This window comes from Mumia spirodelae, from assembly GCF_050632745.1.
Lineage (GTDB): Bacteria > Actinomycetota > Actinomycetes > Propionibacteriales > Nocardioidaceae > Mumia.
This window is the reverse complement of record NZ_JBODSD010000003.1, coordinates 1-448,503: the sequence shown is the minus strand read 5'-3', so window position 1 is coordinate 448,503 and position 448,503 is coordinate 1. Positions and strand designations below refer to the sequence as shown.

The window sequence follows — 448,503 nt, the reverse complement described above, 5'->3', positions numbered from 1 at the left end:
GCTCGGCGCGCTCGTGATCAAGTCCGCCGCGCACTCGATCACGGTCGACCCCGCCCGCGAGCGTCACCTCGACGACCTCGCGCTCCTCGCCTCGATGCTCACCGCACGCGACCTGCGAGGGGTCGAGCTGTCGAAGGGCGAGGCGAAGTACGTCCGCGAGGCGGTGCCGGCGGCCCAGAACCACCTCGCGACCTCGATGATCGACGGCGCGGAGGACGGACTGGCCCGACTGGCGCGCCTCGTGGAGCGCGCCGCGGTCTGACCCGGCCCGGCGGTGAGCCTGGTCCCACCGCCCGTCCCGGGCCGCCCACTCGTCGGCGAGGATCCCGTACGTGTAGCCGTCGATCCATCCGAGCTCCGCGTGCCACGAGTCGCGCACGCCATGCTGCTCACGACGCATGCCGAGCTTCTCCATCACCCGCCACGACGCGGTGTTGTCCGCGAAGCACGCGGCGGTGACACGCAGGAGGCCGAGCTCGGTGAAGGCCAGGTCGAGCAGCGCGCGGGCGACCTCGGTCGCGTAGCCGCGTCCGGCGTACCCCGGCGCGAAGGTGTAGCCGAGCGACCCCTCGACGCCGTGCCACGGCTCCCCGCCCTCACGCTGCCCCAGACCGTCGCGAACCTCGAGCGACGCGAGGCCGATCACCGCACCCTCGAGGTGCACCAGCACCGCGTGGTCGGTCGGGTCGTCGACGCTGGCGAGCCAGGTCTTGCGGAAGGACGCGGGCTCGACGACCGTCCGGATCAACCAGCGGGTCACGTCCGGCGCGTTGCGCCACTGAAGCGCCTCGTCGAGGCCGGCTTCGGTGGGCAGCCGGAGCTCGAGCCGCTCGGTGCTGCGGGGCCAGGCGATGTCGGGTGTCGTCACGGGAGCGAGACAACCAGGCGGGCGCAGAGGGAGGCAACGCAGTTTCGGCCCGTGACAGACTCCGTCGATGACCTCGACGACGACCACCGCGGATGCCGCGGGCACGTGGCAGCTGGGCGACCTGACCGTGAACCGGCTCGGGTTCGGAGCGATGCGCCTGACCGGGAGCGCCGCGTTCGACCTCGGGGAGGTGCGCGACCGCGACCGGTCGATCCAGGTCCTGAGGCGAGCGGTCGAGCTCGGGGTGAACCACGTCGACACCGCCGCCTTCTACTTCTCGCCGTTGCGCTCGGCGAACGAGCTGATCAACAGCGCGCTCGCGCCGTACGCGGACGATCTCGTGATCGCGACGAAGGTCGGACCGGGCAGAGACCCCTCCGGCGCCTGGCTCTCTCCGGCGCGGCCGGACGAGCTGCGCGGACAGGTCGAGGAGAACCTTCGCCAGCTCGGCCGCGACCACCTCGACGTGGTGAACTTCCGGCGGATGCCGACGGTGGAGTCCGTCGCCGAGCACGTCGGGGCGCTCGCCGACCTCCGCGAGGCCGGGCTGATCCGGCACATCGGCGTCTCCGCGGTCGAGCGCTCGCACCTCGAGGAGGCCCTGACCATCACCCCGGTGGTCTGCGTGCAGAACCGGTTCGGCATCGGCTCCTCCCCTGACGCGCTCGACCTCCTCGCCACGTGCGGCGACCTCGGGATCGCCTTCGTGCCGTTCTTCGCCGTCGCCGGGACCGGCGCCGAGCGCGGCAGGTCCGCGTCGGCCGAGGACGAGGAGGTCGCTGCGATCGCCGACGCGCACGGCGCCTCGCCCGCGCAGGTCCGGCTGGCGTGGACGCTGCAGCAGGGGGCGCACGTGCTGGCGATCCCCGGCACCGGCAACCTCGGGCACCTCGAGCAGAACGTCGCCGCCGGCGCCCTCCGCCTGGACGAGAGCGAGTTGGCGCGCCTTTCGCGGCGATGATGCGTGTCCGATCATCTTCAACTTTTCACGGAATCCAGCACGGGATCGGCGCTCGTTGCGAGTTTACGTAACAAATCTTCATCCCACCTGCTGATACGACGCATGGTGCAACCACCTGTCCGTGCGCTTGCATGCAAGGGATCACCTGAACCGGTCAGGCGACGGAAGGAGCCACTCGCGTGCGATCCTCACTCGTCCGGACCGGCGTCGTCGGGGGCGCGTCAGCACTGCTGCTGACCGCGATGCCCGCCTCGCTGGTCTCGGCCACCACCACCTCCGACCAGCCGGCCGTCGACTGCAGCGCAGTCCTGACGGCCCCGACGCTCGACGCCGCGTTCGACGCCGCCGCCCGTGCGGCCGACGTCCCCGCGGACCTCCTCAAGGCCGTCTCGTACATGCAGTCTCGTTGGGAGGGCCACGACGGCCAGGTCAGCAACGACGGCGGATACGGCATGTTCAACCTGAAGTCCACGACGACCGCTGTCCCCGACGGCGCCGGGAAGGGGGACGGGGACTCGGCGCGCTCCACCGTGAGCCAGCTCGACCGGGCCGCCGACCTCACCGGCATCGCGGCCTCGACCGTGCGGGCCGACGACCGTGCCAACCTTTGCGGGGCTGCGGCGCTCACCGCGGCGTACGCGCCGGACCTCGACGCGACCACGCCCGCCGCGAGGTGGACCGGCGCCATCGCCCAGTTCGGCTCGGCCGACACGTTCACCACGCAGGTCCTCAGCACGCTGCGCAAGGGTCAGTCCCGCCTCACCTCGGACGGCGAGGCGGTGACGCTCGAGGCGGACCCGTCGGTCACGGTCCCCTCCGCGACCGCGAGCGACCCCCAGGCGGACTGCCCGCCGGACCTCGGCTGCGAGTGGATCCCGGCCGGGTACGCCAAGCTGGACCCGGCCGACCCCGACAGCACCGGCAACTACGGCAACCACGACAAGGCCGACCGCACCGGACCGGGCGGACCGAAGCTCAAGTACATCGTCATCCACGACACCGAGACCGCGTACGACCCGACGATCGGGCTCGTCACCGATCCCGGCTATCTCGCGTGGAACTACACGATCCGGTCGTCCGACGGCCACATCGCCAACCACCTCGACCCGAAGGACGTCGGCTGGCACGCCGGCAACTGGTACGTCAACGCGCACTCGATCGGCATCGAGCACGAGGGCTGGGCCGGTTCGGCCGGCTGGTTCACCGAGGCGATGTACGAGCAGTCGGCGAAGCTGGTGCGGCACCTCGCCGACGAGCACGACATCCCGCTGGACCGCGCGCACATCATCGGGCACGACCAGGTGCCCGGCGTCGCGTACGGCTCGACGAAGAGCGTCCACTGGGACCCGGGGCCCTACTGGGACTGGGAGCACTACTTCGACCTGATCGGCGCGCCGATCGGGCAGTCGGCGAAGAACACCACGAAGGTCAAGGCGGGCGACGTCGTCGAGGTCCGCTCCGGCTACGCCGACAACGTCAACACGATCACGGGCTGCCAGCAGGCCTCGCCCGGCTCCGGGGACTGCGTCGCCGGGCAGGGGACCAACTTCGTCCTCGCCTACCAGGCTCCGTCGACCGATGCCCCGTTCGCGAAGGACCCGGGCTGGAAGCCGACCGGCGCCGCCGGCACGACGTACGCGAGCGACATCAGCGCCCGCATCCAGTCCGGCCACAAGCTCGTCGTCGCCCAGGTGCAGGGCGAGTGGCTCGGTGTCTGGTGGGCCGGCTCGCTGGTCTGGATCCAGAACCCCGCGGCGAAGCCGGTGGTGTTCCGTACGACGGCCAAGACCGTGACGACGACGTCCACCACGACGGCGGCGCCGATCTTCGGCCGTGCCTACCCTGAGGCGGCGGCGTACGCGCCGTTCGCGATCCCGTTCCAGGCCCACTCGGCGCTGGAGTACACGCTCGGGGTCGGTCAGACGTACGCCGTGAGCGACGCGGACGTGGAGACGGACTACTACTACGCGAAGAGCTACGACGGGTCGATCCCCGACGACCGGACCGACGTGAAGGGCCAGCTGCGGTACTACCAGCTCTGGTACGCGCACAAGCAGGTGTTCGTGAAGGCCGACGACGTGACGCTCGCCGACCCCGGCAAGCAGAACGTGGTCCCGACCTCGCTGCCGAGGATCACCGGTGAGGCGAAGGTGGGATCGACACTCACCGTGAGCAACGGGTCGTGGTCGCGCGAGGTCACGGACTTCCGCTACACGTGGCTCGTCGGGGGCCGCAAGGTCGCGGACGCGGCGTCGTACACGTACACGCTGAAGCCGTCGGACGCCGGCAAGCGTGTCGTTGCGGTGGTCACGGTGGACGACCCGGCGCTCCGCGCGATGTTCGCCCCCTCGCTGCCGACCCGGAAGGTGGTCGAGTAGCACCGACCAGGAAGGTGGTCGAGTAGCACCGACCCGAAAGGTGGTCGAGTAGCACCGAGCCCCTGGGCGAGGGGCGTATCGAGACCCAGCACGGGTCTCGATACGCCCTCCGCGAGCGCTCCGGGCTAATCGACCACCAGGGGCTCAGGCCTCCGCGTCGAGGGCAGCAGCGACCCGGCGGTGCGCCTCCCAGATCTCCTCCGGCATCCGCTCGAACTGCGCCAGGTGCTCCTCCCGGAAGCCGATCTCCTGCTTCCACCGGTCGACGTCGATCGAGAGGATCGTCTCGAGGTCCTCCGGCGTGATGTCGACGCCGTCCAGCAGCAGCTCGTCCTTGGTCGGGATGATGCCGACCGGCGTCTGGCGGCCGGTGACCTCCCCCTTCTTGAGCTGGATCAGCCAGAGCAGCGGCCGCAGGTTCTCGCGGTAGCCCGGCCACAGGAAGTGGCCGTCCTCCGGATCACGCTGGAACCAGTTGACGTGCGCGAAGATCGGCAGCTCCTTTGCGGCGCCGACCACGTCGAGGTAGTGCCGCGCGTAGTCGCCCTCGCCGTAGGCCATGAACGGACGGTTGGACATCGGGTCGTAGCGCAGCTGGCCCTCGACCCCCTCGGCGGCGAACGTCGCCTCGGCGCCCAGCGTCAGCCCGTCGTACACACCCTCGGCGAGGTCGGAGATCGCGCGGATCAGCGGCTCGCGGTCGCGGGTGCGTCCGCCGAAGATGATCGCGTCGATCGGCACGCCGGAGGCGGCGTTGTAGTCCGGCGCGATGTTGGGGACGTTGTCGAGCGTCGTCGTGAAGCGGCTGTTGGGGTGCGCCCACGGAGAGGTGTCGCCGGGCTCGCGGTCGGCGATCGGGGCGCCCATCCAGTCCAGCCAGCCCGTGACGTCGGCCGGCGGCTCCGGCGTACGCCCCTCCCACCAGACCTCCTGCGTCTGCGGGTTGTAGGCCACGTTGGTGAAGATGGCCCCCGTGCCCTCGTCCACGGAGTGCAGCGCGGTCGGGTTGGTCGTCTCGTTGGTGTCCTTCGCGACGCCGAAGACCCCGTACTCAGGGTTCATCCCGTAGAGGCGTCCCGACTCCTCGTCGACCCACAGCCACGCGATGTCGTCGCCGTAGAACGACACGTGGTAGCGGTCGCCCAGCGCGTCCGGCGGCAGCATCATCGCGAGGTTGGTCTTGCCCGAGGCGCTCGGGAAGCCTCCGCAGATGTGGTACGTCTCGCCGGTCTCCTTGTCGTGGATCCCGATGAGCATGTACTGCTCGGCGAGGAACCGGCGGGAGTCCCAGCCGTCGTACGCACCCTGGCGCAGGCCGTGGGCGATCTTGCCGAGGAGCGCGTTGCCGCCGTACGACGAGCCGAAGTGCAGGATGGTCCGCTCGTCGGCGACCGTGACGAAGTAGCGCTGGTCGTCGGGCGTGCCGTGACCGAGCAGCTCCAGCTCGCCCGTGACGTGGACGGCGCGAACGAAGCTGTCGGGGTCGTCGAGGTCGTTGACGAACTCGACGCCCACACGCGCCATGCGGATCATGTGGAGCACGACGGTCCGGGTGTCGGTGAGCTCGACGCCCGCGGCCCAGGGTGCCAGCTCGTTGCCCGGAGGGGCCATCAGGTACGGGACGACGTACATCGTCTTTCCGACCAGCGCGCCGCGCATCTTGCTCTCGAGCAGCGGGCGCATCTCGGAGGCGGGGCGCCAGTTGTTGTAGACACCCTTGTCCTTCGGGTTGTTGGTCGCGACGATCGTGCGCTCCTCGGAGCGCGCAGTGTCCTTGTGGTAGCTGCGCGAGTAGTAGCGCCCGATCCCTGCAGGCTCCAGCTCCTTGGCCGCGAGCGCCTCCTCGATCAGGCGGGCGTCGTCGGCGGCGCTCACGACCTCGATGCGATCGGCCCCCGTGACCTCGGCCCAGTGGCGTACGTAGTCACGGACGCGCGGGTTCGTGAGGCCGGCGTCGTCCATCGCCTTGTCGGGGTCAGCCATTTGTTGCGGATCCTTTCGATCGGCGGCGGTGCGTTTGAGAGTACCCCCTGTTCCTGCCGCTGAATCGGGGTCCCGATTTGTTGCCGCGGGCGTCATTCGACGGCATCACGCCGAGGCGAGGAGCACTCCCGCGATCGCCGCCGGGACGAGGTAGAGGATCGGGAACGGGAGATGCGTGTACGCGCGGGCACGGCAGACGGTGAGGATCGCGCCGACGAAGTAGAGCACCAGACCGACGGCGGCCGCGACACCCACGGCGGGCACCACGAGCCCGACCAGCAGGCCCAGGGCCCCGAGCGCCTTGAGGAGACCGAGCCTGACCCACCAGCGTTCCGGGACGCGGTACTGGCGAAGGTTGTCGACGACGAAGGCGCGGCGCGCCAGCACCCCGTACGCGGAGAAGCCGATCCAGGCCGACGCGAGGACCACGATGACGATCGCGACCGTGCTCATGACGATGTCCTTCCGGTGGGACGGACCACCCTGGTGGTGACCCTTCAGAAGGGAGGACACGGCCGGACTCCGCAGCGTGACACGAGGAGGGGGTGACGTGTCACACTCGCGACCGTTGGCGGGTCTTCCTGGTGACAGGCGCCTGCCGGAAGGAGACGAGCGTGACCGCACCCCACCGAGGATCCGACCACCAGGACTGGCTCGAGCACGCCTTCGAGCAGCAGCGCCCGCAGCTGCGTGCGGTCGCGTACCGGATGCTCGGATCGTCCGCGGACGCCGAGGACGCGGTCCAGGACACCTGGATCCGGGTGAGCAGGGCCGACACCGCGTCGGTGGAGAACATCGGGCCCTGGCTGCGGACCGTGCTGTCACGGGTGTGCCTCAACCAGCTCCGGAGCCGGCGCCAGCGCCGCGAGCAGCCCTTGACCCACATCCCTGACCCGGTCGTCACCCCCGACCCGGGCGTGGACCCGGAGGCGTCGGCGGTGGTGGCCGACGGCGTGGGGATGGCGTTGCTCGTCGTCCTGGACTCGCTCAGCCCGGCCGAGCGCCTGGCCTTCGTGCTGCACGACATGTTCGGAGTCGCCTTCGAGGAGATCGGCTCCCTGCTCGACCGCTCACCGGCAGCCGCGCGTCAGCTCGCCAGCCGCGCCCGCCGACGCGTGCGCGGACAGGCGCCGACACCCGATCCCGACCTCGCCCGACAGCGGCAGGTCGTCGACGCGTTCCTCGCCGCCGCACGTCTCGGTGACTTCGACGCGCTCGTGTCCGTGCTCGACCCCGATGTGATCCTGCGCTCCGACGGCGGCACGGCACGCCCCCAGCTGACGATGACCCTGCGCGGAGCCGCGCAGGTCGCCTCCCAGGCTCGCAACGCCGAGGTGCTCGCCCCGTTCACCCACCGCGTGCTCGTCAACGGGGCCGTCGGCCTCCTGGTGGCGCCGAAGCAGAAGGCACAGGTGGTGATGGCCTTCACGATCGTGGAGCAGAAGATCGTCGCCATCGACGTCCTCGCCGACCCGGTCCGGCTCGACAGCCTCGACGTGAGCGCTGTGCTGGGTTGACCCTCAGCCTCGGTACGACGAAGGCCGGACCGCGATGCGGTCCGGCCTTCGTCCAGTCTGCGCGCTCGAAGGGATTCGAACCCCTAACCTTCTGATCCGTAGTCAGATGCTCTATCCGTTGAGCTACGAGCGCCCGCTCCGCACTCTGGCGAAGCGACCCCTACTCTAGCGGGTCGTTCGCGGAGACCGAAATCGGGATCCCCACTTGGTCGATTTCGCCCCTCCTGACCCCTCTCAGCAAGTACATTGCTGCCTCGGTGGCAGAGCCCCTCATCTGCTCCGAGGCCGCCGTTCCCCCCTGTGAAACCGAGGTTCCCCCATGTCCGCACCCGCGCGCGCCCGCAGGCGCACGCTCACGATCGTCGCGGCCGCCGCGACGGCCGTCACCGCGACCGCCCTGGCCGCGTCCGGCCCCGCGCTGGCCGACGACCCCGCAGCGCCCGCGCCCGCGGTCGGCTCCGCCTGCCCCGCCGCGTTCCCGGCGTCGGAGCTGGTCCGGGCGACCACCACGACGCCCGGCACCACCGTCGAGGGCCTCACGGTCTCGACGGGCACCGAGGCCGACACGGTCACCGGCGAGTTCGTCGGCACGATCGAAGACGGCATCGCGCCCGGCGTCGACATGCTGGTGTTCAAGATGAAGGGCTCGCGGATCACCGATGCCGCGGGCAACGTCGACCGCGGCATCTGGGCCGGCATGTCCGGCACCCCGCTCTACGCGCCCGACGGCCGTCTGGTCGGCGCCGTGGCGTACGGGCAGTCCTCCTCGCCGAGCGACTACGCCGGCGTCACCCCGGCGGCGGACCTCTACCGCGCCGGGTCGTACGCGACCGCGGCACCGTCGGTCGCGATCACCGCGAAGGTCGCCGCCTCGATGCGGGCCACCGGCGCGAGCACCACGGTGGCGGCCGGCTCGATGCGCCGTCTGCCCACGCCGATCACGATCCCGGCCGGCGTCCCCACGTCGAAGGCCCAGGCGATCGCCAAGCGCGCCAAGCTCAAGGGCGTGACCTTCCGCAACGGCAGCGGCAGCGGCCGTACGAGCACGAAGGCGATCCCGGTCTCGGCCGGCTCCAACATCGCCGCGGGCTACTCCTACGGCTCGCTCCCGCTCACCGGCGTCGGCACGACGACCGCGGTCTGCGGCTCGACCGTCTACGCGTTCGGGCACCCGATGGACTGGATGGGCAAGACCAGGCTCTCGCTGCACGGCGCCGACGCGGTCTACGTCGAGAAGGACCTGTACGAGGGCTCGTTCAAGATCGCCAACGTCGGTGCGCCGATCGGCACCATCACCCAGGACCGCCTCGCGGCGATCGTGGGCACGCTCGGCAAGGCACCGACGGGCACCTCCGTCCGGACGACCAACCGGTTCGAGAACCGCACGCGCTCCTCGTCCACGACGGTGCTCTCGCAGGACTGGCTGTCGACCGTCGCGGCGATGCAGTCCGGCTACGACGGCTGGACGCTGACCGACGGCACCTTCGGCGGCCAGGCCCGCGCCTACCGCACGATCAAGGTGCGCCGCGCCAGCGGGCAGATCCTGACCTACACGCGCAGCGATCTCTACGCCGATCGCTACGACATCACCGCCGGTGCCGCCGACCAGCTCGCGGGCGACATCGACTCGATCCTCTACAACGACTTCGAGGACGTCACGATCGTCGACGCCGCGCAGTCGACGTCGATCAGCGAGGGCTACCAGGCCTACAAGGTCAGCCGCGTGGACGCCAAGCAGTTCGGGCAGTGGATCAAGGTCGCCGAGAACACGGGCCTGATGGCGCGCCGCGGCGGCTACCTGCGGCTGCGCGTGACGCTCGTCCGCGAGCGCGGAGCGAGCGGCCCGGCCAAGAAGCTCGTGAACCTCGAGGTCGCGGTCCCGCGCCGCAAGTTCAACCGGCCGATCGGCATCCTCTCGGTCTCGGGCGGCGCCTACTCCGGCTACGAGGACGAGTACTACGAGGAGTACGCCGAGGAGGACTACTCCACCGCCAGCGAGGCGACGTCGCTCCCGGCGCTCCTCGCCGCGATGTCGCGTGCCGAGCACGGCAACGACGTGACCGCGGTCCTGAGCATGGGCTCCGGGCGTCGCGCGGTCGACAAGACGACGCGACGGGCGACCGCCACCGTCGTCAGCGGCGGGATCATGGTCCCGGTCATGCAGTACGGCAAGCCGCCGAAGCGCTGACCCGATCCGGCTCGAGGGCCCGTACCCCTGTGGGGTGCGGGCCCTCCGCTTTCCCCTCGCGAGCCACTCTGGGGGCTCCCGCGAGCCACTCTGGGGGCACCCGCGAGCCACCGCCGTACGAGAGTGGCTCGGCACGAGTGCGAGAGTGGCTCGGCACGAGTACGAGAGTGGCTCGCGAACGCACAGAAGGTGGCTCGCGGGCAAAGGGAAGGGCCCGCACCACCCCCCGTGGGAGCGCGGGCCCTTCCGTCAGTGGGGGCGATCAGCCCGCGGTGGCGACGTCCACGTAGTCGATCTTCGTGTTCGTGCCCCCGAGCGCGTCGAGCGTGAGCCGCCCGTCGTTGACGGTGACCTGCACGGTCGCCGTCTTGTGCCGCGTCGCGCTCCCGGCCAGCCCCGACGGGACGAACGCGTCGATCGCCTTCGTGCCCTCGACGTTGAGCGTGTGGATCTCCGGATCGGTGCCCACGTTGGGGTCACCGACGGCGACGGTGACGGCGTACGCGCCGTTCGGCACCGCGAGCTCCCAACGCCCCGGCAGCGGCGTCCCGTTGAAGTTCGGCACGTCGTCGGCCTGCATGTGCATCAGCGTGTCGAGCCGGATGTCGGGCTGCACGGACTTGCGCCAGCGCCCGTTGCCGGGACCGGTGGTGCCGCCGACCGACAGGTCCAGCGGCTGCAGCGTGCTCTCGCCGAGCCACCCGAACGTCAGCCCCGTGCCCTGGTCGGGACGCGTCCGCGCGCCGAACGCCTGGCCGAAGTCCTTCAGGTAGCCGGCCGCCAGCGTCGCGGCCTCGTTGCCGAAGTCGACCTTGACGTCGACCGTCTGCGCCGCGGCCGTCGGCGTCGCCGAGGCGGTGCCGTTGCCCGAGTTGCCGAGGCCCTGGTAGACCGCCCGGACCACGTAGTAGTACGTCGTCCCGTTCACCGCGGTGGTGTCCGTGTACGTCGTCGCCTGCAGCGGGGCGGACGAGGTCGGCCCGCTGATGAGCGACGCGTCGTTGACGGTGAAGTTGGCCGTCGTCCCGCGCCAGACCCGGTAGCCGACACCCACGTCGTACGGGTTGCGTCCCCACGACAGGGTCACCTTGTTGTTGCCGGGGGTCGCGACGACCTGCGGCGTGGTGATGACCTCGGGCCGGATGTTGCTCACCAGGTAGACGTTGTCCTGGTAGTCGTAGTTGATCCCGGAGTAGTCCATCGCCATCAGGTACGACCCGGGCACGAGCTCACCGGTCCGCTTCTTCACCGGCCACAGCCGCACGTGCTGCCCGCAGGGCGCGACGCAGCCGTTGGCGATGTCGACGGACTGATTGTTCTTGGCGTGGTCGCCCCACTCGCCGTCGACGGCGAAGCCGAACGCCGTCCCCGGGGTGAACGAGCCACCGGCCGCCGCAGCGTTCGCGGCGTTCGTCGCCCGCGGCAGCAGCGACTGCGCGTAGTAGCCGCCCATGCCCGTGATCACCGGGGCGCTGTCGCTGCCCTTGTTGTGCCACTTCACGGCGGCGCCGTTCGGGTAGGTGTGGAACCCGGCGAGCTGCCGCACCGTGACCGGCTTCGTCGTGTCGACGCGGGCCCAGTACGGCGACAGGACCTCGTCACCGATCGGCGCGTACTCGCCCTTGCTCGTGAACCCGTTCGGGATCACCGTCCCCATCCCGAACGCCTTCGCGATCTGCGAGACGTTCGGCTCCTGGCCGCCCTCGCTCTGCGACTGCCAGAGCCCGCCGAGCTGGATGACCTGCGACGGGTTGGTCTCCGCGTTGGTCTGGACGGTCAGGGTGCCGTTGTGGACCTTCGTCGACTGCGCGACGAACTTCACCGTCAGGTCGAGAGTCTGACCCGGTGCGACCGTGTACGGCAGCGTCGGCGCGTTGGTGACCTCGAACTGGTCCGTGACCGGCAGCCCGGTGAGCTGGAACGCCGCCGTGCCGGGGTTGGTGATCCGGACCGTGCCCGTCTCGGCGTACTTCTGGTTGCCGTCCGCGGTGGTCTGCAGCCGGTTGAACGCGATCTGGTCCTCGAACGGGACCGGGTCGGGGTTGACCGCCTTGAGCACGGCGCCGTCGGCCTCGGCCGGGACGTACGGCTTGACGTTGCGGACGAGGAGCACGATGTCCTGGCTGTCGAACGGAGAGCCGGGGACCTCCTCGGTCGCGACGACGTACGCGTTCGGCTCGACCGTCCCGTTGGCGTTCTTGTACGGGTAGACGCGGATGTGGTGCGGAAGCGCGGCGTCCCACGTGTTGAGGGCGTCCTCGGTGTACGCCTTGCGCCCGCTGAAGTACGGCCACTCGGAGTAGAACCCGAAGACGGTGTCCTCACCCGGGTCGATGTTCGTGGTCGACCCGGTCGGGTTCAGCATCAGGCCCTGCGCCTCGGACGCCTTGATCGAGAACTGCGGGTGGAGCCCTGCGGCCTGCCCGGCGTCGTACCAGCCGACGTGGACCGCGGGATCGTTGTTCTGCGGCCCGTACGCCGCCAGCGGCGTGATGCTAATCGGCGAGTCGAACGCCGCCTTCTGGAAGCGCTGCGCCGAGACCTCGTCCCCGATCAGGCCCTGGGTCGACGGCATCGACGCGTTGGTCGGGTCCGGGTCGCCGACGTTGATCGGGATCTGCAGCGTGTCCATGATCCGCTGCAGCGACGGCTCGTTCGCCCCGCCGAGGCCGGCCGCCGCGAGGCCGCGCAGCGCGACCGTCCGCGCCCCCGCGTCGGAGGAGATCTGCAGCGACGCCGTCTTGACGCCGACCGTCGTCGGACGGAAGGTGACCGCGATCGTCGTCGACGCACCGGGCGCCACCGTGATCGGCGCCGCGTTCGGCGTGGTGACCGTGAACGACGCCGCGTCGGTGCCGGTGAGTGCGAGGCCGCCGGCGGGGATCGTCAGCGTCTGCGCCCCGGTGTTGGTCACCGTCGCCGTGCCCGCGGGGGACGTGACGTTGATCGGACCGCTGAGCACGACCCGCGGCGAGACCTCCGCGCCCGGGCCACCGTTGCCGCCCTGCGGCTTCAGCAGCGCGATCGACGTCGTCGCCGGGTTGTCGGTCAGCTGCGTGACGTAGATGTTGCCCGTCGCGGTGTCCTCGGTGAGGTCCAGCGGCTGCTGCAGGTTGGTCGTGCCGCTCAGCGCCTCCTTGCGGTTCGACAGCTTGCCGTCCGCGGCGACGTCGAAGGAGACGATGTCGCGGCCGCTGCTGTAGCGGACGTAGAGGAGCTTGCCCTTGAGCGCGCCGCCGAACGCGTTGCCCTTGTACTCGATGACGCCGTTCGCGCTGGCGTGCAGCCCCGCGTCGTACACGTCGGAGAGCGCGTAGTTCGGATCAGCCAGCGTGCCCACCGGGTACTTGGAGTTCTCGAACGGGTCCTTGGCCGCGGTCGGGTTGCCGTTGTTCAGCACGTACTCGCAGCGCGACGGGTTCGGGTGCCCGTAGTACTTCCCCTTCTTGATGTCGAAGACGTAGTCGGTCTCCTCCGGGTTGCTGGTCTGCGCCGCGACCTTCGGGCCGGTGTAGCCGCCGTCGGGACGCTTCGCGCAGACCGCCGGCAGCGTGTCCGGGACCGCCGGGACGTTGCCGCCCGCGGCGGAGCCGTTCGTCGGCACGTACAGGTGACCGTTGGTGTGCCACACCAGGTCGTACGCGTTGCGGACGCCGGTCGCGTAAGCCGCCAGCGGGGCGTTGGCCGCGTACGGGTCGTACGAGCCGGCGTCGCCGGTCCGCACGTTCACCGGCAGCTGCGGGGCGGCCGGCAGCTTGGTCGGGTCGAGCCGCAGGACGGCTGCGGAGAGCAGCCGCTCCTCACGGTTGGCCCAGGCACCGTCCGGAGCGCCCATCGCGTTGTTCGCGCCGACGTTGAGGTAGAGCGCGCCGTCGGGACCGAAGGCGACCGAGTTGGCCTCGTGGTCCTTGACCGAGCGCGGGAGCCCGTCGACGATCGCCTGGTAGTTCTCCAGGTTCGCGCCGGTGAGCCTGCCGATGCGCCCGCTCGAGTCGGGCACGTTGCTCGTCCCCAGGTACGGCGCGTTGTCGCTGATCCACAGGATCAGGTTGTTCGCGGTCGACGCCGGGTCGAACGCGAGACCGATGACCGTGCGAGTGCCCTTGTTGTACGTGTCCCCGCTGGCCGCGCTGTTCGAGTAGCTCTTGACCGAGGTGATCGTCTGCCGGTTGGCGAGCGTCCCGTCGGCCTGGATGTCGAAGCGGTAGATCTCGCCGGTGATCGAGCCTGCGTACATCTTGCCGTCCGGACCCTTCACGACCGACGTGTACATCGCGCCGGCCGGGGCCCCCGAGTCGCTCTTGGTGAACGCGATCGGGCCGCCCGGCGTGGTGCCGACGCCGGTGGTGAAGACCATCGAGTACGGCAGGAACGCCCGCCCGTCGACGTCCTTCACGCCCTCGGTGATCTCGAGCCGGTAGGTGGTGTTGTCGGCCAGCGACGAGGTCGGCGAGAAGTTGATCGTGTCGGCGCCGCCGCTGGTCAGGGCGCTGCCCGCGACCGCGCTGCCGTCGGACACCTTGATCAGCCGGACCGTCCCGCCCTGCAGCGAGGTCGGGGCGACGCCGCCGCCGACGAGGTTCAGGTCGCTGACGACGCTGCCGGTGGGCGAGACGCCCGTGGCGAGGTTCGCCGGCGTCGACTTGCGGACCGAGGGCCGCGCCGAGGCACCGGCGACGCTGTCGAGCGTCACCCAGTTGATCTTGGTGTTGGTGCCGCTCGTCGGGGAGACGGTCAGCCTGCCGTCGGTGACGTTGACGGTACGCACGGCCGTGGCGTGCTTCGTCTCCGCACCGGCGCCGCCGGTCGGGACGTACCCGGCGATCGCGTTCTGGTCCTCGACGTTGATCCAGTGCACGGAGTCCGTCGCGGTGCCGGCGTCGCCGACGGAGACCTCGACGCGGTACGCGCCGTTCGGCACCGCCATCTCCCAGTACGCCGGGACCTTCACGCCCTGCGACGCGTTCTCCGGCAGCTGCATGTGGATCAGGCCGGCCCGCAGCAGCGGGGTCCCGACCGGCGCCCCGCCCGCGGAGCCGTCGAGGCGGTTGCGCCCGTTGCCGACGATGCTCAGCGGGTCGACCGTGCCGAGACGCATCCACCCGTACGCGAGCCCGGTGCCCTGGTCGGCTCCGGTCCGCAGGCCGTACGCCTCACCGAAGTCCTTGAGGTATCCGGCCGGCGGGGCGCTCGCCTCGTCGGCGAAGCGGACCGCGCGGTGCACGTCCGGCTCGGTCGGCGCGTCGGTGCTGACGATCGACAGGTGGTTCATCTTGGTGTTCGTGCCACCGATCGCGTCGACGGTCAGACGGCCGTCGGTCACGTGGACGACGCCGGTCGCGACCTCGTACTCCTTGGCCGCCGTCGCCTGGAACCCGCCGATGATCGTGACGCCCTCGGCGCGGATCGTGTGCAGGCTGTCGTACGCCGTCGCGCCCATCTGGTCGCCGACGCTGACGGAGACCGAGTACCAGCCGTCGGGCACCGCCCGCTCGAACGCGCCCGGAGTCTTGTTGCCGTTCGCGTCCGTGCCGCCGGGCACGTCGCCGTACTGCATGTGGACGAGGCGGTTCTGCAGCGCCGTCACCGTCGCCCGGGTACGGAGCCGGGTGTTCTTGGTGAGGTCCAGCGGCTCGTGCGTCGCGGTCGCGAGGCTCGCCTGCGAGACCCAGCCGATGCCCGAGGCGTCGGTCCACGCAGCGCCGTTGTTCTTCGTCCAGCCCGCCGGGACCGCGTTGTCGGCCGTGGTGGTGAAGGAGTACTTCTCGTCCACCAGGACCGGCGGCTCCGGCTCGTCGGTGCTGTCGACCTCGACGTAGTTGAGCTTGGTGTTGGAGCCGCCGACGGCGTCGATCGTGAGCCGTCCGTCGGTGACCTCGACGGTCTTGGTGGCCGTCTCGTACTCCTTCGCGGCCGAGCCCTTGAAGGCGTCGATCGCCTTCACGCCCTCGACGTTGATGACGTGCGTGCTGTCGTAGCCGTTGGTCCCGCCGCCCTGGTCGCCGACGGAGACCTTCACGGCGTACCAGCCGTCGGGGACAGCGAGCTCGAAGGCGCCCGGGACCGTGTTCTGGCCCGCGGTCAGCGGCGGCGTCGCGTCGCCGTACTGGAGGTGGACCAGGCTGTTCTGCAGCGCGGTGACCGGTGCGGGCCGCGTGCGGAAGCGCGTGTTGGTCGTCATGTCGAGCGGCACGTGCGTCGCGGCGGTGAGGCTGTCCTGACGGACGAACCCGTTGCCGACGGCGTCGCTCCAAGCGGTGCCGGTGTGCTTGGTGTAGCCGGAGACGCCCGGCCCGGCAGCGGACTGGAACACGAACTTGTCGTGGACCGGCTCCGGCTCGGGCTCCCACGCGGTGACGTCGACCGTCGCCGACGCGGGGGACGGGTTGCCGGCGGCGTCGACCGCGACGACCCAGTACGCGTAGGCGGTGCCGGGCTCGACGGTCGTGTCGACGTACTCCGACTCCTCGACCTCGGCGATCGGCGTGTCCTCCGCCGCGAGCGCCGCGGCCCCGCCGGAGCGGTAGACGGCGTAGTGGTCGAGGTCGGTCGCCGTGCTGTCGGCCCAGTCGAGCGCGATCTGGCCCTCGGTGGCCGTGGCGGTGAGGCCGGTCGGCGCTGCGGGCGGAGTCGTGTCGGCCGGCGTCGCCGAGGCGCTGCCGGATGCGGCGGACGGGTTGCCCGCGGCGTCGACCGCGACGACCACGTAGTAGTACGTCGTACCGTTCTCGACGTCGTCGTCGAGGTAGCTGGGCGCCGGGAGGAGCGTCGGTCCGCCGATGCCGTCACCGGTCGTCGGGACCTCGGCGGTCGTCGCGCGGTAGACGCGGTACCCCGCGAGATCGCTCTCGGTGTTGGCGGTCCAGGTCAGCGAGACCTCACCGTCCCCGCCGGTGGCGGTCGGCGTGGCGGGGGTGGCCGGCGGCGTCGTGTCGAGCGGCGTCACCTCCTCCGCGTCCGAGGGGTCGGAGAGGTTGCCGCTCGTGTCGAGGGCCCGCACGACGTACCGGTACGTCGTGCCGCTCACGACGTCCTCGTCGACGTACGTGGGGTCGACGACGGAGATCTCGACCTTTCCGGTGCCGTCGGCCTTCGTGCGGACGACGACGTAGCCGGTGAGGTCCTCCTCGTCGTTGGCGTCCCAGGCCAGCGTGACCTTGAGGCCGTCGGCGACCGCCGTCAGACCGGTCGGCACGGCCGGCGGCGTCGTGTCGTCGGGGACGTCGGCCTGCGGGGTCGCGGCAACGGTCGCCGCCCCGGACGTGTTGCCCGAGGTGTCGCGGGCGACGAGCGTGTAGGTGTAGGTGGTGCCGTTGACGACCGACGAGTCGGTGGCCGTCGTGGCGGTCTTCGCGAGGTTCCAGGACTTCGCGGTGGTCCCCGGAGCCGTACGGCGCAGGACGTAGCCGGCGAGGTCGGCCTCGGTGTTCTTCTTCCAGCTCAGGTCGACCTTGCCGTCGCCCGCGGTCGCGGCGAACCCGCTCGGGACGCGCGGAGCCAGCTTGTCGCGCGGCGTCGCGCTGACCCGGCTGCTCTGACGCGAGGCGTTGCCGCGGTGGTCGACGGCGGTGACCGTGTACGCGTAGGGGGTGCCGTTGGTCAGTCCGGTGTCGGTGTAGCGCGGCGTGCTGACCTCGCGGAGCAGGCGGCCGTTGCGGTAGACGCGGTAGCCGCGCAGGTCGAGCGACGACGATGCCCTCCAGCTCAGGGCCACGGCGCGGTCCCCGGCCACCGGGCGCAGGCCGGTCGGCGTGGCGGGCGCCGTACGGTCGGGCGACTTCACGTACTCGGCCTTGACCGAGCCCGCGCCCGACTTCTTGACGTAGCGGACCTCGAAGGTGTGCTTGCCCTTGCGCAGCTTGCGCACGCCGGCGGCGTACCGGCCCTTGGTCGACGTGGCGACCGTGCGGCCGTCGATGCGGAGCGTCGCCTTGCCGACGGCGCGCGCCCGGAGCTCGTACGAGCCCTTCAGCGTGCGGGTCGTGGTCCAGCGGACCGAGAAGGGCTTGCGGCTGGCCGAGTACGAGCCGGCGACGCGCTTCTCGCAGCGCACGACGACCGGACGGCCCTTGAACGCGGTGCCCTTGTAGTACTGAGCGAGCCAGCGGCCCGACTTCGCGCACTTGCTGGCGGTAGGCGCGGCGGAGGCCGGGTCGGCGAGGCCGGGAGCGAGCGCGAGCGCGCTGGCGATCAGCACGAACGAGAGGAGGAGGGTCAGAGGACGGCGGATCTGAACAGCGGCGTTCATGTGCGCTCCGAGACAAGAACGAGGGACGCCGGAAGAGACCGGCGGAGAGTGCGAGAAGCGTAAGAACCGCTTCTCCGTTCTGTCCACGAAACGGCGAAACTTTGTAGCGCGACAACAAAAGTTGTTTTTCGCCAGCCGATTTACGCAGCGTTCTACGGCTGACCTGCGGGAACGCCACCAGCACCATACTCGACGGTAATTTGTCGGTCCAGCCAACTTAAAACCGCAGGTCAGAGGCCCTTTGTGACATAGTTCACTTCCTCGCACCCGCGTGAAGGACACTGCTGGAACGGGGCATACATTGGCCCCACGGCTCACGCGATCCGGACCGTTCATTCGGCTGGGTTCGCGGGAGCCGCGCCCACCTATCCACATCAGCTGGCCGGCCACAGGATGGCTCGGGCAGTGCGATCAACACGCTTGAATCGCGATGCGAGAAGGACACGACACTCATGGCCGCAGACATCACCACCGATCATCCGACAACGACCGCCTACCGGTCGAGCCACGCCGAGCTCCAGGCGTGGGTCGACGAGGTCGCCGCCCTCACCAAGCCCGACTCGATCACCTGGATCGAGGGGACCACCGAGGAGTGGACCCGCCTCACCGACGAGCTGGTCGCCGCCGGCACCTTCGTGCGGCTCGACGAGACCAAGAAGCCCAACTCTTTCTGGTGCGCCTCTGACCCGACCGACGTCGCGCGCGTCGAGGACCGCACCTACATCTGCAGCGTCGACAAGTCCGACGCCGGCCCCACCAACAACTGGATGGCGCCGACCGAGATGAAGCGCATCATGATCGACCTGTACGACGGGTCGATGCGCGGCCGCACCATGTACGTGATCCCGTTCGTGATGGGCCACCTCGACTCCGCCCACCCGATGTTCGGTGTGGAGATCACCGACTCCGCATACGTCGTCGCGTCGATGACGGTGATGGCCCGCGTCGGACGCGAGGTGCTCGACAAGATCGAGGCCACCCACGCGTCGTTCGTTCCCGCGCTGCACTCGGTGGGCGCGCCGCTCGAGCCCGGCCAGGCCGACGTGCCGTGGCCGTGCAGCGACACCAAGTACATCGTGCAGTTCCCCGAGGAGCGCATGATCTGGTCGTACGGCTCCGGCTACGGCGGCAACGCGCTCCTCGGCAAGAAGTGCTACTCGCTGCGCATCGCCTCGGTGATGGGACGCGACGAGGGCTGGATGGCCGAGCACATGCTGATCCTCAAGCTCACCTCCCCCGAGGGCGAGGTCAAGTACGTCGCCGCCGCGTTCCCGAGCGCCTGCGGCAAGACCAACCTCGCGATGGTCGAGCCGACGATCGAGGGCTGGAAGGTCGAGACCCTCGGCGACGACATCGCCTGGATGCGCGTCGGTGCCGATGGTCGCCTCTACGCCGTCAACCCCGAGTTCGGCCTGTTCGGCGTCGCGCCGGGCACCGGGTGGGACACCAACGCCAACGCGATGCGCACCATCGCGCAGGGCAACTCGGTGTTCACCAACGTCGCACTGACCGACGACGGCGACATCTGGTGGGAGGGCATGACCGAGGACGCGCCCGCGCACCTCACCGACTGGAAGGGCCGCGACTGGACCCCCGAGTCCGACGAGCTCTCGTCGCACCCCAACAGCCGCTTCTGCACGCCGATTCGCCAGTGCCCGATCCTCGCGCCGGAGTACGACGACCCCAACGGCGTCCCGATCGACGCGATCCTCTTCGGCGGCCGCCGCAAGACGACGATCCCGCTCGTGACCGAGGCCCGCGACTGGACGCACGGCACCTTCATGGGCGCCACGCTCTCGTCGGAGACCACGGCCGCGGCCACCGGTGCGGTGGGCGTCGTCCGTCGCGACCCGATGGCGATGCTGCCGTTCATCGGCTACGACGCCGGTGACTACTTCAGCCACTGGATCTCGATGGCGAAGAACAACGACGAGTCGAAGTTCCCCAAGATCTTCTACGTCAACTGGTTCCGTCGCGACGAGGACGGCTCGTTCCTGTGGCCGGGCTTCGGCGAGAACAGCCGCGTGCTCAAGTACGTCGTCGAGCGCATCGCCGGCAAGGTCGACGCCGTCGAGACGCCGATCGGTCTCGTCCCCGCGCCGGGTGCCATCGACACCGACGGCCTCGACGTCAGCGACGAGCAGCTGGCGAAGGCTCTGGCGGTCGACACCGACGAGTGGAAGGCTGAGATCCCGCAGATCAACGAGTGGTTCGAGAAGTTCGGCGACAAGCTCCCCGCCGTCCTCTGGACCGAGCTCGACGGCCTGAAGGCGCGTCTCGAGTCGTAAAGACCCCCGCTCGACGCCCCGCCCCTCACGCAGGGTGCGGGGCGTCGTGCTGCGCCGCGCCACAAGGTGGTCGAGTGCGCCGAGCCCCAAGGTGGTCGAGTGCGCCGAGCCGCTAGGCGAGGCGCGTATCGAGACCCCGTACGACCACGGTCGGACCCACCCCCGCCAGGTCGGGCCCCGAGGCTGACGGAACCCGGCGCGCACCGCCGTACGGTCGCGAGATGCTCTTCGCCGACCCCCTCTCGCACCTGATCGCCGAGTCAGCCGCGGGCCTCCCCGGTCCGGTCGCCGCCGTCCTCGCGGTCCTCCCCGACCTCGGTCTGATCGCGCTCGCGCTGCTCCTCGCGGCTGTCGCGTACGGCCGTGGCCCGCGGCCGCTCGCGATCGGGATCGCCGCGGGGGTCGGGGTCGTGCTGGCCTACGCGGCGAGCGAACTTCTCAAGGTCGTGATCCGCGACGAGCGACCGTGCCGGACCGTCGAGGCGATCGTCATCTGCCCCGGTGCCGGCGACTGGGCATGGCCGAGCAGCCACGCCACGATCGCCGCCGGGCTGGCGACCGCGGCGGTGCTGGTGGTGCCGCGGTGGTGGAGGTACGCGGTGCCGCTCGCCGCCGTGGTCGCGCTGGGACGCGTGGCGATCGGCGTCCACGACATCGCGGACGTGGCCGCGGGTGTCGCACTCGGAGTCGTGGTCACCGTCGGGACGGCACGGCTGCTCGCGCCCGGCGTCGCGAGGGTGCTCGTGCGCGGGCCGGTGGGGTGAGCGCGCGCCGGCCCGCTGCGACCGTGCAACCGGAGAGCTCGCCCACGAAGCCACGTCCGCAAGCAGGAAGCGCACCCCCTACAGGTGGCTTCGCCCTCGCAGCCGTGGCTTCGTCGCCCGTCCCGGCACCGCCTCTCAGACCCGCGGCGCCCAGCCGATCGCGGGGAGGACCTCCTCGGTCAGCGCGGCGAGGTGCTCGACGTTGTAGGCGACCCCGAGCATGTTCGGCACCGTGATCAGGAGCGTGTCGGCATCGCGTACGGCGGCGTCGGCGGCGAGCTCTTCGGCGAGCGCGGCAGGCTCCCCGACGTACGACTTCCCGAACCGCGCCACAAGCCCGTCGATCATCCCGACCTGGTCGGCGTCGGAGCGCTCGCCGAAGTATGCGCGGTCGGTGTCGTCGAGCAACGGGATGATGCTGCGGCTGACCGAGACCCGCGGCTCGCGCTCCCAGCCCTCCTCGGCCCACGCCTCACGGAAGCGCGCGATCTGCTCCGCCTGCAGCTGGTCGAACGCCACCCCGGTGTCCTCGGTCAGCAGTGTGGAGGACATGAGGTTCATCTGCTGCTTCGCGGTCCACTCGGCGGTCGCACGCGTGCCGGAGCCCCACCAGATGCGCTCGCGGAGGCCGGGCGACTGCGGCTGGATCGACAGCGGGAACTGCTGGCCGGTCATCTTCGGGTCGGACAGCGCGACGCCGGCACCCTCGATCGCGGCGAGGAACAGCTCGTTGTGCGTGCGCGCCATGTCCGCGTCCGTCTTGCCCTCGGGCGGCACGAACCCGAACGACTCGTAGCCGCGCTGTGCGTTCTCCGGTGACCCGCGGCTGACCCCGAGCTGCAGCCTCCCGGCGCTGATCAGGTCGGCAGCCGCGGCCTGCTCCGCCATCGCGAACGGGTTCTCGTAGCGCATGTCGATCACGCCGGTCCCGATCTCGATCCGCGACGTCCGCGCGGCGATGGCGGCCAGCAGCGGGAACGGCGACGCGAGCTGGCGCGCGAAGTGGTGCACGCGCACGTACGCCCCGTCGAGCCCGAGCTTCTCGACCTCGACGGCGAGCTCGATGGACTGCAGCAGCGCGTCCTGGGCGGTACGGACCTGGGATCCGGGGACGGCCTGCCAGTGGCCGAAGGACAGAAAGCCGACGTTCTTCACATCCGTGGGGAGCGCGTCGCGGCGGGCCGGTATTCCGCCGGGTGGTCACAATGAGGCATGGCAGCCACCGACCCGGGCACCCTGATGCCTGCCGCGTTCATCGGCCACGGCAACCCGATGAACGCCCTCGAGCGCAACCGCTACACCGAGGCATGGCGCACGCTCGGCGCGTCGCTCCCGAAGCCGCGCGCGATCCTCGTCGTCTCCGCGCACTGGTACATCAACGCGACCGCGGTCACCGCCATGCGCAGCCCGAGGACGATCCACGACTTCTACGGCTTCCCGCAGGAGCTGTTCGACATCCAGTACCCGGCGCCGGGCATGCCCGAGCTGTACGAGGAGGTGTCCGACGCGGTGCACCCGACGTGGTGCGGTGAGGACAAGGACTCCTGGGGCATCGACCACGGCACCTGGTCGGTGCTCACGCACGTCTTCCCGGATGCGGACATCCCCGTGGTCCAGCTGAGCATCAACGCCGACAAGGACCTCGACTACCACCTGGACCTCGGCCAGAAGCTCAACGCGCTGCGAGCCAACGGCGTCCTCGTCCTCGGCAGCGGCAACGTCGTCCACAACCTGCGGGGCATGGACTGGGGGCTCGCGGACGAGGGGTACGACTGGGCGCACCGCTTCGACGAGTCGGCCAAGATCCTCATGGCCGAGGACCCGACGAACATCCCGACGCTGGACGCGCACGCCGACTACCGCTTCGCGGTGCCCACGCCGGACCACTTCCTGCCGCTGCTCTACCTCGCGGGGATGGCCGACGAGACCGGCCGCGGAGCGGAGGTGCTGGTCGACGGCTACACGTACGGGTCGTTGTCCATGACCGCCTACACGCTCGATCTGCACTGCCCGGACGCCGGCGCGGGCGCGACCGACGGCGATCCCGGCACCCCGGACGCACCCCCCGACGGCTCCAACATCTGACCGCCCGTCCCCGATCCCGCCCGTCCCCGTTCCCGCTCCGTCCCCGTTTTGAAGGGTTACGCGGGGAATGGCGTCCCCAATTCCGCACCGAACCCTTCAAAACGGGGACGGAGCGGAGGGGACGGTACGGCGCGGGGCGCCGTGGTCAGTCGGCGAACACGTGCTCCGGCTCGGGCTCGGCCTCGAGGCCTTCCTCGAGCTCGGTCGGGCTCATCTTCGGGATGAGCAGCGCCACCACCGCCGCGAGCAGCACCGCAGCACCGAGGAACAGGAACCCCGCGACGTACGCCGACTCGGGCGGCTCCCCGCCGCGTCCCAGGTGCCCGGTCACGATCGTCGCCATGATCGCCGAGCCGACTGCGCCACCGATGGTGCGGATGTTGGCGTTCATGCCGCTTGCGACCCCGGTCTGCTCCGGCGGGACCGCTGCGACGACGAGGCTCGCGAGGCACGCGAAGACGGCGCCGAGGCCGATCCCGAACAGGCCGCTCGCGATGGCGGTCTGCCACGGCTCGTGGTGCACGAGGCCCATCGACCCGAGGCCGATGCCCGCGATGACGCAGCCGATCACGACGACCGGCTTCGGGCCGCGGATCCTGGCCAGCGGAGCCGACACCAGACCCATGACGAAGGTGCCCGCCGCGGACGGGAGCATCAGCAGCCCCGACTCGGTGATGCTCGCGCCGAATCCGTAGCCGGCGACGCTCGGGTCGGTCTGGAGGAGCCGCGGCGTGAACGCGAACGACGCGTACATGCCGATCCCGACGAGGAACGCGACCAGGTTCGCCGTCCACACCGCGGGAAGGCGCATCATCCGCAGGTCGATGAACGGCACCGACGCGCGCTGCTCGACCCACACCCAGCCGACGAGCATCACGGCCGCCGCGACGAGCAGGCCGAGCACGAGCGGGGACGTCCAGCCGACCTTCGAGCCCTCGCTGACCCCGATCAGCAGCGCGGTCAGCCAGCCGGCGAAGAGAAGCGTCGGCACCAGCGGGATCCGGCCCGGCGTCCGCACGGGCGACTCGGGCACGAGCACCCACGCGGCGACGGCGGCCGAACCGGTCACCAGCGCCGGCAGCCAGAACAGCCACACGTAGCCGAGCGCGTCGACCATCGGCCCGGCGACCACGGTGCCGAAGCCGCCGCCTGCACCCATCAGTGCAGACGTGAAGCTGATCGCGCCGGCGATGCGGGGCTCGGGGAACTCGTCGCGGATGATGCCGAACGCGAGCGGGATGACACCACCGCCGACGCCCTGGATCACGCGCGCGAGGATCATCACCCAGACGTTCGGCGCGAGGGCGGCGACGACGGACCCGACGGCGAGCAGGCTGAGCGCGTAAACGAGGACGCGCTCCTTCCCGATCGCGTCACCGAGCCGGCCGGCGAGCGGGGTGAAGATGGAGGCGGAGACGAGGTACGCCGTCACGACCCACGTCACGGTCGCGGCATCGGTCCCGAGCTCGTCCTGGATACGGGGCAGCACCGGGATCGTGAGCGACTGGACGAGCGCGAACGACGCGACACCGACGCACAGCACGGCGAGCGTGACGAGATAGTGCGTACGTCGCGCGGTCGAGATCAACGGAGAGCCCCCTGTCGTGGCGGCCGCCCCGGTTGCGACCAGTTCCGGTCAGCAACCAACTTGCTGCCAGGGCAAAGGATTCCCTGCCGTCCGCATCCTGGGCAAATCGGACGCACCGGTGGTCGAGGGGTCGATGGTCGAGTAGGGCGAGGAACGCGCTCGATGGTCGAGTAGGGCGAGGAACGAGCCCGTATCGAGACCCGCGGACCTGAGGGGTCTCGATACGCCCTCGCCTAGCGGCTCGGACTACTCGACCACCGGGACGGCCGCTTCGTCGGTCGAGTAGGGCGAGGAACGCACTCGATGGTCGAGTAGGGCGAGGAACGAGCCCGTATCGAGACCCGCCGACCTGAGGGGTCTCGATACGCCCTCGCCTAGTGGCTCGGACTACTCGACCACCTGGGCGGCCGCTTCGATGGTCGAGTAGGGCGAGGAACGAGCCCGTATCGAGACCCGCGGACCTGAGGGGTCTCGATACGCCCTCGCCTAGCGGCTCGGACTACTCGACCACCGGAGCGGCTCGGACTACTCGACCACCGGAGCGGCTCGGACTACTCGACCCCCGGGGCGGCTCGGACTACTCGACCACCAGAATGGCTCGGACTACTCGACCACCAGAGCGGGCTACAGGGGCTCCCGGGCGATGGGGCACGACATGCAGCGCGGGCCGCCGCGGCCCGTGCCCAGCTCCGACCCCGGGATCCGGATCACCTCGACCCCTGCCGCCTCGAGGCGCGCGTTGGTCTCGACGTTGCGCTCGTACGCCACCGCGAGCCGCGGCCCGATCGCGAGCGTGTTGTTGCCGTCGTCCCACTGCTCCCGCTCGGCCGTCACCGCATCGAGCCCGGTGTCGATCACCTTCAGCCGGTCGATCTGCAGCGCCTTGGCGGCCGCCTCGAGGAACGGCGCCGGCTCGTCGATGGACAGCTCGGTGCCGGACCCGGGCGTGACCGGGTAGGCCCGGAGGGTGTCGGCGACCGCGGGATACATGACGACCGCGTCGACGTCGACCATCGTCACGACGGTGTCGAGGTGCATCGTCGCGCGGTCCTGCGCGATCGGGACCGCAAGGACGGTCGTCGCGAGGTCGTGCGCGAAGCACTGCCGCGCGAGCCGCTCCAGGCCCGCCGGCGTCGTACGCTCCCCGACCCCCACCGCGATCACGCCCTCGCCGAGCAGGAGCACGTCGCCGCCCTCGAGGTGCTCGAGCCGTGGTCCGTGGATGCGCGGCACGTGGCAGAAGCGCGGGTGGTGCTCGTACACGAGCTGCGTCAGGTGCGACTCCCTCGCCCGCGCGGGCATCGCGAAGCTGGTCAGCGCGACCTCGTCCCGCAGCCACACGGACGAGTCGCGGGTGAAGAGCAGGTTCGGGAGCGGGTCGATGAGGAAGTCGTCCGGCTGGAGCAGGGCGGTCACCACGCTGCGTACGCCGTCGAGCTCGTCGTTGCGCAGCCCGGCGGTCAGCACGCCGGCGAGCTGCTCGGGGTCGTACGTCGCGAGCGCGGCGACCAGGTACTCCGACACGGAGTCGCCGAGCCGCAGGTCCGACGTCACGTCGGCGATCGCGGTCGCATGGGCGGCGGTGTTCTCGAGCGTCTCGACGAGGAGGTCGCGCAGGTAGAGCACCTCGACCCCGTGCTCCTCGAGCGCCCCCGCGAACACGTCGTGCTCCGCCTGCGCGCGACCGACCCACGGCAGCCCGTCGAAGAGCAGCGAGTCGTTGTTGCGGGGCGTGAGGCGCTTCAGCTCGGGGCCGGGCCGGTGCAGCATCACCGTACGAAGCCGCCCGACCTCGCTCGCGACGCCCGGCGGGTTGACGCTCTCGTCCATTCGTTCACCCTAGGCTTGTTCTCGTGGCCCTCGCAGTCTCGACCCTCGCGCTCGTGGTCGCGATCGCTGCGCTCGTCGCGGTCGTCGCGCTGGCCCGCCGGGCGCGACCCGGCTCCCGTCCCGGCGACCACCTCCCACGCGACACCGCTGCCCTGCGGCGGGAAGTCGCGGCGCTCGCGGATGCGCAGAAGCACACGTTCCGGCACATGGCGGTGGTCCGGTACGACGCGTTCGGCGACACCGGCGGCGCGCTGTCGTGGACGCTCGCGCTGGTCGACGACTCGGGCTCGGGCGTCGTGCTGACGTCGATCCACGGGCGCAACGAGACCCGGACCTACGCCAAGAGCGTCACCACGTGGTCGAGCGAGCAGACGCTGACGCCGGAGGAGGAGCGGGTGCTGTCCGAGGCACGCCCGCGCTAGCCCCGCCTGTGCAACATCTGATCGACGCAGCGATGCGCGCGGGCTGGTCGACTACCTCGAGCGAGCCGAGCTGGAGCTGGTGGAGGAGGCTATCGCGCTGTACCTCGGTCTCTGACCTCGCCGTCGCTCCCACCAGTCGCAGCCGAGCATGACCGCGCCCGCGAGCGCGAACCCCGCGATGATGTCGATGACATAGTGCTCCGCGTAGTAGACGAGCGCGAACGACATCGTCAGCGGATAGAGCAGCAGGAGCCACCGCCAGCCCGACCGCAGCCGCTGGATCCCGTAGAACGCGATCAGCGCCGCGAGTCCCGCGTGCAGCGACGGCATCGCGGCGACCGGGTTGCCGACGTTGGCGAGCGCGAGGTGGAACCCGCCGAGTCCGAAGGTGGCCCAGCCGCGTCCGGTGAGGCGTACGACCTCGTCGCTGAGGTAGCCGTCCTGCGAGGCCATCCACGGCGGCGCCATCGGGTAGAGGATGTAGATCACGAGCGCGCCGAAGCTGATCGCCAGGTAGCGCCGCATCCACATGACCCACTCCGTGCGGCTCATCATCCACAGCACCACGGCGATCGTGAGCCCCGCGACGAAGTGGGTGAAGTAGACGGTCGTGAGCCCGATGTCGTACCAGTGGGGCGGGGATGCCGACGAGCACGGCTGGTCGCACAGCCAGTCCTGCAGGTGCTTGGTCGGGGTCGTGCCGCCGCCGAGCCACTGGTCGAACCGGACCGGCTCGGTGAAGTGGACGGGCAGCGCGAACAGCTCGTCGGCGAGCCCGCGGCTGTAGAGGTAGACGAGCAGGAACGCGACCGGCCCCCACCAGTCGCGCAGGAACGACAGGTGCGTACGCCATCCGGCGCCGACGTTCCACGCGATCGTGAGGACCCAGAGCCACGCGACGATCTGGACGACGTCGGTCGGCAGTCCGACGAAGGTGAGCCACAGGACGAAGCCGCCGACGAACGCGACCATCGCGGCGACGCGTCCGCGCCGGGAGGTCAGCGGGTTGTCCTCCGGAGCAGCCGGCACGTCAGGGCGCACAGGGTCGCGAGTCGACTCGTCCACCAACGCCCCCTCGGATCCCGCACCTGCCTTCCACCGTAGGACGCCACGGTGTCATCCGCGACGCGATTAGCCGGCGACGACCCCGCGTACCCGATACTGGGCGCGTGCCGAAGCAACGCCGTACGACGTGGGAGTACCGCCAGTGGTCGCTCCTCGTCGAGGCGCGGCCTCCCCGCCCGCTCGGGCAGCAGCTGTACCTCCTGGGGATCGTCGGCGTGGTCGGCGCGCTGGGCCTGCTGTACGTCGTCGCCGGCGCGGGCGCCTTGATCGAGTACGGGCCAGACGCGCAGACCGGCGGCAAGTACGGGCCGCGGTCGGCGTGGATCACGCTCGGGGGCGGGATCGGGTTCTTCGCGCTCGTGGCGACGTTCCTGGTGATCTTCCTCCGCAAGCCGCCCGCCGACCGCGCGGTCATGCGGCTGCGCGCGGACGGGCTCACGGTGCTCACGTCGGGTCGCCGCGCGACACGTCCGGCGGCCGAGGTCACGGTGTCGTGGGACGACGTCGTCGACGTGGCGCTCGAAGAGGTGGACGGGCGCGAGCGGGTCGCCGTACGCGCGGTGGTCGACGGCGCGGAGAGGACGCTGCTGGTGGTCGACCTCGTGGAGGCGCGGACGGCCGCCGCGGTCGCGCAGCACTTCCTGCACCACCCGGCCGACCGCGCGGCGATCGGACGACGGCGCGGCGAGCGCAGGGTCCTCGCGGTCGTCGACGCGCTGCAGTCCGACGCGCAGCAGGACGACGCGCTGCAGTCCGACGCGCAGCAGGACGGTCCGGTCACGCCGGCTTCGGCGCCTCCACCGCCAGCTTGACCCCGACCAGTCCGAGCAGGCTGCCGCTGACCCGGCGCTGCCAGGCCATCCACGTCGGCCTGCGCGCGAGGAACGCGGCGATCGCTCCGGCGACCACGATGAGCGTCGCGTTCACGACGGCGCTGATGGTGATCTGGATGCTGCCGAGCACGAAGCCTTGCACCACCACGTCGTCGCGCGAGAGGTCCACGAACTGCGGGATCAGCGAGACGTACATGATGGCGGCCTTGGGGTTGAGCAGGTTCGTGGTGAGCCCCATCGTGAACAGCCGCCGGTGCGAGTCGCGTGGCAGGTCGCGAGCCTCGAACGCGGACAGGCCGCCCGGGCGCAGGATCCTCCAGGCGAGCCAGAAGAGGTACGCCGCTCCGGCGACCTTGAGCGCGACGTACAGCCACGGGACGACGACGAACACCGCCGCGAGCCCGATGTTGGCCATCACCATGTAGACCGCGAAGCCCACCGCCGTACCCGTCAACGACACCAGTCCCGCCGCCGGTCCTTGGCTGATGCTGCGGGAGACGAGGTAGAGCATGTTGGGCCCGGGCGTCAGCACCATGCCGAGCGCGACGAGGCTGATCCCGATGGCGGCGGTCGTGTCGATCATGCGGCTCCTCCCGAGCGGGCGCGACGGTGGCGATCCTCTCGAGGGTTTCAGAGCGTACGGCGCCGCGGCACCGGCATTCCGGCCAACCTCCGCAAACATTGCACCATCCGGTTCAGTGTGGGTATGGTGAACCACATGGTTCAACAAGCGCACCTCGATGCCGCGTTCTCGGCGGTCGCCGACCCGACGCGGAGGCAGATCCTCGTCCGGCTGGCCGAGGGACCGGCCGCGGTGAGCGAGCTGGCCGCTCCGTTCGGGATGTCCGTGACCGGCATGGCCAAGCACGTCCACGTGCTCGAGCAGGCCGGGCTGGTCGTGACCGAGAAGGTCGGCCGCGCACGGCAGTGCCGGCTCGGCGAGGAGCGCCTGGAGGACGCGATGGCCTGGATCAGCTTCTACCAGCGGCTCTGGGAGCGGCGCTTCGACGGGCTCGAGGCGTACTTCACGCTCCGGGGCGGCACCGAGACGAAGGGGGACGACGCATGAGCGAGAGCGAGAGCACGACCGAGGAAGGCCTGGCGATGCGGCTGGCCCGGCACCTGCCGGCGACGCCGGACGAGGTCTTCGACGCGTTCACCGACGCCGAGAAGCAGAAGGTCTGGTTCAGCATCCTCGACGAGGAGCCCGGCATCGTCGAGATCGAGGTCGACCTGCGCGTCGGCGGGACGCAGACGGCGGTGTGGGGGCCGGATCGGGACCACCTCTTCCGCGAGGTGCAGACGTTCCTCGAGATCGACCGGCCCCGCCGGCTCGTCATGGAGTCGGTCGGGTTCGACCCGACCGGGGAGTCGATGACGACGCGGGTCGAGATCACCTTCGAGGCCGACGCCGACGGCACACTGATGACCGTGGTGCAGTCGGGCTTCCCGACTCCCGAGGTCCGCGACTTCTTCACCGGCGAGGTCTGGGTCGGAGCCTGGGACCGCATCGAGGCGTTCCTGCGGACACCCGAGGCGCGGCTGCCGTGAGTCCCGTCGACGACTACGTCGCGAGCCTCCCCGCGGACGTACGCCCGCAGGTCGCGCCGTACCGGTCCGGCAAGGACAGCCTCCGGTTCCGCTACCGCGACCCCGTGCCGTACGACCTCATCGAGCGCGTCGCGGCCGCGCTCGGCCGACAGCACGCGTCGGAGGACTGAGGGCACGCGATACTGGTCGCCGTGTCGCGACGCAGCCAGGCCACGTGGGTCACCCGGTACGGCGTGCTGCTCGCGGAGACGCCTGCGCCGCGTCGGGTCCTGGCCGTCCTCGGGTACGCCGTGCCGGCGCTGGTCTTCGCCGCGCTGACGGTGCTCGTGCTCAGCCACGCGGGGCCGACGTTCTTCGCGGAGGGCCCGACGGCTCCGGTGCAGTCGCGCCGCGGCACCGTGCCCGCGTGGCTGCCGTTCGCCGTCGGGGTCCTCATGGCCGTCGTGCTCACGGGCGGGCTGATCGCGTCGGTGTTCGCGTCGCGACCGAAGGTCGTGCTCGTCCGGCTCGCCCCGGACACGCTGGCGCTGCTCACGGCGGGCTCCGTCGAGACCCTGCCCTGGTCAGCGGTCCGCGACGTCCGGGCGCAGCTCGTCGACGGGCGCGAGCGGATGGTCGTCGAGGGCGAGCCCGGGACGTTCGTGATGGCCGGCGACGCGGCGGCGTACCCGGTCGTGGCGGTCGTGCACCACTTCTGGCGCAACCCCGGCGACCGGGCGACGCTCGGTCGGCGCGGCGGGGACCGTACGACGGACCGCGTGCTCGCCGCGGTCGCGGACGCCGAGGTGGTGCGATGAGCGGCATGGACGTCGTGTTCGAGGGCCCGGTCGTCGAGTGGCGGGGACCGGCGCCGTACTACTTCCTCGCCATCCCCGAGGAGGAGAGCGACGACATCAAGTTCGCCGCGAAGGGCGTCGAGTACTGGGGTCAGGTGCCCGTGGTCGTGCGCATCAACGGCGTCGAGTTCACGACCGCCCTGTTCCCCAAGGACGGCCGCTACCTCCTCCCGCTGAAGGACGCCGTACGCCGGTCCGCGCGCATCGAGCTCGGCCAGATGCTGGCTGCGGAGCTCCGCGTCGGCCGAATCCGCTGACACCTCCCTCGGGTAGCGTCGAGCGGTCGGGATTTCACCGTTCGATGAAAGGACGCCCATGTCCATCGCCCCCCGCTTCCGCGTACCGATCGCCCTCGCCACGGTCCTCGCCGCCCTCGCAGCGACGTTCGCGTTCGCCACCGCCACGGCGCCCTCCGCCGAGGCCGCCTCGTGCTTCAAGACCACCCTCAAGGTCGGGAGCAAGGGCAGCTGCGTGAAGGCGCTCCAGAAGCGTCTCGGCGGACTCACCGCCGACGGCTCGTACGGCGCGGCCACGAAGAAGCGCGTGAAGGCGTTCCAGGCCGACACCGGCCTCTCGGCCGACGGCGTCGCCGGCCCCAAGACCTGGAAGAAGCTGCGCGCGTACGGCACGGCCCTGGGCTGGAAGTCCGGCGTCACCTTCTACCTGTGCAAGGTGAGCTCGACCCACCTGCGCTACTCGCTGTGGAACAACTCGGGCAAGGCAGCCGTCTGGAAGTTCAAGATCGGGACCAGCCTCTACTACTCCAACAGCGGCCTGAGCAACAACCGCATCACGAAGTACGGGAGCTTCCGCAACACCGCGAAGAGCGGGGACAGCAAGTACTTCTCGGTCTCGGTCGGGACGTACAACAGCTACAAGAAGACCACCAGCGTGCGCAACTACTCGCGCAGCTCGCTGCCGACCTGCATCTAGGTCACGTCGAAGACCGACCAGCAGATCTCGTTGCGGAGGCGCTGGTCGTCCAGGACGAGGTCGCGGATCGCGTCGGGGAGCCGGTCGCGCTGCCACTGGCACTCGACCCGCCCCGCGGCCTCGGCCTCGTCCGCAGGCGCAGCCGCACGCACCGCCTTGATCGCGTACGCGGCCGCGCCGAGCTCGTGCGCCGCGACGTGCGCGACCACTCCGGTCTGCCCGGCGGCGTACGCGGCATGGCGCGCCGCGCCCCGCAGGTCCCGTGCCGCACCCATCGCGTGACCGCCCGTGGCGCGCGCCTCGATCATCTTCAGCTCGCCCCGCGTCCACGCCCGAGCGCCCTCGATCGCCTGGCGTGGACGCGGGTCGTCGGGGCGGACCGCCTCGAACAGCGGGAGCACGTGCTCCGCGCACTCCGCGGCCCACAGGGCAAGGAGACGGTGGTCGTCGTCGGTGAGCGTGCCCCCGCGACGGATCGTGATGAAGCGGGGGTCACGCACCTTCGGCAGGATCACCGCCGTACCCCTCCCGTGGTCAGTTGGACGACTCCTCCCAACCCGCGGCCACGAAGCGCGCGGCGTCGGCCGGTCGCTGGCCATTGAACAGCACGCCGGCGTCGTCGACCGCGTGCACGCCGTCCACGTACACACCCCGCCCCCGAGACGGCGTGGTGCGCAGGCCGGTGTAGCTCCAGCGCACGTGCGTCGCGCCGGTCGGCAGCGCCGCGTCAGCCTTCAGCCACTGGCGTCCTTCGAAGCCGGAGAAAGTGCCCGTGCTGGACCAGCGGTAGCCGTCCGCCTGCAGGCCGAGCGGCACCGCCTGCCACGTCGTCCCACCGTCGGTCGAGGCCTCGAGCCGCCCGAGGTCGTAGTCGAGCTCGGTGTCGTACCAGAGCCGGAACGCCAGCCGCGCACCGTCGGCTGCCGGCCGCGAGAGCGGAGCGGCCAGCGTGTGCGTCGTCGCGGTCGGCCGACCGGCGAACCACGCCGTCTTGCCGACGGCCGGCTTCACCGGGATCGCGCGGCCGAGGTTGCGCGCGACGGACTGCCGGGCGCCGTTGTTCGAGCCCCACGCGCGGTTCGGGTGGACGCGGTTGGTGAGCAGCACGATGAACGAGTCCGACAGCGGGTCGATGACGAGCGAGGTGCCGGTGAAGCCGGTGTGCCCGAACGTCACGGGTGAGTCGACCGACGCCATGTAGAACGGCTGGTTGAGCTCGAATCCCAGGCCCCGGCGAGACGTGATCGCGGGCGGGATGCCGACGTTCTGGTCGGTGATCGCCTCCCGCATGATGTCCTCGGAGAGGATCTTCTCCTTGCCGTACTCCCCGCCGTTGAGCAGCATCTGGCAGAAGACGGCGAGGTCGCTCGCGGTCGAGAACAGGCCGGCGTGCCCGGCGACGCCGCCCAGCGACCAGGCGTTCTCGTCGTGGACCACGCCGTGGACCATGCCGCGGCCGATCGACGACATGTCCTCGGTGGCCGCGATCCGGTGACGCAGCGACGCCGGCGGGTTGAACATGGTGTCGGTCATGCCGAGCGGCTCGGTGATCCGGTCGGCGACGAGCCGGTCGAGCGTCTGACCGGTGACCCGCTCGGCGACCTTGCCCAGGGTGATCAGGCCGAGGTCGGAGTACACGTACGCCGCACCCGGCGGAGTCACCAGGGTCTGCGCGTACACGGCCGCGATCCGCGCCTCCGGGGTCGGGTACGCCGAGTAGAGGTTGACCCAGGACCGCAGGCCCGAGGTGTGCGTCAGCAGGTGCTTGATCGTGACCTCGCCCTTGCCGTTCTGGGCGAACTCAGGGATGTAGTGCGCGACCGGGGTGTCGAGGTCGACACGCCCCTGGTCCACGAGCTGCAGCGTCACGACGACGGTGAACAGCTTGGTCACGGACGCGAGGTCGAAGAGCGTGTCCTCGGTCATCGGGATCTGCTGGTCCTCGGGCAGCTCGGTGCCGTCGGCCTTCGCGTACCGCACGGCGTCGCCGATCGCGCCGTGCTCGACGACCACCCCGTCCTTGGCGACCAGCGCGACCGCGCCGGCATACATGGGGTAGTTCGGGTTCTCGGGCGTCGTGTTGAGGTACGTCGCCAGGTCCGGCATGATCCGGGCGATGTGCTCCGGGAGGAGCCCGACGTCCTCCGGGTCGCCGTCGCGCAGCGTGCGGTCCGGCGCGAACTTGACGTCCGCCCCGGTCACGGTCGGGGGTCCGGCTTGCTGGCCCTCCGACGGCTCGGCTCCGGCCGGTGAGGCGAGGGCGCCGACGACGACGGCCCCCGCAAGTGCAATGCCCCAGGTCGTACGTCGCATGACGCTCCTCCTCCTACTGCCGGCCACCTCGTACGTGGTGGTAGATGAGGTACTGCTTGCGCTTCCGCCGGAACTCGGCCAGGTCCTCCTGCCAGCCGGCGACGATCTCGTCGACGTCCCCGCCGGCGTCGATGACGAGCCGCGCACGGTCCGTCCCGGTGAGCTTGTCGAGCCAGAACGACGTCACGTCCTGGCTGCGCCAGCGGTACTCGGGGAACTCCTGACGCTGCGTGACGATCATGGCGAGACCCGTCTTGATCGCGTCGAACGCGTCGCGGTCCTCGACGTACACCTGGACGCCGCCGCAGACCTTGTTGACCTGCTTGGAGATCGTCGGGGTGAAGTACGCCTCGCGGAAGCGCACGCCGGGCAGCTCCCGCTCGTTGAGCGCCTCCGCCCAGCGGTGGTCGATGTTGGGCGCGCCGATCAGCTCGAACGGCCGGGTCGTCCCGCGCCCCTCCGACAGGGCCGTCGCCTCGAACAGCGCCGTACCGGGGTAGACCGTCGCGGTGTCCACGGTCGGCATGTTGGGCGACGGCAGCACCCAGGGGAGCCCGGTCTCGTCGAACCACATGTCGCGGAACCAGTTGCGCATCGGTACGACGGTGAGGTCGACCTGCTTGCCGATCGCGGGCGGGAGGAACTCGCCGTTGAACAGCTGCGCCAGCTCGCCGACCGTCATGCCGTGCTGCTGGCTGATCGGCTTCAGGCCGACGAACGTCGAGTGCTCCGGGTGCAGCACCGGGCCCTCGGCGTCGATCCCGGTGATCGGGTTGGGTCGGTCGAGGACGACGAACCGGAGATCCAGCTCGGCGGCCGCCTCCATGGCGAGGTACATCGTCCAGATGTAGGTGTAGAAGCGCGCCCCGACGTCCTGGATGTCGAACACGACGGTGTCGATGCCGGCCTCGGCGAACTGCTCGGACATCCGGGCGGCGTCGTTGTACGCGTTGTAGACCGGCAGGCCGGTCTTGGCGTCGATGAAGAACGCCTGGCCCTGGCCGGCCTGGGAGACACCACGGAACCCGTGCTCGGGACCGAACACCGCCACGATGTCGACGTCCGGGCTGGCCGCGAGCACGTCGACCTCGTGGGTGAGGTCGCGCAGGATGCCGGTCGGGTTGGAGATCATCCCGACGCGCTGGCCGCGCAGCTCCTGGTAGCCCGACGCGGCGAGCGTCTCGAAGCCGGTGCGGACCTGCGGGCCCACTCCGTTGCTTCCGGGGCCGCCGGCGGCGCTGGTAGCCGCGGCGGCGGCGGTCTTGCCGCCGAGGATCGGCACGCTCGCCACACCGAGCATGCCTGCGAGAACATCCCTACGTCGCATGGTTTCTCCCCTGGTCAGGTGGGTGATGAGAAAACGGTTTTCACAGCGATGAGTCAGGGCGTAACAAATTTACATCTGGCCGCGAACGTAGTAGGCGGTTGTCCTGCGGGTCAAGAGATGTCGAGGATTCAGCATCGGCTCCGCTCTCCTGACGAACGCACCCGAACGAGAGGACGAGGACATGAGTGAGCTTCTGGGAATCGCACGGTTCGACTTCCGCGACGGCGACGTCGCCGAGTTCAAGCGGCTTTCGGAGGAGGCCATGGAGATCGTCCGGGAGAAGGAGCCCGGGACCCTCGAGTACAGCGTCTACTTCAACGCCGACGAGACCGAGGCGATCGTCATCGAGCGCTACCGCGACTCCGAGGCGCTCCTCCAGCACGCGAAGAACCTCGACCACCTCATGGAGCCGGTCATCGCGACCGGCTCGGTGCACGGCGAGCTCCTCGGGGATCCGAGCCCGGAGCTCCGGGCGAACTTCAGCGAGGACGGCCCCGTCCAGCTCCTCACCCCCTGGCTCTCGTTGGTCGAGTAGCCCGAGCCGCTAGGCGAGGGCGTATCGAGACCCCGCCACCCGCTATCGTCCGGCCATGGATCCGACGGTCGTCGTCGCGGGCATGGGCTTCGCGACGTCCCTCGTGAGCGTCTGGCTGACCGGACGATCGCAGCACCGGACCGACCGCGAGGGGCGCATCCTCGAGGCCCGGCTCCGCGTGTACGCCGAGTGCTACGACTCGCTCTTCGACTACTCGCGTGCGACGTACGACCGGGTGAAGGCCCGTCTCGAGGACCGGCCGGAGTCGGAGCGCGACGTGATCCGCCAGGAGGCCTACCGCTGCAATGCCCGAGCCCGCTCGGCCATCGGCCAGGCGTACATCCTCACCGGCGACAGCGACCTCGAGAAGGCGCTGTCGGGAGCGCGTCGGACGATCGGCCGGTTCAACGGCGCCGCGGACGGTGAGGAGCTGAAGCAACTTCAGGACGAGGTGTACGACGGCCTGAAGGCCGCGCTCGAGATGGCGCGCCGCCACCTCGCGAACCGCCGGTCGAGGACGCTGCTGGTCGAGTAGGTCCGAGCCGCTAGGCGAGGACCGTATCGAGACCCGGTGACCGACGCGCCTCCGGGCGGCGGTGCGCGAGCGGTGTGATGATGAGCTGTCGCTGACCACAACGACGCGGACGAGCCCGAGGGGGCGCGATGTTCAACTTCTGGACCGTGGTCTACCTGATCGTCGTCGGCCTCATCGCGGGCTACCTCGCCCGGCTGCTGGTCAAGGGCTCCGACCCGATGGCGTGGTGGCAGACGATGCTGCTCGGCATCGTGGGCTCGTTCATCGGCGGCTTCGGGGGCTATCTCCTGTTCGGCTGGGACGAGGACGAGGGCTTCTTCCAACCGAGCGGGCTGATCTTCTCGATCCTCGGCGCGGTCGTCGCGCTGCTCCTCTGGCGGCTCATCCGCCCGCGGACGTCGGGCCCGCGGCACGCGGCGAGCTGAGCAGACGATCGAGGCTCCGCCGTACGCAGCCGGGGTCCTCGAGCCAGCAGAAGTGGCCGTCGCCCGGCAGCACGTCCACCGGCGCTCCGAGGATCTCGGCCGTGTCGGTGCTCGCCGTCAACGGCATCGGATCCCGCTCGCCGTGCACGAACCTGGTCGGCACCGTGCAGCCCCGGAGCCTCTCGGCGAGCCTCGGCATCTCGGCCCGGATCGACGCCCACGTCTCGGCGCTCGGGGCGTGGCCCGTCTGCGGGATGGGTTGCGCCGCCTCGAGCGAGGAGAAGTAGGCGGGCCAGGCGAGGTCCAACGACTCCTGGACCTCGGCGGGCGTCAGGGCCCGGGCCTCCGCGAGCGCGTCCAGCTCCCGCAGTCGTGCCGTGACCCTCGTCGGGAGCCGGCGGTCCACCTCGGCGTCGAGCTCGGCCAGCCCGCCGTCACCGACCGCCCCTAACGGGTCCACCACGAGCGCCGCGCCGACCCGGGCCGGTGCAGCCGCGAGCAGGTGGAGGAGCAGGTGCCCGCCCCACGAGTGCCCGATGACCGCCGGCGCCTTCCAGCCGAGCGTGTCGAAGACGTCGAGCGCGTCGTCGCGCAGGGTCGGCACGTCGTACGGTCCGTCCAGGGTCGACGGTGCGACCCCGCGCTGCTGGAACGACGCGACGCGGTATCCGCCCAGCTCCGGCAGCAGGCTCTCCATGTAGTCGGACATGCCCGGGCCACCGTGCAGGAGCACCACCTCGGGGCCGGACCCGGCGACCCAGCCCGCGAGGCCCCTGGAGCTGACGAACTCCGCCCTCACGGCGGCAACGCTAGTCCCGTCGCGTCTCGAACTGCGACCCCGCTGACTCTTCCCCTGGGAGTCGGGGTTAGGTTAACCTCAGCAAACTTAGGGTGGGCTTGGCTAAACGGGAGTGGACCGTGATCGTCTGTCAGTGCAAGGTCGTCAGCGACCAAGCGGTTGATGCCGCCGTGGCCGCCGGCGCGCGCACCGTCGGCGCGGTCTGCCGAGCCACCGGAGCCGCGCAGGACTGCGGGGCCTGCATCTTCAGCGTGAAGGCGCTGGTGTGCCGGCACGAGCGGGACGAGTACGAGCTCCTGGAGGCCGACGGCGCGGCGAGCTGACTCCTGAATCTCATGGCCCATCCGGCTTTCCGGATGGTCTCAGGTGTGCCAGCATCGACGTCACAGTCGTCGCACACCGGAGGTGGACGGTGCAGCCCAAGAGCCCACGGATCGTCGAGCTGCTGAACGACGCGCTGACCTTCGAGCTGACGGTCACCAACACGTACTTCCTTCACGCCCGCATGCTCGACAACTGGGGCTTCGGCAAGCTGGGCAAGGTCTTCTACGACCTGTCCATCGACGAGATGAAGGACGCGGACGACCTGATCAACCGCATCCTGCTCTTCGACGGCCACCCCAACGTCCAGCGGCTGAACGCGATCACCGTCGGCGAGACCGCCGAGGAGATGCTGCGGCTCGCCTTCGACAGCGAGAAGGCCGCGGTCGCGCAGTTCAACGCCGGCGCGCAGGAGTGCCACGACCTCGGTGACCACGGCACCGCCAACGTCTTCGAAGAGATGGTGCGCGACGAGGAGCAGCACGCCGACTGGTTCGAGAGCCAGCTCGACGCGATCGAGCGGATCGGGATCCAGCAGTACCTCGCGCAGCAGGTGCCCTCTGGCGAAGGGCCCTCCGCTGGCTGAGCCGTACGGCGCGGCCCTCGCGGATAACCTTTAACGGCTGGCCCGTTCATTAAAGGATGGACCCTTTTCCTTTAACGGGGCTTGCCCGTATCGAAGGATTCGCTTGACCGTCGAAGGCACTGCCGCGCCACGACCACGACCACGACCACGACTGACCATGACTATCGGAAATCCTCGCGCTTGCGTTAGTATTTCCTAAAGGTGGTGGTCGCATGGAGATCGTCGTCGCCGAGGCGGCGGAACGCCTCGACGTGAGCCCGTCACGTGTGCGCCAGATGCTGATCGCCGGCGACCTCGTGGGCCGTCGCGTCGGTCGTGACTGGCTGGTGTCGGCCGAGGACGTGGCGCGAGTGCAGGGGCATCGCCGGCGCGCTGGACGTCCCCTCGGGCCGCTGCGTGCCTGGGGCCTCCTCGATCTTCTCGAGGACGGCGGGGCTCCGTGGCTGTCGTACTCGGCGCGCAGCCAGGTCCGCGGATACATGTCCCGGCTGAGCGATGTCGACGCGGATCAGTGGCGAAGCATCCTGCGAGGTCGCAGCCAGGTCGTCCGCGCGGTCGCCCACCCGGCCGCCGTGCCACGCCTCCTCGCCCGGCCGGACGTCCACCCGGCAGGGCCGGACGTGGCAGCTCGCCGCGCGTTCGATCTCGTCGCTCTGGAGAGCGACGTCGTCGAGGTCTACGTCGCCGAGGACGCGTGGCCGGTCGTGCAGCGCGCGCTGGCCCTCAGAGACGCCGGCGCGCTCGAACCTCCCAACCTGATCGTCCGCGTCCCGCAGCGGGTGTGGCCGTTCGGGTCAGATGCCGACATCTCGGACGCAGCACTCGCGGCCGACCTGCTCGAGGCGCCCGAACCGCGAGCCGTCAGAGCGGGGCAGCTGCGCCTGGACGAGCTCCTGAGGGAGTGGCAGAGCGCATGAGCATCGTCATCGAGCTTCCCCCGATGCCCGCTCCGATCGACGAGCTGTGGCGCGTACTCCTCGATCTCCACGACCGGATCCGCGTGCCGTGGGCGCTGGTCGGAGGACAGATGGTGCTGCTCCATGCGCTGGAGCACGGTCAGACTCCGCCGCAGATCAGCCAGGACGGTGACGTCGTGGCGGACATCCGCGCCGACCCTGACGCGCTGACGGACGTCGTCGCGGCGCTTCAGAGCCTGCAGTTCCAGATGGCCGCCCCGAGCACCGACGGTCTGGCCCATCGATACATCCGTCCCGCCGAGCCACGCCCGGTCGTCATCGACGTCCTCGCGCCAGAGGGGCTCGGGCCGCGGGCGAACCTGACGACGACTCCTCCGGGACGGACAGTGGAGATGCCCGGCGGCACCCAGGCCCTGGCCCGCACCGAGATCGTGACGGTCGTCCACGAGGGTCGGCAGGGACGCGTGCCTCGACCGACGATCCTTGCGGCGATCATCGGGAAGGCAGCAGCCGTCACCCTGCCAGACCCTCAACGTCACTACCGCGACCTCGCGCTCCTGTGCTCCCTCGTCGAGGACCCCTTCACGCTCGCCGACGAGCTGACGAAGAAGGACCGTCAACGACTTCTCCGAGCCACGGCCCTTCTCGACGACACGCACGCCGCGTGGGCCCTCGTGCCGGTCGAGGTGAGGTCGCGGGGTCAGATCGCGTTCGGCATCCTGACCGGCTGACCGCGTCGCGCCGCCGTCAGCCCGGCTCGGGCCCAAGCTCGTCGAGGACGTGGCCGGCCTCGTCCGTGACCACCCACCGGCCGAAGCCCTCGGGATGCTGACGAGCCATCTCCTCCATCGCCGCGTCCTCGGGATCGACCGGCAGCTCGGGCGTCGCGGACGGGACGAGCTCGTACGTGCCGTACACGCAGTAGTGCAGACCGAGCGGCGCCTCGGTCACCATCCGCTTCACGTCGTTCGCGGCGTCGCCGAAGTCGCCCCAGATGGTGCCGGCGAAGTCGCTCCACTCGTCGGCGGTCATCACGATCTCGACCTGCCGTACGAGGCCGTCCTCGTCCTCGTACGACAGCTCGATCCGGCCGGGCGCGACCTCGGCCGCGTTGCCCCAGTGGTTGAGGGAGGCGAGCAGTCGCTCCCAGAGACGGTCGTCGTTCATCCGCCCAGCCTCGTGACGCAGGGGGGGAGGGAGCGAGAGGTTTTCGACCCACGTCGCTCGCTCGACCGCGGGCGCCTACGGCAGCACCGCCAGCCCGTCGATCCGCACCGGCTTCCCCTTCGTCACCGCCTTGACCGTGATCGGACCCGAGAACGCGCGCCGTGGGAGCACGACCACCTGGCGGTGACGCGTCGAGGTGGCGCCGAGGCTCACCCGCGCGATGCGCCGCGACCCCACCAGCACGTCGACCGTCCCGCAGCCCTTGCACCGCGTGACGACCAGCGCGATCGCCCCACCGCGCGTCGCGCCGGTCTTCAGGGAGGCGCCCTTGCGGGTCGTCGTGGAGATCGTGCGCTGGAGGTACGCCGCGCCCTTGGTCCGCTTCCACCCGGCCGACGCCTTCAGGGCACGGTCGTCGTACGGGGCGCTCGTGCACACCTGCGGGCTCCACCCCGACACGTTGCCCGCGCGGTCACGCGACCGCGTCGAGAAGCACGCCGCCGTCCCGGCCGCCACGGCACGCGTGAGCGTCGTCGTCCGCGACGCCGCCCAGCCCTTCGGCACGGACCAGCCGGACGTCGCTCCCGAACGGGCGACCGTACGGACGCGGGTGTCGTACGACGCCACCCCGGACCCGACGTCGGATCCCGTGAGCCGTACGACGGCCCGACCGTCGAGCGTCACGGCCGCGCCGCGGGTGGCCTTGGCGGCGGGTGCGCGCTTGTCGACGCGCAGCCCGCGTACGGGTCCGGCCGTGGCGCAGTTGCCAGCCTTGTCGCAGACGCGCCGTGTGCTGGTCGCCGCATTCGCGTTCGCGGTCCCTGCGGGCACGGAGGTCCGCAGCACGAACGCAGCGTCGGCGACGTTCGCGAGGCCGCTCCCGCCGTCGGTCGCCGTGCACGAGACGGCGGCGTCGACGCGGGACCACGCCGTCGATGGTGTCGCGCACCGGACCACCGGCGCCGCGTCGTCCGCGACCACGCCCTCGCCCCGCAGCGGGACGGACACGTCGCCGCTGGACGCCGGCACCACGAGGGTCGCCGTACGCGCACCGGGCGCGCTCGGCGTGAACGTCACCGAGACCTCGGCGGACTCGCCCGCCGCGAGCGTACGCGGCAGCGACCCGGCCTCGACCGCGAAGTCCGCCGCAGCCGCGCCCTCGATCCGCGGCGCCTCGACGTCGACCGGCCCGGACGCCCGGTTCGTCAGCGTCACTGTCTCCGCGCCGGAGCTGCTCCCCACCCGGACCAGCCCGACGTCGACGCTGCCCGGGTCGGCTCCGAGACCCGCCGTCCGTGCCCCGACCCCCGGCCGCGCGACGAACAGGCGCACCTCCCCGCGATACTCCCCGCTCCCGACGATCGACCCGTCGTCGGCGATGTCCGTCGCGTCGTGCAGCAGCCCCCAGTCCTGTCCCGGCGCGAGCAGCGACTCCAGGCTCCGTGCCTTGCCGTTCGCGTACAGGAACGCCCGCAGGTCCTGTGTCCGCCCGACGAAGTCGCCGTACGCGTTCACCGACTCGGCCCGCCCCGGGCTCTCCTCGATCGTGGTGCGGACGTTGCCCTGCATGCGCAGCGGACGGGCCATCAGCTGACCGGCGACCGCACCGGTGGACCCGACTGCGAGCGCCAGCGACGCATCACCGTCGGGCATGCCCATCGAGTCGATCACGCCGTTCTCCCAGCGGACCGCGTTCTCGCGCCCGTACCGGGAGATCGAGTACCCGACGATCAGCCCGTCGTCGTTGATCGCCGTCGCGACACCGCCCGCTCCCGGATGGGTGGGGGCGAGGTCCGCGAGGTGCGTGACCGTGCCGTCGATCCAGGTCGCGGCCTTGTTGTACGAACGGCCGACGACGGTGCCGGCGTCGTTGATCCCCGAGGCGACGAAGTTGTCCGGCAGCCGCACGGACGTCCCGTCACGCCACAGGTACGACACGTTGCCGATCCAGTACACGACCTCGCCGTGCGCGTTGACCGCGGCGACGTTGAGGGTGTCCGACGCCATCGGGAGCGTCGTCGTACGGCCCGCGTGGTCGAGCGTGATCCGACGCGTCCCCGCGGCATCGCGGTGCAGCATCGCGAGCGTCTCGCCGTCGCGGACCGCGCCGACGACGTCCTTCGGCAGCGGCTCCAGCGTGTAGAGGAGCTTCGCCCGCACTGCCGCGGACGCGAGGTCGTCCTCGAGCGGATCGGCGTTGTCCGGCACTGAGTCCCGGTCGTCCTCGCCGGCGGCGACCACCTCGGCCTCCACGTCGAGGGCCACCTCGGCTCGCGTCGCGCGTACGGCGAGGTCGAGCGTCGCGGACGAGCGCTTGGCCAGCGAGGGGATCGTCCAGGTGCCGGACCCCGCGTCGTACGACCCCAGGCTCGGCGTCGTCGAGACGACCGCCAGGCCCTCGGGCACGCGCACCTCGATCGCGAGGTCCGTCGCGGGGAGCGGGAAGGAGTTCGACGCGGTCACGCGGACCGTCGCGGGCGACCCGATCGGCGGCTCCTCTGTCGGCGGCGTCACGGTGACCGACACGTCGCGATCCTTGATGTCGTCCACGCAGGCGTCCCCGATGCCGTCGGCGTCCTCGTCCTTCTGCGCGGGATCAGCCTTGAGCACGCACACGTCGGTCGCGTTCGGGACGCCGTCGTTGTCGCTGTCGGAGCGCGACGACAGCGCCGCCGCGTCCTCCACATCCTGGCCGGCGCGCTCGGCACCCGCGCGAGCGGCGACCGCAGCCGGCACGCCTTCGGTCCGGTATCCGCTCGAGCTGCGCAGGTCGTACCGGATGTTCGCCCAGTCGTCGTGACCCTCGAGCGGGTTCGACCCGATGGTCAGGCAGTCGGTGCCGCCGCGCCCATCGGACGCGATGCCGGCCCCGATCCCCGTCTGCGCCGCGCCCCCGACCTGGTTCCAGTCGATGGCCCAGACCGGCGACCCGCTGCGCCAGACGCACTCGCCCTTGCCGGCGTCGTACCAGCTGAAGGCGGTGGCCGACCAGCGCTTGGAGATCTCGGCCTTCGTCGCGGCCGGCTCGTTCGCCGCGATCCCGGCGGCCTCGTCGAGGCTGTTCTCGTACAGGGTCGAGAGCTTCCACCGCGAGTAGTCGAGCGGGCGGTCGGGCGTCGAGCCGAGGAGCTGGAACGTGTAGTTCATGACGCTGAGGTAGTTCGGCTTGTTCTGCACGTCGTCGCTACCGCCGTGCTGCAGCCCCATCGCGTGCCCGAGCTCGTGCATGAACGTGCCGGCCTCGACCTCGCTCTTGCACCACTCGAGCGTGACGCAGCGGCTGAGCGTGCCGCCGGCCTTCTCGATGACGTCGTCGTCCCAGCTGCCGAGGCTGATCAGGATGTCCTGGCCGCCGAGGTCCGCGACGCCGGAGGTCCTGGGGGCCTCGTCGAAGCGGTGGGTGAACAGCGTGTAGCGGTAGATCAGCCGCTTCGCCCCGAGCACCGCATGGCAGCGCGGGCTCGAGCGGTCGGCCTTGGTCCCGAACGCGCCGTCGCAGAGGTCGTCCGGCTTGCCGTCCTTGAGGTCCCAGTAGTCGTCGTCGTCGCCCGACCCGCGACCCAGCACCTTGATGTCACCGCTGTGCTCCACGGCGTCGTCCGAGCGGGCCGAGGACCCCGGCGAGAGGTGCAGGGCGATGCCGCCGCCGGGCGCGAACTCGTACGCCTTGACGACCCGCTCGAGCGCCTGCTCGGACGGACGGTCGTCGTGGAGCGCGCCCTTCATGTAGTCGACGTCCACGTAGACGTCGGGCTTGGTCGGGTCGGCGTTGTACGGCGCGGCGTTGAGCGGGAGGTCGACGACCTTGTCGCCGTCGTAGTCGATGCCGCTCGTCTCCCAGCTGTCGCAGATCGCGTCGCCGTCGTCGTCGAGCGTGCCGTCGCCGTCGGTGTCGAGACAGACCATCGAGACCTCCGACGTCGAGCCGTCGGCGCCCGTCGCGGTCGCCGAGTAGGTGACGTTCTTGGTCTGGTCGCCGGCCAGCTCGAGGACGAAGAGCGCACCGGACGCGGTCGGGTGGAGGGTCGCCCTGCCGAGCCACTCCTTCGCGGTGCCGAAGCCGCTGACCGGCCCGGGGCCCGCGGCCTTGTAGACGTCGACGACGGCGCCCTTCGGGTCCGGGGTGCTGAGGACGCCGGTGACGAACGTCTTGGTCTTGACGTTGTCGTACGACGCAGAGACGCCGACCGGGAAGTTGAGCAGGCCGTTGGGGCCGGTGTCGGCATCGGCGGCGTCGTTCGGGGTCGGGTCGGCGGGGCCGAGGTCGATCGGGATGCCGACGTTCTTGTCGATCACGTTGCCGCGGACCGTGACGGCGGTCGTCGCGTCGTCGCCCTCGATCGCGACGCCGGCTCCTGCGTTGGCGCTGATGGTGTTGCACGCCGCGGTGCAGCTGCCGGCGGTGATCGTGTCGGTGGGCTTGAACCCGATCGTCACCTTGGACGCGCCTCCGTCGACCTTGATGCCCTGGTTGCGGTTGGGCGCGTTGCCGCCGCCGGGGAGGACGCCGATGGTGTTCGCGGCGACGGTGACGTTCGAAGCACCTCGTACGAGGATGCCGTTGCTGTTGGCGACCACGAGGTTGCCGTGGCCCGGGGTGCCGACGTCGTGGCCCATGCCCTTCTCGACCCAGATGCCGACGCCCTGGTTGCGGACGGCGCCGGTCTTGGCGAGGTTGGCGCCGACGGTGTTGTCGGTGACGGTGCTCGCGGCGACGCCGTGCGCGACCACGATGCCGTCGCCGTCGTTGCCGGAGACGAGGTTGCTGCGGACCTCCCCGTACGCGCCCGAGGTCGGCGCGGCCGCGTCGGCGGTGAGCTTGATGCCGGCGTTCTTGTTCGGCACCGCCCAGACGCCCGTGCCGTCGGTGCCGGCCTTGTTGCCGATGACCTCGAGCGGATTGCCCGCCTGGCCCCCGACCGCGAAGATGCCGCCGCCGTCGTTGCCGGACACGACGTTGGTGCGGACGGACGACCGCCGGTCGTGGACGAGGAGGATGCCGACGCCCTTGTTGCCGATCCGGGTCGTGGTCGCGCCCTTCGCGAGGCCGACGGTGTTGCCACTGATGTCGTTGTAGCTGCTGTCGCCCGTACGGATGCCGTCGCGCCCGTTGCCGGAGACGGTGTTGCCGGTGATCTTCGCGTACGCCGGTGGGGCGCTGAAGTCGCTCGGCCCCGAGATGCGGATCCCGTCGGAGGTGTTGCCGATCGCCGCGGTGCCGGCCGCGTTCGTGCCGACCAGGTTGTCGGCGATCACGTGGGGGTCCGAGCCCGCGATGCCGCTCGCCCAGATGCCGGTCTCGCCGTTGCCGGAGATGACGTTGCCCTGGATGGTCGTCTTGGCAGCGGTGATCGCGGCGATGCCCTGGTGCCCGTTGGCGAGCTTGCCCGTCCCGGCCGCGTTGACGCCGATGCGGTTGCGCGAGATGACGGTGCCCTTGGCCGCGCCCGCAACCTCGATGCCGTGGGTGACGTTGCCGGAGACGACGTTGCCGTCGGCGTCGGTGGTGCCGCCGATGCGGGTGTCGAGGGCGCCGGAGAGGAGGCTGATGCCGAGGAGGTTCGCGACGGTCGCGGTCCCCGCGGCGTTGGTGCCGATGCGGTTGCCGGCGATCTGGTTGTCCTTCGCGGCGGCGCCGCTGACGGTGATGCCGGCCTGGGCGTTGCCGGAGATCACGTTGGGGCTGGTGGACATGCCGATGACGTTGTCGGGGGACTTGTCGATCACGATCCCGAAGGTGTTGCCTCGCCCGACCGTCCCGTCCGGGGCCAGCCCGACGTAGTTGCCGGTGACGAGGTTGCCGCCCGGGCCGGAGATGAAGATCGCGACGTCGAACTTGCTGAAGACCAGGCCGGAGACCGAGCTCGTGCCGGCGGCGAGACGCAGGCCGTCGCCGTTCACGCCGACGGTGTCACCGGCCAGGTGCACGATCGGGGTGCTGCCGGCGCCGGGCTGGCTGAACCCGTCGATCGTCACCGGCTCGGTGATCTGGGGGAGCTCGGAGGTCGGCGAGATCGTCACGGGGCCGGAGCCGATGGCGAAGCGGATCGTGTCCGCTCCGCCGCCGGCGTTGGCCTCCTGGATCGCGGCGCGCAGGGTGCAGACCGCTCCGGTCGCTGCGCTCGTACGGCACTGGCCGTCGCCTGGAGTCGCGTCGGCGTAGTCAGCGGCGGACGTGACGACGTACGGGCTCGCCGCGGCGGCCGGCGCCGTTGTTGCCGCGAGTGTGCCGGCGACGACAGCGGTCGTGGTGGCGAGCATGAGCGCAGCCGTGCGCGCAGCGCGAAGCATCCTGGTGTTCCCCCGTGTGTGTGATCCGCCGAGTACGGATTGGAGCCCAGCCCTTCCCCCGAGGGGCTGGGCGTTGGACGACCGTACGAGAGCGTGGGTTCAGCGGGGGGTGAGTTTGTGGCAGGCCTGAACTACTCGCCGGCGATGGGCGCCTATCGTCGGCATATCGAAAACCGCATACGCGCTGGCAACACCCTGTCTCGTGAACTGATGGCATGTGTCGAAACCAGTCACGAGCAACACCGGTACGGCGCACGCGGCCGGCTGTCCTCGCTGCCTTGTTCGCCGCCGCAGCGATGCTCGTGGGGCTTGCCGGTTGCAGTACGAGCTCCGCTGCGCCGTCGCCCTCGTCGGAATCGCCGAGCGTGGTCGAGCGCCTTCGCGCGAACGTGCCCGGGGCGGTGCCCGCGCGACGTTCGGCCCGCGCGAACGGCCTCGCGGACGGCCAGGTCCCTGACGGCACCACGGTCTTCGCCGACATCCCTGCGGTGGTGAACCTCAACGCAAAACTGCTCGCCTCCCTGCGCAGGGCCGCAACCGACGCCGCGGACGTGGGAGTCGAGCTCGAGCTCAACAGCGGGTGGCGCTCGTCGGGCTACCAAGAGCGGCTGTTCAAGGAAGCAGTTGCGACGTACGGGTCGGATGCCGACGCCGCACGATGGGTCGCTCGCCCCGGCACCTCAGTTCACGAAGCCGGGAAGGCGGTCGACATCGGGCCGTCGTCGGCAGCAGCATGGCTCGCCGAGCACGGTGCGTCGTTCGGGTTGTGCCAGGTGTATGACAACGAGCCGTGGCACTTCGAGCGCCGGGGCAGCGCCGCCGTTGACGGGTGCCCGACGACGTACGCCGACCCGACCGACGACCCGAGGATGCAGCAGTGAGCGACCCGACGCCGCTGCCTGCGCCCGGGCACGGCGTGATCATCAACGGCCCCGGCCCGCACGACTGGATCAATCGGTACGAGACCGCCGGCCTGGTTGCGCTGGCGGCGCTGCCCCTTGCGGCGCTGATCGTGGGGGCGCTCGCGTGGTGGCGGACCCGCGCGGGGATCACCACGCGGACGGCCTGGCGTGCGTCGGTGGCCGAGGTCGGCCTCGTCTGCGGAACTCTGCCGTGGGTGTGGCTCACTCTATTGCCGGCCAGCAAGGAGAGAACCGATCACGGGAGCCTGAGCCTAGTGCCGCTGCGTGACCTCGTCAGCATGCCGCCGTACCAAGTCGTCGGGAACCTCCTCGTGCTCGCGGCGCTCGGCTACTTCGGGCCGCTGCGGTTCGCGCGGCTGGCATCGCTCCCACGCGTCCTCGTTCTGGCGGCGGCGTGCTCGGTGCTCATCGAGACCACGCAGTACGCGCTGCACGTGGGACGGGTGTCGTCCGTCGACGACGTCCTGCTCAACACGGCCGGTGCCGGGCTCGCCGCGCTCGCGTCGCGCCGGTGGTGGCGCGGATCGCGGCGACCGGCCGCTGCGGCCGGCGGGGATCAAGCGCTCGAAAATCGACGATTGCCTACAACTCCGCCGCCTCCGGGATGAGAATGGTGACTCGGGCGCGAACCACTCCTGCGTCGTCCTTCGCCCAGATGCGCGCAGTGCCCGTGACAAGGAAGCCACCGCGTGCAACCGCGGCGAGGGGATCGGCGTAGTCCTGAGCGAGGGTCGCGGGCAGGTGCCCGACCTGATGCCCGTCGATGGCGACAGCGACTGCGTTGCGGTCGTGCGGGTTCCACGGCTCGGGGACGAGCACACACAATGCGTCGTTGATCTCCATGCCTGCGCTCGGGATCGGAATCCCACGCCGCGAGTTTGTGGGGTGGACGCACCGGACGACGGTCATTCGCGGCGGACGACGCGCCCATGGGAGTGCATTGGACCGGGTCAGGCGCCGCAGCGACCGCTGCGAGAGCGACAGGTTACGCGGATCCCCCTGCCTCTTCGCGCACCCACCGATCGAACAGAAGCGCGTTCTCCCGTTGGCTTGGCATAGCTTCTCGCAGCGCATGCTCGAGACACTCGTCGAGTTCGGCGCTCAGGCCGCCGTCCATGAGTAGGAGTGCCTCCGCGCGGGCGAAGAAGGCGCCCAGATTCGAGCGCTTCATGTCCCCGAGACTTCCCGACCGGACCTGCCCGAGCATGGCGCCTGGCTCAAGCAGGCTGTCAAGTAGAGGCCAGCCCTTCGTTTCGAGCTGGTCAATCATGTCCTCAGCGGCCGCCACAGCCGAGTCGGCGTCTGTGACCTCCCACCAACGGTCGCTTCCTTCCGGCGTGCCTGTCGGGTGGAGCCGATCACGGTAGAGGCCCAAGGACTCGGTGACATTCTTCGGCATTGAGTCGCCGAGAAGTTGCCTGTTCCAGCGGAGCCAGGGCTCGGGCGCCACTGCCACGTTGATGATGCAGGGGAGGCGGTCGGCTGAACTCCAAGACGACGACTGCAGGTTAACGATCCCCCAGTCGCCGTCGGCATTCTGCTTGCGCCAAGTCGGTGCCGAGCCCTTGAACCCATGCCGGCGTGCGCTGGGTCCGAGCCGGTCTCGAAGGGCCGCCTTGAGCAGCATCTGAACAGTCACGGAGTGCAGCCTCCCATCACCGGCAATGGGCGTGCCCGCATATCTGCAACTGTGCCACTGGAGATCGCGTTCATACGCGGCGGAGTGACGCGCCTCAAGATGGGGCGGTGATGGATTCGGGACGGAGCGACGCCAACCAATTGGCCAGGCGCGAGCCCCCGTGAGCAGCGGCACTACTTAGACTCGGCGGCGATGACTCAAACGTGGTGGCGCGAGGCGCTCGAACAAGAAGGCTTCGCTGTCGTCGACGGCCACGACGAACTCGAAGAGATCAGCAAGTCGCTCGGGCGAAGCAGTCCCGTCGAAGTTCTAACGGCTCGAGCGTCAGGCATGGGCTGGTCACATTCCGACGTATACGGTTACCAACAGTTTCCTTGGCACACAGATGGCGCCGTTTCGCTCGATCCACCGAGATGGTTCGTGCTTACAGCAATCGCAGTCCGGGAAGACACGAGGACGGAAGTCCTGCGGCCAGGCCCCGCCTTGATGAAGAAACTGCGTAGCGCGACTCTACAAGTCCGTGATCGCCGCGGCGCAGTCCGATACCTTCCCGCAGCCGTGAGGGAAGCGCATGGGCACCGTCTGAGGTGGGACCCTCGCATCGCTCTACCTACTCGAAGCGCGCTCCTTGCCGACGTAGAGAACACCGCAGCCACCGCTCACATCAGTTGGACCCCTGGGCGCAGTGCGATCATCGACAACCACCAGATGCTTCACCGGCGTCCGCAAGTGACAGCCGGGATCGAACGAACTCTTACTCGCTACTACATCCAGGACAACTGACATGTGGGACTACGACAGCATGCTTGGCAAAGCGCAGGTCTACTTCGAGCGGGCAGCGAAGCACCCAAGTGTCGACGACGACGAGCTCGCCCTCTGGATGGTGCTGGGGCTGGAGTTCCTCCTGCGCGCACCCTTGGCGAAGGTGCACCCCAGCATGCTCGCTGCTCTCGACGGTGACGCGATTCTTCATGCCAATGGCATCCCGATATCCAAGGATCCCAAGTCAGTGCCCACTCACACTGTCTTGGCACGACTCCGACAGGTTGTCAGCGGCTTCGATCCCGATCGGGAGAAGGACGCCACCTTCCTCATCAACATGCGCAACGCCGAGCTCCACACGGGCGACGCTGCACTCGCAAATGTGCCGACCAGCGCTTGGCTACCTCGATTCCTTCGTGTTGCGGACGTTTTATGCGAACACCTAGGCATTGAGGTTGCCGACCTCATCACCGAGGAGATCGAAACCCAAGGCCAAGCGCTCGTCGACGAACAGGACGCAAAGACAAAGCATGTCGTCGACGAGAAGATCAAGAACGGCAAGCACATCATGGTCAACCTCAAACCCGCCGAGATTCAACAGCGGACTCCTTCCGCGCTGAACCTGTTCCCGTGGACAGATGACGAGGAGCAGGTCAACTGCCCAGCTTGCAGCACAAAAATCTCCTTGACTGTCGAGCAAGTGAGATCTGGATCCGAGCAAATCGATGGTGACTCGGTCACCCGAGAGACGATCTGGATCGCCACTGATCTCAGTTGCCCGGTGTGCGGGCTACACCTCGAGGACACCGCCGAGATCGCCGCCGCTGGAATCGAACAGCAGTACATTCGCACCACCAGCGAAGATCTCGAAGATCGCTACGCCCAGGTCGATGACTACATCGACTACGACTACGGCAACGACTGACGAACACCCCGCCCGGATCATTCTTCTTTTCTGCCATTGGTGCCCGACCGACGCGGGGTCCGCACGTGAGGGCCACTGGTTGTGCAAGTTGAGCGGGTCGCTGGTGGCGCGGGTGCTGCATTCTGGGCGGCGTGCGGCGGAAGCTATACGCCTGCGACGTAGGCGGTGAGGAAGTGGACGCCGTGGCGGTCGAGGTTTCCTCGGGCACGGTCGTAGTGTTCGGTGGTTCGCGGGTCGGCGTGCCGGGCGAGGATCTGGGCGTCCCGCAGCGGGACGCCAGCGTCGAGGGCGTTGGTGATGGCGGCGTGGCGCAGCGAGTGAGGGCTGATATGTCGGGGGATCGTAGCGGCCCGGGCGATGCGCTGGACCATCCGATACACGTCACGTCGATCAACCGGCTTGCCGGTGAGCGGACGCAGCACGAGGGGACCGGCGCTCCGCTCGCCTCGGCATGCCTCGACTCGTAGAACCGGGACTGTGACAGGCATGGTGGCGGGCTTTGCCCTTGCCGACTAGGCGCAGGACGCGGTGGCCGCGCAGCGTCTCGGCGTAGTCCTCGATCCGGACCGCCGCCGCCTCCGAGGCTCGCAGAGCGTTGATGCCGAGGAGATACGCGAGAGCGCCGTGATGGACGGTGATCGTCTGAGCGACCTGAAGAAATCGGATGAGCTCGAGCCGATCGAGCCCCTGGGTACGCGACTCATCGCGATGCACCTCGGGCAGTCGGGCGTAGACCGATGGGTCGGTCTGCGTGAGTCAGTCGATGTGAGCGAACCGGAAGTACCCGCGAACCCCATGCATCAGTGTGACCACCGACGAGGCCATCAGGCCGCTTTCGGTCAACGAGCGGATGTAGAGCTCGACGTGTGCACGCTCCACGCCGATCAAGGCGTCGATCCCGTTGGTCTCGCACCAGGCGAACCACCGGCGCAATTGGTAGGCGTACAGGTGGTGAGTCGGTCCGGAATAGCGGGCGAGGAACGAGACGGCGGCAAGTTGCGCGGGCGTCATGTTGGCAGGCTGGAACGGCATCAGCTCGCGAGGGGCGTCTTGGCTGGTCATTGAGTTCTCCGCGGCGATGCCGAGGTGGCCTGCCGTGCTCGCCGTCGACACGACGAGGTCCGAGGATCGACGCTACGCGCAGCAATGGCACCCGACGGTGTTAATGAGTCGGCCGCGACCAAGCCGCGCATGCGGCGAAGTGACGCAGGTACGCATGTCGCGATCAGCATGTTGGGCGGCGGCCGCGACCAGTCGTCGCACAGCGCGCCGTACGACGACTGGAACGTCGGTGGACGCACCTACAGTTGTGTCAGAATCCCAGAACGACCCAGAAGAGGTGGCTCATGGCTGAGAAGAAGCCCGAGAACGGTCCGGTAATCGAACCGCCGACCGGCACCGATATCAACTGGCAGGAGAAAATCGCCCGGGCGAAAGCTGCCCGAGATCACGGGAAGGCATTGCGCGTCGGCAAGCCGACCAGCTTCCGCCCCGCGGTGGGGCGCAGTCGTTGACCGAGAGCGCCACGCCGATCTCGCGCACTCCGCTTTTCATCGCGCAGCACTCTGAGCGGTACGCCCGCCAGGACCTTGTACGTCGCTACCAGGACCTGACGGGTGCCAACCTCATCGTGATGATCGATCAGATCTTCCCCGACAACATGACGTTCCTGGAGGAGCTCCTCCACCCGCTCGATTCGTCCAAGCCCCTGCACCTGATGCTCGCATCACCCGGCGGCGACGGAGAAACTGCGATCCGCATCGCGAGGTCGCTCCAGGCGCGCTGCACCGACCTGACCATCCTGCTTCCCGACATGGCGAAGAGCGCTGCGACGATCCTCTGCCTGGGCGCCGACAAGATCGTCTTCGGGCCAGGCGGCGACCTGGGGCCAGTCGACCCGCAAATGCGCTACCCGAACGGCACACTGGCGTCGGCCAAGGAACTCGTTGAGGCCGTTGACGAGGCGGAGAAGCGGATCACAGCTAACCCGGAGACTTACCCGTTGTTCGCCAACCTTCTCGCTGAGGTCACGATGATCATGGTCGAGCAGGCGCGCTACGCGCTCGCGCGTTCCGGCGCCCTGGTCAAGGAATCCCTGAGTGCGGCGACGGGGCGCACCGCTGAGGACGTGGAGGCCTTGGCCGAAGCGCTGCAGCAGCCCTTGATTGAGGAGCCGACGAGCCACTCGGCTGTGATCGGTGTAGAAGCTGCGAAGAGTTTCGGGCTGCCTGCAGAGGCTGCTGACCCGGACTCCGACGAATGGGCGTTCATCTGGTCGTTGTGGACCCGCTACTTCAATCTCGGGGCTTTTCCCGTCGGGCCGGTCGCGATCTACGAAGGGGACCGTGCCTCCCAGATCATCCGGCCGTGAGGGCAACCCCTCCGGATCGGTGTCAAGTTCGGCGCAACGCTTTTTGCTGGGCGAGCTGTCGCGGCGCTGTGACATGTACTTACGACGACTGGCCTGACTAGATCCAGATGTTCCGAGCGCGTCCCGGTCTGCCGTGAGGGGCCACGGCGTCGGTTCTGCACCTGCGTCGACCTCTGTTGATGAGCTGGGTGTGCAGGGCGTTCCATGAGTCGGCGCGCTCGAGGTCGCGTACGTCGCGAATCAGGGCATTCGCGTGGTCTCGGTACGCAGTTGTCTCGTCCCAGGCGCCGTCGACGGCCGCGGTGACCCAGGCTCGGCTTTCGGTGAAGCTGAGAGTGCGCCGGGCCACGAGGAGGACGCCAGGCAGCGTGCCGAGCACGCAATGCGCACCCACGATGTGGGTGCCATGCGTGCTGGAGAGGCGAGCGAGCTGGCCACGTCGCGAGCGCCGAAGATAAGTTGAGCTGCCGCTCTGAGGGGAGGCCGGTCCTCGGCCTTGCAGGCGGTGACGAGACAGTTGTAACGCCCAGATAGGCCAGGTTCCGGTCGGTGCGTCGTCGCGGGCCACCTCCAACCTTGGGTACGTAGCCAGTTCCGAACGTGTTGGGGCATGGCCTGCGCGTCGGGACACGCCGGACTCTCAACGCCGTTCGGGTTCCGCCGGACCTTCCGGCTCGCCGGCTCAGGTGAGAGGTACAGGACCGGGATTCCGGTGCGGGTCGCCCACTCGATCTCCTGTCCGGCCCCTGTGCCACAAGAGGGATCCGCGATCACGACCAGCCCATCCGAGCCAGGAACTACGTACAGGTTTCGGTTAGAACGGGTCCGGCTGGAGGCCATCACGCGACCCGGGGCACGTCTCCTCGAACGGGACGTGCAGTTGAAAGGCCATCTTTCAGCGACAGCGTGCTTGCCGACCGCTGCCTCCAACATGGCGCCGTTAACGATCGCGAGCCGTTGGCTGAGTGACTCGATGCGTTCAGGCGCAAAGCAGTAGAGCTGCGGCAACGCGGCGTTTGGTCGGAAGCGCGGGGTGGTCGGCTTCGCGACCGGGACGTACCTGAAGTGGCTGGGCCCGCAGCCACGACCTCTCGAACTTGCGGCGACGCCGAGGGCCGTCGGAGTGCTTTGGCTCTACGTCCTCGAGTGGGCTCGGCTCGTCGTTTGAACTTGCCGCGGACGGATGTCGATCGACGTGAACCGCTCAAGGCAGAATTTGGATGTGCCCGGTGGTCGAGGTGGCGAGCTCGGACTGGGTCAGTCTGGCAGTCGAGATCTGCCAAAGGACCTCGGCGACACCTTTGCCGGCGTCCGCCCGAGCCCCAGCGCAGCCGATCCGGTCCAGTAACTCCCGCGGGAGAAGGCCGCGGCCTGTTGCCGAACAGTGGCGGCATGCCGGCGCGCGGGAGGTGCGCCATCGCGACGACCTTCTCAGCCAGCGCCGGGGCCGGGGTAGCCCTTGCCGTCGGCGCTACAGCGGCCAGAGCGATGCGCTGGTGCGAGAGAGGTCCGGGCGGGGACGCCGAGGATCAGTTCGGAGAACGAGAAGTCGTCCAGGCTGATGTACTCGACCATCGACGCCCCCTTCCCTCGCCGTCGGCAGCTGCTATTGGTCGTCTGCCTTGAGCCGGTCCAAGATCTTGCGATCGGCCTCGAGGCGGTCGTGCAGTCGCGCCTGGAACTCAGGACTTGCTCGACGTTCGTCGAGGTAAGCGGCGATAGCCACTCGGATCAGCTCGGACGACGCGATGCCGTCTACCCGGGCAACAAACTCCACATCCTCAGCCTGCTCCTCGGGCTGCCGGATGGTCGTGACGCGGCTCTTGCTCACGGCTCTCCTCTCCTGGCGCATGCGGGTATGCGCGAACTCTCGATGCAAGCATGCCGGAACGACATCGCGTTGACAAGAATATGTATTCGTGTAGTCTCTATATCAGTCAGGCGTTCCGGCCTGACCCGAACCTAAGGAGGCGGCCATCGTGTCGACCGAAAACATGACCAAGAACAAGCCCGAGAAGGTCCAGATCTTCATCGACGGCGCGAAATACCACGCGACGGCCGACGAGCTGACCGGTGCACAAATCCGGGCGCTGGCTGATCCGCCAGTCGCCGACGACCGCGACCTGTGGCTCGACATCGTCGACGAGCTCGACGAGCTGATCGAGGAGGATCGGGTCGTTCATCTCGAGGCCAAAATGCGGTTCTTCTCCGTCCCCCGCGAGATCAACCCCGGTCAGCCAACGATCCGGTACTCGCGCAACCGGGCCGGACGATGACCATGACCGAGACCCTCTCGATGCTGCGCCAGCAAGACCGGGACACACTCACCGCCACCGGCCTCAGCTACGCCGCGAGCGGCGACGGCGGCATGACCAACCTCGTGCTGAAGAACTTCGCGGTGGCACCCGGGCTCTCGACCGACAGGGTCGATTTGCTGCTCCGACTGCCCCTCGGGTTCCCAGATGCGGCGCCGGACATGTTCTGGGTCTCCCCGAGCCTCAAAACGGAGGCCGGCATTCCGATTGCGGGCACCGAGATGCTCGAGCCGTACGTTGGCCGGAACTGGCAGCGATGGAGCCGCCACATCGCGCAGCATTGGCGCCCCGGAATCGACAACCTCGAGACCTACCTCGCCTACGTCCGCCAATGCCTACGCCTGGCGGGAGGCCGCTGATGAGCACCCGCATCGCGTTCACCGAGGACCAGTTCCGTCCCATGGTCGACGCCCTGGCGCTCGAGCACGAGTCCGCGGCGGTGATCGCCGCCACCATGATGGTGGAGGCGATCACCCCGGGCCGGGAGGTCGCAGTCGCAGACCCGACGACCCCCGCCTCGGCGTACGTGCCGGATACGGCGCTGCTGATCACGGACGTCACCTGGGTGCCGCAGGACGCTTACCTTCGGCGCACGGGCTTTGGCCTGACGATTCGATCTACCGGCTGGGTGCCGGCTGTACGTGCTGCCATTCGTGAGGGGCAAGTGCCGGTATTTGTGCACACCCATCCGGGAGGCCATGCCGAGTTCTCCGAGTGGGACGACACCGTCGACCAGCAACTCGGCGCTGCTGCGCAGGACCTGGGCGCCCCAGCGTACGCCTCGATCGTGATCGCCGGTACGCCCGCAGTGCCCGCGGTCGTCGCGCGGATGTGCCGATTCCCCTTCGCCGCCGACCGCGGGGCCAGCCAGGGCCTAAAGTTCGAGGACGTCGACGCGGTCCGCGTCGCCGGCGCCAGCATCCGGCTGCACCTGCCGCCGGCCGGCCCCGGTCCGCGAGACATCCAGGTGTCGAAGGGTCCCCAGGACCAGGAGGGGGCCGGCGAGGCTGCGGAGTACGAGGTCTTCGACCGGCAGGTCCGAATGCTGGGGGTCGACGGGCAGCGCACCCTTGCCGCTCTCAACGTCGCGGTCATCGGTGCTGGCGGGACCGGATCGGCCGTTGCGGGGCAACTCGTCCGGATCGGCGTAGGGCGCATCACCCTGGTCGATGACGACGTCGTCACGGCCGCGACACCCACCAGGGGGCACGGCATCCGCCTGGCCGATCTCGGCCAGCCGAAGGTCGACGTCCTCGGCGAGCACCTGCGCGACATCGGTTTCGGCACCCAAGTGGAAGCGATCAACGCGCCACTGCACCACCCGGACGCCCTCCGGGCCATCGCCTATGCCGACGTCGTGTTCAGTTGTGTCGACGGCCACGGCGGACGGATGATCCTGAACCGGTTCGCTTACGCCCACCTCGTCCCCGTCATCGACCTCGCGGTCCTCGTCTCCCCGAGCCTCGACGGACGGGTGGAGATCGACGAACGAGTCACGTGGGTCGCTCCCGGCACCGCATGCATGCTCTGTCGCGGCCGACTCAACCCGGCGCGCGCCTACGCGGAGAACCTGGACCCCGAGGCACGCAAGCGACTCGCCGGCGAGGGTTACGTCCTCGATGTTGAAACGCCGCAGCCGGCAGTGGTCACGCTGACCACCCTCATCGCCTCGCTCGGCACCACCGAGTTCCTGCTCCGCCTGACCGGGCTGGGATCCCCTGAACCCACGGAGTTCATCCTCCGACCGCACCTCGGTGAACTGCGCCGCAACCAGCGGCCGCAGCGCACCGGCTGCTTCTGTGCGGAGCCGAAGTTCCTCGGACGCGGGCAGCAGCGACCTTACCTCGACCTCATGTGGTCCGACAGTGGCGAAGCGTCAGCATCATGAGGGTCACCAGGCTCCAAAGAGCGGTTGTCAACTGGTCGAGACGCGCTCGACACCGCCCACGGGCACGCATTGTCAAGGTGGTTTTCGTGACGGGGAGGGGCGACTTGCCGGCCGCAATGAACCCGCGCCGGATCTACCGACTCGGCAATCCCGGCAAGTGGGCAGTCTTAGAGTGCCCCTGTGGGCGAGGGCACGTCATCGAGCTGAACCTTGCGCACGCGGGCCGCGACCGCTGGACCTTGACCACAGATCCCGAAGGTCGTCCGTCAACTCGGCCGTCGATCGACTCCAGAGGGGCCTCGCGCTGCCACTTCTGGCTACGTGGAGGTCGCATCGACTGGGCCTAACCCGCCGCCTACCCAAGGCCGAGGACTGCAACCAGCGGGCGAACGATCAGTGCGGTGGTGTGATGACCCCGGAAGCTGCGCCACCGATGTCGTCGAAGGGACTAGCGTGCTCGGCCGCGATTGGCCATCGACACGATGCTCAGGGAGAGGCGGGCCGACGGCCGCTCGGACAAGGCCGACCGAAGCGCCTCTCGGCGCGCTTGGGACGCCGCCCGTGCCGCTCGTTGCTGTGTCTCGGGGTCAACGCGATTGGAGTTGTCGATCGGCGTGAAGAAACTATCCATGGTCTTCATTCCGCGTCCTCGCCCTCGGCCATGTCTTGAAGTCTTGATAGCACGTCTGTCAAGGCCTGTCTGGTAGCCCACGCAGGGTTCCGGTCACGCTCGAAGTAGTGCTTTCGCTTGACCCAGACGAAGCCGTCGCCCTTCGAGATTACGGCAACGTCAGTTGCGCCGCCCACGGTTTCCTGCCTGTCGAGACTGACGCGGTTTCGCAGGGATGTGAGATCTACGAGGTTCTCCGCGAGATCGGCGATCTCCCGCTTGGACAGGAAGGCGGCGCTACCCTCGATCGGCTCTAGTCGACGGAGATGGAACTCCTCGTTCATGAAGTTCCCGAACGACTGCCACGACGTCTTGAAGTGGGTGCTGAGGCGCTGTCGGATGGCCTCTAGGTGGGGCGCGCTGACCTGTGACTCCTTCTTGATGATCTCGATGGCGTCGTTCTCGAGGTCGCGGCTCCACCTAGCCCAGAAGTTGCTGACAGCCCCAGAGACCTCAGGGTCGATGCCCTGGAGGAACATCAGCGCCTCGCTGGTCTGGGCATAGGGCCTGATTAATGCGGGAGTGGCGTTCGTGACCGAATCGACTGTTGACGCCACTTTGACCAGACGCCCTTCGAGGAAGCCCCCGATCTCCGCGTGGCAGACGGTCGGGAACATGTCGTCTGCGCCGAAGCCCGAGATGACCAAACCAGACCATGTCCCTTGCGCCGTCGGCCAGCGGAGGAATGCCCGCAGCACCAGCCGCGCGAAGCGCTGCCGGACCGGCTTGGTCAGGGTGAACTCGCCGGTCTTGCTTGCTATGCACTCCGTGAGATCGCTACCCCACCTCGACCAGAGTTCGCCCTCGTTAAGGCCCTCTGCCCACTTCGCGACCGTCGTGCTGGGGCCGTCCAGGACCGTCTCCAACTCATCGAGGAGTTCGCCGAACTTTTCTCGTCGCTGTACCCGCCCCTGGACGGCGACGATCTGTGGTTTGAACGTGTCGTAGAGGCGGTCGGCCAGCGGCACGAAGCTGTCAATGAGCTCCGCTCTCTCGTCCTCCTCCGTCATGAGCGGCGCGAGAGCCGCTCCCACGAAAGCGATGAAGTGGTCCGCGTACTCCTCGAGAGTGGGGAACTCGGCCGCTGGGTTTCGGTGGCGGTAGACCTTGATGAGGGTCTCCCAAGGGATGCCAGCGATGTCGGCGCTGTTGTAGATCATTACGCCAACGGGCTGGCCTTTAACGAGCTCGAAGAGCTTGTTGGCCTCGGCGTAGATCTTGGTGACCCGGTGGCTATCGCCGGTTCGGGTCGCGATGGTGACAGCGCTATCCGCAGCAAGAGCGACGGCACTCTTGTTCAGAATCGCAACCTCTGTGGTCACCTTGAGGCTCCCTCCCCCACTTTGTGCGAGAGCGTATTGGATATCGTCACGGGCGATGGCATGTCGCTAATCAGCCAACCCGAAGAATAACGGTGCCGCTGGATTCATCAGGTCGATTGGCTCTGGTTCCCCGCGTCATTCTGGGCGGAAAGACACGCACGACGAGAACCACACGACTCTCGCAAGCTCGGGGACCGACTCACACGTCCCGAGCGTCCTCCGTGACAGGCCAGAGGCCGGGAGCCCTCGATCGGTCTCAGCCGACGAGTCGCTCAGCCAGTCCGGACGATCGCTGGGCCGTTGTTTGCACGGCGCCGCGAACGGCATCGCGGCTGCCGACGATCGTTAGGTGCCCCTGCGCGCGGGTGACGGCGGTGTAAAGCATCTCGCGGGTGAGCAGCCTGGAGCGCGGCGGGGGGACGATGACGACGACGTTCTCGGCCTGGCTTCCTTGGGCCTTGTGCACGGTCATCGCATGCATGGTCTCGATGTCCGACAGGCGCCACGGCGAGAGCGATAGCGGGCCGGATGCGGTCTGGAGGACGGCGAGCGGGCCGTCGTCGGTACGGATGATGACGCCGGAGTCGCCGTTGCGGACGCCGAGCCCGTAGTCGTTTCGCGTCACCAGGATCGGGCGGCCGATATACATCGCCTGAAGCGCCACCTCGGGAGCGTGCACGGCGAGTGCGCGTTCGACGAGCTGGTTCCAGTGCCGAGTGCCAAACGGGCCCGTACGGTGTGCACACAGCAGCCGGAACGTGTCGAGATGGGCGAGAGCTCCGTCCGCGTCGCCGCTCAGGGCGAAGTCGCGCAGCCGTACGGCGTGCTCGACCACCTCCGGGAGCAGATCGAGCGACGGGCCTTCCGTGTCGACGAACGTGACGCCCGCACCGCCGCTGTCGACGGCGCCGAGCACGGCGTCGGGGTCTCCGGCTCGGAACGCGGCTGCGAGGTCGGCGCGATCGCCCTGGACGCGGTGATCCTTCGTCAGGCGAACAACGCTCCCGTCAGGCTCCAGGCCACGTACGAGGTCGGCGAGCACCGATCCGGCCTCGATCGATGCCAGCTGGTCGGGGTCACCCACGAGCAGGAGCCGGGTCGCGGGCGCCAGCGCGTCGATCAGCCGCGCCATCATGCCCAGCGAAACCATCGACGCCTCGTCGACGATCACGAGGTCGTGCGGCAACGGGTTACGGGCGTCATGGCGGAACCGCAGATAGCTGCCCGGGAGGCTGCCCAACATACGATGCAGCGTCACCGCCGGGCTGATCGTCGCGTCACCGCCGTCGCTGGCCTCGATCATCTCGTTCATCCGCGCCGCAGCCTTGCCGGTCGGCGCGGCCAGCCCGATGCGCAGGCTCCCCCCGCTCCCCGCGCTGAGCGCCCGAAGCACGCTCGCGATCGTGTGCGTCTTCCCCATGCCGGGCCCGCCGGTCAGGACTGTCGTCGCGCGCTCGGCCACACTGCGTACGGCGGCCTGCTGCGCCTCGTCCAGTTCCGGCGTGGTCGCGAGTACGACCTCCTCGACCACCGCGAGGTCCACCGGCGCGACCGCCACCTCGCGCCGAGCCCGCAGCGCGTCGGCGATGAGTCGCTCGTCCGCGTGATAGCGGTCGAGGTACACCAACCCGAGATCGACGCGCAGGACACCGGCCGCGACCAGGCCAGACGACCGTACGGTCTCCAGCCATGCCCCCGGCTCGGGCAGTTCGACCGCCCCACCCACGGTCGGCGGCTCGCTGTCGAGGTCGTCCGCGTCATCCACGTCCGCGGTCAGACCAGCCACGGACTCCAGCGAGAGCGCGGTCGAACCGTCGCGCACCGCGCGTACGGCGAACGCCAGCGCGAGCGCAGCATCGCTGCCGACCTCCTCGCCGACCTGGCGACAGATCCGCGTGGCGACGACGCAGTCGCTGCCGTCCAGGAAGCCCGCCTCGTTGAGGGTCGCCAGCCGTCCCTCGGCGACGATTGTGAGGGCAGGGTCCGCGGTCATCGCGCCTCCTCCCCCCGTCCGACCGTTGAGCACTGCCGACCGTCGAGCACGGCCGACAGGTCCTCGAGCATCGCCGACGGTGGACGCCACGAGAACACCCCGTACGGATGCCCGTCCGCGAGAGGGGTGTCGGGGCCGGCCATGCCGCGCAGGTACAGGTACATCACGCCGCCCAGGTGCTCGTCCGGGTCGTACGCCGGGAGCCGCCAGCGCAAGTAGCGATGGAGCACGACCGAGTACAGGATCGCCTGCAGCGGATACGTCGAGTGCGTCATCGCCTCCGCCAGCCGCGCCGGCGCGTACGCGGCGAGGGTCAGTTCGGCGTCGTACGGTCCGAGCCAGTTGGTCTTGTAGTCGACGACGTAGAACTTGCCGTCATACCGGAAGGTCAGGTCGATCGAACCGGTCAGATAGCCCAGCAACGCCTGGCCGCCGAGCTCCTCTCCGTCGAGGGCGTCGGCGTACGCGCGCAGCGGATCGCCGTCCGGGAGGTGCTCGCGCAGGATCGGCGCCATCGCCCCCAGCCGCGCGTTCGCGTGCGGGCGGTCGCCCCCTGCCAACGGCAGCTCGAAGTCCATCTCCGCGAACCGGTCTGTACGAGGCAGGTCGACCAGCGTTGCGCCACCCGCCAGCGGTCCCAGCGGCGTCGTACAGACGGCTTCGAGCGCCGCAGCCAGCGCGTCCGGGTCCACGTCGACCGGCCACCACGCGAGGTACTCGCGGATGCGCTCGACAAGCTCACCGCGCAGGTCCTCGGCCTGGAAGTCGGCGTCCTCCAGCACCGCGTGCACCAACGACCCGAACGTGGTGCCGACGGGCATCTGCGCCATCGGTGAAGGGATGTCAGCGCCGACACCGGCGGCGACCGCAGCGACGGTGAGCGGCTCCTCGTCGTCGCGCCCCACCGCATCGGGCTCAGGCTCCGACGTAGCCGCGCCGGCGTCGTGCGAGGCGGCGGTCAGTGAGGAGTACGACGTCCGCCGCCACAGCTGGTCGACCCACGCGCGGTCGAACCGTCGTACGGTCAGGGGTGCCCTCGCCTGCTCGGCCAGCACCTCGGGGGCACTCGGGCTGCCGTCGACCGGCGTGAGGCTGAACGCGCCGTGCGCGGCCCACGTCTGAAGGATCTGCTGGGAGACGGCCGCGTCCTCCAGCTGCACCCGTTCCGCGGGGACCACGGGACCATCTCCACCGCCATCCCCGTCGGCCCGCGCCGCGAGCAGCGAAGCGAGCTCCTCGGCGGTGCCGGCCTGCCCGAACAGGAGCCGATGCAGGGCCGAGTTGGCGGTGTTCCAGGTGGGAGCCCACCAGACGACGACCTGCGACTGGGCCCGCGTCATCGCGACGTACGCGAGACGCATGTTCTCCCCGAGCGCCTCCGACCGGTGCTCCGGCTGGTTGACCTCGGCGGCGTCGAACGAGAGCACCCGGCGCCCGTCGCGGTGGATGATCGCGGGCGTCGGGTCGTCCTTCATCCAGTGGTCGAAGAGGAACGGCGCGTAGACGATCGGATACTGCAGGCCCTTGCTGCCGTGGATCGTCGACAAGGTCACCGCCAGGGCATCGGAATCGAGCCGCATGATCCGCGACGCGGCGGTGGTCGCCGTACCGTCGGCGCTCTGCTGCCTCAGCCAGGCGACCAGGCTCGGCAGCGCACGGGTGCCCTCGAGGACGTGCTCCTGCAAGAGCTGTGCGCAGTGCTCGATGTCGGTCAGGTCGCGTTCACCACCGACCTGCGACAGCACGCGCGCGTCGAGCCCCTGGCTGCGCGCGACGTCCAGCACGGCGGCGATGGCGCCGCGCTGGAACGCCGCGACCAGCGACCGTACCTGCGCAGAGATCGCCTCCGTCGCCTGCTCCCCGCGGGCGTCGAGCTCCTCCGCCGTCCAGCCGAGGAACGGCGTGAGCGCCGCCAGACGGAGGCGTTCGGGCCGGTGCGGCTGCTCGAGCGCCATCATCAGGTGCAGCCACCACTCGGCGGCGGCCGTACGAAGGACCGACTCGCTGGAGACCAGGACGGACGGGATCCCGTGCGTACGCAGGGCCGCGCGGATGCCGTGCAGATCACGGTTCGCGTACGCGAGAACGGCGACGTGCTGCGGCCGCACGGGAGCGCCGCCGAACGTGGCAGCGGAGGTGAGCAGGCGCGCGATGTCGGCGGCAGCGTCGGCGTAGACCCTCTCCCGCACCGCCGCGATCGAGAGCTTCTTGTTGCCCAGCACCGCCCGAAGCCGTAGGGGGCTGTTGTCGGGCGCTTCCTCGAGGCGATGCGCGGTCTTCTGGGCGGTGATCGGGCGGGCCACGATGCCCGGCGAGAGCTGGACGTTCGCCATCAGCAGCTGCAGCGCGTCCACCAGGGGCGCGTCGCTGCGGTAGTTCGTCGGCAGCGACGTCCGCGTCGCCGCGGTCTGGGCGGCGAGCAGGTACGTCGCCACGTCGCCGCCACGGAACCCGTAGATCGCCTGCTTCGGATCGCCGATCAGCACGAGGGTCTTGTCCTCGGTGGCGAACGCGCGCGAGAACACCTGCCACTGCACCGGATCGGTGTCCTGGAACTCGTCGACGAGCACCACCGACCAGCGTTCGCGCATCCGCCGCCGCGCCGGGCTGTCGTCAGGCTCCAACGCGTCGGCGAGCTCGGTGAGGAGGTCGTCGTAGCCGAGCAGGGCGGCCCGACGCTTGCGTCGTACGACCTCGGCGCGGACCTTCTCGACGAAGGCGAGCCGCGCCGCGACCGGGCCGGTCGGGTTCGCCGGCGACAGGATCGCGCTGGGGTTGTCGAGCGCGATCTGCGCGTCGGCCTTCGCCTGCGCGTAGTCGAGGTTCGCGCCTGCGACGTGCTCGGCGAGATACAGGTCGTCGACGACGTCGGCGTGCAGCTCCGCCAGATCCTCCGCCAACGTCGCGTACGAGTCGGAGTCGCCGGCGACGCCGAGGCCCTTGAGCACGTAGTGGCAGAACTGATGGATCGTCGCGATGGTCGCCGTGTCGAAGTCGGCCACCGCGGTGGCGAGCCGGTCGATGCGCGCGGCGAGCTTGTCGGCGGCGCAGTCGCGCAGGTGGGTGACGAGGATGTCGCCGGTGGCGTCGCCGCGTTGCAGGGCGGTGAGGACCTCGGCCATCCGAGCGCGGACGCGTTCACGCAGCTCCTGGCTGGCCGCGCGGCTGAAGGTGACGATCAGCAGCTCGGAGAGCGGCCGCCCCTGCTCCGCGACGTACCGGACGACGAGCGCCGACAGCGTCCACGTCTTGCCGGTGCCGGCGCTCGCCTCGATGAGCGTCGTCCCCGACGGGAGGGGCGCGGCGATGTCGAAGCTGGTCATCGCAGGGGCGTTCGTCGGGCTCATGCCTCGCCCCCGTGCTCGTGGATGGGGTTCCAGATGCGCGGCGCGAAGTGTTCGATGCCGCGCTGCCGGTTGAGCGCCTCGACGGGCGGCTGTGGACCAAGGACGAATCGCCACCACGGGTCGTCGTTCTCGCCGGAGAACCTGCCGCCTTCCCAGACGGGACGGGCGCGGTCGAGCGCCTGCTGCACCCCGTACGGGTCGCCGGGGCGGGTCTTGCGGTACGCGGCGGCGAACGCGCTCGCGGTCTTCGGCGGCACGCCCATCGGGAACCGCATCCCCGACTGCCGCACCCGTACGAGGTCGGCGAGCAGCGCCACGGCCTCCTCCGGGTCGGGTGACGAGAGCCGGAGTCCGCCCTTCTTGCCGAGCAGCTCGGCGCGGTGCTCGCGCTCGGGTTCGGCGGCCGCCAGCGCCAGCAGGCGTACCCACGCGGCCGCGACGTGCTTCGCGCTGATCGTCGAGTACGTCCGTACCCGCACCGTGTCGTCATAGACCGCGCTCACCGCGCCGGTGAGCCGTACGGGGCCGTCGTCGACTGCGGGCAGGTCGAGCCGGACGTCGACGGACCTCGGCTGGCCGGCGCCTTGGTCGGTGGCGATCGCCGAGACCGTGGCGCGGATGTTGGCGCGCACCGTCTCGCCCAGCCCACCCGGCGGGAAGCTCCCGCGGACGACCTCCCGGTCGAGCGCGTCCTCGAGCGCCATCCCGTCGAGCACCTCGTGCAGCACGCGTTCGCCGATGTCCCACTGCTCCAGGCCGTCGAGGGCGATCGGCAGAGAGTCGTTCGCCTCATCCACCTGCCGCGGAACGGTCACCTCAAGGCGGTTCTTGAGGAACTCGCGCGCCGGGTTCTGCAGGAACGCCACCAGCTCGTCGACCGTGACGGCCGAGACCGGTCGTACGGGCAGCGGCTGGTCGAGGAAGTCCTTCTTGGCGGGCGGGTCCGCCCGGAAGGTGCGCAGTGCCTCGGCCCCCGCGAGCGCGGCCGTGTCGAACGTGCCGCCGGGCACCGGGCCGTCGGGTCGGAAGTTGCGCTCGTCGAACGCCTGCAGCGGGTGGTGCCGTACGAAGCTGGGGTCGGTGTCACCGTCCGCCGTGTCGCCAGGCGCCGTCGCCGTACGGGCGGCTGCGGCGATCAGCTCTTGGAGCGGTACGGCCGGTGGGCGGCGGGCGCCGTTGTGCTCGTCGAAGCCGGAGTAGATCGCCACGAAGCGCTCGCTGGCCGCCATCACGGCGTCGAGCAGCAGCTGGCGGTCCTCGCTGCGCGCGTCGCGCTCGCCGACCTGCGGACGGCGGGCGAGGACGTCGTCGCCGTCGACCACGGGCGAGCGCGGGTAGACACCGTCGTCGACACCGAGCACCACCACCGCCTTGTGCGGCACCGAGCGCATCGGCACCATCGTGCACACCGTGATCGCGCCGCTGCGGAAGTTCGCGCGGGTCGGCCGAGCGCCCCACCGCTGGTCGAGCATCACCCGGATGTCGTTGAGGCGCAGCGTCGTCTGGTCCCCGGCCGTCTCGCCGATCGCGTCGAGGTCGCGCGCGAGCTGAGCGAACTGCCACCGCTCGTCCGGAGGGGTGTCGGCGAGCGCGTCGATGGTGTCGTGCAGCCAGCGCATCCACTCCCGCGCCGAGAGGGTGCCTCGTACGGTGTCGGCGGCGCGCTTGAGCCGCTCCATCAGCTCCAGGAACCGGCCGACGACCTCGATGTCGCGGCTGCCGATGTCGTCGACGGGTACGCGCGCGGCTGACGGGCCGTCGGTGTCGGCGGCGACCGCGACGCCGAGGGCGATCCGGTCCATGCCGCGCGTCCAGGTGTTCGCATCGAGGCCGGCCAGCTGGTACTCGCCGCGGTGCCCCGCGTCGTACCCCCACCGCACGCCCGCGTCGGCGACCCACCGACCGACCCGCTCCAGGTCCTCCTCGTCGAACCCGAACCGCGCCCGTACGGTCTCGTGGCTCGCGAGGTCGAGCACCTCGGAGACGGTCATCCGGCCGGCGACGAGCGCGACGACGCGGTGCGCCAGGTCGATCAGCGGGTTGGTCGCGCCGAGGGCCCGGTCGGCGAGCTGCACGCGGAGCTGCTGGCCGGGGTGGTACGAGGTGGGTGCCGCGCCCGGCGTGGAGACGAGGCTGAGGCCGAACGTGGCCTGGATGAGCGGCGCGAACGTCTCGATGTCCGGGCACATCACGAGGATGTCGCGCGGTTGCAGTGCGCCCTGGCCGTCGGCGAGAAGGGCGGTTAGAACCTCGCGGAGCACCTCCACCTGGCGGGCCGGGCCGTGGCAGGCGTGCACCTGGATCGAGTAGTCGTCGGCCGTGGTGGTCCGCGTCTCGTCGGGGGCGCGATTGGCGCGGATGTCGGCGTGGAGGAGGGCGAGCCGGTCTGGGTTGGTGGTCGGCGTGGGCGGCTCGAGCGGGTCGTGGACGGTGACGCCGTCGGTGCTCAGCACCGCCTGCAGCTCGCGTGCGTCCCGGCCGAGCGTGGCGAGGAGCGGGTGCTTGGCGTGGCGGGCCGTACGGTCGTCGGCGCGGGCGCCTCGCGATGTTGCGCCGTCGAGGTCGGCCCACAGCTGGGGTGAGGGGTGGGGCAGCCAGAGGTGGAGTTCGCGGCAGGCACCCAGGGCGACGACCAGCTCGCGCTCGGCTGCGGCGAGGCGGGTGTAACCGAAGAAGGACACGCGTTGCGGAAGGTCGAGGTGTGCCTGGCTCGACGACAGCTGGTCGACGACGCGCCGGTGGCGTTCGGTCACCGATTCGGTGAGGTCGTGCCGTTCGCGGACGAGGTCGACCGTGCGACGCCACAGGATCGGCTGCCAGAGGAAGTCGTCGGGCAGCGTGCCGCCCACGCCGTCGGAGGGTGTGCCCTTCTCCCAGTCGGCGAGCATGTGCGGGCGCTCTCGCGCGTACGAGGCGAACAGGCCGGCGATCCGGCGCGCGACGGCGTACCGGCGCGACTGACGCGCCTTGCGCTCCCATTCGGCGCGTGGGTCGCCGACGATCTCGGGGCCGGCGCCGAGGTGGTGGGTGAGCGCGCCGAAGTGAGGGGCTCCGGTGAGCTCGTCGATCGCCTCGAGGGTCGGCCAGACGAGTCGGTCCGCGTGCCAGGGGTCGTCGCGGTCGCGACCGAGCAGCATGCTGATGAGCGCCTGCGGCGCCATGATCCGCAGGCCCGCACACACTCCGTCATCGCCGGCTGTGGTGCCGAGGGCATGGGAGAGCTGCTGCGCCAGCCACCGCTCGACGCCGCGCGCGGGGACGACGACGACTTCGGGAGTGAACACGTCCGCGGGGTCGTCACCCAGCATCGCGGCGAACTCGCGCACGAGCGCCTCCGGCCCGTCGCCCCGGTGCACGTTGATCCCCACGCCGTGACACTAGCCAATCCGGGCGTCTCGATACGCCCTCCGCTGGCGCTCCGGGCTACTCGACCAGCGGGGAGGGGTCTCGATACGGGCTCGTTCCTCGCCCTACTCGACCAGCGGCGGGAGGTCCGTCCGCCTCGAAGAACAGGCGTCCGAACTCGCGGCGATGAGTTTGGACGCGGTCTCGGGTCTGCGATTCCGTACACCCGATCTCCCGACTCGCGAGGAGAGCGTCATGAGCGCGTCGTACAGGAGGCAGGCGTGAAACTGCTTCTCACGTCCGCAGGCGTCACGAACCTGAGCATCCGAGATGCTCTGGTCGACCTGCTGGGCAAGCCGATCGCCGACGCCAACGCCCTCTGCATCCCTACGGCGACCTACGCCATGGGTGGGCCGGCTTCGGCTTGGCGCTTCATCACCGGTCAGACGCCGCTCCCCATGTGCGGCCTGGGCTGGAAGTCGCTGGGTGTCCTCGAACTGACGGCGCTGCCCAGCATCGGCGAGGAGAAGTGGGTTCCTTGGGTCCGCGAGGCTGACGTCATCCTCGCAGGCGGCGGCGACGCGACGTACCTGTCCCACTGGATGCGGCAATCCGGGTTGGCGGACGTCCTGCCGTCGCTGAGGGACACCGTCTGGGTGGGGTTGAGCGCGGGGAGCATGGCGCTGACGCCCCGAATCGGTGCGGAATTCGTCGAGTGGCCGTCCGCTCCCGACGACCGCACACTGGGGGTCGTCGACTTCTCGATCTTCCCTCACCTTGGTATCGAGCCGGACAACACCATGGCCTGCGCCGACAGGTGGGCGGCCGAGATCGCGGGTCCGGCGTACGCGATCGACGACCAGACGGCGATTGCGGTGACAGACGGCACCGTCGAGGTCGTCTCGGAGGGGCAGTGGAGGAAACTCGCCTCGTAACCGCGTCAGCGCCGGCGAAGCGCTCGACGGACTCGCAGCCGGAGCCGGCGCAGCGGGCCAGCTCCGAACTCGTCGACGACGTTGCCAGCGTCGTCCGTCACGACCCAGCGGCCGAAGCCCTCCGGGTGCTGGCGCGCTAGCTCTTCCATCTCCAGGTCCTCGGGGTCGACCGGGAGCTCAGCCGTCGCTGATGGCACCAGCTCGTACGTCCCGTAGACGCGAAAAGGCATGTCAGCCGGCGCCTCCACGATCATCCGCCGGACGGCGTTGGCCGCGTCGTCGAAGTCGCCCCACATGGTGCCTGCGTAGTCTTCCCACTCGTCGGGGCGCATGACGATCTCGACGCGCCGCGCGACGCCGTCGGCGTCCTCGTACGACATCTCGATCCGTCCAGGGGTAGCCTCCACGGCGGTTCCCCAGGTGTTGAGGTACTCGAGGAGGCGTTCCCACAGGCGGTCATAGTTCACGGGCTCATGATTGCGGCGGATGCGCGTGTGTGCGAGAGGTTAATAAATCATCAACTTCACCCGCGCCTCAGACGCGCGTCTGGCACGATAACGCCGTGTCCGACCTTGCGGCCGTAGCCATACAGCGTCTGCGAGGTGCTGGGGTCAGGTTGAAGCGTGGGCTCAGCGATCGGGAACTGGCTCGGCTCGAGGGGACGTTTGAGTTCAGGTTCGGGCCGGAGCACCGCCGCCTTCTGTCGACCGCGCTCCCGGTCGGGCCGAGCTGGGTCGACTGGCGCCGTGCCCCAAAGGACGAACTGAGAGCCCGACTCGCATGGCCCACCGACGGTGTCGCCGCCTACCTCCGTACCAGTGGCTTCTGGCCATCGTCTTGGGGAGAGCGCCCTGACGACCCCGAACGCAGGGAGGGCGCTGCACGCGAGCGGATGGAGGCAGTCCCACGGCTTGTTCCGCTCTTCAGCCACCGATACCTCACCGCCGACCCACAGTACGTACCCAGTCCGGTCTTCTCCGTCTATGGGACTGACGTCATCTACTACGGCGACAATCTCGTCGACTACGTGGCCCGCGAGTTCATGGCGCCGTCACCTTCTGCGCCACCCAAGCGGCAGCGCGTCCCATTCTGGTCCGATCTCGCTGAGGGGACCGACATCTCAGAGATCTGAAAGGCGAGGCGCCGTCGGCCTGCGAGGTCTGTGAACGCTCAGCCGCGCAAGTAGGAGACGCCCACCCGAGTTCGGTTTGCGCGTGGGCGCGGAAATGCCTGTCGCCTGGCTCCCGCTTCAGTCACCGCAGTGGTCTCGATACGCCCTCCGCTGGCGCTCCGGGCTACCCGACCAACGGGAGCTATGCCTTCCGGCGGCTGCGGTGGAGGAGCCAGAAGAAGTACGGGGCCCCCACCAGCGCGGCCAACAACCCCGCAGGCAGCTGCGTCGGCGCGGCCACCGTCCGCCCAAGCATGTCCGCCAGCACCAGCAGGATCGCGCCCAGCAGGGCCGCCACCGGGATCACCCGCAGGTGCCGCCGCCCGACCAACGACCGCGCCGCATGCGGAGCCACCAGACCCACGAACGCGACCAGCCCGATCGCCGCCACCGCCGTCGCCGTCAGCAGCACCGCGCACGTCAGCAGGACGAACCGCGCCCGCCCCGGCCGTACGCCCAGGACCCGCGGCGTGTCCTCGTCGATCGACAGCAGGTCCAGGTACCGATACCCGATGATCACCGCCGGCACGAGCACGCCGATCGCGATCATCATCGGCACCAGGTGCTCGTACGACCGCCCGTAGGTCGAGCCGCCGAGCCAGGTCAGCGCCTTCGACGCGTTCCACGGATCGGTCGTCACGATCAGCAGCGACACGATCGCCTTCGCCGCGAACGACACACCGACACCGATCAGCACCAGCCGGTCCGTCGCGAAACCACCACGCGCCGCCAGCCCGAACACGATCGCCGCCGCCACGAGCGCCCCCACGCCCGACGCCCCGGCCAGCGCCCAGAACGACGCCAGCGGCACCAGCGTCACGATGATGACCGCGCCGACCGACGCACCACCGGCCACACCGATGATCGTCGGGTCCGCGAGCGGGTTGCGCGTCACGGCCTGGATCGCCGTACCCGCGACCGCCAGGGCGACGCCGGCCAGCAGCGCCGCCACGACACGCGGCACGCGGGCGCCCATCACGTTCGTGACGACCGGGCCGGCCTGACCCGTCGCCCAGTTGATGACGTCCCCGAGCAGGAACATGCGGTCGCCAACCAGCACCGCCACCACGCACAGCGCGAACAGCAGCACGGCCAGCACCGTCACCAGCACCCCCGGGTGCTTCGTCCCGACCCCGCGCACGTCCAGCGCGTTGGCCGCGTCGTCGAGGCGCGACGCGCGCAGCCGGTACGCGAACCACACCAGTACCAGCGCACCGAGCAGCGACGTCACGACGCCGGTCGGCACCTCGACCGCCTGCTGCGAGCCGATCACGGCGCGGATCAGCACATCCGCGCCGAGCACGATCGCGACGCCGGCGAGGCCCGCCACGAAGATCAGCGCGCGGTGCCGGTGCAGACCCGGCACGATCGGCGCCGCCAGCCGCACGAGCGCCGGAGCCGCGAGACCGACGAACCCGATCGGACCGGTCAGCGTCACCGCCGCCGCGGACAACGCGATCGCCACCACGAGCACGACGAGCTGCGTCTGCCGCACCGGGATGCCGAGCGAGCGAGCCGCGTCGTCGCCGAGCACGAGCACGTCGAGCCGGTGCGCGTAGACGACGAGCACCGCCAGGCACGCGACGACGACCGGCGTCATCATGCGGACCGCGTCGAACGCGTTCTGGCTCAGCACCCCCGACTCCCACGCCTGGATGCCGCGCGACTCCATCGGGTTGAGGATGATCAGCGTCGTCGCGATGGACATGAGCACCATCGCGACGACGGTGCCGGCGAGGACGAGGCGTACGGTTCCGTACTCCGTACCCGCCAGCACGAACACCAGCGCCGCCGCAGCGAGCCCACCGACGAACGCCAGCACGAGGTCACCGAGGATCAGCCCCGGGATGCCCACCGTGGCGCCGACCGTCAACGCGAGGTACGCCCCTGCGTTGACGGCCAGCGTGTCCGGCGAGGCCAGCATGTTGCGCGAGATCGACTGCAGCACGCAGCCGGCCGCGCCGAGCGCCATGCCGACGACGGCCGCGGCCGCGACCCGCGGGAGCCGCGAGTCGACGATCACCGCGGACGCTTGCGCGTCGGCCGAGCCCGTGACCCACCGCCAGAGGTCGCCGACCCCCACCGCCGCCGTACCCTGCACGACGTCGACCGCGGCGAGCACCACGACGAGGCCGAGCAGGAGCACCACCGTGAGCGCGAGCGTCCACGGGGACTTCCGCGGCTCGTCGAGCTGGGGTGGTTCGGAACCCGTGACGGCGGGTTCGGCGGTGAGGGTCATCAGCGGCTCAGTTCAGCGGGTCAGCTCAGGTCGGATCAGGCGACCGTGTCCTGCACGGCGTCGAGGAAGGCCTCCATCGACGCCGGGCCACCGAACATCCAGATGCTGTCGGGCAGACGCGTCACGTTGCCCGCCTCGACGAACGGCAGCGAGGTCCAGACCTTGTTGTCCTTGAGCGCGTCGGTGTAGGGGTCGGCCTCGGCGTCGTTGCCGATGTACCAGTAGAGCGTGTCGTCCGGGAGCTTCGTCAGCCCCTCGACGTCGGTCTGGCCGAGCCCGTACGCCGGGTCGCCCTCGATGCCGATCGCGCTCCACGGGTTGGCGAAGCCGAGCTCCTTGAGGAGGCCGCCGATCTGCGAGCCCTCGAGGTACGGACGGACCGAGACGGCGCCGCCCGCGTCGTACGCGTCGTTGAACGCGACCGGCTTGCCGGCAGCGTCCGAACCCTCGACGGCCTTCTTGGTCTCCGCGAGCTTCTCGTCGAAGTCGCTCTTGAGGTCCGCGGCCTCGTCCTCGGTGCCGGTGACCTGCGCGACGAGGTCGACGTTCTTCCACATCTGGCCGAGCGGGTCCTTGGCGTCGCCACCGGGGACGACGATGACCGGCGTGGTCTTCTCGATCTGCTCGATCGCGTCGCCGGCGAGCTGGTCGGTCACCAGCACGACGTCGAGGTCGAGCGAGGCGAGGGTGTCGATGCTCGGCTCGCCGCGCGTCCCGATGTCGGTGGCGCCGTCCTCGAGCTCGACCGACTGGTCCCAGGTCTCGAAGCCCTCGATGTCGGAGACGCCGACGGGCTGGACGCCGAGGGAGATCAGGTACTCGACCGTGTTCCACTCCGTCGACGCGATCCGCTCCGCGGGGGCGTCGAGGGTGACCTCCTTGCCGCGGGCGTCGGTGACGGTGACGGGGCCCGCCGAGGACTCGGACGTGGTGTCCTCGCCGTCGGCCTCCTCGGTGGTGCCGCAGGCAGCGAGCGACAGGGCGAGCGCCGCCGTAGCGGCGACGAGCAGGGATCGTGAACGCTTCACGTCCGGTTTCTCCTTCGGTGGGGGTGTCAAACAGAGGTGGCTTGCGGGGTGGCGCCGGCGCGCCTGTGGTGGCGCGCACGGGCGCGCGTACGGAGGTGTCCGTCGTGCGGGTCGACGTGGACATCGACCGTGACCCCGTACGCCGGGCTGAGCAGCTCGGTCGTCAGCACCTCGTGCGGGGCTCCGACCGCGGTGACCTTGCCGGCGACCAGCAGGACGACCTCGTCGGCGACGGCCGCCGCCTGGTCGAGGTCGTGCAGGACGATCCCGACCGCGATGCCGTGGTCGTCGGCGAGGTCGCGGACGATGTCGAGCAGCTCGACCTGGTAGCGCAGGTCCAGGTACGTCGTCGGCTCGTCGAGCAGGAGCACCGGGGTGTCCTGCGCGAGGCAGCTCGCCAGCCAGACGCGCTGCGCCTGGCCGCCCGAGAGGGTGTCGACGCCGCGGTGCGCGAGCTCCGTGACACCGGTCATCCCCATCGCGCGGTCCACGATCGCGGGACCGTCGGCGTCGCCGCTGCCCCACCGCGAGCGGTGCGGGTGCCGGCCGTACTCGACGACCTCGCGCACCGTCACGCCGCCCGGCGCCGACCGTCCCTGGGACAGCAGCGTGAGTCGGGTGGCGAGCTCCTTGGACTTGAAGTCGTCGACCGACCGGCCGTCGCCCAGCGTGATCGTGCCTCCCGCGGCGGGGTGCAGGTGCGCGAGCGTCCGCAGCAAGGTCGACTTGCCGCTGCCGTTCGGCCCGATCAGCGCGGTGACCCGACCGGGCACGAGCGCGACGCTGACGTCGTCGACGACGACGGTCGAGCCGTACGACGCGCGTACCCGCTCGGCGGTCAGCTCGGGCGTGCGGTGGTCAGTGTTCACAGCCACAAAGGTAAGGCATACCTACCTACCGTGGGAATGCCGGTCCCTCAGATCACCGCGTGAGGCTCCTCTCAGGCTCGAGGACGACAGGCACTCCCGGCCCGGACGGCTCGCACCGAACGAGACGCAGCTGCTGGGCGCCACGGAAGAGCGGGCGGCCGGCTCCGAGCGCCGTCGGGAGGATGAGCAGGCGGTACTCGTCGATGAGAAAAGTCGGTGACCCGTGTCGAAAGGGCGACGCCTCGTTCGGCGTAGGGATGAGAAGCCGCTCCGGCACTAAGGTCAGGACGGCGTACGGACTATCTGGAGGACACCATGCGCACACTCATCGTCACCGCATTCGTCTCGCTCGACGGCGTCATGGAAGGCCCCGGCGGCGAGCCCGGCTACCGCAACTCGGGCTGGACCTTCAAGGACGTCGAGTTCGACGAGGCCGCGTACGAACTCAAGGGCACCGAGCAGCAGGAGACGACCGCGCTGCTCCTCGGCCGCAAGTCGTACGAGGCGTTCGCTCCGGTATGGCCGACGATGGAGGAGTTCGCGGAGTACAACGCGATGCCCCGCTACGTCGTCTCGACCACGCTGGAGAAGGAGGACGAGCGCTGGCCGGCGACCATCCTCCGCTCGCTCGACGAGGTAGCCGCGCTCAAGGAGACCGAGGGCGGACCGATCGCCGTGCACGGCAGCGCGACCCTCGGACACGCTCTCGCGGACGCCGGGCTGGTCGACCGCTACCACCTGCTGGTGTTCCCGCTGCTGCTCGGCGCGGGCAAGCGGCTGTGGAGCGACGCCGACAAGGACACGACGAAGCTCGAGCTCGTGGACCAGGCGGCGTACAAGAACGGGATCCAGAAGCAGGTCTTCGACGTCGTGAAGTGACCCCGGCGTCGGCGGAGACTTGCGGTTTCGACCGCCAAGTGGTCGGGACTGCAAGTTCTGCTGGTGGTCGAGTAGTCCGGAGCGTTGGCGGAGGACGTATCGAGACCCGGGGTCTCGATACGCACCTCGCCCAGGGGCTCGGCGCTGCTCGACCAACGGGGAAGCCGGTGGTCGAGTAGTCCGGAGCGCTAGCGGAGGACGTATCGAGACCCGGGGTCTCGATACACGCCTCGCCCAGGGGCTCGGCGCTGCTCGACCAACGGGGAAGCCGGTGGTCGCGTAGTCCGGAGCGCTAGCGGAGGACGTATCGAGACCCGGGGTCTCGATACCCGCCTCGCCCAGGGGCTCGGCGCTACTCGACCAACGGGAGGGCGCTACTCGACCAACGGGGTGCCGATTGTCGGTGGGGCGCGCGACACTGCGGAGATGGCGTACGACGAGGAGCTGGCGGAGCGGATCCGCGAGGTGGTCGACGGCGAGGAGGCGCTCAGCGAGCAGCGCATGTTCGGTGGGCTCGCGTTCCTGATCGCGGGCAACATGGCGGTCGCTGCGAGCGGGCAGGGCGGTCTGATGGTGCGGGTCGATCCCGAGAAGTCGGACGCGCTGGTCGACGGGCTCGGCGTCGAGCCGATGGTGATGCGCGGCCGCGAGATGCTCGGCTGGCTGCGGGTCACCTCCGACGCGGTCCGCGACGACGTGGCCCTCCGCGAGTGGGTCGGCCGCGGCGTCTCATACGCGCGATCGCTCCCGCCGAAGCCCAGCCGGAGCTGAGCGCGCCCACCCCCCGCAGCCCGGAGGAAGGATCCCGACACCATGTCGGTATAGTTACCGACATGGTGTCGACACCTTTCCCCAGGAGGCGATGACCGTGTTCCTCGCCCTTCGCGAACTCTCCTTCGCCCGCGGTCGCTTCGCCCTCATGGGGTCCGTCGTGGCCCTCATCGCCGTCCTCATGGTGCTGCTGAGCGGCCTCTCGGTCGGCCTCGTCAACGACGGCGTGTCCGGGCTCCAGAAGCTCCCGGTCACGTCGTTCGCCTTCCAGGAGGACGCCCCGAAGGACTCCGCGTTCAGCCGCAGCACGGTGGACCGGGCGGCCGTCGAGACGTGGGCGGAGCAACCCGGTGTCGAAGACGCCGCCCCCTTCGGCAACACCCTCGTCAACGGGCGCTCCGACTCCGGAGTCGAGATCGACCTCGCACTGTTCGGCGTCGAGCAGGGGTCCTACATCGAGCCGTCCGTCGCCGAGGGGAGCCCGCTCGCCGCACCCGGTGACGTGGTGATCAGCGAGACCGCGGCCGACGAAGGGATCGAGATCGGGGACGTCATCACGCTCGAGAGCACCGGCACGCAGCTGCGGGTCGCCGGCGTGCTCGACGGGCAGCACACCTTCGGCCACGTCGACGTCGGCTACCTCCCGCTGCGCACGTGGCAGGAGATCCGCGCCGGGGTCCGCGAGGGCGACGTCGTCCCCGACCACGCGTACGACGCGATCACCGCCGTCGCCGTCTCCGGCACCGACCTCGACCTCGCCGCAGGCGACGCCGCCGCGGGCACCACGTCGATGACGCGGGAGCAGTCCTTCGGGGCGTCGCCCGGGTACACCGCCGAGACGTCGACGCTCCGCCTCATCCAGGTCTTCCTGTACGCGATCTCGGCGCTCGTCGTCGGCGCGTTCTTCACCGTCCTGACCATCCAGCGTCGCCAGGAGATCGCCGTCATGCGGGCGATGGGGGCGAGCACCCGCTACCTGCTCCGCGACAGCCTCGTCCAGTCCCTCGTGCTGCTGGTCGCCGCGTCCGCCGTCGGCGTGGGGCTCGGGGTCACGGCCGGAGCCGCGCTCATGTCCACGCCGATGCCCTTCGCCCTGGACGCAGCGGCCCTGACGCTCGCGACCGGGCTCCTGATCGTCCTCGGGATGCTCGGCGCCGGCGTCGCCGTCCTGCGCATCACCCGCGTCGACCCGCTGACCGCCCTGGGAGGCAACCGATGACCCTCGCACTCGACCTCACCGACGTGACCCTGGTGCACGGAGACGGCGATGACACGGTCACGGCGCTGGACTCCGTGAGCCTGCACGTCTCGCCGGGCGAGCTGGTCGCCGTGGTCGGACCGTCCGGCTCCGGGAAGTCGAGCCTGCTCGCCGTCGCCGGCGCGCTCACCGAGGCCACGTCCGGGTCGGTCACGCTGGGTGGGACCACGCTCACCGGCGCCTCGCGGCGCGAGCTCACCGCCGTACGACGCCAGCGGATCGGGTTCGTCTTCCAGAGCGGCAACCTCGTGCCGGCGCTGACCGCACGCGACCAGGTGCGCCTGCCGCTCACCTTCGGCAGCGTCGAGAAGCCGCGCGACCCGGACGCGCTGCTCGCCGCGGTCGGGATGGACCACAAGGCAGGGCGGCGACCTCACCAGCTGTCGGGCGGCGAGCGCCAGCGGGTCGGGATCGCCCGTGCGCTGGTGACGCGGCCCGACGTGCTGCTGGTCGACGAGCCCACGGCGGCGCTCGACCGCCAGCGCAGCCAGGACATCGTCGCGCTGCTCGCCGAGGAGACCCATCAGTACGGCGTCGCGACCGTGATGGTGACCCACGACCACGACGTGCTGCACCACTGCGACACGATCTACGAGATGATCGACGGGAGGCTCGGGGTGGTGACCTCGCCTGCAGGCTAGCGAGGAGGTGTGGACGTGCCCCGGATCAACGCACCCACGGTGGCCGAGCACCGTGAGCGCCAGCGGCGGGCGATCCTGGACGGGGCACGCGCCCTCCTCGCGGAGACCGGCGAGGCGCCGAGCCTGGCCGCGGTCGGCGAGCGGGCGGGCCTGGCTCGGTCGAGCGTCTACCAGTACTTCGGCTCCCGCGAGGACCTCCTGGCCGCCGTCGTCGCCGACGTGTTCCCCGACTGGGCCAGCCAGATCCGCGTGCAGATGGACGCCGCGACCACGCCCGGCGGGCGGGTCTGGGCGTACGTCCGCGCGAACGTCGCGTTCTTCGCCGGCTCCGAGAACGCCGTCGCCCACGCCCTCACGGTGGTCGTCGATCCCCAGGTGCTGCGCGGACCGATGGAGGCGTTCCACGACGAGCTGCAGGCTCCGCTGATCGCGGCCCTCACCGACATGGGCGAGCCGCGCGTCCCGGAGATGGCTGCGCTGATCGACAGCATGGTCATCCAGGCGTCGCGTTCGCTCGACCACGGAGGTCCGCCGGGGCACACCTCCCTCCCGACGACCGGAGCGGTCCAGCCCGAGTCGGAGGCGCTCGCGCTCCTGCGCCGCGTGCTCGGCGGCTACCTCGGGCTCGAGGACGCGTGAACGCGACGCCTGGCCCGCGGCGCACCTAGGCTGAGCCGATGAGCGAGGTCGACCTGTTCGCCGGGATCTACGTCAGCGACCTCGACCGCGCCAAGGACTGGTACGCCCGTCTGCTCGGCGACGACGCCGCGTTCCTGCCCAACGACGTCGAGGCCGTGTGGGAGCTCGCCGAGCACCGCTATCTCTACGTCGAGCTCGCGCCGGAGCACGCCGGCCACTCCCACCAGACCCTCTTCGTCGAGGACCTCGACTCCCGGGTCGACGGGATCAGCGCGCGCGGGATCGAGCCGGTGGAGCGGGAGACGTACGACAACGGGGTCCGCAAGGTCACCTATCGCGACCCGGACGGCAACGAGGTCGGGTTCGGCGGCGGACCTGTCGAGGACGACAGCGCCACGCCGTAGCCGGGACTATCCGTGATCAGTCATCGGTCGATACGCATGCGCGCGGTGCGCCACCCGCACGACGAGCACAAGACGTTCGTCCTCGTCGACGCGAACCAGGACGCGATAGTCACCGCGGCGGGCACTCCGATAGGCGACCAGGTCTCCGGCGAGTGGCTTCGTGACGCGCAAGGGGTTGTCGAGCAGCGCGGTCGTGATGAACTCGACGATCGCGGCGGCGATCTTCTCGGGCAGCCGGTGCAGCTCCCGCCGCGCGCCGCTGGCGACTTCGAGTCGCCAGCCGTTCTCAGTCACCGGGCGGGGCCAAGTCCGAACTCGCTCCGCAGATCCTCCGCACTCGTCGTCTCGCCCGCCGCCAGCTCTCGCTCGGCGGAGCGGATCGCGTCGGCAATGCCGTCCTGCGACAGCCACGCGATCGTCTCGTGCAACGACTCGAGATCCTCGGCGGCCATCACCACGGCAGCCGGCTTCCCGTGACGTGTGATCGTCACGATCTCGTGGGTGCTCTGGACCTCGTCGACAAGCCCGGACAACCGATCCTTGGCCTCACTCAACGGAACAGACGTCATGCCGGGATTCTAGCCAGAAATCAGGCCAGAATCGAGGGTGGATGACAAACCAGGACGGCGCAGTTGCACATCCCCATGACGACGAGCGCGCTCACCGACGTCCGGCACGACACCTTCACCGTGACGCTCGACGTGCCGGCACCCACGTCGCGCGTGTACGAGGCGTTCGCGGACCCCGCCGTACGCGGCCGCTGGTTCCGGCTGCCCGGGCGCGACGCGACGTCCACGCACGACTTCCGCATCGGCGGCGGCGAGACGGCGCGGAGCACGTTCCGCTCGCTCGACGGGACGGCGGAGGAGGTCGCGTACGACTCGCGCTTCGTCGATCTCGTGCCGGACCAGCGCATCGTCCTCACCTACGAGACGCACGTCGACGGCGTCCTGCGCTGGGCGTCGCTGGTGACGGTCGAGCTGGTCCCCGACGGCGAGGGGACGCAGCTGCGCTGGACCGAGCAGGTCGCGTTCGCGACGCCGACCGGCGACGGCGCGCACGATCTGCCGCACGTGCGCGGTGGGATCCGCCTCCAGCTCAACGGGCTCCCCGCAGCCCTGCGGCTCTAGCCGTCCGACGGGAAGAGGTCCGCGACCGCCTTCACGAGGCTGAGGATCGCCTTCGCGTCCTTCGAGACCGCGGCCACGTCGCTCAGCTGCGCACGCCAGTCGTACGCCGGCCCGTCGCCGAGCCGCGCCAGCTCCGCGGGGCCGAGCCGTGACACCGCGACCCCGAGGTCGCCGCAGGCCTGGACGACCCGGTGGCACGCCTCGACCACCGGCAGCGTCGCCTCCAGCCACGCGAGGCCGAGCGGGCCCGCCGGCGGCTCGTCCAACGGCGCGATCAGGACGGTGGACGCGCCACCGTCCGGCACCGGGAGGTGCACGGCGACGAGCCGGACACCGTTGACGAGACCAGCGCCGTACCGGGCCAGCCCGACCGCCTCACCCGCGTACTGCTCCAGCAGCATCGCGCCGGGGCTTCCGGGCGCCGACGGCCCGAGCGCGAGGGCGAGGCCCATGTCGTCGGTGATCGAGAGCATCACGTGCGGGAGCTTGGGGTCCGGGTCGATCCACCACCGGGCCCAGCCGCCGACGTCGGACCTGGTCTCGATCTCGACCATGGTCTCCGTCCGGCGGAAGCGGTGTCCGTCCAGCTCGACGAACGGCTCCGGCTCGCTCTCGGCCGTGTGCCAGTAGCGGCTGAGGTCTGCGGTCGGGACCTTCGGCGCCTGCGACAGTGCGGCGATCAGGCGACCGCCGATCAGACCGTCGAGTCCGTGCACCATGCCGCCAGTGTCTGCCGAGCAGCGGACAGATGGGCTCCGATTGTCTCACCGATGCGCCTGCTCACCCCGTGCCCGAGGACCGTGCGAGCAGCCCCAGCAGCAGCGCGACCCGGTCCTCCGCCACGTCGAGCCGCGCACCGGTGAGCTCCTCCACCCGCGCCATCCGGTTGCGCAACGTGTGCCGGTGCACGCCCAGCGCGCGCGACGCCGTCTCCCACGATCCGTTGTGCCGGAGGTACACCTCGAGCGACTCGAGCAGCACACGGTCGCGCTCCGACCCGCCCTCGAGCAGCGGCGCCAACGGCGACTCGGCCAGGGTGGCCACCCGCGCGCGTACGAGGTCGTCGGCGAGGATCGCCTCCAGCGTCAGCGTGCCGTACCACCCGACCTGCTGGTGCGACGCCCGCGCCGACGCCGCAGCATGGGCGGCCGCCGAGCGCCCGGCCGCGGCGCGTTCCGTGGGCAGGGCGCCGCTGACCCCGAGGACCACGTCGTGCCGCCCCGCGCGGACCAGGGCCTCGGCGACCGCGTCCGCGGCGGCCTGGACGTCGCGGTCGCGGACGAGGACGAGCACGTCGCCCGCGACGGCCTCCACGTGCGCCAGCGACGCGGCGTCCAGCGCGTGCGCGACCACGTCGAGCGGGGGCGTACGACCCTTGCCGGCGCAGGCGACCATCATCCGCACCTGGTCGGCCGGCTCGAACCCGAAGTGACCGAGGTGCCGCACGACCGCGGGCGCGACGACGTCGGCGTCGAGCAGCAGCTCGAGCACCGTTGCGCCGAGGCGGTGGCGGGCGTCGACGAGCTCGCGGGGCCGGTCGCGGTGCAGGGTGAGGAGCGAGACGGCCTGGTTGAGGAGCAGGCGGTCGGTGACCGAGACCTGCCCCGGGGCCTCGACCGCGAGCCAGCCGCTGGGCCGTTCGAGGCCGCCGAGCCGCTGGACCGCCAGCGTGCCCGCGTCGGAGACCACGGTGACGCTCGCGCGGCCGGGTCGCCCCGCGAGCCCGGCGATCTCGGCCGCGACCCTCGCATGGAGGTCCGCGTCCGCTCCCGTCGAGGCGACGGTGGTCTCGAGCTCGTCCAGCACCACGACGGCAGCGCCGAGCTCGCGCGCCAGCGCCGTCGTGAGGCCCGCGGTCCCGTGCTCGAGCGTCGCCCGCGTCAGCTGCCGCTGGAAGGCGACCGCCCGCAGCATCACCGCGTTCTGCTGGTCGGCCCGGTGCGCGGCCACGGCCTGGGTGATCGCGACGAACGGCGTCGGGAGCGGCACCTCCAGCAGCGGCATCCCGACCCGTCGGCACGCCTGGCGCAGCCCGACGGGGATCGTCGCGAAGCGCACCCCGATCCCGAACGCGAGCCCGACCACGCCGCAGGCCGCGAGCCGGTCGACGTACGCCGCCTGCTCGGCGCGTGCCCGGGGCATCCGCAGGCCGGTGGTGAGGACGAGCTCGCCGCCGTCGAGGAACGGGGCGGGGTCGACGACCTCGATGGCGTGGGCCCAGCGGATCCAGACGGAGGGGGTCGGGGAGGGCAGAGCGGGCTCGACCGCCGGGGGCAGCGCGGGCTCGACGAGCCTCAGCCCGAGCTCCTCCTGCTCCAGCAGCCACGCCAGCGTGGCGCCGTACGGGTCCTCGGGCGCCTCGGTCGACATGGACGCATTGTCCATCCCCACGACGCCGAGCGCACCGTTTCGTCAGGATCGCAAGCGTTGCGCGCACTCCTAGCCTGCTTGACACCCCCGTGCTCGGCGCCCATCGCCGCGCACCTTGGCTCGTTCCCAGGGAGACTCCCGTGACGACATCGCCTCTCGACCCGACCGCATCCCACACCCACGACGATGACGACGCCCATCTCGCGTCGCTCGGCTACCGGTCCGACTTCAAGCGCGACATGAATCTGTGGGGCAACTTCGCCCTCGGCTTCACCTATCTCTCGCCGGTCGTCGGCGTCTACTCGCTGTTCGGCAGCTCGCTCGCGCAAGGCGGCCCGCCGATGATCTGGGCGATCGTGCTTGCCGCGCTCGGCCAGCTGCTCGTCGCGCTCGTCTTCGGCGAGGTCGTGGCGCAGTACCCGGTCGCCGGCGGCGTCTACCCGTGGGCGCGACGCCTCTGGGGTCGTCGCTGGGCCTGGATGACTGGCTGGGTCTACATGATTGCGCTCACCGTCACCATCGCCGCCGTCTCGTACGGCGCCGGCCCGTTCGTCGCGATCGTGCTCGGGATCGATCCCAACACGGCCGTGACCGTCTGGTGCGCGATCGGCCTGATCCTGCTCACCACGGTCCTCAACCTCGGCGGCACCAAGCTGCTCGCCAAGATCGCCTTCTTCGGCTTCGCCGCCGAGCTCGTCGGCGCGATCGTGGTCGGCGTGTGGGTGCTGCTCACCGAGCGCCACCACAGCATCGGCGCGCTCTTCGACACCTACGACGTCCAGGGCAGCGGATCGTACTTCCCCGCGTTCGCGGCCGCCGCCCTGATCGGCCTCTACCTCTTCTACGGCTTCGAGGCGTGCGGCGACGTCGCCGAGGAGGTCAGGGACCCGGGCCGCCAGATCCCTAAGGCCATGCGGATGACGATCTACATCGGCGGCGCAGCGGCGTTCTTCATCACCTTCGCGCTCATCCTCGGCGTCCCGAGCTTCGCGGCCGTCTTCGCCGGCGAGGACCCCGACCCGGTCTCGACCGTGCTCGAGAACGCGTTCGGCTCGGTCGGCTTCCGGATCGTCCTCGTGATCGTGCTGATCTCGTTCCTGTCCTGCGTGCTCAGCCTGCAGGCCGCCGCGAGCCGCATGATCTACGCCTACGCCCGCGACGACATGGTCCCGGGGAGCCGCCTCCTCAAGCGCTTCTCGCAGGCCCGCCACGTGCCGCCGTACGCGCTGTCGCTCGCGGCCCTGATCCCGATCGTGATCATCTTGGGCTCGCAGGTCTCCGACAACGCGCTGGTGCGCATCATCTCGTTCGCCTCGTTCGGCATCTACCTCGCGTTCATGATGGTCGTCGCCGCCGCCCTCCGCGCCCGCCTGCGCGGATGGAAGCCGTCGGGCAAGTTCACCCTCGGCCAGTGGGGCCTGCTCGTCACCGTCGCGGCACTGGCCTACCAGCTGCTGGCCTCGCTCAACATGATCTGGCCCCGTACGCCGGACGCGCCCTGGTACGACAACTGGATCGTCGCCGTCGGCGCGGCCATCGTCGTCGGCGTGGGCCTCGTCTACATGCTCGTCGCCCGGCCGTACCGGCACTCCGACGCCGCCCACGGCGACGCCGTCACCCTCGTCACCCGCTACCCAGGAGAGTCCGCATGACCGACACCGTCCACGTCCAGAACTTCGTCGACGGCGCGCTCGTCGACACGCGCGACGGACTCCGTACCGACCTCGTCGACCCGACCACCGGAGAGACGTACGGCGACGCCCCGCTGTCCGGCCAGGCCGACGTCGACCTCGCGTACGAGTCAGCGGCCAAGGCGTTCGACACCTGGCGGCGCACCACGCCGTCGGAGCGCCAGCAGGCCCTCCTCAAGATCGCCGACGCGATCGAGGCGCGCGCGGAGGACCTCGTCGAGGCCGAGAGCCGCAACACCGGCAAGGTCGTCGGGGTGACCACGGCGGAGGAGATCCCGCCGATGGTCGACCAGATCCGCTTCTTCGCCGGCGCGGCGCGTGTCCTCGAGGGGCGCTCGAGCGGCGAGTACATGGCCGGCCACACCTCGTGGATCCGGCGCGAGCCGGTCGGCGTGGTCGGCCAGGTGGCCCCGTGGAACTACCCGATGATGATGGCCGTCTGGAAGTTCGCCCCGGCGCTGGCCGCGGGCAACACCGTCGTCCTCAAGCCGAGCGACACCACCCCGGTGTCGACGGTGATGATGGCGGAGATCGCGTCGGAGTTCCTGCCCGCGGGCGTGCTGAACGTCGTCTGCGGCGACCGTACGACGGGCGCTGCCGTCGTCTCGCACCCGACGCCGGCGATGGTCTCGATCACCGGCTCGGTCGGTGCGGGACGGCAGGTCGCCGCCGCGGCGTCGGACGACCTCAAGCGCGTGCACCTCGAGCTCGGCGGCAAGGCTCCGGTGGTGGTGTTCGACGACGCCGACATCGCCGCGGCGGCCGAGGGCATCGCGATGGCGGGCTACTTCAACGCCGGGCAGGACTGCACCGCGGCCACGCGCGTGCTGGTCCACCCGCGGGTCCACGACGACTTCGTCGCCGCCCTGACCGAGCAGGCCAAGGCCGCCGAGACGTCGTACGAGAAGGGGCGTCACGACGAGGACGCCTGGGTCCCGCCGGTCAACAACGCGAACCAGCTGGAGCGCGTGCTCGGGTTCCTGTCGCGCGTCCCCGACCACGCCACCGTCACCACCGGCGGCAGGCGCCAGGGCGACCGCGGGTTCTTCGTCGAGCCCACGGTCATCGACGGCCTGCAGCAGGAGGACGAGCTGATCCAGAACGAGATCTTCGGGCCCGTCATCACCGTCCAGACCTTCGAGCACGAGGGCGAGGCCATCGCCAAGGCCAACGGCGTGCCGTACGCGCTCGCGTCGTCGGTGTGGACCAAGGACCTCGGCCGCGGCCTGCGGATGTCCAACGCGCTCGACTTCGGCTGCGTCTGGATCAACACCCACATCCCGCTCGTCGCGGAGATGCCGCATGGTGGTTTCAAGCACTCCGGGTACGGCAAGGACCTGTCGATGTACGGCCTGGAGGACTACACGCGGATCAAGCACGTGATGGCCAACCTCGAAGGATGACGACGATGAACGACCAGCAGACCGCCGCCCCGTCCCAGGAGCGCCTGCTCCGCACCGCGATCCCGGGCCCGCGCTCGGTGGAGCTGCACGAGGCGCGCGCGAAGCAGGTGGCCCGCGGCTTCGGGATCACGCTCCCGGTGTTCGTCGACCACGCCGACGGTGCGCTGCTCGTCGACGTGGACGGCAACCAGATCATCGACATGGGGTCCGGCATCGCCGTCACCAGCGTCGGTGCCGCGGCGCCGCGGGTCGTCGAGCGCGTGGCCGAGCAGGCGGCGCGGTTCACCCACACCTGCTTCATGGTGACCGAGTACGAGGGCTTCACCGAGGTGGCCGAGGCCCTCAACCGGCTGACGCCCGGCGACCACGAGAAGCGCAGCGCGCTCTTCTCGACCGGCGCCGAGGCGGTGGAGAACGCGGTCAAGATCGCGCGTGCCGCGACAGGTCGTCCGGCGATCGTCGTGCTCGACCACGCGTACCACGGGCGCACCCTGATGACGATGACGATGACGGCGAAGAACGTGCCGTACAAGGAGGGCTTCGGGCCGTACGCCCCGGAGGTCTACCGCGCGCCGATGGCGTACCCGTACCGCTACGACGGCGACGAGAAGGCGTGCGCGGCGGACGCGCTGGCGAAGCTCAAGGACATCGTCCTCACGCAGATCGGCGCGCACAACGTGGCGGCGATCGTGGCCGAGCCGATCCAGGGCGAGGGCGGGTTCATCGTGCCGGCCGAGGGGTTCCTCCCGGCGGTCGTCGAGTTCGCGCACGAGCACGGGATCCTCTTCGTCGCCGACGAGGTGCAGACCGGGTTCGCGCGGACCGGGCGCATGTTCGCGTCGGAGCACGAGGGGATCGTCCCCGACATCGTGACGACGGCGAAGGCGCTCGCGGGCGGCATGCCGCTGTCCGCGGTCACGGGCCGCGCCGAGATCATGGACGCGGTCGCGCCGGGCGGGATCGGCGGCACGTACGCCGGCAACCCGGTCGCGTGCGCGGCGGCACTCGGGGCGATGGAGACGATCGAGCAGGAGGGCCTCGTCGCGCGGGCGGCGGAGATCGAGCAGCGCGTGAAGCCGCGGCTCGAGGCGCTGCGGGCGGAGACCGGGGGCGTCATCGGCGACGTCCGCGGGCGCGGGGCGATGCTCGCGATCGAGCTCGTCGAGCCGGGGACCAAGGATCCGGCGCCGCGGTTCGCACAGGCGCTCGCGAAGCACTGCCACAGCGAGGGCGTGCTCGTGCTGGTGTGCGGGACGTACGGCAACGTGATCCGGCTGCTCCCGCCGCTGGTGATCAGCGACGCGCTGCTCGACGACGCGCTCGGGGTGCTCGAGGCCGGGGTCCGGGGGCTGTCGTGAGCGAGCCCGCGCCCCGGCTCGTCCCGCGCGCGCCCCGTCCGCGTTTTGAAGGGTTGCGGGTGGTTCCGGACCGGCGAACCAACCCGAACCCTTCAAAACGGGGATGCGAGCAGGACGGAGGGGAGCGGGCATGACGGCTGACGTCTCGTACGACCCGAGGACCGGCCGCACGAACGGCGAGGTCGCCGCCACCTCCGAGGCAGAGGTGGACGCGATCGTCGCGGCTGCGGCGGCGTGCGCGGCGGAGGTCGCCGCCACGCCGCCGGCCGAGCGTGCCCGCTGGTCCGGAGCCGTCGCGGACGCCCTCGAGGCGGCACGCGACGAGCTCGTGGACCTCGCGGACGCGGAGACCGCGCTCGGGCGACCTCGTCTGGAGGGCGAGGTCGCTCGGACCGCGGGGCAGCTGCGGTTCTACGCCGAGGTGGCGGTCGAGGGGTCGTACCTCGGCGCCACGATCGACCACGCCGCCGGTGCCAACCCCGCGCTCGCCCGCGTCAACGTGCCGCGCGGCCCCGTCGCGGTCTTCGGCGCGAGCAACTTCCCGTTCGCGTTCAGCGTGCTCGGCAACGACACCGCGTCCGCGCTCGCGGCGGGGTGTCCGGTCGTCGTGAAGGGACACCCGGCGCACCCGCTGCTCAGCCAGCGGCTCGGGGCCCTCGCGACGGAGGCGCTCCGCGACGCCGGCGCGCCCGAGGGCGTGTTCGGGATCGTGCACGGGTTCGACGCCGGCGTACGCCTCGTCGATGCACCGCAGATCACCGCCGTCGCGTTCACCGGGTCGCAGCGGGCCGGCATGGCGCTGCGCGACACGGCCGAGAAGCGGGACGTGCCGATTCCGGTGTTCGCCGAGATGGGCACCGTGAACCCCGTCGTCGTCACCGCCGCCGCGGCGCGCGCGAGGCTCGGCGAGATCGCGTCCGGATTCGTCGGCTCGTTCACGCTCGGCAACGGGCAGTTCTGCACCAAGCCGGGCCTGATGCTCGCCCCGCGCGGCTCCGGTGCCGCCGACGCGGTCGCCGCCGCGCTCCGCGACGCGTCGCCGCAGGGCTGGTCGCTGACGCAGGGCATCGCGGACGCAGCCCGTACCGGCGTGGGCGAGCTCGTCGACGCCGGCGCCGAGGTGGTCGCGCAGGTGGACGGGCCCGACGCCGGCTGGTCGGTCGCGTCCACGGTCCTCTCCGTGCCGCTCGACGCGCTCGAACCCGGGAGCCGGCTGCTCGAGGAGTGCTTCGGACCCGTGGCGCTGGTCGCCGAGTACGACGATGCCGACGCGCTCGCGCGTACGGTCGCCGCCCTCCAGGGCACCCTCGCCGCCGCCGTGATGGCGGACGGGGAGGCCGACCCTGACCTGCCCGGCGTGCTCGCCGAGCTCACCACCAAGGCGGGGCGCGTCACCGTCGGCGACTTCCCGACCGGCGTCGCGTACACGTGGGCGCAGCACCACGGCGGCCCCTGGCCCGCGACCTCGGACCCGACCGCGACGTCGGTGGGGGCCGCCGCGCTGACCCGGTTCACGCGCCCTGTCTCGTACCAGTCCGTGCCCGACGCGGCCCTCCCCGCGCCGGTGCGCGAGGACAACCCGTGGGGTATCCCGCGACGCGTCGACGGCCGGCTGGTGCTGCCGTGAGCGGTCCGGTCCGCGACAGCGCACCGCTGGACGGCATCGTCGTCGCCGACCTGAGCCGCGTCCTCGCCGGCCCGATGGCGACGTCGATGCTGGCCGACCTCGGCGCCACGGTCATCAAGGTCGAGCGGCCGGGCACCGGTGACGACACCCGCCAGTGGGGCCCACCGTGGACCGAGAGCGGCACCGCGTCGTATTTCGAGAGCGCCAACCGCACCAAGCGCAGCATCGCCCTCGACCTCCGCGACCCGGACGACCTCGCGCTCGCACGCACCCTCGTACGCCGTGCCGACGTGCTGGTCGAGAACTTCCGCACCGGGGCGCTCGACCGCCTCGGGCTCGGCTACGACGCGGTGGCCGCGGACAACCCCGGCCTCGTCTACTGCTCGATCACCGGCTTCGGCAGCGGGGCGGGCGCCGACCTGCCCGGGTACGACTTCATCGTCCAGGCGGTCGGCGGCCTGATGAGCATCACCGGCGACCGCGACGGCGAGCCGACCAAGGCCGGCGTCGCGCTCGTCGACGTGCTCACCGGCAAGGACGCCGTCATCGGGATCCTCGCCGCCCTCGCCGAGCGGGAGCGCAGTGGCCGCGGCCAGCGGGTCGAGGTCAACCTGCTCTCGAGCCTGCTCGGGTCGCTGGTCAACCAGGCGTCGAGCTATCTCACGACCGGCAACGCGCCGGGCCGGATGGGCAACCAGCACCCGTCGATCGCGCCGTACGAGACCCTGCGCTGCGCCGACGGCACGATCGCGGTCGCCTGCGGCAACGACGGCCAGTTCGCGCGGCTCTGCAAGGGCCTCGGGCGACCCGAGCTGGCCGACGACCCGCGCTTCGCCACGAACGGTGAGCGCGTCGCGCACCGGACCGCGCTGGTCGCCGCCCTCGAGGAGGCCCTCGCCGCGGACACCGCGGCCGCGTGGCAGCAGCGCCTGTCGGACGCCGACGTCCCCGTGGGCGAGGTCGGCGACCTCGGCACCGCGATCGCCCGCGCACGGGAGCTCGGACTCGACCCGACGGTCGACATCGGCGACGGCCACCCGGCGCAGGTGCGCCACCCCATCACGTACTCACGAAGCACCCCGGTGACGCCCACCGCGCCACCGGGTCTCGGACAGCACGACGACGAGATCCGCCGCTGGCTGGCGGACGAGACGGAGAACCCATGAGCACCAGCTCCACCCTGCCCGCGTTCGACCCGATGGATCCCGCCGGGATCGACGACCTCCTGAGCGCCGACGAGCTGGCGGTACGCGACTCCGTACGCCACCTGTGCGCCGAACGCGTCGACCCCTACGTCGCGGAGTGGTTCGAGCAGGGCGCGATCCCCGACATCCGCGGGCTCACGAAGGAGCTCGGCGCGCTCGGCGTCCTCGGCATGCACCTCGAGGGCTACGGCTGCGCGGGGATGAGCGCGACCGAGTACGGCCTGGCGTGCCTCGAGCTCGAGGCGACCGACTCCGGCCTGCGGTCGCTCGTGTCGGTGCAGGGGTCGCTCGCGATGTTCGCGATCTGGCGCTGGGGGAGCGAGGAGCACAAGCACGAGTGGCTCCCGCGGATGGCGGCCGGCGAGGCGATCGGGTGCTTCGGTCTCACCGAGCCGGACCACGGGTCCGACCCCGCAGGCATGCGGACGCGGGCGCGGAAGGACGCCGGCGGCGACTGGATCCTCGACGGCCGCAAGATGTGGATCACGAACGCACCCGTCGCCGACGTCGCGGTCGTGTGGGCGCAGACCTCCGACAGCCCGGCGGACGTCCGCGGCTTCGTCGTCCCCACCACCACCAGCGGCTTCTCCGCCCCGGAGATCAAGCACAAGCTGTCGCTGCGGGCGTCGATCACCGGCGAGATCGTGCTCGACGGCGTACGCCTGCCGGCCGATGCCGTCCTGCCCGAGGTGACCGGTCTCAAGGGGCCGCTGTCGTGCCTCAACGAGGCGCGGTACGGGATCGTCTGGGGCGCGATGGGCGCGGCGCGGTCCGCGTTCGCGGCGGCACTGTCGTACGCGGGTGAGCGCGAGCAGTTCGGGCGGCCGATCAGCGGCTTCCAGCTCACGCAGGAGAAGCTCGCGAACATGGCCGTCGAGTACACCAAGGGCGTCATGCTCGCGCTGCACCTCGGGCGCCGCAAGGACGCCGGGCGGCTGCGGCCGGAGCAGGTGAGCCTCGGCAAGCTCAACAACGTGCGCGAGGCGCTCGAGATCTGCCGCACCGCGCGCACGATCCTCGGCGCGAACGGCATCTCGCTCGAGTACCCGGTGATCCGGCACATGAACAACCTCGAGTCCGTGCTGACCTACGAGGGCACGACGGAGATGCACACGCTGGTGCTCGGCCAGGCGCTGACCGGCCAGCCCGCCTTCCGCTGACCGACCCCGCCCCCGTCCCGACCCGTCCGCGTTTCGTCCGCGTTTTGAAGGGTTGGCGTCGGTTTCGGCCGTCGCGAACCAACCCGAATCCTTCACAACGCGGACGTGACGAGGCCCCTGGCACCGGGAGGGCGGTACCAGGGGCCTCGGGGGTCACACCCCGCTGCGCTCGTTCAGACGGTGAGGGAGCACCGAACGACACGTCCGAGCGCAGCGGGCCGAACCCCTACCGGCGCTTGACCTTGACCTTCACCGTCTTGGTCGCCGCACCGGTGGTCGCGCTGCCGAGGTAGCGGATCTTCAGGCTGGCCTTGCCCGCCTTCGGCAGCTTCTTGAGGGTCACGACGGCGGTGCCGTTCGCGCGCAGCGTCGCCGTGCCAACCTTCTTGCCGCGGTAGTACACCGCGACCTTCCCGGACGGCGCGAACCCGCTGGCCTTCACGGTCACGCGCACCTTGGCCCGCGTCTTCTTGGCCACGACCTTCTTCGTCGTGACCTTCGCCGCGACCGAGGCCTTGGCCTTGAGCACCGCGACGCGCACGGACGAGACCGACGCCTTCGTCGCCGTGTCACCGAGGTAGCGCACCGACAGGGTGTGCGTCCCCGGCTTCAGCGCCGTACGAGGCAGCAGCACCGTGGCGCGGCCGCCGGTCACCGTCGTACGAGCGAGCACGCGGCTGCCCTGGGCGATCTCGACGCGACCACCGGCCGACGGCGAGACCACGACCGAGACGCGCGGCGAGGTGCCGTACCGGCTGGTCGGGGCCGACGCACGGACGGCCGACGCCGCCTGCCCGACCGTGACCGTGACCTTCGCCGTCGCTTCGTTGACGCCGTCGCTCACCGTGTAGGTGAAGGTGTCCGCGCCGACGAAGCCCGCCTTCGGCGTGTACGTCGCCTTGGCACCGTCGACCTTCACGGTGCCGTGAGCCGCGGCTCCCGCCTCGTACGACAGCGTCGTGCCGTTGGGGTCGACGCCCTTGAGCGCCACCTGGACCGGCTTGCCCGCGACGGTGGTCGCCGTGACGTCCTCGGCCGTCGGCGGCACGTCCACCTCGACGGTGCCGATGGTGAGGTTCTCGCCCTCCATCGCGGTGCAGTCCAGCCCGACCGCCTGGATGAAGCCACCGAGCACGCCCGGCGTCAGCACCGAGTTGATGAACATCTTCTTCGGCATCGCCACCGAGAGCGCGCCCGACTCCGGAGCGGTGAGCTCCGGCAGGCCGCCCTTGACCGGGATCGCCACGCCGTCAGCCGGGACCGGGAGGGTCATCGGCACGGTGTCCGACTCCAGGTCCGACATCGGGACCTCGTACGACGTGCCGGTGGCCGTCTCCGTGAACACGGCCGTCGCCGTCGCCTGGCCGGCGACCGCGGTCTGACCGAACCCGGCCTCCGCCAGCGGCGGGTAGTGCCCGGGCATGCTGGTCGTGAAGTCGGTGCCCGCGAGCAGCTCCGCCATCGGCTGCGCCATCTTCAGCGTGATGTCGGTGTCCGGGACGGTGAACTTCTCGCCCGGCTGGAGCAGCGCCGGCATGTGCGCCTTGACGTCGACGCGGAAGGTGGCGTCGCCGCCCATGATCGCGCCGACCAGGTCGCTCATCGACGGGTCGATCGGCGCGTCCGGGTCGGTCGTGGGCATGCCCGACGAGTCGACACGGATCGCGAACTCGCACCGGTAGCGCACGTCGTCGAGCACGCCGGGCGCTGCCGCTGCCGGCTCGACGACCTTCATCGTCACGGTGCCTGTGGTGGACTCGCCGGCCTTGTCGGTCATCGTGACCGTGAACGAGTCGGTCCCGACGAAGCCCGGGTCGGGCACGTAGGTGTACTTGTGCTGGATCGCGGCGAACTGCGAGTCGGTGCTCGCCGGGTTGTCGTCCCCGACGAAGAACGCCTTGATCGTGCCGTGCTCGGGATCGCCGTAGGTGAAGCGCGTCTCGGGCGTGTTCCAGACGAACGGGCCGTTGGAGTCGAGGTCACGCGCCCACGGCCAGCCGTCGAACGGCTTGTCCTTCGTCGTCGTGAACGTGCGGTCCGCGACGTTCGGAGCGGCGTTGACGACCGTGAAGGTGACGGTCGACGTGCTGGACTGACCCGCGGTGTCGGTCGCGGTGTAGTCGAACGTGAACGCGCCGGGCACGGCGTCCTCGGACGGCGCGACGACGACCTCGTCGCCCTCGAGCGACAGCCAGACGTTGCTCCCGCCACCCGGACCGACGGCCTTGCCGAGCTTGTAGGTCAGCGCACCCGTGCCGCCGCTGCCGGCGAGCTTCACCCGCGTCTCGGCGGCGAAGGAGCCGCGCAGGACCGGGTCCTGGAGGGTGATGTCCTCGGTGGTGACCGAGCCGGCCGCGCCCTGGACCTTGACCGAGACGGTCGCGGTGGACGTGCTCGTGCCGTCGTTGGCCGTGTAGGTGAACGAGTCAGTCCCGACGTAGCCGGCGCTCGGCGTGTACGTCAGGTTCGGCGCCGTGCCGCTCAGCGAGCCGTGCGCCGGAGCGGTCGTGGTGTAGGTGAGGTCGTCGCCCTCCGGGTCGGACGCGTCGAGCGTCACGGCGACGGCGGTGCCGGCCTCGGTCGTGACCGAGACGTTCTTCGCGACCGGGGGCTGGTTGGCCGGGGCGGCGATCGGGATCGCGCCGAAGACACCGTCCCCGTTGGGGCCGGCGGCGTCGAGGTCGCAGGTCAGCTTGACCGCACCCTCGCTGCCGACGACCGTCCCGTTGGCCGCGACCAGCGTGGCGGCGATGGTGAAGCGGCCGGGCATGTGCAGCGTCGCTGCCTCGGACGCGCCGGACGGCACGGTGATGGCCGGGACGTCGCCCTCGGTCGGGATCTTCCACTCGGCGCCGACCGCGGTCGGGACGTCGGTCTGCGGTGCAGCGAGGTTGTTGATGGGGACGACGAGCGGGTCCGCCACGCCGGGCGCCGTGATGGTGATGGCCGAGTCGGTGGACTTGCCGCCGGCGGTCTTCGCGCCGAGGAGGCCGACCGTGGACGCGCGGAGGTCCTCGGGCATCGTCAGCGTGATCTGCGTCTTGCGCGCCGGGATCGTCTCGCCGGCGGTGACCGAGTCCGGCACCTCCACTGACGCCCGTACGCCGACGTTCTTCACGCCGAGCGGAAGGCCAGCCGCGTCCACGTTGCACTTGTAGTTGTAGTTCTTGTCGAGCTGCGTCGCCGCGGATGCGGGGGCCGCTGCCGCGAGGCCGAAGGCGCTCAGCGTGCCGGCGACAAGCGCACCGGCAGTGACCGACCCGACAGCGCGGCGAGTCCTCGCCATGCCCCCGGGCAGCCGTGTGGACTGGTTCATCGTTCTCCCTCCAGAGAAACGCACTGCACAAACTCACAATGCACTGAATTAACTCAGTGTTACACGCCGAGATACATCGCGGAGCGATAAGCCGGAATCGGCCAGGAAGAATCTGTCGCTGTCTATGTACCGTGACGCGTGTCACGTCGTTGAAGTTGATTCAACCAACTAAGTCTTGGCGCCTGCACACCGGGGTCGGTCTTGGACCGCCCCTTGTTCTCGTCCACACGTGACGCGGCCGCAACCTGCACGCCATACCCTCAAGGGGTGACCGACTTCCCGCTGGTCCGCTGGGCCGACTACGACGCCGTCCTCTTCGATCTGGACGGCGTCCTCACCCCCACCGCCGAGGTGCACATGCGCGCGTGGGCCGCCATGTTCGACGCGTACTTCACCGCGCACGGGATCACACCGCCGTACACCGACGCCGACTACTTCGCGTACGTCGACGGCAAGCCCCGGTACGACGGGGTGAGGTCGCTGCTCGCCTCACGCGGCGTCGTCATCCCCGAGGGCGATCCCTCCGACCCGCCGTCCGCGGAGACGGTGTGCGGGCTCGGCAACCGCAAGAACGACGAGTTCGAGCGGGAGCTGAGCCAGAACGGCGTCACCCCGTACCCCGGCTCGGTCGCCCTCCTCGACCACCTCGCGACCCTCCCGGTCGCGCTCGCCGTCGTCTCCAGCTCGGCGAACGCCCCCAAGGTGCTGGCCGCCGCGGGCATCGCCGACCGGTTCTCCTTCGTCGTCGACGGCAGCGTCGCCCGTGAGCAGCAGCTCCCGGGCAAGCCGGCGCCGGACACCTACGCGTACGCCGCCAAGGAGTGCGGCACCGACGCCTCGCGATCCGTCGTGGTCGAGGACGCGGTGTCGGGCGTGGAGGCGGGCGCAGCCGGCGCCTTCGGCCTCGTCCTCGGCGTGGACCGCGGCGCGGGCCGCCAGGTCCTCCTCGACCACGGCGCGGACATCGTCGTGGCGGACCTGGGGGAGCTGGCATGAGCCCCGTCCCGCGCGACACCCCGCGCCCGGTGTCGGACTACCTCGACCGCCACCGCTGGCCGGTGGAGGGCTGGCGCCTCGTCGAGCGGTTCTTCAGCGCCGACGACCTCGGCCGTACGGAGACGCTCTTCGCCCTCGGCAACGGCTACCTCGGCCTACGCGGCAACGTCGAGGAGGGCCGCGAGTCGCACACGCAGGGCACCTTCATCAACGGGTTCCACGAGACCTGGAAGATCAACCACGCGGAGGAGGCGTTCGGCTTCGCCCGCGTCGGGCAGACGATCGTCAACGCCCCCGACGTCAAGGTGATCCGCCTCTACGTCGACGACGAGCCGCTGCTGCTCCCGGTCGCCGACCTCATCGACTACGAGCGGTCGCTCGACTTCCGCACCGGCGTCCTGTCCCGCGAGATCGTGTGGCGCACACCCGCCGGGAAGCGCGTACGCATCAAGTCCAGCCGCATGGTGTCGTTCACCCAGCGCCACCTGGCCGTGATGACGTTCGAGGTCACGATGCTGGACGCGGCCGCGCCCATCACGCTGTCGTCGCAGATCCTCAACCGGCAGGACGGCGAGGACGAGTACCACGTCCGTTCCGCCGCGATGGGCGAGGGCGCCGACCCCCGCAAGGCCGAACGCTTCGGCCGCCGCGTCCTGATCCCGCAGCTGCAGCTCGGCGACGAGGACAGCGCCCGGGTGATGCTCGGGTTCGGTGCCGCGGAGTCGGGCATGACGCTCGCGGTCGCCGCGGACCACACGATCGAGACCGCGGACCCGGTGCAGCGGCACGTCCAGGTCAAGGAGGACATGGCCAAGGTCGTCTACCAGGTCGACGCCCAGCCCGGCCGTACGATCCGGCTCACGAAGGTCGCGGCGTACCACACCTCGCGCGGCGTCCCGCCCCGCGAGCTCGCCGACCGTTGCCACCGGACCCTCGACCGCGTCGCCGCGGAGGGGATCGGGCGCCAGTTCAGCGACCAGAAGGCGTGGCTCGACGACTACTGGTCCAAGGCCGACGTCGGCATCGGCGGCCAGCCGTCGCTGCAGCAGGCGATGCGCTGGAACCTCTTCCAGGTGGCGCAGGCGTCCGCGCGCGCGGAGGGCGCCGGCATCCCCGCGAAGGGCGTGACAGGGTCGGGCTACGGCGGGCACTACTTCTGGGACACCGAGATCTACGTCCTGCCGTTCCTCACCTACGCCTACCCGCAGCTGGCCCGGTCGGCGCTGCGCTTCCGCTACAACATGCTGCCCGCGGCGCGGCGGCGCGCCCGCGACCTCTCGCAGCGCGGGGCGCTGTTCCCGTGGCGGACGATCAACGGCGAGGAGGCGTCGGCGTACTACGCGGCCGGCACCGCGCAGTACCACATCGACGCCGACATCTCGTACGCCCTGAGCCGCTACGTCGACGCCACCGGCGACACCGACTTCCTCATGCGCGAGGCGATCGACGTCCTCGTGGAGACCGCGCGCATGTGGGCCGACCTCGGGTTCTGGCGCAGCGAGGGACGCGGCTCGTTCCACATCCACGGCGTCACCGGCCCCGACGAGTACACGACGGTGGTCAACGACAACCTCTTCACCAACGTCATGGCGCGGTTCAACCTGCGCCGGGCCGCACGGGCGGTGCGCGAGCTGGAGAGCGCGTGGCCGCAGGCGTACTCCCGGATGGTGAAGCGCCTCGGACTCGACACCGACGAGGTCGACGAGTGGGAGCGGGCCGCCGAGGCGATGGCGATCCCGTACGACGAGCACCTCGGCATCCACCCGCAGGACTCGCACTTCCTCGAGCGGGAGGTGTGGGACCTCGCGCACACGCCGTCGGACAAGCGCCCGCTGCTCCTGCACTACCACCCGCTGGTGATCTACCGGTTCCAGGTGCTCAAGCAGGCCGACGTCGTGCTCGCGCTGTACCTGCAGGGCGACCAGTTCACGACCGAGCAGAAGCGCAGCAACTTCGAGTACTACGACCCGATCACCACCGGAGACTCGACGCTGTCGGCCGTCGTGCAGTCGCTGATCGCGGCCGAGGTGGGCTACTCCGACCTCGCCGTGCGCTACTTCACCGAAGCGCTGTACGTCGACCTCGCGGACCTGCACGGCAACGCCTCCGACGGCGTCCACGTCGCGTCGACCGGCGGCGTGTGGGGTGCGCTCGCGAGCGGGTTCGGCGGCTTCCGGGACTACAACGGCGAGTTCTCGATCGACCCGCGGCTGCCCGTGAGCTGGGACGACCTGACGTTCCGGGTCACGATCCGCGCGAGCCGCATCCGCGTCCACGTGACCGCCGACGCGGTCGAGCTGACGGTGGAGGAGGGCGCGGGGGCGAAGTTCTCCGTACGGGGCAAGATCGTGCACGTCACGGCGAAGGAGCCGGTCGTGGTCCCGCTGGACGGCCAGGGCCCTGCGCTCGAGGGCAATCCCGGCCCGGGCCCGCTGGACGGCGTACGCCGCGCCGACGGCTCGATCATCACCGCCACCGTCCCGCACCCCTAGCGCCCCCGCGCGCCCGCGGTGCTCGGCGCCCGGCGAGCCCGGCGCCCGCTCGGGTACCCCAGCGGACGGTGACCGACCCGAGCGTGCACGGTCGGGTCGGTTGCGGTTCGCTCGGGTACCCCAGCGGAGGCGCAGGCACATCGCCCGCGGGAGCCCCGTACGGGCCCCAGAACGGGCGACTGCCCCGGACCCGCGCGGGGTCCGGGGCAGTCAGCCCCCTCGGAGGGTCAGTACGGCTTGTCGCCGTGGCCGAGTCCCGAGACGAGCAGGGAGCGCCTACTTCTTGACCTTGACCTTGATGGTCTTGGTCGAGCCGCCGGCGTACGCGTTGCCGCCGTAGGTCAGCTTGACCTTGTAGGTGCCCTTCTTGGCGAACTTCTTGAGCTTGATCGTCACCTTGCCGCCGCGGACGGTGCCGGTGCCGACGGTCTTCTTGCCGACCTTCGCGGTGACCTTGCCGGTCGCCTTGAAACCGACCGTGTTGACGGTGACGGCGACCTTCGCGGCGGTCTTCTTGGCGCGGATCTTCTTGGTCACGACCTTCGCGGAGAGCGAGGACGAGGCCTTGCGGACGGTGAGGCGGGTCGCCGCCGCCGCGACCGGGTTGACGCGCGTGCCGCCGGAGTGGCGGAGCGTCACCGTGTAGGCGCCAGGCCGGAGCGCGGTGCCGGAGACCGGGATCGAGGCCGTCGTGCCGCTCACGTTGGCGGCGCCGATGCGGCGCGTGCCGACGTACGCGTCGACGCGACCGCCGACGGCAGCGCTCAGGCGGGCGGTGATCCGGGAGGCGCGACCGTAGGTGGCGGTCGCCGCGACGCCGGTGAGCCTGGCATCGACGTACGGCGCACCGCTGATGGCGATCGTGCCGAGGGTCGTGTCGGCGCTCGTGATCGAGCAGTCGAGCTTGACCTCCAGCTTGGTGTTGGAGGCCGTGTAGATCTGGGCCTGGATGGTGAAGGCGGCGGGCATGGTCAGCGTGGCCGTCCCGGTCGCCGTCGTGGGGAGCTTGATGGCGGGGACGTCGCCCTGCGTCGGGATGATCCACGAGGCGCCGGCCGTCGCCGGAACCGTGACCGGCGGCGACGAGAGGTTCTTGATCGGGACGGTCAGCGACGCCGACCCGGAGTCTGCGATCTTGATGCTCGCGTCGTTCGAGTAGCCGCCCGCCTTGCGCCCACCGAGCAGGGTGTAGGTCGCGTTGCGGAGGGACTCCGGCATCGTCAGCGTGATCTGGGTCTTGCGCGCAGAGATCAGCTGGTTGGGGGAGACCGACGTCGGGACGACGACCTTGGCGTTCACGCCGACGTTGTTGTCGGGAACGACGATGCCGCCGCCGGCATCCAGGTCACAGCTGTACTGGAAGTTCTTGTTGAGGTTCTGGTCGGCTGCGTGCGCAGCGGGCGCACCGGCCAGGACCAGGCCGCCGACGCCGGCCACGAGAGCCGCGCTGGTGGACGCGGCCGCGAGGCGTGTGCGGCCCGTCGCCCGGGCAGACTTCGTCTGAAGCATGATTGTCTCCCTCCGAGGATTCGGTGCGATCTGCACCACATGCGAAGACGAGTTCAACAGCGAGTTACCCCGAAGGGAACCCGGCGGTAACATCCGTTACCTGATCGTGACAATCGCCATGGCGCATGGCGACGGCAGCGCTCTCGGCCGCACCCGTCAGCGCGGCACGCGGAGCAGCAGGACGCCCGGCTCGACCGTCGCGCGGAGCTCGGTGTGCTCGCCGATCGGGTCGCCGTCGAGCTGCATCGGAGTCGGCCTGTCGGCGCGGATGACCACCGTCCGTCCTGTCATCCGGTCGAGCCGCTCGTCGGTGCGCTTGCGCCGCGTGAACAGGCGCAGCCCGACCGACAGGAAGGCGAACTTGTGCGGCGGGGCGATCGCGACCACGTCGATCTCGCCGTCGTCGATCTGCGCGTCCGGCAGCAGCGGGAGGCCGCCTTGCAGGAAGCCGACGTTGCCGACGACGACCGTCAGCGCGCGACGGCGTACGAACTCCCCGTCGTCCACCGAGATCTGCACCCGGACCCGTCCGAAGCGGAACAGCTGACGCGCGCCCGAGACCACGTACGCCAGCCAGCCGACCTTCTTCTTGAGGTCCTCGTTGGTGCCGGTCATGATCGCCGCGTCGAACCCCAGCCCCGCCATGACGAGGAACGTCGTCGTGTCCTCGGCGCCGTCGATCTGCAGGCGGACGAGGTCGACCGCCCGGTCCTGGCCGGTGAACGCGTTGTCGATCGCGTCGACCAGGTGCAGGGGCAGCGACAGGTTGCGGGCGAGGAGGTTGCCGGTGCCCAGCGGCACGATGCCGACGCTGGTCCCGCTGCGCGCGAGCTCGCCGCACGCCTCGCGCACGGTGCCGTCGCCGCCCGCCACGATGACGAGGTCGGCCTCGCCCTCGAGCGCCTCCGCGGCCTGCGCGGCACCCGGGTCGTCGACGGTCGTCTCCAGGAACACCGGCTCCGCCCAGCCGTGACGCGCGGCGGCCTCGGACACCCGCGCCTTGAAACCCTCGACGTCCCCGACCTTCACCGGGTTGAGGACGACCCCGACCTGGCGGCGCCCGGTCCCGGCGATCGCCGGCCGCTCCGGCTCCTCCACCGCGAACACCGGCCGCATGATCAGCCACCACAGCGCCAGCGGGATGGCCGTGCCGAGCGCGAAGCCCGCGACGACGTCGGACAGGAAGTGGACGCCCAGGAAGATGCGGTCGAGTCCCGCCGCGAGCCCCAGCGCGATCCAGAGCGTGATGACCGCCTTGCGCAGCAGCCCGCGGCGCAGCACCAGGAGCGTGACGATCACCATCACCGTCGAGAACGTCGCCCCGGCGGTCGCGTGACCGCTCGGGAACGAGTAGGAGTGGAGGACCGCGTACGGGTCGTCGAACGTCGGGCGGGCCCGCTCGAACAGCCGCTTGAGGCCCCAGACGGCGAGGAACTGCACGGGGATCGTGACCGCGATCCACACCGCGACCCGGTAGGCGCGGCGCCACACCGCCCACAGCACGACCACGCCGAGGACCACGCGCAGCACCATCGGGCCGAGCCAGTCCGCGGCCCACGCCAGGATGTCGATCAGCGTCTCGTCGCCGGCGACGAGGTCGTGCGCCCAGTCGGCGACGGCCTGGTCCAGGTCCATGAGCGGGGCCCACGCGGCGTACACCGCAGCAGCGAGCCCGAGGAAGACCACGAGGAGGATGCCGACCAACGACGGAAGGAGGGCAGGGCTCGCGGGACGGGCGCGGCGTACGTCGATCGGCACCCGATCAGGGTAGTCGTGTCAGTGTCGCCGATAGGCTTGGGGAATGATCGACGTTCGTACCCTTCGTGACAACCCCGACGAGATCCGCGCCGCGCAGCGCCGCCGCGGGGAGTCCGAGGCTGTCGTCGACGAGCTCATCGCCGCCGACGAGGCGCGTCGATCGTCCATCGGCCGGTACGAGGCGCTGCGGGCCGAGCAGAAGCAGCTCGGCAAGCAGGTCGCGAAGGCCACCGGCGACGAGAAGGCCGAGATCCTCGCCCGCACCAAGGCGCTCGCCACGCAGGTGAAGGAGGCCGACGCCGCCTCCGGCGAGGCCGGGCGCGCGTTCGACACGCTGCTCGCGACCCTCCCCAACCTCGCGTCGCCCGAGGCGCCCGCGGGGGGCGAGGAGGACTTCGTCGTCCGCGAGACCGTCGGAGAGCCCCGCGACTTCGCCGCCGAGGGCTTCGAGCCGCTCGACCACATCGAGCTCGGCCAGCGCCTCGGCGCGTTCGACATCGAGCGCGGCGCCAAGGTCAGCGGCGCCCGCTTCTACTTCCTCACCGGCATCGGCGCGCAGCTCGAGCTCGCGCTGGTCCAGATGGCGATGGACCGCGCGGCCGCGTGGGGCTTCACCCCGATGATCCCGCCGGCGCTGGTGAAGCCGTCGGCGATGGAGGGCACCGGGTTCCTCGGCCAGGCCGCCGACGACGTCTACCACCTCCCCAAGGACGACCTGTTCCTCGTCGGGACCTCGGAGGTGCCGCTCGCGGCGTACCACTCCGACGAGATCCTCGACGCCGAGTCGTTGCCGCGCCGTTACGCAGGGTTCAGCCCGTGCTACCGGCGTGAGGCAGGCTCGTACGGGAAGGACACCCGGGGCATCTTCCGGGTGCACTGGTTCGACAAGGTGGAGATGTTCGTCTACACGACGCTCGAGGACTCCTACGCGGTCCACGAGGAGCTGCTGGCGCACGAGCAGGACTGGCTCGACGCGCTGGAGCTCCCGTACCGCGTGATCGACGTCGCCGCCGGCGACCTCGGCCTGTCGGCCATCCGCAAGTTCGACTGCGAGGCGTGGATCCCCACGCAGGGCAAGTACCGGGAGCTGACGTCGACCTCGAACTGCACCCAGTTCCAGGCGCGCCGCCTCAGCATCCGGGTGCGCGACGGCGAGCAGGTGACGCCGCTCGCGACGCTCAACGGCACCCTGATGGCGTCGACGCGGACGATCATCGCCCTCCTCGAGAACCACCAGCAGGCCGACGGCTCCGTCCGCGTGCCGAAGGCCCTGCAGCCCTACCTCGCCGGCCGAGAGATCCTGGAGCCGCTGTCTTGACGTTGACCTCGCACACCACCGACGAAGCCCCCACCACCTGGCGTCCCCGCATCATCGCGCTCGACGTCGACGGCACGATCGTCGACTACGACAACGCGATGACCGACGCCGTACGCGAGACCGTCCGCGCCGCTGCCGACGCGGGGATCCACTGCGTGATCTCGACCGGGCGTGCGGTGCCCGGCGTGATGGACGCGGTCGAGAAGCTCGGGTTCACCGAGGGGCTCGCCGTCGCGAGCAACGGGTCGGTCGTCTTCTCGTACGACCCGATCGAGATCCTGCACACCGTCACGTTCGACGCGGCACCCGCCGTACGCGCGCTGCTCGAGGTGGTGCCCGACGCCGCCGTGGCGGTCGAGAACGTCGGCGTCGGCTACCGCATGAACAAGCCTTTCCCCGACGGGGAGCTGAGCGGCGACGTCGCTCACGAGTCGATCGAGGACCTCATCGCGAAGCCGGTGAGCCGCGTGATCGTACGCAGCCCCGACAGCTCCGCGGAGGAGTTCGCCGAGCTCGCGCACAGCCTCGGCCTGGAGGGCACCAACTACTACGTCGGCTACACCGCGTGGCTCGACCTCGCCCCGGAGGGTGTCTCCAAGGCGGCCGGGCTCGAGCACGTGTGCGCCGAGCTCGGGGTCGACCGGGCCGACGTGCTCGCGATCGGCGACGGCTCCAACGACGTCGAGATGCTGGAGTGGGCCGGTCGCGGCGTCGCGATGGGCCACGCCCCGCTCCACGTCCAGGCGGTCGCCGACGACGTCACCGAGACCGTCGAGAACGACGGCGTCGTCCGCGAGATCGAGAAGTACCTCTAGCTGCGGTTTCCCACGCTGACGCGGCAAGCCCCGGTTGGCGCGGGAAGCACGCCCCGCCAACCGCGACCAGCCACGTTGGCGTGGCAAACCGCACTGCCCCCGGGCCGGCCGCCCCCGTGCGCGGCCGGCCGCCGGGACTCAGGCGGTCAACGCGCAGATGGGCGCGTTGCCGACGACCTCGTCGAACACGTCGAGGACCTCGTCGACGCTCGGGCGCGTCGTCCGCGCCGGACCGGGCTTGGTCGCCGGACGCGGTCGGGTCGACGCCTCGCGGAGGTGCCGCTTGACGGTGGAGAGCGAGCAGCCGAGCCGCTCGGCGAGCTGGGCGAAGGTGTCGCGCGGGTAGGCGCGGCGGGCGGCGAGGATCGCCTCGTGGTCGACCGGCGACCCGGCCGTGCGCACACCGGCGATCCGGTCGATGTCGGGCGCGCTCACCGTGACACCGAGGCGGGTCCGGATCTCGTCGCGCTCCTGCGGCGAGGTGCAGGCCGCGTAGCCGGCGACGTCGCCGTCGACCACCGCACGGTAGAGGCACTGCACGAGCAGCGGGCAGGAGGCGCAGGCCTCGGCGGCCTTGTCGTGGGCGTCCTGCCAGGCGTCCCAGGTCTCACCCGAGCGTGTGACGTCCTCTAGTGGGTCGCAGAGGGTGTCGTAGACGTCGGCCATCGACGCACAGGGCGGGACGACGTCGAGCGTGGCGTCGACCTGACGCCGGTTGGACGGGTGTTGAGCCGAGACGGTTCGCATGGTTCCTGCATCTCCTTCGAGCGATGAGATGCAGGAAGTCAAACAGTTGCGACAAGGGGTGAGTCAGCGCACAAGTACTCATTAATGGACTGGATCGCTACTCAGGGCCAGTCAAGTACTGTCGCGTGCCTCACACTATCCGGTCAGGGGGTCACCCCAGATCGGCGTTGCCGGGGGCGCTGAGTACGACTCAGAGGTACATCCCCGGCCCGTGCTGCGGCGCGTCCTCGGTCGGCTGCTGCTGGCCGGGCATCCCCGGGTGCTGCGCCTGCTGCACTGCCGCGTGGCCGCCCGGCAGGGCGCGTCGCATCTGCTGCAGCTGTGACTGGGCCGCCATCTGCTGGGCGTAGATCGCGGTCTGGATCCCGTGGAACAGGCCCTCGAGCCAGCCGACGAGCTGCGCCTGGGCGATGCGGAGCTCGTCGTCGGACGGCGTCGTCTCGTTGAACGGGAGGCTGAGGCGCTCGAGCTCCTCCACGAGCTCGGGGGCGAGCCCGTCCTCGAGCTCCTTGATCGACGTCTGGTGGATGTCGCGCAGGCGCGCACGGCTGGCCTCGTCCAGCGGAGCCGACTTCACCTCCTCGAGGAGCTGACGGATCATGCTGCCGATCCGCATCACCTTCGCGGGCTGCTCGACCAGCTCGGTGACCGGGCGCTCCTCGTCGGGCTCCGGGTCGACCGGCTCGACGGCCTGGCCGTCAGGACCGACGACGGGGTGCTGGTCGGAGGAACCGGGGTGCGCGAACGAGTCTCCAGACATGCCGTCCACTGTAGTCAGGGTCCCGGCGCGCCCACCGACGGCCGATCAGCGCGACCGGCGCAGCGCCCACGCGAGGACGTGCTGGCCGCCCGGCGGCAGGACGACGAGGTCCTCCCCGCTCCGGAACGCGTTCGCCGGGCTCGAGCACGGCTCGACCGCCAGGGCGTCGCGCCCGACGGGCGTGTACGCCTGGAGCCACCGCACGCCGGCGCCGCACCGGACCTCGGTCCGTCCCACGCGGACGACGACGTCGCCGTCCTCCTCGCGGGCCAGGTCCGTGTACGGAGTGTCGAGCTCCACGCCGCCCAGCGGGCGCGGGGACGCGAAGTCGTACGGGCCCCCGGCGACGTCCTGGAGCCGCAGGGGGAGGTGGCGGTCCGGGGTCGTCTCGAGGAACCGGCCGGCGCGCAGGCGGACCGGGGTCTCCTCGCCGTCGTCGAGGACCAGGTACGGGTGGAAGCCGCAGGCGTACGGCGCGGGGCCGTCGCCGTGGTTCGTCGCGGTCAGCGTGGCGTCGAGACCGTCCGGGGACAGCGCGTACGCGAGCTCGAGCCCGACCGCGAAGGGATAGCCGTCGGACCGCGGCACGTCCACGGTGAGCCGCACCGTGTCCGCGGTCTTCGCCGTGACCGTCCACAGCACGTCGGTCACCAGCCCGTGCAGCGCGGTGCCGCCCTCGGGCTCGTTGATCGGGACCTCGTACGTCGTCCCGGCGAAGGTGTAGGTGCCGTCCTCGAGCCGGTTCGGCCACGGTGCGAGCACGGCGCCGCGGTACGCCGGGTGCCCGCCCTCGCCGTCCTGCGACACGACCACGTCACGGCCGTCGTGGCGCAGCGACGCCAGCCCGCCGCCGTACGGATGGACGGTCGCGGTCCACGCCCCGGCCGCGAGCTCGGTCAGGGACCCCGTCACGGGGTGAGCACGACCTTGCCGATGTTGCCCGACTCGTCGAGAACGCGGTGGGCGTCCTGGACCTGGTCGAGCGGGAACGTCGCGTGGATCACCGGGCTGATGGTCTGGTCGGCGAACAGCGGCCAGACGCTCTCCACGAGGCTCGCCACGATCTCGCCCTTCTGCGAGACGGGCCGGCCACGCAGGCCGTACGCCCCGATCGAGGCCCGCTTCGAGAGCAGGGCGCCGAGGTCGACCTCGCCCTTGATCCCGCCCTGCAGGCCGATGACGACCAGGCGCCCGTCGTGCGCGAGCGCCGAGACGTTGCGCGGGAGGTAGGCCGCACCCATGTTGTCGAGGATGACGTCGACGCCCTTGCCCTCGGTCGCCGCGCGGACGCCCTCGACGAAGTCGACCTCGCGGTAGTTGATCGCCAGGTCGGCGCCGAGCTCGCGGCACGCCCGGAGCTTCTCCTCGGAGCCGGCGGTGACCGCCACCCACGCCCCGAACGCCTTGGCGAGCTGGATCGCCATCGTCCCGATCCCGGACGCGCCGCCGTGGACCAGCAGCCGCTCTCCGGGCTGGAGCCCCGCCGTCATGAAGACGTTGGACCAGACCGTGGCGGCGACCTCCATGATCCCGCCGGCGTGCACCGGGTCCATGCCCTCCGGGAGCGGGGCGACCTGCTCCTGCGGCACCACCACCTTCTCGGCGTAGCCCCCGCCGGCGAGCAGGGCGACCACCGGGTCACCGACCCGCCACCGGGTCACCCCGTCCCCGACCTCCGCGACCACGCCCGACGCCTCGAGCCCGAGCACGTCGCTCGCTCCGGGCGGCGGGGCGTAGCTGCCCTGCCGCTGGAGGACGTCGGCCCGGTTCACCCCGGCCGCGACCACCTCCACCACGACCGCGCCGGGACCCGCGACCGGGTCCTCGAGCTCGACCACGTCCAACGCCTCGGGACCCCCGGGCTCCTTCACGACCACGGCACGCATGACGTCACCGTACTCGCGGATCACGCCTCCCAGCGCGCCGCCAGTGCCGTCACCTGGTCGAGGGCCTGGTCGAGGTCGTCGGCGCTGCCGCCGGCCTTCGCCGCCGCGTAGCCGACGAGGAACGCCGTCAGCGGTGCCGCGGGCCGCTCCACCGCGTGGGCCACGTCGCGGGCAGCCTCGAGGATCGCGTCGAGGTCGAAGTCGGGCTCGATCCCGAGCTCGGCACAGACCGTGTCGCTCCAGTCCTGCAGACTCATGGTTCCGACGTTAGGTCCTCGGGGCGGTCGATGTCTCGCGCCTCCCGCCCTTCGGTCGCGACCGATCGCGTCTCGAGGCCCGCGATCAGGCTCCGCAGCGAGGCGTCCGCCCAGTCCGCCCGGCCTCCGACGGCACGGACGAGCGCCCCGCGGCGCCAGGCGCTGCACAGGTGCTGCGCCCGACCGTCCGCGTCGACGAGCAGCGCGCCGTCCGCGGCCGGGTCGGCCGTGAGCGCCCCGAGCAGGCGCTCCACGGTCGCGGCGGAGACGTACGGGAGGTCGCCGGCGAGCAGGACGACGTACGGCGCCGCGCACCCGCGCAGCCCCGCGACCACCGCGTTGGCGGGCCCGGAACCCGGAGGCTCCTCGCGCGTCCAGGTGGCCTCGGCGCGGGTGGCGCGCGGCGGCCCGACGAGGATCCGGCGCTGCGCCTCCGCGACCGCGCCGAGCGTCCGGTCGAGCAGCGGGACGCCCTCGACGACCACGCCGAGCTTGTCCGAGCCGAACCGCCGCGCCGCCCCGCCCGCGAGCACGATCGCGTCGTACGGCGGGGGCTGGGGCCGCCCGTCCGGCGCGGTCGGCGAATCGATCACGCCCTCACCCTGCCGGAGGCTGGGGGTCGGCTGCAAAGATGGAGGCATGCAGGTCGCCCTCGTCCAGCTGAGCGCGACGACCGACGCAGCCGCTAATCGCACGTCGGTCGACGACGTCCTCGGCACCTTCGGTCCGCACGACGGACTCGATCTCGTCGTCCTCCCCGAAGGCACGATGCACGACTTCGGCGACCCCTCCCACGACCTGCGCAGCGCCGCCGAGCCGCTGGACGGGCCCTTCGCGACGCTGCTCGCCGACCACGCCAAGCGGCTCGGCGCGTACGTGGTCGCGGGCGCGTTCGAGGCGCGCGCCGACGCCTCCGGCGAGCCGGACCTGCCCTACAACGTGCTCCTCGCCTTCGCGCCCGACGGCACGCTCGCGGCGTCGTACCGCAAGATCCACCTCTACGACTCCTTCGGCTACGCCGAGTCCGAGCGCCTCGTCGCGGGCGACGTCGCGCCCGTCGTCCTCGACGTCGCGGGGCGACGGGTCGGGCTGATGACCTGCTACGACCTGCGCTTCCCGGAGATGGCGCGGATGCTCGTCGACGCCGGGGCCGACGTCCTGTGCGTCCCGGCGGCCTGGGTCCGCGGTCCCCTCAAGGAGGACCACTGGACCACCCTGCTGCGGGCGCGGGCGATCGAGAACACCGTCGACGTCCTCGCTGCCGACCAGTACGGGAAGTACGTCGGGCACAGCATGGTCGTCGACCCGCTCGGCGTCGTCGTGGCGGCCGCGGGCGAGGAGGCCGCCGTCGTCCGCGCCTCGCTGTCGGTCGACCGGCTCGGTCGCGCGCGCTCCACGAACCCCTCGCTGGCGAACCGCCGCATCGGTGTGCCCGCCCCGGCGGCCGCGGACGGCGGCGACGAGGGGCGCGCATCGTGAGCACCGCCGGAGGTCGCCGCGCCGCACCGCGCCGACGCAGCAGCGACACCATCAGCTACATCCCGCCCGTGCGGGAGCCCCGCTTCAGCATGAAGGCGCTGCGCGCGGCGGGCGTCAGCGGCCTGTTCCTCGCCTGGCTCGCGGGCTTCGCGGTCGCGCTCACGTCGGTGGCGGCCGTCGGGTTCCCCGACCGCTACGCCCGGTACGGCGCTGCGGTCCTGGCCGTCGTCTTCACCGCCGGCGTCGCGCGGCGCAGCGGAGGGCGCAGCACCCTGTGGGCGACGCTCGTCGCGATCCTCTGCGGGATCGCGCTGGTCACCGAGTGGTCGTGGGCGATGGCCGGCGCCTCGGTCGTGACCGCGACCTTCGGCGCCGTGCTCGCGGTCCTGCTCACGCGCCCTGCCGAGACGCTGTCCGGCGTGGTGCGCGAGTACGTGATCGCGCTCGTCGTCGCGACCAGCGCGGCCGTCGCCGTGGCGGCCTGGAACGCCCCGCTGGTCTACCAGCGCTTCTACCTGATCGTCCTCGGCGCCGCGCTTGCGACGACGTTCGGCATCGTCTGGAGCCTCGGTGCCGGTCTCCACGGCCTCGGCCGGCGCGGTGTCGCCCTGATCGTCGGCGGCGCTGGCCTGGTGGCGGTGCTGCTCGTGTACGGGACGATCGTCCGCACCTACGGGTCGCCGACGGTCGTGGAGGCGATCGACGACGCGGTCGTGTGGCTGCGCGAGACGGTCCGCGGCGTCCCCCGCCCGACCGAGGTGCTCATCGGGTTCCCGGCGCTGGTGTGGGGGATCAGCACCCGCTCCAACCGACGCCAGGGCTGGTGGATGTGCGCCTTCGGCGTCGTCGGCACCGCGGTGATGGCGACGGCGCTCGGCTCCCCGAACGCGGACACGACGTACGTGGCGCTCTCCACGCTCTACTCGGCGATCCTCGGCCTGATCCTCGGCATCGCGATCCGTGCCCTCGACCCCGGGTCCACCTCGCGGTCGGGTCGCCGGGCAGCACGGCGCGACGGCGACACGTACGTCCGTCCCGAGCCGCCCCGCTTCGCCGCTCTCAAGTAGCCCGCGCGTACCGCCGGGCCGCTCGTGGAGCCCGTCCTGACCTGGTGCGACAATCGACTCGGCGTCGTGCGTGCACGACGCCGAGGAGGGGTGCCGGAGTGGCCGATCGGAACCGCCTTGAAAGCGGTCGCTGGCAGAGATGTCAGCCGCGGGTTCGAATCCCGCCCCCTCTGCTCCATGACTGACACGATGAGACCCACCACGTACCGCCTCACGCTGACCCTGGCGCTGAGGCTCTTCGGCATCCGCATGATGGTCGCCGCGTTCGGCGCCGTCCTCTCCGCGATCCTGCTCACGATCGGCGGCGACGCCGCGGTCTGGGGCGTGGTCGTCGCCGTCCTGGTCGCCCTCCTGGTGATCGTCTCCGCGATCGCCCTGCGGTGGCCGCCGCGGCTGATCAGCCTGACGACGACGGGCTACCAGGTCCACCGGGTCCGCGGCGCCGGCGTGCGTCACGCGGTGTGGGGCCAGGTCGAGCGCGTCGACGACAAGCCGTCCCTCGACGGCGGCGCGGTCCTCGTCATCGGCCTCGAGGAGGGGCGGACGACCGAGCTGCCGATGGCGCTGTTCGGCCCGGACGGCCTGAAGCTCCAGCGCGACATCCGGGGCCGCCTCGACGCCTCGCACGGCTACCGCCCGCTCCCGCCGTCGGAGTGACCGGCGGCCTGATCGGCTGCCCGATTGCCTGCCCCGATTGGATGGGTCCCCGTGCGACCTTGTAGCCTTGAGCGGCACGCCTGGAGGTGTCGCATAGTGGCCTAGTGCGCCCGCCTGCTAAGCGGGTTGAGGTTGAAACCTCTCGCGGGTTCAAATCCCGCCACCTCCGCCACACGAAGCCGCGACCGGTTCCGACCGGTCGCGGCTTCGTCGTCGTACGAGGCTGGTCGTACGAGGGTCGTCGTACGGCGCCGGCTCAGGCCCCGGTGATCCGCAGGTCGTGCTCGATCTGGCCGGTCGCGGCGAGCAACGGCGGCAGGAGGCGCTCGCGTGCCTCCTCGGGGCTGCCCTGCGTCGCGCTCATGGAGACGTTGGCGGCGGCGATGGTCCGACCTCGGGGGTCGCGGATCGGCGCCGCCATCGAGCGGAGGCCGAGCTCGAGCTCCTGGTCCACGAGCGCCCAGCCCTGCTCGCGGACGACGTCGAGCTCGCGGCGCAGCCTCGGCAGCGAGGTGATGGTGCGAGGGGTGAGCCTCTCGAGCTCCGCCTTCGCCAGGAGGACCTCGCGGTCGTCCTCGTCCAGCCCGGCCAGGAGCACGCGGCCCATCGAGGTCGCGTACGCCGGGAACCGCGTCCCCACGCTGATCGCGACGGTCATGATGCGCCGGGTCGGGACGCGCGCGACGTACACGATGTCGAGCCCGTCGAGGACCGACACGGACGACGACTCGTGGACGGTGTCGGTGAACGCCTTGAGGTGCGGCGTGGCGATCTCGGGGAGGGAGCTGCTGGAGAGGTAGGCGTAGCCGAGGTCGAGGACGCGCGGGCGCAGCCAGAACTCCCGGCCGTCGGTGTCGGTGTAGCCGAGGGCGACGAGGGTGTGCAGGAACCTGCGGGCCGTCGCGCGGGTCAGGTCGGTCTGCCGGGCCACCTCGGAGAGGGTCATGCGCGGGTGCTCCGCGTCGAAGGCGCGGATCACGGCGAGGCCCCGCTGGAGGGACTGGACCGACTCCACCGGTCGCCCGTCTTCAGTCGTCACGATTGGCACCCTATTCGGTCGTCGAGCCCGTTAGTTGACAGTTCGTGCATCCGCCGCCCGTCCCCGTTGACCTGTGATGGGCCTCATAGTAGGTTCGGCTAATGGACAAGCGTTCGCTACGCGAACGAACAGATTAGCACTCAGGAGGCTCAACTCCATGCTCGACGCATCGGTCTGGAGCGGTCGGATCTACCTCGGCGGAGAGTGGGTGGAGCCGGCCGGAGGAGAGACGTACCCGGTCGTGGAGCCCGCCACCGGCGAGGAGCTCGGCCGCATCGGCAAGGCCGGCCCTGCGGACGTCCGCACGGCCGCCCAGCACGCCACCGAGGCGCAGCGCGCCTGGGCCGCCCTGCCCCACACCGAGCGGGCGGCCGTCCTGCGGCGCGCCGGCGACCTGTGGAACGCCCACGCCGACGAGGTCATGGGCTGGAACGTCCGCGAGGTCGGCGCCGTGCCGGGCATGGCCGGCTTCGCGCTGGGCGTGGCGGCGCAGGAGTGCTACGAGGCCGCGACGCTCCCGTCGTACCCCCACGGCCAGGTCCTCGCGAGCGAGCAGCCCCGCCTGTCGCTCGCGCAGCGGGTCCCCGCCGGCGTGGTCGCGGTGATCTCGCCGTTCAACGTGCCGATCATCCTCGGCATCCGCGCCGTCGCACCGGCCCTCGCCCTGGGCAACGCGGTCATCCTCAAGCCCGACCCGCGCACCGCGGTCACCGGCGGCGTGACCATGGCCCGCATCTTCGAGGAGGCGGGTCTTCCCGCCGGCGTGCTGCAGGTGCTGCCCGGCGGCGCCGACGTCGGCGAGGCGCTCACCTCCGACCCCGACGTGCGCGTGATCGCCTTCACCGGCTCCACCGCGGCCGGTCGCAAGGTCGGCGAGGCAGCGGGCAAGCACCTCAAGCGGGCCCACCTCGAGCTCGGCGGCAACTCGGCGTTCCTGGTCCTCGAGGACGCCGACGTCGACCAGGCCGTCAACCTCGCTGCGTGGGGCGCGTTCTTCCACCAGGGTCAGATCTGCATGACGGTCGGCCGGCACCTCGTCCACGAGAGCCTGTACGACGCGTACGTCGCGAAGCTCGCCGAGAAGGCCGACCACCTCCCGGTCGGCAACCCCGCGACCGACCAGGTCGCGCTCGGCCCGATCATCGACGAGGGCCAGCGGGACAAGATCCACGCGCTCGTCACCGGAAGCGTCGAGGCCGGGGCGCGGCTCGCCGCGGGTGGCACGTACGAGGGGCTCTTCTACCGTCCGACCGTCCTCGCCGACTCGCCGCTGGACGCCCCGGCGTACTGCGAGGAGGTCTTCGGCCCGGTCGCGTCCGTCGTGAAGTTCTCGACCCTCGACGAGGCGGTCAAGCTCGCCTCCAGCGGCGACTACGGCCTGTCGCTCGGCATCGTCACCCGCGACGCCCTCCGCGGGCTCGAGCTCGCCGCACGCATCCCCTCGGGGATCGTCCACATCAACGACCAGACCGTGAACGACGAGGCGAACGCGCCCTTCGGCGGCGTCGGGGCCTCCGGCACGGGATCGCGGCACGGCGGCGCCGAGGCGAACGTCGAGGCGTTCACCGAGACCCGCTGGGTGACTGTCCGCAGCGAACCGCCCACGTACCCGTTCTGACCCCCACCACAGATCCCGAGAGGACATCCATGCGCCCCATCACCAAGGCAGCCGCTGCGTTCGCTGCGCTCGCCCTTCTCACCGCCTGCGGGGGCGGCGGCGACGAGAAGGAAGCCGGCTCCGACGGGCAGGTCGACGTCAAGGTCGGTGTCATCCCGATCGTCGACACCGCCCCGATCTGGCTCGGCAAGGACAAGGGCTTCTTCGAGGACGAGGGCATCAACCTCGAGATCGCGACCACCACCGGTGGTGCCGCGGCCGTGCCCGGCGTCGTCAGCGGCGACTTCGACTTCGCGTTCGGCAACGTCGTGTCGCTGATGGTGGGCGCGGACCAGGGGCTCCCGCTCCAGTTCGTCACCAACGGCACGTCGTCGGCCGGCAAGGAGCCCGACTTCGGCGCCGTGCTCGTGCCCGAGGACTCCCCGATCCAGACGCCGAAGGACCTCGTCGGCAAGACGGTGTCGGTCAACAACCTCAAGAACATCGGCGACACCACCATCCGCCACTCGATCGAGCAGGACGGCGGTGATCCCGAGGACGTGAAGTTCGTCGAGGTCGCGTTCCCCGACGCCCCCGCGGCGCTGGCGAAGAAGCAAGTCGACGCGATCTGGGTCCTCGAGCCGTTCATGTCGGCAGCGCTGGCCGACGGCGCGCGCGTCGTCACGTACAACTACCTCGACATGTCGCCGAAGCTCGACATCGCCGGGTACTTCACGACCAAGCAGTACATCCAGGAGAACAAGGACCTCGTCGAGCGCTTCACCCGCGCGATGAACAAGTCGCTCGACTACGCGGGAGACAACGAGCAGGAGGTCCGCGACATCGTCGGGACCTACACGAAGATCGACGAGGCCACCCGCGCCAAGATGGTCCTCCCGGTCTTCCGCTCCGAGTTCGACCGAGACTCGATGGAGGCGCTCGGCGCTGCCGCGGTCAAGTACGGCACGCTCGAGAAGGAGCCCGACCTGGACACCCTCCTTCCGTGAGCCCAGCCATGTCGGCCACCACGTCCCCGCCGTCTGCGGTGCTCGGGCTGCTCGGCATCCTCGGCTTCCTCCTCACCTGGGAGCTGGTGGTCCGCAGCGGTCTGGTCGAGGCGCGCTACCTCCCCGCGGCCTCGACGGTCCTCGCCGAGCTCGCCGACCGGCTCCGCACGCCGGAGTTCTGGACCGCCGTCGGCGAGACGATGAAGACGTGGGCGATCGGGCTCGCGATCTCCGCCGCCGCCGCGGTCGTGCTCGGACTGATCATCGGCCCGAGCCGCTTCCTGCGTCGCGTCACCCACTCCACGATCGAGTTCCTCCGCCCTATCCCGTCGGTCGCGCTGATCCCGCTCGCCGTCCTTCTCTACGGCACGTCGATGCAGTCCACGCTGCTGCTCGTCGTGTACGCCGCGTTCTGGCAGGTGCTGATCCAAGTCCTCTACGGCGTGGGCGACGTCGACCCCGTCGCCTCCGACACCGTCCGCAGCTTCGGGCTCGGCTGGGTCGCCCGCGTGCGCTACCTGGTCTGGCCGTCGGCGCTCCCGTACGTCATGACCGGCCTGCGCCTCGGCGCCGCGGTCGCCCTCATCCTCACGATCACCGGTGAGCTCGTCATCGGCGGCGGCGGGCTCGGCACGGAGATCGCGCTCGCGCAGTCCGGCGGCGCCGTCCCCGAGATGTACGCCCTCGTGCTGGCCACCGGCCTCATCGGCGTGGGCATCAACCTGATCGCACGGCTCGTCGAGCGGCGGGCCCTGAAGTGGCACGTGTCCGTCCGGCGGGAGGAGGTCGTATGAGCATCCTGAAGCGGATCGCGTACGCCGTCGGCCTGCCGGCGCTGCTCATCCTCCTGTGGTGGGCCCTCAGCCTCAACTCGACGAACTTCTACGTCCCGAAGCCGGGCGAGCTCGTCACGACCTTCGTCGACACCTGGATCGGGCCCCGGTTCCGTGAGGACGTGCTCCCCAGCGTCGCCCGCTTCGCCGCGGGGACGCTGCTCGCGATCGTGCTCGGCATCGCCGCCGGCGTGTGGATCGGCTCCGTCCGCTGGATCCGGTCGCTGCTCGAACCGATGCTCGAGTTCTTCCGGGCGATCCCGCCGCCGGTCCTCGTGCCGATCCTCATCCTCATCGTCGGCGTCAACGACCGGATGAAGGTCCTCGTGATCGTCTCCGGCGCGATCTGGCCCGTCCTGCTCAACACCATCGAGGGCGTCCGCGCCGTCGACCCCGTGCTCGTCGACACCGCGAGGACGTACGGGCTCAAGCGCCTCACCCGGCTGCGGACGCTGGTGCTCCCGAGCGCGGCCCCGCAGATGGCGGCGGGCATCCGTCAGGCGCTGTCCATCGGCCTGATCCTGATGGTGATCTCCGAGATGTTCGCCTCGTCGTCCGGGCTCGGCTTCACGATCGTCGTCTTCCAGCGGTCGTTCGCCGTCCCGGAGATGTGGAGCGGCATCGTCCTGCTCGGGCTGATCGGCGTGGCGGTGTCCCTCGTCTTCCAGCTCTGCGAGCGCAGAGTCCTGCATTGGTACCACGGCCAGAAGGAGGTGCAGCATGGCAGGTGACAGCGCCACGATCGAGACCGGACCCCGCGAGGACGTCCACGCTCCGGTCGCCCTGTCCGTCCAGGGGCTGCAGAAGATCTACTCGTCCGACTCCGGAGACGTGGAGGCGGTGCGCAACCTGACCTTCGAGCTCCGCCAGGGAGAGCTGGTCTGCCTCGTCGGCCCCTCGGGGTGCGGCAAGACCACGCTGCTGCGGTGCATCGCCGGCCTGCTCGAGCCGACCGCCGGCACCGTCACCCTCGACGGCGCGGTGGTCACCGGGCCGCCGAAGAAGATGGCCGTCGTCTTCCAGGAGTACGGCCGCAGCCTGTTCGCCTGGATGACCGTCCGTCAGAACGTCGAGCTGCCGCTCAAGAACGCCGGCATGCCGAAGGCCGAGCGCCAGAAGGCCGTGTCGGAGGCGCTGCACGCGGTCGGCCTCGACCGCGCCGGGTCGAAGTACCCGTGGCAGCTCTCGGGCGGCATGCAGCAGCGCGTCGCGATCGCGCGCGCGGTCGCGTACAAGCCCGAGGTCCTGCTCATGGACGAGCCGTTCGCCGCGGTCGACGCCCAGACCCGCGCCGACCTCGAGGACCTCATCCGCCGGGTGTGGAAGGAGCTGGGCGTCACCGTCCTCTTCATCACCCACGACATCGACGAGTCGGTCTACCTCGGCGAGAGGGTGCTGATCCTCTCGAACTCGCCGACGGTCGTGCAGGAGGACCTCGCGATCGACCTGCCGGCCGACCGCGACCAGCTCACGACGCGGTCGCTGCCGCGGTTCACCGAGCTGCGGACCCACGTGTACGCGGAGATCCAGAAGGCCAAGCGCGGCGCGGGGGCGGGCACCACCGATGGGTGACCCTGCCGCGGCCTCGCGAACGGTCCGCGCGGCGACGTACGACGTCATGCGCCGCCACGCCATGACGACGATCTTCTCCAACCCCGGCTCCACCGAGGTGGCGTTCCTCGTCGACCTGCCCGACGACCTCGACTTCGTCCTCGCCCTGCACGAGGGCTCGGTCGTCGGAGTGGCGTCGGGGTGGGCGATCGCGCGGCGCGAGCCCGCGTTCGTGCTGCTGCACACCACCGCCGGCCTCGGCAACGCGGTCGGGGCGATCGCCACGGCGCGGGTCAACCACGCGCCGATGGTGGTCGTGGTCGGCCAGCAGGACCGGCGGCACCTCGCGCTCGAGCCGTTCCTCGCGGGACGCCTCGAGGGTCTCGCCGGCGACTACCCGCTCGACGTCCTCACGCCGGTGCGAGCGCAGGACGTGCCGTCGGCGATCGACCGTGCGGCCCACCGCGCGCGGCGCGACCAGGGTCCGGTGATCGTGGTCGTGCCGATGGACGACTGGGAGGCCGCGTACGACCCGGTCGACGTGTCCTCGGCCCGCGTCGTCCGCACGCCGGCGCCCGGGACCCTCGACGTCGGTGACCTGGCCCGCCTCGTGGCCGGAGCCTCGCACCCCGTCGTGGTCGCCGGGTCGGGCAACGACAGCCGCGACGGCTGGGACGCGCTGGTCGCGCTCGCGGAGCGGATCGAGGCACCGGTCTGGCAGGAGCCGTTCGGCGCCCGCGCGGGGTTCCCGCAGGACCACCCCCTGTTCGCCGGCCACCTCCCGGCGGACCGACCGCGCGTGCGGGAGGCTCTGGCGGACGCCGACCTGCTGCTGGTCGTGGGGTGCGCGGCGCTGCGCCAGTACCCGTACGCCGAGGGCCCGCTCGTCCCCCCGGGACTGCGCGTCGCGGTGGTCACCGCGGACCCGGACGAGGCGTACCGGTCGCCCGCCGACCTCGCGCTGGTCGCCGACCCGGCCGAGGTCGTACGCGCGCTGGTCGCCGTCCTGGGCCCACCTCCACCCGACCGCGGGTCACCGTCTGGCGTCACCGGGTCACCGTCCGGCGTCATCGGGTCGGCGCCTGGCGTCGCCGGGTCACCGTCGGCCCCCCTCCGCTCCGCCGACGTCTTCCAAGTCCTGGCCGACGTCCTCCCGCGCGACACGATCCTCGTCGAGGAGTCACCCTCGTCGCGGCCGCTGCTGCAGGCGATGGTCCCGGCCCGCGAGCCGCTCGGCTTCGTGTCGGCCGCGATGGGCGGACTCGGCTTCGCGATGCCCGCCGCGATCGGCCTGAAGATGGCGGTCCCCGAGCGCCCGGTCGTGGCGGTCGTGGGGGACGGGTCGGCGATGTACGCCGTGCAGTCGCTGTGGACGGCAGCGCACCGCGACGTCGGGGTGCTGTGGATCGTGATGGCGAACGGCGGCTACGCGGTGATGGACCGCCTGGCCGAGCGGGTCCACGGCAAGCCGCCGTGGCCTTCCTTCGCCGAGGTCTCGGTCGGCCGGATCGCCGAGGCGCTCGGCTGCCGGGTGGTCTGCGTGGACGACGCGGCCACGCTCACCGAGACCCTCACCGCGGCGGCCGCGCGGCTCGCCGAACCGGGAGGTCCGCTCGTCGTCGAGGTCGCGGTCGCGCCCGACACGAGCTTCGCGCCGTAGCGCGACACCGACTGCGTGCCCGTATCGCGTCCAACCCCCGGGGAGGCGATGCGGGCACGCGTGTGCGTACGGGAGCGGTCGTACGACGGCCCGTCCGCGTCACACGACGCAGAACTCGTTGCCCTCGGGGTCTGCCATCACGATGTGGTCGAGTGAGCCCGCCTCGGCGTGCTCGGTGACGACGGAGGCGCCCACGTCGCACAGCCGCGAGACCGTCGCGCGGATCGCCGCCTCGCGCTGGTCCTGCGCGACCTCGCGGCCACCGGAAACCTTGAGGTCGAGGTGGAGCCGGTTCTTGACCTGCTTGCGCTCCGGGACCTTGAGGAACGACAGCGTGGGACCGTTCCCGTCCGGTGACGCGAGATAGGCGCCGTCGTCCCACTCCGCCTCAGGCACGCCCTGGGCGGACAGCCACGCCTGCCAGGACTCGTGTCCGGCGGGCGGCTCCGGCTCGACGTAGCCGAGCGCGAGCGACCAGAACGCGGCGACGCGGGCGGGGCTCTCGCAGTCGATCGTCAGTCCCCACGTCGTCGCCACGGTCTTGCTCTCAGTCCTCGAGCCGCCGGACCTCGACCGGCAGACGCTCGCGGAGCGCGTCGACGGAGGTGCCGTACGTCTCGCGCACGGTCACGCCCTGCGGACCGACGTCGAAGACGCCGAGCTCGGTGTAGACGCGGCTGACGCACGCGAGCCCCGTGACCGGGTACGAGAGCGCGTCGACGAGCTTGCTCGAGCCGTCCTTGGCGAAGAGCGTCATCATCACGAAGACGTCCTTCGCCCCGACGGCGAGGTCCATCGCGCCGCCGACTGCCGGGATCGCGTCCTCGGCACCCGTATGCCAGTTGGCGAGGTCGCCGTGCTGCGACACCTGGAACGCGCCGAGCACGCACACGTCGAGGTGACCGCCACGCATCATCGCGAACGAGTCGGCGTGGTGGAAGTAGGAGGCGCCCGGCAGCTCGGTGACGGGCACCTTGCCGGCGTTGAGGAGGTCGGGGTCGACCTCGTCGCCCTCGGCGACCGGTCCCATGCCGAGCATGCCGTTCTCGGTGTGCAGGACGATGCCGCGCTCCGGCGGGAGGTGGTCGGCGACCCGCGTGGGCTGGCCGATCCCGAGGTTGACGAAGGCACCGTCCGGGATGTCGCGGGCGACGAGCTGCGCCATCTCGTCGCGCGAGAGGGGGTCGCGGTCGGCGTCCTCGACGGTGGCCTGGGCCTCGGCGGTGTCGACGGTCATCCTGCTGCTCCTTCCCGAGCGGCGACGCGCTGCTCCGCGCCCACCGCGACGACGCGGTCGACGAAGATGCCCGGGGTCACCACGACCTCCGGGTCGAGCCCGCCCGCCTCGACGACGTCGTCGACCTCGGCGATCGTGGTCGACGCGGCGGTCGCCATCACCGGACCGAAGTTGCGGGCGGTCTTGTGGAAGACGAGGTTGCCGGCGGTGTCGGCGCGGCGAGCGGCGATGAGCGCGACGTCTCCGCGCAGCGGGTGCTCGAGCACGTAGTCGCGCCCCTCGATCGTCCGGGTCTCCTTGCCCTCCGCGAGCATGGTGCCGTAGCCGGTCGGCGTGAAGAACGCCCCGATCCCCGCGCCCGCGGCCCGCATCCGCTCGGCGAGGTTGCCCTGCGGGACGACCTCGAGCTCGATCTTGCCGGCCTTGTAGAGGTCGTCGAAGACGTACGAGTCGGACTGCCGCGGGAACGAGCAGATCATCTTGCGCACCCGCCCCGCCGCGAGCAGCGCCGCGAGGCCCGTGTCGCCGTTGCCGGCGTTGTTGCTCACCACCGTGAGGTCGCCAGCGCCCTGGCGGATGAGCGCGTCGATGAGCGTGAACGGCATGCCCGCCTTGCCGAAGCCGCCGATGAGGACCGTGGCCCCGTCGGGCACGTCCGCGAGCGCCGCGTCGACGTCGAGCACCTGCATCAGGCGGCCCCGTTCCCGGAGGAGGCGGTGTTCTCGAGGACCACGGCCAGGCCCTGGCCGACGCCGATGCAGATGCCGGCGACGCCCCAGCGCTGGTTCGTCGCCCGCAGCACCGCGGCGAGCGTGCCGAGGATGCGACCTCCCGACGCACCGAGCGGGTGACCGATCGCGATCGCGCCGCCCCACTGGTTGACGATCTCAGGGTCGATCGGCCACGCGTCGACGCAGGCGAGGCTCTGGACGGCGAACGCCTCGTTGAGCTCGACGGCGCCGACCTGGTCCCAGCCGATCCCGGCACGGGCGAGAGCGCGGTTGGCCGCCTCGACCGGGGCGTACCCGAACTCCTGCGGGTCGAGCGCCATCACCCCGCGCCCGGCGATGCGCGCCACGGGGTCGCGTCCGATGAGCTCGGCGCCGCGCTCGGAGCCGAGGAGGACGGCGGAGGCGCCGTCGTTGAGCGGAGAGGCGTTGCCGGCCGTGATCGTGCCGTCGGGGCGGAACGACGGCTTGAGCCTGGCGAGCGTCTCGGGGGTGGACCCGGGGCGGATGCCTTCGTCGCGCGCGAGGTCGACGCCGTCGACGGGGACCACGAGGTCGTCGTAGTGGCCGGCCTCCCAGGCGGCGTGCGCGCGCTGGTGCGACGTGGCGGCGAACGCGTCCTGCCGCTCACGGCTGATGCCGAAGCGCTCCTGGAGCTGCTCGTTGCACTCGCCGAGGGAGATCGTCCACTCCTTCGGCATCCGCGGGTTCACCAGGCGCCAGCCCAGCGTGGTGGAGACGGCCTCGACGTTGCCGGCGGGGAAGGCGCGCGCCGGCTTCGGCATGACCCACGGGGCACGGCTCATGGACTCGACGCCGCCGGTGAGGACCACGTCGGCGTCGCCGGACTCGAGGGCGCGCGACCCGGCGATCGCGGCGTCGAGGCTGGAGCCGCAGAGGCGGTTGACGGTCGTGCCGGGGACGCTCGTGGGGAGACCGGCGAGCAGCGAGGCCATGCGCGCGACGTTGCGGTTCTCCTCACCGGCGCCGTTGGCGTTGCCCCACACGACGTCGCCGATCGCCTCCGGGTCGAGCTGCGGCGAGCGGCTCAGCGTCGCGGAGACGACCGTGGCGGCCAGGTCGTCGGGCCGGACGCCGGACAGCGCACCGCCGTAGCGGCCGAAAGGCGTCCGGACGGCATCGAACACGTAGGCAGGCATCGCACTCCTCAAGACCGTCCGTTGTTCGCATAGCGAACGTCGGTACGTTGTGTGAACAGGCTATCACGCCTCGGCGTCGAGGTCGGCGAACACGCGCTGCATCACGGCGAGCGCGGTGTTGGTGACCGGGACGCCGGCGTAGACGCCGGTGTGCAGGAGCACCTCGGCGATCTCCTCGCGGCTCAGGCCGTTGCGGAGGGCGGCGCGGACGTGCATCGCGAGCTCGTTCTCGTGGCCCAGCGCGGCCAGCAGCGCGAGGGTGATCATCGAGCGGCTCCGGCGGTCGAGCCCGTCCCGGCCCCAGACGTCGCCCCACGCGTAGCGGGTGATGAGCTCCTGGAACGGGCGGGTCAGCTCGTCAGCCTTCGCCGTGGCGCGGTCCACGTGCGCGTCCCCGAGCACCGCCCGCCGCACCTCCATGCCCCGCGCGTACGCCCCATCCGCCCCGTCCCCGTCCGCGTCTTGAAGGGTTTCCGTCGCTTCAGCGCTCCCAGAACCAACTGCAACGCTTCGAATCGCGGACGAGACCTCGGCTGGTGCCTCCGCGGGGGCGAGGTGCGCCACGTCGTCGAGGACCACGAGACGTCCGTCCTGGACACCACCCGCGATCTCCTCCAGGTTCGCCGGCGGGGTCGCGACGTCGTGCGCGCCCGCGATCGCGAGCACCGGTGCCGTGATCTCGCCGAGCCGGTCGCGTACGTCGAACGCCGCCAGCGCCTCGCACACCTGCGCGTACCCCTCCGCGTCGGCCGACTGGAGCACGTGCAGCAGCGCCGCACCGACGGACGGCTCCCGCTCGAGGAACCCCGGCGCGAACCACCGCTGGGCGGACGCCGTCACCATCACCGGCGTCCCCGACGTCCGGACGGTCGCTGCGCGGTCGTGCCACATCTCGGGCTCGCCGATCTTCGCGCCCGTGCACAGCAGCACCGCGCTCGTGACCGCGTCCGGAGCATCCAGCATCAGCTGCAGGCCGACCGCGCCACCGACCGAGTCGCCCGCGTACGCGAACCGCAGGACCTCGTCGCCGCGCGCCTCGGCCGCGCCCGCTGCGAACGCGAGGACGCCCTCGGCGAGCTCCGCCATCGTGAACGGCGCGCGTACCGGCCCATCGACGTGCCCGGGCAGGTTCCACGCGATCACGTGGAAGTCGCCGCCGAGCTCCTTGGCCACACCCGACCACAGCGTCGACGCGGACGTCCCGAGAGACGGGCCGAGGACGAGCAGCGGGAGCGCGCCGTGGCCGGCCAGCTCCTCACCGGTGATGCGAGGGACGGTCATGCGGGGTCCTCCAGGAAGGTACGGGCGCGGGTCAGCGTGGCGCCCACGAGCAGGTCGGTCGCGCCCAGGTACGACAAGGCGGCCTGGGCGTCCGTCGGCGCGGTCATGGCGGGGCCTGAGCCCCCGGTCGAGGCGCTGCCGGCGGACGAGAGGCGGCGGATCCCGTCGCGCTCGGCGAGGACGCCGGGGCCTGCCGCGTCGAGGTTGGCGCGCATCCGGTCCGCGTCGACCCGAAGCCCCGCGAGGAGCTCCGCGGCCTGGTCCGACGCGACGACGGTACGGCGCGCAAGCGTACGGAGCGTCTCCCACTCGGCGTGCCACGCCCCGTCCGGGCGCTGGTCCACCGCGAGCGCGGCAGCGGTGTGCAGCGTGGACGCGAGCGGAGGCGCCGCGATCGCCGCGCGACGGATGAGGACGGACAGCACGGGATTCTGCTTCTGCGGCATCGTCGACGAGCCTCCACGCCCCTCCTTCGCGGGCTCGGCGAGCTCGCCGATCTCGGGCCGGGACAGCGTCGCGACGTCGGTCGCGAGCTGGCCCCAGACGTCGGTGGCGGTGACCAGCGCGTCGCCGACCCGCACCACCGGCGTACGGCGCACGTGCCACGGCCGCGCCCACGCGAGCCCGAGGGCCTCGGCGGTCGCCTCCGCGAGCCGCACCGCCACCGCGCCGGGGTCGGCGTGGCCCTGCAGCCGGGCGAGCTCTGCGCTCGCCGCGAGCGTGCCGACGGCACCGCCGATCTGCACCGGCAGCGACGCCCGGGCACGGCCGATCTCCTCCGCCGCGTCGAGCACACCGTCGAGCCATCCGGCAACGACCAGCCCGAACGTGGTCGGGACGGCGTGCTGCGTCAGCGTACGACCGACCATCACCGTCGCGCGGTTCGCCTCGACGAGCGCGACCAGCCCGGCCACCTGCGCGCGGATCTGCGCCGCGATGCGGTCGAGCGCGTCACGGACCACCAGCACGAGCGCCGTGTCGACGACGTCCTGACTGGTCAGACCGCGGTGGATCCAGGTGGCGTCCGACTCGAGGGCGCCCGGAGGCACCGCCCGCTCGCGCAGCAGCGAGACGAGACCGATCACGGGGTTGCCTCCGCCCTCCGCGCGCTCCGCGAGGGCCGGCACGTCGTCCGGACCGACGAGCCCGACCAGGTCCAGCGCCTTCGGGGCGAGCCCGGCGTCGACGAGCGCATCGAGCCACGCCTGCTCCACGCGCACCATCGCCGCGAGCACCGCGGCGTCCGTGAGCAGGTCCCCGGCCCGCTCGTCACCGGGCCAGAGAAGATCCGTCATACGGCTCAGTGTCCCGGAAACTGCAGGAAGACGGTCTCGTCCTCGCCCTGCAGGCGGATGTCGAACCGCAGCCCCTGCGCGTCCTCGACCGCGAGCAGCGTGCCCCGTCGGTCCTCGTCGACGGACGCCAGCAGCCGGTCCGCGGCCAGGGCGGCGTCGTCACCCGGGACGTACGCCCGCGTGAAGAGCCGGTTCGTCAGCCCGCGGGCGAAGACCGTGACCGCGAAGAACGCCGCGGCGCCGTCCTCGGTCGGCCCGGGCACCAGCGTGGAGAAGGAGTACGTGCCCTCGCGGGTCGTGCTCGCACGTCCGAACCCGGTGAACGTCCAGCCGTCGCGGCGCAGCGATCCCGGCTCCTGGATTACGGTGCCGTCCGGTGCCGCCTGCCAGATCTCGACCAGCGCGTCCGGGATCGGCGTACCCGCCCCGTCGTACACGGTGCCGTGCAGCCGGATCGCCCCTGCGGTGCCCGGCGGCACCAGGTCGCGGTCGCCGTCGTACGGGAGGGCGTAGTGGAAGAACGGCCCGACGGTCTGGCCGGGGGTCGGAGTCAGCGTGCTCATGCGTCGCCCCTGTCGGTCGGGTCGGGCTCGGGTTCCATGTAGGTGCGGTGGGTGCCGGTGAGCACGATGTCCCAGCGGTAGCCCGTCGCCCACTCGTGGCTCGTGACGTCGTGGTCGTACGACGCGACGAGCCGCTCGCGCGCCTTCGCGTCGGTGATCGACTGGTAGATCGGGTCCAGGGCGAAGAGCGGGTCGCCCGGGAAGTACATCTGCGTGACCATCCGCTGCGTGAACTCGGTGCCGAACAGCGAGAAGTGGATGTGCGCCGGCCGCCAGGCGTTGTGGTGGTTCTTCCACGGGTATGGACCCGGCTTGATCGTCTGGAACCGGTAGACGCCGTTCTCGTCGGTCAGGCAGCGCCCGATGCCGGTGAAGTTGGGGTCGAGCGGCGCCGGGTGCTGGTCGCGCTTGTGGATGTAGCGGCCGCCGGCGTTGGCCTGCCAGATCTCGACCAGCTGGTGGCGCACGGGACGCCCTTCGCCGTCGACGACGCGGCCGGTGAGCACCATCCGCTCACCGATCGGCTCCCCGCTGTGCTGGATCGTCAGGTCGGCCTCGAGGGGGTCGACGTCACGGTGGCCGAAGCACGGCGCCCACAGCTCGATGGTCTCCGGGTCGGCGTGGTGGAGGTCCTTGGTGGGGTGGCGCAGGATGCTGCTGCGGTACGGCGGGTAGTCGCGGCGCGGCTGCGTCTCCGCGTCGCCGGGGCGCTGGTACGCGCCTTCTCGCTCGGACCGCTCAGCGATCTCCTGGATCTCGGCGGTGACCTCGGCCTGGGAAGCCATCGCGCTGTCGGAGCTGGGCGGAGGTGTGGTCATGCCCGCACGCTAGGTGACCCCGGTCACCGGATGAAGACTAGGATTCCGTCCAGCGGAAGGAGGACTATGGCCGGCAACACCTCGGCTCCGGGCGTCAGCGTCGCCTCGCGCATCCTCGCACTGCTGTCGGCCTTCGACGCCACGCACCGGCGCCTCACGCTCAGCGAGCTCGCCCGGCGGGCCGACCTCCCGCTGCCGACGGCACACCGCCTGGTTGGAGAGCTGACCGCCGCCGGGGCGTTGTCGCGGCGACCCGACGGCCGGTACGTCGTGGGCCGGCTGATCTGGGACGTCGGACTGCTCGCGCCGGTCGAGGCGGGCCTGCGGCAGGTCGCCGAGCCGTTCCTGCACGACATCTACGCCGCGACGCTCGCGACGGTGCACCTCGCCGTGCGCGACGGCGACGAGGTCCTCTACCTCGAGCGGATGCGGGGCCGTACGTCGGTGCCCGTGGTCAGCAGCATCGGCTCGACCCTGCCGATGCACGCGACGGGCGTCGGCAAGGTGCTCCTCGCGCACGCCCCGGACGACGTACGCCGCCGCGTCCTCGGGTCGCTCACCCGCGTGACGCCCTACACGGTGACGCAGCCGGGGATCCTCGAGGACCAGCTCGCGCGGATCCGGCGTGACGGCTACGCGACGACGTACGAGGAGATGACGCTCGGCGCGTGCTCGGCCGCCGTCCCGGTGCGCCGAGGGGACCAGGTGGTCGCCGCGATCGGCGTCGTGGTCCCCACCCTCAAACGCGACCGTGCCCGGCTCGTCGCGGCGCTGCAGGTCGCGGCCCAGGGGATCGGGAGGCAGCTCTGACCGCCCGTCGCGACACGCTTTCGCTCAGTGGAAGACCTGGTTCGCCGCGTGACGCGCAGCACGCTGCAATGGCCCCATGAGCCACGTCACGTCCCGCACGCAGGTCGCCATCATCGGCGCCGGACCTGCCGGTCTCCTCCTCTCGCACCTCCTCGCTGCCCGCGGGATCGACTCGGTCGTCCTCGAGACGCGCAGCCAGGAGTACGTCGGTGCACGGATCCGCGCCGGCATCCTCGAGCAGAGCAGCGTCGACCTGCTGACCGACGTCGGGCTCGGCGACCGGCTCGCCCGCGAGGGTGACCAGCACCGGGGGATCTACCTGCAGTTCCCGCACGAGCGGCACCACCTCGACTTCATGGACCTGATCGGCCGCAGCGTCTACGTGTACGGCCAGACCGAGGTGCAGAAGGACCTCGTCGAGGCGCGCGCCGCAGCCGGCCAGCAGTGGGTGTACGAGATCAGCGACACCGCGCTGCACGACCTCGACACCGACCGTCCTTCGGTGACCTACACCGACGCCGACGGCAACCCGCAGCGGCTGGAGGCCGACGCGATCGCGGGGTGCGACGGGTCGTTCGGGCCGAGCCGCTCCGCGATCCCCGGCGGGACGACGTGGGAGCGCACCTATCCGTACTCCTGGTTCGGCATCCTCGCCGATGTCGCCCCGTCGACGGACGAGCTCATCTACGCGTGGCACCCGAACGGCTTCGCGCTCCACTCGATGCGTTCGGAGACGGTCAGCCGCCTCTATCTCCAGGTCGAGCCGGGCACCGATCCCGACTCGTGGTCGGACGACCGCATCTGGGACGAGCTCGCGACCCGCCTCGGGCACGGGCAGGACGGCTGGGAGCTGAACCCAGGCCCGATCACCGACAAGAGCGTGCTGCCGATGCGGTCGTACGTGCACGCCCCGATGAGCCACGGCCGCCTCTTCCTTGCCGGCGACGCGGCGCACATCGTGCCGCCCACCGGCGCCAAGGGACTCAACCTCGCGATCGCGGACGTGGCGCTGCTCGCTCCCGCCCTCGCGGAGCTTGTCGGCAAGGGCGACGCGCGGCTCGCGGACGCCTACTCCGACACGGCGCTGCGCCGCGTCTGGCGCTGCACCCACTTCTCGTGGTGGATGACGACGATGCTGCACCACAACGGCGACCCCTTCGACGCTCAGCTGCAGCTGTCGCAGCTGCGCTGGGTCACGTCGTCGAAGGCGGGCGCGACCGGGCTCGCGGAGAACTACGCGGGGATGCCGTTCGAGATCTGACGCGGGCAGCACCGCGTCGGTCGCACGTCATAAGGTGCGTGGCATGGAGCGCCCACCGCCGACGTACGCCTTCGCGTCGTCGGTGTGGCGTGCGCCGGGCGACGCGGCCTGGCACTTCGTGACGCTGCCGCCCGACGTCTCCGACGACATCAGGGCGCGCAGTCATGGCGGCGACCGGCCGGGCTTCGGCTCGGTCTCGGTGCGCGTCCGCGTCGGAGGGAGCCGGTGGGACACGTCGGTGTTCCCCGACTCCCGCAGCGGCTGCTACGTGCTTCCGCTCAAGAAGCCGGTGCGGCGGGCAGAGGGCCTGGAGGAGGGCGACGAGGTCGAGGTCGAGGTCACGCCGCGCTGAGCCTGCTCCCTCACGCCTCCAGCGCGTCGGAGGGCCGGTCGCCCTCCAGGTAGCGGGCCCCCGGGCCGAGCCGCGCAGCACGGTCACCGGGGTTGGAGAGCGCGCACTTCTGCAGCGAGAGACACCCGCACCCGATGCAGGAGTCGAGGTCGTCGCGCAGCCGCTCGAGCTCGGCGATCCGTGCGTCGAGGCGCGGGCGCCACGACCGCGAGAGCCGGCTCCAGTCCTTCTTCGTCGGGGTCCGTCCCTCCGGCAGGGTCGCGAGGGCCTCCCGGATCTCGTCGAGGGTGAGCCCGATGCGTGAGGCCGTGCGGATGAACGCGATGCGGCGCAGCATGCTGCGGGCGTAGCGGCGCTGGTTGCCCGACGTCCGCTCGGACGCGATCAGACCGAGGGACTCGTAGTAGCGCAGCCCCGAGGGCGCCACGCCGCTGCGGTGCGCGGTCTCGCCGATCGTCAGGTGCGGCTCCGTGATCACCGTCACTCCTCCCGGAGGCTTGATCTCAAGTTCACTTCAACTTGCACGATACCGGCATGACCACGACCGTCCCGCCTCCTGTCCTGGAGCTTCTCGCGCGCGTCAGCGGCGACGAGAAGCACGACCCGAGCGCCCACTCGACCCTCGACGTGGTGTGGGTGCTGTACGACCAGGTGCTCGACGTCGCGCCCGACCGCGTCGACGACCCGCAGCGCGACCGCTTCCTGCTGTCCAAGGGCCACGGGCCCGCATCGACGTACGCCGTCCTCGCGGCCAAGGGCTTCTTCCCGGCCTCGTGGTTGGACCGCGTGGCCTCCTGGGACTCCCGCCTCGGCCACCACCCGGACCGCACGCTCGTCCCCGGGATCGAGATCGGGAGCGGCTCGCTGGGGCACGGACTCCCGATCGCCGTGGGTCTCGCGCTCGGCCTGCGGCTGCAGGACAACCCTGCCCGCGTCGTCGTCCTCGTGGGCGACGCCGAGCTAGACGAGGGCAGCAACGCGGAGGCGATCGCCGTCGCGGGACGCTTCGGTCTGGGCAACCTCACGTGCGTCGTCGTCGACAACCGCAGCGACTCGCTCGGCTGGCCGGGTGGCCTCGCGGCCCGGTTCGCCCTCGAGGGCTGGGACGCGACCGACGTCGACGGTCACGACCACGAGGCGCTCCGGACGGCGCTGCGGCGCACAGATCCCGAGCGGCCCACCGTTGTTGTCGCCCGCACGACCGACAAGTTCCGGGGCTCGCGGCAGTCACCCCTCGTACAGGCGACCCGTCCGACCACGAAGGGAGCCGCCGCATGACCCGTACGCCGATGCGTGAACGCTTCTACGCCGAGCTCGGCACCGTCCTCGACGACGACCCCCGCGTCGCCGTCGTTCTCGCGGTGATCGGCTCCGGCGGCCTCACCGACGCCATCGCGCGTCACCCCGACCGCGTCATCGACGTCGGGATCCGCGAGCAGGCGATGGTCGGCGTCGCCGGGGGCCTCGCCCTCGCCGGGATGCGGCCGATCGTGCACACGTACGCACCGTTCCTCGTCGAGCGGGCGTACGAGCAGGTCAAGCTCGACCTCGGGCACCAGGACGTCGGCGCGCTGCTCGTCAGCACCGGAGCCTCGTACGACGCCAGCACCGCGGGCCGGACGCACCAGGCGCCCGCCGACGTCGCGCTGATCTCGGCGCTGCCCGGCTGGACGGTGCACGTCCCGGGCCACGCCGACGAGCTCGTGCGCGCGGTCCGTCGGGAGGCGCCGACCGACCGCCGCGTCTACGTCCGGATGTCGACGCTGCAGAACGCACAGGCGCACCCCGTGGACGGCAGGCTGCACCTCGTCCGCGGCGGATCGCATGACCTACCGCTCGTGCTCGCGGTCGGCCCGCTCCTCGACACGGTCGTCGAGGCGACGCGCGACCTGCCGGTCCGCGTCGCCTACACCTCGACGCCGCACCCGCTCGACGCCGCCGGCCTGCGCACTCTCGCCGGACCGGTCCCCGTGCTCGCCGTCGTCGAGCCGTACCTCGAGGGCACCAGCGCCGCCTCGGTCGCGGCCGCGCTCGCCGACCGGCCGAGCCGCGTCGTGCACGTCGGCGTCCCACGGGACGCGGAGCTGCGCCGATATGGCTCCCCGAAGGAGCACGCCGCCGCGCACGGGCTCGACGCCACCGGGATCCGCGCACGCGTGAAGGAGCTGATCGGATGACGACCGTCGCCAGGGTCGCGCTCGACGCACCGGAGGTGCCGTGCCGCGTGCTCGGCCCCGACCTGTGGTTCGCGGAGCGCTCCGACGACGTGGAGCGGGCCAAGGCCCTGTGCCTCGAGTGCCCGATCCGCGCCGAGTGCCTGGCCGCCGCCCTCGACCGCCAGGAGCCGTGGGGCGTCTGGGGCGGCGAGGTGTTCGTCAAGGGTCAGCCGGTCGACCGGAAGCGCGGGCGTGGCCGGCCTCGCGTACGCGAGGTCGCCCGGCGCGAGGTCGCCCGGCGCGAGGTCGTACGGCGCGAGGTCACGCGGCGGCACGATGACGCACCGTGCGACGACTGCGACGACTGCGAGCCCTGCGTGGCGTGACTCAGGCCTGGCGCCGACCGGCGTCCGTCCCGAAGCCCTCAAGCTCCTGCCGCTCCTCGAGCGTCATCAGCTCTTCGAAAAGGGTGATCTGGAGCCCCGCCGGCGCGTCGAGGCGCGAGTTCAGCGACCGCCACGGCGTCTCCCGCGGCGACGCCACCAGCGTCGCTCCGGCGTCGACGAGCCGCGACGTACGCGCCTCGCCGTCGCGCACCTCGAACGCGACGCGCAGCCGCGGCGTCGTCGGGCGCCCGACCTCGACCTCGTCGATCATCCGCCGCTGCGCGGGGTTGGCGAGCTCGAGCGTCGCCCGCCCCGCCTCCAGGATCGTGACGCGTGCGTCGCCGTCGCCCTCGAACGCCGCCTGCTCCGGCAGCCCGAGGACGTCGCGGTAGAACCGCACCGCCTCCTCGTAGTCCTCGGCCTCGACGACCAGGCGGAGCTGCAGGACCGGGTTCTCGTTGTCGCTCATCTCCGCAGGCTAGACCTTCACATTGGTGTGAAGGTCAAGCGCGTTCTTGTGGCAGTCATCCCTGTCAGCGGCGCGGCATTCCGAACGCCCAGGGAGGAATCACGGCCAGCCCATCCAACCGCGCGCGATCATGCCCCTCGATCACGACCGGGCCGTCGCGCCGAGGCGTGCGGCTGATCTCGACCCATCCTTTCCTGGGCTCGTTCTCTGTTCCGATGACGTCTGTTCCCACGACGTCGATCCACTGCGATTGCCGTCCTCGAACACGAACGCGGAACCAGTCGCCGCCGGGGTGTCGGCGATACGCGACGATCACCCGGGACCTCCGCTGGACGCCGCGGAGCACGACGCGTCCTCCCCGATCGATCTGGATAGCCGTGCCGTCGATGTACCGAGAGTCACGGAGGATCCGCGTCGCGCCGCGCCGCTCGAGCGCGCGGTGCCCCTGAGAACGGGCGACGCAGGGCATCCGCAGCCAGCTCGACCTGTTGCCGAGACGGTCAGTCGCGCGCACCTGCAAGCAGGCGACCATGCCGCGGGGCACACGGATCGTCGTGCGGGGCTTGGAGAGGCGTCCAGACTCCCACCGTTTCGACATCCGTTGCGCGGTCTGCGAAGTGATGCTCAGCTTGGTGTCGTACGACGCGATGCCGATGCCGGCATCGTCTGCGTCCCAGCGGAACGTGTGCCGATCTGACGAGATGGCCGACGGCGTACGGACAGGCCAGAGGTCTGGGGCTGCGAGGTCCACCGTCCACCGTGCGACCGCGACTGAGCTGTTGCCGGCTTCGTCGATCGCCTCGACGTAGATCACGGAAGACCCGCGCTCGCTCCACTCGATCGGAACGGTGAAAGGACTGGCGCACTCCTCGGGATAAGAGTTCGGAGCGTCTGCGCAGTACACCTTCACTGGTGTCTGCTGATCGTCCGGCTGACTTACCGTGAAATGGATCGTGGGGGTCCGATCCGTGGTGAACGCGGGGGGCACCTTCGTCAGGCGCACGACGGGGCCAGTCGCGGCTGCAGGATTACTAAGTGCGCTGGCCACAGCGGTGGAGGGCGGCGCAGACATGGCGATCACTGTCCCGAAGGCAACCAGTGCTACAGAAAGATGCGACACGGACACACCGTAGTGATGCGCCGATGTGCCGACATTCGATCCCCCGCCAGATCGCTCACGTGTCGGGATCGTGACCCGCGCGACGGACGCGATCAGCCCAGCACGGACGCCGGCGCGAACCCCGCGTCGACCATCGCGCGGTTCATCGCGTCGCGCAGCGCATGCAGGGCGGACTGCGGGCGCACCATCACGGTGAGCTCGGCGACCTTGCCGTCCTCGTCGAGCTGCAGCATGTCGATCCCGTGCAGCGCCTTGCCGTCGACGCTGGCGCGGAAGACGAGGATCTCCGACGGGACCTCCGCGCCCTCGTCGGCCCGCGATCCCGCGCCCTCGAGCTCACCGACGTACCGGAAGTCCTCGAACACCCCCATCACGAACGTGAGGACCGTCTTGACGACGTCCTTGCCCTCGAACGGCGTGAACTTCACCGGGCTGTGGAACGTGACGTCGTCCGCGAAGACCGCGTCGAACGCCTCCGGGTCCCGCGCCTCGACGGCCGCGCGGAAGAGCTCTCCTGCTGTGGGCATGTCTGCACTCCTGGTCGTGGATACTCAACAAAGTGAGTAACTACGACCGTACGCCGCTCGCCGCCCGAGCGCAACGCCCTCAGTCGTCGGTGTTGAAGAACGACCGGTGCGCGGAGAGCAGGTCGATCTCCGGACGACCGGCGACGAACTGCTCGACCTTGTCCAGGACGGCGATGACGTGGGCGTTCTCCCCGGCGGCGACCGCGACGCCGATCTGCGCCCGCCGGTAGAGGTCCTGGCTGTCCGTCTCGGCGACCGACACCTCGAAGGTGCGGCGCAGCTCGGCGACCAGCGGGCGCACGAACGCGCGCTTCTCCTTCAGCGTGTGGACGTCACCGAGGAGCAGGTCGAACTCGATCGCGCCGACCCACATCGCTCAGGCTTCGTCGGCGAGGCTCGAGTCGAGGACGTTGCGTGCACCGGGCGTGGCGTCGTCGCCGTCGGGCTGCACGACAGTCACGGTCGCCTTGGCGTGGCGGACGACCTGCTCGCTCACCGAGCCGAGCACGAGGCCCTTGAAGCCACCCAGACCACGGCGCCCGACCACGACCATCGACGCCTTCTCGGACGCCTCGATGATGCGCGGGGCCGGCTTGCCGTGCACCGCGCACGTGCGCACGGCGACGTCGGCGTAGTCGGCACGCAGCGGCGCGAGGTCCTCGTCCAGCCGCTCGACGACCGCTGCCGCGAAGTCCTCCAGCGGCGGCATGTAGCCGGGCTCCCAGGTCCTGGGGCGCGGCGCGGTCGTGAGCACCCAGGCCCGCACCACCGTGACCGGCTGACCGGTCAGCTTGCCGTACTCCAGCGCCCAGCGGACCGCCTGGTCGGAGAAGTCGGACCCGTCGTGGCCGACGAGGATCCCACCGTCGAAGTCGATCTCCTTCGTGGTCATGCCTCACGGTATCGCGCGACGCTCGAGGTCGGTCAGCCGTACTCCGGGTCCGACCTCGCGCTCGGCGACCGGCACGAAGCCGTGGCGGGCGTAGAGCGCGAGCGCCGGCGCGTTCAGGCTGCCGGTGGACACGATCGTGCGCTCCGTCGGCTCGAGCGCGGCGAGCACCTCCAGGAGCGACGACGCGATCCCGCGCCGGTGGACGTCCGGGTCGACCACGAGGCGGAAGATGTCCACCGTCCCGTCGCCGAGCCGCATCCACGAGACGGCCCCGACCAGCGCACCGTCCGCGTACGCACCGAGGAACTCCTCGTCGCTCTCCTGCAGCTCGGTCAGCGTCTCCCGCAGCATCGGCAGGTCGGGATAGTCGATCAGCGCCGCCTCCACCGCGTACGCCCTCCGCTGCACCGCGAGCAGCGTGGCGGCGGTGTCGGCGTCGTGCAGGTCGAGCGGCGCGATGTCGAGGGCGTCCACCCCGACACCGTAGGCGGTCAGGCCTCGGCGCGGGCCTGGGCCGCGGCCGCGAGCTCCATCAGCACCCGCCGGTCGTGCACGTTGCCGGCCAGGCGCGCAGCGGACTCGAACTCGCGTGCCGCCTCGGCGTCGCGGCCGACCCGCACGAGCAGGTCGGCACGGACGCTGGGGAGCAGGTGGTACGACGCGAGCCGGGGGTCCTGCCGCAGCGCGTCCACGGCCTCGAGCGCCTCGGCGGGCCCGTACGCCCGGCTGACCGCGACAGCGCGGTTGAGCGAGACCACGGGGGACGGGTTGAGCGCGGACAGGGCGTCGTACAGCGCGACGATGCGCTTCCAGTCGGTGTCCTCGGCACGCGCCGCACGAGCGTGGCACGCGGCGATCGCCGCCTGGAGCGTGTACGGACCGAGCGGGCGCCGCAACGAGACGGACCGGTCGAGCGCGCCGAGGCCGTGCCGGATGAGCGTACGGTCCCAGCGCGAGCGGTCCTGGTCGTCGAGGAGGACCGGCATGCCGTTGCGGTCGACGCGCGCTGCGAACCGCGACGCCTGCAGCTCCATCAGGGCGACCAACCCGTACGCCTCCGGCTCGCGCGGCAGGAGCGCGCTGAGCGTGCGGCCGAGCCGCATCGCCTCCCCGCACAGGTCGTCGCGGATCACGCGATCGCCCGAGCTTGCCGAGTAGCCCTCGTTGAAGATCAGGTAGACGACCTCGAGCACCGCCGCCAGGCGGGCCGGAAGCTCCTCCGCCGACGGGATCTCGAAGGGGACCTGCGCCTCCGACAACGTCCGCTTGGCCCGCGAGATGCGCTGGCCGACCGTCGCCGAAGGCGTGAGGAAGGCGCGCGCGATCTCGTCGGTCGACAGGCCCCCGATCATCCGCAGGGTGAGCGCGACCTGCGCATCCCGACTGAGGACCGGGTGGCACGCCACGAAGACGAGGCGGAGCACGTCGTCGCCGACCGGGTCCTCGACCACCTCGTCCGGGTCCGGGGTCGCCGCGCGGCGCTGCCCTTCGAGGTCCGGGGCGAGCACCGCGTACTTGCGGGTCAGGTTCTGTTCGCGGCGCACCCGGTCGACCGCGAGGTTGCGGGCGACCTTCGTGAGCCAGGCCGCCGGGTTGTCCGGGATCCCTTCGCGCGGCCACTTCTCCAGCGCGATGACGAGCGCGTCCTGCGCGAGGTCCTCGGCGTACCCGACGTCGTTGACGACCCGTACGAGCCCGGCGACCACCCGCGCCGACTCGATCCTCCAGATCGCGTCGATCGTGCGTGCGACGTCGCCGGGCATCGGGTCAGGACCCGTGCTGCTGCTGGATCTGCTCGCGCAGGCGGTCGTCCTGCTCGCGGAGCTCGGGGGTGTACTCGTCGCCGAAGTCGGCCGCCTCGTGCAGCGGGCGCAGCTCGAGCTGGCTGGGCTCAGACGGGTCGTGCGGGCACCGCTTCGCCCACTCGACGGCCTCCTCGAAGGACTTGACCTCCCAGATCCAGTAGCCCGCGAGCAGCTCCTTGCTCTCGGTGAACGGACCGTCGACGACCCGCGGCTCGCCCTGCCCGAAGACGACCCGCGCACCCTCGTTGCTGTTCTTGAGCCCGTCGCCGTCCAGCATGATGCCGGCCTTGACGAGCTCCTCGTTGTACTTGCCCATCGCCGCGAGCATCTCCGTGGACGGCATCGCACCCTCTGCCTCCCACGCCGGCGTGGACTGGACCATGACCATGACGCGCATGATGTTCTCCCTTGTCGGTTCGGTGCCGCCTCGACCTTAGTGCCGGAGCGGTCTCTCACCCCTACGCCGAACGGGCGTCCCCGTCTTCGACACGAGGCAGCACTTTTTTCGACGTTTCTTTGCGCGCCCGCGCGGGGAGCCGCGCGAGGAGCGGTTGACCCGTCCCCGGAGGTCCACCTCTACCGTCGAGGGCGTAGGACCGCATCCACCCCGAAGGAGACGACGCGATGCCGCAGACGCATGCGACCGACGCCGACGCCGTACGGATCCTCCACCTCTCCGACCCGCACATGACGGCGTCCGGTCGCGACGCCGACGGGGTCGACGCCGCACGAGCGCTCGAGCTGCTCCTCTCGTCGCTCGAGGATGTGCACGACCTCGACCTCGTGCTCACGACCGGCGACGTCGCCGACGACGGATCGGTGGGCGGGTGCGTGCGGGTTCGCGACCTCGTCGGCGCCTTCGCGGAGGCTCGGGGCGTGCCTCACGTCTACACCACCGGGAACCACGACTCGCGGTCCGCGTTCGGCGAGGTGTTCGGGAGCGGGCACCTCGACCACCGCGGCGGGGACGCGGGACTCCGGGCACCCGTCGACGCCTGCGCCGGACTCAGCCTCGTCCGAGGACTGCGCCTCGTCACGCTGGACAGCCTCGTCCCGGGATTCGCCCACGGCCACCTCGACGACGCTCAGCTCGACTGGTTGCGCGAGGTGCTGGCCGAGCCCGCCGAGCGCGGCACCGTCCTCGCGCTCCACCACCCTCCGATCTCGCCCGCTCGGCATCCGATGGCCGACATGGTCCTGCGCGAGCCCGCTCGGCTGCGGCAGGTCGTCGAGGGGACCGACGTCGTCGCTGTGCTGTGCGGCCACCTCCACCACCAGATGGCCGGAGCCCTCGGGACCGTCCCGGTGCACGTCGCTCCCGGGATCGTCACGCGGATCGACCTCGCGGCACCGGTGGGCAGGATCCGAGGTGTCCTGGGTCCGGCGGCTGCCGTGGTCGAGGTCGGCAGGCACGGCACGCCGATCGTCGCCACCCTGACCGCTCACGACCCGCGCGCCGGCGAGCTCGTCTACGAGGTCGACGCTGCCCCGATGGCGTACCGATGACGGTCGCCCTCGACGTCGATCACGTACGCGAGGCGGCAGCGTCGCTGGCTTCTGCCGTGGCGCGCACCCCGGTGCTCACGGCCGCGCAGCTCGACGCCTGGGCCGGACTGCCGGTGCACGCGAAGGCGGAGGGGCTGCAGCGGACCGGGTCGTTCAAGGTGCGCGGCGCCCTGAACAGGATCCGGACCCTGGGCGACGCGGAGCGCGACCGCGGGCTGGTGACGGTGAGCGCCGGCAACGCCGCCCTCGGTGCCGCGTTCGCCGCGCGCAGCCTCGGGGCCCGGCTGACCGTCGTGATGCCGGAGGATGCCGTGGCCGAGAAGCGGGCTGCAGTCCTCGAGCTCGGAGCGACCCTCGTCACCGACGGTGTCGTCGACGCGGCGGCGGCGTTCGTGAGGGCTCGTCAGCTCCAGGCCGACCATGCGCTGACCTTCGTCCACCCGTACGACGATCCGATGGTGGTCGCCGGAGCGGCGACCGCGACGCTCGAGCTGTTGGAGGACAGCCCGCCTCTCGCGCGCGTGTACATCCCGTGCTCGGGAGGCGGTCTCCTCGCCGGTGCGGTCCTGGCCCGACGGGCGTTCGGGTCCCGTGTCGAGCTGGTCGGCGTCCAGCCGACGGGCTCCGACGGCATGGTGCGTTCGCTCGCCGCCGGCAGGCCGGTCCGGTCGCCGTCGATCAGCACGGTCGCGGACGGGCTGACGGCGCCCGCGCCTGGCGCCGTGCCCTTCGGACTCATCGCCGCGGCCGGCGACCTGCGGGTACGGACCGTGCCGGACGACGCGATCCTCGAGGCCATGGTGACGGCGACGCGACTCCTGCGGGTCGTCGTCGAGCCGGCGGGTGCGGCGGCGCTCGCGGGGGCGCGCGCCGACGTCGCCGAGGGGCGGACGGTCGACGGACCGGTGGGCGTCGTGCTGTCGGGCAGCAACGTCTCGTGGCACCTGCTGTCGCGGCTGCTCTGACCCGCGCTCACACCCCCGCACCCAGCACGTCGACGACCGCCGACGGGGTGCGGGCGAGCGGAGGGTCGTCGCCCACGGCGTCGGGGTGCGAGCCGGGCCGCCACGCTGCCGCGATCCCGCGCACCCCCGCGGCCGACGCGCACGCCAGGTCCGTCGCGGTGTCGCCGACGTACGCGGTCGTGGCGGGAGAGACTCCCAGTCGCGCGCAGACCGCGAGGAGCCCCTCGGGGGAAGGCTTCGGCGCGATCCCCTCGTCACCGCACAGGACCGCGCCGAACCGCGTCGCGATCCCGTGCCGGGCGAGCACCGCGTCGGCGGCGACACGCGCCGCTCCGGTGAGCACCCCGAGCGCGTACCCCACCCGCTCCAGGTGATCGAGGAGGCTCGTGATCCCCGGGAAGAGCGGCGCGTCAGTCAGTGCGGCGACCGCGGTGCGCCCGTACAGCTCCAGCTCGCTCGCCCGGCACGGTCGCCGAAGGAAGTGGGCGAGCACCTGCGACGTCGACCGCACGTCCCAGACGTCCCTCACCTGCTGCGCCGACGCCTGCACGCCGAGGTCGGCGAGGGTCCTGACGTACGCCTGTGCGGCGACCTCGGTGCTGTCGACCAGGGTGCCGTCGAGGTCGAAGACGACCGCCCCGCGCACGTCACCGCGCAGCGGCATCCGTGTGCCCGTCGTCAGGCGACCGCGGATGGGCGCGCAGCCACGCCAGCACGTCGAGGGCGTGCCGTGCGGGATCGGGGACGTCGGTCCACACGTGCTGGACGCGTCCAGCCCCGAGGACCAGCGTCGTACGCCGGTACAGCCGCATCGGGCCGGCGTCGAAGGTCGCGAGGCCGAGCTCGCGGGCGAGCACGAGCTCGGGGTCGGAGAGCATCGTGAACGGGAGTCCGAGCCGCTCGACGAGCTCGGCCTGGTAGTCGGTCGGCTGGGACGACAGCCCGTAGACCACCTGGGCGCCGGCCTCGCGGACGTCCTCGTGATGGTCCCGGAACCCGCAGGCCTCCGCCGTACAGCCCCGCGCGCCCGGGATCGTCTCCCACCCCTCCGGAAGGTCGACGCCCGGCTTGCCCGTCAGCGGATAGACGTACAGGACCACGCGGTCGAGGCTCGCCGTCGGGAGGTGAACCGTACGGCCGTCGCTCGCGGCGAGCGTCACGTCGGGCACGGGGCTGCCGACGATCGCTGGCGTGGACGCCCGCGTCGGCTCGACCTTCTCGCGCGGCGCCGGTACGACCCGAGCGGACGGTGCCGTCCCGCGGCTGGACGCCCGGCCAGACGTCCCCATCACCCGTTCAGCGGCCGCGTCCAGCCGGGACGCGAGGGCGCCCCGCCACGCGTCGAGCTCGTCGATCCGGTCCGTCAGCTGCGCGATGGCCGACCGGTACGCGGCCAGCGATGCCGGGCAGTCGTCGGCCGTCACGTGCCCCGATCCGAGGCAGTCGAGGAACGGCTTCGTCTGCGCGACCCGGAACCCGAGGCGAGTGAGGTGCTGGACCTGGCGCACCTGGTCGACGGCGACCGGGTCGTACGACCGGTAGCCGTTGGCGGACCGGTCGGGGACGATCAGGCCGAGGCGCTCGTAGTAGCGCAGGGCACGCACCGTGGCGCCGGTCTGCCGACGCAGCTCACCGACTCTCATGGCACCGAGGCTAGGGCCGAACCCTGGGGTCCGGGTCAACCGTCGGAGCCGCTGCCACCGCCTCCAGGCGGTCCGCCAGCTCGGCGGGTCGGCTGAGCGCGACGAGGTGGCCGCCTGGTATCTCGTCCGGCGCGAGCCCCAGCCGGTCCTGCGCGACACGACGCTGGAAGGCGATGGGGAAGATCCGGTCGTCGGTCGCGGCCACCACCACCGTCCGGACGTCGGGCCACTGCTCCAGCGGCCACGGCTCGGCGAACGACCGGTCCGACGGCTCGCGGTCCTCGCCGCCGAGCATCTCCGCCGTGAGGTCGTCCGGCACGTCGTGGAAGAAGTCGCGCTCGATGTCGAAGTCGTCCCAGCCGGCCTCGCGCCGTGCCGCCGAGGACCCGACCGCCGACCACCACTCGCCGGGGGACTCGCCGGGCGACGGGATCATCGGGTTGAGGAGGACGAGCAGGTCGACGGGGATCCTCGCGCAGACGAGCGGGCCGATGTACGCGCCCATCGACTGCGCGACAACGACGAGGGGCTCGTCGCGCGTCGGTCCGGCGGCGGTCGGTCCGGCAGCGGTCGGGTCGGCAGCGGTGATCGCGTCGAGCACGACCTGCGCGTGGTCCTCGACGCCCGTCGACGCGTCCTGCTGCGGGACGTCGACCGGGATCGCGGTGTGGCCACGGCGCTCGAGCTCGGGCACCAGGCGGGACCAGTACGCAGGGTCGCCGCCGGCTCCGGGGATCAGGACGAAGGTGGTCATGGGTGGCTGACTCCAGCCCCCGCGCGAACTCATCGCCGCGCGCGTGCCGGGTCCCTTCCAGATGCCGGCGGCCCGAAGGACCGCATGGACCGCACTCAGCGACGTTCCGACACACTCGGCGTCGCAGCCCCGCGTCGCTGAGATGTCCAGACCGACGCTGACTGCCCGCCGCATGAGGGGCGTACGACCTCGGCGTCCACGCTGTACGGAGCCGGGCCGCGGCGGGACCGTAGCGGAGGCTCAGGGGAGCGTGATCTGGGCCTGGTTCGCGCCCGGATCGCAGTGCTTGCCGTTCGGGTACGTCGGCGCGGCGGTGGTGCGTACGACGGCCCGGTGCGCCTCCGTGCCGTCACGATGCTGGACGATCGCGGTGACCTCCACCTCGTCGGCGGGGAGTTCCGCGACGTCGACGAACCCCTGCATCGTGCCGTCGGGCGTGGACGACGCGCTGCACGCCGCCTCGGGCTCGTCGCCGTCGCAGCCTTCGTCGACGACGGTCGTGCCCGGGTAGAGCGGCGCCTCCGCGGCGACGCACTCCTCGCCCCAGCACGTCTCGAGCCGGACCGTGTCGGCCTGCGCCGCGAGTGGCTGCTCGACCGTGACACCGATCCCGGCCGACGAGCCGATCATCGTGCACGCCAGGACGTCGCCTTCCTCGGCGCCGGAGCCGCAGGCCATCAGGAGCGCGAGCGGCACTGCCGCCCACGCCGTACGAAGCTGTCCCATGCACGGACCCTAGAACGCAGCAAGCCACGCCTGCTAGCACGAAGCGTGGGTTGTAGCCGTGGCTTCGTGGTAGCGGACGTGGCCTGGTGCGCGACCGGGCGTGACGCCGGCCCGCGAGACGTCAGTGCAGCAGCTCGACGATGCCGCGGTCGGGGATGCCGCCCGCGATCTGACCGAGGTGGTACGCCTCGTTGCCGAGCGTGCGGTCGAGGACCGTCAGGCGCGCGGCGTAGTGGCTGATCGAGTACTCCGCCGTCACGCCGATGCCGCCGTGGAGCTGGATCGACTCCTGGCTGATGTGGCGCGCGGTGCGGCCGATCTCGGCCTGCAGGCGCGACGCCACGAGCGCGTCGGGCCCGTTCTCGGCGAGCGACATCGTCGCCCACAGCGAGATCGAGCGGGCAAGCTCGAGCGAGGTGTACATGTCCGCCGCGCGGAACGTCAGCGCTTGGAACTTCGACAGCGTGACGCCGAACTGCTTGCGCGTCTTGAGGTAGCCGACGGTGGTCTCGACCGAGATCTCCATCGCGCCGATCGCCTCGGAGCCGTACGCCGTCTGCAGGCGCGTGAACGCGGCCGCGAGCACGTCCTCGCCGGCAAGCCCATCCTCCCCGGCCTCGCCGAGCGGGGTCGCCGCAGCGCCGGCGAAGACGACGCGCGCAGCGTACGAGTCGTCCGGCGTCGCGTAGGTCGTGCGCGTGACGCCGTCGGCGGTGGCGTCGACCACGAACAGACGCGTCGTGTCGCCGTCCTTCGCGCTCACCACGAGGACGTCGGCGACGCCACCGTGGCGGACCGGCTCCTTGACGCCGTCGAGCGTCCAGCCGTCCTCCGACGGGGTGGCAGTCACGCCGTACGCGACGGTGCCGTGCGGCGCGCGCGCCTCGCTGTGCGCGATCACGGCGATCAGCTCGCCGGCGGCGATCTTCGGCAGCAGCTCCTGCTTCTGCTCGTCGGTGCCCGCGTCGGCGATCAGCTCGCCAGCGCCGACCACGACGTCGATGAACGGCTCCGGCGCCAGCACGCGGCCGATCTCCTGGGCGACGATCCCGACCTCGACCGCGCCGGCCCCGGCACCGTCGTACGCCTCGTCGAACGGGAGGCCCAGCAGGCCCATCTCGGCGAGCTTGCCCCAGACCTCACGGTCCCAGCCGGGCTCGGTGGAGGTGATCTTCTCGCGGTTGCCGGCGGACTCGCCGAGGATGCCGCGGACCGCGTCGCGCAGCGCGAGCTGCTCGGTGTCGTAGGTGAAATCCATGTCAGTCCCTCACAGTCCCAGGATCGTGCCGGCGATGATCGTGCGCTGGACCTCGTTGGACCCACCGTAGATCGACACCTTGCGGAGGTTCAGGTACGTCGGCACCGAGCGGCCGGCCCACTCCGGGACGTCGGAGTCGTCACCGGCACCGGCGGCGAGGACGTCCCCGCCGGCGATGTCGACGGCCAGCTCGCTGACCTCCTGGTTGAGCACCGAGCCGCGAAGCTTGAGGATCGACGAGACCGGGTCCGGCTTGCCGTCCTTCGAGGCGCCGGCCACGCGCAGCGCGGTCAGCTCGAGCGCGAGCAGCTGGTTCTCCAGCGACGCGAAGCGGGTCGCCACAGCCGGGTCGTCGATCGGGCGGCTGCCGTCGGCCAGTGGCACCGAGGCGTGCTCCTTGAGCACCTGCAGACGCAGCTTGGTGCTGCCGGTCGCGCCGATGCCGTCGCGCTCGTTGCCGAGGAGGAACTTCGCGTAGTCCCAGCCGTGGTTCTCCTCACCGACGAGCTGGTCCGCGGGGACCCGCACGTTGTCGAAGAAGACCTCGTTGACCTCGTACGACCCGTCGATCAGCTTGATCGGACGGACCGTCACGCCCGGCGTCGACATCTCGAACAGCAGGAAGGAGATGCCCTGCTGCCGCTTCGGCGCATCGGGGTTCGTGCGGACGAGGCAGAAGATCCAGTCGGCGTACTGGCCGAGGGTGGTCCACGTCTTCTGCCCGTTGACGACCCACTCGTCGCCGTCGCGGACCGCCGTGGTGCGCAGCGACGCGAGGTCGGAGCCGGCGTCGGGCTCGGAGAAGCCCTGGCACCACCAGATGTCGAGGTTCGCCGTCGCGGGGAGGAAGCGCTCCTTCTGCTCCTGCGAGCCGAAGGTCGCGATCACGGGGCCCACCATGCTGGCATTGAACGCGAGCGGAGCCGGGACGCCGGCGGTCTGCATCTCGTCGAGCCAGATGTGGCGCTGCAGCGGCGTCCAGCCCTTGCCGCCCCACTCCACGGGCCAGTTCGGGACGGCGTAGCCGCCCGCGTTCAGCACCCGCTGGGCCTCGATGATCTGCTCCTTGGTGAGCTCCCCACCACCGCGAACGGTGTCGCGGATCTCCTGCGGGACCTTGGTGGTGAAGAACTCTCGCAGCTCCTGCTGGAGCTGCGCGTCCTCCGCTGTCAGCGCGAGCCTCATGTTCGCTCTCCTGTGGCGTACGACATGTGTTGGGACCCAGCGTAGGTAAGCGGACGCTTAGCCGCCTACCCGGGGGTAGGTTTCCAGCCTAGGCCCCGTTCCCAGCCCGCCGTGCCGCTGATGCGGTCGCCAGCTCCTCGAGCAGGTCGGCGGTCACGTCCCAGCCGATGCACGCGTCGGTCACGCTCTGCCCGTAGACGAGCCCGTCCGGCGCCGGTGCCTGCTTGCCCGGGACGAGGAAGCTCTCCATCATCACGCCGCCGATCCCACGGTCGCCGGCCGCGACGTCGTGGGCCAGCTCGCGGACGACCGCCGCCTGTCGCACGTGGTCCTTGCCGGAGTTGCCGTGGCTGGCGTCGACGACGAGCCGCTGCGGCATGCCGGCCCTCTCGAGCAGCGCGAGGGCCGTACGACGCGACTCGGCGCCGTAGTTGGGTCCGGAGTGGCCGCCGCGCAGGATCACGTGGCAGTCCGGGTTGCCGCTGGTCGAGACCGCGCACGCGCGCCCGTCGCCGTCGATCCCGAAGAACGTCTGCTCCGCCTCCGCGGCCCGGCAGCCGTCGATCGCCGCCTGGACCGACCCGTCCGTCGCGTTCTTGAACCCGACCGGCATCGACAGGCCCGACACCATCTGACGGTGGACCTGGCTCTCGGGGGTCCGCGCGCCGATCGCGCCCCACGAGACGGCGTCGGCGAGGTACTGCGGGCTCGTCGGCTCGAGGAGCTCCGTCCCCGCCGGCAGGCCGGTCGCGAGCACGTCGAGCAGGACCGAGCGGGCCAGCCGCAGCCCGCGGCGTACGTCGTACGTCTCGTCCATGCCGGGGTCGTTGATGAGGCCCTTCCAGCCGATGGTCGTGCGCGGCTTCTCGAAGTAGACCCGCATCACGATCTCGAGCTCGTCGGCGTACGCCTCCCGGAGCGGGGCGAGCCGGTGCGCGTAGTCGAGCGCGGCGCTCGGGTCGTGGATCGAGCAGGGCCCGACGAGGACCAGGAGGCGGTCGTCGGCTCCGGACATGATCGCGGCGGCGGCGTCACGCGAGCGCGCGACGAGGTCGGCGGCCGCGTCGCCGAGCGGGCGGGACGCCACGACGTCGCGGGGCGGTTCGAGCGGCTCGAGCGTACGGACGCGCAGGTCGCTGGTCCGCGGTCGCGCAGCAGCGGTCGTACGAGGGGTGGTGGTGCTGGACATCGGCGCTTCCTCTCGGCGGCGCCGATCCTGAGCCGGCACCGCCACGAATGACGAAAGGCACGGACCGTGTGGTCCGTGCCTGTGCTGGCTTGGCTTGAGCGGGTCGGTTGGTCAGGCGCCGACCGCTGGCTGCACCAGCACGTCGCGCCCATAAAATCGCCCGCTCATCATGCCGCCGAGGCTAGCACGCAGGCCCGATCGCGAGGGCAGCGCACCCCTCCGCCGAGGGCATCCGAGCATCGCGCAGGGAATGGGAAGACCCCGACCGCTGCTGACGGGGGATACAGCAACGACCGGGGTCTGACGAAGACTCTAGGGCATCCTGAACACTCGTTCAAGTGTCAACTTCGTGACCTGGATCACCCTGCGCGGAGTGACCCGCGACCAGGGCCTCAGCGCACGGTGATCTGGCGGTTCGCGAGGCCGTTCCGTGCCCCTCGCTGCTCGCTCGTGAGCGGCGTCGAGTCGGCTAGCGCCTCGTTCAGACGGGTCTGGAAAGCGGCCGCCGGTCCCTCCAGCGCGGTCGCGGGCGTGGGCTCGAGCATCTCCCATACGGGGACCAGCAGGCCGTGCGCCCGGAACGAGCCGATCAGGCGTACGTCGTCGTCGAGCCGGTCGTCACCGGCGACGTGGAGCCGGGCGAGGGCGGTGAGCAGCGCGTCCTCGTCGTGGGGCATCACCCAGCGCAGGAACTGGCGCTCGCCGAGCTGCGTCCAGTACGCCGCGTCGACCTCGGAGAGCCGCTCGGTCGGGGTCGCGAGCTCGTTGGCCTGCTCGATCCCGGCGGCCACCGCGTCGGACGTGTCGTCGACGCCGGCGGTCCAGAAGTCGAAGCCCTCCTGCACGTCGACCGGGAAGTCGGACTCGGGGTCGACCAGGTCCTGGAGCCGCGGACCGACGCCGGGGTCGGGGATGACGATCTCGGAGCCCGGCTCGGTCTCGAGACCGCGCTCGACGACCGCCGCGAGGTCCCGGCTCACGTCGCCGAAGTTGTGCGTCACCTGCAGACCGACCCACATCTCGCCGTCAGGACGGACGAGGCCGGCCGCGGCAGCCGGGAGGAGCGTGCAGACACGGACCCTCGTGTCTGCGGCGACGTCCCCGCGGAGCGCGACGGACGCGGTGGCCGCAGGCACGAACTCGCGCAGCGCCACCCAGTCGCACTCGCCGGGGAGCCCTTCGAAGGTCCGCGCGCGGAACGGCATCCGCTCGACCTTCTCCGGCTTGACGCGGCGGCGCGACTTCTTGCCCATGGCGGGTTCTCCTGAGGTGTTGGTGGGTCGGGCGAGGCGGACGGGTCAGTGACCGCCGGTCGGCCCCTGGGGGTACGGCGGCTGCTGGGGGCCCTGCCCCGGCTGCCCGTACGGCGGCTGCTGCGGCTGGCCGCCCGGCTGACCGTACGGCGGGCGCTGGGGCTGACCGCCCGGCTGACCGTACGGGGACTGCGGCTGCCCGTACGGCGACTGCTGGGGCCGGCCGCCCGGCTGCCCGTACGGCGGCTGCTGGGGCTGACCGCCCGGCTGACCACCGGGCTGACCGTAGGGCGACTGCTGGGGCTGACCACCGGGCTGACCGTACGGCGACTGCTGGGGCTGACCGCCCGGCTGGCCACCGGGCTGACCGTACGGCGACTGCGCGGCGTACGGGGACTGGTGCGCGGACGTGCCGGAGCGCTCCTCGGTCGCGTCGCCCCGCGTCGCCAGCAGCGCGAGGATGCCGAGCACGAAGCCGACCGCCACGAGGGCCATCCCGGCACCGACGAGCAGGTAGCCGGTGACCGCGTCGTCGACCTCGCTCGCGGTCTCGACCCCGCTGGTCATCGCCCCTCCGCCGGCGGCGACGAGGCCTCCGACGACGGCCACGCCGAGGCCGGTCCAACCGAGCAGCGTGCGGCCGCGCCCGCCGGCGAGCGCGACGATCCACAGCGCGACGGCGACCACCACGACGACCAGCGTCGCGGACAGCAGGATCGTGTTGAGCGCGTCGCTGTCCTCGGCGACGCTGCGGCTCACCGAGCCCGGGTCGTCGGAGAGGTCGGCGAAGATCCCGCGTCGTGCCGTCAACGCGTACACGGCGTAGCCGAGCGCCACGACGGCGGCGACCGCCAGCGCGACCACGGCGACCATGCCCCACGGCGACGACTTCTCGAGGTCACGTCCGCGGGCCGTCGGCGGCGCATGCGGGGTGGACCAGTGCTGACCCTGCTGCCCGGGCTGCTGACCGCCGGGCTGTGCGCCCCAGGAACCGCCCGAGGGCTGCCCGGGGTTGGAACCGTACGGACGTCCGTAGGGGTCCTGCGGGCCTTGCGACATGTGTCCTCCTCGGGCGAGCGGGCACGCGCCCGGCGGCCTCAGCCTAACGAACACGGCGCCCAGCGGGAGAGTCCCCGTCCGAGGCGGTGGCGCCGCGCGTCGGAGGGCGTGTGGAAGCGGCTGAGAGGATGGAGTCATGGACGAGATCACCATCCCGACCGTCGAGGTCTCCGGCGTGCCCGACCCGCTCCCGACCGGCCTGGTCGTCGTCGACGTCCGCGAGGACGACGAGTGGGCGGCCGGCCACATCGAGGGCGCGCTGCACATCCCCCTCGGCCAGCTCGCGGTGCGCGCCGACGAGGTGCCGGCCGACGGGCAGGTCCTGGTGTACTGCCACGCCGGCGGCCGCTCCGCCCGTGCGGTCGGGTTCCTCCAGCAGCGCGGCGTCGACGCGGTGAACCTCGCCGGTGGCGTCATCGCCTGGCACCAGGCCGGACGACGCCTGATCTGAGCGGCGCGGCGCGGCCGCGCTAGCGCAGGAGCTTGGACATCCGCCGGTCGGCGAGCGGCTTGCCGCCGGTCTGGCAGGTGGGGCAGTACTGCAGGGACGAGTCGGCGAACGACACCTCGCGGATCGTGTCGCCGCACACGTCGCACTTCTCGCCGGTCCGGGCGTGGACGCGAAGGCCCGACTTCTTCTCCTTCTTGAGCTCCGACGCCGCGAGCCCGTCGGAGCGGGCGATCGCGTCGCGCAGCGTCGTACCGATCGCGGCGTAGAGCGTCGTGAGGTCCTCCTCCGATCCCGCGATCGTGTTCGCGGGCTTGAAGGGCGACATCTTCGCGACGTGGAGGATCTCGTCGGAGTAGGCGTTGCCGATGCCGGCGATCTGCGACTGGTCGCGCAGCACGCCCTTGATCTGCGAGCGGCCGGCGGACTCGAGGATGCCGCGCAGCACGTCGATCGTGAACGCGCCGTCGAGCGGCTCGGGACCTAGGCGCGCGACGCCCGGCACCTCGGCAGGGTCGCGGACGAGGTAGACGGCGAGCCCCTTCTTGGTGCCGGCCTCCGTCAGGTCGAAGCCGGACCCGTCGTCGAGCACGACCCGGAACGCGAGCGGGTTCTTGCCGCCACCGGGGCGGGGCGGGGCCTTCGGCTGCTCGTCCTTCCAGCGCAGCCAGCCGGCGCGGGCGAGGTGGATGATCAGGTGCAGCCCGCCGGCGGAGATGTCGAGGAACTTGCCGCGCCGCGTCACGTCGTCCACGACGAGCCCGGCGAGGGCGCTCACGGGCGGGTCGTACGTCTTGAGGGCGCTGATCGCGGCAGGGTACGCGGCGACGATCGCGCGGGGCTCACCCTCGGTGACCCCCAGGCGGCGGGACAGGTCGTCCACCAGCGCGGCGACCTCGGGCAGCTCGGGCACGTGCCCAGTGTGGCACCCCGTACCCACAGCCGTCCCGTCCGCGATGTGACGTGGCGGGGACGGCGCGGGGACGCGAAGGGGCCCGGGCGCGCTCTCGCGTGCCCGGGCCCCTTTCGTACGACGTCTTACTTGACGGCGCCCTTGAGCTTGCTGCCGGCGGTGACCTTCACACCGAAGCCGGCCGGGATCTCCAGCGTCTCGCCGGTCGCAGGGTTGCGGCCGGTGCGCGCGGCACGCTCGACGCGCTCGACAGTCAGCAGGCCCGGGATCTGGACCTTCTCGCCCTTGCCGACCGCGTCGATGAGCGTGTCACCGAATGCGCTGAGGACCGCGTCGGCGTCAGCCTTGGTGGTGCCGGCGGTCTCGGCGACTGCGGCTACGAGTTCAGTACGGTTCACGGGATTCCTCCGACGTGCGTGGGACGGTTGTCTTGTGACGCACACCAGCATAGGGAGAAATGCCCGAGATCCCCGGATTTACGGGGCCCCACGCCGGTGTGGTGCGCCTCGACAGTAGCCCACGAGGCGGCTGGTTTCAGCGCCACGGTGGGGGCAGCGGTGTGTCGAGCACCCGCGGGAGGGTGTCCAGGTAGGTCTCGCGGGGCCACTCCTCGACCCCCAGCGAGGTGAGGTGCGGGGTCAGCCACTGGGTGTCCACGAGGCGCTGCGCGGCGTACTCGTCGGACAGCAGCCCGACCAGCGCGACGAGGGCCACCTTGGAGGCGTCGCGGACCCGGTGAAACATGCTCTCACCTGCGAAAAGGCCGCCGATCGCCACGCCGTACAGGCCCCCGGCGAGCGTCCCGTCCGACCCCCTGACTTCGACCGAGTGAGCCCACCCCAGACGGTGCAGCCGACCGTACGCGGCGGCGATCTGCCCGTCGATCCACGCACCCTCGCGGGAGGGATCCGCACAGGCCGCCACGACCCCGTCGAAATCGGTGTCCACCGTCACCGTGAAATGCTTCGTCGCCTTGCGCAACGATCGCGTGACACGGAGGTGGTCGAGCCGCAGCACCCCCCGTCGTACGGGCGACCACCAGCCCACCGGACCCCCTGGCTCGACCGGCATCGGGAAGATGCCGGCCGCGTACGCCGCCACGAGCGTCTCCGGCGCGAGGTCCGCCCCCATCCCGACGAAGTCGTCGTCCGGCCACTGGGCTCGACCGAAGTCCCAGCGGTTGGGCGGCAGCGGGGTGGGTGTCACAGGGCTGACTGTAACGAGGGATGACGGGGTACCTCCTACGATGGAACGCACACCCCTCAGGAGGTCCACGTGGGCATCGCCAAGACGACCGCGAAGATGGTCGGGCCCCGGGTGGCCATGTCCGCAGGACCCAAGGTCACCTCGGGCTACGTCCGTGTCCTGCTCGAGCGCGCGATCGACGGTGTCGGGCCGTTCAAGCCGGTCCGCGTCGCCTCCGACGCCCGGCTGGCGCTCGCCGGCGGCAGGGTCGAGGCCGCGATCGACGAGACCGTCTCGATCCACGTCCGGTACGCCGGTGCGCAAGGCTTCCTGACCAACCTCGGCGGCGTCGCCTCGATGATCGTGACGGTCCCCGCCAACGTGTCCGGCCTCGCCATCCTCCAGTGCCACATGGTCGCCGCGATCGCGTACCTGCGCGGCTACGACCTCGACGACCCCCGGGTCCGCAACGGCGTGATGGCCTGCCTCCTCGGCAAGGACGAGGTCAAGAAGGCGATCAAGGCCGGCCGCCTCCCGACGACCCCGATGGGGCTGGCGACCTCGCCGGTGCACGACCCCTCGCTCGACGACCGGATCGCCCGCGAGGTGACCAACGAGCTCTTCGGCCGGGTCAGCGGCAAGCAGGGCGCCTCGGTCGTCATCCGCAAGGTGCCGATCCTCGGGGGTGGCGTGGGCATGGTCGCCGACGCACGGCACACCTCCAAGATCGCCGCGTACGCCCGGCACGAGCTGCGCGACCGGCGCCTGGCGCTGCCCCGCTGAGGCGTTTCACGCCCCGTACGACGATGCGTCCCGACCGCAGTGCGGCCGGGACGCATCGTCCTTCAGTGCAGGATCAGGCGAGGTCGAAGCGGTCGGCCTCCATGACCTTGACCCACGCGGCGACGAAGTCGCGGACGAACTTGTCCTTCGCGTCGTCGCTCGCGTAGACCTCAGCGAGGGCCCGCAGCTCGGAGTTCGAGCCGAAGACGAGGTCGGCGCGGCTGCCGGTCCAGGTGTCGCCCGACGCCGTCGTGCCGGTGAACGTCTGCTGCGACTCGTCGTCCGCCGTCCACGTCGTGCCGAGCTCGAGCAGGTTGACGAAGAAGTCGTTCGACAGCGTGCCCGGACGGTCGGTGAGAACGCCGAGCGACGACCCGTCGTAGTTGGCCCCGATCGTCCGGAGACCGCCCACGAGCACCGTCAGCTCCGGAGCGCTCAGCCCGAGCAGGTTCGCCTTGTCGACGAGCAGGAACTCCGCCGGGACGCGCTGGCCCTTGCCGACGTAGTTGCGGAAGCCGTCGGCCTTCGGCTCGAGGTACGCGAACGACTCGACGTCGGTCTGCTCCTGCGACGCGTCGACCCGGCCCGGCGTGAACGGGACCTCGAGGTCGTACCCGGCCGCCTTGGCCGCGTCCTCGACCCCGACGCCTCCGGCGAGCACGATCACGTCGGCCAGCGAGACCTGCTTGCTGCCCGCAGAGCCGTTGAAGCCGTCGACGACACCCTGCAGCGTGTTGAGCACGATCGCCAGCGCGTCCGGGTTGTTGACCTCCCAGCCGGCCTGCGGCTGCAGGCGGATCCGGGCACCGTTGGCGCCGCCGCGCTTGTCGCTGGAGCGGAACGACGAGGCTGCCGCCCACGCCGTGGTGACCAGCTGCGAGACGCTCAGGCCGGTGTCGCGGATCTGCTGCTTCAGCGCCGCGACGTCGGCCGCGTCGATCGCCTCGTACGAGGGGGTCGGCAGCGGGTCCTGCCAGAGCAGCTCCTCGCTGGGGACCTCCGGACCGAGGTAGCGCACGACCGGACCCATGTCGCGGTGCGTGAGCTTGTACCAGGCGCGGGCGAAGGCGTCGGCGAACGCCGCCTGGTCGTCCTTGAACCGGCGCGAGATGCCCTCGTAGATCGGGTCGAAGCGCAGCGCCAGGTCCGAGGTCAGCATCCGCGGCTCGCGGCGCTTCGACGGGTCGTGGGCCAGCGGCACCATGTCCGAGCCCGCCCCGTTGGTCGGACGCCACTGCTTCGCGCCCGCCGGGGACTCCATGAGCTCCCAGTCGTAGGCGAAGAGGATGTGGAAGAACTCGTTGTCCCAGCGGACCGGGTGGTAGGTCCAGGTGACCTCGAGCCCCGAGCTGACGACGTCGTCGCCCTTGCCGGTGCCGTAGCCCTGCGACCAGCCGAGGCCCTGGGCCTCGAGCGGAGCGGCCTCGGGCTCGGGTCCGACGTTGTCGGCCGACGCGGCGCCGTGGGTCTTGCCGAAGGTGTGGCCGCCAGCGATGAGCGCGACGGTCTCCTCGTCGTTCATCGCCATCCGGGCGAAGGTCTCGCGGATGTCGCGGGCCGACGCCAGCGGGTCGGGGTTGCCCTCCGGACCCTCCGGGTTGACGTAGATGAGGCCCATCTGGACCGCGGCCAGCGGGTCCTCGAGCTCACGGTCGCCGGTGTAGCGCTCCGCGCCGCCCGCGTCGCCGCCGAGCCACTCGGTCTCCGGGCCCCAGTACACGTCCTCGTCGGGCTCCCACACGTCCTCGCGACCACCGGCGAAGCCGAAGGTCTCGAAGCCCATCGTCTCGAGCGCGACGTTGCCGGCGAGGATCATCAGGTCGGCCCACGAGATGTTCTGGCCGTACTTCTTCTTGACCGGCCAGAGCAGGCGACGCGCCTTGTCGAGGTTGACGTTGTCCGGCCAGCTGTTGAGCGGGGCGAACCGCTGCTGGCCGGCACCGGCGCCTCCGCGGCCGTCGCTCACGCGGTACGTGCCCGCGCTGTGCCACGCCATGCGGATGATGAACGGGCCGTAGTGGCCGAAGTCCGCGGGCCAGAAGTCCTGCGAGGTCGTGAGGACCTCGGCGATGTCCTGCTTCACCGCAGCCAGGTCCAGCGCGTTGAACGCGGCCGCGTAGTCGAAGTCCTCGCCGAGCGGGTTCGCGACGGCAGGGTTCTTCGCGAGGATCTTGAGGTTCAGCTGGTTCGGCCACCAGCGACGGTTGCTGTTGCCGCCCTGCGCCGGCTGGGCCGACTGCCCGTGGGCGACCGGGCACCCGCCCGCGGGCGGCTCCTCGTTGACCTCACCGATCACGGCGTCGTGGTTGTCAGACATGGCTTCCTCTCAGTGGCACGGTCTTGCGGGCTGAACAGGCTGGGTCAGGAGATCTGGGTGGTGGAGCAGGCGGGACAGGTGCCCCAGTAGATGACCTCGGCCTCCTCGATCACGAAGCCGTGGTCGTCGGAGGGGGTCAGGCAAGGGGCTTCGCCGACGGCACAGTCGACATCGGCAATGACACCGCACGACCGGCACACCACGTGGTGGTGGTTGTCGCCGATCCTGGCCTCGTAGCGCGCGACGGACCCGGCGGGCTTGATCCGGCGGACGAGCCCGTGGTCGGTCAGCGTGTGCAACGAGTCGTAGACCGCCTGGTGCGACACGGACGGCAGGTCGCGACGGACGGCGTCGATGAGCGTGTCCGTGTCGGCGTGCGGGAGGGTGTGGACGGCGGTCAGCACGGCGACCCGCGGCCGAGTCACGCGCAGCGTCGCTGCACGCAGCATCTGCTCGATCTCGGGTGGCGTGGTCATGTCCTCAGTCTTACCAGTTTTCTTGAACGAGTCAAAAAAATCGCGCAAATCCGGCGCGACGAAATATCGCCCTCCCGCTGACCCTCCCGCGTGGTCCCATGGACGGATGCCGCAGAGCCGGCACGACGAACAAGGGGGTACGTCATGACGAGACGTTGGATGCGCATCGGTGCTGTCACCGCGGGGTCGATCCTCGCGGTCGGGCTGGTGCCCGGGGCGGCGAACGCGGCCACAGGAGTGGTGAAGGATCCGCGCGGCGACGCGCCGAAGGTCGCCGACATCACCAAGCTGCAGCTCAAGAACACCGAGCGACGCGTGACCGGCACGATCACGCTGGCCCACCCGCGGCGGGTCAAGAAGCTCGCCGCGACGGACCTGATCCTTCGCACGAAGGACAGCGGCCGCTACCGCTACGTGGTGTCGGTCGTGCGCAACGAGGACGGCGTGGTCACCAACCGCCAGCTCGGCTGGGTGATCCCGGACGACCCGGCGACGTACAAGCCGCTGGTGTGCGACGGCATCACGACGAAGTGGCTGTCGAAGAAGCGGTTCCGCATCTCGGTGCCGGTCTCGTGCCTCACCGAGACGACCGGGCGACGCGTGAAGGCTCGCGCCGCGATCCTGGCTCGGGTGGGTCCGGGTCACGACTCGTACGACGAGCGCACTCCGGCCACGCGCTGGATCCGGCGCGGCTGACGCAGGCAGACTGCGGCGAGCGCATCACGCCCGCAGGGCGCAGCCGGGGGATGCGCATGCGGTCGGAGTCCCGCCCCAGCCGTGCTTCTGGAGGATGAGCGCGAGCCTCGCCGCCGTACGGCACGGCCGGCGAAAGACCTGGCCCCATCCGAGCCGGGCGGTCGGACGCCCTTCGACGAGGACGTCGAGGTCACGATCGAGGTCGACGTCCCGCTGCGTTCCTGACTCGTGGTAGATGCGTCCGTCGAGCTCGACGACGAGCACCCGGAGATCCGCGTCCCGGTACGCCGTGCCGGTCGCACCGACGGCCCTGAGCTGCCGGCGAGCACGCGGGAGGCCGTGCGGGCGCTCGACCCGGTGCAGGTATCCGTGCTCGAGGACCGAGTGGGTGCCCGCAGCGATGTCGGCGAGCACCGCCTCGAGCCAGCGGCGGCGGGCTACGCGAGACCGGGCGCGGATCGTGGCGAGGACGCGTCCCGCCGTGGTCCGTCGCGAGGCGCACGCCCGTGTGAGCACCGCGACCGCGTCGACGTCGTCGGCAGCCTCCGTCGCGAGGTCGAGCACCACCTCCTCGTAGCGCAGGCGGGGCGGCGCGAGGTTCCATGACGCCATCGCGTCCAGGCGCTTGCGGTAGGTCACGCGGATGCCGGCCTGCTCCGCCACACGGCGCCGGCGATCGACCGCGATCTCGACGACGGTCTCGGCAGTGGCGTCGAGGCGTTCGCGCTCCGCCGCACGGAGGGCGGACGTCCCGCTGAGCGCTGCCGGCCACGCGTACAGCACCGCGCCCCAGGCCCGCTGCATCCAGGTCGGAGCTCCGGTGTGCGCCACGTAGACGCCGGGGAAGATCCGGGTCAGGTCACGGTGCCTCAGGAGCCGCCGGATCTCGTGCGGACGGAACCCGAGGTCGAGCAGCTGGCGCCGCGCGATCACCCCGGACTGCTCCGCGAGAATCCTCCGCATCTCTTCCTGCTGGCGCACTCGCCCAGCGTCGCCGAAGAGACCGATCCCGTGCGTCGCGTCGTCCACAGGCCCGGCGGCGCATCAGTGCCGTCGATCGGTGCCGGATACGAGCACCGATCGACGGCCGTCATCCGCGGCCGACGCTGGCGCGCAGCTCGGCGGCCGCCTCCTCGATCTCGGGCGCGAGGACGTGGCCGTCGAGAGCGTCGAGGGCCCGCAGCGCGCCGTCGGTGTCGCCCGTGCGCACGTGCAGCTCCGCGAGGTACGCCAGCGCCTGCACGTGGTCCTCGGACGGGCTCGCGCCGTCGTCGCGGCCGATCGCGCCGGCGAGGATCTTGGCCGCCTGCGCCGGGTCGCCGTGCGAGTCGGCGAGGACGACGGCGTTCGCGTACGCCGTGGCGAGCGCACTCTCCTGCTCCGGAGGGACCGGTGCCGGCGCTGCGTCGCGCATGAACCGGATCCAGTTGCCGGCCGGGTCGATCAGGCTGAAGCCGGAGAGGTCGCCCACGTTCTTGCGGCGACGTGGCCGGGTGATCCGCGGGTACCCGGCGAGCGGGAGCCTGCCGTAGCGGGAGCGCAGCCCCGACGCGAACCCCTCGAACCACGGCCCCGTCTCGTCGACCATGACGACGCAGGTGCTGTGCGAGTCCTCGGGTGCGATGCCTGCGATCCCGTAGTAGTGCAGCTCGAGCCCGTCCTTCTCGAACGAGACGTACGGGTTGGGCCGGGTCTGCCGGTAGGTCGTGGCGAAGCCGAGCGCCGCGAAGAACGCGGCCATCTCGTCGATCGAGGGGCAGGGCAGGAGCGGGATCGCGCGGACTGACATCCGTACAGCGTACGAGAAACCGCCCTGGGTGTCAGCCCACGTCGCTCAGGCGGTGGTCAGGGCGCGCACGACCGCCGAGGGGGAGGGGCGTCCGAGCTGCTGCGCCATCCACGCGCTCGTCTGCGCGAGCCCGGCCAGGTCGACGCCGTGGGCGATGCCGAGCCCGTCGAGCATCCACACCAGGTCCTCGGTGGCGAGGTTGCCGGTGGCGGACTTCGCGTACGGGCAGCCCCCGAGCCCGCCGGCGCTCGCGTCGAACGTCGTCACACCCTTGCGCAGCGCCGCGTACGTGTTGGCCAGCGCCTGCCCGTACGTGTCGTGGAAGTGCATCGCGAGCCGCGAGCTCCCGTCGCTCGAGCCCGTTGAGACCCCCGCCTCCCCGAACGCGTCCAGCAGCGCCTCGACGTGGTGCGCGGTGCCGACGCCGATCGTGTCGCCGAGCGAGAGCTCGTAGGCGCCCATGTCGAGCAGCCGCTTCCCGGCGGTGACCACGCGGTCGAGCGCGACCTCGCCCTCCCACGGGTCGCCGAAGCACATCGAGAGGTACGCCCGCACCTTCAGGCCCGCCTCGAGCGCCCGACTCACCACCGGCTCGAACATCGCGAACTGCGTCTCGTACGTGCTGTTGAGGTTCTTCTCCGCGAAGGTCTCCGTGGCGCTGGCGAAGACCGCCACGTGGGTGACCCCCGCCTCGAGCGCGCGGTCGAGGCCGCGCTCGTTGGGGACGAGGACCGGGTACGGCGTGGTCCCGTGCAGGTCGAGCCGCGCCACGAGGTCGGCGGCATCGGCGAGCTGCGGCACCCACCGCGGGTGCACGAAGCTCGTCGCCTCCACGATCGGGAGCCCGGCTCCGGTGAGCCGCTGGACGAACTCCAGCTTGGTGTCGAGACCGATGACGCCCTTCTCGTTCTGCAGCCCGTCGCGCGCGCCGACCTCGTAGATCGTCACCCTCTCGGGCAGGGCGGGGTCGCGGTGCACGGCGGGCAGCGCCATCGGTTCTCCTCGTGCTCGTCGGTACGGCGGTGGTCGGGCTAGCGGTTGGCGTCGGCGCCGGAGCGCCAACGCTCCCTGTCGGCGTCGGTGATCTCCACCGGGCCGGTGGTCGGCTCGGTGATCCGGATGGCGTTGCCGAAGGGGTCGCGCAGGGCGCAGTCGACGCCGTACGGCTGCGCGGTCGGCTCCTCGGTGAACTCGACGCCCTTGGCGCGCAGCTCCTCGTACGTGCCGCGGCAGTCGTCCGTGGCGAGGATGCAGGCGACACCGAGCGCGCCCCTGGTGAGCAGGTCGCGCACCTGCGCCGCCGTCTCCTCACTCATCGCGGGCGGCTTCGGGACCTCGAGCAGGAGATGCCGGTCGGGGTCGCGCGGAAGGGAGATGGTGAGCCACCGCATGAAGCCCATGTCCACGTCGGCGCTCACCTCGAACCCGAGCTTGCCGACGTAGAACTCGAGGGCTTCGTCCTGGTCGAGGACCTTGACCTGGGTGATGCTGATCGCGTTGAACATGCTGCTCACGCTAGGCCCGCCCGGGCGCTCCTGGCTTCTCCGAAACTGCTCGGCCGCGTCCAGGAGCGCGTGAAGCACGAGGGGGCGACGTACGGACGGGCGCGTCGCCGGTAGGCGGTCGGCGACTCGCCCACGACCGCGGTGAACGTCCGGCTGAACGTCCCGAGGCTGGTGAAGCCGACGTCGAGGCAGATCTGGGTGACCGGCCGCTCGGTCTCGCGCATCAGCCGCATCGCCCGCTCGATGCGACGCCGCTGCAGGTAGCGGTGCGGCGTCTCGCCGAAGGTGTCGCGGAAGGTCCGGATGAAGTGCGCCTCGGAGACGTACGCGATGCGGGCGAGCGCGGCGACATCGAGGGGCGACGCGTAGTCGCGGTCCATCGCGTCGCGCGCCCGCAGCATGCGCCGGTTCTGGTCCTCCGAGGCGCTCCGCGTCATTCCGCGTCCACCCGGAACAGCAGCGCTCCGAGCGCCACCTGGTCGCCCCCGCCGACACCGACCCGGCTGACGACTCCGGCGTACGGCGCCTTCAGCGCGATCTCCATCTTCATCGCCTCCACGACACCGAGGACCTGGCCCTCCTCCACGGTCTCACCCTCGGCCACGGCGACGGAGAGCACCGTCCCCGGCATCGGCGAGACGACGTCGGCGTCACCGGTGCCCTCGCCGGCGCGGTCGCGGGCGGGGTCCGGATGACGGAAGGTCCACGACTGCCCCTCGTGGGCGACCGTGACGCTGCGGTGGTCGACCCACGCGCGTCCGGCCTCGGCCGCGGCCTGCTCGTACGACCCGGGCGGCAGCGCCGCGTCGACCGGTGTCCCGTCGGCGTCGACGAGCGTGACGAGCACCGGTGCGGGGTCCGCCGCGGAGCGCCAGCCGTCGGCCGCGCCGAACGGGTCGTCCGCAGGCGACACGTGTGCCCGCGCCCAGGCCCGGGCGGCGTCGTCGCGCGCAGCCGCCGGGACGTCGGGCCGCGTCGTCAGCTCGCCGGCGTCGGCGGAGTCCAGCCAGGCCGTGTGGATCACGGCGGACCCGAACGCGTCGGACGCCACCAGGCGTCGCAGGAACCCGGTGTTGGTGGTGACGCCGAGGACCGCCGTCCGGTCCAGCGCGTCGACCAGGGCGGTCCGCGCCGCGTCACGGTCCGCCCCGTACGCGATCACCTTGCCGAGCATCGGGTCGTACGCGGTGGTGACCTCGGCGCCGGACTCGAGCGCGGCGTCGACGCGGACGTGCTCCGGCCACACGACCTGCGTCGCGCGGCCGGCCTGAGGCAGGAAGCCGGCGTACGGGTCCTCCGCGTAGACGCGGGCCTCGATCGCGTGCCCGGTCGCGGTGACGTCGTCCTGGGCGATGCCGAGCGGGAGCCCTTGCGCGACCCGGAGCTGGAGCGCGACCAGGTCGAGGCCGGTGATCGCCTCGGTGACCGGGTGCTCGACCTGCAGGCGCGTGTTCATCTCGAGGAACGCGATCTGGTCGTCACGCTCCCCGTGCACGAGGAACTCGACCGTGCCCGCGTTGACGTAGCCGACCTCTTGCGACAGCGCGACCGCCGCCTCGGTGAGTCGGTCGCGGGTCGCCGTGGAGATCGTCGGCGCCGGAGCCTCCTCCAGGACCTTCTGGTGACGGCGCTGCGCCGAGCAGTCGCGCTCGAAGAGGTGGAGGACGGTGCCGTGCTCGTCCCCGATGACCTGCACCTCGACGTGGCGGCCGCGCTCGACGTACTCCTCGACGATCAGCGTGTCGTCCCCGAAGGCGGACGCGGCCTCGCGGCGGGCGGCGGCGATCGCAGGCTCGAGGTCCGCAGGGTCGCGCACGACGCGCATGCCCTTCCCGCCACCGCCGGCCGCCGCCTTGACGAGGACGGGGTACGCGACGTCGCCGCTCCCGGTGGCCGAGGAGGACGGAGCGCCAGCGGAGTCCGTATCGAGACCGACGTCGTACCGCCGCGTCACCGGCACGCCCGCGCGCTCGGCCACCTCACGGGCGCGGTCCTTGCGGCCCATCAGGTCGATCACGTCCGCACTTGGCCCGATCCACACGAGTCCGGCATCGACCACCGCGCGGGCGGCGTCGGCCCGCTCGGAGAGGAAGCCGTAGCCCGGGTGCACGGCCTGCGCGCCGCTGCGACGGGCGGCATCCAGGATCGCGTCGACATCCAGGTACGACGCGACACGCTCGACGTGGTCGGCGAGCCGGACGTGAGGGGCTTGGGCGTCGAGGTCGGAGTGCACCGCGATCGCCCGCAGCCCGGCGGCCTGCACGGCCCGGATCACGCGCACCGCGATCTCGCCCCGGTTGGCGACGAGGACCGAGGTGAAGCGGGCACCGCTGGTCGAGCCGCCCCCGCTGGTCGAGTAGCCCGGAGCGCCGCCCCCGCTGGTCGAGTAGCCCGGAGCGCCGCCCCCGCCGGTCGCCCCGCTGGTCGAGTAGCCCGGAGCGCTAGCGGAGGGCGTATCGAGACCCGGGTCTCGATACGCCTCGCCCAGCGGCTCGGCTACTCGACCACCAGAAGCCCCCGGCTCGGCTGCTCGACCACCAGAGCCCCCCCGCTCGGCTGCAGAATCGTTCGTCATCGCACTCACATCCGGAAGACGCCGTAGTGGGGTTCGGGGATCGGCGCGTTCGACGACGCCTGCAACGCCATGCCGAGCACGCGCCGGGTGTCGGCGGGGTCGATGATGCCGTCGTCCCACAGCCGCGCGGTGGAGTAGTACGCCGAGCCCTGCGCCTCGTACTGCTCGCGGATCGGATCCTTGAACGCCTCCTCGTCGGCGGCGCTCCACTCCTCGCCGCGCGCCTCGATGCCGTCGCGGCGCACCGTCGCGAGCACGGACGCGGCCTGCTCGCCGCCCATCACCGAGATCTTGGCGTTGGGCCACATCCACAGGAAGCGCGGGTCGTACGCCCGTCCCGACATGCCGTAGTTCCCGGCGCCGTACGAGCCGCCGATGACGACGGTGAACCGCGGCACGACCGACGACGCGACCGCGGTGACGAGCTTGGCGCCGTCCTTCGCGATGCCGCCGTTCTCGTACTCGCGGCCGACCATGAAGCCGGTGATGTTCTGGAGGAAGACGAGGGGGACGCCCCGCTGGTTCGCCAGCTCGATGAAGTGCGCGCCCTTGAGCGACGACTCCGAGAAGAGGATGCCGTTGTTCGCCACGATCGCGACCGGGTAGCCCCAGATCCGGGCGAACGCGCACACCAGCGTCTCGCCGTACAACGGCTTGAACTCGTGGAACGTCGAGCCGTCGACCACGCGCCGGATCACGTCCCGCACGTCGTACGGGGTGCGCGAGTCGGTCGGCACCACGTCGTACAGGCCTGCCGGGTCCTCGAGCGGCTCGACGACCGCACTGCGCTCGAGGCTCGGCGGCGTCCGGCGCTCGAAGGTCGCGACGATGCTGCGGACGATCGCCAGCGCGTGCGCGTCGTCGTCGGCGAGGTGGTCGACGACACCGGACCTGCGGGCGTGCACCTCGCCGCCGCCGAGCTCCTCCGCCGTGACGACCTCACCGGTCGCCGCCTTCACCAGCGGCGGACCGCCGAGGAAGATCGTGCCCTGGTCGCGGACGATGACCGTCTCGTCGCTCATCGCCGGGACGTACGCGCCACCCGCGGTGCACGACCCCATCACGGCCGCGACCTGCGGGATGCCCTGCGCCGACATCTGCGCCTGGTTGTAGAAGATGCGCCCGAAGTGCTCGCGGTCGGGGAACACCTCGTCCTGCATCGGGAGGAACGCGCCCCCGGAGTCGACGAGGTAGAGGCACGGCAGGTGGTTCTCCGCGGCGACCGTCTGCGCACGGAGGTGCTTCTTGACCGTCATCGGGTAGTAGGTGCCGCCCTTGACGGTCGCGTCGTTCGCGACGATCACGCACTCGCGCCCGGACACCCGGCCGATGCCGGCGACCGCGCCGGCGCTCGGCACCGCGTACGCGTCGCCGTCGGCGCCGTACATGCCGTACGCCGCCAGCGGCGCGATCTCGAGGAACGGCGAGCCGGGGTCGAGCAGGCGGTCGACGCGGTCGCGGACGAAGAGCTTGCCGCGCTTCTCGTGCTTCTGACGGGCGCGCTCGGGCCCGCCGGTGCGGACGACGGCGAGCCGCTCGCGCAGCTGGTCGACGAGGTCGCGCAAGGACGGGGCGGAGGCGGGTGGCGTACCCATGCCGATGATGTTAACGGTTGTTAACCTCCGACGCCAACGGCCCCTCCGCCGACCACGAGCACGGCCTTCCCGACCGCCGTCCGCTCCTCCAGCCGACGGTGCGCCTCCGCCGCCCCGGCGAGCGGGAGGCGGTGGCGGATCGCCGGAACCCACGTCCCCGCACGGCGCAGCTCGACGGCCTTCTCGGTGAGGCGACGAACGGCGTCCGGAGCGAGCTGCACCCCGGTGATGCCGAGGACGTGCAGGCTCCGCCGCCGCACCTCCTCCTCGTCGGGCTGGAGGAAGCCGCCCGCCGCCCCGTACGCGACCAGCCGCCCGCCCTCCTCGAGCACCGTGAACGCCTCCTGTCCTGGCGTCCCACCGGCACCGTCGAGGAGGACGGTCGGCCGCTCGCCCCCGAACGCCGCGACGACCTTCTCGGTCCACCCCGAGACCCCGTAGTCGACCGCCTCGGCACCCAGCCCTCGGACCAGGGCGAGCTTCTCCTCGCCGCGCGCGGCTCCCACGACCGTCACCCCGCGGGCGAGCAGGAGCTGGACGAGCAGCGCACCGGCCCCGCCCGCCGCCGCGTTGACGAGCACCCGGTCACCGGGTCCAGCCTCCGTCACCTCGACCAGCCGGAGCGCCGTGACACCGTCGCGGGAGAGCGCAGCAGCGTCGGCGTCCCCGACGTCGTCCGGCAGCGCGACCGCCGTGGCGACGGCGACCGCGGCCCGCTCGGCGTACCCGCCCTGCGTCCCCGTCCGCGCCACCACGCGCCGCCCGACCCAGCCCGGGTCGACCCCCGCGCCGACGCGGCGGACCGTCCCCGCGACAGCGCCGCCCGCGACGTACGGGAGCGTCATGCCCCACTGGGCGGCCGCCCCACGACGCAGGATCGTGTCCAGGAAGATCACGTCCGCGACGGCGACGTCGACCACGAGCTCGCCCTCGGCCGGGTCCGGGTCGGGGACGTCCGCGACCTCCAGCACCTCGGGTCCGCCGTACTCGCCGACCTGCACCGCTCGCATCCGCCTGCCCTCTCCGTCGCTCGTCTGCGTCGAGTGTCGATGCTCAAGCGCGCTTGAGGTCAAGCGGCGCCCGCGCACGCGCGACGCACCCCTGGCTAGAGTCCGAGAGGTGAGCACCCCCCAGACCACCCTCGTCACCGGCGGCACGCGCGGGATCGGCGCCGCGATCGCCCGACGGCTGGCAGGAGCCGGGCACGGACTGGTCCTCGGGTACGCCCACGACGACGCGGCCGCGGAGGCGCTGCGCGACGAGCTCGCTCCCCGGACGCGGGTCGCGGTCGTCCGCTCCGACGTCACCACCGACGACGGTGTCGAGGCGCTGTTCGAGGCCGCCGCGCAGATCGGGACGGTGACCGGGCTCGTCAACAACGCCGGAGCCACGCTCCACGTCGGTCCGCTCGCCGAGACCCCGACGGACGTCGTACGCCGGACCGTCGACCTGAACCTCACGGCCGCGCTGCTGTGCGCGCGTCGGGCGGTGATCGCGTTCGACGAGGCGGGGGTCGCGGGGACGATCGTCAACATCTCGTCCGGGGCCGCGACGCTCGGGTCGCCCGGCGAGTACGTGCAGTACGCCGCGGCGAAGGCCGGCGTCGACGCGCTCACGCTCGGCCTCGCGAAGGAGACCGCCGCGCGCGGGATCCGGGTGGTCGGCGTCGCTCCGGGCACGATCGAGACGCGGATCCACGCCGACGCCGGCGACCCCGGGCGGCCGGCGCGCGTCGCCGAGCGCGTGCCGCTGGGGCGCATCGGCGTCCCGGACGACATCGCGCCGGCGGTCGCGTGGCTCTTCACGGCCGAGGCGTCGTACGTGACCGGCACGACCCTGCGGATCGCCGGCGGCCTCTAGCCCTAGAGCCAACCGCGCTGCTTCGCAGCTAGAGCCAACCGCGCTGCTTCGCAGCGACCCCGAGCTGCAGCCGCGTCTCGACCTCGGCCTTCTCCATCAGCCGGCTCATCCGGCGCTGCACCGTGCGTGCGGACAGACCGAGCTGGTTGGCGACCTTGTGGTCGGTCAGTCCCGCGTTGAGGAGGCGCAGGATCCGGGCGTCGGTGTCGTCCAGCTCGCCGGGGCCAGAGTCGGGCACCTCGCTCGCGAGCAGCGGGGCGCCGCTGACCCACAGCGCCTCGAACAGCGCGACGAGGCTGTCGAGCAGACCGCTGCGGTGGACGATCAGCGCCCCGCCCGTGAGGTCGTCCGGCGACGCCATCACGGGGACCATCGCGATCTCGGAGTCGACGATGAGGATGCGCGACGGCAGGGCCGAGGCGAGCCGGACGTCCATCCCTTCGCCATCGTGGAACTCCGACAGCGAGTTGGGACGGTCGAGCACCGCACGCTCGGCGAGCACCCGGAACGTCACCCCGCGATCGACGGCGCGGCGCTCCTCGACGAACCCGTACTCTGCGGTGGTCAGCTTGGTGGTCCGCACGGTCAGGCGGACCTCGCGCCGGGCCGCGCGGAGCAGCTGGCCGGCCCGCTGCATCCCCGCCTCGCGCCCCGGGACGAGGTCGACCAGGTCGGACGCGGTGCGGTCGTCGGCGGCCTTGCGGTAGAGCGCGTTGAGGCGTTCGAGCTCGATCTCGGCGCGGCGCAGCCACCGCTGCCGCTCGACGATGAGCGAGCCGAGCGCGACCGTCGGCGGTGACGCCGTGAAGTGCTCCTCGCCACCGTGGACGTGCCGCCCGACCAGACCGCGCTGCTCGAGCGAGGCCAGGTAGGCGGACACGTCTTCGACCTGCATGCCGACCACACCGCCGAGCTCTGCCGGCGTCGCGCTCGCCACCTCGACGAGCGCGCGATAGAGGTCGTACTCATCGGGAGAGAACCCCAAGACCTCGAGCACGCAACACCTCCCTGCCCGCTGCTCTCTGCTGCGTGATCGTCCCACGCGATCCGCCTGTCCAACGGCGGAATTGTGGGAAAAACGGCTGACGCTCGGAGGATCTCACCCGTCGATCGACGTTCAAACCACGGATCCTGTGTCGTATTCAGGACACGGCATCATTCTGCCATTCCCATGGCGCTGAATTCATGGCAGATTTCTTCCTGTAGCACCCCGAACTCCTCCGCGCGGCCCCCGTGACGCGGAGGGGACTATGTTCGTGAGCGGACCCGAGACCGCTCACGGACCGGCGGCCGGCGGATCACCCGCCGGCCGCTGTCTTTTCCCCCGTGGTGCACAGCGATCGAGCCCCAGCGACCTAGCATGGCGGCGTGGTCACCAGTCGCCAGGAGCAGATCCTCACCACCGCCGCCGCGCTCTTCGCCGAGCGTGGCTTTCACGGCGTCTCCGTGCACGACATCGGAGCGGCGTGCGGGGTGTCGGGTCCCGCGCTCTACCGCCACTTCTCGGGCAAGGACGCGATCCTGTCCGAGATGCTGGTCGGCATCAGCCGCACGCTGCGCAGCGGCGGCCTGCGGCGCGTCGAGGCGGCGACCGACCCCAAGGACGCCCTGGACGCCCTCGTGGCCTTCCACATCGACTTCGCCCTGACCAACCCCGCGCTGATCGTCGTCCAGGAGCGCGAGTGGACCAACCTCGACGAGGAGAGCCGCGAGGCGGTGCGCGAGCTGCAGCTCGACTACGTCGACACCTGGGTCGAGGTCCTGCGCACGCTGCGGCCCGAGCTGGACCAGCGCACGGCGCGCGCCGCCGTACAGGCCACCTTCGGGCTCCTCAACTCGACGCCGCACAGCGCCCGCATCTCCGCCGACGCGATGGCCGAGCTCCTCACGCAGATGGCCCGGCGCGCCCTCCTCGGCTGAGCTACGTCCGAGCCATGGCACGATCGGGGCCATGACCGCCGAACCTCTGCTCCGGACCATCGCCGGGACAAGCCCCGACCTCGACCCCACCTCATACGTCGCCCCGACGGCCGTCCTCACCGGCGCCGTGACCCTCGGGCCGCAGGCGAGCGTCTGGTACGGCGCGGTGCTGCGCGCCGACAACGCGCCCATCACGATCGGCGAGCGCACCAACATCCAGGACGGGTGCGTCTTCCACGTCGACACCGACAGGCCCGTCACGCTGGGGAGCGGTGTCTCGGTCGGTCACCGGGCGGTGCTGCACGGCTGCACCGTCGAGGACGACTGCCTGATCGGCATGGGGTCGGTGGTGCTCAACGGCGCGACGATCGGCGCCGGCTCGATGGTCGCCGCCGGCGCCGTGGTGCTCGAGGGTGCGGAGATCCCGCCGGGCTCGCTGGTCGCCGGAGTCCCCGGCAAGGTCCGCCGCGAGCTCACTCCCGAGGAGCGGGAGGGGCTCAAGCGCAACGCGCGGGCGTACCTGCACCTCTCGGACCTCCACCGCGCGGCGGACTAGCCCCCGCACACCGTCGCCCCGCGATTTGACGCCTTCCCCACCGAAACGGCGGGGGATTACGTGTACAAGGCGTCAAATCGCGGGGCCGGGACGGGTGTCGCTACGGCAGCAGCGTGCCGTTGGCGGAGAACGCCGGCTTCAGCTGCTTGAGCTGCGTCTTGTTCACCTCCGCCGCGGGACCGCCGTAGACCGCGTTGTAGAGCAGGTTGAACGACGAGCGCGGCAGCGTACGGAACGTGATCTCCGACCCGTACGTGACGACCTTGCCCTTGCCGATGTCGAACGACACGACGTTCGCCTTGCCCTTGATGTGGTCCTCACCCTTGAGGTAGCCGCTCGCCAGCACGTCCGACTCCGGGTAGGTCGAGACGACGTCGGCCTTCTTGCCCGTCGGCGTCCACGCCTGGGTGTTGTAGAGCCACACCGGCCACTCCTCCGGCATGCCCCACGCCACCATGTCCGAGCTGTCGAACTCGTGGTTGAGCAGGCTGCCGCCGGTCGCGAACACGTTCCGGTCGGTCGGCAGAGCCGGCTCGATCGGCAGGTCCATCAGCTCCTTGGCGGTCGCGACCGAGCTGCCGATCGCGAGCAGCGTGCCGCCCTGCTTGACGAACTGGCGCAGCTTCTTCCAGCCCTTCTCGCCCACGCCGTACGCCCACGCGAACTCCTCGTCGTACCGCTCCTGGTCGAGCCCGTCGACGATCCGCGACTTCGAGATGCCCTGCGGCAGCACGATCGTGTCGTAGACGTCGATGAGCTTGCCGCTCTGGAAGTCCTGGGCACCTACGACCTCGTAGTTGATGCCGTACTGGTCCATCAGCCACATGTCCCAGCCGCCGGGCATGTTGTTCGCCCCGCGGAGCAGGCCGACCCGCGTGCGCGGCTTGAGCTGGATGCCCTCGACCTTCGGCGCGGACGCCGTCGCCGCGACCGGGATGCCGACCTTCTTGGTCGCGGTCGCGAGCACCGAGCGCGCCTGCGGCGTCGCCGGGATCACGTACGTGCCCGCCGGGTACGCCGTGCTGCCGTCCTTGAACTCGGCCCCCGCACGGAAGGTCGTGATGTTGGACTTCTGCAGCGCGGCGACGACCTGGATCGTGCCGTACGACTCCGGACGCACCAGGTACGCCCCCGCGGCACCCGGCGCTGCCGGCATCGTCACCGCAGGCACCTCGATCGACTCGACGCGCTCGAGCTGCGCGTCGAAGCCCGCCTTGACCTCGTCGACCGCGACACCCATCTGGATCGGCAGGCTCGTGGTCGCCTCCGCGTACGGGAGGTCGTCGGTCGGGTAGGAGTCCTTGCCGAGCACCTGGTCGACCCAGTTGCCACGCGGCTGCTTGGTCTTGATGACGTACGACCCTGCGGCGTACTGCTTGCCGGCCGCCGTGAACGGCGCGGTCGCGCGGTCGATCTCGACCTGCGTCCACTCCAGGCGCTCGAGCATCTCGTACGTCGCGTACGGGTCACGCTGGTCGGCCTCGACGACGTAGGCCTCCACGCCCGACTTCACGCCGTTCTCCATGTACTCCGCCGGGACGGACCAGAGGTTGTCGTACAGCAGCTTCTCGCCGTTCTGCGCGACGTACTCCATGCCCGCGTACGTGGCGGTGTTGGCGTACTCGACGATGTCCTTGAGCGTCCAGGTGTCCTTCTCGTACGGCTCGATCAGCGCCTGGGTGGGCACCTGCGGGCCGAGCGGCTGGCCGTTGCTCGACTTCTGCGGGTAGGCCAGGTCGACCGCTGAGGCGAGCTCGGTGAGGAACGCGCCCGTGCCGGTGAACGGGAAGAAGCCCACGGGCTGCTCCAGGGTCCAGAAGATGTGGTAGTCCTGCGTGCCCACTCCGGACTTGCCCTCGGCCGCGAGCTGACGCATCGCGTGCTGGCCGACGGCCGAGCTCGAGGCGTTCATGTTCGGCGGCACGTTGGCGCTGGTCACGCCGCCGTACGGCGGGACGAACAGACGCTCACCGGAGTTGCCCTGCTGATGCATGATGTGCGTCATCACCGGGCGGAACTTCTTCTCCAGCTCGAGCCGGTACTGCGCCTCGACCTGGGTGAACATCGTCCAGTCACGGTTGTCGTCGTGCCCGGTGTACTTGTGGTACAGGTCCGGGTACGTCCGCGCGAGGTTCGTGCCGGCGGTGCGGTTGAAGTGGTCCACGACGAGGTGCTGGCCGTCCGGGTTCTGCGACGGCACGAGCATGATCACGGAGTTGTTCAGCACCTCCTCGGTGAAGGCGGAGTCCTCCGTGGCGAGGCGGTGCACGATGTCGTTGATCGCCTGCCCGTTGCCGACCTCGGTCGAGTGGATCGTCGCCTCGAGGTGGTAGATCGGGACGCTCTCCTGCGCGAGCGCCTTCGCCTCGGCCTGCGACGTGCTGCGCGGGTCGGAGAGCTTCTGGTTCATGGCGACGATATCGTCGAGGCGCTCGAGGTTCTTCGGAGCGCTGATGAAGACCGTCGCGTACTCGTTGCCCATCGTCGTCTTGCCGACGGTCTCGTAGTCGACCCGGTCGGAGCTCTTGGCGATGGACTTCATGTAGTCGAGGACGTCGGGGTACGCGGCGAGCTTCCCCTCCGCCCCCATCTCGAACCCGAAGAACTCCTCCGGGGTGGGGATGCCGGCCGCGGCGGCCGGCAAGGTGATCCTGTACGGCGCCTCCGCGGTGGCGGTGGACGCGACCAGGCTGGTCCCGAGCAAGGCGACCGACGCCGTGGCGACGGCGACGGAGAGCAATCGTCTGTGTCCCATGTGCTGCCCTTCCACGTGGACCCGCCGCGGGTGTGCGGCGAGGGTTGCCTCACGTTAATGAGCATTCACGGGCCGGTGACCGCCTCGCTTGTTCGGCATTGTGCGGACTTGCCGGTAGCACGTGTGTCCGCATCCGGACAGTGGGGTGGCGGCGCGTCGCCAGCGCGGCTAAGAATTCGTCATGGGGGGAAAGAACCGTCGTGGAAGCGCTTCAATGCCTGCGGCGCGGCTCGCCGCCGGTGTGGCCGAGCCGTCCGCCCGCGGGATCGCCGACCACGTGGCCCGTCTCATCCGGCAGGGGACGCTCCGCGACGGCACCCGGTTGCCCACCGTCCGGGCTACGGCGTCCGCCCTGCACGTCGGCGCCACGACCGTCGCCACCGCGTGGACGCTGCTGCGCCACGAACGCCTCGTCCGCTCCGACGGGCGCAACGGCACGTTCGTCCACGACCTGAGCCTGCCGTCGACCGACCGGGCCGACGTCCACGACCTGCCGATGCGGATCGACCTCGCGTCCTCGGCGTACGACGTCGACCTGGTTCCCGACCCCGGTCCCCACCTCGCGGCAGCGGCGGAGCGGCTCGCCTGGCAGCACTCGGAGACCAGCGACGTCGACGACGACCTCGCGCAGGTCGCACTCGGCTCGTGGCCGTTCGTGCCGGACGGGCTCGCGGTCGCGTGGGGGTACGCCGACGCGCTCGCCCAGCTCGCCGCGCTCGTCGTCCATCCCGGCGACCGGGTCCTCGTGGAGGAGGCGTGCTCGCCCGAGACCAGCGCGGTCCTGTCCGCGGTCCGCGCGCAGGTGCTCCACGTCCCCTGCGACAGCGCCGGGATGGTGCCGGAGGCGCTCGAGGAGGCCCTCGCCTCCCGGCCCGTGATGGTCGTGCTGCAGCCGCGGATGGCCGACCCGCTCGCCCACCACATGACCGAGGCACGCGCCCAGGCGCTCGCGTCCGTGCTCGCGGAGCGTGAGGTGCTGGTGGTGGAGGAGGACAGCGCGGCGGGCCTCGCGACGGGGCCGGCTGCGTCGGTCGGCCGCTGGGTCCCGGAGCAGACGGTGCTAGTCCGCGGCTACCAGCGTTCGCACGGCCCGACCGTCCGGATGGCGCTCGTCGGCGGCGCCGCCGCGGTCGTCGAACGCCTGCGGTCCCGGCAGAACATCACCGGCTCCTTCCCGCCGAAGATGGCGCAGCGCACGCTCGCGCTGATGCTCGGCGACCCCGTCGTACAGGCGCTGGTCGCGCAGGCGCGGTGGCGGTACGCACGTCGCTGGCACACGCTCGCCCGCGCCCTGCGCCGCCACGGCTTGTCCGTCCCGGGAGTCGACGGGCTCGCGCTGTGGGTGCGGGTGCCGGACGCCCACGCGACCGTCCGACGCCTCGCCCACGCCGGGATCCGGGCCAGGATCGGCACCGACGTCGCAGGGCCGACCGCGGGGTCACGGCACCTGCGGCTCGCCACCGCCGGGCTGCGCTCGGACCACATGAGCGTCGCGTGGCTCGTCGCCGGCGCCACCCCACCCGCACGGCGCCGCGCGTAAGCGCCGCGCGCCCCGCGCCCCCGCGGCCCGCCCCCGCGATCCCACGCCCCGCGATTTGACGCCTACCCCACCGAATTCGCACCCGATTCCGTGGATAACGCGTCAAATCGTGGGGCGGGTTCGGGCTGCGCTGCTAGCGCGGGGCCTTCCGCGTGATGACGAACGCAGCGATCGCCATGACCACGGCGCCGATCCGTACGGCCTTCGCGCCCACGGCACCTCCTCGCTGAACCTCCGACGTGGAGCATCCTCGCAGCACCGGCCCGTCGCCCGGAGCCACCCCACGATTCGACGCCTTCCGCACCGAATCCGCACCGGATTACGTGGATAAGGCGTCAAATCGCGGGGCGGGGCGGGGGGCGCGGGTCAGGGGCGGGGCGGCAGCACGTCGCCGAAGGGGAGCGGGGCGCGTCCGGTCAGCAGCCGCACCTCGTCCGACACGGCGTCCCAGCGACCCTCGCGGACGGACGCGAACATCGACGCGTACGCATAGCTCCACCACGGGTCCTCCCCACGCTCGGCGAGCTCGGTCGCGAACGCGGCCGCCGGCACGTCGACCGGGCGGACCGGCGTCCGCCACCGACGCTCGGTGGCAGCGGCGATCGCCTCCAGGTCCAGCGCGACCGGTCCCGTGACGGCGTGGACGCGTCCGGTCGGCGGCCCCAGCGCGAGCGCGGCGAGGCACCGGCCGACGTCCTCGCGCGAGACGAGGGAGATCCGCGCCCCACCGGTCGGCAGACGCAGCGTCCCGGACTCCCGCGCACGGTCGAGGAAGCCCGCGAAGAACTCCGTGAAGATCGACGCGCGGACGACCGAGGTCGCGCACCCCGACCCGGCGAGCATCGCCTCGGTCGTCCCGTTCGTGTAGGCGTAGCAGAACGGCGAGGCGACGTCGGCGTCCAGACCCGAGAGGTACACGACGTGCGCGACCCCCTCGTCCGCGGCGGCGCGCACGACGTTCGCGTGCTGCGTGATCATCCGCGCTGCCTCCCCGTCGCTGGAGACGAACACGAGCGTGTCGACCTCCCTCAGCGCGGCCCGCAACGAGGCGAGGTCGTCATAGTCGGCGTGCACCGGCCCACGACGCGACAGCCCCACCACGTCGTGCCCGCCGGCCTCGGTGAGCAACGACGCGACGTGACCGCCGACGTTCCCGCTGGCTCCCGTGACCGCGATCCTCATCGCCGGCCGGCGGTGGGCACCGACTCCTGTCGCGCGATCTGGCCCCGGCCCGTGATGAGGTAGCCGACGAAGCCGATGAGCAGCGCGGCGACCACGCCGAGGTTCGCGTACGCCCACTCGCCCTGCTTGCCGCCGAGCCCGAGCGGCTCCAGCAGGTAGCCCTGCCACGTCAGCCACTCGGCGTACCCGTTCGTCACCAGGCCCCACCCGACGAAGACCGCGAGGAGGAACCACGCGATCGTCCACACGTTCCAGGCGCCGTAGCGCCCGCGCGGGTCGTACAGGTCGAGCGCGGCGTAGTCCCGCCGCCGGATCGCGATGTCGGCGACGAAGATCCCCGCCCACGCCGCGATCGGGACCGCGAGCGTGATCAGGAAGCCCTGGAACGGCGTGAAGAAGTCGTCGGCGAACCACAGGAAGTAGATCGCGCCCAGCACCATGATCACGCCGTCGATCCCCGCAGCGACCCAGCGCGGCGTCTTGAGCCCGAGGGTGAGCAGCGCGAGCCCCGACGAGTAGATGTCCAGCACCGCGCCGCCGACGAGGCCGGCGAGCGCGACCAGGAAGAACGGCACGAGGTACCAGGTCGGCAGCAGCGTGACGAGCGTGCCGATCGGGTCGTTGCCGAGCGCCGCGAGCAGCGCCTGGTCGGAGCCGGCGAGCAGCAGGCCGTACAGGACGAGGAAGACCGGCGCGATCGCCCCGCCGACGGTGGTCCACAGGACGACGCCGCCGGCCGACGCCGTACGAGGCAGGTAGCGGGAGTAGTCGGCGCCGGAGTTGACCCAGCTGATCCCGAACCCGGCGGTCGCGAAGATCGCGAGGCCGATCACGGCCGCCGCGTCGCCCGACGGCAGCGACGACACGGCGTCCCAGTCGACGTGGTCGAAGGTGAGGATGACGTAGCCGACGGTGAGGACCGCGGTCGCGATCGTGATCCAGACCTGCAGCTTCATGATCGTGTCGAACCCGAGGATCCCGGCGCCGATCACGACCGCGGCCGTGAGCACGAAGCCGAGGACCCGCGCCCCGTCGCCCCCGCCCCCGCCGAGCTCCTCGATCACCGACGCGCTCGCCAGCGCCGCCAGCGCGACGAGCACGGTCTCCCACCCGACGAGCAGGACGTACGACACCGCTGCCGGCAGCGCGTTTCCGCGCACGCCGAACGGCGCCCGCGAGAGCACCATCGTCGGTGCCGAGCCGCGCTTGCCCGCGATCGAGACGATGCCCACCAGCAGGAACGACAGCACGGTGCCGATCAGGCCGGCGATCAGCGCCTGCCAGAAGGAGACGCCGAACCCGAGGAAGTACGCGCCGTACGCGACACCGAACACCGAGATGTTGGACGCGCACCACGGCCAGAACAGCGAGCGCGGGGTGCCTTTGCGCTCGGACTCGTCGATGACGTTGATGCCGTTGGCCTCGATCGCCCCGGCGGGGGCGGAGACGGGGCCGGCGCCGGGGGGCGCGGGGTACGGGTCGGGGGAGTCGTATCGGGACATCAGGTCTCCTCGGGCGGGGCGGAGTCGGGCGGGGCGGAGTCGGGCGGGGCGGGTTCGGGAAGAACAGCGGTCAGGATGCTGTGGATCGTGCTACCCAGACCGGTCGCGGACTCGGCAGCAGCGGCCACGACCGCGTCGGGGTCGTTCAGCTCGGGGTGCTCGCCGTGCTCGTCGAGCTCGGTGGTGGTGACGACGGAGATGCCGAGCACGTCCATCCCGACGGCACGGGCGGCGATCGCCTCGAGCACCGTAGACATGCCGACGACGTCCGCGCCCAGGGTGCGGAGCATGCGGAGCTCGGCGACGGTCTGGTACTCGGGCCCGCGCAGCATCGCGTACGTCCCCTCGACCAGGCCGCAGTCGAGCTCACGCGCGACGGCGCGGAGCCGCGACGACCAGCAGTCGGTCAGGTCGACGAACTCTCCGCCGGCCAGCGGCGACACAGCAGCGAGGTCGAGGTGGTCCGCGATCAGGACACCGGTCCCGGTGGGCCACTCGGGCCGCAGGCTGCCGTTGGCGTTGGTGAGGACGCAGACCCGGGCACCGGCCGCAGCGCCGGTCCGTACGCCGTGCGCGACCGCCGCGGTCCCGTGGCCCTCGTAGAGGTGCGTCCGGCCGCTCAGGACGAGGACGTGGGCCACGACTCCGTGGTCGGTGCGCAGGGGGACCGAGGCCACCTCGCCCGCGTGCCCCGGGGCGGTCGGCGGGAGGAATCCGGCCAGGTCGGCGGCCGGGACGACCCACGTGGGATCCCCGATCGACTCCAGGGCTCCGGTCCAGCCCGACCCCAGGACGACGACCGCGTCGTGGAGGGGCACACCGCTGCCTGCGGCGATCTCGGCCGCCGCCGCGAGGGCACGCTCGTCGTGCATGAACGCATGGTGGCACGGGTACAGGGCGCCGTGCTCGCGCTCAACGACGCGAGTCCCTCGATCGTGCCCGGACTGCAGCATCTTCACCGAATCGCAATGAAAGCAAACGACCTTGCGGTCTAGACGGGGCTCCAGAACAAGCCTAGGTTGAGCGACGGTGCGCGTCGTTCCCCGAGGCAACCATCCAGCGTCGTGTGGGGACGACGCGGGCACCCGCCGGGCCAATCGACCCGGTTTCCGTTGCAGAAGGGGAGAGAAGTCTTGAGACGTCTCAGCACGGCACTCATCACTCTCGGCGTCGCGGCCACGTTCGGTGCCGCGTACGCCTCACCGGGATCGGCCCAACCAGCGCCCCCGGTCACCGCCGCCGAGAAGACGGCCACGGAGCACGAGCTCCCGAACCCGCTCGAGGACAAGCGGCGCGCGCTCCGCGAGGAGGCACTCACGTCGGTCATCAACGGCGACTCCAAGCCGGTCGTCAAGAACGGCACCGAGGTCGTGAAGGTCGGCAAGTCGTACTCGCCCGCCGAGGCCGCCGCGCTGACGACCACGCGCGGCCGCAAGGCGCTGGCGAAGGCCGGCAAGGCCGTCACGAAGCAGGACCAGTACGTCGAGCTCGAGCAGGAGCGTGCCGACAAGATCTTCGTGATCCTCACGGAGTTCGGGAACGAGCGGCACCCTGACTACCCCGACGACGGCTGGCAGACCGAGGAGGGCGCGGTCGAGCCGCAGCGCTTCGACGGTCCGCTCCACAACGAGATCCCCGAGCCCGACCGCACGAAGGACAACTCGACGGTGTGGCAGGCGGACTACAACCGCGACCACTACCAGGACCTGTACTTCGCCGACGGCAAGAAGGACGAGTCGGTCAAGACCTACTACGAGGCGCAGTCGTCGGGCCGCTACACGGTCGACGGCACCGTCGCGGACTGGGTGAAGGTCCCCTACAACGAGGCCCGCTACGGCCGCACCACGTTCGACGAGGACGGCAACGCCGACGAGACCAACGCCTGGGCACTGATCAAGGACGCGGTCACCGCGTGGGTGGCCGACCAAGAGGCAGCCGGCAAGACCGACGCCGAGATCAAGCAGGCGCTGGCCTCGTACGACGTCTACGACCGCTACGACTTCGACGGCGACGGCAACTTCAACGAGCCCGACGGCTACATCGACCACTTCCAGATCGTCCACGCCGGCGGCGACGAGGCGGACGGTGACCCGATCTACGGCAGCGACGCGCTCTGGTCGCACCGCTGGTACGCCTTCGTCACCGACGCCGGCATCACCGGCCCCGAGCAGAACCCGCTGGGTGGCGCCGAGATCGGCGACACCGGCTTCTGGGTCGGCGACTACACGCTGCAGCCGGAGAACGGCGGCCTGTCCGTCTTCGTCCACGAGTACGGCCACGACCTCGGTCTGCCGGACGCGTACGACACCTCCAGCAAGGGCGACAACTCCAACGAGTACTGGACGCTGATGGCGCAGAGCCGCCTCAACGGCGCCGGTGAGCCGCTCGGCAGCCGTCCGGGCGACCTCGGTGCGTGGGAGAAGCTCCAGCTCGGCTGGCTCGACTACGAGGCGGTCGCCTACAACCAGTCGAAGAAGCTCGACCTCGGCCCGCAGGAGTGGAACTCCGCCAAGGCGCAGGGCGCGGTCGTCGTGCTGCCGAAGAAGGCCGTCACGCGCAGCTACGGCGCACCGGCGTCGGGCACGAAGCAGTTCTTCTCCGGTGCTGCCGACGATCTCGCGAACTCGATGACCACGGAGCTCGACCTCACCGGCAAGGCGTCGGCGTCGTTCGCCGCGAAGGCGCGTTGGGACATCGAGGCCGGGTACGACTACGCGTACTTCCAGGCGTCGACCGACGGCGGCAAGTCGTGGACGTCGCTGGCCGGCACGGTCGACGGCTCGCCGTTCGACAAGGACGCCTCCGGCGCTCCGGCCCTCGACGGCGTCCACGCCGCCTGGGGCAACGTCGTCGTCCCGCTCGACGCGTACGCCGGTCAGAAGATCCTGTTCCGGTCGTACTACAAGACCGACGGCGGCCTCACCCGTCCCGGCCTGTTCCTCGACGACATCGCGGTGACCGCCGACGGCGCCACGGTCCTGTCCGACGGTGCCGAGGACGGCGGCGCGGCGTGGACCTTCAACGGCTACAGCATCGTCGGGGAGACCACGACCCGGATGTACGACAACTACTACGTGATGGGCCACCGGTCGTACGTCGGGTACGACAAGTACCTGCAGACCGGCCCGTACAACTTCGGGTGGATGAGCACCAAGCCCGACTGGGTCGAGCACTACCGCTACGGCCAGGGCCTGCTCATCTCGTACTGGGACACCTCGGTCGCGGACAACAACACGACCGATCACCCCGGTCAGGGTCGCAACCTGCCGATCGACGCCCACCCGGAGCCGATCATCAACATCGCGACCGGCGCCCCGTGGCGCGCCCGCATCCAGGTGTACGACGCGCCGTTCGGTCTCATCAAGGCCGACTCGATGACGCTGCACACCAACGGCAAGCCCAGCTACATCCGGGCACAGGCTCCGCAGCCGACCTTCAACGACACGAAGAAGTACTGGTACGCGGAACTGCCGAACCACGGGGTCAAGCTCCCCGCGGTCGGGTTCAAGGTGAAGGTGCTCGAGCAGAACGGCACCTCGATGAAGGTCAAGTTCAACTGACCTGAGTCGCGCACGCGAGCGGGCCCCGGGGAGCGATCCCCGGGGCCCGTTCGGTGTTTGCCGCGTCAGCGCGCGTCGCGCAGCGTGAACCACGAGACCGTGGCCGCGCCGAGCGCGATCAGGATCGCCACCGCGCTGGTCGTCTGGACCGCGTGGTCGAACGCGAGGTGCGCCGACTCGACGAGCCAGTGGCCGACCTGCGGCGGGATGCTCGCGGCGAGCTCCATCGCTCCACCGAGCGTCTGGCCGGCGGCCTCGCGCTGCGCCTCGGTCCCCGCCAGCGGCGGTACGACGACCTCGGCGCGGTACGTCGCCGTGAGGATGCCGCCGAGCACCGCGGTGCCGAGCACGGCTCCGATCTCGTACGCCGTCTCCGACAGCGCGGACGCGGCACCCGACTTCTCCGCCGGCACGCTCGACACGACGACGTCGTTGGTCAGCGTCTCCGCGAACCCGATGCCGATGCCGAGCACGAGGAACGCGACGGCGATCGACGCGGCCGACGGCACCGAGCCGGCGAACGCCGCGATCGCGTAGCCGACCGCCGACAGGCCGAAGCTCACCGACACGACGGCGCGCACCCCGAACAGCGGCACGAGCTTCACGACGAGCAGACCGGCGGCGATCGTCGCGATCAGCCCCGGCACGAGCACCAGCGCGGCGTCCATCGGGTCGAGCCCGACGACGAGCTGGAGGAACTGCGCACCGAAGAACAGGAACCCGGTGAGGCCCATGAGGCTCAACAGGTTGGCCACCAGCGCACCAGAGAACACGCGGTTGCGGAACATCCGGACGTCGACCAGCGGGTGCTCGCGGACGAGCTGGCGCCGCACGAACGCGACCACGCTCAGCGCTCCGACCAGGAGCGCCCAGCCGACGACGCCGGTGAACCCGTGCTCGGCGAACGTCTTGATCGCGTAGACGATCGGCAGCATGGTCGTCATCGACAGCACGATGCTGATCGGGTCGACAGGCCCCGGGTTGGGGTCGCGCGACTCCGGCACCAGCCACAGCGCGAGCGGCACGAGGAGCGCCACGACCGGCAGGTTGATCAGGAACACCGAGTGCCAGGTGAAGTGCTCGAGCAGCCACCCGCCGATGACCGGACCGAGCGCGGCGCCGGCCGAGAACCCGGCGGCCCACACGGCGATCGCGAGCCGTCGCTGCTGGCGGTCGGTGAAGATGTTGCGCAGCAGCGACAGCGTCGACGGCATCAGCGTGGCGCCGAAGACGCCCAGCAGCGCCCGAGCGGCGATGAGCCCGTTGATGTCGGTCGCCTGCGCGGCGTAGAACGAGACGGCGCCGAAGCCCACGGCCCCGACGAGCAGCAGGCGGCGCCGCCCGATGCGGTCGCCGAGCGAGCCCATCGCGACCAGCAGGCCGGCGAGCATCAGGGCGTAGATGTCGACCACCCACAGCAGCGCCGTGCCGGACGGGCGCAGCGACGAGCTGATGTCGGGCAGCGCGAAGCTGAGGACGGTGTTGTCCATGCTCACCATGAGCACGGGGAGCATCAGGACCGCGAGCGCACCCCACTGGCGCCAGCCGGCGCGGGCAGGGGTCGGCGCCACCGGTGTGCGCGAGCCGGACCCGGCGTGCGTGCGGTGCGAGCGATCAGGCGTGGTGGTGCTCATGGCGTCCCCCGTTCGAGTGAGTCGGTACGTCGGTGGCCGGCGTTGGCGGCCACCCTCAGGTAAACCGTCCAGCCGGTACAGTCATTCCCGTCCAGACGGTACAGTTCGGGAATCGAGCGACTCAAGCGAGTTCTGGGTGTTCTTCGCCACGCGGGCAGGGCAGCTCAGCGCCGGCGGCGGTTCACCCCGAGAAGTGGTCCGCCGTCAGCGGCAGCCCCCGCACCCGTACGCCCGTGGCGTGGAACGCCGCGTTCGCCACCGCGGCAGCCGTACCGACGATCCCGATCTCGCCGATCCCGCGCGACCCCACCGGCGTGAAGGTCTCGTCCGACTCCTCGAGCCACTCGGCCTCGATGCCGCGCACGTCCGCGTGGGACGCGACGTGGTAGGTCGCGAGGTCCTGCGTGACGACGTGCCCGAACCGCGGGTCGCGGTACGACTCCTCGAACAGCGCGGCCGACAGCCCCATCACGAGACCGCCGAGGAGCTGGGACCGTGCGGTGGTCGGGTTGACGACCCGCCCGACCGAGTAGACGCCGAGCATCCGCGGCACCCGGACCTCCCCGGTCCAGCGGTGCACCCTCGCCTCGCAGAACACCGCGCCGAACGAGTGGAACGCGTACTTCCGAGCCGCCGGGTTCGGCGCGGCCGAGGCCGTCGTCTCGAGCCCCGGGTCGGGGTCGTCCCCGTGGTCGGCGTGGAACCGCTGCGCCGCGGCGACGATCGCCGTACCCCACGAGCTCGTCCCCGAGGAGCCTCCGGCCACGCTCGCCGGCGGCAGGGTGGAGTCGGCGATCTCGAGCGTGATCGCCTCCGGGGCGACGCCCAGCGCGTCCGCCGCGATCTGCGTGAGCACGGTCCGCGCGCCGGTCCCGATGTCGACCGACCCGATCGCCACCGCGTACCGGCCGCCGTCCAGCGAGCGCACCCGCGCGGCGTTGCCCGGGGACCGCATGGCCGGGTACGTCGCGGCAGCGACGCCCGTCCCGACCCACCAGTCGCCGTCGGTCGTGGCCCGAGGCTCGGCCGGCCGGTCGCCCCACCCGAACCGCTCCGCCCCGCGGCGCAGGCACTCGACGAGCCGCCGGCGGTTGAACGGCTTGCCCGTCTCCGGGTCGACCTCGGGCTCGTTGCGCACCCGGAGCTCCACCGGGTCGACGCCGGCCGCCACCGCCAGCTCGTCCATCGCCGCCTCCTGCGCGTACATCCCCGGCATCTCGCCGGGCGCGCGCATCCACGACGGGACGGCGACGTCGAGCCGGGCCAGCCGGTGGCTGGTGCGGCGGTTCGGAGCGGCGTACATCATCCGCGTCGGCGCCGCGGTCTGCTCGGCGAACTCGCGGACGACCGAGGTCTGCTCCTGCACCGCGTGCTCGATCGCCGTGAGCGTCCCGTCCGGTCGCGCGCCGAGGCGGACGTGGGAGATCGTCGCGGTGCGGTACCCGGTCAGCGAGAACATCTGCTGGCGGGTGACCGCCACCTTGACCGGCCGCCCCTCGGTCGTGCGGGCAGCGAGCGCGGCCGCGACGACGTGCGCATGGGCCTCGCCCTTGCTGCCGAACCCGCCGCCGACGTACGGCGCCCGCACGCGCACCTGGTCCGGCTCCAGGCCGAACATCGGCGCCAGCGCCTTCACCACACCGTGGACGCCCTGCGTCGAGTCGAACATCGACAGCACGGCCCGGCCGTCGACGTCCTCCCACCAGGCGAGGGTGGCGTGCGGCTCGAGCGGGTTGTTGTGCTCGTACGGCGTCGTGTACGTCGCGTCGACCACGACCTCCGACTCCGCCAGCGCCGCGTCCACGTCGCCCTCGTCGGTGTCGGTCTCCTTGGCAGGATTCACGGTGTCCGGCCGGTACGTCGCGTTGTCCTCGCGCAGCTCGGCCTCGAACGGCGCGGCGTCGTACCGGACCCGGACGAGCGCGGCACCCTCCCGCGCCGCTTCGGGCGTCTCCGCGAGCACCAGCGCGACGATCTGCCCGCGGAGACCGACCGCGCCGTCCTGGAGGATCGCGAGCTCGCCGTTCGAGGTGTCGTCGAGCCGCGGTGCGTTCGTGTGGTCGAGCACCGACACCACACCGTCGTGCGACAGCGCGGCCGACGCGTCGACGTCCACGACCCGGCCCTTCGCCACCGTGGACGTGACCAGCCACAGGTGCAGCGGGTCGGCCACGCCGTCCGCGCTGCCGTGCTCGACCGCGTACGACGCACGTCCTGTCACCTTCTCGACCCCGTCGACCCGGCGGAGGTCCGTCCCGACGGAGCGGACCTCGACCGGCTCGGTCTGCTGCTCGATCGCCGGCTCGCTCATCGGACCGCCTCCTCGGCCAGACGCAGCAGGGTCCAGGCGGTCGTACGGCGCAGCATCACCGGTTTGTACGCCGTGCCCTCGCCGGTCCGGGCCGCCTCCAGCTCCTCGGCGACCGCCTCGTCGACCGCAGCCTCGGTCAGCGCCGCGCCCGTGAGGCGCTCCTCGGCACGCTCGGCACGCCACGGCTTGTGCGCGACGCCGCCCCAGGCGATGCGGACGTCGCGGACCACCCCGTCCTCGAGCCGGAGCGCGGCCGCGACCGAGACGAGCGCGAACGCGTACGAGGCGCGGTCGCGCACCTTGGTGTACGTCGAGCACCGGGCGACGTCGGACCACGGCACCTCCACCGCCGTGATCAGGTCACCGTGCTCGAGGGTCGTGTCGCGCTCCGGGTGGTGTCCGGGCAGGCGGTGCAGGTCGGCGAACGCGATCCGCCGCTCACCCTCGCCGCCGAGGACGACGACCCGCGCGTCGACGGCCGCGAGCGCGACCGCCAGGTCCGAGGGGTGCGTGGCGACGCAGGCCTCGCTCGCCCCGAGGATCGCGTTGTAGCGGTCGTACCCCTCCAGGGCGGAGCACCCGCTGCCCGGCTCACGCTTGTTGCACGGGGTGGAGACGTCCTGGAAGTACAAGCACCGCGTGCGCTGGAGGAGGTTGCCCCCGGTGGTGGCCTGGTGGCGGATCTGCCCCGACGCGCCGGCGAGCAGCGCGCGGGCGACGACCGGGAGCCTCGTGCGTACCGACGGATGGGCGGCGAGGTCGCTGTTGCGGACGTTCGCGCCGATCCGCAGTCCACCGCCGTCCGGGCCGCCGTACTCGTCGACCGTGTCGAGACCGAGCCGACGGACGTCGACCAGGCGTTCCGGCGAGGCGATGCCCAGCTTGAGGTGGTCCACGAGGTTGGTGCCTCCGCCGAGGAAGGCGGCACGGGGGTCGCCGGCGACTGCGCGTACGGCGTCCGCAGGGTCGTCGGGCCGAACGTACTCGAGCGGCCTCACCGTCCGGCCGCCTGACGGACCGCGGCGAGGATGCCCTCGTAGGCACCGCAGCGACAGAGGTTGCCGCTCATCCGCTCACGGATCTCGTCGTCGTCGAGCTCCACTTCTGCGTCGAGGTCCTCGGAGACGTGGCTCGGGTGCCCCTGCTTCGCCTCGTCGAGGACGCCGACGGCCGAGCACACCTGACCGGGCGTGCAGTAGCCGCACTGGTAGCCGTCGTGCTCGAGGAACGCCTCCTGCACCGGGTGCAGCGCGTCGGTCGCCAAGCCGTCCGCGGTGACGATCTCGCTCCCGTCGTACGCGACGGCGAGCGCCAGGCAGGTGAGGTGCCGGCGCCCGTCGAGCAGGACGGTGCACGAGCCGCACTGCCCGTGGTCGCAGCCCTTCTTGGGACTGGTGATGCCGAGCCGCTCACGGAGGACGTCGAGCACGGTGGCGCGGGTGTCGACCGTGACGGATCTCGACCGGCCATCGACGGTGAGGCTGATGCGGGCATCCATGGGAGGCCCGTACCCGCTCGCCCGGCGCCCATGCCGTAACCGCGTCGCTAGAGTGCTCGCATGACCGCCCGAGCCGACGGTGCCTCCACCCGCGACCGCATCCTCGACGCCTTCGAGATGCTCCTGGTCGAGGGCGGGAGCCGGATCGCGACGCTCGACGCGGTCGCCGCGCGGGCCGAGGTGTCGAAGGGCGGGCTGCTCTACCACTTCCCGAGCAAGGACGCGATGGTCGAGGCGATGCTCGAGCGGCTGCGCGAGCAGGGACGGGCCGACGTGGCGAAGATGCGCGAGGCGCCGGCGGGGCCCGTCCTCTACTACCTCGAGACCTCGGTCGACACCGGCTCGGCCTTCGACCGCGGACTCATCGCGGCCTCACGCGTCGCTCAGGACGACCCGCGGGCGCGGGAGACGCTGGCCGAGCTCCGCAACGGATGGTTCGCGGTGCTGGCCGAGCACTACGGCGACGACGCGCTGGCGCGTACGGTCCAGCTGATCGGGGACGGGCTCTACTTCGACGACACGACCGGTCTCGCGCACAAGCGCTCGCTCGACCACGTCCGCGACGTCCTCGGCCGCCTCGACGCCCTCTGAGCGTCCCCGCCCCGCGTCCCCGCCCCCGGCCCCGCCCCCGCGTCCCCGATTTGAAGGGTTTCGGTCGGTTTCCCATGCGGAGAACCGACGCCAACCCTTCAAATCGGGGACGGGACGTCAGCCGACCGTGGACGTGAACACGGACGACCCCGCGCCGACCTCGAACTGCGTGAAGCCGTCGACGTCGCTGCGGACCTCACGGGCGCCGTCCGGCCCGACCGCGGACGTGCCCGGCACGCGTACGGTCGCCGTGGTGCCCGCCGGCACCTCGACCCGCAGGGTGAGGACACCGTCCTTGCGCTCCCACGCGCTCGAGATCAGCCCGCGCGCCGACTCGTACGACGCCTGCGCCTGCTGCAGGGACCCGACGAGCGCCGGCTCGATCACCACGTGCTCCCAGCCGATCGAGTCCTCGGCCTGGCCGATGCCCGCGATGCCGTTGGTGAACCAGGCGTCGATCGCGCCGAGCATGTAGTGGTTGTTGGACGAGTTGCTGTTCGTCCAGCTCTCGGGCAGCGAGGTCGCCCCGGCCTTGAGGAACTTGCCGTAGCTGATCCCGTCGTTCTGCTGGGTCCAGTCGTACAGCACGTCGTCGAGACGCTCGCGCGACAGCAGCTCGACCGCCGCGTGCAGGCCGATCTCGCCGACCTCGATGTGGTTCCCCTTGTCGCGGATCATCCTCACGAACCGGTCGAGGACGTCCTGGCGCAGCTCGGCCGGCACGAGGTCCTCCTCGAGCGCGAGCGCCTGGCTGGCCTGGTCACCGTTGCCGTACAGGCCGGTGGTGGTGCTGAAGAACGTGCGGTGGAACGCCGCCGCGACGTCGGCCGCCCGGTCGGTGTACGCCTGCGCCTCGGCGTCCTTCCCGAGGACCTCCGCGATCTGGCTCATGTGGGTGAGAATCCGGTGGTATGCCCACGTCTGCGTCAACGCCGGCGGGGTCACCGGGCTGGCCGGGGTGATCCAGTCGCCGAGGCCACCGCTGACGATGTTGTCCTTGGCGCCACGGGCGAGGAAGTCGGCGTACTCGACCATCTGCGGCCAGTACGCGCGGATCGCGCTGTCGTCGCCGTACCACTGGTAGATCTGCCACGACGAGACCGCGAGCGTGGCGCCCCAGTTCGCGTCGTGACGGAACGCGCCGGCGAACAGCGAGTCCTCCGGAGCCGTGGTCGGGATCAGCCCGTTGTCCTGCTGCGCGTCGACCACGTCCTGCAGCATCTTGCGGTAGTGCGCCTGCACGTCGTACCCGAAGGCGACCGTGTCGAAGACCAGGTTGGTCTGGTCCAGCCAGCCGAGCTTCTCGCGGTGCGGGCAGTCGGTGAACACCGAGTACATGTTCGACTGCACGGACCGGTCGATGATCCGGTGGATCGCGTTCAGCTGCGGGTCCGAGGAGGAGAAGCTGCCGACCGCCCGGTCGTCGGCCCGCAGGACGAGCCCCTTGACCGTCGAGGCGTCCGGCGCCGTCGCGAGTCCCTCGACCTGCAGGTAGCGGAACCCGTGGTAGACGAACTGCGGCGTGAACGTCTCCTCGCCCTTCCCGGCGAGGACGAAGGTGTCGCGGATGTCGCCGCCGGCGCTGGCCTGGTCGACGGTGCCGTCGGCCTTGAGCCGCTCGCTCGGGCGCATCGTGATCTTCGTGCCGGCGGGCCCGCTCGTCGTGAGCTGCTGCCAGCCCGCGAAGTTCACGCCGAGGTCGAAGACGTACGTCCCGGGCTTGGGCTCGGAGACCTTGACGTCCTCCAGGGTGTCGACCTGGCGGATCGGGGGCTGGCTGCGGCCGACGAGCTTCGTGTCCTCGGTCGGAGCCGACGACTCGACCGCGGAGTCCCACGCCGTACGCGACGTGCCGGGCTCGTCCCAGCCGTCGATCGCACGGCGGGCGTCGCGGTCCTCGCCGCCGTACCAGTTGGTGAAGGTGACGTCGCCGAGGGTGGTCCTCCAGCTCGGGTCGGTCGCGATGGTGGTCCGCTTGCCGTTGGCGTAGGTCAGCTCGAGCTGACCCATCACCCGCGGTACGCCGTGACCGGAGGCCGACTTCACGTAGCGCTTCGCGTCGGCGGGCGTGTTGAAGACGTTGAAGATGCCGTTGCCGACCTCGAGACCGATCGTGTTGACCTTCTTGTCCAGCAGGTCGGTGACGTCGTACGTCGCGTACGGGACGCGCGTGAAGTGCACGGTGTTCGCGGGCTCGAGCACGTCCTCGGTGACCGGCTTGCCGTTGATGCTCGCGGAGTAGACACCGAGACCCGTGACGTAGAGCCGGGCTTCCTTGACCTTGCCCTGGGTCGTGAAGTCCTTCGCGAAGATCGGCAGCGCCTCCGGCGTCTCGTGCGTGGTCGAGATCGCGGGGAGCTTCTTGGCGGTCGTGAGCTTCGTGTACGACGCGTCGTCGGCCGACACCGACACCGTCACGTCGCGCGGGTAGTTGGGCGTCGTGCCGTACCGGCCGGGGGAGTCCCACAGCGGGAAGAGCCGCACGGCGTCGAACGTCCGCGCCTCGCCGAGGTCGATCGTGATGACGATCGGCTCGTCCTGGACGTCGGTCTCCGGGTGGTAGCTGCTGCGGTAGCCACGCGGCGCGTCGGCCGTCGTGACCTTGCCGTCGGTCAGGTACTCCGGCGCCCACACCCCGTCCTCGGCGTTGTTCTCCGAGACCGTGACCTTCGCGCCCGTGGCGAGGTCGGTGGCGCCGGAGGCGCTGTCGACGAGCCCGACCTCACCGAGCTCGAGGCGCGGCTTCCAGCCGGGGTCGTCCAGCGGCTCCTCGGGGCGACCGAGATCGGTCACGGTCAGACGCACGTACCGCGCGGTCTGGGTGCCGAGCGCGATGTCCTGGTGCAGCGGCTCGTTCCACTCGGCGTTGGTGATCCAGTCGGCGTCCCAGTCGCGCTCGCCGGTCAGGCCGAGCTCCCACGACGCGGGCTCGCTCCAGCCGCTGGCCTTGCCGGTCTCGTCCCAGACCCGCACCTGCCACACGGCCTGGCTGCGGGAGCCGAGCGAGCGACCGTCGTACTCGACGTCGAGCTGCGCGCGCGAGCGGACCTTGCCGGAGTCCCAGAGGTCGGCCTTGCCGAGCTTCGGCACGGAGCTGGCGACGCGGATCTGGTACGCCGTCTGCTTCGCGAGCTCGCCGGTGTTGGCCCAGCTGAGGTCGGGGGTGGCGTCGTCGATCCCCAACGGGTCGACGAGGCCGTTGACCCGCAGGTCGGCGGGTGCGGCAGGCGGCTTCCCTTGTGCCGCGGCCGGCGCGACACCGGTGACGGCCAGCGCGAGCATCGCGCCGGCCACCCCCGTCGTACGCAGCCACCGAGATCGGGGCACAGGAGTGGGCTGGCTCATCGGAGCAACCTTTCGGAGGGGTGCTGAGGGCACTCAGGCTTGAAACGATTCAACGCGGCCGTCGTCGACGCTATGGCGGGCGTCACACCGTGTCAACGACAGGCTCGGGCGGGGTCAGGGCACCCAGAACGTGGCACCGGCGACGACATCCCCGGAACCACGGGTGACGGCGGCGACGAGCTCCTCGAGCGACGTGACCGCTTCCGGCCACGCGGCGACGGCCAGGACGACGGCCCCGGCGCCGTACTCCACGCCGAGGACCTCCACGCCCCGAGCCCGCAGCTCGTTCTCGACCTTCCCGGCATCACCGTGCCCGACCCGTACCTCCACCCGGGTGCGAAGCTCACGGCACAGCAGGCCGGCGGCGTCGAGTGCAGCGGCGGTCGTCTCGGCGTACGCCCGGACCAGGCCGCCGGCGCCGAGGAGCGTCCCGCCGAACCACCGGGTGACGACGGCGACCACGTCGCGCACCTCGCGGCGTACGAGGACGTCGAGCATCGGGGCACCCGCCGTCCCGCTGGGCTCGCCGTCGTCGTTGCTGCGCTGGAGCGCGCCGTCGGGTCCGATCACGAACGCCGAGCAGTGGTGCCGCGCGTCCCAGTGCAGGCGGCGGGCCTCGGCGACGTACGCGCGGGCCTCGTCCTCGGAGCCGACGCGCCGGACCCAGCCGAGGAACCGGGACCCCTTGACCTCGACCGTCGCCTCCCCGTCTCGGGCGGGGACGAGGTAGTGGTCCAAAGGAACTCCTGGCCGGCTGTCCAAATCTCCAATAGTTGCCACCACATCGTCGCGGAATCGTCACTCTTTTCCGCAGCGCATGTCATGTGGGGTCGCTATGGTCAGCGGATCACGTCTCTCGGAGGAGCCCCCTCATGCGACCACGCCACCGTACTCTCCTGCGACGATCGACCCTGGTCGCCGCAACCGCCGCGCTGGTCGCGGCGCCCCTCGCCGCCGTCCCGGCCGCCTCTGCGGCACCCGAGGACGAGGTGAAGCTGACCTTCCTCGGCATCAACGACTTCCACGGCCGGATCGACGCCAACACGGTGAAGTTCGCCGGGACGGTCGAGCAGCTGCGCGCGGCCGGCGGCGAGGACGCCACGGTGTTCGTCGCCGCGGGCGACAACATCGGCGCCTCGCTGTTCGCCAGCGCCGTCGACCAGGACAACCCGACGATCGACGTCCTCAAGGCGCTCCAGCTCGACAACTCCGCCGTGGGCAACCACGAGTTCGACCAGGGCTTCGCCGACCTCACCGAGCGTGTGATCCCGCGGATGGGCCAGAACCGCTTCGGCCAGCCGGTCTTCCTCGGGGCCAACGTCTACGAGAAGGGCACGCAGACGCCGGCCCTCCCCGAGTACGCCGAGTACACCGTGAAGGGCGTCGACGTCGCCATCGTCGGCGTCGTCACCGAGGAGACCAAGTCGCTGGTCAGCCCCGCGGGCATCGCCGACCTCGACTTCGGCGACCCCGTCGCGGCCGTGAACCGCGTCGCCGCCGAGCTCAAGGACGGCAACGACGCCAACGGCGAGGCCGACCTGGTCATCGCCAGCTTCCACGAGGGCGCCCCCCTGTCGGAGCCCGCGGCGACGCTCGACCAGCAGGTCGCGGCGAGCCCGGTCTTCGCGCACATGGTGAACGACACGGCGGCCACCGTCGACGCGATCTTCACCGGCCACACCCACCAGCGCTACGCGTACGACGCCCCCATCCCTGGCGGCACCGGCACGCGTCCGCTCGTGCAGTCGGGCAACTACGGCGAGGGCGTCGCGAAGGTCGAGATCACGTACGACACCGCGACCGACGACGTCACGGCCTACACGCGCTCGGTGGTGGCCCGTACGACGACGGCGGACGCCGACCTCGTCGCCCAGTACCCGCGCGTCGCCGCCGTGAAGACGATCGTCGACGCGGCGCTGGCCAACGCGGCCACGGTCGGCAACCAGCCGGTCGGCACGATCACCAACGACATCACGACCGCGTTCAACGGCGGCAGCTACGTGAACGGCGTCTACACGCACCCGACACCGGGCGCGAGCAGCGCTCGCGACGACCGTGCCTCGGAGTCCACCCTCGGCAACACCGTCGCCAACGCCCTGCGTGACAGCCTCGACGACGAGCAGGGCGGCAACGCCGAGATCGGCGTCGTCAACCCCGGTGGCCTGCGGGCCGAGCTGTTCTACCCCGGCGACACCTCGACCAACCCGGCCAACACCGACGGCGTCGTGACGTACGCCGAGGCCAACGCGGTGCTGCCGTTCGTCAACAACCTGTGGTCGGTGACCCTCACCGGCGAGCAGTTCGTGACGATGCTCGAGCAGCAGTGGCAGCGCCTCGAGAACGGCAGCGTGCCGAGCCGCGCCTACCTGCAGCTCGGCCTGTCGGACAACGTCTCGTACACCTACCACGAGGTCGACGACCCGTCCGTCCCCGCCGACCCGCAGGGCAACCCGCGCAAGAAGGGGATCATCGACTCGGTGACGATCAACGGCGCGCCGATCGACCTCACCAAGGACTACCGGATCGGCACGTTCAGCTTCCTGGCTACCGGTGGTGACAACTTCTGGGTGTTCCGCGACGGCGAGGCGCCGAAGGACTCCGGCCTGGTCGACCGTGAGGCGTGGATCGACTACATCGACGAGCACTCGCCTCTGGCGCCGTCGTTCGCCCGGCGCTCGGTGAAGACCGAGGGCGCGCCGTCGACGGTGACGACCGGTGAGTCGTACTCGTTCACCGTCTCGAAGCTCGACCTCACCTCGCTCGACAGCCCTCAGAACACGACGCTGTCGGCGAAGATCGGCGACACCGAGATCGGCACCTTCCCGGTGACCAACGGCAGCGCGACCGTCGCGTTCACGGTGCCGGACGGTCTGGCTGCGGGCGCCGCCACCCTGACGCTCACGGCAGCCCCGTCAGGAACCGTGGTGTCGATCCCACTCCAGGTGGAGAAGGGCAAGATCGCGACCACGATCAAGGCCGTCGCCACTCCGGGCATCTCGCCGATCGTCGGCCCGATCATCGTCGCCCAGGTCAAGCCGAAGGCGTCCGGCACCGTCGAGGTCGTCGCCGCCGACGGCACGGTCCTCGGCAAGCAGAAGCTCGTGGGCGGCGCGACGGTGATCGCGCTGAAAGCGCGGGCTCTCAAGCCCGGCACGCACGTCGTCACCGTCCGCTACAGCGGTGACGGCACGCACAAGCCGTCACAGACGGAGCTGACCGTCAAGGTCTACGGCTTCTGATCGCCAGTGAGGGCCACGTCCACCAGGACGTGGCCCTCTCTGATTCTCGTCTCTGAACAGCAGCACAGTCCTGACCGCACGGATCCAGGAGGATCAAGGTGTCTCTCTCCATCAGACGCGGCGCCCGCGCGACGTCGCTCCTCGCTGCCGCAGCGCTCGCCGCGGGCACGCTCGGCGCCGTCGCGGCACCCGCGAGCGCAGCACCCGCCGACCACCTCGTGATCAACGAGGCCTACCTCAACGGCGGCAGCGCCGGCGCGACCTACCTCAACAAGTTCGTCGAGCTCTACAACCCGACCAGCCAGCCGATCAAGGTCGACGGCTGGACGGTGCAGTACCGCTCGTACAGCTCGACCACCGCGTTCACCGGCAAGATCCCGTTGTCCGGCACGATCCCGGCGGGCGCGCACTACCTGGTGAGCGGCAACGCCAACTCGACCAACGGAGCGCCGCTGCCGACGCCCGACGCCCCGTCGACGATCGCCTTCTCGGGCAACACGAACGGCGGGACCCTGGCGCTGACCAAGACGGCGGACACGTTGACGGGTGACGGCGCGACCGTCGTCGCGAACCCGAACGTCGTCGACCTCCTCGGCTACGGCGTCTCCAACACCTCCGAGACCGCCCCGATCGCGAGCGGCTACTCGGTCACGGCGTCGATCAACCGGACCGACGGCACAGACACCAACAACAACAGCGCCGACTTCACCTCGGCGGCGCCGACGCCGACCGCCTGCGGCGAGGCCTGCGTGCCCGCGCCGAACCCGGTGGTGGAGCGCACGATCGCCGAGATCCAGGGATCCGGCGCGGCCTCGCCGTACGCCGACGACACGGTGATCACCCAGGGCGTCGTCACGGCGGCCTACCCGACGGGTGGCTTCAACGGCTTCTACCTCCAGACGGCGGGCAGCGGCGGCGCGGACGACGCGACGCCCGGCCGGTCCGACGGCATCTTCGTCTTCGGCAGCGCCGCGGTCGCCAAGGTCGCGATCGGCGACCACGTGAAGGTCACCGGTGTGATCAGCGAGTTCGGCGGCCTGACCGAGATCACGCCGGCCGCGGCCGACGTGGTGGTGCTCGACGAGCCCGCCGCGGCGGTCAAGGCGACCGAGCTCGCGCTGCCGCTCGACGACGCCGCCCGTGAGGCGCTCGAGGGCATGCTCGTCACGCCCAAGGGTCCCTTCACGGTGACGAACAACTACACCACCAACACCTTCGCCGAGATCGGTCTCGCAGCCGGCACCTCGCCGCTGTACGTCCCGACGGAGGTCGCCGCCCCGGGCGCCGCGTCGCAGGCCGTGAAGGCGGAGAACGCCACGAAGCGGATCACGCTCGACGACGGCTCCTCGACCAACTACACCGCGGGCGGCAAGAACACGCCGCAGCCGTGGATCGACGCCGACACCACGATCCGCGTCGGGGCCTCGGCGACGTTCGTGAGTGACGTCGTCCTCGACTACCGCAACAGCGCGTGGAAGCTCCAGCCGGTCGCCCAGCTCACCGCCGACGACGTCAACGGCGTGCTCCCGGCGACCTTCGCGGGCGCCGAGCGGCCGCAAGCGGCTCCGCAGGTCGGCGGCGACTTCACCCTTGCCGCGTTCAACGTCCTCAACTACTTCATCACCACCGGTGAGGAGTACGAGGCGACGACCGGCATCTCCTGCGACTACTTCGTCGACCGCGAGGGTGTCGCGACAACCGTCGACGAGTGCGTCGGTCAGGCGGGACCGCGAGGTGCCGCCAGCACGACGCAGCTCGAGCGCCAGGAGAAGAAGATCGTCGCGGCGATCAACGCCCTCGACGCCGACGTCGTGTCGCTGGAGGAGATCGAGAACTCCGTGAAGTTCGGCAAGGACCGCGACGCCGCGCTCGCGGCGCTCACCGACGCGCTCAACGAGGCGGCCGGTGCCGGCACCTGGGCGTACGTCCCGTCCCCCGATGCGTCCGCGCTGCCGACGGTCGAGGAGCAGGACTTCATCCGTACGGCGTTCATCTACAAGCCCGCGGTCCTCGCACCGGTCGGCGGCTCGACCGTCCTCGTCGGCGACCCGGCCTTCGCCGATGCGCGCGAGCCGCTCGCGCAGGCCTTCCAGCCCGTCGCCGGCACGGAGGACGACCGGTTCGTCGCGATCGTGAACCACTTCAAGTCGAAGCGGTCCGGCACGCCTGACCCCGACCAGGGTGCGGGCACCGTCGAGCGGGTCGCACAGGCGAACGCGCTCGTCGCCTTCGCCGACACAGTGAAGGCCGCCGCCGGGACCGACAAGGTCTATCTGACCGGTGACCTCAACGCGTACTCGAAGGAGGACCCGATCACGGTCCTGCGCAATGCGGGCTACGTGGATCTCGAGGAGACCTACCAGACGGCGGAGACCTACCAGTTCGACGGCGAGATCGGGTCGCTCGACCACGTGTTCGCGTCGCCGGCGGCCGCGCCGAACATCACCGGCATGGGTGTCTGGTCGATCAACGCGATGGAGCCGATCGCGTACGAGTACAGCCGCTACAACAACAACGCGACCCTCTTCTACGACGAGACCGCATTCCGCTCCAGCGACCACGACCCGGCCCTGGTCGGAATCGCGCTCGAGGAGCAGCTCACCCCGACCACGGTGAGCGCGGTGGCGACGCCGGGCATCTCGCCGCTGTTCGGCCCGATCATCGCGGCGCAGGTCAAGCCGCGGGCCACCGGCACCGTCGAGGTGCTCAAGGGCGACACGGTGCTGGCGAGCCAGAGGCTCGTGGTGGGCGTGACGCTCGTCGCGATCCCGGCCAAGGCGCTCAAGCCGGGCACGCACCAGCTGACGGTCCGCTACACCGGCGACGCGACCCACGCGCCGTCGGAGACGACGGTGACGGCACGCGTCCTCGGGTTCTGACGCGGCACGTGCCTCTGCGGGGTGGATCGGTGTCACCGAGTGGCACCGATCCACCCCGCACCCATGTCGGAGAGCGCGCAGACTGACCCCATGGGACCGATCCGCGTGCAGGGCCGACGAGCGTACGACCCACCCGCCGAGGACGACGGGGTCCGTGTCCTCGTCGACCGGCTGTGGCCCCGCGCGGCATCCGCAAGGAGGAGCTCGCCATCGCCGCGTGGGACAAGGACGTCGCCCCGAGCACCGAGCTGCGGCGAGCGCTCCACCACGACGGCCTGCCGTACGAGGAGTTCGTCCGCCGCTACCGCGCGGAGCTCGGCGAACCCGCGCAACGGGCGGCCGTCGCGGCGCTCCGGGAGCGCGCAGACGAGGCGGTCCTGACGCTGCTCACTGCGACGAAGCCGCTCGAGCGCAGCGCCGTCCCCGTGCTCGCGGAGATGATCACCCAGGGAGATCAGGGACATCCCTGAAATCGGTGGAGCAGCGGCCTCGGCGCCCCCCTCGACCGTTAATCTTGTCGGACTATGCGCAAGATGACGACCGACCTGCTGACGTGGGTCGCCCAGCGGACTCTCCTGCGGTCGCAGAAGGACGGGATCGATCTCTCCAAGCTCACGTTCGTCCCGAACCGCTGGCTGATGCCGCTGCGCCGCGACGGCCTGGACCCCGTCCCGCAGCTCGCGAAGGTGCGCGCCGAGGCCCCCGTCAAGAAGCTCGCGAGCCTCTTCGGGATGAACATCTGGCTCGTCAGCGGTCACGCCGAGGCGCAGGCGGTGCTCGCCGACCGCACCTCGTACAGCAACGACATCCGTCCGTTCGTCGGCGAGGTCGGGGCGGCCGACGGCGACATCGGCGGCCTCGGCTTCACCGACCCGCCGGAGCACACGCGCCTGCGCAAGCTGCTCACCCCTGAGTTCACGATGCGCCGTCTGGCGCGCCTCACGCCCAAGATCGACGAGGTCATCGAGCACCAGCTCGACGTGATGGAGGAGAAGGGCCCCGACGTCGACCTCATGGCCGACTTCGCCTTCGCCGTCCCGTTCCTGGTGATCTGCGAGCTGCTGGGGCTGCCCGACGAGTCCCGCGAGGAGTTCTTCGCGTTGGGCTCGGCTCGGTTCGACGTCTCGGCCGGAGGAGCCGGCAGCTTCGGCGCCATCTCGGAGTCGCGGACGTTCCTCATGCAGGCCACCAAGGAGCAGCGCGACGACCCGGGCGACGGGCTCATCGGCAAGATCATCGAGGAGGTCGGGGACGAGATCTCCGACTACGACCTCGGCGGACTCGCCGACGGCGTGTTCACGGGCGGCCACGAGACCACCGCGAGCACGATCGCGCTCGGCTCGATGGTGCTGATGAACGATCCCGAGGCACGTCGGCGGCTCGTGGAGGACGACGCCTTCGCCGACCCGGTCGTCGAGGAGATGCTGCGCTACCTCACGGTGGTGCAGGTGTCGTTCCCGCGCTTCGCCAAGGTGGACCACGAGCTGTTCGGCAAGCGCATCACCAAGGGTGACGTCGTCGTGGCGTCGCTGTCCGGCGCCAACCGCGACCACCGCACCGGCGGCCCGGACCTCGAGCACTTCAACCCGCACCGCGACTGGCCGGTGTCGCACGTCGCGTTCGGGCACGGGTTCCACCGCTGCGTCGGTGCCGAGCTCGCCCGGATGGAGCTGCGCTCGGCATACCCGCGCCTGTTCCGCCGCTTCCCCGACATCACCCTCGCCTGCGACCCGAGCGAGCTGACCTTCCGGCAGCGCTCGATCGTGTACGGCGTGGAGGCGATGCCGGTCCGCCTGTACGGCTGACGCCGTACGGCGCGCGTGCAGCCGGCGCGCGGCGGCGGCCACCGCCGTACCGTGGCACCGCGACGTTTGCGATGGGGAGCGTCGCGAACGCGTGCGAGTGCACCCGTACGGCACAACGCCCCACGGCCCTGGTCGCAGCGTGGGGCGTTGGCGTCTGTGGGTGCTAGACGGCGTCCATCGCCTTGATGTCCTTACGGATCATGAACGCCGAGATCAGCCAGAACACGCCGATCGCCAGCGCGTAGATGCCGATCAGCACGATCAGCGTCTTGAAGCCGATGTCCGGCCACGCGAAGAGCAGGATGCCGAAGAGGATCGAGATCACGCCGGACGCGAGCAGCCAGCCCCAGCCGCTGCCCGGGACCTGACGCACCTGCAGCGAGCCCGAGATCTCGAGCACGCCGATCATGATCGACCAGAACGCGACCACGAGGACCAGGGCCAGCGCGACAGTGACCGGTGCCCGGAACGCGATGATGCCGGCCGCGATGCCGAGGACGCCCTCGAGGAGCAACCAGCCCCATGCCCGGCCGCCTCCGGTGACGATGCTGACGAGGGCGATGATGCCGTCGGCGAGCGCCCAGATGCCGAAGAGGACGATGACGACGCGTGCCGTCACGTCCGGCCACACGAGGGCGACGATGCCGAGGCCGATCGCGAGGACCCCCCGGACGACGACGATCCACCACGCGGTCCTCGCCGCCGAGGTGATCGCTCCTGCAAGATCCGTCATGACGCGCCTTCCCCCTCGTCGTCTCCTGATTCGCACGATAGGGCCGTGCGCTGCGGGTCAGGGAGAGACACGCGGGCGCCGACGCCCGGAATTCCGGCGATCCGACGGCGCAGCGTCCTTCAGTGCAGTCCTCAGGGCAGCGGCACGCGGAGGAACTCGGGCCGGTACAGCAGCGGGTCCTGCTCGATCTTCTGCACGTCGGTGTTGTTGCGGCTGTACGACACGATCACCGAGCCGTCCTTCCGGAGGAGCTGCGGGTGCGCGAGCGGCATGTAGCGGAGGACACCGGTCGACTCGTCCGACGGGATGTCGGCCGGCCGTGACGCCACCCTGTACGGCCCGGTCGGCCGCGGCGCCTTCCAGATCACGAGGTCGTCGCCGAGGAACTCGTCCTGCTTGCTCACCGCGTACCAGGACCCGCCGGCCTCGAACACGCTCAGCACCTGCGACACCCCGCCCTGCGCGCCGATGATCTCGACCGCGGACGACGCGTCACGGACCCACGCCGACCCGTCCCAGTAGCGCCAGGCGCCGTGGTCCCGGATGTCGTCGATCCGGACGCGCGCGACGCGCAACGAGTAGCCGAAGACGCCGTCGACCTCGGGGTTCGCCGTCCCGTACAGGTAGACCCAGTCGTCCTCCACGGCGACGGCGGCGCCCCACGTCGGACGCTTGCGGCTGGGGTCGTCGGGGCCGATGTCGATCACCTCGACGAGCTGCGGCACACCGCCGCGGGCGACGTGGAAGACGGCGATCGCGGGGCCCAGCGTCTCGAACTCCATCGAGCTCGGCCCGCCCGTGCTGCGGACCCGCTGCACCCCGACCCCGACGACGTCGACACCGTTGCGCGTCACGCGCCCGAGCGACATGGGCCAGTAGCCGACGCCGTCCGGACGGTCGGGCACCAGCGCCCCGTTGTCCGCGGGCAGCACGACGCGGGCGCAGCCCGGCGAGATGAGGAGCATGGAGTTGCGGACGAACCGCTGCCCGTCGAACGACGGGTCGCGCAGCGTGTCACCCATCACCCAGATGCGGCGTCCGTCCTGCAGCTCGAGATCGGCGCCCACGTCCGCGCCCATGATCGCCGGCACGCCTCGGACGGTGTCGACGATCGTCGCGAGGTCGTGGATCGACGTGAGCTGGGGGATCTTCTCGCAGCGGGTCGCGTACGCGGGCTTCGCCGCCGCTTCCTGGCCGGACCCGTTCCGGTCGTCGCCGGCCAGCGGTCCCCGCAGGAGCGCGAAGATCCCCACGCAGCCCATGACGACGGCCGCGACGCCGACCAGCCAGGCCCGCGCGCGGGTCGATCGGGGGTTCGACGTCTCGTCCATGCTCGCTCGTCCTCGACAGTAGAGGCTGTACGCGGCTCGGACACGGTCTTGCCACGTGACGTCGGTGACGCAACGGCGCGGCGTGAGACGCTGGGGCCATGGCGACCGGGTCGACGCAGGGCACCCCACGCCGGGGCCGTCCCGGGTACGACCAGGAGACCGTGCTGCGGCGGGCGATCGAGGTCTTCAACCGCCAGGGGTACGACGCCACGAGCGTCGGCGACCTCGCGCGGGAGCTCGGTCTGACGAAGTCCGCGATCTACCACCACGTGCCGAGCAAGGAGCACCTTCTCGCGCTCGCGCTGGACGAGGCGCTCGACGGCCTCGAGGCGGTGATCGACGAGGCGACCCAGGTGCAGGACGGCGGGTCCGCGTACGAACGCCTCCGCACCGCCGTGCGGCAGAGCGTCGAGGTCCTCGTCGCGCACCTGCCCGCCGTCACGCTCCTGCTGCGGGTGCACGGCAACAGCGAGGTCGAGCTGCGGGCGCTCGCGCGACGCCGTGCGATCGACGAGCGGCTGGCGTCCCTCGTCCAGCAGGCGGTGGACGAGGGTGCTCTGCGCTCCGACATCCCGCCGGACCTCATCAGCCGTCTCCTCTTCGGTGCCGTGAACTCGCTGGTCGAGTGGTACCGGCCCGGGGGTCCGGTGGACGCCGAGGTGCTCGCCGACGCGGTCGCGGCGCTGGCGTTCGACGGGCTCGCCGTACGGCGGTGAGCCAGGTCCCACCCGAAGGCGAGCGCGTGGGACCACACTCACCGCCCGCCGCTGCGCCCGCCGCTGCGCCCGCCCACCGTGCGGCTCCGTCCCCGGAACTCCGCGACCGCCGTGCCGTCCGACGCGCGGCGCACCGTGACGTCGTACAGACCCGAGCGCCCGCGCCGCGACCGCTCGCACGCCTCCGCGACGAGCGTGTCGCCGAGGCGCGCGGGCTCGAGGAACGTGATGTCGAACCCGGCCGCGACGGTCACCTCGCCGTAGCTGTTGCACGCGAGCGCGAACGCGCTGTCGGCCAGCGACGCGACCAGTCCGCCGTGGCACAGGTCGTGGCCGTTGACCATGTCGGCACGCACCTCCATCGCGACACGTGCACGGCCCTCACCGAGCTCCTCCAGACGCATGCCGAGCGCACGGCTGGCGACGTCCGCCTCCCACATCGCCTCGCTCATGCGTCGAAGTCCACGGTCACCGCGTCGCTCACGGGGCGCGACTGGCACGTGAGGACGAACCCGCGCTCGACCTCCTCGGGCGTCAGCGCGTAGTTGCGCCGCATCTCGACCTCCCCGTCGCACAGCATCGCGCGGCACGTGCCGCAGACACCGCCCTTGCACGCGAACGGAAGGTCCGACCGTGTCCGCTGGGCCCCGTCGAGAACGGTCTCCGACCGCGGCATGGTCGCCGTCGTACGCCGTCCGTCGAGGACGATGGTGACCTCGCTGGTCGCACCGTCGATCTCGGGCTCGACCCGGTGCACGTCCGGCGGCGGCTCGTCGACGTAGAAGAGCTCGGCGTGGACGCGCTCGGCCGGCACGCCCAGCTCGTCGAGCACGGCGCGGGCGTCGAGCAGCATCGCGTGCGGCCCGCACACCCAGACGTGGTCGACGTCGCCGACGGGGACGAGGAGCGTGAAGAGCGCGCGAAGGCGATCGGCGTCGAGCCGGCCGGAGAAGAGCTCGACGTCGCGCGGCTCGCGCGAGAGCACGTGGACCAGGTCGAGCCGCGCGCCGTACCGGTCCTTCAGGTCCGCGAGCTCCTCCGCGAACATCACGGTCGTCGCCGTGCGGTTGCCGTAGAGCAGGGTCACGGCGGAGTCGGGGTTCGTCAGGACCGTGCTCGCGATCGACAGCATCGGGGTGATCCCGGAGCCGGCGGCGATGCACAGGTGGCGACCGCCGGCGCGCGGGTCGGCGCAGAACGTGCCGGTCGGTGTCTGCACGTCGATCTTCGTCCCGGGACCGACCTCGCGGGTCAGCCAGCGCGAGAAGAACCCGTCGGGGATCTCGCGGACGCCGATGCGCAGCGCGTCGCCGACCGGAGCACAGATCGAGTACGACCGGCGCTCCTCGCGCCCGTCGACGAAACGCCGCAGGGTGAGCGACTGGCCTGCCGCGAACGCGTACGCGTCGGCGAGCTCCGCCGGGACGTCGAACGTCACGGCGACCGCGTCGTCGGTCAACCGCTCGACCGCAGCCACGGTGAGCGGATGGAAGGCGGCGGTACGGCGCATGGGTGGCGCCGCGGTCACGGTCATCGTCAGATCTCCTTGACGTGCTCGAACGGCTCGAGGCAGGCGGTGCACCGGTAGAGCGCGGTGCACGGCGTCGGACCGAACTCCGACGTCGCCTCCGTCTCGGCCGACCCGCAGCGCGGGCAGGCGATCGATCGGCGTACGGGCGCGAGAGTCAGCGCGACCGGGCCGTCGCGCCGCGGTGCCGGCCCCGGGGCGGAGAGCCCGTGCGTCGCGAGCGCCCGGCGACCGCGCTCGGTGATCCAGTCGCTCGACCAGGCCGGGGCCAGCACCAGGTCGACACGGACGTCGTCGAAGCCGGCCGCGTTCAGCGTCTGCACGAGGTCGTCGCGCATCGTCGCGACCGCAGGGCAGCCCGAGTAGGTGGGCGTGAGGCGTACGACGACCCGGCCGTCGGCGTCGACCTGCACGTCGCGCAGGACGCCGAGGTCGTCGAGCGTGAGCATCGGCATCTCGGGATCGCGGACGCGGCGCGCTGCCTCGAGCGCCGCCTCAGCCGCCGTGCGGGCAGTGGTCGTCCTCATCCGTCACCACCGCCCCGTCGGGTGGGCCCGGGCCACGACCTGCATCTCCGCGAGCATCCGGCTGAAGGCCTCCGTGTGGAGACCGTCGCGACCCGTCATGCCGCGGACGCCCGCGAGCGCCGACACGTCCGGTCGTCCGAGGTCGCCGGCGGCCAGCACCTGGTCGAGGACGCTGTCGACCGCGTCGGAGACGGTGGCCGGATCGATGCCGACGCCGGCCTCCGCCATGCGCGTCTCGACGGCGTGACCGACGGTGAGCTCGCCGCGCAGCGGCCACAGCCGCTCGAGCGCCGCGACCAGACGGGCCCGCGACTCCTCCGTGCCCTGGGCCAGCGTGACGCACCAGCGCGCGGCGTGGTCCCGGTGGTAGGTCAGCTCCTTGACCCCCTTCTCGGCGACGGCCGCGAGGAAGGGGTCGCGGCTCTCGCGCAGGCGCACCAGCAGCGCGAGCCGCCAGGTGGAGAAGAGCAGCAGCCGCACCATCGCGTCGGCGAAGTCGCAGTCCTCGCCCTCGACGAGACGTACGTGGAGGAACGCGCGGTCGTCGCGGAAGAACGCGAGCGCGTCCTCGGCCGGGACCGGCGACCCGTCGGGGAGCGCCGGGACCACGGTCGGGTCCGCGGCGGCGGCGCGCGCGAGCAGCATGCGCGCCTGGCCGAGGAGGTCCAGCGCGACGTTCGCGAGCGCCACGTCCTCCTCGAGGTCGGGCGCGTTGCTGCACCACTGCGAGAGGCGGTGGGACATGACCAGCGCGTCGTCGGCGAGCATCAGCGCGTACGTCGCCAGGTCGCCCGCATCGACACCGTCCGGGACGTCCGTCGCGATGCCGGCGAGGGGGTCCTCGAAGCCGGTGCCGAAGGCCCAGTGCGTGTCGTCGCCGACGAGCAGCCCGTCGTACGGGTTGTCGTCGTCGTGAGTGTTCTCGTTCATCGAGCCTGTCGAGACCATCGGGCCCTCACATGTGCGGGACGTCGTCGGGGATGTCGTAGAAGGTCGGGTGGCGATAGACCTTGTCGCCGCTCGGCGCGAAGAACGGGTCCTTCTCGTCCGGGCTCGACGCGGTGATCGCGTCCGCCCGGACGACCCAGATGCTCACGCCCTCGTTGCGGCGGGTGTAGACGTCGCGTGCCGACCGCACCGCCATCGCGTCGTCCGCGGCGTGCAACGAGCCGACGTGCACGTGGTTGAGGCCGCGCTTGCCGCGCACGAACACCTCGTACAGGGGCCACTCGGCCCTGGGCCCACTCATGCCGAGGCCTCCTTCGCGGCGTAGGCGGTCGCGGCCTCGCGGACCCACGCGCCCTCGTCGTGCGCGCGCCGGCGGTGCGCGATCCGCTGAGCGTTGCAGGGTCCGTTGCCGTTGATCACCTGCGCGAACTCGTCCCAGTCCGGGGAGCCGAAGTCGTAGTGCCCGCGCTCCTCGTTCCACGCCAGCTCGGGGTCGGGGAGGGTCACGCCCAGCGCCTCGGCCTGCGGCACCGTCATGTCCACGAACTTCTGCCGAAGGTCGTCGTTGGTGTCGCGCTTGATCCCCCACGCCATCGACTGGGCTGTGTTGGGTGACTGGTCGTCGGGCGGGCCGAACATCATCAACGACGGCCACCAGAACCGGTCGACCGACTCCTGCACCATCGCGCGCTGCTCGTCGGTGCCGCGCATCATCGTCATCAGCAGCTCGTAGCCCTGCCGCTGGTGGAACGACTCCTCCTTGCAGATGCGGATCATCGCCCGTCCGTACGGGCCGTACGAGGTGCGGCACAGCGGCACCTGGTTGCAGATCGCCGCACCGTCGACGAGCCAGCCGATCGTGCCGACGTCGGCGTAGGAGAGCGTCGGGTAGTTGAAGATCGAGGAGTACTTCTGGCGCCCGTCGAGAAGCATCTGCGTGAGGTCGGCCCGGGAGACCCCCAGCGTCTCGGTCGCCGAGTAGAGGTAGAGGCCGTGCCCGGCCTCGTCCTGCACCTTCGCCAGCAGGATCGTCTTGCGGCGCAGCGACGGCGCCCGCGTGATCCAGTTGCCCTCCGGCTGCATCCCGATGATCTCGGAGTGCGCGTGCTGCGCGATCTGGCGGACGAGCGTCTTGCGATAGCGCTCGGGCATCCAGTCGCGCGGCTCGATGCGGTCGTGGCGGGCGACGGTGCGCTCGAAGCCCGCGAGCAGGGTGGCGTCGTCGACCGACGTCGTCATGGTGGCCTCCGTGCGAATTACTGACCGATCGTTCTGTTAATCGTGTCACACCGGCCGCCTGCAGACAACATTTACTGACCGATCGTTCTGCAATAGCGTGGCCGGGACGGACGAGACCCTGGGGGACACCGTGAGCGCACTGCTGGAGAGCTACGTCGCCGGACGCTGGTACGCAGCACCCGACGAGGGCCGACCCCTGCTGGACGCGACGACCGGCGAGGTGGTCGCGCGCGTGTCGAGCACCGGTCTCGACGTCGGCGAGATGGTGACGTACGCCCGCGACGTCGGCGGTCCCGCGCTCCGTGGCCTGACCTTCCACGAGCGCGCAGGCCTCCTCAAGGCGCTCGCGAAGCACCTCGGCGGCACCAAGGACGAGCTGTACGCGCTGTCGGCGTGCGCCGGCGCCACCCGACCGGACGCGATGGTCGACGTGGACGGCGGCATCGGCACGCTCTTCTCGTACGCGAGCAAGGGCACCCGAGAGCTCCCCAACGACACCGTGGTCCTCGACGGGCCGCCGGAGCCGCTGGGCAAGCGCGGGACGTTCGTCGGCCAGCACGTCTTCACATCACGCCCCGGCGTCGCGGTCCAGATCAACGCGTTCAACTTCCCGGTGTGGGGCCTGCTCGAGAAGCTCGCCCCGGCCTTCCTCGCCGGCCTGCCGACGATCGTGAAGCCGGCCAGCCCCACGGCGTACGTCGCCGAGGCGCTGGTGCGCCAGGTCATCGCCTCGGGCCTCCTCCCCGACGGGACCCTGCAGCTCGTCAGCGGTGGCGCCGGGACGCTCCTCGACGAGCTCGGCGCGCAGGACTCCGTCGCGTTCACCGGCTCGGCCCACACCGCGAACGTGCTCCGGAACCACCCGTCCGTGGCGACCGGCGGCGTACGACTCGGGGTCGAGGCCGACTCCCTCAACTGCTCGGTTCTCGGGCCCGACGTCGGGGCGGACGACCCCGAGCTCGACCTGTTCGTCGCGGGCGTCGTCACGGAGATGACGGTCAAGGCGGGCCAGAAGTGCACGGCGATCCGGCGCGTGCTCGTCCCGACGGCCATGGCCGACACGGTGGTCGACGCGATCGTCGCCCGTCTTGCCGGGACCACCGTCGGCGACCCGCGGGACCCCGACATTCGGATGGGACCACTCGTGAGCACCGCCCAGCGCGACGAGGTCCGCAAGGCGGTCGAGGCGCTGCGCAGCTCCGCCGACCTCGTGCACGGCGACCCCCGCGGCGGCACCGGCGCGGCCGATCCCGAGCGAGGGGCGTTCATGGGCCCGGTCCTGCTGCGCGCACGCGCCGGGGCAACAGAGCCGCACGACGTCGAGCCGTTCGGGCCGGTGAGCACGGTCGTCGCGTACGACGGCCTCGACGACGCGATCGCCCTGGCCGCCCGCGGTCGCGGGAGCCTGGCTGGTTCGGTCGTCACCCACGACCCCGACGTCGCGCGGACTCTCACGCTCGGGCTCGCGCCGTGGCACGGACGCATCCTCGTCCTCGACCGCGACGACGCCGGGGAGTCGACCGGGCACGGGTCGCCGCTGCCGATGCTGGTGCACGGCGGTCCAGGACGCGCCGGCGGCGGCGAGGAGCTCGGGGGCGTCCGCAGCGTCCTCCACCACATGCAGCGCACGGCCCTGCAGGGATCTCCCGACATGCTCACCGCCATCACCGGCCGGTGGACGCCGGGCTCGACCCGCCGCGACGACGGGGTCCACCCGTTCCGCAAGAGCCTCGCGGCGCTGCGGGTCGGTGACACGATCGCCTCCCCGCCGAGGACGGTCACCCGCGAGGACATCGACGCGTTCGCCGCGCTGACCGGCGACACGTTCTACGCCCACACCGACGAGGAGGCCGCTGCGGCCAACCCGCTCTTCGGCGGGATCGTCGCGCACGGCTACCTCGTCGTCTCGCTCGCCGCCGGGCTCTTCGTCGACCCTGACCCGGGTCCGGTCCTCGCCAACTTCGGCGTCGACAACCTGCGGTTCCTCACGCCGGTGAAGGCCGGGGACTCCATCGCGGTGACGTTGACCGTCAAGCAGATCACGCCCCGCAGCACGGCGGACTACGGCGAGGTCCGGTGGGACGCGGTCGTCACCAACGGGGAGGGCGCGCTTGTGGCGACGTACGACGTCCTGACGCTGGTGGCGCGGACCTGGGAGGGCTGATCCCGGCCTCGCCGGTCGCCAGGTCCATTTCGACAAGGTCTCGACGTCGTGCGGACGGATGTGCAAGAGTGCCTCCATCCTGATCGAAACGCTGTTCCATTCTAAGGAACAGGGACCTCGAGGAGCGGCCCCCATGCGTACCCCCGCCCGCACGACCACGACCGTCCTGGCGATGGTGGCGACGACCGCTGCCGTCACCGCGCTCGGTCTCACTCCCGCGATGGCCGAGCCCCCGGAGTTCACCCGCACCGTCATCGCCGAGAACCAGTCCGGCCCGGCGTTCACCGCGGTCGGCGACGTCGTCGGTGACCGCAGGCCCGAGCTGGTGTCGACCAGCTATGGCGCCCTCACGATGCAGGGCAGCGCGGCCCTCCCCGAGCCGGGCACGGTCACGCTGTACGAGAACGCTGGACGCAAGCGCGGCGGCGGCGTCGACACCTGGAAGACGAGCCTGGTGATCGACCAGTCCGACGACATCATCTTCCCGAGCGAGCCGACACTGGCCGACGTGGACCGCGACGGCGACGTGGACATCATCCAGCCGGCCGGATACTTCTGGGACAGCGGTCTCGGCTTCAGCCGCGGCTCGCTCACGTGGTGGGAGAACCGCGACGTGCCACGCAGCGTTCAGGAGGTGCTGGCGCTCGCGAAGTGCCCGCTCACGACCAAGAACCTCGCCGAGGCGCGCGAGTGCGTCGCGGCGCTGCGCGACTGGGAGCGGCACGACATCATCACCGGCAGCCCCTTCGCCTACCACGACCTCCAGTTCGTCGACTTCGACGGCGACGGGCGCAAGGACATCGTCACCGTCGGCGAGCAGGGCTTCCAGGCGCCGGTCACGACCGACGACGTCGTCGCGCTGCAGTTCTTCAAGGGCGACGGCAAGGGCGGGTTCGCCGAGCCCGTCACCCTCGCCGACCGCGGCGGCAGCAGCCCCGTCGTCACCGATGTCGACGGCGACGGCGACCTCGACGTGGCCTCCGCCCAGTACTTCGGTGTCAGCCCGGTCGTCCTCGGCCCGCCGACCGGAGAAGCCTCGTTCGTCTGGTTCGAGCGTGTCGGGACCGCTGAGGACGGGCTGACCGCGTCGGACTTCGTCATGCACGAGATCTCACGCGGGCAGGGTCCGTCGTTCAGCATCCACCGCGTCGGCGACCTCTTCGGTGACGGGGTCGACCGGTGGGTCGGGGTGAACCACACCAACCTCCAGAACCCCGGCCCGCCGGCCGCCCTCCGCGCGGCGCCGAACGTCTTCCTCCTGACGCCGGCCGCCGACCCGCGCGCACGGTGGGCGGTCGCACCGCTCGCCTCCGGCGTCGACCCGGGCGCCGAGTTCATCGCCAGCCCGCGGCCCGGCCAGGCCGCTCCCGGCAAGACCGGCTTCGGCGACATCGACGGGGACGGCGACACCGACCTCGCGGTGTCGGGCGACGGGGCGTTCCGCCTCTACTGGCTGGAGCAGACCGCTCCGGGCACCTTCCAGCAGCACGTGCTGCCCGAGTCGGAGGGCTGGGGGCAGGCCGGCGGCGCGAAGATCGCCGACCTCGACCTCGACGGCACCGACGACATCACGTTCTCGAGCTTCGAGAACAACAAGATCGGGGTCTGGAGTCCGGCGTCCTGATCCACGCCTGATTCTCTGATCCTCGCGAGGGCGGGTCGTCGTACGACGGCCCGCCCTTCGGCATGCCCTTGCGCGTCCACCGCGACAGGGTCTACCTTGCTCGTATACGTATATTGATACGCATAGCAAGGACGACTACGATGAGCCCATGCCGAACAAGACGATCTACGTCTCCGACAGCGACCTGCCTCTCTTCCAGCGCGCGCAGGAGCTCGTCGGCGGCAACCTCTCCAAGGCCATCTCCTCGGCGCTGCGGCGCTTCGTCGACGTCGAGGAGGGCAAGCTCGAGGGGTTCTCGGAGATCACCGTCCACGTCGGCCCTGGCAAGGCCCAGCGCACCCGCTTCGTCGGCGTGCTCCTCGCGGAGTGGGGCCGCTCGACCAAGGACCGTGCGGAGCAGTTCCGCGTCTACCAGGGCCGTACGGGCAAGTTCGTCCTCCACACCCAGCGCACCCCCGAGACGACGTGGACGGCCGGCGCCGACGGCAAGGCGACGGGCTGGCGCAAGTACGTCGCTGCCGACCAGACCTGGGGGACAGGAGCCGCGACCTCCACCGTCGACGTGTACGAGACCCTCGAAGAGCTCGCAGCGCACATCCCGACCGAGCTGTACGACCTCGTGAAGAACACGACCGACCACGCCGTCGTCGAAGACCTCGACGTCTGACCCGCTCCCCGCTGGTCGAGTAGCCCGAGCCCCTGGGCGAGGGCGTATCGAGACCCCCACCCCACCCGACGCCGCCTCACCCCCGGCGGGCGGGAGCCTGCCCTCCTGCGGCGCCCCTCCACCTCCACGACCGAAGGAACCTCCATGACCTCACCCAGTCCGCGGCCACCGGCGCTCGAAGCCGTCGGCCTCCGCAAGTCCTACGGCGACAAGGTCGTCCTCGACGGCATCGACCTGGCGATCCCCGCCGGCTCCGTCTTCGCGCTCCTCGGGCCGAACGGCGCCGGCAAGACGACGATCGTCGAGATCCTGTCCACGCTCATCACCGCCGACGCCGGGACCGCCCGGGTGCTCGGTCACGACCTGGCGACCCAGCCCGACGCGGTCCGCGCCGCGATCGGCGTGACGGGCCAGTTCTCGGCCGTCGACGGGCTCCTGACGGCGGAGGAGAACCTCCTCCTGATGGCGGACCTCTTCCACCTCGACCGCGCCGAGGGGCGACGCCGCGCGGCCGACCTCCTCGAGCGGTTCGACCTCGCCGACGTCGCGACCAAGCACGCCGCGACGTTCTCGGGAGGCATGAAGCGGCGCCTCGACCTCGCGATGACGATGGTCGGCCGGCCGCGGGTCATCTTCCTCGACGAGCCCACCACCGGGCTCGACCCCCGCAGCCGCAGGGGCGTGTGGGACATCGTCCGCGAGCTCGTCGCCGACGGCGTGACGATCCTCCTGACCACGCAGTACCTCGAGGAGGCCGACGAGCTGGCCGACTCCATCGCGGTGCTCGACCACGGCACCTTCATCGCCCAGGGCACGAGCGCGGAGCTCAAGCGGCTCGTCCCCACGGGCCACGTCGAGGTGTCGTTCGTCGGGGGCGACACCCGGCGGGTCCCGTACGACGGTGACGTGGAGACCCTCCGCACCCTGCTCGCCGACCTCGACGCGAGCGGCGACGCGGTGGCCGACCTCGCGATCCACACCCCTGACCTCGACGACGTCTTCCTCGCCCTCACCGGCGGCCACGCCGCCACCGACACCCAGGTCCCTCAGGAGGCAGCACGATGAGCACGCTCGACGTGGCCACGGCCACCCCTGCGACGGCGAACACGCCGAAGGTGTGGCGCGACTCGATGACGATGCTGCGCCGCAACCTCCGGCACTCGCTGCGCTATCCCGGGATGTCGGCGTGGACGATCGTCCAACCGGTGATGTTCCTCGTGCTGTTCGGCGTCATCTTCGGCGAGGCGCTCGGCGCCGGGGTCGGCAGCGGCGGACGCGCGGCGTACATCACCTACATCACGCCCGCGATCCTCGCGATGACCGTCGCGATCGGGTCGATGATGACGGCGGTCTCGGTCGCGATGGACATGACCGAGGGGATCATCGCGCGGTTCCGGACGATGGCGATCGCTCGGTCCTCCGTCCTCACGGGCCACGTGCTGGGGAGTCTGGTCCTCAACCTGATCAGCCTCGTGCTCGTGCTCGCCTTCGCCTTCGCGATCGGCTACCGCACCGACGGCGGCCCCGCGGGGGTGCTCGGCGCCTTCGCGCTGCTGGCCGCCGTGGCGTACGCGCTCACGTGGCTGGGCGTCGCCCTCGGGTTGGGCAGCAAGACCGTGGAGGGCGCCAGCAACGTGATCCTGCCGGTGATGCTGCTGCCGTTCCTCGGCAGCGGGTTCGTCCCGGTGGACACGATGCCGGTCGGCATCCGCTGGTTCGCCGAGTACCAGCCGTTCACGCCGATCAACGAGACCGTCCGGTCGCTGCTCGAGGGCACCACCGTCGACGGGAGCAGCCTGGGGCTGGCGCTCGGGTGGACCCTCGTGATCGGTGTCGGCGGCTACCTGTGGTCGCGGAAGCTGTACGGACGCGACGCCGTGCGCCGCTGACTCCACCAGCGTCGCCGGGGCGCCGATGAGTTCGGCGCCCCGGCGCGGTCGACCCTGGACCGACCCGAGGAGGAGCACCGGTGGACCTGCACGCGCACATCGCCAGCACCGTCGAGCCGTTCGTCGAGCGCGGCGACCCGCCGGGTGCGGCGTGGCTGGTCGCCCGCGGCGAGGACGTCGCGGTCGGGGCCCACGGAACCCACGGGCCCGGCGACGGGACGCGCATCCGTCCTGACTCGCTCTTCCGCATCTCGTCGGTGACCAAGCCGATCGTCGCGGTGGCGGCGTGGACGCTGCTCGACGACGGCACGCTCGACCTCGACGCACCCGTGGAGCGCTGGCTCCCCGAGCTCGCCGATCGTCGGGTGATGCGCGACCCGTCGGGGCCGCTCGACGACACCGTGCCGGCGCGCCGTGCGATCACGGTCGGAGACGTGCTCGAGCTCCGGCTGGGGATCGGCCTCGACTTCAGCGGACCGTTCCCGGGGCCGGTCCTGTCCGAGCTCGGCCGGCTCGGGCTGCAGGCGGGCCCACCCGCACCGCAGACCAACCCCGCGCCCGACGTGTGGATGCAGACGGTCGGGTCGGTGCCGCTCTCGTACCAGCCGGGGGAGCGCTGGCTCTACCACACGGGCAGCGAGGTCCTCGGGGTCCTCGTCGCCCGGGCCGCGGGGTCGCCGCTCCCCGAGGTGCTCGCGGAGCGCGTGCTCGACCCGCTCGGGATGACGAGCACCGGGTTCGGTGTGCGCGCCGGCCAGAGCGGGCGCCTCGGACCGCACTGGCTGCCCTCGGACGGAGGGCCCACCCTCACCGCGTACGACCCCGCCGAGGGTCAGTGGTCACAACCGCCGGCCTTCCCCAACGCGGGTGACGGGCTCGTCTCGACCGTCGACGACCTGTACGCGTTCGCCCGCATGCTGCGCGCGGGCGGGGTGAGCGACGACGGGACTCGGGTGGTCTCCGAGAAGGTCCTTGCCGAGGCCACCCGTCCCCGTGTCGGTCCGCTCGACAACGGCACCTCCAGCTGGGGGCTCGGGCTGGGAGTGAAGACCGCGACCCAGCCGGACGGGCGTCAGGCCGGGTCGTACGGATGGGACGGCGGCCTCGGCTCGACGCTCTGGATCGATCCCGCGGCCGGGCTCGTCGGCATCCTCCTCGCGAACCAGATGTGGTCCTCCCCGCAGCCGAGCGCGGTGTTCGACGCGTTCTGGCGCGCCGCGTGCTCCGAGGGCGCCGGCGACCCCGCGGTCACCGGACCGTGACGACGGCCTTCCCGAGGACGTCGCCGGCCACCAGCGCATCGAGGGCCTCGCGCGCGGCGTCGAGCGGGTAGGCGCGCGCGACGACAGGGCGGATCTCGCCGCGCTCGGCCATGTCGGCGAGCAGCTGGAGGTCCTCGGCCTTCGTCAGCGACAGGAACATGGCGAGCCGCTGCTTCACGAACGGCGAGACCAGGACGGCGGCGAGCGACCGGCGCAGGCTCCCGATCAGCCGTCCGCCTCCCTCGCCGCCGACCAGCACCAGCGTGCCGCCGGGGACGAGCATCCGGCGGAGCTGCCCGAGCGACCGGTCGCCGCCGATGTCGAGGACGAGGTCGAACCTCGGCCCGAGGTCGAGCGGGTCCTCGCGCGTGTAGTCGACGACCGGGTCCGCGCCGAGCGCGCGTACGCCCTCGACCTTCGACGTGCGGCACACCCCCGCGACCTCCGCACCGAACGCGCGCGCGAGCTGGACGGCGTACGTCCCCACCCCGCCGGACGCCCCGACGATGAGGACCCGTTGCCCCTTCTGCACCCGTCCCGTGTCGCGAAGCCCGTGCAGCGCGGTCAGCGCGGAGACCGGCAACGCTGCTGCCTCCTCGTACGAGAGGCCTGCCGGCTTCGCGACGAGGTGCTTCTCCCGCGCCAGGGCCAGCTCGGCGAACGTGCCGGTGCCGGCGCCGAGGACCGGGTCGCCGACGGCGAACCGGGTGACGTCCGGGCCGACCGCCTCGACGACGCCGGCGAGGTCCATCCCGACGACCGGCTGCTTCGGGCGCCGGAGCCCGAAGGCGAGACGGCCGGCGAGCGGGAGGCCCGTCATGACGTGCCAGACGCCGCGGTCGACGCCGGCGGCATGGACCCGCACGAGGACCTGGTCGCGATCGGGGACCGGCTCGGGGACGTCGCCGACCTCCCAGCGGTCGGTGCCTCCGTACTCGTGCTGGACGACTGCCTTCATCTGCAACCACTACCTTACGTTGTAAGGGGTCTGCTCCGAAGGTAGCCTTACGACGTAAGTCGACGCAAGTCCCTTTGTCAGGAGGACCGATGTCCCGGCGCCCGCCGCTCTCCCGCGAAGCCGTCCTGCGCACCGCGGTCGCCGTCGCCGACGCGTCGGGTGTCGGATCGCTGACCATGCGGGCCCTCGCGCGCGAGCTGGGGATCGAGGCGATGTCGTTGTACCACCACGTCGCCAACAAGGACGACCTTCTCGACGGCATGGTCGACCTCGTCTTCGCCGAGATCGCGCTGCCGACCGCCGGCGAGGACTGGCGGACGCAGATGCGGCGGCGTTGCACCTCCGCCCGCGACGTACTGCTGCGGCACCCGTGGGCGGTCGGTCTGGTGGAGACGCGGGCGCATCCGGGTCCGGCGACGCTCCGGCACCACGACGCCGTCCTCGCCTGCCTACGCCAGGGTGGGTTCTCCGTCCCGCTCACCGCGCACGCGTTCGCGTTGATCGACGCGCAGCTGTTCGGCCACGTGGTGCAGGAGGTGAGCCTCCCGGTCCGCGAGCCGGAGGACGTGGGCGCGCTGGCGGCCGACATCCTCGCGGGGATGTCCCCGGACGACCTGCCGTACCTCACCGAGCTGGCGGTCGAGCACGTGATGAAGCCCGGCTACGCGTTCGGGGACGAGTTCGCGTACGGGCTCGACCTCGTGCTGGACGGGCTCGAGCAGCGACGGCTCGAGGACTCCGGCGCGGCCAGAAAGTGACCCGGTCAGAACGGGTTCGACCTCGCCGCACGCAGCCCGTACGGTCGGGCCCATGTCTTCTCGCATCTCGCACACGACCATCGACTCCCACGACGCGTACGCCCAGTCCGAGTGGTGGAAGCAGGTCCTCGTCGGCTACACCGACGTCCCCGGCGACCCGAACGAGCCCGGCCACGAGGAGTGCATGATCGTCCCGCCCACCGACGGCAGTGCCGGCGCCGCGGGCCCGCTGCTGTTCATCGAGGTCCCCGACGACAAGCAGGTGAAGAACCGGCTCCACCTCGACCTGCGTCCCACGGACCGCTCCCGCGACAACGAGGTCGAGCGGCTCGTCGGCCTCGGCGCGACGCAGCTCGGCGACTTCCGCACGCCGGACGGCAAGGGGTGGATCACGCTGGCCGACCCCGAGGGCAACGAGTTCTGCATCCTGCGCAGCGACGGCGAGGTCGCCGCGCAGGACGGATGAGCACCGTCCCCGCGGCGACTACCGGCGTCACGTGCCGAGGATCCTCCCCGGTGCCGGCCGGGGCCGGCGGGCGGCGTCTGGGTCTCCGTGACGGCATCGGCCGGCCGGCCCGACACGTGACCCCGCGCGGTGGAGCTCCGAGCGGATCAGGTCCCCGACCCCGGCCACTCAGTGGTCGCCTGGAGCACGGCCTCCTCGAGCGCCTCCGTGCGCCAGTGCGTGACCTGCTGGTAGTCCTCGTCGGCGACCATCCGGCTGAACGCCTCGCGTGAGGGGTAGCGCACGAGAAGCACCGCGTCCCAGTCCTGACCCTCCTCCGCGACGAGCGTCGTACCGCCGTCTCCGGCGTACAGGACCTCGCCGCCGTAGCGAGGGAGGAACGTCTCGTCGAGCGCGGCCGCGTACCGTGCGTACAGCTCGCGCCCGCCCTCACGGAAGCGCAGCAGGTTGAGCATGGTCACGGGACCACCGGCGTCCTCGGCGAGGTAGCGCTTGAGGTCGGCACCGCGGGGATCGACAGCCATGGGAGGCATCGTGGCACGTCAGCGGGGTGCCCGGAACCCTGCCGCCTCTGCCGCGGCGACCGTCGCGAAGCACGCCTCGGGGATCGTCACCGCGTACGACCGGGTGCCGGGCGCGTGGTAGATCCGGTCGCCGCCGTCGTCGGGGACGTTGCCCTTGATCGGAGCGCTCGCCGGGCAGGCCTTGCCCGAGGGCGTGGCTCCGCCGGCGGCCGTCTCGCCGGTGCTCTCGCGCTCGCTCGCGAAGGTCGCGGCGTACGGCCAGACCGAGCTCGGCAACGGAGCGAGGTCGGCGGGCGAGCCGTCCACGCGGCTGCACCCGTCGAGGATCCGCACGATCGCCGCCTTCATCGGCTCCGTCACGTGCAGCGCGTACGACGCCGCGACCCGCGTGAAGCGGATGACGTACGTGCAGCGGTACTCCTTGTTTGGCGGCAACCACCCGTCGGGCCCGGAGTCGGACTTCTGGGCATTGGTCGGGCCGTCGACCGCGAGAAGGTTGAGGGGGTCGTTGGCGAAGGCGACCCGCTTGCCCGCCGGCCACTGCTGCGCCCCGAGCTGCCAGCTCAGCGACAGCGGCACGACGTGGTCGATCTGCACCGCGGCGGCGTCCTCCTTGCGGAAGGTGATCGCGCGTCCCGTGTAGGGGTCGGCCAGCCGTCCTGCGACGACGACGCAGCGGTTGCGCTTGGCGACGTCGGTGAGGTCGCGGACCAACACGTTGTCGCGCGTGCCGCACCCGGTCCGTGGGACGTCCGCCCAGGCCTGGCCGTACAGCGCCGTGCGGTCGTACCCCGTCTTGGGTGCGCGACCCGCGACCCGCAGTCCGTCGAGCAGCGCCCGCGCCTTGGTGACCTGGTCGGCGACGTGCCCGGACGCCGGGGTCGCCGACGTCGCGGGAGCCGTCGGCTCGGCGTCGGCCGCCACCTGGGAGTCCAGCGGGCCGCAGGAGGGCAGCAGGAGCAGGGCGGCCGTAGCCGCGAGGACGCGTCGCGTCGTACGAGAGGTCACCGCTCGGTTCTACACGGGGCCACCGACGGTGCGGCGCGGTGGTGGGGCCGGCGCTACCGTCGACTCATGGACACCGACTGGCAGGACCCCGCTGCGATCTCGTTGATGCTCGACGACCTCCAGACGTGGGCCGTCGTCGGCCTTTCCGGCGACCGCTCGCGCACCGCGTACCGGATCGCCGAGGCGTTGCAGGAGCGCGGCAAGCGCATCGTCCCGATCCACCCCTCCGCACCGACCGTCCTGGGCGAGCAGGGGTACGCGACGCTCTCCGACGTGCCGTTCCCGATCGACGTGGTGGACGTGTTCCGTCGCTCGGAGGCGGCCGGTCCCTTCGCCGACGAGGCCGTCGCGATCGGGGCGAAGGGCGTGTGGTTCCAGCTCGGCGTGATCGACGAGGCGGCGTTCGAGCGGACCCGCGCGGCGGGCGTCGCCATGGTGATGGACACCTGCCCGATGATCGAGTGGGCACGGACCGATCGGCGGACGGGAGCCTCGTGAGCCCGGCCGCGAGCGGCCCGCTCGTCGTACCCCCGGGCCCGGGCCTGCCCGACGGCCTCGTGATCCCGGAGCGGGAGATCGAGGAGAGGTTCTCGCGCTCTCCCGGTCCAGGCGGACAGTCGGTGAACACGACCGACAGCCGGGTCGAGGTCGTCTTCGACGCCGCCGCGTCGGAGGTGCTGACGCCCGTGCAGAGGGACCGGATCGTCGCGGCCCTCGGCTCGGCCCGCCTCAGCGTCACCGCGTCCGAGCACCGTTCGCAGCTGCGCAACCGCACCGCCGCCCGCGAGCGCCTCGCGGAGCGGATCCGTACGGCGCTGGCGCCCCCGCCCCGTCCCCGGGTCGCGACCAAGCCGACCCGCGGCTCGCAACGACGCCGCGTCGAGGCCAAGCGTCGCCGGGCCCAGACGAAGTCCGGTCGCGGCCGCGTCCGCGACACCGACTGAAACCGAGGCCTGGCGTCCCGCCTCCGTCGACCGCGAGGATGGGGCGATGGTCGGCAGACGCGTCCTCATCGGGGTGCTCGCGGTCGCGGTCGTGCTCGTCGGTCTGGCGACGATGGCGTGGTCGACAGCAGGTGAGCCGGTCTGGTGGACGCGCGCCGACATCACGGAGCACGGGACCGAGATCCGCGTCCGCTACACCGGGAGCGAGTGCGACCAGCAGCGATCGGTCGACGTCGACGAGTCGTCCGCGGAGGTCGTCCTGACCGTCACGACGCGCGCGCTCACCAGCGGATGCAGCGACGTCGGCGTCGCTCGCACGGCGGTCGCGCGTCTCGAGGCGCCGCTCGGCGAGCGTGCGCTGTTCGACGGGACCTGCCTCGACGGCGCTGACCGCGACTTCTGCCGCACCAAGGTCACGCTCACGGGCGCGGAGGGGCGTGCGGTCCGCAAGCCGCTGCACGCCCCGGCGAACTACGATCCGGACACCGTGGGGTTCGTCGCCTGCGCGAAGACGCTGGTCGAGGGACGCGTGGTCCGCGTCGTCGACGGCGCACCGGGACGGATGCTCACCACACTGCACGTCGACACCTGGGTGCGGCCTGCGTCGGGACCGTCGACCATCACCGTGGACACCCCTGACATCGCCGCCGAGGGAGCGTACGACCGGTGGCCGGCCGCGATGCCGATCCGGCTGTTCGTCGACGTGGACCCGGACGCGCTCCCGAGCTGGCACTTCGAGGACCCGGGGTGGCGGGCGATCCTCGACGCTGCTCCGAAGGCCGAAGGATCGGAGTGCTTCTACGGGCCGTGACGGCGCTACGCTCGGCCTCATGACCGACGAGCACCCTGAGAACACCGGCCCGGACCGCTGGACCGACGAGGCGAAGGACGCCTTCGTGCGCGCCGCCGAGGCCCTCAGCTCCGCGCTCCGCACCCACACCGTCGCGGTCGCCGCGGCAGGGTCCGACGCGGACGTCGCGACGATCGACGCCGCCAAGGAGGCGCTCGCGAACGCCCTCGAGTCCTACGACGAGGCGCAGTACGACTACAGCGGCACCTTCCCGCCGTTCGCGATCATCGAGGAGGACGTCGACGCGGAGGACGGCCACGACCACGTCCACGACGGGACCCCGCTCGGTGACCAGGAGGTCACGGGCGTGACCGTGCTCCAGCGGATGGACTACCGCATCACCGACCCGCAGGCCGTGATCGCCGCCGGTGTCGTCGCGCAGAAGGCGGGCGCCGACGAGATCGAGGGGCCGGTGACCGACCTCGGCGAGGCGTTGTACGCCCTCGCGCACAGCCGCGGCATCGGGGGCTGGAGCCAGCTCGCCGAGACCTCCGGCGTCGTCCCGGTCGCGCAGGTCACGCTCGCGGTCGCCAACGAGGGCCTGCTTCCGACCGACCCCGACGAGTGGCCGGAGGACTCGCTCTCGGTCGAGGAGGGCGAGCTGATCTTCCAGGAGGGCGCGACCTGGGTCGAGTGACCCGGGTGCCGGCCCGGCCTCACGAGCCGGGCCGGAGCATCCACCTCCGCGGTTCGTCCACCACCGCGAACCCGTACCTCTCGTACAGCCCGTGCGCGTCGGCGGTCGCCAGCATCGTGCGCCGCAGGCGCATCCCGTCGAGCGCGGCGACGACGCCGTCCATGAGAAGGGTCCCGACCCCCCGACCCCGCACGGACGGGTCGACGAACACGTCGCACAGCCACGCGAACGTCACGCCGTCGGTGACCACGCGCGCGTACGCGACCTGCGTGCCCGCGGCTTCGTAGACGCCGTAGTTCCGCGACCCGTCGATCGCGGCGTCCTGGACCGCGCGCTCACGCCCGAGCGCCCAGTACGCCTGCTCGCTGAGCCACGCGTGGACGCGGGCGCGGTCGATGCGTGCCGTGTCGTCGGAGAACGCGTACGGCTCTGGTGCGGGGTCGGCGATCACGCCGCCACGCTACGACACCCCTGTGCTCTGCCCTCGTGCGGCGTCCGCTTGAAAGTTAATGCCATTAGCCGTATGGTGATGGACATGAGCCCGATGCACACCGACACACCCGTCCAGCACCTCACCGTTCCCGAGGGCCGCATCGCCTACACCGACGCCGGTGCGGGCCCGCTCGTCGTCCTGGTCCCCGGCATGGGCGACCTCCGCGCGACCTACGCGCCGGTGGTCCCCGTCCTCGTCGACGCCGGCTACCGCGTCGTGGTCACCGACCTGCGCGGGCACGGCGACTCCGACACCGACTTCCGCTCGTACGGCGACGAGGCCACCGCCTCCGACCTCCTCGCGCTCGTCGAGCACCTCGACGCGGGGCCCGCGGTCCTGGTCGGCAGCTCGATGGGCGGGTCCGCCGCCGTCATCGCGGCCGCCGACCGGCCCGAGCTCGTGCGTGGCGTCGCCATGCTCGCCGGCCTCCTCCGTGAGCCCGTCTCCCCGCCGGTCGGAGCCGTGCTCCGTCTGGCCTACCGGGTTCTCTTCGCCCGCCCGTGGGGCGCCGCCGTCTGGGGCTGGTACGTCCGCTCCATGCTGAGCAAGGGCCGCCCGACGCCGGACCTCGACGGCCGGATCGCGCTCCTGCGGGAGGCGCTGGGCGACCCCGCGCACCTGCGCGCGTTCCGCCGCCTCGCCGTCGCCCTCGACCACCGCCAGGTTGAGCGACGCCTCGCCGACGTGCGTACGCCGGTGCTGGCGTTCTACGGCGACACCGACCCCGACTTCTCCGACGTCGAGGCCGAGCTCGCCTTCGCCCGCGAGACCGTCGGGGCGGAGGGGGTCGTCCTGCAGGGCGTCGGCCACTACCCGCACCTGCAGGCGACCGACGACGTCCTCGCGCTGCTGCTCCCGTTCCTCGCGAGCACCACCGGGCACGAGGCCGACGCCGATGCCTAGGGTCGGCCTCAACCGCGAGCGGGTGGTGGCGGTGGCCCTGGAGGTGGTCGACGCCGGCGGCCGTACCGGCTTCGCGGACCTCACCCTCGCTGCCGTCGCCGCCGAGGCCGGGGTGTCGACGCCCAGCCTCTACAAGCACGTCGCCTCCCTCGCCGACCTCCGGCGCGCCGTCGCCGTGCACGCGGTGGGCGAGCTGGTCCGCCGCACCAGCCGCGCGACCGTCGGCCGGTCCGGCCCGGACGCGATCCGGTCGCTCGGCCACGCGATGCGCGACTACGCGAAGGCGCACCCCGGGCGCTACGCCGCCCTCCAGGTCGCGGCGGATCCGGACGACCCCGCGGACGCCGAGCTCGCCGCCGCCGGAGCGGACGCCGTCGGGGTGCTCGCCGCGGTGCTGCGCGGCGCAGGCGCACCGGACGACCGCCTCGTCGACGCCGTACGCATCCTCCGCTCAGCCGTGCACGGGTTCGTCACGCTCGAGCTCGACCTCGGCTTCCGTCTCCCCGAGGACCTCGACACGACGTTCGACACCCTGCTCGACGTCGTCATCCTCGGCCTCGCCGCCGTGAACACCTCGCAGGACGACCTCTCCCCGTCAGGAGCACCCTCATGAGCGCGACCACCCTCGTCTCGACCGCGACTCGTACGCGGACCTGGACCGTCGCCGCCTTCGTCGCGTCGGGCGTGCTGTTCGCGCTCTTCCCGGTCCTGCGCCCGTGGGCCGACGAGACGACGCCGTCGGCCGACCTGGTCACGGCGTACGCGTCCGACCGGTGGATCCTCGCGCACCTCTGCGGCATCGCCGCGCTGACCCTGCTCGGCCCGGCTCTGCTCGGCCTGCGGTCGCTGCTGGCGGGGACCCCCGGTGAGCGCGTCGCGGGCTGGGCGCTCGGGACCGCATGGGCCGGAGCGGCATGCGCAGGTCTCTACTTCGGCGCGGAGATGTTCGGCATCCACGTGCTCGCCACCGACACCCCCGGCGGCCAGCCGCTGCTCGACCTCGTCGCGGCGCTGCGGGAGCAACCCGTCGCAATGACGCTCTTCGCCGCCGGTCTTCTGCTGCTCGCGGCCTCGGGTGTGCTCGCAGCGGTCGCAGTGGTCCGCTCGCAGCGCTACCCGGCGACGTCCGGCGTCCTGCTCGCGGTCGCACTGGTCCTGCTGACCCCGCAGTTCTGGGGCGGACCGGCCGTGCGGATCGGCCACGGACTCCTGTACGCCGCGGGGTGCGGCGTGGTCGCGTACGTCCTCGGGCGCCGCCGCTCCGGATCGGACCACGGCCGTTCCCTCTAGCGGAACAGCGTTCCTATCATATACGTTTCGTCGCATGACGACTGCGGTGATCACGGGCAGCAGCAAGGGGATCGGCTTCGGGCTGGCGCAGGAGCTGCGTGGACGTGGGTACGACGTCGTGGTCAGCGGCCGCGGCGAGGCGTCCGTCGCCGACGCGGTCGAGCGCCTCGAGCAGGCCCAAGGGACCGGCCGCGTGCTCGGCCTCGTGTGCGACGTGTCCGACCCCGCCTCGGTGCAGAAGCTGTGGGACTCCGCCGTGGCCGAGCTCGGCACGGTCGACCTGTGGATCAACAACGCGGGCGTCGCACGGACGGTCCACCCGGTCGTCGACCTGCGGCCCGAGTGGATCGTCGAGATGGTCACGTCGAACATGGTCGGCACCATCCTCGGCAGCCGTGTCGCCGTCCGCGGCATGACCGCCCAGGGCCACGGCCAGCTCGTCAACGTCCTCGGAGGCGGCTCGGACGGCAAGATCCGCCCCGGAATGACCGTGTACGGCTCCACGAAGCGGGGGCTGCGCGCCTTCACCGACGCCCTCGTGCGCGAGACGGCGGGAGGCCCGGTCAAGATCGTGTCGGTCAGTCCCGGCGTGGTGGTCACCGACGGGATGATCCGCGAGGCGAAGGAGCTGGGTCCGGAGGGGTTCGCCCGCGTCCGCAAGGCGATGAACATCCTTGCCGACCCCGTCGACGAGGCGGCACCCGCGATCGTCGACCTCATCCTCGCCAACCCCAAGCACGGTGCGAGCCTCAAGCGGGTGAGCAGCCTCGACATCGGCCTGCGCTTCGCCAAGGGCGGCAAGGGCCGCGACGTCTTCGCCGGCGCGGGACTCTAGCGCCGGAGCACGGTCCGCTCGAGGAACGCGTTGCGGAAGCACCCCTCCGGATCGAGACGGTCGGCGAGCGCGACGAAGTCCGGCAGCCGTGGGTAGCGCGCCGCCAGCGCGTCCGCGTCGAGCGTGAACCACTTCCCCCAGTGCGGGCGGGCCTCGTACGGCGCCAGCGCCTCCTCGACCGCGGGCAGGAGCCGGCGTACGGCGCTCGGGTCACGGACCAGCGTGAAGTGGATCGCGACCGTGTCACGCCCGTACGCCGGGCTCAGCCACAGGTCGTCGGCCGGCATCGTCCGGATCTCGGTGACCTGCAGCAGCGGGTCGATCCGCGGACCGAGGGCGCGCAGCGCCGCCACGGCGTCGGGGAAGCTGGCGCGGGGCAGCAGGTACTCGGCCTGGATCTCCGCCCCGACGCTCGGCGTGAACCCCATCCGGAAGTGCGGCAGCCGCTCGAACCACGGACCCGGGACGCCACCCTGCGGCGTCGCGTGGACCGGGTCGATGCCGAGGATCGGATGCTGGTCCGCCGTCGCGGGGACGCCCCAGGTGGCCGACGGCTCGGCCTGCACCCTGCTCTTCCACCACACCTGCTCGACCGCCTCAGCACCCCAGCGCGTGAAGATGCTGACGCTGTCCGCAGCCGACGTGATCGCGTCGAGCTCGCCGACCACCGTCTCCCACGGGACCGCGTTGTGGACGCGTTGGCGCACGTCGTACGCCGGTTCGACCCGCAGCGAGACGCGCGTCACGACGCCCAGCGCGCCGAGGCCGACGACCATCCCGGCGAAGTCGGGGTCGCCCTCGCGCACGGTGACCAGGTCGCCGTCCGCGCCGACGAGCTCGAGCGCGACCACGGCACCGGCCAGCGTCGGGATCCGGTCACCCGACCCGTGGGTGCCCGTCGCGACCGCGCCCGCGACCGAGATGTGCGGCAGGGACGCCATCGCGGCGAGCGCCCATCCCGCCTCGTGCAGGACCGGCGCGACATCGCCGTAGCGGGCAGCGGCGCTCACGGTCGCAGTGCGCGCCTCGGGGTCCAGGACGACCTCGTGGGGGATCGCGTCGAGGGCGACCAGCACGCCGGGGGAGTCCGCCAGGTCGTGGAAGGAGTGGCGGGTGCCGAGCGCGCGGACCCGCGACGCCTGCGCGACGACGCGACGCAGCTCGTCCACGGTCGTCGGCCGGTGGAGGGTGGTCGCCTCGTACGCGTGCGTCTCGGCCCAGTTCCGCCCCGGCGTCGTCACGTCCCCACGGTCGCACGAACGGCCCTGGACGCACGAGATCCCGGCCAGGAAACCTGACCGGGATCTCGTTCTGTGCGCGAGGGGGGATTTGAACCCCCACGTCCTTGCGGACACTGGCACCTGAAGCCAGCGCGTCTGCCATTCCGCCACTCGCGCGAGTGCGTGCCGAGTCTAACAGCCGCCCCCAGAGGTCCTTGAGAGGGGGCGCCGCGCTCGCCTCGTCCACCGTCCGGCGTGTGACCACGTCGTGCCGCTACGCCCGCCCGATACGATCGGGTGGACGCGCGGGGGTCATCTCCGCGAGAGTACGCGTGTCCGGACGACGACGGCACGAGACGACAGGAGGAGGTCGCGGCGATGGGAGTGCTGCAGCGCTTCGAGCAGCGGCTCGAGAACGCCGTCTCGGGTGCCTTCGCCCGGGTGTTCCAGAGTGCGGTCCAGCCGGTCGAGATCGCGGCTGCCCTGCAGCGCGAGCTCGACAACGGAGCCCAGATCCTGTCGCGAGACCGGGTGCTCGTCCCCAACGACTTCACCGTCGAGCTCTCGCAGAGCGACTACGAGCGGCTCGCGCCCTACGGAGGCACGCTCTCCGGCGAGCTGTCGGAGCTCGTGCACGAGCACGTCGCCGAGCAGCACTACACGCTCGCCGGGCCGCTCAAGCTCGAGTTCGTCCACCAGCCCGACCTCACCACCGGGCGCTTCCGGATCCGGTCACGGGCCTCGGCCGCGGTCACCCCGGCCGCAGGCGTCCGCATGACCGACACCGCCGTCGCCAAGGCCCCCGTCGTCCTCGAGGTCAACGGGGTGCGCCACCCTGTCGAGCCGCCGGGCGTCGTGATCGGTCGCGGCACCGACGCCCAGCTGCGCATCAACGACCCCGGCGTCTCCCGCAAGCACGCACAGGTCCGCGTCTTCCTCGAGGGCAGCAGCGTCCGGGTCGCCATCGAGGACCTCGGCTCGACCAACGGCATCGTCGTCGACGGCCGCCGCGTCACCCACGCGGTCCTCACCGACGGCTCGCGGGTGCAGCTCGGCAACACCCTCGTCGTCGTCCGCAACCCGCACGCGCGCCCCGGTCCGCCGGTCGGACCGACCGGCCCGGTGGCACCGCCCGCCGCGCCGCACACCGGTCCCCAGCCCGGAGCCCCGAGCTCGCGTCCCGACAGCCCGCAGCCGTGGGCCGGCCCCCCGCAGGTCTCACCGCCGCAGGCTGGGCCGCAAGGCGGTCGCTGGTGACCGAGCTGACCCTGACCCTCATCAAGCTCGGGTTCCTCGCGGTGCTCTGGCTGTTCGTGCTCTCCGCGGTGTCGGTGATCCGCTCCGACATCTTCGGTGCCAAGGTCGAGACGCCGCGGGCGCCGAAGCAGCCCAAGCAGCCCCGCCAGAAGAAGCAGAAGCAGCCGAAGGCCCCCAAGGGCCGCAAGCCCAAGCGCGGGATGCCGTCGACCCTGGTGGTCACCGACGGCCCCAACGCGGGCCAGATGGTCCCGGTGACCGGCGCCGACATCCTGCTCGGTCGCGGCACCGACGCGGCGATCCGGCTCGACGACGACTACGTGTCCACGCGGCACGCTCGCTTCTCGACCAACGGCGAGCAGTGGTACGTCGAGGACCTCGGCTCGACCAACGGCACCTACCTCGGCAGCCAGCGCGTGACGTCCCCCGTCCCGGTCGACCTCGGAGTGCCCGTACGCCTGGGCAAGACCGTGGTCGAGCTCCGGAAGTAGGCGACGCCCGTGTCCGCCCACCAGCCCCGTCTCGGCTACACCTACGTCGCGCTCTCCGACGTCGGGCGCCGCCGCACCTCCAACCAGGACTCGGGCTTCGCGAGCCAGCACCTGCTGGTGATCGCCGACGGCATGGGCGGCGCGGCCGCGGGCGACCTCGCCTCGTCCGAGGTGATGCACGTCGTCCGCCGCCTCGACAACCCGCCGACCGGCGACGTGATCGAGGCGCTCGCGGGTGCGGTGCACCGGGCCAACGACCGTCTCGCCGAGGTGATCGAGGACGACCCGAGCGTGGAGGGGATGGGCACGACGCTGACCGCCCTCCTCTGGAACGGCACGACCTTCGGCCTGGCCCACATCGGCGACTCCCGCGCGTACCTGATGCGCGACGGCCAGCTCCACCAGATCACCAAGGACCACACGCTCGTGCAGAGCCTGGTCGACGAGGGCCGCCTCACCCGCGAGGGCGCACGCACCCACCCCAACCGCTCGCTGATCCTGCGCGTCCTGCTCGGGCGTGACGAGGCCGAGCCGGACCTGACCCTGATCGAGCCCCACCTCGGCGACCGCTACCTGCTGTGCAGCGACGGGCTCTCCGACATGGTCGACGACGACTCGATCGCCGACGTCCTCAAGCACGCGCCCAACGTCGACGTCGCGGCGGTCGAGCTCGTGCAGCGCGCGCTCGCCGGCGGCGGAGCCGACAACGTCACCGTCATCCTCGGCGAGATGGTCGACCTCGACGCGCCCGCCGACCCGACGCTCGCCTCGGCCGACGGCCAGCCGATGCTCGTCGGCGCCGCGTCGGAGCAGGCCCGTCCAGGCGCGGGCACGACCCGCACCGCGACCAATCTCGACGTCGTCGCGTCGAGCGACGACGAGCACGACGGCGCGGTCAGCACCAAGGTCGAGCCGACGCCCGCCGACCCCGAGGCCCTGCGCTACGCCCCGCGACCACCGCGACGCTTCATCTGGCTGCGTCGCCTGGTCGTCCTGGCGGTCATCGTCGGCCTCCTCGCGCTCGCGGCCAAGCTCGCCTACGACTGGACGCAGCGGCAGTACTACGTCGGCACGTCGGACGGCAACGTCGCCATCTTCCGCGGTATCCAGGCCGACGTCCCGCTGATCGACCTCGACAGCGTCGAGGAGGTCACCGACATCACCGTCGAGTCCCTCCCGACGTTCCGCGCGAACCAGGTCGAGAAGGGGATCACGTCGACGTCGCTGGACGACGCGCGCGACACCGTCGAGCAGCTGCGCGACATCGCGACCCGGTGTGCCGACCCCGCCCAGGCCAACGCGCCGGGCACGGAGTGCGGAGGCGTCGAGTGAGCGCCGGCACCGTCCCTCCCACCGTCGTCCACCGCAAGCGACGGGGCGCCGAGGCGCTCCTGATCGCCCTCGCGCTGGTCATCGTGATCTTCGCGTTCGTCGCGGTCGGTCTCGGCGCCCGCGACGAGGTCCCCGGCTTCGTCGCCGGTCTCGCCGTGCTGCTCGCCCTGATCGCGACCGCCACGCACCTGGTCGTGCGCTTCGTCGCGCCGTACGCCGACCCGGTCCTCGTGCCGCTCGTCGTGGCGCTCAACGGGCTCGGCATCGCGATGATCTACCGCCTCGACCTCGCCCGGACCGACCGGTTCGGCGCGGACGCGCAGCAGTTCGCCGGCAAGCAGGTGATGTGGACCGGACTCGGTCTGCTCGTGTTCGTCGCGGTGCTGCTGATCGTGCGCGACCACCGCAAGCTCCAGGCGTACACGTACACCTTCGGCCTCGCCGCCCTCGTCCTGCTGATCCTGCCGCTCCTGCCGTTCATCGGGACGCAGATCAACGGCGCCCGGATCTGGGTCCACGTGGGCAGCATGAGCCTCCAGCCCGGCGAGTTCGCCAAGATCTGCCTGGCGATCTTCTTCGCGGGCTACCTGGTCGTGAAGCGCGACGCCCTCGCGCTCGCTGGACGCCGCTTCATCGGGATCGACTTCCCGCGCGGCCGCGACCTCGGACCGATCCTCGTGGCCTGGCTGGTCAGCCTGGGCGTGCTGATCTTCCAGCGCGACCTCGGCTCGTCGCTGCTGTTCTTCGGGCTGTTCGTCGTCATGCTGTACGTCGCGACCGAGCGCCCGGGGTGGCTCGTCGTCGGCACGCTGCTCTTCCTCGGCGGTGCGGCGTTCGCGGCGACGACCTTCGGCCACGTCCAGAGCCGCATCGACGCCTGGCTCGACCCCTTCCCGGTCACCGACGCCACCCACCAGCTGGTGCAGGGCCTGTACGGCATGGCCTGGGGCGGTCTCCTCGGCCGCGGGCTCGGCGAGGGCAACCCCTACCTGACGCCGTTCTCCTACTCCGACTTCATCTTCGCCTCGATCGGCGAGGAGCTGGGGCTGGCCGGAGCGATGGCCGTCCTCCTGATGTACGGCCTCATCGTCGAGCGGGGCCTGCGCATCGCGCTGCTGTGCCGCGACGCGTTCGGCAAGCTCCTCGCGACCGGCCTCGCGGTGTCGTTCGCGCTGCAGGTGTTCGTGGTCGTCGGCGGCATCACGCGGATCATCCCGCTGACCGGCCTGACGACGCCGTTCATGTCGTACGGCGGCTCCTCGATCCTCGCCAACTGGGCGATCATCGCGCTGCTGCTGCGGATCAGCGACCAGAGCCGCCGTCCGCCGCCGGAGGCCGCCCCGCTGCAGATGGACGACGCGACCCAGGTGGTGAAGCTGTGAACCGGCCGATCCGCGTGATGTCGATCGTGTGCCTCGCCCTGTTCGTGGCGCTGCTCATCGGGGTCAACTACATCCAGTTCGTCGACGCCGACACGCTCAACGCCAAGAACGGCAACCGTCGCGTCATCGACGAGGAGTTCGCGCGCGAGCGCGGGCCGATCCTCGTCGGCGACCGCGCGATCGCGGAGAGCGTCCCGATCGACGACGAGTGGAAGTTCCAGCGCCGCTACCCCGAGGCCAAGCTGTACGCCGACATCACCGGCTACTTCAGCTACACCTACGGGCGCAGCGCCCTGGAGCAGTCCCAGAACGCCATCCTGTCCGGCAGCGACAGCCGGCTGTTCGTCAACCGCGTCGTCGACCTGATCGGCTCCAACCAGCCGCGCGGCGGCAGCGTCTCGCTCACGATCAACCGCAAGGCGCAGCGAGCCGCCGCGGAGGGCCTGGCCGACCTCCCCGGCGACGCCAAGGGTGCCGCGGTCGCGATCGACCCCAGCACCGGCGCCGTGCTCGCGATGAGCGGCACGCCGACGTACAACCCCAACGTCCTCGCCAGCCACGACCTCGACGCGGTGTCGAAGGCGTGGGACCGGCTCAACGCGTCCGAGGACCAGCCGATGCTCAACCGCTCGACGCAGCAGATCCTCCCGCCGGGCTCGACGTTCAAGATCATCACCGCCGCCGCGGCGATGGAGAACCTCGGTCTCACCCCGACGAGCAAGGTGAAGGGCGGCAGCTCGCTGACGGCGCCCGGCTTCGGGTCGTACGAGCTCGTGAACCAGGGCGGCGGCAACTGCGGCGGCAACAGCATCACGCTGACGCAGGCGCTCGAGGTCTCCTGCAACGTGACGTTCGGCGACCTCGCGATGAAGGTCGGCCAGGCCGACATGCAGGCGCAGGCGGACGCCTTCGGCTTCTCCAGCCGACCGATCGACCAGCTGGCGAGCAACCCGAGCCAGTTCACGGCCGACCCCGACGAGGAGCTCGAGCCGCCGCAGCTGGCGCAGAGCGGCATCGGCCAGTACGAGGTCGCGGCGACGCCGCTGCAGATGGCGATGGCGACCGGCGCCATCGCGAACGGCGGCGCGCTGATGCAGCCCTACCTCGTCTCGACGGTGCGCTCGCCCGACCTCAAGACGATCGAGACGGCGAAGCCGAAGAAGATTCGCGACGCCATCTCGGGGGGCACCGCCACCGGGCTCAGTCAGATGATGGTGGACGTGGTCGACAACGGCACGGGTGCACCGGCAGCGATCTCGGGCGTCGAGGTCGGCGGCAAGACCGGCACCGCCCAGTCGACCCCGGACCGCCCGCCGTACGCGTGGTTCGTGTCCTTCGCCCCGGCGGACGATCCCAAGGTCGCGGTCGCCGTCGTGGTCGAGTCCTCGAGCACCGGGCGCGACGACATCTCGGGCGGACGGCTGGCCGGGCCGATCGCCAAGTCGGTCATCGAGGCGGTGATCGGCCGATGAGCGGATCTGGACCGACGACACGCGTGGGACCGATGACACCTCCTCGAAACGGGGATCTCACCGTCCTCCCGGTATTTTTGAGCAGTTGCCTTGAAGGAAGCAGGAAACGATGACCGAAACGCCCATCGGCCCGGGTCAGGGCTATGCAGGGCCGCCGGGTGCGTACGGCCGCCTCGGCGACCGCTACGAGATCGGCGGTCTGCTGGGCAGTGGCGGCATGGCCGAGGTCCGGATCGGCCGTGACCTGAGGCTCGGCCGCACCGTGGCGATCAAGCGTCTGCGGATCGACCTGGCGAGCGACCCGACGTTCCTCGCACGCTTCCGTCGTGAGGCACAGTCCGCTGCCGCCCTCAACCACCCGTCGATCGTCGCGGTCTACGACACCGGCGAGGCCACCGGCCCCGACGGCCACACGGTGCCGTTCATCGTCATGGAGTACGTCGAGGGGCGCACGCTCCGCGACCTCCTGCGCGAGATGGACCGCGACGGCCGCAAGATCCTGCCCGAGCGCACCCTCGAGATCACCGCAGACATCCTGGCGGCGCTCGACTACAGCCACCGCGCCGGCATCATCCACCGCGACATCAAGCCGGCCAACGTCATGCTCACGCCGTCCGGCCAGGTCAAGGTCATGGACTTCGGCATCGCCCGGGCGATCGCCGACACCTCCTCCGCGATGACGCAGACGGCCGCCGTCGTCGGCACCGCGCAGTACCTCTCCCCGGAGCAGGCCCGCGGCGAGACCGTCGACGCCCGCAGCGACATCTACTCCACCGGCTGCCTCCTGTACGAGCTGCTGACCGGCCGTCCTCCTTTCCAGGGCGACAGCCCGCTCTCGGTCGCGCTGCAGCACGTCCGCGAGCAGGCGCCGCCGCCGTCGGCGTTCAACCCGGAGGTCTCGCCGGCGATCGACCGCGTGGTCGCGACGGCGCTGGCCAAGCGCACCGACGAGCGCTACCAGAGCGCCGCGGCGATGCGCGCCGACATCGAGCGGGTCCTCGCCGGCCAGCCGACCGCCGCCTCCGCCGCGCCCACCGCCCAGTACGCCCCGGTCCCGCCGGCCCCCGCGACGGAGGCGCTGCCCCCGGCCAACCTTCCCCCGGCCTCCGACGAGGACGAGGACGGCAAGAGCAAGCGCTGGATCTGGATCCTGTCCGCGATCGCGGCGCTGCTCGTCGTCGGGCTCGCCGCGTGGGGGCTGCCCAAGCTCCTGGGTGGCGAGGATCCGCCCCCGGTCGAGCAGATCGCGATGCCGGACGTCACCGGGATGGACCAGGCGGCCGCCGAACGCAAGCTGACCGGGCCCGACTACGGCTTCACCCAGGGCGAGGTCACCCAGCAGGCGAGCGCCGAGGTCGAGGAGGGTGCGGTCATCTCGACCGACCCCGCTCCCGGTATCGACACGCCCAAGGGCGCCGACACGACCTTCAACCTGGTGGTGTCCACCGGCCCCGAACGCGTCGAGATCCCGTACCTCGTGGGCAAGAAGCTCAAGGAGGCCCGACAGCAGCTCGAGGGCCTCGGGCTCCAGGTCGAGGTCGTCCAGGAGGAGAGCGACCGGCCCAAGAACGAGGTCATCAAGACCGACCCGTCGCCGGGCGAGATGGTCGACCCCGGCACGTCGGTGACGCTCACGGTCTCGCAGGGCAAGTCCGACGTCCCGGACGTCGTCGGCAAGATGCGCGACGAGGCCGAGCAGATCCTCAAGGACGCCGGCTTCGAGGTCCGCGTCATCGAGACCGCCTCTGACCAGCCTCCGGGCACGGTCACCGAGCAGATCCCGGGCGCAGGGGAGCAGGCGGACCCGGGTGCGCAGATCATTCTCACGGTCTCGACCGGACCGGCGACGACCGATCCGACGGACCCGGGGACGACCGACCCGACTGACCCGCTCTTCCCCGAGGGCAACGGCAACGGGAACGGCAACGGCGGGTAGCCGGTCGCCGCAGGAGCGGACGCAGCACGACAGGGAGGGACCTGGTCACGCGACCGGGTCCCTCCGTCGTTCGTCCTCAGGCCGTGCCGGTGACGGCGTCGAGCTTGTTGTACGGGACCAGCGCTGGATTCCCGTGCGGGTCCAGCTCGCGCGCGGCGTCGTCGTACACGTTGACGGTGACCCGCTTCCCCTCGGCGATCGAGAGGTCGTACGGGTCCGGGTGCGCGGACGCGGTGTAGACGCGGCGCGGGTTCGGGTTGCCGGCGTACGACAGGGTCACGTAGACCGTGTCCTTGTCCGCGCGCGTGTCGTACACCCACAGCTGCTCGGAGTAAGGGTGGAACTCCACCTTGGCCCGCAGCGTGCTCCCGGTCCGGACCTCGAGCTTCGCACCCCGGCCACCGGCGTCGTACCGCAGGAAGGTGCCGTCGTACGCGTCGTTCATCCGGCATCCAGCGCCGTCCTTGAAGGCCCGCAAGGTCCCTGAGACGACCTTGCACGACCCGATCGCCACCTCGGCTTCCGGTGTGCTCGGGTTCTTGTAGGCGCTGGCCGGCGGGGCCGTCAGCATGGACGCGGTGGCCAGGACGGCTCCGCCGAGGGCGACGGCAGCGATCGCCGACGACGTCCTGCCACGTGTGGATGTGCGCTGCTTCCGGCGCTCACGACTGTGCATAACTCTGCTCCTCTCGTCGGGACGCACGATCGTGCGTCTCGTCGAGCAGCGTCGCGCCGGTCCCTTTCACGACGGTTTCAACCCACTTGCCCACCTGCCCACGACGACGAAGGCCCTGGGTTCGTGCGAACCCAGGGCCTTCCGTCTTCCACAGGGGTTATCCCCAGTGTGGAGAACTACACCGGTGTCATTCCGGTCGCGTCAGGTGTGGACGGCTCACTCCCACTTCATCGCGAAGCCGAAGGCGGCGACGATGAAGCCCATGCCGATCACGAGGTTCCAGCTCTCGAGATCCTTCATCACGGGGATGTCGTTGCCCGCGGTGTAGAACGCGACGATCCACAGCAGGCCGATCACGGCGCACGCGATCATCAACGGGGCGGCCCAGCGGTTGCCGATCTTGACGGGCTTCACGGGCTTGCGGCGACTCTCGGCGGCCTCAGCCGCAGCCTCGCGCTTCGCAGGGTTGCCCGAGCGCGCTGCGGACTTGTTGGACTCGGCTTCGGACACTCAGGACACCTCGACAGGACGGGCACGCCCCAGCACCGGGACGGCATCAACAGTTGTTTCTGTCGGCTAGCGTAGTCGGCGCACCTCGCGGTCGAGAAGGAGAGCACCCGTGACGGTCCAGGACGGGCAGGCGGAGACGCCTCGACCACGGCCTCCTCTGTGGCAGAGGAGCCCGTGGTGGATCGCCGTTCCCGTCACGACCGCGCTCGCCGGCGTCCTCTTCGTCACCAGTGCCATCAGCTCCGAGGGCGACGACCTCCGCAGCGAGGGGACCGACCTCCCGACGCTCCTCGAGCAGCGGCGCGACAAGGTCGCGTCGCAGCAGCAGGTCGTGGACGACCTCAGCTCCCAGATCGAGACGCTGACCGAGGACGTCGAGACCCGTGAGGTGTCGACGGCGCGGAGCGAGGTCCGCGCGCTGCGCGGTCCGGCCGGCTTCACCGAGGTGAGCGGGCCCGGCATGCGGGTGTCCCTCGAAGACGCCCCGCGCGACGTCGACGAGCCGGGGCTCGACCCCAACCTCCTCGTCGTGCACCAGCAGGACATCCAGGCGTTCGTCAACGCGCTGTGGGAGGGCGGCGCCAGCGCGATCACGCTGCAGGGCCAGCGTCTGATCTCCACCACCGGCATCAAGTGCGTCGGCAACTCCGTCATCCTCAACGGCGTCCCCTACTCACCGCCGTACGTGATCGAGGCGGTCGGCGACGTCAGCGACCTCTACGCGGGACTCGACCGCTCGGGGGCGGTCGAGACCTACCGTGAGTATGCCGAGCGCTACCAGCTCGGGCTCGCGATCTCCGCGAAGTCCGAGATCGTCGCCCCGGCCTACTCCGGCACGGTCGACCTGCAGTACGCCGAGCGCGCGGAGTAGTCGCCCGGCTCGCCCTGCCTCGGATGCAAGGAGGGCGACCTCGGCATCGGGACAGGGCATCATCGTTGACGCCAAGATCGTCAGCGTCTCACCACGAGGATCGCCGGGTGACCCCATCCGATGTCGTCGCCGACCCGTGGCTGCGCGGATGGCAGCAGCGGCTCGTCGGTCTGCTCGAGCAGCTGTCCCGCCTCGGTGCGCGGCCGGACGCGTCGCGCGACGAGCGACTGCGCTGCGGCACCCTGATCTTCGCCTCGGTGCTGATCGCCCTCCTCTCCTTCATCTGGGTGGTGAGCCTTCTCGCGCTCGGCGACCCACGGTCGGCGGCGGTGCCGGCCGCCTACCAGGTCATCACGGTGGTGGGGCTCGTCGTGCTGACACGCACCCGCCGGTTCGACATCTTCAGGACCACGCAGCTCCTCGTCATGCTCACGTTCCCGGTGCTTCTGCAGGCCTCGCTCGGTGGTGTCGTGGCCTCGGGAGGAGTGGTCCTGTGGGCGATCTTCGTCCCGCTCGCCGCTCTTGCGCTGCTGGGGATCCGTCGCTCTGCGCCATGGCTGGCCGCGTTCCTCGTCGAGCTCGTCGCCCTCGCGCTGCTCGACCCCGTGCTCTCCCGCGACGCGAGCGACCTCGCTCCGGCGTTCGTGATCTCGCTCTTCGTCCTGAACGTCACGGGGGTCACGGTGAGCGCGTGGGTGATGCTCGCCTACTTCGTCGACCAGCGAGCGCGAGCCCATCGCGCGCTCCAGGCCGAGCGGGAGCGTTCCGAACGTCTCCTCCTGAACGTCCTTCCCCAGCCGATCGCGGAGCGGCTGAAGAGTGGCACGGGCGTGATCGCGGACCACTACGACGACGTGACGGTGCTCTTCGCCGACCTGGTCGGCTTCACCAGCCACGCGGCGGCCATCGAGCCCGCCGAGCTCGTCGCCCTTCTCGACCGGATCTTCTCGGCGTTCGACCGGCTCGTCGACGAGGAGGGCCTGGAGAAGATCAAGACCATCGGTGACGCCTACATGGTGGCAGGCGGACTGCCGGTCGAGCGGGCGGACCACGTGCAGGCCGTCGCCCGTACCGCCCTCGCCATGCAGGACCAGATCGCGGACATCGCCGCCGGGACCGGGCAAGAGTGGCTCGACGTCCGCATCGGGATCGACACCGGACCGGTCGTCGCGGGCGTGATCGGCCGACGGAAGTTCATCTACGACCTGTGGGGCGACACGGTGAACACCGCGAGCCGGATGGAGTCGCACGGGGTCCCGGGCGAGATCCAGGTCACGGCCCGGGTGGCGTCCGCGCTCGGCCCGCAGTTCCTCGCGCAGCCGCGGGGAACGATCGAGGTGAAGGGCAAGGGGCCGATGTCCACCTACCTCTTGCGCGCTAGTTCAGCTGAAGCGTCCGCAGCGCCGTCACGACGACGATCGCGACCCAGATGACCCCGAACGCCGCGTACTGGACCAGCGTGCGGCGTGCGCGCGGCGCGTACGCGAAGGCGGCGCCGAGGAGCAGGCCGGCGACGAAGCCCCCGAGGTGCCCCTGCCAGCTGATGTTGGGCACCGCGAACGTGATCACGACGTTGATCCCGACCAGCATCAGCAGCCCACGGACGTCCTGACCCTGCTTGAACATGATGACCAGCGCCATCCCGAACAGCGCGAAGATCGCACCGGAGGCCCCCAGCGTCGGCTGGTTGGGCGGCGAGAGGACGTACACGAACACCGACGCCGCGACCGCGGACGTGAGGTAGGCGATGAGGTAGCGCACCGTGCCGAGATAGCGCTCCAGGACAGGTCCGAAGAGGTACAGCGCGTACATGTTGAACGCGATGTGCAGGATCCCGGCGTGGAGGAACGCCGCCGTCAGAAGCCGCCAGTAGGCACCGTCGGCGACACCACGCAGGAGCTCGATGCCGTCAGCGGTCTGGTAGACGGCCGAGTCGCCGAGCATGACGCCCCATGCCCACAGGGGACTGTCGCCGAGACCGCCGGTCGCCACCATCGCGAGGTACGCGACGACGTTGATGCCGATCAGGGTGAGCGAGACCGTGCCCGGCTTGCCGGGGATCAGGCCGCCTGCGGACGTCCGAGCCTGGCGAACCTGCGCCTGGCCCTGCCGGACGCAGTCCGGGCACTGGTAGCCGACCGACGCCGGGTGCATGCAGTCGGGGCAGATCGGCCGACCGCACCGCTGACAGGCGATGTAGGTCTCCCGATCGGGATGTCGGTAGCACCGGGGCGGCACCTGCTGAGGCGCCGCCCCGGCGTCGTACGGGGGTTGGGTCATCGACGGAGGTGCTCAGCCCTCGGTGACGACGACCGACTCGATCACGACGGGCTCGACGGGACGATCCATGCGACCCGTCTTCGTCGTGCCGATCGCGTCCACGACGGCCTTGCTCTCGTCGTCGACGACCTCGCCGAAGATCGTGTGGCGACGGTTCAGGTGCGGCGTCGGCACCGTCGTGATGAAGAACTGCGAGCCGTTGGTGCCCGGACCCGCGTTGGCCATCGCGAGCAGGTAGGGGCGGTCGAACTGCAGCTCCGGGTGGAACTCGTCCTCGAACTGGTAGCCCGGGCCGCCGGTGCCGGTGCCGAGCGGGTCACCGCCCTGGATCATGAAGCTGTCGATCACGCGGTGGAAGGTCGTCCCGTCGTAGAACGGATCGTTGCGCTCGGCGCCCGTCTCGGGGTCGCGCCACGTCTTGGTGCCGGTCGCGAGGCCGACGAAGTTGTCCACGGTCTTCGGAGCGTGGTTGGGGAAGAGCCGGATGGCGATGTCGCCACGGTTGGTCTTCAGCGTCACGGTCGACTGGTCAGCCACGATTGCCTCTCGTTCGTTGTTCCTGCGCTCCCATCCTCCCATGCGGGTCCCAACGTTCAGCCATCAGCGAGGTGACCGCGACGTCGGTACGGTGGAGCGCAAGACACCGTTGTCCATGGAAGGCCAACCATGTTGCTGCGCAAGAAGAAGTCCAAGGGCGAGGTGCTTGCCGAGAAGGCCGGAGAGCTCTGGGAGAGTGCCTCCCAGACGGTCTCCGACGCGGCGGACTCCCTCGCCAGCACAGTCGGGCCGAAGATCGAGGAGGCCCGCGAAGCGGCCGCCCCGGTCGTGGCTCAGACGGTCGCCGACACGCAGGTGCGTGCCAAGGAGGCCACCGAGCTGTCCCGACGCAAGGCCAAGAAGGCTCGCAAGCGTGCGGCCGAGCTCGCGGCGGTGGCCGCTGCCGCTGCCGCAGCGAAGGCCAAGGAACAGGCCGACGCCGACGCGGAGGACCTCCAGGAGCCCAAGAAGAAGAAGCACCGCGTACGCAAGCTGTTCTTCCTCGCCGCCATCGGCGGGGCGATCGCGTTCGCGGTCAAGAAGATGACGGCCCCGCCGTCGGGCGGCAGCTACACCCCGCCGCCCCCGCCGCCGGAGCCGATCCGTCCCAACGCGGCGACCGCCACTCCGCCCAGCCCGTCGGCAGCGCAGCCGCCGGAGGGACTCGACGAGGACGTCGTCGCCCCGTCCGAGGGCGACCCCCGTACGGGACCGGAGTCGTCGTCCGACAAGATCTGAGGGTGTCCGTCACCCTCACGCGCGAACCGAGCGGCGCCGCGATCCTCACCTTCGCGGCGCCGCCGGTCAACCTGTACTCGCTGGAGCTCCACCAGGCGTTCGAGGACGCCCTCGACGAGCTCGCGGCCCAGCCCCCTCGCGCGCTGCTGATCCGCGCCGAGGGCAAGGTCGTCTCCGGCGGCGTCGACGTCTCCCTCTTCGACGCCCAGACCTCGCCGGCCGAGGGCAAGGTCCTCTTCGACCGGATGCTCGAGCTGCCGCTGCGCATCGCCGCGCTCGACTACCCCGTCGTGTTCGCCGCGCACGCGCTCTGCCTGACGTGGGCGCTCGAGGTCGCGCTCGCCTGCGACATCGTCGTCGCCTCCGACCGGGCGAAGTTCGGTCTGGTCGAGAAGGTCGTCGGCCTGACCCCGACGATGGGCGGCACGCAGCGCCTCGCCTCGCGCGCCGGCATCGGCCGGGCCAAGGAGTTCGTGATGACGGGCGACCTGTACGACGCCGCGACCCTCGAGCAGTGGGGCGTGGTCAACCGCGTGCATCCCGTCGACGAGCTCGACGACGCCGTGAATGCGCTCGTCACGTCGCTCGCCTCCGGCCCGACCCGCGCCCACGCCGCCACGAAGGAGGTCCTGCGCGCGGTCGAGCGTGGCGGGGTCGCTGCGGCGGACGCCGAGATCACGTCGATCGCGGCGGCGCTCTACGACACCGAGGACATGCGGACGGCGATCCGTTCGTTCCTCGAGGACGGGCCCGGCAAGGCGACGTACGTCGGCCGCTGAGGCCGGCCCGCTACTGCGCCGCGGCCGCCTCGGCCTCCGCCTCGTACGAGGCCCACAGCTCCTTGGTGTGCTGCGTCGCGCGGTGCTCGGCCCAGAACGACACGAACGGGATCGTGGCGAGGATCATCGTCGTGACGGTGAAGCCGACGCTCCATCCCGCCTGGCGGGAGAGCACGGCCGTGATCACCAGCAGGACCATGTAGAACACGCCGTGGATCGGGGAGATCGACGCGGTGAACTCACCGATGTCGTACAGGGTGCCGCCCTCGTCGACGACCATCTTGATGATCCAGCCACCGACGACGGCGATCACGAAGAAGCTGACGACGAGCGCGAGGACCCGGTAGGCGGTGAGTGTCTTGGGCACGCCTTCGAGCGTACCTGCGGGCCTCAACGCACCGACGACGACGTCCGGTCCTGCTCCTCGCGGGCGTGAGCACGGGCACGCGCCGCCTCCTGAGCGGCGCGCTTGGCCGCCGGCACGCGCGGTTGAGTCACCCCGCCCTCGCGCCGGATGTCCTGGCACATCCGCCACCACATGAAGATCGCGAACGCGCCGAAGATCCACCACTCGATCGCGTAGAAGAGGTTGCGCAGCCCCGCGGTGCCGTCCTGCGTCGGCTCGGGCACGACCGCCGGAGCCAGGCCGGCGGGGTCGGCGGGCTCCTGCGCCGTCACGATGCCGTAGCCGCCGTAGAGGTCGTACGGCATGACGTTGACCAGGCGCGGGATCCGGACGCCGTCGATGACGCGGGCCTCCTCGTCGAACCCGAAGCCGCGGGCGTCCCCGGCCTGGAGCACCGCCTCGATCGCGACCTCACCGTCCGGGACCGCGGGGAGGGCGCCCGCGTCCGGCGACCACCCGCGGACCACGAGGAGCGCCGCGGGCCGGTCGGACGACGTCGGTACGCCGTCGACGAGGACCGGCGCCACGAGCCAGTAGCCGTCCCGGCCGTCCTGCTCGCGACCGGACACCCACACCTGCTCCTCGGCCGGCGCGTAGGTGCCCGTCACGGTCACCGTGCGGAAGTCCGCCGACGTCGTGAACGGGTCGTCCGGTCCGAGCACGTCCTGGACGGGCGCGACGGCGACGGTGCCCTGGTCGTGCTGCGCCTCCGCGCGGCGGTCGTCGTACACGCCCATCTGCCACAGCCCCATCGAGACCGTGAAGGCGACCGCCGCCACGACGAGGACGTGGAGTCCCCACAGCCGTGGCGACAGCCATCCCACGGCGGGACGGGTGGCGTCGGGGCGACCGGGCGGTGACGGAGTCACGCCAGCGGCGCCAGCGACGGGTAGAGCGGGAACCGGTCGGCGAGCACGGCGACCCGCTTGCGGAGCGACTCGGCGTCGGCCAGCTCGGGCTGGAGCGCCTCCGCGATGATGTCGGCGACCTCGCGGAACTCCTCGGCCCCGAAGCCACGGGTCGCGAGCGCCGGCGTGCCGATCCGCAGGCCCGAGGTGACCATGGGCGGCCGCGGGTCGTTGGGGACGGCGTTGCGATTGACCGTGATCCCGACCTCGTGGAGGCGGTCCTCGGCCTGCTGGCCGTCGAGCGTGGAGTCGCGCAGGTCGACCAGGACCAGGTGCACCTCGGTGCCGCCGGTGAGGACGCTCACGCCGGCGTTCTTCATGTCCTCGGCGGTGAGACGCTCGGCGAGGATGCGGGCGCCCTCGAGCGTGCGCTCCTGCCGGTCCTTGAACTCCGGCTGGGCCGCCATCTTGAACGCGACCGCCTTCGCGGCGATGACGTGCTCGAGCGGACCGCCCTGCTGGCCCGGGAAGACCGCCGAGCGGATCTTCTTGCCGATCTCCTCGTCGTTGGTGAGGATCACGCCGCCGCGCGGGCCGCCGAGGGTCTTGTGCGTCGTCGAGGTGACGACGTGCGCGTGCGGGAGGGGGCTCGGGTGGAGGCCGGCCGCGACCAGACCCGCGAAGTGGGCCATGTCGACCATGAGCTTGGCGTCGACCTCGTCGGCGATGGCGCGGAACTCGGCGAAGTCGAGCTGACGCGGGTACGCCGACCAGCCGGCGATGATCAGCTGCGGGCGGTGCTCGTGAGCCAGGCGACGGACCTCGTCCATGTCGACGCGGTGGTCCTCGTCGCGGACGTGGTAGGCCACGACGTTGTAGAGCTTGCCGGAGAAGTTGATCCGCATGCCGTGGGTCAGGTGGCCGCCGTGCGCGAGGTCGAGACCGAGGATCGTGTCGCCCGGCTTGATCAGGGCGTGCATGGCCGAGGCGTTGGCCTGGGCACCGGAGTGCGGCTGGACGTTGGCGTACGCCGCCCCGAACAGCGCCTTCAGACGGTCGATCGCGAGGTTCTCGGTGATGTCGACGAACTCGCAGCCGCCGTAGTAGCGCTTGCCGGGGTAGCCCTCCGCGTACTTGTTGGTCATCACGCTGCCCTGCGCCTGGAGGACGCCGAGCGGAGCGAAGTTCTCCGACGCGATCATCTCCAGCGTCCCCTGCTGGCGACCGAGCTCGGCGTCGATGGCGGCCGCGACCTCGGGGTCGAACTCGGCGAGGGTCTGGTTCAGCGCGGACGGCTGGTTCGTGGTCATCGAGCGGTCTCCTGGAGCGCGGCGACGGGACGGAAGGCGGAGGATTCGCCCTTCCCAGCGTAACGGGCGGGACCCCACGGCGGGCCTTCGCGTCGGGCCCGCGACGCCTCACGGTCTAGATAACAGTCGCGTGAAGGTTGGGCGTCCGTCCTAGGTGGACGCCCCAGGCAGGAGTAGCGTGCCGACCGGCTGTCCGCCATGCGGACATCCTTACCGACGCGGGGCGGCCGAGCGCGAAATCCTTCGGCCGCGCCCCTCCGACACGAGGAGAACGACGTGAACAAGCTGAGAGCAGCAGCGGCGCTCGCTGGTGCGACGGCCCTGGCCCTGGGCGCCTCGGCGTGCGGTGCCGGCAACAACAGCGACGATGACTCGAGCTCGGGCGGCGAGAGCCTCGTCGTCGGCACGACCGACAAGGTCGTCTCGATCGACCCGGCCGCCTCGTACGACAACGGCTCGCTGATGATCCAGACGCAGGTCTACCAGTACCTGCTGAACTTCCCCGAGGGCGAGACCGAGCCCCAGCCCGACGCGGCGGAGAAGTGCGAGTTCGACACGCCGACGACGTACACCTGCACGATGAAGGACGGCCTCACGTTCGCCAACGGCAACCCGCTGACGGCCAAGTCGGTGGCGTTCTCGTTCCAGCGCATCGTGGACATCAACGACCCGAACGGTCCCGCCTCGCTGCTCGTCAACATGGCGAAGGTCGAGGCCAAGGACGACAAGACCGTGGTCTTCACGCTGAAGTCGCCCGACGACCAGACGTTCCCGCAGGTCCTCGTCACCTCGGCCGGACCGATCGTCGACGAGCAGACCTACCCGGCGGACAAGCCGCTCAGCGACGAGGAGGCCGTGAAGGCCCAGGGCTTCTCCGGCCCGTACACGATCGGGAAGTACCAGAAGGGTCAGCTCGCCGAGTTCAAGGCGAACGACGACTACGACGGTGCCTACAACGACCCGCAGGTCGACACGGTCACGCTGAAGACCTACACCGACAGCAACAACCTCAAGCTCGACATCGAGAAGAAGAACATCGACGTCGCGTGGCGCTCGCTGACGCCGACCGACATCGAGAGCCTCGAGGGCACCGACGGCGTCACCGTCCACAAGGGCGCCGGCGGCGAGCTCCGCTACATCGTCTTCAACCTCAAGACGATGCCGGGCGACACCGACGCCCAGAAGCTCGCGATCCGCAAGGCGGTCGCCTCCTCGCTGGACCGCGACGCGCTGTCCGAGCAGGTCTACAAGGGCACCTACACGCCGGCGTACTCGCCGATCCCGCAGGGGCTGCCCGGCGCGACCGAGCCGTTCAAGGAGATGTACGGCGAGAAGCCGGACAAGGCCGCGGCCGAGAAGCTCCTCACCGACGCCGGGGTCACCACGCCGGTGACGCTCAACATCCAGTACAACCCGGACCACTACGGCGACAGCTCCGACCAGGAGTACAACGAGGTCAAGCGTCAGCTCGAGGACACCGGCCTCTTCAAGGTCAACCTCCAGGCGTCGGAGTGGACGACCTACACCGAGGAGCGCGTCAAGGACTCGTACCCGGTCTACCAGCTCGGCTGGTTCCCGGACTTCCCTGACGGCGACAACTACGTGACGCCGTTCTTCGACAAGGAGAACTACGTCCAGAACCACTACGAGGACCCGCAGATGACCGCGCTCCTCGCCGAGGAGCGCACCGAGCCCGACAAGGCCAAGCGCGAGGAGCTCCTCGGACAGGTCCAGACGCTGGCGGCCGAGCAGATCTCGACGCTGCCGCTGCTGACCGGTGCGCAGGTCGCGGTCGCGACCGACGACGTCAAGGGTGTCGAGAACACCCTCGACGCGGCGTTCAAGTTCCGCCTGACCTCGCTGTCGAAGTAACGGCACCCGAGGTTTGCGCACCACCTGAGCGAGGGGCGGGTCCCGGTTCCGACCGGGGCTCGCCCCTGCTCGTCTGCACCTCTTCGAAGCAGTGAGAACCACCTCTCTTGGAAGGTTGAGCCGATGGCGACGACCGAGCTCCTGACCGGACCCGAGCAGCCCGAGGCACCGCAGTCGCGGCCCCGCTCCGGCGGAATGAGCCCGCTGACCCGCTACCTCCTCGTGCGCGTGGCCCTGGTGATCCCGATGGTCTGGATCCTGGTCACGTTCGTGTTCTTCCTGATGCGGGTGATCGGCGACCCGATCAGCGCCGCGCAGGGCGGGCGGCTCACGCCGGAGCAGATCGACGAGCGCAAGGCCGCAGCCGGCCTCGACGCCCCGATCCTCCAGCAGTACTGGGACTACATCACCGGCATCCTGCACGGCGACTTCGGCACGGCGATGACCGACGGCCGGGCGATCTCCGACGTGCTCATCGTCAACGGCGCCGCCACGCTCGAGCTGGCCTTCTGGGCGCTGCTGGTGGCGTTCTCGCTCGGGGTCCCGCTCGGGCGCCTCGCCGCGCGCCACCGCGACACGTGGCCCGACGCGGTGCTGCGCGTCTTCTCGATCCTCGTCTACGCCGCCCCGGTGTTCTTCGTGGGGCTGCTGCTCAAGCTGGCCTTCGTACCGCTCGGGCTCCCGGTCGCCGGCCGCGCCAGCACGTCGGTCGAGCTGGCGCTGCAGGACGTCGACCCGCAGACGCACATCATGATCGTCGACGCGATCCTCTGGGGCGACCCCGCGTACGTCTGGGACGTGCTCAAGCACGCGATCCTCCCGGCGATCGCGCTGGGCCTGCTGACCGGCGGCATCTTCCTGCGGCTGGTCCGGGTCAACCTGATCGACACGCTGCGCACCGACCACGTCACCGCCACCCGCGCCCGCGGCATCCCCGAGCGCCGCGTGGTGAAGAAGCACGCCTACCGCAACGCCCTCGTGCCCGTGGTCACCGTGATGGGTCTGCAGGTGGCGCTGCTGCTCGGCGGCGCGGTCCTCACCGAGACGACGTTCGAGTGGCAGGGGCTCGGCTACACGCTGGCGGACTACCTGGTGAAGCGCGACTTCATCGCGGTCCAGGGCATCGTCACCCTGATCGCCATCATCGTGGCGGTCGCCAGCCTGCTCATCGACGTCATCGTCGCGTTCGTCGACCCCCGCGTGCGGTTCTGAGGAGACCCGATGATCTCTCTGCTCAAGTCCACCCGCGGTCTCCAGCGCGGGATGCTCATCGCCGGCCTCGTGCTGGTCACCGTCTTCGTCTTCCTCGCGATCTTCGCGCCGTGGCTGGCGCCGTACGGGTTCAACGAGACCCGTGTCGACGGCGTCCCCTTCGGTACGCAGCAGCCGCCGTCGGCCGAGCACTGGTGGGGCACCACCGTGGGTGGCCAGGACGTGCTCTCCCGTGTCATCTACGGCGCGCGCACCGCGGTCGAGGTGATCGTGCTCGCGGTCTCCTTCTCGCTCCTGATCGGGGTGCCGCTCGGTCTGCTGTCCGGCTTCCTCGCCGGGCCCGTGGACCGCGTCCTCGTGCTGGTGATGGACGCGCTGTACGCGTTCCCGTCGCTGCTGCTGGCGATCGTGGTCGCGATCGTGATCGGCGGAGGCTCGTCCGGCGTGGTCGGAGGCATCCTCGCGGCGGCCATCGCGCTGACGGTCGTCTTCATCCCGCAGTACTTCCGTGTCGTCCGCAACGCCACGCTGGCGGTCAAGGTCGAGCCGTACGTCGACGCGGCCCGCGTCGTCGGCACCCGCACGCCGCGCATCCTCTTCCGCCACATCCTCGCCAACGTCCGCCAGTCGGTGCCCGTGATCGCCACGCTCAACGCGTCCGAGGCCATCCTCACGCTGGCCGCGCTGGGCTTCCTCGGCTTCGGCATCGAGCCCTCGTCGGCTGCGGAGTGGGGCTACGACCTCAACAAGGCGATGTCGGACGCGACCAACGGCATCTGGTGGACCGGCGTCTTCCCCGGCATGGCGATCGTCCTCATGGTGATGGGCGTGACCTTGGTGGGCGAGAGCCTCAACGACGTGCTCAACCCGCTCCTCAAGGCGCGCGGCGGTGACACCACGACCTCCGACGAGGAGGAGATCAGCGCCGAGTACGCCGAGGCGGTCGCGGAGGACGGCCTCGACGAGGAGGTGGCCGAGGAGGCCGCCGCCGTGGACGAGGACGTACGCCGCGTCGCGACCCTGAGCCTCACCGACCTCGCGGTCACCTTCCGTACCGGGGCAGCACCCGTCCACGCGGTCAAGGGCGTCAGCTTCGACATCGCCCCGGGCGAGGTGGTCGCGGTCGTCGGCGAGTCGGGTTCCGGCAAGTCGGTGACCTCCCGGGCCGTCATGGGTCTGCTGCCCTCCACGGCGGTGGTCTCGGGCTCGGCCCTGCTGCGGACCGGCTCGGGCGACTCGCGCGAGATGATCGGGATGTCCGAGCGCAGGCTCCGCGCCGTCCGCGGCGACCAGGTGTCGATGATCTTCCAGGAGCCCGGTACGGCGCTCGACCCGGTCTACACGGTCGGCTGGCAGATCGTGGAGATGATCCGGACGCACCGCGACGTCTCCAAGAAGGAGGCGCGGGCGCGGGCGGTCGAGCTCCTGGACCTGGTCGGGCTCCCCGACCCGGAGCGCCGGGTGGACTACTACCCGCACCAGCTCTCCGGCGGCCAGAAGCAGCGCGTGATGATCGCGATGGCGATCGCGCTCGAGCCGGACGTCATCATCGCCGACGAGCCCACCACTGCGCTCGACGTCACCGTGCAGGCCGCCATCATCGAGCTGCTCCTCGACCTGCGGGACCGGCTCGGGACCGCGATCGTCCTCATCACCCACAACATGGGGGTCGTCGCCGACGTCGCGGACCGCGCCGTCGTGATGTACCGCGGTGAGATCGTGGAGCAGGCTCCGGTCGACCGGCTGTTCGCCCAGCCACGCCACCCGTACACCCGCCGGCTGCTCGACGCCGTGCCCCACCTCGGCCAGGGCGCGGGCGCGCCGCCGGTGGCGGACGACGCGCCGACGGTGCTGACGATGCAGGGCGTCACCGTGGAGTTCGCCGGACGGCTCGGTCAGCCGTCGTTCCGTGCCGTCGACGACGTGGACCTGGTCCTGCGGCGCGGTGAGGTCCTCGGCCTGGTCGGTGAGTCGGGGAGCGGCAAGTCGACCCTCGGGCGCGTCGCCGTCGGCCTGCAGAAGGCGAGCGACGGCACCGTGCTCATCGGCGACGAGGACATCACCACGATGTCCGACCGGCGCCTGCGCCCGCACCGAGGCCGCTTCGGCTTCGTCTTCCAGGACCCGGCGGCCTCGCTGAACCCGCACCTGACGATCAGCGAGTGCGTCGCCGAGCCCCTGAAGGTGCAGAGCGAGCTCTCGACCGCCGACCAGCGGGCCAAGGTCGCCGCACTGCTCGACCGGGTGCAGCTGCCGGCGTCGTACGCCACGCGCTACCCGCACGAGCTGTCGGGCGGCCAGCGCCAGCGCGTCAGCCTCGCCCGCGCCCTGGCGCTCGACCCCGACCTGCTCATCGCGGACGAGCCGACCTCGGCCCTCGACGTGTCGGTGCAGGCCAAGGTGCTGGAGCTGTTCTCCGAGCTGCAGCGCGACCTGCAGTTCGCCTGCCTGTTCATCAGCCACGACCTGGCCGTCGTCGACGCGCTGGCCAACCGGGTCGCCGTGATGCGCCACGGGCGGATCGTCGAGGAAGGCACGCGGCAGGAGGTGCTGCACGCTCCCCGCGAGGAGTACACGCGGCAGCTCATCGCGGCGGTGCCCGTGCCCGACCCGGCCGAGCAGCGCCGCCGTCGGGACGCCCGGGGCGCGCTGCTGACCGACGTGGAGTGAGGGTCCTAGTCACTTTGTTGAGTACTATGGTGACATGACCACCTATCGACGCTTCGTGGCCCTCGGTGACAGCGTGACCGAGGGGATCGGCGACGACCTCCACCCCGACGGCACGCCCCAGGGTTGGGCCGACCGGCTGGCCGTGCGCCTGGCGGCAGCCTCTCCCGACCTTCGCTACGCCAACCTGGCCGTCCGAGGGAAGCTGACCCGTGCCATCCGCCTCGAGCAGCTGGACGCGGCACGCGCCCTGGAGCCCGACCTGGTGGGAGTCGTCGCCGGCATGAACGACCTGATCCGGCCGCGCTTCGACGTCGGCGCGGTGACCGACGACGTCGAGCACATGGTGTCGACGCTGCGTGGCGAGGGTGCCGCCGTCCTGATGATGACGTTCCCCGATCTCTCGGCCGTCTCGCCGGTGGGTCGCCTCCTCCGCACCCGTGTCCTCGCCCTCAACTCCGCCCTGAGGGCCGTGGCAGCGCGGCAGGAGGCCGTCATCCTCGACGTCAGGGAGGCACCGTCCTCCGGCGACCCGCGTCTGTGGGCCGACGACCGTCTCCACCTGAACGCGGCTGGGCACACGATGCTGGCCGAGGCGATGGGGAGCGTGCTGGGCGTCCCGAGCGACGGCGCGTGGCGCGACCCGCTGCCCCCGCCGGCTCCGCGGAACCTGCGCGTGCGGGTCCAGACCGAGGCCACCTGGCTCCGCGGTCACCTGGGCCCCTGGATCGGGAGGCGCGTCACGGGGCGGTCGTCCGGCGACGGACGTACGGCGAAGGCACCAGCACTCCGCCCCGTGGTCTGAGCAACGGGCTCACGTCGGCCGCACCCGTTACCGTCGTCCCATGCGGGTGGGTGTGGTGATCCTTCCGGACCAGCGGTGGAGCGAGGCGCGTCGCCGCTGGGAGGGCGCCGAGGCGTACGGCTTCGCCCACGCGTGGTCGTACGACCACATCGGCTGGCGCGACCTCGTCGACGGACCGTGGTTCGACGCGGTCGGGACGTTGAGCGCCGCGGCGACCGTCACCTCGCGCATCCGCCTGGGCACGATGGTCGCCTCACCGAACTTCCGTCACCCGGCTCGCTTCGTCCGTGAGATCACGACGCTCGACGACCTCTCTTCCGGACGGTTCGTGCTCGGCGTCGGCGCGGGCGGCGTGGCCGGCTACGACAACTACGTGACGGGCAGTACGCCGTTGCCGCCACGGGCACGGGTCGACCGGTTCTCGGAGTTCCTCGACCTGCTCGACCGGATCCTCCGGGGAGAGCACGTCACGCACCACGGCGACTACTTCTCCGTCGTCGACGCGCGGAGTGCGCCCGGCTGCGTCCAGACGCCGCGGGTGCCCTTCGTCGTCGCGGCCACCGGCCCGCGATCCATGCGCCTCGTCACGTACTACGGCCAGGGCTGGGTGACGACCGGGGGAGCAGCGGACGACGTCGAGGGCTGGTGGCGGACGGTCGCCGAGCAGGTCGCACGGTTCGACGAGGTGCTCGGTGCGTCCGGCCGCGACCCTGCCTCGATCGACCGCCATCTCATGCTGGACCCGGCCCCGCCGGTCTACTCGCTCTCGAGCGTCGGCTACTTCGAGGACGCGGTGGGTCGTGCCTCGGAGCTGGGCTTCACCGACGTCGTCACGCACTGGCCGCGGCGCGAGAGCTGGTTCGCGGGCGACGAGGCCGTCCTCGACGAGGTGGCGACGACCGTCCTGCCGCGGCTCTGACGCCGTCGGCCGGGTCCGGCACGGAGGCGTCGCGCCGTCCGCGCTAGATGACTGCGAGCTCCGTCCCGCCCGGCGAGTGGTCCGCCATCGTCACGCTCCGGATCGCCGGGTCCTCGTAGGTGTTCCAGTAGTAGGTCGTCGTCCTCGACGAGAAGACACCCGTGTAGATGGTCTTCTCGAACTCGCCCGAGGCCATCGCGGCGCACCCGTCCACCATCGCGACCTGTTGCAGGGTGTGAAACGCGCGACTGACGTTCTCCTCCTCGCTCGCCTTGTCCGGATAGTGCTCGTTGACGTAGGCAGCACGGACGAACCTGGAGGGTGAGTAGTAGTCGCCGGGGATGCCGCGCATCTGCGACCCCGATCCGAAGGGGGTGAGGTGGTCCCTGCCGAGCACGACCTCCTCGGGGAACGCAGGCGAGGCGTTGAGGTAGTTGCGCAGGTTCTCGTGGTGCCACGCAAAGCCGGGCTGGTTCGCCAGGACGTCGACGTCGTCGTCAAAGACGTGCATGCCGTCGCTCGTGTGCTCCACCACGATGGCGCGATCCGTGTCGCCGATGATCCAGTGCAGCAGCGAGCTCGGGTACTTCTCGTTGATCGGCCTGTCGACGATGACGACGTTCTCGAGCGCCGCGGCGGCCTGGTCGACGCTGGAGAACTGCGAGGCCACCCAGAGCGGGAACTCGTACGCGGCGACGTTGGTCGCACCCTCGACAGGCTCCGATGCGTAGGCCGCGTATCCCGGGAAGTTCAGTCCCGCCACGGCCAGGCCTGCGTCGTTGCCGCAGTCGAAGTAGAGCGGCGTACCCTCCTCGACGATGCCCATGCCGATGGTCGCGTGGCTGATGTCCGACACCGCTCCGAACGGCGACCGTGGGGCGTACCCCGTGGGTGTCACGACGACGCGCTCGCCGTAGCCGCTCGTCCAGTCGAGGTTCCGCGCGAGATAGAGGCTGCCGCTCTCGCCGCTGAATCTGATTCCGGTGCACACGTCGACGCCCCCCGTCCTCGGTGAGATCGAGCGGAGGGATCCGGTGCGCCCCGCCCGTTGTGACCACCGCACGCGCCTGCCGTCGATGGCGAGCTCGGGCGGTGCTTCCAGCGTGAACGGGGGGTGGACGACCGGCAACTCGACCGTGGGAAGCACGAAGGCCGGACCCTGAAGCAGGATCCGGCCTCTCGTCGATCTCGCACGAGATCAGAGTGTGGAGCTGAGGGGACTCGAACCCCTAACCCCCTGCTTGCAAAGCAGGTGCGCTACCAATTGCGCCACAGCCCCGGATGGCGCGGGCGCGGGGGCCCGGCAGCCGGTCAGACCTTGTCGGTGGCCTCGGCCCAGAGCTGCTGCTCGTTGCGGCCGGCCTTCTTCTTCCGGTTCACCACCGCGAAGAGACCTGCAGCGGCGATGGCGGCGATCACGAGCTTCTTCATCAGACACTCCTCTGGGTGGGGGTCGAGTGGGCCTAACAGGACTTGAACCTGTGACCTCTTCCTTATCAGGGAAGCGCTCTAACCAAGCTGAGCTATAGGCCCTCGGTCTCCGAAGCGGTGACCGACGGAGACTTTACCTGGTGGTCGGTCGCCCGCCCAAATCGGGGTCCCCGTCCACCAGGCGCACGATCAGTCGTCCTCCGCGAGAGTCACCTCGAACCCGCCGAGCAGCTGCGCGGCGAGGTTGTAGAGGAAGGCTCCGACGGTCGCGAGCGCGGTGATCAGGATGACGTCGATCGCTGCGATGACGATGGTCAGACCGATGATGCGACCGAAGCCGACGTACTCACCGATGTCGAACGCGTCCGCGTTGTCGTTGAGGACGGTCGCGACGCTCGAGTTGATCGCGTCCCAGACGCCTGCGGCGCCGAGGACGGCCCACACCAGCGTCACCGCGACGACGGTGACGATGCCGAGGGCGATCGCGAGCGCGAACGACATCTTCATCACCGACCACGGGTCCACCCGGTGGACGCGCAGGCGCGCCTTGCGGGTCGGGGACTTCGCGGGCTTCTTCTCGTCGCGCGGAGACTCCTCGTACGGCTTCGGGCGACGCTGCTTGCGCGAGCGTCCGGCGTCGACCGGAGCCACGGTGGGCTCGGAGACGACCGGCTGCCGGGTCGTCGGCGCCTCGGCGGCCTTGGCGTCGGCCTCGGCGATCGAGCCCGCGGTCGGGACCGGCACCTTCGGTGTCGTCGGCTTCGCGCCCGGAGTCGCGTGCTTGGCGTCGGTGGCAGGCTTCGCGCCCGTCGGGGAGCCCGGCGTGCCGGTCGCCGGCTTCGCCGGGTCAGCGGTGCGGGCGTTGGCGGCTGCCGCTGCCCCCGTTGCCGCAGCCCCCGCTGCCGGGGCGGTCGGTGAGGACGGCGCCGCCGGGGTCTGGGTGGCCGGCGGGGTCGGCTTGGCCGCAGGCGACGGCTGACCGGTCGGCTTGGTCGTCGGCGCGGGCGCGGACGGGCTGGCCGGTGCCGTGGACTGGGGGCGGGCCTGCGGCGCAGGTGCGGACTGCGGGCGCTGAGGGGCGGGGGACGCCTGAGGACGCTGTGGCTGTCCTCCCTGTCCCTGCGGCTGGCCGTTGCGTCCGGGCGCGGCGGACGGTGCGTCCGCCGGCTTGGTCGGCGCAGGCGAGGGCGCAGCGTTGGACGCCGTCTGCGGCGGGCTCGTCGGCCGCGGTGCCTGGCGCCCCCCGTTCAGGCTTCCCGGCGTGGGCTGAGCAGGCCGACGCTGGTCGCCGTTGACGGCGCTCGTGTCGGGTGCGCTCTGCCGCGGCCGCTGGGGAGCCGTGGGGTTCGGCTTGCGGTCCGTCATGCTTCCTCCTGGGCGTCGGGGGTGCTGGTCTCAGGCTCCGTTGCCTCGACCGACTCCTCGGCGTCGGACTCATCGACTGTATCCAACAGTGGGGAGTTCTCCTCATTCCGCGCAAGGGCGACCACTTCGTCGTCCCCCTTCACGCCGACGAACTTCACACCCATCGTGTCACGCCCGGTCTTGGTGACGTCCGCCACGCGAGACCGCGTGACCTGGCCGCTGGCCTTGATCGCGATGATCTCGTCCTCGTCGTCGACGACCAGAGCACCCACGAGCGAGCCGCGCTCGTCCTGGAGCTTCATGGCCTTGATGCCGAGGCCGCCCCTGCCCTGCAGGCGGTACTGCTCGACCGGGGTCTTCTTCGCGTAGCCGCCGTTGGTGGCGGTGAAGACGAACTGCTGGTCCTCGTCGGTGCCCGAGCGGATGACCGACATGGACAGCAGCTCGTCGGAGTCCCGGAACTTCATGCCCGTGACGCCCGAGGTCGCCCGGCCCATCGGGCGCAGCGCCTCGTCGTCGGCGGTGAACCGGATCGACTGCGCGCGCCGCGAGAACAGGACCAGGTCGTCGTCGGGGCTCACCAGCTCCGCTCCGACCAGCTCGTCGTCGGCGTCGCGGAAGTTGATCGCGATGACGCCGGCCTGGCGCGGGCTGTTGTAGTCGGCGAGACGCGTCTTCTTGACCAGGCCGTGCTTCGTCGCGAGGACGAGGTAGGGCGACTGGTAGTAGTCGCGGATCGCGAGGACCTGGGCGATCTGCTCGTCCGGCTGGAACTGCAGCAGCCCGGCGACGTGGCCGCCCTTGGCGTCGCGCCCGGCCTCCGGCAGCTGGTAGGCCTTGGCGCGGTAGACCCGGCCCGCAGTGGTGAAGAACAGGATCCACTGGTGCGTCGTCGTCGAGAACAGGTGGTCGACGACGTCGTCTCCGCGCAGCGTCGCGCCGCGGACTCCCTTGCCGCCGCGCTTCTGGACGCGGTAGAGGTCGGTCTTGGTCCGCTTCACGTAGCCGCCGCGGGTGATGGTGACCACCACGTCCTCGTCGGGGATCAGGTCCTCGATGGACAGGTCGCCGTCGGCGGGGATGATGCGCGTACGACGCTCGTCGCCGTACTTCTCGACGATCGCGGTGAGCTCCTCGGCGACGATCGACCGCTGGCGGGTGACGTTGGCGAGGATGTCCTTGAAGTCGGCGATCTCGGCCTCGATCTCGGCCAGCTCGTCGATGATCTTCTGGCGCTCGAGGGCGGCGAGTCGGCGCAGCTGCATGTCGAGGATGGCGCGCGCCTGGATCTCGTCGATCTCGAGCAGCCGGATCAGACCGTCGCTCGCGTCCTCGGTGGTCTGGCTCGCACGGATGAGCGCAATGACCTCGTCGAGCATGTCGAGCGCCTTGACCAGTCCGCGCAGGACGTGCGCGCGCTCCTCGGCCTTGCGGAGGAGGTACTCGGTGCGGCGCCTGATGACCTCGACCTGGTGCTCGATCCAGTTGGTGATGAACTGGTCGAGGGTGAGGGTGCGCGGCACCTCGTCGACGAGCGCGAGCATGTTGGCCGAGAAGTTCGACTGGAGCTCGGTGTGCTTGTAGAGGTTGTTGAGCACCACGCGCGCGACCGCGTCGCGCCGCAGCTCGACGACCAGGCGGCGGCCGACCCGCGAGCTCGACTCGTCACGGACGTCCGAGATGCCCTGGACGCGTCCGGAGTTGACGAGGTCGGCGATCTTGAGGAGCAGGTTGTCGGGGTTGACCTGGTAGGGCAGCTCCTTGACGACGAGCTGGATCTTGCCCTTCGAGTCCTCCTCGATGTCGACCACGGCGCGCATCGGGACGGAGCCGCGGCCGGTGCGGTAGACGTCCTCGATGCCCTTGGTGCCGACGATCAGCGCGTTGGTCGGGAAGTCGGGGCCCTTGATCCGCTCCATGAGCGCCTCGAGGAGCTCCTCGCGGGACGCGTCGGGGTGCTCGAGCGCCCAGATCGCGCCCTCGGCGACCTCGCGGAGGTTGTGCGGCGGGATGTTGGTCGCCATGCCGACCGCGATGCCGGCCGACCCGTTGACGAGCAGGTTGGGGATCCGGGCGGGGAGCACCGTCGGCTCGAGCGAACGGCCGTCGTAGTTCGGCGTGAAGTCGACGGTCTCCTTCTCGATGTCGCGGACCATCTCCATCGCGATCGGCGCGAGCCGGCACTCCGTGTAGCGCATGGCGGCCGCGTCGTCGTTGCCCGGCGAGCCGAAGTTGCCCTGGCCGTCGACCATCGGGTAGCGGAGCACCCACGGCTGCGCGAGGCGTACGAGGGTGTCGTAGATCGCGGTGTCGCCGTGCGGGTGGTACTGACCCATCACGTCACCGACGATGCGCGAGCACTTGCTGAAGCCGCGGTCGGGGCGGTAGCCGCCGTCGTACATCGCGTAGAGCACGCGGCGGTGCACCGGCTTGAGCCCGTCACGGACGTCGGGGAGGGCCCGCGCGACGATGACGCTCATGGCGTAGTCGATGTACGACCGCTGCATCTCGGTCTGCAGCTCGACGCGCTCGATCCGCTCCGGCGGCGTGGGTGTCTCGGTCACGAAAGCGTTCCTTCGTACGGGTCAGTCTGTGGATTCACGTGAAACGTCGGTCTGTGCCGCGCTCAGATGTCGAGGAAGCGGACATCCTTGGCGTTGCGCTGGATGAACGCGCGCCGCTGCTCGACGTCCTCGCCCATCAGCACGGTGAAGATCTCGTCGGCGTTGGCGGCGTCGTCGAGCGTGACCTGGCGAAGGATCCGCTGCGCCGGGTCCATGGTGGTCTCCCACAGCTCGTGGTCGTTCATCTCGCCCAGACCCTTGTAGCGCTGGACGGGGGCTTCCTTCGGGAGACGCTTGCCGGCCTCCTTGCCGGCCGCGAGCAGCGCGTCGCGCTCACGGTCGGAGTACGCGAGCTCGTGCGCGGAGTTCGACCACTTGATCTTGAACAGCGGGGGCTGGGCGAGGTAGACGTAGCCGCCGTCGATCAGCGGCTTCATGAAGCGGAAGAGCAGCGTGAGCAGCAGCGTCGAGATGTGCTGTCCGTCCACGTCGGCGTCGGCCATGAGCACGATCTTGTGGTAGCGCAGCTTGTCGATGTCGAAGTCGTCGGTCACGCCCGTGCCGAGCGCGGAGATGATCGCCTGGACCTCGGCGTTCTGGAGGATCTTGTCGATCCGGGCCTTCTCGACGTTGAGGATCTTGCCGCGCAGCGGAAGGATCGCCTGGATCCGCGGGTCGCGCCCGCCCTTGGCCGAGCCGCCGGCGGAGTTGCCCTCCACCACGAACAGCTCGCACTCCTCCGGGTTGCGCGAGGAGCAGTCGGCGAGCTTGCCGGGGAGCCCGGCGCCGCCGAGCAGGCTCTTGCGGTTGCGGGCGAGGTCGCGCGCACGACGCGCCGCCATCCGCGCCGCCGCCGCGTCGATGCTCTTGCGCACGACGAGCTTGCCCTCGGCAGGGTTCTGCTCGAACCACGCGCCGAGGTGGTCGTTGGTCACCGTCTGGACGTACGACCGGGCCTCGGTGTTGCCGAGCTTGGTCTTGGTCTGGCCCTCGAACTGCGGCTCGGAGAGCTTGATCGAGATGATCGCGGTGAGACCCTCGCGGATGTCGTCGCCGGAGAGGCGGTCCTCCTTCTTCTTGATCAGACCCTGGTCCTCGGCAAACTTGTTGACCGTGTAGGTCAGCGCCGCACGGAAGCCCTCCTCGTGGGTGCCGCCCTCGTGGGTGTTGATCGTGTTGGCGAAGGTGTGGACCGACTCGGAGAAGCTGACGTTCCACTGCATCGCGAGCTCGAGGCTCAGACCGGCCTCGGCGTTCTCCGACTCGAACGCGATGATCTCGCGGTTGAGCGGGCTCCGGTTGCCGGTGTTGATGTGGTGCACGTAGTCGATGAGGCCGTCGTCGTAACGGAAGCTGCGCTCCATCACGCCCTCGGCGCTGCCGCCGGTCGCGCTGTCCTCGGGGGAGATGTCGCGTGCGGCCTCGGCGCTCTGCAGCGCGTCGGCCACCTCGCCGGCCTCGGGGCGCTCGTCGCGGACGCTGATCCGCAGGCCCTTGTTGAGGAACGCCATCTCACGGAAGCGGGTGGCGAGGGTCTCGAACGAGTAGCTCGTCGTCTCGAAGATCTCGTCGCTGGCGTAGAAGGTGATGGTCGTGCCGGTCTCCTCGGTCTCCTCACCCTGCTCGAGCGGCCCGTCCGGGACGCCGTAGGTGAAGGACTGCCGCCAGACGTAGCCCTCGCGACCGACCTCGACGAAGAGCTTGGTCGAGAGCGCGTTGACCACCGAGACGCCGACGCCGTGCAGACCACCGGACACCTTGTATCCGCCGCCGCCGAACTTGCCGCCCGCGTGCAGCGACGTGAGGACCAGCGTCACCGTCGGGATCTTCTCGACGGGGTGGTCCTTGACCGGGATGCCGCGACCGTTGTCGACGACCTTGACGCCGCCGTCGGCGAGGAGGGTGACCTCGATCGTGTCGCAGAACCCCGCCAGCGCCTCGTCGACCGAGTTGTCCACGACCTCGTAGACGAGGTGGTGGAGCCCGCGCTCACCGGTGGACCCGATGTACATGCCGGGGCGCTTGCGGACGGCTTCCAGACCCTCGAGAACCTGGATGTCCCCGGCGTCGTAGGAGGATCCGGAAGGTGCCGGGCCGGTCTCGGGGGTAGGGATCGACTCGCTCACAGTCGGGTGGCCTCCATCGTCGTCACGAACTCGCAGACGTCCCGACCAGTGCGGCTCGCTTCGGCGGCGAGCAGGTCGGGACGCGACGTTTCCATTGTAGCCGGTGCAAGGCCTCGTACGAGCATCGTCGCCTCCCGGCGGCGGCCCTCGCCGACGCTCGGAGGCCCCTGAGAGGCCTCAGACGGCATCTGTGGCCGATCCACACCCCGCGAACGATGCCCCGTATAGGCCTTCGACCTCCCAGAGCGCGCTCGGAGCCGTTGACGCGTCCCGCGTCCGGACGAGAACGTCGTGCGCGGTTGAGCAATGAGGCAAGGTTGGTGCCATGGCATCACCGACGGTCGCGCGTGCGCCGTCCGCGGGGCGCACGCCCGGACGCGGACGGACGGTGGCCGCTGCCCTCGGACTGCTCGTGCTGTCGTTCGGCGCTCTCGTCGTCACCGTGTCCTACCTGCTCGACGACCCCGAGGGTCAGCGGCTGGACCAGGCCGCGATGGAGGCGGTGTACGCCCGCCGCGAGGCCCTGGACCAGCTGCTGTCGGTGCTCGGCTACCTCTCTATCGGCACGATGGCCGCGGCGATCCTGGTCCTGGTCGCGATGGCGGTCCTGCGCCAGCGGTACGCGGCGGCCATCGGGGCCGTCGTCGTGGTGGCCGGCGCCAACATCACTACGCAGGTCCTCAAGCACGCGGTCCTCGAGCGCCCCGACCATGGCTACGGGTGGCACGTGAACAGCCTGCCGAGCGGCCACACGACCGCTGCGATCTCGCTCGTCGTGGCAGCGCTGCTGGTCGCGCCGGTCGCGGTCCGCGGCCTCGTGGTGCTCGCCGGGTCGTGCGCGGTGGTCCTCACGGGTGTGTCCACGGTGGTCGCCGGCTGGCACCGACCCTCCGACGTCGTCGCGGCGCTGGCGGTCGGTCTCTTCTGGGGCGCGGCCGTGGTCCTCGTGCTCGCACTGCGCCGCGGCGGACCGTCGGCCGGCACGTTCTTCACGTCCCTCCTGCTCGCGCTGATCGGCGCGGCGGTCGCCGGCGCCGTCCTCCTCGTGGTGGGGGTGCGGCCGGACGGCGGCTGGTCGGGCTTCGCGCCGGCAGCGGCGGTGATGGCGCTGATCGGTGCGGCCACCGCGCTCACGGTCGCGGTCTTCGACCGGGTCTCCTCGGTCTTCGCCCGCTGACGCCTTCCGCAGGTCGCCCGAGCGCTGCCGGTCGACACCCGTTCACCCGTACGTGTCCCGCGGGCCCCTCCCGCGCACCCGCAGCGCACCCTTGCCCCAGCTCGGCCCCTGCGGCCCGCGGACGTTGATCCGCGTGACGGTTCCGTCGCCCAGCCGCTCGTTGAGCTTGCCCACCACGTTCGGCGCAAGCAGCCGCAGCTGGGTCGCCCATGCGGTCGAGTCCGCCTGGACCCACAGCTGTCCGTCGTCGTAGCGGTCGGGCCGACAGTGCTCGGCGATCTCCGCACCCACGATCTCGGCCCACCGCCCGAAGAGCCCGTGGACGGCGACCTCGGTGTCCCAGCCGTGCTCGCTGACCAGCCGGTCGAGCGTCGACTCGAGCAGCTGCGGGTCGCGGTCGTCGGGGTGGGCGCCGCTCGCGCTGGGCGCCGGGCGTGAGCGCCTGCGCGGACGGCTGCGTCCGGATCGCGGTGCAGCAGGCCCGACCGAACGGTAGGCGCGCGCGATGCTCCGGGCGAGATCGATGCCGTCGGGTCGGTGCTCGGGCTCCTCCGGCGTGCTGGGGTCGCCCGACCGCGAGGGGTCCGGTGCGGCCGGGTCGTCCTCACTCATCGGTCGCCCCTTCCACCGGCACCACCTTGCCCGACGCCACGTCGTAGCGGTGCCCCCGCAGCCCCGCCGGGACGTCCTCCGCCACGGCCGCGGTCACCAGCACCTGCTCGGCGTCGGCGACCCGGTCGGCGAGGTGGGCCCGCCGATCACGGTCGAGCTCGGCGAACACGTCGTCGAGGATCAGGATCGGGTCGTCGCCGTCGGCGCGCAAGAGGTCGTACGAGGCGAGCCGCAGCGCGAGGGCGTACGACCAGGACTCCCCGTGGCTCGCGTACCCCTTCGCTGGCATCTCTCCCAGCGAGAGGACGACGTCGTCGCGGTGGGGGCCCACGAGGCTCACCCCGCGGTCGATCTCGTCGCGGCGGCGCTCGCGCATCTCCTCGGCCATCGCGTCCCGCAGCACCTCGCGGTCGCGGGTGTCCGGGAGGGCGAAGGACGGCTTGTACGCCGCCGCGGCCAGGGTGCGTTCCGCCGCGGCCGAGGCGGCGACGTCACGGTAGGCCTGCGCGAGGTACGGCGCGAGCTCGTCGAGGAGCGCGAGCCGGGCTGCGAGCAGCTCGCCCCCGTACGCCGCGAGCTGGCCGTCCCAGACGTCGAGCGTCTCCAGGCCGCGCCCGTGACCCGCGTGGCGCGCGCTCTTGAGCAGGCTGTTGCGCTGCCGCAGCGCACGCTCGTAGTCGGAGCGAACCCCGGCGAACCGCGGTGCGCGCAGCACCAGGAGCGCGTCGAGGAAGTGCCGGCGGTCGCTCGGGTCGCCCTTGACCAGCGTCAGGTCCTCCGGCGAGAAGACCACCGAACGCAGCCAGCCGAGCAGGTCACGCGGACGGGGGAGGGGGCCCCGGTTCACGCGGGCGCGGTTCGACCGTCCCGGCGTGATCTCGATCTCGAGCAGCGCGGAACGGTCGTCGCGCACCACGGACGCGCGGACCACCGCGCGCTCGGCACCCACGCGCACCAGCGGTGCGTCGGACGAGACGCGGTGCGAACCGAGGGTCGCGAGGTAGTCGATCGCCTCGACCAGGTTGGTCTTGCCCTGACCGTTCGCGCCGATGAACGCGCTGGCGCCGGGTTCGAGGGACAGCTCGAGCTCGGGATAGGAGCGGAAGTCGTGGAGAGAGAGGTGGGTGACGTGCACGGCGGCGCGGCTACTCCGACTTCACCGCGTGCCCGCCGAACTGGTTGCGCATCGCCGCGATCGCCTTCATCGAGGGGGAGTCGTCCTGGCGGGAGACGAATCGCGCGAAGAGGGAGGCGGCGATCGCCGGGGTCGGGACCGCGTTGTCGATGGCGGCCTCGACGGTCCACCTGCCCTCGCCCGAGTCCTCGGCGTAGCCGCGGATGTGGGTCAGGCCGGGATCCTCCTGGAGCGCCTTGACCAGCAGGTCCAGCAGCCACGAGCGGACCACGGTGCCTTCGCGCCAGGAGGCGAAGACCTCGGTGACGTCGTCGACGAGGTCCACCTTCTCGAGGAGCTCGTAGCCCTCCGCGTAGGCCTGCATCATGGCGTACTCGATGCCGTTGTGGACCATCTTGGAGAAGTGGCCGGCGCCCACGGCGCCCGCCCGGACGTAGCCGGTGGTCGGGCCGGGACGCAGCGCCTCGAACGCCGGCGCGACCTTGGCGATGTCGTCGGGTGCGCCGCCGACCATGAGCGCGTAGCCCTCCTGCAGCCCCCACACCCCTCCGCTGACGCCGCAGTCGACGAAGCCGATGCCCTTCTCGGCGAGCTCGGAGGCGTGGCGGAGGTCGTCGGTCCAGCGAGAGTTGCCGCCGTCGACGACGACGTCTCCCGGCGCGAGGAGGTCACGGAGCTGGGCGATCGTCTCGTGGGTCGGATCACCGGCGGGGACCATCACCCAGACGACCCGCGGTGAGGGCAGCGCGTCGACCAGTGCACCGAGGGAGGCGACGTCCGCGAGGTCGGGGTTGCGGTCGTACCCGATGACGTTGACCCCCGCGCGGCGCATGCGCTCGCGCATGTTGCCGCCCATCTTGCCGAGACCGATCAGTCCGATGTCCATGGCACTCCTTGAGGTCGTGTCGAGCCGCGTGCGTGCGCGAGGGGCGTCGAGCAGGTCAGCCCGGCAGGCGCATCGGCATGATGAGGTACCTGAAGGACATGTTGGGCTCGCCGCCCAGCTCCTGCACGCCGGCAAGGGTGGCGGGCCGGCTCGCCTGCGTGAACGCGAGGTGCACGGCGGGCTCGGTCATGACCTGGAGGCCCTCGAGCAGGAAGGTCGGGTTGAAGCCGACGACGATGTCGTCGCCCTCGACGCGGGCCTCGAGCGTCTCCTGGGCCTGGGCGTCGTCACCGCTGCCCGACTCGAGGAGGACCTGTCCGTCGGAGAAGGTCAGCCGCACCGGGGTGTTGCGCTCGGCGACGAGGGACACGCGCCGTACGGCGTCGACCAGCTCCTGCCGGTCGACGAAGGCGACCGTCTGGGCGTTGGCGGCGAACAGCTGCCGGACCTTCGGGAACTCGCCCTCGAGCATCCGGGTGGTCGTCCTGCGGGTGCCCGTCGCGGTCGAACCCTCGAAGCCGATCAACCCCGGGCCCTGGTCGCCGGTGGCGACAGCCATCGTGAGCTCGCCGCCGGAGGTGAACGACTTCGCGATGTCGGACAGCGAGCGCGCCGGGACCACGGCGGTGGCGGAGGTGTCGGGGTTCTCCGGGAACCACGACAGCTCGCGGAGGCTCGCCCGGAAACGGTCGGTCGCCAGCAAGGAGATGGTCGAGCCCTCGAGCTCGATCCGGACGCCGGTCAGGAGCTGGAGCACGTCGTCGCGACCTGCCGCGGCGACGGCCTGGGCGACGGCGGTCGCGAAGTCGTCGGAGCTCACCGTGCCCGAGGCGGTCGGCATCGCCGGCAGCTGCGGATAGTCCTCCACCGGCATGGTCTGGAGGCTGAACCGGCTGCTCCCGCACACCAGCGACACCTTGGTGCCGTCGACCGAGACGTCGACGGGGCGCGAGGGGAGCGACTTGCAGATGTCGGCGAGGAGCCGACCCGAGACGAGCGCGCGGCCCTCGTCGGCGACGTCGGCGTCCACGGTCGAGCGGGCCGAGGTCTCGTAGTCGAAGCCCGACAGCGCGATGCCGCCGTCGGTGCTCTCGACCATGAGGCCGGCCAGCACCGGGACGGTCGGACGGGTCGGCAGGCTCCGGGCCGTCCAGGCGACTGCGTCGGCCAAGGCGTCGCGGTCGATGCGGAACTTCACAGCGCTGTGCCTCCGGACGGGTGGGGCCGGCCGTGGCAGCGGCCGGTGAATGACATGTTCCCTGGAATCCTGCCACGGCTCCGGGCCGGGCGACCACTCAGGGATCTTGTCATTCGTCATCCCCAGGTCTGGGCTGTGGATGACTTCGGACGAACGAGGGGAGATTGTTCTTCTCACCTCAGTAGTAGGGGATGTGCACTCCGTGGATAACCCGCGTCGTCCCAGGTCAGGAGCGATTTTGGGATGGGGCTCCTGTGTGGACGGCCGCGGCCTTCGCTGTGTGCGGCCGTGGACGACGCCGGCGCGGTCCCCAGGTCGTGCACTGCCGTCCCCGGGGCCTGTGCATGGAAGACGCATGTTTTCCCCAGGTGTATCCCCAGATGTGGGTACTGAAAGAAGTCACAAAAAGGGGCCGGTACGCGTGTCGTACCGGCCCCGTCGGCGGGGAGTCGCGCCTGCGCGCGGACGTCAGCCCGCCTGTCGAGCCTGCTGCTTGATCCGGTTGGTCAGCTCGGTGACGTGGTTGAACACCGTCCGGCGCTCGGCCATGAGGGTCCGGATCTTGCGGTCGGCGTGCATCACCGTCGTGTGGTCGCGGCCGCCGAAGTGCTGCCCGATCTTGGGCAGGGAGAGCTCGGTGAGCTCGCGGCACAGGTACATCGCGATCTGACGGGCCTGGACGAGGCCGCGGGAGCGGCTGGCGCCGCAGATCTCCTCGATCGAGTACTCGAGGTACGACGCGGTCTGCGCGATGATCAGCCCGGCCGTGATCTCGGGCTCGCCGCCCTCGGGGATGAGGTCCTTCAGGACGATCTCCGCGAGAGGCAGGTCGACGGCCTGATGGTTCAGGCTGGCGAAGGCGGTGGCGCGGATCAGGGCGCCCTCGAGCTCGCGGATGTTGGTCTGGATCCGGCTCGCGATGAACTCGAGCACCTCGGGCGGGACCGTGAGCTTCTCGATCTCCGCCTTCTTGCTCAGGATCGCGATGCGGGTCTCGAGGTCGGGCGGCTGGACATCGGTCGTGAGCCCCCACTCGAACCGGCTCCGGAGCCGGTCCTCGAGCGACTCCAGGCCGCGCGGCGGTCGGTCGGAGGTGATGACGATCTGCTTGTTGGAGCCGTGGAGGGTGTTGAACGTGTGGAAGAACTCCTCCTGCGTCTGGATCTTGCCCTCCAGGAACTGGATGTCGTCGATCAGGAGGACGTCGGTGTCGCGGTAGCGACGCTGCAGCGCCGGCATCCGGTCGTCGCGGATCGCGTTGATGAAGTCGTTGGTGAACTCCTCCGTGCTGACGTACCGCACCCGCGCGTTGGCGTAGAGGCTGCGGACGTAGTGCCCGATGGCGTGGAGGAGATGAGTCTTGCCGAGGCCGGACTCGCCGTAGATCATCAGCGGGTTGTACGCCCGGCCCGGCGCCTCCGCGACCGCCACCGCCGCAGCGTGGGCGAAGCGGTTCGACGATCCGATGACGAAGTTCTCGAAGTGGTAGCGGGGGTTGAGCCGCGTCTCGGCGGCCCGGACGTGCTGGGGCGGTCGAGCCTGGCTCGTCGTGGGGACGAAGGCAGGTGTCGCGTCGTCGCGCGAGGAGCGCTCGGCTGGTGTCTCGGCCGGTTCGCGGTGCGGCGGAGTGACCCGGGGCGTCGTGGGGAGGTCGGTAGCGGCGGGATCGCCTGCGACCTGGGCGGGAGCTGTCGGACGCGGGACCGTCCCGAGGGGCGCCCCGTCGAGAAGGGGGCCGCGCGGTTCAGTGCCGTCACCTTCTCGATTTGTCGACAAATCGATGTCGGCGTCGTCCTCGTCGCTGCGCGGGGCAGCGGGGAGAACGTTCGGGTCCACGGTCACCGCGATGCGGATGGGCCGGCCGAAGGAGTCGGACAGCGCCTGCTCGAGCTGAGGACGCAGCCGCGCCTCCATCTGCGTACGGGTGAAGTCGTTGGGGACCCCGACGAGAAGGGTGCTCTCGTGCAGCGTGATCGGCACCGAGCTGGTCACCCACGCCCGGGTCGTCACCGGGAGGACCTCGGTGATGGCGTTCCAGCGCTGGTGGAGCGTGGCCCCGTCGACCGGTTCGCTCCCGCCGGGTGCTTGCTGGTCTTCCATCGTTGGCCCCAATCTCCCGGCTCCGTGACGGAAACAGGCGTCCACATAGTTATCCACAATGTGTGGACATACTGTTCCCCGTGATGAGATCCCCGTAATCTCAACGTTTTCCTGCGATCCGAGGGTCGACGTGGACCCTGTGGATATCAAAGTTTCCCCGGGACGCTAACAGCCCTCAAGGTCACCGACCAACCGATTGTCCACAGGGTCGCCGGGGTCGCGCAACCCGGGGTTCCGGCGTGGACTCTGGACGTGGGGGTGGTCACGGGTGTAAGGCCGGTTTGACCGGCTGTGGAGCAACCACGTACCGTGGAGAGGTCGAGGTTCTCGACACCTGCCGCATGCCTACGTACGGACAGCACGCTGTCTGCCTACGTCGGTGGGCGGTGGCCGTCGAACCGGCACAGAACTGACGCCCAGTACCCGATGACCGCGAGCGTTGCGGTCCGAGACACGATGGGGAGCACTCCCGTGACCAAGCGCACCTTCCAGCCGAACAACCGCCGCCGCGCGCGCAAGCACGGCTTCCGCCTGCGCATGCGCACGCGCGCCGGCCGCGCGATCCTGGCGGACCGTCGCCGCAAGGGCCGCGAGCGTCTGTCGGCCTGAGCCGTGCTGGCAGTGCGGTGCTGAGCTCAGAGCACCGTCTCCGCACGAGTGACGACATCCGAACAACGATCAGGCGAGGACGTCGTGCGGGATCCCGCACGGTCCTCGCCCACGCTCGTTTCGGGGCTCGTCGTCCAGAGGAGCCGGTGCGCGTCGCGTTCGTGGTCGGGAAGCAGGTCGGCAACGCCGTCACCCGCAACACGGTCAAGCGTCGGCTCCGCGCCCTCGTCGCGAGCCGCCTCCCGGACATCCCCGGCGGGACGGATCTCGTGATCCGCGCACTCCCCGCATCTGCCCGCACGCCCAGCGTCGAGCTGGGTTCCGACGTGGACCATGCGATCGGCCGGCTCGTGAGGTCGCAGCCGACGTCGGGATCCGGCGCCTCATCATGAAGACCATCCTCATCGCCTTCCTCAAGGCGTACCGCTTTGCGATCAGCCCTCTCTACGGGCAGGTCTGCCGGTTCTACCCCTCGTGCTCGGCGTACGCGCTCACCGCGGTCGAGGAGCACGGTGCCGTCCGCGGCAGCTGGATGGCCGTTCGACGTATCGCCCGCTGCCATCCTTGGGCGGCTGGTGGATACGATCCCGTTCCCCCACGGTCCGCACCCGGCGGATCCTCCCCGACTCCATCGCGAGGGGTTTGATGTTCTCCGCCATCGGCGACTTCTTCGACGCCATCATGCAGGTCCTGTACTACCCGGTGTCGGCCATCATGGTGGCCTGGCACTGGCTCTTCAGCGAGCTGGGCATGGACCCCGACTCGGGGTGGACCTGGGCGTTCTCCATCATCGGCCTGACGATCACGATCCGGATCCTGCTGATCCCGCTGTTCGTCAAGCAGATCAAGGCGAGCCGCAACATGCAGATGCTGCAGCCGAAGATCCGCGAGCTGCAGAAGAAGTACGGCCACGACCGTGAGCGCATGGCGCAGGAGCAGATGAAGCTCTTCCGCGAGGCGAACACGAACCCGTTCGCCTCGTGTCTGCCGCTGATCCTTCAGATGCCGATCTTCTTCGCGCTCTTCCGCGTGATCAACGGTGCGGCGAGCGGCACGGCCCACGGCGTTCTGACGCAGGCCCAGGCCGACTCCATCCGTGACGCGACCTTCCTCGGCGTCCAGATCGCGAGCCGTTTCACCGATCCGAACGTGCACGTCAAGATCGTGTGTGCGGTGCTCGTGGTCCTGATGACCGCGACGACGTTCCTGACCCAGCGTCAGCTGATGTCGAAGAACATGCCGAAGGATGCGCTCACCGGCCCGTACGCCCAGCAGCAGAAGCTCCTGCTCTACGTGCTGCCGTTCGTGTTCGCGATCAGCGGCATCGCCTTCCCGGTCGGCGTCCTGATCTACTGGACGACCTCGAACGCCTGGACGATGGGCCAGCAGTTCTACGTGATCCGCAACAACCCGGCGCCGGGCACTCCCGCGTACGAGGCCAAGATGGCGCGCGACAAGAAGCACGGCAAGGCCGTCGAGCCGGCACCGGAAGCGCCCGTGATCGAGGACAAGCCCGACCAGCGGCGCCAGCAGCCTAAGAAGCAGTCGCGCGAGCAGCGCAAGAAGGGGAGCGCACCCCGCGGCGGCCAGAACCGCCAGGGCGGCGCTCCGCAGGGGGACGAGAAGGCTCCGGGCGACGAGTCCGGGCAGGGAGGTGTGCAGTCGTGACCGACACGTCGCGGGAGACCGAAGCAGTGGAGACGATGGAGGACTCGTCGGTGGATGAGCCGTCGCGCAGCAAGCGCATCGAGCGCCTGGAGAACGAGGGCGACATCGCGGCGGACTTCCTCGAGGAGCTGCTTGACATCGCAGACCTCGATGGTGACCTGGACATGGACGTCGAGGGCAATCGTGCATCGGTCTCGATCGTCGGTGGCGACCTCGGCATGCTCGTCGGTCGTGACGGTGAGGTCCTGGAGGCGCTGCAGGAGCTCGCGCGTCTCGCCGTCTACCGGGAGACCGGTGAGCGGAGCCGGCTGATGCTGGACATCGAGAACTTCCGCGCGAAGCGCCGCGAGGAGCTACAGCTCATCGCGAAGGATGCGATCGCACGAGTCCGCGACAACGGTGAGTCGGTGCGCCTCGACCCGATGTCGCCCTTCGAGCGGAAGGTCGTCCACGACGCTGTCGCTGCAGCCGGGCTGACGAGCGAGTCCGAGGGCGTGGAGCCTGAGCGTCGCGTCGTCATCGTGGCCGACTGAGGACCACCGGATGGGTGTTTCACGTGAAACATCTCCCCCTGAAGTCGCCGCGAAGGTTCTTGGCGACCGCGTCCAGGTGATGTCGGCGTATGTCGATCTGTTGGCGGATGCCGGCGTGGTGCGGGGACTCATCGGTCCGCGGGAGGTCCCACGGTTGTGGGATCGCCACATCCTGAACTGCGGTGTGGTGGCGCCTGCGCTGCCGTCCGGCGCCTCAGTAGCCGACGTCGGCAGCGGGGCGGGTCTGCCCGGGATGGTGTGGGCCGTCGCTCGGCCCGATGTCTCCTTCACCCTGATAGAGCCACTTCTCCGGCGAACGACCTTCCTCGAGGAGGCAGTCGCGACACTCGGGCTGGAGAACGTGACGGTCCTCCGTGCCCGAGCCGAGGAGGTCCGCGAGCAGTACGACATCGTCACGTCGCGCGCAGTCGCTGCACTCGACAAGCTCGTTCGGTGGTCACTGCCACTCGTCATGCCCGGTGGGCAGATGTGGGCGATCAAGGGCTCCTCGGCGAGCGACGAGGTGAAGCAAGCACTGTCCACAATCCGCGCGGCGAAGGGGACAAACCCTCGCGTCAAGTCGTACGGTGAGGGAGTCGTCGAGACGCCCACGACCATGGTGATGATCGACAAGGTGGCCTGAATGCAGCAGTCAGAGATCGCGTCCGGGCTCGGCTATCCCTGGATCAGCCCGAAGGTGGACCCGCTTCCATCTGATCTTGTCCGTGGCCCCGTGGGATGGCAGATCCCCCCTGTTTCACGTGAAACAAAGACTCACGAGGAGAACCCTGCGTGAACGACCCCCGCGTACCCCCGACGGTCCCCCGCGCGTCCGATCTCGCGCACGGTGGTGACATCGCTACAGACACGCCTCTGGCACAGGAGGTCGCTGCGACCCTGATGCGCCAGCAGCAGGCCGCGATGCAGGATCCGATGCCGCGGCCGCGCTCGACGCGTGTGATCGTCGTCGCCAACCAGAAGGGCGGCGTCGGCAAGACGACCACGACCGTGAACGTCGCTGCGGCGATGGCAACCCACGGGCAGCGAGTGCTCGTGATCGACCTCGATCCCCAGGGAAACGCGTCGACTGCGCTGCGCGTCGAGCACGACGCGGAGACGCCGGGCGTCTACGAGGTGCTGGTCGACGGCCAGAGCATCGAGTCGCTGATCCAGCCGTGCCCGGACGTCGAGAACTTGGACGTCCTGCCGGCCTCGATCGCACTCGCCGGGGCCGAGATCGAGCTCGTCCCGATGGTCGCGCGTGAGACCCGCCTGCGCCGGGCGCTCGACGAGTTCCTCGAGACGAACGCCCAGCAGACGCGCCCGTACGACTACGTCTATGTCGACTGCCCGCCGTCGTTGGGGCTCCTCACCGTGAACGCGCTCGCCGCGGCTCGGGAGGTCATGATCCCGATCCAGTGCGAGTACTACGCGCTCGAGGGGCTCAGCCAGCTGATCAAGACCGTGGACATGGTCCAGGAGCAGCTCAATCCCGAGCTCAACCTCAGCACGATCCTCCTGACGATGTACGACGCGCGCACACGTCTGAGCGCCGGCGTCGCGGACGAGGTCCGCGCCTACTTCAGCGATCGTGTCCTGAAGACCGCGATCCCGCGATCGGTCCGCATCTCGGAGGCACCGAGCTACCAGCAGACCGTCATCACGTACGACCCAAGCTCGCCCGGCTCGCTGTCCTATCTGGAGGCGTCGCGTGAGATCGCCGAGGCCGGCGCTGCAACGGAGGCACAGGCATGAGCCAGCAACGCCGCGGACTCGGCCGAGGGCTGGGAGCGCTCATCCCCACGGCGCCCCCTGTTTCACGTGAAACCGACCCCGAGCCAGCCGCCAAGGCAGGCACGCCCGGCGCCGCGAGCGGCACCGGGACCATCGCCCCGCCTGACGCACCGCCCAGGACTAGCCAGCAGGCGACGAACGGTGACCGTCCGGAGGCGCCCGCATCCAGCACGGACGCCGTCTCCTCGTTGGAGCCGACCGCACCGGTGGTGCCCAGCGATCTCCCGGCGATCGACGGTGCGTACTTCGCCGAGATCCCGGTGGACAAGGTCACGCCGAACCCGCGACAGCCCCGGGAGGTGTTCGACGAGGATGCCATGGCGGAGCTGGTCCACTCCATCAAGGAGATCGGCCTGCTGCAGCCTGTCGTCGTCCGCCCGGTCGACGGAGGCGAGTTCGAGCTGGTCATGGGCGAGCGTCGCTGGCGGGCGACGAAGTCGGCCGGCCTCGACGTCATCCCCGCGATCGTCCGCGAGACCTCCGATCAGGACCTCTTGCGCGACGCCCTCCTCGAGAACCTGCACCGTTCGCAGCTCAACCCGCTCGAGGAGGCGGCCGCGTACCAGCAGCTCCTCGACGACTTCGGCTGCACGCACGACGAGCTGGCGACACGCATCGGTCGTTCGCGCCCGCAGATCAGCAACACGCTGCGGCTCCTGCGACTCAGTCCCGCGGTCCAGCGCCGCGTCGCCGCCGGCGTCATCAGCGCCGGACACGCGCGTGCGCTGGTTTCGGTCTCCGATCCCGAACGGCAGGACCGACTCGCTCAGCGGGTCGTCGCCGAAGGACTTTCAGTCCGTGCGCTGGAGGAGATCGTCGCTCTCGGCGAGGGCGATGAGCCGTCCGTCGAGCCTCGCCAGCGCGCGCGCCGTCCCGTGGCGCCGAAGCTGGCGGACCTGGCGGACCGACTCGCTGACCGGTTCGACACGCGGGTGAAGGTCGACCTCGGGAAGACCAAGGGCAAGATCACCGTCGAGTTCGCGTCGATCGACGACCTCGAGCGCATCGTGACCCTGATGGATCCGGCCGCCGCGCCGACCCAGGAGTAGCCAGGCAGCTGGCTCGGGGGCCGTCTGCGTGGGACCAGTGCCTTCGCCGCGCTGCCGCCGTGCGCCGGAGGCCTTCGCGCGCTCCAGCCGGAACCGACACCGCAAAAGCGATATGTCGACAAAGCAATAAGCCGTTTTGACAGCTTGTACTCGTCAGGGAGTCGAACTCCAGACCGTGCGGCGGCGGAACGGCTCACAGACCCAGTCGGGCCGTGCGTCGAGACGCAGAAGGGCCCCGGCATCGCACGGATGCCGGGGCCCCCTCTTCACGTCCGCCGCAGCGGCGGACGATGAACGTGTCAGCTCACGAAGGCGTCGAGCTCCTTGAGGAGCATGCTCTTCGGCTTCGCGCCGACGATCGACTGGACGATCTCACCGTTCTGGTAGACGTTCAGCGTCGGGATCGACGTCACGCGGTAGGAGGCCGGCGTCTGTGGGTTCTCGTCGACGTTCATCTTGACGATGGTGATCTTGTCGCCGTACTCCGCGGCGATCTCCTCGAGGATCGGCGAGACCTGGCGGCACGGACCGCACCACTCGGCCCAGAAGTCGACGAGCACGGGCTTGTCCGACCCCAGGACAGTGGTCGAGAACTCGGTGTCGGTGACCGGCTGGATGTTTCCCACGGTTGCTTCCCCTTCGGTGCGGTGCTGACGACGGTTGTCTGGACAGGTGTTCTGCGTCCGACGTCGGGGCCGGACGGTGATGACTGGTGCAACACCGGTGTGGCGGGGTGCCATTCCCTCGGAAAGGCACCCGTGCCGGTCAGGCGGTGGCGAGCTCGGCGTGCTCGAGGTCGGCGATGTAGCGCTCCGCGTCGAGGGCGGCCGAGCAGCCCGTGCCGGCGGCGGTGATGGCCTGGCGGTAGGTGTGGTCGACGAGGTCGCCGGAGGCGAACACGCCGGGCAGGTTGGTGCGGGTCGAGCCGGACTGGACGAGCACGTAGCCCTCGGCGTCGAGCTCGACCTGGCCGCGGAGCAGCTCCGAGCGGGGGTCGTGTCCGACCGCGATGAACAGGCCGGTCGCGGGGAGGAAGCGCTCCTCACCGGTGACCGTGTCCTCGAGGACGACGCCCTCGAGCGACAGCTCGCCACGGATCTCCTTCACCTGGGAGTTCCAGGCGAACTCGATCTTGTCGTTCTTGAACGCCCGCTCCTGCATGATCTTGCTGGCGCGGAGCTCGTCGCGGCGGTGGACGAGGGTGACCTTGTCGGCGAACCGCGTGAGGAACGTGGCCTCCTCCACGGCCGAGTCGCCACCACCGACGACGACGATCTCCTGCTTGCGGAAGAAGAAGCCGTCGCAGGTCGCGCACCAGCTGACGCCGCGGCCCGACAGGCGGTCCTCGCCGTCGACCCCGAGCTTGCGGTAGCCCGAACCCATCGCGAGGATCACCGCGCGTGCGCGGTGCTCGCCGGTCGCCGTCCGGACGATCTTGACGTCGCCGGTCAGGTCGACCTCGACGACGTCGTCGGCGACCAGCTCGGCGCCGAAGCGCTCGGCCTGCTGGCGCATGTTGTCCATCAGCGCCGGGCCCTCGATGCCCTCCGGGAAGCCGGGGAAGTTCTCCACGTCGGTCGTGTTCATCAGGGCGCCACCGGCGGTGACGGAGCCTTCGAAGACGAGCGGCGACAGGTTGGCGCGGGCGGTGTAGACCGCTGCCGTGTAGCCGGCAGGACCCGAGCCGATGATGATCACGTTGCGTACGTCAGTGGACATGCTCCGCCTTCGGTGTTCAAGAACAGTGCGGTTTCGGCCGCACCCCACACAACGCATCCTAGGTCGGGAGCATTCCTGCGCGGCGACGCGGCCGCGCGCGGCGCCGCGGGGCCTACTCGAGACCGCGGACGGTCACCTCGGAGACCACACCCTGGTAGACGTCCGTCTCCCGCTCCGGCAGGCGGGTGAGCCAGAGCAGGAGGTAGCGCGTCGACACCGCCTGCGAGAGGGACACCGATGCGCCGCTCGGTGCGTCCGCGTAGCCGCCGATGCGTTCCATGTCGCTGGTGCTGGTGGGGGGCTGCGTACGACCGGGAGCCGCGTACACGCGGAACGAGGTCGGGGACGCCCCGAACTCGACCTGGACCGCCGTGACGTCGCGCACACGCCCGAGGTCGATGAGGAGCCCGACACCGTCCTTGAGGCCACCGAGGTCGTCGCGGCGGTAGTACTCCCGCGTCGTCCAGGCGGTCTCCGGGTTGCCGTCGAACGCGAGGTCGACCTGGTCGGGGTTCTCGTCGCCGTCGCCGTCGGGCGCCGGGTCGAACGAGACCGCGTCCTTGACCCCGAAGTCGACCACCGACCGGCTCACCTCGGCCTCGGGCTCCTCCGCCGTCGGCGTCTGCGGTGACGGAGCCGACACGCGGCCGAGGATGAAGGTGAGGGTGGCTGCGAGCACGACGATCACGGCGAGCGCCAGCCAGATGAGCTTGCGCTCGCCCTTCGTGGAGCTGATGACCTTCGAGACTCCCCGCTCGATCGGCGTCGGGGGAGCGGGTGCCAGCGCCGCTGGACGTGGCTTCGGCGGGTTCACCGCCGGTGGCGGCTCGGACAACGCGGACCGCACGGGGTCGTGCCGGAACAGGTCGGGCGACGACCCGACCGTGAGCTCCGGGTCGATCGGCTCGTCGTCGCCGGTGATCGCGAGCTCCAGCGCCACGTCGCGCGCGGTCCGCAGGGACGGGCGGTGGTGGCGCGGCGGGCGGCCGAGGATCCGGTCGCACACGGTGTCGATGTCGTGCGAGACGCCGGCGCGCACCTGCCGGGGCCGGAGCACGCGTCCGTGCTCGCGCGGCGCCGGCGCGAGAAGCTCGTCACCACCGGGATAACGCCCCGTGAGGCAGGCGTAGAGGATCTTGCCGAGCGCCTCGACGTCGAGCTGCTCGGCGTAGCCCACGTCGGCGTCGTCGACGTCGTGGTGGGCCGAGCGCAGCGCGTGGTCCGTCGCGAGCCCGATCACACGGATCCCGCCGTTCTCCTTCAGCAGGACCGTCGCCGGGCGGAGATGGCGGTGGTAGACGCCGGCCTCGTGGGCGTGGGCGAACGCGTCGGCGAGCTCGAGCGCGACGTGGGTCGAGCGGGCGTTGGTCAAGGTCGAGGGACCGAGCACGTGGTCGAGGGAGACGGCGCGCGCCCACTCGCGTACGAGATAGGTGTGGCCGTGGTCACCCTCGACGATGTCGAGCACGCGGAGGAACCGGGGGTCGGAGACTGCCGTCGAGCGACCCGCGGCGATGACGAACGCCGTCGCGCGACGGTCGTCGGCTCGCAGCGCCTGAACCCCCACGGCGCGGTCGAGGACGGTGTCGTACGCCTTCCACGTCACAGCACCGCCCGACTCCTTGATGAGGTCGTCGAGGCGGTAGCGACCCGAGAGCATGAGTCCCGAGCTGAGTGCCGCGGTCTGGTCCACGCCTCATGCTATCCGGGCGGAGGAGCCGCCCGTCGCTCACCGACGCAGAACCGTCCGGACCACCGAGGTGACCTCCGTGAGCCGCAGCAACCACGCCGCGACGAGGTAGGTCACGGCGCCGACTCCGCCGAAGACCACGAGAGACAGCAGCGCGGCGACCTTGCCGTCGCCGTCGAGGCCGAGCGGCTCGGAGAGGAACACCCCGCAGGCCAGCATCGCCGCACCGGCGAGCAGGCATGCGGTGACCAGCCGCACGAGGAAGCCCAAGGCGCTCCAGTCGACGACCGGTCCGATCCGGAAGGACAGGACCGTGATCGCGAGCAGCGAGCCGACGAGGTACGCGGCGCCGTACGCGAGGGCGAGCACCGAGGAGATCGCGTTCGGGGTGACCTGCGACGCCAGCGAGAGCGCGAGACCGATGTTGACGGTCGCGAGGACGATCTGGAGGAAGAAGGGTGTCCTGGTGTCCTCGAGCGCGTAGAAGCCGCGCAGGCTCATGTAGTGCAGCGAGAAGAAGATGATCGCCGGGGCGAACGACGCGATCGTCGCGGAGACCGTGTCGGTGTTGCCCGCCATCGCGCCCCACGACGCGACCACCGTGCCGAGCGGTGTCGAGAGCGCGAACACCGCGACCGCGATCGGGGCGATCAGCGACAGGACCAGGCGGATGTTGCTGCGGATCTCGGCGCGCATCGCGGGGAAGTCGCCCTCGGCCGCGAGCCGGGAGATCAGGGGCATGGTCGCGGTCACGAGCGACACCGTGATGACGCCGTGAGGGACCTGGGTGATGAGGAACGCGCTGGCGTAGACGGTGGTGCCGGCCGGGTCGGGCTCGCCGTTCGCGATCGCGAGCAGGCCGGCGCTGGTCCCGATCCGGGTGACGACGACGTACATCACCTGGTTGACGAGGATGAACGCCAACGTCCACGCGCCGAGCCTGAGCGTGTGACCGAGCCCGACCCCGCGGAAGTCGAAGCGCGGGCGGTAGTGGAAGCCGGCGGCCTTCAGGTACGGGACCAGGATCAGCGCCTGGACCGCGATGCCGACGGTCGACCCGACGCCCAGCAGCAGCTCCTCGCCGTTCGTGAAGCCGTCGGAGCCGTTGCTGCTCCCGTACACGGCGATGTACGTGACGAGGACTGCGCACGAGATGACGTTGTTGGCGATCGGCGCCCACATCATCGGCCCGAACCGCCCGCGCGAGTTCAGGATCTGCCCGGCGAGCACGAACGCGCCGTAGAAGAAGATCTGCGGCAGGCAGTACCGCATGAGCGCGTACGCCGAGGACAGCGCGTCCTCGTTGCCCGGGTCGAACAGCATGCTGTCGAAGACGAGCCGCACGAGCAGCGGCGCGAAGATCACCAGCACGACTGTCGAGATGCCGAGGACGAGCAGGCCCAGGGTGACGATGCGCTGGGCGTACGCCTCCCCGCCGTCGACGTCGTTCTTCATCGCCCGGACGAGCTGGGGGACGAGCACGACGTTGAAGATGCCGCCCGCGAGCAGGATGTAGAGGGCGTTGGGGATCGTGTTGGCGCCGGTGAAGATGTCCGCGTTGAGGCTGGCGCCGATCGCCGCGAAGATCAGGGCAGAGCGGACGAATCCGGACAGGCGGGACACGAGCGTGCCGGCCGCCATGAGGACGCTGGCGGAGAGCAGCCCCGTCGACGTCCGGCGTACGGCCTCCGCGACCGCCTCGCTGGTCTGGTCGACCTCGTCGACGGCGTCCACGGCTTCCGAGGCGAGCGGCGCCTCGACGGCGGTCGCCCGGGCGGCGGGGGTGACCCGGCGGGCCTCCCGGCGCGACCGGCGGTGCTTGCTCATGCGTCGGGCTCCTGTGCCGCGCGCGAGGGCGTCTCCGCCGGTGCCGGCTCTGCCGGCGCCGTCTCCGCCGGCGGGGCAGGTGCCGTCTCCGCCGGCGCGGGATTCCGAGGGGAGCCGAGCGGCTCGTCGTCGAGCGTCTCGACCTTGCGCCCCTTCACGACGCGGCGTACGACCGCGACGACCACGAGGAGCATCGCCAGGGCGAGGAACACCCAGATCACCCGCCCCACGACGCTCGAGCGCACGGTGAAGCGCGCGTCGTCACCGAGCGTGGAGCCTTGCGCGGTCACCAGGGACGCGTCGAACGTGGTCGTGGTGGCCTGACCGACGTCGGCGGTCACGGTCAGCGTGACGCTCTGGCCCGCGCTGATCTGCTGGGGTGCGATGTCCTCGATCCGCGCGTCCGCGTGGTCGGCTGTGAACCGTACGCCGACCGTGACCGGGGAGGAGAGCCCGTTCGTGATCGTGATCGGGAAGCGTCCCGACGAGCCGGACAGCGTGACGAACGACGACGCGGAGACGCTCACGCGGTCGAGGATCCTCTCGACGGCCTCGGCCTGCGACTCGGCGTGCTGCACGCCGCGGGTGCGTGCCGACCGCCAGTCCTGCGACACCGCGAGGGAGGCGCTCTGGGCGTAGAAGACGTCACGGCGTACGTCGTCGCCGAGGAGCTCGCTGACGACGCCGCCCGTCTCCACGATCGTGGCGGCCGCCGCGACCTGCGCCTGGGAGATGGCTCGCTGGTTCGCCTTCGGAGGGAGCCGGACGCGGCCCTCCCATGCGGGGGCGTTCGCGCCGACCTGCGCGTCGGCAGCGGTCGGGCGTACCCATGCGGGCTCGAACAGGTCGTGGAACTGGGCGCGCGCCCACTCGCTCCCCGGGTCGAACGCGGCGCCGGGCACCAGGACGACGTGGCGGGACGCGTGCCCGAGCGCGCCGAGCGCTGCCCGCGTCGCGACGCGCTGGCGCACGGCCAGGGTGGGGCTGGTCGCGCTGTCGTCGTCGGAGAGCGTCGGGTCGAGCACGACGAGGTCCATCGGCGTGCCGGAGATCGTGGTGCGCACCGCGGTGCTGTCGACGGGGGACCATCCGGCGAGAACCTCGGGAGAGACGAGGCCCGCGGTCGCGCCGAGCTCACGCGAGCCGTCGAGGCGGGTGGCGTTGGTGAGACCGCTCGGCGGCCAGGTGACGATGCGCGCGTTCAGCCCGAACTGGGCGAGGGTCGCCTCGGTCGCGGTGTTCGCGGCCTCCACGACGGTGGCGCCGTTGTCGCCGGCGGCCGGCCGGGTGATCGCGAACGAGTCGGGACGTCCGTACGAGAGGGCCCAGACGGAGTGGCGCTGCGCGTAGGTGACGAGCTCGCTGAGGAAGAGGCGCACGCGTTGGGCGGCCTCGCTCTCGTCGGGCGGGACCTCGTCAGGGAGGAACTGCGCGCTGCCTCCTGGGCCGTCGGTGCGGTTCGGTCCGTACGAGTCGTTGGCGATGTCGCGCAACGCGTCGAGCAGCGCCGGGTCGACCAGGACGGTGCTGGGTGAGGAGTCGTCCGAGCGCGCGAGGTCCAGCAGCCGGCGCAGGCGCCCGCCCGGGGACACCGACTGCACCAGCGCGGTGGTGTCGATGTAGCGGTTGCGCTCGTCGCGCTGCACGGGGGCGATGAACGGCCACACCACCGAGACCTGCGACGGCCGCGTCGCGTCGTCGACGTACGGGACGACGCTGTGCGCTCGTCCGACCGCGTCGCCGGAACGGGCGCCGTCCTCGCCCGTGGCGAGGACGTGGACGCCGACCGGGTACGCACCGGAGGTGGTCACCCGCAGCTCCGGGAACGGGACCCGCAGCTCGAAGGTCGTCGTGTCGCCCGGGGCGAGGTCGCCCGCCGCGACCACGGCGGACCCCGACGTGAGTCGTGTGCCGGTGACCGCGGGGGTCGGGTCCGCCAACGCCTCGTCGACGGCGGCCGGGTCGGTGATCGGCGTCGACGGCATCACGAGGTGCACGCGAAGGCGGCTCCACGACTCCGACGAGGGGTTGGAGATCCGGCCGGTGATCGTCAGCGTGTCGCCGGACGTCAGGGCCGTGGGGGTGAGCGCGTCGATCGTGACCGCGAGCCGGTCGGCGTCGGCAGCCTGGGCCGGAGCGCCTCCGAGGACGGGGAACAACGCCGCCAGCACGGCGGTGAGCACGGTCGCGACCACCGCGCGCGCCCCACCTGGGCGCGCGGGACGGGAGGGTCGGTCGTCGGCGCGTGTCATCGGGGCAATGCTAGAGCGAGCAGTCACACCACCGACGTCCCCCACGTAGAGTGGTGGGTCATGGCCACCGCCTCCCCTTCCCCCACGTTGCGCGATCCCGGCGCCGCTCTCACCGACCTTCTCGGGACCGCTCCGGCGATCGGCGAGCTGGCGGCGCGCTTCGCCGCGTCGGGCCACACCCTGGCACTCGTGGGTGGCCCGGTCCGCGACGCAGTCCTGGGTCGACCCTCCCACGACTGGGACTTCACGACCTCGGCGCGCCCGGAGGTCGTCGAGGGCCTGCTCGACGGGTGGGCGGACACCACGTGGGACGTCGGGCGCGAGTACGGGACGCTGGCCGCGCGCAAGGGCGACCTGCAGGTGGAGATCACGACCTACCGGGACGAGCAGTACGACCCGACCTCACGCAAGCCGCAGGTGAAGTACGGCGACTCCCTGGAGGGCGACCTCTCGCGGCGGGACTTCACCGTGAACGCGATGGCGTACCTGCTCGGCACCGACACCTTCGTCGACCCGTTCGGCGGGCTCGCCGACATCGAGGCCCAGCTGCTGCGGACGCCGGTGGCGGCGACGCAGTCGTTCGACGACGACCCGCTGCGGATGATGCGTGCCGCACGGTTCGTGTCGCAGCTCGGCTTCACGCCGGTCGGCGAGGTGGTCGAGGCGATGACGGCGATGGCCGAGCGGATCACGATCGTGTCGGCCGAGCGGGTCCGCGACGAGCTCGACAAGACGCTGCTCGGTGCGCACCCCCGCCCGGGCCTGACACTCCTGGTCGACACCGGGATCGCGGCGTACGTGCTGCCCGAGCTCCCCGCCCTGCGGCTCGAGCGTGACGAGCACCACCGGCACAAGGACGTCTACGACCACTCGCTGACGGTGCTCGAGCAGGCGATCGCGCTCGAGGAGCGGCTCCCCGGCGGGGGACCCGACCTTGTGACCCGGCTCGCCGCGCTGCTGCACGACATCGGCAAGCCGCGCACCCGCCGCTTCCTCGATGACGGCACCGTGACGTTCCACCACCACGACGTCGTCGGCGCCAAGCTCGCCCGCAAGCGGCTGCGCGCGCTGCGCTACTCCAACGACGTCGTCGACGAGGTCTCGCGGCTGGTCGAGCTGCACCTGCGGTTCCACGGCTACGGCACCGGGGAGTGGACCGACTCCGCCGTACGGCGCTACGTCCGCGACGCCGGTGCCCAGCTGCAGCGCCTGCACGTCCTCACGCGGGCGGACTCGACGACCCGCAACCGGCGCAAGGCGGAGCGGCTCCAGCGCACGTACGACGACCTCGAGCAGCGCATCGCCCAGCTCGCGGAGGCGGAGGAGCTCGACAAGATCCGCCCGGACCTCGACGGCAACCAGATCATGGAGATCCTCGGCATCGGCCCGGGCAAGGTGGTCGGCGACGCGTACCGGTTCCTCCTCGACCTGCGCCTCGACCGCGGACCGCTCGGAGAGGACGTCGCCCGCGAGGCGCTGCTGTCGTGGTGGGCCGCGCGCGACGGCGAGAAGGCCTAGGGTCGCGCCGACGCGACCGTCGCCCGGTACGCGAGCTGCGGGTAGTCGATCACCACTCCGTCGGCGTCGACGGTGAGGTCGCCGACGAAGTCGCGGCTCTCGCTCGCGTAGCGGACGACCGCGTGGCCGCGCTCCTCGTCGTACGCGCTCACGGCGCTGTAGCGCTGCACGCTGCGGGTCACGGTGAGCGACGGCAGGTCCACCCACGCCATGACGTGCGGGACCTCCTCGCCGCCGCTGCGGGCCAGGAGACCGTGGCGCAGCACCGGCATCGTGTTGGTCACCGGGCAGAGCGCGATGTCGCAGTCGAGCGCGCCCGCGACCGAGTCGGGGTCGCCGAGTCCCGGGGCGGCGGCCGGGCCGCCGGCGCCGTGCCGCGCCGACGTGCTCGTCCAGATGCCGTCGGCCCGCTCGAGCGTCAGCGCGCGCAACCACCCCTCTCCGTGCACGCTCACGTCGAGCCGCCGCGTCACCCAGTCCCGGTCGGTCAGCAGCGACCACGCGGCGACGTACGACTCCGCGCGCGAGGTCCCGCGTGCGGCGAGCCGGTCGGTGTCGAGCACGAGCGTCGCCGACTCGAGGCGGTCGGGGTCGTCCTCAGCACCGGTCCACGTGACGAAACGCGTCGTTCTTCCCACGCCACGACCCTCCCGGGCGGGTGCGCGCGACGCAAGCCGAGGACGCGGATCGTGACCCAAGCCGACCGAGTCGTGGCCGAACGGGACACGGCGTCGCTATCGTGACGTCCGCGGGGGACACGCGAGAGGACCACGGTGGCCGGACGGCATGCTGCTCCGACCCGTGCCGAGACTGCGACCCCGCACGCCGGCACGGACGTCGTCGTGCCTGGACGCCGGCCCACACCGCCGGGTGGGCGCCGCGCCACGAAGAAGCCGGCCCGAGCTCCCAAGTCCTCGCGCGCCACCGCTCGCGACACTCCTCGCCGTCCCCGACGTCCTCGGCTCCGCAGGATCGCCCTGACCCTCGTCCTCGTCGCCGTGGTCGCCGGCGCGGTGCCCGTCGTACGCCACGTCCAGCAGGAGCGGCAGGCGGCCGCGGAGGCTGCCGCGCTCGCCCGAGCCGTCACGGCGGAGTCCGAGCGGCGGACGAGGGCGGAGGACTCCCAGCTCCGGACCAGCCGCAGCCTCACCGCCGCCGGCCGTGCCGTGGCCGAGCGGATGAAGATCCTCGCCGACTGCGACTCGGGCGGCGACCAGCCTTCCGGTCCCAACGGACGACTGCCCGCCTCGGCGCTGTGCGCGATCCCGGGTTCGGGGATCGAGCTCCGGGCGGACGCGGCCGAGGCATGGGCGAGCCTCCAGGAGGGCTTCAAGGAGGCGTTCGGCCGCTACCCGTGCGTGAACAACGGCTACCGCAGCTACGCGCAGCAGGCCAAGATGCACGCCGCGAACCCAGGCATGGTCGCGCCCCCGGGCACCAGCAACCACGGCCTCGGGCTCGCGCTCGACCTCTGCACCGCCAGCGACGGCGTCGCGGGGTCGAGCGCGTGGGACTGGATGGACGCCCACGCCCCGGAGTACGGGTGGGCGCTCCCGTCGTGGGCCCGACCCGGCGGCTCGCGCCCGGAACCATGGCACTGGGAGTACGTGGCCTCCGGCGACCGCGTCTCCTGACCCGGCTCGCGTCAGACCAGCACGAGGGCAGCGGCGGCGCCGGCGACGTACGCCACGTTGTTGAGGACGTCGTACAAGACGAAGGTGCGTCCGAGGTAGGCCTCGTCGACGCCGCGCTGCACCGTGGTGTCGGTGCGGATCTTCCAGACCTGGTGGACGGCCCCGAACGCGAACGCCTGCACCCACCAGGCACCGACGGACCCGCCGCCGAGCGCGGCCACGGCGACGAGCAGGGCGCCGCCGACGCCCGTCCAGCGCGCCCAGCGCCGGACCGTGAGGCGCCGCGCGGCCCACGGCGTCGCGACCGTGCCGACGACGAAACCCACGGCGACGCCGCTGGCGACGACCGCGGCGCCCGCGTCGTCGTCCACCCCGGCCGTCGCGGCGAACGCCAGCAGCGTGAAGGCGCCGTAGGCGACGCGCAGCCCTCCGAACGCGAGCAGCGCCCCTGCCACCCGCCGACGCGCGCTGAGGTGGACGAGGGCCGCCCACAGGTCCCGGACGACGTCGAGGGCGTGGGGCGGACGGGTCCCGGCATCCGGCCCCAGGGTGTCACGGGAGAAGCCGCGCGCGAGGAGGGCGGAGACCACGCACGCGAGCGCGGCGGCGGCGAGGATCACCGGGGACCGCCCGCCGGAGGCGAGCACGAGCGCACCGGTCCCGACACCGAGGGCGTGCGCCACGGCGCCTGCGGTCGGGCTTGCGGTGTTCGCGTCGACCAGGCGGCCCGCGGGCACCACGTGGGTCACGCTCGCCGACAGCCCGGCGAGGACGAGACGGGCGAGGCCCAGCGCGACGAGCACCAGGACGTACACGGGCCAGCCCGCCGACTCCGAGGTCGCCAGGGCGATCGCGCCGACGGCGGCGACCACGACGGCACGGACCGACTGGGCGACCACGAGGATCGTGCGCCGCGGCCACCGGTCGAGCACCAGGGACACGAACGGGGCGAGGGCGCTGAACGGCAGCAGCACGAGGACGAGGACCAGCACGAAGCGGCCGGGCGAGCGCTGCGCCTCGGGGGAGAGCAGCACGAGCCACGCGAGCCCGGCCTGGAAGAAGCCGTCACCGAGCTGCGCGACGAGCCGGACGCCGAGCAGCCTGACGAAGCCCCGGGTCCACAGCGTCGTGCGCACCGGGTCACTATCGCAACCGCGCCCCGCGGCGCGGACGCAGGTCGGCTAGACGGTCCCGGCCGGAGCGGGCTCCGTCTCCGCCGTGGTGGTCCCACGGCGCGGTGAGAGACGGATCAGCGCCCACCCGATCAGCAGGCAGACGATGCCGAGGCCGACCACGAGGGCGGCCACCCCGAACGCGACGACCGAGGTGAACAGCGACGCCCGGAGGAACGACGCGTTCATCACGACGTCGCGACGCGGGTCGTCCTGCGGAAGCTCGGCGTACGTGTTGCCGTCCGCGGCCTCCTCGGCGTGCTTCTTGATGATGTCGGCCTGCCAGTAGGCCGACCAGGGTCCGTTGACGTCGTCTCCGGCGGCGAAGCGCGCGTCGTCGGAGACCACGATCTTCTCGTCGGCCAGGGTCTGGCTGACGATGACGTACGTCGTCGCGCCGGCGATGACCATCACCACGCCGGCGATGGCGACGAGGATGCCCAGCGCCTTCGCGGAGCGCCGCCCGGCGGTCTCGTTGCTCGTGCTCATCGTTGTCCTCCACGTCGGTGGGTCCCGAGAGAGTGGCAGCAACAACGTAGCGGTGCTTGGACCAACGCGCCCGGTACGCACGACGCCCCGCCGACGGGTGTCGGCGGGGCGTCGTGAAGACGGGGTGCTGGGTCAGCGCTCCTCGTCACCTGCGATGAACGCCTCGAGCTTGGCCCGGCCCAGCTCGTCAGGGCGCTGCACCGGCGGGGACTTCATCAGGTACGACGACGCCGAGATCAGCGCGCCGCCGATGCCGCGGTCCTTGGCGATCTTGGCCGCACGGATGGCGTCGATGATGATGCCGGCCGAGTTCGGGGAGTCCCAGACCTCGAGCTTGTACTCCAGGTTGAGGGGGACGTCGCCGAACGCGCGGCCCTCGAGACGGACGTACGCCCACTTGCGGTCGTCGAGCCACTGGACGTAGTCCGACGGGCCGATGTGGACGTTCTTGTCCTCGATCTTGCCCGCGAGCGGACCGTTGAGGTTCGACGTGACGGCCTGGGTCTTCGAGACCTTCTTGGACTCGAGGCGGTCGCGCTCGAGCATGTTCTTGAAGTCCATGTTGCCGCCGACGTTGAGCTGGTAGGTCCGGTCGAGCGTGACGCCCCGGTCCTCGAACAGCTTGGCCATCACGCGGTGGGTGATGGTGGCGCCGACCTGGCTCTTGATGTCGTCGCCGACGATCGGGACACCGGCGTCCTCGAACTTCTTGGCCCACTCGGGGTCGGAGGCGATGAAGACGGGCAGCGCGTTGACGAACGCCACGCCGGCGTCGATCGCGCACTGCGCGTAGAACTTGTCCGCCTGCTCCGAGCCCACCGGCAGGTAGGACACGAGCACGTCGGCCCCGGTGTCCTTGAGGACCTGCACGACGTCGACCGGCTCGGCGTCCGACTGCTCGATGGTCTCGAGGTAGTACTTGCCGAGGCCGTCGAGCGTGTGGCCGCGCTGCACCGTCACGCCGAGCGGCGGGACGTCGCAGATCTTGATCGTGTTGTTCTCGCTGGCCTGCGTGGCCTCGGCGAGGTCGAACCCGACCTTCTTGGCGTCGACGTCGAACGCGGCGACGAACTCGACGTCCTTCACGTGGTAGTCACCGAACTGGACGTGCATGAGACCGGGCACGGTGCCCTCGGGGTCCGCGTCCTTGTAGTACTCGACGCCCTGGATCAGAGACGTGGCGCAGTTGCCGACACCCACGATCGCTACGCGTACCGAACCCATGGGGTTCCTCCTCCTCGGGGTCACGCGACCCCGTCTCTCGTCCTATCCACCCTGGTGGGGTGGGTTGTTGGTGTTCGCCTGTCCCTGCGGGTCGTCGCCCGGCTGTCGTCCGGAACGCTCCGCGTCGATCAGCCCTGTCAGCCAGCGCACCTCGCGCTCGACCGACTCCAGGCCGTGGCGCTGCAGCTCCAACGTGTAGGCGTCCAGGCGCTCGCGACGCTTCTGCGCCGCGGTGCGGACACGCTCGAGCCGCTCCTCGAGGCGACTCCGTCGTCCCTCGAGGATGCGCACACGAGTCCGGGAGTCCGTGTGCGAGAAGAACGCGAAGTGGATGCCGAAGTTCTCGTCCTCCCAGGACGAGGGGCCGGGAGCCGCCAGCAGGTCGGCGAAGTGCTCCTTGCCCTCGGCGGTGAGCCGGTAGACGATCTTGCCCCGTCGTCCCCGGGCCGCCGGCGTGTCGGCGGGCTCGTCCGCGACGATGTAGCCCTTCTTGCCGAGCGCCTTCAGGCAGGGGTAGAGCGTGCCGTAGGACAGCACCCGCGACCAGCCCAGCAGGGCGTTGAGCTCCTTGCGCAGCTCGTAGCCGTGCATGGGCGTGTCGTGGAGCAGCCCGAGCACGGCGAACTCGAGTGCAGCACCGCGCCTGGCCACGACGACCCCCTTCACGTTCTCGTCGACGAGCGGGTCAGCCTGCCGACTGGATATATCGTTGCGATACATCGAAACGTTGTCAACTACGCCACTTCTCGGTGGTGGGGTTTTGGATCGACCTCCGGATTCGGCACACTTGCTCGATAGGTCGTGTCTCGTACACGGCCCTGCAGGCCTGCCCGTCCACCGGGCCGGCTCCCCCCGGCAGCAAGACCAGAGGAGTACGACGCGTGGCGGACCAGTCGCACGGCGGACCCGTGACCCCACGCTCGAGGAAGGCCACGCGCAAGGCTGATTCCTCGGCGGGCGGTTCCCGTTCCCGCAAGGCCGAGAAGCCAGGCAAGGGCGACAAGCCCCGCAAGCCGCTCTGGCGCCGCGTCGTCAAGTGGGGCCTCATCACCGGCGTCGTGCTGTTCGTGCTCGGTGTCGCCGGCCTCTTCTTCGCCTACCGCGCGGTGTCCATCCCCGACGCGAACGCGGAGTTCCTCACGCAGACCACGAAGGTCTACTACTCCGACGGCAAGCACAAGATCGGCGACTTCCAGACCCAGAACCGCACCTCGATCGACTTCGAGGAGATGCCGGAGACGATCAAGTCGGCCGTCATCGCGGCGGAGGACCGCAGCTTCTACACGAACCAGGGCCTGGACTTCAAGGGCATCGCCCGCGCCCTGCGCGACAACGCGACCTCGGAGTCGACCTCAGGTGGTTCGACGATCACCCAGCAGTACGTCAAGGTCCTCTACCTGACGCAGGAGCGCACCTGGAGCCGCAAGGCCAAGGAGGCGTTCCTCTCGATCAAGGTGCACAACCAGATGTCGAAGGAGGAGATCCTCGAGGGTTACCTCAACACGATCTACTTCGGCAACGGGGCGTACGGCGTCGAGGCGGCGTCGCAGACCTACTTCGGCCACAAGGCGGCCAAGCTCACCGTCCCGGAGGCGGCGATGCTCGCCTCGGTGATCAACAACCCCAGCGCCTTCGACCCGTACGACGACGGTGACCACGACCGTCTGATGTCGCGCTACACCTACGTCCTGGACGGCATGGAGAAGTCCGGCGCGATCACCGCCGACGAGTACGCCGCCTACTCCGCCGCGCTCCCGAAGGTCAAGAAGCAGTCGCAGTCGAACCGCTTCGGCGGCAGCAAGGGCTTCCTGCTGCGCGTGACCGAGCAGCAGCTCCAGAAGGAGGGCTACAGCGACGCGGAGATCACCGGCGGTGGTCTCAAGGTCATCACCACGTTCGACTACGAGGCGCAGAAGGCTGCCGTCGAGTCGGTCAAGGAGATGAAGCCCGAGGGCCTCAAGCAGCTCAACGTCGCGCTGTCCGCGGTCGACCCCGAGACCGGCGCGCTCCGCGCGATGTACGGCGGCCCCAACTACCTCAAGAGCCAGCTCAACTGGGCGATGCTCGGGTCGCAGCCGGGCTCGTCCTTCAAGCCGTTCGCGGTGGCGGCGGCCCTCAGCGACGGCTACAGCCTCAAGACCAACCTCAACGGCTCGTCGCCGCTGCGCCTCGACGGTGGCGCCGAGATCGAGAACCAGGGCGACTCCGGCGGTCGCTCGTTCGGTCCGGTGTCCCTCGAGTACGCGACGCAGGAGTCGGTCAACACCGCCTTCGTCGACCTGACGTACGACATCATGGACGACGGCGGCCAGAAGACGATCGACGCCGCCCGCAAGGCGGGCATCTCCGCCGCGGCCGCGAAGCGGTACGACCCGAGCGTGGCCGTCGTCTCCCTCGGCTACGCGCCGGTGCCCAACGTCGACATGGCGGCGGCGTACGCGACGTTCGCCAACAAGGGCAAGCAGAACGACTGGTACGTCATCGAGCGCGTCGTCGACCGCAGCGGCGAGGACCTCCTCCGTCACAAGGTCAAGCCGAAGCAGGCCTTCTCCGAGGCCGTCTCGGCCGACGTGACCAAGGCGCTGCAGGACGTGGTGCGCTCGGGCAGCGGGACCAACGCCCGCACGATGTGCCCGACCGCCGGCAAGACCGGCACGGCAACCTTCCAGAAGGTCAAGGACGGCGAGGAGGTCGGCAGCGCGCACGTGTCGAGCTCGTGGTTCGTCGGCTTCACGCCCAAGCTGGCCACGGCCGTGATGTACGTCCGCGGCAAGAACGGCAACGAGGCCCTCAACGGCTACATGCCGACCTTCTACGGCGGCCAGTACCCCGCGAAGACCTTCAGCACCTTCATGAACAAGGTGCTCGACGGCGACGACTGCGGCGAGTTCCCGCCCGCGGCCAACATCAAGTCGACCAAGGGCAAGACCTTCACCCCGCCGACGTCGGAGCCGACGGAGACCGAGAAGCCGAAGAAGGAGCGCCCGAGCAAGTCGCCCAAGCCGGGCCGCCCGACCTTCACGCCGCCGACGTTCCCGACCGAGCCGACCGAGCCCACGGAGCCGACCGAGCCGACCGAGCCGACGTTCCCGACCGAGCCGACCCCGACCGAGGACACCGGCGGGCCGGGCAACGGCGGAGGGCCGGGCAACGGTGGCGGTGGCGGCGGCGGCGTAGCCGGCGACTGATCGTGGCGCGACCGGCGCGGAGCCGCGTCCGCCCCAACCAGTGGTGGACGCCGCTGCGGGTGCTCCTCGCGACGGCGGTGCTGGTCGGGACCCTGGGGCTGGTCAGCAAGACCTCGTGCGCCGCGGCCGACGGGCACCGGTGGTTCTCGACGAGCCCGGTGCCGGCCGGAGCGTCGTACGCGCGCCTGTGCGCGAGCGAGCTCCCCGGTGAGTACGCGTCCACCGGCCTCGCGGAGGGCGTGCTTCCGTGGTCGGACGACGGCGGACGCTGGCCGGTCAACGCGGTGCCGTTGCCGATCGGGCTCCTGCAGTACGCCGCAGGATCCGTCGTCCTGCTGGTGACCCAGCCGGACGTCGACGCCCGGCCCGCCCACGACCCGGCCGTCGTCGCGCAGGACCGAGAGGTCCGGCGGGAGGCGGTCGCCTACACGGGTCTGGTCGCGCTCGGGTCGCTCCTCGCCCTCCTGCTCGCCCTGGTCGCGTTCGCCCGCGCAGCAGTCCGGTCCCGCCGGCACGACACCCTGCGTCCGTGGCCGGCCTGGCCGGACCCGGTCCTCGCCCTGATGCCCCTGGCCGCGTCGCCGGTCGTCGCGGTCCTCCTCGGGGTGGGCTGGGACATGGTCGGCGTCGCCTTGGTGGCGTTCGGCCTCGCGCTGTGGACGGCCGGGCGTGCCCGCACCGCCGGGGTGGTGCTCGGAGTCGCCGTGCTCACCGCCTGGTGGCCGGCGGTCGTCCTCGTCTCCCTGGTCGCGACTGCGCTGCTCCGGCACGCGCGCGCGGCCGGTCGGCTGCTCGTGGGAGCGGTCGCGACCGTCGTGGTCGGCGGACTGGTCGCGTACGTCGCCACGTCGGGCGACGCGGTGACCGAGGTGCTGCGCCGCTGGCTCTACCGCGAGGACGGGGTCGGCTCGATCTGGGCCGCGCTGCGCGAGCTGGGCGCCGACCCGTCGACCGTGACCGTCGCCGCCGTCGTCATCGGGGTCTCGGCCTTCGCCGCCTCGCTCACCTTCGTCTACGCCGCGCGGTCGGGCGACGTCGCGCAGACGTCGCGCTACGCGTTCGTGCTGCTGGCCGCGCTGCTGCTGGTCGGCACGACGTACGCGCCCGGGTACGCGCTGTGGCTCCTCCCGCTCGCCGTGCTCGCGCACCCCGTGTGGCGCGACCTCCTGTGGTGGCAGGCGGCCGAGGTCTTCCTCGTCGTGGCGACCTGGTGGCACCTCGGTCAGTCGACGCTCCCGGTCGGCGAGTCACCCGACCTCGTCTACGTCGCGGCGATCGGCCTCCACGTCGTCGCGACCGTCTGGCTCGCCGCGCGGATGCAGCTCGCCGCCGCCCGCCGCGAGGTGCCCGGGTCACCGGAGTCTCCAGCACCCCTTCTCGCGGGCTCGCGCGGCACGCCTTAGCGAGCCGGCCCCCGCCCCTCAGTGGCGCCGTCGATCCACCCCCGCAGCGTCGCCGCCTCCGTCGGCAGCACAGACGCGTCGTCGTCGGGGACGAACTCGAGCAGCAGGTCGAGCCCACGACCGGTCGACGCGAGGACAGCCATGACCCGGGTCCACAGGTCCGCCCGGTCGGCGAGCGGGAGCCGGGCGATCCCGGGCCACCACGAGAACACGTGCACGGCGCGGACGTACGGCAGCAGCGCCTCCAACCCGGCGACGGCGACGTCCGTGGTCTCGCCGACGCGAGGCTGCCAGTAGGTGCCCACGTTCGGGCGGTCCACCGCGGCGAGCAGGTCGAGCGTCGAGGCCGGGGTGTCGGCGAGGGTCCTGTCGTGGTGCTCGAACGCGATCTCGAGTCCGAGCGTCGCCGCGCGGTCGGCGAGCGTGCGGACGTCGCGCACGACGGCCTCGCGGACCGGTGCGTCCGTGACGTCGGAGCCTGCGACGCCCGCCCATACGCGCACCCGGTGACAACCGAGGGCGTCCGCGGCACGGAGCGCCGCCTCACCCTCGGCGAGGGACGAGGTGCCGGCACGCCAGTACGAGCCGTACGACGCGATGCCCACGCCGTAGTGGCGCGAGGCGTCGGCGATCGTGGCCAACCCGGCCGGGGAGTGAGCGGGAGCATGGACGTCGGCCCCCCACTCGATCGTCTCCAGCCCTGCCGCGGCGGCGAGCGCGATCACCTCCTCGGCCGGGAGGTGGCGCAAGGTCACCGAGCACAACCCCGGACGCAGCGCCGTGCCCGGGGGGCTCACGCGCTGGTCTCCAGCGCCGCCGCGCTCACCGGGCGCACCGGCGGTCGACCTTCGACGAAGGCGCGCACCTCCTCGACCGCGGCCCGTCCCAGCCGCAGCAGCTCCCGACCCTGGGAACCGGCCACGTGGGGTGTCAGCGTGACGTTGGGAAGGTCCCACAGAGGGTCGTCGGCCGGCAGCGGCTCGGGATCGGTGACGTCGAGGATCGCCTTGAGCCTGCCGGCGGTCAGCTCCGCACGCAGCGGGTCGTGGTCGACCACCGGCCCTCGAGCCGTGTTGATCAGGGTCGCACCGTCGGGCATCAGGGCGAGCAGCCGCCGGTCGACCAGGTGGTGCGTCGCGGGGAGCAGGGGTGCGTGCACCGAGACCACGTCCGACCGGCTGAACAGGTCGTCGAGCGAGACCAGCTCCGCACCGAGCGCCTCGGCGGCGTCCGCATCGATGGTCGGGTCGGCGACCAGGACGTGCACGTCGAGAAGGTCGAGCATCGCGAGGAGGGCACGCCCGGTCGCGGACGCGCCGAGAACCCCGACCGTGGTCCGGTAGTTCCCCGTGATCGTCGGGTCTGTCGTCAGGTCCGTGGCACGGCGCTGGCGGGAGAACCGCTCAGCGAGAGGCAGGACGCTCTTGCCCGCCCACACGACCGCGGCGAACGCGAACTCGGCGACCGGGCGGGCGTTGAGCGCGGCGCCGCTGGTGATCCGCAGGTCACGCTCCCAGACCCCGGCGCCGGCGATGGCCTTCACCGATCCCGCCGCGTGGACGACCGCGCGCAGCCGGGGGAGCGCGGTGAGCGCTGCGTCGTCGATCGGCGGGCAGCCCCACGACGTCACCAGCAGCTCGACGTCGGTCGCCGTGGGCGTGTCGAAGGTCTCCAGGACGGTTTCGGTCTCGATGTCGACCAGATCGCGCAGCTCCTGGAGCAGCCCGTCGTCGAAGAACCGGTGCTGGAGGCCAGGTGTCATCGCGAACGCTGCCTTCACGGGCGTCATTCTCCCTCGCCCGTAGGGGCGACGGCGGCCGCGGGGCCCGCGGCGGCCGCGGCGTACCGGCGCCCGAGGAGCCGGACCTGCTCGACGAGCTCGGGCGGCGAGTCGACCTGGAAGTCGAGCCCGAGCATCCCGATGTACACGGCGATGATCTCGACGCTGTCCCCACCGGTGACGAGCACGCACGTCTCGTCGTCGATCGCCTCCACGACACCGACGGCGTCGTTGATGCGGGCTCGGACCTCGTCGGCCGGCGCGGCGACCGTGATGCGCGTGTGGACCGACCAGCCTGCCGAGGCCACCTCCCGGACGACGAACGTGATGTAGTCCTCCTCCTCCATCGGCCGCGGGGTGTAGCGCGGCTGCGGCATCCCGTTGAGCTCCGCCCAGTCGATGCGCAGCGCGCGCCAGGTGCCGGACGAGGCCTCGCGGGCGACCAGGTACCAGCGTCGCTGCCACGTGATCACCCGGTACGGCTCGACGTCCAGCCGCGCCCCCTCGTACTCCATGCGGAGCTGCTCGTGGTCGCGGATCGCATCGGCGATCCGGGCCAGGGTGTCGTGGCTGATCTCGGGGTCCTCGACGTTGCTGTCGGTGTTCACCGGGCCCGCGCTCACGGTCTGGGTGACCGCCTCGACCCGTCGCCTCAGGTGGTGCGGCAGGACCTGCTCGAGCTTGGCGAGGGCGCTGGCACTGCTCTCCTCGATCCCGGCGACGCCGGTCGCCGCCCGTAGCCCGATCGCGACGGCGACGGCCTCGGCGTCGTCGAGCAGGAGGGGCGGCAGCTTGGCGCCGGGACCGAGCCGGTAGCCGCCGGCGGGGCCGCGGACGCCCTCGATCGGGTAGCCGAGCTGGCGGAGGCGCTCGACGTCGTTGCGCACCGTGCGGGCGGTGACGCCGAGCCGTTCGGCGAGTGCGGGACCGGACCATGCAGGCCGTGACTGCAGGACCGAGAGGAGGGCGAGGAGTCTGGCGGACGTCTCCAACATTTCTCGGATATTGCCAGATGAAGCGGAACGGAACCTGCCGGAATGCTTCGTACCGTCCTTTCATGAACACACACGAGAGCACCAGCATCCGACCGTTCCGGATCGACGTCCCGCAGGCCGACCTCGACGATCTCGCCGAGCGCATCAGCCGCACCCGCCTCCCGCAGGCCGTACCGGGCGACGACTGGGACTACGGCGTCCCGAACGCCTACCTGGGCGAGGTCCTCGAGCACTGGCGCACCGGCTTCGACTGGCGCGCGGTCGAGGCCCGCCTCAACGCCTACGACCAGTTCCTCACCGAGATCGACGGTCAGACCATCCACTTCCTGCACGTGCGGTCAGCCGAGGAGAACGCGACGCCGCTCCTGCTGGCCCACTCCTACCCGGGCTCGGTGATCGACTTCATCGAGATGATCGACCCGCTGGTCGACCCGGTCGCGCACGGCGGCCGTGCCGAGGACGCCTTCGACGTCGTCGTCCCCTCGATGCCGGGATTCGGCTACAGCATCCCGGTGGTCGACCGCGGCTGGACGATGGCACGGGTCGCCGCAGCGTACGACGTGCTCATGCGCCGTCTCGGCTACGACTCGTACGGGATCCACGGCAGCGACGGCGGGGCGATGGTCTCCCGCGAGCTCGGCCTGACGGAGCCGGAGGGCTTCCTGGGGATGCACGTCCTGCAGCTCTTCTCGTTCCCGTCGGGCGCTCCCGGCGAGATGGACGGCTTCGGGCCCAAGGAGTACGCGGCGCTCGAGCACCTGCAGTGGTTCCAGTCGGTCGGCGGCTACAACGCGATCAACGCCTCGCGCCCGCAGACCGTCGCGGTCGGCGTCTCCGACTCGCCGGCCGGCCAGCTGGCGTGGAACGAGCTCTTCATGTCGTTCGGCAACGGCACCAGCCTGCTGACGACCGACCAGATCCTCGCCGAGGTCACGCTGGAGTGGTTCACGAACACCTCCGCGACGGCCGGCCGCTACCACCTCGAGGAGGCGCGGCGCGACGCGAAGCCCGAGGTCAACCACGCGCGGACCGGGGTCGTGGTGTTCGCCGACGACTTCAAGACGATCCGCCCGCTCGCCGAGCGCGACAACGACAACATCGTGCACTGGACCGAGTTCGCCGAGGGCGGTCACTACGCGATGCTGGAGAAGCCGCAGGAGATCGTGGAGGACCTGCGGACCTTCTTCGCCAGCGCCTGACGGGCGGTCCCGTCCCGGCCTAGGGGAGGTCGAGAGCGTCGAAGGTCGTCGTCGTCATCCGGACGTCGACCTCGACCTCCTCCCCGACCCCCGGCACCGCGACGCCGGTCGGGACGAGGATCATGCTCGCCTGCATGTGCGGCGGCTCGACGAACCACCGCTGCTTGCCGGCGATGGTGAACGGGGACAGCGCCAGACCCGCGGCACCGAGACCGCCCTTGGCGACCGACGTGGCGCGCTGCTTGAGCGTGGTCGCCGCGGTCGGCGCTTCGAGCCCGATGCCGTGCGAGGTGCCGCCGGAGACGACGAGCACCGTGCCTCCGACGGGCATCGGACGCTGGCGGTAGCCGATCCGCTCCCCGCGCTCCACGACGTGGGTGTCGATCACGATGCCGGTGACGCGGAACGCCCCGCGGTCCCCGAGCCAGAGGGCGGTGCCGACGCGGGGGCGTACGGCGAGCCCGGGGCGACGCTCGGCCAGCGCGCGGACCTCCCGGTCGCTGAGGTGCGAGACGGTGAACAGCGGGGTCCCCGACACGGCGGGCGCGAGCTTGGACGCCTCGAACGCGGCGGCCCACCGGTCGGCCTCACCGAGGTTGTCCTCCGACAGCGGCAGGTGGATCGAGAACCCGGCCAGCTGCAGGCGTCCCAGCTTGTCGGCCACCGAGGTCAGGGCGTGCCGGTCGACACCGTGGCGCGCCATCGCGGTCTCGCCCTCGACCACGATCCGCGTGCCCTCCGGAGCCTCCGCGCGCAGCGGCTCGAGGTCCTCGACGCGGCTCACGGTGTGGACGACGCGCGGGTCGTACATCCGCTCCGGCCGCACGGTGTCCGCCCAGAACGGGCGCCACGGCGTCAGCACGTGGACGTCGCCACCGAAGCGGGGGAGGACGTCGACGAGCTCGGCGTACGTGCCGACTGCGACCGTGTCCGCACCGAGCCAGTCCGCCCGCCGGGCCAGGGACCGGTTGCCGAAGCCGTAGCCGTTGCCCTTGATCACAGGGATGATGCCGTCGTACAGCTCGGCGGTCCCGCGCAGGTGCGCGCGCCAGCGTTCTCCGTCGACGTGGAGGGTGAGCGTCATGGTCAGCCAATCCCTTTCCGCATGTGCAACGCCTCTTTCCGCATCTGCACAGCCTCAGCGGCGCTTCATGTACTGCTGGAACGCGAGGTAGAGCAGCCGGTTGACCGGGAGGTCCCACTCGCCGGCGTACTCGACGGCCTCGCCGCCGGTGCCGACCTTGAACTGGATGAGACCGACGTGGCTGTCCTCCGGGTCGAGCGTGTCGGTGATCCCTCGCATGTCGTAGACGGTGCAGCCGGCGGCGAGCGCGTCGCGGATCATCTGCCACTGGACCGCGTTGGAGCCGCGGACCTCGCGCTTGGCCGTCGTGGACGCGCCGTAGGAGTACCAGGCGTGCGTGCCGACCCGCACCAGGGTCGTCGCCGCCACCAGGTCGCCCTCGTGGTGCGCCAGGTAGAGCCGCATCCGGTCGGGGTCCTCGCCGTTGAGGGCGTCCCACATCGTCTGGAAGTACGGCAGGGGTCGCGGCGTGAAGTGGTCGCGCTCCGCCGTCTCGGCGTAGATCCGGTGGAAGGCCGCGAGGTCGTCGACGCCCCCGAGGGTCACCTCGACGCCTGCCTTGTCCGCCTTCTTGATGTTGCGGCGCCACAGCTGGTTCATCCCGCGCAGCACCGCGTCCTCCGAGCGCGGCGTGCCGTCGGCGTCGACGAGCGGGACCCAGAAGTTGTACTTCGGCTGACCGGCGGTGAAGCCGCCCTCGCCGACCTGCTCGCGCCAGCCGAGGCGGTGCAGCTCCGACGTGACCGCGAGCGCGCGAGGATCGGTCGCCGCCGCGGGGGCGTCCCCGAGCGTGCGCAGCGCCGGGTCGGCGACCGCCTTCTTGACCGTCGTCGCGTCCCAGCGGCGCAGGACGACCGGCGGCCCCATCCGCACACCGAAGGCGCCCTTGCCCGCGAGGTGCTTGACCATCGGGTCGAGCCAGGCCGAGAGACCGCCCGGACCCTCGACGGCCGCCGCGAAGTCGATGACCGGCCCCTCGGGGAGGTACGCGAGGTACTTCGCGACCTTGGGCAGCTTGCGGTAGAGCACCAGCCCGGCGCCGACGATCTTCGCTCCGTCGAACCAGCCGAGCGACTCAGCCCTCCACTCCGACTTCACCGCCGCCCATGCCGGGGTCTGCAGGAAGCTCGCGGAGGGAAGGGAGGTCAGGTACGCCAGGTGGTCGGCGCTGCTGATCGTGCGGACGGTGAGGGACACGGCCCCGAGGCTACCGGAGGGTGTCGGCACGGCCCGAACGGTGACGCGGGGGTGCCGTGTGGTCAACTTCCGAAAGAGTTCACCGGCAGATGTAAATCTGTGTGACACTCAGCACAACACGTGCGTCGGGGCAGTCCGCCCCGACGTTCTACGTTCTCTGGAGGGAGAATCTGTGTCCATCTGGTCACGCCCGCACCCGGGTGCGTTGAGACGCTCCACCGCACTGCTCGCCACGACGGCGCTCGCCGGGGGCACCCTTACCGTCGCGGTGCCCGCGACCGCCGCAGGAGCGGCCGGTCCGGCGTCGGACGACCGTGCGATCGACAAGTCGTACGACTACACCTGCAACGTCGTCGCCGGCGAGGGTGCCGGTGCGATCGACCTGGGCAAGCACGTCGTCGGCGTCCGCGCCCAGGTCGACGTCCCGGAGGCCGCGACGCCGGGCGAGGTCGTGGCGAGCCGCCAGACGACCATCACCCTGACGATGCCCGAGACCCTGCGCAAGGCGACCGTGGTGATGCTGAGCGGCAAGAGCGCCGGGGGCGAGTCGAAGGACGCCGCGGTCGAGATGGAGCTCGGCGGTCAGAAGCAGAGCTTCCCGATCAGCGGGCTCTCGGCTCCCCAGACGCCGATCCCGGCGACCGTGGGAGCGCCCTGGGTCATCCCGACGCAGGGCACGGTGCCCGCCATCACGGTGCCCGACCTCACGGGCACGGCGACGCTGTCCATGCCGGCCGCGTTCACCGTCGAGGCGGTCATCCGCACCGAGCCCTCTCACCTGCCGGCGCCGGTCGACCTGCCGTCCTTCCTGGACTGCGCGGCGCCGGCCGACCGGGTTCTCACCACGATCGACGTCGTCGAGTCCTCGCCGACGCCGGTCGCGAAGGACGTGGCGGCCGGCGAGGTCGGCGTCACGGCGTACGGGTTCGGCCCGAAGGTCCCCGTCACGCTCAAGGCGACGGGAGGGCGTGCTCCGTACACCTTCGCGGTCGTCAGCAAGCCCGCCGGCGCCACCGTCGCGATCGACGGCTCGACCGCGACCCTGTCGACCACCGCGCGCGGCGCCGCGAGCTTCACCTACACCGCCACCGACGCCGACGGCCAGGTGAGCCCGGCGGCCACCGTCACCTACGAGGGCACCAACAACGCGCCTCTCGTGCGCGACCTGCACTTCACGATCGGCAAGGGCAAGGCGCTCGACCTCTGGCCGTACACGCGTGACGACGGCTACCGGTTCTACTTCTGGCAGGACCTCAACGCCACGAAGAAGATGACGTACGGGACGCCGAGCCACGGCACTCTCTCCCCGTTCCTCAACGACGCGGACGTCACGCGCGCGGCCTGGACCCAGTTCGACGAGCTGAAGCGGTTCCCGGCCCTCGGCCACAAGCAGACGTACACGCCCGACCCGAGCTTCGTCGGCACCGACACCTTCACCTACACCGCCGTCGACAACGAGGGCGCGTCGTCCACGGCGACGATCACGGTCGACGTGGTGGAGGAGCAGGCGGTCCGCGGCGTCCTCAACGGCGTCCGCTACAAGTGCCAGCCGCAGGAGCGGGACTTCGCCACGGGTGTGGAGGACGAGGGCTTCAGCGAGCTCCAGAACTACGTCATGGGCGGGTCGATGGCCTTCACCGTCGACACCCGCGCGGACCTGCCGCGCAGCGTCGCCCCCGGTGAGGTCTTCACCCCGGCGCCGACCGGCGTCGACCTGGTGATGCCGCAGGGTCTGGCCGAGCTGCTCGCCGGCGGCGACACGCTGGACGAGATGGGCTTCGCGCAGACCAAGGTCGGTGGCTCGTCGATCGCCTCGGTCCACTTCGAGGAGACGGCCACCGGGCACGCGTACGACTCCCCGCTCCACGGTCTGCAGGCCGAGGACGTGCCGGTGTCGTGGCCCGTCCCGAGCGCCGGCGTGCGCATCCCGACCACGGGGACCCTCGACGCGCTGACCGCCCCCGCGAAGGGCGCGATCAAGGTCTCGGCCCCGCAGCAGATGGCGATCCTGTCCAAGCTGACCCCCGGCATCATGGGTGGGCTGATCCAGAACGTCTGGCTCCAGTGCGACGCGATGCCCGGCCAGGACCTGCACGTCGGCACCGTCTACGTGAAGGGCGACTCGACCACGACCGCCAAGGTCGGTCCTGTCGCGTACGGCGCCGCCCCGGTCGTGGACGTCACCGTCGCGTCGGACAACGCCGCCGAGGGCACCGTCGAGGTGCGTGAGGGCGACAAGGTCGTCGGCACCGGCACGGTCAAGGACGGCAAGGCTCGTGTGACCCTGCCGAAGGCGACGACGGTCGGCACCCACAAGCTCGACGTGGCCTACTCGGGCTTCGACGGCGCGAAGGCGTCGTCGACCACCGCGTCGTACACGGTCGCCAAGGCCGCGTCGACGACGACCGCGACGGCCCGCACCAGCGCGTACGGCACGTCGCCGTCGGTGACCGTGACCGTCCGCACGGCGGCCGGCGCGAAGGGCAAGGTCGAGGTGCGTCGCGGGACGCAGGTCGTCGGCTCGGCGGTCGTGTCCGGCGGACGCGCCACCGTCGCGGTCCGCAAGGGCGCGCTCGCCCCGGGGCGTCACGCCCTGACCGTCGCCTACCTCGGCGACGCCATCAGCGCCGCCTCGTCGGGCCGGGTCGCCGTGACGGTCACCAAGGCGCAGGCCTCGGTCCGCGCGAAGGCGACCCCGGCCAAGATCCGCGCCAAGCGGACCAAGGCGAAGGTCACCGTGCAGGTCACGACGCCCGCGGGCGTCGCGCGCACCGGCAAGGTCGTGGTGACCGTCAACGGCAAGAAGGTCGGTGCGGGCACCGTCCGCGCTGACGGCAAGGTCGTCGTCCGTCTGAAGAAGTTCGCCAAGGCGGGGACGTACCGCGTCAAGGTCGCGTACGCGGGCAACGCGTACGTCGCCGCCAAGACCGTCACCGTGAAGGTGAAGGTCCGCCGATGACCGTCTAGGTCAGCGGCGACCGGTGGGGAACGGCGGGGGTGACCAGCAGGGTCATCCCCGCCTCCGCCGGCGTCCTGTCGCCCTTGCGGTGGTTGCACCGCAGGCAGGCGGCGACGGAGTTCTCCCAGGTGAGCAGCCCGCCGCGGGATCGCGGGAGGATGTGGTCGACCGTCTCGGCGGCGCCACCGCAGTAGCCGCACCGCTGGTCGCGCGCCTTCACCGCCGCCTTGGTGCACAGCGGGTCGCGCGCGTGCAGCCACCGCATCACGACGTAGCGGACGAGGCGGAGGACCTTCGGGACCGGGAAGGGCCCGAACCGCGCCTCCGGGTGGGCCTCCTCGACGACGGCGACCTCGCGCACGAGCATCCGGATGGCGTGTCTCAGGGACACCCGCTGCAGTGGCTCGTAGCTGGCGTTGAGCACCAGAACGGTCCGTTGGCGACGCGTGCCTGTGACGTGGTGGGCCACCACCACGGGCTCGGCGACTGCTGTCATGGTCACCGCCTCTCGGCCGTCGTGCGATCAGCCTAGCCCGTCGTACCAGGCGGGAGCGCGCCGTTAACCCGTGGCGAGGGCGTTTTGTCGCAGGTCGCTCAGCCCGGCGGCTGCTTGCGCGGCTTGAGCCGGGTGTGCGGGAGCTCCGGCGCGGGGAGGACAGAGCCGCCCCAGGTCTCGGGGAACATTCCGTACGCCTCGGTGTCCACGTCGGCACCGCCTGCACCGTCGACCTGCGCCATCCACTCCTGGCGGAACCGCACGATCTCGTCGTGGTCGCGTCCGACGAAGTTCCACCACATCACGATCTCTTCCTCCAGCGGCGCCCCGCCGATGAGGACGACGCGGCCGTCGACGTCACCCGTGCGGAGCACCAGCGTCGTACGCCCGACGGGTCGGTACGCGAGAGCCGCTGGTTCCACGTGGAACCCGTCCACGTCGACCGGACCGAGGTCGACGAGGACCCCGTGCTCGTACGCGGGGTCGAGCGCGAACCGCACCTCGGACCCCGCCGGCAGCGTGATCTCGGCGCCGACCAACGGGGTGAACGTGGTGACTGGTGACGACCCGCCGGCGAACTCGCCCACGAAGGTGCGGACCGTCGCGTCCCCGTGCTGCACGGGCTCGGTGACGAAGTGCTCGAACGCCCGCCCGGTGAAGCGGTCGGAGTCCGGAAGGGCGGTCCACAGCTGGACGCCCTGCAGCGTCGTGGTGTCCGGCGTCGAGAACTCCGAGTGCGCGATGCCGCGGCCGGAGGTCATCAGGTTCACCTCGCCCGGACGGATCCGCTGGACCGATCCCACGGTGTCGCGGTGCTCGACCTCGCCGGTGAACAGCCACGTCACCGTCTGCAGCCCGGTGTGCGGGTGCCCCGGGACCGCCATGCCGCCGGACTCACGGACGTCGTCCGGCCCGTAGTGGTCGGCGAAGCACCAGGCACCGATCAGGGATCGCAGCCGCTGCGGCAGCGTACGGCGTACCGTCATCGCCCGCGGACCGCCCAGCGGGACGAGCCGGGGCTCGAGGAGCTCGACGTCCGGCTCCTCCGACGACGGCGGACAGGTGATCTCCTGCGGGTCGAGCTCGGTGTTGCTCATGTGCCCAGTATCAGGGAGATCCCGGAGACCCGGGATCGTTCGCCAGGGGCAAAACCGATGTCACCGTGTCCCCGGGCTGCCCTAGCGTGGAGAGCGTTGCCCGCCCTCTCCAGGAGAAGCGTCATGTCCGACGGCTACCCGCCCAGCACGACCCGCACCGTGGCCGCCCGCGCGGTGGACCTCCACAAGACCTACGGCAAGCAAGAGGCGGAGGTCCGCGCGCTCGACGGGGTGAGCATCGACGTCTACGAAGGCGAGTTCACCGCTGTCATGGGGCCGTCGGGGTCCGGCAAGTCCACCCTGATGCACCTCCTGGCCGCGCTCGACACCGCCACCAGCGGCTCGGTGTTCATCGGAGACACCGAGCTGTCGCAGCTCAACGACAAGCAGCTGACGCGGCTGCGGCGCGACGACGTCGGCTTCGTCTTCCAGGCGTTCAACCTCGTGCCGACCCTGACCGCCAACGAGAACATCCTCCTCCCGCTCTCGATCGCGGGCCGCAAGCCCGACCAGGCCTGGTACGACGAGGTCATCGACACCGTCGGCCTGCGGGACCGCCTCGGGCACAGGCCCAACGAGATGTCGGGGGGACAGCAGCAGCGCGTCGCCGCCGCCCGCGCCCTGGTCGGCCGGCCCAAGATCGTGTTCGCCGACGAGCCGACCGGCAACCTCGACTCGACGTCGGGCGCGGAGGTCCTCAAGTTCCTGCAGCACAGCGTCCGGGAGCTGGGCCAGACCATCGTCATGGTGACGCACGACCCGGTGGCCGCGTCGTACACCGACCGCGTCGTCTTCCTCGCCGACGGCCTGGTCGTCGACGAGATGCGCGCGCCGTCGCCGGAGAAGATCCTCGAGCGCATGGGCGCCATCCAGACCCGTGCGATGGAGGCGGCCGAGGCGGGCCTCGAGGGCGGTGCCGTCTGATGCTTCGCGTGACGCTGCGCAACCTGCTGGCGCGCAAGGTGCGCCTGCTGATGAGCGCGTTCGCGATCGTGCTCGGTGTGGCCTTCGTGGCCGGCACGCTGATCTTCACCGACACGATGAGCAAGTCCTTCGACGGCATCGTCAAGGGGTCGACCCCGGACGTGACCGTCCGTCCCGCGGGCACCGGCAGCTGGGACCAGGCCCCCAGCGCGGACACGCGTACGATCCCCGCGTCGGTGGTCGAGCAGCTGCGCGAGCTCCCCGGCGCCGCGCGCGCCGACGGGAGCGTGCAGAGCCAGTCGCTGACCCTCGTCGGCTCCGACGGCAAGCTGGTGACCGGGTTCGGACCGCCGACCCTGTCCTTCAGCTACGACGATGCGCCCGCGATGACCGGGGAGCCGGCGGTCGTGATCGCCGACGGGCGTGAGCCCACGGCCGACGGCGAGGTCGCGATCGACGCGACGAGCGCCGAGAAGGGCGGCTACGAGATCGGCGACACGGTCACCCTCGTGTCGACCGGCGACCAGCCCCGTGTCGAGGTGACGCTGGTCGGGCTCGCGGAGTTCGGCGGCGGCTCGATGGCCGGAGCGTCGCTGGTGCTGTTCGACACCGCGTACGCGCAGCAGCTCTTCCTCGACGGCAAGGACGTCTACAACCAGGTGTCCCTGACGACGGCCGACGGGGTCACGCAGCAGAAGCTCGCGTACGAGGCCGACAAGATCCTTCCCGACGGCCTCGAGGCCGTCACCGGTGATGCCGCCGCCGCGCAGGCCGAGGACCTGATCGGGGAGATCCTCGGCTTCCTCACCACGATCCTGCTCGTGTTCGCCAGCATCGCGATCATCGTCGGCACCTTCCTCATCATCAACACGTTCTCGATCCTGGTGGCCCAGCGCAGCCGCGAGCTGGCGCTCCTGCGTGCCCTGGGCGCCTCGCGGCGGCAGGTGAGCCGGTCCGTGCTGCTCGAGGCCTTCGTGGTCGGGCTGGTCGGGTCCACCCTCGGTGTGCTGCTCGGCATCGGGTTGGCCCAGGGGCTGACCGCGTTGTTCAAGAGCTTCGGTCTCGACGTGAGCGAGACGCCGCTCGTGATCGCTCCGCGCACCTGGGTCGTCGGCTATGTGGTCGGGCTGCTGGTGACGCTGGTCGCGGCGTACCTGCCGGCCCGTCGTGCCTCCCGGGTCGCGCCGGTCGCCGCGATGCGCGACGACGTGGCGCTGCCGGAGTCGTCGATGCGGCTGCGCATGCTGTTCGGCGCGATCCTCGTGGTCATCGGCGCCGGCCTGGTCTGGCTCGGCCTGAGCGGGGCGGACAACGGAGCCTGGTACGTCGGTGGTGGCGCGTTCGCGATCCTCATCGGCGTCTCGCTGATGAGTCCGCTGCTGAGCCACCCCGTGCTCATCACGCTCGGCGGCCTCTTCCGTCCGTTCGGGCTGGTCGGGCGCATGGCTACGCAGAACGCGCTCCGCAACCCACGCCGTACAGCCGCCACCGCGTCGGCGCTCATGATCGGCCTGACGCTCGTGACGACGATGAGCATCCTCGGCTCCTCCGTCAACAAGTCCGTCGACGTCGGGGTCAAGAAGGAGTTCACGACCGACTTCCTCCTGACCAACCCCGTCGGAGCGCCGTTCTCGACCTCGATCGCCGAGCAGATCCGCGACATCGACGGCGTCGGAGACGTGGTGGAGACGCAGTTCGTCCCGGCACAGGTCAACGGGTCGTTCACCGCCATCACCGCGAGCGACCCGGCGCAGCTGTTCTCGATGTTCGACCTCGACGCGACGGTCGACGCGCTGTCGGCCGACGAGGTCGCGGTGCGCGAGGACACCGCCGAGGCGCGCGGGCTCGAGGTCGGCGACACGTTCGAGGTCACGACCCAGTCGGGCGACTACGATCTGACGGTGGCCGGGACGTTCCCGGAGTCCAACGTCGTCTCCGAGTACCTCACCTCGTTCGCGTTCGTCGACCGCGTCAAGCTCACCCGCGAGGACTCGTTCGTCGCCGTCGACGCGGCGCCCGGGTTCACCGGCGCCGACATCGAGGAGCCGGTCCGCGACGTCGTGGCCGACATCCCGACGGTGGTCGTCCAGACGCAGGACGAGTTCATCGAGTCCCAGCGCGACCAGATCAACGGGATCCTGATGCTGATCAACGCGCTCCTCGGCCTGGCGATCGTGATCGCCGCGCTCGGCATCGTCAACACGCTCGCGCTGAGCGTCATCGAGCGGACCCGCGAGGTCGGCCTGCTCCGCGCGGTCGGGATGAGCCGGCGCCAGCTGCGGCGGATGGTGCGGCTGGAGGCGGTCGCGATCGCCGTGCTCGGGGCGGTGCTCGGCATCGCGATGGGTCTCGTCTTCGGTGTCGTGCTGCAGCGCGTGCTCGACGACGAGGGGATCACCGAGCTCTCGATCCCGTACACGACGCTCGCCGTGTACGTCCTCATCGCGGCGGTCGTCGGCGTGCTCGCCGCGCTGTTCCCGGCGCTGCGGGCGTCCCGGCTCAACGTGCTGCGGGCGATCGCGACGGAGTAGTGCGGCGGGCCGCCCGGGACGGTGCGGGGCGGTCAGGACACTGCGGAGAGGCCGGCGGCGACCGCGAAGCCGAGCACCGCGGCGAGCCCGGCCTTCTCGTGGACCTTGGCCTGCGCCTCGGGGATCATCGCGCCGACCAGCATGACCAGCAGGGCGCCCGCCGCGAAGCCGTCGACGGCACCGACGAAGTGCTCCGCCGTCACCTGCGCGGCGGCGTACCCGGCGACGGTCGCGAGCATGCAGACGACGGCGACGGCGGTCCAGAGCAGGAGGATCCGGCGCGGAGGCGAGCCGGCCGCTCGCATGTCCGTCGCCGACCCGATCGACTCCGGGAGGTTCGACACGAAGATCGCGACCAGCAGGGCGACGCTCACACCACCGCCCTCCGCGATCCCGATGCCGAGGACCGCCTGCTCCGGGATGCCGTCGAGGAACGCGCCGAGCGCGAGCGGCAGCCCCGCTGCGCCACCTCGGGCACGTCCGCCGATCCGCTCCACCCACCGGTCGGAGACGTAGAACACGCAGGCACCGAAGGCGAGACCGAGCGCGAGCGCCATCGCCCCGCCCACGGCCAGCCCCTCCTCGAACAGCTCGAACGAGATGCTCGAGATGAGCGCCCCCGCCCCGAAGCCGAGGACCGTGCCGACCATCGCGTCGCTCCACCGGCGTACGACGCCGAGCACCGCGCCCAGCAGCAACGACGATGCGGCGACCGCTCCCCAGAGGACTGACGCTCCCACGGTCGACGATCATCCTCGTTCGCGCGCCTGACGGCGATTTGGGACCCGCCGCGGCGCCCGGATAGACTGACGCGGTTGCCCGGCCGCCACCCGGCGTGCTCGGGCATGATGCAGAGCCCTCCTGTCACGGAAGGACCGTGACCGTACAGACCGAAGGAGGTGGAGTTGCCTTGCGTCACTACGAAGTCATGGTGATCCTCGATCCCAGCCTCGACGAGCGCACGGTGGCCCCGAGCCTGGACACGTACCTCAACGTGGTGCGTCAGGACGGTGGCACCGTCGACAACGTCGACATCTGGGGCAAGCGTCGTCTTGCCTACGAGATCAACAAGCAGTCCGAGGGGATCTACGCCGTGGTCGACCTGACCGCGACCCCCGCGACTGTCAAGGAGCTCGACCGTCAGCTCACGCTGAACGAGTCCGTCATGCGTACGAAGGTCATCCGGCCCGAGAAGTGACGGACGACCGGCACGTCGTCCCCAGCACGCGCCGTCCGAGGGTTTCCCCCGGACTGCCGCCAAGGGGTCGCCTGTGTCGGAGTCTTGATGTTGACTGCTAGCCAGCAGACATCCCGCGAACGTTGGAGTGAGACATGGCAGGCGAGACCGTCATCACCGTCGTCGGCAACCTTGTGGACGAGCCCGAGCTGCGGTTCACGCCGTCCGGAGCAGCGGTTGCCAACTTCCGCATCGCCTCGACGCCGCGCACCTTCGACCGCCAGAGCGGCGAGTGGCGCGACGGCGACACGCTCTTCCTGGGCTGCGCCGTGTGGCGCCAGGCCGCGGAGAACGTCGCCGAGTCGCTGCAGAAGGGCATGCGCGTGATCGTGCAGGGACGCCTCAAGTCCCGCCAGTACGAGACGCGTGAGGGCGAGAAGCGCACCGTGTTCGAGATCGACGTCGACGAGGTCGGTCCGAGCCTGCGCAGCGCCACCGCCAAGGTCACCAAGGCGTCGCGCTCCGGAGGCGGAGGCGGCGGCTACCAGCAGGGCGGCGGACAGGGTGGTTACGGCGGAGGCCAGTCGGCCCCGGCCAACGACCCGTGGTCCTCTCCCGCTCCGCAGGGTGGCAACGCTGGCAACGATCCGTGGGCGAGCACGCCCTCCGGCTCGAACGACGAACCCCCGTTCTGAGTCGCCGGATCTGAAGAACACCGAAGGCGGTCCCAGGACCGCCGCGTCATTCCGACCCGTCCTGCGGGTCGGGCTCACCGGAAGGGAGCACCACAATGGCTGCTAAGCCCGCTGTTCGTAAGCCGAAGAAGAAGAGCAACCCGCTCAAGGCTGCGAAGATCACCTACATCGACTACAAGGACGCCACCCTCCTGCGGAAGTTCATCTCCGACCGCGGCAAGATCCGCGCTCGCCGCGTCACGGGTGTGTCCGTCCAGGAGCAGCGCAAGATCGCGACCGCGATCAAGAACGCCCGCGAGATGGCGCTGCTGCCTTACACCTCGACCGGTCGCTGATCGTAGGGGAAGGGACAACACATGAAGCTCATCCTCACGCACGAGGTCACCGGTCTCGGTGCCCCCGGCGACATCGTCGAGGTCAAGGGCGGCTACGGCCGCAACTACCTGCTGCCCCGCAACTACGCCATCGTCTGGTCGAAGGGCGCGGAGAAGCAGGTCGAGTCGATCAAGAAGGCCCGTGACGCTCGCGCGATCCACGACCTCGATGACGCGACCGCGCTGAAGCAGAAGCTCGAGGCCAACACGGTCAAGGTCCCGGCTCGCGCCGGTGCTGAGGGTCGCCTGTTCGGCGCCATCACCGTGTCGGACGTCGCCACCGCCCTCGAGGGCGCCGGCGCGAGCGTCGACAAGCGTCGCATCGAGATCGGCAACCCGATCAAGGCCATCGGTTCGTACGACGTGCAGGTGCGCGTCCACCCCGAGGTCACCGCGAAGGTGAAGATCAACGTCGTCGCCGCCTGACCTCTCCGGTCAGGGTCCACGACCCGTCCGAAGGCCCCGCTGCTGCTTGTCAGCGCGGGGCCTTCGGCCTTCTCTCCTCCGGCTCTGTCGTGCGCGCGCCGCGGCCCGAGACCCCTAGAATCGGGCGCAAGGACGAGCGGAGGCTGCCGACGATGACCCGACCGGAATCCCCGGAGGACGTCGCTGCACGGCTGAGGGTCCTGCTCGAGGCCAACCGGACGCTGGTCGAGAAGCTCGACCTCCCGGAGGTGCTGCGCCGGATCGTCGCGGCAGCGACCGACCTGGTCGGCGCCCGCTACGGCGCGATCGGCGTCTTCGACGACGAGGGACGGCTCGAGGTCTTCATCCACGCCGGGATCGACGAGGAGACCGCCGCGCGGATCGGCCACCTCCCTCGCGGTCGTGGGCTGCTCGGGGACCTGCTCGACGGTGGCCCGGCGGTCCTGCTCGACGACGTCACCACCCACCCGCACTACTCGGGGTTCCCGCCGAACCATCCGCCGATGCGCTCGTTCCTCGGCCTCGGGCTCGAGGTCCGCGGTCGCGTGTACGGCAACCTCTATCTCACCGACAGCCGCGACGGCGCCTTCACCGAGGCCGATGCCGCGCTGGCCCGTTCGCTCGCGGAGACCGCCGGGGTCGCGATCGCCAACGCGCGCCTGTACGACGAGAGCCGGCGCCGCGAGGCATGGTCGGCCGCCTCCGCCGAGGTCACGCGGGAGCTGCTCGCGCCCGACGGGATCGACGCGCTCGAGCTCGTGGCCGTCCGGGTCCAGGAGATCGCCGAGGCGTCCCTGGCCGCGGTCCTGGTCGGCAGCGGCGACGGGTCGTACGCGGTCGTACGTGCCGCCGGGTCGCACGGCGACGAGCTCATCGGGGCCCGGACGGCCGTGCGCGCGACCGACGAGGGCCCGCCGGAGCCGACCCTCGGCAGGGTGGGCGAGGTGTGCGCGCTTCTCGGGCTCGAGCTGCCCGTCGCGCCGGAGGCTCCCGCCATGGTGGTCCCGCTCGTGGACGCCGAGGACCCGCGGGGACTGCTGCTGGTGGTACGCGACGGCCCACCGCGCTTCGACGAGTCCGACCTGACGATGGCGCAGGCCTTCGCCGGCCAGGCCGCGCTCGCCCTCGGCAAGCGGGAGCTGCGCGAGGCGCGCGAGGCCATGCTGGTCCTCGAGGACCGCGACCGCATCGCGCGCGACCTCCACGACCACGTCATTCAGCGGCTCTTCGCCAGCGGTCTCACGATCCGGAGCGTGCACGCGACGATGCCCGACGGCGCGCCGCGCGACAGGCTCGCCGCCCAGGTGGCCGAGCTGGACGCGACGATCCGGCAGATCCGCAGCACGATCTTCGAGCTGCACGACACCGGACAGGGCCGCGCCGGCGTACGACGACGGCTCGGCGAGATCGCCGGGGCGGATCCGGGTGGTCCGGAGGTCCGTCTGCACGTCGACGGCCCGGTCGACCTGATGCTCGACGCCGAGCTGGCCGACGAGGTCGTCGCCGTCGCGCGCGAGGCCGTCTCGAACGCCCGCCGCCATGCTCACGCCTCGCGCGTCGACCTGAGGGTGGTCGTCGGGGGCGACGCCGTCACGGTGAGCGTCGCCGACGACGGCACCGGGATCCCGGAGGGTGCTCCCCGCAGCGGCCTCGCGAACCTCGAGCAGCGGGCCACCGCGCGCGGAGGGACCTACGCCGTACGCAGCGGAGCGCAGGGCACCGCCCTGACCTGGGCCGTACCCCTGCCTGGAGAGGAAGGAGACCGATCGTGATCAAGGTCTTCGTGGTCGACGACCACGAGATCGTGCGCCGTGGCGTCACCGATCTGCTGGAGACGGCCGACGACATCCGCGTCGTGGGGGAGGCCGCCGACGTCGCCCAGGCCCTCGCACGGATCCCGTCGGTCACCCCCGACGTCGCCGTCCTCGACGTGCGGCTGCCGGACGGGAGCGGCATCGACGTGTGCCGCGAGCTGCAGGAGAGCCAGCCGCACGTACGCTCGCTGATCCTCACCTCCTACGACGACGACGAGGCTGTCTACGCCGCGGTGCTGGCGGGCGCTTCCGGCTACCTCCTCAAGGAGGTTCTCGGGTCACGTCTGGTCGAGTCGGTGCGAGAGGTGGCGGCCGGGCGGTCGCTGCTCGACCCGCACGTCGTCGCCCAGCTGATGCGTCGGCTCCGGGACCGCGACGCGCCGCACGCCGACCCGCGGCTCGCCGGGCTCACCGACCGCGAGCGGGAGGTGCTGATGCTCATCGCCGAGGGACTCAGCAACCGCGAGATCGGGGAGCGCCTGTTCGTCGCGGAGAAGACCGTGAAGAACTACGTCACCAACCTGCTGGCGAAGCTCGGCATGCAGCGACGGACCCAGGCGGCCGTGTTCGGCGCCGAGGTCCGCCGCGAGCAGGAGGGCGAGTCGGGACGGCCCTAGCCGTCGCGCGTCAGTAGACGGGCCCTCCGGGAGCCGCCATCGCCCGCGGGGTCGGGTGGTAGGCCAGGTCCACCGCGTCGTGCGGGACGGTGACGACGGGGCACGCGGTCCGCGAGAGCACGGCCTTGGCGATCGACCGCGTCCACGGGGCGCGGGGCCCGGTCGTCCGGTGCCGGCCGAGCACGAGGAGGCGCGCCCCTCGAGTCGCGTCGGCGCAGGCATCGACGGTCGACGCCTCGACGGTGCGGGTGTGCACCTCGACCTCCGGGTAGTCCTCACGCCATCCCGCGAGCGTCTCGCCGACACCCCGCTGCCCTTGGGTCGCGCCGCCGCGGTGCGCGGCGTGGAGGACCAGGAGGTCGGTACGGGCCCGGCGCGCGGCCTCGAACGCGTACGTCAGCGCCGCGTGCGACGGCGAGTCCGCGTCGATGGCCACGACGACAGGACCCGTGCTCGCCGGGCGTACGCCTGCGGGCACGACGACCACCGGGCACGAGGCGTGGGTCGCGACCCGTGAGCTGGTGCTCCCGGTCAGGAGCCGCTCCGCGGTGCGGGCGTCCCGGCGGACGACGACCAGCGCCGAAGACTCCTTCGAGGCCGACTCGAGCGCGAGCGTGGCCGAGCCGAGGACGGGATGAGTGGTGACGGCGAGGTCGGGACCCAGCCGGTGCGCGTCGTCGGCGGCGCGGACCAGGATCGCGGCCGCCTCCTCGCGGGCGGCGTCCACCTCGTACGGCGTGAAGGCGACGCCCTCGAACGGCAGGGCCGAGGCGTGGACGAGCCGCAGCGGCGCGTCGAGCGCGCGGGCGAGCGGGACTCCGTGCTCCACCGCGGTGAGCGTGCGTGAACGGCTGGCGTCGACCCCGACGGTGACGGGCTGCGGGCGGGACGTGGTAGTCATCGTTCTCCCCTCTCGACGGGTGCGGCCGGAGGTGGGCCGCACCTGATCAGCGTGCTCCCGGCCGGTCGCGGAGAACAGTGACCAAGGTCCCGGCAAGAAGGGACCCTCGGCACTGACCGAGCCGGTGCCCCCGGCCAGACGATGAGGGTGTTCACAGCGCGATCCAGGGAGGAAACCATGAGCGCCACCATCGGAGCCGGCCTCACCGGCAGGAGCAAGGTCTTCGCCGCCCGCGACGAGGAGCACGCAGTCACGTCGAGCGCAGTCGCCAAGGGGTTGGCGGCCATGCGTATCGGTTTCGGGCTCACCTTCCTGTGGGCCTTCGTCGACAAGCTGTTCGGACTCGGGTACGCGACTCCGAGCGAGGGAGCATGGATCAACGGCGGGAGCCCTACCGAGGGCTACCTGGCCAACGCGCCGACCGGTCCGTTCGAGGGCTTCTACAACGCGCTCGCCGGTCAGTGGTGGGTCGACGGCCTGTTCATGCTGGGTCTGCTCGCCGTCGGCGTCACCCTCACCCTCGGCATCGGCATCCGTCTCGGTGCCGCGGTCGGAGTCCTGCTCTACGTGATGATGTGGACGGTCGCCCTTCCGCCGGCGAACAACCCCGTCCTCGACGAGCACATCCTCGGCGCACTCGGCGTCCTCGTGATCGGTCTCGCCCTCGCCGGCGACACCTGGGGACTCGGACGCTGGTGGGGCTCGACCACGCTGGTCCAGAAGTACCCCGTGCTCAAGTAGGGGATCAGACGTCTCGGGAAAGAGAAGCCGCTCGGTTACGCACCGGGCGGCTTTCCTGTGCGTCCGGGTCGGTGCGGAGGGCGAGATCCGCCACCACGGCCTCGAGGTCCCCGTCGGCGCCGACGCGTCGTTGGCGGGCGGCACCGTTGCCGTCGCGGAGCACCCGCTCGAGCTCGTCGTGCACCAGGTCGGTGTCGCCGGCGTCGGCGAGGGCGTCGGAGACGTGGTCGACGAAGGCGCCGAGGACCTCCGCCGCAGGACGCTGCTCGCGCGTGCCGGGGTCCAGGAGCGTGTCGCTCAGCCCGTAGCGCGCGGCGTGCCACCGGGCACCGCGGAGCAGCTCCACCCGCCACGTCTCGAGCGGGCGGTCCTCGGACCACGCGCGGGCCTCCGTCTCGACCAGCGCGCGGACGAGCCCGGCGACGAGGACGCCGTCGCGGAGGTCGGTGCACACGTCGGTCACCCGGAGCTCGACGGTCGGGAGCGAGCGCGCGCGGCGGACGTCGAAGTAGACCATGCCCTCGTCGAGCGCGGCGCCGCTGGTGATGAGCGCCTCGACCGCCCGCCTGTAGGTGTCAGGGTCGCCGAACGGCTCGACCGGTCCGGAGGTGGGCCACTCCGTCCATCGGCGCGACCGCCAGCTGGCGTGCCCGGTGTCGCGACCGGCCTCGTACGGGGAGTTCGCGCTGAGGGCGAGGAGGACGGGCAGCCACGGGCGTACGCGGTCGATGACGCCGATGGCCTCGGCATCGCTGGAGACGTCGACGTGCACGTGCATCCCGCAGACGGCGGCGCCCTCGCCGATGGCCCCGAACTCGCTGACCATCCGCTCGTAGCGCGCCTTCGGCGTGACCTCCGGCTGGTCGCCCGGCAGCGGCGACGTCCCGGACGCGATCAGCGACGCTCCCGCCGCCCGCGCCGCGGCGACCGTCTGGCGTCGCGCTTCCCGAAGGTCGTCGGCCAGGTCGCCGAGCGAGGAGTGCGGCTCGGTCATGGTCTCGATCTGCTCGAGGAACAGCTCGTGCTCGATCTCCGCGTCCCCGTCGTGACGACGCAGCGCGCGCTCGGAGACGGAACTCGTACGACCCGTGGCCGGGTCGACGAGCAGCATCTCCTCCTCGATCCCCATCTTCCTCATCGCACGAGTCTGGCGGGTCGCGACGGCGTGCGCAGACTCAGCGCAGGAGCGGGGCGAGCGCCGACGAGTCGAGCGCGCCGTGGAGCACGGAGACGTCCTCGTACACCTCGACGGCACCTGCCTCGCGCAGCTCGCCCGGTCCGACCCCGCCGGACCGGACGCCGACGAACGTGACACCGGCCTGCTTCGCCGCGAGACCGTCCCAGACGGCGTCGCCGATCATCACGGCTCGCGCGGGGTCGACGCCGACCTTGTCGAGCGCGGCCTGCAGGATGTCCGGCTGCGGCTTGGCGTCGTCGACGTCGTCGGCGTTGGTCGTCGCGTCGATGAGGTCGTCACAGTCGAGCGCACGCCGCAGCCGTTCGAGCTCGTCCGGAGGGGCGGAGGTCGCGAGGACGATCAGGACCCCACGGTCGTGGAGCTCGCGCAGCAGCGGACGGGCGCCGTCGAAGCGCCGCAGCTCCCCGGCGAGGTCGGCGTACAGGGAGGCGTGCAGGTCCTTGGCCGCGGTGCGGTCGGCCTCGCTCGCGTCGCCGGCGAGGTCCTCCAGCAGACGGTCACCGTCCATCCCGATCGCGCGGTGGACCCGCCAGTCGTCGACGCGGATGCCCGCCTCGCGGAAGGCGTCACGCCAGGCCCGGACGTGGAGGTAGTTCGAGTCGACGAGCGTTCCGTCGACGTCGAAGAGGGCGGCGCTGCGCTCAGCCATCGGTGCGACCGTTCCCGAGGTCCTCCAGCTGGGGACGCAGGTTCGTCCGGACGTGGTCGAAGAACGCGTCCATCTCCTCGGGTGGCCCCGCGTTCATGAGGACGAGATGGTCGAACCCGGCGTCCAAGAACCGCTGCGCCACCTCGAGGTGACGCTCGGTGTCCGGTCCGCACCCGAAGGCCGCCCGCATGTCCTCGACGCGCACGGTCGCAGTGGCCGCCTCGAAGTTGATCGGGTTGGGCAGCTCCGCCTGGACCTTCCACCCCGCGACGCCGAAGCGCGCGTTGCGGTGGGCGGCGGTGGCGGCGGCCTCGACGTCCGCGGAGTACGCCAGCGGGACCTCGGCGTACCGCGGGCCGGTCCCGCCCGCGGTGGCGTACGCGTCGACCAGCTCAGGCTTGGGCTCGGTCGCGAAGAGCCCGTCCCCGAAGTCAGCGGCGAGCCGCGCTGCCTCGTCACCGCCGGCCGCCACGACGATCTTGGGAGGGGTGTCGGGCAGGTCGAAGACCTGGGCGTCGTCGACGTCGAAGTACTGGCCCGTGTACGAGTGGTAGCCGCCGGTGAACAGCAGCCGGATGATCTCCAGCGCCTCCGTCAGCATGTCGTGACGGACGGAGACCGACGGCCACCCGCCACCGATGACGTGCTCGTTGAGGCGCTCGCCGGCCCCGACGCCCAGGGTGAAGCGCCCGTCGCTGAGCACACCCGTGGTCGCGGCCATCTGGGCCACGATCGCGGGGTGGTAGCGCATGATCGGACACGTGACGCCCGTGGCGAGCTCGATCCGCTCCGTGCGGGCGGCGATCGCGGCGAGCATCGAGAAGGCGAAGCCGGAGTGCTGCTGGGAGTACAGCCAGGGGTGGTAGTGGTCGCTGACCTCGACGAAGTCGAAGCCCGCCTGCTCCGCGGCCACCGCCTGCTCCACGATCTCCTTGGGCCCGAAGCCCTCGGCCATCAGCTTGAACCCGATGCGCAGTCCGTCGGTCGTCATGCCTCCAGGGTCCGTCGCCGGCGCGGTGTCCGCAGACTGAGCGAACGATGAGTCGCGGGCACGATGGGGGTCTCCCGATTGACAGCACGGGCGCCGCCCGGTTCGCTTGGCGTACGAGAGGGGTGGAGCGATGCGTGCGATGTGGAAGGGCACGATCTCCTTCGGTCTGGTCAGCATCCCGGTGAAGATGTACGGCGCGACGTCGACGCACGACATTTCCTTCCGGCAGGTGCGCCGGAGCGACGGGTCCCGCGTCAAGTACAAGCGCGTCGCCGAGGCCGACGGCGAGGTCGTCGAGTACTCCGAGATCGCCAAGGGCTACGAGCTTCCGGACGGCCGCATGGTCGTCCTGACCGACGAGGACATGGAGCAGCTGCCGCTGCCGACGAAGAAGGTCGTCGACGTCCTCGAGTTCGTGCCGCTGGAGCAGATCGACCCGATCCTCTACAACAAGAGCTACTACTTGGAGCCGGACAGCAACGCCGGCCTCAAGCCGTACCTCCTGCTGCGCGAGGCGCTCGAGTCGTCGGACATGGTCGCCGTCGTGAAGGTCACCGTCGGCACCCGCGAGCAGATGGCGGCGATCCGGGTCCGCGACGACGTGCTGACGATGAGCACCCTGCTGTGGGCCGACGAGGTCCGCAAGCCGGAGTTCTCCTTCCTCGGCGAGAGCCTCGAGCTCCGTCCGCAGGAGGTGAAGATGGCGCAGTCGCTGGTGGAGAGCATGCAGGGCGACTTCGACCCCGAGGAGTACACCGACGACTACGAGGTGGCGCTCGACGAGCTGGTCGAGGCCAAGCTCGAGGGCAACGAGGTCGTCCAGCCGGCCGTCGGCGAGGGGGCCGAGCAGCCTGACAACGTCGTCGACCTGATGGCGGCGCTGCAAGCCTCGATCGACCGCGCCAAGTCGGGCGAGGGCGAGCCGGTCGCGGGCGTGGAGAAGGACGAGAAGCCGGCGAAGAAGACGGCGGCCAAGAAGGCTGCCGCGAAGAAGGAGCCGGCGAAGAAGGCCGCGAGCAAGAAGGCTCCCGCGAAGAAGGCCGCGGCGAAGAAGACGACGGCCAAGAAGGCCGCGAGCAAGAAGGCGCCGGCCAAGAAGGCGGCGAAGAAGGCGTCCTGACCGTCAGGGGAACCAGAACAGGATCCCGAGCCCGAGGCACGTCGGTCCGAAGAGGACCGTCGCAGCGAGCAGGAAGATGCTCACGCGCCAGCGCGGGGGAAGCGTGCCGTCCCGCTTCGGCGGGAGAAGGATCCACATCAGCGCCGTCAGGATCAGCGTCGTGATGATGGCCAGCTGCTGGAACACGACCCACCAGACCGCCCAGAGCAGGATCGCGCTGTCCGGCAGCGACCACACGGACTCTTCCGTGTACGGATCGCAGAGCCCACCGCACCAAGCTTCGACGAGCTCCACGATCACGAGCATCGTCGCGTAGGGCAGCACGACGTAGCCCAGCACCACCGCCGCGATCCACCCGCCGAACCACACCGCCGTCCGCACGGCGATCAGCTCGTCGCGAAGAAGCGGACGCTCGCGACCCGTCGACGCGTGCATGGCTCAGTGTCGGGCCGCAGGGGGTCACCGCGGCGCCATCCGCACGCAGGACTTGCAGGTACGACCAGATCGTGGTCGCAGTTGCACGTCGTGTCTGCAAGTCCTCCGTTCACCGCCGAGTCAGCAGCCGCACCAGCTGGTCGCCGACGAGGTCGCGTTCGTGACGCACGGCGTACGAGGTGAAGACGAGCAGACGTGTCCCGTCGAGCACGATCTCGTTGCCACGGAGGGTGTCTCCGCTCCACGTCGGGACGTCGAGGTGACCGATGCCGTGGATCTCGCACGCGGCGTCGTGCTCCTCCCAGGCGACGTCCAGGTAGTACTTCCCGTCGGGTCGCCTCCGCTTCACCTGACGGCTCGGCGCGGGGAGGCCACGCCCGATCCTGATCTGGTCGAAGTCGCGCTCGGGCAGGGACTGGATGCCGCCCGCCGCGTCGAGGATGGACTCGACGATGATCCGGCGATGCTTGCAGGTCCCGCGCCGTCCGAGTGCGTCGCGCAGGTTGCGGGTATTCGTCAGCCGCTGCTGGACGCCGCTGAGGATGAGCGTGCGCGCGAACGACGGCGACCGCGCCCAGCTCGCACCGTCGACGAGACTGCGGGCCGGTCGGGTACGGCGGGGGAGCCGCAGCGGATGCACGTCCCGGTCGTCGAGCCAGATGCTCCAGTGCGGCTCCAGCCCATCGATGTCGGGCGCGCGCTTGCCCTCGGGACAGACCACCTGGACGCGCTCGGGGACGAAGCGGGCGAGGCCGTCCCACCAGAGCGAGCTCCCGCCGCCGAGCACCGAACCGGGCGGGCACGCCAGGAGCATCGCGATCATGTGCTGCTCGTGGTTGAGCGGTCCGTTGTGGAGGACGAGCACGCCCCGGTGCGGGCTCTGCCACAGGGTTCGTCGCAGGTGCGAGCGGACGTGCGGGCTCCCGTAGAGGGCATCGGCCTGTGCCCTCGTGAGGACGCCGTGCTGATCGAGGACGAGCTGTGGGGTCGGTGATGTCGTCACGCCAGCACCGTGGGTCCGCCGGTGTGGTCCGAGCACCGTGGCCCGGGTCGGCTGGGGATCCGCCCGTGCTGTGGACGAAGGACTTGCAGTCACAACATGCAGTTGCGACCAGGAGGTGGTCGCAACGGCAAGTCTTGCGGTGGGCGGCGAGGCGGCGGGCAGCGGCGCGGCGGCGCGGCGGTGGCGGGCGCGGCTCACATCCGACACGCCGACGCGCCTCGTCGATCGTGTCGGTGCCGGCGCGCACACTCGGGGTGTTGGGGGGTCCCGTCCCGAGCGAGAGGTGAACACCGATGACCGAGCTGGTCGCGATCTGCATCGACTGCGGCGACGAGTTCGACGCGATCGACGGATGGCTCGACCGGTGCGCAGTGTGCTGCGCCGTGCGGGACGACCATCTTTCCGGGCTCCACACCTCGTCCGCGCTCGGCTGCGTCGGCTGCGAGTCCGCCGACGACGCGCCACGCGCGGGATCCCACGCCGCCTGACCGCCGCTCGCCCGACCGCGACAACGCGGTCCCCTGCACCTACAGCGCGCCGACGACCATCCAGCGGTCCGTCCGCTCCCGCAGCACGAGCGTGACCATGCGCGCGACCATGAATCCCGCGTACGCCAGCCACAACCACGTGAGTCCGGCGCCGAGCATCCACACCGCGACGGCGAGCGGGGCGTACGCGACGAGCGTGATGACACCCGCCCAGGCGAGGTAGGTCCCGTCGCCGGCACCGATCAGGACGCCGTCGAGGACGAAGACCACACCGGACACCGGTTGCGTCAGCGCGATCACGACGAGGGCTCCGACGAGCAGGTGCTGGACGTCCTGGTCGGAGGTGAAGAGGCGGGGCAGCCACGGGACGGACGCGAGCAGCAGCACCGCCGCCACGACGCCGGACGCGACACCCCAGCCGATCATCCGGCGCGTCGTCGACCGGGTCCCCGCGACGTCCCCGGCGCCGAGGGATCGCCCGGTGAGCGTCTGCCCTGCGATCGCGATCGCGTCGAGCGCGAAGGCGAGGATCGACACCACGGTGACCGCGACCTGGTGGGCGGCGAGCGCCGCCGAGCCCATCGTCGCTGCCACAGCGGTCGCGATCAGCAGCGCGGCACGGAGCGTCAGCGTCCGGACGACCAGCGCGACACCGGCGCGAGCGGCCTCGTGGATGCCGGAGCGTTGCGGGCGTACGGGGGCGTGCTGGGCGCGCACCGCCCGCACCACGACGTACGCGAGGAACAACCCGGATCCGAGCTGCGCCACGGTCGTCCCGATCGCAGCGCCCCGGATGCCCATGTCGAGCCCGTAGACCAGCACGACGTTGAGGACGACGTTGGCGACGTTCGCGACGATCACGGTGTAGAGCGGTGTCTTGAGGTCCTGCATCCCGCGAAGGACGCCGGTCGCCGCCAGCACGACGAGCATCGCGGGGATGCCGGGGGCAGCCCACACCAGGTACGTGACGGCCTGGTCCGCGACGACGTCCGAGGGACCGAAGGCCCCGACGATGACCGACGCACCCGCCCCCGCGATCAAGGCGGCCAGGGCGCCGATGAGGACGGCGAGCCAGAGTCCGCTCATGCCCGAGGCCATCGCCCCCCGCAGGTCGCCGGCGCCGATGTGCCGCCCGACCGAGGCGGTGGTGCCGTACGCGAGGAACACGCATAGCCCGACGAAGGTCTGCAGCACCGTCGACGCGATCGCCAGACCGGCGAGCGGATCGGTGCCCAGGTGGCCGATGATCGCGGTGTCGGCCGCGAGCATCAGCGGCTCGGAGACGAGCGCGGCGAACGCCGGGACGGCGATCCGGAAGATCTCGCGGTCGCGCGCGTCCAGGTGCAGCCTCACGTCCCCCAGTCTCGCTCAGCGTCCGGGACCCGCGGTGCCAGGGAGGTCGGCTCGGCGCGACGGCGGATGCCCGGCCGGGTCAGCGTGATCAGTCCCGCGGCCGAGCACGCCAGCGTCGAGACGGCCAGGACGACAGCGGGCTCCGCGACGTCGAGCGCCAGCGCACCGAGGGCCGCCCCGAACGGCGACGCCGTCGCGAGCAGCGCCCGCTGCGTGCCGAAGAGGCGCCCGTGCCGCGCCGGCGGGGACCACTGCTGGAGCGCGGTCGTCTCGATCGCGGCGTACGGTCCCCAGACCGCTCCGGACAGGAGCATCACGACCGCGGCGGGCGGGACGCTGTCGAGAAGCACGAGCGGGAGGGTCACGACGCCCCACGTCGCCGCGCCGATCGCGTTGACCACCCCGGGTCGCCAACGGGAGAGACGGGGGGCGAGCGGAACGGTCGCGATCGCACCGATGCCGAACATCGTCCAGATCAGACCGAACGCGTCGGCGCCACCGCCGAGGTCGTCGCGCACGAACGGGGGCAGGGCCGGCTCGAAGGGCCCGTACGCCGCGTAGTACGCCGCCGACAGGGCCACGAGCGCCTTCACTCCCGGGATGCGCCAGGGTGATCCGTCCGCAGCGTCGTGCGGGACGGCGGAAGAGCCTGCCCCGCCCGGGGCAGCCGACGGCGGGGCGGTGCGGGGGAGGAGCACCGCGATCACCGCGACGCCGAGCATGAGGACGGCGGGTACGGCGAGGGTGACGCCGATCCCGAATGTCGTGAGCGCAGCGCCCAGGAACGCCGCCGACAGGACGAGCGGCAGCTGGTCGCCGAGCGCGAGGAGCGCGTTGGCGCGGGCTCGCAGGTGCGGCGGCTCGTACCGGACCACGAGCGTGCGCGCGGCAGCGTACGACATGGGCTCGGTGAACCCGGCCAGCGCGGTGAGGACCACGACGAGGAGCAGGTCCAGCGACTCGTCGCGCGCGCTGACGGCGAGGACGCCGAGCACGACCGTGCGGAAGCACCCGTCGACGAGGAGCATCGCGCGCGGCCCGAACCGGTCGACGGCGCGTCCGCCGACGACGCCACCGAGGAGGACCGGCAGCCGCGTCGCGAGGATGAGGAGGGCGGTCTGCGCGCCCGACCAGCCCTGCGGCTCGGCGAGCCACAGCAGCGCGAAGACGAGGAAGACGTCGGCGCTGGCCGAGAGCATCCAGGCACCCGCGACGGCACGCATCGCCGGGCGGAGCCGGGTCCGGCCGGAGACCTGGGAAGGTACGGTCACGACGACACCGAGGCGTCGACCGGGCATGCGGGCTCGCAGCGCGGCCAGGTGCACGTCCTGCACGCGCGGTCCGCGTCAGGCCGCGTGCGCGGAGTACCGCGGAGCGCCTTCGCCAGCAGGTCCACGAGGACGTCGCGTTCGTCCGCGCTCAGGCCGGACAGGACGTCGGCCATCGCCGCGTCGCGCTGCCGGTCCCACGTCGCGAGGCGCCGGCGCGCCGTCGGCGTCACGGTCAGGCCGACCTGCCGGCCCTCGCGGCGGCGGCGTACGAGCCCGAGCCCCTCGAGCCGGTCGACGAGGCGCACCGTCCCGGACTGGGTGAGGCCGACGCGCGTCCGCAGCCACTCCGACGTGACACCCGGGTGGGTCGCCACGAGGGTGAGCGCCTCGAGGTCACGCAGTCCCAGCCCGTCGGGCAGACCGGCGACGAGGCGGTCCCCAGCAGCGGTGACGGCTGCGGCCCAGACGTTCGAGGAATGCATGCCTCATTCATACGTCAGGTCTGGATGCTGCGCCTCCTGAACCCGGCGAACCCCGCGACGAGGAGGGCCACGGCGATCAGCGTGAGCCAGAGCAAGGGCGGCCAGGACAGGTCCTCGAGCGGGACGAGCGCAGGGTGCGAGAAGGGCGAGAGGTTGTCGACCCAGTCGGGGAACTTGAGCAGCGGCCCGAAGAACATGACCACCGCCGCGTACGTGATGCCGAGCCAGGCGAGCGCGGCGAACCGCGGCAGCCAGCCGATCAGGAGCACGGCGAGGCCGATCATCACCCAGATCGACGGCGCGTACGACAGGGCCGACCAGGTCAGCTCACCGACGCGACCGTAGTCGCCCGACACGAAGCCGTTCATCACGCCGGTGGCGAAGCCGGCGAGCGCCGTCCCGACCGTCGACGCCGCGAGGGCGACCAGGAGATGGCTGCCGAGGAACGTCGGACGGGAGAGCGCGGTCGCGAGCAGGGGCTCGGCGTGGCCGCTCGACTCCTCGGCCCGCGCCCGCAGGACCGACGCCACGCCGAACGCAGCCGCGCCGATCGCCAGCAGGAGCACCGCGCTCGCGTAGAAGCCCTCGATCAGCGCCTCTCCGCTCGTCTCTCCGCCGGTCAGCGTGCCGGAGAGGTCGCCATCGCCGACCAGGTCCCCGACGTCGTCGCCGATCGACCCGTACGCGAGCCCGCCGACCGCGAGACCGATCAGCCAACCGATGACGGTCGGCCGCTGGAGGCGCCAGGCCAGCTCGTACGCGCCGCCGCGCCACGCGTACTCCGCGGGTCCGCGGCGTGCAGGGACGAGACCGGCGCCGAAGTCGCGGCGCGAGTAGAGCGCACGCGCGAGCCCGACGAGTGCGACGGCCGCGACGAGCGAGAGCACCGCCGGCCACCAGCGCTCGTCGGCGTACGCGCGCATCTGCTGGCCCCAGCCGATCGGTGAGGCCCAGCTGAGCGCGCCGTTGCCGGCGTCGCCGATCGCGCGGAGCAGGTACGACAGGGCGATCACGGCGCCGCTCATGCCCCATGCCCCACGCGTCGTGCTGCTGACCTGGCAGAACACGAGCGCGAAACCCATGAACACGAGACCGGCGCAACCGAGCGCGGTCGCGAGGGCCCAGGAGCCTGCGGCCGGGAGTCCGGTGGCGATGAGGAGCAGGGCGACCAGGACGACGAGAAGGACGTTGGTCGCCGTCGTCACGATCACGGCGGCCGCGGACGTGGCGGCGCGGCCGGTGACGTCGGCCCGGATCAGCTCGTCCTGGCCGTTCTCCTCGCCGGCGCGGGTGAGCCGGACGACGAGGAACGTGCCCATCAGGCCGGCGAGGACCGCCCCGAACGCCGAGGTCTGCCATGCGGTCTGGCCGCCGAGGGTGTTGAGCGCGTAGTCGGGCCCAGCCATCGCGAGCAGCGCCGGGTTGCCCTGGACCGACGCGGCGAGCCGGTCGAGGGACTCCTGGTCGGGATACGTCGCCTCGAGGCTCACGGAGGTGACGTAGTAGAGCGCCGCGATGCCGAGCACCCACCACAGCAGGGCGAAGCGGGACCGGCGCAGTGCGAACCGGACCAGCGCCCCGGTGCCGGTGAAGGCGTCGCTCACGGCACGCGCTCCTCGTCCGGCTCCTCCTCGGCGGGGAGCTCGTCGCCGTAGTGCCGGAGGAAGAGCTCCTCGAGCGTGGGCGGTGTGCTCGTCAGGGCCGTGATGCCGAAGCCGCCCAAGGTGCCGAGGGTGTCGCCGATGCGGCTGGTGTCGACCTCGAAGCGGGCCCGCGTGCCGTGCGCCTCGACGACGAGGTCGTGGATGCCGTCGAGCCGGTCGAGGCCGTCGATCGGACGCTCGGTCGTGACGTCGACGGAGGTGCGGGTCAGGTGGCGCATCTCGGCGAGCGTGCCTGACTCGACGGTCCGGCCCTCACGGATGATCGTGACGCGGTCGCACAGGGCCTCGACCTCGCTCAGGATGTGGCTGGAGAGCAGCACCGTACGACCCTCCTCGCGGACGTCCTGCACGCAGGAGCGGAAGACCTCCTCCATCAGCGGGTCGAGGCCCGAGGTGGGTTCGTCGAGCATGAGCAGCTCGGCGCGCGCCGCGAGGCCCGCGACGAGGGCGACCTTCTGACGGTTGCCCTTGGAGTACGACCGTCCGCGCTTGGTCGGGTCGAGCTGGAACCGTTCGACCAGCTCGTCGCGCCGCTTGCGGTCGACCCCGCCGCGCAGCCGTCCGAGCAGGTCGATGACCTCGCCACCGGAGAGGTTGGGCCACAGCGTCACGTCACCCGGGACGTACGCAAGCCGGCGGTGCAGCGCGGTGGCCTCCGACCACGGGTCGCCGCCCAGGAGACGTGCGGTGCCGGAGTCCTTGCGCAGGAGGCCGAGCAGGATGCGGATGGTCGTGGACTTCCCGGCCCCGTTGGGGCCGAGGAAGCCGTGGACCTCACCGGTGGTCACCGTGAGGTCGAGCCCGTCGAGGGCATGCGTGGTGCCGAAGCTCTTGTGGAGTCCGGCGATCTCGATCGCCTCAGTCACCGTCACGACGTTACACATGATTCAGAAATCTGTGAAGGATAGAGTGGGCCACGGGAATCGAGTCGTACGAGGAGGTGGCACGTGACGGCAGGCGACCCGCTGGCGGACTTCGTCGAGCGCTTCACCGCGATCATGCGGGACTCCGGCGTCCCGCCGATGCCCGCGCGCACCTTCGCGTACGTCCTGGGGCTGGGCCGCCGCAGCTATACGGCCGCGGAGCTCGCCGAGGCGACCGGAGCCAGCCCGGCCGCGATCTCGGGTGCCGTCACCTACCTCGTCGGGGTGGGGATGCTGGAGCGGCATCGCGGGAGCGACCGGAGGCACCACTACCGGCTGCCGCCGGGCGACCCGTGGGCGTCGATGATCCGCCGACGCGAGCCGATCCTGGTCCGCTGGTACGAGGCGATGGCCCAGGCCGCGAAGGATCTCGGGGAGCAGCACGACGAGCGCGGCGCGCCGCTGGAGCTGGGCGCGATGTTCTTCGCGTTCATGGCGGAGGAGACGCCGGCGATGATCGACCGCTGGGAGGCGTACCGGGACGAGAGGTTGAGGGAGCTCAACCATCCGTCGGACGGCGACGACCGGTCAATGTAGAAGGCTTCCAGCCTGTGTGCAACTCGGCGAGACACGCCCGTCAGCGACTTTCGATCCACACGCGGGGGACATCGTTTCCCCAGGTCAGCCCACAGGTGTGGAAAGAGGCCCCGCACAATCCACACAGATACCCACAACCTGTGCACATGCACAAGCCGGGTTATCCACACGAATGTCTCCCGGATCCACAAAGGCTGTTGACGACGGACTTCGCGACCGGGTGCTCACGAGCGTAGTTTGCTTCTCGTTCGGTGGGTGTTCGAGAGCTCGTCTTCCGCGGCAGGGCCGGCTGCGGGTTCCTCGATGTCCGTCGGTGGTCCCCCGTACGCTCAAGGTGAATGACACACGTGTGATTCACCTTGAGTCCGTCCGGTGGGTCCTCGGTGTCAGTGACGGGTTCGAGCGTACGAGGAGTGGCGCGAGTTGAGCGTTGCCGAGCTGGGAGCGGTGCCTGAGCCGCCGGACGACGAGTACGGCGGCTACGGAGGTAGCCAGGTCGACCGCACCCCGCCGCAGGACAACAACGCGGAGCAGTCCGTGCTCGGCGCGATGATGCTGTCCAAGGACGCCATCGCCGACGTGCTCGAGTCGGTCAAGGGCGTCGACTTCTACCGCCCGGCGCACGAGGAGATCTTCGACGCGATCCTCGACCTCTACGGTCGCGGAGAGCCCGCCGACGCTGTCACCGTCTCGGCCGCGCTGCAGCGTCGTGGCGAGCTCGCCAAGATCGGCGGCGCCCCCTACCTCCACACGCTCGTCGCCAACGTCCCGATCGCGGCCAACGCGGGCTACTACGCCGACATCGTGCGTGAGAAGGCGATCCTGCGCCGCCTCATCACCGCCGGCACCAAGATCGCGCAGATGGGCTACGCCGGTGAGGGCGAGATCGACGACATCGTCGACACCGCGCAGTCGGAGGTCTTCGGTGTCACCGAGCAGCGCACCTCCGAGGACTACTCCGTCCTCAACGACCTCATGGAGGCGACGTTCGACGAGCTCGAGGCGATCGCCGCGCGCGACGGCCAGATGGCCGGCGTCCCGACCGGGTTCGCGGACCTCGACCGGCTGACCAACGGCTTCCACCCGGGACAGATGATCGTCGTCGCCGCACGACCCGGTGTCGGCAAGTCCACCCTGGGGCTGGACGTGTGCCGTGCGGCCGCGATCAAGCACGGGCTCACGACCGCCATCTTCTCGCTGGAGATGAGTCGCATCGAGATCACGATGCGACTCCTGTCCGCGGAGGCGCGGGTCGGTCTGCACGAGATGCGGTCGGGCTCGCTGAGCGACGACCAGTGGGCCAAGCTGGCGCGCCGCATGGGCGAGGTCTCGACGGCGCCGCTGTTCATCGACGACTCGCCCAACATGACGATGATGGAGATCCGGGCCAAGGCTCGCCGGCTCAAGCAGCGCCACGACCTCAAGATGATCGTCATCGACTACCTGCAGCTGATGACGTCGGGCAAGAAGGTCGAGAACCGTCAGGTCGAGGTCTCGGAGTTCTCGCGTCAGATCAAGCTGCTCGCCAAGGAGCTCGAGGTGCCGATCATCGCGATCAGCCAGCTCAACCGTGGCTCGGAGCAGCGCACCGACAAGCGGCCGATGCTGTCCGACCTTCGTGAGTCCGGCTCGATCGAGCAGGACGCCGACATCGTGGTGCTGCTGCACCGGCCCGACATGTACGAGCAGGAGTCGGAGCGCCTCGGCGAGGCCGACTTCATCGTCGCCAAGAACCGCTCGGGACAGCCGGGTACGGCCACGGTCACCTTCCAGGGCCACTACTCGCGGTTCATCGACATGCCGAAGGAGTTCGGCTGACAGCCTGACTTGAGGTCCAGCGGAGTTTGACCAATCCAGCTTTTGGCGTCCAACGTGTGGCCAAACTGACAGAAGAGGCTGGAAAGGGCGTGGCCGCTCTGACAAGAGAGGTTGGACAGGGCTGAACCTGCGGTAGATCGGTGGAGAAGGAATAGGCTATTTGAGTGTCGTCCGATGAGCTTCTCTCGCCCGATGCTGCGATCCCGGACCGGCGCACGTTCGCCGAGTTCCTTCGTGTGCTTGCACATGACGCTCGGACCCGACCCGACCGGTGGCAGCGCACCGACGTTGCCACCTTCCTGGACGTGCTCGCGCAGTACGTCGTCGATGATGTTGACGCGTTTCACCGAAACTGGCGCGGATCGCCTGCGCCGGACCCACCCTCGTGGCGGCTTGTTGCAGACCTTCTCTCCGCGGGACGTTCGGTGTACGCAGACTGGGATGTCGAGGCGTAGGGCCCGCTCCGCTGGATCGCACAGGTGAATCAGCCGCCGCCGGCCATCAGGCGGTCGATCAACTCCTCGAGGTCCCACACTGCCGCAGGTTCCAAGCCTGACGCCTCCTGTGGAGTTGCGTCACGGATTGATCCGCGTTCGTAAATACTCACAGAACCCGAGATCGGATCGTCGACGCGGAAGGATGGCGGCCAGTCGTCGTCTGGACGGGTGCTGGGATATGTCCCGACCACGGGTGTGTCCTCGGAGCCCAAGACGTCGTCGAATACGCCGACCACGAAGTTGAACCGGCGCTCGCCAACGGGCGGATGACCCGGCGTTGAGGTGCGCGTCTCGTAGAAGGCAACGGCGGTGTCTTTGAGGACGCGCCCGTAGGCGTATGTGCCGTCAGGGAGACTCAGCTGCACAACGGAGCCGACGGATGGTTTTCGACGCCTCACGACCTGAACTCGCAATCCACAGTAATGCGGACAAGTTCAGCTGCTTCCGTCACTCGGTCCGCCAGTTTCACGGACCGTGACGCTACCAAGTTCGTCTCGTGGCCGGCTGTCGAAACTGGGCAACACGTCTCATCGCGACTCCGTGTGCCGTCGAGCCACGAGGCGTCAAGGGTGGTGAGATCTGGACATCGATCCCGGTCACACCTGGACAACTTCGTCTGGATTCGCTGGCTCACGGGGACGCATTGGTCAATCTGTCCTGGATCTCACAAGCGCGACAGTCACCGCTCTCGCGCGCCACGGATCATCTTGCTGGGCCGCGCCGTTCGTGATGCGATGACGCGCATGCCGACCCGGGTGATCGCGTACGAGGATGCGCTGGCCGTCGCCCGTGCGTGGTTCCTCGACGGGCGTCCTGTCGACATGCGCGCGCTGGCGGACCGGCTCGCCGTCGGCCGGGCGACGCTGTACCGCGTCGTGGGTAGTCGCGAGCGCCTCCTCGGTGACGTGATCGGGGCGCTCAGTGAGAGGACGCTCGACTTCGCGCTCGACCGAGCGGCGTGCAACGGTGTCGCGGCGGGCGTCGACCGCATCGTCGCGACGGCGCGGATCATGAACCAGTCCGTCATCGACTTCGGACCGCTGCGCACGTTCATGCGCCACGAGCCCGAGTCCGCGTTCCACATCCTCTTCATGCCGACAGCACGGGTGCACTCTCGAACCGTCGCCGCGTGGCGCCGGGCCCTGACGGCGTCGGCCGAGGCGGGCGACCTCCGCCTTCCCGCCGAGGCCGGGCGCGTGGCGTACATGCTCGTCCGGATCGGCGAGTCGATGGTGTACGCCGACCTGCTCACCGACCGCGAGCCCGATCTCGACCTGGCGGCCGCGCTGCAGCGCTCACTGCTCACCAGCGCCTCGTCCTGACCTCAGCCCAGCTGCGACCAGTACCCGCAGTGCGCCGCAGCGGCGACATCCTCGGTCCGGATGCCGCCGGTCGCGGGGAGGTCGAGGGCGAGGACGTCGCTCGCACCGTCGTACTCCTGCCAGTGCGGCAGGCCCTTGCCGTACGGGCGCCCGTGCGCGGCGAAGCTCGTCCAGTACGCGACCATCGCGTCCGAGAGGCGCTCCTGCTCAGGGCTGAGCCCGTCGCCGAACAGGCCCGGGAACAGGAACGGCAGCTCGGTGGCGTGCGCGGCACCGTTCTGCGTGCCGAGCAGCGGGATCAGCGGGTCGGCCGTGCGGTCCTGGAACTGGTACGCGAACACGTGGGCGCCCCGCGAGGCGGACGCGACCTCGTACGCGTCCACGTGGGTGCACGTCGACAGCGGGCTGCCGTAGTCGCTGAAGACGGTCGACAGGGCGATGACCGGCGAGGCGTACGCGTCGACCGGGTAGCGCGCGAGCACGCCATCGCCGGCCGGCCCGAACCTCGCCATGATCGCGCCGGTGTACTGCGCGGCCGTCAGCGCCGTGCCGTACTGGAGCGGGATGAACAGCCGATTCTCGTCGAGCGTGTTGCCGTGCATGAGGTCGACACGGTTGGCGGTGCCGGAGGCGATCGCGTCGCCGGGCTCCTGCGGGAGCGCGGTGCCCCCGACGGCGAGCGCACCGCCGGTCCACGCACGCAGCAGCGTCTCGGCGTCGGTCGTGCGCAGGCAAGCGACCGTGTCGTCGGCACAGCCGACCGCGGTGGCGTACGAGGTCCCAGCCGCCTGCGCGGTCGCGAGCGAGGCCAGACCGGCGGTGCAGGAGTAGCTCTGCGCGATCGCTCGCTGGAACAGCCCGCGCGCCGACGGCGACGCAACATTCGCGCACACCGACGCGCTTCCGGCCGACTCCCCGAAGACCGTCACGTTGCGCGGGTTGCCGCCGAAGGCGCGGGCGTTGCGGCGGACCCATCGCAGCGCGGCCTGCTGGTCAAGGAGGGCCGCGTTGCTCGTCCCGAGCGCGGGGTGCGCGAGGAAGCCGAACGGGCCGAGGCGGTAGTTGATCGTCACCACCACGACATCACCCTGCGTCGCGAGCTTGGACGCGTCGTAGGTGGCGCCGTTGCCGGTGAGGAAGGACCCGCCGTGGATCCAGACCATCACCGGCAAGCCGGCGTTGCGGGCCGAGCGACCCGCGGGTGTCGTGACGTTGAGATAGAGGCAGTCCTCGTCGAACGTCGTCGGGTTGCCGGTCCCGTTGCCGAGCTGGGCGCACTGCGAGCGCGGCGCGGTGGCGTCGAGGGTCCCCTGCCAGCGGTCCACCGGCTGCGGTGCGCGGAACCGCAGCTCCCCGACGGGCGGGGCCGCGTACGGGATGCCCTGGAAGGTGCGCGCAGCACCGTCGGCGGTGCCGCGGATGGTGCCGTCGGTGACGCGGACGAGGGTGCTGTCGGGGTGTCCCGCCGACATTGCCGGCGCCGGCGCGGCCAGGGTGGCGCCAACCAGGGCGACCAGGCTGAGCGTGGCGAGCGCGAAGCGTGCGAGCGGGCCTCGCGGTCGCGGAGAGGGCATGGCGTGCTCCCGGGGGTAGAGGACGCGGCGCCTCACCGCGACCGCGCATCGTGACGCTAGTCACGCTCCGACGCGACCGCCAGACCCGCGCGGCAACGTGAGACCGCGTCCCAGAGGGGCGAGCCCACGGCCACCGCGGTTGACCGGCCAGCGAACCTCAGCGGTGGAGCTCCGCTCGCAGCCGCGACGCGAGGTCGACCGACGCCTCGATCTCAGCTCGCCGGTTGGACACGCTCTCCACGTTGAGGCCGAACGGGACACCGAGACGGCGGCAGAAGGCCATCAGCTCGAGGGCCGTTGCCAGCGCATGCTCGAGCGAGGTCTGCAGGGTGTCGTCAGCATGCTCCAGCTCGTTCTGGATCCACCGCGGCACGTCGACGCCGAGCCACTTGAGGAACTCCAGCGTCTTCATCGAGCCGCACACGGAGAACGTGAACACGATCGGCACCGGATCGATCCCGCGAGCGGCGCACTCGTACCGGTAGTCCGAGACAAGGTCCTTCGCCGCGTTGATGTCGTAGACCACCTGGGTGACGAAGAACGTGCAACCGGCGGTCTGCTTCGCGAGGAGCCGCAGATGCTCCCGCTCGCTGCGCGCGTGGCGCTCCGGGATCGCGACACCGCCGAGCAGCAGGTCGGGCGTGATTTCCGCCCGCAGTGACTGGGCGCGCGACAAGGACGTCGCCACCGGTTTGTCGCGGGAGGAGGCCCCGACGAAGACGGAGAGCGTACGGTCGGTCTCCTGGTCGCTCAGCCACGACCGGAGGTCCTCTTCCTCGTACTTCCCGACCGCGCGGTAGACCACGACAGGGCGGGCCCATTCGGCCAGGTGCCGGGTGAGGTAGTCGGCCGGATTCATCGTCGGCAGGAACGGGAAGGGCCGTTCCTCCGCATTGCGGTCGCTCTCGTCCTCGATGTCGTAGAGCACCAGGCCGTCCGGTCGCAGGGCCTCCAGGCGCGACATGGTGACGTCTGCGATCTCCTGCGCCTTGTCCGGGGACGTCGTCCCGCGCGGCGGCGTGACCGCGAAGAGCAGGAACTCGCCCTCGCGCTCGGTGATGCGTCGCTGCAGATCCATGCCGGTCAGTGTCCGATCACGCCTTGCAGCTCCACCATCGTCCGGATGGCGGTGATCGTGTCGCGCATGTGCAGGTTCTCCACCGTGGCCGATCCGCCGAGCGACAGCAGGGGCACGAAGATGAACGACCTGTCGTAGGGCAGGTCGCCGTGAGCGGCGGTCGCCTGGGGGAAGAGGTCCCAGTTGAAGGTCTCCGAGAGCTCCTCGGCTCCATCAAGGACCGTGAGTCGGACGAAGGTGCGCATCGTGGTGCCGAGCCCGACGGTGCGGCCCTCCCGGAACAGGATGCCGACGACCCCCACGCTGGGTTCCCAGGTGATCAGGTCGCCGAGGCCCGTCACCATGATCGGGATGGCGATGCCGTCGCCCTGGGTCTTGCCGATGCAGTCACCGACCGCCGTCAGGTACTCCGAGGGGTTGATGATCCGGAGGAACCCGTCGGCGAAGGTCCCGTAGCCGTACTGCTCCCACATCGCGACGAGCTCGTCGGGCACGCGCCCACGGAAGCTCGCGACGACCTCCCGCTCGACGGGCGCGTGCGGGACGAAGTCGGTGATCCCGAAGATGCGGTCGCCGTCTCCTGACCCCTCGACACCGCTGGAGTCGGCGGCCACCGTGCGCGGTTGGGGTCGCGGATCTCGACCACCGAAGTCGGCCACCCGGTCCCAGATCCAGCCCGCCATCGATGCGGCGACGGGTTCGTCGGGCTGCCCGCTGCGGCGCTTGACCAGTGCACCGAACGCCACCACGACCAGGTACGCCCCAGCGTCGTCGGTCAGCACCGGTTCCCAGGCGTCGTTCTCAGGCCAGTCCGGGTACGCCGCGGGATCCGCCTCGATCGCGCTGGTCATGGCGCGGATCTCGGCCGCGGACATCAGGCGGAACGGCTCGGGCTGCCGCCAGGTAGACCCGGTGCCTGGCCGCTGGCCGTCGTGCCAGGTCACTAGATCGTCCGCGGCCATGGCGCCGGGCATGTCGGCCTCGTCAGCGAACGAGGCTCCGGGCGCCAACGTGGCGCGCAGGTCGGCGGGCATCGCGTCCTCCAACGCGGCCAGCGCGGATCGCAGGTCGATGCCGAGCTCGCGGTCGCGGAGCTGCTGCCAGGTCATCTCGAGCACGCCGGTGCGTCGGACGTCCTCCATCGAGTAACCCTGCGCGTCGGCGTTCTCGACGATCCGCTGCATCGTCTGCGCGGTCCCCAAGAGGTACTGGAACTGGCCCTCGGTCGGATCCTCGCGCAGCAGCCGCCGAGCGAGCTGCTCGGCGTCGGCGAACCGGTACTGCACCAGGTAGGCCCACCCCAGCATCACCGAGACCCAGGAGTCCGCCGCATCGGCACGGATGGCTTCCTCCGCCGCGGGGACGAACCGGTCGGGAGGCGCGAAGCTCCCCAGCAGGTACACCGCACGCAACCCGAGTGCCGTGGAGAGCTCGTCCGGCGCCGTCCGAGCACACAGCGCCACCGCCTCGTCGAGCTGGTGCCACCCGTCGTCGTGCTCGCCGGAGAACGCCAGTGCGCTGCCCAGCTCCATCCAGTCGTCCCACTCCTCCTGGCTCTCGCCGAGCACGGTGCGCGCCCACTGCAGCGCCTCGGGATAGTCGTGCTCAGCAGCCGCCAGGTGCCGCACGGCACGAGCCGCGTTGATGAACTGGCTGTCGCGACGGCCCGCCACCCGCAGATAGAGACGCCGCGCCTCGTCCGTCGCGCCACAGGCTTCGCGGTGGTTGCCGAGCAGCAGCGACGCGCTGCTCCGCTCCGGCTGGACGGCGAGCACCCGGAGCGCCAGCTCGGCGACCTTGGGATGCGTGGGCTGGGCGCCGAAGAGCTCCCACGCGAGGTCGAGGTCCCGCTCCGCAGCGCCTGGGTCGTCGGAGCGTGCGAGGTCGGGGGTCATCGCATGCCTCGCTTCACTCGGTACGCCCGGAGCTGGTCGAACGTCCCATCGTCGACGCCGTACTCCAGGACCGGCGCCACCTGGTCGAACCAGGACGTCGTCGACGGGACGATGCTGCCGACCGTGGCAAGCATCGCGGCGGTCGTGACAGGCACGAGGGCCCCGCTGCTCATCGACCGGGCCATCGCCTGCTGCAGCACCGTGGTCGCCAGGTGACTGAGGTCAGCACCGGAGAATCCTTCGGTCGCCGTCGCCACGGCGACGACATCAACATCGTCGGCCGGCTTGCCCTCCAGCGCCCCACGGATGATCGCCGCGCGGGCGGTCGCGTCCGGCGGCAGCACCAGCACCGTCTTGTCGATCCGACCCGGTCGGCGCAGCGCGGAGTCGATGTCCCACGGCCGGTTCGTCGCAGCCAGGAAGTAGACGCCGTCGTTCGTGCTCGCCACACCGTCGAGCTCCTCGAGCAGCTGGGTCACGAGCATCCGCATCGACTGCGACCCGCCGCCACCGGACGTACGTCGTCCGCCGAGCGCGTCGAACTCGTCGAAGAAGATGACGCACGGCGCTGCTGCGCGGGCATCGCGGAACACGCTCTGGACCGCCTTCTCGCTCTCCCCGATCCACTTGCTGAGCAGGTCGGCGACCGTGACGTGGATGAAGGACGCTCCGAGGTCGCCGGCGATCGCCCGGGCGATGAACGTCTTCCCGCAGCCGGGCGGGCCGTACATCAACAGCGACCCGCCGGGCCTCTGCCCGAAGGCCGCTGCAAGCTCGGGGTTGCGCAGCGGGGCGAGGAACGTGGTGTCCAGGTGCTGCTTGACCTCGGCGAGCCCCGCGACGTCGTCCGGCGTCACCGCAGGGCGCTCGGCGTCCCACAACGACGCGGGCGCAGCAGCGCTGCTGCCCTCCTCGGCCGCGTCGGTGTCGGTCGGCGCAGGGGCCGGGACCGGGTTGGACGTGCGCAGGCGCGCGGCCATCAGCCGGGCGCGCAGAAGTCGGGTCCGCGCGGGATCGCCGCCGAGCGCCTCCAACGCCTGCAGCTCGGTGCTGGCGCGGTCCGGATCGTGCTCCAGCAGCAGCGTGACGAAGTCCTCGCGCAGTGCCAGGTTGCCGGGGTCGGCCTCCACCTCGGACGCGATCACGTCGATGAAGCCGTCGTCCGGATGAGTGCCGCTCACTCCGCCGGCTCCTCGATCCAGCCCTTGAGCAGACCAAGGTTCGCCAACGGGATGTAGTGGCCGATGCGCGGATGGTCCAAGGTCACGCCGGCGACGCCGGACTGTCCGAACGCGGCGACGTAGTCGATCGCGGCGGGCATCGGCACGCCGAACAGCGGCACCGGTCCACCGTCGGCGTCGGCCAACCGGAGGACACGGCCGGCGTCGCTCGCCCGTGCGGCGCTGCTGTAGAGGCAGATCATCGGGCCGTGCTCGAACGCCACGGCGTACGGACGAGGTTGTTCGGCCGAGCCTCGAGCGAGGAAGAACCAGCGCTCCAACCGGGCGACCTGCTGCCACAGTGCGATCTGCGCCGCCGTGTCTCCGGCGGGAGCCGCCTTGACCGCCTCGTTCAGGCGGTCGAGCTCGGCAACCATCTCGGGGTCGTTGTCCATCGTCGTTCGGTTCGCTTTCGTCGGGTTGGGGCCAAGCCAACCATCTCGGCCGGACAAGCGTCAGTACGATCCGCGAGGTGGAACAAGGAGCAGCCGTGCTCACCTTCCAGGCACACTGCTCGCGCTTCATCGACATGTCGAAGGAGTTCGGCTGACGAGGCGGGGCATTCTTGGCTAGCGGGACCTGCGTGCGGCCTTCTTGGGCCAGCAGCTCCAGGGAGTTCCTGGTGGCCAGGGAGAATCGATCTCGTGAAACCGGACGTCCTGCTCGTCCGCGCGGAGCGCGACGAAGCGCAAGAGCTTCAACCCTTCCGAGATGACCTCGTCCTTCGCGCGCTTCGGAACAGGCTGGAAAACCCGGACGATCAGCGTCGCGGTCGTGTCGACGTGCCGGACTCGCCACAAGCCGTGCACGAATCCGTCGAGGGTCATCGCGGCCTCGAGGAAGGTGTGCCTGCGCTGCTCGTCATCGACCACCCGGTTGCGGTCGTGATGAGCCAGCAGCACGTTGTCCAGCGGCGCCAGGAACCGGACGGGAGCGTCGACGTCAGGATCTGGCCGGGGCGCATCCGGCAGGTCGAAGAGCTCACGGCCCTCCTCGCTTCGGAAGACCTGCAGCCTCGGCCGCAGCTCAGCAATCGCATGCCGCAGGCCGGTCAGCCCGCTCCATGCCTGCACGTCCCGCGTCGAAGCGGGTCCGAAGGCGGCCAGGTATCGCAGGACCAGTCGTTGCGCCGGGTCGTCGGGGGCGTCTTCGGGGGGCGCCCCCAGCCAGCGAGCTGCGCTGAGAAACGGCGTCTTGCCGCGCCATTCCCACGTGCCGTCCGGCGGCGGGTGGACCACGGTAGTCAGGAACTGGACCGACCGGGCCAGCGCCATCGGGTCTCGGTCGGGCCACTTCTCAGCAAGCGCTCGCCCGAGATCGGGACGGGTGAGGGGCCCGTCAGCGAGCAACGAGTGCGCCGTGGCGACCAGCTCCTCCGGGTCGATCCCCGACGTCGCTCGGCCGAAGGCGTTGCGCTGCACCCGGACGAGCATGGGGCGCAACAGCTCCTGAATCCACCAGTAGTCACGGGCGAGCACGATGTGCTGCGTTCCACGGAACAGTGAACCGCGTACGACGGTTCGATCGTGCAGCAGCGTCTCCAGCGCGTCGGGCTGCGCGTCACGGATGCGTGACCAGAGGCCGACGTAGGGGGGTTCGGGGTCTTGCGCGTTGAGTCCGACCAGGTGGCCGATCACCTCCTCGGCCGACCTGGCTTCCCTTTCCAGCAGGAGCTGACGGGCAAGCGTTGCCCGATTGAGCTGGCGGTTGCTCAGGGATTCCACGGTGATCCGTTCCATGGTCGGGTGCGACGCTTCCAGGTTTTCGCGCGGTGGCACGGCGGTGCAAGCCGGCTGCGGTTCGTGGCCGCGGCGCTCGTGCGGCCTGCTGGTGATGAGTTGCCGCGCTCTTCCCCGTCACACCTACAACGGGACAACGAGGTGGCGGAAGGATGTTGCGATGAGGACGGACACGCGGCTGGAGGAGCGGGACATGAGCGGTCTGAGCACCGTCGACGAGCCGGAGTTCTCGAGGCTGGCTGAGCGGCACCGCCGAGAGCTGCACGTGCACTGCTACCGGATGCTCGGGTCGTTCCAGGATGCCGAGGACACGGTGCAGGAGACGTTCCTCCGTGCGTGGCGGCGGCGGGAGACCTTCGAGGGCCGGTCGACGTTCCGGGCCTGGCTGTACCGGATCGCGACCAACGCCTGCCTGGACCTGCTCGCCAAGCGGCGCCCTGAGCCCGCCACCGGCGGCGAGGTGCTCTGGCTGCAGCCGTACCCGGACCGGCTGCTCGACGAGCTGCGCGCGGACGACAACGACGAGCCGGAGACCGCCGCCCTCGCGCGGGAGACGATCGAGCTCGCCTACCTGGTCGCCGTCCAGCACCTCGCGCCGAGACCCCGAGCGGTGCTGATCCTGCGGGACGTGCTCGGCTGGCCGGCGAAGGACGTCGCGGAGCTCCTCGGGGACTCCGTCAACTCGGTGAACAGCGCGCTGCAGCGGGCCCGCGCCGGCATGCGCGAGCATCTCCCCGCCGAACGGCAGGACTGGACCGGCGGCGAGGAGGACACCGGGACGCGCGAGCTCGTACGCCGCTTCACCGACGCGAGCGTGGCCACGGACGTCGACGCCCTCGCGACCATGCTGCGCGAGGACGTCCGGTGCTCGATGCCGCCCACCCCGGGCCTGCACGTCGGTCGCGAGGCGGTGGTGGCGGACTGGATCGCGGACGGCTTCGACCAGATGACGGGCCTCCGCGCCGTCCCCACGTCCGCGAACCGTCAGCCCGCCGTGGCCTTCTACCTCTGGCAGGACCAGGAGCACGCCTACCTCCCGCTGACCCTCGACGTGCTCCGCATCTCGGGCGGAGCGATCGCCGAGATCACGACCTTCCACGACGACCAGTTCCCGCGGTTCGCGCTGCCGGAACGGCTCCGGAAGGGTGAGCCCGCGTGAAGGACACGCGAGTCGTCGCGGACGCGGGGACGGCCCAGACCCGCCATGCCCACCAGCTCCGCAGGCTCGCGGGCACCGGACTGGGGGCGACCCTCGTGGCGATGGTCGCCACCACCCTCGTCGCCGCGATCGCCCGCGCTGCCGGTGTCTCCCTCGAGATCCCCGAGGGCGGCGAGACCATCCCGTTGCCCGGGGTCGCCGTGATGACCGGCTTCTTCTCGGTCGTAGGCGTGGTCATCGCCGCGGCACTGCGACGTCGGAGCACACGGCCCGCCGACCGGTTCGTACGGACGACTGTGGCGCTGACTGCGCTCTCGTTCGTCCCGCCCTTCCTCGTCGACGCGAGCACCGCCACCATCACCACGCTCCTGGGGCTGCACCTCGTCGCCGCGACGGTGATGATCCCGACCTTGGCGCGGAGCCTCCGTGCTCTCAGCGAGGCTAGGCCGAGCCCTCCTTCGCCGCCTCGAACAGCTCGACGAGGTTCCCGGCCGGGTCGGTGAGCAGGCGTTGGCGACCGCCGGGTCCCTCGACGACGTCGCCGAGGAAGGCCAGCCCTGCTGCCTCGAGGCGCGCGATCTCGACATCGAGGTCGTCGAGGACGAGGAGGAGGCGGTTGCGCCCGGGCACGTTCAGCTCTGCGGGAGTGGCGCGGGCGCCGGAGCTCGTCGGTCCCGACAGCAGCAGACGCAACGAGCCTCGCAGCACCTCGGTGAAGGCGGGAGGACGCGCGAAGCCCACGGAGAATCCGAGGTGGTTGCTGTAGAACTCGGTCGCGGCCTGCACGTCGTCGACGAGGTAGCGGACCGTCACCTGCGTGGAGTGGTCGTCGTCCATGCTGGACGCCCCCTCACTGGTTGCGGTGGGGATCCCGCCATCATCTCAGCCTGGGCCGTGGGGATGCGCGAGGTCGTAGGCACGCGACAGCTTCTGCGGGACCACCATGCGCCAGGCGTCGACGACGAGCTCGCGGGCCTCCGCCCGATCCAGGGACGCGAGGTCGGCGTGGACCCAGTTGAAGCGCAGGTCCGACTCCGACGGCATCTGGAACTTGTGCGGCTCGGACGCGACGAGCGCCTCCCGCTCCTCCTTGGGGAACGCGAATCCCATCACGGTCTCGTCGAGCGAGAACGCCACGTACACGATCTGCTTCACGCGGAACTTCACACGACCGCGTACGTAGACCTCGTACGAGCGCTCGAGCTCGGACCCCAGCGCCCGGACGTCCTCGATCACCGCCATGCGTGCTGCCCGCCCATGTGAGTAACGCTCCTCGTTGTGCCGCCTACGGGTCGACCGTGGCCGCGGGCAGGAGTCATCGGTCGCGATCACTCGTCGATGGCCTCGATGCCCTGGCGCTTCAGCTCCTCGAGGTGGTCGCGCATGTGCTGGAGCACCTCGGGCGGGTGGGGTTCCCAGTCCGCGACCTCGCCGAGCACGCGCAGCGGATCTCTCGTGCGGTAGGACCGCGTGGGGTTGCCCGGGAACTTCTTGTCCGTCACGTTCGGGTCGTCCTCGAACGGTCCGGTCGGCTCCACGCGATAGATCCGCCCCGGACCGTCGCCCACCGCGAGCTCCGCGCCCCAGGTCGCCGCATCGAGCGTGGCGGTGAAGTAGAGGAAGTTGGCCTTCCGCCGCGTCCCGTAGTTCGAGGTGCAGCCAGCGGAGAGGATGCCGCCGGGTTCGAGCGCAGCCTTCGTCCCGTGGTAGAAGGGGCCCGCGTCCGGACGGTCGGTCTCCGCGGTCACCGCGCGGTCCCCCGCAGGTCGTCGATCGCCTTCTGGACACGACGTGCACGCGTGTCGGGTTTCTTCGCAGCCTCGATCACGCGGACGTGCTGCCGCTTCTGGCTCACCGTGAGCCGGTCGTACGCCGCCTGCGCGGCCGGGTCCGCGGCGAGTGCCGTCGCGAGGTCCTCGGGCTCCTCGACCGTGAGGGGGACGTCGTCGCGCGCCACCTCGACCTCGACCTGCTCGCCGACGGACACGCCGGCGGCGGTGCGGTTGGCGTTGCTGAGCCCGATGAGGTTGCGGCCGCGCATGATCGCGATCCGCGTGCTCCACGTGTGGCCGTTGATCGTGACCGTCACGCGGGGCCGCGCGCCCCCGTCCAGGGACGCGACGATCTCGGGCGGCACCTCCAACCCCTTCATCGGCTCCGGCGGTTCCACCTCGGCGCGGAACTTCATCTGTCCTCTCCTTCCGTACGCGGCGACCTTCGCCCGATCACTGCACCCGGACCGGCACCGTCCGGAACCCCGCCACCGGTGGCTCCTCCCGCGTCGGCGGCCGCGACGCGTCGAGCGTGACCCGTCCTGCTGCCAGCAGCGCGCGGACGAGGAGGCGGAGCTCGAGCGTCGCGAGCGGGCGCCCCGGGCAGACGTGCGGCCCCGCGCCGTAGACGAGGTTCGCGGCGGCGTGGCCTTCGGGGTCGAACGCGTCCGGGTCGCCCATCGCCTCAGGGTCGCGGTTCGCCGCTCGCCAGTCGAGGACGACCTGCTCACCAGCGCTCACGGGGCACCCGCCTGCGGACGTGTCGACGGTCGCGACCCGGCGGTTCGACACGAAGGGGTCGTCGAGGCGGAGCACCTCCACGATCGCTGCATCGAGACCGGGGTCGTCGGCCTCGGCCAGCACGGACTGGTGCTCCGGGTGGGTGGCGAGCCAGTGCACGACCACGCCGGCGCACAGCGCGAGCGACGACAGGTCACCGCCGGTCCAGTTGCGCAGGATCGACACGATCTCGTCGTCGGTCAGCGTGCGTCCGTCCTCGGTCCGCAGTCCTGCCAGCTCTGCCGTGACGTCCGCGGGTTCGCCCGCAGTGCGCCGGGCGTCGAGCAGGGCGCGGACGATCGCGTCGAAGCGCGCGGCGACGTCGCTCGTACGGGCGGTGTCGCCGGACCGGCTGGCCGCGCGGTTGTCGGCGACCCACGCGAGCAGCACGTCCTCGAGCTCGGCGGGCCAGCCGAGCCATGCGGACTGGGCGCGTACGGCGAAGCGCGCGCCGAGGTCCTCCACGGCGTCGAACGCTCCGGCACCGAGCTCAGCGACGACGCCTCGGGCGACCACCGCGAGGTCCGCAGCGAGCACCGCCATCCGGTCCGGCGCGAAGAACGGGTCGAGCATCCGCCGGAACATCGCGTGCTCGCTGCCGTCGAGTCCGTTCGGCACCTGGAGGAACCGCGACACCGCGTTCGAGAAGACGGCCGGATCGTGCGCGGCCTCCATGACGTCGGCGTGACGTCGCAGCACCAGGCGACCTGCGGTGTCACGGGCGGTCCGGGGAAAGGCGTCCGAGTGCTCGCTCACGGAGGTCACTCTCCGGCATTTCGGGTCGCCTCGCACCGGGGACGGTGTCAGCCGGGGAACTCCGGGAGGTCCATCGCCGCGAGGCGGTCGGCGTCGGTCACCGACCGCATCGCGACGATCTTCGCGTCGACGACGGTGCAGGCCATGACGGCCAGCGGCCTGCCGTTCGCGTTCCACACGACGATGCCGGCCTCGCCGTCGACGCGGACCGGACGCACGACCGCCGCCGCGTGCGCGACGGCCCGTGCCGCCCGGTCGGCGACCTCGACCGCGCCGTGCTTGACGATGACCCCGCGTGCGGTGCGGGACCGCCACGTCACGTCCGGGTCGAGCAGCCTCAGAAGCGCCGCGAGGTCACCCCCACGGGCCGCGGCGAGGAACGCGTCGACGACCTCGCGCTGCCGGTGCCGCTCGCTCGGCTCCGCGGAGCCCTGCACCTTCCGCCGGGCGCGGCTGGCGAGCATCTTGGCCGCGTCCGGCGACCGGTCGAGGATCTGGCCGATCTCTTCGAACGGCACGGCGAACAGGTCGTGGAGCACGAACGCGAGCCGCTCCGCCGGACGGAGGGTGTCGAGGACGACGGTCAGTGCGAGGCCGACCGACTCGCCCAGCACCGCCTCGTCCTCGGGCGCCGCGTCCTCGTCCTCGGTGACCACCAGCGCGGGCAGCTCGTCGTCGTACGACGCCTCGGGCCGTGCCCGACGCGCGCGCAGCATGTCGAGGCACACGCGCCCGACCACGGTGGTCAACCAGCCGGCGAGGTTGTCGATCGCGTCAGGGTCCTGGCGCGACAGCCGCAGCCAGGCCTCCTGCACGGCGTCCTCGGCGTCCGCCCGCGACCCGAGCATCCGGGCGGCGACGGCGACGAGGCGTCCACGGTGCTCCTCGAACGCGGCCGCCACGGCGTCGTCACCGGCGGATCGGCTCATGCTGTTACCTCCCACGTGCGGGTGCCGTCATCGGGATGACGGGCCCGGAGGGGCAGACGTAACGGAACGGGAGAGACGCATGAACCTCGCACTGTGGATCATCACCGGCCTGCTGGCCACCATCTTCCTCGTGGCGGGTGCCAACAAGCTGTTCATCCCTCGGGAGAAGCTCGCCAAGGCGCCCGGTGGAGGGTGGGTGAACGACGTCAGCCCGGGCTTCATCAAGACGCTCGGGGCGCTCGAGCTGCTGGCCGCGGCCGGACTGGTCCTGCCCGCCGCCCTCGACATCGTGCCGGTCCTGGTTCCGCTCGCGGCCGTAGGTGTCGGCGTGATCATGGTCGGCGCGGCGGTCGTGACCTCCCGGCGGCACGAGTACGCCCACGCGCTGCTCAACCTCACCTACCTCGGTCTCGCGGTCGTCGTGGTGTGGGGCCGCTTCGGCCCCGAGTCGTTCGGCTGACGCCGCGGACAAACCGATCACGAATCGAGAAGCCCCGCCCGCGCCGGTACGGAATCGTAGGGATCACGGCGCAACCGCGCCGGACACCGAACCACTCGCCGAGGAGCGACCCGCGATGACCACGAACAAGAAGACCAGCACCAAGACCACCTCCGCCCCGGGCTTCACCGACGAGGAGCGCGCGGCGATGAAGGAGCGCGCCGAGGAGCTCAAGGCGAGCGGGCGCGGCGGGGCCAAGAAGGCCGACAACCTCAAGGCGCTGCTCGCGAAGATCGACGAGATGGGGGACTCGGACCGCGTGATGGCCGAGCGCATCCACGCCATCGTCACCCGCGTCGTACCGGATCTGGAGGCCAAGACCTGGTACGGGATGCCCGCGTACGCCGACAAGGCCGGGAAGGTCGTGTGCTTCTTCAAGGCCGCGGGCAAGTTCGACGACCGGTACGCGACCCTCGGCTTCGAGGCCGCGGCGAACATCGACGAGGGAAGCATGTGGCCCACGTCGTACGCGCTGACGGAGCTCACCGACGCCGACGCGGCGCGGGTCGAGGAGCTCGTGAAGCGCGCGGTGAGCTGAGGCCGCAGTGTCGGCGCGGCGTGCCAGAGTGACGCCATGAGCCGTGAAGTCCAGATCACCTTCGATGCCCACGACCCGCGGGCGCTCTCGTCCTTCTGGCGGGACGTCCTCGGCTACGTCCACCCAGGGCCGCCCGGCGTCGAGCTTCCCGAGGGCGCGGACCCGCTCGCGGCGTGGGACGACTTCCTGGCGCGTCTCGGCGTGCCGGAGGATCAGCGCAACTCCCGGTCGGCCGTCGAGGACCCCGACGGAGCGGGTCCGCGCCTCTTCTTCCAGCAGGTGCCGGAGGACAAGGTCGCCAAGAACCGCGTCCACCTCGACGTCCGCGCGGCGCCCGGGCTGGAGGGCGAGGCGCGCATGGCCGCGCTGGAGGGGGAGTGCGAGCGCCTCGTCGCGCTCGGGGCGACCCGCGTACGCCGTCACGACCCCGAGTCCCCGATGGATGCCGGCCACATCGTGATGACCGACCCGGAGGGCAACGAGTTCTGCCTCGACTGACGAGGGCGGCGGTCTAGCGCCGGCGGACCGTCGCCAGCCAGGCGGGAGCTCCGTGGTCGTGGAACCGCGTCTCGATCCGCTCCTCCTCGACGGAGACGACGGCCCAGCCCGTGCTCTCGTCGAACGTCGCGGTCAACGCGCCCCGACTGACAGGATGCGGCCCGAGGTCCGACCCGACGTCGCTCAGGCACAGGACGTACGCCGTTCCCCCGTGACGGGTCGCCGTCGCGAGGCTGGCGACGTACTCCGGGCGCTCCTGCTCGTCGAAGGTGTGGAACAACCCGCAGTCCAGGACGCTGGCGAACGTGCGGCCGAGCCGTTCCAGCCGAAGGGCGTCGGCGACGGTGAGCTCGACGTCGAGGCCTCGGTCGTCGGCCTTCCCGCGGGCGATCGCGAGCGCCGTCGCCGCGACGTCCACGCCGACGACGGACAGTCCCTGGGCGGCGAGGTGCAGGGCGTTCTCGCCCGTCCCGCAGCCGGCGTCGAGGACCGGCCCGGTGAACGCGCCCCGCGACGCGAGGCGTACGACCGCGGGTTGCGGCCCGTCGACGTCCCAGGGCGCGGGTCCGTCCTCGTACGACGCGTCCCACGGCTGCCCGCTCATCCGCTCGTGGCTGGTCGGCCGCCGGCCCGCGTACGGATCGTCGCGATCTCGGGAAGGATCTGACACGCCTGCCCCCTCGGGGTCAGTCTGCCCCGGCGGTCGCGAACAGGCGAGGGGCGGCCGGCTGCGTCGGTCGCGCGGCGCGCAGCGCCGTCACGTACGCGTAGGGCGATGCCCCGTACACGAGCGCGAACTGCTGGCTCAGGACCCGTGCGGAGATGCCGGCTCCACGGGCGAGGGCTTCGACGTCCAACGGCAGGGCGTAGTCGCGGGCGATCCGGTCCCGGACGCGGCGGAGCCGGACGACCTCGGCCAGGTGCTCCAGGGTCGCGGGACTGCTCGGCGCGCTGCGCGCGGACGTGACGTTCATGCACATGCCTCCACGGTAGGAACGGCTCCCGCGAGGTGCTTCTCGATTCCTGCTCCGTGTGCCCGGGCGCCCCTTGTCAGCGCCCTTGGCGTCGTCGCATGAGCCGTGCGCGCTGGCGCGAGACCCGCGACCACACCGTCTGCTGGACGGCGAGCGTGGCCCACCCCGCCAGCGCCATCCCGGAGATGTTGACGAGGAGCTGGAGCGAGCTGCCCCAGACCTCGTCCCAGTGGGCGAACGCCAGGCCGAGCGCGACGTTGCCTGCCGCCGGGATCGTCGTCACCGAGATGAAGACACCCGAGAGCCCGCCGATCTTGGCCGAGGTGAGGGAGAGGACCCCGGCAGACGCGGCGATGACCGCGACGACGAACGACCACTTGTCCGGCGAGTAGATGAACGCGGTGTCGGGTCGGGGCTCCGCCAGGATGTCCGGAGTGATCCAGCCCGCAAGCCGCGCGACGAGGACCAGGCACGTCGTGACCAGGATCGCGAGCACGAACCCCCACACCAGCGTTCGCACCGCGAGGACGAGGAGCTGGTAGCGGCGGCGTACGAGGGCGACCCCGAGCGCGGCGATCGCGCCGAACTCCGGTCCGAGCACCATCGCGCCGATCACCAGGATCAACGAGTCCACGACGATCGCGATCGACGCGAGGGTGGTCGCGAGGACCATGAACGACATGAACGTCCAGTTGGCCTCGGAGTCCTCGTAGGCCTGCTGCGTGACCTCGGCCCACACCACCGAGTCGGCGCTGCTGCCGGGCGTGAGCTTCTCGGCGTCGTACCCGGCCCGGGACAGCCAGGTCTCGACCGGGTCGAGCTGGACGGTGCCGCGCCGGTGCACGCCGAGCTCGCGGAGCCGGTCGACCACCTCGTTCGCCGCCTCGCGGGCGATGTCGGCCTCGACGAGGTCGCCGGGCGGTTTGGCGGCCGCGCCCCGGACCACGACGACGGTGCTGACCGCCGTGTCCGCCGTGAGCAGCGCGGTCACCTCGTCGGTCAGGTCCGACGGCGCGACGATGCGTAGGTGCAGCACGTCCGCAGTCTTGCGCATCCCATGGGGCGCGCGTGTCGGAGTACCGTCCCTCCATGAGCGACGGTTCAGGAAGACCCGCCGATGCCGGGGACGCTGCCGTCACAGGCCTGCGGGCGATCGCCGACGGTCTCGACGCCACGCTCGGACCGGCGCTGCTGGATCAGCCGGACGGCGTCCACGCCCACCGCAAGGCGGTACGCCGGTTGCGCAGCGCCCTCGCGGCGTACCGGCCGTTCTTCGACGACGACGCCGTCCACCGCCTCCACGTCGCCTACCGGGAGTGGGGTCGTGAGCTCGGAGCGGCGCGCGACCTCGAGGTGCGGATCGCCGCCGCCGAGCGGTTCCTCGCCGCGGACGGGACCGCTCCGGCGACCGGCCGGCTGCTCGCGGGACTGCGGGACGACTACCGCGTGTCCCACCGACAGGTCGTACGCCGGGGGGTGACCGTCGCGGCGGCCGAGCGCCGGGCCGAGCTCACGGCGTTCCTCGACGCCCCGCCGCTCACGGACAAGGCGCGCCGTCGGACCAAGCGCGGGGTGCGGCGCCGGCTCGTGAAGGAAGGCGACCGCGTGCTGCGCCGGGCCGACAGCGCAGCGGCGAACCCGGACGACGTCGCCGCCCTGCACGAGGTGCGCAAGTCGGCGCGGCGTCTGCGCTACGCCGTCGAGGCGGTCACGCGGCCACCCGTGGCGCTGTTCGGCGCCAAGGCGAAGGCGCTCGCCGACGCGGCCGAGCGGATCCACGACCTGCTCGGCGACCAACGCGACGCCCTCGCGTTCGCCGACCACGTGGAGGGGCGCGCCGGCGTGGCCGACGACGCCGTCGCCCGTGCGCGGGCCGAGGCCGCCGAGCGGCGCGCCGATCTCCCGGCCGCCGTCGACGACCTGCGCGCGGCGCTCGACCGTTTTCGCTGACGCAGCGCTCAGGCCCCCGGCATGCGCCCGGGTCCGTCGACCTCGGGGACGACCGGTGGCGGCAGCGGCCCGGGTCGGCGCTCTCGCAGGAACCTGCGCGCGGCCACGGCGGCCGCGATGCCGATCCCGGCGATGGACGTCGTGATGACGATGTCCCGCCACCAGGGTGGGCCGGGCTGGTCGGTGTTGCCGACGCAGTCGTGCATCGGGTTCGGCGCCTCGGTGTTCAGCAGGAACGTGCGGGCCGCCGAGACGTACGCGGTCGCGGCGGTCGGGTCCCAGCCGCCGGGGTTGAGCAGCTTGTACCAGGTGCCGTTGCGGCGGTGGATCCGGCAGGTCACGTTGGTCGCCGCCGAGTGGAAGTGGTCGTCCGGGCCCAGGTACGCGATCACCCGTCGGCCGCTGTAGATCGGAACGCTGTCGGCCGGGTCGCTCACTCGGGCAGCCGGGTAGTCGGCTTCGAGTCCCATCCGTCCACGGTAGGGACCGGAGCGCTCATCGGCGATCGGTGTGCATCGCGCCCGGCCGGTAGCGTCGTCACGGATGGCGCACCCGACGACAGCCGCAGCCCCGACGAAACCGTCCGCCCCGCTCGCGTGGGCCGTGCTGGGAGCGGCCCTGCTCCAGGTCGTGGTGCCGGCGTTCCAGGCCCTCGGAGACCTCGGAGCGCCCCCGAGCAGCCAGGGCGAGGACCTGCTGATCACGCCGGCCGGCTACACCTTCTCGATCTGGAGCCTCGTCTACCTGCTGACGATCGTCTACGGCGTCGTGGTGGTGGTGAAGCGCACCACCGGCACAGCGGCGCCGGACCGTCTCCTTCGAGACCTTCTGCTCCTGTACGCCGGTGCCGCGCTGTGGATCGTCGTCTCCGCGCTCGAGTGGTCGTGGGCGACGGCGCTGGTGCTCGTCGCCATGGTCGTGGTCGCCGTCGACGCCGCCCGTGCGGTGGCACGGTCCGCAGCCGATCCCGCGGCCCCTGGGTGGCTGCGCCCCCTCGCACTCGTCACGACGGGCGTCTACGCAGGCTGGGTGACGGCGGCGGGAGTCCTCAACGTCTGTACGGCGCTGGTCGACGCCGGCTGGCTCGACGGCGACGAGGTCGGCTGGCAGGTCGGCGTCCTGCTGCTCACGGCCGTCATCGCCTCGGCGATCAGCGTCTACCTCGGAGGCTCGTGGGCGTACGCGGCGACGCTCGTCTGGGCGCTGGTCGGCGTGGTGGTGGCCGTGCGGGAGACCTCGGGAACGCTCGTCGCGGCAGCGGTGGTCGCCGCCGTCGTGGTGGTCGCGGTGAACGTCGGGCTCCTGCTGCGCGGGGCGTCCGACCGCTCCCGCTGACAGGGGCTCGAGGTCAGGTCGCGCTCACGGGTCGCGGGCGGATCCAGGCGGTGACGCCGACCACGACCGCGAGCAGGGCAGCGACGGCGGGGACGACGAGGGCCCGCCGGTAGTCCTCGAGCGTGGCCACGCCGGAGCCGTCCCCGACCAGGACGATCGTCACCAGCGAGAGTCCCAGCGCGGCGCCGAACTGGAACGCGGTGTTGACGATCCCGCCGGCGACACCGTGCTCGGACTCGTCGAGGCCTTCGGTCGCCGCCGCGGTCAGCGGGCCGTACACGAGCGCGAAGGCGACGGCGACCAGCAGCAGCGTCGGCAGGAGGTCGAGGTACGTCCAGTCGGACCCCAGACGCAGCAGCAGCCCGAAGGCGATCGCGGCGCTGACGAACCCGGCTGTCATGACGACGACGTTGCCCGCGGTGCGTACGAGCCGCGGCGTGAGCAGCGGGGCCAGCACCAGGTCGGCGCCCATGATGGCGAACGTCAGGCCGGTCTCGAGCGGGCTCCAGCCGCGGAGGTCCTGGAGGTAGAGCGTCACGACCAGCTGGAAGCCGAAGAACGCGGCCATGAACAGCAGGCCCGACGTGCTGGTCGCGAGGAGCAGCCCGTGGCGCAGGATGCTCAGGCGGACGAGCGGTGCCGCCGCGTGTCGCTCGATCGCGACGAAGCCCGCGAGGAGCACGGCGGCGACCACCAGCGCGACCACGCCGCTGGAGGTGTGCCCCTCGCCCAGGTTCACGATGCCGAGGACGAGCGAGACCATCGCGCCGGTCACCGCGACGGCTCCACCGATGTCGAAGCCGCTCGTCGGGCGGTCGTGCGGTGTGTCGGGACGGATGAGCGCACGGCCGGCGACGAGCAGCAGCGCGCCGAGGAGCACCGGGGCGAAGAAGACCCAGCGCCACCCTGCCGAGGTGAGCACCCCGCCCGCGACCATCCCGAGCGTGAACCCGCCCGCCCCGACGGCGCCGTACACCGTGAGCGCGCGGATCCGGAGCGGGCCCTCGGGGAAGCTGGTCGTGACGATGCTGAACCCTGCCGGTGTCATGAAGCCGGCCGCGACACCCGTCGCGAACCGGGCCGCCACGAGGAGCCAGCCGGAGTCGGCGAACCCTCCGATGCCGGAGAACGCCACGAACACGGTCAGCCCGACCAGGAACACGCGACGTCGGCCGAACAGGTCCGCCGAGCGCCCGCCGAGGAGCATGAAGCCCGCGTAGCCGAGGACGTACGCGCTGATGATCCAGTGCGCCGACCCGGTCGCGATGTCGAGGTCGTCGACGATCGCGGGGACGGCGACGTTGAGCATCGCGATGTCGACGCCCTCCAGGAACAGCGCTCCGCACAGGACGAGAAGGACGCCCCATGCGCGTGCGGTCATCTGCGGCTCGGTCCGGTCGATGGTGGGCGTCGTGGCCACGGGCTGTCCTCCGGTTACCTGATCGGATACTGGTTACCTCTTGTAACTGCCTTCAGTCTGGGTGAGCATGGAGCCATGGCGGAAGTACGCACTTCAACGTCACCTGGTTCCTCCGAGGTGACCGTGGACGGCGAGGACTGCTGGGACGTGTTCCAGTGGGACGCGCGGGAGAACTGCGAGGTGCGGCAGATCCTCGACCGGATCGCCGACAAGTGGTCGCTGCTGGTCATCTCGTTGCTCGAGGAGAAGACCATGCGGTTCAACGAGCTGCGGCGTGCGATCGACGGCATCAGCCAGCGCATGCTGACCGTGACTCTGCGCAACCTCGAGCGGGACGGCCTGATCTGCCGGACGGTGTACGCCGAGGTCCCGCCCCGCGTCGAGTACCACCTCACCGCCCTCGGCTGCACGCTGCTCGGCACGATCCAGTCCCTCGTGCGGTGGACCGAGGAGCACCAGGAGGAGATCGTCCAGGCGCGGGCCGAGTTCGACCGCGCGGCACGCTGAGCCGACCCCTGCTCGCGCTAGGCTCCCTCCGTGGTGGCCGCGTGGATCGTCGTCGCGGTCCTGGTCCTGCTCGCCGCCCTCCAGCTCGCGCTCGCCTGCGGCCTGCCGTGGGGCGCGTTCGCGTGGGGCGGGCAGCACGAGACCTTGCCGACGCCGTTGCGGATCGCCAGCGCGTGCACGATCCCGGTGTACGCGGTGATGGCCGTCGTCGTCCTGGACCGTGCCGGCGAGATCGACGTGCTGCCGGAGGCGGCGGCTGACGTCGGTGCCTGGGTCGTGTTCGGGTTCGCCGCGCTCAGCGTCGCGGTCAACGCGATGTCGCGCAGCACGAAGGAGCGCGTCACCATGACGCCGCTGTCGGTCGTGCTCGCGGTCGCGTCGCTCCTTGTCGCGACGGCGTGAGGGCGAGCGTCGCGCCGACCTAGACTCGACCCATGAGCATGACGACCGACGGGCGCCGGGCCCGGGGCGACGCGACGCGGCAGAAGGTCGCGCGGTACGCCGCCGACCAGGCCACGCTCCACGGCCTCGACTCGGTCTCGGTCGGGCAGCTCGCGACCGCGACGGGGGTGAGCAAGAGCGGCATCCTCACCGTCTTCGAGAACCGGGAGGCGATCCAGCTCGCGGCGATCGCCGAGGCACGCCGCGTGTTCGTCGCCGAGGTGGTCGCGCCGGTGTGGACGGTCGAGGCGGGTGCGCCGCGGTTGCGTGCCCTCGTCGAGAGCTGGGCAGCGTACGTGCGTCGGCACGTGTTCCCCGGCGGTTGCTTCCTCGTCACCACGTCGGCCGAGTACGGCGCCCAGCAGGGGGGCGTCGCCGACGCGGTGCGGGCGCTCAAGCGCGAGTGGCTCGAGGTCCTCGCGTCCGACGCCGCCCTCGCAGGTGGCGACGGCCGCAAGGCGGCCTTCGCGCTCGACGCCTTCCTCGCCGCCGGCAGCGTCCGCCACGCGCTCTTCGAGGACGACGCCGAGCTCGAGCTCGCGGTCTCCTGCGCCTTCGACGTGATCGACGCGCTGGGCTGAAGCGGGTCGGCGTCCCCGGCTCAGGCCGTCGGTCGTACGAGGTCGTCGGCGAGGAGCGGCGCCGCGTACGCCCACTGCTCCTCGGTCAGCGGCACCGGGCGCAGCGTCGCCGGATCGAGGTTGATCAGGCGGCGTGATCCCTCGGCGTGCAGCGTCTGGAGGTCCGCGGACAGGATCTGGAACCGGTAGTTCACGTTCGTGCGCCCCGCCTCCTCGACCCACAGGTGGACCGCCACGTCGCCGACCGCGGTGATCGGCTGGTGGAACCTCAGCTGGAGGTCGCGGATGACCTGCACGGACTCGGTCGGGTCGAGCACCCAGCCGGCGTCGGTCCAGAAGTCGATGACCGCGTGGTCGAAGAGCCGCGCGTACTCGACGTGGTTGAGCATCCCGAAGCCGTCGAGGTCGTCGAGGTAGACCCGCACCGGGATCACCACGCCGTACGCGGGGTCGGTGGTTGCCGTCGTGCCGTTGGTGAGCGTCATCCTGCAACAATACGACCGATCGGTCGTAAAGTCACGAGGTCTACTCCTCCGCCAGGATCTGCTCCCGCAGGATGTCGGCGTGCCCGCAGTGCTGAGCGATCTCGCGCAGCATGTGGAAGTACACCCACCGCAGCGGGAGCGGACCGCGGCGGTTGCCTCGTACGACGTCGTCCAGGTCGAGCGACGCCGCCGCGCTCCGCGAGGCCTCGACTGCGTCGCGGTACCCCGCTCGCACCGACGCGATCGTGTCCTCGTCGGCGAGGTCGAAGGACTCGTCGGGCGACGCCGGGATGCCGATCTCCGTGCGGGACCGGCAGCTGATCGCCTCGTCGAACCACACCTTCTCGACGAACGTCGCGTGCTTCACGAGCCCGAGGAGCGTCGTCTTCGACGGCACGAGTCGCCGGCGGGCCTGCTCCTCGGTCAGACCGTCGAGCGCGTCGTGGATCGCCGCGCGGTGCTCGTCGAGGAACGTCTCGAGCTGGGTGTGCGCGGGGGAGGCGATCACGTCGTCCGCGTACGTCGGAGGGAAGGTGGGCATGCGCGCCAGCCTCTCACGGCGGCAGCATGAGGGGATGAGCACCGACACCCTGACCGGGCAGCAGGTCGCCGACGAGGATCTCGACGGCTGGGTCCTGCTCCTCGGCGGTCTGCAGACCCGCATCCACACCCCCGACTTCGCGACCGGACTGCGGGTGGTCGACGCGATCGGCGCCGCCGCCGACGCGATGGACCACCATCCGGAGCTCGACCTCCGGTACTCCCACGTCGACGTGCGGCTCTCCAGCCACGACGCCCGCGGAGTCACCGAGCGAGACGTCCGGCTCGCCCGGCGGATCGACGCGATCGTCGCCGACGCGGGGGACGGCGTACGACGGGAGTCGGCGAGCGTCTCCCGCCTCGAGCTGGCGCTCGACAGCCCGTCGTCCCGGGACGTGATCCCGTTCTGGGCCGCGGTGACCGCGACGGAGGACCAGGTCGTCAACGGGGTCGACGACGAGGTCCGCGACGCGTACGGGGCCTTCCCCACGATCTGGTTCCAGCAGTCGGGCCGCGAGGAGCCGCGTCAGCGGTGGCACCTCGACGTGTGGGTCCCGCCCGAGCAGGTGCAGCCGCGGATCGACGCGGCGCTCGCCGCGGGAGGGACCCTCGTCAGCGATGCCGAGGCGCCGAGCTTCTGGGTCCTCGCCGACCCCGAGGGCAACAAGGTCTGCCTCTGCACCTGGCAGGACCGTGGCTGACAATCGCGCCGGGCGTGACCCCGTGTCTCCCTAGCGTCGACGGTGGGGTTCAGGCGCACGGGGGGTGGTGGCCATGAGCATCGGCCACTGGTTCGAGAACGACAAGCTGTGGGACCGGATCGGCAAGACGGGGACGGCGATCATCGCGCTGGCCACGCTCGTCGCGGTCCTCCTGACGGCGCGGTCGACGCACGACCAGTCGACCGCGCTCGCGCGCCAGTCGGAGACGTTGAGCCAGCAGGTAGCCCTCGACCGGGCCGAGTCCAAGTCGCAGCAGCTGACGTCGATCGCCGCCTCGATGACCAGCCCACGGGAGTCGACGCGGATCATGGGCCTGTACGGGTTCGTCAACTACGTCGAGGCGTTCCCCGAGAAGGCGCAGCAGGTCAGCCAGATGATGGCCGCCTACCTCGACGCGGACGACAAGGCTCCGGCCGGCTCGAGGATGAGCCGGTACGAGCGCCGCGTGCTCGTCAGCCTCCTCACCGAGGTGACGGTGATCGGCGACGACACCCCGCCGTCGTTCGACCTCGCCGGCTCGGTCATCACCAGCGCGATGGCGGGACTGCGCTCGGACGGTGGCTACTTCCGCGGGACAACCTTCGAGGACTCGCTGCAGGGGTCGCAGTGGCGCTGCGTGGACGCCGCGGACGCGACGGTGACCGGGTCGCTCGCCGGCGCGTCGTGGCAGGCGGTCGCGCTCGACGGTGCCGACCTGCGCAAGGCGACGATCGACGCGGAGACGACGATCAGCGGCTACTGGACGGACGGGGGCGAGCCCAAGCTGCCGCGCGGTCTGGTCGCGGTCCGGATGACCGACGCCGTCGTGGACGGCATGTGCGACTGACCGACCAGGTCAGGGCGCGGCGTCCGGCTCGGCGGCATCGGCGAACAGCTCGGCGATCGCCCGCAGCGCGTTGCGCCGGTAGTCGTCCCGGCCGGACTCGAGACCGTACGCGAGGTCCTCGAGCGCCCGGGCACGTGCGTGGAAGACGGCGCGCTCCCGCAGGCCCTCGTCCGCGCCGCCGCTGCCGTAGGCGGCAAGGGCGTGCTCGAACGACCGGCGTCCCAGGTCGCGGAGGACGAGACCGAGGTCGAGCGCGGGATCGGTCAGCGCGGCGTCGGACCAGTCGATGATGCCCGTGATGACGCGCGGGTCGGCGTCGACGAAGACGTGCTCGGCGCCGAGGTCGTTGTGGGACAGCACGAGCCGGGGTGCCGCCGGCGGGGCGGGTGCCTCGACGAAGCGCTCGACCGTACGCCGCTGGTCGGCGGTGAGCGTCCCGTCCACGACGTCGAGGGTGCCGGCCGCCTCGTCCCGCAGCTCGCCCAGCGGGGTGTCGTCGACCGGGACCAGGTCCGCGACGGTCTCCGGCGGGACCTCATGGAGCGCGGCGAGGAAGGAACCGAGATCGGTCGCGATCCCGTCCCGTACCGGCGCGTCGAGCGCGTCGAGACGGGGGAGCAGCGGCCCGCCGGGGAGGGCGGCCATCTCCATCACGTCCTCGTCGGGCCAGACCTCGACCACCGTGGGCACCGCGAGCGGGGAGACCGCCGCGACGACCCGGAGCAGCGCGGCCTCGTGCTCGGAGGTCAGGCAGTCCGCCTCGGGGAGGCGGCGCCGCAGCAGCGTGCCGCGCTCGGTGCGGCGTACCCGGTGGTCGACCCCGCCGCTCTCCTCCACGGCGCCAGCATGGCACGGCACCGGCGGGTCCGCCTACACCTCCCGCGCGACCCCCGGCTCCAGCCAGGCGATCCGCGCCCGGACGTCCGGCGGAGCAGCGTCGACGGCCGCGTGCAGGTGCGCCGGCGGCTCGCTGAAGTGCGACCAGCCCTCGTAGTGGACCGGCACGGCGACGCGTGGTCCGAGCCGCTCGATCAGCGCGACGGCGTCGGCCCCGTCCATCGAGTAGCGCAGCGGTCCGGTGATCGGGAAGCGCACCTTGCCCACGTGCACCAGCGCCACGTCGACGTCGAGCTCGTCCGCGGTCGCGCGCAGCGGGCCGTGGAGGACGGTGTCGCCGGTCATCCAGACGGCGGTACGAGGCTCGTCGCCGCGACGGACGGCGAACCCGACGACAGGACCCACGATCGGACGGCTGAGCGGGGGGCCGTGGCGGCACGGGGTCGCCCGCACGGTGAGCGTACGACCGTCCGCCGCGCGCACCACCGTCTCGTCACCGGCGGCGAGACCACGGACGTCGCCGCCCCCGGCGATCCGCCTCGCGCCCGCACGGGTCGTCACCACCACGCCGGCGCGGGCGAGCAGGTCGCGCCCGGCGTCGTCGAGGTTGTCCGCGTGGTGGTCGTGGCTCAGCAGGACCAGGTCGACCGGCTCGACCTCCGCCCGCCCGAGCGCCGGGCCGGCCGTCTTGCGGGACGACGTGCCCCACCCGAAGCCGTACCGCCGTCCCGGTGGGTCGAAGGTGGGGTCGGTGAGGATCCGCCACCCGTCGAGCTCCACCAGGACGGTCGGTCCGCCGAGGTGCGTCAGTCTCACGCGTCGGCGGCGGGCGTCGTACGCGGTGCCGTCCGGGCGTGCTCCAGCGCCCAGTCGAGCGCGTGGTCGGCGACGGCCTCCCATCCCGGAGCGGCGCACGTCCAGTGGTCGCGACCCTCGAACTCGTAGTACTCGGTGAGCGACGCCGACTTCTTGTAGTGCTTCGCGTTCGACTTGTTGACCGACGGCGGCATGATGTGGTCCTCGCCGCCGCCGATGAACAGCAGGGGAGCGCGGTCGTCGTTGTCGTAGTCGACCCACGTCTCCTGGTGGCCGGGCTTGAAGTTCGCGAAGAGGCCGTACGACCACACCCAGTTCCCGGGCGCGGGGATCGCGTAGCGCTCCCAGACCTTGTCCGACTCCTCCCGGGTCAGCGTGTTGGTGAAGGCGTAGTGGAACTCCTCCGCGGTGAACCCGACCGCCTTGTGCAGGTTGGCGGGGTTCTTCAGGGCCGGGAACAGCGACTTCACCTGCGACAGGGGGTTCACGCGGACGCCCTCGGTGGGCGCCGAGTCGATCACGACCCCCGACGCGCCGAGGCCGCGCGCGAGCAGGAGCTGCGTGAGGGTGCCACCGAAGGAGTGGCCCATGATGATCGGCGGTGCGTCGAGCGCCTCGATCACCGAGGCGAGGTGGTCGACGGTCTCGGGGACCGTGAGGTTGGCGATGATGTCCGGGTTCTCGCGCAGCGCCTCGACCTCGATCTCGAAGCCGGGGTAGCCGGGCGTCAGCACGGTGAAGCCCTTGGCGCCGTAGTAGTCCACCCAGCCTTCCCAGCTGCGCGGTGTCATCCAGAGCCCGTGCACGAGCACGATCGTGTCGGGGCGTGGCGAGTCGGTCATGGTGCGTCCTCTCGGTTGGTGGTGCGGCGATCAGGTGGGGTCGTTCCGTCGATGAAGGCGAGCAGGTCCTGGTGGAGGCGGTCGCGCGCGGTGTCGGGGAGCCCGTGCGCACCGCCCTCGTACACGGTCAGCACGGCGCCCTCGACCAGCGCTGCCGTCCGCTCGCCGCCGACCCCGAGCGGCACGACGCGGTCGTCGTCCCCGTGGATCACCAGGGTCGGGACGTCGACGACGGCGAGGTCGGGGCGGAAGTCGGTCGCCGAGAAGGCGGCGATGCACTCGTACGCCGCGCGGTGGCCGGCGGTCATCCCCTGCATCCAGAACGCGTCGCGGAACCCTCGGTCCACGGGGTGCCGGTCGTGTCCGAAGAACGGGCCGTCGGCGAGGTCGCGGTAGAGCTGGGAGCGGTCGGCGAGCTCGCCGGAGCGCAGCGCGTCGAAGACCGCGATCGGCAGGCCCTCGGGGTTGTCGTCCGTCCGCACCATCATCGGCGGCACGGCCGACACCAGGACGAGCCGCGCGATCCGGCCGCTGCCGTGCCGGGCGAGGTAGCGGACGGCCTCTCCGCCCCCGGTCGAGTGGCCGACGAGCGTGACGTCGCGGAGGTCGAGCGTGTCGAGGAGCGTCGCGAGGTCGTCGGCGTAGGTGTCCATCTCGTTGCCGTTCCACGTCTGCGAGGACCGCCCGTGGCCGCGCCGGTCGTGCGCGACCGCGCGGTGGCCGTGCTCGGCGAGGAACAGCGCCGCCGCCTCCCACGCGTCGGCGTTCAGCGGCCAGCCGTGGCTCAGCACGACAGGAGATCCGTCGGGGCCCCAGTCCTTGTAGAAGATGCGGGCGCCGTCGTCCACGGTGACGAAGGCCATCGGCACCTCCCCGGGTCGGCTCGTCACCGAGAGCCTGGCCGCCGGGGGCACGTTCGCGGACCACGTGTGTCACGTAGTCCGCGAACGGCGTCTGGCGTACGAGGGGCTCGGTGCCGCCCCCGCCAGCGCCGAGCCCCTTCCGACACCGGTTCGACCCGGCGTCTGTCTTAGAAGAACAGATCTCTTGACGCTTGACAAGATTTTTGCGGACATTTGTCAAGATTCGTCTGCATCGCCCGGTCCGGCCGCGGGCACCGCGCGTACGATGAAGAGGATGAGCACGACCAAGGGAAGCCGAGCGACGCGCCAGCAGGAGCGCGCGGAGCGTGCCGCCGTCGACAAGTTCGAGCGGCGCCGCGACGAGCTCGCCAGCTCCGCACTCACCACGCTCGCCGACCGGGGCTTCGCTCACACGAGCCTGCGCGACATCGCCGAGAACTCGCCCTACTCGCACGGCGTCGTCCACTACTACTTCAGCGACAAGCTCGACCTGATGCAGCACTGCATCCGGCAGTACAAGCAGGACTGCGTCAAGCACTACGACGCGATCCTCGAGTCCGCGACCACGCCCGGTGAGCTTCGGGACGGCTTCGCCGACGCGATGGTCATGACGCTGCAGGACGAGACCACCCTGCACCGCATGTGGTACGACCTGCGCAACCAGAGCATGTACACGACCGAGCTCGTCGGCGTGATCAAGGAGATCGACCTCCTGCTCGAGCAGATGATCTGGCGGGTCGTCTCCCGCTACGCCGAGCTCGCCGACAGCCCGTCGCGGATGTCGTCCCCGGTCGCCTACGCGCTGTACGACGGGCTCTTCCTCCGGGCGCTGATCGACTTCCTCGCCGGCGACCTGGGCGCGCTCGACACGCTGCGGCGCGAGTGCGCCCGCCTGCTCGAGGTCTTCTGCCCGTAGGCGCTCAGCGCAGGTCGTCGCGGCGGTCCGCGAGCTGACGGCGCGAGGAGATCCCGAGCTTCTGGAACACCTTGCGCAGGTGGTAGTCGACCGTGTTCACGCTGATGAAGAGCGTCGACCCGATCTCGGCGTTGGTCCGGCCCGCCGCGGCCAGCCGCGCCACGGTGGCCTCCTGGGCGGTCAGCTCGACCCGTCGACCGTTCCCCCGCGACGCGCCCGCGCCTCCGACGGCGGCGAGCTCTGCGCGCGCCCGGGCGGCGAAGGCGGTGGCGGCGATGCGGTCGAGCTCAGCCACCGCCAGCTCCAGGTGCTCGCGTGCGTCACCGCGACGGCGGACCCGCCGGAGCCACTCGCCGTAGAGCAGGTGGGCCCGCGCGCGCTCGACGGGCACGGCCGCACCGTCGAGCGCCGCCACCGCAGCCCTGTAGTGGTCCTCGGCCACGTCGTCGTCCGACACCAGCGCACGTGACCGCTCGGCGACCCCGCGGTTCCACGGCGACCCGTTGGCGTCCGCCGACGCGGTGAGCAGCTCGACGTAGTCCCGTGCCTCCGCGGCACGGCCCGACCGGACGGCGGCCTCGACGAAGTCGGGGTACTGGATCGGCGTCACCTGCAGGTACGGGTCGTCGATCAGCGGCTTGAGGAGCGCGTACGCGTCGGCGTACGCCCCTTCGGCGAGCGCCCGTGCCGCGAGCGCGCTCGCGGCCGACGCGTGCACCCCGCCGAACCCGAGCGCCCGTGCGCCCTCCGCGACCGCGTCCACCTGCGCGCGCGGCGCGCCCTGCCACGCCAGGTAGGAGACGTTGACGACGTTCTCCGCGTCGTAGCCGATCGCACGGCGCACCTCGCGGACGTGCTCCACGTGCTCGCCGGCCCGATGGGGGCTGCCCCCGTTGAGCTCGGCCAGCGAGAGGATCCACAGCACGGTGTCGAGCACCTGGAGCGCGCCGCGGCCGCGTGCCGCCGCGGCACACCGCGCGAGGAAGGCGTAGCGGGCGTGCGCGTCCCACAGGGCGGTGGTCAGCGACGTGCTGATGGCGCCGAGATCGAGCAGCTGGTCGTCGCCGACCTCCGACAGCGCGTCCACCGCCGCACGCATCGGCGGCACTGCGTCGGCGTACGGCAGGGTGAGGTGCGCGCCGAGGCCGCGCAGGATCGTGGACAGCGGTCCGTCGGCGAGCTCCGCGCCGGCGGTGAGCCGGCGTCCCAGCTCGTCCAGGCTCACTCCTTCGAGGAGTCGCTCGGCCGGCATGGCGTACTCGAAGGCGCGCACCAGCGCGAGCTGCTCCCGCTCCGGGTCGAGGCCGTGGAAGAAGTCCGCGGCCCGCAGCATGCTCTCGCTCGCGCGGACGACCTTGGCGGGGTCGGGGACGAAGATCGCGAGCGCCGTCTCCACCGCGACCACCCGGCCCCGCAGCACGGGGTCGAGCCCGTGCTGGTCGATCTCCGCGAGGAGGCCGTACGCGACCCGCGCCGCGCCGGCGGCGAGGGCGGCCTCGGCGGCCGCGACCTGGCGGCGAACGCGGTCGGGCCCGGGTGGGGTGAGCTCGGCCGCGCGCGTCAGCACGCTGGCCCGGGACGCGTACCCGCCCCGCTCTCCCGCACGGTCGGCCGCCTGCTCCAGCCGGTCCGCGACCGCGGCGTCCGTGCCAACGGTGGCCTTGGCCGCGTGCACGGCCTCCAGGTCGACGAGGCCGAGCTGGTCCGCGGCGGAGGCGAGTGCGGCGTGGACGCGGCGACGCTCGGGACCCGGGGACGACGAGTACGCCGCGGAGCGGACGAGCGGATGGCGGAACCGGATCGACGGGCCGAGCGTCACCAGGCCCGCGGCCTCGGCCTCGTCGGCGGCGGTGGCGTCGATCCCGAGCGCCTGGGACGCCCGCAGCACCAGGTCGGCGTCCCCGGTGGAGTCGGCGGCGGCGACGAGGAGGAACCGTTGGGTCCCGTCGTCGGTGCGCCGGACCTGGCGGACGTAGTGCGCCTCGAGCGTGCGCCCGACCGGCATCGGGTCGTCGCCCAGGCTCGACGCCGTCAGCTCGGCGACCGTGAGTCCACGGGCGAGGTCGATCAGCGCGAGCGGGTTCCCGCCCGTGGCGCGGACGATGGCCGTCGCGGCGAGCGGGTCGAGACGCTCCTGCACCGTCGACGTGAGCAGGGTCAGGGCGGCATCGCGGTCGAGCCCGCCGAGGTGCAGCGTCGGCACCCCCGCCGTCCTGGCGGTCGTCGCCTCGTCGTCGCGGGCCGCGAGCACGATCGCCAGCGACTCGGCCTGCAGCCGCCTCGCCACGAACGCCAGGACCTCGAGCGACTCCGCGTCCAGCCAGTGCGCGTCGTCGACCGCGCAGACGAGGGGACGCTCGGCGCCGGCGGCCGCGAGCAGCCCGAGGAGCCCGAGGCCGACCAGGAACCGGTCCGGAGGGCGCCCGTCCGAGGACTCCTCGGTCGTGCCGGTGGCGTTCCGCAGCGCGTGCAGCTGAGACGCCGGCAGCGCGTCCTCGTACCGCCGCAGCGGGGCGAGCAGACGGTGCAGCCCGGAGAACGCGATCGTCGACTCGGCCTCGTAGCCGTCGACCCGGAGGACCCCCACACCGGTGAGGCCGGAGGTGGCGGCGCTCAGGAGTGCCGTCTTGCCGATGCCGGGGTCGCCGCGGACCACGAGGGCGCCGCCGATCTGGTTGCGGGCAGCCGTGACCAGCGCGCGGATCGTGCGCAGCTCGTCGGCTCGGCCCAGCAGCCGGGGAGGTGTCTCGGCGATGGCAGAACAGTAGTGGTCGGACAGGCGCGCCGTCTCGCAGTTAGGGTGACGCGAACGCCGGACGCAGAAGCGAGGTCCCCATGTCCGACACCGCGACGGAGCCGCTGTCCGTCCCCCGCACGATCGGGCGGCTCGCGCTCGGCGCCTTCCTCCTGACTGCCGGCATCAGCCACCTCACGTGGGCGCGACGCGAGTTCCTCGCGCAGGTCCCGGACTGGGTGCCGCTGGACGGGGACACGGTGGTCATCGCGTCGGGGTTCGTCGAGATCGGGCTCGGCGGCGCGCTGATCGGGCTGCCCGGCAGGCGGGTGGCGGTCGGGTGGCTGACGGCGGCGTTCTTCGTCGCGATCTTCCCGGGCAACATCTCGCAGTACGTCACGCACACCGACGCCTTCGGGCTCAACGACGACCGGTCGCGGGCGATCCGGCTGCTGTTCCAGCCGCTGCTCGTGCTCTGGGCGCTCTGGGCGACCGGGGCGTGGCGGGACCGGCGCCGCTGACGCTCTGTCGCAGCACTTGCACCTCCCGGCAAGCAGGCGCACGCTGAGGAGCGACCAGGATCTTTGGAGGTCCCCATGCGTCGCACCTGGCTCGTCCTCGTCTCGGTCCTCGCCGCGCTCGCGCTCGGCGCCGCGTTCCTCGCCGGTCCCGCCTCCGCGCGATCACGGCCGCACTTCACCCCGGGCGCCGCGGGCATCGGCGACCCGTACTTCCCGACCGACGGCAACGGCGGGTACGACGCGCGCCACTACGCGCTCGACGTGCGCTACGACCCGGCGACGGACCGGCTCGTGGGCGACGCCCGCATCAAGGCACGGGCGACGCAGAACCTGTCGCGGTTCAACCTGGACCTGGAGGGCCTGACCGTCCGGTCCGTGTACGTCAACGGCCGCCGCGCGACGTGGCGGCACAGCGGCGGCGAGCTGACCGTGATCCCGCGCAAGGGCCTGCGCAAGCACAGCACCTTCCTCACGGAGGTCCGGTACGACGGGGTCCCGGCGACCCTCGAGGACGGCTCCGGCTTCATCCACACCGACGACGGGGCGCTCGTGGTCGGGCAGCCTCACGTCGCCGACACCTGGTACCCGGTGAACGACCACCCGAGCGACAAGGCGTCGTACTCGTTCCGCATCACCGCGCCGCAGGGCCTGAAGGCCGTCGCCAACGGCGTGCCGCGGGGGCACCGTACGAAGCACGGCTGGACCACGTGGTCGTGGGAGGCGCGTGAGCCGATGGCGTCGTACCTGACGACGGCGACGATCAGCGAGTTCCGCGTGAAGGACTACCGCCACGACGGGATCCGGGTGATCGAGGCGATCGACCCGAAGCTCTACGAGCCGGTGCCGCCGCGCACGGGCGAGCAGTACGCGATCTCGCAGACGTCCACCGAGGCGCAGTCGTACAAGCGGCTGACCCGGACCGTCGCCGTCCCGGCGGCCGGCGGTGAGCTCTCCTTCTGGGTCGACCGCTCGACCGAGCAGGACTGGGACTTCTTCTTCGTCGAGGCGCGCACCCCGGGGGCCGACGACTGGACGACGCTCCCCGACCTCGGTGGGAAGACGAGCACCAGCACCGGTGACTCGTGCCCGTTCTGGCTGTCGCTGCACCCGTTCCTGTCGCACTACCAGACGGCGCAGGCGGACGGCACGTGCACGGCGACGGGCAGCAGCGGGGCGTGGAACGCCGCGACGGGCGACTCCGACGGGTACGAGCAGTGGCGCGTCGACCTCGGCGCGTGGGCTGGGCAGTCGGTCGAGATCTCCCTCACCTACGCCAGCGACGACATCGTCCAGGGCGGCGGCGTCTTCGTCGACGACGTCACGACGCCGACCGGTGCCGGCAGCACCTCGTTCGAGGACGACGGCGACGAGCTGGACGGCTGGGTCGTCCCGGGTGCCCCGACGGGGAGCGACCCCAACCCCAACGACTGGATCGTCGGGACGCCCGACGAGGGGCCCGCGACGCTCGGCGACAATGCCGAGGCCGCGTTCGCGAAGCACCCGCAGATCCTCGACTTCCTGCAGGACACCTTCGGTGACTACCCGTTCTCGGCCTCCGGCGGCATCGTCGACGCCCACGCCGGGCTCGGCTTCGCGCTCGAGAACCAGACGAGGCCGATCTACGCGCAGGAGTGGTTCGGCAGCTCCGAGGAGGTCGCCGAGGGTGTGATCGTCCACGAGCTGGCCCACCAGTGGTACGGCGACAGCCTCGCGCTGAAGCGGTGGAAGGACATCTGGCTCAACGAAGGGTTCGCCTCGTACGCCGAGTGGCTCTGGTGGGAGGACCAGGGCGTCGCCACGGCGCAGGACATCTTCGACGCGACGTACGCCTCCCACCCGGCGGGCGACCCGTTCTGGGAGCTCGTGATCGGTGATCCCGGGCCCGACCACCTGTTCGACGGAGCGGTGTACGACCGGGGTGCCATGACGCTGCACCAGCTGCGGGTCACGGTCGGCGACGACGACTTCTTCGCGATCCTGCGGGGCTGGGCGGCGCGCTACGAGGGCGGCAACGTCACGACGCCGCAGTTCATCGCGTTCGCCGAGCGGGTGTCGGGTCAGCAGCTCGACGGGCTGTTCGACGCGTGGCTCTACACCGGCAGCCGTCCGGAGGTCGCGGCCCCGTTCGCGGCCCGGCGGTCGCCGGTGACAGGCCTGCCGCCGCTGGTGAGCGAGCGGCTCGGGAGGGGCTGACCCGGGGCTGCGTCGGTGCCTCAGACCCCTTCCCACGGGTAGCCGTGGCGGCGGAACGCGTCCGCCACGGCGTCCCGGCTCGCCTCGACCTCCTGGTCGAAGAGACGCCGTCCGTCGCGACCGTCGATGACGACCGTCTTGCCGTCGCGGTAGACGGCCACCACCTGCGTACGGTCGATCCGTCGGCGGTCGTCGCGGTGGTGCACGACGAGCCCGTCGTCGTCGACCTCGAGCCGGTACGCGTCGGTGATCACCACCAGCGCGACGGCGAGTCCGACGACCAGGCCGATCACGGGTCGTACGACCCACGCCCACGGCTGGTCGAACGAACCGACCCACTGGAGCGGTCCCTTGAACGGGACGACGGGCACGTCGGCCAGCCATGCCGCGAGCAGCGGGGCGAGGAGGAAGACGAGCAGCCCGCCCCCGCCGAGGATCACCGCCGTGCCGATCTTGTCCTCACGGGAGTAGCCGAGCGTGGTGGGCGGTTCGACGGTCACGGAGCCGACCGTACGGGGGTGCGCGGGCCCGTGGCATCGGCCGATGGGCTAGGGGGCATCGTCGAAAGGAGGGGGTCGACGGAGGTCGGCAGCTCGACGACGCGTCCGACCGGCGTCGCGAGCATCGCCGTCCACGCCAGCAGGTGCACGCCCGCCATCAGCAGCATGGTCGGGCGGGTGCCGACGCTGTGCGCGAGCACTCCCGCCGTGAGCCCGGCGAGCGGCATCGCGCCGTAGTTCACCACCTGGCTGGCGGTGACCACGCGGCCGAGCAGCCGGTCCGGGACGTACCGCTGCCTCCACGCACCACGGATCACGTTGCCGCACACGACGAACGCGCCCACGAGGACCAGCCCCGCCACCGTGATCGCCACCTGGTCCCGACGCACCGGCAGAGCGACGAGCAGGGCCGCGGGCCCGCTGAGGACGAGCAGGCCTGTCGACGCACGTCCGGTGCCGATCCGTCGTGCCAGCGGGACCGCGACGAGCGCTCCGAGGACACCGCCGAGACTGCCCAGCATCATCACGAGACCTGCGTACGAGGCGGAGACGCCGAGGACGTCGACCAGGTACACGACGAGCAGCGTGGTGAAGCCGGTCAGGCCGAAGTTGGACACGCTGCCGACCACGACCATGGGCGCCAGGAAGCGGTCGCGACGGACGAACGCCACGCCCTCGGCGATCTGGTGCCGGAGGCGGACGGCCGCGTCGGGCCGTGCGCCCGCAGCGGCGCGCGGACGCACGCGCCGCAGGCACACGGCGGAGACGAGGAAGCCCACGACGTCCAGCAGCAGCCCGGTGGAGGCGGACACCACGGACACGACCAGGCCGCCGAGGCCCGGTCCGGCCACCTGCGTGAGCGACTCGGTCCCGAGGAGCCGGGCGTTGGCCGCCTCGAGACGGCTCGGCTCGGCGACCAGGGGGACGAGCTTCGTCCCGGCGGTGCGCGAGAACACGCTCGCGGTGCCGGTGGCGAGCGCCACGACCACGAGGTGGCCGAGCGTCAGCATCCCGGCCCAGCCGGCGACCGGCACCGTGACGAGCGCCGCGGCGGCCGTGAGGTTGGCGGCGATGATCACCGGCTTGGGAGTCCGGCGGTCGATGAGGGCGCCGGCGAGCAGGCCGACGAGCACCCACGGGAGCCAGGCCGCGGCGGTGAGCAGACCGACCCACAGGGGCCCTGCGTCGAGCTGGACGAGCGCGAGGACGGGGACGAGGAAGGCGCTCGTGGCGTTCCCGAGGAGGCTGGCGCTCTCGCCGGACCAGAGGTAGCCGAAGCCGGTGCCTGACGAGGGTCGTCGTGCGGTGCGGGTCATCACTTCCCTCCTCGGGGCAGGACGGCATCACCTCGGGTCGAGGTGTCGGGTGCGACGGTGACGTGAGGTCGAACGACGGGTCAGGGCTGGTGCGGGAACCCCCGGGAGAAGACGAGGATCGGCTCGCGCGCGGCACCGTCGTCGGGAGTCGGTCGCGCGTGCCAGCGGGTGAGCAGCGCGACCATCTCCTCGGCGAGCTCGCGCAGCTCGTCCGGCGTCAGGTGCAGCCAGGTCTGGGTCGCGAACGCGGCGTCGTCCCAGTCCGCCGCGGACGGGGCGTTGGCGAGCCAGGCGCGTGCGGCGTCGACCTGACGCTGCAGGGCGAGGGACTCGGCGGCGAGCGCGGCGTCCACGGCGACCGTGTCGCCCGCGAACTCCGCGCGTGACCACCGCAGCGACGTCGAGACCTTGCGCCACCAGCGCTCGCGACGGTCCTTGGCGAGCTCGGGGGCCTCTTCGACGAGCCCTGCCTCGTGCAGGACCTTGAGGTGGTGGCTCGCGCTGCCGACGGCCTGGCCGGTGCGCTGGGCGAGCATCGACGCCGTCGAAGGTCCGTCGACGGTCAGTGCGTCGAGCATGCGCGCACGGAACGGGTTCGCGAGCGCGGACAGCGCCTTGGCGTCGGTGATCGTACGGCGGTCCGGGTCGCCGGTCACGTGCTCGTGGTCGTGGTCGTGGTCATCGCCCATGATGGCGACGCTACGCCCACAAGGAGCATTGTGCAAGAACTCTTGTGCAACACACCTTGTGGATTGCTACCGCCTGGCGGGCTCCTCCGTACGTCGCGGATAGATCGTCTTCCGTCCCAGGAAGACTGCGGCGAAGGCGATCGCGATCCCGGCCACGTCGTCGGCGACGTAGTGCCAGCCGAGGTAGAGCGTCGCCACGATCGTGGCGAGGACGAAGACGCCGAGCACCCAGCTCAGACGCCTGAGCCCGTAGTAGCGCGCCATCAGGAAGACCAGCGTGGTGAAGGCGACGTGGAGGCTCGCGAACGCGGAGATCTGCGCGAGCGCGTCCGGCGCCTCGGGGTGGGCCAGGAGGTGCTCGCGTCCGACGACGTCCTTCTCCCACATGTCCTGGATCGCGGTGCGGGGCAGCCCCGCGTACTCCTCGGGCAGCCGCCAGAACGGGCCGAGCGACGGGATCAGGTAGTACGACCCCACGCCGAGGATCCACGCCCACATCCCGCCCACCACCATCACGAACCCGTGGCGGACGCGTTCGGTGAACACGAGCGAGCCGACGAGCATCGTCGTGACGACCGGGGTGAACGCCATGTAGACCGCCGACACGACGTACATCGCCGTGTGCTCGCCGAGCAGGTCGTGGAGGACGGCGCCGGGCGTGCTGCCGAGGAACAGCCAGCGGTCCCAGCGCAGCAGCAGGTCGTCGCGCGGGTCGAGGAGGACGTCCCAGCTCTTGAGGTTGTGGTAGCAGAGATAGACCAGGTAGTACGCGACCAGCGCGCTCACCGCGAGCGCGATCCGGCGCGGCGTCCACCTCGCCCGGAGGGTGGCGAGCGTCGCGCGAACCGACCACGGGCGGGTCCGCCAGGCGGCGTCGGCCAGCGCGAGCACCGCCAGGCCGGGGAGGGCGATCGCCAGCCGGGAGAGGAAGAAGGCGTTGCCCGGGTCGCGCACCGGGATCCCGGCAACGCGGGAGCCGATCAGCGTGACGACGGCGAAGCCGGCGACCACGAGCCACGTCCGCCAGTACCAGCCGTGGCGGTTGCGGGTGTCCGGTGCCACCTGGGAAGGGTACGCCGCGGGGTGCCGTCAGGACGCGGAGCTCGCGGCACCGCGACGGCGTCGCTCGAGGAAGCGGCGCTCCACGTCGTTGTCGACCAGCGCGAGCGCGGCGTCGTACGCCCCCAGGGCCTCGGCGGGGCGACCGAGACGAACCAGGAGGTCGGCCCGCGTCGCAGGGACGAGGTGGTGGTGCCGCAGGGACCCGGTGCGGTCGAGCGCGTCGACCTCGGCGAGACCGGTCTCGAGGTCGGTGGCCATGGCGACGGCGACCGCGCGGTTGAGCGCCACCACGGGTGTCGGCTGCGCGCGGGTGAGTGCGTCGTACCAGCGGAGGATGCGGGGCCAGTCCGTTGCATCGGCCGAGGGCGCAGCCGCGTGGCAGGCGGCGATCTCCGCCTGGATCCGGTACGGACCGTACGCCTCACCGGGCGGGACGGCGTCGAGGCGCTCCACGGCGCGGGCGACCAGGCCGCGGTCCCACAAGGACCGGTCCTGCTCCTCCAGGGTCAGCAGCTCGCCCGCGGCGTCGACCCGCGCCGTACGCCGTGCGTGCGTGAGCTCCATCAGGGCGACGAGGCCGACCGCGTCCGGCTCCTCCGGGACCAGGCGCGCCACGGTCCGGCCGAGGTAGAGCGCCTCGTCGCAGAGGTCGCCGCGGACCAGCACAGGCCCGCGGGTCGCGGCGTACCCCTCGTTGAACAGGAGGTAGACCACCGCGAGCACGGCGTCGACGCGTGCTGCGAGCTGGTCGTCGGACGGGTCCGCGAACACGGAGGGGCCGAGCTCGCGCAGGCGGTTCTTGCCGCGGACCAGGCGCTGCGCAGCCGTCGAGGGGGAGATCGTGAACGCTCGCGCGACCTCGTCCGTGCTCAGACCGACCACGGTCCGCAGCGTGAGGGCCACCTGACTCTCGGTGGGCAGCGAGGGGTGGCAGCACGCCAGGACCAGACGCAGGAGGTCGTCGTCGATCACCGACTGCTCCGTCCCGCCGTCGTCGCCGTGCTCGGTCGTCGAGAGCAGCGCGAGCTTCGTCCGCTCGTTCGCCGCCCGCTTGATCCGGTTGCGGGCGTCGTTGCGGGCGACCGTCACGAGCCAGGCGCGCGGTCGCTCGGGGACGCCGTCGAGCGGCCAGCGGACGGAGGCGCGCGCGTACGCCTCCTGGGCGCAGTCCTCGGCAAGGGAGAGGTCGGAGGTCAGCCGGACGAGCGACGCGACGACCTCGCCCCAGTGCGCGCGGAAGGCGTCGCGGACGGGGTCCTCGGAGGCGGCCGCGGACGCCGACGGGATCGTGGTCAGCCCTCCGGGAACAGCGGCCAGAACGGCCGGATCTCGAGGGAGACATGGGCAGCGAGCGGATGCTCGGCGGCGATCGCCACCGCGGCGTCCATGTCGGGCGCCTCGAGGATGTCGAACCCGCCGATGAACTCGCGTGCCTCGGCGAACGGTCCGTCCGTACGCAGGACGGCGCCGTCGCGGACCCGTACGACCACCGAGTCGGTCGGCGGGGCGAGCCGGTCGCCGATGATCCGCGATCCCGCTTCATCGACCTTCTTCACCCACGTCGCGACGTCGGAGTCGGTCTCCGGCGGGAGATCGAGGTCAGGCTCACCCTGAACCAGCATCAAGAACTTCACAGTGCCTCCTCGGCTCGTGCGAGCCACCAGACATCTTGCTCCTCCGTCGGGCCGTCGTCACGTGCTGCGTCCTGGGCACCCGTGTGGAGCACGAGGCAGGCGAGCATCAGGTGGTCCATCATTCCTCCTCTGAGCTGTCGGTCACCCCTCGGACAATCGGCGAGGGCGGGGATCGACAGTCGCGGAGAACTTTTTCGGGAGCCGCTCCTAGACTCGAAGGGGTGCGGCACCGCGTACGGACCTCGTTCCCCGCCCTCGGGCTCGGTCTGGCTCTCCTGCTCGCGGGGTGCTCGGGCGACCCGGCCGCGGATCCGACGGCGGATCCGACGCCGGATCCGACCTCCGTGCCGACGACGTCGTCTGCGCCGTCGACGTCGGTCAGCCCCACCACGGTGGCGCCTGCCCCGACGACCGCGCCCACCGCTGCGCCCACCTCCGCTGCTCCGGGCACGGTGCCGCCGGCGTGGCTCGGGACGCGCGTCCTGCCGCGTACCGAGGCCGGCTTTGGCGAGGTGCGCCCGACTCCTCGTGAGCTCCGCAACCGCCGGTTCACCCTTCCGGACCAGCTCCCCGCGCTCCCGGGCGCGGGCTTCGCGAGCGAGGTCGAGTCCCCGGCGCCGGACGCCGTCATCGCCCGCTCGACGTGGCGGCGGGGATGTCCGGTCGGACGTGACGACCTGGCCTGGGTACGGCTGACGTTCTGGGGCTTCGACGACTCCCGCCACACCGGCGAGCTGCTGGTCAACACGGCGGTCGTGGACGACGTCGTCCGCGCGTTCCGCCGGCTGTACGCCCAGCGCTTCCCGATCGAGGAGATGCGCATCACCCGCGCCGCGGAGCAGACCGCGCCGCCGACCGGCGACGGCAACAACACCGGTGCGTTCAACTGCCGCCCGACCCGCGGGACCACGACGTTCTCGCAGCACGCGTACGGCCTCGCGGTCGACGTCAACCCGTTCCAGAACCCGTACGTGAAGGGCGACGTCGTCCTGCCCGAGCTCGCGTCGTCGTACGTCGACCGCGACCGGGTCCGTCCGGGCATGATCACCGCCGACGGGCCCGTGGTCCGGGCGTTCGCGGCGGTCGGGTGGGGCTGGGGCGGGAGCTGGCAGAACCTGAAGGACTACCAGCACTTCAGCCGGAACGGACGCTGAGGACGACGGTCGGTGTCGCCCGCACCTGGGGACAACGCCTTGGCGTGGTGCGCCTGTGCACGACCGGTCCGCGTGTCGCCGTGGTCTCCTAGGCTTGGACACATGTTCGATATCGGTGCAGTCGTGGCGCTCGACGAGGCGGTCGACGCCCTCTGCGCGCAACCGGTCGGCTCGGCCGACAGCGCGCAGACGCGGATGCTTCTGCGCCGTCTGCAGTCGGGGATCGACCGGCTGGAGGCCCTGAAGGCAACCGGGCTCGACCACCTCGAGGAGACGGGAGCGTTCGCCGACGACGGCGCGTCGTCCTCGCTGAGCTGGGCGCGCCGCGAGCTGAGGCTCAACGACGGCGAGATCAAGAAGCGGCGCGCAGCCGGCAGGTCGATGCGGCTGCTGCCCGAGCTCGGCGAGGCGGCGCGGTCGGGCGAGGTGCGGCTGGACCACGTTGCCGAGTTCAGCGCCGGCATCACCAAGGTGGGTCTGGAGGAGATGGCCGAGGCGACACCGGGGATCCTGCTCCCGCTGGCCCGGGTGGCCGGGAGCGCCGAGCTGGCCAAGGCGATCGGCCGCATGGAGGACGTCGTCCACCCCGAGCGCCTGGACGAGCAGTTCAAGCGCGGGATGGACAAGCACGACGTGACCCTGACCCGGTGCGGGTCGGGCTACCACCTGGTCGGCTTCGTCGACATCCCGACCGGGGCCAAGATCGCGACCTGGCTCGCGGCGGCGTCGGCGCCGCGCGATGCCGACGACGACCGCACGGGCGCTCAGCGTCGCCTCGACGCGATCCGCGACCTCGTCGACACCACCCTGCGTCACGGGATGCCGTCGGACCGTGGTGTGCGGCCGCAGCTGCACGTGATGGTCGAGGCGGAGTGGCTGGCAGGGCAGCGCGGCGCCGAGGGACCGACGCTGAGCGGGTTCGGTCCTGTGGGGCCCGAGCTGTTCGGCTACCTGACGTGCGAGGCCGACGTGACGCCGGTGCTGGTCGACGGCGTCACGGGCGGCGCGACACCGCAGGCTGACGTCCTCAACGTCGGGCGGACGTCGCGGCTCGCGACACCCAAGCAGCGCGTCGCGGTGCTGTCCCGCCAGGGCGGCAGGTGTGCCGCTCCGGGCTGCCGGCACACGGTCCTCGAGGTCCACCACACCTCGTGGTGGGCCCGCGACGGAGGGCGCACCGACATCGACGAGCTGGTCGGGTTGTGCAGCCGCTGCCACTCCGCGGTCCATGCGGGGCGCCTCCACGTGGCGCCCGACGGCCGACGAGGGTTCGTGTTCCGCCGCGGGGTCGGCACGGCCGGCACCGTGCTCGAGGACCACGGGCGCGTCCAGGCGCACCGGTTGGGCCGCTATCTGCGCGCCCTCTCGGTGCCGGATGGTGGTCAGAGGCGTGATCCGCGGGGTGATCCGCGGGGCGATCCGAGGGGTGATCCGCGCGGCGACCGGGACGAGGAGGATGCGGCGGACGACGGTGACCTGCGTGACGACGCCGACGTCCCGCTCGTCCGGTGGTGCGCCGACCAGGCGACGCCATGAGGGTTGGCTGAGGACGGTGCGGAGGTGCGGTGCGTTGCGGGTCAGAGGGGCACGTGTACGTCGGAGCCGCCCTCGTGGGTGAGGCGCGGCGCGACCTGGACGACGCCCGGAGTCGGGGCGAAGCCGCCGGCGAACAACGCCTGCCCCTGGGCGAAGCTGCCTGACCGGGCGAGCAGGTCGGCGGGCGCGTACCCGAAGTACTCGCCGAGCTCAGCCAGGTCGCGCGGCGAGCTCATCTTCATCAGGCCGAGGTTGTCGCACTGCGAGAGGGCGTTGGGGTGGATCTTGGAGGGCCGCTGCGTCGATAGGAGCAGCCACAGGCCATACTTCCGTCCCTCCGCGGCGATCTGCACGATCCGCTCGGTGAGCACCCGCTCGAGCGGCGTGATCGGGTCGGCCGGGCAGAGGTTGTGCGCCTCGTCGATCACGATCAGCACCGGCCGGCGCGACTCCCGCGTGGCCCACAGGTGGTCGAGCATCCCGAGCGCCGCAACCTTCGGCTCGTCCGGCGCATGGAACCCGCCGAGGTCCATCACCGCCGCGTGCGGCCGTTCGTCGATCACGGCCTCCGCCGACGGGCCGCCCCACGCGAAGACGTCCCACCGGAGGACGCCCAGGTTCTCCAGACGGGTCAGCAGCTTGCGGCGGCCCGGGTCCTCGGAGGTGCGCAGGGACTCCACGAAGCCGGACCGGTCCACAGCGCCGCCGTAGTCGTCCTCGAGGTGCAGGAGCAGGTTGTACTCCTCGGCGTCGCGGACCGGGTCGATGCGCAGGACCGCCGCCTTGGAGCGGAGGTCGAGGTCGAGGTAGCGCACGCACAACCGGCCGGGCGCCTCCGCCCGCGGACGGAGGATGCGCAGGTCCAGCCCGGCGAGGCGCGAGGCGCTCTCGCTCGCCGCGTCGTCGCGGGTCTCGCCGAGGTGGACGAAGTCCCCGTTGGGGTCGAGGACGAGGATCGGCAGACGGGTGTTCAGGAGCAGCTGCTCGAGCACCACCCCGAGCGCGTACGTCTTGCCCGAGCCGCTCTGCCCGCACCAGAACGTGTGCCGGTTGAACCGGGACGCATCGAGGTGCGCAGGGGTGTCGTCCTCGGAGTCGACGAGGGCGCCGACGGGAAGCTCAGCGGTCATGCGGTGACCCTAGTGGCGGATCCGTGCCTCGGCTGGCGAGATGCATCGCCTGCGACTGGACCGGTCCCCGGGGGCAGCCGCTACTCTCCACGGGTGACGGCACAGCGACGACGGGCGATCGCGCCCGCGGCGACCGCCGTCCTCGTCTGCCTGCTGCTCGTGCTGGCGGGTGCACCGAGTCAGGCGGCGTCCGACGCCGACACGATCGCCTCCCGAGCGAACGCCGCGCGCGCCGACGAGGGGCTCGCCCCCCTCAGTCGCAACGCGAGCCTCGACGCGGTCGCGCTGGCGTGGGCGCACCAGATGGCGGAGGACGAGGAGATGTCCCACAACCCCGACGTCGCGGAGCAGATCCCCGGTGGTTGGCGTCGGGTCGGCGAGAACGTCGCGTACGGCTATCCGACCGGTGCGGCGATGCACGCGGGTTGGATGGGCTCGTCCGGCCATCGCGCCAACATCCTCGGCGACTACACCGACATCGGCATCGCATTCCTGAAGGCGAACGGTACGACGTGGGGAGTCCAGGTCTTCGCGAGCTACCCCGGCTCGTCGACCCGCCCGGCGCCGACCAGCCCGACGGCCACCGCCACGCCCAAGCCGTCTCCGTCACCGACGAAGCCCAAGGCCACGGAGGCGCGGCCGTCCGCCACGCCGTCGCCGTCCCCGCGGCCGACGAGCCCGAGCGTGACGCCGTCCGCCACGACGCCCACGACCGCCACACCCAGCGCGGCGACCGTGACGCCGACGCCGACGCCGACGGACGCTCCGTTCGGCGCGGCGGCCCCGGCGGACGGCCCGCCCGGCGGTGAGGCTGCCGTCGCCGGACCGCTCGACGGGATCGGGCCGACGGCGACCGCCGGAGCACTCGCAGCGGTCGCGGTCGTCGCCGTCGGGGGACTGCTGATCGGTCGCCGGCGAGCTTCCGCGACGACAGGGCGGCACCGCGGCTGACCGGCGGACGAGGCCGGACCTCGGTTGACTGGGGTGAGCAGCATGCGCCGCCACCACGAGGAGACCGCATGACCATCGCACCGACCGGTCGTCGCGACAGCCGCGACGGCACCGACTACCTCGTCCTGACCCGTCGCTTCGCCGCGCCCGTCGAGGACGTCTGGGCCGCCGTGACCGAACCCGAGCGCCTCGAGCGCTGGATCGGCACCTGGACAGGGGATCCCGCGACGGGGGAGGTCACCTTCTTCATGACGGCCGAGGGGGAGGACGCCCCCGCGGAGGTCTACGAGATCGAGGTGTGCGAGCCGCCGCGGCGCCTCGTCACGCGCTCGTCCGAGCCGTCCGACGTCACCGGCACACGGTGGCTGCTCGAGCTCGACCTCGACGACGCGGACGGGTTCACGACCCTGACCTTCGCGCAGGCGTTGTCGGACGCCGAGACCGCCTCGAGCGTCGGTCCGGGGTGGGAGTACTACCTCGACCGCCTGGTCGCGGCCGAGCGCGGCGACGACCTCGACGACATCGTGTTCGAGCAGTACCTCGAGGGCCAGTCCGAGTACTACCGGTCCGCGTTCACCTGAGCCGGAGCGCGGGCTCCGCCGTCAGCGACCGTCGCGCGGGCCGAAGGCGCGCACCGCGTCGGCGTCGCTGTGCTGCGAGCGCACGTACTCGTCGGTCCACGCCTGACGTCCCGGGTAGGCCGAACGTGCGACGACCTCCGCGACGGTCGCGTCGACGTCGACAGGGGTGTGCCGCAGGCTGACCTGACCACCGCGGAGCAGGGCCCACGCTCCGCCGGCCCGGCCGTACGGCATGCCGATGCTGCCGGAGTTCACGACGAGGCGCCGGTCCACGAGCCGGACGAAGGGCATGTGCGTGTGTCCGCACACGACGGTCCGCACCGCGTCGTCGAGGTCGGCGAGCACCTCGGCCCAGCGCTCCAGCCGCGTGTCGACGAGCACGACCTCGTCGTCGTCGCGCGGTGTGCCGTGGCAGAACACCACGGGGCCGAACCCGTCGACCTCGAGGACCACCGGATGAGGGAGTCCGTCGAGCAGCGTGACCTGGTCGGGTCGGAGCTGCCGTCCGGCCCACTGCGACTCCGGGTGCTCCGACGTACCCCCGCGTGCGACCGCGACCAGCTCCCGGTCGGCGTTGCCGCGGACGAGCACGCACCGGTCACCGAGCCCGACGAGGCGGTCGAGGACCTCGACAGGCATCGGCCCTGCGGCGTGGTCGCCGGTCACGACGACCAGGTCGGCCTCGGCGACGTCCGGCTCGGCGAGGACCGCGTCGAGCACGGGCAGGACCCCGTGGACGTCGGACAGGACGGCGACCGAGGCGACCATGGGTCCGAACCTAGCGCGGGGGCTGGATCAGGTCCCACGGCATCCCGTACGGGTCCTCGAACACGACGACCGTCCCGTACGACTCGTAGCGGGGCTCCTCGCGGAACCGGACGCCGTGGTCGCGCATCCGGGCGTACTGCGTGGTGAAGTCGTCGGTCTCGAGGAAGAACGCGACGGTGTCCCCGGCCTGTCGGCCGACCGGAGCGTCGTCGCCCGACGGCAGGGTCAGCACGAGTCCGGTGTCACCGCCGCCAGGCCCCACCACGACGCGGCGCCAGCCGCCGTCGAACGTGTCGTCCTGGCGCAGCTCGAAGCCGAGCACGTCGACGAAGAACCCGATCGCCTCGTCGAGATCGCGCACGAGGTAGGTGACGTCCTGGATCCGCAGCATGCTGCAGCGTACGACGCCGGGCGGAATCGGGGTGCGACCCGGCGCCGCGGCCGCGTACGGTCGGCGGCATGCGCCTCCACGAGCATGCTGACTTACGGGTCCTGCACCTCGACCCCGACGGTCCGGTGATCGCCGCACCGTCGGACGGCAGCCAGCTCGTCGGCGACGTGCTCGGTCACGGGGCGGACATGGTCGTCGTCCCCGTCTCGCGGCTCGACCCGGAGTTCTTCCGCCTCCGCTCGGGCCTGGCCGGGGAGATCCTCCAGAAGCTGGTGAACTACCGGATCCGCGTGGCCGTGCTCGGCGACATCACCGACCACCTGCAGGAGAGCGATGCGCTGCGGGCCTTCGTCGGTGAGTCGAACCGGGGGACACAGGCGTGGTTCGTCCCGGACGAGGCGGCGCTCGCCGAGCGCCTCGGCCCGGCGGTCGAGGCCTCCTGAGTCTGCTCACGTGGGGACGATCGTCTCCACCAGCCGCGTGACGAGGTCGGCGAGCCCGTCGTCTCCGCCGGGCAGGACTCCGGGCAGCGTCAGGTGCTCGAGCAGCAGCCCGTTCATCGCGAGGTAGAGCAGGAGCGCCGTCGTGCCGCCGCCGGGAAAGCCGCCCCCCACGTGCGCGGCGGTGATCTCGTCGAGGTTCGCACGGAACCGTGCGGCGAACGCCTCCTCCAGCTCAGGTCGCCGCGAGGCCTCGAGCCGCAGCTCGAACATCGCGAGGTAGCCCGGGCGGTCGGCGCGCGCCCGCTCGACGATGTCCTGCATGAGCACGACCTCGAGGTCTCGCGACGGCGGTGCCGCCAGCCGCTCCGCGACGAAGTCGGGGTCGGGTGCGAGGCGGACGAACACGTGGTCGCCGAGCGCACGCAGGAGCGCCTCGCGGTTGGCGAAGTAGTTGGACGTCGTCCCGGTCGGCACACCGGCCTGCTCGTCCACCGCGCGGAAGGTGAGACCACGTGCGCCCAGCCGGGCGAGGACGTCGATGCCGGCGTCGAGGAGCGCGGTGCGTCGCTGGGGGTTGCTGACCATGCGAGCATCCTGCCGGTTCGCGGCGCGAGAAACAACTACGCTTGACGTACTTCACCTGTCGTGGTTGAGTCGACGGCATGCGAGAGATGACCTACTACATCGGCACGACCCTCGACGGCTTCATCGCCGGTCCCGAGGACCAGGTCGACTTCTTCCCCGTGTCCGACGCGTTCGGGCAGTTCATGGCCACCGAGTACGCCGACGCCCTGCCGACCCATGCCCGTGAGGTGTTCGGCGTCGCGGACACCCCGCTGAGCCGGTTCGACACCCTCGTGATGGGACGGCGGACGTACGACCCCGGGCTGGAGCTCGGGTTCACCGACCCGTACGCGCACCTGCGGACCGTCGTCTTCAGCCGGTCGCTCACCGCGTCACCCGATCCGAAGGTCGAGGTGACCGCCGTCGACCCCGTCACCCGCGTCCGTGAGCTCAAGGCCGAGGAGTCCCCGCTCGGCATCTACCTCGCCGGCGGCGGCGCGCTCGCGGGCCAGCTCCTGGACGAGATCGACCGCCTGGTCGTCAAGAAGTACCCCGTCGTGGCGGGTTCCGGGGTCCCGGCGTTCACGACGGAGTTCCGTCCCACGGCGTTCGCGCTCGAGGAGGTGAGGACGTTCGACAACGGGTGCGCGGTCCTCACCTACGCGCGGACGTGACGGACGCGCTCCCGCGGGCGGCGTCCTCACGCAGCAGCCTGACGAGCGCGTCGACGTCGTACGCCGCGAACGCCGCGACGTACTCCTCGAGCAGCGCGGCGTCGCCGTCGTCGAGCACCGCGCGGTCGTCGAGCACCGCGCGGTCGTCGAGCGCCTCGCCCGCGTCGAGCGCCGCGCCGGCGTGCGACGCCGCAACGCCGCGCAGCGTCGTCCGCGCCCGCTGCAGCGCGCTGTTCACCGAGGTGACCGAGGTGTCGAGCAGCGACGCCACCTCCGCCGCGCGCCAGCGCAGCACGTCGCGGAGCACCAGCACCGCGCGCTGGCGGGGCGGGAGGTGGCGCAGCGCTGCCTCGAAGGCGGACCGCACGGCCTCCCGCTCGGCGGCCACCTCCGCAGGGTCCGTCGGTGCCGCGACGTCCAGCACCTCGAGCGCGGTGCCCTCGCTCGCCCTGAGGTCCACCGGCCGCGGACGTCGTCCGAGCGTGCCGAGGGAGTCCAGGCACACGTTGGTCGCGATCCGGTAGAGCCACGACCGGAGCGTGGCCCTCCCCTCGAAGGACGCGCGGCTGCGCCAGGCGCGGACCAGCGTCTCCTGGACGGCGTCGTCGGCGTCGACCACCGACCCGAGCCGCCAGGCGCAGTAGCCCGTGAGCTCCTTGCGGTAGCGCTCCAGGTCGGCCGTCACGACGGGGGCGACGGGCGTGAGCGTGGCTGCGCCGCTCACCGGACCGTCTCCGTGTCGAACACGACCGCGGCGTCGGCGGCGTCCTCGTCGTCGAGGAACTCCTGCTCGATCCGGGGCGAGGCGTGGATGCACAGCATGCGCAGCGTGTCCGGACCCACGGCGCGGAAGGCGTGCGGCGTACCCGCTCCGACGACCACGACGTCGCCCGGCTCGCCGTACGTCTCGCCGTCGGCGGTGCGGATGTGGGCGACGCCCTCGAGCACGACCCACGTCTCGGAGTACGGGTGGACGTGGGCGTCCGGCCCCTGCCCCGGCGCGTTGTCGACGTGGAAGAACGACACGCCCGAGCCGTACGCCTCGCCCTCGAACCGCGTCGTACGGCTGCGGGGGAGTCGGAGGTCGGATTCCTTGGCGACGATCAGCATGAGCGCTCCTGGTGGGGGGTGAGATTCAGGGACACCTCGATCGTCGTGTCGCGGGGCGGTGCTCCGGATCCGTGACGACCACGGATCCACCACGGAATCGACCCCGAGCCTCGGTCCGTGCCACGGCATACTGAGCGGGTGCCGGACCTCCCTGTCGACGCCGTCTCCCCGCGGGAGCAGGACGTCCTGGGCGCCGTCGCCGAGCACCTCACGAACGCCGAGATCGCCCACCGGCTGCACCTGTCCGTCCGGACCGTGGAGAGCCACGTGTCGTCGCTGCTGCGCAAGCTCGGGGCGCGCGACCGGCGGGAGCTGGCATCCCTCGCGGCGGGTACCGCGCCCGGGCAGGACGCCCGGCCCGTGGCCGGGGTGATCGTCGGTCTGCCGCGACCGCGGACCTCGCTCGTGGGGCGTAGGGCCGAGGTGGACGCCGTCGCCCGGCTCGCCGCGGAGAGCCGGATCACGACCGTCCTCGGGCCCGGGGGCGCGGGCAAGACCCGCGTCGCCGTCGCGGTGGCCGAGCGGTCGCAGGCCTGGTTCGCGTCGGGAGGCGCCTTCGTGGACCTCGTCCCGGCGGTGTCGGGTGCCGTCGACGCCGCGGTCGCCGCCGTCCTCGGGGTCGCCCAGCGTCCGCAGGTCAGCCTTGCCGAGGCGCTCGCGAGCGCCCTGCGGGGCCGGACCCTGCTGATCCTCGACAACGCGGAGCACGTGACGGACGACGTGGCGCGGCTCGTCGCGGACCTCGTCGACGCCCTGCCTGACCTGCGTGTCCTCGTCACCAGTCGCGAGCGTCTCGGCGTCCCTGGCGAAGCCGTCTTCCACCTCGGCCCGCTCCCGGACGACGAGGCGGCGAGCCTGTTCGTCGCGCGCGCGGCAGCCGCGGGGCCTGGGGTCGAGGTGCCGACCGCCGCCGCCGTCGCGCTCGGCCGGCGCCTCGACGGGTCGCCGCTGGCGATCGAGCTGGCAGCAGCACGGGTCGCCTCGATGGGTCTGGACGGGGTCGAGGCGGGGCTCGACGACGTCCTCCGCCTGCTCACCCTGGGCCGGCCGGTGGACCGCCGTCATCGCTCGTTGCGCGCGGTGGTCGAGTGGAGCCACGACGCCCTCGCCGACGACGAGCGCGTCGCGCTCCACACCGTGTCCGCGTTCGCGGGCGGGTTCGAGCTCGATGCGGCTGTCGCGCTCCTGCCCGGCGAGGGACGCGCCGGGGTCGCCGACCTGCTCGGACGTCTCGCGGACAAGAGCCTGGTCCGGCGTACCCGGGGGTCCGGCGGTGCCGACCGCTGGTCCCTCCTGGTCGGGGTGCGCGAGCTCGCCCGCGAGCACCTGGCTGCGTCGGAGGGGGCGAGCGTGGTCCGGGACCGGTACGCCGCGTGGGCCGCCGCCCGGGCGTCTGACCTCGTCGCGCGGCGCCCGTACGCCGCGACGTCCCTCAGCGGGTGGGCGTCGGAGGTCGACGCCGTGATGGACGACCTGCGCTCCTGCGTGCCGGACGCCACCGCACGAGCGTTCGTCCGCGACGTCGCCACCCTCGCCTACGCACGCGGGTTCGTCGCGGAGGCCGGTCGCCACTTCCGCACCGCGGCGCGGCTCGCGGAACGCGGTCGTGACGCAGCCCTCGACCTGACCGACGCCGCCGCCTGCGTCCACCTCGTGTCCGACGCGCGGGAGGCCTACCGCCTCCTGCTCGACGCCGCCGACACCGCCCGATCCGACGACCCGGGCGCCGCGGCCGTCGCGCTCGCCTCCGCCGTCACCGTCGCCGAGCGGTTCCGCGGCGCCGGATTCATGGCGGACCCCGACGCGGAGACCTTGGCGTCGATGCTGGCCGACGCCGAGGCGCTCGCGGGAGACGACGGGGTCGCGCGGGCGTCGCTGGCCACCGCGCGGGCGTGGACGTCCGGGGCCGACCACCAGCACGTGCTGCCCTCGGCCGCCGCCGACGCCGTCGCGACCGCACGCGCCGAGGGCGAGATCCTCGTCCTGAGCGCCGCGCTCGACGCGTCGTCGACCGCTGCCGCGCTGTCCGGTCGCCCCGACGCGTCGCTCGCGGTCTCCTCCGAGCGTCTCGCGCTGGTGACGGAGGCGTCGGCCGAGCGCGACCCGCAGGGTGCGATCGAGGTCGTCGACGCGCTGCGGTCCGTGACGTCGTACGCGGTCGCGACCGGCGCCCTGGGGGTGGCGCTCGACGCCACCCGGCGAGGCGCCGCGAACCCGACGCTCGAGCCGCACCCGTGCTGGGCCAAGGGCAGCGCGGTGGCACCGCTCGCGCTGGCCGGGGACTTCACCGCCGCCGAGGACGCGGCGACGGAGGTCTGGGCCAACGTCGTGGCCACGCGGCGCTTCAGCAACCTGTCGCTCGCCGGTCCGCTCCTGGGCGCGGTGCTCGCGGCCGGTCTGCGCCGCGACTGGCCGGCGTACGCGTCGTGGTGGGAGCGGGCACGCGAGGTGGCCGCTCCGACCCGTCTGACCGAGTCGCCCAACCTCGCGCCGTGGGCGGCGTTCGTGCGCGCGCGGGTCGCCCTCGCGGAGGACGACGACGTGGAGAGTGCCCTCGCCGAGGTGTCCCAGGAGTTCGTGCCCGGCAGGTTCGACGGCTACGCCGCGGTGATGGCCGCCGAGCTGGCGGCCGTCCTCGACCGTCCGGACGCCGACCGGCTGCTGGAGCGGGCGGGCCGGTACGCGCCGCACCACCGCTGGGCCGCTGCGGGAGTGCTCCGCGCCCGCGGCCGTCTCGACCGCGATCGTGCGCTGCTCGCCGCGTCGGCCGAGGCGTGGGACGCGCTCGGGGCGACCTACGAGCGTGACGCGACCCAGGCGCTCCTGGAGCACGGCGGGTGAGGTCGTACGACGCGCTCGTCGCCGAGGCCGTGGACGCCGACGTCTCCGGCTGGGACTTCTCGTGGCTCGACGGACGGGCCACGGAGGAGCGGCCCTCGTGGGGCTACCAGCGGCTGATGGTCGAGCGGTGGGCGCGCGCGTCGGCGGCCCTCGACATCCAGACCGGCGGGGGCGAGGTCCTCGCCGGCGCGGAGCGCGTCCCGCCGGTCGCCGTCGCGACCGAGTCGTGGCCGCCGAACCTCGCCAAGGCGACCCGCCTGCTCCACCCGCGCGGGGTCGTGGTCGTGGCCGACCCTGACGAGCCGCCCCTGCCGTTCGCGGACGCCGCGTTCGACCTCGTCACCAGCCGCCATCCGGCGACGGTGTGGTGGGACGAGATCGCGCGGGTGCTCGCCCCGGGCGGGACCTACCTCGCGCAGCACGTCGGCCCCGAGTCGGTCTTCGCGCTCGCCGAGGAGCTCGTCGGGCCGCTCGGCCCGGAGCACCGGCAGGCGCGGCAGCCCGACGCCGAGGCGGAGGCGGCCGGCGCGGCGGGGCTGGAGGTCGTCGACCTGCGGACCGAGCGCCTGCGCATGGAGTTCGGCGACGTGGGCGCGATCGTCTACTTCCTCCGCAAGGTGATCTGGATCGTCCCCGGCTTCACCGTCGACCGGTACGACGCCGCGCTGCGCCGCCTGCACGCGCGGATCGCCGCGGAAGGGCCGTTCGTCGCGCACTCCACCCGGACCCTCGTCGAGGCGCGACGCCGCTGAAGGCGCCGTCGCGGACTAGTCTCGGCAGGGTGACGTCGCCCACGCAGCCCGGTCTCGTCGAGCCCGCGGCCGCCCATGCGGACCTCGTCGCCTCGTGGTCGCGGTCGGCCTACGAGGCGCGTCTGTGGTGCTCGGTGGTGGAGCACCCCTTCGACCCCGACCGCGTCCGCCGGTGGTGGCGCGACGACGACGTACGCCCCTGGCTGCTCGTCGACGAGCGGTCGGCCTCGCCGGTGGCGTACGGCGAGGTGTGGGTCGACGAGGGGGAGGACGAGGCCGAGATCGCCCGCGTGCTCGTGGATCCCGCGGCGCGAGGCCGCGGGATGGGGCGCAGGCTCGTCACGCTGCTGGCTGCCGATGCCCGCGCGCTCGGTCTCAGCTCCTGCTTCGTCCGGGTCAACCCCGCCAACGACGCCGCCCTCGCCGCGTACCGGTCGGCGGGGTTCGTCGACGTGGACCCCGCGCTCGCCGCGGAGTGGAACGCGCCCCAACCCGTGTCGTACGTGTGGCTGCAGCTCCTCGACGCGTGACGAGGGCTTGCTTCGCACGGTGCGAACGTTGCTAGCGTCCGGGCCATGCGCATCTCCGAGCTCGCGCGCCGTACCGGTGTCTCGACGCACCGGCTGCGCCGGTACGACGAGCTGGGGCTGATCCGGGCGGGGCGGACCGACCGGGGCTACCGCGAGTACGACGAGCACGTCGTCCGCGAGGTCACGTTCGTCGCGATGGGCCGGGAGCTGGGTTTCTCGCTCGCCGAGCTGGGCGAGCTGGTCCCGCGCTACCGCGACGGGACCGTCACGATCGACGAGATGGTCTCCCGGCTGGGCGAACGCATCGCCGCGGTGGATGCGCAGATGGCGGAGCTCGCGCAGGCGCGGGCGCGCCTGGTGGAGCACGTGGCGTGGTTCGAGGAGCGCCGGGCAGCGGCCCGCGCGCGAGCGGAGGAGGAGACGGCATGACGACGGACGAGGCAGTGACGGGCGGGGCGACGCAGGTCGAGAGGGTCCCGCCTGGTCTGGTGGAGACAGCCGTGCTGGCGATGCCCATCGCGCGGACGCTCGGGCTCCGCTTCCGAAGCCTCGGGGCGGGGACGTCCGAGGTCGAGGTCGACGTGCGCGACGAGCTGACGTTCCGGCCCGGTCAGCTCCAGGCGACCGCGGTGTACGCGGTGGCCGACTTCGCCGCGGTCGCGGCCGCCGGCACCACGCTCCCGCAGGGCTGGACGAACGCCACGGTGGACACCACGCTGAAGCTCGTGGCCCCGGCGGTCGGCGACGTGCTCGTCGCGCGAGGTCGCGTCGTGGACGTGTCGCGGCTGCTGACGGTCTGCGCGGCGGACGTGTACGCCGTCGCCGACGGCGTCGAGACGCTCTGCGCGACCCTGCTCGGGACGGCGCGCAACGTCGCTCCGCGCCAGACCGCGGGTCCCAGCGCGGCCTGACGCGGAGCTCGACGCGCGGTCAGAGGCGCTCGATCACGGTGGCGTTCGCGAGCCCGCCGGCCTCGCACATCACCTGCAGGCCGAACCGTCCGCCCTGCTGCTCGAGCACGGACAGCAGGGTCGTCGTGAGGCGTGCCCCGCTCGCACCGAGCGGGTGGCCGATCGCGATCGCGCCGCCGTTGACGTTGACGCGTGAGAGGTCGGCGCCGGTCTCGGCCTGCCAGGCGAGCACGACGCTCGCGAACGCCTCGTTGACCTCGAACGCGTCGATGTCGTCGATCGCGAGGCCGGCGCGCTCGAGGACCTTGGCGGTCGCCGGGATGATCCCGGTCAGCATGAGGACCGGGTCGTCGCCGGTGACGGCGAACGCGTGGATCCGTGCACGCGGCGTCAGCCCGAGCTCGGCGGCCGCCTCCTCGCTGGTCACGAGCAGCGCGGCGGCGCCGTCGTTGACGGGCGAGGAGTTGCCGGCCGTCACCTGGAAGTCGAGGTCCGGGTAGCGCTGGGCCCAGGAGTCGTCCTTGAAGGCCAGGCGCAGTCCCGCCAGCGTCTCGATGGACGTCCCTGGGCGGACCGTCTCGTCGTCGTAGACCTCGCGCACCGTCCCGTCCTCGAGGGTGACCTTGATCGGCGCGACCTCGCGGGTGAACAGCCCGTGGTCGCGCGCCTGCGACGCCCGGTGGTGGCTCTCGGCGGAGAAGGCGTCGAGCTGCGTGCGGCTCAGGCCCCACTTCTGCGCGATCAGCTCCGCGCTGATGCCTTGCGGGACGAGGCCGGGCGCGTACCGCCGGGCGACCTCGGGCCCGGCGAAGTCCCGCCCGAGCATCTGGCTGCCGATCGGGATGCGGCTCATCGACTCGACGCCCGAGGCGATCGCCACGTCGTACGCACCGCTCATCACTCCTTGCGCGGCGAAGTGGAGTGCCTGCTGGCTGCTGCCGCACTGGCGGTCGACGGTGACGGCGGGGACCGACTCCGGGAACCCGGCGGCGAGCACGGCCCACCGCGCGGTGTTGCCGCTCTGCTCGCCGACCTGGCCGACGGCTCCGCTGACGACGTCGTCGACCACGGCGGGATCGATGCCGGTGCGTTCGACGAGGGAGCGCAGCGCGTGGGCGTGGAGGTCGACCGGGTGGACGCCTGCGAGCGCGCCGCCGGGTTTGCCCTTGCCGAGCGGGGTGCGGACGGCGTCGACGATCACGGCGGAGCGGAGCTGGGCGGACATGGCGGCCTCCATGGCTGAGTCTGTCGGACTATACTCAGCGCACGCTAGCACCCCTGAGTTCACTTGAACAGACCCAGTTCCGGTGCGACGATGACGTCGTGTACCTCCAGGGAGTGCTCAGTGACCGTGACGCCTGGAGCGCCGTCGGACGGTGCTCGATCGAGAAGGCGGTCGCCGTCGTCGGCACGCGCACCGCGATGCTCGTGATGCGCGAGGCCTACTACGGCACGACGCGCTTCGACGACTTCTCCGAGCGGGTCGGGATGACCCGCGCCGCCACCGCCAGCCGCCTGGCGTCGCTGGTCGAGGCAGGTCTGCTCGAGCAGCGGGACTACCGGGAGCCCGGGCAGCGCACGCGCAAGGAGTACGTCCTCACCGACGCCGGGCGCGACCTGGTCCCCGTCGTGTGGGCGCTGTTCCAGTGGGGCCGCATGCACGTCCCGTCGAAGCGGGTGCTCGAGCTCGCGCACCACGACTGCGGAGCGCCGGTGGACGTGGAGGTCCGCTGCGCGGAGGGGCACGAGGTGGGTCTCGACGACGTCGAGCTGAGGATCCCGCGCGACCCTGACTAGGTCTTGTGCTCGATCCGCTCGCCCTCGCCCGGCTTCCAGATGGTGATCTCGAGCTGCTCGTCGACGAGGGCGAGGGAGGACGCCCCGGTCAGGTCCGCCACGTAGAACGGGTCGAACACCTGGCCGCGCAGGTCCATCCCGGACTTCTCGAGCAGGTCCGCCGCGAACCGCGCGTGCAGGTCGGGCGCCTGGAGGTTGCGCACCTCGCCGAAGAGCTTCGCGTCGCCCTCCCCGACGTACGGGTCGGTGGTCGCCGTGTGGAGGCAGAAGCGCGGGTCGCGGTCGAGGTCGCGGAACTTCGTCGTGCCCGGCATGCCGACGAGCACGAGGTGGTCCTCGAAGAAGGTCGGCTCCATCGGGCTGATCCGCGGGAAGCCGTCGGAGCGCAGGGTGGCGAGCAGGCACAGGTTGCCGGTCGCCGCGTGCCGACGGGCGAAGACCTCGGCGATGCGCGGCGCCTCCTCCTGGAAGCCGGCCCACGTGACCATCGGGCACGACCCTACCCGCGCCCGGGCACAATGTCGGGATGTCCGCTCCCTTGCGCTGGATCACGGCATTCCTCGACCAGCCTGCCGAGACCGCTGCCGACGCCGTGACCTACTGGGAGGCCGTGACCGGCACCCGCGCCTCGGCTCCCCGCGGCGACCACGACGAGTTCCGCACGCTGGTGCCGCCGCAGGGTGACGCCTGCCTGCGCTTCCAGGTCGTGCCGGACGGGCCGCCTCGAGTCCACCTCGACCTCCACGTCGACGACCTCGCGACCGGGGTCGAGGCCGCGGTCGACGCGGGAGCGACGGTCGTCGCCGAGCCCGGGACGCACGTGGTGCTGGCGTCGCCCGGCGGGATGCCGTTCTGCGTGGTGCCGCACGAGGGCGAGCGGGCGGTGCCGCCGCCGATGTCGTGGGACGACCGTCGCAGCGCCCTCGACCAGGTCTGCCTCGACATCGCCCCCGATGCCTACGCGCGCGAGTGCGTCTTCTGGGCTGCGGTCACGGGCTGGGAGCTGCGCGACGAGGACAGCCCCGAGTTCATGCGCCTCCGGCGCCCCGACGCGATGCCGATCGGGATCCTCCTCCAACGCCTCGACGAGGCTCCTGCCGACGGCGCGGTCACGGCCCACCTCGACTTCGCCGCCGGCTGGGACGGTGCCGACGCCGAGGCCGAGCGTCATCGCGCCCTCGGTGCCGAGGAGCTGTGGCGGTCCCGGTGGTGGATCACGCTGCGCGACCCGTACGCGCGGGTCTACTGCATCACGCGCCGTGAGCCCTGACCGATGAGTTCGGCCCGCTGCGGTGGTCTCCCACGCACCAGCAGCCGACTCCCCAGGAGCCCGCATGACCTCGCCCGGACCCCGCCCTCTCGACCACACGTTCACGGCACCGATCGAGAAGGACGGCGCCTTCACCACCTATCTCACGGTCCCCGGCTCGGCCGAGCTGCTCGGGACGCGCAAGGCCGTGAAGGTGACCGGCACGATGGACGGGCACCCGTTCGCCGCGACGCTCATGCCGTCCGGCTCCGGCCCGCACTGGCTCCCTGTCCGCAAGGACCTGTGCCGCGCGATCGGCAAGGACGCCGCCGGGGAGGAGGTCACCGTCCGCTTCGAGCAGCGGTTGACCTAACGCGTGGTCGGGACCCCGGCGCTCAGTCCTGGACGCTGCGGAGCTGAGCCGCCAGCGGGCAGTCGAACGGGTCGCGGGCGCGGAGCCCGACGTCGTTGAGGTACTCGACGACGATCCGGTACGACGTGCCCAGACCGACCTCGGTGTACGGGATGTCGTGCCGCGCGCAGTAGTCCCGGACGATCGGCTGCGCCTTGCGCAGGTTGCCGCGCGGCATGCTCGGGAACAGGTGGTGCTCGACCTGGTAGTTGAGCCCGCCCATCATCACGTCGACCAGAGGTCCGCCCCGGACGTTGCGCGACACCAGCACCTGGCGGCGCAGGAAGTCGAGCCGCATCGCCTCCGGCACGATCGGCATCCCCTTGTGGTTCGGCGCGAACGACATCCCGAGCATCACGCCGAAGACCGCCATCTGGACCGCGAAGAACGCGACTGCCATCCCGAGCGGGAGGGCGGCCAGCAGCACCACGACGTACCCGATGAGGCGCGCCGACACGAGCGCGAGCTCGAGCCGGCGCCAAGGCTGCGTCGACGCGCGATCCATCGTGGTGCGCACGCTCGCATAGTGGAGGTTGAGACCCTCGAGGGTGAGCAGCGGGAAGAAGAACCATCCCTGGTGCGCGGCGAACCAGCGGCCGAACCGCGTCCGCCGTCGCTGCACGATCTCCGGCGTGAACGCGAGGGCGCCGGGCGCGATGTCGGGATCGACGTTCTCCTGGTTGGGGCCTTGGTGGTGCTTGTTGTGCTTGGCCCGCCACCAGCCGTAGCTCAGTCCGGCGAAGCCGCCGGCGAGGAGCCGTGCCGCCCACGCGTTCGCGGCGGCCGAGCGGAAGATCTGCCGGTGCGCCGCGTCGTGACCGAGGAAGCCGAACTGCGTCAGGACGGCGCCCATCGCGGCCGCGACACCCAGCTGCCACCACGAGTCGCCGAGCAGGGCGAACGCGACCCACAGCCCGGCGAACGCGAGGACGCAGGCCGCGATGCGGAGGACGTACCAACCCGTACGGCGCTCCAGCAGGCCGCGCGAGCGCACCTCCTCGAGCAGCTCGGAGAAGCGGGCGGTGGTCGGGTGCGGCGTGGGCGTCGGCGGTGCGGGGAGTCCCGGGGGTGCGACTGCGGTGGCCATGCGGACCTCGATCCTGGGAGTCGTCGGGCACGCTCCGTGCCCGTGTCTCGACGCTAGGAAGCGGGGACCGGTGTCGCGATGGTCCCAGAGCCAGTCCGTGGGTGGTGCTAGCACCACCTCCGAGAACCCGTTTGGCCGATCCGCAGGTGCCGGGCGATCATGCCGGGGTGCTCGGAGCCTTCCTCGCCGGCGCTGCTGCCGGCTATGCGATCGCGATCCCCGTCGGGGCCATCGCGACGTACCTCGTGCTGCTCGGTGCGCGGCACGGGTGGAAGGTCGCGTCAGCGGGCGGGCTGGGGGTGGCGACCGTGGACGGGATGTACGCGGCTGTGGCCCTGGTGCTCGGCGCGGTGCTCGCACCGGCGATCGCCACGGTGCAGACTCCGCTGACCTGGATCTCGGTCGCGGTGCTCGTCGTGGTCGGGCTCGCGCTGATGCGGCCGGCGTTCCGGCGCGAGCCTGCGCGTGCTGCCGGGGAGGACGTCCGCGGCATCACGCCGCTCCGCGCGTACGTCGTGGTCCTGGGGCTCACGGTCATCAACCCGGCGACCGTCGTGTACTTCACGGCCCTGGTCGCGGGCGCCTCCTTCGGCGCGATCGACACGGCCGCCGAGCGCACGGCGTTCGTCGTGGGAGCGTTCGCGGCGTCGGCGAGCTGGCAGCTGTTCGTCGCCGGTGCCGGGGCATCTCTCGGACGCGTGATGACCGGTCCGCGCGGCCAGCGCGTCACCGCCCTCGTCGGCGGGTCGGTCGTCGTGGCGCTGGCGGTGAGGACGGCGCTCGGAGCGTGACCCCCGGCCTCAGCGGGCGCGGCCTTCGTGGAGCATCCGCACCGACTTCTCGACGCGCGCGGCCCGGGTCTCGGGCTTCTTCGCGCCCGTGGCCTGCTCGACGTGCCACCGCTGCTTGCTGAAGGACAGCGTGTCCCAGAACCGCCTGGCCTCGGGGTCGGCCGCGAGCGCCTCGGCCAGGTCGTCCGGCACCTCGATCTCGCGTGGCGCGGTGTCGAGCACGATCTCGAGGTCGAGCACCTCGCCGGCGGCCACCTGCGCCTCCTCGCGCCGGGCCGCACTGAGGCCGAGCCAGAAGTCCTCTCCCATTTTGGCGATCGACGTCCGGAAGGTGGCCCCCTTGACGGTGACCGCGACCTTGGGGCGCCTCCCTCCGCCGAGCTCGTCGACGAACGACTCGGGAATCCGGAACCCCGTCGTCGTCCCGCCGGTCGCCTCCAGCTCTGCCGTCAACCTCATCGTCTGGTCCTCTCGTCGGGGTGGTGCACCGTAGACCCGCCGGGACGCCCGGTCTCATCGCCGACCCGCCGCTGCATCCAGGCGACGTCGTGCCAGGTGTCGTGCTTCCAGCCGATCTGGCGAAGCGTGCCGACCGGCTCGAACCCGAGGGAGGCGTGCAGGCCGACGCTCGCGTCGTTCGGCAGTGCGATCCCCGCCACCAGCGTGTGGAAGCCGCGCGCCGCCAGTCGCGGCACCAGCGCCTCGTAGAGCGCCCTCCCCGCTCCGCTGCGGCGTGGGGCGTCCTGCGCGAGGTAGACGCTGACCTCGCAGGACCACGCGTACGCCGGGCGTGTCCGGAACGGGCCGCCGTACGCGTAGCCGAGCACCACGTCGTCGTCGGTGAGCACGAGCCACGCGTGGCGCTCCTGCGCGGCAGCGATGCGCCCGGCCATCTCCTCGGCCGTCGGGGGCACGGACTCGAACGTGACGGCGGTGCGCTCGACGTACGGCGTGTAGATCGCGGCGCAGGCCGCGGCGTCGGCCGCGGTGGCGTCGTGGATCGCGAAGGTCATGCAGGCGAAGGTACCGGGATCGCGCCGGCCGGTTTGAGCCAGCGCACTCGGCGAGGACGACTACCGTCGGTCCCATGCCCGCCGACGACGTCACGCGCTTCCTCTCCGCGTACGCTGCCTCGCTCACGGCCTTCGAGGCCGAACGCTCCGCCGCGCTCTGGGGGACGCCCGGGACGATGGTGTCCGACGCGTTCGTCGGCACGCTGTCGTCGCGGGCGGAGATGGCGGCGGGGCTGCAGCAGTCCTACCCGCTCTACCAGGCGCTCGGCCTCGCCGCGGTCCGCTTCGAGGTGGAGGAGGAGGTCGCGCTGACCGACGCGCTCGTCCGTGTCCGCGTCCGGTGGCTCTTCGACGACGCGGACGGCGCTGTGATGACGGACAGCACGTACGAGTATCTGCTCCGGCGCGACGCCGACGGCCTCCATGCGTACGTCGCGGTGGACATCGACGCGCAGGAGAAGCTCGCCGAGCTCGCCCGCCGCCAGGGCATCGACCTCGAGGGACCCACGCCGGGGTCCGACGCGTGACCGCGGAGGCACGGCTCCTCCCTGTGCGGGTGCCACGGACGCCGGACGGCATCGTGGTGGTGCTCCACGGAGGCGGCGCACGTGAGGAGGGAGCCCTCGTCAGCCGGGTCCAGCCCTCGGTGCTGCGGATGGTGCCCGTCGCCTGGCGGATGGCGCGCGCCGGCCGGGGCAGGCTGGCGGTCTACCGGCTGCTGAACTCGCGGCGCGGGTGGGACCAGGGGCTGAGCCCTCTCGGTGACGTGCGATGGGCGCTCGCCCAGCTGCGCGAGCGGCACGGCCGGCTCCCGGTCGCGCTCGTCGGCCACTCCCTGGGGGGTCGAGCGGCGCTGCTCTCGGCGGCGGAGCCGGAGGTCCGCTCCGTGGTCGCGCTCGCACCGTGGGTGTACGCCGACGACGGCGCGAAGGTCGATCCACGCGGCCGTCGCATCTTCGTCGTCCACGGCACCGAGGACCGCATCTCCGACCTGGGCCGGACGGTGCGGGTCGTCGACACCCTGCGACGCTCGACCCAGGCCGGTCTCGTGCTGGTGGACGGCGGGACCCACGGGATGCTCCGCCGCCGTGGCCGGTTCGAAGGCCTGGCCGCAGACTTCGTCGTGGCCACGCTGCTCGACCGACCGGCGCGGGAGCCCGCCGTGCGCGAGGTCCTCGACGGTGCTGCGCGCGTCGAGCTCTGACGCGGCTGGGAGGATCGTGGCGTGACGCTCTCCGACGATCCTCTCGTCGCGCGGCTGCGCGCCGCCGGGTGCGTGTTCGCCGAGGACGAGGCCCGGGTGCTGCGGGAGTCGGCGTCGTCGGCCGAGGTGCTGGAGGCCCTGACGGAGCGTCGCGTCGCCGGCGAGCCGCTGGAGCAGGTCGTGGGCTGGGCGGAGTTCGGTGGTCTCCGGATCCGCGTCGCGCCCGGGGTCTTCGTCCCGCGCCGCCGGACCGAGCTGCTCGCCGACGCGGCGGTCGCGGCCGTGCCCGACGGGGGCACGGTCGTCGACCTGTGCTGCGGGACGGGGGCGGTCGGCGCGGTCGTCGAGCACGTCCGACCTGGTGTCCGCGTCGTCGCCGCCGACGTCGACCCGGCGGCGGTCCGGTGCGCCGCGAGCAACCTCGTGCGCGGCGAGGCGTACGAGGGGGACCTCTTCGACGCGCTGCCGCGGGACCTGCGAGGCGCGGTCGACGTGGTCGCGGTGAACGCCCCGTACGTCCCGACCGCCGACATCGCGCTGATGCCGCCGGAGGCACGCGAGCACGAGCCGCTGGTCGCCCTCGACGGTGGCGCGGACGGCGTCGCCGTGCACCGTCGGGTCGCCGCCGAGGTCGCGCCGTGGCTGACGTCGGGCGGCCGGGTCCTGATCGAGGCCAGCGGTGCGCAGGTCCCGTGGACGGCCGTGGCGCTCGCCGAGCACGGCCTGCGCGCGCGGGTGGTCCGGTGGGACGAGGAGATCGGGACCGCCGTCGTAGCGGGGACGCCGACGGCGCCCGACCTTCAGCCGGCCGCTCTGCCGCCGCTGGAGTTCGCGTTCCCCGGGCCGCTGCGCGACCGCCTCGTGGGACTCGTGCTGGCGGGCGCCAAGACGACGACCACGTCGCTCGTGCGCGAGCTGTTCGTGAGCGGCGGGGAGGACGACGAGGGGATGCCCGCCGTGGGTGAGCGGTGGCGCGTCATGGACTCCGCCGGCAGAGCCGTGTGCGTGGTCGAGACCGTCGACGTCCGGGTCGCGCGCCTCGCCGACGTCGACCTGCGGCATGCGGTCGACGAGGGCGAGGGCGACGAGACGGTCGCGCAGTGGCGGGCCAGCCACGCCGGCTTCTGGGAGGGCGACGACATGCGCGCGTTCCTCGGTGATCCCGTCTTCACCGTGGACGACGACACGCTTGTCGTGCTGGAGCGGCTCCGCGTGGTCGAACGCCTGTAGCCGCTCGAGCGCCTCGAGTCGGCGTGCGCCTCGAGCGAGCCGGCGTGCCGGCTCAGTCCGCGGTCGCCACCTGCGGCGCCGCGCGGACCGCTGCGACGCGCAGTCGCAGCGCCACCGCGAGAATCCCGACCCCCATCAGGACTGCGCCGACCCAGAAGCCGACGACCGGCGGCAGGACCGGGTGGAGGTAGTAGCGGTCCATCGGCCCGAGGTTCAGCACGTCGCCGACCACGTAGACGGCCGTCCCGATCGGCCACGCCAGCGCGGCGACGGCGAGCCACGGTCGGCTCCCGCGGCTGCGCCACAGGGCCAGAGCCGCCACGATGCCGAACACCGTGCCCGGGATCGGGTACGACCAACCCATGCCGGCGACGTACCAGGCCGACGCCAGCACGAGCAGTGCCGCGCCGACGACCAGGTGCGGCCCCAGCGCCCGACGCCCCGGCTGGGCGAGCAGGCTCAGCAGCGGCGCACCCGCGAGCAGGAGACCGATCCCCGCGACGACGCTCCAGACGTGGAACATCGTGGGGTTCCACGTCGTGCTGTAGGCGGTCAGCTCGTAGACCAGCGACGACACGAGGAAGACACCGACCCCGAGCATTCCCGCGGTCGCGGCAGGCTCGGCGAGGACGGGGCGGTCCCCGGTGGGCACGGTCGTCCACGTCCGCGCCAGCAGCTCCGGGCGCCCGAAGCGCTCGACGGCCGCGCGCTCCGCCGCGTACGGGTCGAGCCCGGACGCGGCGAGCTGGTCGGTGGCGAGCCAGAGGTGGTCCTCGGTCTCGGCGAGGATCTCCTCGCGGTCGCTGCGCCGGCGCAGCTCGTGCGCGAGTGCGGCGACGTAGTCAGCGATCGCGCCGCTGCCGGCCGCGGTGACGTCGTACGCCTCCGGTCTCGCCGCTGTCAGGTCGTGCTGGGCCATGGAACACCTCTCAGGACTGATCCGACCGCGGCGGAGAACTCGTTCCAGCTGCGGCGCTGCTCGTCGAGGGAGGCGTGGCCCGCCTCGGTCAGCGCGTACGACTTGCGCCGCCGCCCGTCGGCGTCGTCCCAGGAGCCGGCGATCAGGCCGGCCTTCTCGAGACGGTGCAGGACGGGGTAGAGCGTGCCTTCGGGGAGGTCGAAGGCATTGTCGCTCCAGGTCCGCAGGTCCTCGATGATGGCGTAGCCGTGGCGCGGCTGGCGCGCGAGCACGGACAGCACCAGCATCTCCAGGTGTCCCTTGAGCACGTTCCCTCTCATGCCTAGGAACGCTAGGCCTAGCGTGGCTAGGCGTCAAGCGGGTTGCAGAAGACGCTTCCTACTTCTCGTAGAAGTACGCGTCGCGGGCGACGAGCGACCCCATCCCGATGCCGCCGGTGACCCGGACGAGGACACCGTCGGGCGCGGGTGTGCCGGCGCGCTTGTTCTTGACCGAGCCCCAGCCCGTACGGAGCTGGTCGTCGTCGACCGCCCACCCCTTCGGCAGGATCAGCACGACGTTGCCCGTGCCGCCCTTCACCTCGATGTCCACGACCCGGTGCGGACACGTGGCGTGGCGGAAGTCGAGCTTGATGTTGCCCATCGCCGGCGAGAGGTGCAGGCGCGACGGCACCGACCAGGATCCGGTGCGCTCGACGTCGCTCATCGTCGCCTTGAGCGGGAGCGGTTCGGTGCGTGCCGCCGGGACGACGCCGGTGGATCCGGGGGCGAGTGCGGCACCGTCGGGCAGGTCGGCGACCAGCGCCTCGAGCTCGCGGTAGGTCTTGGCCTGGTACGCGCGCTCGAGGCGTTCCTCGAGCTCGTCGATGTCGAGCCGTCCCTCGCCCGCGGCTCGGCGCAGGATGTCGGCGGTGTGCTCGCGATCGGGATCGCCGGCACGCATGTCGCGCGGGTCGATGCGGTCCATGGCGCCCACCGTAGCGGGCGACGTCGCGGGCTCCTCCGCGCCGTCCCCGGTCGTGCCCCTAGGCTCGACGCGTGCCGATCCCTCCGTACGTCGCCGCCCTCCGTGCCCGGGTCGGCCACGACCTCCTCTGGCTCCCCGGGGTCACGGGCGTCGTGATCGACGAGGCGGGCGAGCGGGTCCTGCTCGGCCGCCGCGCCGACTCCGGCGAGTGGGCGCTGATCAGCGGCATCCTCGAGCCCGGCGAGGAGCCCGCGGTCGGGCTGGTGCGCGAGGTGCGCGAGGAGACCGGCGTCGACGTCGTCGTCGAGGCGCTCGCCGGCGTGAGCGTCACGGACCCGATCGGCTATCCCAACGGCGACGTCTCGCAGTACCTCGACCTCTGCTTCGTCTGCCGGCCGGTGGACCAGGTCGCGGCCGAGCATCCCTATGCCGCGGACGACGAGTCGCTCGAGGTCGCCTGGTTCGCGTGGGACGACGTGCCCGACGACCTCGCGGAGACCAGCGCCGTACGCCTCAGCCGTGCTGTCGACTTCCTTCTCGGTCCGAGCGGGGGTCCCTCGTTCGTGACCGGTGTGCCGTCGGACTGACGCCGCGCTCGCGGGAGAAGGCCGCGCTCAACGCGAACGCACTGGTGTAGCCGACCTCGCGGGCGATCGACGACAGCGTGCGGTCGGTGCGGTCGAGAAGGTCGGCCGCGAGCGCGAGGCGCAGGCTGGTGAGGTACGCCATCGGGGGCTCGCCGACCACCTCGCGGAACCGGCGGGCGAGGGCCGCGCGGGAGACCTGGACCTCGTCCGCCAGCGACCCCACCGTCCACGGGTCGGCGACGCGCTGGTGGAGCGCCTGGAGCGCCGGTCCGACCACCGGGTCGGCGGCGGCGCGGTACCAGCCCGGGGCCGCGTCCTCCTGGTCGCCCAGCCACGACCGGACGGCGGCGAGCACGACGAGGTCGAGCAGCCGGTCGAGGAAGACCTCCTGACCGGGAACGTCGCGCTGCATCTCGGCGCACACCAGCGTCACGAGGTCCGAGCTCCACTCGCCGTCCCGGAGCACCACGGCGCGAGGCAGCGCGCGGAGCAGGCGCTCGCTCACGGCCGAGGCGCGCTCGTAGGTGCCGGTGACCAGCATCGTCGCGCCGTCGGCCGTGTTGCCCCACGTGCGCAGCCCGAGCAGCATCTCCTCCGACATCGAGCGGCCCTCGGCGTCGCGGCAGACCTGGCCTGGCTCGATGAAGACCTCGGGAGCCGTCCCTGGATCGTCGGCGACCGTGTACGGGTCCGGCCCCCGCACGAGGACGAGGTCTCCTGGTGCCAGGTCGATCGGGTCGAGTCCGTCGGGGACGACGCAGGCCGAGCCCGTCACCACGACCACGACCGAGAGCGGAGCCCGGTCGCGGATGCGCAGCGACCAGGGCGGCGCGAAGACCGAGCGGAGCAGGAACGCCCCGTCGGCGCGAGGGCCGTCCAGGAGCCCGCCCAGGATGTCCATGCGGGTCACCCTACCGCTGCTTCGAGACGCTCGCGTATGCCTTTGAGCGCTGAGGCCATGGATCGTCTCGCCGTGACCCGTTGGACTGGAGTCCTCACACGAAGCCACGGGAGGACATCATGAGCACTGCAACGGATCACCAGCCGGTACTCGTCGTCGGCGGCACGGGCAAGACGGGGAGCCGGGTCGTCAGCCGGCTCGAGGCCCTCGGCGTCGCGACGCGCCCGGTGTCGCGCTCGTCCGCCGTCCCGTTCGACTGGAACGACCGGTCGACCTGGCCGGCGGCGATCGACGGCGTCGGCGCGGCGTACCTCACCTACTACCCGGACGTGGCGTTCCCGGGAGCGAAGGAGGCCGTCAGCGAGCTGGCGGGCATGCTCGCCGAGCGCGGGGTCGAGCGGATCGTCCTGCTCTCCGGTCGCGGCGAGGAGGCGGCGAAGGCCGCAGAGGATGCGCTCCTCGCCGTCGTCCCGACCGCGCGCGCCGTCCGGTGCTCGTTCTTCGCGCAGAACTTCACGGAGGGGATGTTCGCGCCGGACGTCATGGCGGGGCAGCTCACCATCCCGGTGCCGGATGACGTGCCGGAGCCCTTCCTCGACGTCGACGACATCGCGGACGTCGTCGTCGCCGCCCTGCGGGACGACCGGCACGCAGGGGAGGTGCTCGAGCTCACCGGACCCGAGTCGCTGACCTTCCCCGAGGCGGTCGGCCTCGTCGCCGACGCTCTCGGCCGACCGGTGGGCTTCCGGGTGGCGACGCCCGAGGAGTACGTCGCCGCCGTGGTCGCGGCCGGCGAGCCGGCCGAGCTCGGGTACGGGATCGTGGCGCTGTTCGCCGAGGTGCTCGACGGCCGCAACGTCGCGACGACCGACACCGTGGCCCGGGTGCTCGGCCGGCCGGCGACCTCGCTGAGCGTCGCCGTCTCCCGCGACGCCGCCGCGTTGTCGCACTGACCGGGGGGCCGGGCGCGGGCCGCGGCTCACAGCTCCAGCCGCGGCCAGGCCGCGAGGTCGCTGCGCATCTGACGGTCGTGCGTCGCGACCACGACCGCCGCCTTCGTGGTGTGCAGCGCCTCGGTCAGCTCGTCGACCAGCCGGATCGCGAGGTGGTTGGTCGGCTCGTCGAGGAGCAGCACGTGCGGCCGCTCCGCGAGGAGCATCGCCAGGTCGAGCCGCCGCTGCTGACCGGTCGAGAGGTCCCCGACCCGGCGGCTGCGGTCGTGCGCGGACAGCAGTCCGAGCGTCGACAGCGCGACGACCTCGGACTCGGCGAGCCGGCCGGCCGTCACCAGGCGGCCCACGTGCGCGTCGTACGCGTCCGCGACGCGCGTGCCGGGGACGACCGGCGACTCCTGCCGGAGCCAGCCGACGCGGGCCCGCCGCGCCGTCCGGACCTCGCCCGTCGTCGGCTCCGTCTCGCGTGCCAGCACGCGGAGCAGGCTCGACTTCCCCGACCCGTTCGGACCGGTGAGCAGGAGCCGGTCGCCCGACCCGATCCTCAACGAGACCGGTGTCCGGACACGTCCGGTCAGGGTGACGTCCTCCGCACGCAGCAGCGTCACACCGGGGACGGTCGGCATGGACGGGACGTGGAGCTCCAGCGGCGGGGTCGGCGCCGTCACGGCGCTCCGTTCCAGCAGCTCGCGACGACGGTCGACCTGCCGCACCAGCGCCGGGGCCCGCGTGGCGCGGGTGTGCTTGCCCGTGCCCTTGTCCGGACGCCATCCGGTGGTGAGCCGGTCCTGGGCGGCGCGCAGGTCGGCGGTGAGCCGCGCGTGCTCGGTGCGCTGCGCCTCGTACGTCGCGACCCAGCGGGCACGCTCGGCGGCGCGGCCCTCGCGGTAGCCGTCGTACCCCGCGCCGTACGTCCGTGGCCGACCGTCGTGGCTCGGATCCAGGTCGAGGACCGTGGTCACGACGTCGGCGAGGAGCGCGCGGTCGTGGCTGACGAGCACGACACCGCCCGGATGCTGCTGCAGCCGCTCGGTGAGGAACGCGAGCCCGTCCGCGTCGAGGTGGTTGGTCGGCTCGTCCAGCAGGAGCATGTCGTGCCCGGCCCCGATCAGGACGGCCAGGCGCACCCGGTAGCGCTCTCCGACTGACAGCGTGCCGAGCCGGCGCGTCCGGTCCGTGACGGCGCCGAGCGCGGCGAGCGCGACGTCGACGCGCCGGTCGGCGTCCCACGCGTCCAGGTGCTGGGCGACGTCGAGCGCGCGGTCGTACGCGTCGGCCGCCTCGGGGTGGCCCTCGGTGAGTGCCGTCGTGGCGGTCTCGAGCGCGGCCAGGGCCGTACGTGTGGCGGAGAGCTCGAGGTCGACGAGGTCACCGACCGTACGGCCGTCGTCGATCGGGAGCGCCTGCTCGGCGAGCCCGAGAGTGCCGACGCGGGCAACCGTCCCGGCATCGGGGGCGAGTGTGCCGGCGAGGACGTGGAGCAGGGTGGTCTTGCCGCGACCGTTCTCGCCGATGACCCCGAGACGGGTGCCGGGCGAGATCGCGACGTCGACGCCGGTCAGGACGGGGCGGCCGCCGCGGGCGACGTGGAGGTCGGTGGCCGTGATCTGGGCACGGGCGCGTGCAGGCAGCGCAGAAAGGGCGTTCATGGGGATGCTTCCTCAGAGATGACGGGGTCGCGACGGCGACCAGGGAGACTCGACGACGCGCCGAGAGGGCGCGATCGGAGTCAGCCGTCAGATGAAGAAGAAGTAGTGCACGCCTCAACACTAACGGGGCGCCGCAACCGGATTCCCGGCTGCGACGCCCCGCTCGTGGTTTCGACGCGCTACTCGAGGAGCGCGTCCAGCGACCGGCTCAGCAGGTCCTGACGCTTCGCCGCGTCGAGACCCTCGAGGCCGAACCCGAACAGCATCGTGTCGGGCGTCATCACTGCGGCGCCCTCGTCGACGGAGGCCTGTCCGCGCTCCCAGTCGTTCGGGTTGCCCGGCGATCCGGCAGGCGCTCCCGGCACCGTCCAGGCACCGAGGTCGGACTCGAACGAGGTCTCGTTCGCGACCGCACCGTCCAGCGTCACCTTGGCGTCGTCGATCCACACACCGAGGTTTGTCGTGCTCCAGTCGGTGGCGTAGACGATCGCCAGCTCGACCTGCTTGCCGGCGTACGGCGTGAGGTCGACCGACCAGTCCTGCCAGCCGGCAGAGTTGCCGCTGAACGCGTTCCAGGCGCCCGTCGTGCCGGTGGGCTCGCAGGCCGCGTTCATGTAGTGACCCAGCTGCGGGTGGATCTCGTCGACCCACCCGGAGGTGCAGCTCTCACCGGTGGCCTGCGACGTGTGACCGTTGAGGTCCGGCAGCGTCGTCCAGTCGTCGGTGCCCACCGGGCGCGCCTCGACGAACAGCGCGTCCCAGTTCGCCTCGACGTCGGCGCTGAACTTGAAGTCCAGCCGTCCCGAGGACTTGCCGGCGAGGTCCACCGTCGTCGCCAGCCGCTTGTACGACGAGTCGGCCGAGCCGGAGCTCATGAACCACTCGCCGGTGTACGGCGAGTACGGATCGCCGATGCCGCGGTCCCACGAGATCGGTGCACTCGACGCGAACTGCGGGAACTCGTCGACCGGCAGGAACGACGACGTCGAGACGTAGGCGCCCGTGTGGTCCTGAGTGGCGTCGAGCTGTGCGGCGAAGCCCTCGAACGGGCCGTCCTCGTCACCGGAGAGCGGGAACGTCGTCCCGTCCTCGCGCGTGCCACCGTCGTCGACGTACTGGTACGACCCCAGCCAGTACTGGAGGAAGTCGTTGCCCAGCGGCAGGCACGGGTAGGCGCCCGGCGTCGTGCACGACCCGGCCGTCTCCTCGTCCGGGTGGTAGTAGTACGAGCCGTCCGCGGCCTGCGCGTACAGCCCGTACTTGCCGGCGATCAGCGCCTTGCCGCCCTCGTTGAGGTAGTCGCGGACCCGGAGCTCCGTGTCGTACCCCCACTTCGCGGCGGTGCCGCCGACCTGCCCGGTGTTCCTCGGGATGATGTCGTCGCCGGTCTCCCAGACGACGGCGTCGTAGTGCGACAGGACGCCGAGGTCGTGCGGTGCCTTACGGCCGTTGGCGTCGATGTCGTAGACGTCGGTGCTGTAGCCGGCCGCGTTCAGTGCGTCGGCGTACGCCGAGACGTACTTCGGCGCCGTCACACCCTGCACGGGCGAGAGACCCGTGTAGTCCTCCGCGGCGAGGATGAGCACGTCACCGCCGATGTCGCTCGCCACCGTGTAGGAGAACGAGGCCTGCGCCTTCCTGAGCGGCTTCACGTTGATGCCGGTGAACGTCACCGACACCTTGTCGCCGGGCTTCTGGCCCTTCACCTGCGCGCGGTACTCGGCGTAGTACTTGTCGTTCTCGCCGCCGTACTTCTCGCCGCCCTTCCACTCCTTCATCGGGGTGACGGAGCGGATGCGCCCGTTGATGCGGGTCGTCATCAGCAGGGCCTTGAGGTTGCGCTTCGCGGTGACCGCGACGGTCTGCTTGGTGCCCCACGACGTCGTGAACGTGTCGGGCGTGATGTCGTCGGCCTTGAGACCGATCGACGACTTCGGGTCGTCGGGGTCGTGGGCGGACTCGGCCAGCGACAGCGCGAACGGGATGTTCTTCTCGAACTCCGCCTGCACCAGCTCCTCGTCGTCGGGGAAGGTGAAGACGCTCGCGCAGTCCTCCGCCACCCACTCGTCGTCGGGGTAGAGGTTGCTGATCGTCTGGCACGTCGACATCTCGGGCGTGAACGCCAGCGTCCCCTGCTCCTCGTGGGTGTGGCCGTCGGTGTCGCCGTTGGTCACGTAGAGCTCGGCGGAGAGGTCCGGGTCGTAGCCCGGGATCGCCGGGTTGGCGTCGTTGCCGGCGAGCGCGGTGTAGATCTCGTCGTCCGGCGTCGGGGTCTCGACCTGCCAGCCCGTGCCGTAGAGCAGCAGCTCGGCGGCGGAGTGGTAGTTGATGAAGAACTCGAAGCCGACCTTGTCGACGAGCCCGATCGTGGCCTGGGTCTCCGGCTCGGAGCCCGGCGCCGGGCCGCGGTAGGTGTCGCTGAAGGTCTGCGGCGAGCTGCCCTCGTTGTCGTAGCCCCACTTGAACGGGAAGTTGCGGTTCATGTCCACGCCGTCGCCGACCGCGGTCTGGCCGTCGCCGTTGTTGTCGCGCAGCGTCTTGCGCCACCCACGGTTGCCCTCGGTGAACGTGTAGTCGTAGCCGTCGGGGTTCTGCACCGGCAGGAACCACAGCTCGGTCGTGTCGAGGATCTTCGTGATCCGCGGGTCCTTGCCGTACTGGTCGAGGACGTGGTGCATGAGGCGCTGGACCATCTCGGGCGTGATCCACTCGCGCGCGTGCTGCGTGCCGCCGTACAGGACCGCGGGCTTGCTGCCGTCCTTGGACTTGGCGGCGTTCTTGCCCACCTTGACGGCGAGGATGTCCTGGCCCTGGCCGGACTTGCCGGCCTTCACGAGCTTGGTGAGCTTCGGGTAGGCGCGGGTGGTCGCGACCATGTCGTCGCGGATGCCGCCGGCCTCGCTGTAGGAGGTGAAGACCTGGAAGCCGGCGCGGGCCTGGCGGGCCATCAGCGTCGACGCCTTCACGCCGTCGATCTTCTTGAGCTCGAGGTCGACGCCCTGCTCCTGGAGCTTCGCGGCCTCGTTCTCGGGGAGGACCACCTCGACCTTCGCCTTGCCGTCCTTCGTCGGACCGAGGACGTCGTGCCCCCGGTCGACGCCGGCCTCGCCGAGCAGGTCGAGTCCGCGGGCGTCGACGGTGCCGGTGTAGACCTCGAGATCGCCCGGGGGAGAGCCTGGTGGAGCCTTCGGCGGTGAGGCGGTCGCCGGGATGGCTCCGAGGAGACCTCCGACGAGAGCGGTGGTGAACACGATCGCAGCAGTTCGTCTCATGCTGGTCCTCCGCAGGATGAGGTCGTGTCCTCGAGGACACGTACTGCCGGAAAACCTTTCAGCGCGCACCCCATTGTGTCAACGGTTGTTGCATGCAACCACTTCCGTCCCGTCGAGCGAGCGCAGCGGGTCGGATCCCCTACCGCCCCGCCGGCACCAGCCCGGTCTCGTACGCGACGACCACCGCTTGCGTCCGGTCGCGCGCGCCGAGCTTCGCGAGGACGTTCGCGACGTGCGTCCGGACCGTCTCCACCCCGAGCACGAGCTCCGCGGCGATCTCCGGGTTGGACAGCCCGCGCGCCACCAGCGCGAGCACCTCGGCCTCGCGCGGGGTGAGCGCCGGACCGTCGTACGTCGTGCGTGCCGGGCCGTGGCGCAGGGCGAGCCGTCGCACGGACTCGGGGAACAGCAGGCTCTCGCCGGCGGCCACCGCCCGCACCGCGGCGACCACCTGCTCGGCGTCGGCACGCTTCAGAAGGAAGCCCGAGGCGCCCGCGCGGAGCGCGTCGAAGACGTAGTCGTCGCTCTCGAACGTCGTCACGACGAGCACCCGCGGGGCCGGGTCGAGCGCGAGCACGAGCTCGGTGGCGCGGATGCCGTCGACCCCGGGCATGCGGACGTCCATGCACACGACGTCCGGGGCGAGGCTGCGCGCGGAGGCGAGGGCGGCCGCACCGTCGCCGGCCTCGCCCACGACCTCGATGGCGGGGTCGCTCTCGAGGATCGCCCGCAGGCCACGACGGACGAGCGGCTCGTCGTCGACGAGCAGGACGCGGATCGTCGTGGTCACCGCGCTCCCCCCGGGCGGTCACCGAGGGGCAGCGGGAGCCGGGCCACCAGCTCCCACGTACGACCGACCTGCTGGACGTCGAGCTCCCCGCCGAGCAGCGCGACGCGTTCGCGCAGCCCGTCCAGTCCGCGTCCGGCGGAGCGCGGAGCGCGCCGCGCGGGGGGATCGTCCGGTACGCCGTTGCGGACCGTCACCACGACGGCGTCCCCGACGCGGGTCTCGAGGTGGATGGCGCGCCCGTCGCCGTGCTCGAAGGCGTTGGTCAGCCCCTCCTGGGCGATCCGGAACGCCTCGCGCGACACGAGGTCGGGCACCCCGGTCGGGTCGGCGAGCGTGGTGCGGACGTCGGCCCCGCCCGCGACGTAGGACGCGACGACGACCGGGACGTCGTCGAGGTGCTGGACCGGGGCGCGGTCCGCCGGCCCGGGCTCGTCCCGCAGGACGCCGAGCGCGTGGTCCAGCTCGGCGAGCGCCCGGCGCGACGTCTCCGCGATGATCGCGAGCGAGTCCTCCGCGTGCTGCGGGTCGCGCGCCACCATCTGCCGACCCGCGGTGGCCTGCAGCGAGATGACGCTCAGCGCGTGGCCGATGCCGTCGTGCAGGTCCCGGGCGAGCGCCCGCTGCGCCTGCTCGCGTCCGATGCGCTGCTCGGCAACCGCCAGCCGGTCGGCAGCCGTCGGCCCCAGGCACACGACCGCCAGCCGCGCGAGACCCGCACCGAGGGCGACGACCAGGACCAGGACGCCCATCGTGGCGAGAGCACCCAGAGCCCAGCGGAGCTCCGAGAAGGCGAGCGGGATCCCGACCACGAGCGAGGTCCCGGCGACGCCGCCGGCCAGCACGTGGGCGAGGACGAACCAGGTGGTCCTCCAGCGGTGGCCGCGCGGATCGGCCGGGTGGTCGAGCAGCTCGCCGGGCGGCTCGAGCAGGATGCGGGCTGCGGCGACCTCCATGTCGCGCACCCCGGGGAACAGCGAGACCGCGACGAGCAGGGTCGCGACGAGGATCGCGCCGCCCACCGCGACGGCGGGGTTGGCGGCTTCCTGACCCGTCGCGGCGACGCTGATCCCGAGCAGCCCGAAGGCCAGGAACAGCGCCGCCCCGATGAGGAGGAAGACCGTGCGGAGCAGCACGGTCCTCGCCTCGACCCGAACGCTCATGCAGCCATCCTGCCCGGCACCGGTGTCGGCCGCGGTGCGGTCCCGTCCTCCAGTCGGCGCCGGCGGACGTACCCCCAGACGGCGACGGCGAGCGCCGGGCCCCACAGCCAGAACGGGAGCAGGAGCAGCATCCAGAGCGCCTCGGTGTCGCCGTCGGCGGCCTGCTCGAACGACAGGAGCGCGATCGACGGCGCGGACGCGGTCAGCACGAACGCGACGGCGTACCCGGGCACGGCGGCGGCCGCGACGGGGACGTCCCGCCCACCGACGAACGGCATCCAGGCCGGGAAGACCCGCCCCCACGGCCGGACGAGACCGAGCGTGAGGACCGAACCCCCGAGGGCGGCGGCACCGAGCATCAGTCCCCACAGCCGCATGGACGGGTCGAGGTCTGCGGGGGAGATCGGGCCGGTGAACATCCCCTCGGGCAGCAGCCACGTCGCGCGGACGGCGACGTACGGGAGCGGACCGAGGACCGCGACGACCGTCGCGACGGAGACCACCCGGTCGATGAGGGCGGAGGGGCGCCGCAGAGCGACCGTGTACGGCGCGGCCAGCGCGAGCACGACCGCGAGCCACTGCGCCGTGGCGAGCGCCAGCCCGAGGATGAGCCAGGGCCGCGCGCCGACGCGGGCGAAGCCGCCGCCGAGCTCGCGGACCATCTCGGCGACCGCGTCGGGCGCCAGCGACCCCGACGCGACGCCCCACCACGCGACCAGCGCGACGGCGACCACGGCGGTGACCCGGGCCGCCGTGGAGCGGCGCAGGGCGGAGACGACGAGGACCACCGCGACCAGCGGGATCGTCATGGCGCAGAGGTAGCCGACGAACGAGACGAGCTGGGTGTCCATGCAGAAGGTGACCAGCACGAGCGTCACCAGGGAGGCGGGGACGAGGAGCCTTCGTCGCGCGTCGGGTGCGGCGCTCGGACGCGCGAGAGCGGCGGCGATTGCGAGACCGAGCAGCCCGGCGAGCGCGAGGAGTGCTGCCGACCCCCGCTCCGGCAGCAGCCCGACGAGGGAGACCGCGCCGGACGAGTGCCGGAACGGGTCCGCCTCGGGTGCGACGAGCCACCAGGCGCCGAGCGCGGTGGCGAGCGCCGAGATGACCGCGAGCGGGAGCGGTGAGCGGACACGGGTCACGAGATCGTGGAGCACGATGACCTCCTGGGAGAGGGATCAGGACTCCTTCAGCCTCGTGACGGACGACGCCGCGCGGCTCCCCCGTACGGGGGAGCCGGGGACGGCGGCGGGGGAGATCGACCCCTAGGCCACCGTCCGGGCCACCGCTCGCGAGCCCGCTGCCCCGGTCAGCACGAGGCCCGACGCCGCCGCGACGCAGAGCAGGTACTGCAGGAGCACGCCCGGGTCGGACGCCGGCTGCAGGCCGACGACCGGCACCATCACCATCAGCACGGTCACCGTCGCGACGCCGACGCTGACGGCGAGGGGCACGAGCGTCTCGCGCATCCGCGCCCGGTCCAGCGTGCGGTGGTCGGTCCCTGCGAGCACGAGCGCACGGTGCTCGTCGCGCTGCTCGATGACCCGGCCCGCCTGCATCACGCCGGTCGAGACGGCCGCGAGCAGGCCGGCGATCGCCAGGGTGAGGAAGCCGCCGGTCTTGAGGTCGGCGATGAAGGCCGCCTCGTCGGGACGCGTGCCGTCCCCGGGGTCGAGGAGCGAGAACGTCGCCGTGAGCCCGGCGATGAACGCCGCGAGCGCGACACCGCCGACGGACCGCCACGCCGACTTGGGGGAGTCGGCGATCCGTCGCCCGGCGAGCAGCGTCGGGACCGACCGCGCCGTCGCGGCGGTCGTGCGACCGACCACCCAGATCACGAACGGGCCGACCAGGTTGATCGTCGCGAAGGTGACCAGGAGCAGGCCGACCATCACGCCGAGCGCGATGCCGATCGAGCCACCGGTGAGCTGGGGCGCGACGACGAGGGCGGCCGCGGCGCCGACAGTCGCGAGGACGCGCACGGCCCGCATCCCCGGCGGCGTCACCCGGTTCGCGACGCCCAGCGGCGTGATCGCCACCCGGCGCAGGCTGGCCACGGCCGACAGGACCGCGACCACGACCACGGCGACGATCGCGCCGAGGACGACCGGGATCCCGACCCAGAGCTCGCCGAGGCCGAACGTCCGGTCCTGGAACCGCACCTGTGCGACCACCGGCACCAGCAGCGCGTACCCGGCGATGCCGATCACCGCGCCCACCAGCGCCTGCGCGGCCGCGTCGAGGACGGTGAGCCCGGCGACCTGGCTGCGCGTCGCCCCGCACAGGCGCAGCGCGGCGAGCCGCGCGTCGCGGCGCGCGGCCGCCATGCGTGCCGCCGCCGCGCCGAGCGTGCCGAGCGGGACCAGGATGAGGAGGACCGCGATGCCGGCGAGGAACGGGTACTGGACCTCGTACGGCGTCTCGGCCACCTCGAGTCCCGCGCGGATCCCGTCGGCTCCACCGGCACGGTCCCAGAACGCCTGGAAGCCGCCGGTCACCACGAGGAGCACGGCGGTCGTCGTCGCGAAGGCGATGACGGCGAGCACCTCCGTGAGCCGCTGCGGGTCGCGGCCGCGAGAGCTCCGTGAGCGGAGCATCGTCCAGAGGGAGAACGTCGTGCTCATCGGCCGGCCTCGCCCGCAGCGACGGCCTCGTGGACGTACGACCCTGTGATGCGCCCGTCGCGCATCGTCACCATCCGCGAGCAGTGCCGGGCGACCGCCTCGTCGTGCGTGACGACGACCAGCGCAGCGCCCGTCGCGCGGGTCGCGGAGGTGAGCACGCTCAGCACGTCGGCCCCCGTCGCCTGGTCGAGCGCGCCGGTCGGTTCGTCGGCGAACACGACCCCCGGTGCGCCGGCGAGGGCGCGGGCGATCGCCACGCGTTGCGCCTGACCGCCCGACAGCTCGCCGGGGCGTCGGTTCTCCATCCCCGCGAGGCCGAGGTGCGCGAGCCACGCGGCCGCGACCCGGGTGGCCTCCTTGCGCGAGGTGCCCGCGAGCATCAGCGGCAGCGCCGCGTTCTCGACCGCCGGCAGCTCCGGCAGCAGCTGCCCGGACTGGAAGACGAAGCCGAAGTCGGTGCGACGCAGCGCCGTACGACGTCGGTCGCCGAGGGCGGCGAGGTCTGCTCCGCGCCACAGGACGGAGCCCGCCGTCGGCGCGAGCACACCGGCGAGGCAGTGCAGCAGCGTCGTCTTGCCGGACCCGGACGGGCCCATGATCGCGAGGGACTCGCCCGGTGCGACCGTGAGGCTGACGCCGGTGAGGGCATGGGTGGCGTTCGCGCCGTCGCCGTAGGTCTGGACGAGGTCCGTGGCGATCAGGGGTGCGGGTGCGGAAGGGTCGTGGTGCGGCATGCCCTCACGCTAGGAATCTGGCGCGCCGCCTTCGTCCGTCTGCGGGACGGACTCCGGGGTCTCGCGTCATACTCCGGTCGGAGACCCGAGGAGCACGATGACGACTGCGGAGCGCTTGATGGCGGCGTACCGAGCCGCGTGGGAGCACCGGGCGGCGACGGGCGAGGCGGCGCCCGCGGTGCTGCGTACGGAGATCGACCGGGCGGTCGGCGCTGAGGAGCTGTCCGACGAGGCGGTCGCTGCGATAGTCGACCTGCTGCGGGGAGCCTGGAGCCGAGGGACTCCGCCCGACCGGCTGTGGCGACCGCTGCTGGCGGCAGAGGTCAGGTCGACCGTCGGCACCGTGAAGTCGCTCCTCCAGCTGCTCCGCACACCGCGGGAGCTCAAGCGGCCGCGCGGGCTGATCGAGGTCTGCGACGCCCGCGACGGCGACGAGGAGGAGCTCGGCTACGCCCTCGTGACCTCGCTGCCCTTCCACATCGGCCCGACCACGCCGGACGTCCTCGCGTGGGCGTGGTCGATCGCGTACGACGGTGAGGACCCCGCGGTGGACGTGCCGGTGTGGGTCGACGTCGTCGACGCGTCGGGCTCCGCGGTGGTGATGGTCGGCGTCCGCCGCGCCGGGACGACGACCGTGCCGGCCGGGACGTACGCAGTGCTTCGCTGGCTCGACCGGCGCAAGAAGCGGTGCATCCTGGACGGCACGCTCGAGCTGCGCCGCCGCACGGACGGCCAGGTCGTGGTCGAGGAGCTGACGGCCGAGCTGCCGTGACGCCTACTCCGTCACCGGGACGGCCAGGAAAGGCCGAAGCGCGTCGAACACGCTGTCCATCAGGGCCTGTCCGAGCGCTGCGTCGCTCGCTTCGGGGCTCGGCGCGACGAGCTGCCCGTCGTCGAAGTAGTCACCACCCTGCGCTTCGTCCGTGAGTGCGGCGAGCACGTTGCGCGCCCCGTGCCGCAGGCTTGCGCCGCCGGTGCCGAACATCGCGTGCAGCAGCGACGTGCTGATCACGCCCGGGCTCAGGCACACCGGAAGGATCCGACGCGGCGCGACGCGCGCGGCGAGCCAACGGGTGTACAGGATGATCGCCAGCTTGGAGCGCGCGTACGCGCGCACCGGGTCGTAACCGTGCTCGAGCTCGAGGTCGGCGAGGTCGAGCCGTGTCATCCGATGGGTGGCGGACGCGAGGTTGACCACGCGGGACCCACGGGTGAGAGCGGGCAACAGCTGCTCCGTCAGGAGCACCATGGCGAGGAGGTTCACCTGAAGGGTCCGTTCGTGACCGTCGGTGGTGAGGCGACGCGCCGGGGACCCGGGGACTCCCGCGTTGTTGATCAGTGCGTCGACCTGCCCGTCCGCGGCCGCGACCATGGCGCGGGCGCCTTCGACCACGTCGGCGAGCCGCATGAAGTCGCACGGCACGTAGACGACCGTCGCCTTCCGGCCGTCCAGGTCGCGCACGACCCCGTCCACCTCGGCGGCCGACTCCGGGCCCTGGACGATCAGCCGGCGGGTCATCCCGGCGAGCTCGCGGGCGGTCTCGAGCCCGATGCCGCTGGTTGCTCCGGTGACGACGACGGTCGACTCCTCGGTGATCATCCTGGCGCTCCTCGCTCGGCTCGGAGCCACAGAGTAGCGACGGCCGGCGCCCCAGGGGCATTTGTGATGCTTCTACATAGTGAAGTATCATCACGATATGTCGGACACCCCGCTCACCGTCACCGCGCTGGACCGGATCCTCGAGGTCACTACCCTGCTCGGTGACGACATGGCGTCCGCGCTCGGCGACCTCGGCCTCACGCCCTCGCGCACGCACCTGCTGTGGGTGGTCGCGCAGAGCGGGCCGAGCACCCAGCGCGCGCTCGCCGACGCCCTCGACGTGAGCCCTCGCAACGTCACGGGGCTCGTGGACGCGCTCGTCGAGTCCGGCTTCGTCGTCCGCGAGCCGCATCCGGAGGACCGTCGCGCGTTCCTCGTGTCCCTCACCGACAAGGGTGAGGCGACCTGCGCCTCCCTCCAGGAGGGCCAGACGACGCTCGCCGGGCAGCTCTTCGACGACGTCGACGCGGAGATGCTCCGCACGCTGGTCGCCGGCCTCGACCACGTCGTCGCCCGGCTCCGCACGCTCCTGGAGGAGGCCCGCCATGGCTGACCTGCGACCGAGGACCCTCGCCCGCCAGGTCTGGTGGCTCGTCGTCCTGGAGAAGAACCTGTACGTCAGCCTCGCCCGATGGCTGGTCCGCCGCCCCGATCGCGGCGGACCCGGCGCGACGCCGTACGGGTACGCCCGCATGGTGACGCCGATGATGGGCCTGTGGATCTTCGCCTCCGCCGCGGAGGTGCCGCTCATCCACGTGCTCGTGCCGTGGGAGGGGATCCGGCTCACGCTGCTCGTGCTCGGCGTGTGGGGACTCGTGTGGATGATCGGGTTCCTCGCGAGCCTGCACGTCTACCCGCACCTCGTCACGGACGAGGGCATCCGGATCCGCAACTCGGCCCTGGTCGACCTCGTCGTGCCGTGGGACGTCGTGGCGACCGCGGGGATGCACGACCACGACTTCCCGTCGACGATCCGGACCCTTCAGGTGGTCGAGTCCGACGAGGGCGTCGAGGCGGCCGTCACGGTCTCCGGGCGCGTGAACGTCACGCTGGAGCTCCGTGCGCCGTTCGCCCTGGCGACGCGCGAGGGCGAGCGGCTCGTCGACCGCATCAGCCTGTGGGTCGACGAACCCCGCGACCTGGTCTCCCGGGTACGGCGGAGGTCGGTCACGTCGCCGTGAGGATGCCGGCGGGCCTCCAGACGGCTCCGCTTTCGTGCACCGAGCGACGCGAATACCCGGCGCTCGGTGCACGGAACCGGCGCCTCGTACCGTCGGTCACGTCGCCGTGAGCGCGAGCGTCTCCCCGTCCCACTGCCGACGCCACCACCGGTCGTGCGTGACCAGCACGACCGGGACACGCGAGGTGCCGAGCGCCTCCTGGAGCTCCTCGACGAGCGCGACCGAGAGGTGGTTGGTGGGCTCGTCGAGCAGAAGGAGCTGCGGCGCGGCACTGACGACCCGCGCCAGCGACAGACGGCGCTGCTGGCCGATCGACAGGTCCCCCACCGCCTTGTCGAGGTCCCGCGGGTGGAGCAGCCCGGTCCTCCGCAACGCACCGCGCCACTCCTCGGCCGGACCCTCCCGCCCGTCGGCGAAGACGGCCAGCGCGCTCGCGCCAGGATCGGCGAACCGGTCCTCCTGCGGCAGGTAGCCGATCCGCAGCCGCCGCTGACGGCGTACGGCCCCGGTGTCGGGCTCGATCGACCCGGCCAGGACGCCCAGCAGCGTGGACTTGCCGGCGCCGTTGGGCCCGACGACGAGCAGGCGCGTGTCGGCGGTGACGTCGAGCGCGTCGAGACGCAGGCGTCCCGTCACCGTGATGTCACGCGCGGAGACCAGGACGCCGTCGGCCGCACCACCCGTCGCGAGGCCCGCGAACGCGCGCTTCTCCGGCGGTGGCGGGACCGGGTTCTCCTCGAGGCGGGCGAGCCGGGTCTCCGCGTCTCGGACCCGGCGCGACACGGCCGCGTCCTTGCGCTCGCCGAGGAAGTGCCCGATGAACTTGTCGTTGTCGCGCGGCGGCCGGTAGCCCTGGTGCCCGACCTGCCGGCTGCCGCTGTCGAGCACCGCCTTGGCCTCGTCGTACGCGTCCTCCCACGCGGTCCGTGCCTGGGCCCAGCGCACGCGGGCCGACGCCTTCGCGTCGAGGTACGCGGTGTAGTCGCCGGTGTAGCGCGCGGGTCCCGTGGAGGTCGTGCCGTCCGGTGCCACGTGCAGCGTCGGGTCGAGGTCGAGGATCGCCGTACAGCTCGCGTCGAGGAACGCCCGGTCGTGCGACACCACGACCACGGCGCCGCGCTGCTCCTTCAGCGCCCGCTCGAGGTAGTCCACCGCGGCGTCGTCGAGGTGGTTGGTCGGCTCGTCGAGGAGGATGAGCTCTGCCGACGTCACCAGGGCGAGGGCGAGCGCGAGGCGCGACCGCTGCCCGCCGGACAGCGTCGCGAGCGCCCGGTCGTCCGAGAGGTCGCCGAGCCCGAGGCCCGCGATCGCTCGCGCCGCGCGCGCGTCGGCCGACCAGCCGTCGCGCCGCTCGTACGCGTCGAGGACGTCGCCGTACGACTCGAGCGCCTCGGCGTCGCCGTCGGCCATCGCCTGCTCGAGACTGCGCATCTCCTCCTCGAGGGTGCGGAACTCGGCGAGCGCGCCGTCGATCGCGTCGCGCACCGTGCCGTCGTGCGGGAGGTCGGGGACCTGGCCCAGGTACGTCACGTGGGCCGGCCGGGTCACCGTGCCGTCGTCGGGCGCCTGGAGGCCGGCGAGCACGCGCAGCAGCGTCGACTTGCCGACGCCGTTCTCGCCGACCAGGCCGAGCCGCTCGCCGGGGGAGGCGGTGACGTCGAGGTCGTCGAGGACGGGACGCAGGCCGTACGCGACGGAGATGCCGCGCGCGACGAGGGCGCGCGTCGTGGCGCTCGCGGGGGTCGCGGACGTGCGGGAGGTGCTGGAGGGGGAGAGCGGAGAAGACACCGAGGAACCTCGTGGGGGTCCGGAGGGGCTCGCCGGGCGGAGGCCGCGGACGCGAGCGGGATCGGTGTCAGTTCTTCATCGCCCCTCAAGCATGCCACGGAGGGTCAACCGGTTAACGGAGGGCCGTCGCGTCCGGGCTCCGCGTCCGGGCTCCGCGTCCGGGCTCCGCGTCCGGGTCAGCGTCAGGGCTTCCGTGTGACGCCGACGCCGCCCCAGAAGGCGAAGCCGCGGACGCGGACGGTCGGCGAGTCCGCGGTGACCTCGCTGTCGTCGCTGGGCCCGCCGAAGCCGCCCATGATCCCGACGCCCTCCATGACGACGCGCGTCTGCGGGCTCACCACGATCTCTGCACCGCCCATCACCGCGTTGACGGTGATGACGACCTCGGGTGCGCTGAACCGGGCGCGCCGCGTGTCGATGTGGGCGCCGCCCATCACGGCGGTGACCGTGAGCTGCTGCGGGACGAGCCAGTCGCCCTTGCGCTCGTACCCGCTCATGATCGCGACGCCGGACTCGCGGGTCGGCTCGCCGGTGGGGACGACCGGGTTGGTGCGGCGTGCCGGTGTGGCGCCGGGCAGCGCGGGCGTGGCGGTGAGGTCCTCGGTCAGCGGGACGAGGTCTCCGACGGTCTTGGCGCGGTACGCCGCCCCGAGCCGCTCGTCGAGCTCGTCGACGTCGATCCGGCCGTCGCCCGCCGCGGCGCGGAGGATCTCGGCGACGTGCTCACGGTCGGCGTCGGACACGCGCATCCGCCGCGTGGCGTCCTCGGGCTGCTCCATGGGCGCCAGGCTACGGCGAACGCCGACCGGGAGGAACGCTTGCCCGCGCCTCGTCGGCGCCGCTAGCGTGCTGCCACCCTTCGGCTCCCCCTCGGCCGACGGACTCCGCTCCGCCGCCGAAGGGACCGTCATGCCGCGCTCGACCCTGTACGCCGCCGCCGCGGTCGCCGTGCTCCTGCTCGGAGGGTGCGGCGGGGACGATCCACCGGAGGCCGTGGCCACGACGCCCGGCCCGTCCGAGACGCGGTCGTGGCCGAGCGCCCGCCCCTCGGCCACGGCTCCGCAGGAGCCGACCGTCGCGGATCTTCCCGCCGGGGCCTACGACGTCGTGACGCGAGTCCGGCACCTTCGCGGCGACGACCTCCTCACGGGCGTCGCCGCAGTCGGTGAGGACGGCACGCTCCTGTTGACCAGGTCGCGTCAGTCGATCGAAGGACCGCTGGACGAGATCGGGCCGAGCTGGTTGGTGCTGCGGGAGCCGGACGGGCGTACGACGACGATCCGTCCGCCCGAGCGGAAGAAGAACGAGCAGATCGCGGGTGCCGAGTTCGACGATCGCCACGTCGTCTGGATGGGCGACGCGGCTGTCGAGCTCGGGGTCGCTCCGTGGGTGCTCTACGCCTACGACCGCAGCACGGGCGGCGTGCGGGAGCTCGCGCGAGCTCCCGAGCTCGACGGCCGGGTGCCGCCCGCGCTGCCTGGCTACACGGAGCCGCAGATCCACGAGGGCTACGTCTTCTGGGCCCAGGCCGGCGGAACCGTCGGCAAGGAGACGGTCGACGTGATGGGGTGCCGGATCAGCGCATGCGTCCCGGAGGTCTACGTCGAGAACGCAGCCTTCCCCGACGTCGCGGGGGACGCCCTCTACGCGATCCGTACCCGGCGTTTCGCCGGTGCGGGAAGGAGCCCGTCGATGCAGGTCGTGCGCCACGACCTCCCGACGGGGGACGTACGCGTCGTCAGGACCATGAAGCTGCGCGAAGCCGCCCCGTCTGGCCTCAGCGCGAGCAAGCGCGGTGTCGCCTGGACTCTTGACGGCTCGCAGGGCACCTCGATCGTCGTCCGCGACCAGGCTTCCGGCCAGGAGACGGTCTTCCGCGGAGCACCGCACGAGAGGTTCGGCTACCCCGCGATGACCGAGCGGCTCGTCGCCTGGGCGGAGGGCTCCGGAAACTCCTCCGACGAGCTCGGCGGCTACCTGTACGACCGGAGGACGGGAGAGCGCTGGGCCATCGGCAACGCCTCCGGCCTCTACGGCATCGAGGGTGCGGGATCAGTCGTGCAGTGGCAGGAGGCTCGTCCGGAGCGCGACGGCGGCGAGCGCATCGTGAACGTCGTCGCGCGTCTGCGCTAGGACGACGACGGGCGCGGGACCGAGGTCCCGCGCCCGTCCGGATCAGTCGGCCGTGATCAGTCGCCGACCTTGTCGGCTGCCGACTTCGCGGCCTTCTTCGCCGCGGTCGCGGTCTTGCGGGCCGACGTCGCGGCGCCCTTCGCGGCAGTCTTCGTCGACTTCGCGGACTTCTTGGCGGTGGTGGTGGCCGCCTTGACCTTCGTCTCTGTGGCCTTGACGGCCTCCTCGAGATCAGCGGTCGCCTGCTGCTTGCGGATGCGGCCGACGAGCGACTCGCCACGCTGCGCGAGGCCGGCGTAGGTCGTCTCGAGGTCCTTGAGCGCCTCGAGCGCCGCAGCCTGGGCCTTCTCCGGGAGCACCTTGAGCTGCTCGGGCAGGGCCTTCAGCTGCTCGGGAACGGTCTTGAGCTGCTCGGGCAGCCCCTTGATGTCGCTGAGGACGCCGTCGACGTCCTCCGACGACGGGACGGACGCGCGTACCTTCTCGACGACGATGTCGCCGGCGCCGACGACCGCGTACAGCGGGGTCGGGCTCGTGATCTGATCCTTGATTGCCATGGTTTCCCCTCGGTCTGACGGGTCCCCGCCGTGCGGTGGGAACACCTTCAGTGTCGGCCGTGCTGCTTGCAATTGCAAGCGGGTGCTAGCAGAAGGCAGCGTGAGGCCGCTCACAGGGGGCGGGACCGCGTCAGAGCAGGCCGCCGACTCCCTGGAGGGCCAGCAGCACGCCCACGATCCCGACCGCCCACGCCGTGGCCGATCCGGCGCTGCGCTCCGCCCAGGCGCCCAGCCGCTCGAGGGGGCGCTCGACCCAGTGCGAGGCGACGACCCGCAGCGCGAGGACCACGAGCGCGGGCAGGATCATGACGACGCAGTAGACCGCCAGCGTCGCGACCGTCACCGCGGCGCCGAGGTCGGCCGCCGACATCGCGCCGATCGCGGCGAGGTACGGCACCATCGTCGCCGCCTCGACGAGCCCCGCGAGAAGGGCGAGCCCGACGAGCCCGCCCGGTGTGGAGAGGGCGCGCACGATCCGGGCGTGCCAGCGTCGCGACGACTCGGCAGGGTCCTGCCCCCGCTTGGCCCGCGCCTTGGGGTCGATGCGGTAGCTCAGCCAGAACAGCCCGACGCCGAGGACGACGAGGACGACGGAGCCGGGGGTCGACGCGAGCGTGTCGCCGAGCTCGGGAAGCAGGGCCCGGGCGCCGGCGGCGAGGGCGATCCCGAGCACGAGGTAGAACAGCGCGATCGCGACGAGATAGATCACGACCCTGCCGAGGTGGCTCCGCCGGGTCGCCAGCACCAGCCACACCGGGATGACGAGCGTGCCGATGCTGGTGCTGTCGACGAGCGCCATCACGAGAAGGAAGCCGGCCAGCGCGAGGGTCATGCCGCCAGCCTCGTCGCCGGGCGCAGGTGCACACATCGGCCGGAGGGCCACGTGCCGCGCGCCTTTGGTAGGGGGTCGCCCGACCTCTGGCTAGCCTGACGACGTGCCCCAGCCCTCGACGACGCCGTCCGTCCTGACCATCGCCGCGGTGTGCTTCGTCCGGGAACGGCGCCTGCTCACCGTCCGCAAGCACGGGTCGCACTTCTTCCAGCTGCCCGGCGGCAAGGTCGACCCGGGCGAGAGCGTCGCCGAGGCGGCGGTTCGGGAGGTCGTCGAGGAGATCGGCGTCGTCCTGGCGACCCCGGGTACGGTGCTCGGCCGCTTCCGCGAGCGCGCGGCGAACGAGCCGGACACGCTCGTCGACGCGACCGTGTGGAGGGCCGCGATGCCCGAGGACGGGGCACCGGTGGCCGCGGCGGAGATCGCCGAGCTGCGCTGGCTCGACCTCCGCGGCGGCGACCGTACGACGCTGGCGCCGCTGCTGCGGCGGCACGTCCTTCCCGCCCTCCTCGCCACCGGCTGAGACGCGCGGAGAACCGAGACGCGCGGTGACGGGACCTGTGGGACCGTCTCCCCATGCTCGCTGCGGTGGTGTGGGGACTGGTCGCGTCCTCGTCGTTCGTCCTCGGCGGTGCGATCGCGCTGGTACGCCCTCCGCGCCCGTCGTGGATCGCGCTCGGCGCCGGAGTGGGTGCGGGGGCGCTGATCGGCGCGGTGGCGTACGAGCTGATCGACGAGGCGGGGGCGCACGCCGGCCGCCCGTTCGTCGTCGCGGCGGGCCTGCTCGCGGGCGCGGTCCTCGCGGCGAGCATCTTCGTCGGCCGGGGCGGCCTCCGTCAGGCGTTCGCCGACGCCGTGACGGGAGTCCCCGTGCTCCGGCACCGGTTCGCCACGCTGCTGCTCTCGGTCGCGTCGGAGGTGATCATCATCGTCGGCGCGCTCGGGCACGGCCTGAGCCTCGCCGTGATCGTCGCCGTCTTCCTCTGCGGCGTCCCCGAGGCGATCGTGGGGACGGCGACGATGAGGGCGGAGGGGGCCACCCGCCGCAGGGTGATGGAGACGTGGATCGCGCTGATGGGGTACGGCGGCGTGGTCGCCGTGATCGCGCACCTGGTCGTGTCGTCCGCCGCGGGCAACCTCGTCGCGGTCTTCCTCGCGCTCGCCGGCGGCGTCGTCCTCTCGACGATCGTGGCCCACCTCGTCCCGACCTCGTACACACGCCTCGGCGTCCTGTGCGCCTTCCCGGTGGTCGCCGGGTTTGCGCTCAGCGTCGCGCTCGTCGGCGTCGCCTGAGCCCGGACGTGACGACGCCTGCCCGGTGGATGGCACCGGACAGGCGTCCTCGGAGGGGTGTCGTGAGCTGGCGCGCCGGTCAGCGGCGCTTCGGCCAGACCGCCACGACACCCGGGCGCGGCACTGACCCGGGGCCGTCGGGCCACTGCGACGCCGGGTTCTCGACGCTCGCACCGTTCTTCTCACCCGGGTGCTGGACGCACACCATCACCCGGTCCTCGTCGATCCACGGCCCGCAGGTCTCGGCGCCGACCGGGACCGTCAGGAACTGCTTGACCTGGCCGCGCTTCTCGCCCGAGAGCGGGACCGCGAACAGGCCGTCGTGCGTCCCGAGCGCGTTGCCGTCGGTCGAGATCCAGAGGTTGCCCTCCGGGTCGAACGCGACGTTGTCGGGGCAGGAGATCGGCGACACCCGACGCGGGTCGAAGCCGCCCCAGTAGGTGTTCGGGTCGTTGGGGTCGCCGCACACCAGCAGCAGGTTCCAGGTGAACGACGTCGCGGCGGCGTCGTCGCCCAGCTCGGTCAGCTCGAGGACGTGGCCGTGCTTGTTGGCGTTGCGCGGGTTCGCCTCGTCCGCGGCCGCCTGACCGGCAGCGCCACGGTTGGTGTTGTTGGTCAGCGCGACGTACACCTTGCCCGTCTTCGGGCTGGGCTCCACGTCCTCGGGGCGGTCCATCTTCGTGGCACCCACGATGTCCGCGGCCTGCCGCGTGAACAGGAGCACCTCCTCCGCGGTCATGCCCTTGACGTACGAGGTGGTGCCGCTGACCAGCGGGACCCACACGCCGGCACCGTCGAACGCCCCGTCGCTCGGCAGCGCGCCGGTGCCGTCGATCTCGGCCAGCGACGAGTTGCCGAGGAACCGTGCGACGTACAGCGTGCCGCTGTCCAGGAGGTCGCGGTTGCGGCGGCGCGCGTTCGCGTCGTCGCCCCGGGCGACCTTGCCGTCGGAGACGAACTTGTAGAGGTAGTCGAAGCGCTCGTCGTCGCCCATGTACATCGCGACGCGGCCGTCGTCGGTGATCGCCGGTCCGGCCGCCTCGTGCTTGAACCGGCCGAGCGCGGTGCGCTTCTTCGGCGTCGACGTGGGGTCGTACGGGTCGACCTCGACGATCCAGCCGAAGCGGTTGATCTCGTTCGGCTCCTTCGTCAGGTCGAACCGGTCGTCGAAGCGCTCCCACTTGCGCTCGGTCGCCCCGGAGGCGGCGCCGTACCGCTTGAGCCGCGCGAGCGTGGTCGGGTCGGTGACCGAGGACCCGTTGGCGAAGTACTGGTTGAAGTTCTCCTCCGCGGTCAGCCACGTGCCCCACGGCGTGAGGCCGCCGGCGCAGTTGTTGAGCGTGCCGAGGGCCGTCCTGCCGGCCGGGTCGGCCTTCGTCCGCACCAGCGCGTGGCCGGCGACAGGTCCGGTCAGCTCGAACGCGCTCTGCGTGTGCAGGCGGCGGTTGAGCCGGTGGCCGACGACCGGCTTCAGGGCGCCGGAGCCGCGCTGCTCCTCGACGACCACGACGCTCAGACCGTGAGCGGCCCAGCCGATCTCGACCTGCTCGCGGGTCGGGTTCGCCGCGTCGTACGCGGGGTGCATCATCTGCTCGGTCGTGTACTCGTGGTTCACGACCATGAGGTACTGGCCGCGACCGAGCGGGAGCAGGCCGAGGAAGTCGTTGTTGAACCCGAACTGCTTGCGCTGCGCGGCAGCGGTCTGCTTGTTCACGTCGAACTCGGGGACGCCCTTGAAGATCGGGTCGCCCCACGCCATGACGACGCCCTGGGCGTAGCCCGGAGGCACGGTCACCTGGTCGAGGGTGTTCGGCTCGACGGGGACGAAGTCCAGGGTGCGGCCCGATCCGGACCCGTTCCCGCCGGGGCGGCCCTTCGCGGCGACGGCCGCCGGTGCGGCGGCCGCGGCGCCCGCCGTGCCGAGCGAGGCGCCGACCGCGACGCTCGCCACGGAGACGACGGCGCCGGCGCGCAGGAGCCCGCGGCGCGACATCGCGGTCGCGACGTCGCCGAAGTACTCGTTGTCGGAGGTGTTGGGCTCGTCGTGGGCGCACGCGTCGCCGCAACGCATGCGGCAGGTCAGCGCCGACCGACCCGACGCGCAGGGCGAGCCGGACGGTGTCGATCCGAGCAGGGGGAGCAAGCGGGGCACGGTGACTCCTGGTGTCGTGAGATCTCGTTCACGCGGCACGCTAGGAACCACGCCCGACCGCGCACCCACGCCTGCACGAACGCCGGATGAACACTGGGTGGCCCGTCCGCGTCGCGGGTCGGCGCTCGCGGGCGGGGGCATGATGGGCTGGCCGGGGTCGCGCGGACCGTGGCCGGAAGGAGCGCGCGTGGACTACCTGCTCGTCGGGATCGCGGGGATCGTGTGCATCGTCGCCGTCTCCGTGCTCGCCCCCCGTGTCGGTGTCGCCGCGCCGCTGCTGCTCGTCCTGGTCGGTGTCGGGGTGAGCCTCCTGCCCGCGGTGTCGGCGATCGAGGTCGAGCCCGAGATCCTGCTCGCCGGCGTGCTGCCGCCGCTGCTCTACTCGACGGCGGTGTCGATGCCGGCGATGGACTTCCGGCGCGACTTCCGGACGATCTCCGGGCTGTCGGTGCTCCTGGTCATCCTCAGCGCGCTGGTGCTGGGGCTGTTCTTCCGCGCCGTGATCCCGGGGATCGAGCTGTCGACCGGCATCGCCCTCGGGGCCATCGTGAGTCCGACCGACGCGGTCGCCACCTCGATCGTCCGACGGCTCGGGGTGTCGCCCCGGGTCGTCACCGTGCTGGAGGGTGAGAGCCTCCTGAACGACGCGTCCGCGCTGGTGCTGCTGCGGTCCGCCGTCGCCGCCACGGCCGCGTCGGTGTCGCTGTGGGGCGTGGCGGGCGACTTCGTATGGGCGGTCGCCGCCGCCGTGGTCGTCGGCATGGTCGTCGGTCGCCTCAACCTCGTCGTACGCGCCCGCATCACGGAGGCGCCGCTCAACACCGCGATCTCGTTCGTCGTCCCGTTCGTCGCGTACGTCCCGGCCGAGCACGTCGGCGCCTCCGGGCTCGTGGCCGCCGTGACCGCCGGGCTCGTGACCGGACAGGGCGCGCCGAAGTACCTGCGTCCCCAGGACCGCCTCTACGAGTCGTCGAACTGGCGCACGATCGAGCTGCTGCTCGAAGGCGGCGTGTTCCTGCTGATGGGGCTGGAGCTGTACGGCGTGCTCGAGGACGTCCGCGAGGCGCACGACAGCACGGTCGACGCCGTGCTCATCGGGATCGCCGCCGGCGCGATCATCCTCGCGATCCGCGCGGCGTACGTGCTGCCGATCCTGATCTCCGCGCGCAACCGCCGACGGAGGGCGCCCGAGTTCCGCGAGCGCGTCCAGGACTTCCAGGAGCGGCTGGACAGCGGCCGGCTCGGCGCGCGGAACGACAGCCGCCGGCGATCCCGGCGCCGCGACGAGGCCGACGGCGAGCAGCGTCGTCAAGAGGTCCGCGAGCAGCATGCACGCCGGCGCATCGGGCGGGCGCTGGCCGACGTCGACTACATCATGGCCGTCCCGCTCGGCTGGCGCGAAGGCGTCGTGCTCGTCTGGGCGGGCATGCGCGGCGTCGTCACGCTTGCAGCGGCGCAGTCGCTCCCGCACGACACCCCCGAGCGCTCGTTCCTGGTCCTGGTCGCGTTCGTCGTGGCCGCGGGCACCCTGCTGATCCAGGGAGGCACGCTCCCGTGGGTCGTCCGCATGCTCGGGCTCGAGGGCGACGACACCGAGGCGCGGGAGGCGGAGGCCGCCCAGCTCCGCGGGGAGCTCGCCGAGGCCGCGGCCGAGGTCGTCGACGACCCGGACCTGCGGGCGGCGGACGGGTCGCCGTACGACGAGGAGGTCATCGCCCGCACCCGGTCGGTGCTGCTCCGCGCCGCCGTCAGCGACGAGGAGGAGGCGGCGGAGTCCGAGCGCATCCGTGCGCAGGTGCGCGAGCTCCAGCTGCGGATCATCGAGGCCGAGCGCGAGGCGCTGCTGAGAGCGCGGTCGCTGGGGACGTACAGCTCGGCGGCGCTGTCGGAGGAGCTCGCGGTGCTGGACGCCGACCAGATCAGCCTCGAGCTGAAGGCGACGCCCGAGGAGGACGACGCCGGTTGAGGCCTTTCGGTGGACCCGTCACCAGGGTGGGGGGAGGATGGACCTCACGACGTCGGGCGCCCGATCGACGTCCGACACGCGAAGGACGTGCATGACCGAGACCTCCTCGACCGGACGAGCCGAGAAGCGCGTCGCCCTCCTCACCGTGGACGACGACCCTGCGGTCTCGCGGTCGATCGCCCGCGACCTGCGCCGGCGGTACGGCTCGTCGTACCGGATCGTCCGTGCGGAGTCCGGCGACCAGGCGCTCGAGGCGCTGCGCGAGCTCAAGCTGCGCGGCGAGGAGGTGGCGGTTCTCCTCGCCGACCACCGGATGCCGCGGATGACGGGGATCGAGTTCCTCGAGCAGGCCATGGACCTGTTCCCGGCTGCGCGCCGCGTGCTCGTCACCGCGTACGCCGACACCGAGGCCGCGATCGACGCGATCAACCTGGTCGACCTCGACTACTACCTGCTGAAGCCGTGGGACCCGCCGGACGAGAAGCTCTACCCCGTGATCGACGACCAGCTCGACGCGTGGTCGCGCACCGAGCGGCACCCGGTCGGGGAGACGAAGCTCGTCGGCCACCGCTGGTCGGCACGCTCGTCGGAGGTCCGGGAGTTCCTCGCGCGCAACCAGGTCCCGTACCGGTGGTTCGCGTCCGACTCGACCGAGGGGCGTGCGCTCGTCACCGCCGCGAAGCTCGAGAGCCCGGAGCTGCCGGTGGTCGTGACGCCGGGCGGCGACGTGCTCCAGGCGCCGAGCGACGCCGAGCTCGCGGACCGGGTCGGACTCGTGACGCAGCCGAGCTCCGACTTCTACGACCTCGTCGTGGTCGGCGGCGGGCCGGCGGGTCTCAGCGCCGCGCTGTACGGCGCGTCGGAGGGGCTGCGGACCGTGCTCGTCGAGCGCACCGCGACCGGCGGGCAGGCCGGGCAGAGCTCGCGGATCGAGAACTACCTCGGCTTCCCCGACGGCGTCTCCGGTGCGCAGCTCGCGGACCGCGCCCGACGCCAGGCGCTCAAGTTCGGTGCCGAGATCGTGACGACCCGCGACGCGGTGGGGCTCGAGGTCAACGGGCCGGCGCGCAGCGTCCGCTTCGCCGACGGGAGCACCCTCGACGCCCAGACCGTGATCCTCGCCGGTGGCGTCTCTTACCGGCGCCTCGACGGTCCCCGGCTCGACGACATGACCGGCCGCGGGCTCTACTACGGCTCCGCGCTCACCAACGTGGCCGCGTGCGCCGACCAGGACGTGTACGTCGTCGGCGGCGCCAACTCCGCCGGACAGGCCGCGATCGCGCTGGCCCGGGAGGCGCGCAGCGTCACGATCCTCGTCCGCGGCCAGGCGCTGACGCAGTCGATGTCGGCCTACCTGATCGAGCAGGTCGAGGCGCACCCCAAGATCCGCGTGATGACCTCCACCGAGGTCGCCGAAGGCTGCGGCGACGGGCACCTCGAGGGCCTCGTGCTGCGCGACGTGAAGTCGGGGGAGACCACGACCGTCCCCTGCGGCTGGGCGTTCGTCTTCATCGGTGCGGTGCCGCGGACCGAGTGGCTCGACGGCGTGGTCGTGCGGGACGCGCACGGATTCGTCCCGACCGGGCCGGACCTCGTCGCCGACGGGGCGCGTCCGCCGGGATGGACGCTGGACCGTATGCCGTACCACCTCGAGAGCAGCGTCCCCGGCATCTTCGCCGCCGGCGACGTGCGTGCGGAGTCGGCCAAGCGTGTCGCCTCCGCTGTCGGAGAAGGAGCGATGGCCGTGATGCTGGTGCACCGATACCTGGAGCAGCTGTGACGACGCCCGAGCACCTGCCGTGCGACATCGCCGAGCTGCGGACGATGTTCCTCTTCGAGCACCTCGACGACCGGCAGCTCACGTGGTTGTGCGAGCACGGGCACGTGGAGCACGTCGAGCCCGGGTGGCTGATCCGCGAGGGCGACCCGGCGACCTGCTTCTACGTGATGCTCGAGGGCTCGCTCGCCCTCTTCCGCACGGTCGGCGGGGACGACGTCGAGGTCAGCCGTACGACGCAGCCGGGGGTCTACACCGGCGCCTGGTCGTCGTACCTCGGTGACCGGGCACCGCAAGGGTACGGCGGGTCGACCCGCGTGCTCGCCCCGTCGCGGTTCTTCGTGCTCGACGCGGCCGACTTCTCGACGCTCATGCACGAGTGGTTCCCGATGGCGGTGCACCTGCTCGAGGGGCTGTTCTTCGGCCAGCAGAACACGCAGGCGGCGATCGGCCAGCGCGAGCGCCTGCAGGCCCTCGGGCAGCTGTCGGCCGGACTCACCCACGAGCTCAACAACCCGGCGTCGGCCGCGGTGAGGGCGACGTCGACGCTGCGGGAGCGGGTCGCGGCGATGCGGCGCAAGCTCGCGTTCATCGCCGAGGGCCCGTACGACCGCGCGACCATCGCCGCCCTGATGCGCCTCCAGGACGAGGCGCTCGAGCGGCGCGCGAAGGCCGTCCAGCAGGAGCCGGTCAGCGCCCTCGAGGCGGCCGACCGCGAGGACGGCGTCGCCGACTGGCTCGACGAGCACGGCCTGACCGACGCGTGGGACGTCGCGCCGGTCCTCGTGCAGAGCGGGCTCGACGAGGAGTGGCTGCGCAGCGTCGAGGAGCGCGTCGACGCCGACGCGCTCGGTGGAGCGTTGCACTGGCTGTCGTACACCCTCGAGACCGAGGAGCTGATGGCCGAGATCGAGGACGCGACCACGCGGGTCTCCACGCTCGTCGACGCCGCCAAGCAGTACTCGCAGCTCGACCGCGCTCCGTTCGTGCGGACCGACGTGCACACGCTGCTCGACGCGACGCTGGTCATGCTGCAGAAGAAGCTCACAGGGCTGAAGGTCGTGAAGGACTACGACCGGAGCATCGCCCCGGTGCCGATGTACGCGGCGGAGATGAACCAGGTCTGGACCAACCTCATCGTCAACGCGGTCCAGGCGATGGAGGGCACAGGCACGCTCACGATCTCCACGCGCCGCGTCGAGGACTGGTGCGAGGTCGAGGTCGCCGACACCGGCCCCGGGATCGACCCCGAGATCCGCGACCGGATCTTCGAGCCGTTCTTCACGACGAAGGCGGTCGGCGAGGGGACGGGCCTCGGACTCGACATCTCGTGGCGGATCGTCGTCAAGAAGCACCACGGCGACCTGCAGGTGCGGTCCGAGCCGGGCGACACGCGCTTCACGGTCCGGATCCCGTACGACGCGCCCGCCGACGCCCAGCAGGGCTGAGCCCCGTCCCCGTCTCGAAGGGTTGCGGTCGGTTCTTCCTGTACGAAACCGACCCGAACCCTTCACAACGCGGACGGGCGGGGCGGGGGACGGGGGCGTCAGCCGAGGGTGGACGCGCGGGCGACGAGCTCGGGCTCGAACACGATGTGCTGACGCTCTCCGCGACCTCCGGCCTCGACCTCGGCGAGGAGCAGCTCTGCGGCCCGGCGGCCCATCTCTCGCGACGGCTGGCGGATCGACGACAGCGGGATCGCCGCCGACGCCGCGTAGTCGATGTCGTCGTAGCCGATCAGCGCGACGTCGTCGGGCAGCCGCAGGCCGCCGAGCGTGAACGCCTGCAGCATCCCCATCGCGATGAGGTCGTTGGCGGCGAACACCGCGTCGGGCCGCTCGGCGGCGGGGAGCGCGACGATCCGCGCGCCCTCGGCCAGGGCCGGCTCGACGTGCATGCCGGAGATCTCGCGGTACTCCAGCGTGGCGTCCGGGACCTCGGCGACCGCCTCCCGTGCTCCGGCCAGACGGTCGCGGACCTGCTCGATGTCGGTGGACGCGCCGACGAAGGTGATGCGGCGCCGCCCGATCGCGAGGAGGTGCTCGACCGCGAGGCGCCCTCCGCGCACGTCGTCGACCGAGACCGAGCTGTACGACTCCGTCGACGCCAGGCGGTCGACGAGGATGACCGCCATGCCGCGGGCGCGCAGCCGGTCGAGCCGGTCGAGGACGTCGCCGACCGGCGAGATGAGGATGCCGTCGACGCGCTGCTCCTCGAACAGGTCGAGGTAGGCGCTCTCGCGTGCGGCGTCCTCGGCGCAGTTGGCCAGCAGCACGCTGCGTGACCGCGCGGTCACCTCGTCCTCGACGCCTTGGGCGACGTCGGTGAAGAACGGGTTGCGGATGTCGAGCACGATGAGTCCGACGGACCGGCTGTGGCCTTGACGGAGCTGGCGCGCGGCCTCGTTGCGGACGAAGCCGAGGTCGCGGATCGCGGCGAACACCCGCTCCGCGGTCTGCGCGGAGACCTTCGCCGGGTGGTTGAGCACGTTCGAGACGGTGCCGACAGACACGCCCGCCAGGGCCGCGACGTCGCGCAGGCTCGCCGCCGGGGGTGGCGTCGTTGAGGGCTCGGCCACGGCTTCTCCTTGCTCGCGGGTTCGTCGAGGTTTCGTCACAGGGACTGTCGCACGTCTGTCGCAGTCTGCCGCACATTCGGGCCAGGTCCGGCGCGGTGGCTGAAGTCTGCCACTGAATCGTTTCAAAGTCGCTCTTGACCCTGTGAGCCACCTCATATACCTTGTGAACGCCACGTTAATTGAAACGATTCAAACACGCTAGCCCCTCGGCCACGCGTACGGAAGTCGGTGAGGAAGTCGATGGCCACAGCCGCCAACGGGACGGTCGCGCTCGCTCTGCGCGACGTCTCGAAGACCTTCGGACAGGTGGTCGCCCTGCGTTCGGGCAGCCTCACGGTCACGACGGGGTCGATCCACGCGCTGGTCGGCGAGAACGGCGCGGGCAAGTCCACGATGGTCAAGATCATCGCGGGTCTGTACCGTCCCGACTCCGGCTCGTACGAGCTGTTCGGCGAGCCGGTCGACTTCCGCACGACGGCAGACGCCAAGGACGCGGGCATCGCGGTGATCTACCAGGAGCCCACGCTCTTCCCGGACCTGAGCGTCACCGAGAACATCTTCATGGGCCGCCAGCCCCGCTCGCGCTTCGGCCGCATCGACCGCAAGGCGATGGACACCGAGGCCCGGGCGCTCTTCGCCCGCCTCGGCGTCGCGATCGACCCGGAGCGTCCGGCGGACGGCCTCTCGATCGCCGACCAGCAGATCATCGAGATCGCCAAGGCCATCTCGCTCGACGCGCGCGTCCTGATCATGGACGAGCCGACCGCCGCCCTGAGCGGCGTCGAGGTCGAGCGCCTGATGACGATCGCCCGCGCGCTGCGCGACGAGGGCCGCGCGCTGGTCTTCATCTCCCACCGCTTCGACGAGGTCTTCAGCCTCTGCGACACGATCACCGTGATGCGCGACGGGTCGTACGTCTCGACCGACGCGATCGCCGACGTGACCGTCGACGACGTCGTCCGCCGCCTGGTCGGCCGCGACGTCGGCGACCTCTTCCCCAAGCAGGAGGCGGCGATCGGTGACGTCGTCCTCGAGATCGAGGGCCTCAGCCGCGCCGGCCTCTTCCACGACGTCGACCTCCAGGTCCGTCGCGGCGAGATCGTCGGGCTCGCCGGGCTCGTCGGGGCCGGCCGCAGCGAGATCATGCAGGCCGCGTTCGGCGTCGACCCGTACGACGCCGGCACCGTCAAGGTGGCCGGCAAGGTCGTGCCTCCGAACGACCCGGCGGCCGCGATCCGCCTGGGCCTCGCGCTCGTCCCCGAGGACCGTCGCAAGCACGGCCTGGTCCTCGACTCGACGATCACCCGCAACATCACGATGGCGATCCGCCGTCGCCTGTCGAAGGGCGGGCTGCTCTCGTCCGGTGCCGAGAACGCCACGGCACGCGACTGGGCCTCGCGCCTGGAGGTCAAGACGGCGACGCTCGACACGCTCGCCGGCACGCTCAGCGGCGGCAACCAGCAGAAGGTCGTGCTCGCGAAGTGGCTCAGCACGAAGCCCGACGTCCTGATCGTCGACGAGCCGACCCGCGGCATCGACGTCGGCACCAAGGCCGAGGTGCACCGGCTCCTCTCCGCCCTCGCCGGTGAAGGCATGGGCGTCGTGATGATCTCGTCGGAGCTCCCCGAGGTGCTGGGGATGGCCGACCGGGTCGTCGTCGTCCACGAGGGCCGGATCACCGCCGAGCTCACCCGCGACGAGGCGACCCCCGAGGCCGTCATGTTTGCGGCGACGAACACGGCTGCGGCGACGAACACCGCCGCGGCGGCCAGCGACGCCGCGTCGACGAACAACCAAGGAGCGTCCGCATGACTACCGCAGCACCGTCCGCGACCACCGCGGCGCCGCCTCCGCCGCCCAGCACCGGCGCCCGGGTCCGCAAGGTCCTCCAGGCCCGCGAGACCGGCATCGTCCTCGCCTTCCTGGCCGTCCTCGCGGTCACCACGGCGATCAACCCGTCGTTCCTGTTCAGCAAGGACGGGTGGCGCGACCTCTGGCTGACCCCGGCGATCCTCGTCGTCCTCGCGGTCGGCCAGGCGATCGTCATCATCACCCGCAACGTCGACCTGTCGGTCGGCTCGATCCTCGGGCTCGTCGCGTACGCGACCGGGCGGCTCTTCGTCGACACCGGCCTGCCGATCGTCGTCGTGGTGCTGCTCGGCATCCTGCTCGGCGTCGTCCTCGGCCTGGTCAACGGTGCACTGGTCGCCTTCGCGAAGGTGCCCGCCCTGGTGATCACGCTGGGCACGCTCTACGTCTACCGCGGGATCATGATGTCCTGGGCCGGCTCGGACCGGATCAACGCCTCCGACATCCCGCGCGACCTGCTCTCCTTCGGCACGTCGTCGATCCTGTGGATCCCGTCGCTCGCCTGGATCTCCTTCATCGTCCTCGGCATCGCCGCGTACGCGATGGGCCGGCTGCGCAGCGGCCGCGAGATGTACGCGATCGGCTCCGACCCCGACGCCGCGACGCTCTACGGCCTCAACAAGACCAAGCGCACGCTGGTCGCGTTCGCGGTGTCCGGCGGCCTGGCCGGTCTGGCCGGCGTCATGTACGTCTCCCGCTACGGCACGATCAGCTCCGGCGCCGGGCTCGGCATCGAGCTCGAGGCGGTCGGCGCCGCGGTGATCGGCGGCGTCGCGATCTTCGGCGGCAGCGGCACCGTCTTCGGTGCGGCCGTCGGCGCGTACCTCCTGATGACGATCAACCGTGGCCTCCCGATCCTCGGCATCCAGGACTTCTGGCAGCGCGCGGTCGTCGGCCTGCTCATCATCGTCGCGATCGTGCTGGACAAGGTCCTCAGCGAGCGACAGCACAAGAAGCTGCTGGCAGAGAGGGACGCCGCATGACCAGCCTGATCCACCCCTCCGACACCCCCACGCAGTCGCGTGCGCGGACCTACCGCGACCACCAGCGCCCGCTGTGGCAGCGGATCCTCTTCAGCCGCGACGTCGCGGTGTGGGCGGCCCTGGTCGTCGTCTACCTGTACGCCTCGGCGACCGTGCCGTTCTTCGACCGGCCGATCACCATCACCTACCTGCTGCTCGACGTCGCGCCGATCCTCCTGATCGCGCTCCCGATGACGCTGGTCATCATCACCGGCGAGATCGACCTGTCGGTGGCGAGCACCGTCGCGCTGGCGAGCGTCTCGTTCGGCGTCCTGTACGACAAGGGCACGCCGGTCGTGCTGGCCGCGGTGGCCGCGCTCCTCGTCGGCGTCGTGTGCGGGGCGTTCAACGGCTTCCTCGTCACGGTGGTCGGCCTGCCGTCGCTGGCGGTCACCATCGGTACGCTCGCGCTCTACCGCGGCATCGCGGTCGGCCTGCTCGGCACGAAGGCGATCACGGACTTCCCGGACGGCTGGACCGACTGGGCCCGCGGCCGCATCGGCGAGTCCGACATCCCGTCGATCATGATCCCGTTCGCGGTGCTCGCGATCGTCTTCATCGTGCTGCTCCACTTCACCGCGTTCGGTCGCGGCGTGTACGCGATCGGCCTGAGCGAGGGCGCCGCCCGCTTCTCCGGCATCCGCGTCGAGCGCACCAAGCTGCTGCTCTTCGTCCTGACCGGTGTCGTGTCCGCGCTCGCGGGCATCTACTACACGCTCCGGTACGGCAGCGCTCGCGGCGACAACGCGAACGGCATGGAGCTGCAGGTCATCGCCGCGGTCCTTCTCGGCGGCGTCTCCATCTTCGGCGGACGTGGTGCACTCCCCGGCGTGATCGCCGGCGTGCTCCTCATCGGGGCTATCGGCAGCGCGCTGCGCCTGGCCGACCAGACCGCCGACGTCATCAACATCGTCACCGGCCTCCTGCTGGTCGTCTCCGTCGTGGGCTCGAGCGTCCTCGGCTGGATCAGCAGCAAGCGACGACGGCGTGGCGCCCCCGAGCCTCAACCCCTCACCACACAGCCCGGCAACAACAAGACCGACACGGACGGACCGGTCGGCGAGCGAGAGAGAGAAGACCGATGACCACACCAACCACGAGGCGACGCGGCCTCGCACGGTTCGTCCCGGCCGTCGCCGCTGTGCTCGGCCTGAGCCTGGTGCTCGCGGCCTGCGGCGGGAGCGACGACGAGGGCGGCGACGGCGGCAGCGGCGGCGGCGACCTGTCGGTGACCTTCCTCCCGAAGAACCTCGGCAACCCCTACTTCGACGCCTCCTCCACCGGCGGCGAGGCGGCCGTCGAGGAGTTCGGCGGCACCTTCAAGGAGGTCGGTCCGTCCGAGGCGACCCCCGACTCCCAGGTCAGCTACATCAACACGCTGACCCAGCAGGGCGTCGGCGCGATCGCCGTGTCGGCCAACGACCCCGAGGCCATCGGTGACGCGCTCCAGGAGGCGCGCGACGCGGGCACCAAGGTCGTCACCTTCGACTCCGACACCAACCCGGAGTACCGCGACCTGTTCGTGAGCCAGGCCGACGCCAACGGCATCGCGACCAAGCAGGTCGAGCTCATCGCGAAGGCGATCGGTGACTCCGGCAAGATCGCGATCCTCTCGGCGTCGGCGAACGCGACGAACCAGAACGAGTGGATCAAGCTCATGGAGGAGGACCTCAAGGCCAACCACCCGAACATCGAGCTGGTCGAGACGGTCTACGGCGACGACGACGACCAGACGTCGTTCGACAAGACCGCCGCCCTCCTGCAGAAGCACCCTGACCTCAAGGGCATCATCTCCCCGACCACGGTCGGCATCGCCGCCGCGGCACGCTACCTGTCGGACTCGCAGTACAAGGGCAAGGTCGCGCTGACCGGCCTGGGCACGCCCGACCAGATGCGCGAGTACGTCAAGGACGGCACGGTCGGCTCGTTCGCGCTGTGGAGCCCCGAGGACCTCGGCTACCTGACCGCCTTCGCCGCGAAGGCGCTCATCGAGGGCGACATCGAGGGCAAGGAAGGCGACACCTTCAAGGCCGGCAAGCTCGGCGACTACACCGTCGGTGCCGACGGCGTCGTCGTCCTGGGCGACCCGCTCGAGTTCAACAAGGACAACATCGACGACTTCCACTTCTGAGACCTGACCGTCTCTGCTGAGACCTGACCGTCTCTGAGAAGTCGCCCCACACCGAGCACGGCACCTCACACCCCGAGGGCCGGAGCTCGCCGGGCCACCCGCCCGGCACCACGACGTGGTCCCCGGCCGCCCCTGCGGCCTGGGGTGGCCGGGGACCACTCCCAAACCCTTGGAGGAACGATGCGTCGCGTCTGCTTCCAGCTGCAGGTCCGGCCCGACCGGATCGACGAGTACCGCCGCCGCCACGCCGAGGTGTGGCCGGAGATGCTCGAGGCCCTGCACGCAGCAGGCTGGCACAACTACTCGCTGTTCCTCCGCCCCGACGGACTGCTGATCGGCTATCTCGAGCCCGCATCGCTCGAGGCCGACCCGCTCAAGGACATCCAGGCCCGGATGGCCGTCACCGACGTCAACCGGCGTTGGCAGGCCGAGATGGCCGAGCTCTTCGAGGACCTCGACGGAGCGCCCGACGAAGGGTTCCTCGAGCTGGAGGAGATCTTCCACCTCGAGGACCAGCTGGCCGCCCACCGTGAGGCGGCCGGGACCTCGACGGCACAGACGACCGCGCACGAGACCCGTGCGCGAGGAGAGAGCAACTGACATGACGAACTTCGCTGACATCGCGTCGCGGCTCCTGGAGCAGGAGATCGAGGTTCCTTCGTGGGCCTACGGCAACTCCGGCACGCGCTTCAAGGTCTTCGGGTCGCCCGGCACGCCTCGTACGCCCGAGGAGAAGATCGCCGACGCCGCGACGGTCCACCGCTTCACCGGGCTCGCGCCCCGCGTCGCCCTGCACATCCCGTGGGACCACGTCGACGACTTCGGCGCGCTGCGCCGCTTCGCCGAGGACCAGGGGATCGGGCTCGGCACGATCAACAGCAACACCTTCCAGGACGACGACTACAAGCTCGGCGCCCTGACCCACACCGACGCGAAGATCCGTCAGAAGGCGATCGACCACCACTTCGAGTGCATCGACGTCATGAACGCGACCGGCTCGCGCGACCTCAAGATCTGGCTCGCCGAGGGCACGAACTACCCGGGCCAGGGCGACCTGCGCGGTCGTCAGGACCGCCTCGCGGAGTCGCTCGCCACGATCTACGAGCGGATCTCCGACGAGCAGCGCCTCGTCCTCGAGTACAAGTTCTTCGAGCCGGCGTTCTACCACACGGACGTCCCGGACTGGGGGACCGCGTACACCCAGGTGAAGGCCCTCGGCGACAAGGCCGTGGTGTGCCTCGACACCGGGCACCACGCCCCCGGCACGAACATCGAGTTCATCGTCGCGCAGCTGCTGCGCCTGGGGAAGCTGGGGTCGTTCGACTTCAACTCGCGCTTCTACGCCGACGACGACCTGATCGTGGGCGCGGCCGACCCGTTCCAGCTGTTCCGGATCGTCTTCGAGGTGATCCGCGGAGGCGGGTACGGCAAGGACGGCGACACGGCGTTCATGCTCGACCAGTGCCACAACATCGAGAAGAAGATCCCCGGGCAGATCCGCTCGGTGCTCAACGTGCAGGAGATGACGGCCCGCGCGCTGCTCGTCGACACGGCGGCGCTGAGCGCGGCCCAGGCCGACGGTGACGTCCTCCTCGCCAACGAGATCTTCATGGACGCCTTCTACACCGACGTGCGGGGCGACCTCGCCGCGTGGCGGGAGGAGCGCGGCCTGCCGGGGAACCCGATGCAGGCCTACCTCGCCAGCGGGTACCAGGAACAGATCGAGGCCGAGCGGGTCGGCGGGACCCAGGCCGGATGGAGCTGAACACGATGACCACGCACACCAATGCGACCGCACAAGCCCTGATCGAGCGCTCGAACCGCCTCGGCGCCGACCCGCGCAACACGAACTACGCCGGCGGCAACACGTCGGCCAAGGGCACGGAGACCGACCCCGTCACGGGCGAGGCCGTCGAGCTGCTCTGGGTGAAGGGCTCCGGCGGAGACCTCGGCACGCTGAAGGAGTCCGGCCTCGCCGTCCTCCGCCTCGACCGCATGCGCGCGCTCGTCGACGTCTACCCGGGCGTGGACCGCGAGGACGAGATGGTCGCCGCGTTCGACTACTGCCTGCACGGCAAGGGCGGCGCCGCGCCGTCGATCGACACCGCGATGCACGGGCTCGTCGACGCCGCGCACGTCGACCACCTGCACCCCGACTCGGGCATCGCGATCGCGACCGCCGCCGACGGCGAGCAGCTGACCGGCACGATCTTCGGCGACAAGGTCGTCTGGGTCCCGTGGCGTCGCCCCGGCTTCCAGCTCGGTCTCGACATCGCCGAGATCAAGGAGAAGAACCCGCAGGCGATCGGCTGCATCCTGGGCGGCCACGGCATCACCGCGTGGGGCGACACGTCGGAGGAGGCGGAGCAGAACTCGCTCTGGATCATCCGCACCGCAGCGGCGTACATCGAGGAGCACAGCAAGGCCGAGCCGTTCGGCCCGGCCCTCGACGGGTACGGCGCCCTGCCCGAGGCCGAGCGACGGACGAAGGCTGCCGCGCTGGCGCCGACGATCCGCGGCATCGCCTCGCAGGACCGGCCGATGGTGGGTCACTTCACCGACGCCGACGTCGTGCTGGACTTCCTCGGTCACGCCGAGCACCCGCGGCTCGCGGAGCTCGGCACGTCCTGCCCCGACCACTTCCTGCGCACCAAGGTCAAGCCGCTCGTGCTCGACCTGCCCGCGGACGCGTCGGTCGAGGACTCGATCTCCCGCCTGAAGGAGCTCGCGGTCTCCTACCGCGAGGACTACCAGGCCTACTACGACCGCCACGCGACCCCGGAGAGCCCCGCGATCCGCGGCGCGGACCCGCTCATCGTCCTCGTGCCGGGCGTCGGCATGTTCAGCTTCGGCAAGGACAAGCAGACCGCGCGCGTGGCCGGCGAGTTCTACGTCAACGCGATCAACGTGATGCGTGGTGCCGAGGGCCTCTCGACCTACGCGCCGATCGACGAGTCGGAGAAGTTCCGCATCGAGTACTGGGCGCTGGAGGAGGCCAAGCTCCAGCGGATGCCGAAGCCGAAGCCGCTCGCCACCCGCGTCGCGCTCGTCACCGGAGCCGCGTCCGGCATCGGCAAGGCCACGGTGGAGAAGCTCGCCGCCGAGGGCGCCTGCGTCGTCATCGCCGACCTCTCCCTGGAGAACGCAGAGGCGGCCGCGGCCGAGATCGGCTCCACCGACGTCGCCGTCGGCGTCCACGTGGACGTCTCGGACGCCGACGCCGTCCAGGCCATGGTCGACGCCGCGGTGCTGGCCTTCGGTGGTGTCGACCTCGTCGTCAACAACGCCGGCCTCTCGCTCTCGCGCTCGCTGCTCGAGACCACCGAGAAGGACTGGGACCTCCAGCACGACGTGATGGCGAAGGGCTCGTTCCTCGTCTCCAAGGCGACCGCGAAGGTGATGATCGAGCAGGAGATGGGCGGCGACATCGTCTACATCTCCTCGAAGAACTCGATCTTCGCCGGTCCGAACAACGTCGCGTACGGTGCGGCCAAGGCCGACCAGGCCCACCAGGTGCGGCTCCTCGCCGCCGAGCTGGGCGAGCACGGCATCAAGGTCAACGGCGTGAACCCCGACGGCGTCGTCCAGGGCTCCGGGATCTTCGCCAGCGGGTGGGGCGCCAACCGCGCCGCGGTCTACGGCGTGGAGGAGAAGGACCTGGGCAAGTTCTACGCGCAGCGCACCATCCTCAAGCGCGAGGTGCTGCCGTCGAACATCGCCAACGCGGTCTTCGTCCTCTGCAGCGCGGAGCTGAGCCACACGACCGGGCTGCACATCCCCGTCGACGCGGGCGTCGCCGCCGCGTTCCTGCGGTAGGTCGGTGCATGTCTGAGCCCATCCGGGTCGCAGCGGTCGACCTCGGCGCCACCAGCGGACGCGTGGTGGTCGCCGAGGTCGGCGCGGCGGGTGCACGGCTCGACGTCGTGCACCGCTTCGCCAACACGCCCGTGCGCCTGACCGACGGCCTGCACTGGGACGTCGTCGGGCTCTTCCGCGAGATCGTCGACGGCCTGCGGCTCGCCGTACGCTCCACCCCCGACCTCGCCGGGGTGGCGGTGGACAGCTGGGCGGTCGACTACGCGCTGATGCGCGAGGCCCGGATGGTCTCGACGCCGTTCCACTACCGCGACTCCCGCAACGCGGCCGCCGTGGAGACGGTGCACGCGATGGTGGACCCGGCGGCGCTGTACGCCCGCAACGGGCTCCAGCACCTGCCGTTCAACACGGTCTTCCAGCTGGTCGCCGACGGCGCCCACCTCGAGCGCGCCGACACGATGCTGCTCGTGCCGGACCTGATCGGGCACTGGCTGGGCGGGCACGTCGGGGCCGAGGTCACGAACGCCTCGACGACCGGCCTGCTCGACGTCACGACCTCGACGTGGGACACCGAGCTCGCCAAGACGGTCGGCATCCCGCCGGACCTCCTGCCGCCGCTGGTGCCGTCCGGCGCGACGCTCGGCGGCCTGCTCCCGCACGTCCGCGAGGAGCTCGGCGGGCACGACCTGACCGTGACCACGGTCGGCTCGCACGACACGGCGTCGGCGATCGCCGGGACGGTCCTCGGCCCTGAGGACGCCTACGTCTCCTGCGGGACCTGGGGCCTCGCCGGGCTCGAGCTCGAGCGGCCGGTCCTCGACGACGAGGCCCGGCGTGCGGGCTTCACGAACGAGGGCGGCGTGGACGGGCGCGTCCGGTTCCTCCACAACGTCATGGGCCTCTGGCTCCTCAGCGAGTCGGTGCGCACGTGGGAGCGTGAGGACGGGCGGTCGCTCGACCTCACGGCGCTGCTCGCGTCCGCCGCAGAGGTCGAGACGCCGATGCTGTTCGACGTCGACGACCCACGGTTCCTCCCGCCGGGCGACGTCCCCGCGCGGATCCGCGCATACGCCGCCGAGCACGGCGTGCGGCCGCCGGCCGACCGCGCCGAGACCACGCGGGCGATCCTGGAGAGCCTCGCCGACGCGTTCGCCACCACGGTGCACCGGGCGGCGGAGCTCGCGGGGCGCCGCATCCGCCGGATCCAGGTCGTCGGCGGCGGCGCGCTCAACACCCTGCTGTGCCAGCTCACCGCGGACCGCTCGGGCCTCGAGGTCCTCGCCGGTCCGGTGGAGGCGACCGCCCTCGGCAACGCGCTCGTCCAGGCGCGGACGCTGGGGGCCGTCTCGGGGGACCTGGATGCGCTCCGCGCTCTCGTAGGGCGCACGCTGGACCAGCAGCACTACCTCCCTCGCCCCTTCGGAAAGGTTTCGTGATGGATCGACGCGTACCCCGTCCCCGCGACCTCGGACCGCTGCTCAAGTTCAAGAAGCCGGTCCTCAGCCCCCGCAAGCGCCGCCTCGCGTCGGCACTCACGATCGAGGACCTGCGGGCGATCGCCAAGCGCCGCACCCCGCGGCCCGCCTTCGACTACACCGACGGCGCCGCCGAGGAGGAGCTGTCGCTGGCGCGCGCCCGCCAGGCGTTCCAGGACGTGACGTTCCACCCGCGGATCCTGCGCGACGTGTCCAAGGTCGACACCTCGCGCCAGGTCCTCGGCTCGCGCTCGGCGCTGCCGTTCGGGATCGCGCCCACCGGGTTCACCCGCATGATGCAGACCGAGGGCGAGTACGCCGGTGCGTCCGCGGCCGGCGCCGCAGGCATCCCGTTCGCGCTGTCGACGATGGGCACCGCGTCCATCGAGGACGTGCGGGCGGCGAACCCGACGGGCCGCAACTGGTTCCAGCTCTACATGTGGAAGGACCGCGACCGCTCGATGGCGCTGGTCGAGCGCGCGGCGGCCGCCGGCTTCGAGGCGCTCGTCGTGACGGTCGACGTGCCCGTGGCCGGGGCGCGGCTGCGCGACACCCGCAACGGCATGACGATCCCGCCGACCCTGACGCCGCGGACGGTCATCAACGCGATCCCGCGGCCGGCCTGGTGGATCAACTTCCTCACGACCGAGCCGCTCGCCTTCGCGTCGCTCGACCGCTGGTCGGGCACGGTCGCCGAGCTCCTCGACACGATGTTCGACCCGACGGTCGACTACGCCGACCTGGCGTGGATCAAGGAGCAGTGGAAGGGCAAGCTCGTCGTCAAGGGCGTCCAGAGCGTCGAGGACGCCTCGCGCCTCGCGGAGATGGGCGTCGACGCGATCGTCCTCTCCAACCACGGCGGCCGTCAGCTCGACCGGGCGCCGGTGCCGTTCCACCTGCTGCCGGACGTGGCCCGCGAGGTCGGCGACGCCACCGAGATCCACCTCGACACGGGAATCATGTCGGGCGCCGACATCGTCGCGGCGATCGCGCTCGGTGCGAACTTCACGCTGATCGGCCGGGCCTACCTGTACGGCCTGATGGCGGGCGGGCGGCCCGGTGTCGACCGGACGATCGAGATCCTCACCGCCCAGGTCGAACGCACGATGCGCCTGCTCGGCGTCAGCAGCCTCGACGAGCTGGAACCGAGCCACGTCACGCAGCTCCAGCGGCTGCTTCCGAGGGGGTAACGGCAGATGCGGGGGACGGGGGGAACGATGGTTCGCAGCGGACACGGTCGACGTACCGGTTCCGCGGGGCCGCTCGACCGGGAGGACCTCGTCCTCCTCGGGCTGGTGGCGCAGGGGCTGACCGTCGAGGCGGTCGGCCGGCGGCTGCTGCTGTCGGAGCGGACGGTGCGGCGACGCCTGCGTACCGTCTGCTCGACCCTCGACGTCTCGACGCCGATCGAGGCCGTGGTCTGGGCCGTGCGCCGCGACCTCATCTGACCGCGAGCCACCTCCCGCGCTCCCGCGCGCGGACCGACAAGGGGACGGCCCCCGAGCACCTGCGCTCGGGGGCCGTCCTCGTTCGTCACCCTCAGCGGGGAACCGGCACGAACTGGGTCGTGCCCGACCCCACCTCGAACACCACGCGGTCACCGACGGTGCCGACGAGCCGCGCGTCGGTGTTGCCGACCGCACGGTACGAGGCTCCGTCGACCTTCGGCAGCTCCACCCGCGCCGTCACGTTGACCGGCACCTCGAGCGACGCGCGTACGCCGTGGCGCTTGCGCTCCCAGCTCAGCGCGACCTCGCCCCGCTGTGTCGGCACGGAGCCGGACGCGCGGTCGAGACCGGTGGCCGGCGGCACGATCCGGACCGTCGACGCGCCCGCACCGTCGGGCCGGATGCCAAGCAGCGTCTCGGTCATGTCGACCGCCGCCTGCGCGCCCCAGCCGTGCGACTGGCTGTGGTTCGAGCCGGCGTCGAGCGTCCACGCCTCCCAGGTGAACGTGCCGTCCTGCGCCAGGATGTTGGCGAACCCGAGGTCGTCGGGGTTCGTCAGCAGCCGCACCACCGCGTCGGGCCGGTCGGCCTTGCCCAGCGCCTGCAGCAGCCGGTGGACCGTCATCGGCCCCTGCTTCATCCCCATCCCGGCCAGGTGCTCGGCGAGCACCGGGAGGTCGGACGCCGGCGCGACGTCGAACGCGACCGCGAACGACGTGCTGTGCTGGCCGGCGTGGTCGCTCTGCGTGCCGTCCGCCTTGAGGCCGTCGACGTAGACCCCGTCGGCGCGACGGAGCTTGCTGTTCATCGCCTCGACGAGGCCGTCGGTGGCCGACCGGTACGCCGCCGCCTCCGCGGCAGGCCGGTCGAGCACCTCCGCCATGTCGGCCGTGCGGCGCAGCACCTCGACGCCGAGGGCGTTGATCACGGTCCGCGCCGCGGTGCCCATGTCGTACCCGAACCGTCCCGGCTCGGGCCAGTCGACGATGCCGTACTGGTACGCCCCGCTGCCGCCGGTCAGGTTCGTCACCAGGCCGGCGGTCGGGCCGGACGCTGGGATGTGACGCCGGACGTACTCTGCCGTCCGCTGGATCGCCGGGTACGCCTCCGCGAGCAGCGCGCGGTCTCCCGTGACCTGGTAGTAGCGCCACACCCAGTCGACGAACATCTCGGTGTAGTCCGGGATGTCGCGCTTGCCGTCCCCGTTGGGGTAGACGGCGTTGTAGCGGCCGGCGTCGTTCGGGTTGGAGCTCCAGTGCCGCTTCTCCGAGGCGAGGAACTCGCGGATCGCCTGCTGCGTCGCGTCCCGCTCGGCGAAGCCCTGCATCGTCGCGTACGAGATGTTGGCGGCGTCGCCGAGGAACTGGCCCTTCTCGCGGGTCGGGGTGTCGACGAACGCCTCCTGCACGGAGTACAGCGCCGAGCGCTGCAGCATCGCCCAGACCTCGTCCAGGGTCTCGTCGTCGCTGTCGAACGACGCCTCACGGCCGTCCGGGACGGTGGTGTGGACGACCACGGCGGACACGTCGTCCGCGGTGACCTCCTCCTCGGCCGCCGGGATCTCCAGGTAGCGGAAGCCCAGGTGCGTGAACGCCCGGAACTCCTGCGCGCCGTCGACCTGCGTGTAGGGGAACGCCATGTTGGTGCCCTGGGTGAGCAGGGTGGACGTGGCGACGCGGCCGGTGTCGGTCAGGTTGTAGCCGGCGCGCATCTGCACCACCCGCCCTGCGACGCCGTCGTCGAAGTGGACGACCGGCCGCGCGGGGATGACCTTGCCGAAGTCCGCCACCACCGTGCCGTCCTCGGCGGTCAGCATCCGGACGGCGTGCACCGTGGACTCGTCGATCCGGGTCTCCTGGCCCTGCAGGTGCGTGAACGGTGCGGCGGGGTGCGCCCCCAGGACCACGGCGTCCGCCCAACCGGAGTCGTCGAAGCCGTGCTCGTCCCAGCCGTCGAGGGCCGCCTGACGGACCCCGTCGAGGTGCTCGATCTGCTCGCCCTCGCCGTTGCGTCGTCCGGCCTGGACGTACGGGCCCTCCGCGACCTTCCACGTGCCGTCGGTGACGACGTCCTGCGTCGAGCCGTCGGAGTACTCGATGCTGATCCGTGCGAGCACGCCCGGCACGCCCGCGGGACGACCCTGGCCGGAGCCGTACCAGTGGGAGAGCACGCCGACGCCGATCTCGTCCTCGCCCTTGACGAGGTCGGTGACGTCGCTGGCCTGGTAGTAGCCCTCGCCCGGGTAGGAGAAGGACTGGCCGCGATCGACCCGCTTCCCGTCGATCCAGAGCTCGTAGGTGTGGCTCGCCGCGACGTACGCGCGGGCGCGCACGACCCTGCGTCCCTCGAGCGCGACGTCCTTGCGCGCGAGGGTCCATTCGTCGGCCTGGCGTGCCGGGGGAGCGACGTCCCACTTCGCGAGGTCGCCGGAGAAGTCGTCGGTGAGCAGCACCGTGCCGTCGGCGGCCGTGACCGTGACGTCGTCGAACTCGGCGCTCTCGTTCGAGGCCTCGCGGAAGCCGACGCCGCCGGTCGTATGGGTGGTGTCCGTGCGCTGGTCGACCTGGACGCCGTCGACGAAGGTCGTGATCGTCGAGCCGGCGACCACGATCTTCAGGCGGTAGTCCTGCCCGGCCACGATCGTCACGGGGACCGTCGCCAGCACGGTGTGAGAGCCGTTGCGCTGGACGTGCGCGCGGAAGCCGTTGGCGGGCGAGAGCTGCCACATGTAGCCGTTGCGGCGGTCGGCGTTGCGGAAGGCGATCCCGGCGCCGCCGGTCCGGGGCCGGACGGTGGCCTCGACCGTGTAGTCGGTCCACGACCCGCTGTTCTTCGCGAGCGTGACGTCGCCGCCGGTGACGCGGGCGCGCCCGTCCACGATCTGCACCGGCGCGGCGCCGCCCGGGGCGCGCTGGATCCACTGCGCGCCGGCCCAGTCCGCGTCGGAGATGCCGGTCTCGAAGGCGGCGGGCTTCGCCCACGGAGACACGCGGTCGGTGCGGTCCCAGGTACGGACCGTCCAGCTGTAGGCAGCACCGGGGTCGAGGTCGGGGCCGTCGTACGCGACGTAGGCCTGCTGGTCGGAGCCGACCTTGCGGCTGTCCCAGACCGTACGGCCGTCGTCGTCGGAGACCTTGACCTGGTACGCGGTCTGAATCTCGCCGGGGTCCTTGTCCTGCGGGAACCAGCCGAAGGCGGGGTCGCCCTCGACGTTCAGCGGGTGCGGGGTGTCGTCGGTGGTGAGCGTGCGGGGGGCGCTCGGGGCGTGCCCGGCGCCGGCCACGGCGGGTGCGGCGACCGCCGCGGTCCCGGCGACCAGGCACGTCGCCGCGACGACGCCTGTGATGCTCCTCGTTCTCATCGCTTCCTCTCGTGGGACGGTTTGAACGTTTCAATCGACCGTAGGGTGACGGGGGTCACGCGGGAAGAGATGTGTCCGCATCCGGCCATGGGAGGCGCCGCGGACAGGAAAGGGCCCCGGGTGATCACCACCCGGGGCCCTTCTTCGACGACGTGCCGTCAGGAGACCGGCAGCGACCAGACGTCGGCGATCGACGGGTCGTAGTCCGCGCCGGTGTCCTGGAACCGGACCCGGACCTTGCCGTCCGCGGTCAGGTCGGGACGGTCGACGAGGACCTGGTACGTCTGCGCGCCCGCACCGCCCTCCGTACGACGGGCGTCGTGGCTGTGCACGACCTGGCCGTCGACGACGATGTCGTACGTCTTGCGGCGCGCCCCGTCGTACGTCTCGACCGCCCGGAGCACGAACGCCTTGCCGGCCGGGACGGCGAGGTCCATCTCGAACCATCCGCCCGGGTACGACGAGTGCGTGTAGCGCCGCGTGAGCCCGGCCTCGACGTTGGTGCCGGAGTACTGCGAGGCGGTCAGCCCGTGCGCCTGCTCCGACGCCGCGAGCCCGACGTCCACGTGGTCGACGGCGCCGGTGGGCGGCGTGGCCAGCGTGACCGCGACCGAGGTCGCCGTCTTCTCGGCGTCGGTGTCACCGGTCGACACCGTCAGCGGGACGGCACCCGCGACGACCGTGAGCGGCACGGTCACGCGCACCGGGACCTCGGCCGTGGCACCGGCCGGGACCGTGTACGCCGTCGGCTCCGGCGTCAGCGTGCCCGACGGGCCGGACACCGTGAGCGCCCCCGACGCCGACCGCGTGCTGTGGTTGCGCACGACCGTCGTGACCGTCACCTCGTCCCCGGCGGTCGCCGTCGCGGGCGCCACCGAGGCGGAGTCGAGCGTCAGCGTCGGCGAGACCACGACGTCGGCCGCGACCGGCAGCGTCGCCACGCCCCAGCTCTGCCGGTACGACACCGTGCCGCTCAGCGCCTCGGTGCCGACCGGCGTCCCCTGCGGCACCGTCACGTCGTACAGGTGCGTCAGCGTCTTGCCTCCGCCGACCGACGACGACCGCGTCCCGACCGGCTCGACGGTCCAGCCCGACGTCGACCGCAGCGTGCTCGTGACGTTCGGCAGGGTCGCCGTCCCGGAGTTCTCCAGGGTCACGGCCACCCGGACGGTGTCACCCGCGAGGTGGATCGTGCCCTGCGGCTCCGCCTTCGCGACGGCGCCGACGATCACGCCGGACGCCGCCGACAGGTGGGCGTCGATGCGGGCCAGCGTCGCCTTGAGGCCCTCGGCCGTCGGCTTGTCGACGAGCCGCAGGACGCGCTGCAGGTCGACCCACAGCTCGAGGGCCGACACGGTGGCGAGGGCCTGGTGGGTCCGTGCCACCGCCGCGTCGCGGTCACCCGCGGCGCGCGCCGCCCGCGCCAGCTCGACCTGCCGGTCCAGCGTCGCGACCTCGCTCTGGAGGTGCCGCTTGAGGAGCGAGGTGAGCCGGCCCTTCGTCGCCAGGGCGTCGACCTGGGCGGCGAGGGTGTCGACGTCCACCGCCGCCTCGCCGAGCTCGCCGAGCGCCCGGTCGATGCCGAACGCGTAGTCGCCGGAGCCGACCTCGTACACGGCGTGGCCGTCGTCGAACCGGACGAACCGGACGCCCTCGGCCGCCTCCGCCGGCCTGCCGCCCTCGGTGACGGCCCAGCGGCTCGGCGCCGGGACGCGGACCTCGGCGGTGGCGTTGGCCGGGACCGAGACCTCGAGGTCGAGCCCGCCCGCGACCTTCTTCCACGCGCTGCGCACCGTGCCGTAGCGGGTGCCCAGCGAGAACGTCGCGTGGTCGATTCCCGCGCCGGGCTCCGGGGCGACGAGCACCTTGCGGTAGCCCGGCTCGGCTGCGGAGACGCCGGCCATCGTCCGGTACATCCACTCGCCGACCGCGCCGTACGCGTAGTGGTTGAACGAGTTCATGCCGACGTCGTTGAAGGTCCCGTCGGGGTTGATCGAGTTCCAGCGCTCCCAGATCGTGGTCGCGCCCTTGCCGATCTCGTACCCCCACGACGGGTAGTCCTCGTGCTGCAGGAGCTTGTACGCGATGTCCGTGCGGCCTGCCTCGGTGAGCGCCGGCAGGAGCCCGTCGACACCGAGGAAGCCGGTCGACAGGTGGTAGTCGCGCCGCTCCAGCGTCTCCACGAACTGGTCGACCACCTCGTCCCGCCGGTCGGCCGGCTCGAGGTCGTTCGTCAGGGTGAGGATGTACGAGGTCTGGCTGTCGCCCTTGACCGTGCCGTCGGCGCTGATGAACGCGTCCTGGTACGCGGCGCGGATCGCCTCGTACCGGCTCTGGAGCTCGGCGGCATCGGCGTCCTTGCCGATCGCCTCGGCCATCTGCGCGAGCTCGCGGGTGCTCTTCGCGACGAACGCGGTGTCCAGCACGTCGGCCGGGGTCGGGTCGTCGAGGTTGAGCCAGTCGAGGTAGCCCCCGGCCGAGCGGATGTGGCCGGTCGAGTCGGCCGCGAGGAAGTCGACGTACTTGCGCATCATCGTCCAGTTGTCGCGGATGACGTCGGTGTCGCCGTAGGCCTGCCACAGCGTCCACGGCACGTGCACGCCGGCGTCCATCCAGCCCGCCGACTCGTAGCCGCCGTCGAATCGGCCCGGCACGACCGGCGCCACGCCGGGCAGCGAGCCGTTGGCGCGCTGGGTGTCGCGGAGGTCCTGCAGCCACTTGTCGAGGAACGTCTGCGCGTCCATGTCGTACACGGCGGTGCGGGCGAACACGTTGATGTCGCCTGTCCACCCCATCCGCTCGTCGCGGGCCGGGGTGTCGGTGGGGATCGACAGGAAGTTGCCGCGCATGCCCCACACGATGTTGCGCTGCAGCTGGTCCACCAGCGCCGAGGACGTGTCCAGCTCGGAGGTGAGCTCGCCGTCGGTGCCGACCACGACGCCGACGAGGTCCTCGGCGTCCGGCGCCTCGTCCACGCCGCTGATCTCGACGTAGCGGAACCCGTGGAACGTGAACGCCGGCTCGAAGGTCTCGGGCTCGTCGGAGCCGAGCGTGTAGTAGTCGGTCGCCTTCGCGCTGCGCAGGTTCGCCGTGTACAGCGTGCCGTCGGGGTTCAGGACCTCGCCGTGGCGGATCTTGACGGTGTCGCCCTCGTCGCCGTCGAGCGTCACCCGCACGTGGCCGACCATGTTCTGGCCGAGGTCGTAGAGGTAGACCCCGTCGGTCGGCGACGCGATGCGCTTCGCGGTCTCGAGCTCCTGCGTGACGCGGACCGGCGTCGCGGTCTGCGGCTCGAGGGTGGCCTTGGGCTCGTTGCGCGTGACCACGTCGTCCCAGCCGTCGGCCTCGTACGACGCCTCGTCCCAGGCGCCCAGGGCGTCGGCGCGGCGCTGGTCGTACGACTCCCCGTCGAGCAGGTCGGCCTCGCGGACGGGGCCGTCGGTGGTGCTCCAGGAGCCGTCGGTGCCGATCGTCTCGGACGTGCCGTCCGCGTAGTCGACCCGCAGCTGCGCGATCAGCGAGGTCTGCGTGCCGTAGGTGTCGGGGCCGAACATCGCGATCTTGCCCGTGTACCAGCCGTTGGAGAGCTCGGCGCCGAAGGCGTTGTCGCCCCCCTGGACGAGGTCCGTGACGTCGTACGTCTGGGAGTCGATGCGCTTGTCGTACGCGGTCCAGCCCGGCGCGAGCTCGTGGTCGCCGACCCGCTCGCCGTTGAGGTGCAGCCGGTAGACGCCGCGCGCCGACGCGTACACGCGAGCGCGGGTGATCTCCTTGTCGGCGAGCGTGAAGTCCTTGCGCAGCAGCGGCACGGGATCGTCCCGGCGCAGCCACGCCTCGGGATCCGCGTTGTCGACCACGAGCGCGCCGTCGGTGACCGTGCCCGCCGCGAAGGTGCGGTCGCCTTCGGGGAACGTCGTGTCGACGAGCGTCGTGCCGTCCTTCGAGGTGACCGTGACGTCGTGCACGCGGCCGGTCTCGGGGTTGCTGGTGCGGAAGCCCATCGAGCCGGGGCCGGTGAACGTCGTGTCGGTGCGCTGGTCGAGCAGCGTGCCGTCGACGCTCGTCCGGATCGTCGTGCCGTCGGCCTCGATGCGGTAGCGGTGCTCCGCGGCGAAGTCGAAGCCCGCGGGGAACGGCTTGGCCGTCAGCACGCGGTACGCGCCGTCCTTGACGTGCGGGCGCAGCGACCTCTCGGCCTGGCTGATCTGCCACATGTACGCGTGCTCGGTGTCGCGGCCGCGGAAGTAGACGCCGAGGGCGCCTGCGATCTTCGACGCGGTGAACTCGATCGTGTAGCTCGTCCACTCGGGGCCGAGCCGGTCGGCGGGGGCGCCGATCCAGTCGGCGGTCCACTCGTCGGTGGCGAGCACGCCGGTCTCGAACGTCGCGGGCTCGCTCCATGCGGAGGCGGTGCCCTTGTCGTCCCAGACCCGGACCGACCACACGTAGCCGGTCTGCGAGGTGAGCGCGGGACCGCCGTACGGGACCTCGACCGACTGGCGCGACTCGGTCCTGCCGCTGTCCCACACGTCGGGGTCGGAGAGGCGGCTCGCGCTGCTGGCGACGCGCACCTGGTAGGCGGACTGGGTGACGCCTCGGCGGTCGCCGTCGAGCTGCCAGCTGAGCCGTGGCGCACGGCCGTCGATGCCGAGCGGGTCCTCCGTGCTGTTGACGCGGAGCGTGCCGACCGTCGGCGGGCTGGAGGCGGCGGTGCCGGCGACGGTGGCGCCGACGGCACCGGTCGTCGCGGCAGCGGGGGCCTGGAGGCCGAGCAGGAGTGCTGCTGCGGCGACGAGGACGAGGGGACGAGGGGAGACGACCACGGTGGCTCCTTCGCAACGACGTGGCGAGGAACGTTCAGGGTTGGAACGTTTCAAGCCCGACGCTAGAGTGACGTGGGTCACTTCGCCATCGATCTGTCCGCTTCCGGCCACCGACCAACGCCGTTGTGGGTGAACTGTCAGATGCGTACGGTTTTCTGTGGTGGTGGCAGCGATCGTCGCTGTCGCGGACGGAGGACACCATGACGGCCGTTGCGACGACCGAGCTCGATCTCGAGGGGCACCGCCGGGAGCTGACCGGATACTGCTACCGGATGCTGGGGTCGGCGTTCGACGCCGAGGACGCCGTGCAGGAGACGATGGTCCGCGCCTGGCGCAGCCTCGACAAGTTCGAGGGCCGCTCGTCGCTGCGCTCGTGGCTCTACCGGATCGCGACCAACGTCTGCATGGACTCGCTCGGGTCCGGCCAACGGCGCGCCCGCCCGATGGACCTCTCGGCGACGGCCTGGCAGCCGGTCGTCGACTCGCTCGCCGCGCAGCGCGCCAACGAGGCGTGGATGGAGCCGATGCTCGACGAGCGCATCATCCCCGAGTCCGCCGACCCGGCCGAGGTCGCCGCCGGCCGCGAGTCGATCCGGCTCGCCTTCGTCGCCGCCCTCCAGTACCTCCCGCCCCGCCAGCGCGCGGTGCTCGTGCTGCGCGAGGTGCTCCGCTGGCGAGCAGCCGAGGTCGCCGAGCTCCTCGACACGTCCGTCGCCTCGGTCAACAGCGCGCTGCAGCGCGCCCGTGCCACGATGAGCAACGTCCAGGCCGACTCGGGCGACCCCTACGACGCGCTCGACGCCGAGCAGCAGGAGCTCCTCGAGAAGTACGTCGCGGCCTTCGAGGCGTATGACATCGACACCTTCGTCACGCTGCTGCGCGAGGACGCGACGCAGAGCATGCCGCCGTACGAGATGTGGATCCAGGGCCGCGACGCGATCCGGACCTGGATGCTCGGGCCAGGATCGGAGTGCCGCGGCTCGCGCATGGTGCCGATCACCGCCAACGGGGCGCCCGGTCTCGCGCAGTGGCGCGCCGCGCCCGAGGGCGGCTACGTCCCGTGGGCGCTCTACGTCCTCGACGTGCGCGACGGCCAGGTCACCAACATCTCGACGTTCCTCGACACCCGGTTGTTCGCCCAGTTCGGCCTGCCCGACGCCCCGCCCGCATGACGAGGGTCGCCGTCACGGGCGGCACCGGCATGATCGGACGCGCCGTGTGCACGGCGCTGGAGGCACGAGGGCACGAGGTCCGGGTGCTGAGCCGGCACAGCGTCAGCCATCCCGTGGATCTCACCACGGGCGAGGGGCTGGAGGCGGCGCTCGACGGGTGCGAGGTCGTCGTGGACGCGAGCAACGGCTTCGGCGCGAAGGCCGGCCGCGCGGTGCTGGTCGACGGCAGCCGACGGCTCCTCGAGGTGGAGCAGGCGGTCGGGGTGGCGCACCACGTCGCGATGTCGATCGTGGGGTGCGACGCGGTGCCGGGTTATCCGTACTACCGGGTCAAGGTCGCCCAGGAGCAGGTCGTCCGGGCGGGCGGGGTCCCGTGGACGATCGTGCGCGCCACGCAGTTCCACGGGTTCCTCGACATGCTGCTCGGCGCCGCCGCCAAGGTCGGGGTGCGTCCGTCGCTCGCCATCCCGCTGCAGCCGGTCGACGTCGGCGACGTGGCCCTCGCGATCGCCGACGTCGTCGCAGGGGACGGAGGTGGTCGCACGATCGAGGTCGTCGGCCCGGAGGTCACCACGGTGCGCGACCTTGCTCGCTCCTGGAGTGCGGCGACCGGCCGTGGCCGCGTCCCGATCAGGCTGCCGCTCTGGGGCGGCATGCTCCGTGCCCTGGCCGGCGGCGCGGCGCTCAGCGACGACCCCGACGTGCGCGGCTCGGTGACGTTCGAGAGCTGGCTGACGGCGACGTACGCCTGATCACCGCGTCAGGTCCGCGATGCGCTTCTTGGCGCGGGCCAGGATCTGCCGGCAGTTCGTGGCGCTCTTGTCGACCACGGCGGCGATGTCGTCGTAGTCGTCCCCGATGACCTCGCGCAGCACGAACACGGCCCGCTCGACCGGCGGCAACGCCGCTTGGAGCACCAGCACGGCGTTCGACACGGTCTCGTCGAGCTCCAGCCGGTGCACCGGGTCACCCGTCGCGTCGTCGGAGGCGACGATCCCGTCAGGCACCCAGCGGCCGACGCACTGCTCGTGCCGTGCCCGCGCCGAGCGCAGGAGGTCGAGGGCGACGCGCGAGGTCACTGTGCTGGCGTAGGCGTCGAGGTTCCCGATCGCCGCCGGCCCGTCACGGTGGATCCGCAGGAAGGCCTCCTGCACCACGTCCTCGGCGTCCGCGGCGTTGTCGAGCAGCCGGTACGCGATGGAGAACATCAGCGGCCGTAGGCGGTCGTGGGCCGCAGCGAGGTCGGTCATCGTGCGATCCGCCGCATGTTGGTCCAGCCGGTCCAACCGCGCTCCTCCAAGAGCTCCAGGAGGCGAGGTCCGCTCGGGAACGACGCGACGAACGCTGCGTCGAGCAGCGCCACCAGCTCCTCGGTGAGCCACTCGGCGTCGTCCGTCCGGACGTCGAGGGCGGCGTGCCGGCCCTCAGACGTCTCCACCCGTGCGGCGGTGGCCTCGATGAACGCCACGACCCGGTCGGCGAGGGCCGGCAGACGAGCGTCGTCGGCCGCGCAGTCGAAGATCTCGCCGATGTCGAGGTAGAGCGCGCGCACCTCGGGAACCTCGATCTGCTGTCGCTTGAGCTCCATCAACGTCGACAGGTGCTCCGGGGCCTGGGCGGCGATCAGGATCCAGCTGTCCCGCTCGACCTCGATCACCCGCTCCAGGAATCCCAGCTCGCGCAGGCGATCGAGGTAGGCGACGAACTCCGGCGGGAGCGCCAGGCTGTCCCCCGCAGCTAGCTGGGCGATCTGGTCCCGGTGCCGCTGCCGGTCCCTGATCTCGGCCCGCAGGCGGCGGTCGATCTCCTCGACCGCCGCCGCGAACGCGTCGTCGTCGGCAGCCAGCAGCTGCCGCACCCGCGACAGCGGGACCCCGGCGTCGGCGAGGATCCGGATCCTGATCAGCTCGACGGCGGCATGGGCGTCGTACCGGCGGTATCCCGAACGATCACGCTCGGGCTCCGGCAGCAGCCCCTTGGCGTGGTAGTGCCGCACCGCGCGCACCGTCACGCCGGCGTACGACGCGAGCTCGCTGATGGTCAGCATCGGCCGGTCGCACCCTCACACCGTGAGGCCGCGCTCGTCGAGGCGGGCGCGGACGTCGTCGAGCGCCCTGCGGGTCGCCTGGCGCTGGATCGAGTCCTCCGGCAGCCGTGCGCGGCAGAACGCGGTCAGCTCGGGACCGGTGACCTCCGAGACGTGCCTGCCCTCGGCGGCACCGGCCTCGAAGAGAGCGAGCACGTCGGCCAGGACGGCGACGATGTCCGTCCCGTCGCCTGCGGTGGACCGCCACATCGAGGACTTCACCTGGGCGTAGACCGCGCTGTAGGCCTCCGGCAGGGCGTTCGCACGCGCCTCCATCCGCTTCCAGTCCCTCTTGTCCCCGACCAGTCGGGACAGCAGATCGATCATCGTTCTTCCTTCCGTCGCACGTGAGTGGTGTCGTGAACGACCCTCCAGCCCTGACGCTGCGTCAAGGTCAAGCGCGATCGAGAACTTCTTCTCGCGGGCTGTCACAGCGGAGCGACCTGCGTCGTCGAAGGGGAAACTCGACGGAAGGACACGCACAGATGCGCATCTTCATCGCCGGCGCGACGGGAGCGGTCGGGAGCCGGCTCGTTCCCCTGCTGTCGCAGGCTGGCCACGACGTGATCGGATCCACCCGCGACGAGGAAGGGCGAGCCAGCCTCGAGGCCCAGGGTGCCAACGGCGTCGTCATGGCCGCGCTCGACGCCGACAGCGTCCACGCGGCGGTGGCCGAGGCCAAGCCGGACGTCGTCGTCCACGAGCTCACCGCGCTCAGCGGGATCAGCGGGAACCTGAAGAAGTGGGACCAGGACTTCGCGATGACGAACCGGCTGCGGACCGAGGCGACCGACAACCTCCTGGCTGCGGCGCGCGCCTGCGGCGTCCGGCGCTTCGTCGCCCAGAGCTTCGGCGGGGGCTGGGCCTACGACCGCACCGGCGGGTGGGCGAAGACCGAGGACGACCCGCTCGTCGCCGACCCCGGGAAGGAGGCACGGCAGTCGCTCGCGGCCATCCGCCACCTCGAGGACGCCGTGACGACCGCTCCAGGGATCGAGGGAGTCGTCCTCCGGTACGGCAACTTCTACGGTCTCGGCCAGGCGACCTCCCGTGCCGGGACGCTGGGGGACCTCCTCCGTGCCGGGAAGTTCCCGGTGGTCGGCGGCGGCACCGGCGTCTGGTCGTTCGTCCACATCGACGACGCGGCTGCCGCGACCGCGGTCGCCGTGGAGAACGGGGCGCCGGGGATCTACAACATCGTCGACGACGAGCCCGCCCCGATCGGCGAGTGGCTGCCGTACCTGGCCGAGCAGGTCGGTGGGAAGAAGCCGATGCGGCTGCCGGCCTGGGTGGCCAGGCCGCTGATCGGCCAGTTCGGGACGGCACTCATGACCTCGGTACGCGGGTCGTCGAACGCGAAGGCCAAGCGTGAGCTGGGGTGGGCCCCGGAGTACGCGAGCTGGCGCGAGGGCTTCCGTACCGGGATCGGCTGACGAGGGTGCCTGACCGCCGCCGGACGGAGGGAGGGGTGCCCGGCGGCGGTCAGGAGACGGTGTCCCGCACGAGCGGGAGGGGACGGGTCGGTCAGTGGGCGAGCAGCGCGCGAGCGCGGCAGCGCCAGCCGGCCCTGCGGGTGCGGCGGAGCGGCACCGGTCGTGCCCAGGTCGACGGCAGCGTGACGCCCGTCGCCTGGCGGGTGCGCCGCGCGTGCTGAGCGTGGGCACGGACGAGGGCGGGGTGGTCGGCGTAGGCGTCGAGCAGGACCGCCGTGCCCTCGAGGGTGCGGGCGGTGTCGAGCCAGAGCTGGTCGACGGCGGCCTGGTCGCCGTAGCCGCCCTGCTCGAGCACCTGGTCCAGGCGGGCCTCGAAGGTGCGGACCCACTGGGCGTGGGCGTCGAGCAGCAGGGCGTCGAGCGAGCCGAACGTCTCCGACCGGGCGCGGCGCACGGCGGCCGGCAACGCGGTGGGGTCCTGGCTCAGGGTGTCGGTGAGGGCGTGGAGCGCACGCTGGCGGCGCTTGGTCTGCTCCCACGCGGAGCGGTCGATCGTCGAGGTGGTCATCGGAGTTCCTCTCGTGCCGGGTCCTCGAGCGGTCCGACAGACGCGGTGCTGGTGACCTGCGTCATGTCGGTCACATACACAGTGTATGTCATATGCTGGGAGTATGTCACGCCCCCGCAGCCGACGCGAGCAGTACTCCGAGGAGACTCGTGAGGCGTTGCTCACGACGGCGACCGCGATGTTCGTCGAGCGCGGTTTCACCAAGACCGCTCTCTCCGAGGTGGCGTCGGCCGCCCAGGTGACGCGCGGAGCGGTCTACCACCACTTCCGGGACAAGAAGGACCTCTACCGCGCGGTGCTCGAACGGACCGAGATCGAGGGCCTCGGCGCGGCCCGCGACGCGTTCCTCGCCCATGAGGACCCCGTCGTCGGCGCGTTCGCGGCGATGAGCGCGTACCTCGACCACGCCACCGACTCCGACTACGCCGAGATCGTGCTCCGGCAGGGACCGATCGCCCTCGGATGGGAGGAGTGGAAGTCGTGCGAGGAGGAGTACGCCGCCGGACTCATCGAGCAGATCGTGACGCGGCTCGTGTCGTCCGGACGCATCCCGGCGCTGCCGATCGCGACGACGGCGTCGATCGCGTTCACGATGCTCGGCGGGTGCGCGATGACGATCGCGTCCGCCGCGCCCGAGGACCGCGCCCAGGTGCGCGAGGAGTGCGGTGAGGTGCTGACGCGCCTGGTCGGCGGCCTGCTGATCTGAGGGGCCGCACGTCGCTGGCGAGGCAGCGCGTCACCGTCGGCGCAGGCGGGTGACCGCGACGCCGAGGAGGCACAGCACGCCGCCCGCGAAGCCGAGCGCGGTCGGGACCTCGTCCAGGAACAGCCAGGAGAGGCCGATGGCGATCGCCGGGACGAGGTAGGTGGTGGCGCTGGCAGGCCCGGCTCCGACCCGGCGCAACGCGTAGGCCCAGGTCGTGAAGGCGAGCGCGGTCGGGAAGAGCCCGAGGTAGACGACGCCGAGGATCGCGCTCGCCGACGCGTCGCGCGTCTCCTCGACGAGCTGACCGGCGAACGGGAGGCACGTCACCACGCCGATCACGCAGCCCAGCCAGGTCACCAGCAGCGGACTGACGGACCCCATCACAGGCTTCTGGAGCAGCACCCCCGCGGCATACAGGACCGCGGCGAGCACGCACAGGACGACGCCGACCAGGTCGTTGCCGGAGCCGTCGCCGCCGAGCGCGATCAGGGTCACCCCCGAGAAGCCGATCGCCAGGCCGATCACCAGCGTCCGCGGGAAGCCCTCGCCGAGGAAGGCGCCCGCGATGACGGCGATGAGGATCGGCCCGAGCTGCACCAGCATCGCGGCGGTGCCGGCGTCGACGTGGCGCTCGCCCGCGTTGAGCGCGACGTTGTAGCCGCCGAACCACAGCGCGCCGTAGCCGAGGATCAGCCACGCCGTCCGTCCCCGCGGCAACGGCTCGCGCCGCGCGGAGAGCTGGCGCGGGACGAGCAGCACGGACAGGGCGAGCGCGGCGACCGCGAGGCGCCCGAGCGACAGGGCGCCCGGCGAGTACGTCTCGCCGACGGCGCGGATCCCCACGAAGGCCGAGGCCCACAGGAGGACGGTGAGCCCGAGTGCGGCGAACGAGAGGTCGCGCTTGACGGGGTCGGTGGATTCCGTGGAGGGCGTCGTGGTCCGAGCAGTCACCCGCCCGACGATACGGAGCGCCACGGACAGGTCGCCACGCGATTCTTGCCGCGCGAGCGTAGGGATCGCGCCAGCGGCGGTGTCAGGCGCGGGATCCGACGTGACCGCGCGCGCCGGCCACCGCGTACCCGTCCATGTAGTCGCGGACCCGCTGGAGCAGACCGTTCTCCACGTGCAGGACGAGGAGCCCGGGGACCCTGATCCGTGCCGGACGAGGGGGTCCGTGCGACCACGACCTGCTCGACCACCACGAAGGACGGGTCCTCGGCCACGAGGACGGTGACGTCCTCGAGCGACTCCACCTCTACTGCGCTCGCGCCCCAGGCTGCGCGGTAGCCCTCGCGCACCGCCTCGCGTCCCTCGAAGCGGTCCGGGAACCCGGGGCTCGCGAAGGGGAACTCGTGGACAGCGTCCTCGGCGTACAGGTCGGCGAGGTCCTCCGCGGACATGTCGCGCATGGCCTGGTGGTAGCGGGCGGCGACCTCGCGCGCGCTCCTGGACGAGCGTGTTCCATCGTTGGTCATGAGGTGGATCCCTTCACTCAACGGGCGTTGAGCGACGAGCCTATCCTTGCTCGCGAGGTCGGTCAACGACTGTAGAGTCAGCCCCGTGACCGCCACCTCACGTGCCGACCGGCGACGCGCCACGGAGGAGCGCGTGCTCGACGCGGCACGGGCGCTGTTCGCCGAGCGCGGCTTCGAGCAGACCACCGTCCGCGCCGTCGCTGCCGCGGCGCAGGTCGACCCTTCGCTCGTCATGCAGTACTTCGGCTCCAAGCGCGACCTCTTCTCCCGCGCCGTCCGTGCGCCGGTCGAGTCGTTGCCGCCCGACGGTCCCGACGACGTGGTCGACCGCCTCGTCGAGTCGCTGACCCTCAAGCTCGGCGGACTTCCAGTCTCGACGGCCGCGATGCTGCGCTCGATGCTCACCGACCCCGAGGCCGGCGACCACGCGCGCGAGATGCTCGGGAGGCAGGTGGAGTCGGTCGCGGCGTGCATCCCAGAGAGCTCCGACCCGGACCTGCGCGCCGCGCTCGCGGTCACGGCGATCGTGGGCGTCACCCTCGGGCACCAGCTGCTCAGTCTTCCGACTCTTCAGGACGCGTCGGTCGCGCGCATCGCTGAGGTGTTCCGCCCCGCGGTCGAGGCGCTGGTGCAGCCGCTCCGGAGCGACGGGTCCGCGAGCTCCTAGGCGAGCGTCCGCTCGCACCACTGCTCGAGGACGGCGCGCTCGACGGCGGGGTCCCGGCGCAGGACGCTCGTGATCGCGAGCCCCCGCAGGAGCGACAGGAGCTCCTCGAGGTCGAGCCGGGCGAGCGGTGCTCCCTGGTCGTCGATCAGGGTGCCGGTGAGGTGGCGCTGGAGCGCCGCGCCGACCTCGCGCTCGGCGGGGATCAGGGCAGTCCGCAGGGTCGCGTCGGTGCGCGCCGCCATCCACAGCTCGAGCCCGGCGAGGAAGCGCGGCCCGGACATGAACGAGTGCAGGAGGTCGACCACCCGGGCCCGGCGTGCCGCGGGGGTGTCGTCGCGGAGGTCGTCGACCGTCGGCAGGGCGCGCCCGAGCTCGTCGAGCTGGCCCTCGGCGACGTGGTGGACGGCGGCGACGAGCAGCTCGCTGCGGGAGGCGTAGTGGTGCACGAGCGCACCTCGCGAGACGCCGGCCGTCTCCTGCACGCGCTGCAGCGTCGTCCCGACGTAGCCGTGCCGGACCAGGCACCGCACGGCGGCGTCGAGAAGGCTCGACCGCGTCCTCATCCAACGCTCTTGACGCGGCTTGTCCGGCATGGGCATCATCGTAGGCTCTGCAAACCGATCGTACGGTTTGTTTTGGCCCGGAGGGAGAACCGTGCCCGAGTACCAGTCGATCCGCGTCGAGCACCGCGGTCCGGTCACGACGGTGGTGATGGACCGTCCCGAGCGACGCAACAGCGTGGACCGCGCGATGGCCGACGAGCTCGCCGACGCGTTCCGCGCCTTCGACGCCGATCCCGGCGCAGCCGTCGCGGTGCTGTACGGCGAGGGCGGCGCCTTCTGCGCCGGTGCCGACCTGAAGTCGCTGGGCACCGACCGGTCCCCGCGGCTCGAGCCTGACGGCGACGGCCCGATGGGGGCGACGCGGCTGCGGCTGGCGAAGCCGGTGATCGCCGCGGTGGAGGGGCACGCGGTCGCCGGGGGACTGGAGCTCGCCCTGTGGTGCGACCTGCGGGTCGCGGCCCGCGACGCCGTCTTCGGGGTGCACTGCCGGCGGTGGGGTGTGCCGCTGGTCGACGGCGGGACCGTCCGGCTGCCGCGCCTGATCGGCACCAGCCGGGCTATGGACATGATCCTCACCGGCCGTGCGGTGGACGCGGAGGAGGCCGAGGGCATGGGGCTGGCGAACCGCGTCGTCCCTCCGGGCAGGGCCCGTGAGGCGGCGGAGACGCTGGCTGCGGAGATCGCGCTCCTCCCGCAGACCTGTCTGCGCAACGACCGGGCGTCGGTGCTGCACCAGGAAGGGCGACCCGAGGAGGACGCGATGGCGCACGAGTTCGAGCTCGGCCTGCAGTCCTTCGCCGCCGAGGGTCTTCAAGGCGCGGCGCGCTTCGTGGACGGTGCCGGTCGGCACGGGCAGCCCGCAGTGTGAAGTGAAACCTTCACGTGACGCGGGGACAGTCCCCCGGTAACACGGCGGCAGCACAGTAGGAGTCCTTCGCCTCCGGAAGGACTGACTGCACGATGACCCGACGTTCGGTGCGCACGCTCGCCGCCGCCGCATCCCTCGCCCTCCTCGCCACCGTCGCCGGCTGCGGCGGCGACTCCGACTCCGCGTCCGGCTCCGAGACCCAGACCGTGAAGGTCGGGACGCTGCGCGGGCAGCCGCACTTCTACGCACCCTTCCTGTACGAGGACGGGGACGGCGTCGACTACGAGGTCGTCACCCTGGACACGACCCCGGCGCTCAACGACGCCCTCGTCTCCGGTCAGGTCGACGTCGCGATCACCGGCATCACCGCGACCATCGCCTCCGACGCCCAGGGACGCGACCTCACGGTGGTCGCGTCCGCGGCCGACGGCGGCTCCGGCTTCGTCGGCAACGACGACGTGAAGACCGTCGCCGACCTCGCGGGCAAGAAGCTCGGCTACCTCGTCGGCAGCGCCCAGGAGGTCGCGCTGCGGCTGACTCTCGAGGAGGCGGGGGTGAGCGCCGACGACGTCGAGCTCGTCTCGCTCAAGGCGCCGGAGTTCTTCAACGCGTTCAAGACCGGTCAGATCGACGCCTTCTTCGGCCCGGAGATCGGCGTCTCGCTCGCGCTCGGCGCGGGCGGGCACGAGATCACGTCGCCGTACGACACGGCGATCGCCAAGCTCAACATCGCCCTCGTGACGACGGGCGCCCTGATCGAGTCCGACCCCGAGCTGGTCCAGAAGGTCGTCGACATGCACACCGCGACCACCGAGAGCATGAGCGACACCCAGGACGAGTGGCTCAAGGAGATGGTGACGACCTACGGCGGCGACCAGGCGGTGTTCGAGACGGCACTGGAGAACTTCTGGCTCCGCGCCGACCTCCCGCAGGACTACCAGGACCAGATCCAGGCCCTGATCGACAGCATGAGCAGCCTCGGTCTCGTGGACGAGGCCCCCGAGCTCTCCGCGGTGGTCGACCCGTCGTTCGCCGAGAAGGCCTCCTAGCCCGTGGCCCCGGTCGCGACCGTGCTGCGACGCCGCACGGGCGCCGGCGGGATCCTGCAACGGGTCCTGCTGGCGCTCCCCGTGCCGGTCCTCCTCCTGCTCGCCTGGCACTACGGGGTGCAGCAGGAGTGGGTCCTGCCGTTCGGCATCCAGATGGGCTACCTGCCGACGCCGGCGCGGGTGGCCGAGGTGATGTGGGACTTCGTGTTCGGCGGGGTGCTCGACGACGCGTTCAGCGGCACGATGCTCGAGCACCTCACGGCGAGCACCGGCCGCGTCCTCGCCGGCTTCGGGCTCGCCGCGCTGCTCGCGATCCCGCTGGGCGTCCTGATGGGCCGCTTCTGGGTGGTCGACGCCGCGCTCGACCCGACGGTCAACCTGGTCCGGCCGATCCCCGCGACGGCGTGGGTCCCGCTGGTGCTCCTGGTGATCGGTTTCGGGAGCCAGGCCACGATCTTCCTGATCATGCTGTCGGCGTTCTTCCCGATCCTCATCAACACGATCTCGGCCGTGCGTCAGGTGCCGCCGCGGCTCGTCGAGGCGGCCCGCATGCTGGGGACGTCGGGGCCCGGCGTCCTGGTCAAGGTCGTGGTCCCGGCCGCGACGCCCGGGATCGTCAGCGGCCTGCGGATCGGGCTCGGTCTCGGGTGGGTGATCCTCGTCCTCGGCGAGGCCAACGGCATCGACGTCGGGCTCGGTGCCGTGATCAGCCTGGCGCGCGAGCTGGTCCGGACCGACCTGATCGTCGTCGGCATGATCTGCATCGGCCTCGCCGGCTTCGTCTCGGACCGGCTGCTCGTCGGACTGTTCAAGCTCGCCCTCGGGCGCCGCCCGCTCATCCCGTAGTCCCCAAGGTCGAGGAGAGACGATGGCACCGCTCCAGCCCCCGGTCCCCCTCGAGGGTCAGGTCCTGGTCGAGCACATGGCCAAGTGGTACGGCGCCGAGGGCACCGGCGTGGAGGCGATCGGCGACCTGACCCTCGAGGTCGCCGCCGGCGAGCTCGTCGCGGTGGTCGGTGCCTCCGGCTGTGGCAAGAGCACGCTCCTGCGGATCCTCGCCGGGTTCGAGACCCACACCAGCGGGGTCGTCGAGGTCGGCGGGGCGCCCGTGCGGGGGCCGAGCCCCCGTCGCGGTGTGGTCTTCCAGGACTACGGGCTGTTCCCGTGGCTGACCGTGGCCGAGAACGTCCGGTACGGCCCGCGCCAGCGCAAGGCGTCGCGGCGCAAGGCCAAGGAGGTCGCCGCCCGCTACATCGAGACCGTGGGTCTGACCCGGTTCGCGGACCGGTTCCCCGGCGAGCTGTCGGGCGGCATGCAGCAGCGCGTCGCGATCGCGCGCGTCCTCGCGAACGACCCGGCGCTGATGCTGATGGACGAGCCGTTCGGCGCGCTCGACGCCCTGACCCGCCAGTCGATGCAGCACGAGCTGCGTCGCATCCACGGGGAGACCGGCACCACGATCGTGTTCGTCACGCACAGCATCGAGGAGGCCGTCTACCTGGCCGACCGGGTCGTCGTGATGACCGGCGGCCCGTCGCACGGGGTCCCGGGGCGGATCGAGAAGATCGTCGAGGTCGACCTCGGACCCGACCGCGACGTCAACGCCACCGACTTCAACGCGATCGAGCGTGCCGTCGCGGACCTCGTCCACGCGCCGGTCGGATGACGACGGACCCGCACCCGGCCGGCGGCGGCGCCGCCCCCCAGTCGGGCGGAGCGGGGCGCACCGCCGTACCGTCTGACACGCTTGTGCCGTGACCGACCCGATCCCCACCGGCGTCCCCACCAGGCCCGGACCGCGCCCGCGCGTCGTCGTCCCCTACCCGCGGCTGACACCGGGCCTGCGGCGCTACTTCGCCACCGAGGGCGGCGGCGCCACGCTCCTGCTGGCGGCGTCGGCCGTGGCGCTGGTCTGGGCCAACGTGGCGACCGACTCCTACGTCCACCTGTGGGAGACCGCGACGACGCTCGAGGTGGGCGACTGGGACCTCCACATGTCCCTGCACCACTGGGTCAACGACGGCCTGATGGCGATCTTCTTCCTCGTCGTCGGGCTCGAGGTGAACCGCGAGCTGACGGTCGGCGAGCTGCGCAGCTTCCGTGCCGCCTCGGTCCCGCTGTTCGGTGCGATCGGCGGTCTGGCCGTCCCGATCGGGCTCTACATCCTGGTCAACCCCTCGGGGGCGGACTTCGCCGGCTGGGGCGTCCCCATGTCGACCGACACGGCGTTCGTGATCGGCGTGCTCGCCCTGGTCGGCCCGCGGTGCCCGGACCAGCTGCGGGTGTTCCTGCTGACCCTGGCGATCTTCGACGACATCGGTGCGATCGCGCTGCTCGGCGCGTTCTACTCCGACGACCTGTCGGTGAAGGCGCTGGTGATCAGCGTCGCGCTCGTCGCCCTCCTGTTCACGATGCGCTGGGTCGGGATCTGGCAGATCCCGCCGTACCTCATCGTCGGCCTGGTGCTCTGGGTGACGGTGCTCGAGTCCGGGCTGCACCCCACGCTGGCCGGCGTGCTCGTCGGCCTCTCGGTGCCGACGCGGCGCCGGGGCCGCGAGGACGAGGTCCGTCGCTACCTCGGGTTCTACGGCAGGGCGCTGGTCGAGGAGCTCGACTCGGCCCGCTCGCGCCTCGCCGTCACCGCCGCACGCTCGGCCGTCCCCACCAGCGACCGGCTCCTCGACGGGCTGCACCCGCTCAGCTCGTACCTGATCGTGCCGTTGTTCGGCCTGGCCAACGCGGGCGTCATCCTGACCGGCGGAGCGCTCGGCGACGCGCTCGGGAGCCCGGTCACGCTCGGCGTGGTGCTCGGCCTGGTCGTCGGCAAGGCGGTCGGCGTCACCCTCGGCGCGTTCGTCGCGCTGCGGACGGGGCTCGGGACCCTGCCGGGACGGGTGCAGTACGGCCACCTCGTCGGCGGCGCGTTCCTCTGCGGCATCGGCTTCACCATCGCGCTCTTCGTCAGCGAGCTCGCCTTCGCCGACGAGGCGCTGCGCAACGAGGCGAAGGTGGGCATCCTCGTCGGCTCGCTGGCCTCGGGCGTGATCGGGGCGCTCGTGCTGCGCTACTTCGGCAACCGTCTACCGCTCTGCTCGCCCGACGAGGCCGAGGGGCCGCCGCCGCTACCGGAAGGCCCGTGGCGCGCCCCGGCGTGACAGCCCCATCGCGTCGCGGAGGTCCTTCACGGTGACGCCGTCGGTGTACGGCTCGCCGTTGATGAACAGCGTCGGCGTCCCGTGGACCCCGGCATCGACACCGGCGGCGTAGTCGGTGCGCACCGCCTCGGCGTACTTCTGCGCCGGCTCGCCGACGAGCTTGTGGGTGTCGAGGCCCAGCTGCTCGCCGTACCGGACGATCGAGGCGTCGTCGAGGTGGTCCTGGTGCTTGAAGAGCAGCCCCGCCATCGGCCAGAACGCGCCCTGGTGCCCGGCCGCCTCCGCCGCGAGCGCCGCGGTGAGGGCGAACGGGTGGACGGTGAAGAGCGGGAAGTGGCGCCAGACCAGGCGGACCTGCCCGTCGGAGCCCTCGATCAGGTCGTGGAGGACCGGCTTGGCCGCTCCGCAGTAGGGGCACTCGAAGTCGCCGAACTCCATGATCGTGAAGGGCGCCTCGGGGTTGCCGTAGGACCAGCGGCACGCGAAGTCCTCGTCGTGCACGATCTCGTCGGGGCGCGCGCCGTCGTGGGCACCGTCGCGGACCAGGCCGTGGCGGTGGTCGCGCCGCTCGTCGTCTGCCATGGCTCCATCGTGGCACGGGCTTCGGCATGTGCGGATCGGCGTCGCGTCGTAGCCTGACGTGACTGCACGCCGTACGGGAGGGGGACCTGCGATGACAGAGGGAATCGACGTGAGCGTGCCGCCCAGCGGACCGGGCTGTGCGGACTGCGACTCTGCCGACCCGCAGGGCTGGTGGTTCCACCTGCGGAGGTGCGCCCAGTGCGGGCACGTCGGCTGCTGCGACTCGTCCCCGGCGGCGCACGGGACCGCGCACTGGAAGGCGACGGGTCACCGCTACATGCAGTCGTTCGAGCCGGGGGAGGACTGGTTCTTCGACTACGAGGAGCAGGCGATCCTGACCGGCCCGGAGCTGGCGCCGCCGACTGCGCACCCGGCCGACCAGCCGGCGCCGGGTCCGGCGGGGAGGGTCCCTCGCGACTGGATGATGCACGTCCCCCGCTAGGGGCACACCACGGCGGCGTACGACGCGGGCGGCGTGTCGGCGCGCGGGGCTAGGTTGCGAACCATGACCGACACCACGACCGAGACCCCGGCCGACCGTTACGCGCGCCTGCGCGACCGCTTCCGCACGACGCTGAGCGCCGTCCCCGACGACGCCTGGGACGCCCCCACGCCCTGCGAGGAGTGGACCGTGCGCGCGCTGGTCCAGCACGTGGTCGACACGCAGGCGCTGTTCGAGTCGATGGTCGGCCGGACGATCCCTCCGTCCCCGGCGGACGACCTGACCGGGTCCTTCGACCACGCGACCGGTGTGGTGCTCGGCCACCTCCGCGACCCTGCGGCGGCCACCACGCCGTACGAGAGCCCGATCTTCGGCCCGACGACGTTCGAGGCGATGGTGGACGGGTTCCTCAGCTTCGACTTCGTGGTGCACGGCTGGGACCTCGCGCACGCGACGGGAGCCGACGAGACGCTCGCGGACCAGGACATCGCCTGGGTCCGCGCCCGCACCGACCAGCTCGGCGACCTGATGCGCACGAGCGGGCAGATCGGCGAGGAGGTCGAGGTCGGCTCGGACGCGACGGAGACCGAGCGCCTGGTCGCGTTCCTGGGACGGCGCCCCTAGCTGTGATGTCCAGCCAGGTTGTTCAACCTGGTGATGGGTGCGGCTTTGCCGATTGCTGAGTGGGGCCGGTGGTGGTTGTACTCGTGGAGCCATGCTGGCAGGGCGGCGAGTCGGGCTGATTCGGAGTT

General features: G+C 71.4%; 432 protein-coding genes, 6 tRNA genes and 2 pseudogenes (1 of these 440 only partly in view). 212 read left to right on the top strand and 228 right to left on the bottom strand.

Translation table 11 applies throughout. The features are described from left to right. A protein-coding gene (locus ACQSSQ_RS17680) for a hypothetical protein (protein WP_431328489.1) crosses the window boundary here: on the top strand, positions 1-262 show its 3' end. Its footprint begins 467 nt before the window's first position; the window shows 262 of its 729 coding nt (coding positions 468-729); its start codon lies off the left edge, out of view; it ends in the stop codon at positions 260-262. A gap of 135 nt (positions 263-397) precedes the next feature. Here the strand turns inward: ACQSSQ_RS17680 and ACQSSQ_RS17675 are convergent. Beyond that, positions 398-868: pseudogene (locus ACQSSQ_RS17675) on the bottom strand (GNAT family N-acetyltransferase); the annotation flags it as partial. 67 nt (positions 869-935) lie between these two features. Here ACQSSQ_RS17675 and ACQSSQ_RS17670 point away from each other — a divergent pair. Next, positions 936-1,829, top strand: coding sequence for an aldo/keto reductase (locus ACQSSQ_RS17670; RefSeq protein ID WP_431328429.1), 894 nt, complete (start codon positions 936-938; stop codon positions 1,827-1,829). Between the two features lie 179 nt (positions 1,830-2,008). Beyond that, complete coding sequence (locus ACQSSQ_RS17665; RefSeq protein ID WP_431328428.1) at positions 2,009-4,207, top strand: N-acetylmuramoyl-L-alanine amidase; 2,199 nt, start codon at positions 2,009-2,011, stop codon at positions 4,205-4,207. 144 nt (positions 4,208-4,351) lie between these two features. Here ACQSSQ_RS17665 and ACQSSQ_RS17660 read toward each other — a convergent pair whose 3' ends face one another. Together ACQSSQ_RS17660 and ACQSSQ_RS17655 are read right to left on the bottom strand one after the other, a co-directional pair. Beyond that, entirely contained in the window at positions 4,352-6,190 is a 1,839-nt protein-coding gene (locus ACQSSQ_RS17660) for a phosphoenolpyruvate carboxykinase (GTP) (protein WP_431328427.1), read from the bottom strand. A gap of 105 nt (positions 6,191-6,295) precedes the next feature. Beyond that, positions 6,296-6,643 carry a DoxX family protein gene (locus ACQSSQ_RS17655; RefSeq protein WP_431328426.1) on the bottom strand — a complete coding sequence of 116 codons (348 nt, stop codon included), beginning with the start codon at positions 6,641-6,643 and terminating at the stop codon, positions 6,296-6,298. A gap of 161 nt (positions 6,644-6,804) precedes the next feature. Here ACQSSQ_RS17655 and sigJ point away from each other — a divergent pair, with 161 nt between their 5' ends. Then, the gene (sigJ, locus tag ACQSSQ_RS17650) at positions 6,805-7,707 is read left to right on the top strand and encodes an RNA polymerase sigma factor SigJ (RefSeq protein WP_431328425.1); all 903 of its coding nucleotides are present in this window, start codon (positions 6,805-6,807) and stop codon (positions 7,705-7,707) included. Between the two features lie 60 nt (positions 7,708-7,767). Here sigJ and ACQSSQ_RS17645 read toward each other — a convergent pair. Continuing rightward, positions 7,768-7,840, bottom strand: a tRNA-Arg gene (locus ACQSSQ_RS17645). A gap of 186 nt (positions 7,841-8,026) precedes the next feature. Between ACQSSQ_RS17645 and ACQSSQ_RS17640 the strand changes: the two genes are divergently transcribed. After that, complete coding sequence (locus ACQSSQ_RS17640; protein ID WP_431328424.1) at positions 8,027-9,895, top strand: hypothetical protein; 1,869 nt, start codon at positions 8,027-8,029, stop codon at positions 9,893-9,895. 262 nt (positions 9,896-10,157) lie between these two features. Here the strand turns inward: ACQSSQ_RS17640 and ACQSSQ_RS17635 are convergent, their stop codons facing one another. Then, complete coding sequence (locus ACQSSQ_RS17635; RefSeq protein WP_431328423.1) at positions 10,158-18,143, bottom strand: choice-of-anchor D domain-containing protein; 7,986 nt, start codon at positions 18,141-18,143, stop codon at positions 10,158-10,160. Between the two features lie 452 nt (positions 18,144-18,595). Here ACQSSQ_RS17635 and ACQSSQ_RS17630 point away from each other — a divergent pair, with 452 nt between their 5' ends. Both ACQSSQ_RS17630 and ACQSSQ_RS17625 read left to right on the top strand, forming a co-directional pair. Continuing rightward, the gene (locus ACQSSQ_RS17630) at positions 18,596-20,431 is read left to right on the top strand and encodes a phosphoenolpyruvate carboxykinase (GTP) (RefSeq protein WP_431328422.1); all 1,836 of its coding nucleotides are present in this window, start codon (positions 18,596-18,598) and stop codon (positions 20,429-20,431) included. Positions 20,432-20,652: 221 nt separating this feature from the next. Continuing rightward, complete coding sequence (locus ACQSSQ_RS17625) at positions 20,653-21,195, top strand: phosphatase PAP2 family protein (RefSeq protein WP_431328421.1); 543 nt, start codon at positions 20,653-20,655, stop codon at positions 21,193-21,195. Between the two features lie 135 nt (positions 21,196-21,330). On the opposite strand, the gene ACQSSQ_RS17620 is transcribed toward ACQSSQ_RS17625, so the two are convergent. Beyond that, the gene (locus tag ACQSSQ_RS17620; RefSeq protein WP_431328420.1) at positions 21,331-22,350 is read right to left on the bottom strand and encodes an LLM class flavin-dependent oxidoreductase; all 1,020 of its coding nucleotides are present in this window, start codon (positions 22,348-22,350) and stop codon (positions 21,331-21,333) included. 57 nt (positions 22,351-22,407) lie between these two features. Here ACQSSQ_RS17620 and ygiD point away from each other — a divergent pair, with 57 nt between their 5' ends. Further along, positions 22,408-23,280, top strand: a complete 873-nt coding sequence (ygiD, locus tag ACQSSQ_RS17615; RefSeq protein WP_431328419.1) for a 4,5-DOPA-extradiol-dioxygenase — start codon at positions 22,408-22,410, stop codon at positions 23,278-23,280. 145 nt (positions 23,281-23,425) lie between these two features. Here the strand turns inward: ygiD and ACQSSQ_RS17610 are convergent, their stop codons facing one another. Next, complete coding sequence (locus ACQSSQ_RS17610) at positions 23,426-24,868, bottom strand: MFS transporter (protein ID WP_431328418.1); 1,443 nt, start codon at positions 24,866-24,868, stop codon at positions 23,426-23,428. A 624-nt stretch (positions 24,869-25,492) separates the two neighbouring features. Beyond that, positions 25,493-26,698 carry an arginine deiminase gene (locus tag ACQSSQ_RS17605; RefSeq protein ID WP_431328417.1) on the bottom strand — a complete coding sequence of 402 codons (1,206 nt, stop codon included), beginning with the start codon at positions 26,696-26,698 and terminating at the stop codon, positions 25,493-25,495. Positions 26,699-26,721: 23 nt separating this feature from the next. Between ACQSSQ_RS17605 and ACQSSQ_RS17600 the strand changes: the two genes are divergently transcribed. Continuing rightward, entirely contained in the window at positions 26,722-27,120 is a 399-nt protein-coding gene (locus ACQSSQ_RS17600; protein ID WP_431328416.1) for a DUF4446 family protein, read from the top strand. A 51-nt stretch (positions 27,121-27,171) separates the two neighbouring features. Here ACQSSQ_RS17600 and ACQSSQ_RS17595 read toward each other — a convergent pair whose 3' ends face one another. Next, positions 27,172-28,185, bottom strand: coding sequence for a phosphatase PAP2 family protein (locus tag ACQSSQ_RS17595; RefSeq protein WP_431328415.1), 1,014 nt, complete (start codon positions 28,183-28,185; stop codon positions 27,172-27,174). Positions 28,186-28,289: 104 nt separating this feature from the next. Between ACQSSQ_RS17595 and ACQSSQ_RS17590 the strand changes: the two genes are divergently transcribed. Next, positions 28,290-28,997, top strand: a complete 708-nt coding sequence (locus ACQSSQ_RS17590; RefSeq protein WP_431328414.1) for a hypothetical protein — start codon at positions 28,290-28,292, stop codon at positions 28,995-28,997. Here the strand turns inward: ACQSSQ_RS17590 and ACQSSQ_RS17585 are convergent. Further along, entirely contained in the window at positions 28,963-29,601 is a 639-nt protein-coding gene (locus tag ACQSSQ_RS17585; RefSeq protein WP_431328413.1) for a LysE family translocator, read from the bottom strand. The two genes, ACQSSQ_RS17590 and ACQSSQ_RS17585, sit on opposite strands and share 35 nt — an antisense overlap. A 135-nt stretch (positions 29,602-29,736) precedes the next feature. Here ACQSSQ_RS17585 and ACQSSQ_RS17580 point away from each other — a divergent pair, with 135 nt between their 5' ends. From ACQSSQ_RS17580 to ACQSSQ_RS17555, 6 genes are read left to right on the top strand one after another with little or no spacing between them, the layout of a single operon-like run. After that, a complete protein-coding gene (locus ACQSSQ_RS17580; RefSeq protein ID WP_431328412.1) occupies positions 29,737-30,087 on the top strand; it encodes an ArsR/SmtB family transcription factor in 351 nt (116 codons plus the stop codon). Then, complete coding sequence (locus ACQSSQ_RS17575) at positions 30,084-30,569, top strand: SRPBCC family protein (RefSeq protein WP_431328411.1); 486 nt, start codon at positions 30,084-30,086, stop codon at positions 30,567-30,569. Before ACQSSQ_RS17580 ends, ACQSSQ_RS17575 begins: the two co-directional genes overlap by 4 nt. Then, positions 30,566-30,739, top strand: a complete 174-nt coding sequence (locus ACQSSQ_RS17570) for a hypothetical protein (protein ID WP_431328410.1) — start codon at positions 30,566-30,568, stop codon at positions 30,737-30,739. Before ACQSSQ_RS17575 ends, ACQSSQ_RS17570 begins: the two co-directional genes overlap by 4 nt. Positions 30,740-30,760: 21 nt before the next feature. After that, positions 30,761-31,366 carry a hypothetical protein gene (locus ACQSSQ_RS17565; protein ID WP_431328409.1) on the top strand — a complete coding sequence of 202 codons (606 nt, stop codon included), beginning with the start codon at positions 30,761-30,763 and terminating at the stop codon, positions 31,364-31,366. Further along, positions 31,363-31,662 carry a DUF1905 domain-containing protein gene (locus tag ACQSSQ_RS17560; RefSeq protein ID WP_431328408.1) on the top strand — a complete coding sequence of 100 codons (300 nt, stop codon included), beginning with the start codon at positions 31,363-31,365 and terminating at the stop codon, positions 31,660-31,662. Before ACQSSQ_RS17565 ends, ACQSSQ_RS17560 begins: the two co-directional genes overlap by 4 nt. Before the next feature lie 58 nt (positions 31,663-31,720). Continuing rightward, positions 31,721-32,338, top strand: coding sequence for a peptidoglycan-binding domain-containing protein (locus ACQSSQ_RS17555; protein ID WP_431328407.1), 618 nt, complete (start codon positions 31,721-31,723; stop codon positions 32,336-32,338). On the opposite strand, the gene ACQSSQ_RS17550 is transcribed toward ACQSSQ_RS17555, so the two are convergent. From ACQSSQ_RS17550 to ACQSSQ_RS17540, 3 genes are read right to left on the bottom strand one after another with little or no spacing between them, the layout of a single operon-like run. Next, positions 32,335-32,853, bottom strand: a complete 519-nt coding sequence (locus ACQSSQ_RS17550) for a putative immunity protein (protein WP_431328406.1) — start codon at positions 32,851-32,853, stop codon at positions 32,335-32,337. The genes ACQSSQ_RS17555 and ACQSSQ_RS17550 overlap by 4 nt on opposite strands. Before the next feature lie 19 nt (positions 32,854-32,872). Beyond that, complete coding sequence (locus ACQSSQ_RS17545; protein WP_431328405.1) at positions 32,873-34,651, bottom strand: serine hydrolase domain-containing protein; 1,779 nt, start codon at positions 34,649-34,651, stop codon at positions 32,873-32,875. A gap of 13 nt (positions 34,652-34,664) precedes the next feature. After that, positions 34,665-35,978 carry an exo-beta-N-acetylmuramidase NamZ family protein gene (locus tag ACQSSQ_RS17540; protein WP_431328404.1) on the bottom strand — a complete coding sequence of 438 codons (1,314 nt, stop codon included), beginning with the start codon at positions 35,976-35,978 and terminating at the stop codon, positions 34,665-34,667. Positions 35,979-36,159: 181 nt separating this feature from the next. On the opposite strand from ACQSSQ_RS17540, the gene ACQSSQ_RS17535 reads away from it, so the two are divergent. The 3 genes from ACQSSQ_RS17535 (at position 36,160) to ACQSSQ_RS17525 (ending at position 37,473) form a co-directional block, all read left to right on the top strand. After that, positions 36,160-36,513 (top strand): putative quinol monooxygenase, encoded by a 354-nt coding sequence (locus ACQSSQ_RS17535; RefSeq protein ID WP_431328403.1) that lies wholly within the window; start codon positions 36,160-36,162, stop codon positions 36,511-36,513. 55 nt (positions 36,514-36,568) lie between these two features. After that, positions 36,569-37,048 (top strand): hypothetical protein, encoded by a 480-nt coding sequence (locus ACQSSQ_RS17530; RefSeq protein WP_431328402.1) that lies wholly within the window; start codon positions 36,569-36,571, stop codon positions 37,046-37,048. Positions 37,049-37,176: 128 nt separating this feature from the next. Then, positions 37,177-37,473 carry a GlsB/YeaQ/YmgE family stress response membrane protein gene (locus tag ACQSSQ_RS17525; protein WP_431328401.1) on the top strand — a complete coding sequence of 99 codons (297 nt, stop codon included), beginning with the start codon at positions 37,177-37,179 and terminating at the stop codon, positions 37,471-37,473. Here the strand turns inward: ACQSSQ_RS17525 and ACQSSQ_RS17520 are convergent. Next, a complete protein-coding gene (locus ACQSSQ_RS17520; RefSeq protein ID WP_431328400.1) occupies positions 37,430-38,272 on the bottom strand; it encodes an alpha/beta fold hydrolase in 843 nt (280 codons plus the stop codon). The two genes, ACQSSQ_RS17525 and ACQSSQ_RS17520, sit on opposite strands and share 44 nt — an antisense overlap. A 119-nt stretch (positions 38,273-38,391) precedes the next feature. On the opposite strand from ACQSSQ_RS17520, the gene ACQSSQ_RS17515 reads away from it, so the two are divergent. The 4 genes from ACQSSQ_RS17515 to ACQSSQ_RS17500 all read left to right on the top strand — a co-directional run bounded on the left by ACQSSQ_RS17515 (position 38,392) and on the right by ACQSSQ_RS17500 (position 40,827). Next, on the top strand, positions 38,392-38,595 hold the full coding sequence (locus ACQSSQ_RS17515; RefSeq protein ID WP_149768189.1) for a (2Fe-2S)-binding protein: 204 nt from the start codon (positions 38,392-38,394) through the stop codon (positions 38,593-38,595). 89 nt (positions 38,596-38,684) lie between these two features. Further along, a complete protein-coding gene (gene bfr / locus ACQSSQ_RS17510; RefSeq protein ID WP_431328399.1) occupies positions 38,685-39,179 on the top strand; it encodes a bacterioferritin in 495 nt (164 codons plus the stop codon). Between the two features lie 212 nt (positions 39,180-39,391). After that, a complete protein-coding gene (locus tag ACQSSQ_RS17505; protein ID WP_431328398.1) occupies positions 39,392-40,096 on the top strand; it encodes a helix-turn-helix domain-containing protein in 705 nt (234 codons plus the stop codon). Next, positions 40,093-40,827 (top strand): hypothetical protein, encoded by a 735-nt coding sequence (locus ACQSSQ_RS17500; RefSeq protein WP_431328397.1) that lies wholly within the window; start codon positions 40,093-40,095, stop codon positions 40,825-40,827. Before ACQSSQ_RS17505 ends, ACQSSQ_RS17500 begins: the two co-directional genes overlap by 4 nt. A gap of 16 nt (positions 40,828-40,843) precedes the next feature. Here ACQSSQ_RS17500 and ACQSSQ_RS17495 read toward each other — a convergent pair whose 3' ends face one another. Together ACQSSQ_RS17495 and ACQSSQ_RS17490 are read right to left on the bottom strand one after the other, a co-directional pair. Continuing rightward, positions 40,844-41,263, bottom strand: coding sequence for a hypothetical protein (locus ACQSSQ_RS17495; protein WP_431328396.1), 420 nt, complete (start codon positions 41,261-41,263; stop codon positions 40,844-40,846). 75 nt (positions 41,264-41,338) lie between these two features. Next, positions 41,339-47,554 carry a choice-of-anchor D domain-containing protein gene (locus ACQSSQ_RS17490; protein WP_431328395.1) on the bottom strand — a complete coding sequence of 2,072 codons (6,216 nt, stop codon included), beginning with the start codon at positions 47,552-47,554 and terminating at the stop codon, positions 41,339-41,341. 401 nt (positions 47,555-47,955) lie between these two features. Between ACQSSQ_RS17490 and ACQSSQ_RS17485 the strand changes: the two genes are divergently transcribed. Beyond that, positions 47,956-48,435, top strand: a complete 480-nt coding sequence (locus tag ACQSSQ_RS17485; protein WP_431328394.1) for a M15 family metallopeptidase — start codon at positions 47,956-47,958, stop codon at positions 48,433-48,435. Beyond that, entirely contained in the window at positions 48,432-49,085 is a 654-nt protein-coding gene (locus ACQSSQ_RS17480) for a VanZ family protein (protein ID WP_431328393.1), read from the top strand. Before ACQSSQ_RS17485 ends, ACQSSQ_RS17480 begins: the two co-directional genes overlap by 4 nt. On the opposite strand, the gene ACQSSQ_RS17475 is transcribed toward ACQSSQ_RS17480, so the two are convergent. Beyond that, on the bottom strand, positions 49,060-49,320 hold the full coding sequence (locus tag ACQSSQ_RS17475; protein ID WP_431328392.1) for an HIRAN domain-containing protein: 261 nt from the start codon (positions 49,318-49,320) through the stop codon (positions 49,060-49,062). The genes ACQSSQ_RS17480 and ACQSSQ_RS17475 overlap by 26 nt on opposite strands. A gap of 142 nt (positions 49,321-49,462) precedes the next feature. After that, positions 49,463-50,116 carry a DUF4304 domain-containing protein gene (locus tag ACQSSQ_RS17470; RefSeq protein ID WP_431328391.1) on the bottom strand — a complete coding sequence of 218 codons (654 nt, stop codon included), beginning with the start codon at positions 50,114-50,116 and terminating at the stop codon, positions 49,463-49,465. 784 nt (positions 50,117-50,900) lie between these two features. Between ACQSSQ_RS17470 and ACQSSQ_RS17465 the strand changes: the two genes are divergently transcribed. Next, complete coding sequence (locus tag ACQSSQ_RS17465; protein WP_431328390.1) at positions 50,901-51,803, top strand: hypothetical protein; 903 nt, start codon at positions 50,901-50,903, stop codon at positions 51,801-51,803. Between the two features lie 143 nt (positions 51,804-51,946). Here ACQSSQ_RS17465 and ACQSSQ_RS17460 read toward each other — a convergent pair whose 3' ends face one another. Both ACQSSQ_RS17460 and ACQSSQ_RS17455 read right to left on the bottom strand, forming a co-directional pair. Next, complete coding sequence (locus ACQSSQ_RS17460; protein WP_431328389.1) at positions 51,947-52,291, bottom strand: tyrosine-type recombinase/integrase; 345 nt, start codon at positions 52,289-52,291, stop codon at positions 51,947-51,949. Positions 52,292-52,559: 268 nt separating this feature from the next. After that, a complete protein-coding gene (locus ACQSSQ_RS17455; protein ID WP_431328388.1) occupies positions 52,560-52,916 on the bottom strand; it encodes a site-specific integrase in 357 nt (118 codons plus the stop codon). A gap of 233 nt (positions 52,917-53,149) precedes the next feature. Here ACQSSQ_RS17455 and ACQSSQ_RS17450 point away from each other — a divergent pair, with 233 nt between their 5' ends. Together ACQSSQ_RS17450 and ACQSSQ_RS17445 are read left to right on the top strand one after the other, a co-directional pair. Further along, positions 53,150-53,317 (top strand): hypothetical protein, encoded by a 168-nt coding sequence (locus tag ACQSSQ_RS17450; protein ID WP_431328387.1) that lies wholly within the window; start codon positions 53,150-53,152, stop codon positions 53,315-53,317. After that, positions 53,314-54,174 (top strand): SDH family Clp fold serine proteinase, encoded by an 861-nt coding sequence (locus tag ACQSSQ_RS17445; RefSeq protein WP_431328386.1) that lies wholly within the window; start codon positions 53,314-53,316, stop codon positions 54,172-54,174. Before ACQSSQ_RS17450 ends, ACQSSQ_RS17445 begins: the two co-directional genes overlap by 4 nt. Positions 54,175-55,605: 1,431 nt before the next feature. Here the strand turns inward: ACQSSQ_RS17445 and ACQSSQ_RS17440 are convergent. Then, positions 55,606-55,749 carry a hypothetical protein gene (locus ACQSSQ_RS17440; RefSeq protein ID WP_431328385.1) on the bottom strand — a complete coding sequence of 48 codons (144 nt, stop codon included), beginning with the start codon at positions 55,747-55,749 and terminating at the stop codon, positions 55,606-55,608. Between the two features lie 31 nt (positions 55,750-55,780). Then, positions 55,781-56,005 carry a ribbon-helix-helix domain-containing protein gene (locus ACQSSQ_RS17435; protein WP_431328384.1) on the bottom strand — a complete coding sequence of 75 codons (225 nt, stop codon included), beginning with the start codon at positions 56,003-56,005 and terminating at the stop codon, positions 55,781-55,783. Positions 56,006-56,153: 148 nt separating this feature from the next. Between ACQSSQ_RS17435 and ACQSSQ_RS17430 the strand changes: the two genes are divergently transcribed. From ACQSSQ_RS17430 to ACQSSQ_RS17415, 4 genes are read left to right on the top strand one after another with little or no spacing between them, the layout of a single operon-like run. Beyond that, positions 56,154-56,450: a multiubiquitin domain-containing protein gene (locus ACQSSQ_RS17430; protein ID WP_431328383.1), complete on the top strand. Its 297-nt coding sequence runs from the start codon at positions 56,154-56,156 to the stop codon at positions 56,448-56,450. A gap of 2 nt (positions 56,451-56,452) precedes the next feature. Then, complete coding sequence (locus ACQSSQ_RS17425) at positions 56,453-56,848, top strand: E2/UBC family protein (protein ID WP_431328382.1); 396 nt, start codon at positions 56,453-56,455, stop codon at positions 56,846-56,848. Continuing rightward, the gene (locus ACQSSQ_RS17420) at positions 56,848-58,377 is read left to right on the top strand and encodes a HesA/MoeB/ThiF family protein (RefSeq protein WP_431328381.1); all 1,530 of its coding nucleotides are present in this window, start codon (positions 56,848-56,850) and stop codon (positions 58,375-58,377) included. The genes ACQSSQ_RS17425 and ACQSSQ_RS17420 overlap by 1 nt, the downstream gene beginning before the upstream one ends. Next, positions 58,374-58,724 carry a ubiquitination-like system serine protease family protein gene (locus ACQSSQ_RS17415; protein WP_431328380.1) on the top strand — a complete coding sequence of 117 codons (351 nt, stop codon included), beginning with the start codon at positions 58,374-58,376 and terminating at the stop codon, positions 58,722-58,724. Before ACQSSQ_RS17420 ends, ACQSSQ_RS17415 begins: the two co-directional genes overlap by 4 nt. A gap of 289 nt (positions 58,725-59,013) precedes the next feature. Here the strand turns inward: ACQSSQ_RS17415 and ACQSSQ_RS17410 are convergent, their stop codons facing one another. The 4 genes from ACQSSQ_RS17410 to recC form a co-directional block, all read right to left on the bottom strand. Next, positions 59,014-60,369, bottom strand: coding sequence for a hypothetical protein (locus ACQSSQ_RS17410; RefSeq protein WP_431328379.1), 1,356 nt, complete (start codon positions 60,367-60,369; stop codon positions 59,014-59,016). Positions 60,370-60,625: 256 nt separating this feature from the next. Continuing rightward, complete coding sequence (recD, locus tag ACQSSQ_RS17405) at positions 60,626-62,362, bottom strand: exodeoxyribonuclease V subunit alpha (RefSeq protein WP_431328378.1); 1,737 nt, start codon at positions 62,360-62,362, stop codon at positions 60,626-60,628. Beyond that, positions 62,359-65,709 carry a UvrD-helicase domain-containing protein gene (locus tag ACQSSQ_RS17400; RefSeq protein WP_431328377.1) on the bottom strand — a complete coding sequence of 1,117 codons (3,351 nt, stop codon included), beginning with the start codon at positions 65,707-65,709 and terminating at the stop codon, positions 62,359-62,361. Before ACQSSQ_RS17400 ends, recD begins: the two co-directional genes overlap by 4 nt. After that, positions 65,706-69,077 (bottom strand): exodeoxyribonuclease V subunit gamma, encoded by a 3,372-nt coding sequence (recC, locus tag ACQSSQ_RS17395; protein WP_431328376.1) that lies wholly within the window; start codon positions 69,075-69,077, stop codon positions 65,706-65,708. Before recC ends, ACQSSQ_RS17400 begins: the two co-directional genes overlap by 4 nt. A 258-nt stretch (positions 69,078-69,335) precedes the next feature. Between recC and ACQSSQ_RS17390 the strand changes: the two genes are divergently transcribed. Further along, the gene (locus ACQSSQ_RS17390) at positions 69,336-69,989 is read left to right on the top strand and encodes a Type 1 glutamine amidotransferase-like domain-containing protein (RefSeq protein ID WP_431328375.1); all 654 of its coding nucleotides are present in this window, start codon (positions 69,336-69,338) and stop codon (positions 69,987-69,989) included. Between the two features lie 5 nt (positions 69,990-69,994). Here the strand turns inward: ACQSSQ_RS17390 and ACQSSQ_RS17385 are convergent, their stop codons facing one another. Further along, complete coding sequence (locus ACQSSQ_RS17385) at positions 69,995-70,456, bottom strand: hypothetical protein (protein WP_431328374.1); 462 nt, start codon at positions 70,454-70,456, stop codon at positions 69,995-69,997. A 95-nt stretch (positions 70,457-70,551) separates the two neighbouring features. Between ACQSSQ_RS17385 and ACQSSQ_RS17380 the strand changes: the two genes are divergently transcribed. Further along, positions 70,552-71,121: a hypothetical protein gene (locus ACQSSQ_RS17380; protein WP_431328373.1), complete on the top strand. Its 570-nt coding sequence runs from the start codon at positions 70,552-70,554 to the stop codon at positions 71,119-71,121. Between the two features lie 181 nt (positions 71,122-71,302). On the opposite strand, the gene ACQSSQ_RS17375 is transcribed toward ACQSSQ_RS17380, so the two are convergent. From ACQSSQ_RS17375 to ACQSSQ_RS17365, 3 genes are read right to left on the bottom strand one after another with little or no spacing between them, the layout of a single operon-like run. Beyond that, positions 71,303-73,399: an iron ABC transporter permease gene (locus ACQSSQ_RS17375; RefSeq protein WP_431328372.1), complete on the bottom strand. Its 2,097-nt coding sequence runs from the start codon at positions 73,397-73,399 to the stop codon at positions 71,303-71,305. 35 nt (positions 73,400-73,434) lie between these two features. Further along, positions 73,435-74,427, bottom strand: coding sequence for an iron-siderophore ABC transporter substrate-binding protein (locus tag ACQSSQ_RS17370; RefSeq protein ID WP_431328371.1), 993 nt, complete (start codon positions 74,425-74,427; stop codon positions 73,435-73,437). Between the two features lie 26 nt (positions 74,428-74,453). After that, positions 74,454-75,296 (bottom strand): ABC transporter ATP-binding protein, encoded by an 843-nt coding sequence (locus ACQSSQ_RS17365; protein WP_431328370.1) that lies wholly within the window; start codon positions 75,294-75,296, stop codon positions 74,454-74,456. A 315-nt stretch (positions 75,297-75,611) separates the two neighbouring features. Here ACQSSQ_RS17365 and ACQSSQ_RS17360 point away from each other — a divergent pair, with 315 nt between their 5' ends. The 6 genes from ACQSSQ_RS17360 to ACQSSQ_RS17335 all read left to right on the top strand — a co-directional run bounded on the left by ACQSSQ_RS17360 (position 75,612) and on the right by ACQSSQ_RS17335 (position 79,888). After that, on the top strand, positions 75,612-76,175 hold the full coding sequence (locus ACQSSQ_RS17360) for a dihydrofolate reductase family protein (RefSeq protein WP_431328369.1): 564 nt from the start codon (positions 75,612-75,614) through the stop codon (positions 76,173-76,175). Between the two features lie 426 nt (positions 76,176-76,601). Further along, positions 76,602-76,946, top strand: a complete 345-nt coding sequence (locus ACQSSQ_RS17355; RefSeq protein ID WP_431328368.1) for a TfoX/Sxy family protein — start codon at positions 76,602-76,604, stop codon at positions 76,944-76,946. 91 nt (positions 76,947-77,037) lie between these two features. Next, positions 77,038-78,165: an ABC transporter permease gene (locus tag ACQSSQ_RS17350; RefSeq protein ID WP_431328367.1), complete on the top strand. Its 1,128-nt coding sequence runs from the start codon at positions 77,038-77,040 to the stop codon at positions 78,163-78,165. Then, positions 78,162-78,845: an ABC transporter ATP-binding protein gene (locus ACQSSQ_RS17345; RefSeq protein ID WP_431328366.1), complete on the top strand. Its 684-nt coding sequence runs from the start codon at positions 78,162-78,164 to the stop codon at positions 78,843-78,845. The genes ACQSSQ_RS17350 and ACQSSQ_RS17345 overlap by 4 nt, the downstream gene beginning before the upstream one ends. Before the next feature lie 15 nt (positions 78,846-78,860). Next, a complete protein-coding gene (locus ACQSSQ_RS17340) occupies positions 78,861-79,484 on the top strand; it encodes a TetR/AcrR family transcriptional regulator (protein WP_431328365.1) in 624 nt (207 codons plus the stop codon). 38 nt (positions 79,485-79,522) lie between these two features. Beyond that, positions 79,523-79,888: a VOC family protein gene (locus tag ACQSSQ_RS17335; RefSeq protein WP_431328364.1), complete on the top strand. Its 366-nt coding sequence runs from the start codon at positions 79,523-79,525 to the stop codon at positions 79,886-79,888. Between the two features lie 6 nt (positions 79,889-79,894). On the opposite strand, the gene ACQSSQ_RS17330 is transcribed toward ACQSSQ_RS17335, so the two are convergent. Both ACQSSQ_RS17330 and ACQSSQ_RS17325 read right to left on the bottom strand, forming a co-directional pair. Continuing rightward, entirely contained in the window at positions 79,895-80,182 is a 288-nt protein-coding gene (locus ACQSSQ_RS17330) for a type II toxin-antitoxin system RelE family toxin (RefSeq protein WP_431328363.1), read from the bottom strand. Beyond that, positions 80,179-80,457 (bottom strand): type II toxin-antitoxin system Phd/YefM family antitoxin, encoded by a 279-nt coding sequence (locus ACQSSQ_RS17325; RefSeq protein ID WP_431328362.1) that lies wholly within the window; start codon positions 80,455-80,457, stop codon positions 80,179-80,181. The genes ACQSSQ_RS17330 and ACQSSQ_RS17325 overlap by 4 nt, the downstream gene beginning before the upstream one ends. A 75-nt stretch (positions 80,458-80,532) precedes the next feature. On the opposite strand from ACQSSQ_RS17325, the gene ACQSSQ_RS17320 reads away from it, so the two are divergent. Continuing rightward, positions 80,533-81,018 carry an SRPBCC domain-containing protein gene (locus ACQSSQ_RS17320; protein ID WP_431328361.1) on the top strand — a complete coding sequence of 162 codons (486 nt, stop codon included), beginning with the start codon at positions 80,533-80,535 and terminating at the stop codon, positions 81,016-81,018. Here ACQSSQ_RS17320 and ACQSSQ_RS17315 read toward each other — a convergent pair. Both ACQSSQ_RS17315 and ACQSSQ_RS17310 read right to left on the bottom strand, forming a co-directional pair. Further along, complete coding sequence (locus tag ACQSSQ_RS17315) at positions 81,015-81,737, bottom strand: hypothetical protein (RefSeq protein WP_431328360.1); 723 nt, start codon at positions 81,735-81,737, stop codon at positions 81,015-81,017. The two genes, ACQSSQ_RS17320 and ACQSSQ_RS17315, sit on opposite strands and share 4 nt — an antisense overlap. A gap of 61 nt (positions 81,738-81,798) precedes the next feature. Next, a complete protein-coding gene (locus tag ACQSSQ_RS17310; RefSeq protein ID WP_431328359.1) occupies positions 81,799-83,388 on the bottom strand; it encodes a PucR family transcriptional regulator in 1,590 nt (529 codons plus the stop codon). 140 nt (positions 83,389-83,528) lie between these two features. Between ACQSSQ_RS17310 and ACQSSQ_RS17305 the strand changes: the two genes are divergently transcribed. From ACQSSQ_RS17305 to ACQSSQ_RS17280, 6 genes are all read left to right on the top strand, one after another. Beyond that, entirely contained in the window at positions 83,529-85,040 is a 1,512-nt protein-coding gene (locus ACQSSQ_RS17305; RefSeq protein ID WP_431328358.1) for an APC family permease, read from the top strand. Continuing rightward, positions 85,037-86,482 (top strand): gamma-aminobutyraldehyde dehydrogenase, encoded by a 1,446-nt coding sequence (locus ACQSSQ_RS17300; protein WP_431328357.1) that lies wholly within the window; start codon positions 85,037-85,039, stop codon positions 86,480-86,482. The genes ACQSSQ_RS17305 and ACQSSQ_RS17300 overlap by 4 nt, the downstream gene beginning before the upstream one ends. Before the next feature lie 5 nt (positions 86,483-86,487). Next, the gene (gene gabT / locus ACQSSQ_RS17295) at positions 86,488-87,840 is read left to right on the top strand and encodes a 4-aminobutyrate--2-oxoglutarate transaminase (protein ID WP_431328356.1); all 1,353 of its coding nucleotides are present in this window, start codon (positions 86,488-86,490) and stop codon (positions 87,838-87,840) included. Positions 87,841-87,970: 130 nt separating this feature from the next. Next, positions 87,971-89,467 (top strand): aldehyde dehydrogenase family protein, encoded by a 1,497-nt coding sequence (locus ACQSSQ_RS17290; RefSeq protein WP_431328355.1) that lies wholly within the window; start codon positions 87,971-87,973, stop codon positions 89,465-89,467. After that, entirely contained in the window at positions 89,464-90,633 is a 1,170-nt protein-coding gene (locus ACQSSQ_RS17285; protein WP_431328354.1) for a CaiB/BaiF CoA transferase family protein, read from the top strand. Before ACQSSQ_RS17290 ends, ACQSSQ_RS17285 begins: the two co-directional genes overlap by 4 nt. After that, positions 90,630-91,832 carry an acyl-CoA dehydrogenase family protein gene (locus ACQSSQ_RS17280; protein ID WP_431328353.1) on the top strand — a complete coding sequence of 401 codons (1,203 nt, stop codon included), beginning with the start codon at positions 90,630-90,632 and terminating at the stop codon, positions 91,830-91,832. The genes ACQSSQ_RS17285 and ACQSSQ_RS17280 overlap by 4 nt, the downstream gene beginning before the upstream one ends. A 226-nt stretch (positions 91,833-92,058) precedes the next feature. Here ACQSSQ_RS17280 and ACQSSQ_RS17275 read toward each other — a convergent pair whose 3' ends face one another. After that, complete coding sequence (locus tag ACQSSQ_RS17275; RefSeq protein ID WP_431328352.1) at positions 92,059-95,148, bottom strand: DUF6801 domain-containing protein; 3,090 nt, start codon at positions 95,146-95,148, stop codon at positions 92,059-92,061. Positions 95,149-95,415: 267 nt separating this feature from the next. Here ACQSSQ_RS17275 and ACQSSQ_RS17270 point away from each other — a divergent pair, with 267 nt between their 5' ends. Both ACQSSQ_RS17270 and ACQSSQ_RS17265 read left to right on the top strand, forming a co-directional pair. Further along, positions 95,416-96,144, top strand: a complete 729-nt coding sequence (locus ACQSSQ_RS17270; RefSeq protein ID WP_431328351.1) for an HAD family hydrolase — start codon at positions 95,416-95,418, stop codon at positions 96,142-96,144. Next, positions 96,141-98,636: a glycoside hydrolase family 65 protein gene (locus tag ACQSSQ_RS17265; protein WP_431328350.1), complete on the top strand. Its 2,496-nt coding sequence runs from the start codon at positions 96,141-96,143 to the stop codon at positions 98,634-98,636. Before ACQSSQ_RS17270 ends, ACQSSQ_RS17265 begins: the two co-directional genes overlap by 4 nt. 276 nt (positions 98,637-98,912) lie before the next feature. On the opposite strand, the gene ACQSSQ_RS17260 is transcribed toward ACQSSQ_RS17265, so the two are convergent. After that, positions 98,913-100,145, bottom strand: coding sequence for a DUF6801 domain-containing protein (locus ACQSSQ_RS17260; protein ID WP_431328349.1), 1,233 nt, complete (start codon positions 100,143-100,145; stop codon positions 98,913-98,915). A 156-nt stretch (positions 100,146-100,301) separates the two neighbouring features. Beyond that, positions 100,302-101,903 carry a bifunctional phosphatase PAP2/diacylglycerol kinase family protein gene (locus ACQSSQ_RS17255; protein ID WP_431328348.1) on the bottom strand — a complete coding sequence of 534 codons (1,602 nt, stop codon included), beginning with the start codon at positions 101,901-101,903 and terminating at the stop codon, positions 100,302-100,304. 43 nt (positions 101,904-101,946) lie between these two features. Here ACQSSQ_RS17255 and serS point away from each other — a divergent pair, with 43 nt between their 5' ends. Beyond that, on the top strand, positions 101,947-103,221 hold the full coding sequence (serS, locus tag ACQSSQ_RS17250; protein WP_431328347.1) for a serine--tRNA ligase: 1,275 nt from the start codon (positions 101,947-101,949) through the stop codon (positions 103,219-103,221). Next, positions 103,218-104,036, top strand: coding sequence for an HAD family hydrolase (locus ACQSSQ_RS17245; RefSeq protein ID WP_431328346.1), 819 nt, complete (start codon positions 103,218-103,220; stop codon positions 104,034-104,036). The genes serS and ACQSSQ_RS17245 overlap by 4 nt, the downstream gene beginning before the upstream one ends. A 138-nt stretch (positions 104,037-104,174) precedes the next feature. Here the strand turns inward: ACQSSQ_RS17245 and ACQSSQ_RS17240 are convergent, their stop codons facing one another. From ACQSSQ_RS17240 to mobA, 6 genes are all read right to left on the bottom strand, one after another. Then, the gene (locus ACQSSQ_RS17240) at positions 104,175-104,783 is read right to left on the bottom strand and encodes a winged helix-turn-helix domain-containing protein (protein ID WP_431328345.1); all 609 of its coding nucleotides are present in this window, start codon (positions 104,781-104,783) and stop codon (positions 104,175-104,177) included. A gap of 190 nt (positions 104,784-104,973) precedes the next feature. Next, positions 104,974-105,543: a bacterial proteasome activator family protein gene (locus tag ACQSSQ_RS17235; protein ID WP_431328344.1), complete on the bottom strand. Its 570-nt coding sequence runs from the start codon at positions 105,541-105,543 to the stop codon at positions 104,974-104,976. Positions 105,544-105,588: 45 nt separating this feature from the next. After that, positions 105,589-106,455 (bottom strand): aldose epimerase family protein, encoded by an 867-nt coding sequence (locus ACQSSQ_RS17230; RefSeq protein WP_431328343.1) that lies wholly within the window; start codon positions 106,453-106,455, stop codon positions 105,589-105,591. Then, positions 106,452-107,429, bottom strand: a complete 978-nt coding sequence (locus tag ACQSSQ_RS17225; protein WP_431328342.1) for an NAD(P)H-quinone oxidoreductase — start codon at positions 107,427-107,429, stop codon at positions 106,452-106,454. The genes ACQSSQ_RS17230 and ACQSSQ_RS17225 overlap by 4 nt, the downstream gene beginning before the upstream one ends. Before the next feature lie 20 nt (positions 107,430-107,449). After that, positions 107,450-107,686, bottom strand: a complete 237-nt coding sequence (locus tag ACQSSQ_RS17220; RefSeq protein ID WP_431328341.1) for a DUF6457 domain-containing protein — start codon at positions 107,684-107,686, stop codon at positions 107,450-107,452. Then, a complete protein-coding gene (gene mobA, locus ACQSSQ_RS17215) occupies positions 107,683-108,279 on the bottom strand; it encodes a molybdenum cofactor guanylyltransferase (protein WP_431328340.1) in 597 nt (198 codons plus the stop codon). The genes ACQSSQ_RS17220 and mobA overlap by 4 nt, the downstream gene beginning before the upstream one ends. A 46-nt stretch (positions 108,280-108,325) precedes the next feature. On the opposite strand from mobA, the gene ACQSSQ_RS17210 reads away from it, so the two are divergent. The 5 genes from ACQSSQ_RS17210 to ACQSSQ_RS17190 all read left to right on the top strand — a co-directional run bounded on the left by ACQSSQ_RS17210 (position 108,326) and on the right by ACQSSQ_RS17190 (position 111,061). Beyond that, the gene (locus ACQSSQ_RS17210; protein WP_431328339.1) at positions 108,326-109,165 is read left to right on the top strand and encodes a carbon-nitrogen hydrolase family protein; all 840 of its coding nucleotides are present in this window, start codon (positions 108,326-108,328) and stop codon (positions 109,163-109,165) included. Continuing rightward, positions 109,162-110,232, top strand: coding sequence for a hypothetical protein (locus tag ACQSSQ_RS17205; RefSeq protein WP_431328338.1), 1,071 nt, complete (start codon positions 109,162-109,164; stop codon positions 110,230-110,232). The genes ACQSSQ_RS17210 and ACQSSQ_RS17205 overlap by 4 nt, the downstream gene beginning before the upstream one ends. Positions 110,233-110,316: 84 nt before the next feature. Beyond that, positions 110,317-110,405 (top strand) — tRNA-Ser (locus ACQSSQ_RS17200). Between the two features lie 16 nt (positions 110,406-110,421). Further along, complete coding sequence (locus ACQSSQ_RS17195) at positions 110,422-110,889, top strand: hypothetical protein (protein WP_431328337.1); 468 nt, start codon at positions 110,422-110,424, stop codon at positions 110,887-110,889. 82 nt (positions 110,890-110,971) lie between these two features. Next, a tRNA-Ser gene (locus tag ACQSSQ_RS17190) sits at positions 110,972-111,061 on the top strand. Between the two features lie 84 nt (positions 111,062-111,145). Here ACQSSQ_RS17190 and ACQSSQ_RS17185 read toward each other — a convergent pair. After that, entirely contained in the window at positions 111,146-111,928 is a 783-nt protein-coding gene (locus ACQSSQ_RS17185; RefSeq protein ID WP_431328336.1) for an IclR family transcriptional regulator domain-containing protein, read from the bottom strand. Positions 111,929-112,085: 157 nt separating this feature from the next. Here ACQSSQ_RS17185 and ACQSSQ_RS17180 point away from each other — a divergent pair, with 157 nt between their 5' ends. The 6 genes from ACQSSQ_RS17180 to ACQSSQ_RS17155 are packed head-to-tail and all read left to right on the top strand — an operon-like array spanning position 112,086 to position 118,576. Further along, positions 112,086-113,546, top strand: coding sequence for a benzaldehyde dehydrogenase (locus tag ACQSSQ_RS17180; RefSeq protein ID WP_431328335.1), 1,461 nt, complete (start codon positions 112,086-112,088; stop codon positions 113,544-113,546). A 29-nt stretch (positions 113,547-113,575) separates the two neighbouring features. Continuing rightward, positions 113,576-114,532: an ABC transporter substrate-binding protein gene (locus tag ACQSSQ_RS17175; RefSeq protein ID WP_431328334.1), complete on the top strand. Its 957-nt coding sequence runs from the start codon at positions 113,576-113,578 to the stop codon at positions 114,530-114,532. Beyond that, positions 114,529-115,326: an ABC transporter permease gene (locus ACQSSQ_RS17170; protein ID WP_431328333.1), complete on the top strand. Its 798-nt coding sequence runs from the start codon at positions 114,529-114,531 to the stop codon at positions 115,324-115,326. Before ACQSSQ_RS17175 ends, ACQSSQ_RS17170 begins: the two co-directional genes overlap by 4 nt. Next, positions 115,323-116,096, top strand: coding sequence for an ABC transporter permease (locus tag ACQSSQ_RS17165; RefSeq protein ID WP_431328332.1), 774 nt, complete (start codon positions 115,323-115,325; stop codon positions 116,094-116,096). Before ACQSSQ_RS17170 ends, ACQSSQ_RS17165 begins: the two co-directional genes overlap by 4 nt. After that, positions 116,086-116,937 carry an ABC transporter ATP-binding protein gene (locus ACQSSQ_RS17160; protein ID WP_431328331.1) on the top strand — a complete coding sequence of 284 codons (852 nt, stop codon included), beginning with the start codon at positions 116,086-116,088 and terminating at the stop codon, positions 116,935-116,937. Before ACQSSQ_RS17165 ends, ACQSSQ_RS17160 begins: the two co-directional genes overlap by 11 nt. Next, positions 116,930-118,576 carry a thiamine pyrophosphate-dependent enzyme gene (locus ACQSSQ_RS17155; protein ID WP_431328330.1) on the top strand — a complete coding sequence of 549 codons (1,647 nt, stop codon included), beginning with the start codon at positions 116,930-116,932 and terminating at the stop codon, positions 118,574-118,576. The genes ACQSSQ_RS17160 and ACQSSQ_RS17155 overlap by 8 nt, the downstream gene beginning before the upstream one ends. A 99-nt stretch (positions 118,577-118,675) precedes the next feature. Here ACQSSQ_RS17155 and ACQSSQ_RS17150 read toward each other — a convergent pair whose 3' ends face one another. The 8 genes from ACQSSQ_RS17150 to pcaH form a co-directional block, all read right to left on the bottom strand. Then, positions 118,676-119,113, bottom strand: a complete 438-nt coding sequence (locus ACQSSQ_RS17150) for a VOC family protein (protein WP_431328329.1) — start codon at positions 119,111-119,113, stop codon at positions 118,676-118,678. A gap of 10 nt (positions 119,114-119,123) precedes the next feature. After that, a complete protein-coding gene (locus ACQSSQ_RS17145; protein WP_431328328.1) occupies positions 119,124-119,813 on the bottom strand; it encodes a 3-oxoacid CoA-transferase subunit B in 690 nt (229 codons plus the stop codon). Continuing rightward, positions 119,810-120,502, bottom strand: coding sequence for a 3-oxoacid CoA-transferase subunit A (locus ACQSSQ_RS17140; RefSeq protein ID WP_431328327.1), 693 nt, complete (start codon positions 120,500-120,502; stop codon positions 119,810-119,812). The genes ACQSSQ_RS17145 and ACQSSQ_RS17140 overlap by 4 nt, the downstream gene beginning before the upstream one ends. Next, complete coding sequence (locus ACQSSQ_RS17135) at positions 120,502-121,701, bottom strand: thiolase family protein (protein ID WP_431328326.1); 1,200 nt, start codon at positions 121,699-121,701, stop codon at positions 120,502-120,504. Before ACQSSQ_RS17135 ends, ACQSSQ_RS17140 begins: the two co-directional genes overlap by 1 nt. Before the next feature lie 63 nt (positions 121,702-121,764). Continuing rightward, on the bottom strand, positions 121,765-122,982 hold the full coding sequence (gene pcaDC, locus ACQSSQ_RS17130; protein ID WP_431328325.1) for a bifunctional 3-oxoadipate enol-lactonase/4-carboxymuconolactone decarboxylase PcaDC: 1,218 nt from the start codon (positions 122,980-122,982) through the stop codon (positions 121,765-121,767). Beyond that, the gene (locus ACQSSQ_RS17125; protein WP_431328324.1) at positions 122,979-124,277 is read right to left on the bottom strand and encodes a lyase family protein; all 1,299 of its coding nucleotides are present in this window, start codon (positions 124,275-124,277) and stop codon (positions 122,979-122,981) included. The genes pcaDC and ACQSSQ_RS17125 overlap by 4 nt, the downstream gene beginning before the upstream one ends. 5 nt (positions 124,278-124,282) lie before the next feature. Then, a complete protein-coding gene (pcaG, locus tag ACQSSQ_RS17120; protein ID WP_431328323.1) occupies positions 124,283-124,840 on the bottom strand; it encodes a protocatechuate 3,4-dioxygenase subunit alpha in 558 nt (185 codons plus the stop codon). Next, on the bottom strand, positions 124,837-125,658 hold the full coding sequence (gene pcaH / locus ACQSSQ_RS17115; protein WP_431328322.1) for a protocatechuate 3,4-dioxygenase subunit beta: 822 nt from the start codon (positions 125,656-125,658) through the stop codon (positions 124,837-124,839). The genes pcaG and pcaH overlap by 4 nt, the downstream gene beginning before the upstream one ends. A gap of 66 nt (positions 125,659-125,724) precedes the next feature. Here pcaH and ACQSSQ_RS17110 point away from each other — a divergent pair, with 66 nt between their 5' ends. The 3 genes from ACQSSQ_RS17110 (at position 125,725) to ACQSSQ_RS17100 (ending at position 128,081) form a co-directional block, all read left to right on the top strand. Next, positions 125,725-126,468 (top strand): IclR family transcriptional regulator, encoded by a 744-nt coding sequence (locus tag ACQSSQ_RS17110; RefSeq protein ID WP_431328321.1) that lies wholly within the window; start codon positions 125,725-125,727, stop codon positions 126,466-126,468. A 76-nt stretch (positions 126,469-126,544) separates the two neighbouring features. Next, positions 126,545-127,729, top strand: coding sequence for a 4-hydroxybenzoate 3-monooxygenase (locus ACQSSQ_RS17105; protein WP_431328320.1), 1,185 nt, complete (start codon positions 126,545-126,547; stop codon positions 127,727-127,729). Between the two features lie 43 nt (positions 127,730-127,772). Further along, positions 127,773-128,081: a DUF1905 domain-containing protein gene (locus tag ACQSSQ_RS17100; RefSeq protein ID WP_431328319.1), complete on the top strand. Its 309-nt coding sequence runs from the start codon at positions 127,773-127,775 to the stop codon at positions 128,079-128,081. 10 nt (positions 128,082-128,091) lie between these two features. On the opposite strand, the gene soxR is transcribed toward ACQSSQ_RS17100, so the two are convergent. Beyond that, positions 128,092-128,559, bottom strand: a complete 468-nt coding sequence (soxR, locus tag ACQSSQ_RS17095; protein WP_431328318.1) for a redox-sensitive transcriptional activator SoxR — start codon at positions 128,557-128,559, stop codon at positions 128,092-128,094. A 56-nt stretch (positions 128,560-128,615) separates the two neighbouring features. Between soxR and ACQSSQ_RS17090 the strand changes: the two genes are divergently transcribed. Genes ACQSSQ_RS17090 through ACQSSQ_RS17080 form a run of 3 tightly spaced genes read left to right on the top strand, consistent with a single transcriptional unit; the run spans position 128,616 to position 130,623 of the window. Further along, positions 128,616-129,359 carry a thiamine pyrophosphate-dependent enzyme gene (locus tag ACQSSQ_RS17090; RefSeq protein WP_431328317.1) on the top strand — a complete coding sequence of 248 codons (744 nt, stop codon included), beginning with the start codon at positions 128,616-128,618 and terminating at the stop codon, positions 129,357-129,359. Next, on the top strand, positions 129,356-130,258 hold the full coding sequence (locus tag ACQSSQ_RS17085; protein WP_431328316.1) for a transketolase family protein: 903 nt from the start codon (positions 129,356-129,358) through the stop codon (positions 130,256-130,258). Before ACQSSQ_RS17090 ends, ACQSSQ_RS17085 begins: the two co-directional genes overlap by 4 nt. Next, positions 130,255-130,623 carry a WhiB family transcriptional regulator gene (locus ACQSSQ_RS17080; RefSeq protein ID WP_431328315.1) on the top strand — a complete coding sequence of 123 codons (369 nt, stop codon included), beginning with the start codon at positions 130,255-130,257 and terminating at the stop codon, positions 130,621-130,623. Before ACQSSQ_RS17085 ends, ACQSSQ_RS17080 begins: the two co-directional genes overlap by 4 nt. Before the next feature lies 1 nt (position 130,624). Here ACQSSQ_RS17080 and ACQSSQ_RS17075 read toward each other — a convergent pair whose 3' ends face one another. The 8 genes from ACQSSQ_RS17075 to ACQSSQ_RS17040 all read right to left on the bottom strand — a co-directional run bounded on the left by ACQSSQ_RS17075 (position 130,625) and on the right by ACQSSQ_RS17040 (position 135,833). Continuing rightward, the gene (locus ACQSSQ_RS17075; protein ID WP_431328314.1) at positions 130,625-131,092 is read right to left on the bottom strand and encodes a VOC family protein; all 468 of its coding nucleotides are present in this window, start codon (positions 131,090-131,092) and stop codon (positions 130,625-130,627) included. Positions 131,093-131,156: 64 nt separating this feature from the next. After that, on the bottom strand, positions 131,157-132,212 hold the full coding sequence (locus ACQSSQ_RS17070) for a hypothetical protein (RefSeq protein ID WP_431328313.1): 1,056 nt from the start codon (positions 132,210-132,212) through the stop codon (positions 131,157-131,159). A 92-nt stretch (positions 132,213-132,304) separates the two neighbouring features. Continuing rightward, on the bottom strand, positions 132,305-132,739 hold the full coding sequence (locus tag ACQSSQ_RS17065; protein ID WP_431328312.1) for a nuclear transport factor 2 family protein: 435 nt from the start codon (positions 132,737-132,739) through the stop codon (positions 132,305-132,307). Positions 132,740-132,818: 79 nt separating this feature from the next. Next, positions 132,819-133,112, bottom strand: a complete 294-nt coding sequence (locus tag ACQSSQ_RS17060; RefSeq protein WP_431328311.1) for a DUF503 domain-containing protein — start codon at positions 133,110-133,112, stop codon at positions 132,819-132,821. A gap of 3 nt (positions 133,113-133,115) precedes the next feature. Continuing rightward, positions 133,116-133,631 carry a universal stress protein gene (locus ACQSSQ_RS17055; RefSeq protein WP_431328310.1) on the bottom strand — a complete coding sequence of 172 codons (516 nt, stop codon included), beginning with the start codon at positions 133,629-133,631 and terminating at the stop codon, positions 133,116-133,118. Positions 133,632-133,634: 3 nt separating this feature from the next. Beyond that, positions 133,635-134,105, bottom strand: coding sequence for a GNAT family N-acetyltransferase (locus tag ACQSSQ_RS17050; protein ID WP_431328309.1), 471 nt, complete (start codon positions 134,103-134,105; stop codon positions 133,635-133,637). 17 nt (positions 134,106-134,122) lie between these two features. Next, the gene (locus ACQSSQ_RS17045; RefSeq protein WP_431328308.1) at positions 134,123-135,394 is read right to left on the bottom strand and encodes an RNA polymerase sigma factor; all 1,272 of its coding nucleotides are present in this window, start codon (positions 135,392-135,394) and stop codon (positions 134,123-134,125) included. Between the two features lie 4 nt (positions 135,395-135,398). After that, on the bottom strand, positions 135,399-135,833 hold the full coding sequence (locus tag ACQSSQ_RS17040) for a YciI family protein (protein WP_431328307.1): 435 nt from the start codon (positions 135,831-135,833) through the stop codon (positions 135,399-135,401). 227 nt (positions 135,834-136,060) lie between these two features. On the opposite strand from ACQSSQ_RS17040, the gene ACQSSQ_RS17035 reads away from it, so the two are divergent. Further along, entirely contained in the window at positions 136,061-136,942 is an 882-nt protein-coding gene (locus tag ACQSSQ_RS17035; protein ID WP_431328306.1) for a metallophosphoesterase, read from the top strand. Continuing rightward, entirely contained in the window at positions 136,939-137,907 is a 969-nt protein-coding gene (locus ACQSSQ_RS17030) for a threonine ammonia-lyase (protein ID WP_431328305.1), read from the top strand. The genes ACQSSQ_RS17035 and ACQSSQ_RS17030 overlap by 4 nt, the downstream gene beginning before the upstream one ends. A gap of 7 nt (positions 137,908-137,914) precedes the next feature. Here the strand turns inward: ACQSSQ_RS17030 and ACQSSQ_RS17025 are convergent, their stop codons facing one another. From ACQSSQ_RS17025 to ACQSSQ_RS16985, 9 genes are all read right to left on the bottom strand, one after another. After that, on the bottom strand, positions 137,915-138,571 hold the full coding sequence (locus ACQSSQ_RS17025; RefSeq protein WP_431328304.1) for an HAD family hydrolase: 657 nt from the start codon (positions 138,569-138,571) through the stop codon (positions 137,915-137,917). Further along, the gene (locus ACQSSQ_RS17020; protein WP_431328303.1) at positions 138,555-139,550 is read right to left on the bottom strand and encodes a redoxin domain-containing protein; all 996 of its coding nucleotides are present in this window, start codon (positions 139,548-139,550) and stop codon (positions 138,555-138,557) included. The genes ACQSSQ_RS17025 and ACQSSQ_RS17020 overlap by 17 nt, the downstream gene beginning before the upstream one ends. A gap of 10 nt (positions 139,551-139,560) precedes the next feature. Next, positions 139,561-140,304 carry an alpha/beta fold hydrolase gene (locus tag ACQSSQ_RS17015; RefSeq protein ID WP_431328302.1) on the bottom strand — a complete coding sequence of 248 codons (744 nt, stop codon included), beginning with the start codon at positions 140,302-140,304 and terminating at the stop codon, positions 139,561-139,563. A 240-nt stretch (positions 140,305-140,544) separates the two neighbouring features. Next, entirely contained in the window at positions 140,545-141,030 is a 486-nt protein-coding gene (locus ACQSSQ_RS17010) for a hypothetical protein (protein ID WP_431328301.1), read from the bottom strand. A gap of 121 nt (positions 141,031-141,151) precedes the next feature. Next, positions 141,152-142,288, bottom strand: a complete 1,137-nt coding sequence (locus ACQSSQ_RS17005; protein ID WP_431328300.1) for an acyl-CoA dehydrogenase family protein — start codon at positions 142,286-142,288, stop codon at positions 141,152-141,154. A 9-nt stretch (positions 142,289-142,297) separates the two neighbouring features. Continuing rightward, on the bottom strand, positions 142,298-143,473 hold the full coding sequence (locus ACQSSQ_RS17000; RefSeq protein ID WP_431328299.1) for an acyl-CoA dehydrogenase family protein: 1,176 nt from the start codon (positions 143,471-143,473) through the stop codon (positions 142,298-142,300). Positions 143,474-143,561: 88 nt separating this feature from the next. Then, on the bottom strand, positions 143,562-144,662 hold the full coding sequence (locus ACQSSQ_RS16995) for a 3-deoxy-7-phosphoheptulonate synthase (protein ID WP_431328298.1): 1,101 nt from the start codon (positions 144,660-144,662) through the stop codon (positions 143,562-143,564). Between the two features lie 392 nt (positions 144,663-145,054). After that, the gene (locus ACQSSQ_RS16990) at positions 145,055-145,915 is read right to left on the bottom strand and encodes a DUF5926 family protein (protein WP_431328297.1); all 861 of its coding nucleotides are present in this window, start codon (positions 145,913-145,915) and stop codon (positions 145,055-145,057) included. Positions 145,916-145,960: 45 nt separating this feature from the next. Further along, positions 145,961-146,974, bottom strand: coding sequence for a hypothetical protein (locus ACQSSQ_RS16985; protein ID WP_431328296.1), 1,014 nt, complete (start codon positions 146,972-146,974; stop codon positions 145,961-145,963). Between the two features lie 136 nt (positions 146,975-147,110). On the opposite strand from ACQSSQ_RS16985, the gene ACQSSQ_RS16980 reads away from it, so the two are divergent. Further along, on the top strand, positions 147,111-147,425 hold the full coding sequence (locus tag ACQSSQ_RS16980; RefSeq protein ID WP_431328295.1) for a rhodanese-like domain-containing protein: 315 nt from the start codon (positions 147,111-147,113) through the stop codon (positions 147,423-147,425). 19 nt (positions 147,426-147,444) lie between these two features. Here the strand turns inward: ACQSSQ_RS16980 and ACQSSQ_RS16975 are convergent, their stop codons facing one another. From ACQSSQ_RS16975 to aat, 3 genes are all read right to left on the bottom strand, one after another. After that, positions 147,445-148,335, bottom strand: coding sequence for a DNA-formamidopyrimidine glycosylase family protein (locus ACQSSQ_RS16975; protein WP_431328294.1), 891 nt, complete (start codon positions 148,333-148,335; stop codon positions 147,445-147,447). Between the two features lie 125 nt (positions 148,336-148,460). Further along, positions 148,461-148,733 (bottom strand): HU family DNA-binding protein, encoded by a 273-nt coding sequence (locus tag ACQSSQ_RS16970; protein ID WP_431328293.1) that lies wholly within the window; start codon positions 148,731-148,733, stop codon positions 148,461-148,463. A 136-nt stretch (positions 148,734-148,869) separates the two neighbouring features. Next, positions 148,870-149,541 carry a leucyl/phenylalanyl-tRNA--protein transferase gene (aat, locus tag ACQSSQ_RS16965; protein WP_431328292.1) on the bottom strand — a complete coding sequence of 224 codons (672 nt, stop codon included), beginning with the start codon at positions 149,539-149,541 and terminating at the stop codon, positions 148,870-148,872. Between the two features lie 69 nt (positions 149,542-149,610). Here aat and ACQSSQ_RS16960 point away from each other — a divergent pair, with 69 nt between their 5' ends. Continuing rightward, on the top strand, positions 149,611-150,303 hold the full coding sequence (locus ACQSSQ_RS16960; RefSeq protein WP_431328291.1) for an EcsC family protein: 693 nt from the start codon (positions 149,611-149,613) through the stop codon (positions 150,301-150,303). Positions 150,304-150,376: 73 nt separating this feature from the next. On the opposite strand, the gene katG is transcribed toward ACQSSQ_RS16960, so the two are convergent. Then, positions 150,377-152,620 (bottom strand): catalase/peroxidase HPI, encoded by a 2,244-nt coding sequence (gene katG / locus ACQSSQ_RS16955; protein ID WP_431328290.1) that lies wholly within the window; start codon positions 152,618-152,620, stop codon positions 150,377-150,379. A gap of 44 nt (positions 152,621-152,664) precedes the next feature. After that, a complete protein-coding gene (locus ACQSSQ_RS16950) occupies positions 152,665-153,096 on the bottom strand; it encodes a Fur family transcriptional regulator (protein ID WP_431328289.1) in 432 nt (143 codons plus the stop codon). Between the two features lie 144 nt (positions 153,097-153,240). Between ACQSSQ_RS16950 and ACQSSQ_RS16945 the strand changes: the two genes are divergently transcribed. Beyond that, positions 153,241-153,792, top strand: coding sequence for a hypothetical protein (locus ACQSSQ_RS16945; protein WP_431328288.1), 552 nt, complete (start codon positions 153,241-153,243; stop codon positions 153,790-153,792). A gap of 24 nt (positions 153,793-153,816) precedes the next feature. On the opposite strand, the gene ACQSSQ_RS16940 is transcribed toward ACQSSQ_RS16945, so the two are convergent. From ACQSSQ_RS16940 to ACQSSQ_RS16905, 8 genes are all read right to left on the bottom strand, one after another. Further along, positions 153,817-154,755: a hypothetical protein gene (locus ACQSSQ_RS16940; protein ID WP_431328287.1), complete on the bottom strand. Its 939-nt coding sequence runs from the start codon at positions 154,753-154,755 to the stop codon at positions 153,817-153,819. A 127-nt stretch (positions 154,756-154,882) separates the two neighbouring features. After that, complete coding sequence (locus ACQSSQ_RS16935) at positions 154,883-155,581, bottom strand: DUF8817 family protein (protein WP_431328286.1); 699 nt, start codon at positions 155,579-155,581, stop codon at positions 154,883-154,885. 45 nt (positions 155,582-155,626) lie between these two features. Continuing rightward, complete coding sequence (locus ACQSSQ_RS16930) at positions 155,627-156,574, bottom strand: hydroxymethylglutaryl-CoA lyase (protein ID WP_431328285.1); 948 nt, start codon at positions 156,572-156,574, stop codon at positions 155,627-155,629. Positions 156,575-156,612: 38 nt separating this feature from the next. Further along, the gene (locus tag ACQSSQ_RS16925; protein WP_431328284.1) at positions 156,613-157,086 is read right to left on the bottom strand and encodes a VOC family protein; all 474 of its coding nucleotides are present in this window, start codon (positions 157,084-157,086) and stop codon (positions 156,613-156,615) included. A 5-nt stretch (positions 157,087-157,091) separates the two neighbouring features. After that, positions 157,092-157,523, bottom strand: a complete 432-nt coding sequence (locus ACQSSQ_RS16920) for a helix-turn-helix domain-containing protein (RefSeq protein WP_431328283.1) — start codon at positions 157,521-157,523, stop codon at positions 157,092-157,094. Continuing rightward, on the bottom strand, positions 157,520-159,661 hold the full coding sequence (locus ACQSSQ_RS16915; RefSeq protein WP_431328282.1) for an acetyl/propionyl/methylcrotonyl-CoA carboxylase subunit alpha: 2,142 nt from the start codon (positions 159,659-159,661) through the stop codon (positions 157,520-157,522). The genes ACQSSQ_RS16920 and ACQSSQ_RS16915 overlap by 4 nt, the downstream gene beginning before the upstream one ends. A gap of 5 nt (positions 159,662-159,666) precedes the next feature. Continuing rightward, complete coding sequence (locus ACQSSQ_RS16910; RefSeq protein ID WP_431328281.1) at positions 159,667-161,256, bottom strand: carboxyl transferase domain-containing protein; 1,590 nt, start codon at positions 161,254-161,256, stop codon at positions 159,667-159,669. A 20-nt stretch (positions 161,257-161,276) separates the two neighbouring features. Next, entirely contained in the window at positions 161,277-162,266 is a 990-nt protein-coding gene (locus ACQSSQ_RS16905) for a zinc-binding dehydrogenase (RefSeq protein WP_431328280.1), read from the bottom strand. Between the two features lie 109 nt (positions 162,267-162,375). On the opposite strand from ACQSSQ_RS16905, the gene ACQSSQ_RS16900 reads away from it, so the two are divergent. Further along, complete coding sequence (locus ACQSSQ_RS16900) at positions 162,376-163,116, top strand: SDR family NAD(P)-dependent oxidoreductase (RefSeq protein WP_431328279.1); 741 nt, start codon at positions 162,376-162,378, stop codon at positions 163,114-163,116. Positions 163,117-163,144: 28 nt separating this feature from the next. Here ACQSSQ_RS16900 and ACQSSQ_RS16895 read toward each other — a convergent pair whose 3' ends face one another. Further along, positions 163,145-164,113: a helix-turn-helix domain-containing protein gene (locus ACQSSQ_RS16895; protein WP_431328278.1), complete on the bottom strand. Its 969-nt coding sequence runs from the start codon at positions 164,111-164,113 to the stop codon at positions 163,145-163,147. A gap of 371 nt (positions 164,114-164,484) precedes the next feature. Between ACQSSQ_RS16895 and ACQSSQ_RS16890 the strand changes: the two genes are divergently transcribed. Both ACQSSQ_RS16890 and ACQSSQ_RS16885 read left to right on the top strand, forming a co-directional pair. Then, positions 164,485-165,036, top strand: coding sequence for an SACE_7040 family transcriptional regulator (locus ACQSSQ_RS16890; protein ID WP_431328277.1), 552 nt, complete (start codon positions 164,485-164,487; stop codon positions 165,034-165,036). Positions 165,037-165,067: 31 nt separating this feature from the next. Continuing rightward, positions 165,068-165,592: a gamma carbonic anhydrase family protein gene (locus tag ACQSSQ_RS16885; RefSeq protein WP_431328276.1), complete on the top strand. Its 525-nt coding sequence runs from the start codon at positions 165,068-165,070 to the stop codon at positions 165,590-165,592. Positions 165,593-165,692: 100 nt separating this feature from the next. Here ACQSSQ_RS16885 and ACQSSQ_RS16880 read toward each other — a convergent pair whose 3' ends face one another. Continuing rightward, positions 165,693-168,347, bottom strand: coding sequence for a M14 family zinc carboxypeptidase (locus tag ACQSSQ_RS16880; protein ID WP_431328275.1), 2,655 nt, complete (start codon positions 168,345-168,347; stop codon positions 165,693-165,695). A 214-nt stretch (positions 168,348-168,561) separates the two neighbouring features. Between ACQSSQ_RS16880 and ACQSSQ_RS16875 the strand changes: the two genes are divergently transcribed. Beyond that, positions 168,562-169,887 carry an aminotransferase class I/II-fold pyridoxal phosphate-dependent enzyme gene (locus ACQSSQ_RS16875; RefSeq protein WP_431328274.1) on the top strand — a complete coding sequence of 442 codons (1,326 nt, stop codon included), beginning with the start codon at positions 168,562-168,564 and terminating at the stop codon, positions 169,885-169,887. A 366-nt stretch (positions 169,888-170,253) separates the two neighbouring features. Here the strand turns inward: ACQSSQ_RS16875 and ACQSSQ_RS16870 are convergent, their stop codons facing one another. From ACQSSQ_RS16870 to ACQSSQ_RS16860, 3 genes are read right to left on the bottom strand one after another with little or no spacing between them, the layout of a single operon-like run. Beyond that, positions 170,254-171,069 carry an NmrA family NAD(P)-binding protein gene (locus ACQSSQ_RS16870; protein ID WP_431328273.1) on the bottom strand — a complete coding sequence of 272 codons (816 nt, stop codon included), beginning with the start codon at positions 171,067-171,069 and terminating at the stop codon, positions 170,254-170,256. Further along, complete coding sequence (locus ACQSSQ_RS16865) at positions 171,066-172,571, bottom strand: purine-cytosine permease family protein (RefSeq protein ID WP_431328272.1); 1,506 nt, start codon at positions 172,569-172,571, stop codon at positions 171,066-171,068. Before ACQSSQ_RS16865 ends, ACQSSQ_RS16870 begins: the two co-directional genes overlap by 4 nt. Then, positions 172,571-173,443 (bottom strand): purine-nucleoside phosphorylase, encoded by an 873-nt coding sequence (locus ACQSSQ_RS16860; RefSeq protein WP_431328271.1) that lies wholly within the window; start codon positions 173,441-173,443, stop codon positions 172,571-172,573. Before ACQSSQ_RS16860 ends, ACQSSQ_RS16865 begins: the two co-directional genes overlap by 1 nt. Positions 173,444-173,704: 261 nt before the next feature. Between ACQSSQ_RS16860 and ACQSSQ_RS16855 the strand changes: the two genes are divergently transcribed. After that, positions 173,705-176,131, top strand: coding sequence for an immune inhibitor A domain-containing protein (locus tag ACQSSQ_RS16855; protein ID WP_431328270.1), 2,427 nt, complete (start codon positions 173,705-173,707; stop codon positions 176,129-176,131). 65 nt (positions 176,132-176,196) lie between these two features. Here ACQSSQ_RS16855 and ACQSSQ_RS16850 read toward each other — a convergent pair whose 3' ends face one another. The 4 genes from ACQSSQ_RS16850 to ACQSSQ_RS16835 form a co-directional block, all read right to left on the bottom strand. Further along, positions 176,197-177,765 carry an MFS transporter gene (locus ACQSSQ_RS16850; protein WP_431328269.1) on the bottom strand — a complete coding sequence of 523 codons (1,569 nt, stop codon included), beginning with the start codon at positions 177,763-177,765 and terminating at the stop codon, positions 176,197-176,199. Between the two features lie 181 nt (positions 177,766-177,946). Next, a complete protein-coding gene (locus ACQSSQ_RS16845) occupies positions 177,947-180,076 on the bottom strand; it encodes a xanthine dehydrogenase family protein molybdopterin-binding subunit (RefSeq protein ID WP_431328268.1) in 2,130 nt (709 codons plus the stop codon). Continuing rightward, a complete protein-coding gene (locus ACQSSQ_RS16840; RefSeq protein ID WP_431328267.1) occupies positions 180,073-181,074 on the bottom strand; it encodes an FAD binding domain-containing protein in 1,002 nt (333 codons plus the stop codon). The genes ACQSSQ_RS16845 and ACQSSQ_RS16840 overlap by 4 nt, the downstream gene beginning before the upstream one ends. Next, positions 181,071-181,574 (bottom strand): 2Fe-2S iron-sulfur cluster-binding protein, encoded by a 504-nt coding sequence (locus ACQSSQ_RS16835; protein WP_431328266.1) that lies wholly within the window; start codon positions 181,572-181,574, stop codon positions 181,071-181,073. The genes ACQSSQ_RS16840 and ACQSSQ_RS16835 overlap by 4 nt, the downstream gene beginning before the upstream one ends. Before the next feature lie 60 nt (positions 181,575-181,634). Between ACQSSQ_RS16835 and ACQSSQ_RS16830 the strand changes: the two genes are divergently transcribed. Next, on the top strand, positions 181,635-182,165 hold the full coding sequence (locus ACQSSQ_RS16830) for a TetR/AcrR family transcriptional regulator (RefSeq protein WP_431328265.1): 531 nt from the start codon (positions 181,635-181,637) through the stop codon (positions 182,163-182,165). 117 nt (positions 182,166-182,282) lie between these two features. Here ACQSSQ_RS16830 and ACQSSQ_RS16825 read toward each other — a convergent pair whose 3' ends face one another. Both ACQSSQ_RS16825 and ACQSSQ_RS16820 read right to left on the bottom strand, forming a co-directional pair. After that, positions 182,283-185,510 (bottom strand): family 78 glycoside hydrolase catalytic domain, encoded by a 3,228-nt coding sequence (locus ACQSSQ_RS16825; protein WP_431328264.1) that lies wholly within the window; start codon positions 185,508-185,510, stop codon positions 182,283-182,285. Positions 185,511-185,624: 114 nt separating this feature from the next. Then, the gene (locus tag ACQSSQ_RS16820; protein WP_431328263.1) at positions 185,625-186,248 is read right to left on the bottom strand and encodes an IMPACT family protein; all 624 of its coding nucleotides are present in this window, start codon (positions 186,246-186,248) and stop codon (positions 185,625-185,627) included. 134 nt (positions 186,249-186,382) lie between these two features. Between ACQSSQ_RS16820 and ACQSSQ_RS16815 the strand changes: the two genes are divergently transcribed. From ACQSSQ_RS16815 to ACQSSQ_RS16795, 5 genes and pseudogenes are all read left to right on the top strand, one after another. Then, the gene (locus ACQSSQ_RS16815) at positions 186,383-188,749 is read left to right on the top strand and encodes a 5'-nucleotidase C-terminal domain-containing protein (RefSeq protein ID WP_431328262.1); all 2,367 of its coding nucleotides are present in this window, start codon (positions 186,383-186,385) and stop codon (positions 188,747-188,749) included. A 98-nt stretch (positions 188,750-188,847) separates the two neighbouring features. Then, positions 188,848-191,628, top strand: coding sequence for an ExeM/NucH family extracellular endonuclease (locus ACQSSQ_RS16810; protein ID WP_431328261.1), 2,781 nt, complete (start codon positions 188,848-188,850; stop codon positions 191,626-191,628). A gap of 63 nt (positions 191,629-191,691) precedes the next feature. Beyond that, positions 191,692-191,784: pseudogene (locus tag ACQSSQ_RS16805) on the top strand (hypothetical protein); the annotation flags it as partial. A gap of 17 nt (positions 191,785-191,801) precedes the next feature. Continuing rightward, entirely contained in the window at positions 191,802-192,098 is a 297-nt protein-coding gene (locus tag ACQSSQ_RS16800; protein ID WP_431328260.1) for a DUF488 domain-containing protein, read from the top strand. Positions 192,099-192,161: 63 nt separating this feature from the next. Then, positions 192,162-193,433 (top strand): cytochrome P450, encoded by a 1,272-nt coding sequence (locus ACQSSQ_RS16795; protein ID WP_431328259.1) that lies wholly within the window; start codon positions 192,162-192,164, stop codon positions 193,431-193,433. Positions 193,434-193,596: 163 nt separating this feature from the next. On the opposite strand, the gene ACQSSQ_RS16790 is transcribed toward ACQSSQ_RS16795, so the two are convergent. Together ACQSSQ_RS16790 and ACQSSQ_RS16785 are read right to left on the bottom strand one after the other, a co-directional pair. Continuing rightward, positions 193,597-194,166: an HdeD family acid-resistance protein gene (locus ACQSSQ_RS16790; protein WP_431328258.1), complete on the bottom strand. Its 570-nt coding sequence runs from the start codon at positions 194,164-194,166 to the stop codon at positions 193,597-193,599. Between the two features lie 131 nt (positions 194,167-194,297). Next, the gene (locus ACQSSQ_RS16785; RefSeq protein ID WP_431328257.1) at positions 194,298-195,497 is read right to left on the bottom strand and encodes a DUF5005 domain-containing protein; all 1,200 of its coding nucleotides are present in this window, start codon (positions 195,495-195,497) and stop codon (positions 194,298-194,300) included. A gap of 98 nt (positions 195,498-195,595) precedes the next feature. Between ACQSSQ_RS16785 and ACQSSQ_RS16780 the strand changes: the two genes are divergently transcribed. Then, a complete protein-coding gene (locus ACQSSQ_RS16780) occupies positions 195,596-196,213 on the top strand; it encodes a TetR/AcrR family transcriptional regulator (protein ID WP_431328256.1) in 618 nt (205 codons plus the stop codon). 38 nt (positions 196,214-196,251) lie between these two features. On the opposite strand, the gene paaI is transcribed toward ACQSSQ_RS16780, so the two are convergent. Genes paaI through paaA form a run of 6 tightly spaced genes read right to left on the bottom strand, consistent with a single transcriptional unit; the run spans position 196,252 to position 200,455 of the window. Further along, complete coding sequence (gene paaI / locus ACQSSQ_RS16775) at positions 196,252-196,665, bottom strand: hydroxyphenylacetyl-CoA thioesterase PaaI (RefSeq protein ID WP_431328255.1); 414 nt, start codon at positions 196,663-196,665, stop codon at positions 196,252-196,254. Continuing rightward, positions 196,662-197,747 carry a 1,2-phenylacetyl-CoA epoxidase subunit PaaE gene (paaE, locus tag ACQSSQ_RS16770; RefSeq protein WP_431328254.1) on the bottom strand — a complete coding sequence of 362 codons (1,086 nt, stop codon included), beginning with the start codon at positions 197,745-197,747 and terminating at the stop codon, positions 196,662-196,664. Before paaE ends, paaI begins: the two co-directional genes overlap by 4 nt. Before the next feature lie 2 nt (positions 197,748-197,749). Further along, the gene (gene paaD, locus ACQSSQ_RS16765; RefSeq protein WP_431328253.1) at positions 197,750-198,268 is read right to left on the bottom strand and encodes a 1,2-phenylacetyl-CoA epoxidase subunit PaaD; all 519 of its coding nucleotides are present in this window, start codon (positions 198,266-198,268) and stop codon (positions 197,750-197,752) included. Positions 198,269-198,271: 3 nt separating this feature from the next. Next, complete coding sequence (gene paaC / locus ACQSSQ_RS16760; RefSeq protein ID WP_431328252.1) at positions 198,272-199,198, bottom strand: 1,2-phenylacetyl-CoA epoxidase subunit PaaC; 927 nt, start codon at positions 199,196-199,198, stop codon at positions 198,272-198,274. A gap of 25 nt (positions 199,199-199,223) precedes the next feature. Then, positions 199,224-199,517 carry a 1,2-phenylacetyl-CoA epoxidase subunit PaaB gene (paaB, locus tag ACQSSQ_RS16755; RefSeq protein ID WP_431328251.1) on the bottom strand — a complete coding sequence of 98 codons (294 nt, stop codon included), beginning with the start codon at positions 199,515-199,517 and terminating at the stop codon, positions 199,224-199,226. Further along, the gene (gene paaA, locus ACQSSQ_RS16750; protein WP_431328250.1) at positions 199,514-200,455 is read right to left on the bottom strand and encodes a 1,2-phenylacetyl-CoA epoxidase subunit PaaA; all 942 of its coding nucleotides are present in this window, start codon (positions 200,453-200,455) and stop codon (positions 199,514-199,516) included. The genes paaB and paaA overlap by 4 nt, the downstream gene beginning before the upstream one ends. A 130-nt stretch (positions 200,456-200,585) precedes the next feature. Between paaA and paaZ the strand changes: the two genes are divergently transcribed. The 6 genes from paaZ to ACQSSQ_RS16720 all read left to right on the top strand — a co-directional run bounded on the left by paaZ (position 200,586) and on the right by ACQSSQ_RS16720 (position 208,061). Next, entirely contained in the window at positions 200,586-202,619 is a 2,034-nt protein-coding gene (gene paaZ / locus ACQSSQ_RS16745) for a phenylacetic acid degradation bifunctional protein PaaZ (RefSeq protein ID WP_431328249.1), read from the top strand. Between the two features lie 133 nt (positions 202,620-202,752). Further along, a complete protein-coding gene (locus ACQSSQ_RS16740; RefSeq protein WP_431328248.1) occupies positions 202,753-204,243 on the top strand; it encodes an FG-GAP repeat domain-containing protein in 1,491 nt (496 codons plus the stop codon). A 148-nt stretch (positions 204,244-204,391) separates the two neighbouring features. Continuing rightward, positions 204,392-204,910: an EXLDI protein gene (locus ACQSSQ_RS16735; protein WP_431328247.1), complete on the top strand. Its 519-nt coding sequence runs from the start codon at positions 204,392-204,394 to the stop codon at positions 204,908-204,910. Positions 204,911-205,054: 144 nt separating this feature from the next. Next, positions 205,055-205,975, top strand: a complete 921-nt coding sequence (locus ACQSSQ_RS16730) for an ATP-binding cassette domain-containing protein (RefSeq protein ID WP_431328246.1) — start codon at positions 205,055-205,057, stop codon at positions 205,973-205,975. Continuing rightward, complete coding sequence (locus ACQSSQ_RS16725) at positions 205,972-206,799, top strand: ABC transporter permease (protein ID WP_431328245.1); 828 nt, start codon at positions 205,972-205,974, stop codon at positions 206,797-206,799. The genes ACQSSQ_RS16730 and ACQSSQ_RS16725 overlap by 4 nt, the downstream gene beginning before the upstream one ends. Before the next feature lie 80 nt (positions 206,800-206,879). Next, positions 206,880-208,061: a serine hydrolase domain-containing protein gene (locus ACQSSQ_RS16720; protein ID WP_431328244.1), complete on the top strand. Its 1,182-nt coding sequence runs from the start codon at positions 206,880-206,882 to the stop codon at positions 208,059-208,061. Here the strand turns inward: ACQSSQ_RS16720 and ACQSSQ_RS16715 are convergent. Further along, a complete protein-coding gene (locus ACQSSQ_RS16715) occupies positions 208,048-209,019 on the bottom strand; it encodes an NAD(P)-dependent alcohol dehydrogenase (RefSeq protein WP_431328243.1) in 972 nt (323 codons plus the stop codon). The two genes, ACQSSQ_RS16720 and ACQSSQ_RS16715, sit on opposite strands and share 14 nt — an antisense overlap. A gap of 89 nt (positions 209,020-209,108) precedes the next feature. On the opposite strand from ACQSSQ_RS16715, the gene ACQSSQ_RS16710 reads away from it, so the two are divergent. Together ACQSSQ_RS16710 and ACQSSQ_RS16705 are read left to right on the top strand one after the other, a co-directional pair. Continuing rightward, positions 209,109-209,777, top strand: a complete 669-nt coding sequence (locus tag ACQSSQ_RS16710; protein WP_431328242.1) for a TetR/AcrR family transcriptional regulator — start codon at positions 209,109-209,111, stop codon at positions 209,775-209,777. A gap of 52 nt (positions 209,778-209,829) precedes the next feature. Beyond that, positions 209,830-210,243: a VOC family protein gene (locus tag ACQSSQ_RS16705; protein WP_431328241.1), complete on the top strand. Its 414-nt coding sequence runs from the start codon at positions 209,830-209,832 to the stop codon at positions 210,241-210,243. 146 nt (positions 210,244-210,389) lie between these two features. Here ACQSSQ_RS16705 and ACQSSQ_RS16700 read toward each other — a convergent pair whose 3' ends face one another. Then, positions 210,390-210,767, bottom strand: a complete 378-nt coding sequence (locus ACQSSQ_RS16700) for a DUF1330 domain-containing protein (protein WP_431328240.1) — start codon at positions 210,765-210,767, stop codon at positions 210,390-210,392. An 18-nt stretch (positions 210,768-210,785) separates the two neighbouring features. Beyond that, positions 210,786-211,775 (bottom strand): HNH endonuclease family protein, encoded by a 990-nt coding sequence (locus ACQSSQ_RS16695; protein ID WP_431328239.1) that lies wholly within the window; start codon positions 211,773-211,775, stop codon positions 210,786-210,788. 66 nt (positions 211,776-211,841) lie between these two features. Between ACQSSQ_RS16695 and ACQSSQ_RS16690 the strand changes: the two genes are divergently transcribed. From ACQSSQ_RS16690 to ACQSSQ_RS16675, 4 genes are read left to right on the top strand one after another with little or no spacing between them, the layout of a single operon-like run. Beyond that, positions 211,842-212,273 carry a CoA-binding protein gene (locus tag ACQSSQ_RS16690; protein ID WP_431328238.1) on the top strand — a complete coding sequence of 144 codons (432 nt, stop codon included), beginning with the start codon at positions 211,842-211,844 and terminating at the stop codon, positions 212,271-212,273. Next, positions 212,270-212,719, top strand: a complete 450-nt coding sequence (gene arfB, locus ACQSSQ_RS16685) for an alternative ribosome rescue aminoacyl-tRNA hydrolase ArfB (RefSeq protein ID WP_431328237.1) — start codon at positions 212,270-212,272, stop codon at positions 212,717-212,719. Before ACQSSQ_RS16690 ends, arfB begins: the two co-directional genes overlap by 4 nt. A 46-nt stretch (positions 212,720-212,765) precedes the next feature. Continuing rightward, the gene (locus ACQSSQ_RS16680; RefSeq protein WP_431328236.1) at positions 212,766-213,530 is read left to right on the top strand and encodes a hypothetical protein; all 765 of its coding nucleotides are present in this window, start codon (positions 212,766-212,768) and stop codon (positions 213,528-213,530) included. 19 nt (positions 213,531-213,549) lie between these two features. Continuing rightward, positions 213,550-214,206, top strand: a complete 657-nt coding sequence (locus ACQSSQ_RS16675; RefSeq protein WP_431328235.1) for a hypothetical protein — start codon at positions 213,550-213,552, stop codon at positions 214,204-214,206. 19 nt (positions 214,207-214,225) lie between these two features. Here the strand turns inward: ACQSSQ_RS16675 and ACQSSQ_RS16670 are convergent, their stop codons facing one another. After that, on the bottom strand, positions 214,226-214,657 hold the full coding sequence (locus ACQSSQ_RS16670; protein WP_431328234.1) for a GNAT family N-acetyltransferase: 432 nt from the start codon (positions 214,655-214,657) through the stop codon (positions 214,226-214,228). A gap of 84 nt (positions 214,658-214,741) precedes the next feature. Between ACQSSQ_RS16670 and ACQSSQ_RS16665 the strand changes: the two genes are divergently transcribed. The 4 genes from ACQSSQ_RS16665 to ACQSSQ_RS16650 are packed head-to-tail and all read left to right on the top strand — an operon-like array spanning position 214,742 to position 217,727. Beyond that, entirely contained in the window at positions 214,742-215,602 is an 861-nt protein-coding gene (locus tag ACQSSQ_RS16665; protein WP_431328233.1) for an alpha/beta fold hydrolase, read from the top strand. Beyond that, positions 215,595-216,215: a TetR/AcrR family transcriptional regulator gene (locus ACQSSQ_RS16660; RefSeq protein WP_431328232.1), complete on the top strand. Its 621-nt coding sequence runs from the start codon at positions 215,595-215,597 to the stop codon at positions 216,213-216,215. Before ACQSSQ_RS16665 ends, ACQSSQ_RS16660 begins: the two co-directional genes overlap by 8 nt. Beyond that, complete coding sequence (locus ACQSSQ_RS16655) at positions 216,212-216,892, top strand: hypothetical protein (protein ID WP_431328231.1); 681 nt, start codon at positions 216,212-216,214, stop codon at positions 216,890-216,892. The genes ACQSSQ_RS16660 and ACQSSQ_RS16655 overlap by 4 nt, the downstream gene beginning before the upstream one ends. A 34-nt stretch (positions 216,893-216,926) precedes the next feature. Beyond that, positions 216,927-217,727 carry an SDR family NAD(P)-dependent oxidoreductase gene (locus ACQSSQ_RS16650; RefSeq protein WP_431328230.1) on the top strand — a complete coding sequence of 267 codons (801 nt, stop codon included), beginning with the start codon at positions 216,927-216,929 and terminating at the stop codon, positions 217,725-217,727. On the opposite strand, the gene ACQSSQ_RS16645 is transcribed toward ACQSSQ_RS16650, so the two are convergent. Together ACQSSQ_RS16645 and ACQSSQ_RS16640 are read right to left on the bottom strand one after the other, a co-directional pair. Next, positions 217,724-218,968: a D-arabinono-1,4-lactone oxidase gene (locus ACQSSQ_RS16645; protein WP_431328229.1), complete on the bottom strand. Its 1,245-nt coding sequence runs from the start codon at positions 218,966-218,968 to the stop codon at positions 217,724-217,726. The genes ACQSSQ_RS16650 and ACQSSQ_RS16645 overlap by 4 nt on opposite strands. 73 nt (positions 218,969-219,041) lie before the next feature. Beyond that, positions 219,042-219,124 (bottom strand) — tRNA-Leu (locus ACQSSQ_RS16640). 201 nt (positions 219,125-219,325) lie between these two features. Here ACQSSQ_RS16640 and ACQSSQ_RS16635 point away from each other — a divergent pair. From ACQSSQ_RS16635 to pknB, 6 genes are all read left to right on the top strand, one after another. Further along, a complete protein-coding gene (locus ACQSSQ_RS16635) occupies positions 219,326-220,204 on the top strand; it encodes an FHA domain-containing protein (RefSeq protein ID WP_431328228.1) in 879 nt (292 codons plus the stop codon). After that, complete coding sequence (locus tag ACQSSQ_RS16630) at positions 220,201-220,695, top strand: FHA domain-containing protein FhaB/FipA (RefSeq protein WP_431328227.1); 495 nt, start codon at positions 220,201-220,203, stop codon at positions 220,693-220,695. The genes ACQSSQ_RS16635 and ACQSSQ_RS16630 overlap by 4 nt, the downstream gene beginning before the upstream one ends. A 9-nt stretch (positions 220,696-220,704) precedes the next feature. Continuing rightward, complete coding sequence (locus ACQSSQ_RS16625; protein WP_431328226.1) at positions 220,705-222,027, top strand: PP2C family protein-serine/threonine phosphatase; 1,323 nt, start codon at positions 220,705-220,707, stop codon at positions 222,025-222,027. Beyond that, positions 222,024-223,409 (top strand): FtsW/RodA/SpoVE family cell cycle protein, encoded by a 1,386-nt coding sequence (locus tag ACQSSQ_RS16620; protein ID WP_431328225.1) that lies wholly within the window; start codon positions 222,024-222,026, stop codon positions 223,407-223,409. The genes ACQSSQ_RS16625 and ACQSSQ_RS16620 overlap by 4 nt, the downstream gene beginning before the upstream one ends. Further along, on the top strand, positions 223,406-224,881 hold the full coding sequence (locus ACQSSQ_RS16615) for a peptidoglycan D,D-transpeptidase FtsI family protein (protein ID WP_431328224.1): 1,476 nt from the start codon (positions 223,406-223,408) through the stop codon (positions 224,879-224,881). The genes ACQSSQ_RS16620 and ACQSSQ_RS16615 overlap by 4 nt, the downstream gene beginning before the upstream one ends. 109 nt (positions 224,882-224,990) lie before the next feature. Next, positions 224,991-226,817, top strand: a complete 1,827-nt coding sequence (gene pknB, locus ACQSSQ_RS16610; protein WP_431328223.1) for a Stk1 family PASTA domain-containing Ser/Thr kinase — start codon at positions 224,991-224,993, stop codon at positions 226,815-226,817. 76 nt (positions 226,818-226,893) lie between these two features. Here pknB and ACQSSQ_RS16605 read toward each other — a convergent pair whose 3' ends face one another. Both ACQSSQ_RS16605 and ACQSSQ_RS16600 read right to left on the bottom strand, forming a co-directional pair. Then, a complete protein-coding gene (locus ACQSSQ_RS16605) occupies positions 226,894-227,493 on the bottom strand; it encodes a hypothetical protein (protein WP_431328222.1) in 600 nt (199 codons plus the stop codon). Between the two features lie 216 nt (positions 227,494-227,709). Then, the gene (locus tag ACQSSQ_RS16600) at positions 227,710-228,003 is read right to left on the bottom strand and encodes a cell division protein CrgA (RefSeq protein WP_431328221.1); all 294 of its coding nucleotides are present in this window, start codon (positions 228,001-228,003) and stop codon (positions 227,710-227,712) included. A 109-nt stretch (positions 228,004-228,112) separates the two neighbouring features. Between ACQSSQ_RS16600 and ACQSSQ_RS16595 the strand changes: the two genes are divergently transcribed. Both ACQSSQ_RS16595 and ACQSSQ_RS16590 read left to right on the top strand, forming a co-directional pair. Continuing rightward, positions 228,113-228,874 carry a DUF881 domain-containing protein gene (locus ACQSSQ_RS16595; RefSeq protein WP_431328220.1) on the top strand — a complete coding sequence of 254 codons (762 nt, stop codon included), beginning with the start codon at positions 228,113-228,115 and terminating at the stop codon, positions 228,872-228,874. A 107-nt stretch (positions 228,875-228,981) separates the two neighbouring features. After that, complete coding sequence (locus ACQSSQ_RS16590; protein WP_431328219.1) at positions 228,982-230,307, top strand: adenylate/guanylate cyclase domain-containing protein; 1,326 nt, start codon at positions 228,982-228,984, stop codon at positions 230,305-230,307. Here the strand turns inward: ACQSSQ_RS16590 and ACQSSQ_RS16585 are convergent. After that, a complete protein-coding gene (locus tag ACQSSQ_RS16585) occupies positions 230,252-231,154 on the bottom strand; it encodes a rhomboid family intramembrane serine protease (protein WP_431328218.1) in 903 nt (300 codons plus the stop codon). The two genes, ACQSSQ_RS16590 and ACQSSQ_RS16585, sit on opposite strands and share 56 nt — an antisense overlap. A 12-nt stretch (positions 231,155-231,166) precedes the next feature. Next, positions 231,167-231,691 (bottom strand): peptidylprolyl isomerase, encoded by a 525-nt coding sequence (locus ACQSSQ_RS16580; RefSeq protein ID WP_431328217.1) that lies wholly within the window; start codon positions 231,689-231,691, stop codon positions 231,167-231,169. A gap of 129 nt (positions 231,692-231,820) precedes the next feature. Here ACQSSQ_RS16580 and ACQSSQ_RS16575 point away from each other — a divergent pair, with 129 nt between their 5' ends. Continuing rightward, the gene (locus ACQSSQ_RS16575; protein WP_431328216.1) at positions 231,821-232,429 is read left to right on the top strand and encodes a hypothetical protein; all 609 of its coding nucleotides are present in this window, start codon (positions 231,821-231,823) and stop codon (positions 232,427-232,429) included. A 2-nt stretch (positions 232,430-232,431) separates the two neighbouring features. Next, entirely contained in the window at positions 232,432-233,208 is a 777-nt protein-coding gene (locus ACQSSQ_RS16570) for an enoyl-CoA hydratase/isomerase family protein (protein ID WP_431328215.1), read from the top strand. Positions 233,209-233,218: 10 nt separating this feature from the next. Here the strand turns inward: ACQSSQ_RS16570 and ACQSSQ_RS16565 are convergent, their stop codons facing one another. Genes ACQSSQ_RS16565 through glyA form a run of 3 tightly spaced genes read right to left on the bottom strand, consistent with a single transcriptional unit; the run spans position 233,219 to position 235,772 of the window. Further along, entirely contained in the window at positions 233,219-233,575 is a 357-nt protein-coding gene (locus ACQSSQ_RS16565) for a DUF3817 domain-containing protein (RefSeq protein ID WP_431328214.1), read from the bottom strand. Positions 233,576-233,598: 23 nt separating this feature from the next. Continuing rightward, positions 233,599-234,483 (bottom strand): SURF1 family protein, encoded by an 885-nt coding sequence (locus ACQSSQ_RS16560; protein WP_431328213.1) that lies wholly within the window; start codon positions 234,481-234,483, stop codon positions 233,599-233,601. Next, entirely contained in the window at positions 234,480-235,772 is a 1,293-nt protein-coding gene (gene glyA, locus ACQSSQ_RS16555; protein ID WP_431328212.1) for a serine hydroxymethyltransferase, read from the bottom strand. The genes ACQSSQ_RS16560 and glyA overlap by 4 nt, the downstream gene beginning before the upstream one ends. 276 nt (positions 235,773-236,048) lie before the next feature. Between glyA and ACQSSQ_RS16550 the strand changes: the two genes are divergently transcribed. The 5 genes from ACQSSQ_RS16550 to ACQSSQ_RS16530 all read left to right on the top strand — a co-directional run bounded on the left by ACQSSQ_RS16550 (position 236,049) and on the right by ACQSSQ_RS16530 (position 243,247). After that, on the top strand, positions 236,049-237,644 hold the full coding sequence (locus tag ACQSSQ_RS16550) for an ABC transporter substrate-binding protein (protein ID WP_431328211.1): 1,596 nt from the start codon (positions 236,049-236,051) through the stop codon (positions 237,642-237,644). Between the two features lie 123 nt (positions 237,645-237,767). Beyond that, positions 237,768-238,856, top strand: coding sequence for an ABC transporter permease (locus ACQSSQ_RS16545; RefSeq protein WP_431328210.1), 1,089 nt, complete (start codon positions 237,768-237,770; stop codon positions 238,854-238,856). A 9-nt stretch (positions 238,857-238,865) separates the two neighbouring features. Continuing rightward, positions 238,866-241,526: a dipeptide ABC transporter ATP-binding protein gene (locus tag ACQSSQ_RS16540; RefSeq protein ID WP_431328209.1), complete on the top strand. Its 2,661-nt coding sequence runs from the start codon at positions 238,866-238,868 to the stop codon at positions 241,524-241,526. Positions 241,527-241,560: 34 nt separating this feature from the next. Further along, entirely contained in the window at positions 241,561-242,328 is a 768-nt protein-coding gene (locus ACQSSQ_RS16535; protein WP_431328208.1) for an SGNH/GDSL hydrolase family protein, read from the top strand. Between the two features lie 40 nt (positions 242,329-242,368). Further along, positions 242,369-243,247 (top strand): LLM class flavin-dependent oxidoreductase, encoded by an 879-nt coding sequence (locus tag ACQSSQ_RS16530; RefSeq protein ID WP_431328207.1) that lies wholly within the window; start codon positions 242,369-242,371, stop codon positions 243,245-243,247. A 43-nt stretch (positions 243,248-243,290) separates the two neighbouring features. Here ACQSSQ_RS16530 and bsh read toward each other — a convergent pair whose 3' ends face one another. The 7 genes from bsh to gyrB form a co-directional block, all read right to left on the bottom strand. Next, positions 243,291-244,238: a choloylglycine hydrolase gene (gene bsh / locus ACQSSQ_RS16525; protein ID WP_431328206.1), complete on the bottom strand. Its 948-nt coding sequence runs from the start codon at positions 244,236-244,238 to the stop codon at positions 243,291-243,293. A 215-nt stretch (positions 244,239-244,453) separates the two neighbouring features. After that, positions 244,454-244,526: transfer RNA gene (locus ACQSSQ_RS16520), tRNA-Ala, on the bottom strand. Positions 244,527-244,558: 32 nt separating this feature from the next. Beyond that, positions 244,559-244,678, bottom strand: coding sequence for a DLW-39 family protein (locus tag ACQSSQ_RS16515; RefSeq protein ID WP_228551314.1), 120 nt, complete (start codon positions 244,676-244,678; stop codon positions 244,559-244,561). Positions 244,679-244,705: 27 nt separating this feature from the next. Further along, positions 244,706-244,780 (bottom strand) — tRNA-Ile (locus tag ACQSSQ_RS16510). A gap of 87 nt (positions 244,781-244,867) precedes the next feature. Continuing rightward, entirely contained in the window at positions 244,868-246,043 is a 1,176-nt protein-coding gene (locus tag ACQSSQ_RS16505) for a DUF3566 domain-containing protein (RefSeq protein ID WP_431328205.1), read from the bottom strand. Further along, complete coding sequence (gene gyrA / locus ACQSSQ_RS16500) at positions 246,040-248,550, bottom strand: DNA gyrase subunit A (protein ID WP_431328485.1); 2,511 nt, start codon at positions 248,548-248,550, stop codon at positions 246,040-246,042. Before gyrA ends, ACQSSQ_RS16505 begins: the two co-directional genes overlap by 4 nt. A 119-nt stretch (positions 248,551-248,669) precedes the next feature. Next, positions 248,670-250,733 (bottom strand): DNA topoisomerase (ATP-hydrolyzing) subunit B, encoded by a 2,064-nt coding sequence (gene gyrB, locus ACQSSQ_RS16495; RefSeq protein WP_431328204.1) that lies wholly within the window; start codon positions 250,731-250,733, stop codon positions 248,670-248,672. Between the two features lie 325 nt (positions 250,734-251,058). Here gyrB and ACQSSQ_RS16490 point away from each other — a divergent pair, with 325 nt between their 5' ends. Further along, positions 251,059-251,910: a phosphatase PAP2 family protein gene (locus ACQSSQ_RS16490; RefSeq protein ID WP_431328203.1), complete on the top strand. Its 852-nt coding sequence runs from the start codon at positions 251,059-251,061 to the stop codon at positions 251,908-251,910. A 42-nt stretch (positions 251,911-251,952) separates the two neighbouring features. Here ACQSSQ_RS16490 and ACQSSQ_RS16485 read toward each other — a convergent pair whose 3' ends face one another. The 5 genes from ACQSSQ_RS16485 to dnaA form a co-directional block, all read right to left on the bottom strand. Next, positions 251,953-252,522, bottom strand: a complete 570-nt coding sequence (locus tag ACQSSQ_RS16485) for a DciA family protein (protein ID WP_431328202.1) — start codon at positions 252,520-252,522, stop codon at positions 251,953-251,955. Further along, positions 252,515-253,657 (bottom strand): DNA replication/repair protein RecF, encoded by a 1,143-nt coding sequence (gene recF, locus ACQSSQ_RS16480; RefSeq protein ID WP_431328201.1) that lies wholly within the window; start codon positions 253,655-253,657, stop codon positions 252,515-252,517. Before recF ends, ACQSSQ_RS16485 begins: the two co-directional genes overlap by 8 nt. Before the next feature lie 10 nt (positions 253,658-253,667). Continuing rightward, a complete protein-coding gene (gene gnd / locus ACQSSQ_RS16475) occupies positions 253,668-254,597 on the bottom strand; it encodes a phosphogluconate dehydrogenase (NAD(+)-dependent, decarboxylating) (protein WP_431328484.1) in 930 nt (309 codons plus the stop codon). Between the two features lies 1 nt (position 254,598). Beyond that, positions 254,599-255,741 carry a DNA polymerase III subunit beta gene (gene dnaN / locus ACQSSQ_RS16470; protein ID WP_431328200.1) on the bottom strand — a complete coding sequence of 381 codons (1,143 nt, stop codon included), beginning with the start codon at positions 255,739-255,741 and terminating at the stop codon, positions 254,599-254,601. A 468-nt stretch (positions 255,742-256,209) separates the two neighbouring features. Then, on the bottom strand, positions 256,210-257,841 hold the full coding sequence (dnaA, locus tag ACQSSQ_RS16465; RefSeq protein WP_431328199.1) for a chromosomal replication initiator protein DnaA: 1,632 nt from the start codon (positions 257,839-257,841) through the stop codon (positions 256,210-256,212). Positions 257,842-258,312: 471 nt separating this feature from the next. Between dnaA and rpmH the strand changes: the two genes are divergently transcribed. The 8 genes from rpmH (at position 258,313) to ACQSSQ_RS16425 (ending at position 263,494) form a co-directional block, all read left to right on the top strand. After that, the gene (rpmH, locus tag ACQSSQ_RS16460; protein WP_220342755.1) at positions 258,313-258,450 is read left to right on the top strand and encodes a 50S ribosomal protein L34; all 138 of its coding nucleotides are present in this window, start codon (positions 258,313-258,315) and stop codon (positions 258,448-258,450) included. 17 nt (positions 258,451-258,467) lie between these two features. Continuing rightward, positions 258,468-258,842, top strand: coding sequence for a ribonuclease P protein component (gene rnpA, locus ACQSSQ_RS16455; RefSeq protein WP_431328198.1), 375 nt, complete (start codon positions 258,468-258,470; stop codon positions 258,840-258,842). Beyond that, positions 258,839-259,096 carry a membrane protein insertion efficiency factor YidD gene (gene yidD, locus ACQSSQ_RS16450; RefSeq protein ID WP_431328197.1) on the top strand — a complete coding sequence of 86 codons (258 nt, stop codon included), beginning with the start codon at positions 258,839-258,841 and terminating at the stop codon, positions 259,094-259,096. The genes rnpA and yidD overlap by 4 nt, the downstream gene beginning before the upstream one ends. Further along, the gene (gene yidC / locus ACQSSQ_RS16445; protein ID WP_431328196.1) at positions 259,096-260,118 is read left to right on the top strand and encodes a membrane protein insertase YidC; all 1,023 of its coding nucleotides are present in this window, start codon (positions 259,096-259,098) and stop codon (positions 260,116-260,118) included. The genes yidD and yidC overlap by 1 nt, the downstream gene beginning before the upstream one ends. A 35-nt stretch (positions 260,119-260,153) precedes the next feature. Continuing rightward, a complete protein-coding gene (locus ACQSSQ_RS16440; protein WP_431328483.1) occupies positions 260,154-260,651 on the top strand; it encodes a Jag family protein in 498 nt (165 codons plus the stop codon). Between the two features lie 10 nt (positions 260,652-260,661). After that, the gene (gene rsmG, locus ACQSSQ_RS16435) at positions 260,662-261,294 is read left to right on the top strand and encodes a 16S rRNA (guanine(527)-N(7))-methyltransferase RsmG (RefSeq protein WP_431328195.1); all 633 of its coding nucleotides are present in this window, start codon (positions 260,662-260,664) and stop codon (positions 261,292-261,294) included. A gap of 149 nt (positions 261,295-261,443) precedes the next feature. Beyond that, complete coding sequence (locus ACQSSQ_RS16430) at positions 261,444-262,406, top strand: ParA family protein (protein WP_431328194.1); 963 nt, start codon at positions 261,444-261,446, stop codon at positions 262,404-262,406. Continuing rightward, positions 262,403-263,494 carry a ParB/RepB/Spo0J family partition protein gene (locus ACQSSQ_RS16425; protein WP_431328193.1) on the top strand — a complete coding sequence of 364 codons (1,092 nt, stop codon included), beginning with the start codon at positions 262,403-262,405 and terminating at the stop codon, positions 263,492-263,494. The genes ACQSSQ_RS16430 and ACQSSQ_RS16425 overlap by 4 nt, the downstream gene beginning before the upstream one ends. 299 nt (positions 263,495-263,793) lie before the next feature. Here the strand turns inward: ACQSSQ_RS16425 and trxA are convergent, their stop codons facing one another. From trxA to ACQSSQ_RS16400, 5 genes are all read right to left on the bottom strand, one after another. After that, positions 263,794-264,120: a thioredoxin gene (gene trxA, locus ACQSSQ_RS16420; RefSeq protein WP_431328192.1), complete on the bottom strand. Its 327-nt coding sequence runs from the start codon at positions 264,118-264,120 to the stop codon at positions 263,794-263,796. Between the two features lie 139 nt (positions 264,121-264,259). Next, positions 264,260-265,213, bottom strand: a complete 954-nt coding sequence (gene trxB / locus ACQSSQ_RS16415; protein WP_431328191.1) for a thioredoxin-disulfide reductase — start codon at positions 265,211-265,213, stop codon at positions 264,260-264,262. 112 nt (positions 265,214-265,325) lie between these two features. Beyond that, complete coding sequence (locus ACQSSQ_RS16410) at positions 265,326-266,906, bottom strand: protein kinase (RefSeq protein ID WP_431328190.1); 1,581 nt, start codon at positions 266,904-266,906, stop codon at positions 265,326-265,328. Positions 266,907-266,942: 36 nt separating this feature from the next. Further along, entirely contained in the window at positions 266,943-268,730 is a 1,788-nt protein-coding gene (gene murJ / locus ACQSSQ_RS16405; protein WP_431328189.1) for a murein biosynthesis integral membrane protein MurJ, read from the bottom strand. After that, positions 268,727-270,982 (bottom strand): DUF6049 family protein, encoded by a 2,256-nt coding sequence (locus ACQSSQ_RS16400; protein ID WP_431328188.1) that lies wholly within the window; start codon positions 270,980-270,982, stop codon positions 268,727-268,729. Before ACQSSQ_RS16400 ends, murJ begins: the two co-directional genes overlap by 4 nt. A gap of 60 nt (positions 270,983-271,042) precedes the next feature. Here ACQSSQ_RS16400 and ACQSSQ_RS16395 point away from each other — a divergent pair, with 60 nt between their 5' ends. Then, entirely contained in the window at positions 271,043-272,500 is a 1,458-nt protein-coding gene (locus ACQSSQ_RS16395) for a CCA tRNA nucleotidyltransferase (protein ID WP_431328187.1), read from the top strand. Here the strand turns inward: ACQSSQ_RS16395 and ACQSSQ_RS16390 are convergent. Beyond that, a complete protein-coding gene (locus tag ACQSSQ_RS16390) occupies positions 272,497-273,138 on the bottom strand; it encodes a putative glycolipid-binding domain-containing protein (protein ID WP_431328186.1) in 642 nt (213 codons plus the stop codon). The genes ACQSSQ_RS16395 and ACQSSQ_RS16390 overlap by 4 nt on opposite strands. 135 nt (positions 273,139-273,273) lie before the next feature. On the opposite strand from ACQSSQ_RS16390, the gene ACQSSQ_RS16385 reads away from it, so the two are divergent. Beyond that, positions 273,274-274,134 carry a M15 family metallopeptidase gene (locus ACQSSQ_RS16385; protein ID WP_431328185.1) on the top strand — a complete coding sequence of 287 codons (861 nt, stop codon included), beginning with the start codon at positions 273,274-273,276 and terminating at the stop codon, positions 274,132-274,134. An 11-nt stretch (positions 274,135-274,145) separates the two neighbouring features. Here ACQSSQ_RS16385 and ACQSSQ_RS16380 read toward each other — a convergent pair whose 3' ends face one another. The 4 genes from ACQSSQ_RS16380 to ACQSSQ_RS16365 all read right to left on the bottom strand — a co-directional run bounded on the left by ACQSSQ_RS16380 (position 274,146) and on the right by ACQSSQ_RS16365 (position 277,670). Continuing rightward, positions 274,146-275,270 carry an MFS transporter gene (locus tag ACQSSQ_RS16380; RefSeq protein WP_431328184.1) on the bottom strand — a complete coding sequence of 375 codons (1,125 nt, stop codon included), beginning with the start codon at positions 275,268-275,270 and terminating at the stop codon, positions 274,146-274,148. A gap of 45 nt (positions 275,271-275,315) precedes the next feature. Beyond that, a complete protein-coding gene (locus ACQSSQ_RS16375; protein ID WP_431328183.1) occupies positions 275,316-275,795 on the bottom strand; it encodes an aromatic ring-opening dioxygenase LigA in 480 nt (159 codons plus the stop codon). Positions 275,796-275,927: 132 nt separating this feature from the next. Next, positions 275,928-277,019 carry an inositol-3-phosphate synthase gene (locus ACQSSQ_RS16370; protein WP_431328182.1) on the bottom strand — a complete coding sequence of 364 codons (1,092 nt, stop codon included), beginning with the start codon at positions 277,017-277,019 and terminating at the stop codon, positions 275,928-275,930. 42 nt (positions 277,020-277,061) lie between these two features. Next, on the bottom strand, positions 277,062-277,670 hold the full coding sequence (locus tag ACQSSQ_RS16365; RefSeq protein WP_431328181.1) for a PadR family transcriptional regulator: 609 nt from the start codon (positions 277,668-277,670) through the stop codon (positions 277,062-277,064). Positions 277,671-277,900: 230 nt separating this feature from the next. On the opposite strand from ACQSSQ_RS16365, the gene ACQSSQ_RS16360 reads away from it, so the two are divergent. After that, the gene (locus ACQSSQ_RS16360; RefSeq protein WP_431328180.1) at positions 277,901-280,207 is read left to right on the top strand and encodes a transglycosylase domain-containing protein; all 2,307 of its coding nucleotides are present in this window, start codon (positions 277,901-277,903) and stop codon (positions 280,205-280,207) included. Between the two features lie 2 nt (positions 280,208-280,209). Next, on the top strand, positions 280,210-281,610 hold the full coding sequence (locus ACQSSQ_RS16355) for a hypothetical protein (RefSeq protein ID WP_431328179.1): 1,401 nt from the start codon (positions 280,210-280,212) through the stop codon (positions 281,608-281,610). On the opposite strand, the gene ACQSSQ_RS16350 is transcribed toward ACQSSQ_RS16355, so the two are convergent. Genes ACQSSQ_RS16350 through ACQSSQ_RS16340 form a run of 3 tightly spaced genes read right to left on the bottom strand, consistent with a single transcriptional unit; the run spans position 281,607 to position 284,385 of the window. After that, entirely contained in the window at positions 281,607-282,407 is an 801-nt protein-coding gene (locus ACQSSQ_RS16350) for a sugar phosphate isomerase/epimerase family protein (protein ID WP_431328178.1), read from the bottom strand. The two genes, ACQSSQ_RS16355 and ACQSSQ_RS16350, sit on opposite strands and share 4 nt — an antisense overlap. Continuing rightward, a complete protein-coding gene (locus tag ACQSSQ_RS16345; RefSeq protein ID WP_431328177.1) occupies positions 282,404-283,390 on the bottom strand; it encodes a hydroxyacid dehydrogenase in 987 nt (328 codons plus the stop codon). Before ACQSSQ_RS16345 ends, ACQSSQ_RS16350 begins: the two co-directional genes overlap by 4 nt. 5 nt (positions 283,391-283,395) lie before the next feature. Further along, positions 283,396-284,385: a helix-turn-helix transcriptional regulator gene (locus tag ACQSSQ_RS16340; protein WP_431328176.1), complete on the bottom strand. Its 990-nt coding sequence runs from the start codon at positions 284,383-284,385 to the stop codon at positions 283,396-283,398. A 62-nt stretch (positions 284,386-284,447) separates the two neighbouring features. Between ACQSSQ_RS16340 and ACQSSQ_RS16335 the strand changes: the two genes are divergently transcribed. Beyond that, complete coding sequence (locus ACQSSQ_RS16335; RefSeq protein WP_431328175.1) at positions 284,448-285,584, top strand: epoxide hydrolase family protein; 1,137 nt, start codon at positions 284,448-284,450, stop codon at positions 285,582-285,584. 19 nt (positions 285,585-285,603) lie between these two features. Here the strand turns inward: ACQSSQ_RS16335 and ACQSSQ_RS16330 are convergent, their stop codons facing one another. Further along, on the bottom strand, positions 285,604-286,668 hold the full coding sequence (locus tag ACQSSQ_RS16330) for an alanine racemase (protein ID WP_431328174.1): 1,065 nt from the start codon (positions 286,666-286,668) through the stop codon (positions 285,604-285,606). A 54-nt stretch (positions 286,669-286,722) separates the two neighbouring features. Then, entirely contained in the window at positions 286,723-287,865 is a 1,143-nt protein-coding gene (locus tag ACQSSQ_RS16325; protein ID WP_431328173.1) for a lipid II:glycine glycyltransferase FemX, read from the bottom strand. A 205-nt stretch (positions 287,866-288,070) separates the two neighbouring features. Between ACQSSQ_RS16325 and ACQSSQ_RS16320 the strand changes: the two genes are divergently transcribed. Continuing rightward, entirely contained in the window at positions 288,071-290,824 is a 2,754-nt protein-coding gene (locus ACQSSQ_RS16320) for a DUF6801 domain-containing protein (protein ID WP_431328172.1), read from the top strand. A 4-nt stretch (positions 290,825-290,828) separates the two neighbouring features. Here ACQSSQ_RS16320 and ACQSSQ_RS16315 read toward each other — a convergent pair whose 3' ends face one another. Both ACQSSQ_RS16315 and ACQSSQ_RS16310 read right to left on the bottom strand, forming a co-directional pair. Continuing rightward, positions 290,829-291,320 (bottom strand): HNH endonuclease, encoded by a 492-nt coding sequence (locus ACQSSQ_RS16315; protein WP_431328171.1) that lies wholly within the window; start codon positions 291,318-291,320, stop codon positions 290,829-290,831. Between the two features lie 98 nt (positions 291,321-291,418). After that, the gene (locus ACQSSQ_RS16310) at positions 291,419-292,417 is read right to left on the bottom strand and encodes a pirin family protein (RefSeq protein ID WP_431328170.1); all 999 of its coding nucleotides are present in this window, start codon (positions 292,415-292,417) and stop codon (positions 291,419-291,421) included. A 123-nt stretch (positions 292,418-292,540) separates the two neighbouring features. On the opposite strand from ACQSSQ_RS16310, the gene ACQSSQ_RS16305 reads away from it, so the two are divergent. Further along, positions 292,541-293,341, top strand: a complete 801-nt coding sequence (locus ACQSSQ_RS16305) for an ABC transporter ATP-binding protein (protein WP_431328169.1) — start codon at positions 292,541-292,543, stop codon at positions 293,339-293,341. Positions 293,342-293,349: 8 nt separating this feature from the next. After that, complete coding sequence (locus ACQSSQ_RS16300) at positions 293,350-295,872, top strand: ABC transporter permease (protein ID WP_431328168.1); 2,523 nt, start codon at positions 293,350-293,352, stop codon at positions 295,870-295,872. A 32-nt stretch (positions 295,873-295,904) separates the two neighbouring features. Here the strand turns inward: ACQSSQ_RS16300 and ACQSSQ_RS16295 are convergent, their stop codons facing one another. After that, positions 295,905-296,612: a ZIP family metal transporter gene (locus ACQSSQ_RS16295; protein WP_431328167.1), complete on the bottom strand. Its 708-nt coding sequence runs from the start codon at positions 296,610-296,612 to the stop codon at positions 295,905-295,907. A 170-nt stretch (positions 296,613-296,782) separates the two neighbouring features. Here ACQSSQ_RS16295 and rpsF point away from each other — a divergent pair, with 170 nt between their 5' ends. The 6 genes from rpsF (at position 296,783) to ACQSSQ_RS16265 (ending at position 300,975) form a co-directional block, all read left to right on the top strand. Beyond that, positions 296,783-297,070 (top strand): 30S ribosomal protein S6, encoded by a 288-nt coding sequence (gene rpsF, locus ACQSSQ_RS16290; protein ID WP_431328166.1) that lies wholly within the window; start codon positions 296,783-296,785, stop codon positions 297,068-297,070. 134 nt (positions 297,071-297,204) lie between these two features. Beyond that, entirely contained in the window at positions 297,205-297,744 is a 540-nt protein-coding gene (locus ACQSSQ_RS16285; protein WP_431328165.1) for a single-stranded DNA-binding protein, read from the top strand. A 95-nt stretch (positions 297,745-297,839) separates the two neighbouring features. After that, positions 297,840-298,079 (top strand): 30S ribosomal protein S18, encoded by a 240-nt coding sequence (gene rpsR, locus ACQSSQ_RS16280; protein ID WP_431328164.1) that lies wholly within the window; start codon positions 297,840-297,842, stop codon positions 298,077-298,079. 21 nt (positions 298,080-298,100) lie between these two features. Beyond that, entirely contained in the window at positions 298,101-298,544 is a 444-nt protein-coding gene (rplI, locus tag ACQSSQ_RS16275) for a 50S ribosomal protein L9 (RefSeq protein ID WP_431328163.1), read from the top strand. Between the two features lie 152 nt (positions 298,545-298,696). Beyond that, entirely contained in the window at positions 298,697-300,316 is a 1,620-nt protein-coding gene (locus ACQSSQ_RS16270) for a sensor histidine kinase (RefSeq protein ID WP_431328162.1), read from the top strand. After that, positions 300,313-300,975: a response regulator gene (locus ACQSSQ_RS16265; RefSeq protein WP_431328161.1), complete on the top strand. Its 663-nt coding sequence runs from the start codon at positions 300,313-300,315 to the stop codon at positions 300,973-300,975. The genes ACQSSQ_RS16270 and ACQSSQ_RS16265 overlap by 4 nt, the downstream gene beginning before the upstream one ends. Before the next feature lie 10 nt (positions 300,976-300,985). Here ACQSSQ_RS16265 and ACQSSQ_RS16260 read toward each other — a convergent pair whose 3' ends face one another. Beyond that, positions 300,986-301,876, bottom strand: coding sequence for a universal stress protein (locus ACQSSQ_RS16260; RefSeq protein WP_431328160.1), 891 nt, complete (start codon positions 301,874-301,876; stop codon positions 300,986-300,988). Between the two features lie 177 nt (positions 301,877-302,053). Between ACQSSQ_RS16260 and ACQSSQ_RS16255 the strand changes: the two genes are divergently transcribed. Further along, complete coding sequence (locus ACQSSQ_RS16255; protein WP_431328159.1) at positions 302,054-302,617, top strand: hypothetical protein; 564 nt, start codon at positions 302,054-302,056, stop codon at positions 302,615-302,617. A 4-nt stretch (positions 302,618-302,621) separates the two neighbouring features. On the opposite strand, the gene ACQSSQ_RS16250 is transcribed toward ACQSSQ_RS16255, so the two are convergent. From ACQSSQ_RS16250 to ACQSSQ_RS16240, 3 genes are read right to left on the bottom strand one after another with little or no spacing between them, the layout of a single operon-like run. Further along, on the bottom strand, positions 302,622-303,755 hold the full coding sequence (locus ACQSSQ_RS16250) for a carboxylate-amine ligase (protein WP_431328158.1): 1,134 nt from the start codon (positions 303,753-303,755) through the stop codon (positions 302,622-302,624). Positions 303,756-303,792: 37 nt separating this feature from the next. Continuing rightward, entirely contained in the window at positions 303,793-304,464 is a 672-nt protein-coding gene (locus tag ACQSSQ_RS16245; protein WP_431328157.1) for an HAD family hydrolase, read from the bottom strand. Beyond that, positions 304,457-305,455, bottom strand: coding sequence for a TIGR03557 family F420-dependent LLM class oxidoreductase (locus tag ACQSSQ_RS16240; RefSeq protein ID WP_431328156.1), 999 nt, complete (start codon positions 305,453-305,455; stop codon positions 304,457-304,459). The genes ACQSSQ_RS16245 and ACQSSQ_RS16240 overlap by 8 nt, the downstream gene beginning before the upstream one ends. A gap of 130 nt (positions 305,456-305,585) precedes the next feature. On the opposite strand from ACQSSQ_RS16240, the gene ku reads away from it, so the two are divergent. Next, the gene (gene ku / locus ACQSSQ_RS16235) at positions 305,586-306,575 is read left to right on the top strand and encodes a non-homologous end joining protein Ku (RefSeq protein ID WP_431328155.1); all 990 of its coding nucleotides are present in this window, start codon (positions 305,586-305,588) and stop codon (positions 306,573-306,575) included. Between the two features lie 3 nt (positions 306,576-306,578). Here ku and ACQSSQ_RS16230 read toward each other — a convergent pair whose 3' ends face one another. Together ACQSSQ_RS16230 and ACQSSQ_RS16225 are read right to left on the bottom strand one after the other, a co-directional pair. Continuing rightward, positions 306,579-307,010 (bottom strand): hypothetical protein, encoded by a 432-nt coding sequence (locus ACQSSQ_RS16230; protein WP_431328154.1) that lies wholly within the window; start codon positions 307,008-307,010, stop codon positions 306,579-306,581. A 109-nt stretch (positions 307,011-307,119) separates the two neighbouring features. Next, the gene (locus ACQSSQ_RS16225) at positions 307,120-308,013 is read right to left on the bottom strand and encodes a hypothetical protein (protein WP_431328153.1); all 894 of its coding nucleotides are present in this window, start codon (positions 308,011-308,013) and stop codon (positions 307,120-307,122) included. Between the two features lie 293 nt (positions 308,014-308,306). Between ACQSSQ_RS16225 and ACQSSQ_RS16220 the strand changes: the two genes are divergently transcribed. Then, positions 308,307-308,501, top strand: coding sequence for a hypothetical protein (locus ACQSSQ_RS16220; RefSeq protein WP_431328152.1), 195 nt, complete (start codon positions 308,307-308,309; stop codon positions 308,499-308,501). Positions 308,502-308,540: 39 nt separating this feature from the next. Here the strand turns inward: ACQSSQ_RS16220 and ACQSSQ_RS16215 are convergent, their stop codons facing one another. The 5 genes from ACQSSQ_RS16215 to ACQSSQ_RS16195 are packed head-to-tail and all read right to left on the bottom strand — an operon-like array spanning position 308,541 to position 314,137. Beyond that, on the bottom strand, positions 308,541-309,854 hold the full coding sequence (locus ACQSSQ_RS16215) for an MATE family efflux transporter (RefSeq protein WP_431328151.1): 1,314 nt from the start codon (positions 309,852-309,854) through the stop codon (positions 308,541-308,543). After that, on the bottom strand, positions 309,851-311,125 hold the full coding sequence (locus tag ACQSSQ_RS16210) for an MFS transporter (protein ID WP_431328150.1): 1,275 nt from the start codon (positions 311,123-311,125) through the stop codon (positions 309,851-309,853). The genes ACQSSQ_RS16215 and ACQSSQ_RS16210 overlap by 4 nt, the downstream gene beginning before the upstream one ends. Continuing rightward, complete coding sequence (locus tag ACQSSQ_RS16205) at positions 311,122-311,607, bottom strand: MarR family winged helix-turn-helix transcriptional regulator (protein WP_431328149.1); 486 nt, start codon at positions 311,605-311,607, stop codon at positions 311,122-311,124. Before ACQSSQ_RS16205 ends, ACQSSQ_RS16210 begins: the two co-directional genes overlap by 4 nt. A 14-nt stretch (positions 311,608-311,621) precedes the next feature. Then, positions 311,622-313,211, bottom strand: a complete 1,590-nt coding sequence (locus ACQSSQ_RS16200) for an ABC transporter permease (RefSeq protein WP_431328148.1) — start codon at positions 313,209-313,211, stop codon at positions 311,622-311,624. Then, entirely contained in the window at positions 313,208-314,137 is a 930-nt protein-coding gene (locus tag ACQSSQ_RS16195; protein ID WP_431328147.1) for an ABC transporter ATP-binding protein, read from the bottom strand. Before ACQSSQ_RS16195 ends, ACQSSQ_RS16200 begins: the two co-directional genes overlap by 4 nt. Positions 314,138-314,218: 81 nt before the next feature. Here ACQSSQ_RS16195 and ACQSSQ_RS16190 point away from each other — a divergent pair, with 81 nt between their 5' ends. From ACQSSQ_RS16190 to ACQSSQ_RS16180, 3 genes are all read left to right on the top strand, one after another. After that, positions 314,219-314,731, top strand: a complete 513-nt coding sequence (locus tag ACQSSQ_RS16190) for a GbsR/MarR family transcriptional regulator (protein WP_431328146.1) — start codon at positions 314,219-314,221, stop codon at positions 314,729-314,731. A gap of 447 nt (positions 314,732-315,178) precedes the next feature. Beyond that, complete coding sequence (gene dnaB, locus ACQSSQ_RS16185; RefSeq protein WP_431328145.1) at positions 315,179-316,549, top strand: replicative DNA helicase; 1,371 nt, start codon at positions 315,179-315,181, stop codon at positions 316,547-316,549. Positions 316,550-316,713: 164 nt separating this feature from the next. Further along, a complete protein-coding gene (locus tag ACQSSQ_RS16180; protein ID WP_431328144.1) occupies positions 316,714-317,004 on the top strand; it encodes a DUF7660 family protein in 291 nt (96 codons plus the stop codon). 29 nt (positions 317,005-317,033) lie between these two features. Here the strand turns inward: ACQSSQ_RS16180 and ACQSSQ_RS16175 are convergent, their stop codons facing one another. Further along, a complete protein-coding gene (locus ACQSSQ_RS16175; RefSeq protein WP_431328143.1) occupies positions 317,034-317,411 on the bottom strand; it encodes a hypothetical protein in 378 nt (125 codons plus the stop codon). Positions 317,412-317,789: 378 nt separating this feature from the next. Between ACQSSQ_RS16175 and ACQSSQ_RS16170 the strand changes: the two genes are divergently transcribed. Further along, positions 317,790-318,368, top strand: coding sequence for a QsdR family transcriptional regulator (locus ACQSSQ_RS16170; RefSeq protein ID WP_431328142.1), 579 nt, complete (start codon positions 317,790-317,792; stop codon positions 318,366-318,368). Between the two features lie 2 nt (positions 318,369-318,370). Here ACQSSQ_RS16170 and ACQSSQ_RS16165 read toward each other — a convergent pair whose 3' ends face one another. The 6 genes from ACQSSQ_RS16165 to ACQSSQ_RS16140 all read right to left on the bottom strand — a co-directional run bounded on the left by ACQSSQ_RS16165 (position 318,371) and on the right by ACQSSQ_RS16140 (position 325,874). Then, positions 318,371-319,942 (bottom strand): carboxylesterase/lipase family protein, encoded by a 1,572-nt coding sequence (locus ACQSSQ_RS16165; protein ID WP_431328141.1) that lies wholly within the window; start codon positions 319,940-319,942, stop codon positions 318,371-318,373. A 157-nt stretch (positions 319,943-320,099) separates the two neighbouring features. After that, positions 320,100-321,020: a methylenetetrahydrofolate reductase gene (locus ACQSSQ_RS16160; protein ID WP_431328140.1), complete on the bottom strand. Its 921-nt coding sequence runs from the start codon at positions 321,018-321,020 to the stop codon at positions 320,100-320,102. A 5-nt stretch (positions 321,021-321,025) separates the two neighbouring features. Further along, complete coding sequence (locus ACQSSQ_RS16155; RefSeq protein WP_431328139.1) at positions 321,026-322,915, bottom strand: T6SS immunity protein Tdi1 domain-containing protein; 1,890 nt, start codon at positions 322,913-322,915, stop codon at positions 321,026-321,028. Continuing rightward, positions 322,912-324,096: an ATP-binding protein gene (locus tag ACQSSQ_RS16150; RefSeq protein ID WP_431328138.1), complete on the bottom strand. Its 1,185-nt coding sequence runs from the start codon at positions 324,094-324,096 to the stop codon at positions 322,912-322,914. The genes ACQSSQ_RS16155 and ACQSSQ_RS16150 overlap by 4 nt, the downstream gene beginning before the upstream one ends. Next, positions 324,093-324,530 carry a hypothetical protein gene (locus ACQSSQ_RS16145; protein WP_431328137.1) on the bottom strand — a complete coding sequence of 146 codons (438 nt, stop codon included), beginning with the start codon at positions 324,528-324,530 and terminating at the stop codon, positions 324,093-324,095. The genes ACQSSQ_RS16150 and ACQSSQ_RS16145 overlap by 4 nt, the downstream gene beginning before the upstream one ends. Before the next feature lie 174 nt (positions 324,531-324,704). Then, on the bottom strand, positions 324,705-325,874 hold the full coding sequence (locus ACQSSQ_RS16140; RefSeq protein ID WP_431328136.1) for a winged helix DNA-binding domain-containing protein: 1,170 nt from the start codon (positions 325,872-325,874) through the stop codon (positions 324,705-324,707). A gap of 160 nt (positions 325,875-326,034) precedes the next feature. Between ACQSSQ_RS16140 and ACQSSQ_RS16135 the strand changes: the two genes are divergently transcribed. Together ACQSSQ_RS16135 and ACQSSQ_RS16130 are read left to right on the top strand one after the other, a co-directional pair. Beyond that, positions 326,035-327,033 carry an RNA polymerase subunit sigma-70 gene (locus ACQSSQ_RS16135; RefSeq protein WP_431328135.1) on the top strand — a complete coding sequence of 333 codons (999 nt, stop codon included), beginning with the start codon at positions 326,035-326,037 and terminating at the stop codon, positions 327,031-327,033. After that, positions 327,030-327,536 (top strand): DUF6069 family protein, encoded by a 507-nt coding sequence (locus ACQSSQ_RS16130; RefSeq protein WP_431328134.1) that lies wholly within the window; start codon positions 327,030-327,032, stop codon positions 327,534-327,536. The genes ACQSSQ_RS16135 and ACQSSQ_RS16130 overlap by 4 nt, the downstream gene beginning before the upstream one ends. Here ACQSSQ_RS16130 and ACQSSQ_RS16125 read toward each other — a convergent pair. The 6 genes from ACQSSQ_RS16125 to ACQSSQ_RS16100 form a co-directional block, all read right to left on the bottom strand. After that, positions 327,475-327,870: a VOC family protein gene (locus tag ACQSSQ_RS16125; protein WP_431328133.1), complete on the bottom strand. Its 396-nt coding sequence runs from the start codon at positions 327,868-327,870 to the stop codon at positions 327,475-327,477. The genes ACQSSQ_RS16130 and ACQSSQ_RS16125 overlap by 62 nt on opposite strands. Before the next feature lie 45 nt (positions 327,871-327,915). Continuing rightward, a complete protein-coding gene (locus ACQSSQ_RS16120; RefSeq protein WP_431328132.1) occupies positions 327,916-328,275 on the bottom strand; it encodes an MmcQ/YjbR family DNA-binding protein in 360 nt (119 codons plus the stop codon). Positions 328,276-328,361: 86 nt separating this feature from the next. Further along, entirely contained in the window at positions 328,362-328,781 is a 420-nt protein-coding gene (gene arr, locus ACQSSQ_RS16115; RefSeq protein WP_431328131.1) for an NAD(+)--rifampin ADP-ribosyltransferase, read from the bottom strand. Further along, positions 328,778-329,221, bottom strand: a complete 444-nt coding sequence (locus ACQSSQ_RS16110) for a YdeI/OmpD-associated family protein (protein ID WP_431328130.1) — start codon at positions 329,219-329,221, stop codon at positions 328,778-328,780. Before ACQSSQ_RS16110 ends, arr begins: the two co-directional genes overlap by 4 nt. Before the next feature lie 37 nt (positions 329,222-329,258). Beyond that, a complete protein-coding gene (locus ACQSSQ_RS16105; protein ID WP_431328129.1) occupies positions 329,259-330,341 on the bottom strand; it encodes a cytochrome P450 in 1,083 nt (360 codons plus the stop codon). 47 nt (positions 330,342-330,388) lie between these two features. Beyond that, positions 330,389-331,270 carry a sigma-70 family RNA polymerase sigma factor gene (locus ACQSSQ_RS16100; protein WP_431328128.1) on the bottom strand — a complete coding sequence of 294 codons (882 nt, stop codon included), beginning with the start codon at positions 331,268-331,270 and terminating at the stop codon, positions 330,389-330,391. 79 nt (positions 331,271-331,349) lie between these two features. Between ACQSSQ_RS16100 and ACQSSQ_RS16095 the strand changes: the two genes are divergently transcribed. From ACQSSQ_RS16095 to ACQSSQ_RS16085, 3 genes are all read left to right on the top strand, one after another. Beyond that, positions 331,350-331,730, top strand: a complete 381-nt coding sequence (locus ACQSSQ_RS16095; RefSeq protein ID WP_431328127.1) for a DoxX family protein — start codon at positions 331,350-331,352, stop codon at positions 331,728-331,730. Between the two features lie 115 nt (positions 331,731-331,845). Then, positions 331,846-332,307, top strand: a complete 462-nt coding sequence (locus ACQSSQ_RS16090; RefSeq protein WP_431328126.1) for an iron chaperone — start codon at positions 331,846-331,848, stop codon at positions 332,305-332,307. Positions 332,308-332,343: 36 nt separating this feature from the next. Then, complete coding sequence (locus ACQSSQ_RS16085) at positions 332,344-332,805, top strand: VOC family protein (protein WP_431328125.1); 462 nt, start codon at positions 332,344-332,346, stop codon at positions 332,803-332,805. Positions 332,806-332,818: 13 nt separating this feature from the next. Here the strand turns inward: ACQSSQ_RS16085 and ACQSSQ_RS16080 are convergent, their stop codons facing one another. The 3 genes from ACQSSQ_RS16080 to ACQSSQ_RS16070 form a co-directional block, all read right to left on the bottom strand. Continuing rightward, positions 332,819-333,475 (bottom strand): class I SAM-dependent methyltransferase, encoded by a 657-nt coding sequence (locus ACQSSQ_RS16080; RefSeq protein ID WP_431328124.1) that lies wholly within the window; start codon positions 333,473-333,475, stop codon positions 332,819-332,821. Positions 333,476-333,491: 16 nt separating this feature from the next. Continuing rightward, a complete protein-coding gene (locus tag ACQSSQ_RS16075) occupies positions 333,492-333,785 on the bottom strand; it encodes a helix-turn-helix transcriptional regulator (protein ID WP_431328123.1) in 294 nt (97 codons plus the stop codon). Positions 333,786-333,855: 70 nt separating this feature from the next. Continuing rightward, positions 333,856-334,815, bottom strand: coding sequence for a DUF389 domain-containing protein (locus tag ACQSSQ_RS16070; protein WP_431328122.1), 960 nt, complete (start codon positions 334,813-334,815; stop codon positions 333,856-333,858). A 53-nt stretch (positions 334,816-334,868) separates the two neighbouring features. On the opposite strand from ACQSSQ_RS16070, the gene ACQSSQ_RS16065 reads away from it, so the two are divergent. Then, positions 334,869-335,729 (top strand): CHAD domain-containing protein, encoded by an 861-nt coding sequence (locus ACQSSQ_RS16065; RefSeq protein WP_431328121.1) that lies wholly within the window; start codon positions 334,869-334,871, stop codon positions 335,727-335,729. 8 nt (positions 335,730-335,737) lie between these two features. Here ACQSSQ_RS16065 and ACQSSQ_RS16060 read toward each other — a convergent pair whose 3' ends face one another. Continuing rightward, positions 335,738-336,199, bottom strand: coding sequence for a hypothetical protein (locus ACQSSQ_RS16060; protein WP_431328120.1), 462 nt, complete (start codon positions 336,197-336,199; stop codon positions 335,738-335,740). A 73-nt stretch (positions 336,200-336,272) separates the two neighbouring features. Between ACQSSQ_RS16060 and ACQSSQ_RS16055 the strand changes: the two genes are divergently transcribed. After that, on the top strand, positions 336,273-337,064 hold the full coding sequence (locus ACQSSQ_RS16055; RefSeq protein WP_431328119.1) for a hypothetical protein: 792 nt from the start codon (positions 336,273-336,275) through the stop codon (positions 337,062-337,064). Between the two features lie 13 nt (positions 337,065-337,077). Here ACQSSQ_RS16055 and ACQSSQ_RS16050 read toward each other — a convergent pair whose 3' ends face one another. Continuing rightward, positions 337,078-338,484, bottom strand: a complete 1,407-nt coding sequence (locus tag ACQSSQ_RS16050; RefSeq protein ID WP_431328118.1) for an MFS transporter — start codon at positions 338,482-338,484, stop codon at positions 337,078-337,080. Between the two features lie 117 nt (positions 338,485-338,601). Here ACQSSQ_RS16050 and ACQSSQ_RS16045 point away from each other — a divergent pair, with 117 nt between their 5' ends. The 3 genes from ACQSSQ_RS16045 to ACQSSQ_RS16035 are packed head-to-tail and all read left to right on the top strand — an operon-like array spanning position 338,602 to position 340,013. Beyond that, on the top strand, positions 338,602-338,991 hold the full coding sequence (locus tag ACQSSQ_RS16045; RefSeq protein WP_431328117.1) for a winged helix-turn-helix transcriptional regulator: 390 nt from the start codon (positions 338,602-338,604) through the stop codon (positions 338,989-338,991). Between the two features lie 30 nt (positions 338,992-339,021). Further along, a complete protein-coding gene (locus ACQSSQ_RS16040) occupies positions 339,022-339,393 on the top strand; it encodes a hypothetical protein (RefSeq protein ID WP_431328116.1) in 372 nt (123 codons plus the stop codon). 32 nt (positions 339,394-339,425) lie between these two features. Beyond that, positions 339,426-340,013 carry a TetR/AcrR family transcriptional regulator gene (locus ACQSSQ_RS16035; protein WP_431328115.1) on the top strand — a complete coding sequence of 196 codons (588 nt, stop codon included), beginning with the start codon at positions 339,426-339,428 and terminating at the stop codon, positions 340,011-340,013. A 20-nt stretch (positions 340,014-340,033) separates the two neighbouring features. Here the strand turns inward: ACQSSQ_RS16035 and ACQSSQ_RS16030 are convergent, their stop codons facing one another. Then, positions 340,034-340,498, bottom strand: coding sequence for an acyl-CoA thioesterase (locus tag ACQSSQ_RS16030; protein WP_431328114.1), 465 nt, complete (start codon positions 340,496-340,498; stop codon positions 340,034-340,036). A gap of 40 nt (positions 340,499-340,538) precedes the next feature. Continuing rightward, a complete protein-coding gene (locus tag ACQSSQ_RS16025; RefSeq protein ID WP_431328113.1) occupies positions 340,539-341,039 on the bottom strand; it encodes a DinB family protein in 501 nt (166 codons plus the stop codon). A 34-nt stretch (positions 341,040-341,073) separates the two neighbouring features. On the opposite strand from ACQSSQ_RS16025, the gene ACQSSQ_RS16020 reads away from it, so the two are divergent. After that, a complete protein-coding gene (locus ACQSSQ_RS16020; RefSeq protein ID WP_431328112.1) occupies positions 341,074-341,739 on the top strand; it encodes a 4a-hydroxytetrahydrobiopterin dehydratase in 666 nt (221 codons plus the stop codon). 73 nt (positions 341,740-341,812) lie between these two features. Next, a complete protein-coding gene (locus ACQSSQ_RS16015; RefSeq protein ID WP_431328111.1) occupies positions 341,813-342,586 on the top strand; it encodes a hypothetical protein in 774 nt (257 codons plus the stop codon). Positions 342,587-342,595: 9 nt separating this feature from the next. On the opposite strand, the gene ACQSSQ_RS16010 is transcribed toward ACQSSQ_RS16015, so the two are convergent. The 4 genes from ACQSSQ_RS16010 to ACQSSQ_RS15995 are packed head-to-tail and all read right to left on the bottom strand — an operon-like array spanning position 342,596 to position 345,944. Then, on the bottom strand, positions 342,596-343,423 hold the full coding sequence (locus ACQSSQ_RS16010) for a phosphotransferase family protein (protein ID WP_431328110.1): 828 nt from the start codon (positions 343,421-343,423) through the stop codon (positions 342,596-342,598). A gap of 33 nt (positions 343,424-343,456) precedes the next feature. Further along, entirely contained in the window at positions 343,457-344,239 is a 783-nt protein-coding gene (locus ACQSSQ_RS16005) for an MBL fold metallo-hydrolase (RefSeq protein ID WP_431328109.1), read from the bottom strand. Continuing rightward, positions 344,236-345,081 carry an alpha/beta hydrolase gene (locus ACQSSQ_RS16000; RefSeq protein WP_431328108.1) on the bottom strand — a complete coding sequence of 282 codons (846 nt, stop codon included), beginning with the start codon at positions 345,079-345,081 and terminating at the stop codon, positions 344,236-344,238. Before ACQSSQ_RS16000 ends, ACQSSQ_RS16005 begins: the two co-directional genes overlap by 4 nt. Beyond that, positions 345,078-345,944 carry an alpha/beta fold hydrolase gene (locus tag ACQSSQ_RS15995; RefSeq protein WP_431328107.1) on the bottom strand — a complete coding sequence of 289 codons (867 nt, stop codon included), beginning with the start codon at positions 345,942-345,944 and terminating at the stop codon, positions 345,078-345,080. Before ACQSSQ_RS15995 ends, ACQSSQ_RS16000 begins: the two co-directional genes overlap by 4 nt. A 274-nt stretch (positions 345,945-346,218) precedes the next feature. Here ACQSSQ_RS15995 and ACQSSQ_RS15990 point away from each other — a divergent pair, with 274 nt between their 5' ends. After that, a complete protein-coding gene (locus ACQSSQ_RS15990) occupies positions 346,219-346,860 on the top strand; it encodes a TetR/AcrR family transcriptional regulator (RefSeq protein WP_431328106.1) in 642 nt (213 codons plus the stop codon). 4 nt (positions 346,861-346,864) lie between these two features. On the opposite strand, the gene ACQSSQ_RS15985 is transcribed toward ACQSSQ_RS15990, so the two are convergent. After that, on the bottom strand, positions 346,865-349,591 hold the full coding sequence (locus ACQSSQ_RS15985; protein WP_431328482.1) for an AAA family ATPase: 2,727 nt from the start codon (positions 349,589-349,591) through the stop codon (positions 346,865-346,867). A gap of 104 nt (positions 349,592-349,695) precedes the next feature. On the opposite strand from ACQSSQ_RS15985, the gene ACQSSQ_RS15980 reads away from it, so the two are divergent. Both ACQSSQ_RS15980 and ACQSSQ_RS15975 read left to right on the top strand, forming a co-directional pair. After that, positions 349,696-350,115 (top strand): DoxX family protein, encoded by a 420-nt coding sequence (locus tag ACQSSQ_RS15980; protein WP_431328105.1) that lies wholly within the window; start codon positions 349,696-349,698, stop codon positions 350,113-350,115. Positions 350,116-350,190: 75 nt separating this feature from the next. After that, complete coding sequence (locus tag ACQSSQ_RS15975; protein WP_431328104.1) at positions 350,191-352,308, top strand: M1 family metallopeptidase; 2,118 nt, start codon at positions 350,191-350,193, stop codon at positions 352,306-352,308. A gap of 20 nt (positions 352,309-352,328) precedes the next feature. Here the strand turns inward: ACQSSQ_RS15975 and ACQSSQ_RS15970 are convergent, their stop codons facing one another. From ACQSSQ_RS15970 to ACQSSQ_RS15940, 7 genes are all read right to left on the bottom strand, one after another. Further along, complete coding sequence (locus ACQSSQ_RS15970) at positions 352,329-352,808, bottom strand: YqeB family protein (protein ID WP_431328103.1); 480 nt, start codon at positions 352,806-352,808, stop codon at positions 352,329-352,331. Further along, the gene (locus tag ACQSSQ_RS15965) at positions 352,805-354,124 is read right to left on the bottom strand and encodes an MFS transporter (protein ID WP_431328102.1); all 1,320 of its coding nucleotides are present in this window, start codon (positions 354,122-354,124) and stop codon (positions 352,805-352,807) included. The genes ACQSSQ_RS15970 and ACQSSQ_RS15965 overlap by 4 nt, the downstream gene beginning before the upstream one ends. A gap of 80 nt (positions 354,125-354,204) precedes the next feature. Then, positions 354,205-354,813, bottom strand: coding sequence for an ArsR/SmtB family transcription factor (locus ACQSSQ_RS15960; protein ID WP_431328101.1), 609 nt, complete (start codon positions 354,811-354,813; stop codon positions 354,205-354,207). Between the two features lie 66 nt (positions 354,814-354,879). Next, entirely contained in the window at positions 354,880-355,875 is a 996-nt protein-coding gene (locus ACQSSQ_RS15955) for a phosphatase PAP2 family protein (RefSeq protein WP_431328100.1), read from the bottom strand. A 27-nt stretch (positions 355,876-355,902) separates the two neighbouring features. Then, a complete protein-coding gene (locus ACQSSQ_RS15950; RefSeq protein WP_431328481.1) occupies positions 355,903-357,162 on the bottom strand; it encodes an RNA polymerase sigma factor in 1,260 nt (419 codons plus the stop codon). Positions 357,163-357,167: 5 nt separating this feature from the next. Then, positions 357,168-357,509 carry a YciI family protein gene (locus ACQSSQ_RS15945; protein WP_431328099.1) on the bottom strand — a complete coding sequence of 114 codons (342 nt, stop codon included), beginning with the start codon at positions 357,507-357,509 and terminating at the stop codon, positions 357,168-357,170. Continuing rightward, the gene (locus ACQSSQ_RS15940) at positions 357,506-357,628 is read right to left on the bottom strand and encodes a hypothetical protein (RefSeq protein ID WP_431328098.1); all 123 of its coding nucleotides are present in this window, start codon (positions 357,626-357,628) and stop codon (positions 357,506-357,508) included. The genes ACQSSQ_RS15945 and ACQSSQ_RS15940 overlap by 4 nt, the downstream gene beginning before the upstream one ends. Positions 357,629-357,730: 102 nt before the next feature. On the opposite strand from ACQSSQ_RS15940, the gene ACQSSQ_RS15935 reads away from it, so the two are divergent. Together ACQSSQ_RS15935 and ACQSSQ_RS15930 are read left to right on the top strand one after the other, a co-directional pair. Further along, a complete protein-coding gene (locus tag ACQSSQ_RS15935) occupies positions 357,731-358,663 on the top strand; it encodes a M15 family metallopeptidase (RefSeq protein ID WP_431328097.1) in 933 nt (310 codons plus the stop codon). 102 nt (positions 358,664-358,765) lie between these two features. Next, positions 358,766-360,199: an HNH endonuclease signature motif containing protein gene (locus ACQSSQ_RS15930; protein ID WP_431328096.1), complete on the top strand. Its 1,434-nt coding sequence runs from the start codon at positions 358,766-358,768 to the stop codon at positions 360,197-360,199. 41 nt (positions 360,200-360,240) lie between these two features. Here ACQSSQ_RS15930 and ACQSSQ_RS15925 read toward each other — a convergent pair whose 3' ends face one another. After that, positions 360,241-361,329, bottom strand: a complete 1,089-nt coding sequence (locus ACQSSQ_RS15925; RefSeq protein ID WP_431328095.1) for an ATP-binding protein — start codon at positions 361,327-361,329, stop codon at positions 360,241-360,243. A 93-nt stretch (positions 361,330-361,422) separates the two neighbouring features. Here ACQSSQ_RS15925 and ACQSSQ_RS15920 point away from each other — a divergent pair, with 93 nt between their 5' ends. Both ACQSSQ_RS15920 and ACQSSQ_RS15915 read left to right on the top strand, forming a co-directional pair. Next, positions 361,423-362,280: a CAP domain-containing protein gene (locus ACQSSQ_RS15920; protein WP_431328094.1), complete on the top strand. Its 858-nt coding sequence runs from the start codon at positions 361,423-361,425 to the stop codon at positions 362,278-362,280. Positions 362,281-362,348: 68 nt separating this feature from the next. Beyond that, the gene (locus tag ACQSSQ_RS15915; RefSeq protein ID WP_431328093.1) at positions 362,349-362,861 is read left to right on the top strand and encodes an SRPBCC domain-containing protein; all 513 of its coding nucleotides are present in this window, start codon (positions 362,349-362,351) and stop codon (positions 362,859-362,861) included. 21 nt (positions 362,862-362,882) lie between these two features. On the opposite strand, the gene ACQSSQ_RS15910 is transcribed toward ACQSSQ_RS15915, so the two are convergent. Both ACQSSQ_RS15910 and ACQSSQ_RS15905 read right to left on the bottom strand, forming a co-directional pair. Next, entirely contained in the window at positions 362,883-363,629 is a 747-nt protein-coding gene (locus tag ACQSSQ_RS15910; protein WP_431328092.1) for a metallophosphoesterase family protein, read from the bottom strand. Positions 363,630-363,639: 10 nt separating this feature from the next. Next, positions 363,640-364,020: a VOC family protein gene (locus ACQSSQ_RS15905; protein ID WP_431328091.1), complete on the bottom strand. Its 381-nt coding sequence runs from the start codon at positions 364,018-364,020 to the stop codon at positions 363,640-363,642. A 68-nt stretch (positions 364,021-364,088) separates the two neighbouring features. On the opposite strand from ACQSSQ_RS15905, the gene ACQSSQ_RS15900 reads away from it, so the two are divergent. After that, entirely contained in the window at positions 364,089-364,463 is a 375-nt protein-coding gene (locus tag ACQSSQ_RS15900) for a DUF4180 domain-containing protein (protein ID WP_431328090.1), read from the top strand. Between the two features lie 6 nt (positions 364,464-364,469). Here the strand turns inward: ACQSSQ_RS15900 and ACQSSQ_RS15895 are convergent, their stop codons facing one another. After that, positions 364,470-365,048 (bottom strand): TetR/AcrR family transcriptional regulator, encoded by a 579-nt coding sequence (locus ACQSSQ_RS15895; protein WP_431328089.1) that lies wholly within the window; start codon positions 365,046-365,048, stop codon positions 364,470-364,472. A gap of 77 nt (positions 365,049-365,125) precedes the next feature. On the opposite strand from ACQSSQ_RS15895, the gene ACQSSQ_RS15890 reads away from it, so the two are divergent. Further along, positions 365,126-365,701: a dihydrofolate reductase family protein gene (locus ACQSSQ_RS15890; protein ID WP_431328088.1), complete on the top strand. Its 576-nt coding sequence runs from the start codon at positions 365,126-365,128 to the stop codon at positions 365,699-365,701. Here the strand turns inward: ACQSSQ_RS15890 and ACQSSQ_RS15885 are convergent. Both ACQSSQ_RS15885 and ACQSSQ_RS15880 read right to left on the bottom strand, forming a co-directional pair. Continuing rightward, entirely contained in the window at positions 365,682-366,425 is a 744-nt protein-coding gene (locus tag ACQSSQ_RS15885; RefSeq protein ID WP_431328087.1) for an RNA polymerase subunit sigma-70, read from the bottom strand. The two genes, ACQSSQ_RS15890 and ACQSSQ_RS15885, sit on opposite strands and share 20 nt — an antisense overlap. Continuing rightward, positions 366,422-366,811 (bottom strand): cupin domain-containing protein, encoded by a 390-nt coding sequence (locus ACQSSQ_RS15880; RefSeq protein WP_431328086.1) that lies wholly within the window; start codon positions 366,809-366,811, stop codon positions 366,422-366,424. Before ACQSSQ_RS15880 ends, ACQSSQ_RS15885 begins: the two co-directional genes overlap by 4 nt. 138 nt (positions 366,812-366,949) lie before the next feature. Between ACQSSQ_RS15880 and ACQSSQ_RS15875 the strand changes: the two genes are divergently transcribed. From ACQSSQ_RS15875 to ACQSSQ_RS15855, 5 genes are read left to right on the top strand one after another with little or no spacing between them, the layout of a single operon-like run. Further along, positions 366,950-369,652: an ATP-binding protein gene (locus ACQSSQ_RS15875; RefSeq protein ID WP_431328085.1), complete on the top strand. Its 2,703-nt coding sequence runs from the start codon at positions 366,950-366,952 to the stop codon at positions 369,650-369,652. Next, the gene (locus tag ACQSSQ_RS15870) at positions 369,649-370,404 is read left to right on the top strand and encodes a class I SAM-dependent methyltransferase (protein ID WP_431328084.1); all 756 of its coding nucleotides are present in this window, start codon (positions 369,649-369,651) and stop codon (positions 370,402-370,404) included. The genes ACQSSQ_RS15875 and ACQSSQ_RS15870 overlap by 4 nt, the downstream gene beginning before the upstream one ends. A gap of 29 nt (positions 370,405-370,433) precedes the next feature. Beyond that, positions 370,434-370,934, top strand: a complete 501-nt coding sequence (locus tag ACQSSQ_RS15865; protein WP_431328083.1) for a GNAT family N-acetyltransferase — start codon at positions 370,434-370,436, stop codon at positions 370,932-370,934. Between the two features lie 45 nt (positions 370,935-370,979). Then, positions 370,980-371,363, top strand: coding sequence for a MerR family transcriptional regulator (locus ACQSSQ_RS15860; RefSeq protein ID WP_431328082.1), 384 nt, complete (start codon positions 370,980-370,982; stop codon positions 371,361-371,363). Continuing rightward, entirely contained in the window at positions 371,360-371,845 is a 486-nt protein-coding gene (locus ACQSSQ_RS15855) for a PaaI family thioesterase (protein WP_431328081.1), read from the top strand. The genes ACQSSQ_RS15860 and ACQSSQ_RS15855 overlap by 4 nt, the downstream gene beginning before the upstream one ends. A 19-nt stretch (positions 371,846-371,864) precedes the next feature. Here the strand turns inward: ACQSSQ_RS15855 and ACQSSQ_RS15850 are convergent, their stop codons facing one another. After that, a complete protein-coding gene (locus ACQSSQ_RS15850) occupies positions 371,865-373,070 on the bottom strand; it encodes a thiolase family protein (protein WP_431328080.1) in 1,206 nt (401 codons plus the stop codon). A 98-nt stretch (positions 373,071-373,168) separates the two neighbouring features. Here ACQSSQ_RS15850 and ACQSSQ_RS15845 point away from each other — a divergent pair, with 98 nt between their 5' ends. Then, entirely contained in the window at positions 373,169-373,642 is a 474-nt protein-coding gene (locus ACQSSQ_RS15845) for a winged helix-turn-helix transcriptional regulator (RefSeq protein WP_431328079.1), read from the top strand. Here ACQSSQ_RS15845 and ACQSSQ_RS15840 read toward each other — a convergent pair. Beyond that, positions 373,639-374,130, bottom strand: a complete 492-nt coding sequence (locus ACQSSQ_RS15840) for a pyridoxamine 5'-phosphate oxidase family protein (protein WP_431328078.1) — start codon at positions 374,128-374,130, stop codon at positions 373,639-373,641. The genes ACQSSQ_RS15845 and ACQSSQ_RS15840 overlap by 4 nt on opposite strands. 38 nt (positions 374,131-374,168) lie before the next feature. Here ACQSSQ_RS15840 and ACQSSQ_RS15835 point away from each other — a divergent pair, with 38 nt between their 5' ends. Together ACQSSQ_RS15835 and ACQSSQ_RS15830 are read left to right on the top strand one after the other, a co-directional pair. After that, a complete protein-coding gene (locus ACQSSQ_RS15835; protein ID WP_431328077.1) occupies positions 374,169-374,912 on the top strand; it encodes a VOC family protein in 744 nt (247 codons plus the stop codon). A 64-nt stretch (positions 374,913-374,976) separates the two neighbouring features. Next, positions 374,977-375,264, top strand: a complete 288-nt coding sequence (locus tag ACQSSQ_RS15830; protein ID WP_431328076.1) for a DUF1905 domain-containing protein — start codon at positions 374,977-374,979, stop codon at positions 375,262-375,264. A 22-nt stretch (positions 375,265-375,286) separates the two neighbouring features. Here ACQSSQ_RS15830 and ACQSSQ_RS15825 read toward each other — a convergent pair whose 3' ends face one another. Next, complete coding sequence (locus ACQSSQ_RS15825) at positions 375,287-376,390, bottom strand: fatty acid desaturase family protein (protein ID WP_431328075.1); 1,104 nt, start codon at positions 376,388-376,390, stop codon at positions 375,287-375,289. A 167-nt stretch (positions 376,391-376,557) separates the two neighbouring features. Here ACQSSQ_RS15825 and ACQSSQ_RS15820 point away from each other — a divergent pair, with 167 nt between their 5' ends. Further along, positions 376,558-377,181, top strand: a complete 624-nt coding sequence (locus tag ACQSSQ_RS15820) for a LysE family transporter (RefSeq protein ID WP_431328074.1) — start codon at positions 376,558-376,560, stop codon at positions 377,179-377,181. 9 nt (positions 377,182-377,190) lie between these two features. Here the strand turns inward: ACQSSQ_RS15820 and ACQSSQ_RS15815 are convergent, their stop codons facing one another. Both ACQSSQ_RS15815 and ACQSSQ_RS15810 read right to left on the bottom strand, forming a co-directional pair. Beyond that, positions 377,191-377,640 (bottom strand): YdeI/OmpD-associated family protein, encoded by a 450-nt coding sequence (locus ACQSSQ_RS15815; protein WP_431328073.1) that lies wholly within the window; start codon positions 377,638-377,640, stop codon positions 377,191-377,193. Next, entirely contained in the window at positions 377,637-378,194 is a 558-nt protein-coding gene (locus ACQSSQ_RS15810; protein WP_431328072.1) for a GNAT family N-acetyltransferase, read from the bottom strand. Before ACQSSQ_RS15810 ends, ACQSSQ_RS15815 begins: the two co-directional genes overlap by 4 nt. Positions 378,195-378,268: 74 nt before the next feature. Between ACQSSQ_RS15810 and ACQSSQ_RS15805 the strand changes: the two genes are divergently transcribed. Genes ACQSSQ_RS15805 through ACQSSQ_RS15795 form a run of 3 tightly spaced genes read left to right on the top strand, consistent with a single transcriptional unit; the run spans position 378,269 to position 380,628 of the window. Then, positions 378,269-378,721, top strand: coding sequence for a DUF6841 family protein (locus ACQSSQ_RS15805; protein WP_431328071.1), 453 nt, complete (start codon positions 378,269-378,271; stop codon positions 378,719-378,721). 29 nt (positions 378,722-378,750) lie between these two features. Next, positions 378,751-379,398, top strand: coding sequence for an alpha/beta hydrolase (locus ACQSSQ_RS15800; protein WP_431328070.1), 648 nt, complete (start codon positions 378,751-378,753; stop codon positions 379,396-379,398). A 21-nt stretch (positions 379,399-379,419) separates the two neighbouring features. Beyond that, complete coding sequence (locus tag ACQSSQ_RS15795) at positions 379,420-380,628, top strand: putative protein N(5)-glutamine methyltransferase (protein ID WP_431328069.1); 1,209 nt, start codon at positions 379,420-379,422, stop codon at positions 380,626-380,628. 52 nt (positions 380,629-380,680) lie between these two features. Here ACQSSQ_RS15795 and ACQSSQ_RS15790 read toward each other — a convergent pair whose 3' ends face one another. Genes ACQSSQ_RS15790 through ACQSSQ_RS15780 form a run of 3 tightly spaced genes read right to left on the bottom strand, consistent with a single transcriptional unit; the run spans position 380,681 to position 382,513 of the window. Then, the gene (locus ACQSSQ_RS15790) at positions 380,681-381,547 is read right to left on the bottom strand and encodes a permease prefix domain 1-containing protein (RefSeq protein ID WP_431328068.1); all 867 of its coding nucleotides are present in this window, start codon (positions 381,545-381,547) and stop codon (positions 380,681-380,683) included. Next, complete coding sequence (locus tag ACQSSQ_RS15785; protein WP_431328067.1) at positions 381,529-381,867, bottom strand: PadR family transcriptional regulator; 339 nt, start codon at positions 381,865-381,867, stop codon at positions 381,529-381,531. Before ACQSSQ_RS15785 ends, ACQSSQ_RS15790 begins: the two co-directional genes overlap by 19 nt. A 58-nt stretch (positions 381,868-381,925) precedes the next feature. Then, positions 381,926-382,513 (bottom strand): DUF1707 SHOCT-like domain-containing protein, encoded by a 588-nt coding sequence (locus ACQSSQ_RS15780; protein ID WP_431328066.1) that lies wholly within the window; start codon positions 382,511-382,513, stop codon positions 381,926-381,928. Positions 382,514-382,584: 71 nt separating this feature from the next. Between ACQSSQ_RS15780 and ACQSSQ_RS15775 the strand changes: the two genes are divergently transcribed. Continuing rightward, a complete protein-coding gene (locus ACQSSQ_RS15775) occupies positions 382,585-383,100 on the top strand; it encodes an NUDIX hydrolase (RefSeq protein ID WP_431328065.1) in 516 nt (171 codons plus the stop codon). Here ACQSSQ_RS15775 and ACQSSQ_RS15770 read toward each other — a convergent pair. Beyond that, positions 383,027-384,001: an AraC family transcriptional regulator gene (locus ACQSSQ_RS15770; protein ID WP_431328064.1), complete on the bottom strand. Its 975-nt coding sequence runs from the start codon at positions 383,999-384,001 to the stop codon at positions 383,027-383,029. The genes ACQSSQ_RS15775 and ACQSSQ_RS15770 overlap by 74 nt on opposite strands. 119 nt (positions 384,002-384,120) lie before the next feature. Here ACQSSQ_RS15770 and ACQSSQ_RS15765 point away from each other — a divergent pair, with 119 nt between their 5' ends. Then, positions 384,121-384,954 (top strand): NmrA family NAD(P)-binding protein, encoded by an 834-nt coding sequence (locus tag ACQSSQ_RS15765; protein ID WP_431328063.1) that lies wholly within the window; start codon positions 384,121-384,123, stop codon positions 384,952-384,954. Between the two features lie 26 nt (positions 384,955-384,980). Here the strand turns inward: ACQSSQ_RS15765 and ACQSSQ_RS15760 are convergent, their stop codons facing one another. From ACQSSQ_RS15760 to ACQSSQ_RS15730, 7 genes are all read right to left on the bottom strand, one after another. Then, entirely contained in the window at positions 384,981-386,603 is a 1,623-nt protein-coding gene (locus ACQSSQ_RS15760; protein WP_431328062.1) for an ABC-F family ATP-binding cassette domain-containing protein, read from the bottom strand. A gap of 179 nt (positions 386,604-386,782) precedes the next feature. Continuing rightward, on the bottom strand, positions 386,783-389,875 hold the full coding sequence (locus tag ACQSSQ_RS15755) for a M14 family zinc carboxypeptidase (RefSeq protein ID WP_431328061.1): 3,093 nt from the start codon (positions 389,873-389,875) through the stop codon (positions 386,783-386,785). Between the two features lie 139 nt (positions 389,876-390,014). Further along, entirely contained in the window at positions 390,015-390,665 is a 651-nt protein-coding gene (locus tag ACQSSQ_RS15750) for a response regulator transcription factor (RefSeq protein ID WP_431328060.1), read from the bottom strand. Beyond that, positions 390,662-391,825 carry a sensor histidine kinase gene (locus ACQSSQ_RS15745; protein ID WP_431328059.1) on the bottom strand — a complete coding sequence of 388 codons (1,164 nt, stop codon included), beginning with the start codon at positions 391,823-391,825 and terminating at the stop codon, positions 390,662-390,664. Before ACQSSQ_RS15745 ends, ACQSSQ_RS15750 begins: the two co-directional genes overlap by 4 nt. Further along, positions 391,822-392,982, bottom strand: a complete 1,161-nt coding sequence (locus ACQSSQ_RS15740) for a hypothetical protein (protein WP_431328058.1) — start codon at positions 392,980-392,982, stop codon at positions 391,822-391,824. The genes ACQSSQ_RS15745 and ACQSSQ_RS15740 overlap by 4 nt, the downstream gene beginning before the upstream one ends. A gap of 108 nt (positions 392,983-393,090) precedes the next feature. Then, a complete protein-coding gene (locus ACQSSQ_RS15735; protein WP_431328057.1) occupies positions 393,091-394,449 on the bottom strand; it encodes an FtsX-like permease family protein in 1,359 nt (452 codons plus the stop codon). Next, positions 394,446-395,183 carry an ABC transporter ATP-binding protein gene (locus ACQSSQ_RS15730; protein ID WP_431328056.1) on the bottom strand — a complete coding sequence of 246 codons (738 nt, stop codon included), beginning with the start codon at positions 395,181-395,183 and terminating at the stop codon, positions 394,446-394,448. The genes ACQSSQ_RS15735 and ACQSSQ_RS15730 overlap by 4 nt, the downstream gene beginning before the upstream one ends. Before the next feature lie 97 nt (positions 395,184-395,280). On the opposite strand from ACQSSQ_RS15730, the gene ACQSSQ_RS15725 reads away from it, so the two are divergent. After that, entirely contained in the window at positions 395,281-395,955 is a 675-nt protein-coding gene (locus ACQSSQ_RS15725; protein ID WP_431328055.1) for a hypothetical protein, read from the top strand. Positions 395,956-395,958: 3 nt separating this feature from the next. On the opposite strand, the gene ACQSSQ_RS15720 is transcribed toward ACQSSQ_RS15725, so the two are convergent. Further along, positions 395,959-396,783, bottom strand: a complete 825-nt coding sequence (locus ACQSSQ_RS15720) for an SDR family NAD(P)-dependent oxidoreductase (protein ID WP_431328054.1) — start codon at positions 396,781-396,783, stop codon at positions 395,959-395,961. 97 nt (positions 396,784-396,880) lie between these two features. Between ACQSSQ_RS15720 and ACQSSQ_RS15715 the strand changes: the two genes are divergently transcribed. Beyond that, positions 396,881-397,336 carry a MarR family winged helix-turn-helix transcriptional regulator gene (locus tag ACQSSQ_RS15715; protein ID WP_431328053.1) on the top strand — a complete coding sequence of 152 codons (456 nt, stop codon included), beginning with the start codon at positions 396,881-396,883 and terminating at the stop codon, positions 397,334-397,336. Next, complete coding sequence (locus tag ACQSSQ_RS15710) at positions 397,329-397,964, top strand: hypothetical protein (protein WP_431328052.1); 636 nt, start codon at positions 397,329-397,331, stop codon at positions 397,962-397,964. Before ACQSSQ_RS15715 ends, ACQSSQ_RS15710 begins: the two co-directional genes overlap by 8 nt. Before the next feature lie 96 nt (positions 397,965-398,060). Here ACQSSQ_RS15710 and ACQSSQ_RS15705 read toward each other — a convergent pair whose 3' ends face one another. Then, entirely contained in the window at positions 398,061-399,752 is a 1,692-nt protein-coding gene (locus ACQSSQ_RS15705) for an ABC-F family ATP-binding cassette domain-containing protein (protein ID WP_431328051.1), read from the bottom strand. Positions 399,753-399,934: 182 nt separating this feature from the next. Then, positions 399,935-400,531, bottom strand: a complete 597-nt coding sequence (locus ACQSSQ_RS15700) for a DUF1707 SHOCT-like domain-containing protein (protein ID WP_431328050.1) — start codon at positions 400,529-400,531, stop codon at positions 399,935-399,937. 130 nt (positions 400,532-400,661) lie between these two features. On the opposite strand from ACQSSQ_RS15700, the gene ACQSSQ_RS15695 reads away from it, so the two are divergent. After that, positions 400,662-401,885, top strand: a complete 1,224-nt coding sequence (locus tag ACQSSQ_RS15695; protein ID WP_431328049.1) for a hypothetical protein — start codon at positions 400,662-400,664, stop codon at positions 401,883-401,885. 56 nt (positions 401,886-401,941) lie between these two features. Here the strand turns inward: ACQSSQ_RS15695 and ACQSSQ_RS15690 are convergent, their stop codons facing one another. Both ACQSSQ_RS15690 and ACQSSQ_RS15685 read right to left on the bottom strand, forming a co-directional pair. Next, a complete protein-coding gene (locus ACQSSQ_RS15690; RefSeq protein WP_431328048.1) occupies positions 401,942-402,442 on the bottom strand; it encodes a hypothetical protein in 501 nt (166 codons plus the stop codon). Positions 402,443-402,572: 130 nt separating this feature from the next. Next, a complete protein-coding gene (locus tag ACQSSQ_RS15685) occupies positions 402,573-403,274 on the bottom strand; it encodes a GAP family protein (protein ID WP_431328047.1) in 702 nt (233 codons plus the stop codon). A gap of 103 nt (positions 403,275-403,377) precedes the next feature. On the opposite strand from ACQSSQ_RS15685, the gene ACQSSQ_RS15680 reads away from it, so the two are divergent. Both ACQSSQ_RS15680 and ACQSSQ_RS15675 read left to right on the top strand, forming a co-directional pair. Continuing rightward, a complete protein-coding gene (locus tag ACQSSQ_RS15680) occupies positions 403,378-403,797 on the top strand; it encodes an NUDIX hydrolase (protein WP_431328046.1) in 420 nt (139 codons plus the stop codon). Between the two features lie 53 nt (positions 403,798-403,850). Further along, on the top strand, positions 403,851-404,567 hold the full coding sequence (locus ACQSSQ_RS15675; RefSeq protein ID WP_431328045.1) for a ZIP family metal transporter: 717 nt from the start codon (positions 403,851-403,853) through the stop codon (positions 404,565-404,567). 79 nt (positions 404,568-404,646) lie between these two features. On the opposite strand, the gene ACQSSQ_RS15670 is transcribed toward ACQSSQ_RS15675, so the two are convergent. Beyond that, complete coding sequence (locus ACQSSQ_RS15670; protein WP_431328044.1) at positions 404,647-406,719, bottom strand: PhoX family protein; 2,073 nt, start codon at positions 406,717-406,719, stop codon at positions 404,647-404,649. A gap of 187 nt (positions 406,720-406,906) precedes the next feature. On the opposite strand from ACQSSQ_RS15670, the gene ACQSSQ_RS15665 reads away from it, so the two are divergent. The 3 genes from ACQSSQ_RS15665 (at position 406,907) to ACQSSQ_RS15655 (ending at position 411,910) form a co-directional block, all read left to right on the top strand. After that, positions 406,907-408,685, top strand: a complete 1,779-nt coding sequence (locus ACQSSQ_RS15665) for a cation:proton antiporter (RefSeq protein ID WP_431328043.1) — start codon at positions 406,907-406,909, stop codon at positions 408,683-408,685. A gap of 91 nt (positions 408,686-408,776) precedes the next feature. After that, entirely contained in the window at positions 408,777-410,465 is a 1,689-nt protein-coding gene (locus tag ACQSSQ_RS15660) for an NAD(P)/FAD-dependent oxidoreductase (RefSeq protein WP_431328042.1), read from the top strand. After that, entirely contained in the window at positions 410,462-411,910 is a 1,449-nt protein-coding gene (locus ACQSSQ_RS15655; protein ID WP_431328041.1) for an ATP-binding protein, read from the top strand. The genes ACQSSQ_RS15660 and ACQSSQ_RS15655 overlap by 4 nt, the downstream gene beginning before the upstream one ends. Before the next feature lie 98 nt (positions 411,911-412,008). Here the strand turns inward: ACQSSQ_RS15655 and ACQSSQ_RS15650 are convergent, their stop codons facing one another. Next, on the bottom strand, positions 412,009-413,040 hold the full coding sequence (locus ACQSSQ_RS15650; protein ID WP_431328040.1) for a LacI family DNA-binding transcriptional regulator: 1,032 nt from the start codon (positions 413,038-413,040) through the stop codon (positions 412,009-412,011). Between the two features lie 240 nt (positions 413,041-413,280). Between ACQSSQ_RS15650 and ACQSSQ_RS15645 the strand changes: the two genes are divergently transcribed. From ACQSSQ_RS15645 to ACQSSQ_RS15600, 10 genes are all read left to right on the top strand, one after another. Continuing rightward, the gene (locus tag ACQSSQ_RS15645) at positions 413,281-414,852 is read left to right on the top strand and encodes a sugar ABC transporter ATP-binding protein (protein ID WP_431328039.1); all 1,572 of its coding nucleotides are present in this window, start codon (positions 413,281-413,283) and stop codon (positions 414,850-414,852) included. Next, positions 414,849-415,892: an ABC transporter permease gene (locus ACQSSQ_RS15640; RefSeq protein ID WP_431328038.1), complete on the top strand. Its 1,044-nt coding sequence runs from the start codon at positions 414,849-414,851 to the stop codon at positions 415,890-415,892. The genes ACQSSQ_RS15645 and ACQSSQ_RS15640 overlap by 4 nt, the downstream gene beginning before the upstream one ends. Beyond that, on the top strand, positions 415,889-417,016 hold the full coding sequence (locus ACQSSQ_RS15635) for an ABC transporter permease (protein ID WP_431328037.1): 1,128 nt from the start codon (positions 415,889-415,891) through the stop codon (positions 417,014-417,016). Before ACQSSQ_RS15640 ends, ACQSSQ_RS15635 begins: the two co-directional genes overlap by 4 nt. Next, the gene (gene rhaS, locus ACQSSQ_RS15630; RefSeq protein WP_431328036.1) at positions 417,013-418,062 is read left to right on the top strand and encodes a rhamnose ABC transporter substrate-binding protein; all 1,050 of its coding nucleotides are present in this window, start codon (positions 417,013-417,015) and stop codon (positions 418,060-418,062) included. The genes ACQSSQ_RS15635 and rhaS overlap by 4 nt, the downstream gene beginning before the upstream one ends. A gap of 180 nt (positions 418,063-418,242) precedes the next feature. Beyond that, on the top strand, positions 418,243-418,662 hold the full coding sequence (locus tag ACQSSQ_RS15625; protein ID WP_431328035.1) for an L-rhamnose mutarotase: 420 nt from the start codon (positions 418,243-418,245) through the stop codon (positions 418,660-418,662). A gap of 1 nt (position 418,663) precedes the next feature. After that, positions 418,664-419,827, top strand: a complete 1,164-nt coding sequence (gene rhaI, locus ACQSSQ_RS15620) for an L-rhamnose isomerase (protein WP_431328034.1) — start codon at positions 418,664-418,666, stop codon at positions 419,825-419,827. A 5-nt stretch (positions 419,828-419,832) separates the two neighbouring features. Next, the gene (locus tag ACQSSQ_RS15615) at positions 419,833-421,878 is read left to right on the top strand and encodes a bifunctional aldolase/short-chain dehydrogenase (protein WP_431328033.1); all 2,046 of its coding nucleotides are present in this window, start codon (positions 419,833-419,835) and stop codon (positions 421,876-421,878) included. Between the two features lie 8 nt (positions 421,879-421,886). Then, entirely contained in the window at positions 421,887-423,314 is a 1,428-nt protein-coding gene (locus ACQSSQ_RS15610) for a rhamnulokinase (protein ID WP_431328032.1), read from the top strand. Beyond that, positions 423,314-424,543, top strand: coding sequence for an alpha-hydroxy acid oxidase (locus ACQSSQ_RS15605; protein WP_431328031.1), 1,230 nt, complete (start codon positions 423,314-423,316; stop codon positions 424,541-424,543). Before ACQSSQ_RS15610 ends, ACQSSQ_RS15605 begins: the two co-directional genes overlap by 1 nt. A gap of 27 nt (positions 424,544-424,570) precedes the next feature. Further along, positions 424,571-424,801 carry a LuxR C-terminal-related transcriptional regulator gene (locus ACQSSQ_RS15600; protein ID WP_431328030.1) on the top strand — a complete coding sequence of 77 codons (231 nt, stop codon included), beginning with the start codon at positions 424,571-424,573 and terminating at the stop codon, positions 424,799-424,801. A 91-nt stretch (positions 424,802-424,892) separates the two neighbouring features. Here the strand turns inward: ACQSSQ_RS15600 and ACQSSQ_RS15595 are convergent, their stop codons facing one another. Further along, positions 424,893-428,162 (bottom strand): family 78 glycoside hydrolase catalytic domain, encoded by a 3,270-nt coding sequence (locus ACQSSQ_RS15595; RefSeq protein ID WP_431328029.1) that lies wholly within the window; start codon positions 428,160-428,162, stop codon positions 424,893-424,895. A 158-nt stretch (positions 428,163-428,320) separates the two neighbouring features. Beyond that, the gene (locus ACQSSQ_RS15590) at positions 428,321-432,985 is read right to left on the bottom strand and encodes a family 78 glycoside hydrolase catalytic domain (RefSeq protein ID WP_431328028.1); all 4,665 of its coding nucleotides are present in this window, start codon (positions 432,983-432,985) and stop codon (positions 428,321-428,323) included. A 125-nt stretch (positions 432,986-433,110) separates the two neighbouring features. On the opposite strand from ACQSSQ_RS15590, the gene ACQSSQ_RS15585 reads away from it, so the two are divergent. Next, on the top strand, positions 433,111-434,157 hold the full coding sequence (locus ACQSSQ_RS15585; protein ID WP_431328027.1) for a sigma-70 family RNA polymerase sigma factor: 1,047 nt from the start codon (positions 433,111-433,113) through the stop codon (positions 434,155-434,157). Further along, positions 434,154-434,909: an SDR family oxidoreductase gene (locus ACQSSQ_RS15580; protein ID WP_431328026.1), complete on the top strand. Its 756-nt coding sequence runs from the start codon at positions 434,154-434,156 to the stop codon at positions 434,907-434,909. The genes ACQSSQ_RS15585 and ACQSSQ_RS15580 overlap by 4 nt, the downstream gene beginning before the upstream one ends. On the opposite strand, the gene ACQSSQ_RS15575 is transcribed toward ACQSSQ_RS15580, so the two are convergent. The 3 genes from ACQSSQ_RS15575 to ACQSSQ_RS15565 are packed head-to-tail and all read right to left on the bottom strand — an operon-like array spanning position 434,910 to position 436,570. Next, positions 434,910-435,407, bottom strand: coding sequence for a sigma-70 family RNA polymerase sigma factor (locus ACQSSQ_RS15575; protein ID WP_431328025.1), 498 nt, complete (start codon positions 435,405-435,407; stop codon positions 434,910-434,912). After that, entirely contained in the window at positions 435,404-436,204 is an 801-nt protein-coding gene (locus ACQSSQ_RS15570) for a MerR family transcriptional regulator (RefSeq protein WP_431328024.1), read from the bottom strand. Before ACQSSQ_RS15570 ends, ACQSSQ_RS15575 begins: the two co-directional genes overlap by 4 nt. A gap of 15 nt (positions 436,205-436,219) precedes the next feature. Continuing rightward, positions 436,220-436,570 carry a DUF1048 domain-containing protein gene (locus tag ACQSSQ_RS15565; protein ID WP_431328023.1) on the bottom strand — a complete coding sequence of 117 codons (351 nt, stop codon included), beginning with the start codon at positions 436,568-436,570 and terminating at the stop codon, positions 436,220-436,222. Positions 436,571-436,728: 158 nt separating this feature from the next. On the opposite strand from ACQSSQ_RS15565, the gene ACQSSQ_RS15560 reads away from it, so the two are divergent. Next, a complete protein-coding gene (locus ACQSSQ_RS15560; protein ID WP_431328022.1) occupies positions 436,729-437,676 on the top strand; it encodes an NAD-dependent epimerase/dehydratase family protein in 948 nt (315 codons plus the stop codon). Positions 437,677-437,767: 91 nt separating this feature from the next. Here ACQSSQ_RS15560 and ACQSSQ_RS15555 read toward each other — a convergent pair whose 3' ends face one another. After that, a complete protein-coding gene (locus ACQSSQ_RS15555) occupies positions 437,768-438,244 on the bottom strand; it encodes an SDR family oxidoreductase (protein ID WP_431328021.1) in 477 nt (158 codons plus the stop codon). Between the two features lie 103 nt (positions 438,245-438,347). Here ACQSSQ_RS15555 and ACQSSQ_RS15550 point away from each other — a divergent pair, with 103 nt between their 5' ends. Beyond that, positions 438,348-438,950: a TetR/AcrR family transcriptional regulator gene (locus tag ACQSSQ_RS15550; protein WP_431328020.1), complete on the top strand. Its 603-nt coding sequence runs from the start codon at positions 438,348-438,350 to the stop codon at positions 438,948-438,950. Between the two features lie 30 nt (positions 438,951-438,980). Here the strand turns inward: ACQSSQ_RS15550 and ACQSSQ_RS15545 are convergent, their stop codons facing one another. Both ACQSSQ_RS15545 and ACQSSQ_RS15540 read right to left on the bottom strand, forming a co-directional pair. Next, positions 438,981-439,901, bottom strand: coding sequence for a DMT family transporter (locus tag ACQSSQ_RS15545; RefSeq protein ID WP_431328019.1), 921 nt, complete (start codon positions 439,899-439,901; stop codon positions 438,981-438,983). Next, positions 439,898-440,425 (bottom strand): nuclear transport factor 2 family protein, encoded by a 528-nt coding sequence (locus ACQSSQ_RS15540; RefSeq protein ID WP_431328018.1) that lies wholly within the window; start codon positions 440,423-440,425, stop codon positions 439,898-439,900. Before ACQSSQ_RS15540 ends, ACQSSQ_RS15545 begins: the two co-directional genes overlap by 4 nt. A gap of 85 nt (positions 440,426-440,510) precedes the next feature. Here ACQSSQ_RS15540 and ACQSSQ_RS15535 point away from each other — a divergent pair, with 85 nt between their 5' ends. Then, positions 440,511-441,092, top strand: coding sequence for a TetR/AcrR family transcriptional regulator (locus tag ACQSSQ_RS15535; RefSeq protein ID WP_431328017.1), 582 nt, complete (start codon positions 440,511-440,513; stop codon positions 441,090-441,092). Here ACQSSQ_RS15535 and ACQSSQ_RS15530 read toward each other — a convergent pair. Further along, complete coding sequence (locus ACQSSQ_RS15530; protein WP_431328016.1) at positions 441,089-441,685, bottom strand: TetR/AcrR family transcriptional regulator; 597 nt, start codon at positions 441,683-441,685, stop codon at positions 441,089-441,091. The genes ACQSSQ_RS15535 and ACQSSQ_RS15530 overlap by 4 nt on opposite strands. Before the next feature lie 61 nt (positions 441,686-441,746). Here ACQSSQ_RS15530 and ACQSSQ_RS15525 point away from each other — a divergent pair, with 61 nt between their 5' ends. The 5 genes from ACQSSQ_RS15525 (at position 441,747) to nhaA (ending at position 446,727) form a co-directional block, all read left to right on the top strand. Beyond that, positions 441,747-442,523: a crotonase/enoyl-CoA hydratase family protein gene (locus ACQSSQ_RS15525; RefSeq protein WP_431328015.1), complete on the top strand. Its 777-nt coding sequence runs from the start codon at positions 441,747-441,749 to the stop codon at positions 442,521-442,523. Between the two features lie 92 nt (positions 442,524-442,615). Then, complete coding sequence (locus tag ACQSSQ_RS15520) at positions 442,616-443,572, top strand: ABC transporter substrate-binding protein (RefSeq protein WP_431328014.1); 957 nt, start codon at positions 442,616-442,618, stop codon at positions 443,570-443,572. Between the two features lie 3 nt (positions 443,573-443,575). Next, positions 443,576-444,418, top strand: a complete 843-nt coding sequence (locus ACQSSQ_RS15515) for an ABC transporter permease (RefSeq protein ID WP_431328013.1) — start codon at positions 443,576-443,578, stop codon at positions 444,416-444,418. Positions 444,419-444,440: 22 nt separating this feature from the next. Beyond that, positions 444,441-445,238: an ABC transporter ATP-binding protein gene (locus ACQSSQ_RS15510; protein WP_431328012.1), complete on the top strand. Its 798-nt coding sequence runs from the start codon at positions 444,441-444,443 to the stop codon at positions 445,236-445,238. An 88-nt stretch (positions 445,239-445,326) separates the two neighbouring features. Beyond that, positions 445,327-446,727, top strand: coding sequence for a Na+/H+ antiporter NhaA (gene nhaA, locus ACQSSQ_RS15505; protein ID WP_431328011.1), 1,401 nt, complete (start codon positions 445,327-445,329; stop codon positions 446,725-446,727). Here nhaA and ACQSSQ_RS15500 read toward each other — a convergent pair. Then, positions 446,695-447,309: a DsbA family protein gene (locus ACQSSQ_RS15500; RefSeq protein ID WP_431328010.1), complete on the bottom strand. Its 615-nt coding sequence runs from the start codon at positions 447,307-447,309 to the stop codon at positions 446,695-446,697. The two genes, nhaA and ACQSSQ_RS15500, sit on opposite strands and share 33 nt — an antisense overlap. A gap of 91 nt (positions 447,310-447,400) precedes the next feature. Between ACQSSQ_RS15500 and ACQSSQ_RS15495 the strand changes: the two genes are divergently transcribed. Then, on the top strand, positions 447,401-447,751 hold the full coding sequence (locus tag ACQSSQ_RS15495; RefSeq protein WP_431328009.1) for a UBP-type zinc finger domain-containing protein: 351 nt from the start codon (positions 447,401-447,403) through the stop codon (positions 447,749-447,751). Between the two features lie 63 nt (positions 447,752-447,814). Beyond that, positions 447,815-448,375, top strand: a complete 561-nt coding sequence (locus tag ACQSSQ_RS15490) for a TIGR03086 family metal-binding protein (protein WP_431328008.1) — start codon at positions 447,815-447,817, stop codon at positions 448,373-448,375. Here ACQSSQ_RS15490 and ACQSSQ_RS15485 read toward each other — a convergent pair. Next, positions 448,372-448,503: integrase core domain-containing protein (locus ACQSSQ_RS15485; protein ID WP_431328480.1), on the bottom strand; the 132-nt coding region annotated here is incomplete at its 5' end. The two genes, ACQSSQ_RS15490 and ACQSSQ_RS15485, sit on opposite strands and share 4 nt — an antisense overlap.

Coding starts and splice junctions, on each gene's coding strand:
- ACQSSQ_RS17670 (WP_431328429.1), top strand. CDS start 936: ATGACCTCGACGACGACCACCGCGGATGCCGCGGGCACGTGGCAGCTG.
- ACQSSQ_RS17660 (WP_431328427.1), bottom strand. CDS start 6,190: ATGGCTGACCCCGACAAGGCGATGGACGACGCCGGCCTCACGAACCCG.
- ACQSSQ_RS17655 (WP_431328426.1), bottom strand. CDS start 6,643: ATGAGCACGGTCGCGATCGTCATCGTGGTCCTCGCGTCGGCCTGGATC.
- ACQSSQ_RS17640 (WP_431328424.1), top strand. CDS start 8,027: ATGTCCGCACCCGCGCGCGCCCGCAGGCGCACGCTCACGATCGTCGCG.
- ACQSSQ_RS17635 (WP_431328423.1), bottom strand. CDS start 18,143: ATGAACGCCGCTGTTCAGATCCGCCGTCCTCTGACCCTCCTCCTCTCG.
- ACQSSQ_RS17630 (WP_431328422.1), top strand. CDS start 18,596: ATGGCCGCAGACATCACCACCGATCATCCGACAACGACCGCCTACCGG.
- ACQSSQ_RS17625 (WP_431328421.1), top strand. CDS start 20,653: ATGCTCTTCGCCGACCCCCTCTCGCACCTGATCGCCGAGTCAGCCGCG.
- ygiD (WP_431328419.1), top strand. CDS start 22,408: ATGGCAGCCACCGACCCGGGCACCCTGATGCCTGCCGCGTTCATCGGC.
- ACQSSQ_RS17605 (WP_431328417.1), bottom strand. CDS start 26,698: ATGGACGAGAGCGTCAACCCGCCGGGCGTCGCGAGCGAGGTCGGGCGG.
- ACQSSQ_RS17585 (WP_431328413.1), bottom strand. CDS start 29,601: ATGATCGACACGACCGCCGCCATCGGGATCAGCCTCGTCGCGCTCGGC.
- ACQSSQ_RS17580 (WP_431328412.1), top strand. CDS start 29,737: ATGGTTCAACAAGCGCACCTCGATGCCGCGTTCTCGGCGGTCGCCGAC.
- ACQSSQ_RS17575 (WP_431328411.1), top strand. CDS start 30,084: ATGAGCGAGAGCGAGAGCACGACCGAGGAAGGCCTGGCGATGCGGCTG.
- ACQSSQ_RS17560 (WP_431328408.1), top strand. CDS start 31,363: ATGAGCGGCATGGACGTCGTGTTCGAGGGCCCGGTCGTCGAGTGGCGG.
- ACQSSQ_RS17555 (WP_431328407.1), top strand. CDS start 31,721: ATGTCCATCGCCCCCCGCTTCCGCGTACCGATCGCCCTCGCCACGGTC.
- ACQSSQ_RS17545 (WP_431328405.1), bottom strand. CDS start 34,651: ATGCGACGTACGACCTGGGGCATTGCACTTGCGGGGGCCGTCGTCGTC.
- ACQSSQ_RS17540 (WP_431328404.1), bottom strand. CDS start 35,978: ATGCGACGTAGGGATGTTCTCGCAGGCATGCTCGGTGTGGCGAGCGTG.
- ACQSSQ_RS17535 (WP_431328403.1), top strand. CDS start 36,160: ATGAGTGAGCTTCTGGGAATCGCACGGTTCGACTTCCGCGACGGCGAC.
- ACQSSQ_RS17530 (WP_431328402.1), top strand. CDS start 36,569: ATGGATCCGACGGTCGTCGTCGCGGGCATGGGCTTCGCGACGTCCCTC.
- ACQSSQ_RS17525 (WP_431328401.1), top strand. CDS start 37,177: ATGTTCAACTTCTGGACCGTGGTCTACCTGATCGTCGTCGGCCTCATC.
- ACQSSQ_RS17505 (WP_431328398.1), top strand. CDS start 39,392: ATGGAGATCGTCGTCGCCGAGGCGGCGGAACGCCTCGACGTGAGCCCG.
- ACQSSQ_RS17500 (WP_431328397.1), top strand. CDS start 40,093: ATGAGCATCGTCATCGAGCTTCCCCCGATGCCCGCTCCGATCGACGAG.
- ACQSSQ_RS17495 (WP_431328396.1), bottom strand. CDS start 41,263: ATGAACGACGACCGTCTCTGGGAGCGACTGCTCGCCTCCCTCAACCAC.
- ACQSSQ_RS17490 (WP_431328395.1), bottom strand. CDS start 47,554: ATGCTTCGCGCTGCGCGCACGGCTGCGCTCATGCTCGCCACCACGACC.
- ACQSSQ_RS17475 (WP_431328392.1), bottom strand. CDS start 49,320: ATGGAGATCAACGACGCATTGTGTGTGCTCGTCCCCGAGCCGTGGAAC.
- ACQSSQ_RS17465 (WP_431328390.1), top strand. CDS start 50,901: ATGTGGGACTACGACAGCATGCTTGGCAAAGCGCAGGTCTACTTCGAG.
- ACQSSQ_RS17460 (WP_431328389.1), bottom strand. CDS start 52,291: ATGCCTGTCACAGTCCCGGTTCTACGAGTCGAGGCATGCCGAGGCGAG.
- ACQSSQ_RS17450 (WP_431328387.1), top strand. CDS start 53,150: ATGGCTGAGAAGAAGCCCGAGAACGGTCCGGTAATCGAACCGCCGACC.
- ACQSSQ_RS17440 (WP_431328385.1), bottom strand. CDS start 55,749: ATGGTCGAGTACATCAGCCTGGACGACTTCTCGTTCTCCGAACTGATC.
- ACQSSQ_RS17425 (WP_431328382.1), top strand. CDS start 56,453: ATGACCGAGACCCTCTCGATGCTGCGCCAGCAAGACCGGGACACACTC.
- ACQSSQ_RS17420 (WP_431328381.1), top strand. CDS start 56,848: ATGAGCACCCGCATCGCGTTCACCGAGGACCAGTTCCGTCCCATGGTC.
- ACQSSQ_RS17415 (WP_431328380.1), top strand. CDS start 58,374: ATGAGGGTCACCAGGCTCCAAAGAGCGGTTGTCAACTGGTCGAGACGC.
- recD (WP_431328378.1), bottom strand. CDS start 62,362: ATGACCGCGGACCCTGCCCTCACAATCGTCGCCGAGGGACGGCTGGCG.
- ACQSSQ_RS17400 (WP_431328377.1), bottom strand. CDS start 65,709: ATGAGCCCGACGAACGCCCCTGCGATGACCAGCTTCGACATCGCCGCG.
- ACQSSQ_RS17375 (WP_431328372.1), bottom strand. CDS start 73,399: ATGACCCTCACCGCCGAACCCGCCGTCACGGGTTCCGAACCACCCCAG.
- ACQSSQ_RS17360 (WP_431328369.1), top strand. CDS start 75,612: ATGCGCACACTCATCGTCACCGCATTCGTCTCGCTCGACGGCGTCATG.
- ACQSSQ_RS17355 (WP_431328368.1), top strand. CDS start 76,602: ATGGCGTACGACGAGGAGCTGGCGGAGCGGATCCGCGAGGTGGTCGAC.
- ACQSSQ_RS17350 (WP_431328367.1), top strand. CDS start 77,038: ATGACCGTGTTCCTCGCCCTTCGCGAACTCTCCTTCGCCCGCGGTCGC.
- ACQSSQ_RS17345 (WP_431328366.1), top strand. CDS start 78,162: ATGACCCTCGCACTCGACCTCACCGACGTGACCCTGGTGCACGGAGAC.
- ACQSSQ_RS17335 (WP_431328364.1), top strand. CDS start 79,523: ATGAGCGAGGTCGACCTGTTCGCCGGGATCTACGTCAGCGACCTCGAC.
- ACQSSQ_RS17325 (WP_431328362.1), bottom strand. CDS start 80,457: ATGACGTCTGTTCCGTTGAGTGAGGCCAAGGATCGGTTGTCCGGGCTT.
- ACQSSQ_RS17320 (WP_431328361.1), top strand. CDS start 80,533: ATGACGACGAGCGCGCTCACCGACGTCCGGCACGACACCTTCACCGTG.
- ACQSSQ_RS17315 (WP_431328360.1), bottom strand. CDS start 81,737: ATGGTGCACGGACTCGACGGTCTGATCGGCGGTCGCCTGATCGCCGCA.
- ACQSSQ_RS17310 (WP_431328359.1), bottom strand. CDS start 83,388: ATGTCGACCGAGGCGCCCGAGGACCCGTACGGCGCCACGCTGGCGTGG.
- ACQSSQ_RS17300 (WP_431328357.1), top strand. CDS start 85,037: ATGACCGACACCGTCCACGTCCAGAACTTCGTCGACGGCGCGCTCGTC.
- gabT (WP_431328356.1), top strand. CDS start 86,488: ATGAACGACCAGCAGACCGCCGCCCCGTCCCAGGAGCGCCTGCTCCGC.
- ACQSSQ_RS17290 (WP_431328355.1), top strand. CDS start 87,971: ATGACGGCTGACGTCTCGTACGACCCGAGGACCGGCCGCACGAACGGC.
- ACQSSQ_RS17280 (WP_431328353.1), top strand. CDS start 90,630: ATGAGCACCAGCTCCACCCTGCCCGCGTTCGACCCGATGGATCCCGCC.
- ACQSSQ_RS17275 (WP_431328352.1), bottom strand. CDS start 95,148: ATGAACCAGTCCACACGGCTGCCCGGGGGCATGGCGAGGACTCGCCGC.
- ACQSSQ_RS17265 (WP_431328350.1), top strand. CDS start 96,141: ATGAGCCCCGTCCCGCGCGACACCCCGCGCCCGGTGTCGGACTACCTC.
- ACQSSQ_RS17260 (WP_431328349.1), bottom strand. CDS start 100,145: ATGCTTCAGACGAAGTCTGCCCGGGCGACGGGCCGCACACGCCTCGCG.
- serS (WP_431328347.1), top strand. CDS start 101,947: ATGATCGACGTTCGTACCCTTCGTGACAACCCCGACGAGATCCGCGCC.
- ACQSSQ_RS17240 (WP_431328345.1), bottom strand. CDS start 104,783: ATGCGAACCGTCTCGGCTCAACACCCGTCCAACCGGCGTCAGGTCGAC.
- ACQSSQ_RS17235 (WP_431328344.1), bottom strand. CDS start 105,543: ATGTCTGGAGACTCGTTCGCGCACCCCGGTTCCTCCGACCAGCACCCC.
- ACQSSQ_RS17225 (WP_431328342.1), bottom strand. CDS start 107,429: ATGCGTGCCGTGGTCGTGAAGGAGCCCGGGGGTCCCGAGGCGTTGGAC.
- ACQSSQ_RS17220 (WP_431328341.1), bottom strand. CDS start 107,686: ATGAGTCTGCAGGACTGGAGCGACACGGTCTGTGCCGAGCTCGGGATC.
- ACQSSQ_RS17210 (WP_431328339.1), top strand. CDS start 108,326: ATGCAGGTCGCCCTCGTCCAGCTGAGCGCGACGACCGACGCAGCCGCT.
- ACQSSQ_RS17195 (WP_431328337.1), top strand. CDS start 110,422: ATGAGACCCACCACGTACCGCCTCACGCTGACCCTGGCGCTGAGGCTC.
- ACQSSQ_RS17180 (WP_431328335.1), top strand. CDS start 112,086: ATGCTCGACGCATCGGTCTGGAGCGGTCGGATCTACCTCGGCGGAGAG.
- ACQSSQ_RS17175 (WP_431328334.1), top strand. CDS start 113,576: ATGCGCCCCATCACCAAGGCAGCCGCTGCGTTCGCTGCGCTCGCCCTT.
- ACQSSQ_RS17165 (WP_431328332.1), top strand. CDS start 115,323: ATGAGCATCCTGAAGCGGATCGCGTACGCCGTCGGCCTGCCGGCGCTG.
- ACQSSQ_RS17160 (WP_431328331.1), top strand. CDS start 116,086: ATGGCAGGTGACAGCGCCACGATCGAGACCGGACCCCGCGAGGACGTC.
- ACQSSQ_RS17155 (WP_431328330.1), top strand. CDS start 116,930: ATGGGTGACCCTGCCGCGGCCTCGCGAACGGTCCGCGCGGCGACGTAC.
- ACQSSQ_RS17145 (WP_431328328.1), bottom strand. CDS start 119,813: ATGACCGTCGACACCGCCGAGGCCCAGGCCACCGTCGAGGACGCCGAC.
- ACQSSQ_RS17140 (WP_431328327.1), bottom strand. CDS start 120,502: ATGCAGGTGCTCGACGTCGACGCGGCGCTCGCGGACGTGCCCGACGGG.
- ACQSSQ_RS17135 (WP_431328326.1), bottom strand. CDS start 121,701: ATGCCTGCCTACGTGTTCGATGCCGTCCGGACGCCTTTCGGCCGCTAC.
- pcaDC (WP_431328325.1), bottom strand. CDS start 122,982: ATGACCGTCCCTCGCATCACCGGTGAGGAGCTGGCCGGCCACGGCGCG.
- ACQSSQ_RS17125 (WP_431328324.1), bottom strand. CDS start 124,277: ATGACGGATCTTCTCTGGCCCGGTGACGAGCGGGCCGGGGACCTGCTC.
- pcaG (WP_431328323.1), bottom strand. CDS start 124,840: ATGAGCACGCTGACTCCGACCCCCGGCCAGACCGTCGGGCCGTTCTTC.
- pcaH (WP_431328322.1), bottom strand. CDS start 125,658: ATGACCACACCTCCGCCCAGCTCCGACAGCGCGATGGCTTCCCAGGCC.
- ACQSSQ_RS17110 (WP_431328321.1), top strand. CDS start 125,725: ATGGCCGGCAACACCTCGGCTCCGGGCGTCAGCGTCGCCTCGCGCATC.
- ACQSSQ_RS17105 (WP_431328320.1), top strand. CDS start 126,545: ATGAGCCACGTCACGTCCCGCACGCAGGTCGCCATCATCGGCGCCGGA.
- ACQSSQ_RS17100 (WP_431328319.1), top strand. CDS start 127,773: ATGGAGCGCCCACCGCCGACGTACGCCTTCGCGTCGTCGGTGTGGCGT.
- ACQSSQ_RS17090 (WP_431328317.1), top strand. CDS start 128,616: ATGACCACGACCGTCCCGCCTCCTGTCCTGGAGCTTCTCGCGCGCGTC.
- ACQSSQ_RS17085 (WP_431328316.1), top strand. CDS start 129,356: ATGACCCGTACGCCGATGCGTGAACGCTTCTACGCCGAGCTCGGCACC.
- ACQSSQ_RS17080 (WP_431328315.1), top strand. CDS start 130,255: ATGACGACCGTCGCCAGGGTCGCGCTCGACGCACCGGAGGTGCCGTGC.
- ACQSSQ_RS17075 (WP_431328314.1), bottom strand. CDS start 131,092: ATGAGCGACAACGAGAACCCGGTCCTGCAGCTCCGCCTGGTCGTCGAG.
- ACQSSQ_RS17065 (WP_431328312.1), bottom strand. CDS start 132,739: ATGCCCACAGCAGGAGAGCTCTTCCGCGCGGCCGTCGAGGCGCGGGAC.
- ACQSSQ_RS17060 (WP_431328311.1), bottom strand. CDS start 133,112: ATGTGGGTCGGCGCGATCGAGTTCGACCTGCTCCTCGGTGACGTCCAC.
- ACQSSQ_RS17055 (WP_431328310.1), bottom strand. CDS start 133,631: ATGACCACGAAGGAGATCGACTTCGACGGTGGGATCCTCGTCGGCCAC.
- ACQSSQ_RS17045 (WP_431328308.1), bottom strand. CDS start 135,394: ATGCCCGGCGACGTCGCACGCACGATCGACGCGATCTGGAGGATCGAG.
- ACQSSQ_RS17040 (WP_431328307.1), bottom strand. CDS start 135,833: ATGCGCGTCATGGTCATGGTCCAGTCCACGCCGGCGTGGGAGGCAGAG.
- ACQSSQ_RS17035 (WP_431328306.1), top strand. CDS start 136,061: ATGCCGCAGACGCATGCGACCGACGCCGACGCCGTACGGATCCTCCAC.
- ACQSSQ_RS17030 (WP_431328305.1), top strand. CDS start 136,939: ATGACGGTCGCCCTCGACGTCGATCACGTACGCGAGGCGGCAGCGTCG.
- ACQSSQ_RS17025 (WP_431328304.1), bottom strand. CDS start 138,571: ATGCCGCTGCGCGGTGACGTGCGCGGGGCGGTCGTCTTCGACCTCGAC.
- ACQSSQ_RS17020 (WP_431328303.1), bottom strand. CDS start 139,550: ATGAGAGTCGGTGAGCTGCGTCGGCAGACCGGCGCCACGGTGCGTGCC.
- ACQSSQ_RS17015 (WP_431328302.1), bottom strand. CDS start 140,304: ATGACCACCTTCGTCCTGATCCCCGGAGCCGGCGGCGACCCTGCGTAC.
- ACQSSQ_RS17010 (WP_431328301.1), bottom strand. CDS start 141,030: ATGGGACAGCTTCGTACGGCGTGGGCGGCAGTGCCGCTCGCGCTCCTG.
- ACQSSQ_RS17005 (WP_431328300.1), bottom strand. CDS start 142,288: ATGGATTTCACCTACGACACCGAGCAGCTCGCGCTGCGCGACGCGGTC.
- ACQSSQ_RS17000 (WP_431328299.1), bottom strand. CDS start 143,473: ATGAGGCTCGCGCTGACAGCGGAGGACGCGCAGCTCCAGCAGGAGCTG.
- ACQSSQ_RS16995 (WP_431328298.1), bottom strand. CDS start 144,662: ATGTCCAGCACCACCACCCCTCGTACGACCGCTGCTGCGCGACCGCGG.
- ACQSSQ_RS16990 (WP_431328297.1), bottom strand. CDS start 145,915: ATGGGCAAGAAGTCGCGCCGCCGCGTCAAGCCGGAGAAGGTCGAGCGG.
- ACQSSQ_RS16985 (WP_431328296.1), bottom strand. CDS start 146,974: ATGTCGCAAGGCCCGCAGGACCCCTACGGACGTCCGTACGGTTCCAAC.
- ACQSSQ_RS16980 (WP_431328295.1), top strand. CDS start 147,111: ATGGACGAGATCACCATCCCGACCGTCGAGGTCTCCGGCGTGCCCGAC.
- katG (WP_431328290.1), bottom strand. CDS start 152,620: ATGTCTGACAACCACGACGCCGTGATCGGTGAGGTCAACGAGGAGCCG.
- ACQSSQ_RS16950 (WP_431328289.1), bottom strand. CDS start 153,096: ATGACCACGCCACCCGAGATCGAGCAGATGCTGCGTGCAGCGACGCTG.
- ACQSSQ_RS16945 (WP_431328288.1), top strand. CDS start 153,241: ATGACGAGACGTTGGATGCGCATCGGTGCTGTCACCGCGGGGTCGATC.
- ACQSSQ_RS16940 (WP_431328287.1), bottom strand. CDS start 154,755: ATGCGGAGGATTCTCGCGGAGCAGTCCGGGGTGATCGCGCGGCGCCAG.
- ACQSSQ_RS16935 (WP_431328286.1), bottom strand. CDS start 155,581: ATGTCAGTCCGCGCGATCCCGCTCCTGCCCTGCCCCTCGATCGACGAG.
- ACQSSQ_RS16930 (WP_431328285.1), bottom strand. CDS start 156,574: ATGGCGCTGCCCGCCGTGCACCGCGACCCCGCCCTGCCCGAGAGGGTG.
- ACQSSQ_RS16925 (WP_431328284.1), bottom strand. CDS start 157,086: ATGTTCAACGCGATCAGCATCACCCAGGTCAAGGTCCTCGACCAGGAC.
- ACQSSQ_RS16920 (WP_431328283.1), bottom strand. CDS start 157,523: ATGACGCGGAGCGCCTCGGAGGACCAGAACCGGCGCATGCTGCGGGCG.
- ACQSSQ_RS16915 (WP_431328282.1), bottom strand. CDS start 159,661: ATGACGAACGATTCTGCAGCCGAGCGGGGGGGCTCTGGTGGTCGAGCA.
- ACQSSQ_RS16910 (WP_431328281.1), bottom strand. CDS start 161,256: ATGGGTACGCCACCCGCCTCCGCCCCGTCCTTGCGCGACCTCGTCGAC.
- ACQSSQ_RS16905 (WP_431328280.1), bottom strand. CDS start 162,266: ATGCGAGCGGTGCAGGTCGGCGAGTACGGCGGACCCGAGGTGCTGGAG.
- ACQSSQ_RS16885 (WP_431328276.1), top strand. CDS start 165,068: ATGACCGCCGAACCTCTGCTCCGGACCATCGCCGGGACAAGCCCCGAC.
- ACQSSQ_RS16880 (WP_431328275.1), bottom strand. CDS start 168,347: ATGGGACACAGACGATTGCTCTCCGTCGCCGTCGCCACGGCGTCGGTC.
- ACQSSQ_RS16875 (WP_431328274.1), top strand. CDS start 168,562: ATGCCTGCGGCGCGGCTCGCCGCCGGTGTGGCCGAGCCGTCCGCCCGC.
- ACQSSQ_RS16870 (WP_431328273.1), bottom strand. CDS start 171,069: ATGAGGATCGCGGTCACGGGAGCCAGCGGGAACGTCGGCGGTCACGTC.
- ACQSSQ_RS16865 (WP_431328272.1), bottom strand. CDS start 172,571: ATGTCCCGATACGACTCCCCCGACCCGTACCCCGCGCCCCCCGGCGCC.
- ACQSSQ_RS16860 (WP_431328271.1), bottom strand. CDS start 173,443: ATGCACGACGAGCGTGCCCTCGCGGCGGCGGCCGAGATCGCCGCAGGC.
- ACQSSQ_RS16850 (WP_431328269.1), bottom strand. CDS start 177,765: ATGAGCACCACCACGCCTGATCGCTCGCACCGCACGCACGCCGGGTCC.
- ACQSSQ_RS16845 (WP_431328268.1), bottom strand. CDS start 180,076: ATGAGCGAGCCGGCGATCGAGCAGCAGACCGAGCCGGTCGAGGTCCGC.
- ACQSSQ_RS16835 (WP_431328266.1), bottom strand. CDS start 181,574: ATGGATGCCCGCATCAGCCTCACCGTCGATGGCCGGTCGAGATCCGTC.
- ACQSSQ_RS16830 (WP_431328265.1), top strand. CDS start 181,635: ATGACCGCCCGAGCCGACGGTGCCTCCACCCGCGACCGCATCCTCGAC.
- ACQSSQ_RS16825 (WP_431328264.1), bottom strand. CDS start 185,510: ATGAGCCAGCCCACTCCTGTGCCCCGATCTCGGTGGCTGCGTACGACG.
- ACQSSQ_RS16815 (WP_431328262.1), top strand. CDS start 186,383: ATGCGACCACGCCACCGTACTCTCCTGCGACGATCGACCCTGGTCGCC.
- ACQSSQ_RS16795 (WP_431328259.1), top strand. CDS start 192,162: ATGACGACCGACCTGCTGACGTGGGTCGCCCAGCGGACTCTCCTGCGG.
- ACQSSQ_RS16790 (WP_431328258.1), bottom strand. CDS start 194,166: ATGACGGATCTTGCAGGAGCGATCACCTCGGCGGCGAGGACCGCGTGG.
- ACQSSQ_RS16785 (WP_431328257.1), bottom strand. CDS start 195,497: ATGGACGAGACGTCGAACCCCCGATCGACCCGCGCGCGGGCCTGGCTG.
- ACQSSQ_RS16780 (WP_431328256.1), top strand. CDS start 195,596: ATGGCGACCGGGTCGACGCAGGGCACCCCACGCCGGGGCCGTCCCGGG.
- paaI (WP_431328255.1), bottom strand. CDS start 196,665: ATGAGCGAGGCGATGTGGGAGGCGGACGTCGCCAGCCGTGCGCTCGGC.
- paaE (WP_431328254.1), bottom strand. CDS start 197,747: ATGACCGTGACCGCGGCGCCACCCATGCGCCGTACCGCCGCCTTCCAT.
- paaD (WP_431328253.1), bottom strand. CDS start 198,268: ATGAGGACGACCACTGCCCGCACGGCGGCTGAGGCGGCGCTCGAGGCA.
- paaC (WP_431328252.1), bottom strand. CDS start 199,198: ATGAACGAGAACACTCACGACGACGACAACCCGTACGACGGGCTGCTC.
- paaB (WP_431328251.1), bottom strand. CDS start 199,517: ATGAGTGGGCCCAGGGCCGAGTGGCCCCTGTACGAGGTGTTCGTGCGC.
- paaA (WP_431328250.1), bottom strand. CDS start 200,455: ATGACGACGTCGGTCGACGACGCCACCCTGCTCGCGGGCTTCGAGCGC.
- ACQSSQ_RS16740 (WP_431328248.1), top strand. CDS start 202,753: ATGCGTACCCCCGCCCGCACGACCACGACCGTCCTGGCGATGGTGGCG.
- ACQSSQ_RS16735 (WP_431328247.1), top strand. CDS start 204,392: ATGCCGAACAAGACGATCTACGTCTCCGACAGCGACCTGCCTCTCTTC.
- ACQSSQ_RS16730 (WP_431328246.1), top strand. CDS start 205,055: ATGACCTCACCCAGTCCGCGGCCACCGGCGCTCGAAGCCGTCGGCCTC.
- ACQSSQ_RS16725 (WP_431328245.1), top strand. CDS start 205,972: ATGAGCACGCTCGACGTGGCCACGGCCACCCCTGCGACGGCGAACACG.
- ACQSSQ_RS16715 (WP_431328243.1), bottom strand. CDS start 209,019: ATGAAGGCAGTCGTCCAGCACGAGTACGGAGGCACCGACCGCTGGGAG.
- ACQSSQ_RS16710 (WP_431328242.1), top strand. CDS start 209,109: ATGTCCCGGCGCCCGCCGCTCTCCCGCGAAGCCGTCCTGCGCACCGCG.
- ACQSSQ_RS16705 (WP_431328241.1), top strand. CDS start 209,830: ATGTCTTCTCGCATCTCGCACACGACCATCGACTCCCACGACGCGTAC.
- ACQSSQ_RS16700 (WP_431328240.1), bottom strand. CDS start 210,767: ATGGCTGTCGATCCCCGCGGTGCCGACCTCAAGCGCTACCTCGCCGAG.
- ACQSSQ_RS16690 (WP_431328238.1), top strand. CDS start 211,842: ATGGACACCGACTGGCAGGACCCCGCTGCGATCTCGTTGATGCTCGAC.
- ACQSSQ_RS16680 (WP_431328236.1), top strand. CDS start 212,766: ATGGTCGGCAGACGCGTCCTCATCGGGGTGCTCGCGGTCGCGGTCGTG.
- ACQSSQ_RS16675 (WP_431328235.1), top strand. CDS start 213,550: ATGACCGACGAGCACCCTGAGAACACCGGCCCGGACCGCTGGACCGAC.
- ACQSSQ_RS16665 (WP_431328233.1), top strand. CDS start 214,742: ATGAGCCCGATGCACACCGACACACCCGTCCAGCACCTCACCGTTCCC.
- ACQSSQ_RS16660 (WP_431328232.1), top strand. CDS start 215,595: ATGCCTAGGGTCGGCCTCAACCGCGAGCGGGTGGTGGCGGTGGCCCTG.
- ACQSSQ_RS16655 (WP_431328231.1), top strand. CDS start 216,212: ATGAGCGCGACCACCCTCGTCTCGACCGCGACTCGTACGCGGACCTGG.
- ACQSSQ_RS16650 (WP_431328230.1), top strand. CDS start 216,927: ATGACGACTGCGGTGATCACGGGCAGCAGCAAGGGGATCGGCTTCGGG.
- ACQSSQ_RS16635 (WP_431328228.1), top strand. CDS start 219,326: ATGGGAGTGCTGCAGCGCTTCGAGCAGCGGCTCGAGAACGCCGTCTCG.
- pknB (WP_431328223.1), top strand. CDS start 224,991: ATGACCGAAACGCCCATCGGCCCGGGTCAGGGCTATGCAGGGCCGCCG.
- ACQSSQ_RS16605 (WP_431328222.1), bottom strand. CDS start 227,493: ATGCACAGTCGTGAGCGCCGGAAGCAGCGCACATCCACACGTGGCAGG.
- ACQSSQ_RS16585 (WP_431328218.1), bottom strand. CDS start 231,154: ATGACCCAACCCCCGTACGACGCCGGGGCGGCGCCTCAGCAGGTGCCG.
- ACQSSQ_RS16575 (WP_431328216.1), top strand. CDS start 231,821: ATGTTGCTGCGCAAGAAGAAGTCCAAGGGCGAGGTGCTTGCCGAGAAG.
- glyA (WP_431328212.1), bottom strand. CDS start 235,772: ATGACCACGAACCAGCCGTCCGCGCTGAACCAGACCCTCGCCGAGTTC.
- ACQSSQ_RS16545 (WP_431328210.1), top strand. CDS start 237,768: ATGGCGACGACCGAGCTCCTGACCGGACCCGAGCAGCCCGAGGCACCG.
- ACQSSQ_RS16540 (WP_431328209.1), top strand. CDS start 238,866: ATGATCTCTCTGCTCAAGTCCACCCGCGGTCTCCAGCGCGGGATGCTC.
- ACQSSQ_RS16535 (WP_431328208.1), top strand. CDS start 241,561: ATGACCACCTATCGACGCTTCGTGGCCCTCGGTGACAGCGTGACCGAG.
- ACQSSQ_RS16530 (WP_431328207.1), top strand. CDS start 242,369: ATGCGGGTGGGTGTGGTGATCCTTCCGGACCAGCGGTGGAGCGAGGCG.
- ACQSSQ_RS16515 (WP_228551314.1), bottom strand. CDS start 244,678: ATGAAGAAGCTCGTGATCGCCGCCATCGCCGCTGCAGGTCTCTTCGCG.
- ACQSSQ_RS16505 (WP_431328205.1), bottom strand. CDS start 246,043: ATGACGGACCGCAAGCCGAACCCCACGGCTCCCCAGCGGCCGCGGCAG.
- gyrA (WP_431328485.1), bottom strand. CDS start 248,550: ATGCAGCGGTCGTACATCGACTACGCCATGAGCGTCATCGTCGCGCGG.
- ACQSSQ_RS16490 (WP_431328203.1), top strand. CDS start 251,059: ATGGCATCACCGACGGTCGCGCGTGCGCCGTCCGCGGGGCGCACGCCC.
- ACQSSQ_RS16485 (WP_431328202.1), bottom strand. CDS start 252,522: ATGAGTGAGGACGACCCGGCCGCACCGGACCCCTCGCGGTCGGGCGAC.
- dnaA (WP_431328199.1), bottom strand. CDS start 257,841: ATGGAAGACCAGCAAGCACCCGGCGGGAGCGAACCGGTCGACGGGGCC.
- yidD (WP_431328197.1), top strand. CDS start 258,839: ATGAAGACCATCCTCATCGCCTTCCTCAAGGCGTACCGCTTTGCGATC.
- yidC (WP_431328196.1), top strand. CDS start 259,096: ATGTTCTCCGCCATCGGCGACTTCTTCGACGCCATCATGCAGGTCCTG.
- ACQSSQ_RS16440 (WP_431328483.1), top strand. CDS start 260,154: ATGGAGGACTCGTCGGTGGATGAGCCGTCGCGCAGCAAGCGCATCGAG.
- rsmG (WP_431328195.1), top strand. CDS start 260,662: ATGGGTGTTTCACGTGAAACATCTCCCCCTGAAGTCGCCGCGAAGGTT.
- ACQSSQ_RS16425 (WP_431328193.1), top strand. CDS start 262,403: ATGAGCCAGCAACGCCGCGGACTCGGCCGAGGGCTGGGAGCGCTCATC.
- trxB (WP_431328191.1), bottom strand. CDS start 265,213: ATGTCCACTGACGTACGCAACGTGATCATCATCGGCTCGGGTCCTGCC.
- murJ (WP_431328189.1), bottom strand. CDS start 268,730: ATGAGCAAGCACCGCCGGTCGCGCCGGGAGGCCCGCCGGGTCACCCCC.
- ACQSSQ_RS16400 (WP_431328188.1), bottom strand. CDS start 270,982: ATGACACGCGCCGACGACCGACCCTCCCGTCCCGCGCGCCCAGGTGGG.
- ACQSSQ_RS16395 (WP_431328187.1), top strand. CDS start 271,043: ATGGCCACCGCCTCCCCTTCCCCCACGTTGCGCGATCCCGGCGCCGCT.
- ACQSSQ_RS16375 (WP_431328183.1), bottom strand. CDS start 275,795: ATGAGCACGAGCAACGAGACCGCCGGGCGGCGCTCCGCGAAGGCGCTG.
- ACQSSQ_RS16370 (WP_431328182.1), bottom strand. CDS start 277,019: ATGGGTTCGGTACGCGTAGCGATCGTGGGTGTCGGCAACTGCGCCACG.
- ACQSSQ_RS16340 (WP_431328176.1), bottom strand. CDS start 284,385: ATGTTGGAGACGTCCGCCAGACTCCTCGCCCTCCTCTCGGTCCTGCAG.
- ACQSSQ_RS16335 (WP_431328175.1), top strand. CDS start 284,448: ATGAACACACACGAGAGCACCAGCATCCGACCGTTCCGGATCGACGTC.
- ACQSSQ_RS16330 (WP_431328174.1), bottom strand. CDS start 286,668: ATGACGCTCACCCTCCACGTCGACGGAGAACGCTGGCGCGCGCACCTG.
- ACQSSQ_RS16315 (WP_431328171.1), bottom strand. CDS start 291,320: ATGACAGCAGTCGCCGAGCCCGTGGTGGTGGCCCACCACGTCACAGGC.
- ACQSSQ_RS16310 (WP_431328170.1), bottom strand. CDS start 292,417: ATGAGCAACACCGAGCTCGACCCGCAGGAGATCACCTGTCCGCCGTCG.
- ACQSSQ_RS16305 (WP_431328169.1), top strand. CDS start 292,541: ATGTCCGACGGCTACCCGCCCAGCACGACCCGCACCGTGGCCGCCCGC.
- ACQSSQ_RS16285 (WP_431328165.1), top strand. CDS start 297,205: ATGGCAGGCGAGACCGTCATCACCGTCGTCGGCAACCTTGTGGACGAG.
- rpsR (WP_431328164.1), top strand. CDS start 297,840: ATGGCTGCTAAGCCCGCTGTTCGTAAGCCGAAGAAGAAGAGCAACCCG.
- rplI (WP_431328163.1), top strand. CDS start 298,101: ATGAAGCTCATCCTCACGCACGAGGTCACCGGTCTCGGTGCCCCCGGC.
- ACQSSQ_RS16270 (WP_431328162.1), top strand. CDS start 298,697: ATGACCCGACCGGAATCCCCGGAGGACGTCGCTGCACGGCTGAGGGTC.
- ACQSSQ_RS16260 (WP_431328160.1), bottom strand. CDS start 301,876: ATGACTACCACGTCCCGCCCGCAGCCCGTCACCGTCGGGGTCGACGCC.
- ACQSSQ_RS16255 (WP_431328159.1), top strand. CDS start 302,054: ATGAGCGCCACCATCGGAGCCGGCCTCACCGGCAGGAGCAAGGTCTTC.
- ACQSSQ_RS16250 (WP_431328158.1), bottom strand. CDS start 303,755: ATGAGGAAGATGGGGATCGAGGAGGAGATGCTGCTCGTCGACCCGGCC.
- ACQSSQ_RS16245 (WP_431328157.1), bottom strand. CDS start 304,464: ATGGCTGAGCGCAGCGCCGCCCTCTTCGACGTCGACGGAACGCTCGTC.
- ACQSSQ_RS16240 (WP_431328156.1), bottom strand. CDS start 305,455: ATGACGACCGACGGACTGCGCATCGGGTTCAAGCTGATGGCCGAGGGC.
- ku (WP_431328155.1), top strand. CDS start 305,586: ATGCGTGCGATGTGGAAGGGCACGATCTCCTTCGGTCTGGTCAGCATC.
- ACQSSQ_RS16230 (WP_431328154.1), bottom strand. CDS start 307,010: ATGCACGCGTCGACGGGTCGCGAGCGTCCGCTTCTTCGCGACGAGCTG.
- ACQSSQ_RS16220 (WP_431328152.1), top strand. CDS start 308,307: ATGACCGAGCTGGTCGCGATCTGCATCGACTGCGGCGACGAGTTCGAC.
- ACQSSQ_RS16205 (WP_431328149.1), bottom strand. CDS start 311,607: ATGCATTCCTCGAACGTCTGGGCCGCAGCCGTCACCGCTGCTGGGGAC.
- ACQSSQ_RS16170 (WP_431328142.1), top strand. CDS start 317,790: ATGCCGACCCGGGTGATCGCGTACGAGGATGCGCTGGCCGTCGCCCGT.
- ACQSSQ_RS16165 (WP_431328141.1), bottom strand. CDS start 319,942: ATGCCCTCTCCGCGACCGCGAGGCCCGCTCGCACGCTTCGCGCTCGCC.
- ACQSSQ_RS16160 (WP_431328140.1), bottom strand. CDS start 321,020: ATGGATCTGCAGCGACGCATCACCGAGCGCGAGGGCGAGTTCCTGCTC.
- ACQSSQ_RS16155 (WP_431328139.1), bottom strand. CDS start 322,915: ATGACCCCCGACCTCGCACGCTCCGACGACCCAGGCGCTGCGGAGCGG.
- ACQSSQ_RS16145 (WP_431328137.1), bottom strand. CDS start 324,530: ATGGACAACGACCCCGAGATGGTTGCCGAGCTCGACCGCCTGAACGAG.
- ACQSSQ_RS16140 (WP_431328136.1), bottom strand. CDS start 325,874: ATGGAACGGATCACCGTGGAATCCCTGAGCAACCGCCAGCTCAATCGG.
- ACQSSQ_RS16135 (WP_431328135.1), top strand. CDS start 326,035: ATGAGGACGGACACGCGGCTGGAGGAGCGGGACATGAGCGGTCTGAGC.
- ACQSSQ_RS16125 (WP_431328133.1), bottom strand. CDS start 327,870: ATGGACGACGACCACTCCACGCAGGTGACGGTCCGCTACCTCGTCGAC.
- ACQSSQ_RS16120 (WP_431328132.1), bottom strand. CDS start 328,275: ATGGCGGTGATCGAGGACGTCCGGGCGCTGGGGTCCGAGCTCGAGCGC.
- ACQSSQ_RS16110 (WP_431328130.1), bottom strand. CDS start 329,221: ATGAAGTTCCGCGCCGAGGTGGAACCGCCGGAGCCGATGAAGGGGTTG.
- ACQSSQ_RS16100 (WP_431328128.1), bottom strand. CDS start 331,270: ATGAGCCGATCCGCCGGTGACGACGCCGTGGCGGCCGCGTTCGAGGAG.
- ACQSSQ_RS16095 (WP_431328127.1), top strand. CDS start 331,350: ATGAACCTCGCACTGTGGATCATCACCGGCCTGCTGGCCACCATCTTC.
- ACQSSQ_RS16090 (WP_431328126.1), top strand. CDS start 331,846: ATGACCACGAACAAGAAGACCAGCACCAAGACCACCTCCGCCCCGGGC.
- ACQSSQ_RS16085 (WP_431328125.1), top strand. CDS start 332,344: ATGAGCCGTGAAGTCCAGATCACCTTCGATGCCCACGACCCGCGGGCG.
- ACQSSQ_RS16075 (WP_431328123.1), bottom strand. CDS start 333,785: ATGTGCATGAACGTCACGTCCGCGCGCAGCGCGCCGAGCAGTCCCGCG.
- ACQSSQ_RS16065 (WP_431328121.1), top strand. CDS start 334,869: ATGAGCGACGGTTCAGGAAGACCCGCCGATGCCGGGGACGCTGCCGTC.
- ACQSSQ_RS16060 (WP_431328120.1), bottom strand. CDS start 336,199: ATGGGACTCGAAGCCGACTACCCGGCTGCCCGAGTGAGCGACCCGGCC.
- ACQSSQ_RS16055 (WP_431328119.1), top strand. CDS start 336,273: ATGGCGCACCCGACGACAGCCGCAGCCCCGACGAAACCGTCCGCCCCG.
- ACQSSQ_RS16035 (WP_431328115.1), top strand. CDS start 339,426: ATGAGCATGACGACCGACGGGCGCCGGGCCCGGGGCGACGCGACGCGG.
- ACQSSQ_RS16030 (WP_431328114.1), bottom strand. CDS start 340,498: ATGACGCTCACCAACGGCACGACGGCAACCACCGACCCCGCGTACGGC.
- ACQSSQ_RS16025 (WP_431328113.1), bottom strand. CDS start 341,039: ATGCCCACCTTCCCTCCGACGTACGCGGACGACGTGATCGCCTCCCCC.
- ACQSSQ_RS16020 (WP_431328112.1), top strand. CDS start 341,074: ATGAGCACCGACACCCTGACCGGGCAGCAGGTCGCCGACGAGGATCTC.
- ACQSSQ_RS16015 (WP_431328111.1), top strand. CDS start 341,813: ATGAGCATCGGCCACTGGTTCGAGAACGACAAGCTGTGGGACCGGATC.
- ACQSSQ_RS16000 (WP_431328108.1), bottom strand. CDS start 345,081: ATGACCGACTCGCCACGCCCCGACACGATCGTGCTCGTGCACGGGCTC.
- ACQSSQ_RS15995 (WP_431328107.1), bottom strand. CDS start 345,944: ATGGCCTTCGTCACCGTGGACGACGGCGCCCGCATCTTCTACAAGGAC.
- ACQSSQ_RS15990 (WP_431328106.1), top strand. CDS start 346,219: ATGAGCACGACCAAGGGAAGCCGAGCGACGCGCCAGCAGGAGCGCGCG.
- ACQSSQ_RS15980 (WP_431328105.1), top strand. CDS start 349,696: ATGTCCGACACCGCGACGGAGCCGCTGTCCGTCCCCCGCACGATCGGG.
- ACQSSQ_RS15975 (WP_431328104.1), top strand. CDS start 350,191: ATGCGTCGCACCTGGCTCGTCCTCGTCTCGGTCCTCGCCGCGCTCGCG.
- ACQSSQ_RS15965 (WP_431328102.1), bottom strand. CDS start 354,124: ATGACCCGCACCGCACGACGACCCTCGTCAGGCACCGGCTTCGGCTAC.
- ACQSSQ_RS15960 (WP_431328101.1), bottom strand. CDS start 354,813: ATGGGCGATGACCACGACCACGACCACGAGCACGTGACCGGCGACCCG.
- ACQSSQ_RS15940 (WP_431328098.1), bottom strand. CDS start 357,628: ATGGACCACCTGATGCTCGCCTGCCTCGTGCTCCACACGGGTGCCCAG.
- ACQSSQ_RS15930 (WP_431328096.1), top strand. CDS start 358,766: ATGTTCGATATCGGTGCAGTCGTGGCGCTCGACGAGGCGGTCGACGCC.
- ACQSSQ_RS15925 (WP_431328095.1), bottom strand. CDS start 361,329: ATGACCGCTGAGCTTCCCGTCGGCGCCCTCGTCGACTCCGAGGACGAC.
- ACQSSQ_RS15915 (WP_431328093.1), top strand. CDS start 362,349: ATGACCATCGCACCGACCGGTCGTCGCGACAGCCGCGACGGCACCGAC.
- ACQSSQ_RS15910 (WP_431328092.1), bottom strand. CDS start 363,629: ATGGTCGCCTCGGTCGCCGTCCTGTCCGACGTCCACGGGGTCCTGCCC.
- ACQSSQ_RS15905 (WP_431328091.1), bottom strand. CDS start 364,020: ATGCTGCGGATCCAGGACGTCACCTACCTCGTGCGCGATCTCGACGAG.
- ACQSSQ_RS15900 (WP_431328090.1), top strand. CDS start 364,089: ATGCGCCTCCACGAGCATGCTGACTTACGGGTCCTGCACCTCGACCCC.
- ACQSSQ_RS15895 (WP_431328089.1), bottom strand. CDS start 365,048: ATGGTCAGCAACCCCCAGCGACGCACCGCGCTCCTCGACGCCGGCATC.
- ACQSSQ_RS15890 (WP_431328088.1), top strand. CDS start 365,126: ATGCGAGAGATGACCTACTACATCGGCACGACCCTCGACGGCTTCATC.
- ACQSSQ_RS15880 (WP_431328086.1), bottom strand. CDS start 366,811: ATGCTGATCGTCGCCAAGGAATCCGACCTCCGACTCCCCCGCAGCCGT.
- ACQSSQ_RS15860 (WP_431328082.1), top strand. CDS start 370,980: ATGCGCATCTCCGAGCTCGCGCGCCGTACCGGTGTCTCGACGCACCGG.
- ACQSSQ_RS15855 (WP_431328081.1), top strand. CDS start 371,360: ATGACGACGGACGAGGCAGTGACGGGCGGGGCGACGCAGGTCGAGAGG.
- ACQSSQ_RS15850 (WP_431328080.1), bottom strand. CDS start 373,070: ATGTCCGCCCAGCTCCGCTCCGCCGTGATCGTCGACGCCGTCCGCACC.
- ACQSSQ_RS15840 (WP_431328078.1), bottom strand. CDS start 374,130: ATGGTCACGTGGGCCGGCTTCCAGGAGGAGGCGCCGCGCATCGCCGAG.
- ACQSSQ_RS15835 (WP_431328077.1), top strand. CDS start 374,169: ATGTCCGCTCCCTTGCGCTGGATCACGGCATTCCTCGACCAGCCTGCC.
- ACQSSQ_RS15830 (WP_431328076.1), top strand. CDS start 374,977: ATGACCTCGCCCGGACCCCGCCCTCTCGACCACACGTTCACGGCACCG.
- ACQSSQ_RS15825 (WP_431328075.1), bottom strand. CDS start 376,390: ATGGCCACCGCAGTCGCACCCCCGGGACTCCCCGCACCGCCGACGCCC.
- ACQSSQ_RS15815 (WP_431328073.1), bottom strand. CDS start 377,640: ATGAGGTTGACGGCAGAGCTGGAGGCGACCGGCGGGACGACGACGGGG.
- ACQSSQ_RS15810 (WP_431328072.1), bottom strand. CDS start 378,194: ATGACCTTCGCGATCCACGACGCCACCGCGGCCGACGCCGCGGCCTGC.
- ACQSSQ_RS15805 (WP_431328071.1), top strand. CDS start 378,269: ATGCCCGCCGACGACGTCACGCGCTTCCTCTCCGCGTACGCTGCCTCG.
- ACQSSQ_RS15790 (WP_431328068.1), bottom strand. CDS start 381,547: ATGGCCCAGCACGACCTGACAGCGGCGAGACCGGAGGCGTACGACGTC.
- ACQSSQ_RS15785 (WP_431328067.1), bottom strand. CDS start 381,867: ATGAGAGGGAACGTGCTCAAGGGACACCTGGAGATGCTGGTGCTGTCC.
- ACQSSQ_RS15780 (WP_431328066.1), bottom strand. CDS start 382,513: ATGGACCGCATCGACCCGCGCGACATGCGTGCCGGCGATCCCGATCGC.
- ACQSSQ_RS15770 (WP_431328064.1), bottom strand. CDS start 384,001: ATGGACATCCTGGGCGGGCTCCTGGACGGCCCTCGCGCCGACGGGGCG.
- ACQSSQ_RS15765 (WP_431328063.1), top strand. CDS start 384,121: ATGAGCACTGCAACGGATCACCAGCCGGTACTCGTCGTCGGCGGCACG.
- ACQSSQ_RS15760 (WP_431328062.1), bottom strand. CDS start 386,603: ATGAACGCCCTTTCTGCGCTGCCTGCACGCGCCCGTGCCCAGATCACG.
- ACQSSQ_RS15755 (WP_431328061.1), bottom strand. CDS start 389,875: ATGAGACGAACTGCTGCGATCGTGTTCACCACCGCTCTCGTCGGAGGT.
- ACQSSQ_RS15745 (WP_431328059.1), bottom strand. CDS start 391,825: ATGAGCGTTCGGGTCGAGGCGAGGACCGTGCTGCTCCGCACGGTCTTC.
- ACQSSQ_RS15735 (WP_431328057.1), bottom strand. CDS start 394,449: ATGAGCACGACGTTCTCCCTCTGGACGATGCTCCGCTCACGGAGCTCT.
- ACQSSQ_RS15730 (WP_431328056.1), bottom strand. CDS start 395,183: ATGCCGCACCACGACCCTTCCGCACCCGCACCCCTGATCGCCACGGAC.
- ACQSSQ_RS15725 (WP_431328055.1), top strand. CDS start 395,281: ATGACGACTGCGGAGCGCTTGATGGCGGCGTACCGAGCCGCGTGGGAG.
- ACQSSQ_RS15720 (WP_431328054.1), bottom strand. CDS start 396,783: ATGATCACCGAGGAGTCGACCGTCGTCGTCACCGGAGCAACCAGCGGC.
- ACQSSQ_RS15715 (WP_431328053.1), top strand. CDS start 396,881: ATGTCGGACACCCCGCTCACCGTCACCGCGCTGGACCGGATCCTCGAG.
- ACQSSQ_RS15710 (WP_431328052.1), top strand. CDS start 397,329: ATGGCTGACCTGCGACCGAGGACCCTCGCCCGCCAGGTCTGGTGGCTC.
- ACQSSQ_RS15700 (WP_431328050.1), bottom strand. CDS start 400,531: ATGGAGCAGCCCGAGGACGCCACGCGGCGGATGCGCGTGTCCGACGCC.
- ACQSSQ_RS15695 (WP_431328049.1), top strand. CDS start 400,662: ATGCCGCGCTCGACCCTGTACGCCGCCGCCGCGGTCGCCGTGCTCCTG.
- ACQSSQ_RS15690 (WP_431328048.1), bottom strand. CDS start 402,442: ATGGCAATCAAGGATCAGATCACGAGCCCGACCCCGCTGTACGCGGTC.
- ACQSSQ_RS15685 (WP_431328047.1), bottom strand. CDS start 403,274: ATGACCCTCGCGCTGGCCGGCTTCCTTCTCGTGATGGCGCTCGTCGAC.
- ACQSSQ_RS15675 (WP_431328045.1), top strand. CDS start 403,851: ATGCTCGCTGCGGTGGTGTGGGGACTGGTCGCGTCCTCGTCGTTCGTC.
- ACQSSQ_RS15660 (WP_431328042.1), top strand. CDS start 408,777: ATGACCGAGACCTCCTCGACCGGACGAGCCGAGAAGCGCGTCGCCCTC.
- ACQSSQ_RS15645 (WP_431328039.1), top strand. CDS start 413,281: ATGGCCACAGCCGCCAACGGGACGGTCGCGCTCGCTCTGCGCGACGTC.
- ACQSSQ_RS15640 (WP_431328038.1), top strand. CDS start 414,849: ATGACTACCGCAGCACCGTCCGCGACCACCGCGGCGCCGCCTCCGCCG.
- ACQSSQ_RS15635 (WP_431328037.1), top strand. CDS start 415,889: ATGACCAGCCTGATCCACCCCTCCGACACCCCCACGCAGTCGCGTGCG.
- rhaS (WP_431328036.1), top strand. CDS start 417,013: ATGACCACACCAACCACGAGGCGACGCGGCCTCGCACGGTTCGTCCCG.
- ACQSSQ_RS15625 (WP_431328035.1), top strand. CDS start 418,243: ATGCGTCGCGTCTGCTTCCAGCTGCAGGTCCGGCCCGACCGGATCGAC.
- rhaI (WP_431328034.1), top strand. CDS start 418,664: ATGACGAACTTCGCTGACATCGCGTCGCGGCTCCTGGAGCAGGAGATC.
- ACQSSQ_RS15615 (WP_431328033.1), top strand. CDS start 419,833: ATGACCACGCACACCAATGCGACCGCACAAGCCCTGATCGAGCGCTCG.
- ACQSSQ_RS15610 (WP_431328032.1), top strand. CDS start 421,887: ATGTCTGAGCCCATCCGGGTCGCAGCGGTCGACCTCGGCGCCACCAGC.
- ACQSSQ_RS15605 (WP_431328031.1), top strand. CDS start 423,314: ATGGATCGACGCGTACCCCGTCCCCGCGACCTCGGACCGCTGCTCAAG.
- ACQSSQ_RS15600 (WP_431328030.1), top strand. CDS start 424,571: ATGGTTCGCAGCGGACACGGTCGACGTACCGGTTCCGCGGGGCCGCTC.
- ACQSSQ_RS15595 (WP_431328029.1), bottom strand. CDS start 428,162: ATGAGAACGAGGAGCATCACAGGCGTCGTCGCGGCGACGTGCCTGGTC.
- ACQSSQ_RS15580 (WP_431328026.1), top strand. CDS start 434,154: ATGACGAGGGTCGCCGTCACGGGCGGCACCGGCATGATCGGACGCGCC.
- ACQSSQ_RS15575 (WP_431328025.1), bottom strand. CDS start 435,407: ATGACCGACCTCGCTGCGGCCCACGACCGCCTACGGCCGCTGATGTTC.
- ACQSSQ_RS15570 (WP_431328024.1), bottom strand. CDS start 436,204: ATGCTGACCATCAGCGAGCTCGCGTCGTACGCCGGCGTGACGGTGCGC.
- ACQSSQ_RS15565 (WP_431328023.1), bottom strand. CDS start 436,570: ATGATCGATCTGCTGTCCCGACTGGTCGGGGACAAGAGGGACTGGAAG.
- ACQSSQ_RS15560 (WP_431328022.1), top strand. CDS start 436,729: ATGCGCATCTTCATCGCCGGCGCGACGGGAGCGGTCGGGAGCCGGCTC.
- ACQSSQ_RS15555 (WP_431328021.1), bottom strand. CDS start 438,244: ATGACCACCTCGACGATCGACCGCTCCGCGTGGGAGCAGACCAAGCGC.
- ACQSSQ_RS15550 (WP_431328020.1), top strand. CDS start 438,348: ATGTCACGCCCCCGCAGCCGACGCGAGCAGTACTCCGAGGAGACTCGT.
- ACQSSQ_RS15540 (WP_431328018.1), bottom strand. CDS start 440,425: ATGACCAACGATGGAACACGCTCGTCCAGGAGCGCGCGCGAGGTCGCC.
- ACQSSQ_RS15530 (WP_431328016.1), bottom strand. CDS start 441,685: ATGCCGGACAAGCCGCGTCAAGAGCGTTGGATGAGGACGCGGTCGAGC.
- ACQSSQ_RS15520 (WP_431328014.1), top strand. CDS start 442,616: ATGACCCGACGTTCGGTGCGCACGCTCGCCGCCGCCGCATCCCTCGCC.
- ACQSSQ_RS15510 (WP_431328012.1), top strand. CDS start 444,441: ATGGCACCGCTCCAGCCCCCGGTCCCCCTCGAGGGTCAGGTCCTGGTC.
- ACQSSQ_RS15500 (WP_431328010.1), bottom strand. CDS start 447,309: ATGGCAGACGACGAGCGGCGCGACCACCGCCACGGCCTGGTCCGCGAC.
- ACQSSQ_RS15495 (WP_431328009.1), top strand. CDS start 447,401: ATGACAGAGGGAATCGACGTGAGCGTGCCGCCCAGCGGACCGGGCTGT.
- ACQSSQ_RS15490 (WP_431328008.1), top strand. CDS start 447,815: ATGACCGACACCACGACCGAGACCCCGGCCGACCGTTACGCGCGCCTG.